The organism is Caballeronia grimmiae (assembly GCF_022879615.1).
Lineage (GTDB): Bacteria > Pseudomonadota > Gammaproteobacteria > Burkholderiales > Burkholderiaceae > Caballeronia > Caballeronia grimmiae.
Genome location: NZ_CP084271.1, coordinates 2204116 through 2657398, shown reverse-complemented (window position 1 = coordinate 2657398; position 453283 = coordinate 2204116). Strand labels below are relative to the sequence as shown.

Below are 453283 nucleotides of genomic sequence, written 5' to 3'. Positions count from 1 at the left end.
GCGACCTTGAACGGCAGATTGCGCGTTTGCGCGTAGTTGCTGACGTACATCGGGGCGTCGTAGCTCATCGCGACGGCGACGAATTCCAGGCCGCGCCCCTTGAACTTGTTGTACGTGTTGATCATGTCGGGCATTTCCTTCATGCAGGTCTCGCAGCTCGTCGCCCAGAAATTGACGAGATAGACCTTCCCTTTCAGGTCGGCCGAGGTCGAGATTTTTTGACCCGACAGCAGCGTGAACGTGGCATCGGGTACGCGCTGCTGGCCGCCGAACGCGAAATAGCCAGTGCACGCGATCACGCCGGCAATCAGCGCCATCACGATGTAACGCAACGGACTCTTCGCGCGTGCGGAAGTGGCTTCGGTGGTTTGGGACATGTGGAACCTCGAATTGCGGACTCGAGCGCCGCGATGGGCGCAATCGCAAAGAAACGTGCCAAGCATTCTACGCCAATCGCCCCATGAGGCGTCACAGTCGACGGCTCGCGCCAGCAGCCACGAGGGGCGACGCTGCGGCGCGATAATGATGCTTTTCCTGGCATCGATCGATATGAAGCGAGTTTCAACTTCCATCGCGGCGAATGTGCGCCGTTTTGCCGCAGGTCTTGCATCGCCGGTTGCGGCGATGTGCGCGTCGCTGGCTTGCGCTGCGCTCGTCGCCTGCACGCCTTCGTACGACTGGCGAACGATTCAGAACAACGACGACGGCTACGAAGTGACGCTGCCCGCCAAGCCCCGCGCGGCGGAGCGCAAAGTCGAAATCGCGGGCCAGTCGATGACGATGCGCATGCAAACCGCCGAAGCCAACGACGCAGTGTTCGCCGTCGGCACGGTCGTCCTGCCGAGCGCCGATCCGCAACTCCAGCGCGCGGCGCTCGACTATCTCGAACAGGGCCTTGCGCGGAACGTGAACGCGCGGCCGGACGCTCGCGCGACGCAGATAGAGCTTGCCGCCGGTGGCCGCGTGCTGGGCAGCGAGATGCGGGTAACGGGCCAAAGCGGTGATAAGCGCGAGGCGCGGACGATTCAGGCACGCTTCGTCGCGCGCGGTGCGCATGTCTATCAACTGGCCATCGTCGCGGACAAGACGCCGCCAGCCGAGCAGGCCGACCAGTTCTTTACGTCCTTTAAACTTTTTTAGAGGAATGCCTCGAATTAAGTTAACGCCGAGTTAAAAGGGCGCGTTGGCAACATCGCGCACTGAAAGTTCCTTCGAAGCAACGGCGCGTAATCCACGGATTTGTCAGGGCTTTTTTCACTATCCACAATATCTGTGGATAACTTTGTGGAAAAGAGTGCGCTGGAGGCATCAAAAGCCCGAGTCGCGCGGTTGCGCTTACTTTGCCCTCGTTCTCGGCAAGTTAATTAATTCAATAAAATCAATGGTCTGTGAATTGCGCATGCCGAGGCGGTGGGAGTCGGTCACGCGCCGGTGCGGATCGCCTTCGTGTGCATAAGTCAAGTCTTGACAAGCATTCTTTCGCGGTCCCAAGTCAGGCGATCGACACCGCACGTCGATACTGCACCGCCTCCGCGACATGCGACGCATCCGGCGTGTCGGTCCCCGCGAGGTCGGCGATCGTGCGCACGACCTTGAGCACGCGATAGTAGGCGCGCGCCGACCAGCCGAATCGCTCGCCCGCCGATCGCAACAGCGATTCGCCCGTTGCATCGGGGCGGCAGACATCGTCGGCCTCGCGTCCGTCCAGTTCGCGGTTCGTCTTGCCCTGCCGCCGCAACTGAATGTCGCGCGCCATGGCGACGCGCGCCGCGACTTGCGCACTGGACTCGCCGCGCTTTGCGGTGCGCGCCGACAACTCCGCCGGCGACAACGCGGGCAACTCGATCTGAATATCGATGCGATCCATCAGCGGACCGGAAAGCTTGCGCAGATACCGGGCGGCGATTTCCGGCGAGCAGCGGCAACGCCCGCCCGGATCGCCGCGCCAGCCGCACGGGCACGGGTTCATCGCCGCGACGAGCTGACATGCGGCCGGAAAATCCGCCTGTTGAGCTGCGCGCGAAATGGTGATGCGCCCGGCCTCCAGTGGCTCGCGAAGCGTTTCGAGGACTTTGCGGTCGAATTCGGGCAATTCGTCGAGGAACAGGACCCCCAGATGCGCCAGCGTGATTTCGCCCGGCTGCGGCGGATTGCGTCCGCCGACGAGCGCGACGGAACTCGACGAATGATGCGGCGCGCGGAACGGCCGCTGACGCCACTGCGCGGGCGTGAAGCCGATCGAACTCGCCGAGAGGATGGCGGCGGAAGTCAGGGCTTCGTCGTCGGTCATCGGTGGGAGGAGGCCGGGAAGACGCGTGGCGAGCATCGACTTTCCCGCGCCGGGCGGTCCGACCATTAGCAGATGATGCCCGCCCGCCGCCGCGACTTCGAGCGCCCGCCGCGCACCGGGATGGCCGATCACGTCCGCCAGATCGGGGGATGAAACGGCGGTCGCATCTGAAAGCGTCGCGGCCTGCACCGGACTAAGGCGCGCGTCGGGCACGCCGTTGAGATGAGCGCACAGCGCGCGAAGATCGTCCGCACCGTACACGCCGATGCCCGGCACCAGCGCGGCTTCGGCAGCACTTGCGAGTGGAAGGTAGATATCGGGTACGCGCGAATCGGAACTCGCATATTGGCGGGCCGCGCCGCAAACCATCGCGAAAGCGCCGCGCATCGGCCGCAGCGCGCCCGTCAGCGATAACTCTCCCGCGAACTCGCGATGCGCCAGCGATTCAGCCGGAATCTGCCCGCTCGCGGCGAGAATGCCGAGCGCGATCGGCAAGTCGAAGCGGCCCGACTCTTTCGGAAGATCGGCGGGCGCGAGATTGACGGTGATGCGGCTGACGGGAAAGTCGAAGCCGCAGTTCTGAAGCGCGGCGCGCACGCGCTCGCGGCTTTCGCGGACTTCGAGATCGGGAAGGCCGACGATCGAGAACGACGGCAACCCGTTGGCCAAATGGACTTCGACGACGACTTCCGGCGCGCGCCCAGGCGCGGGCGCGCGGCTGCGTACCACGGCAAGCGACATGATTTCACCCGATACGGCGCGACCGAAAAGCCGCGCCGGCAATGAGACTAGGACTTCACGGCTCGCCGGCCGGATACGAGAAAAAGGGCGGGCGTGTCAGTCCTGCGAAGTGCCGCCGCTCACGGTCCGCTGTTCCAGTTGCGCGACGCGCTTTTCCAGCTCTTCAAGACGCGCGCGGGTGCGGACGAGCACTTGCGTCTGCGTGTCGAATTCCTCGCGCGTGACGAGGTCGAGCTTGGAGAAGCCCTGCTGGAGCATCGCCTTCATGTTTTTTTCGACGTCCTTCGCCGGCGAATTGCGAAACAGTTCGCTCATTTTCTGCTGAAGGTCGTTGAATACGTCGTTGGGCTGCTTCATCGTTTTCTCCCTTGTGCACAAATAACGTGCATTCATCGTTAGGTCAGTGCCCCGCGCTTTCGAATGGTCGATATTGGTGCGTCGACGCAATGCGGCGACGCACGGCGGGGCAGTCCCGAAGGCGACGCGATTTTAGCGCCGGCGCCCAGCCTTCTTCGCCGTCCCTGCCCTTATTACGGGGACTTCGGGACCACTCTAGCAATGAACCTGCCCCTCCGCCAGCGCGTAACTGCCGCTTTAGCCATTCGGCAGAGGCAACGCCCGTTTCCTGTCGAAATCGCGCAAACCCGCGTCGTTATTAGCATGGCATCGGAGTTGCATAAACGGCGCGACCTTTTCTGCACGCTTTTTCACCGAACGGCACGCGGAAAGATCAGGAAACCACAGCGAGGGATACATGAAGCTCATTACCGCAATCATCAAGCCGTTCAAGCTGGACGAAGCGCGTGAAGCGTTATCGGCAATCGGCGTGTCGGGGATCACCGTGACCGAGGTGAAAGGCTTCGGCCGCCAGAAGGGGCATACGGAGTTGTATCGAGGCGCGGAATACGTCGTCGACTTTCTGCCGAAGGTGAAGATCGAGGCGGCCGTGTCGGACGACATCGTCGACCAGGCGATCGAAGCCGTCGAGCGTGCCGCGCGCACGGGCAAGATTGGCGACGGGAAGATCTTCGTGACCGCGATCGAGCAGGTCATTCGCATTCGTACCGGCGAGACCGGCGCGGACGCGCTCTAAGAAAAATCGGCGATAAAAGGAACCAGAAGAATGCGTAACTTTTTGATGTCATTGTTGGTGGCGACGGCGCTTGCCAGTGCGACCGCCGGCACCGCTCTCGCTCAGGACGCGTCGGCTCCGGCCGCCGCGTCGGCGCCCGCAACGGACGCCGCGTCGGCTGCGAGCGCGCCGGCCAGCGCCAATACGGCGATGGCTTCGTCGGCGGAAGCGGCATCCGCTGCACAGGCAGCATCCGAGGCAGCACCCGCCGCGCCGACCGAACCGTTCATGGTCGATTCATCGAAGATCAGCTCCGGCGACACCGCGTGGATGCTGACCTCCGTCGCACTCGTGCTGTTCATGACGATTCCGGGCCTCGCGCTCTTCTACGCCGGCATGGTCCGCAAGAAGAACGTCCTCGCCACCGTGATGCAGAGCTTCGCCATCTGCTGCCTGGTCACGATTCTCTGGACGGTCGTCGGCTACAGCATCGCGTTCACGCCGGGCGGCTCGTTCCTCGGCGGCTTCTCGCGCGTGTTCCTGCACGGCCTGGCCTACGTCAAGGGCGACAAGGCGACGACGCTCACCGTCAGCCATCTCGCCTCGACCATTCCGGAGTCCGTCTACTTCGCGTTCCAGCTGACGTTCGCGATCATCACGCCGGCGCTCATCACCGGTGCATTCGCCGACCGCATGAAGTTTTCCGCGATGCTCGTCTTCATGGCGCTGTGGTCGCTGCTCGTCTACTCGCCGATCGCCCACATGGTCTGGGAGCCGACCGGCTGGCTGGCATCGGCGGGCGTGCTGGACTTCGCCGGCGGCACGGTGGTCCACATCAACGCGGGTATCGCGGGCCTGATGTGCTGTATCGTCCTCGGCAAGCGCGTCGGCTATGGCCGCGAAGTGATGGCGCCGCACAACCTGGTGCTCTCGCTGATCGGCGCGTCGATGCTGTGGGTGGGCTGGTTCGGCTTCAACGCGGGTTCGGCGGTGGCGGCTGACGGCCGTGCCGGCTTCGCGATGCTGACGACGCAGATCGCCACCGCGTTCGCCGCGTTCGGCTGGATGTTCGCGGAGTGGATCACGAAGGGCAAGCCGTCGGTGCTCGGCATCATTTCGGGCGCGGTCGCGGGTCTGGTCGCGGTGACGCCGGCTTCGGGCTTCGTCGGCGTGACGGGCGCGATCGTGATCGGCATCGTCGCGGGCGTGGTCTGCTTCTGGTCGGCCACCTGGCTCAAGCACAAGTTCAACTACGACGACTCGCTCGACGCGTTCGGCGTGCACGGCGTCGGCGGGATCATCGGTGCGCTTCTGACCGGCGTGTTCGCGGTGAAGGACATCGGCGGTTTCGACGGCAGCCTGCTCGTGCAGGCAAAAGGCGTGATCGTCACGCTGATCTACTCGGGCGTCGTCAGCTTCATCCTGCTGAAGGTCATCGACATGGTCATGGGCTTGCGCGTCACCGAAGAACAGGAACGCGAAGGCCTCGACGTCACCTTGCATGGCGAGCACGTCGAATGACGCACTGAAGACATCATCGCGACCGGCACGCTCCGGCGCGATGAAAAGAACGAGCGCAGCGACTTGGCCCGCCTTCGATGGCGGGTTTTTTTTGCCATGCGACCGGCCGCATTCTTCGTCCAGCGGCGCACGACTCCGAAATGCTTGCCGCATGGCCGGGAAACCTTGGTAATTGGCGGCCCATCCCCAATTAGGCAAAGCAATTGCTCTACAATCTTTCGTCTCTGTCGGCCGGCGCTTTCGTGTTGACGCGCGATGCCGGTCCCATGCAAAGCTGTCCGCGAGAAATCAATGGTTCCGCATTTAGTTACGGCGTTGAATGGTCCTCTGCTCGATCTCGAGCGGAAAATACTGGAGGCCACGCCTGCCATCGAGCGGTGGTTTCGTCTTGAATGGCAGGAGCACACGCCGCCGTTTTATTGTTCCGTCGATCTGCGTAACGCGGGGTTCAAGCTCGCGCCCGTCGATACGAATCTGTTCCCGGGCGGTTTCAACAATCTGCCGCAGGAAGTGCTGCCGCTGGCCGTGCAGGCGGCCATGGCGTCCATCGAAAAGATCTGCCCCGACGCGAAAAATCTGCTCGTGATTCCCGAGCGGCATACGCGCAATGCGTTCTATCTCGAGAACGTCGCGCGGCTCGCGACCATCATGCGGCAGGCGGGCCTGAACGTCCGCTTCGGCACGCTCGATGAAAACATCCACGGCCCGGTGACGATTCCGCTCGCCGATGGCCAGAAGATCGTGCTGGAACCGCTCGAGCGCACGCCGCGGCGTCTCGGCCTCAAGAATTTCGATCCCTGTTCGATTCTGCTCAACAACGATCTCTCGGCGGGCATTCCGCCGGTGCTGGAGAATCTGCACGAGCAGTATCTGCTTCCGCCGCTGCATGCCGGCTGGGCCGTGCGCCGCAAGTCGACGCATTTCTCCTGCTACGACGACGTCGCGAAGAAGTTCGCGAAGATGGTCGAGATCGACCCGTGGATGGTGAATCCGTACTTCGCGCACGTCGAAGGCGTGGACTACGAAGCGCGCACGGGCGAGGAAGCGCTCGCGGACGCCATCGACGGCGTCATCAAGAAGATCGCGAAGAAGTATCGCGAGTACGGCATCAGCGAGAAGCCGTATGTCGTCATCAAGGCGGATGCCGGCACCTACGGCAAGGGCGTGATGACCGTGCACGACGCGAGCGAAGTCGCCGCGCTCACGAAGCGCGAGCGCGTCAAGATGAACGACGCGAAGGAAGGGCTGCAAGTCCACGACGTGATCGTGCAGGAGGGCGTGCATACGTTCGAGCGCGTCGGCAATGCGGTCGCGGAGCCGGTGGTGTACATGATCGACCGGTACGTGGTCGGCGGCTTCTATCGCGTGCATGAATCGCGTGAGCGCGATCAGAACCTCAACGCGCCTGGCATGCACTTCGTGCCGCTCGGCTTCGAGCACACCGCGCTGCCCGATACGCACGCGAAGCCCGGCGCGGCGCCGCCGAACCGCTTCTACATGTATGGCGTGGTCGCGCGGCTCGGGCTGCTCGCGGCATCGGTGGAACTCGAAAAGACCGATCCGGAAGCCATTCAGGTCTAATTGCGCGGCTTGCGGTAAGCTCGCAGGCCGCGTCAATCAAGCGAATACACATGGACATCCTCTTTATCGCCGACCCGCTCGATCGCTTCAGGATCTACAAGGATTCGACCTACGCGATGATGGCCGAAGCCGCGCGCCGCGGCCACGTGCTCTATGCCTGCGAGCCGCATCAGCTTGCGTGGACGGGCGGCGCGGTGGAGGCGAGCGTGCGCCGCATTGCGATCGTCGGCGATGAAGCCGATAGCGACCGCTCTCCGTGGTACTCGGCGCAAGAGCCGGAGAACGTATCGCTCGCGAAGTTCGACGCGGTGCTGATGCGCAAGGATCCGCCGTTCGACCTGGAATACGTGAACGCGACGTGGCTGCTGGAAATGGCGGAACGGCAAGGTGCGCGCGTGTTCAACAAGCCGCAGGCAATCCGCGATCACTCGGAAAAGCTCGCGATCGCGGAATGGCCGCAATACGTGGCGCCGACGCTCGTCACGCGCGATTCCGCACGCCTGCGCGCATTCCATGCCGAACACGGCGACGTCATTCTGAAGCCGCTCGATGGCATGGGCGGCATGGGCGTGTTCCGCGTGAAGGCGGACGGCATGAACCTCGGTTCGATCATCGAGATGCTGAGCGAGGACGGCGCGCGCATGGTCATGGCGCAGAAGTTCATCCCGCAGATTTCGGACGGCGACAAGCGCATCTTGTTGATCGGCGGCGAGCCGGTGCCGTATTCCCTCGCGCGCATTCCGCAAGGCGGCGAAGTGCGCGGCAATCTCGCGGCGGGCGGACTCGGCCGCGCGCAACCACTTTCGGCGCACGATCGCGAAATCGCGGAGGCGCTCGGGCCGGTGCTACAGGCGCGCGGGCTGCTGCTCGTCGGGCTGGATGCGATCGGCGACTATCTCACCGAAGTGAACGTCACGAGCCCGACCTGCTTCCGCGAAATCATGGATCAGACCGGCTTCGACGTGGCGGGCATGTTCATCGACGCGCTGGAGCGCGCGGTCGGCTGACGCGGGGCGCTGCTGCGCGTCTGGCGCAGTGCAAAACGTGCGCCGCCGGCACTGTTACAATCAACTTCCCGGCGGCTTGCATCTGGGGCTGGATCACATTTCAGCAGCGCGGTCGACCGTTGATTTCCCGACCGCCCGGACGCATATACCACTTGCACCACGCGACGCTCGCGCGCTTTCGAGCGAACTCTGACGTTTCGTTCACAGAGGCAGCAATCCCGATATGGCTGGCATTCTGATCATCGCGCATGCACCGCTCGCTACCGCGCTTCGCGAGTGCGTCGCGCACATTTACGGCGGCTTGCCCGCGCGCATCGGCGTCATCGACGTGATGCCCGACTGCGATCCCGTCGAAGTCCGCGCGTTCGCGCGCTCCGAGATCGATCGTCTGAGGGAAGGCAACGGCGCGATCGTGCTGACGGACGTTTTCGGCGCGACGCCAGCCAACATCGCGGCGAGCCTGGCGGATGCCGACGTGCGCATTCTCTCGGGCGTCAATCTGCCGATGCTCGTGCGCGCCGTCTGTTACCGCGCGACGCCGCTCGACACGCTGTCGGAAAAGATCCTCCAAGGCGGCTCGAAGGGCATTCAGGAACTGGACGCGTCCACGCCGCTCAACCCCTGCGCAATCGCGACGAAAGTCGCCGGTTCGCCCGATCCTGCCTGCTCGGCAAGCGCCGATCTGGCTGCCGCCAAAGCCGCCAGTCACTGACGCCGCTTCATTCATCCACTAGCGTTCCGGAGCATCATGCTGCAACAAGAAACAACGATCGTGAACAAGCTGGGGCTCCATGCGCGCGCTTCGGCCAAGCTCACGCAACTCGCGGGGAGTTTTCAGTGCGAAATCTGGATGAGCCGCAATGGCCGCCGGATCAACGCAAAGAGCATCATGGGCGTGATGATGCTGGCGGCGGGCATCGGCAGCACGGTGACGATCGAAACCGAAGGCCCGGATGAAGCCGACGCCATGCAAGCGATTCTCGCCTTGATCGCGGACAAGTTCGGCGAAGGGCAATAAGTCCATCATTTCTGCATCGACCATCAAGAGCCGCGCATCGACGCGGCTTTTTTGCGCCTCGGCGCTTCTGCCAAGGACGGAGCAGTCTGCAACCGGCACGGCTTCCACGCGGCAGTCCGTGCAGGGACTTTGGAATACTTCGAACTTATAATGGCTTCGGCGGCCAGCGCCCCCGCGGATTCTGAGAGACCGCGGATACATCACAAATAGAGGAGGTGCGCGTGTCTTTCACGCTGCATGGAATTCCCGTCTCACGAGGCATCGCCATCGGGCGAGCGTATCTGATCGCGCCCGCCGCGCTGGATGTCGCGCATTACCTGATCGAAGCCGATCAGATCGACGCTGAAATCGAACGATTCCTGACAGCGCAAGCCGCTGTCGCCGCCGAACTCGATGCGCTGCGCGAAGACCTCGCCGCCGATGCGCCCAGCGAAATGGGCGCGTTCATCAACGTCCACATGATGATCCTGAACGACGCCATGCTCGTGCAGGAAACCATCGACCTCATTCGCACGCGCCGCTATAACGTCGAGTGGGCGCTGACCGAACAGCTCGACATCCTCGGCAGTTTTTTCGATGAAATCGAGGACGAATACCTGCGCGAACGCAAGGCCGACGTCGAGCAGGTCGTCGAACGTCTGCTGAAGGCGCTCGCAGGTGCGCCGACCGCCGCGTCGCTCGTCGTGCATACGGCCGCGAGCAACGGCCACAACGAGATGATCGTCGTCGCGCACGACATCGCGCCCGCCGACATGCTCCAGTTCAAGACGCAGGCGTTCAAGGGCTTCGTCACCGATCTCGGCGGCCGCACGTCGCATACGGCGATCGTCGCGCGCAGTCTTGGCATTCCGGCGTCCGTCGGCGTGCAGCAGGCGAGCGTGCTAATTCGTCAGAACGATCTCATCATCGTCGATGGCGATCATGGCATCGTGATCGTCGATCCCGCGCCGATCGTCCTCGAAGAATATTCGTATCGGCAGAGCGAAAAGCTGCTCGAACAGCGCAAGCTGCAGCGCCTGAAGTTCTCGCCGACGCAGACGCTGTGCGGCACTAAGATCGAGCTGTGCGCGAACATCGAACTGCCCGACGATGCCCAAGTGGCCGTCGAAGCCGGCGCGATGGGCGTCGGCCTGTTCCGCACCGAATTCCTGTTCATGAATCACAAGGACCGGCTGCCGGAAGAAGAGGAGCAGTTCGAGGCGTACAAGCGGGCGGTCGAACTGATGAACGGCAAGCCGGTGACGATCCGCACGATCGACGTCGGCGCCGACAAGCCGCTCGATTCGATGAGCGCCGGCGACGGTTACGAGACCGCGCCGAATCCGGCGCTCGGCTTGCGCGCGATCCGCTGGAGCCTCTCCGAACCGCAGATGTTCATGACGCAACTCCGCGCGATTCTGCGCGCGTCCGCATTCGGTCCGACCAAGATTCTGATTCCGATGCTTGCGCACGCGCAGGAAATCGATCAGACGCTCGATCTGATCCGCGAGGCGAAGCGCCAGCTGGACGACGCGGGCATCGCGTATGACCGGCAGGTGCAGATCGGCGCGATGATCGAGATTCCCGCGGCGGCCATCGCGGTGCAGTTATTCCTGAGCCGGCTGGATTTCCTGTCGATCGGGACCAACGACCTGATCCAGTACACGCTCGCAATCGACCGCGCGGACAACTCCGTCGCGCATCTCTACGATCCGCTGCATCCGGCGGTGCTGCATCTGATCGCTTTGACGCTGCGCGAGGCGAAGCGCGCGGGCGTGCCGGTTTCGGTGTGCGGGGAAATGGCGGGCGATCCGTCGGTCACGCGCCTGTTGCTCGGGCTCGGGCTGACGGAATTCTCGATGCATCCGAGCCAGTTGCTCGTCGTGAAGCAGGAAATCTTACGCTCGAACCTCAAGGCGCTGGAAAAGCCCGTCGCGGACGTGCTCGCGTCCTTCGAGCCGAACGAGTTGCAGGCCGCGCTGGCCCGGCTGCAAAAAGCCTGAGCGCTAGCCGGCGTGACGCGCGCCGCAGACCGGGCAATCCGGCTGCCGCGCGATCTTCATCGTGTTCCATTCCATGTGCAGCGAGTCGAGCATCATGAGCCGGCCCGCGAGCGTCTCCCCGAAACCGCCGATCACGCGCAACGCCTCGGCCGCCTGCATCGCGCCGATGATGCCGACCGTCGGCGAGAACACGCCCATCGTCGAGCACGCGACTTCCTCGAACGCCTGATCCGGCGGGAAAACGCAGGCATAACAGGGCGATGCGGCCGAGCGGAAATCGAAGGTGCTGATCTGCCCGTCGAAGCGCAGCGCCGCGCCGGAGACGAGCGGCACGCCATGCGCGACGCACGCCGCGTTGATCGCGTGGCGCGTCGCAAAGTTGTCGCTGCAATCGAGCACGACGCTCGCGCCGGGCACGTTCGCATCGAGCCAGGCGGCGTCGGCGCGGGCGTTGATCGCGTCGATTCGCACGTCCGGGTTCAGCGCGTTCAGCGTCTGCCGCGCGGATTCGACCTTCGCTTGGCCGACCGAGCGCGTCGCGTGCACGATCTGCCGCTGCAAGTTCGTGAGATCGACGGTATCGGCGTCGACGAGCGTCAGCCTTCCGACACCCGCAGCCGCGAGATACATGGCGGCGGGCGCGCCCAGGCCGCCCGCACCGACGATGATCGCCCGCGCATCGAGAAAACGCTGCTGCGCTTCGATACCGATTTCATCGACGAGAATGTGGCGGGAATAGCGGAGGAGTTGGTCGTCGTTCATCGAGCGAGCGCGTGGATGCGCCGATATTGCTGCGAGGGGAACGCCGAAAAAGACGGCGCGCTTGAACGTCACATTCTAAGCGCGCGGGGAGGGGAAGCGGCTTCGCGGCGCGATGCCGCGAAGCCTTGCTGCATGCTTACCTCGACTGCTGCGCGGTCGGCGACGAAGCCGGCGCGGTGCCCGAAGCCGGCGACGAGCCCGGCGCGGCGGGCGCTGCCGGCTGTGCAACGACCGGCGCGGACGCCGAACGCGGCGGCTTGTTCTGCGCGAGCTTGCGCTCGGCGAACGACTTCGATTCGACGACCTGCTTGCCTTCGAGCTTGTTCAGCGCCTGCTGGAGCATGAAGTCGTCGGTGCTGCCGAATTCGACCGGCTTGCGTTCGCGATCCTTGCGGCGCTGCTCCGGCGTCTTCTTGTCGTTCTGCTCTTCGAGCAGGCGCAGTTGCTCCAGACGATCCTGCTCGCGCTGGTCCTGCTCCTTCTTCTCGTTGGGGTCCTGCGTGTTCGCGAGGTGATTGGAATAGTCCACTTCGCGCGTCACGAGCGCGTCGTCGGGATCGCCGTCCGCGTACTGGTCCACCGGCACGTCCGGGCGCACGCCCTGGTTTTGGATCGACTTGCCGCTCGGCGTGTAGTAGTACGCCGTGGTCAGGCGCAGCGCGGTGTCGGCGGTCATCGGGCGAACGGTCTGCACCGAGCCCTTGCCGAACGTCGTCTTGCCGACGATCAGCGCGCGATGATGATCCTGCAGCGCACCCGCGACGATCTCCGAAGCCGACGCTGAATAGGCGTTCGTCAGCACGACCATCGGCACCTTCTTGAAGACTTCCGGCACCGTCTTCAACGGGTCCTGATCGAAGGACGGCAGACGGTAGTTGTCGTAAGTATCCCGGAACGTCTGCTTGGCGTCCGCGATTTGCCCGTTCGTCGATACGACGATGGCGTTATCCGGCAGGAACGCGCCCGCGACGCCGACCGCGCTCTGAAGCAGACCGCCGCCGTTATTGCGCAGGTCGAGCACGAGGCCCTTCAGGTTCGGCTGCTGGCGCGCGAGGTCTTGCAGCCTCGCCGCCAGATCCGGCACCGTGCGTTCCTGGAAACTCGTGATGCGGATATACCCGTAGCCCGGCTCCGGCACCTTCATCTTCACCGACTGCACGCGAATGACGGCGCGCGTGACGGTCAGCGGGAACGTGCGGTCGTCGCTCTTGCGGAAAATGGTCAGCGTGACCTTGGTGCCCGGCTCGCCGCGCATCTGCTTGACGGCCTTGTCGAGCGTCATGCCGCGCACCGGCTTGTCGTTGATGCGCGTGATGAGGTCGCCCGGACGAATGCCCGCGCGGAATGCAGGCGTGTCTTCGATCGGCGAAATGACCTTGATCAGCCCGTCTTCGGACGAAATTTCGATACCCAGGCCCGCGAAGCGGCCCTTCGTCTGCTCCTGAAGCTCTTCGTAATCGGTCTTGTCGAGGTAGGACGAGTGCGGGTCGAGGCTCGACACCATGCCCTTGATGGCGGCGGTGAGGAGCTTCTTGTCATCGACGGGTTCGACGTACTCGTGCTTGATTTGCCCGAACACTTCGGCGAAGAGCCGCAATTGATCGAGCGGCAGCGGTGACGATGCGGCTTGCTGAGCGGACGCGGAGATCTGCAAGGTGGCGAGCGCGCCGGCGGCAACGCCTACGGCGATCAGGCCGAAATTTTTCAGGTTCTTTCGCATAGAGAGTGCGTTCGGAATCGAATGAGCAGCATCGTGGGTGACGGGCCAGTATACCCGCTCCCCTCCAAAGACGACTTAAACGCAACTTAAATGCCCAGGGTACAGCCGGGCGACAGCAATGCGCCACGGGCGCTTCCGACGAAGCGCCCGTGGATGGACAAATCTTGCGAAGCCGAAAGCGTCAGCCCGCCTTGCCCTGCTTCGCGACCGCTGCCTGCGCGGCGGCGATGGCGTCGGCGTCGCCGAGATAGTAGTGCTTGATCGGCTTCAGGTTTTCGTCGAGTTCATAGACGAGCGGCACGCCGTTCGGAATGTTCAGCCCGACGATGTCCGCGTCCGAAATCTCGTCCAGATACTTCACGAGCGCGCGCATGGAATTGCCGTGCGCGGCAATCAGCACCTGCTTGCCCGCCTTGATGGCCGGCGCGATGGACTCGTTCCACACCGGCAGCACGCGCGCCACCGTGTCTTTCAGGCATTCGGTGAGCGGCAACTGCTCACGCGGAACCTTCGCGTAGCGCGGATCGTTGAAGGGCGCGCGTTCGTCGGAAGGATCGAGCGCGGGCGGCGGCGTGTCGTAGCTGCGGCGCCAGACGAGAACCTGTTCGTCGCCATACTTCTTCGCCGTTTCCGCCTTGTTCAGCCCGGCGAGCGCGCCGTAGTGGCGCTCGTTCAGGCGCCACGAATGGACGACCGGGATATACATCAGGTCCATTTCGTCCTGAACGTGCCACAGCGTGCGGATCGCGCGCTTGAGCACCGACGTGTACGCGATGTCGAACGCGAAGCCGGCTTCCCGCAGCAGCACGCCGGCCTGACGCGCTTCGCGGTTGCCCTGCTCGGTCAGGTCGACATCGACCCAGCCGGTGAACCGGTTTTCCTTGTTCCACGTCGATTCGCCGTGGCGGATGAGCACTAGCTTATACATGTTTGATAGGTCGGTCAGTTGAGAAAGCGCTTGCGCCGATTCGCACTCCGTCATCCTGCCATCGCGCGTGGAGTGCCGCCATCGGCCGGATGGCCTGGGCCATCGCGGGAAACGGTTATTTTATAATGACGGGATTGCCCTCATTTTCCTTTCTCCCTTCTCCACTATCTTTCGGCGGCCCTAGACGTGAAGTTTTTCACTGATTACACGAATATCGCACTTATCGTCATTGCGCTCATCTCCGGCGCGCTGCTCCTGTGGCCCGCCATCACGCGTCGCGGACGCGGCGGAATTTCCGCGGCCGAAGCCACGACGCTGATCAACCGTCGCAACGCCGTCGTCGTCGATATCCGCCCTCCCGCGGAATTCGCGAAAGGCCATCTGCCGTCGGCCCGCAATATCGACGCGGCGGAGCTCCAAGCAAAGATCGGCCAGATCGCGAAGAATAAGAGCAATCCGGTCGTGCTCGTTTGTCAGACCGGACAGCAATCGCAGCGCGCCAGCCGCACGGTGTCGGAAGCGGGCTACGCTGAGGTCCATGTCTTGCAAGGCGGGGTAGATGCCTGGCAAAAGGCAGGTATGCCGGTCGTAAAACAAGGAGCCGTCAAGTGAAGAAAGTCATCATGTACAGCACCCAAGTGTGCCCGTATTGCCAGATGGCCGAACGTCTTTTAAAGTCCCGCGGGGTCGAAAGCATCGAGAAAGTGCTGATCGATCGTGAACCGGGCCGCCGCGAGGAAATGATGCAGCGCACCGGACGCCGCACCGTGCCGCAGGTTTATATCGGCGACACGCATGTCGGCGGCTATGACGATCTTTCGGCGCTCGACCGCAAGGGCGGTCTCGTGCCGCTGCTCGAGTCGGCCTGACACACCACACGCTGCCCGGTCACGCGCCGGGCAACCGATTTACCTAGGGAATTACTATGTCCGACGAGAACAACCAGCCGTTTTTCAACATCCAGCGCATTTACCTGAAGGACATGTCGCTCGAGCAGCCGAACTCGCCCGCCATCTTCCTCGAACAGGAAATGCCGTCGGTTGACGTCGAAGTCGACGTGAAGGCCGACCGCCTCGCGGAAAGCGTCTTCGAAGTGCTGGTGACGGGCACGGTCACGGCGAAGGTCGCCGACAAGGTCGCCTTCCTGATCGAAGCGAAGCAGGCCGGTATCTTCGATATCCGTAACATTCCTGCCGAGCAGGTCGACCCGCTCGTCGGCATCGCATGCCCGACCATCCTGTTCCCGTACTTGCGCTCGAACATCGCCGACGCGATCACTCGCGCCGGTTTCCCGCCGATCCACCTCGCGGAAATCAACTTCCAGGCGCTGTACGAGCAACGTCTCGCGCAACTCGCGAGCGCGCAGGAAGGCGCGGGGAACGGCGCGGCGCACTGAGCGTCATCGCCTTGTCCTGACTCTGCCGACCGGAGCCGAGCATGAAAGTAGCCGTTCTCGGCGCCGGCGCATGGGGCACCGCACTGGCGGGCCACCTTGCGACGCGGCACGACACGATGCTGTGGGCGCGCGATCGCGCGCTCATCGATTCTCTTTCCCAAAATCACGAAAACACGCGCTATCTCGCGGGCGTGCGCTTGCCTGCGTCGCTCGCGTTCGAAGCGGACTTTGGCATTGCGCTGAAGCACGCCGCCGCGCCGGATGCGCTGTGCGTCGTTGCGACGCCGGTTGCCGGCTTGCGCGCGCTGTGCCGCGCGATGCGTCAGGCGAACGTCGTTCCGGCGCATATCGTCTGGCTTTGCAAAGGCTTCGAAGCGGACACGCAATGTCTGCCGAACGAAGTCGTCGCCGCGGAGCTTCCCGGCCACGCGAGCAACGGCACGCTCTCGGGGCCGAGCTTCGCGCGCGAAGTGGGGCAAGGCTTGCCGGTCGCGCTGACCGTGGCGAGTCCGTCGGCGGATTTGTGCGCACGCACGGTCGCCGCGTTCCATCACGGCGCAATGCGCATCTACACTGGCGACGACGTGACCGGCGTCGAAGTGGGCGGCGCGGTGAAGAACGTGCTCGCGATCGCTACCGGCATCTCCGATGGCCTTGGCCTCGGCCTCAACGCCCGCGCGGCGCTCATCACGCGCGGGCTCGCGGAGATGTCGCGCCTGGGCGTGGCGCTGGGCGGCCGCGCCGAGACGTTCACCGGACTCACGGGCCTCGGCGATCTGATCCTGACCGCCACCGGCGACCTGTCGCGCAACCGCACGGTCGGCATGCAACTCGCGAGCGGCCGCACGCTTGACGAGATTCTCGCCGCGCTCGGTCATGTGGCGGAGGGCGTGCGCTGCGCGCGTGCGGTGTTGTCGCTGGCGCAGTCGCGTGGCATCGAGATGCCGATCACGCACGCGGTATGCCGCGTGCTCTTCGATAACGTCGCGCCGCGCGACGCCGTCCAGGCCCTGCTGAACCGCGACGCGAAGGCCGAATAGCGCCACGTTTTCCCGGAGCGCGTCATGGTTCAACTCGAAGCCGTAGTCGCGGATATCACCACGCTCGAAGTCGACGCCATCGTCAATGCGGCGAACAAGTCGCTGCTGGGCGGCGGCGGTGTCGATGGCGCGATTCATCGCAGAGCCGGGCGCGGCCTGCTGCGCGAGTGCGAAACGCTAGGCGGCTGCGAAACCGGCGACGCGAAGATCACCGGCGGATACGACCTGCCGGCCCGGCACGTCATTCATGCGGTCGGGCCGCGGTGGAGCGGCGGCAAGCGCAACGAGGCTGAACTGCTCGCGCGTTGCTATCGACGCTCGCTCGAGCTCGCAAACGAAGCGCACTGCAAGTCGATTGCGTTTCCGGCGATCAGTTGCGGCATCTATCGCTTTCCGGTGGAGCAGGCGGTGCGGATCGCGGTATCGACGGTCATCGACACGCTGCCGCACACGCCCTCGGTCGAGCGCGTCGTCTTCGCCTGTTTTCAGGACGCCATGCTCGCACTCTATCTCGCCGAACTGGCGGCTCAAGCGCCGCCTTCGAAGCCCGCCTGACGCCACGCTTCGAACGTCACGATCGCCACCGTGTTCGACAGATTCAGGCTCCGGTTGCCCGGACGCATCGGCAGACGCACGCGCTGCTGATTCGGAAAGCGGTCGAGCAATTCGGGCGCGAGGCCGCGCGTTTCCGCGCCGAACACGAACCAGTCGCCCGGCTTGAACGCGTGGTCGAAGAAGGGCGTCGAGCCGCGTGTCGTGAACGCGAACATGCGCGCCGCATCGGGCGATTCCTTCGCGATGAACGCATCCCAGTTCGCGTGCACATTCATTTCGGCGTACTCGTGGTAATCGAGTCCGGCGCGGCGCAGCTTCGCGTCGTCGAGCGGAAAGCCGAGCGGTTCGATCAGATGCAGCCGCGCGCCCGTGTTGGCGCAGAGACGGATGACGTTGCCGGTGTTCGGCGGGATTTCGGGCTCGACGAGTACGACGTTGAACATGGATTGCAGGATTCCGGCTGAGTTGATCAATCTTTCGGCGTGCGCAGCGCGACGAAGTTGGTGACGCGGCGCGCGCCCGCGAGCTTGAGCGTGCGGGCGAGGGCGTCGAGCGTGGCGCCGGACGTCATCACATCGTCGACGACGCCGACATGCTTGCCGCGCACATCGCTTCGGACGACGAACGCGCGCGCGACATTGCGCCTGCGCGTATCGACATCCAGTTTCGATTGGGCCGCAGTATGAACGACGCGGACGATGAGCGCGGCATCGGCGCGAACGGCGAGGCGTCGCGCCAGCGGGCGGGCGATCGCCCACGCCTGGTTGTAGCCGCGCGAGACGAGCCGCTTGCGCGACAACGGCACCGGCGCGATGACATCGGGCGGCGGCAGGCCGCTGTCTTCGAACATCGCGTGCAGATGACGCGCGAACTCCGCGCCCGCAGCAAGACGTGCGCGAAACTTCAGTTCGACGGCGAGCGTGTCGAGCGGCGCGCGGTAGTCGGCGAGCGCGAGGGTGTCGTTGAACGCGGGCGGATCGTCGAGACATGCTGCGCAGTGCAGCCGCACGTCTTCGCGATCCCGCCTGACATACGACGGCGCGAGCGGCATCGCACAGGTCGCGCACCGGATGCGCGGCTCGTTCCAGTTATGCTCGTCGCATCCGGCACACAGAAGTTGCTGCGACACATTGCCGCATAACGCGCACTGACTCGGCAGCGCGATGTCGAGCGCCTTGCGCGCGATCGTCGCCAGCGCGCGTGCACGCGCTGCGGCGAACGCGGAGAACGGCGGTAAATGGCTGACGAGTTTCATGGTGGCGTGCGCGTCGGAAGCCGCGCGACGGGGCCGAAGCCGCCATCGCATGGGCCTATTTCGAGACGACCGAGTATACTTCGCACTCTTCGCGAACTGATCGTCATGTCCTCCACGTCCCCCAAAACTAGCCGACCGGCCTATGATCCGCGTCGTTTGCGCGCGATTTTCGACCGTCGCGCCGCCGCGTTCGACGAAGTCGCGTTCCTGCCGCGTGAGATCGCGGATCGCATGCGCGAGCGTCTGGAGTACATCAAGGTTACGCCGATGCGCGTCCTCGATGCGGCCTGCGGCGCCGGTTCGGATCTGGGGCGTCTGAGGGAGCGTTTTCCCGAGGCGTCGGTGCTCGGCGTCGATATCTCTTCCGCGATGCTCGCGCGCGCCCGCGCCGCTGAAGCGGCGGAAGCGGAGAACGGCGCAGGCTGGCGACGTTTCTTGCCATCGACGCTCGCCCGGGCCTTCGGCGCGCGTGGCCCGCAACTGGCGCAGGCCGATTTCTCGGCGCTGCCGTTCGCGGGCGGCGCATTCGAACTGCTGTGGTCGAACCTCGCGCTGCACTGGCATTCGCGCCCGGACGCCGTGTTGCCCGAATGGCAGCGTGTGCTGAAAGTCAACGGCCTGCTGATGTTCAGCACCTTCGGTCCCGATACCTTGCGTGAACTCGCCGCCGCGTATCGCGAAGCCGAGCGCACGCTGGGCCTCGCGCCGATGCCGCACACGATCGATTTTGTCGACATGCACGATCTTGGCGACATGCTCGTCGAAAGCGGTTTCGAGATTCCGGTCATGGATCAGGAAGTGCTGACGATCACCTATCGTTCGCCCGAGTCGCTGCTCGCGGATGTGACGCGCTGGGGCGCATATCCGTTCGAGCGCGCGGATGCCGAACAGTCCGGCGGCGCTGCCGGTGCAGCCTTGCGTGGCGCGGTTCACCGGGCGCTCGAGGCGCTGCGCCGCGATGACGGCACGATTCCGCTGACCTTCGAGGTCATCTATGGTCACGCGTGGAAAGCGGTGCCGCGAACGACGGCGGACGGACATGGCATCGTTCGGCTGGAAGATATAGGGCGGGGGCCGAAACGCGGCCGCTAGGGAGCCGTCGAGCACCTGGTGAACGGCACGGCGATTGCCGTAAATAGGGCGCTTGTTATGTCAAGGATCAGCGTGCAAAAGACATGTGAAGAACTGCGTCAATTGGGCGCAGAGGCTTGTGCCGCTTGGCTTTGCGACGCTACGACCCTTGCTTGTGGATGCCACCCAACCCGCCTATAATGCGTCAGTTTGTCGCCCGGACTGACACAAATTTGGGCGAAATCCGAGCAAATGTATGGCATTGCGTGCGGATGGATGGAGGCGGCGATGCAGGCGAGTCAAACGCTGACGGAGTCCGAGCCGGTCGTGAAAGACTGGCTGATGAAACGCAACTGCTCGGTGTCGCCGCGTCAGTTCGTGTGCTTCTATTTGTCGCTTGCGCTGTTTTCGCTGGCAATCGCGACACCGCTTTTTCTGAATGGCGCCTGGCTGGTGCTGCCGTTCACCGGAGTCGAGTTGATGGTCGTGGCCGTCGCGTTCGTAATTTACGCGCGGCACGCCGTCGATTACGAAAGAATCCGGCTGTATCGAAACCGGTTGTTGATCGAGCAGATGAACGCCGAAGTACTGACGCAGTTCGAGTTCAACCCGCGCTGGGTGCGGGTCGAAGCGGGTGCGACGCCGAGAGAGCCGCTTACGATCGTGTCGCGCGGTCAATCGGTGAAGATCGGACTGCACCTTGCACAGCATCGTCGCAGGCAGTTTGCTGCCGAGTTGCAGGCGTCACTGAGACGCCTTGCCTGAAGAGGAACGGGCAACCAGGCGCGATGCCCACGGGGTCGAGGGTTTGAATGGAAATTTTGGGTAAGGATGCTATGAAAACAATCAAGCGAGCCCTCGCGGGCGTGCTGGCGGCAGGCGCACTGCTGAACGCCGGCGTGGCCCTGGCGGTCAACGACAGTCCTGGCGGTCCCGCTGTGAACGAAATCAACTTCCAGCAGCCTGTGACGAAGATCGCCGAGGAGCTCTACGGCCTCCATATCTTCATGCTCATCATCTGTACCGTCATTTTCCTCGGCGTGTTCGGGGTGATGTTCTATTCGGTCGTGAAGCATCGCAAGTCGAAGGGTTTCAAGCCGGCGCATTTCCACGAAAGCACCACGGTCGAAATCATCTGGACGATCGTGCCGTTCATCATCGTCATTCTGATGGCGCTGCCGGCTACGAAAGCCGTCGTCGCGATGAAGGACACGACCAACGCCGACCTCACAGTGAAGGTCACCGGCTATCAGTGGAAGTGGGGCTACGACTACGTGAAGGGGCCGGGCGAAGGCATCAGTTTCCTGTCGACGCTGTCCACGCCGCGCAGCCAGGTGAACGGCCAGGAGCCGATCTCCGATCTCTATCTGCAGGAAGTCGATAACCCGCTCGTCGTCCCGGTCGACAAGAAAATCCGCATCATCACCACCGCGAACGACGTCGTCCACTCGTGGTACGTGCCGGCGTTCGGCGTGAAGCAGGACGCGATTCCCGGCTTCGTGCGCGACACGTGGTTCAAGGCGGAGAAGGTGGGCGTGTATCGCGGCTTCTGTACGGAACTGTGCGGCAAGGAGCACGCGTACATGCCGGTCGTCGTCAACGTGCTGTCCGCCGACGACTACACGAAGTGGGTCGATGCGCAGAAGAAGAAAATGGCTTCTTCCACCGATGATCCCAACAAGACCTACACGATGGACGAGCTGAAGACGCGCGGCGCGCAGGTCTACGCTTCGAACTGCGCGGTCTGCCACCAGCCGACCGGCAAGGGCGCGGGCCAGTTCCCGGCCATCGACGGCAGCAAGATCGCGAACGGTCCGGTCGCCGAGCACGTGAACATCGTGCTGCACGGCAAGGGCGCCATGCCGCCGTGGCAAACCACGCTGAACGACGTCGAAATCGCATCGGTCGTGACCTACGAGCGCAACTCGTGGAGCAACCACGCAGGCGACATGCTGCAGCCGAAGCAAGTGGCCGACGCCCGCAACGGCAAGATGCCCGAAGGCGGCGGCACGACGGCAGCGGCAGCGGCACCCGCGCCTGAAGCCGCGAGCGCTGCGGCTCCGGCAGCTGCGGAGGCGAGCGCGCCGGCCGAAGCCGCGCCAGCGGCTCAGGCTGCAGCCTTGCCGGCCAGCATCTACTTCGAAACGGGCAAGAGCACGCTGCCCGCTGACGCAAACAATGCAGTCCAGACCGCGGCAGCGTACGCGAAGGCCCATCCGGACGCGAAGATCGCGCTGTCGGGCTTCACGGATGCCACCGGCGGCGCGGACCTCAACGCCGATCTCGCAAAGAAGCGCGCGCAAGCCGTTCGCGATGCGCTGAAGGCGGCAGGCGTGGCAGAAGAACGTATCGTGTTGAAGAAGCCCGAGTCCGTCACGGGCGGCACGGATGCGAAGGAAGCACGCCGCGTGGAAATCAGTCCGGCTGCTTGACATGTCTCGCACGCGCTTCTCCTTCGCCCTGGGCAACGGAGAAGCGTCGAGAAGCCAAGTGCCACGAGTATTCGCTTTAGGAGATGATTGTCATGTCTAGCATCGGACACGATGTAGCCGCGGGTCACGACCACGCGCACGACGACCATGCGCACGAGGTGCCGCATGGTTGGCGCAGGTGGCTATGGGCCACCAACCACAAGGACATCGGTACGCTGTACCTGCTGTTCTCGTTCATCATGTTCCTCTCCGGAGGCGTGATGGCGCTCGGCATCCGTGCCGAGCTGTTCGAGCCGGGCCTGCAGATCATGCGCCCCGAGTTCTTCAACCAGCTCACCACCATGCACGGCCTCATCATGGTGTTCGGCGCGATCATGCCGGCGTTCGTCGGTTTCGCGAACTGGATGGTGCCGCTGCAGATCGGCGCATCGGACATGGCGTTCGCGCGGATGAACAACTTCAGCTTCTGGCTGCTGCCGGTTGCCGCCGTGCTGCTGGTCGGCTCGTTCTTCGTACCGGGCGGCGCGACCGCCGCGGGCTGGACGCTCTACGCGCCGCTGTCGACGCAGATGGGCCCCGGCATGGACTTCGCGATTTTCGCGGTGCACATCATGGGCGCGTCGTCGATCATGGGCGGCATCAACATCGTCGTGACGATTCTGAACATGCGCGCGCCGGGCATGACGCTGATGAAGATGCCGATGTTCGCGTGGACGTGGCTCATCACCGCGTACCTGCTGATTGCCGTGATGCCGGTTCTGGCGGGCGCGATCACGATGGTGCTGTTCGACCGTCACTTCGGCACGTCGTTCTTCAACGCGGCGGGCGGCGGCGATCCGGTCATGTACCAGCACATCTTCTGGTTCTTCGGTCACCCCGAGGTGTACATCATGATCTTGCCGGCGTTCGGGATCGTGTCGCAGGTGATCCCGGCGTTCTCGCGCAAGCCGCTGTTCGGCTATAGCTCGATGGTGTACGCAACCGCATCGATCGCGATTCTCTCGTTCATGGTGTGGGCGCACCACATGTTCGCCACCGGGATGCCGGTGACGGGCCAGCTCTTCTTCATGTACGCGACGATGCTGATCGCCGTGCCGACGGGCGTGAAGGTCTTCAACTGGGTCGCGACGATGTGGCGCGGTGCGCTGACCTTCGAAACCCCGATGCTCTTCGCGATCGGCTTCCTGTTCGTGTTCACGATGGGCGGCTTCACGGGCCTGATCCTGTCGATGGCGCCGCTCGATATCCAGATGCACGGCACCTACTACGTGGTCGCGCACTTCCACTACGTGCTAGTGGCGGGTTCGCTGTTCGCGCTGTTCTCGGGCTGGTACTACTGGTCGCCGAAGTGGACGGGCTGGATGTACAACGAGATGCGCGGGAAGATTCACTTCTGGGCGTCGATGATCACCTTCAACGTCACGTTCTTCCCGATGCACTTCCTGGGTCTCGCGGGCATGCCGCGCCGCTATGCGGACTACCCGGCGCAGTTCACGGACTTCAACCAGATCGCGACGATCGGCGCGTTCGGTTTCGGTCTCGCACAGGTCTACTTCCTGTTCGCGGTCGCGCTGCCGACGTACCGCGGCGGCGGCGAGCACGAGAAGGCCGGCGACAAGCCGTGGGACGGCGCGCAAGGCCTCGAATGGACCGTGCCGAGCCCGGCGCCGTTCCATACGTTCGAGAACCCGCCGACGGTCGAGTAAGTAAGCCGTTTTATCGTGCTGCAAGGCTTCGAAGCGAAGCCTTGCAGCCAGTCAGTTCAGGAAAGCATGGCCCCGAATCCACAAAAAAGACGCACGCCCGAGGAAATCCGCGCGGGCAACAAGCGGCTCGGCCTCGTCATGGTGTTGATCGCCGCCGTCTTTTTTCTGGGTATCGTCGTCAGGCAATACCTGTTGTCGCGAGGATAACGTGTCCACTCAGCAGGATGATTCGCGCGTCGACCGCTCGTTCAACCGGTCGATGCTTTTCAAGCTCTTCGTCGTCGCCGCGATGATGTTCGGCTTCGGCTTTGCGCTGGTGCCGATGTATCGCGCGATTTGCCAGATCACCGGCATCAACAATCTCGTGCAGCGGGACGTCGGCGCGCGCGAGGCGAAGAACACGCAGGTCGATGCGAGCCGCACGGTTTCCATCGAGCTGGATGCGAACGCACGCGGCCCGCTGCAGTTCAAGCCGGAGCAGTCGAGCCTGGACATCCATCCAGGCGAAGTGATGACGGTGATGTATCAGGTGACCAACGAACAAAGCCGTACCGTGAAGGCGCAAGCCATTCCGAGTTATGCGCCGAAGCAGGCCACCGAGTATTTCAAGAAGATCGAATGCTTCTGCTTCACTCAGCAGACGCTCGCACCGAACGAGACGAAGCGCATGCCGGTGGTGTTCGTCGTCGATCCGAAGCTGCCGAAAGACGTGAAGACGATCACGTTGTCCTACACGTTCTTCGAACTGGACGCGCCGAAGTCGGTCGCGAAGGGAACGTGAGCGCCATGAGTTCCCCAACGCCGCGCAAAGGCGGGTTCGTGAAGCTGCTGAAGGCGGTGTTCTGGTCGTTCTTCGGCGTGCGGCGCCGGGCCGACCTGGAAAACGATGCGGCGCAGTTGAACCCGTTGCATCTGATCGCGGCCGGCGTGATCGGTGCTGTGCTGTTCATCGTGCTGTTGCTGGTGATCGTGCGGGCGGTGGTCGGGTAGTCGGACGAGCGCGCGGCGCGTGAGCGCGGCGATGCGGCATCAAAAAATTCAAGCAACTGGATCGAAGTGGAGAATCAACAATGAGCGGTCAAAACGAGAGCCCGTACTATTTCGTGCCGCATCCGTCACGGCATCCGATTCTGGCTGCGTGCGGCTTGCTGGTGATGCTGTCCTCGCTGGCGGCGTGGATCAACGGTCATTCGTTCGCGCCGTTCACGACGCTGATCGGCCTGCTGTTCCTGCTGTTCGTGCTGTGGCACTGGTTCGGCGACGCGATTTCCGAATCGGAAGGAGGCATGTACGGCAAGCGCGTGGACGTGTCGTATCGCTGGAGCATGAGCTGGTTCATCTTCTCCGAAGTGATGTTCTTCGGTGCGTTCTTCGGTGCGCTGTTCTATGCACGAGCCATCGCATTGCACGAACTCGGCAGCCTCGACTACAAGCTGATCTGGCCGGACTTCTCCGCCGTGTGGCCGAACAATGGCCCTGCCGCGCTGGTCCCGCACTTCCGCGCGATGGTGCCGTGGCCGCTGCCGACCATCAACACCGCGCTGCTGCTCACTTCCGGCGCGACGCTGACGGTGGCGCACCATGCGCTGCGTGAGGATCATCGCAGGAAGGCGATCGGCTGGCTCGCCGCGACGGTGCTGCTCGGCGTGATCTTCCTGTTCTGCCAGGGCTACGAATACTTCCACGCGTACAACGAACTGAACCTGACGCTGGCGTCCGGCGTGTACGGCTCGACGTTCTTCCTGCTGACCGGCTTCCACGGCTTCCACGTGTTCCTGGGCGGCACGATGCTCGCGGTCGTGCTGGTGCGCATGATGCGCGGACACTTCACGGCGGAGCACCACTTCGCATTCGAAGGCGCCGCGTGGTACTGGCACTTTGTCGACGTCGTCTGGCTCGGGCTGTACGTCGTCGTGTACTGGCTGTAAGCGCGTTTCCAGCGGGCGGCTTCGTGCGCCCGCTAACCGCAGTCGAGCCGTGATTTCGCGCCGCCCTCAGGTTTCGGGGGCGGCGTTTTGCTTTGCGGCGCGGGAGGAAACGGAAACGGAACGCGCGAGAGATTCGCGCGCCGCGACAATCGGTCCTGTGTTGGAGAACCTTTGCGGCGGGTTATCGTCCGAGGGGAATGCCCGTCGATTGAATCCAGCCCATCCAGTGTGCGAAGAGGATGAACAGGAACAAGGAAATGGACAGCCCGACGCGCATGGCGAGCGACCACACCATCCGCTTGGTCTTGCCGCGGTCGGTCATCATGAAATACAGCGCCGAACCGAGGCTGCCGAGGATGAGAATGAAAGCGATGGCGACGATAATGTGCATGAAACCAGCCGGCAATGTTGCTCAAGTTGCCCGGATAACGCATTGAGCAGTATGGAAACGAGTCATCTCATTATCTCACTCGACGCATCGCGCCGCGCGGCGCGCAACGCTTCACTGCGGTCGTGTCGCGCATGAAAATCCGTTTCTGGCCCACGGTCCTGATTCTTATCGTCGTGGCGGTGACCGTGCGTCTCGGCTTCTGGCAGCGCGATCGCGCGCTTCAGAAGGAGGCGCTCAACGCGCGTATCGTCGCGTTCGAGAACGCGCCGGCAGAGCGTGTGGGCGTCGATCCGATGCCGCTGAAATCGGTCGAGTTCCATCGCGTGGAAGCGCGCGGCGAGTTCATGCCCGAGCGCGTCGTGTATCTGGACAATCGTCCGTATAACGACCAGCCCGGCTTTTATGTCGTGATGCCGCTTAAACTCGAGGGCGGCGGCTACGTGCTCGTCAATCGCGGATGGCTGCCGCGCAATCTGGCCGATCGCACTGGCATCGAACGCTATGAGACGCCGCAGGGCGTCGTCGATATTCAGGGCGTTGCGCGCGCCAATCCGTCGCAGGCGTTCGAGCTGGGCAAGGGTGGATCCGCGGCGCATCAGCAGATCCGGCAAAACCTGAGCATTCCCGCGTTCGCCGCCGAGACGGGATTTGCGCTGCAGCCGTTCGTGATCCAGCAAACGAACGACACCCACGACCGGCTCGTGCGCGACTGGCCCGCGCCGACGCTGGGCGTCGAGCGCAACTACGGCTACATGCTCCAGTGGTGGGGCATGGCCGTCGCCGCCGTGGGCTTCGGCCTGTATGCCGCACGCCGCGCCGCCAAGAAGACCGACGCACCGCGCAATCCCCGCGACGACGACGAAGCCGCAAATCACGCCTGAATTCATTTCGATACGAACGATGCCTTCCCAACGCCCCACGACCGCCGCAGACACGCCGCCCACGCGGCAACGCACGCCCTCCAAGGGCTCCTGGACCAACGGCCGCTGGATGCTCGTGCTGCTCGCGCTTGTTTGCGCGGCGCCGGTGATCGCGTCGTACCTGATGTACTACGTCTTCAAGCCGGCAGGCGGCACGTCGAGCTACGGCAAGCTCATCGATCCGCAGCGCCCGATTCCGTCGCAACTCGTCGTCACGGACGAAAAAGGCCAGACGCTTCCGTTCAAGTCGCTCGAAGGCAAGTGGCTGATGATCACCGTCAATAGCGGCGATTGCGACGAACAGTGCGTGAAGCGCCTCTACTACATGCGACAAGTGCGCGTGCTGCAATCGGCGGAGCGTGACCGCGTGGTCAACGTCTGGCTGCGCACGGACGACAAGCCCGTCGCCGACGTCATCAAGACGGCGTATCCGCAGCCGGACACGCGCATGCTGATCGCCGATCCACGCGCCGTCGGCGAGTGGCTGCCGGTCGCGGACGGCGCGAAGCTGACGGATCACATCTTTCTCGTCGATCCGAACGGTAATTTGATGATGCGCTTCCCGAAGGACCCCGATCCGAAGAAGATCAACGCGGATGTGGCGAAGCTGTTGAAGTGGTCGCGTATCGGTTGAGGGTGGACTATGAGTTTCGTGTTGCAACTGGGACTGATCGGCTTGTGCATTGCGCTGTTGCCGCTGTCCTATGTCTGGGTGAAGGCCGATGACGACAAGTTCAAAAAGCTCGTCTGGCTCACCACTTTTCTGACGCTCGACCTGATCATGTTCGGCGGCTTCACGCGCCTGACCGATTCCGGCCTCGGCTGCCCGGACTGGCCGGGCTGTTACGGCACGTCGTCGCCGTTCATCGCGCACGCACAGATTTCCGCCGCCTATCAGGCCATGCCGACCGGACCCGTCAGCATGGTGAAGGCGTGGATCGAGATGTTGCATCGCTATTTCGCGATGGCGATCGGCGTGCTGATCATCGCTCAGGTGATCATCGCGTGGACCGCGCGCATCAAGCGCCGTCCGCTGCACGTTTCGCCGTGGTGGCCGACCGGCATTCTGCTGCTGATCTGCCTGCAAGGCGCATTCGGCGCGTGGACCGTCACGCTTAAGCTTCAGCCGGTGATCGTCACGACGCACCTGCTGCTCGGCCTCGCGCTTCTGGGCGTGCTCGGCTGGCTGGCGGCGCGCATGACGCCGGTTCCGTCGCTCGATTCGACCGCCGCGCGCTGGATGCCCGCCGCCGTGTTCGGACTCGCGCTGCTGGTCGTACAGATCGCGCTCGGCGGCTGGGTGAGCACGAACTATGCTGTGCTGGCCTGCACCGACTTTCCGCTCTGCAACGGGCAATGGATTCCGCCGATGAACTTCGAACACGGTTTTCACCTGTGGCGCGCGCTCGGCATGACCGGCGAAGGCGATGTCATCTCGCAGGATGCGCTCGTCGCGATTCACTGGACGCATCGCACGTTCGCGGTCGTCGTCGTGCTGTATTTGCTGTGGCTGGCCGCGAAGCTGCGCCGCTTCGAGTCGCTGCGCAAGCCGGCGAACGGCGTGCTGGCCGTGATCGTCATTCAGTTTCTGACGGGCATGTCGAACATCGTGCTGCAATGGCCGCTGCCGGTGGCCGTCGCTCATAACGGCGGCGCGGCGGTCCTGTTGCTGCTGCTCGTCATGCTAAACTTTCGAATCTCTTCCAGCCGTCCCGGCCGCGCCGCGCTTCCCGCGCGCGACGTCGTTTCAGCGTGATGGCCCATGTCCATGGATAGCACCACACTCAATTCCCCCCTCGGCAGCCGCGTCTCGCAGTACATCGCGCTGACCAAGCCGCGCGTGACGCAACTGGCCGTCTTCTGCGCGGTCATCGGCATGTTCCTGTCGACGCCCGGCATGGTGCCGTGGACCAAACTCATCGGCGGCGCGGTCGGCATCTGGCTGCTCGCGGCTGGCGCATTCGCCATCAATTGCCTCGTCGAGCAGAAAGTCGATGCGAAGATGCGTCGCACCGCATGGCGTCCGTCGGCGCGCGGACAGATCACCAGCACGCAGATTCTGATGTTCTCGGCGGTGCTCGGCGGCATCGGCATGTGGACGCTTTACAGGTTCACCAATCCGCTGACGATGTGGCTTACGGTCGCGACTTTCGTCGGCTACGCGGTCATCTATACGCTGCTGCTCAAGCCTTACACGCCGCAGAACATCGTGATCGGCGGCGCGTCCGGCGCGATGCCGCCGGCGCTCGGATGGGCCGCCGTAACGGGCGCGGTGCCCGGCGACGCCTGGATTCTCGTGCTGATCATCTTCGTGTGGACGCCGCCGCATTTCTGGGCGCTCGCGCTGTATCGCCGCAAGGACTACGAGAACGCCGGCCTGCCGATGCTTCCCGTAACTCACGGCGAAAAGTACACGCTGCTGAACATCTTTCTGTACACCATCGTGCTGTTCGCCGTCACGCTGATGCCTTTCGTCTCCGGCATGAGCGGCGTCGTCTATCTGGCGAGCGCGATCGTGCTGGGCGCGATCTTCCTCGGCTATGCGTGGAAGCTGTATCGCGCTTATTCGGACGCGCTCGCGCGCCGCGCTTTCCGTTATTCGATCGTCTATCTGTCGCTGCTCTTCGCCGCCCTGCTGATCGACCACTACGTTCGCACGGTGATCGGCGCATGATGGCCGCTGTTCGCCGCCTTTTCGCATTGTTCGCATGCGCGGCGCTGCTGTGCGCGTGCGACAAGGCGCCCGATTTCAAGAACCTCGATATCACCGGCAACAAGCAGTTCGGCAGCGACTTCTCATTGCCCGACACCGCCGGCAAGACGCGCACGCTCGCGGACTTCAAGGGTAAGGCGGTCGTGCTGTTCTTCGGCTACACGCATTGCCCCGATGTCTGCCCGACGACGCTCGCGGAGCTTTCCCAGGCGATGCAGCAACTCGGCGACAAATCGAAAGACGTGCAAGTGCTGATGGTCACGGTCGATCCCGCACGCGACACACCGGACTTGCTCGGGCAATACGTGAAGGCGTTCAACACGTCGTACATCGGCTTGCGCCCCGATGACGCGCAGCTTCAGAAAGTTGCCAAGGATTTTCGCGTGTACTACGGGAAGGCAGCGGGCAAGACGCCTGCCGATTACACGATGGATCACACCGCCGCGAGCTACGTGTTCGACAAGGACGGCAAGCTGCGTCTTTTCGCACGCGATGGGCAGGGCGTGGAGCCCTGGGTGCATGATCTCAAGCTGCTGATCGACTGATCGGCCAGGCAGCAAGCGAAACATGAAGCGGCCCGTGGGCCGCTTTTTTCATGGCGTCGAGGGCTCGGGCAGGTTCAGCCCCGGCGCGAGACGCGTCGCCTTGAACTCGGTGATGTCGTAGTGTGCGAGTTGCTGACGGGCAAACGGGTCCTCGGCAAAGATCGCGTCGAGCCGATCACGATCTACGCCCGTCGCGATAATCACGCCGCCGTCGCGCGGCACCTTCGGCCCCGCCATCACGAACACGCCAGCGGCGAAATAGCGTTCGAGAAACGCCCGATGTTCTTCGAGCGCATCGTCGATTTCAGCGAGCGCGCCGGTGTATCGCAGATTGATCACGTACATGCTGATGCAGCCTCGGCGAAGTTTGTGTGCATTCGATTGTACGGCGCACCGCCAGCGGATATGGACATAAGCAAACCGTATTTCCGCAGCCGCCAACGCTGTGCGAAGATTCGCGCATCGGCCGCGCGCCTTGTGCGACAGCCGGTACAGCACTCCCGCAGTCATTTTGCATTCGAAACAGGAACACCATGCAGCGCAGAAATTTGCTTAAAGCTGTGGCCGCCTTCGTGGCGTCCGCGGCGTTCGTCACGAGCTTCTCGGCCCATGCCGACGACAAGGTCATCAAGGTCGGCACGATCAGCGGCCCCGACGCACAAATCTGGCAAGTCGTGCAGAAAGTCGCCAAGCGCGAAGGTCTGAACGTGAAGTTGATCGAGTTCAACGACTATGTTCAACCGAACGCCGCGCTCGATGCCGGCGATCTCGACGCCAACAGCTTCCAGCATCAGCCGTATCTCGATAGCCAGGTCAAGCAGCGCGGATACAAGATCGTCAACGCGGGGCTGACGTACATTTCGCCGCTCGGCGTGTATTCGAAGAAGCTGAAGTCGCTGAAGGACCTGCCGCAAGGCGCGAAGGTCGCGGTGCCGAACGATCCGTCCAACGAGAATCGCGCGCTTCTGTTGTTGCAGTCGCAGGGCGTCATCAAGCTGAAGGCCGGCGCCGGCGCGAACGGCAACAGCGCAACTGCGCTCGACGTTGCCGAGAATCCGAAGAAGATCAAACTGGTCGAACTCGATGCAGCGCAACTGCCCCGCACGCTCGCCGATGTCGACGCCGCCGCGATCAACACGAACTTCGCGCTTGCCGCCGGCCTGCAGCCGACGAAGGACGCGATTGCGCTCGAAGACGTGCATAGCCCGTATGCGAACCTGATTGCGGTCCGCGCGAAGGACAAGGACCAGCCCTGGGTGAAGAAGCTGGTCGCCGCGTATCAGTCCGAGGACGTGCGCCAGTTCCTCAAGAACGAGTTCAAAGGTTCTGTCGTGCCTTCGTTCTAACGAACTGCAGTCCTCTTGTTTCTACGGCGTCCAACGGACGCCGTTTTTTATTGCGCGGATCAGTCCGTCATTCGGCGTAAATCCGCCGCAGCTCGCGCTCCCAGACAACGCCTGTTTCATCCTGACGCAGCTTGAAGCCGCTGCGCATGAAGAGGGCGCACAGATCCTCGCGCGCATCGTCGATTTCGCAGACGACGCTTTCGTAGCCCGCGCCCTGCGCAAAGTTCGCGCATGCCGCGACGAGGCTTTCGCCCAGACCGCAACGCCGTGCGCCCGGCTCGACGAACAGCAGTTCAATGCGCGCCTGACTTTCCGACGCCGCGTTCAACACCGCCGCACCGACGCGAGCGGCGCCTTGCTGCTCAGCCACCCAGCACGCGATGCCCGGCTTGTTCGTCTGCATGGCGTGCAAAAAGCGTGCGATGACGTCGGCCGCGTGAGTCTCGTTCAGGAGGCACGCCCCTTCGGATACGTCGAGCAGCGCGTGACGCTCGATCATCCAGCCGAAATCGCCGCACCGCGGACTGCGCAGGCGCGTGACGACGTCGGCGGAAGAGGGCGACAGCAGCCGTTCGATATCCGCCATCGCCGACGACAACTGCTCGATCTCGCCGGGGGCCAGCCGGTTGAGAAGCGAGGCCGTTTCCGTGGACACGTGAAGGTCGAGTTCATCGACTTTGGCTTTGGCCTCGGTTGTCATGAACAGGAGGTGCGCGCGCCTGTCCGACTCGTTCTTGCGCCGCACCACGAGCCCCATCTTCTGGAAGTTCGAGATGAGACGGCTGAGGTAGCCCGTATCCAGCCCGAGATTGCGCGAAAGATCGGCGGCGGTGTGCGCGCGATCGTGCGCAAGCTCGTGAAGAATGCGCACCTCGGTGAGCGAAAAATGGCTCTTGTGAAGCCGTTCATGGAAAGCGCCCGCGTGGCGCGCGTAAAACCGGTTGAAGCGCCTGACGGCTTCAACACCCCGACTCGGATCAAAACAGCCCATCTGCCTTCGCTCTCTCAGAAATCTGGTTTTGATTAATTAATTGCGATTCCGAACTAATGCCCACATTGTGCCAAAGAAAGCACGATCGTGCGAATGCGCGCATGCCCGAATTCTAGTGCAATCGACAATCGAGCAGACCAGCCAGGTTTATGCGGGTAAGTCCTCATGGCAATTATTCTCCGAAAGCACACGCGGATCAATCTGTAACTTATTGATTATGAGCAGGATTCCAGCGGTGCGTACGGCTATTTGGCAGACATTGACTGGTATTATGTTGGTTATATAATGGGCTCCACTTAAAGATGTGGGCTTTCACCGTTCGCGGCGGAAACCATCCAATGTGATGCACAAAAGCCTGCGGTTCCCATTCGCATTTGACGCAACGCCCTGAATTCAGGCGTTGCGCGAGCAGCAAAAGGCGCACGGCGCTGCCTTTTCAGTGACCGCTGCTCGGCGGCAATGAACCCGCGTCGCAGCGGCAGCGGCCTCCCCGGGCCGGCCAAAGCCTGCATCGCGCGATTCGCACGGATTCCGAAGAGAGTAACGAAGACAACAAGAGGACCTAATGACGCCGTCCGCACGCTCGCGCTTATTGAAGTACGCGCGAGTCAACCTGCTCGCAGCATGGCGCGAACGGCCCGGAACCTCATCACGCATTGCGCACTTCCAGAGAACTTCATGCTGAAAGGAAACATACTGACGAACGACGGATGGATCCACGGCTCCGTGCGTTTCGAAAACGGCCGTGTCACGGCGCTCGAAGGTCATATCGCCGATCCGTCGATCAATGACGCGCCGTTCATACTGCCCGGCTTCATCGATCTTCACGTGCATGGCGGAGGTGGCCGCGACATCATGGAGGGCGGCGACGCAGCCGATACCGTCGCCCGCGAGCACGCGAAGCACGGCACGACGAGCCTTTTGGCCACGACGATGACCGCGCCGCGCGACGAACTGATGGACGTCGTCGCCAGCCTGGGCGAACGCGCCAAATATCGCGCCGCGAACGGTGCGCGCGTGCTGGGCGTGCATCTGGAAGGACCGTACATCAATCCCGGCAAGCTGGGCGCGCAGCCGGACGCGGCCGCCGTCGCGGTGCGCGACGAAGTGCTCAAATTTCTCGAACTCGCGCCGATCCGTGTCGTGACCATTGCGCCGGAGATTTCGGGGCATATGGAAGTGATCGCCGAGATGGCTGCGCGCGGCGTGCGCGTGCAACTGGGTCATTCGCTCGGCACTTACGACGACGCCGTCAACGCGCTCAAACACGGCGCGCGCGGCTTCACGCATCTGTTCAACGCGATGTCCCCGCTGCATCATCGCGATCCCGGGATGGTCGGCGCGGCGCTCGCGCATGCGGAGTACGCCGAACTGATCCCCGACCTGCTGCACGTCCATCCCGGTGCGATCCGCGCCGCGATGCGCGCGATCCCGCGTCTTTACGTCGTCACCGACAGCACGTCGGCGGCCGGCATGCCGGACGGCGAATATCGCCTCGGCAGCCAGCACGTGACCAAATGCATGGGCGGCGTGCGCCTCGCGGACGGCACGCTCGCAGGCAGCACCCTGACGATGGATCAGGCGCTCCGTAATCTCGTCTCGCTGGGCATTCCGCTCGCGGACGTTTCCAACCGCTTGTCACGCTTTCCCGCCGATTATCTCGGGCTCGAAGATCGCGGCCGCATCGCGCGTGGCGCATGGGCCGATCTCGTCGTGCTCGACCGGGACTTTGCGCTGACCGCCACGTATGTCGAAGGAGAATCGCTTGTCGAATATGCTCAATGAGGCGCTGGAGTCCGCGGATGTCGTCGCGGCTCAGCTCGCCGATACCTCGCGCATCGAAGCGCTGGCCGTGAAACTCGCGGAGCAGCCGCGTCATGTCGCGTTGACCGTCGCTCGCGGCAGTTCGGACCACGCCGCCAGTTATTTCGCAAGCCTGACGATGAGCCGCATCGGCGTGCCCGTCGCCTCGCTGCCGATGTCCGTCGCCACGCTCCAGCAAGCGCCGCTGCGCGTGTCCGGTCAGCTTGCCGTCGCCTTCTCGCAATCGGGCAAGAGCCCCGATCTCGTCGGCACCATGCAGGCGCTGCGCGATGCGGGCGCGTTCACCGTTGCGGCCGTCAACGTGCCGGGTTCGCCGCTCGAAACCGCGTGCGAATGGTACTTGCCGCTGCTCGCCGGACCGGAACTGTCCGTCGCGGCGACCAAGAGCTATATCGCGATGCTCTCGCTGTCGGCAATCGTGATCGCGCACGTTCAGCGCGATGTCGAATTGCTCAACGCGCTGAAGTCGCTGCCGGACGCGCTGCGCGCGGCGGGCAAGCTCGACTGGACGCGCGCCGTCGACGAACTGAAGAACGTCGATCGCATGATCGTGATCGGGCGCGGGCTTGGCCTTGCCATCGCGCAGGAAGCGGCGTTGAAGCTGAAGGAGACGTCGGGCATTCAGGCGGAAGCGTTCTCGAGCGCCGAAGTGCGTCATGGCCCGATGGAGATCATCGATCGGGACTATCCGTTGCTCGTCTTCGCGCCGCGCGGACCGGAGCAGGCTGGCCTGATCCAGCTTGCCGCCGACATGCGCGCACGCGGCGCCCGCGTGCTGCTCGCCGCGCCGAGCGACGTGGCCGACGCGGAACTGCCGCTCGTCGCAACCGATCACCCGGCGCTCGATCCGATCGCCGCAATTCTTTCGTTCTATGTGATGGCCGCCGGTCTGGCCGCCGCACGCGGGCGCAATCCCGACGCGCCGCGCCACCTGAACAAAGTCACCGAAACCCATTGAGTGAGAAAGACGATGCGCCGTGCCGAGCAGTCTTTGCTGAATTCCTCCACCGCCGATAACCCGAGCGACGTCGTTCTGCTCGCTCCGTTCACCGGCCCCGTCGTCCCGCTCGCCGACGTGCCCGACCCCGTATTCGCCGAGGGCATGTTCGGCGACGGCATCGGCATCGACCCGCTCGATCACGTGCTCGTTTCGCCTTGCGATGGCACGGTCACCCATCTTGCGCGCACCCATCACGCGGTCACGCTGCGCACCACGCAGGGCGCGGAAATCCTCGTGCACATCGGCATCGATACGGTCGAACTGGGCGGCAAGGGCTTCACGCCGAAGGTCGAGCAGGGCGCGTCGGTGCGCGCGGGCCAGCCGCTGATCGAATTCGACGCCGATTTCGTCGCGCAGCACGCACCCAGCCTCGTTTCCGTCATCGCGATCGCCAACGGCGATGCATTCGATGTCATTCAGCGCGCCGGCCGCGGCGTGGTGAAGGCGGGCGAGCGCATGCTCGTGCTGCGCGCGAAGGAAGGCGCGGCGGCGCAGGCGGCGCTGTCGTCGTCGAACGTCGTCAATGAAGCGCGGCGCAGCGTCACGCTGGCGCACGCGGGCGGCTTGCACGCGCGTCCGGCGGCGCGGGCGCGGGAAGCGGCGCGCGGCATCGACGCCAAGGTCGAAGTGCGTTACCAGGGCCGCAAGGCGTCGGTGGAAAGCGTCGTCGGCCTGCTCGGTCTGGGCGCAGGCGAAGGCGCGACCATCGAGCTCGTCGGCATGGGCGCGCAGGCGCAGGAAGCGGTCGATGCCGTCGCGACAGAGCTGTTGCGCGCCGCTCAAGGCGAAGTCGAAGAGACGCCGGCGCGCGAGAAATCGCCCGCGCCGGTTGCGGCTCGTGCTTCCGCGCAACCGCTGCCGCCGAACATGCTGGCCGGCGTGTGCGCCGCGCCTGGCATCGCGGTCGGAAAACTCGTGCGCTGGGACGATCAGGAGATCGTGCCGGAGGAAAAAGCGAGCGGACCTTCGGCGGCCGAAAGCCGGGCGCTCGACCGCGCGATCGCACAAGTGGACACGGAGCTCGAGGACACCGTGCGGACCGCCTCGCAACGCGGCGCGGTCGGTGAAGCGGGCATTTTCGCGGTGCATCGCGTGCTGCTGGAAGACCCGACGCTCGTCGACGCCGCCCGCGATCTGATCAGTCTCGGCAAGAGCGCGGGCTTCGCGTGGCGCGAGTCGATCCGCGCGCAAATCGCGTTGCTCAACAACGTGAACGACGCGCTGCTCGCCGAACGCGCCGCCGACCTGCGCGACATCGAAAAGCGCGTGCTGCGCGCACTCGGCCTCACGAATACGGCGGCGCGCGCGCTGCCCGACGAAGCCGTGCTCGCGGCCACCGAATTCACGCCGTCCGACCTGTCGTCGATCGACCGGACGCGTGTCACCGCGCTCGTGATGTCGCGCGGCGGTGCGACGTCGCACGCGGCGATCATCGCGCGTCAGATGGGCATTCCGGCGCTCGTCGCGATTGGCGATGCGCTTCACGCGATTCCGGAAGACACGCAAGTGGTCGTGGACGCATCGGCGGGACGCTTCGAACATGCGCCGACCGCGCTCGATGTCGAACGCGCGCGTCATGAGCGCGAACGGCTCGCGAGTGTGCGCGAGGCGAATCGCAAGATGTCGCAGGAGGCGGCATCGACGCGCGATGGGCGTCACATCGAAATCGCCGCGAATATCGCCACGCTCGACGACGCGAAGGCCGCCGTCGAGAACGGCGCGGACGCGGTCGGGCTGCTGCGCACGGAACTCCTGTTCATCCACCGCCACGCTGCGCCGACGGTCACGGAGCACGCGTCGAGCTATCAGGACATCGTCGATGCGCTCGCCGGGCGCTCGGCCATCATCCGCACGCTCGATGTCGGCGCGGACAAGGAAGTGGACTATCTGACGCTGCCGCCCGAAGAGAACCCGGCGCTGGGCTTGCGCGGCATCCGTCTCGCGCGGGTGCGCCCCGATCTGCTCGACGACCAGTTGCGCGGTCTGCTCGCCGTCAAGCCGGCGGGCACGGTCCGCATTCTTCTGCCGATGGTCACCGACGCCGGCGAATTGCAGCGGCTGCGCGCGCGCATCGACGAACTGGCGCGCGAAGCGGGCCGCACGGATGCGATCGAAGTGGGCGTGATGATCGAAGTGCCGTCGGCTGCGATGCTCGCCGATCAACTTGCGAAATACGCCGATTTCTTCTCGATCGGCACCAACGATCTGACGCAGTACACGCTCGCGATGGACCGCTGCCAGCCCGATCTCGCCGCACAGTCCGACGGCCTGCATCCGGCCGTGCTGCGGCTCATCAAGGCGGCGGTGCAGGGCGCGGAGAAGCATGGCAAGTGGGTCGGCGTGTGCGGCGCGCTCGGCGGCGATCCGCTCGCGGTGCCGCTGCTCGTCGGCCTGGGCGTGACGGAATTGTCGGTCGATCCGTCCGCCGTGCCGGGCATCAAGGCGCGCGTGCGCAATCTCGACTACCAGCTTTGCCGTCAGCGCGCGGAAGACGTGCTCGCGCTCCAATCGGCTCAGGCAGTAAGAGCGGCCAGCCGCGAAATCTGGCCGCAGGACTAAACGGCACCGACTGTCGTACAACCCCGAGCAGCACCGACAAGACCTATATTTTTGGAGAACCCGATGGACGCTAACCCGTTTGCAAAGATGCAGCGCCTAGGCCGCGCGCTGATGCTGCCGATTGCCGTATTACCGGTGGCCGGCCTGCTGCTGCGTCTTGGCCAGCCCGACGTCTTCAACATCAAGATGATCGCCGACGCCGGCGACGCCATCTTTTCGAATCTGCCGCTTCTGTTCGCCATCGGCGTCGCAGTCGGCTTCGCGAAGGACAACAACGGCACGGCGGGTCTCGCCGGCGCGATCGGTTATCTGATCGAAACGGCCGTCATGAAGGACATCGACGCCAAGCTCAACATGGGCGTGTTGTCGGGGATCATCGCGGGGATGGTCGCGGGATACATGTACAACCGCTTCAAGGACATCAAGCTCCCCGAGTATCTGGCGTTCTTCGGCGGCAAGCGTTTCGTGCCGATCGCCACGGGGGTCGCGTGCCTCTTTCTCGGCATTCTCTTCGGCTTCGTCTGGAAGCCGGTGCAGCTCGGCATCGATACAGCCGGCAACTGGCTCACGACGGCAGGCGCGCTCGGCACCTTCGTTTTCGGCGTGCTGAATCGCATTCTGCTCGCGACGGGGCTGCATCACATCATCAATTCGCTCGCGTGGTTCGTGTTCGGCTCCTACACGCCTGCCGATGGCGGCGCGGTGGTGCACGGCGACCTGCATCGCTTCTTTGCGGGCGACAAGAGCGCGGGCGGCTTCATGACCGGCTTCTTCCCGATCATGATGTTCGGCCTGCCCGCCGCGTGTCTCGCGATGTTCCACGAAGCGCCGAAGGAGCGCCGCGCGGTCGTCGGCGGCCTGCTGTTCTCGATGGCGCTCACCGCGTTCCTCACGGGCGTGACCGAGCCGATCGAATACAGCTTCATGTTCCTCGCGCCGGTGCTCTACGGCATCCACGCGGTGCTGACCGGTCTGTCGCTGGCAATCTGCTCGGCGCTCGGCATTCACCTCGGCTTCACGTTCTCGGCGGGCGCGATCGACTACGTGCTGAACTACGGTTTGTCGCAGCGCGGCTGGATGGCGATTCCGCTCGGCCTCGTGTACGGCATCGTGTATTACGGGCTGTTCCGCTTCTTCATCCGCAAGTTCAACATGGCGACGCCGGGCCGCGAACCCGCCACGACCGACGCCCAAACCGATGCCACCCCGGTCGGCGGCTTCGTTCCGGGTGAGACCGTGCCGGCTGCGGCCAGCACGCGTGCAGGCAAGTACATCGCGGCACTGGGCGGCGCGTCGAACCTGACGCTCGTCGACGCCTGCACGACGCGGCTGCGTCTGTCGGTGGTGGATGCGGAAGCCGTGTCCGAGCCGCAGTTGAAGTCCATCGGCGCGCGCGGCGTGCTGAAGCGCGGCAAGACCAACGTGCAGGTCATCATCGGACCGGAAGCGGACCTGATCGCGGACGAAATTCGTGGCGAACTCGAGCATTCCTCGACGCGCGGTGCGACGCCGGCCTCGTCGGCCCCGGCGCAGCCTGTCGCCGCTGCAAGCGTGGCTGACCACACCGCCGGTCCGCTCGATCCGGACCCGCTGCGCTGGATCGCGGTGTTCGGCGGTGCGACGAACGTCGTTTCGCTCGATGCCGTCGCGCAGACGCGCCTGCGTGTCGTCGTGCGCGATCCGTCGTCGGTGGATCGTCAGCGTCTGTCGCAACTGGATGTCGCGTGGGTGTCGGCGGATACGTTCCACATCGTCGTGGGCGCGGCGGCGCAGCGATATGCCGCACAGCTGAGCACGCGTCTGTCGGATAACGGCGGCGGCGCTGCACCGATGCCGGCCTGATTCGGCAAGCTGTTGTTTCGAGAAACGGCGCTCCTTCGGGAGCGCCGTTTTTTTTTTGACCAGCGGCACTGCAAAGCGGGCGTGGAAAAAAAAGCCCGCTGTCTTTCGACAGCGGGCTTCGATCTTCCGCTACAGCCTCTACGCGGCGTTACGCGTAATCGTGCAGCGCCGAGCGCATCTTCTTCATCGCGCTGGCTTCGATCTGGCGAATGCGCTCCGCCGACACGCCGAATTCGTCGGCCAGTTCGTGCAGCGTCTTGCCGCCCGATCCGTCGTCCTGCACGTCCAGCCAGCGCGCCTTGATGATGCGGCGGCTACGGTCGTCCAGCGACTCCAGCGCGGTCGACAGACCATCGCTTTGCAGCTTGTCGAACTGGCGCGCGGCGATGACGTTCGTCGGTTCGTTATGCGAGTCCGCCAGATAGGCGATCGGCGCGAACGCTTCCTCGCCGTCATCGACCTGGCCTTCGAGCGCGATATCGCCGCCCGACAGACGCGTTTCCATCTCCGCGACTTCCTCGCGCTTCACGTTCAGCTCGCTCGCGAGACCTTCGATCTCGCCCGGCGTGAACGCCGCGTGCCCGGTCTTGTGACTGCGCAGGTTGAAGAACAGCTTGCGCTGCGCCTTGGTCGTCGCGACTTTCACCATGCGCCAGTTGCGCAGGATGTATTCGTGAATCTCGGCCTTGATCCAGTGCATCGCGTACGACACGAGGCGCACGTTTTGCTCTGGGTCGAAGCGCTTAACGGCCTTCATCAGACCGATATTGCCTTCCTGAATCAAATCAGCATGCGGCAAGCCGTAGCCCAGATAGTTCCGGGCGATGGACACCACGAGACGCAGGTGCGAAAGCACGAGCTGCCGCGCCGCGTCGAGATTGCCGTGCTCGCGAAATTCGGTTGCGTACTGACGTTCCTCCGCTTGCGAAAGCATCGGAATGCGGTTCACTGCTTGTATGTATGAATCGATGTTGCCGATCTGGCCGGTCAGCATCGACGACTGTGCGTACGTCAGCGCGCCTGCCGAAGATGCCTTGGCAGGCGCCGAGCCCACTACATTCGGAAGGGTCATCGCATTGGTCACGCTCATAAGCTCCTTTTCAAATGACTTGCCCACAGCCAGAACGGCGGCGGCAAGTCAGCCACGATATTAGCACTCCGTTCCAACGAGTGCTAAGTGTTAGAGGGGGGAACAACGTGAGAGTTCCCACAAAGCTATCAACTTTGTGAGTTCGATAGTGGCGCAGGGCCGGCGGAAAAGTCGAAATTACCGATTCGATCTCTAGCGGCTACTTAATTACCGCATTTATTCGCCTGTGAAAGGCTTTGTTCAAATAAATGAATCGCCAATGTGGCTTTGTGCAAATTTTTATCAATCCACATACAATCTGCCGATCCCGTCATGCGGACATGAAACTCAACCCTTATATGGGGCGCTCATGCAGAAAAGCAAAGATCTCTGGCGCAGTGTGTTTTGTCGCGGCGCGCTCGCGCTTTCGCTCGGTCTCGTTTCGGCGGCGGCGCATGCCGACCGGTTCGGCCTGCAGATCACGGGCGGGGTGTCCGACCGCGATATCCGGAAGGCGGACCTCGGCGTGGTCTGGGATCCGGGCCTGACCTGGTGGGAGATCGGCGGCTTTCACTTCACGCTGCTCGGCGAGGGCCACGTCGGATACTGGCATTCGACCCTGGACTACGCGGTCAATCCGAACATCTGGGAAATCGGCGTGACGCCCGTTCTGCGATTCGTGAAAAGCTCCGGCTATATCCGTCCGTTCATCGAGGCGGGTGTCGGCGTGAGGCTGCTTTCGCACACGCGCATCACGCCATATTTCACGGTATCGTCGGCGTTCCAGTTCGCCGATATGGTCGGCGTCGGCGCGATCTTCGGTGCGAAGCAGAACTATCAGGCCGGTTTCCGCTTCCAGCATGTGTCGAACGCCGGTATCAAAGAGCCGAATCCTGGTATAAATTTCAGCCAGATTTATCTGCAATACAACTTTTGACGAGGCGCCGGCGCATCGGTTCCTTGGCGAGGGGAATCGACAGATGCCCGCAAAAACCTTCGAGGTCATCCGCGGCCTGGAGCGCGACCGCTTTCGCGCGATGGTCGAAGGCGACGGCGCGACGCTGGAGGCGCTGCTCGCCGAGAACGCCAGCTACGTGCACACGAACGGCAAGCGCGAGACCAAGCGTCAGTTCATCGACGCAATCACCGCGGGCCGCCGCCGCTACCGCCAGATCGAAATTCAGTCGCAGGACGTGGTCGCAGCCGGCCGCGACAGTTGCCTCGTGTCGGGCCGGGCGCTGATCGAGATGGAATCGAAGAACGGCGCGCTGCTCTTTCCCGTCGCCTATACCGCGATTCACGTTCAGACCGACGGTCAATGGCTGATGCTCGCGCTTCAGGCGACGCGCGTGGCCCTCGAATAGCCGCGCGCGCCGCGCCGGTCATGCCTCCACCGGCTCGTCCCGCCGCGCATCCTTCACGATCCGCCGCGACCGGTTCACCGCGCTGATGACGGCATCGACGACGGCGAGCGCCGGATTCGCATGCACCGCGACGCCGAAGCGCGTCGGCTCATCCGCGACGCGGCAGCCGACGAACACGGCCGTATCGCCGCTCGTTGTCTTCGTCGATTCGAACCAGTTCACACTTGCCTCGACGCCCAGTGACGACGCAACCGCCTGCGCGTAATGCTCCTCGCTCGCCGCGCCGGACACGGGCGGCATCGCGATGCGCTCGCCGCAAACCGACGCCGTCGCCGCATCCACGCGCGATACCGCGCCGCCCGCATCGAAGTATTCGCGCTTGAAAAGGGCGCAGATCGCGTCGCCGCTGATTTCCTCGCCCGATTCGTCCGCGACGGCCTGCACGGCATGGCTGAACTCGATCTGCACGCGGCGCGGCGGCGTAAAGCCCAGGCCGCGTTCGAGCAAGTAGGTCGCGCCGCCTTTGCCGGACTGGCTATTGACCCGAATCACCGCGTCGTAGCTGCGGCCGAGATCGGCCGGGTCGATCGGCAGATACGGCACTTCCCACACGCTGCCCGGCACGCGCTGCGCGAAGCCCTTGCGGATTGCGTCCTGATGCGAGCCCGAGAACGCGGTGAAGACGAGATCGCCGGCATACGGATGGCGCGGATGCACCGGCAACTGATTGCATCGCTCGACGACGCGCCGCACGGCGTCGATGTCCGAGAAATCGAGGCCCGGATCGATGCCCTGCGTGTAGAGATTCAGCGCGAGCGTGACGAGGTCGACGTTGCCCGTGCGCTCGCCGTTGCCGAACAGACAGCCTTCGACGCGGTCCGCGCCCGCGAGGATCGCCAGTTCCGCTGCGGCGACCGCCGTGCCGCGATCGTTATGCGGATGCACCGACAAGACGATGCAGTCGCGATAGCCCATGTTGCGGTCCATCCACTCGACCTGGTCGGCGAAGACGTTGGGCGTCGCGGATTCGACCGTCGCCGGCAGATTCACGATCATCTTGTGTTCGCGCGTCGGACGCCACATTTGCGCGACGGCGTCGCAGACTTCGCGTGCGAAGGGCAGCTCCGTCATGCTGAACGTCTCGGGCGAATACTGGTAGGTCCAGTGCGTGCCGGGCCGCGCCGCCGCACATTCCTTGATGATGCGCGTGCCTTCGACGGCCAGCGCCTTCACTTCATCCTTCGACTGATTGAACACGATGCGCCGGAATGACGGCGCGATCGCGTTATAGAGATGCACGATGACCTTGCTCGCCCCTTCGACTGCCTCGAATGTGCGCTGGATCAGTTCGCGGCGCGACTGCACGAGCACTTCGATGGTCACGTCGTCGGGAATGCGCTTTTCGTCGATCAGCTTACGCACGAAATCGAAGTCCGTTTGCGACGCCGACGGGAACCCCACCTCGATTTCCTTGAAACCCGTTGCCACCAGCATGTCGAAGAACTCGAGCTTCGCGGCGATGCTCATCGGCTCGATCAGCGACTGGTTGCCGTCGCGCAGATCGGTGCTCATCCAGATGGGCGCTTTCTCGATCGTGCGATTTGGCCAGCGGCGGCCATTCAGACGGACTTGCGGGAACGGGCGGTATTTCTCGGCGGGGTTCGGCATCATGGTCGTCGATCTCTCTTGGAACAGTCTGCGTAGCGCCTGCGAGAGGAACCGCGGCCGGCGGCTGGCCGGCTGCGGCGCGATGCACATGTTGCGAAGCCGCGCACACGGTCCCATTGCGCACCGGCGATGGTGACGCCTGCGACCAACGTGAACGTGCGCGAAGTAGCGTGCATTTGACCCTCGCGTTCTCGTTTCGCGGGATGTGCGAACGAAAAGCTGACGACTACAGGTGGTAAGGAAAGGAACTGCGGGAACTGCTGGCAGGACCGCGCGCCTGGCGACGCACGGCGCTACGTCTGGCGACTTACGCTAGACGTAGCGATAGGGGCCGCGCTAGGCGGCCCGAAATAATTCGGAGGGAGGAGGGCTGGGTGAAGCTCATCGGCTCACTTTAAACCAGCGTAGAAGAATGTGTCAAACGGCTGCTGACTTTTTTGCGGAGGCCTAAACCGGCCTGCGCACGATATCCGCGATGACTTCAACCTGACGCAAGACCGCCGGCGGCACGGCCACGTCGCCGCGCATCACGTCCTCGATCCAGCGCGCGGTGGTCGCGGCATCGAGCGATTCGGGCATCTCGACGGCGGGCGCGTCCGCTTGAGAACGCTCGGGCGACAGCAGCGTCTCGACGCGGCCGTCGTGGAACCAGTCGACTTGCACTTGCCGGCGTGTATCCGCCACCGCTTCGCCTTCGGTGCCGCGCGCAAGCAGTGCGCCGCCCTGCGCGGCATCGGGATGATCGGTGAAAAGATCGGTCAGGCTGTCGCGGTATTCCGGATGCGTGTAGTTCACGAGGCGCAAGCCCGGCTCCGCGAACGGCTGGAGAATCTTGACGAGCGTATGCGTCGAGTTGCGCACGCCCATGATGCGCCTGAGCGCGAGCAGGCGCGCAAGCTTCGGCGCGAGCGAGGTGACCGGCGCGAAAGCGAGCCGGCGGGATGCGAGACTATCCTCGATCTCATCCGGCGATGCCGCGTGCGGAATGCCCAGCTCGGCGAAGATCGCGGCGCTCGTCACGCGGCCGGGATCGTCGACGACGCCGTGCACCAGCACCGGCACGCCTTCGCGGGCAAGCAGAAGCGCGAGCAGCGGCGTCAGATTCGGTTGCTTGCGCGCGCCGTTGTAGCTCGGAATCGATACCGGGCGGGCGTGATCGCGGCCCTCCTGCACATGCAGCGGCTCGAACGACCGATGCGCCGCCGCGAGCATCGCGGCAAGCTCGGCGGCGGTCTCGCCCTTCACGCGATAAGCAAGCAGCACCGCGCCGAGTTCGAGATCGGAGACGCGGCCATCGAGCATGGCTTCGTAGAGCGTGTAGGTGTCGTCGCGGGACAGCGCGCGTGCGCCGTTCGGCCCGCGGCCGATTTCCTTGATGTAGCGTGCGCAGGCGAAAGGGGAGGCTTGGGTGTCGTTCATCGGAAGCATGCGCAAACGGGCGTTCAGTTCCGGGGTCGTGAGCGTCGCCGTCGCTAGGTTGAAGGTCCGGAAAGGACACTCGTATCGCATTTGAGCGTCGCTGGCAAGCATTGGCGACCGTCCCGGCGGCGCGAAGCCGGCGGGATGGACGGCCTTGCGCGGCATTCCGAAGGATTGCCGAAGGGCCGGCGAAAGCTCGCGGACTCACGCCAGTCAAGGCTCGCCACGATTATCCGGCGCGCGTTACACTCGTTCTTCTCGCAGGCCGCGCTTTCTCGGGCCAGCATCGAATAACAGCAACCGAGTTGCATGAGACCGGGGCGGCGCATGGCATTTCCGCTTCGTTCTCGACAGGAGAACAGGATGAGCTACGTGTTTCCCCCGGCGCCCGCAGTGACGGTGCCGGTCGCCGGACTGGACGAGCAGTTTCCCGTGCGCCGCATCTACTGCGTCGGACGCAACTACGAAGCGCATGCGCGCGAAATGGGTCACGACCCGGACCGCGAGCCGCCGTTCTTCTTCAGCAAGCCCGCCGATGCGGTGCTCTATGTCGCGCCGGGCGGCACGGGCGAATTCCCGTATCCGTCGCAGACGAAGAACCTGCACTTCGAGATGGAACTGGTCGCGGCCATCGGCAAACAGGGCAAGAACATTCCCGCCGACAAGGCGCTCGACTACGTCTATGGCTATGCGCTCGGTCTCGACATGACGCGCCGCGATCTGCAAGCCGAAGCGAAGAAGCTCGGCCGTCCGTGGGATACCGCGAAGGGTTTCGATCACTCCGCGCCGCTCGGCCCCATCCATCCGGTATCGAAGGTCGGGCATCTGGAGAAGAGCGCGATCTGGCTGACGGTCAACGGTGAAGAAAAGCAGCGCTCGGACATCTCGCAACTGATCTGGTCGGTCGGCGAGACGGTGGCGTATCTGTCGACGCTCTTCGAACTCTTCCCCGGCGATCTCATTTTCACCGGCACGCCCGAAGGCGTCGGCGCGGTCGTAAAGGGCGATCTGTTGAAGGGCGGCGTCGAGGGCATCGGCGAATTCTCCGTGCGCGTCGTATGAAGCTCTACAGTTACTTTCGCAGTTCGGCGGCGTATCGCGTGCGCATCGCGTTGAATCTGAAGGGCCTCGGATACGACTACGAGGCCGTTCACCTGCTGCGCGACGGCGGCCAGCAATTGAAGCCGGAATACCGCGCGCTGAATCCCGATGGCATCGTGCCGACGCTCGTCGACGGCGACGACGTGCTGACGCAATCGCTCGCGATCATCGAATATCTCGACGAGACGCATCCCGAGCCGCCGCTTCTGCCGCGCGGTCCGTCGGATCGCGCGTTCGTTCGCTCGGTCGCGATGCAGGTCGCGTGCGAGATTCATCCGCTCGACAATCTGCGCGTGCTCAAGTACCTGAAGCATCAGGTGAAAGTGCCCGATGAAACAAAGGACGCGTGGTATCGGTACTGGGTGGAGACGGGCTTCGCATCGCTCGAAAAGCGACTCGCGGGTGACAAGCGCGTCGGCAAGCTGACCTTCGGCGACACGCCGACCATCGCCGACCTTTGCATCGTGCCGCAGGTCTTCAACGCCCGCCGCTTCGGCATCGACCTCGCGCCGTATCCGACGATCGAGCGCATCGCCGACAACGCGAATCAGCTCGACGCCTTCGAACGCGCGGCCCCCGCGCAGCAGCCCGACGCCGAATGACGGCTGCGGTGGCGGCAGGGGCGCTCCCGAGCTATCTGTCGGGCGCGGGACTCGGCGCGAGCCTCATCATGGCGATCGGCGCGCAGAACGCCTTCGTGTTGCGGCAAGGCTTGAAGCGGCGGCACGTCGGCATCGTCGTGGCGATCTGCGCGAGCATCGATGTCTTGCTGATCGCGCTCGGCGTCGGCGGAATGGGCGCGCTGATCGCGCGTGCGCCGGTTCTGCTGGAAGTCATTCGCTGGGCGGGCGCGGTGTTCCTGTGCTTATACGGCCTGCGCGCTTTTCTGGCGGCGTGGCGCGGGCCGGGACATCTCGACGCATCCGATGGCGAAGCCCAGACGGCGCTCGGCGCGGCATCGACGGTGCTCGCGTTGTCGCTGCTGAATCCGCACGTTTATCTCGATACGGTGGTGTTGCTCGGCGGGATCGGCGCGCAACATGGCTGGCCTGCGAATGCGTGGTTCGCGGCGGGCGCGATGTGTTCGTCGATCGTGTGGTTCACCGCGCTCGGCTTCGGTGCGCGCTTGCTGGAGCCGTGGTTTCGCAAGGACGTCTCGTGGCGCGTGCTGGATGTGATCGTGGGCTGCGTGATGTGGTGGATCGCGGCGGCGCTGGCGCTGTCGCGTTGAGCAGGTCTTCGCGTCAAGCAAAAAGGGCGTTCTTGCGAACGCCCTTTTTCTTGGATGCTTGACCAGGAACCTTAGCCGAGCAGCGCGTCGGCGAATTCGTTCGCGCTGAACGGCTGCAAGTCTTCCACCTTCTCGCCGACGCCGATGAAGTAGACCGGAATCGGACGCTGCCGCGCGATGGCCGCGAGAATGCCGCCCTTCGCCGTGCCGTCCAGCTTCGTCACGATGAGACCGGTCAGCCCGAGCGCATCGTCGAACGCCTTCACTTGCGCGAGCGCGTTTTGTCCCGTGTTGGCGTCGATGACCAGCAACACTTCGTGCGGCGCATCCGGCATCGCCTTCGCGATCACGCGGCGCACCTTGCGCAGTTCTTCCATCAGATGCAATTGCGTCGGCAGACGGCCGGCGGTGTCGGCCATCATCACGTCGATCTTGCGAGCGCGCGCCGCGCCGACGGCGTCGAAGATGACCGCGGCCGCATCGCCGCTTTCCTGTGCGATGACCATGACGTTGTTGCGCTCGCCCCAGACCGTCAGCTGTTCGCGGGCGGCGGCGCGGAAGGTGTCGCCGGCCGCGAGCAGCACGGATTGATTGAAGCTCTGAAGATGCTTCGCCAGCTTGCCGATGCTCGTCGTCTTGCCGACGCCGTTGACGCCCGCGATCATCATCACGAGCGGCTGCGCGCGGCCGAGCATCAGCGACTTTTCGAGCGGACGCAAGAGGTCGACGAGCAGCGCACGCAAGGCGGCCTTCACCTGCGATGCGTCCGTCAGGCGCTCCGTGCGCACTTTCTCGCGCAGCGATTCAAGCAGGAACTCCGTGGCATCGACGCCGGCGTCGGACATCAGGAGCGCGGTTTCGAGCTCTTCGTAAAGGTCTTCGTCGATCTTCGCGCCGACGAAAATGCCCGTCAGGCTCGAACTTGTTTTGGACAGGCCGTGCTTCAACCGCGACATCCAGGATTTCTTCGCGGCGGCATCCGGCTCCGGCGGCGGGACGATTTCCTCGCTCGCCTCGTCGGTCTCGGGGCCGCGCACCCATTGCGACTGGGTGCGGCCTTGCCAATAGGGCTTCGGCGCTTCACCGGCGGCGGGAGAAACAGGCGCGACAGAGGTCGCGGTCTCCTCGGCGGGTTCCGGGTCGGCGGCGAGCGGCGCGTCGGCCGGAATCGCGGCGTCCACCGCGGGTTCGCGGTCCAGCTCCGCTTCGATGACGGGCGCGGACGCTTCTTCGTCCGCCGCTTCCGCTGTTTCCTCTGCGGACGTATCGAGCGGCTCGTCAGCCGGCTTTTTGAATCGTTTGAAGAAGCTGAACATGGGTCTGTGACGATGAAGCGCGCGTCATTCGACGGCCTCGCGTGCATTCGAACGAACGCCGCGCGCGACGGCCCGCGCAGGAAGATGGAAGCCGGCTATTTTATCAGGCGTGGCCTGATGCGCTTGTGCGCTATCCGGCTGTGGTAACGTTGGCTTTCATTACGCGCCGCGCGGTCAATGCCGGGCGGCGCGCGCCGATATCACCACTTCTTCTCATGCCCCGTTCCTCCGCTCCACGCTCATCCGCATTCGCCGCCCCCAATCGCGCGCCGTCGCGAGGCAGCAAGCCGCATACGATCCGCATCATCGGCGGAAACTGGAAACGCACGCCGCTGCCCGTGCTCGATCTCGACGGGTTGCGCCCTACGCCCGACCGCGTGCGTGAGACGCTGTTCAACTGGCTCGGGCAGGACCTGAGCGGACAACGCTGCCTCGATCTCTTCGCCGGCAGCGGCGCGCTGGGATTCGAAGCGGCGTCGCGCGGCGCGGCGCGTGTGCTGATGGTCGAGCGTAGCGGACGCGCCGCCGCGCAGTTGAAGGCGAACCAGGCGCGGCTCGATGCGCGCAACATCGAAATAGCCGAAGCCGATGCGCTGCGGCTCGCGGCCCGTCTCGCGCCCGGTTCGTTCGATGTGATCTTCCTCGATCCACCGTTCGGCGACGAAGCGCTGCTTTCGCGGGCGCTCGAACTCGCCGCGCCGCTCGCTGCGCCCGATGGGGCGATTTACGTCGAATGCGGCGAGACGCTGGAACCGGGCAGCATCGACGCGTTGGCCGGCTGGAGCGTCGTTCGCGAGGGCAAGGCGGGAGCGGTCCGCTATCATTTGCTGCGTCGCCAAAATGAGGAATAATGCGCCTTCGTCGATCCGGCGCAGCGCGGGGAGCAGTGGCGCCTGCCGGTGCCGGCATCGATCGGGGAAGCGCGGAGAATAACGGTCGCAGCCAGCGGCCCAAAGGTAAATACAAGAGGAGAAGCTCATGGTTGTCGCCGTGTACCCGGGAACGTTCGACCCGCTGACGCGCGGGCATGAAGACATCGTGCGGCGCGCATCGAGCATTTTCGATACGCTGGTCGTCGGCGTGGCCGACAGCCGCGCGAAGAAGCCGTTTTTCACGCTGCAGGAGCGGCTGGACATCGCCCACGACGTGCTCGGCCACTATCCGAACGTACAAGTGAGCAGCTTCACCGGACTCCTCAAGGACTTCGTGCGCAAGAACAACGCGCGCGTGATCGTGCGAGGGCTGCGCGCCGTCTCCGACTTCGAATACGAGTTCCAGATGGCCGGGATGAACCGCTATCTGCTGCCGGACGTCGAGACGATGTTCATGACGCCGTCCGATCAGTACCAGTTCATTTCCGGCACCATCGTGCGCGAGATCGCGCAGCTTGGCGGCGATGTCAGCAAGTTCGTGTTTCCATCGGTGGAAAAGCGGCTGATGGACAAGGTCGCCGATGCGTTGCAAAACAATCCGACGACGCCGTGAGCATGAGCTGCGGTTCGATGCGGGCGTGAAGTGTTGCGGTCGAGTTGAACTGACTTTGCGCCGTTATATGCCGCGCGGAACTCCGCTCGCTCTTCGAGGGCATTGAAGGCTGGCCGCGCAAAGCATCGGCAAGTCGAAGAAAAGGTACGTGGTATCGGCGGGGCGCGTCATTCAGTGTGGTTGCTCGGACAGTAATGACCGCCCAAACCATGATGCACTGTCGCAAACAACCAGTGGTCGACATTCAACCATGTCCAACCTGCGTTTGCATGTCTTCGCGGTGCTGGGCACAGCGCTAATATTTGTATTGGCCCTCTGGGTGAATCAGGAGATCTTCACGCATACGGAATTCGTGCGCGGTATCAACTGGGTTTATCTGCCATCCGGCGTCAGGCTTCTTAGCACCCTTCTGCTAGGCGGCGATGGCGCCGTGGGCTTGCTGCTGGCAAGCTGGCTCGTCAGCTTTTTCTATTTCTTCCCTCACGATCCGGTTCGCGCATTCGCTGGCGGAATAATTGCGGCGGTGGCGCCTTATGCCGTGTATCGGCTGGCGAGAGAGTGGTACGGATTGAAGGCTTCACTGTCGAATCTAACGGCGCAGCGCCTGCTTATGCTTGCGCTGGCTTATTCGATCGCTAATCCGCTCTTGCATCACATCTGGTTTGCGTTGCGTGGAGAGCCGCAGCATCTCTTCGAGGGATTCTTCGTCATGTTCATCGGCGATTTCCTCGGCGCGCTCATCGTCCTGTATGCGGTGAAAATGGCGCTCTGGTTTGTGAGGAGAAGTGCAGCCGCGCGCACCGGCCTTTAAGAAATTGCCGCGAATAAGAGAATCAGCGAGATCGAACTAAACGGGCTAACGAGCGGAGCGCGTTCTGTAAGAGGAAGTCGAAGCGTGTTCGCGCGCGATGTTTAAAATTGCTCTCGGCTGTGAACGGTTAGCCAACGGCGCTATCGAAGAAGCACACCGACCCACCGCCGAATTCGCACCGGCGCTATAATTCATTGTTTTTAAACGAAAAGCCGGTAGCAGCAATGTCCCTGATCATTACCGACGAGTGCATCAACTGCGACGTCTGCGAGCCCGAGTGTCCGAACGACGCCATTTCGATGGGACCGGACATCTACGTGATCGATCCGAACAAGTGCACCGAATGCGTCGGCCATTTCGACGAGCCTCAATGCCAGCAAGTCTGCCCGGTGGAGTGCATACCGCGGGACCCCGCGCACGCGGAAACGCCCGAGCAATTGCTGACGAAGTATCACGCGCTGATGGCGGCGAAGGGCGCGTAAGCCCTTCCGCAAGCGCTCAGCCGCTCAACCGCCGATAATCGCCGTCAAAGCCGCGACGAGCGCATCGCATTCGGCGTCCGTGCCGATGGAAATGCGCAGATGCAGATCGATGCGCGGCATCGCGAAGTGGCGCACGAAGATTTCTTGCTGCTTGAGCGCGGCGGCGAGCGCAGCCGCATCGTGGGCCGGATGCTTCGTGAACACGAAGTTGGCCGCCGACGGCACCGACTCGAATCCCAACGACGCCAATCGCGCGATGAGCCGTTCACGGCTCGCCACGACCTTCGCGCAGCTCTCTTCGAACCACGCCTGATCCTCATATGACGCGAGCGCCGCCGCTTGTGCGAGGCGGTCGAGCGGATATGAATTGAAGCTGTCCTTCACACGCGTCAGGGCGTCGATCAACGCTGCATCGCCGAATGCGAAGCCAACGCGCATGCCCGCGAGCGAGCGCGATTTCGACGTCGTCTGCACGACGAGCAGATTCGGGTACGTGTCGACCAGCGACACCGCCGATTCCGCGCCAAAATCCACATACGCTTCATCGATGATCACAGGCGAATCCGGATTCGCCTTCAGCAGCGCTTCGATGTCCGCGAGCGGCAAAGCGCGCCCCGTCGGTGCATTCGGATTCGGCAGCAGCACGCCGCCGTTCGGCGCGCGATAACCGCGGATGTCGATGGCGAAGTCGTCATCGAGCGGAATCGTCTCGTACTCGATTCCGTACAGCTTCGCGTACACCGGATAAAAGCTGTAGGTGATGTCGGCAAAGCGAATCGGCTTGTCGTGCTTCAGCAGCGCCTGGAAAGCGTGCGCGAGGACTTCATCGGAACCGTTGCCCGCGAAAACCTGCTCGACCCGCAAGCCGTGATGCGCCGCGACCGCTTCGCGCAGCGCGCGGGCTGTGGGGTCCGGATACTTGCGCAGCGATGCGCCGTCGCTTCCCAGTTCGCGGCGAATCGCATCGACGACCCGCGGCGACGGCGGATACGGGTTCTCGTTCGTGTTCAGCTTGATCGGATGCGCCAGCGCGGGCTGTTCGCCCGGTACGTAGGGCGTCAGGCGGTGAACGATATCGCTCCAGAAACGGCTCACGGTCGGCTCCAGGTTCGTGTGTCAGGCATTGCGATGCAGGTTCATCATCGCGCGTTCGGTTTCGCCCGCGACGACGAAGGGCATGACGGCCAGCGCGCGCTCGATCGACCGATCGATGACATCCTGCTCCTCGCGTCGCGGCGGCTTCAGCACGAAGTTCGCGACATCCGGCTTGGCGCCCGCCCGCGCGCCTTCTGGAATCAGATCGCGCGGATGCCCGATGCCGATCCGCAAGCGCCAGTATTGCTGCGACGACAGGTGCGCGGAGATGTCCTTCAGCCCGTTATGGCCGCCGCTGCCGCCGCCGAGCTTCATCTTGACGGTGCCGGGCGGGAGATCGAGTTCGTCGTGCGCGACGAGGATCTCGTCCGGCAGAATCTTGAAGAACTGCGCGACGGCAACCACCGATTGCCCGGAGCGGTTCATGAACGTCTGCGGCTCCAGCAGATGAATCTCGTGGCCGTGCAAACGTCCCTTGCCGTAATGGCCGTGGAAACGCCGCTCGTCGCGCAACGTCGCGCCGGCGTCGCGCGCCAGTTGATCGACGAACCAGAAGCCCGCGTTATGGCGTGTCGCGGTGTATTCGGCGCCCGGATTGCCGAGGCCAACGATCAGCTTGATCATGTCGGATCATCGCGAGCCGCACGCCCGCTTCGTATAGTGCGAAAAAAACCCGCCGGGGCTTGCACACCGGCGGGTCACGTCGACCGTTCATCAGAAACGGATCGAGAGGATACTACAGCGTGCTTGCGAAGCCGCTATGCCTTAGGCAGCGGGCGTTTCGCCAGCAGCGTCAGCGGCTGCATCAGCTTGCTTCGCAGCCGGAACGGTCGCCGATGCCACCACCGGGTTTTCAACTTCGACGTGCGCGGTCAGCGCAACGCCCTTCGGCAGTGCGATGTCCTTCGCGTGCATCGTCTGGCCCGCTTCGATCTTGGCCAGATCGACTTCCAGGAACTCCGGCAGATCGCCCGGCAGGCATTCCACTTCCAGTTCCGTCGCGACGTGCGAGATAACAGCGCCCGCCAGCTTCACAGCCGGGTTCGTCTCTTGATTCATGAAGTGCAGCGGCACCTTGGTGTGCAGCTTCTTCGTCGCGTCGACGCGCTGGAAGTCCACGTGCAGCACGAGCTGCTTGAACGGGTGATATTGCACATCACGCAGCAGAACTTGTTGCGTGCTGCCTGCGACTTCCAGGTCGAGAATCGACGAATGGAACACTTCCTTCTTCAGGGCGTGCCACAGGGCGTTGTGGTCGAGTTCGACCAGTTGAACGTCCGCTGCACCACCGTACACGATACCCGGGGTCTTGCCCGAGTTACGCAGGCGGCGGCTCGCACCCGTACCTTGCTTGCTACGCTCAAAAGCGACGACTTTCATGTGTGACTCCTTGATCTGCCCGCGACCAGGCAGGGAAACAGGGACCATCGATTGTGCGGTCCCAATACAAACGGCGCGAACCTTCGTCCGTTCGCGCCGATCATGCAAAAACGCGAAGCTCGAGCCTCGCGTTCCTTGCCAATACTTTTTAGCCTTCGGCGAAAAGCGACATGACCGAGTCGCCGCGCCGGATTCGGGAGAAAGTCTCCGCGAGCAGGCCCGCGCTCGACAGCGGCCGAATCTTCGGGCACGCCAGCGATTCCGCGGACAGCGGGATGGTATCGGTCACGACGAGTTCGTCGAGTTGCGATGCCGTGATGCGCTCCGCCGCGCCGCCCGAAAGAACCGGATGCGTTGCGTAGGCGAAAACCTGCTTTGCGCCGCGATCCTTCAGCACTTGCGCTGCCTTACAGAGCGTGCCGGCGGTATCGACCATGTCGTCCATGATCACGCAGGTGCGGCCTTCCACTTCACCGATGACGTTCATCACCTCGGCGACATTCGCCTTCGGACGGCGCTTGTCGATGATCGCGAGGTCGGTGTTCATCTGCTTGGCGAGCGCACGCGCGCGCACCACGCCGCCGACGTCCGGCGACACTACCAGCAGGTGATCGTGATTCTGCTTGCGCAGGTCGCCAAGAAGAACCGGGGTAGCGTAGATGTTGTCGACGGGAATGTCGAAGAAGCCTTGAATCTGGTCGGCGTGAAGGTCCATCGTGATGACGCGATCGACGCCGGCGATTTCCAGCATGTTCGCCACGACCTTCGCCGAGATTGCCACGCGCGCTGAACGCGGACGGCGATCCTGACGTGCATAACCGAAGTAGGGGATGGCTGCGGTGATCCGGCCTGCTGATGCGCGCTTGAGCGCATCGACCATGATCATGAGTTCCATCAGGTTATCGTTCGCCGGTGCGCAGGTGGACTGAAGAACGAATACGTCTTTGCCTCGAACGTTTTCCTGTATCTCCACCATGATCTCGCCGTCGGAGAAACGGCTGACCATCGCTTTGCCGAGAGGAATTCCAAGGATTTTGACGACTTCCTGAGCAAGCGCGGGATTTGCGTTGCCAGTAAAAACCATCAGGCCGTCACTGCTCATCGTGCACCTGTCTGCGGCTGGAGGCGAGAGGAAATGCTAGAGAAAGAATGGCAGGGGAGGAAGGACTCGAACCCTCGCATGCCGGAATCAAAATCCGGTGCCTTGACCAACTTGGCGACTCCCCTACACTCAACTTGAATCTTGCCGGGAAGTGTAGGACATACCCGACAAAACAAAACCTATGACGCGAAAGCGAAGAGAGGATGAGAATCCAGACTGCCTGTTACGACGCTCTTCCAGCTTGCCGGCAGTTTGGCTTGCGCCATCTCTGCTTCGGCTTGACTGGCAAAAGCAGCAAACACGCTTGCTCCAGACCCTGTCATTCGCGCCGGTGCGAGATTGGAAAACCACTCGAGCACCTTGGCAACTTCCGCGTACTTCCCTGCAACTACAGCCTGCATGTCGTTTCGACCGAAGCTGTCTGGCCAGTTTGTGTCTGACCTTTGCTGTGCAAGAAAGTCCGTAATTTTGGCGACTTCGGTGTTCCTTGTCAAGGCCTTTTCCGAAAAAATCGCCGCGGTCGGAACGTGAACATCAGGAGTGACTACCAGGAAGAAACGTACGGGCAGTTTCACCGCCTGAAGCGCCTCACCAACTCCTTCAGCAAATGCATTTTGCCCGAAGACAAAAAACGGCACGTCCGCGCCGAGTTGCAGGGCGAGATTCTGCAGAGTTTCACGCGAAAGGTCAACTCCCCAAAGACGATTCAACGCCAAAAGAGTTGTCGCAGCGTCGGAACTCCCCCCGCCCAGGCCTGCGCCCATCGGCAGGCGCTTGTCGATCTCGATCTCGACACCGTAACGGCTGCCCACATGTTTCTGGAGCAATCGCGCGGCCCGCACGACGAGATCGTCATCCTGCGCGACGCCGGGAACGTCCGTCTTGCGTACGATGAGGCCATCATCGCGGCGGCTGAAGTGCAGCAGATCGCCCCAGTCGAGCAACTGGAAGACCGTCTGCAGCGAATGATAGCCATCCGGACGCCGGCCTGTGATGTGAAGGAACAGGTTCAGCTTCGCGGGCGCGAGGCAGTCACGGATCGATTCGTTCGAAGACATGCGAAAAGCGGCGGATAGCGTGTTATTGGTCGATCACGAGCTTGATGTCGAGCGGGGGCTCGTTGCGCGTGAGATTCAGGCGCTTGACGCCCGCAGCGGGCGCGTCGGCATAGGCGAGATAGTCGATTGTCCAGCCGTCCTGCCTGATTTCCTTAGGACGACCATTGGACGATTCGGCATCGAGCGTCGTTTCGGCGCGCGATGTCGGTGCAGCGGATGGCTGCAGCCAGTAACGCAAGCCTTCGACAGGCAGCGCGAACCCGAGCGTGTTCTGCATCAGGTCGGATACGTTGTCCGCATTGACCGGCTGACGATTCGGCAATTCGAGCGTGGCCAGTGACGGCGACGACGTCACGATCGCCATTGTCTGCCCGAGCGGATTGCGCAGCTGGAGCGTGACCGTATCGCCTGTTTCCTGCCAGTCGAAGTTGCCGTAGGCGTTGCGCTGAACGCCGTTCTGGTCGTTGTACTGCACCGCGAAGCGTCCGTGATACGCACGGCTCGTCTGCGTCGTGAGTGACGTCGATGCAGCCGATGTGCTTGGCAAGCGCGGCTGAATCGCACAGCCGGACAAGACGAACGCGGCCGTCGCCGCAAAGCCGAGCGCGACGCGGCGCGCCGTATGACCGCGCGAGCCGGCGAAGAAATCGAATGCCATCAAAGGTCGTTCACCTGGAGTCGTTTTAGCGTTTTAACGAGCGTGTCGTTATCCGGCTCGAGCTTTTGCGCCTGACGCCACGTGGCGCGCGCCTGGTCTTGCTGACCAGACCTCCATTGCACTTCACCGAGGTGCGCGCCGATTTCGGCATTCGGCTGGAGATCGTAAGCATTCTTGAGGATTTTCTCGGCTTCGGCCGAGTTGCCTTGGCGGAAACGCGCCCAGCCCAGACTGTCCATGATGAACGCGTCGTTGGGCGCAAGCGCGGCAGCTTTCTCGATCAACTGCACCGCTTCATCGAGCCGCTGATTGCGATCCACCAGCGAGTACCCAAGTGCGTTGTATGCCTGCGGATTCGCCGGCTGCGTGCGCATCAGCGTGCGCAATTGCGTTTCCATCACGTCGAAATGGCCGTTCTTCTCCGCGGCCATCGCGTAGTCGTAGACGAGGTCGGGATCGTCGGGAAACGCGGCGACGGCCTTCGCCAGATTCTCCTCGGCTTCCTTGTAGCGATGCGCTTCGAACAGAAGCGCAGAATCCGTACGGGCGAGCAGTGCGAGTTCGCGCGGATCCGAGCTTTGCAGGCTGCCGATCAGCGCACGCGCTTCGTCCACCTTGCCTTGCTTGGCGAGTAATTGCGCGCGCGTCACCTGCGCGGGCAAGTACTGCTGACTCGTGCGCGGAATCTTGTCGAGCCATTGGCTCGCGGCCGCTTCGTCCTTCTGTTCCAGCGAAAGTTGCGCGAGATAGATGTACGCCTGTCCCGGATCGCCGCCCGGCGTGTTTTCGGCGCCCTTCGCGTATTGATTCAGATAGTCCTTGGCCTTATCGAACTGCTTCTTCTGAATGTTGATGAGGGCCAGCGCCATCAACGGCGTCAGGTCTTTCGAATCGTTCTTGCGCATGATTTCGAACTGCTTCTGCGCGTCGTCGAGCCGGTCGGACGACAGATACAACTGCGCCAGCGCGAGCCGCGCATCATGCGACTTCGGGTTCTTGTCGAGATACTTCTCGAACGAAGCGATGCCCTCGGCACGCTCCTGCGGTCCCATGCGCGCAAGCGTCAGCGCCGCGGGCAGATAGTCCGGCCGAAGCTGCAACGCCTTTTCGAGCGATGCCTTCGCGCCCGGCTGATCGTCCGCGAGCAATTGCTGGCGAGCAAGCGCGAGTTGCGCTTCGGGACGGTCCAGATCGTTTGCGATCAGATCCTTCAGCACATTGAGTCCGCCGACGCGATTCGGGCCTCGTGAGAGCAAGCTCTGCAGCGAGAGGATGGCTTCGCCGCGCTGCTCAGGCGATACCTTCGCGAGTTCGCGCTGAAGCGTAGGCTTCGCGTCGTCCGGCTTGCCCGACACGATCAGAAGCGACGCGCTCAGTTGCGCCGCGCGCTCCGAATGCGGCGCGAACTGCTGCCAGACTTGCGCGGACGTGAGCGCATCGTTGGGACTTTGCGCGGCGATGGCGATTTCCGTCGCGCGCTGCGCGAAGCGGGGATCGTGCGTGTCGCGGGCGAGCGAGAGATACGTCTGATAAGCGGGCGCAGGCTGCCCGCGCTGCAATGCGACTTCGGCCGCCAGCACCTGAAACACGATCTGGCTGGACATCGCGACGTTCGGCAGGTCTTGCTGCTCGGAGCCGCTGACCGGCGCGGTCAGCGCGTCGGCGGCGGTCTGGGCGGCGGCATCGTCGTCGCTCGGAACGGGCGTCGCGTTGGGCGACTGCGCATGAGCAGGCGCGAACGCGAGTGCGGCCATGGCGAGCATCACCGCACCGGCGACGCGCGACATTGGCATGGCGAACGATTGCGCCAAGCCGGTTTGACGCTTCGTAAACAGCTTCATGACGAACGAGTTCATGGAAATCCAGACGATGTTTCAGTCGATTGTAACGCGGTGGCTAAAATACCGGCACACTCGCCCCAGCAAGTCTCTCTCCAGGAAAATGCCCGAACTGCCGGAAGTCGAAGTCACCCGCCGGGGAATCGAACCCTACGTCGCCGGAAGGCGCGTCGAGCACGTCGACGTGCGCACGCCGGCGCTGCGCTGGCCCATCCCGCCTCATCTTGCGAAGACGCTCGCAGCGTTGAAGATCGACAAGGTCGAGCGGCGCGGCAAGTATCTGCTGTTCGAAACGGCGGAAGGCTGGCTCATCGTGCATCTCGGGATGACCGGGACGCTGCGTGTGCTGCGCAACGTGCCGCGCCCGCCGGATGCGGCGAAGCACGATCACGTCGATCTGATCTTCGACGACTTCATCCTGCGCTTTCGCGATCCCCGCCGCTTCGGCGCGATCCTGTGGCATCCGCGCAGCGACGGCGACGTGCTCGATCATCCGCTGCTCGCGAGTCTCGGCGTCGAGCCGTTCTCGCCGGAGTTCTCGGGCGCGGTCCTGTTCCGGGCGACGCGCGGGCGCAAGGTATCGGTGAAACAGGCGCTGCTGGCCGGGGATATCGTCGTGGGCGTCGGGAACATCTATGCATCGGAGAGCCTGTTTCGCGCGGGCATCCGGCCGACGACCGCAGCCGGGCGCATCTCGCTCGTGCGCTACGATCTGCTCGCCGACGCGGTCCGTGCGACGCTCGCCGCGGCCATCGAGAAAGGCGGCAGCACGCTGCGCGATTTTGTCGGCAGCAACGGCGAGTCGGGATACTTCCAGCTCGACTACTTCGTCTATGATCGCGCGGGCCTGCCGTGCCACGTATGCGGCACGGCGATCAGGCAAATCGTTCAAGGGCAGCGGTCGACGTACTTCTGTCCGCGCTGCCAACGCTAACTTCCATGCTCGCACTCAAAGATTTCTCCGCCCGTCTGATCGCGTGGCAACGCATTCACGGCCGGCATGACTTGCCGTGGCAGAACACGCGCGACGCGTATCGCATCTGGCTCTCGGAAATCATGCTGCAGCAGACGCAGGTTTCCACGGTCATCCCGTACTACGCCCGCTTTCTCGAACGCTTTCCGACCGTGACCACGCTCGCCGATGCGCCCATCGACGACGTCATGGCGCTGTGGGCCGGCCTCGGCTATTACTCGCGCGCGCGCAATCTGCATCGATGCGCGCAGGTCGTCGCCCATGAGCATGGCGGCGCGTTCCCGGAGACCGTCGATGCGCTTGCGGAACTGCCGGGCATCGGCCGGTCGACGGCTGCGGCGATCGCATCGTTCGCATTCGGTGCGCGTGCGACGATCCTCGATGGCAATGTGAAGCGCGTGCTTGCGCGCGTGTTCGGCGTGGACGGCTTTCCCGGCGAGAAGCGTGTCGAAAACGCGATGTGGACGCTGGCGGAATCGCTGTTGCCCGACGCCGCCGAAAAGGAAGACGTGACCGCCTACACGCAAGGGCTGATGGATCTGGGCGCGACGCTCTGCGTGCGCGGCAAGCCGGATTGCGCACGATGTCCGTTCGCGCCGGATTGCGTCGCGAACGTCGAGGGAAGGCAGCGCGAGTTGCCGGCTGCGCGGCCGAAGAAGGCGGTCCCGACGCGCAATACGTGGATGCTGGTGCTGAAGGACGGCGATTCGATCCTGCTCGAGAAGCGTCCGCCGACGGGCATCTGGGGCGGCTTGTGGAGCCTGCCCGAAGCGCCCGACGAAGCGGCGCTCGTGGCCGTCGCGCAGAACTTCGGGGGCGAAGCGCATCTGGAGCGCCTCGCTCCGCTGTCGCACACGTTCACGCACTTCAAGTTGCAGATCGAGCCTCGGCTCGGGCAAGCGAGCGGCGCGCTGGCGCAAGCGATGGACGCGGCTACGGTCTGGGCGCCGTTATCCCGCATCGATTCGTTCGGCGTTCCCGCGCCCGTGCGCAAGCTGCTCGACGCGCTGACCGGCTCGCTGATCTAAAGCAGTTGATGATGCTGCATGTAGTGATGCACCACGTCGATGCGCGCGCCGGCATCAAGCAACTCCATCAGCTTTTGCCGGGCGCGCATCGGAATCGGCAGGATTTCGGCGAGGCGATTCGATACCCACGTGGGGTCGTCGAAGAGGAAAGGTTCGACGAACGGCAGGTTCTGCGGCTCGCGCGTCTTGATCGTCTCGATGATCCGCTCCAGCACTTCCGCGCACGCGCCGAACTTGGCGAGCGCCTCGGCGCCTTGCAGCGGCCGGTCTTCCCCGTATAGCTCCGCCGTGCCGACGAGCAGATTGCTAGGCTCGACGCGATGCGTGATCAGCTGGAAGCGCTCCGTTCCGCGAGCCTGCACGAGCAGCAGCCCGAAGGTATCGACGTCGCATTCGGTGATTTCCGCGAGGCACCCGACGGTTTCGGGCACCGAAGGATCGCCCGGCGAGGCGACTTCATGCCCGCTCTTAAGCAGACATACGCCGAACGGCGTGCCTTCGCGCAGACAGGCGCGCGCCATGTCGAGATAACGCGCCTCGAAGATCTTGAGCGGCAGCAGGCCGCCGGGAAACAGGACGGTGTGTAGCGGAAACAGCGGCAAGTCGGCTAGAACGGGATTCGAGGACATCGCGCCCCTCCAGGGTGACCGCAAGCGCGATCAGTTTTGCATGTGCGTCGCGCTCTCGTCCACGGGGATGGGCGCATCACGATGCCGCACGATCACGTTTGCCTGCTCGCGAAAGCGCGCGGCAAGCGCCTCCGCGATGTACACCGAACGATGCTGCCCGCCCGTGCAGCCGATCGCGACCGTCAGATAGCTGCGGTTGTCGTCGCGAAAACGGGGCAGCCACTTACCGACGAATCCGCCGATGTCGTCGATCATCTCGCCCACCAGCGGCTGCGCGGACAGATAGTCGATGATCTGCTGATCGCGGCCCGTGAACGGGCGCAACTCGCGGTCGTAGTAGGGATTCGGCAGCGTGCGCACGTCGAAGAGAAGATCGGCGTCGAGCGGCACGCCGCGCTTGAATCCGAACGATTCGAACATCAGCGTGAGATCGGCGGCGTCCGTTTCGACGAAGCGTTTCACCCATGCGCGCAGCACGTTCGCGCGCAGGTTGCTGGTGTCGATGTGATGGCCGTATTCGGCGAGGCCCGCGACCAGTTCTCGCTCGCGTTCGATCGCTTCGCCGAGCGAATTCAACACGCCGACGCTCGCATCGTGCACCGGCGGCCCGGACAGCGGATGACGGCGGCGCGTCTCCGAAAAGCGCTGAATCAGCGACTGCGTGCTCGCGTTGAGGAACAGCACGCGCAGGTCGTAGGCGCTCGAAAGATTGTTGATGATCGCCGGCACTTCGTCCAGCGAGAGACTCGAGCGGGCGTCGATCGCGACGGCGAGCCGTTGCTGTCCTTCGCTTGCGAGATACGCGGCGAGTTCGGGCAGAAAGCGCGGAGGCAGGTTGTCGACGCAGTAGTAGCCGCCGTCTTCGAGCGCGTTCAGGGCGACGGACTTGCCGGAGCCGGAAATGCCTGTGATCAGGATGATACGCATGGGATTGTGCTCGTTCGCTTTATCTTAGCACCGGCATATATCCGTATCCGGCGCGGCTCCATCCGGGCCGCGCGGGTCAGATCAGTTTGCCGGGAAACTGGCTGTCCGGGTCCTGCATTGCGAGCCGTTGCCGATCCATGAAGTCGCGCAAGGTATCGATACCGCGCAGTTGCAGGATGGTATTGCGCACGGCCGCCTCGACCAGCACAGCAAGGTTGCGGCCTGCCGCGACTTGAATCGTCACTTTGCTGATCGGCAGCCCGAGCACGTCGACCGTCTGGCTCTCGAGCGGCAAGCGCTGGAATTCGCCGTCCGGACGACGCACGAGCTGCACGATCAGCTTCAGCTTCATCTTCCGGCGCACGGCGGTTTCGCCGAAGATCGTCTTGATATCGAGCAGGCCGAGGCCACGCACTTCCAGCAGGTTCTGCAGCAGGGGCGGGCAGCGTCCTTCGACGAAATCCGGGCCAAGCCGCACGAAATCGACGGCGTCGTCGGCAACCAGACCGTGGCCGCGGCTGATCAGTTCGAGACCAAGCTCGCTCTTGCCGAGGCCGGAATCGCCGGTGAGGAGCACGCCCATGCCGAGGATGTCGATGAACACGCCGTGCAGCGTCGCACGCGGCGCGAGAATGCGCGACATATAGGCGCGCAGGCTGTCGATGACCGCCGCCGCCGACATGCGCGTCGTGAAGAGCGGCGTCGACGACCGCGTGCAGCGAAGCACGAGTTCCGGCGGCGCGCCCACTTCGCCCGCGACGACCAGAAACGGCGGCTCCAGCGCGATCAGCTCGGCCATGTGGCGCGAGCGGTCTTCGTCGGACTGGCGCTGGTAGTAGTTGATTTCGGCGTCGCCGAGCACCTGAATGCGGTTCGGGTGAATCAGGTTCAAGTGGCCGACGAGGTCGGCGCTCGATGTCGCGTTCGCGACGGTCTCGCTCGAGAAGCCGCGTTCCCAGCCTTCATGCCCGGTCAGCCAGCTAAGCTTCAGAGCGGCGGCGTTGTCGTCGAAAATACTTTGGGCGTTGATGCTGGACGTATCCATGAGGCCGGGACTCCGTTGGAAGCCGGGAGCAGCCTTCGCGTGTCGGAACGGTTTGCACCGATTCGCCGCATGGCGCTGCTTTTGACCGATTGTGCCGCAGAAGCACCGCCTGCGCGAGACGCCCGTGCGCAACGAGCGGCGCGGGGCGTGCGCCGGATGCGTTGTTTGCCAGTGTGTGCCCGATCAGGGCTGCCATTGCGTGAGGACCTGATACAGCGCCTCACGATTTTCTTCCTTGTGCAGACGCTCGCGCGCCTCACCGTCGGAGAGCAGTTGCGCGATCTCCGAGAGGATTTCCAAATGCTGCTGCGTGGCCTGTTCGGGCACGAGCAGGAAGATCAGAAGCGACACCGGCTGGCCGTCCGGCGATTCGAACGCCACCGGCTCCGCCAGACGCACGAAGGCGGCGAGCGGCTGCTTCAGCCCTTTGATGCGGCCATGCGGAATGGCGACGCCTTCGCCCAGGCCGGTCGAGCCGAGGCGTTCACGAGCGAAGAGGTTGTCGGTAACGGTACTACGGGCGATGCCGTTCTGGTTCTCGAAGATCAGGCCCGCTTGCTCGAATACGCGCTTCTTGCTTGTAACGGACAGTCCGAGAACCACGTTCTCGATGGGAAGAAATTTGGCTAAACGATTCATGTTGGCAGGCTGATGCGTGGCCTGATAGCTCCTCATCGTGGCTGCTGTCTGAAAGCGCTCACGGCGATGATGAAACAAAAGGTGCGCTTGGCGGCGTTCCCTGCAGCGTTCTGTTCGGCAAGCCGAAATTAACCGGGCCATTATAGAACAGGCCATAGCGCGATGGTGCGCCGCGCCATGACGTATCGCTGCATTGAAATGTGCAGCACAAAGTGCGGAAAATCAATGCTTTGTGCCACGCTGCCACGCAAAGTGCAACAAAAAGCCGCCAATTGGCGGCTTTGATGGCTTGCAGCTCCGCCCGCGCGCTCCGGCGATTCGAGGAACTCTTCAAATCACGCCCGCCGTTTGAAGGGCGGGCCTGCCGGTTCCGCGCCTCCCGGCGCTCGCGGATTCGCGTGCTTTGCGCTCAGGGCGACGGCGCTTCGCTTTGATGCACTTCCTCACGGTACTTCACGGCTTCATGGGCGTGGCCCTGAATCTTGTCCTTGTGCCGGATGACTTGCCGGTCCAGCTTGTCGACCATCAGGTCGATCGCCGCGTACATATCAGCGTCACAACTCTCGATGAAGATGTCCTTGCCCTTCAGGTGAAGGTTGATTTCCGCCTTGTTGCGCTTGTCCTTTTCCCTACTATGAGTGTCGACCGAGAGGACAACGTTGGCATCCATCACTTGATCGAAATGACGGAGCACTCTGTCCAGCTTCGTGATCACGAACTCGCGCAACGCAGGCGTCAATTCGAGGTGGTGTCCACTGATCTTCAGATTCATAGTTGCTCTCCAAGCTAATGGCCGTTGAATCACGGCGGCTTGCCCGATACCGGTCGGCGGGGCGCCCGTCCGTGTGCTGTCTGACGACGCGCAAGGAGCGGACCGCACCGGCCGGCTCGTACTCGCTCGCGCGATACGGCCGGTAAAAATCCGCCACGATATGCGGCGGATCACAGAGACGGGATCAAAGAGACTTGCGCAGATTCACTGCGGGGATTCTGAGGGCTTCGCGGTACTTCGCAACGGTGCGCCGCGCAACCACGAAACCCTGTTCCGCCAGCAGTTCGGCAATGCGGCTGTCTGAAAGAGGAGTTTTGGGGTCTTCCGCTCCTATCAGTTGCTTGATGAGGGCCCGGATCGCCGTTGACGACGCCGCACCCCCTGTGTCGGTTGAAACGTGCGATCCAAAGAAGTACTTAAATTCAAGCGTCCCGAATGGGGTGAGCATGTACTTCCCGCTGGTCACGCGCGAAACCGTTGATTCGTGCAAGCCCAGCGTATCAGCAATTTCCCTTAAAACCAAGGGCCGCATGGCGATTTCGCCATGTGCGAAGAAGTTCTTCTGACGTTCGACAATGGCCTGTGCGACACGAAGAATCGTCTCGAAACGCTGCTGGATGTTCTTGATCAGCCAGCGTGCTTCCTGCAGTTGCTGACGCAGCGAACCGCTGCCCGGATCGCCGCGATTGTTCCGCAAAATGTTCGCGTACAGATGGTTGATCCGCAGCTTCGGCACGATTTCCGGATTCAGCTCCGCCGTCCAGCCGCCCGACGTCTTGCGCACGAGAATGTCGGGCACCACGTAGTCCGCTTCGCTTTTCCCGTACGCGGCGCCCGGAAACGGCTCCAGCGACTTGATCAGCAAGTGCGCGTCCCGCAGCGCGTCGTCGCTTGCCTTGAGTTGCTTGCGCAGGCGCGTGAAGTCGCGCGCAGCAAGCAACTCCAGATGATTCGTGACGATATCCAGCGCCAGCGTTCGCGTAGGCGACGCATCGAGCCGCAGCAACTGCAGTTTCAGGCATTCCGACGCCGACCGCCCGCCGACACCCGGCGGGTCGAAGCTCTGTAGCAACGCCAGTGCCGCGCTGAGTTCGTCGACATCGACTTCGAGTTCGTCGGGCAAGTCCGCCTGGATCTCGTCGAGCGAAGCCGTAAGGTAACCGTCCTCGTCCAGCGATTCGATCAGGAACGTGATCAGCGCGCGGTCACGCTGATTCGCCTGCGTCATGCGAAGTTGCGCGGTCAGATGATCGCGCAGCGTGGTCGTGGATTCGTGAATTTGCAGCGGCGGGAGATCGTCGTCGTCCGATGCGTTGTTCGAGCGGCCATAGTCTTCGAGATTCCACGAACTGGAATCCGTGCCGCCGTCCGAACTCATGCCGTTGTATTCGTCGACGCCCTGCGGCTCGCTGTTTTCCGAACGTTCGGAACTCGATGAACTCGAGCTCGAGCCGTTGCTCGTCATCGGCTCGGACGAGGCGCCGCTGGGAGCCGGCGACGTGATGAGCGAGCCATCGGCGGCGACGCGCAGCGGGCTTGCGATCCAGTCGTCCTCGTTTTCCAGCAGCGGGTTCTGCGCGACGGCCATGGCCACTTCCTGCTGCAATTCGAGCGTCGACAGCTGCAGCAGCCGGATGGACTGCTGCAGTTGCGGGGTAAGCGCAAGATGCTGCGATAGGCGGAGTTGGAGGCTGGCTTTCATGGCAAAGTTTTATTTCATTGTAGAGAGTTTGCCACGCGCGCGAAACCTCGCAGCGAATCCAAAAAAGCGCGTGCCGCCTCGGCGGGCGGCACGTAAGTTTTGCTACTCTCGTTGCGATGCGGCGCGCTGACCAGTCGATCATCCGCATCGCCGGACGGGCGTTACATGCGGAAATGCTCCCCGAGATACACGCGGCGCACGCTCTCGTTCTCGATAATCTCGCTCGGTGCGCCGGCCGCGAGCACCGAGCCGTCGCTGATGATGTACGCGTGGTCGCAGATGCCGAGCGTTTCGCGCACGTTGTGGTCCGTGATGAGCACGCCGATGTTGCGCTGCTTCAGGAACTTCACGATCTTCTGAATCTCCAGCACGGCGATCGGGTCGACGCCCGCGAACGGCTCATCGAGAAGGATGAAGCTCGGATTCGTCGCGAGCGCGCGGGCAATTTCCACGCGACGCCGTTCGCCACCCGACAGCGACAGCGCCGGATTCTCACGCAGATGCGCAATCTGCAGTTCGTCGAGAAGCGCTTCGGCACGCTGCGTGATGACGTCTTTCGCCAGCCGCTTGCCCGATGTGTCCGTCTGCAGTTCGAGCACCGCGCGAATGTTCTGCTCGACGGTCAGCTTCCTGAACACCGACGCTTCCTGCGGCAGATACGACAGCCCGAGATGCGCGCGCTGATGAATCGGCAGCAGGCTGATGGAGTTGCCGTCGAGGTCGATTTCGCCGGCATCGAGCGGCACGAGGCCGACGATCATATAGAACGACGTGGTCTTGCCCGCGCCGTTCGGACCGAGCAGACCGACGACTTCGCCGCTCTTCACGTCGAGCGACACGTCCTTGACCACCGTGCGCGAGCCGTAACGCTTCTTCAGATTGCGGACGGCGAGCGAGCTCGACTTGCCGTCCGGCTTGGCTTGAGGCGTGGCGGAGGCGTTCACTGCTGCGGCGTTCCTTGAATGGTGGTCGACGGGGCGAGGGTGGCAGGCGAGCCGTTGAGCGGCGCGGCGCCGCCCGAACGCGGCGCGAGCATCGCGCGCACGCGGCCGCTCGGATTGCCGGGGCCGGCGACGTCCTTGCCGGCGGATGCCGTATAGAAGTCCTTCTGGCCGTCGTAAGTGATGACGCTGCCGCGCACTTCGTCCTGAACCGTCGTCAGGCCCTGCAGGCGGCGCACGACGGCGCGCGTCGTGAGCTTGGTGAAGTCGTTCTTGCCGTCGTAGTCGATACGCACGGCATTGCCTTCGATGTACTCGTTGACGTTGTCGCGCTTCTGACGGAAGTACGAGAGCGAATTGCCGCTCGATGTGCCGGTCGCGTATTGATAGCCCTGCGGGTCTTGCGTCACCTCGACGCGATCGGCGCGGATGATGATCGTGCCTTTCGTCGCGACGACATGACCGGTGAAGACGTTCTTCTGGTTCAGATCGTCGTAGGACATATTGTCCGCTTCGATGTTGAGCGGCTTGTCGCGGTCGGCCTTTTCGGCATGCGCGGCCGGTGCGTAACCCGCGAGCGGCAGCGCGACGAGCGTGGCGACGGCGGCGCACAGCGCGGCTCGCATCACCCGCTTGGCGCGTGCAGCGCGGTGCGCGAGCGTTGCGCGCACGGGGCCGCCATCGGGATGAGGGAAGCTTTGATTCATGCAGTCACAGTTCGGATGGAATGCCCGGGATGGGATTACTTGGAAGCGCCGCCGTTGATATCCGAGGCGGCGATGGCGCCGCGCACGTTACCGAAGAGCTTCATTTCCCGGGTGACGTTGTTGTAGTTCATGCCGTTGGCGGTCATCACCGACGGACCGCGCTGAAGTTTAACCGGCTTTTCCGTTTCGATGACATCGTCGTTCACCAGCACGCGAAAATGCTGCGAATCCGCCTGCATCTGCGGATCGCCGAAACCGGCGGCGCGGAGGATGCGCGCGTTGTCGTAAAGATCGACGATGGACACGTCGCCGTTCACCGTGCCGCGCTCCGCCGTGGCGGTCACGGTCGGCTTCTGCGGCTGGAACATACGCATGGCGGGCAGCGTCAGCTCGCTGATTTCGTCGTCCTCGTAGTGCAGCATCGACTTCGCGGTGAGGCGATATTGCGTCGTGCCGGTCGTATCGAGTTCGGAGACGGAGAAGTTCTCCGCGAAATAGTCGGGCGTGTGGCGCTTGGCCTGCTCGGGCGCCTGCGGTGCGGAAGGAAGCGTCGCCTGCAGGAGCCAGTAGGTGATGCCCGCGAGCGCCGCCATCGCGAGGAGCGGCAGGAGCGAGGCGAGGCGTCGGGTCTGAGGCATCGCGTCAGGCTCCGAGCGCCGCGGCGAGCAAGTCGTCGTAGCGGCCTTGCGCGCGAAGGATCGCATCGCAGACTTCGCGCACGGCGCCGTGGCCGCCGCGATGCGTCGCAACGAAGTGCACGCGCTGAATGACTTCGGCGTGCGCGTTCGCCGGCGCGGCCGCGAAGCCGCAACGGCTCATTACCGCGAGATCGGGCCAATCGTCGCCCATATAGCCGGCGTCGGCGGCCGAAATGCCGGTCTTCGCGAGCAATTCATCGAGCGCGGCCGTCTTGTCTTCGACGCCCTGATACAGATGCGTGATGCCCAGTTCCTTCGCGCGCGCCGCGACGATGCCCGACTGCCGGCCGGTGATGATCGCCGTCTGCACGCCGATGCGCTCCAGTTGCTTCAGGCCGTAGCCGTCGAGCGAATTGAACGACTTCATCGTGTCGCCGTCGGCGCTGAAGTACAGGCTGCCGTCGGTGAAGACGCCGTCGATATCGAACGCCATGAGCCGGATGCGGCTCGCGCGCCCGGCGGCGGGGGAAGGCTTCTGCGCCATCAAATTACCTTCTTGGAGAAGAGGTCGTGCATGTTCAGTGCGCCGATCAGCGTCGCGTTCTCGTCGACGACCAGCATTTGATTGATGCGATAGCGCTCCATCAGTTCCACGGCTTCGACGGCGAGATGGTCCGGTCCGATGGTGCGCGGATTGCGCGTCATCACGTCGGCGAGTTTCATCGAGCGGAAATCGCCGTCGCGCTGAAGGATGCGGCGCAGGTCGCCATCCGTGAAAATGCCTTCGACGTGACGGTTTTCGTTGACCACGGCCGTCATGCCCATGCGCTTGTCGGTGATCTGAAACAGCGCGTCCGATACGGTCGCGTCGAGCGGCACGACGGGCACTTCATCGCCCACGCGCATCACGTCGCGCACGTAGGTCAGCAGACGCCGGCCGAGCGCGCCGCCGGGATGCGAGCGGGCGAAGTCGTCGGGGCCGAAGCCGCGTGCGTCGAGCACGGCGACGGCGAGCGCGTCGCCGAGCGCCATCGCGGCCGTGGTGCTCGCGGTGGGCGCGAGATTCAGCGGGCACGCTTCCTTTTCGACGCGCGCGTTCAGATGCATGTCCGCCAGTTGCGCGAGGCTGGATTCGGGGCGTCCCGTAATGGCGATGAGTTTCGCGCCGAGGCGCTTGATGAGCGGCAGGATGGCGACGAGCTCTTCCGTTTCGCCCGAGTTCGACAGCGCGATGAAGATGTCGTCGGCGGTGACCATGCCCAGATCGCCGTGGCTCGCTTCGGCGGGATGCACGAAGAACGCCGGCGTGCCGGTGCTCGCGAGCGTCGCCGCGAACTTGCGCGCGACATGTCCCGACTTGCCGATGCCCGACACCACCACGCGCCCACGGCAGCCGAGCAACACTTCGACAGCGTTCGTGAAATTGTGGTCGAGAAGGTCTGAAAGCCCGCGAACTGCGTCGGCTTCGATCTGGATTACGTTGCGAGCCAGCGCCAGCGCCCGGTCGCCATTGATTTTCGCTATCATTCGCTGAGTATACCAAAGGCGTTTCTTCGCCGCGCCGCATGGGGCGTGGCGTTCGCCCGCGAAACTCCCTGGCGCCAGGGGCTTTTTCAAGACGCCGGATGCGTCTTCGACGCGTTTCGGAAACCTGACGAACGAGGACGCTGGACGGATGACCTCTCCGCTGGAATTGACGCTGCTGTTGCTGCTGTGTTCGGTGGCGGGCGTCGTGATCTTTCGCTTCTTCAATCTGCCGCCAATGCTCGGTTATCTGGCGGTTGGCATCATCGTAGGTCCGCATGCGGCCGGCATCGCGCCGGACACCGAGCAGGCCCAGCATCTCGCCGAATTCGGCGTGGTGTTCCTGATGTTCTCCATTGGTCTCGAATTCTCGCTCGCCAAACTGCGGACGATGCGGCGCATCGTGTTCGGCCTCGGCGCGAGCCAGGTCGCCGCGACCGTCGTGCTCGCGCTGCTGTTCGGCTGGATCGCCCACTTCTGGGTCAGCATGTCGTGGCAGGCGAGCTTCGCGCTCGGCGGCGCACTGTCGATGTCTTCGACTGCGATCGTGAGCAAGCTGCTGGCCGAACGGCTGGAACTCGAATCGGAGCATGGCCGCAACATCTTCGGCGTACTGCTGTTTCAGGATCTGGCGGTGGTGCCGCTGCTCATCATCATCGCGGCGTTCGGCAACGGCAATTCGTCCCAGCTTGCGATGTGGCTCGGCATCGCGGCGGTGAAGATCGTCGTCGCGTTGACGGTGCTGCTGTTCCTGGGCCAGAAGTTCATGACGCGCTGGTTCGACCTGGTGGCGCGCCGCCGCTCGCAAGAACTCTTCATGCTGAACCTGCTGCTGGTCACGCTCGGCGCGGCGTTCATCACGGACAAGTTCGGGCTGTCGCTCGCGCTCGGCGCGTTCATCGCGGGGATGCTGATCGCGGAAACGCCGTACCGGCATCAGGTGGAAGAGGACATCAAGCCGTTCCGCGACGTGCTGCTCGGCCTGTTCTTCGTGACGACCGGCATGCTGCTCAACCCGCGCGTGATCTGGGAGCATCCGTTCCTCGTGCTCGCGTTTTTCTTCGTGCCGATTCTGCTGAAGGCCGTGATCGTCACCGGGCTTGCTCGGCTGTTCGGCTCGCCGCCCGGCGTTGCGATGCGTACGGGCCTCGGGCTCGCGCAGGCGGGCGAATTCGGCTTTGTGCTGCTGAATTTGATCCTCGATTCGCATCTCGTCGATCCGATCATCCTTCAGGCGCTGCTTTCCGCGATGCTGCTTTCCATGCTCGCGGCGCCCTTCATCATCCAGAACGCAGACCGGATCGTGCTGCGGCTGTCGTCGACGGAATGGATGCTGCAATCGCTGCAAATGACGAAGATCGCGACGCAAAGCCTGAAGCAGAGCGGCCACGTGATCATCTGCGGATACGGCCGCGCGGGACAAAACCTCGCGCGCATGCTGGAGCAGGAAGGCATCGCTTACGTGGCGCTCGACCTGGACCCGGATCGCGTCGCGGCGGCGGCGGCGGCGGGCGAATCGGTCGTGTTCGGCGATGCCGGGCGGCGCGAATCGCTCGGCGCGGCGGGCCTGAACCGCGCGGCGGCGGTCGCCATCACGTATGCGAACACGCCGTCCGCGATGCGCGTGCTGCACAACATCCACGAACTTGCACCGACGCTGCCCGTCATCGTGCGAACCGTCGACGACGCCGATCTCGAAAAGCTGACCGCCGCGGGCGCAACCGAAGTGATTCCGGAGATCGTCGAAGGCAGCCTGATGCTCGCATCGCACACGCTCGTGCTGATGGGCGTGCCGATGCGCCGCGTGGTGCGCCGCGTCGAGGAAATGCGCGACGCGCGCTACAGCCTGCTGCGCGGCTACTTCCACGGCGCGGACGACTTCGAAGACGACGATGGCCACGAGCAGGTGCGGCTACAATCCGTACCCATCGACGAAAAATCGGACGCCGTCGGGCACTCGCTCGACGATCTCGGGCTCGTCGGCAATGGTGTCGAGGTGACCGCGATCCGGCGTCACGGCATCCGGGGCGTCGAACCCGACCCCGAAACGAAGTTGCGCGCGAACGATATCGTCGTTCTGCGCGGGCTGCCCGAAGTGCTCGCGCAAGCCGAGGAACGGCTCTCGCGGAATCGCCGGGCGGCGTAATCTCATCCTGATTCAGGCGGCGCGCGGCCTCACAGCGCGGCTATCCCGGAGAAGTCATGTCTCATATCCCTTCGAGCGCCCCGTCCGACGCCGCGCGCTTCATCAAGGAACGCGTGCGCACCGTCGAAAACTGGCCGCAGCCCGGCGTGCAGTTCCGCGACATCACGCCGGTGCTGCAAGACCGGAAGGCGCTGCGCACGCTGATCGACCTGTTCGTGCAGCGGTACATCGACGCCGACGTGAACGTGATCGCCGGCATGGATGCGCGCGGCTTCATCATCGGGCCGATTCTCGCGTACGAGCTGAGTCTCGGCTTCGTGCCGATCCGCAAGAAGGGCAAGCTGCCGTACCGCACGCTGTCGCAGTCGTATGAGCTGGAGTACGGCAGCGCGACGGTCGAGATTCACGAGGATGCCTGCAAGCCGGGCGATCGCGTCGTGATCGTCGATGATCTCGTCGCGACCGGCGGCACGATGATGGCCGGCAAGATCCTGCTCGAGCGGCTCGGCGCGGAAGTCGTCGAAGCGGCGGCGATCATCGACCTGCCCGATCTCGGCGGCTCGAAACTGCTGCGCGACGGCGGCGTGCCGCTCTACACCGTCTGCGAATTCGGAGGGCATTGAGATGTCGCACTTCCTGCTGTTTCTCGCGGCATCCGTTGCGATCACCGTCGCGCCGGGGCCGGACAACCTGCAGGTGCTCGCACGCGGCATCTCGCAAGGGCGGCTCGCGGGCGTCGTCGCCGCGCTCGGCTTTGCGTGCGGCGTGATCTTTCACACGACGCTTGCCGCGCTCGGCGTCGCCGCGCTGCTGCGTTCGTCGCCGGTCGCGTTCCAGGCGGTGAAGCTCGCCGGCGCCGCGTATCTGGTGTGGATCGGCATCAAGGCGCTCAGAAGCCACGGACTCGCGACGGCGCACGAGCGCCCGAGCCAGCCGCTTTCGACCGTGTTCCGCCAGAGCGTGATCGGCAATCTGCTAAATCCGAAGGTCACGCTGTTCTTCATCGTGTTCCTGCCGCAATTCGTCGATCCGCACGGCGCGCAAAGCGTGATGCTGCAAATGTTCGAACTGGGCGGCCTGTTCATGCTGCAAACCGTCGTCGTGTTCTCGGTGTTCGGCATCGGCGCGGGAATGATCGGCGCGTGGCTCAAGCGCCGTCCGCGCGTCGGCGCGTGGCTCGATCGGCTCGCGGGCGTCACGTTCATCGCGCTGGGCGTTCGCGTCGCGTTCAAGGACTGACACATGAGCTTGCCTTCGATCATCGCGGCCCGCCGCTTCGACGCTTCGGCGCATGCGCCGTTTCTGATCGGCGATGAGCGCGTCGGCTGGATTCGCCGCACGGACGCCGAGCTGCTCGCGCGCTGGCCGGAAACATTCGTGATCGACGAACAGACCGTGCGGCTGCATCCGACGCTCACCAACGTGGACACGCGCACGGCGGCGCTCGCAACGGTCATCGCCGCGCTCCGCGCCGACGGCAAAATTCCCGGCTGGCGCGACGAGACGTTCGCGATCCGCAATCACTTCGACGCCGCGCCGCTCGCGTTCATCGAGCGCGCGGCATCGCGCTTTTTCGGCACGATGACCTACGCGGTGCATCTGAACGGCATCGTAAAATATCGGGACAGTGCGCCGCAGTTGTGGATCGCGCGCCGCAGCGACACGAAGGCGGCTGACCCCGGCATGCTCGACAACGTGGTCGCGGGCGGCATCGGCTGGGGAATGGGCGTCGAGCCGACGCTCGTGAAGGAATGCTGGGAAGAGGCGGGGATGCCCGCGGAACTGGCGTCGACGGCCACGCCGGGCGGTATCTTCCATGTGCTGCAATCCATTCCCGAGGGCACGCAGGCAGAGCAGCTTTTCGTGTACGACGTCGTGTTGCCGGAGAGCTTTGTCCCGCGCAATCAGGATGGCGAGGTGGGCGAGCATCGGCTTGCGCGGATCGAGGATGTCGCGCGGTGGATCGAAGAAGGCGCGCTCACCGTCGATGCGAGCCTCGCGACGCTCGATTGCCTACTGCGTCATCAATGGATCGACGCGGACGCCTGCGAAGGTCTCGACGCGATTTACGCGCCGCCCCAAGTGTGAAATCAAGCATCAACGAATGAGGAAGGAGTGACCGGTTCATGTCGACCGAACATAGTTTCATCCTGAAGTTGTCGTGCCCGGATCGTCCGGGAATCGTGCATGCCGTCTCTGGTTTCCTGTTCGATCTCGGCGCGAACATTCTCGATTCCGCGCAATTCGGCGACAGCCGCACCGGCGAGTTCTTCATGCGGGTGCATTTTCAGGAAGTGGGCGGCGATCCGGGCGTGGACGCGCTGCGCCGCTCGTTCACCGCGCTCGCCGATGAATTCGGCATGCAATGGGAATTGCACGATGCATCGGTGAAGCCGCGCGTGGTCATCATGGTGTCGAAGATCGGCCATTGCCTGAACGACTTGCTGTTCCGCTATCGCACCGGTCAATTGCCGATCGAGATTCCGGCGATCGTGTCGAATCACAAGGATTTTTATCAGCTCGCCGCAAGCTACGACATTCCTTTCCATCATTTGCCGCTGATGAACGCGACGCCAGAAGGAAAGGCGGCGCAGGAATCGCGCGTGATGGAGATCATCGATCAGCACGAAACGGATCTCGTCGTGCTCGCGCGCTATATGCAGATTCTGTCGCCCGAGATGTGCGACAAACTCGCCGGCCGCGCGATCAACATTCACCATTCCTTCCTGCCGAGTTTCAAGGGCGCGAAGCCGTACTATCAGGCGTTCGATCGCGGCGTGAAGCTGATCGGCGCAACCGCGCATTACGTGACGACCGATCTGGACGAAGGCCCGATCATCGAGCAGGAAGTGGAGCGGGTGGACCACAGCATGACGCCGGACCAACTGACGGCGATCGGCCGCGACGTCGAGTGCGTGACGCTCGCGCGCGCGGTGAAGTGGCATGTGGAGCATCGCATCGTGCTGAACGGAAGTAAAACCGTCGTGTTTCGTTAAAGCGCCGGTTTCTGGCCGAACACGAAAAAGCCCGCTGGTCATTCGACTCAGCGGGCTTTGTCTTTTAGTCTTTCAGTCGCGGCAAAGAATCAGACGAGCCGCAGATAAATCAGCTCGCGCTTGATATACGCATAGAAAATAGGCGCGGCGATCACGCCTGGCAGGCCGAATGCGGCTTCCATCGCCAGCATCGCGAGAAGCAATTCCCACGCGCGCGCTTCGATCTGGCCGCCGATAATGCGCGCGTTCAGAAAGTATTCGAGCTTGTGAATGACGATGAGAAAGGCGAGCGATGCGACCGCTGTCCCGAACGACACGGACAGCGAGATGCCGACGATGATCGTATTCGATATCAAATTGCCGATTACCGGCAGCAAGCCGACGATGAACGTGATCAACACGAGCGTCTTTGAAAGCGGCAGGCGTTCGTGAAATAGCGGCAGTGCGACGAGAAGATAAAGCGCGGTAAAAACCGCGTTGATCGCGGAAATCTTGATTTGCGCAAAAACGATGCGCCGGAACGCATCTGAAAAACGCTGAACGCGCGTGACGAGCGCCGTCGAAAGCGGCAGCCGATGCGATTGCTTCGGCACGCCCACCGCGACGATCGCGCCGATGATCATGCCAATCAGGATATGCCCGAAGCCGCGCGCCATCTCGCGGCCGCCCTGCTGCAGTTGCTCGGCGTGGCGGTGCATCAGGTCAGCGGCGCGTTCCTTCATCTGGCCGGCATCGACGGGCAAGTAGGTGGCGATCCAGTTCGGCACGCGCAGCCGCGCATGGGAGGTGATCGTCATCAACTGGTCGAGCAGTTTCTGCATGCTCGGGACGTCGCGTTCGAAGTGCTCGATCGTCGCGATGGTCGCGCCCGTCAGCCCGCCGATGATGATCGCCGATATCAGCACCACCGCAATGAGGCGCGCGCCCTTGCTCATCACATGACGCTCGATGACCGGCGCGATCATGTGGACGAGCTGGAACACGAGCATGCCCGCGAGGAGCGCGCCCAGCAGTTTGAGATGGAGCACGGAGAACATCGCGAGAAACGCCACGAGATAGCTGCCGATCTCGACCGCCGAGAGTTTCGGCATGCTCATGTCGCTCGTCAGCCTGACGGGGCGCGCGGGCAGGTCCCGTACGCGTCGCTCCTCGTTGGCCGCTTCGTTGCGCTTCCCCATGACTGCGTTCCCTTTCGCTGCTGGTTACAACGGTTGTCCGTACCGCGGCGCGCGGCTTTTGTCTTGTCACCGCGCCCGCGCCGGCGTCACGCCGCCGATTTCGGACGCTGCAGCAAGGGCGCGAGATACCTTCCGGTAAAGCTCGCCTTCGTCTTCGCGACCTGCTCCGGCGTCCCCTGCGCGATGATCTGCCCGCCGCCCGCGCCGCCTTCCGGACCGAGGTCGATGACCCAGTCAGCGGTTTTGATCACGTCGAGATTATGCTCGATGATGACCACTGTGTTGCCCTGATCGCGCAGCCGGTGAATCACTTCGAGCAGCAGCGCGATGTCGTGGAAGTGCAGCCCGGTGGTCGGTTCGTCGAGGATATAGAGTGTCCGACCGGTGTCGCGCTTGCTCAGTTCCAGCGAGAGCTTGACGCGCTGCGCCTCGCCGCCCGACAACGTGGTCGCCGACTGGCCGAGCCGGATGTAGCCCAGACCGACGTCGAGCAGCGTCTTGAGCTTGCGCGCGACCACGGGCACCGGCTTGAAGAACTCGTGCGCGGCTTCTACCGTCAGGTCCAGCACTTCGCTGATGTTCTTGCCTTTGTACTGGATGTCCAGCGTCTCGCGGTTGTAGCGCTTGCCGTGGCACACGTCGCAAGGCACGTAGACGTCCGGCAGGAAGTGCATTTCCACCTTGAGGACGCCGTCGCCCTGGCACGCTTCGCAGCGTCCGCCCTTGACGTTGAACGAAAAGCGGCCCGCCTCGTAGCCGCGTTCCTTCGCGGCCGGCACGCCGGCGAAGAGTTCGCGGATCGGTGTGAAGAGGCCGGTATAGGTGGCCGGATTCGAGCGAGGCGTGCGGCCGATCGGCGATTGATCGACGGCGATCACCTTGTCGAAATGCTCCAGACCTTCGATCGATTCGTATGGCGCCGGCTCCGTCGACGAGCCGTAAAGATGCTGCGCGACCGCGTGCTGGAGCGTGTCGTTGATGAGCGTCGATTTCCCCGAGCCCGACACGCCCGTCACGCACGTCAGCAACCCGACGGGCAGATCGAGCGTCACGCGCTTCAGATTATTGCCGTACGCCTCGACGATGCGCAGCCGCCGCTCGTCCGGCGTATTGCGCTTTTCCGGGTAGCTGATCGTGCGCTTGCCCGACAAATACTGCCCCGTGATCGAGTTCGGGTCTTTCTGCACCTGGTTCGGCGTGCCCTGAGCGACGATCACGCCGCCGTGCTCGCCCGCGCCCGGCCCCATGTCGACGACGTAATCCGCCATGCGGATCATGTCCTCGTCGTGCTCGACGACGATCACCGAATTGCCGATATCGCGCAGATGCTTCAGCGTGTCGATCAGACGGTCGTTGTCGCGCTGATGCAGGCCGATCGACGGCTCATCGAGCACGTACATCACGCCGGTGAGTCCAGAGCCGATCTGCGAAGCAAGCCGGATGCGCTGCGCCTCGCCGCCCGAAAGCGTTTCGGCGCTGCGCTCCAGCGACAGGTAGTCCAGTCCGACGTTATTCAGAAACGAGAGCCGCGCGACGATTTCCTTCACCACTTTGTCGGCGATCTCGGCCTTCGAGCCTTCGAGCCGCAGTGACTCGAAGTAGCCGAGCGTGTCGCGCAACGGCCAGCCGCTGACTTCATAGATGCCGCGTGCGTGCTCGCCCGTGCCGATCTTCACGAAGCGCGCCTCGCGCCGCAAGCGCGTGCCGTCGCACGCAGGGCACGGCTGATTGTTCTGATACTTCGCGAGTTCTTCGCGCACGGCGGCGGAATCCGTCTCGCGATACCGCCGCTCGAGATTCGGAATGATGCCTTCGAACGCATGCTCCCGAACCGACGCTCGCCCGCGCTCATTGATGTACGAGAACGGAATCGACTGTTTGCCCGAGCCGTAGAGCAGCGTCTTGCGCACTTTCTCCGGCAACTCTTCGAACGGGGCGTCGATGTCGAACTCGTAAAACGCCGCAAGGCTCTGCAGCATTTGAAAATAGAACTGATTGCGGCGGTCCCAGCCCTTCACGGCGCCCGCCGCCAGCGACAGCGACGGATGCGCCACCACGCGCTTCGGATCGAAGAACGTGATCTGGCCGAGGCCGTCGCATTCGGGGCACGCGCCCATCGGATTGTTGAACGAGAACAGGCGCGGCTCGAGTTCGGGCAGCGAATACGAGCAGATCGGGCACGCGAACTTCGAGCTGAAGAGCTTCTCGCGATCCGTGTCCATCTCGAGCGCGATCGCGCGGCCGTCCGCGAGACGCAGCGCCGTTTCGAACGACTCCGCGAGGCGCTGCTTCATGTCCGGGCGCACTTTCAGGCGGTCGATGACGACGTCGATCGTGTGCTTGTCGTTCTTCTTGAGCTTCGGCAGCGAATCGACTTCATAGATTTTCGCGACGCCTTCGTTCGCCGTGCCGCCGCCCGACCGAATGCGAAAGCGGATAAAGCCCTGCGCCTGCATCTCCTCGAAAAGCTCGGCGTGCTCGCCCTTGCGGTCGGCGACCACGGGCGCCAGGATCATCAGCTTGGATTCCTCGGGCAGCGCGAGTGCGGCATCGACCATTTGAGAGACGCTTTGCGCTTCGAGCGGAATCAGGTGATCCGGGCAATACGGCGTGCCGACACGCGCAAACAGCAGACGCAAATAATCGTGGATTTCCGTGACGGTGCCGACCGTCGAACGCGGATTATGCGACGTGGCCTTCTGCTCGATGGAAATGGCCGGCGACAAACCTTCGATCAGATCGACGTCCGGCTTTTCCATCAACTGCAGGAATTGGCGCGCGTAGGCGGAAAGACTTTCGACGTAGCGGCGCTGACCTTCGGCGTAAAGCGTATCGAAGGCGAGCGACGACTTGCCCGACCCGGACAACCCCGTAATCACGATCAGCTTGTGACGCGGCAAGTCGAGACTGACGTTCTTCAAATTGTGGGTGCGAGCCCCACGAATGCGAATTTCTTCCACGAGTTTGTTCCAGCTGCGAGCGGGAAAGGAGAAGGGCCAAACCTGCTACTATAACGACTTTTGCAGGGCGCGGCGCCCGTGCGCGGGTGCCGAAGACAGGCGCCACAAAGCCGGCGCGCCACGAGCCGTCCGTCGCATGTGGTGCCGTTTCGAGCAAGAACAAGGCGGCCGCGCCTGGCGTCCAGCCGGCCGGGCTAGACGCGACTCTCATCCATTTCCCGTTTCTGATGTCCAATCCGTCTGCCACGTCCACACGTCTGAGCGCGCCGGAGCTGCGCGCGACCGTGTCGCTCGCTGCCATCTTCGCGCTGCGCATGCTCGGCCTCTTCATGATCATGCCGGTGTTTTCCATCTACGCGAAAACGATCCCCGGCGGCGACAACGTGCTGCTCGTCGGCATCGCGCTGGGCGCTTACGGCGTCACCCAGTCGATGCTCTATATCTTCTACGGCTGGATCTCTGACAAGTTCGGCCGCAAGCCGGTGATCGCCTTCGGGCTGCTGGTGTTTGCGCTCGGCAGCTTCATCGCCGCCATCGGGCACTCGATGACGTGGATCATCGTCGGGCGCGTGATCCAGGGGATGGGCGCGGTGTCGTCGGCGGTGATCGCGTTCATCGCGGACCTGACGCACGAGGAAAATCGCACCAAGGCCATGGCGATGGTCGGCGGCAGCATCGGCGTCTCGTTCGCGGTGGCGATCGTCGGTGCGCCGATCGTGTTTCACTGGGTCGGAATGAGCGGACTGTTCACGGTGATCGGCGTGCTGTCGATCCTCGCGGTCGGCGTGGTGCTGTGGGTCGTCCCCGATCCGCCGATGCCCCCGGTGCACGTCAAGGCGCCTTTTGCCGAAGTGCTGCGCAACGTGGAGTTGCTGCGCCTGAATTTCGGCGTGCTGGTGCTGCACGCGACGCAGACCGCGCTCTTTCTCGTCGTGCCGCGCATTCTCGAGGCGGGCGGCCTGCCGGTGGCGTCGCACTGGAAGATCTACCTGCCCGTGATGGGGCTCGCTTTCGTGATGATGGTGCCCGCAATCATCGCCGCCGAGAAGCGCGGAAAAATGAAAGCCGTCATGCTGGGTGCGATCGGGCTTATCCTGTTAGGACAGTTGTTATTGGGCGCTGCTCCCCATACGCTATGGTCCGTGGCCGCCATTCTGTTCGTGTACTTCCTCGGCTTCAATGTGCTCGAGGCGTCGCAGCCGTCGCTCGTGTCGAAGCTCGCGCCGGGCACGCGCAAGGGAGCGGCCGCGGGCGTTTACAACACGACGCAGTCAATCGGGCTGGCGCTGGGCGGCGTCATCGGCGGCTGGCTGCTGAAGGTGGACGGGTCGAGCGCGGTGTTCTTCGCGTGTTCGGCGCTGGTGCTGGCTTGGCTCGTCGTGGCGGCGTGGATGAAGCCGCCGCCGCGAAAGGCCGGGCGTGCGGCTTAGAAGAAGTTTTAATCATTCGAATTGAGTCAGCGCAGTGCTTTTCTAAAATCAGCCGATAAAAGATCGGCCCGAAAAGCGTCGTATCGCTGACAGTGGCAAGGAATCAACCGGAGAAATCATGGCATCTGTCAACAAGGTCATTCTCGTAGGCAATCTGGGCGCCGACCCGGAAACGCGCTACCTCCCGAGCGGCGACGCCGTGGCGAACATTCGCCTCGCAACGACCGATCGTTATAAGGACAAGTCGTCCGGCGAAATGAAGGAACTCACGGAGTGGCATCGCGTTGCGTTCTTTGGGCGTCTCGCGGAAATCGTCAACGAATATCTGAAGAAGGGTTCGTCGGTTTATATCGAGGGACGCATTCGCACGCGGAAATGGACGGATCAAGCCGGGCAAGAGAAGTACTCGACCGAAATCGTCGCAGACCAGATGCAAATGCTCGGCGGGCGCGGCGGCGCGGGCGGCGGTGGCGATGACGGCGGATACAGCCGCAGCGCGCCGATGGAACGTTCGGGCGGCGGCGGACGTGCTGCGTCCGGCGGAGGCGCAGGCGCGCGTGCAGGCGGTGCAGGTGGCGGCGCGAGCCGTCCTAGCGCCCCAGCAGGCGGCGGCTTCGACGACATGGACGACGATATCCCGTTCTAAAGCAGGCATCTGCTGAACAGCAAGAATGGGTCTTCGGCTGCTGGCTGAAGGCCCATTTTTTATTTTGACCTGCATCAAACATATTTCAGTTCTCTGCACCCTAACCGATATTCATCGGTTGCAAATAAGCTGCCATTAGACAAGAAAAAATATTATTAATCTAATGGGACTTGTCCTATGGCTTGCGCATTATTAGCGTCTTATGTTGAAAACATATTCCGGCTGCGCGGGCGTTTGCTTGTTTGAAGTCATCGAATACTTGATGAAGTAATGCGGTTTGCGTGCGGTCCAGTAACCGCAAAGCAATAGGAAGCGCTCCCGGATTAAAACGATTCTCGCGGCATGATATGTCGCGAGATATTCGCAAAAAATAACGGTAATGCCGGGGGATCTTTGAAGCTTCGTATAGTGTTGGCTGACGACCATCCCTTCGTACTTCTTGGGATGAAGGCGCTCTTCGACGCCGATGACGGACTGAAGGTCGTCGGCGAAGCGACGAACGTGAACGGTTTGCTCGATGAACTCGCAAAGACATCCTGTGACGTATTGGTCACCGATTTTGCCATGCCCGAGCCCGGGCTGATTGCCAACGATGGCTTGCGGCTCATCCGAAAGGTCAGGCAGGATTGGCCACACGTAATCATCGTTGTGTTGACGAGCGTCAGTAATGTCGCAATTCTCCGATCCATTTTGAACGCAGGCGCTATGGGGCTGGTCAATAAGGCCGAGCCGATTGAACTCGTTCCTGCGGCCGTGCGGCATACGAGAGTCGGCCGTCGTTATGTAAGCGCCTCTTTCGTCGCGGCACTGGCTGAAGCGGGCAGTGAAACCGATTTCTGTCCGGAGCCGCCACGACTTTCGCCTAGAGAGATTGAGGTGGTGACACTTTTCGCAAAAGGCCGGTCGATCACGGAAATCGCGAACGAACTCGAGCGCGATGTCCGGACGATCAGCCGTCAAAAACGCGATGCAATGAATAAGCTGGGTGTAAGAAATGACCCCGGTTTGTTTGCTTTTGTAAGAGCGCGGGGACTTGGCTGAGTTTACGGCCCGTTATTTTAATTTCGGATGCATCTTATGTATTTTGACGTATGGATATCCGATGATTATCTTTCGGAAATCCGAATCAGATATGAGTTGGCACAACGCGTTGGGGTATGAGGCGATGGAATTCGGGAATGGTAACGAAGTCTTTTCGAGCGAAAGAATAACAAGGCTGGCGATCGCGGATGACCATCCGCTGGTTGTCTTGGCAATCGAACGGTTCGCTGCAAACTTTCCTAATGTCGAAGTCGTTAGCCGGAGCTCGAATTCAACGGAACTCGACGACGCACTCGCTAATAACGAATGCGACGTCGCAGTTATCGACTTCTACATGCCGGGCGGGCGCCATGGCGACGGCATTAAGCTGATCCAGCACATTGCGGACACTTATCCGAATGTTCGCATCGTGGTGTTGTCGCGGACTGATAACGCTGCGCTGGTTAAAGAGGCACTCGACGCCGGAGCGCATGCGTTCCTCAGCAAAGAGGACCGGCTGGATCTCTTGTACGTGGCGATCGTCTCGGCCATCGCGAACGAAACGTATCTCGGCCCCGCCATTCGCCGGACGCTGGCCGTTGCCAACGTCGAGAGTCGCGCGCGCTTTATTCGCCAACGGCTGACGGGGCGAGAACTGGAAGTCATCGAGCGTTATGCGCGCGGTGCGAATGTCACGGAAATCGCGAAAGATCTGGATCGCAGTGTGAAGACCATCAGCGCGCAAAAATGCGCGGCCATGCGAAAACTGGATCTTGCAACGGATGCAGATTTGTATCGTTTCATCGCAGACAGCGATCTTATTTAAACGGGGCGCAGAGAGATAAGATCGCAGTAAGACCGGCATTGTGGAGGCAGCACGGTCAATCGAGGGCTTCGACTTCCTCGGTCACAAAACATAATCAATAACAATATGACAGTAAAAGCACCACTTCGGGCCATCGTTGCGGACGATCATCCCGCAGTAGTAAAGGGAATCGAAACGTTTCTCGAACGAGACGGCGCAATTGAAGTCATCGCTACGGCGGAAGACACGCTTCAACTCGCCGAAGCTCTCGACACCACTTCTTGCGACTACGTTTTCTGCGACATCGGCATGCGCGGTATGGATGGCGAAAGCAGTTCCATCGCATTTCTCAGGCGTTTGTCGTGGCAGGAAAGGCGTCCGAAAATCATCGTAGTCACGATGATTTCCCACAGCCGCATGCTGGCCGGCCTGCTTCAATTGGGAATCGACGGAATCATCGACAAGCGGGACCCGATCGAATGCCTGACTGAGGCCGTCTCGGCCATCCGAAACGGCGGCCGTTTTCTTTCGCCTTGCGTCGCCGAAGCAGTCAGCCATCTTCCCCACAGCTCGCCCGCGCGGGCAGGCGTGTTGAGCCGGCGCGAATGGGAAGTCTTCCGGCTCTATGCGAGCGGCCTTCTCATCCATGACATCGCCAAGCGTTTCGGCAGAAGCAGCAAGACGATCGCCACGCAAAAGCGCAGCGGCATGCGCAAGCTCGGCCTCGAAACGGAAACCGAACTCATCGAATTTCTGCGGCAGGTCGGCCTCGTCTGACACCTGACGATCCCGCTTTTCAGAGCGGCTTAAGTCGTATTTGAGAAGTGTCCGATTTTCCTCTGATGCATCGACGCTCAGACTCATGCGACGCCGTCGAGACGAACCTCGACGCCTCGCCGTGAGCGCACATGCCGCATTCGCCCGCTGAAGATCGCCGGCGCGGCTGCGCGCCGCTGTCCCCTGCCGCAGGGGAACGCGTCTTCCTGAGAGAGTCGAATTGAAATCGTTGCTCACGCGTCATTGGTTCCTGCTGCTTGTTCTCTCGTCGCCGGCGTGCATGGCGGCAAATCTCGATACTCCAACGCCGGTTTGCGGATGGGACATCAGCGCGCTCCGCCTGCTGCCCGCGCTCATTGGTGTGGTGGCGGTGTTCGGCGTGACGCTGCGCGCGTTCGTCCTGCTACAGCGCGAGGTGAACCGGCGCATCCTGACCGAGCAGCGACTCGCGACTCAGCTCAGCTTTCAGCAGACGATGATGGAAGTCGTGCCCTATCCGCTCGTCGCGAAGGACATGAACAATCGCTACATCGCCGTCAACCGCGCGTTCGAAGAGGCGCTCGGCGTGCGGCGCGAGGACATCATCGGCCGGACGAGCATGGAAGCGGCCGCGTGGGGCGACGTCAACAGCCGCCTGCTGAACGATATTTGTATCGCAACGCTTCACACGGGCGAACGGCATGAGGTGGAGGCGGAATTCATCGATAATCGCGGCCGCTCGCGCTACGGCCTGTTCTGGACCGGGGCGTTCTGCGCGTCCAATGGCGACCGGGCGGGCATCGTCGGAACGATGATCGACATCACCGATATCCGCGATGCCGAGATGCGCGCACGGCGCACCGAACAACGGCTTCACGATGTCACGCGGTCGCTGCCGGCCGTTGTTTTTCAGTTGCGCCGCGAAAGCAACGGGCGATACAGTCTGCCGTATCTCAATGGCGATACCCGGCAGTTGCTCGGGATCGACCTTGCAGCGCTCGCCGACGGTCCGATCAGCGTGCTGCATCATGTTCACGTCGAAGACAGCGCGCGTCTGCTCGCGGAAATCGAAACGTCGTCGCGCACGCTGCGACCCGTTCATACTCAATTCCGCGTCAACGTGGAAGGCGGGACGCGATGGATACGCGCCGACCTCGTCGCGCGTCAGGAAGACGAGGCCGGCGCGGTGGTCTGGAGCGGCTACTGGGCCGATGCGACCGTCGACCATGCACGCGCCGAAGAACTCGCGCGCGCAAGAGACGCGGCGGAAGCAGCATCACGCGCGAAAGACGATTTTCTCGCCATGATGAGCCATGAAATCCGCACGCCGATGAATGGCGTGCTCGGACTCGTCGAAGTGTTCGAAAACACGCCGCTGAATCCGGACCAGTCGCAGATGCTCGGCATGATTCAGGATTCGGCGAGCGCATTGCTGCAAATTCTCGATGACCTGCTCGACTACACGAAGATCGAGGCAGGTCGACTCACCATCGAATCGACACCGATCGACTTGCGCGAACTGGTGGACAACGCCGTCGGACTGCTCGCGGGACGCGCTCACGAGAAGGGCCTGCGCGTGCGTGTCGATGTCGCTCCGGACGTGGCGGCCAGCCTTCGCAGCGACAGCGTGCGGCTGCGTCAGATTCTCTTCAATCTGATGAGCAACGCCATCAAGTTCACCATCAGGGGCGAGGTCGCGCTGCAGGTTCGCGCGGTCGAACGTTCCGTGTCCGAGCAAGTCATCGAAGTGCGTGTGACGGATACCGGCATCGGCATCGATCCCGCGGCGCAGCACAAGCTGTTCGAGCCGTTCGTGCAGGCAGAGACGTCGATCACGCGGCGCTTCGGCGGCACGGGGCTCGGGCTGACGATCTGCAACAGGCTCGTCGCGTTGATGGGCGGGACACTGAAGCTGCACAGCGAAGTGGGCGTCGGCACGTCGATGACGGTGCGTCTCACGATGCCCGTCGAAACGCAGCAGTATCAAATGGAAGGATTGCGCGGCAGGCGCGGCATCGTTGCCGTCGACGACGACTCCGTCGCTAGGGCGTTGCTCAACTTCGGCCAGGCGCTCGGGCTGAATCTGGAGCGAATCGAGCCCGATCATCCGCGCCTGCATTCGCCGGGCACATTCGACGGCGTCGATCTCGTCTTTCTCAGCGACACGCGCAATGTTCGCCTGCCGATGGGCCTGCGGGTGATTCATGTGACGGAGAAGCCGAAGCCTACGGGTTATCGCGTGCTCGAAGACGACGTTCGCGTGAGCGTGAATCCGCTTTCGTGGCGGGGGCTGGGCGCGGCGTGCGTCGCTGCGCTGACAGGCATGCCGCAAGTCGCGGTCAACGCGACGCTCGGGCAGCCTGCCAAGCTGGAAGCGCCCAACCGCGAGCAGGCGTTGCGCAGCGGCCGGCTCGTGCTCGTGGCGGAAGATCATCCGGTGAATCAGGAGTTGATCCGGCATCAGCTTTCCTTGCTCGGCTTCGCGTGCGATGTGGTGCACGACGGCGTCGAGGCGCTCGCGGCTCTCGAGACGACGCGATACGGCTTTCTCATCACCGATTGCCATATGCCGAACATGACGGGTTATGAACTCGCGCGGCGCGTGCGGGCTAAAGAGAAAGGCACGCCGCGTCGCTTGCCGATTCTTGCCATCACCGCGAGCACCTGCTCTGGCGAGTCGACGAAGTGCCGCGAAGCCGGCATGGACGATTGCCTGATCAAGCCCACCCGCCTCGCGACGCTACGCGAACACCTGAACCGCTGGAAGGCGTCGGAGCGGCCGGGGCAAAGACACCAGGCGCGAAGGCACGACACGCACGCGCCACCGAGCGAAGCTGTCGAAGCGCTCGATATCAGCGGCATGGCGCAACTGTGGGGCAGCGAAGCGACCGTCAAGGCGTTGCTCGATGCGTTCGTTTCATCTTTCCGCGACGATTTGTCGGCGCTCGAAGAACTGCTAGACCACGGCACCGTCGACCATTTGCGCGACTGGCATCATCGCGTGGTGGGGGCGGTGAGCGTCCTGCAATATCGGCCATTGCTCGATGCACTCGAGGCGTACCGTCGTGATCTGCCAGAGAAAAGCCGCGAAGTCAGGCGAAGCGAAGGCCGCGCACTGATCACGCGATGCAAGGAACTGCTTGGACGTATCGAGGCGCAAGGGGCGTCGATCACCTGACGCGATTCAAACCCACTGCGCGCTGCTCGAGGTTCAGTCCGAAGTCGCGACGTGGCCCGCTTCGGCGGGCGCGCGATCGCGGAAATACGCGAGCGCGAGATCCACGAAGGAGCGCGTCTTCGCGGAGACATACCGCCGGCCCGGATAGACGATGGACACCTGCTTGTCCGCGTCCTTGATCGAATAGTCTGGCAAGACGCGCACGAGCGCGCCCGTTTCGATGTCCTGCGCGACGTAGCTTTCCGGCAGCACGGCGATTCCCATCCCCGACACCGCCGCCTGGCGCAGCATGGGCGAACTGTTCACCATGTACGCCGGATCGAGCGATACGTCTTCGTGGACTCCTGACGATCCGATGAACGTCCACGTCGAACCGTGAATGTCCGTCGATGGTGCGAGGAACTCGTGCTTCGTCAACATGGCGGGCCGCGTGGGCATGCCGCGCCTTTGCAAATATTCCGGCGATGCAACGAGCGCCGCCGCCACCTTGAACAACGGGCGGTTGATGAGCGTGCCGCTGTTCACGAGATGCGGCACGACGATGCCGGCATCGAAACCTTCATCGACGAGATCGACCGGGCGGTGCAACAGTGTGAGGCGCAGCTTGACGCTCGGATAGCGATCGCGAAAAGCGCGCAGCATCGGCGTCAATTCGAACAATGAAAACGAAGCGGACGCAACGAGCTTGAGTGTTCCGGACGGATCGATAGAACTGTTCGCCACTGTTGCCTCGATCGTCTCGACCTGTTCGATCACTGCGCGACAGCCGTCGGCATAGGCTCGTCCGGCTTCGGTCAGCGACACGCTGCGCGTGGTGCGATTCAGCAGGCGCGTGTTCAGATGAGTTTCGAGCAGTGAGACGTAGCGAGTGACGACCGCGTTGGAGAGATCGAGCGCCGCAGCCGCGCGACCGAAGGATTCGGTTTCGGAGACTTTGAGAAAGACGCGCATCGCCTGGAGCTGATTCATGACGCAGAAAACCTCGAGCGATGGACAGGTGCTTGTTTCCTTGATCGGAGCGAGCGGAAGATAAGCGCCGCTTTCGCGTGCGCGATGTTATGCGGGTGTGAAGGACAACGTAATCGGAGGACTCTGACTATTGCAGCATGTGGCTATGAGACCACTGTCGCGTGTCCGCAACTAAGGAGGGGTAAGACCGGTTGCGGCAACATTTTGGTACTGCGGTAAGTGCAAGATGCCTAAGCGTTAACTCATATTGAAATTCGATTTTTCGAATTGTTCGAAAAGATTTTTGTGTTCCTTTGGGGTGGTGGCGGCAAAAAGGGGAGCCATACACTTTGGGCTGCCGAATATCGGTGGATGGCATACGGCGGGATGTGGTCCCGAACATGCCGAGACGCCGCGAGCAACCCTATCGAGTCATATGACTCTTCCAAAGGAACACACATGAAAAAGACTCTGATTGTAGCGGCCGTCGCCGCATCGTTCGCAACTGCCGCGAGCGCGCAGAGCAGCGTTACGCTGTATGGTCTGGTCGATGCCGGCTTCACGTATGTGAATAATGTGCAGGCTCCGGCTAGCGCCGATTACTACAAGACGAACTCCTGGGGCGTGACGGGTGGCAACGTCCAGATGAGCCGTTGGGGCCTGCGTGGCAAGGAAGATCTCGGCGGCGGCATGGCTGCGGTGTTCACGTTGGAAAACGGCTTCGACGTTTCCAACGGCCGTTCGGTGGATAGCCGTGAGTTCAGCCGTCAAGCGTACGTTGGTCTGTCGACGAACGCAGGCACGGTCACGCTGGGTCGCCAAAGCGACTCCGTGGTGGACTACCTGAGCCCGCTGAGCGCGACCGGCACGTGGGGTGGCACGTACTTCGCACACCCGGGCAACACGGACAACCTCGACGGCAACGACTTCCGCGTCAACAACTCGATCAAGTTCACGAGCGCTAACTACGCTGGCTTCTCGTTCGGCGGTATGTACGGCTTCTCGAACGCGGCAGGCAGCTTTGCGGCAAACCGTGCTTACAGCCTCGGCGCTGGCTATGCGAACGGCGGCCTGAAGGTCGGCGCAGCGTACATGCAAGGCAACGGCATCGGCAGCAACACCGTCGGCGCAATCACCGACTATGCATACCTGGACACGAACGGCAACGTGGTGGATGACCTGCGTCAGCGCACCTTTGGTGCTGGCGCAAGCTACTCGGTCGGCGCATTGACGTTCGGCGGCGTCTGGACGCAGGTTCGTCAAGACGTGAACCTGGTTGACGGTTCGTCCATCACCAACAACTATGAAGTCAATGGCCGCTATGCGTTGACGCCGGCCCTGTCGATGGGTGCTGCCTACACGTTCACGACCGCGCGTTCGAACATTGGCGGCGGCGAGAGCTCGCATGCCCGCGTCCACCAGTTCGGTCTGCAGACGGACTACGCGCTGTCGAAGCGCACGGACATCTATGCAGAAGGCGTTGTCCAGATCGCGAGCAGCCCGGACAAGGGCGTCTACCCGAACGCTGGCATCAGCGGCGTGCCGAACTCCTCGAGCAGCCGTCAGGTTCTCGTGACGACGGGTATCCGTCACCGCTTCTAAAGCGGGCTGAGCAGTACGCAGTTCTGTAGTTGAGTAGCAAGGAAAGGGCGCCGTGAGGCGCCCTTTCTGCGTTTGTAGCCAGCGCACCAGCGCAACCATCGCGAGCAGCGTCCGAAATCCGGATGCACTACCATGACGATGCAGCCGACGCCCGCATCGGCGCGTCCGGCGCAAAGAAACGGAGGATGAAAAATGCTCTCGACATGCAGGCCACATTTCCTTCGGACCGCAGCCATCGTTCTGGCGCTGACGGCATCGGCCGTCGCGCATGCCGATGTCGTCGCGCTAAAAGCGAACCTTCAACCTTCGAGCGAAGTCCCGCCGCGCGTGAGCAAAGGCCACGGCTTGCTCGACGCCACATTCGACACGCAGACCCGCCAGCTCACCTGGACCGCCACCTACGCCGAGCTATCCGGCCCGGTCACGATGGCTCATTTCCACGGCCCCGCGCCGGTCGGCCAGAACGCGAAAGTCCAGGTGCCCGTCGATAAGCGCGCATTGTCCAGCCCGATGAAAGGCCAGGCGACGCTCACCGAGCCGCAGGTGACCGACCTCATGGCGGGCCAGTGGTACTTCAACATTCACACACAGGAAAACCCAACCGGCGAGCTTCGCGGTCAGGTGATGCCGTTGAACTGAGATGAGCTGGCAAAGTGCGCTGGCGTGCTGGGCGGTGCGGCGCCGCATGCGTCCTGAGACGGCCAGACCGACGCTCGACGTCGATCGCGCGCGGGTGTACACATCGCGGCGAATATGGTCGCCGGGCGTGCCAAGAGCCACCATCTGGAGATACGCGCCGACGGCGAATGGCTCCGTACAGCCGAACCGCGCAGCACGATTCTCTACCTGCACGGCGGCGGCTATTACTTCTGCTCGCCGCAGAGCCATCGCGCGATCAGCTACGGCCTTGCCGTGCGCGCGCACGCGAACGTCTTCTCGCTGGACTACCGCCTCGCGCCCGAACATCGCTTTCCGGCGGCAGTCGATGACGCCGTCGCCGCTTACCGCGCACTGATTGCGAATGGCGTTGCGCAGCAATCGATCGTCATCGTGGGCGATTCAGCCGGCGGCGGCCTTGCGCTCGCGACACTGCTCGCCCTGCGCGATGCCGGCGATGCCCTGCCGGCCGGCGCCGTGCTGTTCTCACCGTGGACGGACCTGACCTGCAGCGGCGCATCGATGCGGACGAACGAGGGCCGCGATCCCATGTTCCATGCGGCGGTGTTCGCGAAAGTCGCAGCGCAGTATTTAGGCGATGCCGACGCCAGGCACCCCTACGCCTCTCCGCTGTTCGGCACGTTCGAAGGCTTGCCACCGCTGATGATCCACGCCGCCGACACAGAACTTTTGCTCGACGACTCGACGCGCGTCGCGGACAAAGCGCGCGCCGCGGGCGTACGCGTCGATCTTCGAATCTGGCGCGGCGTGCCGCACATCTTCCAGATATGGGCGCCTTTCATGCCCGAAGCGCGCGAGGCGTTGTCACAGGCGGCCCAGTTCATCGACGCAGTGACATCGGCATCCGCGCGCACTCACCGCCCGCCCATGACCTCGATGGTCTGATACGCGCGCTCGACCGCCGCCGTCCCATACTGGCGCTCGAGCCGCCGAACGGTGAAGTGGCCGTGCGCCATCTGCTGAAAGTGGTCGATGAAAACGGTGTTCACCATCGCGCCGAGCACCGCGCCGATCGCCGGAACGGACTTCGCGGCGACCTGCTCGCTGACCTGCACTGAGAAACGCGATGCGATCGTCTGCAGGAATTTGAGCAGCGCGGTGGAACCGTGCCCCGCGAGCCCTTTCGCCGAAATCTCGGTCGTTGCGCGCGATACGGACTGCGCGAGCGCCCCGCGCACGATGAAATAGCCGAGGTCGGCGTTGTCGTCGTCTTTGCGCGTGCCGCCCATGCCGAGCACCATCAGGCATTGCAACTGCGTGTCGACACGATGCACGTCTTCGCCTTCGCTTCGCGCAATGTCGCAGATAGAGCGGAACATCAGCGTCGTCGTGACCGGCAACTCCACCGGCAACGCGAACAGCCCGAACGCGCCGCCCGCCGCGCCGGTCGTCGCGACGGCGAGCTTGTGGAGCAGGTTGCTCGGTTTGTCGGGCGGCGGCGCGAGCAGCGAGCCGGCCGACGCGCCCTTGCCGAGCGTGCGCAACGCGATCTGCAGGCATTTCTTGAGTGCGAGCTGGGTCGCCTCGTCGATTTTTTCCTGAGCCGCGTTGGGCAGGCGGCCCATGAGTTTTTCGATCGGCGCGCCGATGACGCTCGCGAGCTTCATCGTCAGCGACGGACTTTCGAGTGCTTCCTTGGCGCGGGAGAGGGCGGCGAAGTCCTCGGCCGTAAGCGGCGATGTGATGATCGGCGTCGGTTCCATGCGATGTTTCTTGTATAGAAATGAGAAGTTGACCACGAAGCTTAGAGCGCAACAGCGTGCTATGATTCACTTTCCGTTGACTAGTCAACAATTGCGCTTGCAAAAAATGGCCGTTCATACAGCCGCGCATCATTCGAGCGGGCAGGTCTTGCCGTTCCGCGAATCGCTCATGGCGATGCTCGGCATCTCGTTCGTCACGATGCTCGTCGCGCTCGACCAGACGGTCGTCGGCACTGCGCTGCCGACCATCGTCGCCGAGCTTAGGGGCTTCGACCTCTACGCGTGGGTCGCGACCTCCTATCTTCTGACATCCGTCATCACCGTGCCGATCTTCGGGCGGCTCGGCGATTACTACGGCCGCAAGCCGTTCGTGATCGCTTCGATCGTCGTGTTCACGGTTGCGTCCGTGTTGTGCGGGCTCGCCAACAGCATGATGTTCCTCGTGCTCGCGCGCGGCTTGCAGGGTATCGGCGGGGGGATGCTGGTCGGCACTGCGTTCGCGTGCATCGCCGATCTCTTTCCGGACAATGTCGTGCGCCTGCGCTGGCAAGTGCTGATGAGTTCGGCTTTCGGCATCGCGAATGCCGTGGGGCCGTCGCTCGGCGGTTTCCTCACGCAGTACACCGGCTGGCGCTCCGTCTTCTACGTCAATTTGCCGGTAGGCGTGCTGTCGCTGTTCTTCGTGTGGCGTTTTCTTCCGCATCTCCGGCACGTGGCGCACGAAGGAAAGATGCGGCTCGACTGGCCCGGCGCCGTGTTGATCGCCGTGGCGCTCGGCGCGTTGCAACTGTTCGTCGAATTGCTGCCGAAACACGGCCTCGGCGTCGAAACGCTGTCCCTGCTCGCAGCAAGCGTGGTGGCGGCGTACGCGCTGTGGAAATGGGAAACGCGGTGCAGCTACGCGATCCTGCCGGTCGAGATGTTCCGCAACCCGAGCCTCGCCGCGCTGTTCACGCTCGCGGTGATGGGCGGCTTCACCATGTTTTCGCTGCTCTTCTACGCGCCGCTGCTGTTTCAGGGTGGATTCGGCATGTCGCCGAAGGACGCGGGCTTGATGATTACGCCGCTCGTCGTGTTCATCACGATCGGCAGTATTCTGAACGGACGCATCGTGACGCGGCTGTCGAATGCGAATCCGATGCTTTACATCGGCTTCAGCCTGCTCGTCGTGTCGTGCCTCGGCGTGGTCGTGGCTACGCACGCGATGCCTCGCGCGCTGCTCCTCGTCTTCATGCTGCTCGGTGGCCTCGGGCTCGGCTTCGTCATGCCGAATCTCACCGTATTCGCACAGCAGACCGCGGGACGCCAGCATCTCGGCATTGCGACGGCGCTGCTGCAATCGCTGCGCATGATCGGCGGCATGATCGGCACGGCGCTGACCGGCACGCTCGTCAGTCATCTGTATGCGAGCGGCGTCGAGCTTGCGCTTGCAAAGGATCGCGCGACGCAGTGGCTCGCCGATCTGTCCGATCCGCAAATTCTCATCAATCTCGATGGTCAGCGCACCGTGCTCGCTCAACTGACTGCAGCCGGCCATGACGGCGCGATGCTGCTCGAAGCGGCGCGCGAGGCGCTCGTCGCGGCGATCCACATCGGTCTCGCGGTGGCGGCGGTGGTCGCGGTGCTGTCGGTGTGGCAATCGCGCCGCGTGCCGCCGGTGCGCTTGAAAGGGCCGCAAGAACCGGTCATTCTCGCCGAATGAAGATCGAGGAAGGCACGAGCATGAACGAACAGGATCGTATCGCCGTGGTGCAACAGTTTGGACGCACGTATCGCGCGTTCATGTCGGCGTTCGAGTCGGCGGTGGGCCAGCCGATGCCGCGCTGGCGAATCCTCCTCGCGCTGCACGAGCACGCCGGCGTGGTGTCGCAGAAGATGCTGGTCGAGCGACTACGCGTCGATCCGGGCGCGCTGACGCGCCAGTTGAAGGCGCTGGAGGCGCTCGGCTGGGTCGTGCGCAGCGTCGATGCGCGGGACAATCGCGTATCGAACGTCGCGCTGACGGACGAGGGCCGCACGGCGACGGAACAAGGTCTGCCGCGCCGCAACGCCTTCCTGCACGACACGATGGCCGCGATGCCCGACGACGCGATCGAAGCGTTGTCCAGCGCGCTTCACATGCTCGAAGCGCGCATTCAGGACGTGGCCGCATCGAACGCGGCGGCGAGCATCGAAGATAAGGCTTAGAAGAACGTCTCGATAACCTCGGTCACGCGATACTTCGCGTCGACGACGAGCACCTGACGCCACTTGTCGAACGTGAGGCACGGGTGCGAAATGTCGAACGCGATCATGTCGCCCACTTCCACGTCGTCGCCCGGCTTGATGCGCAGATACGCGTGCTGATCCATCAGGCCGAACACTTCCCAGCCTTCGTCCGCCGATACATCGCGCGGCGCCTCGTTGCCCGGACGATAATGCTTCGCCGGCTCCGGCATGCCCGCGTCGAACGCGGAATCGCGCTTGCCGAGCCCGATAATCGCGCGATCCGGTTCCGGAATGGACTGCACGTAGGCCCACAATTGCAGCGCGGGCTTCAGGCCCTGGCCCATCTTCTTCGCAATCGGATTGCGCGCGAAGATTTCGTTTTGCGCTTTCTTGTAGATGCCGACGTCGTGCGTCAGGTAGCAGCCGGGGCGCAGCACGACTTCGATCGCGTCGCTGTTCGCCTTCGCGAATTCATCGGCGACGACGTCGTACCACGCCGAACCCGCGCCTGATAGAATCGCCGGCTTCCGCGCAATGCGGCCTTCCGCGCTCAGCGTGCGAGTGATATCGACGGCGCTCTTCAGGAACTCGCGAACCTTCGACTCGTCCTGCAACACGCCTTCGTACAGTTCCACGCCCGCGAGTTCGATCGTGCCCGGCCAGCGCGCGATCGCCGCGAGCACGGCTTCGCGTTGCGCATCGTCGCGCACGCCGGTGCGCCCGCCCGGCACGCCAAGCTCGATCAGCACGTTCAGTTTCTTGCGGACATCGCTGAAGAACGCGCCGAGCTGATCGACGCCATCGGCTGAATCGACCAGGCAAAAGAACTCGAAGTCCGGATCGGTCAGCAACTCCGCGATCATGCCCATGTTGCGCTTGCCGACGAGCTGATTTGCCATCAATACGCGATGCACGCCGCCGCGATACGCCGCGCGCACCTGATGCGCCGTCGCGAGCGTAATACCCCATGCACCGGTGTCGAGCTGACGGCGAAAGAGTTGCGGCGCCATCGTCGTCTTGCCGTGCGGCGCGAGCTTTACGCCGTACTCGCCGACGAACGCCTGCATCCACTTCAGATTGTGCTCGATGCGTTCCGCGTACAGCACGGCGGCCGGCAAACTCACCTCTTCGTCGAGCAGGTTCCATTGCAGGCGGCCCGCATCCTTCAACTGGATGCCGGTGCCCGGCACCATGCCGAGGCCTTTGCCGAACGGGTCGATTGTCGCGTTCTGATAGTTTGTAACTTTCATGTGCTGCTGCTCCATCGTGCGTTTGGTTGCATTTCTGTCGATGCTTAATGACGCTGCGGTTGACGGCACTATGGTACCCAAAGTAGCATCGGCGATGGAATTGTTATTTAGTAACACGCGCACAGCGTAAACCCGACCCCACGATGAACGGCCACGCCGACCCGCTCAGTTTCGATATCGTCGCGCGCATTGCCGAACGCGCGCCGGAGTTGCGCAGCGCCGAACGCAAGGTCGCGGCGCTGATCCTCGACGATCTCACTGGAGCGTCGCGGGCCAGCATCGGTGCCCTCGCGGATAAGGCCGAGGTCAGCATCGCGACGGTGACGCGCTTCGCGAAGGCTGTCGGCTGCAACGACGTGCGCGAACTGAAGCTGCGGCTCGCACAGGCGGCGGCGGTCGGCCAGCGTTTCCTGAAGATCGACACCGACCAGGGCGACGCCGAGCCCGCGTCGCTCGCTGCGCGCATCTTCGACGAAGTGCAGGCGACGCTCGCGCAAAACCAGGGTGCGCTGCGTTCCGCGCCGATCGGTGAAGCCGCCGACGCGCTCGCCGCCGCGTCGATGATTTATGTGTTCGGCATGGGCGGCGGCTCCACCGCGCTCGCCGACGAAATGCGCTTTCGCCTCGTGCGGCTCGGGCGTCCGGTGGCGTCGTATCAGGATGGGCTGCTGCAACGCATGGTAGCCGCGACGCTGTCGAAAGAGCAGGTGGTCGTCGCGCTGTCCGTAACCGGGCAGACGCCCGAAATGCTCGAAAGCTGCCGGCTCGCACGCGAGTACGGGGCGCGCGTGATCGCGCTGACCGCGCCGGCCTCGCCGCTCGGCGCGCTTGCGGACTGGCTGATTCCGGTCATCGCGATAGAAACGGATTTCATCTACAAGCCGTCGTCGTCACGTTACGCGATGATGATGGCGCTCGATCTGCTCGTCACGGAACTGGCCGTCAAACAGGCCGACCGCAGCCGCGAACTGCTGCGCCGCATGAAGCACGCGCTCGACGCGCATCGCGGCGGCGGCGAGCGTCAACCTTTGGGAGACTGATCATGGCGATCATGGAGAAGGCCGACACGCTGATCGTCGGCGCGCGCGTGATCGACGGCACGGGCGCGCCCGCCGTCGAATGCGATGTCGCGGTGCGCGACGGACGCATCGTGGCGATGGCCGAGCCGGGCGGTTTGTCGGCCTGGACCGCCGACGAGGTCTTCGACGCGCGCGGCAAGGTGCTCGCGCCCGGTTTCATCGACGTTCACACGCACGACGACACGCACGTCATCCGCTCGCCGCAGATGATGCCGAAGATCACGCAGGGCGTGACGACGGTGATCGTCGGCAATTGCGGGATCAGCGCGTCTCCGGTGACCCTGAAGGGCGAGCCGCCCGACCCGATGAACCTGCTCGGCGATGCATCCGCGTTTCAGTATCCGACCTTCGCCGCATATGTCGATGCCGTGAACGGCGCGCGTCCGTCCGTGAACGTCGGCGCGCTGATCGGCCATACGGCGCTGCGCAACAATCACATGGACCGGCTCGATCGCGCCGCAACCGCCGATGAAATCGCCGGCATGCGCGCGCAGCTCGAAGAGGCGCTGGATAACGGCGCACTGGGGCTGTCGAGCGGGCTCGCGTACGGCTCGGCGTTCAATGCGCCGCCCGAGGAAGTGCAGGCGCTGGCGGAGCCGCTCGGCAAAGCGGGCGCGCTGTACACGACGCACATGCGGACCGAATTCGACGCGATCCTCGACGCAATGGACGAAGCGTACGGCGTCGGCCGTCATGCGAGCGTGCCGGTGGTGATTTCGCATCTGAAGTGCGCGGGGCCGTCGAACTGGGGGCGCAGCGTTGAAGTGCTCCGCTCGCTGGAGACGGTGCGCGACGGTCAGCCGGTCGGCTGCGATTGCTATCCGTACAACCGCAGTTCGTCGACGCTCGACCTCAAGCAAGTGACGGGCGATATCGACATCACGATTACGTGGTCGGAGCCGCATCCGGAGATGGCGGGCAAGCTGATTCGCGAGGTGGCGGCCGAGTGGAACGTGAGCCAGCAGGAAGCGGCGAAGCGCCTGCAACCGGCGGGCGCGGTGTATCACAACATGTCGGAGGACGACGTGAGGCGCATCCTGTCGCATCCCGCGACGATGATCGGCTCCGATGGCTTGCCGAACGATCCGCTGCCGCATCCGCGCTTGTGGGGCGCGTTTCCGCGCGTGCTCGGCCACTATGCGCGCGATACGGCATTGATATCGCTCGAAGAAGCGGTGCGCAAGATGACGAGCTTGTCGGCGCGACGCTTCGGCCTGAGCGAGCGTGGCGAAGTGAAGGTGGGTTATCACGCGGATCTGGTCGTGTTCGATCCCGAGCGCGTGCGTGATGCCGCGACGTTCGCAAAGCCGCAGCAGGCGGCCGACGGCATCGACGCGGTGTGGGTGAATGGGGTATTGACGTATCGCGAGCAGGCCGTGACGGGTGCGCGCGCGGGACGTTTCGTGGCGCGGGGCGCGGCATCCAGACTGGATGCGGCCGGCGCCTTTTGAGAATCTGTTGCGTTAAGAAGGAGTGGAAAGATGAAGCGTTATGGCGTGGAAGGCGGCAAGGGACAAGGCGGCGCGCATATGCCGTTCGCACGCGCGGTCGAAGCCGATGGCTGGCTCTTCGTGTCGGGCCAGACGCCGATGCAGGACGGCGAAGTGATCAATGGCGGCATCGTCGAGCAATCGCACAAGGCGATTCAGAACGTGATCGCGATTCTCGAAGAAGCGGGATACGGCACGGAGCATGTCGTGCGCTGCGGCGTATGGCTGGACGATCCGCGCGACTTTGCTTCGTTCAATAAGGTGTTCAAAGAGTATTTCGGTGCGAATCCGCCGGCACGGGCGTGTGTCGTGTCGTCGATGGTGATCGATTGCAAGGTCGAGGTCGATTGCGTGGCTTATAAGAAGCCTGGTGCGTAAATGGATTGTGCGGGCGGCTTTGTCTCGGTGAGGCGAGGCTGCTTTTATCGCTGTGACTTGCGGTCGAAATCTTTAATCGACACCTGTCAGCGAATGCCTTGTCCGCGCAAGCTTCGCCACATCCCAGTCAATGAGAGTAGAAACGCGCCTGCGTGCTCCTGCTCTCATCCAGTAATCACTGCCTCGCCAGCCGCGCGTTATCCGGCATCGGCAAATTGAAATTCGTCCGAAACGGGTTGATATCCAACCCTCCGCGACGCGTATACCGCGCATAAACCGCGAGCCTCTCCGGCTTACACTCCCGCATGATGTCCATGAAAATGCGCTCCACGCATTGCTCATGAAACCCCGTATGCTCGCGATACGAAACGATATACCGCAGCAACCCCGCGTGGTCGATCTGTCCGCCGTAATAGCGAATCTGCACGCTTCCCCAGTCGGGCTGTCCCGTCACCGGGCAATTCGATTTCAGCAGATTGGAGAACAGCGTCTCGTCGACCGGCGCTTCGTCATGCGATGCCTTCAGCAGCGATGCATCCGGCGAATAGACTTCGCAATCCAGATCGAGCCGATCCAGCGACAAACCATCGAACTCTTCCATCGAGAGCTTGCCGAAATCCGCGGGCGGCGTGAGCAGCACTGAAACCGTCGCGCCGCAAATCGCGGAGACATCGCGCTTGATGGCGGCGCGCACCTCATCGATGGAATCGAATCGCGTCTGCGCGAACGAGCCGAGATAAAGCTTGAACGACTTCGACTCCACGATATTTGGCGATTCCGCCGGCACGAAGAACGTCGCCACGGCAATTTGCGGCTTGCCATTACGGTTCAGCCACGACAATTCGTAGGCGTTCCAGATATCGGTGCCGAAAAAGGGCAGGCGCGCCGGAACGCCGATCCCATCGCGCGCACGCTTGCGATCGATCGGAAAAAGCAGCGAAGAATCGTATTGTTCGGTGTAGTTGACGGCCTTGCCGAGCGGAGATTGGTCGGGTGTCATGATGCGTTCGCTATGCCGCTGAGAACGTGCCCGGTCGCAGTCACGACGCGAGCCGATTCGCAGTGGCGGATTTGGTCGTCGAAGAAAAAGTCGGGTTCGAATTCGCGCAGGAATTCGCCCTTGTCGAGTCCGCCCAGGAACATCGCTTCGTCGATTTCGATGTCCCACGCCATCAGCGTCCGGATCGCGCGTTCGTGCGCGGGAGCGGAGCGCGCCGTGACGAGCGCGGTGCGGATGTGCATCGACGACGCCTTCTCGTTGTCGTCGGCGATGCGTTGCAGCTTGTTCAGCGCCGCCAGCAGCGGCTTCAGCGGCCCGCCCGGCAGCGGCAAATCCTTCTTGTCGATCTCATGGCCGACGAACGCCGATAAACCATCGGTCTGAAATACGCGCTCGGCTTCGTCGGAAAAGAGCACGGCGTCGCCGTCGAACGCAATGCGGATCTCGTCAGCATAACGGCTCGCGGCACGCGGCGTTTCGGGCAACACGCGTGCAGCCGGAAATCCAGCCGCGAGCGCGTCGCGTACATCGTCGGGATTCGCCGACAGAAATAGCGACGCCCGCAGCGGTTTCAAGTACGCGAACGGCGAGCGGCCGCGCGTGAACACGCCGCGCTCGATCGTCAGGCCATGCTCGCGGCACGAATGAAACGCGCGCAGGCCGCTGATCGGATCGCTCCGCGAGAGGATCACCACTTCGACACGCTGCTCTTGCGCGTTCAATGCGAGCAGCTTGCGAATCAGCCCGAACGCGACACCCGGTTTCGCGGGCGTGTCCAGCCGCGTGCGTTGCAGCGCCTCGTAACGGGGCAGATCGCCCGTCTCATAGACGCGGTTCTCTTCTTCGAAGTCGAAGAGAGCACGCGACGAAATCGCGACGACGAGCTTGTCTTCGAGCGTGAAGGCCATCGGCTGGCGCGCTCAGGCGAGAAACAGCTTGTACACCGGATTCGCGCCCTCGTCCCACCACGGATAGCCAAGCGTCGCGAGGAAGCGCTCGAACTCGGCGTTGTCCGACTGCGGCACCTGAATGCCGACCAGAATCGAGCTGTAATCCGCGCCCTGGTTCCGATAATGGAAGAGGCTGATGTTCCAGTCCGGCGCCATCGACGAAAGGAACTTCATCAGCGCGCCCGGCCGCTCGGGGAATTCGAAACGCAGTAGCCGTTCGTCCTGCGCGAGCGGCGAGTGGCCGCCGACCATGTAGCGGATGTGCTGCTTCGAGAGTTCGTCGTGCGACAGGTCGACGGTCGCGAAGCCATGCTCGACGAACGACGACATCATCTGCGCCGTCTCGACGCGCGACTTGATCTGCACGCCGACGAAGATATGCGCGGCGCGCGCATCCGCGATGCGGTAGTTGAACTCGGTCACGCTGCGGTCGCCGACCAACTCGCAGAATCGCCTGAAGCTGCCGCGCTCTTCGGGAATCGTCACGGCGAACACCGCTTCGCGCGCCTCGCCGACTTCCGCGCGCTCCGCGACGAACCGCATGCGGTCGAAATTCATGTTCGCGCCCGAGGTCACGGCGATCAGCGTCTTTCCTTCGATGCCCTCGCGCTCCGCATACAGCTTCGCGCCCGCCACCGCCAGCGATCCGGCCGGCTCCAGCACGCTACGCGTATCCTGAAAGACGTCCTTGATCGCGGCGCAGAGCGCGTCCGTGTCGACGGTCAGCACTTCGTCGAGCAGTTCGCTGCACAGACGGAACGTTTCTTCCCCGACGAGCTTCACCGCCGTGCCGTCCGAGAACAGGCCGACCTCGGTGAGCGTCACGCGTTCGCCCGCCTTGATCGAGCGCGCCATCGCGCAGGAATCTTCCGTCTGCACGCCGATCACCCGGATTTCCGGGCGCACCGATTTCACATACGCCGCGACGCCCGCCGCCAGCCCGCCGCCGCCGATCGGCACGAAGATCGCGTGAATCGGGCCCTGATGCTGGCGCAGGATTTCCATCGCGACGGTGCCTTGCCCGGCGATCACGTCGGGATCGTCGAACGGATGCACGAAGGTCAGGCCGCGTTCTTCCTGCAACTCGACGGCGCGCGCATAGGCGTCGCTATACGATTCGCCCGCCAGCACGACTTCGACCGTCGGGCCGCCGTGAGCGCGGATCGCGTCGATCTTCACCTGCGGCGTGGTCGTCGGCACGGCAATGACCGCCCGGCAGCCGAGCCGCGCCGCCGACAGCGCCACGCCCTGCGCATGGTTGCCCGCCGAAGCCGTAATCACGCCGCGCGACAGCACGTCGGCGGGAAGATTCGCCATCTTGTTATAGGCGCCGCGAATCTTGAACGAGAAAACCGGCTGGTTGTCCTCGCGCTTCAGATAGACGGAATTGCGCAGCCGCGCCGACAGATTGCGGGCGGGCTCGAGCTCGCTTTCTCGCGCGACATCGTAGACGCGCGCGGTCAGCACTTTCTTCAGGTAGTCGGGATGTTTCATGCGGGAAATCGTCAGGCAGGCCGAAGCTGCGGTTTTTCAGGGCGAAAACATCAATGATAGCCGCAAAGGGACGCTTTCCCGGTTACGGGCGCGACCGACCGGCCGGACGGACGGCGAAAAGCGCGCAAATGCGCGATTTTGCGTCGAAAAAAGACGCGCAAAGACGTCTTTCGGCTGCTAGCGCCGGCAAACGGCCTTTTTCGCGATGGGTTAGAATTTCCTTTTACAAATCAGCAATCAGGATCGGCAGATGCACTGGCAGCTTCGGATCGATATGTCGGCACGCGTCGCCCGCGAGCGTCACGCCGCGTCCGAGCGACACGCGCGCCACACGCGATCGTGGCGCTGATCTTGGGCACATCGAAGGCGTCGTCGTGAGGGTAGCCGTCACCGGCATGCCGCCATATATCGGCCATTCACCCGCCTTCGCAAGAAAAGTCTCATTCGAAAATCTGCGCCCCACGCGCATCGTCGGCGTCTCCGCTTTCCGAAGCACACGCGCCGATACACCGAACCGTCGACCATGAACGCACCTCAAGCCTTCGATCCGAACGGCGCCCATGCCGCCTTGGCGCTCGATATCGAGCCCCGTCTGCGTGAGATTCCGTATAACTACACGTCGTTTTCCGATCGCGAAATCGTCATGCGGCTGCTTGGCGATGAAGCCTGGGCCGCGCTCGACGAGCTGCGCGCGGAACGCCGCACCGGCCGCTCGGCGCGCATGCTGTACGAAGTGCTCGGCGATATCTGGGCCGTGCGCCGCAATCCGTATCTGCAGGACGACCTGCTCGACAACCCGAAGCGCCGCGCGATGCTCGTCGAGGCGCTGAATCACCGGCTCGCGGAAATCGAAAAGCGGCGCAGCGCCGACTTGTCCGAGCACAGCGCCGAAGCCGGCAGCCGCGAGCGCGCCGAACGCGTGCAACTGCTGGTCGCGGCCGCGCGCCGCGCCGTCGACGACTTCGCCGCCGAATTCGACCGCATGGCGGACTTGCGCCGCCGCGCGTCGCGCGTGCTGGGCAAGCAAACGCAGAAGGACAACATCCGCTTCGATGGCTTGTCGCGCGTCTCGCACGTGACCGACGCGACCGACTGGCGCGTGGAATATCCGTTCGTCGTGCTGACGCCGGACACCGAAGCCGAAATCGCCGGGCTCATCAAGGCGTGCTTCGAACTCGGTCTCACCGTGATTCCGCGTGGAGGCGGCACCGGCTACACGGGCGGCGCGATTCCGCTCACGCCGTTCTCGGCGGTCATCAACACGGAGAAGCTCGAACAGCTTGGGCCGGTCGAGATGACCGACCTGCCGGGCGTGGATCGCAAGGTCGCGACGATTTTCTCCGGCGCGGGCGTCGTCACGCGGCGCGTCACGGAAGCGGCCGAGCAGGCGGGCTTCGTGTTCGCCGTCGATCCGACCTCGCTCGATGCGTCCTGCGTCGGCGGCAACGTGGCGATGAACGCGGGCGGCAAGAAGGCGGTGCTGTGGGGCACGGCGCTCGACAATCTCGCGTGGTGGCGCATGGTCGATCCCGAAGGCAACTGGCTCGAAGTCACGCGGCTTGGCCATAACATCGGGAAGATTCACGACGTGGATGTCGCGCGCTTCCGCCTCGACTGGTTCGACGGGAGTCGCGCGCCGGGCGAAAAGCTGATCCGCACGGAGAACCTCGATATCGCGGGCCGCACGTTCCGCAAGGAAGGGCTCGGCAAGGACGTGACCGACAAATTCCTGTCCGGCCTGCCGGGCGTGCAGAAGGAAGGCTGCGACGGGCTCATCACGTCCGCGCGCTGGATTCTGCACAAGATGCCCGCGCACACGCGCACCGTCTGCCTCGAATTCTTCGGGCAGGCGCGCGACGCAATTCCGAGCATCGTCGAAATCAAGGACTATCTGTTCGAAACGTCGAAGCAGGGCGGCGCGATCCTCGCCGGTCTGGAGCATCTCGACGAGCGCTATCTGCGCGCGGTCGGCTACGCGACTAAGAGCAAGCGCAACGCGTTCCCGAAGATGGTCCTGATCGGCGATATCGTCGGCGACGATGCCGATGCCGTCGCGCAGGCCACGTCGGAAGTCGTCCGCATGGCGAACGGCAAGAGCGGCGAAGGCTTCGTGGCAGTGAGCGCCGAGGCGCGCAAGCGTTTCTGGCTCGACCGCTCGCGCACGGCCGCCATCGCGAAGCACACGAACGCGTTCAAGATCAACGAAGACGTCGTGATCCCGCTCAATCGGATGGGCGAGTACACGGACGGCATCGAGCGCATCAACATCGAACTGTCGATCAAGAACAAGCTGCAATTGCTCGACGCGCTCGAAACCTTCTTCCGCAACGGCAAGCTGCCGCTCGGCAAGAGCGACGACGCCAACGAAATCCCGAGTGCCGAACTGCTCGAAGACCGCGTGCAGCAGGCGCTCGATCTGCTCAAGCGCGTGCGCAACCGCTGGAACTTCGTCGGCGAAAAGCTCGACATGCCGTTGCGCGAGGCGCAGCACTATCTCGTCGGGCTGGGCTACGAGGCGCTCGCGGAGAAGTTCGCCGATCGCGTGGACGTGCAGCCGGACGCCAACGTGTTCCATCTCGCGCAGGACCGCACGCTGCGCGTCTCGTGGAAGCAGGAGATTCGCGCGGAACTGCGCCAGATTTTCAACGGCGGCGAGTTCAAGCCGATCCTCGACGAAGCGCAGGCCATCCACAAGCAGGTGTTGCGCGGCCGCGTGTTCGTCGCGCTGCACATGCACGCGGGCGACGGCAACGTCCACACGAACATCCCGGTGAACTCGGACAACTACGAGATGCTGCAGGACGCGCATCGCGCGGTTGCGCGCATCATGAAGCTGGCGCGTTCGCTCGATGGCGTGATCTCGGGCGAACACGGCATCGGCATCACGAAGCTGGAGTTCCTGACCGAAGACGAGATCGGCGAATTCCGCGCATACAAGCGGCGTGTCGATCCGCAAGGGCGCTTCAACGCCGGCAAGTTGCTCGAAGGCGCGGACCTGCGCAACGCCTACACGCCGTCGTTCGGGCTGATGGGCTATGAATCGATCATCATGCAGCAGTCGGATATCGGCGCAATCTCCGATTCCATCAAGGACTGCCTGCGCTGCGGCAAGTGCAAGCCGGTCTGCGCGACGCACGTGCCGCGCGCGAACCTCCTGTACAGCCCGCGCAACAAGATTCTCGCGACCTCGCTGCTCGTCGAAGCGTTCCTGTACGAAGAGCAGACGCGCCGCGGCGTGTCGATCAAGCACTGGGACGAGTTCAACGACGTAGCCGATCACTGCACGGTCTGCCACAAGTGCGCGACACCGTGCCCGGTGAAGATCGACTTCGGCGATGTGTCGATGAACATGCGCAACCTGCTGCGCAAGATGGGCAAGAAGAAGTTCAACGCGGGCAACGCGGCGGGCATGTTCTTCCTCAACGCGACGAATCCGCAAACCATCAACCTCGCGCGCACCGCGATGATGGGCGTCGGCTACAAGGCGCAGCGTCTCGGCAACGACCTCTTCAAGCGGTTCGCAAAGAAGCAGACGGCCAAGCCGCCCGCGACGGTCGGCAAGCCGACCGCCGTCACGCAGGTGATTCACTTCGTGAACAAGAAGATGCCGGGCAACCTGCCGAAGAAGACGGCGCGCGCGCTGCTGGATATCGAGGACAACAAGATCGTTCCGATCATCCGCAATCCGAAGACGACGACTGTCGATTCGGAAGCCGTGTTCTATTTCCCCGGCTGCGGCTCCGAGCGTCTGTTCTCGCAAGTCGGCCTCGCCACTCAGGCGATGCTGTGGGAAGCGGGCGTGCAGACCGTGCTGCCGCCGGGCTATCTGTGCTGCGGCTATCCGCAGCGCGGCGCGGGTCAGTACGACAAGGCCGAGAAGATCGTCACGGATAACCGCGTGCTGTTCCATCGCGTGGCCAATACGCTGAACTATCTCGATATCAAGACCGTGGTCGTGTCGTGCGGAACGTGCTACGACCAGCTCGCGGGCTATGAATTCGAGAAGATCTTCCCTGGCTGCCGGATCATCGACATTCACGAATTCCTGCTCGAGAAGAACATCAAGCTCGAAGGCGTGAAGGGCACGCGCTACATGTATCACGACCCGTGTCACTCGCCGATCAAGACGATGGACCCGGTGAAGCTCGTCAACGAACTGATGGGCTCGGAGAACGACGGCTACAAGATCCAGAAGAACGATCGCTGCTGCGGCGAGTCGGGCACGCTGGCGGTCACGCGCCCGGACATTTCGACGCAAGTGCGCTTCCGCAAGGAAGAGGAAATCCGCAAGGGCGCGGCGCAACTGCGAGGCATTCCGATCGCAGCCGTTGCCGGTTCGAACGCGATCAATCCGATGAACGCATCCGCGGGCACGGCCGGCGCAGCGCCGGGCTCGGTGTTGTCGGCGGGAGATGGCGCGCAGACCAGTGGCACGGACGTGAAAATCCTGACGAGCTGCCCGTCCTGCCTGCAAGGGCTTTCGCGTTACAACGAGGACGCGAACATCGAGGCGGACTATATCGTCGTGGAAATCGCGCGCAAGACACTCGGCGAGAACTGGATGGAGCAGTACGTCGAGCGCGCGAACAATGGCGGTATCGAGCGCGTGCTGGTGTAATAGCGGAATCGAAGTTCGATTTCGTTAGAGGGTCGCGATGGACTGTGTGTTTTGCCGTGAAGACGGCGGCGAAGTGCTGTGGGCGGACGACGCATTGCGCGTCGTCCTCGCCGATGAACCCGACTGGCCGGGCCTGTGCCGGGTCGTCTGGGGCGCGCACGTCGCCGAAATGTCCGATCTGCCGGACGCGGACCGCATGCGCGTGATGACTGCCGTCAACGGCGTCGAACGCGTAATGCGCCGCGTGCTCGTGCCCGAGAAGATCAATCTGGCGAGCCTCGGCAATCAGGTGCCGCACGTTCACTGGCACGTCATCCCTCGCTTTTCCAACGATTCCCGTTTCCCGCTTCCCATCTGGGCGCCGCGTCAGCGCACGGTCTCCGAGGCGCAGCTATCCAAACGCCGCGCGCAGGCGACGCTCTTGCGCGAAGCCATCCGCAACGAGCTGAATCAGGCGTTCGGCCACCATTAATCTCAAAAGACAAGGCTCATCATGAGCGGACTGACATCGACGACGCCGATTCCCACCGGCGTCGTTCTGCATTCGAAATCCCGCGTGCTCGAACTGCAATACGGCGACGGCGAGTCGTATCGCGTGCCGTTCGAACTGCTGCGCGTCTATTCTCCGTCCGCCGAAGTACAGGGCCACGGGCCGGGCCAAGAGACCCTGCAGACGGGCAAGCGCGAGGTGGGCATCATCGGCGTGGAGCCGGTCGGCCATTACGCGCTGCAGCTCAATTTCTCGGACGGCCATAACACCGGCATTTATTCGTGGGACATTCTTTACGATCTCGCGACGCGGCAGGACGCCCTGTGGCGCGACTATCTGGCGAAGCTGGAAGCCGCCGGTATGGACCGCGACGCGCCGATGGCGGCGAAGGCGTCGGGCGGCCACTGTCACTGAACGAACGATTCGCGGCATAACGCCGCATGGCCGGCGCGACGATTGCACGGCATATAACGAACAACAGGCGAGGAACGAGCGCGATGAGCAAGACCCACTTCGGATATGACACGGTCGAGGAGCAGGACAAGGCGAAAAAGGTGGCGGGCGTGTTTCACTCCGTCGCGAGCAATTACGACCTGATGAACGACCTGATGTCCGGCGGGCTGCACCGCGTCTGGAAGCACTTCACGATCGGGCAGGCGAAGGTGCGGGCGGGTTACAAGGTGCTGGACATCGCGGGCGGAACCGGCGACCTGGCGATGGCCTTCGCGAAGCAGGCGGGCGAAACCGGCGAGGTCTGGCACACGGACATCAACGAATCGATGCTGCGTGTGGGCCGCGACAGGCTCGTGGACAAAGGCGTCATCACGCCGACGCTGCTTTGCGACGCGGAGAAGATTCCGTTTCCCGACAATTATTTCAATGTGATTACAGTTGCCTTCGGTTTGCGCAACATGACGCACAAGGATCGGGCGCTTGCCGAAATGCAGCGGGTTCTGAAGCCGGGCGGCCGGTTGCTGGTGCTGGAATTTTCCAAAGTGTGGGAGCCGCTCAAGAAACCGTACGACCTGTTTAGTTTCAAGGTGTTGCCGTGGCTGGGCGAGAAAGTTGCGAAAGACGCTGACAGCTATCGGTATCTGGCGGAGTCGATTCGCATGCACCCGGACCAGGAAACTTTGAAAACAATGATGGAACAAGCCGGTTTGGATCGAGTCGAATATTACAATTTGTCAGGTGGCGTGGTAGCGTTACACGTCGGGACAAAATTTTGATGTTCCACTCAACTTAAGGATTAGAAATGTCCGATTCGCGCTCACCCCAAACGCGGGGCTTCCTGAACGTCTTCTTCAGGAAGGCCGGAATCGTGGCGCTGGCTGGCGTTATTGCGGCCGGCGCAATCTTCGCGGAAACGGCGGAAGCCAAGCGCATGGGTAGCGGCCGCAGCATGGGCCGGCAGTCCGCCACGGCGACGCAGCAACATCAGGCCACGCCGCCGTCGCAGTCGATGCAACAGGGCCAGGCCGCGCAGCCGCAGCGCGCGCAACCCGCGCCCGCCGCGCCGGCGGCAGCGCAGCCCGCGCGTAATCGCTGGCTTGGGCCTATCGCCGGTCTGGCGGCAGGTCTCGGCATCGCGGCGCTGCTGTCGCACTTTGGCCTCGGTGAAGCCTTCGCCGGCGCCATGGCGAACATGATCATGATCGCGTTGATCGTGCTGGCGGCCGTCATGCTGTTCCGCTTCATCATGCGCAAGCGGCAGGGCAACAACGCCACGCCGGCCTACGCAGGCGCGGGTTCCGCTTCGCCTTATGGCAACACGACCGCACGCACCGGGCTGAACCAGGAGCCGGCGCGCACGTTGCAGCCGCAGGCGGGCGGTTTCGGCAGCAATGCGATCGATGCCCCGGCGACGGCCGCCGTGCAGCCGGAAGTTCCGGCAGGCTTCGATACCGAAGCGTTCATCCGTAACGCGAAGGTGTACTTCGTGCGCCTGCAGGACGCGTGGGATCGCGGCAACGTCAACGATATCCGCGAATTCACGACGCCCGAAATGTTCGCCGAAGTAAAGCTGGACGTCGATGCACGCGGCAGCACGCCGAACCGCACGGACGTCGTGCAGCTGAACGCCGACCTGCTCGGCGTCGAAGACCGCGCAGGCGAATACCTCGCGAGCGTGCGCTTCCACGGCCTGATCCGCGAGTCGGAAGGGGCGGCGGCTGAACCGTTCGTCGAGATCTGGAACCTGTCGAAGCAGAAGGCGGGCAACGAAGGCTGGCTGCTGGCCGGTATTCAGCAGGTAAGCTGATCGATGGCGGGCCGCAACGCCCAAAGGCGCTGCGGCCCGTGCGTTAGCGGCAAACTGACGTCATTGTTTCAAAAAGCCTCACCGTACGGCATGACCGCGCCGCCTGCGCGGTTATAAACCGTAGAATAGAACCCGCGCGAGCTGCCGCTTGCGCGGGTTTTTTCATCTCAGAGCCGATGACGAACGCACACGAATCATCCCGTCCCGCCACGAATCCCGCCTTGAGGACCGCGTCCACTGCGTTCGCGGCGGTCGTCAATCATTTGCTGGTGCGTGAGCCGTGGGCGCGCGAGCGCGTCAAGCCCTATGCCGGCAAGTGCGTGAAGCTCGTGTGCGGGCCGGTTTCGATTGCGCTCGTCGCGCAAGCCGACGGCCTTCTGGCGGCGATCACCGAAACGCAAACGCCGGTCTTCGACGTGACCATCGCCGTGCCGCTCGACGCGCTTCCCGCATTCCTGCAAGGCGGACAGGCGGCCGTGATGAAGCACGTGCGTATCGAAGGCGATGCCGAATTTGCGACGACGCTCGCGAAGCTGGCCGAACATTTGCGGTGGGATCCGGAGGAAGACCTGTCGCGCGTGATCGGCGACGCCCCCGCGCATCGCGTCGGCCGCATCGCCCGGACGGTGCAGGAGCAGACGCGGCGCACGAGCCGCAATGTGCTGGATTCGGTCGCCGAATATCTGCTCGACGAACGCCCGCAACTCGTGCGCAAGAGCGCGCTCGATGCATTCAACGCCGAGCTTTCGCGTGCGCGCGATGCGCTGGCGCGCGTCGAGAAGCGCATCGAGAGGATCGAACACGCAGTCCAGCAACAACCCACGGCCCGCGGCGCCTCAGCGCGGACCGGCGGCGAGTCCGTGCGCGACTCGCACGAATAACGAGCTGAAGCCAACCGACCATGCGTTTTCTGCGTTTCCTCAAGATTTTTTTCACGATCGTCCGCTTCGGCCTCGACGAGCTGGTGATGAGCGGCATCAACGATCGCCGCGTGCGCTATCTGATGCGCATCACCACCTTCGGCCGCCGCTTCGACATCGAGCGCGGCATCCGGCTGAGACTTGCGCTGGAAAGCCTCGGCCCGATCTTCGTGAAGTTCGGCCAGGTGCTCTCGACGCGGCGCGATCTGTTGCCGGTCGATATCGCCGACGAGCTCGCCAAGTTGCAGGATCGTGTGCCGCCGTTCGATTCGAACCAGGCGGTGTCGTTAATCGAGAAGGCGCTCGGCGCGCCGATCGAACAGCTTTTCGACGAATTCGAGCGTGTGCCGGTGGCGAGCGCGTCGATCGCGCAGGTGCACTTCGCGAAGATCAAGCACGGGGAGCACGCGGGCAAGCCCGTCGCGGTGAAGGTGCTGCGGCCCGGCATGCTGCCCGTCATCGATTCCGATCTGGCCTTGCTGCGCGACATTGCGATCTGGGCCGAACGCCTGTGGCCCGATGGCCGTCGCCTGAAGCCGCGCGAAGTCGTCGCGGAGTTCGACAAATATCTGCACGACGAACTCGATCTCATGCGCGAGGCCGCCAACGGCAGCCAGTTGCGGCGCAATTTCGCTGGGCTGGACCTGCTGCTGGTGCCGGAGATGTACTGGGACCTTTCCGCGCCGACCGTGCTCGTGATGGAACGGATGGTGGGCGTGCCGATCAGCCAGGTCGAGACGCTGCGCGCCGCGGGCGTCGATATTCCGAAGCTTGCGCGCGAGGGCGTCGAGATTTTCTTCACGCAAGTGTTTCGCGACGGCTTCTTCCATGCGGACATGCACCCGGGCAACATCCAGGTCAGTCTCGATCCGGCCACCTTCGGACGCTACATCGCGCTGGATTTCGGCATCGTCGGGGCGCTGTCGGACTTCGACAAGAACTACCTCGCGCAGAACTTCCTCGCGTTCTTCAAGCGCGACTATCACCGCGTCGCCACCTTGCATCTGGAGTCCGGCTGGGTGCCGCCGAGCACGCGCGTTGAGGAACTTGAAAGCGCCATTCGCGCTGTCTGCGAGCCGTACTTCGATCGCGCGTTGAAAGACATATCGCTGGGACAGGTGCTGATGCGGCTCTTTTCGACGTCGCGGCGCTTCAACGTCGAAATTCAGCCGCAACTCGTGCTGCTGCAAAAGACGATGCTCAACGTCGAAGGTCTCGGCCGTTCGCTCGATCCGGAACTGGATCTGTGGAAAACCGCGAAGCCTTACCTCGAACGCTGGATGAATGCGCAGATCGGCTGGCGCGGCTGGTACGAACGCCTGCAAATGGAAGCGCCGCAGTGGAGCAAGACGATCCCGCAACTGCCGCGGCTGATCCATCATCTGCTCGCGGAACGGCATGACGTGCCGAGAAGCGGCAACGAAGACACGATGCGCCTGTTGCTCGCCGAGCAAAAGCGCACGAACCGGCTGCTGATGACGCTGCTGGTCGCCGGGCTTATTACGGTGGCGGGCGCGGGCGTGGTCATCGCACAAATGTGGATAGGCTATCCATGAGCGATCCGACTTTCACTCACCGCGATCCCGACTCGCCCGGCTTCTGGGACGAGCGGTTCGACCAACGCTTCACGCCCTGGGATCAGGCAGGCGTGCCGGAGGCGTTTCAGTCGTTCGTGGCTGCGCTGCCCGAGCCTCGCGCCAGCAAGGTGCTGATTCCCGGCTGCGGCAGCGCCTACGAAGCGTCGTTTTTGGCCGAGCGCGGCTGCACCGTGCGTGCGATCGACTTTTCGGCAAGCGCCGTCGCGGCGGCGCGCGGGCAGTTGGGCGCGCGGGCGGATATCGTTGAGCAGGCCGATTTTTTCTCGTATGAGCCGCCGTTTGCGCCGGACTGGATCTACGAGCGCGCGTTTCTATGCGCGCTGCCGAAGGCTCGCTGGGCGGATTACGCCGGCCGCATGGCGGCGCTGTTGCAACCGGGCGCGCTGCTGGCCGGCTTCTTTTTCATCGGCGCGACGCCGAAAGGGCCGCCGTTCGGCATCGAGCGCGACGAACTCGATGCGCTTCTCACGCCGCATTTCGAACTCATCGACGACCGCGAAGTCAGCGGCTCGCTTCCCGTCTTTGCCGGCCGCGAACGCTGGCTGACCTGGCGGCGCGCTTGAAATCCATCGACCGCGCCCTCATCTGACTCGATGCTGCACGGCTCCACGCGCCCAAAAATCCGGGCCCGGGGCGGTTTGCGGCTATAATTCAAGGCTTTGCAAGCGTCGACAGATCATTGTAGGAAGAGTGCCATGCCGATTTATGCATACCGCTGCGCATCCTGCGGCCACGAAAAAGACGTGCTCCAGAAACTGAGCGATGCACCGCTCACGCAATGTCCTGCCTGTGGCAAGGACGCATTTTCCAAGCAAGTGACCGCGGCGGGTTTCCAGCTCAAGGGTTCGGGTTGGTACGTCACCGATTTCCGCGGCGGCAATAACGGCGGCTCGTCGAATGCCGCGACGGCGAAAGCCGGCGAAACGGCTGCCGCGAGCGATGGCGCAAACGCTGGCGCCGCGTCGTCATCCGATGCGTCGACGCCTGCAAGCACAACGCCCGCCGCCGCTGCGCCGGCATCGTCCAGCTCGTCGGACGCGGCCTGACGCCCGAGCGCCAGACGTGCGGCGCGGCTGAAGTCGCGGCGGCCGACGGCTCGGACCGCCGCGCATTCCGGGACGCGCACGAGCCGCAGCAAGCGCGAGCGCCGCGCTCACCCCACGCCCAGCCCGCTCAACCGCTCGCAGCGACCATACCGACTACAACGTGACGACGAAAAAGACTACGCTCAAAACCGTGTTCCTCACCGGCCTGCTCGTGCTGGTGCCGCTTGCCATCACCCTGTGGGTGCTCGGCCTCGTGATCGGAACGATGGACCAGACGCTGCTGCTGTTGCCGTCCGCGTGGCAGCCCGAGCGTGTTTTCGGTTTCCACTTGCCGGGCTTGGGCGCATTGTTGACGCTGGCGTTCATCTTCATCGTCGGCCTGCTCACGCAAAATTTCATCGGGCAGAAGCTCGTACTGTGGTGGGACGCGATCGTTCGTCATATTCCTGTCGTCGGCCCGCTTTATACCAGCGTCAAACAGGTGTCGGACACGCTGCTCTCGTCGAGCGGCAATGCGTTTCGCAAGGCGCTGCTGATTGAATATCCGCGCAAGGGTTCCTACACGATCGGCTTTCTGACCGGCATTCCCGGCGGCGACGTGCTGAACCATCTGAAGGAAGATCACGTGAGCGTCTATGTGCCGACGACGCCCAACCCGACCTCCGGCTTCTTCCTGATGATGCCGAAGAGCGAGGTCGTCGAACTGGACATGACCGTCGACGCGGCACTGAAATACATCGTCTCGATGGGCGTGGTCGCCCCCGCTCCGAGCGCGCCGCTCGCGCCGGTTGCGCCCGCGCGCCGCCCCACCGAGCCGCCGATGTAATGCCGGCGCGCGCGCCGGGAATCGAGCCGACGAAGAGCCGACCCGCACGCGAGCCGTTGATTAACGAACAACGAAACACACACACATCATGTCGATGCGATCTGAATACTGCGGTCTGGTGACCGAAGCCCTGCTGGGCCAAACCGTCTCGCTGTGCGGCTGGGTCCATCGCCGCCGCGATCACGGGGGCGTTATCTTCATCGACTTGCGCGATCGCGAAGGGCTCGTTCAGGTCGTCTGCGATCCGGACCGCGCCGAGATGTTCAGCGTCGCCGAGGGCGTGCGCAACGAATTCTGCGTGCAAGTGAAGGGCGTCGTGCGCAACCGTCCGGAAGGCACGGCCAACGCGAACCTCACGAGCGGCAAGATCGAAGTGCTGTGCCATGAGCTGACGGTGCTGAACGCATCGGTCACGCCGCCGTTCCAGCTCGACGACGACAACCTCTCGGAAACCACGCGCCTCACGCATCGCGTGCTGGACCTGCGCCGCCCGCAGATGCAGAAGAACCTGCGACTGCGCTATCGCGTGGCGATGGAAGTGCGCAAGTATCTGGACGAGCAGGGTTTCATCGACATCGAAACGCCGATGCTCACGAAGAGCACGCCGGAAGGCGCGCGCGACTACCTCGTGCCGTCGCGCGTGAACGCGGGCCAGTTCTTCGCGTTGCCGCAATCGCCGCAATTGTTCAAGCAATTGTTGATGGTCGCGAACTTCGACCGTTACTACCAGATCACCAAGTGCTTCCGCGACGAAGACCTGCGCGCCGACCGTCAGCCGGAATTCACGCAGATCGACTGCGAAACCTCGTTCCTCACCGAGCAGGAAATTCGCGATCTGTTCGAGAACATGATCCGCCACGTCTTCAAGGAGACGATGGATGTCGCGCTGCCGGAGCAATTCCCGGTAATGCTGTACTCGGAAGCGATGCGCCGCTTCGGTTCCGACAAGCCCGACCTGCGTGTGAAGCTCGAATTCGCCGACCTGACCGACGCCGTGCGCGACGTCGACTTCAAGGTGTTCAGCATGCCGGCGAACTCCAAGGACGGCCGCGTCGCTGCGCTGCGCGTGCCGAAGGGCGGCGAGCTGTCGCGTGGCGATATCGACGGCTACACGGAATTCGTGCGCATCTACGGCGCGAAGGGCCTGGCGTGGATCAAGGTCAACGACAAGACCAAGGGCCGCGACGGCCTGCAAAGCCCGATCGTCAAGAACCTGCATGACGCCGCGCTCGCCGCGATCATGGAGCGCACCGGCGCCGAGAACGGCGACATCATCTTCTTCGCGGCGGATCGCGCGAAGGTCGTGAACGACAGTCTCGGTGCGTTGCGCCTGAAGATCGGTCATTCGGAATTCGGCAAGTCGAACGGTCTGCTGGAAACCGGCTGGAAGCCGCTGTGGGTGATCGACTTCCCGATGTTCGAGTACGACGAGGAAGAGAACCGCTACGTGGCCGCGCACCATCCGTTCACGAGCCCGAAGGACGAGCACCTCGAATACCTCGAAACCGATCCTGCCCGCTGCCTCGCCAAGGCGTACGACATGGTGCTGAACGGCTGGGAAATCGGCGGCGGTTCGGTGCGTATCTTCCAGGAAGACGTGCAGAGCAAGGTGTTCCGCGCGCTGAAGATCGGCGCGGAAGAAGCGCGCCTCAAGTTCGGCTTCCTGCTCGACGCGCTCCAGTACGGCGCGCCGCCGCACGGCGGCATCGCGTTTGGTCTGGACCGTGTCGTCACGCTGATGTCGGGCGCCGATTCGATCCGCGACACCATCGCCTTCCCGAAGACGCAGCGCGCGCAGGACCTGCTCACGCAAGCGCCGAGCGAAGTGGACGAGCGCCAGTTGCGCGAACTGCATATCCGTCTGCGTCAGCCGGAGCAGAAAGCGCAGTAAGCGTCGCATTTGTCGGAATGAGAAAGGCGCGGGACCGTTTTGGCCCGCGCCTTTTTCGTTTTTTGCGTTACAGTTTCCGGGCCAAAGACATAACGAAAGCGCGTTCCTCACGTCATGCAGAAGCCGCCCAAAATCCCCGAATCGGTACTGGTCGTCATTCATACGCCCGACCTCGATGTCCTCATCATCGAGCGCGCGGACCACAAAGGGTTCTGGCAATCCGTGACAGGCTCGAAAGACACGATCGACGAACCGCTTATCGAGACTGCCGCGCGCGAAGTGCAGGAAGAGACGGGAATCATCATCGGCAGCACGCTCGTGCCGGACGCCGCGCTGCTCGACTGGCATCACAGCATCCAGTACGAGATCTATCCGCAGTGGCGGCATCGCTATGCGGAAGGCGTCATGCACAACACCGAACACCAGTTCAGTCTCTGTGTGCCGCACTGTCTGGAAGTGACACTCGCGCCGCGCGAACACACGTCCCATCTCTGGCTGCCGCTGCGCGAAGCCGCCGACCGCTGCTTCTCGTGGTCGAACCGCGAAGCCATCCTCCAACTGCCCGAGCGCCTTGCGGCGCATAGCCGATGATCGGTGTTCGGCCGCGGCGCAAATTCAAACGGTTGCGCCAGGCGCTGTTTTCCGGGCGGCGTCCGCCACGGCTTTGCTTCACCGTCGGCAACGAGGTGCGCATTTTTCAAGGCGGCGTGCAGTTTTTTCCTGCGCTGATCGAGCGGATCGACCATGCGCAGGAGTACGTGTCGCTCGAAACGTATATCTTTGCCAACGACGACAGCGGCCGCGCCGTTTCCGATGCGCTCGTGCGCGCGGCGGTGCGCGGCGTGACGGTGCGCGTGATTACCGATGGCGTCGGCACCGAACGCAATCTGCCGATGTTTGCGCAATGGAAGGAAAGCGGCGTCGATCATCGCATCTATAACCCGCATCTGCTGTTCGGGCCGCTTGGCTTTTCGCGCACGCATCGCAAGCTCGCGGTCATCGACGGGACCTACGCGTTTTGCGGCGGCATCAATATCGTCGATGACTTCGACCAGAACGGAACGCGACTCGAGGAGCCGCGCTGGGACTTCGCGATGGAAGCGAAGGGGCCCGTCGTCAAGGACGTGCGCGATGCATTCGACGTTCAATGGGACCGCATCCGGCTTGGCGTCAAGCCGCGCGAGCCGCGTACGGCGGACTGCGATGCGGAGCCGCCGCAAAGCCGATGGAGCTCGCGCCGTGCGAGGCGTGCACGCCAGCGCGCGCGCCTCGGCGAAATCCATGCGGTGGACCGCCCGTGCGTCGCGTTCGTTGCGCGCGACAATCTGCTGAACCGCCGCGCCATCGAGAAGGCCTACCTGCGGGCTATCGCCCATGCCGAGCGCGAAGTGCTGCTCGCCAATCCCTACTTCATGCCGGGCCGCAAACTGCGGCGCGCGCTCGTTTACGCGGCGCAGCGCGGCGTGCGCGTTTCCCTTGTGATCGGGCGCAAGGAATTCGTCGCGCTCGACTACGCGACGCCTTTTTTGTATGGCAACCTGCTAAAGCACGGCGTGCGCATCGCCGAATATGAGAAGACGATGCTTCATGGCAAGGTCGCTGTCGTGGACGCCGACTGGGCGACGATCGGCTCCTCGAACCTCGACGCGCTCTCGCTCGTCCTGAACAACGAAGCGAACATGGTGCTCGTCAATCACCCGGAGATCGCGGGATTGCACGACGCCATTCTTCAGGCGTTTGATGAAGGCAGCCGTATCGACGAAAAGCGTTACGCTTCGCGCCCGCTGACCGAACGCGTTTTAAGCTGGCTCGCCTACAACAGCTACCGCGCGATGATGAAAGTGATCACCATCGGCCAATACGATTAAAACCAGAAAAGGCAGGGAGCGGGGCAGAATAGATGCCGGGCGTCAAGTATGCTCCCACGAAATGGGAAGTCGGGCAGTCACTTACATGCAGTCCATGCATAAAAAGCGACAATCATCAGGTCGAGTTTGAGATTCGTCTCATTGACTTCGACTAAGAGTTAGAAATGGCTTTCTAATAAATTGCTTGTTTCACCGGCGATCGGCGACAATAATAGAACGGCCGTTCGTTTTCAATCGGGTCACGAGAGGACGGTAGGGATCATGCGAAAAGGCGAACAGACGCGGGCCGCGATTCTCGACGCAGCGTTGGATCTGGCAAGCCGGGACGGGCTGGAAGGGTTGACGATCGGCCTTCTGGCCGAGCGGATGCAAATGAGCAAAAGCGGCGTGTTTGCGCATTTCGGCTCACGCGAGGACTTGCAAGTGGAAGTGGTGCGCGAGTACCACCGCCGTTTCGAGGACGAAGTGTTCTTCCCGAGCTTGCGCGAACCGCGCGGCTTGCCGCGATTGCGGGCGATGATGAGCCGCTGGATGGAGAAGCGCATCGAGGAAGTGACGACGGGCTGCATCTACATCAGCGGGGCGGTCGAGTATGACGACCGCGCGGCGAGTGCGGTGCGCGAGCAGCTCGTGAACAGCGTGACCACCTGGCGCGAGGCGCTGTTGCGGGCGATTCGCCAGGCGAAGGACGAAGGGCATTTGAAACCGGAGACGGATCCGCAACTGATGCTTTTCGAGTTGTACAGCTTCACGCTCGGCCTGCATCACGACGCGCGTTTCCTGCATATGCCGGGGGCCGTGCAACTGACGCGGGACGCGCTGGAGAAGACGATCGTTTCGTATCAGACGTCGAACATATCCGCCGATGGCGGCGCACGGCAGGCAATCGAGCCGGGCGCACTGGGAGGCGCGAGTGTGTCGGCGAATCTGACTTCGCATCAACACGGGAGTCGTTAGCGGCGCTGGCTGAATCGTGAAGGGTTCGGCGGCGCGCAACGACCAGCTCGAGTAACTGGAGAGACTCATGGGACAGTATGCCGCCCCCCTTCGCGACATGCAGTTCGTGCTGCACGAATTGCTGAATGTTGAAGCCGAACTGAAGCGCATGCCGAAGCATGCCGAGCTGGATGCGGACACCATCAATCAGGTGCTCGAGGAAGCCGGCAAGTTCTGCTCGGAGGTCGTGTTTCCGCTCAACCAGTCGGGCGACCGCGAGGGCTGCACGTATGAGGGCGATGGCGTCGTGAAGACGCCGTCGGGCTTCAAAGAGGCGTATCGCCAGTACGTCGAGGCGGGCTGGCCCGCGCTCGGCTGTGATCCCGAATTCGGCGGGCAGGGCCTGCCTGCGTTCGTCAACAATGCGCTGTACGAAATGCTGAACTCCGCGAATCAGGCCTGGACGATGTACCCCGGCCTGTCGCATGGCGCATACGAGTGCCTGCACGCGCATGGCACGCCGGAGCAGAAGTCGGTGTATCTGCCGAAGCTGGTCGAAGGCGTGTGGACGGGCACGATGTGCCTGACCGAACCGCATTGCGGCACCGATCTCGGCATTCTGCGCACGAAGGCCGAGCCGAACGGCGATGGCTCCTACGCGCTCACCGGCACGAAGATCTTCATTTCGAGCGGCGAGCACGACATGGCGGAGAACATCGTGCATCTGGTGCTTGCGCGTCTGCCCGGCGCGCCGATGGGCACGAAGGGCATCTCGCTCTTCATCGTGCCGAAGTTCGTTCCGGATGCGAACGGCGCGATCGGCGAGCGCAACGGCATCAAGTGCGGGTCGATCGAGCACAAGATGGGCATCCACGGCAACGCCACGTGCGTGATGAACCTGGATGGCGCGAAGGGCTGGCTCGTCGGCGAATCGAACAAGGGCTTGAACGCCATGTTCGTGATGATGAACGCGGCGCGTCTGGGCGTCGGCATGCAGGGGCTGGGCCTGACGGAAGTCGCGTATCAGAACTCGCTCGCGTATGCGAAGGAGCGTCTGCAGATGCGCGCGCTCACCGGTCCCAAGGCGCCGGACAAGGCGGCTGATCCGATCATCGTTCATCCGGACGTGCGCCGCATGCTGCTCACGCAGAAGGCGTATGCCGAGGCGGGGCGTGCGTTCGCGTATTGGGCGGCGCTCAATATCGACAAGGAACTGTCGCACGAGGATGAATCGGTGCGCCGCGAGGCGGCGGATTTCGTCGCGCTGCTGACGCCTGTGATCAAGGCGTTTCTCACCGATAACGCGTTCGAAGGCACCAATCTCGCGGTGCAGATTTACGGCGGGCACGGCTTCATTTCCGAATGGGGCATGGAGCAGTATGTGCGCGATGCGCGCATCAACATGATCTACGAAGGGACGAATTCGATTCAGGCGCTCGATCTCCTTGGACGCAAGATTCTCGGCGACATGGGCGTGAAGATGAAGGCTTTTGGCAAGGTCGTGGCGGCATTCATCGAAGAAGAGGGCATCAAGCCCGAGATGCAGGAGTTCATCAATCCGCTTGCCGATATCGGCGAGAAGGTGCAGAAGCTCACGATGGAGATCGGCATGAAGGCCATGCAGAATCCTGATGAAGTCGGGGCTGCTGCCGTGCCGTACATGCGGACTGTCGGGCATCTGGTGTTTTCTTATTTCTGGGCTCGGATGGCGAGGGTGGCGCTGGATCGCGCAGGTTCCTCGTCTGATGCTTTTTATGCTGCCAAGCTGGCTACTGCGCGGTTCTACTTTGCCAAGCTGCTGCCTGAGACCGCTTCTACTATTCGCGCCGCGCGCTCGGGGGCTAAGTCTTTGATGGAGTTTGATGAGGCTTGGTTTTGAGGTTTTATCGTTTCCTGGAACTTGTATTCGTGTCGGTCTATTAGTGCGCCCCTCCCCGGGGCGGGGGTCACTTTCTTTGCCGCTGCAAAGAAAGTAACCAAAGAAAGCAGCTTTTTTAGGCCCGAAGCACAGTATGGGTGACCACTCCGTAGAACTTCAGTGGCACTCGAATTAATTAGCAGCCTTGAATCACCTTCCACGCCCGCTGAGCGCCACGTCCTCCGAGCCCCTTGGCTCGACAAAACCAACGGGCGGTTGACGTGGACGCAACCTTTGAAGCGCAGCACGAGCGACGAACTTCTAAACCGCGTACTGCTCGGCATTGAAAGTACAGAAGCAACCGAGAGTGGCGAGGCAGTGAAATACGTTGGGTGTTAACGAGCCAAAGGGCTCGCAGGACGTATGTGCTCAGTGGGCGTGGAAGGTGATTCAAGGCTTTATCAAGCTGAGTGCCACCGAGGTTCTACGAAGTGGCTGCATTATTGTTGCTTAGGGCAGCTCAGAAAAAGCTGCTTTCTTTGGTTACTTTCTTTGCAGCAGCAAAGAAAGTGACCCCCCCGCCGGGGAGGCGGCTACTGAAAAGAAACGCAAAACACCGCATCAAATCCACCGAACCCCAACGCGCCGCGAAAGCAAAAAACCCCAACCGGAGAGGTAACCCAAGTGAGCACCTTGAACATCCGCAAAGTCGCCGTGCTCGGCGCCGGCGTGATGGGCGCGCAGATCGCTGCGCATCTGATCAACGCCCGCGTGCCCGTCTTGCTGTTCGATCTTCCCGCAAAGGAAGGCGCAAAGAACGGCATCGCGCTGAAGGCAATCGAGAACCTCAAGAAGCTGTCCCCTGCGCCGCTCGGGATCAAAGACGACGCCCAATACATCGAAGCGGCCAACTACGACGACGACATCGAGAAACTGAAAGAATGCGATCTCGTCATCGAAGCCATCGCCGAGCGCATGGACTGGAAGCACGATCTCTACAAGAAAGTGTCGCCGCACATCGCGCCGCACGCGATCTTCGCCAGCAACACGTCCGGCCTCTCGATCACCGAACTGTCGAACGGCTTCGATGAAGAACTGAAATCCCGCTTCTGCGGCGTGCACTTCTTCAATCCGCCGCGCTACATGCATCTGGTCGAACTCATTCCGACTGCATCGACGAAACCGGAAATCCTCGATCAACTGGAAACGTTCCTCACGAGCGTCATCGGCAAAGGCGTCGTGCGCGCCAAGGACACGCCGAACTTCATCGCGAACCGCGTCGGCGTCTTCTCGATCCTCGCCGTCATCGCCGAAGCGGAAAAGTTCGGCCTGCGCTTCGACGAAGTCGACGATCTCACCGGCGCACGCCTAGGCCGCGCGAAATCCGCAACCTTCCGCACCGCCGATGTCGTCGGCCTCGACACGATGGCGCACGTCATCAAGACGATGCAGGACAACCTCGCCGACGATCCGTTCTTCCCCGTCTATACGACGCCGCCCGTGCTCGCCGAACTGGTGAAGAACGGCGCGCTCGGCCAAAAGTCCGGCGCAGGCTTCTATCGCAAGGAAGGCAAGGCGATCAAGGTCCTCGACCCGAAAACAGCGCAATACGTCGATGGCGGCGCGAAGGCGGACGAGATCATCGGCCACATTCTCAAGCGCCCGCCCGCCGAACGCTTCAAGCTGCTGCGCGAGACGGACAACAAGCAGGCGCAATTTCTTTGGGCCATCTTCCGCGACGTGTTCCACTACATCGCGGTGCATCTCGAATCGATCGCGGACAACGCGCGCGACGTCGATCTCGCCATCCGCTGGGGCTTCGGCTGGAGCCAGGGTCCGTTCGAAAGCTGGCAGGCAGCCGGCTGGCAGCAGATCGCGAAGTGGGTGCAGGAAGACATCGACGCCGGCAAGGCACTCTCCAGCGCACCGCTGCCCGCGTGGGTGCTCGACGGCCCCGTCGCGGAGAAAGGCGGTGTCCATACCGACGAAGGCTCGTGGTCGCCGAAGTCGAAGCGCTTCGAGCCGCGCTCGACGCTGCCCGTCTACAGCAAGCAGGTGTTCCGCGCACCGCTCATCGGTGAAACCGGCGCCGATCCCAAGACCTACGGCAAGACGCTCTTCGAAACCGACGCCGTGCGCGCCTGGCTCGACGATGCTCAGGGCGATGTCGTGATCGTCTCGTTCAAGACGAAGATGAACACCATCGGTCCCGGCGTCATCGACGGACTCACGCAAGCCATCGAACTCGCCGAGAAGGAATACCGCGGCGTGGTCATCTGGCAGCCGGCGTCGCTCACGCTCGGCACGCCGGGCGGCGCGTTCTCGGCAGGCGCCAATCTCGAAGAAGCCATGCCCGCCTTCATGATGGGCGGCGCGAAAGGCATCGAACCGTTCGTGAAGAAGTTCCAGCAAGGCATGCTGCGCGTGAAGTACGCGAACGTGCCGGTGGTGTCGGCGGTATCGGGCATTGCGCTCGGCGGCGGGTGCGAACTGCTGCTGCATTCGGCGAAGCGCGTCGCGCATGTCGAGAGCTACATCGGGCTCGTGGAAGTCGGCGTCGGTCTCGTGCCGGCGGGCGGCGGCCTGAAGGAAGCCGCGTTGCGCGCAGCGGAAGCTGCGAGCGCCGTCAACGCAACGAGCGATCTGCTCAAGTTCCTGCAGAAGCCGTTCGAGAACGCGGCGATGGCGAAAGTCTCCGGCTCCGCGCTCGAAGCACGCGCGATGGGCTATCTGAAGCCGTCGGACACCATCGTGTTCAACGTGCACGAATTGCTCGACATCGCTAAGAAGGAAGCGCGGGCGCTGTCGGACGCGGGTTATCGCGCGCCGTTGCGCGTGAAGCAAGTGCCGGTGGCGGGCCGCTCGGCGATAGCGACGATCAAGGCGTCGCTCGTCAACATGCGCGATGGACGCTTCATCAGCGCGCACGACTTTCTGATCGCGAGCCGCATCGCTGAAGCGGTGTGTGGCGGGGACGTCGAAGGCGGCAGTCTCGTGGATGAAGAATGGCTGCTCGCGCTCGAGCGGCGGGCGTTCATCGAACTGCTGGGCACGCAAAAGACGCAGGAACGGATCATGGGCATGTTGCAGACCGGCAAGCCGGTTCGCAACTAAGGCGCGCGGAACATCGGAGCTTGATATGAGCAAACAACTTCAGGAAGCATACATCGTCGCCGCGAGCCGCACGCCGATCGGCAAGGCGCCGCGCGGCGTGTTCAGGAACACGCGCCCGGACGAACTGCTCGTCCACGCGATCAGATCGGCCGTCGCGCAAGTGCCGGGGCTCGATACGAACGTGATCGAAGACGCGATCGTCGGCTGCGCGATTCCGGAAGCGGAGCAGGGCTTGAACGTCGCGCGCATGGGCGCGCTGCTCGCCGGGCTGCCGAAGACGGTCGGCGGCGTGACGGTGAACCGCTTCTGCGCATCGGGGCTGACGGCGCTCGCGATGGCGGCGGACCGCATCCGCGTGGGCGAGGCCGACGCGATCATCGCGGGCGGCTGCGAATCCATGAGCATGGTGCCGATGATGGGCAACAAGCCGTCGCTGTCGCCGCATATCTTCGATCGCAGCGAGGACATCGGCATCGCTTACGGCATGGGGCTGACGGCCGAGCAAGTGGCCGAACGCTGGAAGGTGAGCCGCGAGGCCCAGGACGCGTTCGCGGTGGAGTCGCATCGCCGTGCGCTGGCCGCGCAGCAGTCGGGCGAATTCGCCGATGAAATCGCCCCGTACATGCTCAACGAGCGCTTCCCCGATCTTGAAAGCGGCGAAGTGCGCGTGAATGCGCGCGAGATCGCATTCGACGAAGGCCCGCGCGCCGACACGACGCTCGAAGGTCTCGCGAAACTGCGCGCCGTGTTCGCGAACAAAGGCTCCGTGACGGCGGGCAACAGCTCGCAGACATCGGATGGCGCGGGCGCGTTGATCGTCGTGTCGGAAAAGATCCTGAAGCAGTTCAACCTGACGCCGCTCGCGCGCTTCGTGAGCTTCGCCGTGCGCGGCGTGCCGCCGGAGATCATGGGCATCGGGCCGAAGGAAGCGATTCCGGCCGCGCTGAAGGCAGCAGGGCTGAAGCAGGACGATATGGACTGGATCGAGCTGAACGAGGCGTTCGCGGCGCAATCGCTCGCGGTCATCAACGATCTGGGTCTCGACACGTCGAAGCTGAATCCGCTCGGCGGGGCCATCGCGCTCGGGCATCCGCTCGGCGCGACCGGCGCAATCCGCTCGGCAACGGTCGTTCACGGGCTGCGCCGCCGCAACCTGAAGTACGGCATGGTGACGATGTGCGTCGGCACCGGCATGGGCGCGGCGGGGATCATCGAGCGCGTTTGACCTTGAACCGTCCGCGGGCGCGATGCTCGCGGACGCCGCCATCGGAAGGAGACAGCGGAATGGATATCGTCATCGAACGCGCGCAAGCCGTGCTGAGCATCGTGCTCAATCGTCCCGACAAGAAGAACGCGATCACCGCGGCGATGTATCAGGAAATGGCCGACGGCCTCTACGAAGCCGAGAAAGACCCGGACGTGCGCGCCGTTCTGCTGCGCGGCAACGGCGGCGCGTTCAGCGCGGGCAACGATCTCGAAGACTTTCTCAACGACCCGCCGAAGGAGCAGGACGCGCCCGTGTTCCAGTTCCTGCGGCGGCTGTCCGGCATGCCGAAGCCCGTCGTCGCGGCGGTATCGGGCGTGGCGGTCGGTGTCGGCACGACGATGCTCCTGCATTGCGACATGGTCTATGCCGCGAAGAACGCGGAATTCTCGCTGCCGTTCGTGCAGCTTGGGTTATGTCCGGAGGCGGCGTCGAGTCTGCTGCTGCCGCGCATCGCAGGATATCAGCGGGCGGCGGAAAAGCTGCTGCTGGGCGAAGCGTTCAGCGTCGATGAAGCGGTGAGCATGGGCTTCGTCAACGGCGTGGTCGATGCCGCCGAACTCGATGCCTACGCGTTCGAGCGCGCACGGCGGCTCGCGGCGCTGCCGGCCGCTTCGCTGCGTGCGACGAAAGCGCTGATGAAAGGCGAGCAGTCGGCTGAAGTGCCCGCACGCATGGACGAGGAAGCGGCGCACTTTTCGCGGATGCTCGTCGCGCCGGAAGCGCGGGAAGCGTTTGCGGCGTTCTTCGAGAAGCGGAAGGCGGATTTCACGAAGTTCCAGTGAAGCCGGTCATTCCACGTCGTATTCCACGTAGCTGTTCTCGCGCGCGAAGCTCACCAGCCGCAAGCCCGCCTGCTTCGCGATGCCGATGGCCAGCGATGTCGGCGCAGAGATGGTGACGACCATCGGCACGCCCACGCGCGCCGACTTGCGCACGAGCTCGTAGCTTGCGCGGCTCGACAGGAACACGAAGCCCTGCGTCGTATCAACGCGCTGCAGCACGAGCTGGCCGATGAGCTTGTCGAGCGCGTTATGCCGTCCCACGTCTTCGAACGCCAATCGGACGGCGCCGGTGTCGTCGCACCAGGCCGCAGCGTGCAGCCCGCCCGTCAGCTTCGTCAAACGCTGATGCGCGGGCAACTCGCGCGCCGCGCGCTCGATCGCATCGGGCGCAAGCCGCGTTAGAAAGCCGGTATCCGGCACGCGCTCCGGCTGAAGATCCAGCAAGTCGATACTTTCTATTCCGCACACGCCGCAACCGGTGCGGCCCGCCAGCGCGCGGCGCTTGTCCTTCAGCGCAAGAAACGCCTGCTGCACGACTTGCAGATGCACTTCGGCATGCGGCAGCGTGTGGCCATCGTCGCGGTAATAGACTTCGATATCGTGAATGTCGCTTCCACGCTCGACGATGCCCTCGGTCAGCGAGAAGCCCATTGCGAACGCTTCGAGATCGCGCGGCGTGCACATCATCACCGCGTGCGAGATGCCGTTGAACACCAGCGCAACGGGCCATTCCTGACCGACGTTATCGCTTGCAACGGCGAGTTCGCCGCGCCGATGCCTGCGCACCTGCCGCTCGATATAGCCCGGCTGATCTTCGGTTTCGAGTTGATTCACTTGACTTGCACTCCGTTGCTGCACGAACGAGGACTTCGTTAGAGTCCGGGTATAGGGCTTGCTCTATGGACTTGCTGCCCGCGCTCGTTCACAGGCGCACGCAGCGGCACACAATGCACGGTTCGAGCCCAACACCAGGCCCTACAATAACTTAAGCGGGCGATGCGCGCCGGCGCGCGCCCCTCAAACTAACGAGGCTATCGCCATGGGACTTTACGACGCCGCCCGTCTCTTCAAGTTCGAGATCGAATCCTCGGACAATCTGCGCTTCATTCCGCTTGCGGTGCGCTTCAATCTCGACCGCTTCGGCATGCGCATCACGCTCGATCAATGGCAGATGCTTCCTTACGACGATCGCGTGCTGCTCGCGCGCTTTCCGATCGAAGACGAAGCCGAGGTCGAGAAGAACTTCGATCTCGCGCTCGAAGAGATGCTGAAGACGCACGCGAACGCCGCGCCTGAGAGAATCCCGCGCGACCCCGAACCCGTTTGGGCGCACGCCGACGCAGTGCCGGAGACCGTTATCCGTCAGAGCAGCCTGTCGGGTGTGAGCGCGCCGAGCCTCTCGCATTGGGCCGCGCTCGATCCGTTCCAGCGTTATGCGCTTGCCAAGCTCTCGCGCAATACCGACAAGGCCAATCACGACTTTCTGCCCGCGATGCGGGAGTTCGGGCTGGCTGAATAACGCGGACGGAATTTTTCTTTTCGGGCGACGCTAAAGACCGTCGAAAACCTGCCGTTATCTGCGTTATCCACTATTCGCGGTGTGAGCCCAGGCTTCACGCCGCGCTTTTGCGTGGGCGCGCGCACGCCATCGGCGTGTCCATCGCGGAACAACAGGATCGGCCCGTCGCACATGACTCGTTTCCTCTCCAGGCGTTTGCTCGTGAATATCGCCGTGGTGCTCGCCGCGCTCGGCGCGAATGCGTTCGTCGCGTGCGAGCGAATCGCCGACTTGCGCGACGGCAATGCCCGCACGCTGCGCTCGATGAGTCTGCTGCGCGATCTCGCGGCCTATCGCGACGCGCTCGGCGAAACGCTCACGCAACTGAGCCGATTCGAGGCGACCGGTGTCGTCGAGCCGATGGCGCAACACGAGGCGCGTGAAGCGCATCTCGACGCGCTGGAAAGCGGACTGCGCGCCCAGACCGCGCTGGAACCCGGTGTCACCGGCGCGTTCGATGCGCTGGTCGCGCGCGTCGCCACCATGCGCACCGACGCCACGCTCGCCGACGAACGCGCCCGCCGCGCGCTTCCCGACGAACCGCGTACCTGGGTCGACGCCGCGTTCGTCTCGCTCGGCGCGGACCAGCAGGCCGTCGACGAACAACTTGCCGCGGTGCGTTCGCGTATCGATACGGCGACCGTCGCCGCGCTCGACCGCTCCGCGACCGGCTCGGGCGGCGCGATGCTGCTGCTCGCCTTCACGATGCTCGCCGGCAGCGGCGTCCTCATCTACCTGTTCGCGAGCCACGAGCGTTCGTCGCGTGAAAAGCTCGGCATCGCGCGGGCAAAGAATCGCAGCAACGAGCGATTCCGCGGCATGTTCGAGGCGCATCCGGTGCCGATGTGGATCGTCGATCGGGAGACGATGCGCTTCATCGCCGTGAATCCCGCCGCGGTCGAGCATTACGGCTACGCCGAAGCCGAGTTCATGGAGATGACCTTGCGCGATCTGCATGTCGCCGACGACTTCGACCGTTTCGCGGCGCGGCTCGCCCGCGGCGGCGCGGAGGCCGGCGACCGCGCGACGCGCGGCCAGCGGTCGAGCGGCGTGTGGCGCTACCGGCATCGCGATGGCTCGACGAGCAGCGCCGACGTCTCGCATCACGCGCTGACCTATTCGAACCGGCCGGGGCTGTTCATGCTGGCGAACGACGTGACCGACCGCATCAACGCGGAAGCCGAGGCGCGCCGCTCGAACGAGATGCTCGAAGCGGTCATCGACAACATTCCACAGCGGGTATTCTGGAAAGACCGCGAGTCGCGTTATCTGGGCTGCAATAACGCGTTTGCCCGCGATGCGGGGCTCGCGTACAACGAGCAGGTCATCGGCAGGACGGACGATGACCTGCCGTGGTCCGCCGCCGCCGACACGGTGCGCGCCGACGACCAGGAAGTCATCGAGACGACCGTGCCGAAGATGCACTTCGAGCGCGACGTGCTCGTCGGCGAGACGCTGCATACGGTCGTCACGAGCCTGCTGCCGCTGCTCGATGGCGAAGGGCATACCATCGGCGTGCTCGGTTCGTACCAGGACGTAACGGAGCGCAAGCGCGCCGAACTCGCGCTGCGTCTGCAAAGCCGTGCGCTCGACGCGAGCGTGAACGCGATTCTCATCACCGGCGTCGTGAACGGCGCGAACGTGATCGAGTATGCGAATCCGGCGTTCAAGCGCATCACGGGCTACGATCCCGCCGAGGTCATCGGCCGCAACTGCGGCTTCCTGCATGGCACGGACCGGGATCAGGAAGGGTTGAAGTCGATTCGCCGCGCGCTCTCGGCGGACATGGAGACGAGCGTCGTCGTGCGGAACTATCGCAAGGATGGCGCGCTTTTCTGGAACCAGCTTTTCGTCGCGCCGGTGCCGAACGCGCAAGGGCTGACGACGCATCACATCGGCATCATCAACGACGTGACCGACCTGATGGACTATCAGGAACAACTCGAATATCAGGCGAACTACGACACGCTCACGCGGCTGCCCAACCGCAACCTGCTGCGCGACCGGCTGCAACAGGCGATCGAACAGGCGCGGCGGCGCGGGACCAAAATCGCGGTCGTGTTCATGGACCTCGACGGCTTCAAGAACGTCAACGATAGCCTCGGGCACAGCGTCGGCGATCGCCTGCTCGCGGTGATCGGCGAACGGCTCGCGCGCTCGGCGCGATCGAGCGATACCGTCGCGCGCCACGGCGGCGATGAGTTCGTGTTCGTGCTGCCGGACATCACCGACGAAGCGGGTCTCATCGTCTGGATGGAGCGCACGCGAGCGGCGATCTCGGAACCCGTCTGGCTCGACGAAACCGAGCTTTACGTCGGCTGCAGCATGGGCGCGAGTCTCTTCCCGCAAGATGGCGACGACGCCGAGACCGTGCTCAAGAAGGCCGATCTCGCGATGTATCGCGCGAAGGATCTCGGGCGCAACACGTATCAGTTCTATCACCCGGAGATGAACGCGAGCGTCGGGGCGCGCATGAATCTGGAGCGGCGGCTGCGGCGCGCGCTGCGCGACGGCGAGTTCCTGCTGCACTATCAGCCGCAAGTCGATATGGCGACGCGGGCGATCGTCGGTATCGAGGCGCTCGTGCGATGGCACGATCCCGAACAGGGGCTCGTGTCGCCGGCGTCGTTCATTCCGGTCGCGGAAGAGAGCGGGCTGATCGGGCCGTTGTCGGAATGGGTGCTGCGCGAGGCGTGCCGGCAGAACAAGGCGTGGCAGGATGCGGGTCTGCCGCCCGCGCGGGTGTCGGTGAATCTGTCGGCGCGGCATTTTCAGCAGCGCGACATCGCGACGCTCGTCACTTCCGTGCTGGAAGAGACGGGACTCGAGCCGCGCTATCTGGAACTGGAACTGACCGAAAGCGCGATCATGCGCAACGCCGAAGACGCGGTGGCGATGCTGTCGGAGCTATCCGCGCTCGGCATCGGCATTGCGATCGATGACTTCGGCACCGGCTATTCGAGCCTGTCGTATCTGAAGCGCTTTCCGGTGCATCGGCTGAAGATCGACCGCTCGTTCGTCGCGGATATCGGCTCGTCGGGCGACGATGAAACCATCACCTCGGCGATCATCGCGCTCGCGCATTCGCTCGAATTGCAGGTGATCGCGGAAGGCGTCGAAACGCCCGCGCAGCACGAGTTTCTGCGCGAGCGCGATTGCGACGAAATGCAGGGCTTCCTGTTCTCGCGCCCGATGCCGCATGACGCCATTCCGGGGCTGTTGCAGCAGGGCGTGCTATTGAACTAACGGTGAACGGGCTTCAATCCAGCGGCGGCAACGCACGCGGCCGGCGATCGTCGTCGGTCGCGACGTACGTCAGCGTCGCTTCCGTCACCTTGACGACTTCTTCCGCGAGGCTCATGCGCTGCGCATAGACCTCGACGTAGATGGTGATTGACGTATTGCCCGTCTTCACGATGTCGGTATAAAAGCTCAGCAGATCGCCGACGAATACCGGGTTCTTGAACAGAAATGAATTCACCGCGATGGTCGCGACGCGCCCGTTGGCGCGGCGGCTTGCCGGAATCGAACCGGCAATGTCCACTTGCGCCATGATCCATCCGCCGAACACGTCGCCGTGCATATTGGAATCGGCGGGCTGCGGCACGACGCGCAGGGTCACGGGCTTTTGAGGAAGTTTCGATTCTTCAGGCATGAAAGGCAGTCCGATTGCTGTCGCTCGATGCGAAGGCGGGCGCGAGCGTGGCCCTGAACCTTCTGCGACAATGCTTATGTATAGGGAAAGGCCGTGCGCATCGGCACTGCATGAGCGACGCGGCCTTCGACAAATTGTACGGGAAGCACGCACCGCGTGCGCCCGCTCCACATAAGGCGTCGCACGCCGCGCCGTGACGTGATGTTCGCGTGACGCGCCTTCACAACTCGAACTCATGCGCCGCTCTTCGAACTCCGAGCCGGGGCCAGTCGCGCAAGGTCCGCGCAACGACTGGCAGACCATCCGCTCGCTGCTGCCTTATCTGACCACCTATAAATGGCGCGTCGTGTTCGCGCTGACGTGCCTGATCGGCGCCAAAGTCGCCAATCTGGGCGTGCCGATCGTGATGAAGCGCATCGTCGATAGCCTGGCGTCCGTGCAACATCTCACCGCGCTCGGCCGCGCCAACGATGCGCCCGGCATCGTGCTGATCGGCGGTATCGGACTGCTGGTGGTCGCGTATGCCGGCGTTCGGCTCTCGACTTCACTCTTCACGGAACTGCGCGAACTGCTCTTTGCAAAGGTGACGGAGAGCGCGGTTCGGCAGCTCGCGCTGAGAGTGTTTCGTCACTTGCATTCGCTGTCGCTGCGTTTCCATCTGGAGCGGCAAACGGGCGGCATGTCGCGCGATATCGAACGCGGCACGCGCGGCATTCAGCAACTCGTGTCGTACTCGCTGTACAGCATCTTGCCGACGCTGGTCGAAGTCGGTCTGGTGCTCGCGTTCTTCGTGACGAAATACGAAGCGTATTATGCGATCGTTACGCTCGTCGCGTTGTGCCTGTATATCGGCTTCACGGTGAAGGTGACGGAGTGGCGCACGCATTACCGGCGCACGATGAACGAGCTGGATTCGAAGGCCAACTCGCGCGCAATCGATTCGCTGCTCAACTACGAGACCGTGAAGTACTTCGGCAACGAGGCATGGGAAACGCGCCGTTACGACGAGAATCTGCAGCGCTATCGCGCGGCGGCGATCAAGTCGCAGCGTTCGCTTTCGATGCTCAACTTCGGGCAGCAGGCGATTATCGGGACCGGGCTCGTATTCATTCTCTGGCGCGCGACGCAGGGCGTGATGGCCGGGCGGCTCACGCTCGGCGATCTCGTGCTGATCAACACGTTCATGCTGCAGCTCTATATCCCGCTGAACTTTCTCGGCGTGGTGTATCGCGAACTGAAGCAGGCGCTGACCGACATGGACCGCATGTTCACCCTGCTCGGCGCGGGCCGCGAAGTGCCCGATGCGCCGAATGCGGCGCCGCTCGATGTAACCGGTGGCGAGGTGCGTTTCGAGCGCGTGAGCTTCGCGTACGAAGCGGCGCGGCCCATTCTGCACGAGGTCGATTTCACGATCGCGGCGGGTACGACGACCGCTGTCGTCGGACATAGCGGATCGGGGAAATCGACGCTCGGGCGGCTCTTGTTCCGCTTCTACGATCTGGATCGCGAGACGGGCGGGCGCATCGTGATCGACGGGCAGGATATTCGCGATGTCACGCAGGATTCGCTGCGGGCGTCCATCGGCATCGTGCCGCAGGACACGGTGCTCTTCAACGATTCCATCTACTACAACATCGCTTATGGACGGCCATCCGCGAGCCGTGACGAAGTGATCGCGGCGGCGCGGGCGGCGCATATCCACGACTTCATCGAAGGGCTGCCAGCGGGCTACGAGACGGCGGTCGGCGAGCGCGGGCTGAAGCTGTCGGGCGGCGAGAAGCAGCGCGTGGCGATCGCGCGGACGCTGCTCAAGAATCCGCCGATCCTGATCTTCGACGAAGCCACGTCGGCGCTGGATTCGAAGTCCGAGCGCGCGATTCAGCGCGAACTCGATTCGATCGCACGCGAGCGGACGACGCTGATCATCGCGCATCGCTTGTCCACGGTCGTGCATGCGCAGCAGATCATCGTGATGGATCACGGACGCGTGGTGGAGCGCGGCACGCACGCGGAGTTGCTGCGGGCAGACGGCTTGTTCGCGCAGATGTGGGCGTTGCAGCAGCAGAGGGCAGCGGAGCCGGTCGTCGAGCAGGGGGATGCGGCGCGGGTTGACATCGGATAATAAGCGCGCAGTCGCGAATCCAGCGCGGCTGCGCGAAGCTGTTATAGTCGCTGCCCGTTAGTTAGGCATGCGGAACGATGACGCACGAGCGCGCCGCTTCGCCACACGAATCTGCGAGGAAAGAATGGGAAGTCTCAGCATCTGGCACTGGCTTATCGTTATCGGCATTGGCTTCCTGGCCTGCTATCCGTATGTGCGGATTATTCAGCGCACCGGGCATTCCGGCTGGTGGCTGCTCGCAGGACTGATTCCGGTGCTCAACCTCATCATGCTGTGGGTCTTCGCCTTCGCCCGCTGGCCGGCAATCGACGGTGATCGCCGGCCTTGAGCGTCGCGCATCACTCCATCGCGTGCGCGCCGTTGAGCGAAACTGCATCACGCTCTTGCGCCGACAGCGCCGACCAGCGCAGCCATTGTCCGCGCACCATGAATAGCGCACCGAACGCACACGTGGCCAGCACGCCGAACGTCGCGAAGCCCATCTGATAGCTGCCGGTGCTTTCCTTTGCGATACCCATGATCACCGGCAGATAGAAGCCGCCGATACCGCCCGCCGCCCCGACGATCCCCGACAACAAGCCCGTCTTGCCCTTCCAGCGATGCGGCACCAGCTGAAAAGTCGAGCCGTTGCCGAGCCCGAACGCGAGATACAGGCACACGAGCAACGCGAGGCCGCCGGTCACGGGCGGCATCCAGATCGCGAATGCGAAGTCGGCGGCGGCGATGACCGCCAGCAGCACGAGCAGCGCGCGCACGCCGGTCACGCGATCGGCCACATAGCCGCCGAACGGCCGCACGATTGCGCCTAGAAACGCGAGCAGCGACATGAAGAGCCCCGCTTCGAGCTTCGGCATCTGATAGAGCGACGTCAAAAGCAGCGTCACATACGAAGACATGCCGACGAAGCCGCCGAACGTGATGCTGTAGATCAGCATGATGACCCACGTATCGCGCTCGCCCAGCACCGAACGATATCGGCGCGGCAACACGGCGATCGCGATCAGCGCGCCGATTACCGGCAGCAGCAGAACGCCCGCGCGGCCCGCGCCGAACACGCCGCCGTGTACCGCGAGCACGAGCACGACGAGGCTTGCCAGCGTCACCGCGAAGCTGGCGAGCGCGCGCATCGTGCTGCCGGTTTTCTCGCCGGCGTCCGACGCCCACGCATACAGCGCGACGGCCGTGATCGCGAGCAGCGGCAGTGCGGCGGCGGTCGAGAGCTTCCAGCCGAAGGCATCGGCTAGATGAGGAAACAGGAAACCGTCGAGCACCGCGCCGATATTGCCCGCCGCGGCGAGCCCGAGCACGAGTCCCTGCACCTTCGGCGGATAGTTGCTGCCGGCCATCGGCAACGCGACGGCGAAGCTCGCGCCGCCCATTCCGAGGAACACGCCAAGCACCAGCAGCAGCGCATACGACGGCACGCCGGGCACGAGCGGCAGAACGATGCACGGTATCGACGAAAGCAGCACGCCCATCAGCGCGACGCGGCGGCCATCGGTCGATTGATAGAGATTGCCGAGCGTCACGCGCAGGATCGCGGCGGCGAGCACCGGCACCGCGACGAGAAAGCCCTGCTGCGCGGGGGACATCGTCACGTCGCGGCCGATGAACGGTGCAAGCGGCCCGTACAGCACCCAGACGGTGAAGCCCGTATCGAAGTAGAGAAAGCAGGCGAGCAGCGAGCGCCAGTTGCCGCTCTTGAGCGACACGATCAGATTGGACATTGCGTGTTCCGGTGGAAGCGAAGTGCGCGCTTGAGAGATGCCTTCGCGGCGGCGCGAATTTTTGCAAGCATCATGCCAATCGGATGCACGTTTTCACGGATGACGTCACGCAAGTCCTGGCTTGTGTTTGCGGCCGGACATGAGCTTGGCGACGCCGCACCGTGCGCGTGCCCGGTGCCTGCCGATGGTGCGCTGCGGCTTGTCTGCGCCATCGAATGAAGCGCCCGCGGCCGCTAAAATGCCGCATAAGCACATCAAGGCGCGACCCAGCATGGAACTGAAATGGCTAGAAGACTTCGTCTCGCTCGCGGAGACGCGCAGCTTTAGCCGCTCGGCCGAGCTTCGGCACATCACGCAGCCCGCATTCTCGCGGCGCATTCAGGCGCTCGAAGCGTGGCTCGGCACCGAACTGATCGATCGTTCCGTTTATCCGACGCGGCTCACGCAAGCCGGACAAGTCTTCTACGAGCAGGCGCTCGCGATGCTCTCGCAGTTCCACGAAGCGCGCACGCTCTTGCGCGGACAGGGCGGCGCGCCGGCGGCGACCATCGAGTTTGCGGTGCCGCATACCTTATCGCTCACGTACTTTCCACGCTGGCTGCAGCATATCGAGGCGCGGCTCGGACGCATCCGCACGCGGCTGCGCGCGCTCAACGTGCACGACGCGGTGTTGTCGCTCGTCGAAGGCGGCTGCGATCTCGTGATGGGTTATCACCATCCGAGTCATCCCGTCGCGCTCGATCCCGCACGCTACGACATGCTCACGCTCGGCGTGGAACCGATCAGCCCGTTCTCCGCCGCGAACAAGGCAGGCCGCGCGCGCTACACGCTGCCCGCCACCGCCGATGCGCCCGTGCCGTATCTGTCGTACACGCCGAACGCGTATCTCGGGCGCATGACGGAAGTGATCATCGCGACCGCGCCGGCGCGTCTTCATCTCGACAAGGTCTATGAAACCGACATGGCCGAGGGCCTCAAGGCGATGGCGCTTGCGGGCCACGGCATCGCCTTCCTTCCGCATAGCGCGGTGGAAGATGCCGTCGATGAAGGACGGCTCATCCGGCTCGACCGGGGAACGCGCGGAACCCCCGCCGGCCAGTTCACGCTGACGATGGAAATCCGCCTATATCGCGACAAGTTCGCCTCGCAAGGCGACGAACCTCGCCAGGCGCTGATGCGCGCGCTATGGGATGCAGTCGGTGAAGAATTGCTGAAGGCATCGGCGGAAACGCCCGCTGCGTAAGCTTTTTAGAGGTTATGCACAAAATGCATGATGGGATAAGGAAACGGCATTGGATTTGGAAACGCCGTTTTTCGACAATGCATGCATTCCACAACCGCTGGAGCATCAATGTCCTCCCCGAAGCAAGACCAGTCCATCCCCTCGTATCTGCATGCCGACGATCTCGGCCCCTGGGGTAATTATCTGCGGCAGGTCGATCGCGTAGCGCCTTATCTCGGTTCCCTCTCTCGCTGGCTCGAAACGCTCAAGCGCCCGAAGCGCATTTTGATCGTCGATTGCCCGATCGAACTCGATAACGGCACGGTCGCGCACTTCGAGGGGTATCGCGTGCAGCACAACACGTCGCGCGGTCCGGGCAAGGGCGGCGTGCGTTATCACCAGGACGTGACGCTTTCCGAAGTGATGGCGCTGTCTGCGTGGATGTCGGTGAAGAACGCGGCGGTCAACGTTCCATACGGCGGCGCGAAGGGCGGTATCCGCGTCGATCCGCGCACGCTGTCGCGCGGCGAACTCGAGCGCGTGACGCGCCGTTATACGAGCGAGATTGGCATCATCATCGGGCCGAACACCGACATTCCCGCGCCGGACGTCAACACGAACGAGCAGATCATGGCGTGGATGATGGACACCTACTCCATGAACCAGGGGCAGACGGCGACGGGCGTCGTCACCGGCAAGCCAATTTCGCTCGGCGGTTCGCTCGGCCGCAAGGAAGCGACGGGCCGCGGCGTGTTCGTCGTCGGCACGGAAGCGGCGCGTCGTGTCGGTCTGGAGATCGAAGGCGCTCGTATCGCGGTGCAGGGTTTCGGTAACGTCGGCGGCATTGCGGCGCGTCTGTTCCAGGAGGCGGGCGCTCGCGTCATCGCCGTGCAGGATCACACCGGCACGCTGTTCAACTCGAAGGGCATGGATACCGTCGCGCTCGCTGCGCACGTCGCGGAAACCGGCGGCGTCGGCGGCTTCAAGGGTGCGGATCCGGTCTCGCGCGACGAGTTCTGGACCATCGAAAGCGACATCCTGATCCCGGCCGCCCTCGAAGGGCAGATCACCGAGGAGAATGCGCCGAAGATCAAGACGAAGATCATCGTCGAAGGCGCGAACGGCCCGACGACCACCGCCGCTGACGACATCCTGCACGACAAGGGCGTGCTCGTCATTCCGGACGTGGTCGCCAACGCAGGCGGCGTGACCGTCTCGTACTTCGAATGGGTGCAGGACTTCTCCAGCTTCTTCTGGACCGAAGACGAAATCAACCTGCGTCTCGAGCGCGTCATGCGCGAAGCGTTCGCAGCGGTGTGGCAGGTTGCAAGTGAACAACAGGTATCGGTACGTACGGCGGCGTTTATCGTCGCGTGTACGCGCATCCTGATGGCGCGCGAAATGCGCGGCCTGTACCCCTGATCGGCGGGCATCGCGTGCGGCGGAGCATCCGTTGCAATCGCGGCGCGGCGCGGCCTGTGGGCCGCGTGACCGGTCGTGAAAACGAGCTTTGAATCGAGCGGGAGGCATTCTCACGAATGCCTCCCGCTTTTTCATTTTTTTCGCGTAATATGCGCGCCTACATGCAGTTGCGCCGAGTTGCACCCAACCGTCTCGTAAATCAGACGACTAGCGGTTAACAATCATTCTTTCAGAATAATTACCCTGCTAAACTTGGCCCGTTTTTCGCCACAGGAGATCGAACAAATGAAACTTAAAAAGGCTGCGCTGCTCGTCGCTGCGCTTGGTATGTTCGCCACGGGCGCTTATGCGCAGGACGCAGGCACGCTGAAGAAAATCAAGGACACGGGCGTGATTTCGCTGGGGCATCGCGAATCGTCCATTCCGTTCTCGTACTATGACGACAAGCAAAACGTCGTGGGCTATTCGCACGAGTTCGCGCTGAAGGTCGTAGAAGCGGTCAAGCAGAAGCTGAACCAGCCGAACCTGAAGGTGAAGCTCACGCCGATCACCTCGCAGAACCGTATTCCGCTCGTGCAGAACGGCACGGTGGACATCGAGTGCGGCTCGACCACGAACAACGCCGAGCGTCAGCAGCAAGTGTCCTTCTCGAACACGATCTTCGTGATCGGCACGCGCCTGATGACCAAGAAGGACTCCGGCGTGAAGGACTGGGCGGACCTGAAGGGCAAGACGGTCGTGACGACCGCCGGCACGACGTCCGAGCGCCTGCTTCGCAAGATGAATCAGGACAAGAACATGGGCATGAACATCATCAGCGCGAAGGATCACGGCGAGTCGTTCCTGACGCTGTCGACCGGCCGCGCGGTCGCGTTCATGATGGACGACGCACTGCTCGCCGGCGAGCGCGCGAAGTCGAACAATCCGAACGATTTCGTGATCGTCGGCGCGCCGCAATCGCATGAAGCGTACGGCTGCATGATTCGCAAGAACGACCCCGAGTTCAAGAAGGTGGTGGACGACGCGATCGCGAAGGTCGAAACGTCCGGCGAAGCCGACAAGATCTACAAGAAGTGGTTCGAAAGCCCGATTCCGCCGAAGAACCTCAACCTGAACTTCCCGGAAAGCGACGACATGAAGGCTCTGTACAAGAGCCCGAACGACAAGGCGATCGACTAACCGGTTCGGCTAGCGGAACGAACGAAACGGAAGGAGCCTTGCTTCTTCCGTTTCTTTTTGGAGTATGTCCATGTCTTATCACTGGAACTGGGGCATCCTGCTGAGTCCGGTTTCCACCGGCGAGCCCACTACCTACCTGGGCTGGCTGATATCCGGCTTCTGGGTGACGATTACCGTGTCGCTGGCGGCCTGGGTGATCGCGCTGGTGGTCGGTTCGTTGTTCGGCATCTTGCGCACGGTCCCGAATCGCACGCTGGCGGGCATCGGCACCGTCTACGTCGCGATTTTCCGCAACGTCCCGCTGATCGTACAGTTCTTCATCTGGTATCTCGTGATACCGGAGTTGCTGCCGGCATCCATCGGCAACTGGTTCAAACAACTGCCGCCCTCCGCGCAGTTCTTTTCGTCGTCGATCATCTGTCTCGGGCTTTTCACCGGCGCGCGCGTCTGCGAGCAGGTGCGCTCGGGCATCAACGCGCTGCCGCGCGGACAGCGCAACGCGGGCCTCGCGATGGGCTTCACGGAATGGCAGACGTATCGGTATGTGCTGATGCCGGTGGCTTACCGCATCATCGTGCCGCCGCTCACGTCGGAATTCCTGAACGTCTTCAAGAACTCGGCGGTGGCGTCGACCATCGGTCTGCTCGACTTGTCCGCGCAGGCGCGGCAGCTCGTCGACTACACGGCGCAGACGTATGAATCGTTCATCGCGGTGACGCTCGCTTACATGCTCATCAACCTCATCGTGATGCTGTTGATGCGCTGGGTCGAAGCGAAGACGCGGCTGCCTGGCTACATCGGAGGCAAGTAATGCATCAGTTCAACTGGAGTGGTATTCCGGGCGCGCTGCCGACGCTGTGGACCGGCGCCGTCATCACGTTCCAGATCACGGTGCTGGCGATCGTCGTCGGCATCCTGCTCGGGACGGTCATCGCGCTGTTCCGCCTGTCGGGCGTCAAGCCGCTGCAATGGTTCGCGGGCGCTTACGTCACGCTGTTCCGCTCGATTCCGCTCGTGATGGTGCTGCTGTGGTTCTTCCTGATCGTGCCGCAACTGCTGCAGAACGTGCTCGGGCTGTCGGCGGATATCGACATTCGCCTTGCATCGGCGATGGTCGCGTTCTCGCTCTTCGAAGCCGCGTACTATTCGGAAATCATTCGTGCCGGCATTCAGGCGGTGCCGCGCGGGCAGGTGAATGCGGCGTTCGCGCTCGGCATGAACTATGGCCTGGCGATGAAGCTCGTCGTGCTGCCGCAGGCGTTCCGCGCGATGGTGCCGCTGTTGCTCACGCAGGCGATCGTGCTGTTCCAGGATACATCGCTCGTCTACGTGATCAGTCTCGCGGACTTCTTCCGCACGGCGACGAACATCGGTGACCGTGACGGCACGACCGTCGAAATGGTCCTGTTCGCCGGGGCGTGTTATTTCGTGATTTGCGTGCTGGCGTCGGCCCTCGTCAAAAGTCTTCAGAAAAAGGTCGCAAGATGATCTCCATCAAAAACGTTTCCAAGTGGTACGGGCAGTTTCAGGTGTTGACCGACTGCACGACCGAAGTCAAGAAGGGCGAGGTCGTCGTGGTGTGCGGCCCGTCGGGTTCGGGCAAGTCGACGCTCATCAAGACCGTGAACGGACTCGAGCCGTTCCAGAAGGGCGATATCACGATCAACGGCCAGTCGCTGACGGACAAGAAGACGAACTTGTCGAAGCTGCGCTCGAAGGTCGGCATGGTGTTCCAGCACTTCGAGCTGTTCCCGCATCTGTCCATCGTGCAGAACCTGACGCTCGCGCAGATCAAGGTGCTCGGCCGCTCGAACGACGAAGCCACGCAGAAGGGTCTGAAGCTGCTCGACCGCGTGGGCCTGCGCGCGCACGCGGACAAGTATCCGGGGCAGTTGTCGGGCGGTCAGCAGCAGCGCGTGGCGATTGCGCGCGCGTTGTCGATGGACCCCATCGCGATGCTCTTCGACGAACCGACGTCCGCGCTCGATCCCGAGATGATCAACGAGGTGCTCGACGTGATGGTCGAACTCGCGCAGGAAGGCATGACCATGATGTGCGTGACGCACGAGATGGGCTTCGCCAAGAAGGTGGCGCATCGCGTGATCTTCATGGACAAGGGCTTGATCGTGGAGGACGACCAGAAGGAAGCGTTCTTCGCGAATCCGAAGTCGGACCGGGCGAAGGACTTTCTGGCGAAGATTCTGCACTGAGCGTTGTGCGGCTTCGGCAGAAAAAAGGGCGGCGCGTTCGAAAGGACGCGCCGCTTTTTTATTCGATGCCGAGTTCCGATTCCACCGCCGAAGTCGTCCGCATCTCTTCGATCTTCAACGCCGAGCCGACGCATGCCTTGGCGAGCGGTTCCGCAGCTTTCTTCGCCACGGCCTCAGGCACCGGGATATTGACCGTCCGTGCGAGCGCGCCTTTCTGGAACATCGCGAGGTCGCCGGGCGCGAAGCGCGTCCAGACTTCGTTGTCCGTCAGCGGCGAAGTGGCGATGACCGCCACGCGGTCTTCGGGCGTCGTGTATTTTGCGAAGTCGATCGACATGTCCGCGTCGATCAGATGCGCCGTCGAGAACGGCCAGCTCCGCACCAGGTAGTAGAGATGCGTCGAACAGTGCGAGAACAGCGCCTGCCCGTTGGACATCAGGAAATTGAAGACGCCGTATTGCGTGATGTCGCGCGTGAGCGTGGCGAGCGCATCGAAGAGTTCGTCGAGCGGCGGCTGCGAGTTTGGAAACGCACGGCGCAAGCCCTGCAGCAGCGCGCAGAAAGCGAGTTCGCTGTCCGTCGTGCCGACCGGCTGATACACGCCCGTCAGTTCCGGCGCGTGGCCGTTGAGATCGCCGTTGTGCGCGAAGATCCAGTGCCGCCCCCACAGTTCACGCAGGAACGGGTGGCAGTTCTCGAGCAGGATATGCCCCTGCGTCGCCTTGCGAATATGCGCGATCGTGTTCTTCGACTTGATCGGATAGCGCTTCACCATCTCGGCGAGCGGCGAACTCGCGGACGACTGATGATCGATGAAAAGCCTGCACGCCTTGTCCTCGAAGAACGCGATGCCCCAGCCGTCGCCGTGATGGTCCGTCACTCCGCCGCGCGCCGCGAAGCCGGTGAACGAGAACGTCACGTCGGTCGGTTCGGCGCAATTCATTCCGAGAAGTTGGCACATTTGCTTCAGGCAGACGGGCTAGGGCCGTTAGGCCGGTTGTTACAATACGTCCGACAAGCATATCACCCGAGCCCATTGTCGAAAAAATCGAACCGCCACGCGCCGGCCGCGCGTTGTGCGTTTTCCACGGCGATTTTTTCCGGCTCGCGCCGCTCACGGTGCATCGTTTCGGCGCATCCTGCTTGCGGTCCGCTCATCTCCTTCAACGTCTTCGCCGTCATCACGCCATGTCCGCCACTTCTGTTTCGCCCGACACGACCGCTTCGACCACGACACCCGCATCGCTCACGCTCGCGCGCCCCGATGACTGGCACCTGCACGTGCGCGACGGCGCGACGCTCGCCGCCGTTCTGCCGCACACCGCGCGCCAGTTCGGCCGCGCGATCATCATGCCGAACCTGAAGCCGCCCGTCACGACGACGGACATGGCCGCCGCGTACCGTGAGCGCATCCTGGCGGCGCTGCCGAAGGACGGCGCGGCGGCGCGCTTCGAGCCGCTGATGACGCTGTATCTGACCGACAAAACGCCGCCCGAGGAGATTCATCGGGCGCGCGAAAGCGGCTTCGTGCATGGCGTGAAGCTGTATCCGGCGGGCGCGACGACCAATTCCGACGCGGGCGTGACCGATCTCGCCAAGTGCGCGAAAACGCTCGAAGCGATGCAGGCAAGCGGCATGCCGCTGCTCATCCACGGTGAAGTGACGGACGGCGATATCGACGTGTTTGATCGCGAGAAGGTGTTCATCGACCGCGTGATGACGCCGCTGCGCCGCGATTTCCCGGAGTTGAAGGTCGTCTTCGAGCACATCACGACGAAGGACGCCGCCGACTACGTGCGCGACGCGCAAGGGCCCATCGGCGCGACGATCACCGCGCATCACCTGCTGTTCAACCGGAACGCGATGCTGGTCGGCGGCATCCGCCCGCACTATTTCTGCTTGCCGGTGATCAAGCGCGAGACGCATCGCGTGGCGCTGGTTGAGGCGGCGACGTCGGGCAATTCGCGCTTTTTCCTCGGCACGGACAGCGCGCCGCATCCAAAGGGACTGAAGGAGCACGCGTGCGGCTGCGCCGGTTGCTATACGGCGCTGCATGCGCTAGAGCTTTACGCCGAAGCCTTCGACAAGGCCGGCGCGATCGACAAGCTCGAAGGCTTCGCGAGTTTTCACGGCGCGGACTTCTACGGGCTGCCGCGCAGCGCGGAGACAGTGACGCTGGAGCGCGCTTCGTGGACGTTGCCGGCCGAATTCAATGCCGGCGACACGCGGATCGTGCCGTTGCGCGGCGGGGAGACCATCGGCTGGCGGTTCGTCGACGCGAAGTGAGCGACGGTGGCGTTTCATTCGATCGACTGGACGCGCCCGTGGCTTGCGACGCTCGCAGAGCGCGGCAGGCGCTGGCAGTCCGCCGCGCTCGATGGCTACGCCAGCTACCTCGCTGAACTCAACGGCGACGCGACGCAAGCCGCGCTCGTCACCGGCCGCGGCAAGCCGCTCGCCTTCATCGCGCAGGAAGAACTGCCGCCGGGCGCGTCGTATGAAGGGTATATCGCGGAAACGGGCCGCGTGCCGACGCGCCACAATCTGCACGACTTCTTCAACGCGCTGATGTGGTTTGCGTATCCGCGCACGAAGGCGGCGCTGAATACGCGCCAGGCCGATCAGATCGACGCGCTCGGCGTCGGCCCGACGCGCGGCGGCGTGCGCGACGCGCTCACGCTCTTCGACGAGAACGCCGTTCTTTTCCCATGCGCCGACCCCCGACTCGCCGATGCGCTGCGACGCTTCGACTGGCGCACGCTGTTCATCGACGAGCGAGCGTCATGGGGCACGCGATGCGAGGCGCGCCTCTTCGGTCACGCGCTGCTGGAGAAGCTCGTCGCGCCGTACAAGGCGTGCACGGGGCACGCGTGGATCGTCGACGTTCCGCCGGAATACTTCGCCGCCGACGAATCCACCGCCCGCGCGATGCTCGACGAAAGCGTGTCGATGAGCCTGCTCGCGCGCCCGATCGACAGCCGCGCGTTCGCGCCGCTCCCGGTTCTCGGCGTGCCCGGCTGGTGGCCCGCGAACGAATCGCCCGAGTTCTACGGCGACGCAACCGTCTTTCGTCCGGGACGCCGCACGCGCATCCAGTGCTAAAATCGACTCCACAAAGCAGGCCAGGCAGCCGCGGCCTCGGCGCTTTCGAGCGTCGAGGGCGAGGAAAGTCCGGACTCCACAGGGCAGGGTGATGGCTAACGGCCATCCGTGGCAACACGCGGAACAGGGCAACAGAAAGCAAACCGCCGATGGCTTCGGGCGCAAGTCCGAAGATCAGGTAAGGGTGAAACGGTGCGGTAAGAGCGCACCGCGGACGTCGCGAGACGTTCCGGCACGGTAACCTCCACCCGGAGCAATTCCAAATAGGCAGGCGCGCATCCTAGCGATGCAGGACGGGGCCCCCGTTTCGTCTGCGGGTAGGAAGCTTGAGCGCGTCAGCAATGGCGCGCCTAGAGGAATGGCTGCCACGCGCGATCGTCTTCGGGCGGCGCGTGCACAGAATCCGGCTTATCGGCCTGCTTTGTCGTTATTCAAAGAAAAGCCGGCGTCATATTCGTGACGCCGGCTTTTTTCTTCGATGCAATCCGCTCAGCGTTCGACGATATCGAACGAATGCGTCAGTTCCGCCGTCTTCGCGAGCATGATCGACGCCGAGCAATACTTGTCGTGCGACAGGTTGATCGCGCGCTCGACCGTCGCCGGGTTCAGGTTCTTGCCCGTCACCGTGAAATGAAAATGGATCTTGGTGAACACCTTCGGGTCTTCGCTCGCGCGGTCGGCCTTCAGCGTCACCGAGCAGCCCTCGATCTCCTGGCGGCTTTTCTTCAGGATCATCACGACGTCATAGGCGGTGCAGCCGCCCGTTCCAAGCAGCACCATTTCCATCGGGCGCGGTGCGAGGTTGCGGCCGCCGCCTTCGGGTGCTCCGTCCATCGCGACGAGGTGACCGCTACCGGTTTCGGCGGCGAAAGCCATGCCGTCCTGTCCCATCCAGCTCACTTTGCATTCCATGCTCAGGCTCCCGCCGCTTGACACGTTTTTCAGAGGTTCGATTGTAGCGGGTCATGCGTTTGGCGGCTTCGCGCAATCACGGGTTGACGGCGTCGGAAAGCCAGACGCCATTCGCTGTGTTCCAATTAATCCCTGTTCCGAATTGGGCTTCTGCAGTACGCCACGGCAAACAAAGCCGCTCAACTCGTTGATTCTTCGAAGAGAGCGGCAAAGTTCGCCATTTCACATTGTGAGTTGACGTTCCATGATGCAAATTTCCTTGCCTCTGCGCACGAGCGTGCCTATACTCGGTCTCATTGGTTGTCGCAGTTCGACGAATCTACCGTGTCTCCTCCACCTCCTCCTTGGTGGATTGAACCCGAGCCCTCAGACGCTCGGGTTTTTTTTCGTCCTTCGCGCCTCAAGCGCGGCCGCTTCACCGCCGAATCGGCCAACTCTTTGACTCGTCGCGTCTTTTCCCGATATAATTCAAAGTTCTCTTCGCCACACGCCCGCGGAGAGAGGCCTGGGAGAGCCTGCACGCGCCGTCGAGCGCACCTATAAGCAGGACCGAACAAGGCAAGAGCAAAAGGGCAAATTAATTTTTGGATCGATCATGAAGACGTTTTCCGCAAAAGCCGAAGAGGTGACGCGCGAATGGTACGTGATTGACGCGACGGATAAGGTTCTCGGCCGTGTCGCCAGCGAAGTGGCACGCCGTCTTCGCGGCAAGCACAAGCCTGAATTTACTCCGCACGTCGACACTGGTGATTTCATCATCATCATCAACGCCGGCAAGCTGAAGGTCACGGGCAACAAGACCACGGACAAGAAGTACTATCGTCACTCGGGCTACCCGGGCGGCATCTATGAAACGACGTTCGGCAAGATGCAAGAGCGCTTCCCGGGCCGTGCGCTCGAGAAGGCAGTGAAGGGCATGCTGCCGAAGGGTCCGCTCGGCTACGCAATGATCAAGAAGCTGAAGGTCTACGCCGAAGCAACGCATCCGCATACGGCTCAACAGCCTAAAGCGCTCGAGATCTAAGGGGAGCCCACATGATCGGTAACTGGAACTACGGTACGGGCCGCCGCAAGAGCGCCGTCGCTCGTGTCTTCATCAAGTCGGGCAAGGGCGAGATCATCGTCAATGGCAAGCCCATCGCCGACTACTTCTCGCGTGAAACGTCGCTGATGATCGTGCGTCAACCGCTCGAACTCACGAACCACGCCACCACGTTCGACATCAAGGTCAACGTGAACGGCGGCGGCGAGACGGGTCAGGCAGGCGCAGTTCGCCACGGCATCACCCGCGCGCTGATGGACTACGACGCAACGCTGAAGTCGCAACTGTCGAACGCAGGCTTCGTCACCCGCGACGCGCGTGAAGTGGAACGTAAGAAGGTCGGTTTCCACAAGGCACGCCGCAGGAAGCAATTCTCGAAGCGTTAATCGCTTCGGCATCGCCTGGAGCCGGGACTTCCGGCTTCGAAGCGAAGCTGCCGCAAAAGCCGCCCGCACGCTACGTGCCGGCGGCTTTTTCTTTGGCGCGACGGGGCGGACGCGTCGATCTTGCATATAGCCTCTTGATTTCATGGGCATTCGGCACGATTTTGAGATCAGCCCTACAATGGTGGCTAGAAGCTACTTGGAGAATTCGCATGAGCGCTGTCAGCGACACCCCCACGACCGAAATGCCGATGCCCTTCGTCTTTACTGACGCGGCTGCGGAGAAGGTCAAGCAATTGATCGACGAAGAAGGCAATCCGGATCTGAAGCTGCGCGTGTTCGTGCAAGGCGGCGGATGCTCGGGTTTCCAATACGGCTTCACGTTCGACGAAGAGGTCAACGAAGACGACACCGTGATGGACAAGAGCGGCGTGCAGTTGCTCGTCGATTCGATGAGCTATCAGTATCTCGTCGGTGCGGAGATCGACTATAAGGACGATCTCAACGGCGCGCAGTTCGTGATCAAGAATCCGAACGCGACGACGACGTGCGGTTGCGGATCGTCGTTCTCGGTCTAATCGCTCATTCGGCGGTCAGCATGAAAAACGGAGCCTTCGGGCTCCGTTTTGCGTTTCCGGGCGCATGAACGCTCAATGCGGATAGATCGCCCCGAGCACGCGCTCGCCAGCCGCGCCCGTGACCGCGGCGAGATTCCCCGGCTCACGCGCGACGCAGCGCATCGCCAGCCACGCGAACGCGAACGCTTCGACCTGATGCGGCGGCACGCCGAGGGCGTCGGTGGTCATGACGGGGACGCCCGATGCGCCGGTTCGTTCGAGCGCCTGCTGCAGCATCTTCAGCAGCACCGGATTGCGTGCGCCGCCGCCGCACACATAGACCGCACGGGCATCGGCTGCATGGCGTTCGATCTCGCGTGCAACCGTCGTGGCCGTGAGCGCGGTGAGCGTCGCCTGAACATCGGCGGGAGAGAGGTTCGGAAACGCTGCGAGTTTTGCATCGAGCCACGCCGGGTTGAACAGGTCGCGCCCGGTGCTTTTCGGCGGCGCTTCTTCGAAGAACGGCTCGTCCAGCAGCGCGTTCAACAGCGGGCGATTGACCTCGCCGCTCGCCGCGAATTTGCCGCCATCGTCATACGCTTTCTGCAGATGCCGATGCGCCCACTCGTCGAGCAGCGCGTTAGCCGGGCCGCAGTCGAAGCCGCGCACCGCGCCGTTCGCCGCGAGAATCGTGATATTGCTGATGCCGCCCAGATTGCAGACGACGCGCGTCTCGTTCTTCGCACCGAAAACGGTCGCATGAAACGCCGGCACGAGCGGTGCGCCTTGCCCGCCGGCGGCGACGTCGCGGCTGCGGAAATCGGCGATGACGTCGATGTTCGTCATCTCCGCGAGCAGCGCCGGATTGTTGATCTGCCGCGTATACCCTTTCTCCGGCCGATGCCGCACCGTCTGCCCGTGCACGCCGATGGCGCGCACCTTCGACGCCGAAAAGCCGCTCACGCTCTGCAACTCGTGACAGCAGACCGCGTAACGCGTCGCGAGCGCGTTCCCGGCGAGCGCCTCGCGTTCGATCTCGTTGTCGCCGGGGGCCTGGAGCGAGAAGAGGGCGTCGCGCAGGCCTTGAGAAAACGAAACGTGCGCCTCGCCCAGCACGACCGGCGGCTTGCCCGTGGTGAATTGCACCGCGACGCCGTCGACGCCGTCCATGCTGGTGCCGGACATCAGACCGAAGTACACGCCGTCCGCCTTGCCGGTTTCGATCACTTCGGCTTTCTTCCCCACGTTGCTCTCCTCGTCGATGCGCGTCCGTCAAGCCGCGATTATCCGCGCAATGAGAGGCCGCGTTAAGACTCTTGCGCACGGCGCGCCGGCGATGCAAACGCCCGGAAACGGCACGAAGCGCAACGTCATCGCGTAAAATCCTGTGCCTGAACAAGCCTTTGCGCGCGATGTCATCGCCACAAGCCGCGTTCGACGCGCGCCAGGCATCGCATCCATTACACATCACAAGCCGCAAGCATGACCACTGACTCCAACGCTTCTTCCTCGCCCGCCGCGCAGGCGCTTCCGATCACCGACGAGGTGCGCGCGGCGCTCGCCATCGCCAAGCGTGGCTGCGACGAACTGCTGATCGAAGACGAGTTCGCGCAGAAGCTCGCGAGAAGCGCCGCGACGGGCAAGCCGCTGCGCATCAAGCTCGGCCTCGATCCGACCGCGCCGGACATCCACATCGGCCATACGGTCGTGCTGAACAAGATGCGCCAGTTGCAGGACCTGGGGCATCAGGTGATCTTCCTGATCGGCGATTTCACGTCCTTGATCGGCGATCCGTCCGGCCGCAACGCGACGCGCCCGCCGCTGACGCGCGAGCAGATCGAAACGAACGCGAAGACGTATTTCGAGCAGGCTGCGCTCGTGCTCGACCGCGAAAAGACCGAAATCCGCTACAACAGCGAATGGTCGATGCCGCTCGGCGCCGACGGCATGATCAAGCTGGCGTCGCGCTACACGGTCGCGCGCATTCTCGAACGCGAAGACTTCACCAAGCGTTTTCAGAGCGGCGTACCCATTTCGATCCACGAGTTCCTCTATCCGCTGATGCAGGGCTACGACTCCGTCGCGCTCAATGCGGACCTCGAACTGGGCGGCACGGACCAGAAGTTCAACCTGCTCGTCGGCCGCGAATTGCAGAAGCAATACGGCCAGGAACAGCAATGCATTCTGACGATGCCGCTGCTCGAAGGGCTGGATGGCGTCGACAAGATGTCGAAGTCGAAGAACAACTACGTCGGCATCAGCGAGAAGCCGACGGACATGTTCGGCAAGCTGATGAGCATTTCCGACGTGCTGATGTGGCGTTACTTCGAACTGCTGTCGTTCCGCAGCATGGACGAGATCGCGGGCTTCAGGCGGGAAGCGGAAGGCGGCCGCAATCCGCGCGATTTCAAGGTGATGCTCGCCCAGGAGATCGTCGCGCGCTTTCACTCCCCGGCGGACGCCGAGCGCGCGCTCGAGGACTTCAATCATCGCGCGAAGGGCGGCGTGCCGGACGATATTCCTTCGGTCACGCTCACGGGCGCGCCGCTCGCCATCGGCCAGTTGCTGAAGCAGGCGGGGCTGGTGCCGTCGACGAGCGAAGCGCTGCGCAATATCGAGCAGGGCGGCGTGAAGATCGACGGCGCGACCGTCTCCGACAAGGGCCTCAAGGTCGAGGCGGGCGAATTCATCGTGCAGGTCGGCAAGCGCCGCTTCGCCCGCGTTTCGCTTTCGGCATGATCGCCCTCATTCAGCGTGTGCGGCGCGCGGACGTGCGCGTCGGCGACCGTGTGACCGGCGCGATCGACGCCGGCCTGCTCGCGCTCGTCTGCGCCGAGCGCGGCGACAACGAAGCCGCCGCCGACAAGCTGCTCGCGAAGATGCTGGCGTATCGCGTCTTCAGCGACGCGGCGGGCAAGATGAACCTGCCGGTGCAGAACATCGACGGCGCGGGGCGTGCGGGCGGCGTGCTGCTGGTATCGCAATTCACGCTCGCCGCCGACACATCGAGCGGCTTGCGCCCGAGCTTCACGCCAGCCGCGCCTCCCGACGAAGGCAAGCGCCTCTTCGATTACTTCGTGCGCGAGGCGCGGGCGAAGCATCCGATCGTCGAGACGGGAGAATTCGGCGCCGACATGCAGGTGTCGCTCGTCAATGACGGCCCCGTCACGTTTTGGCTTCAGGTGCGTCCATGACGACTCAGGTCTTGTTCATCCGCCACGGCGAAACCGACTGGAACCGCATCAAGCGCATTCAGGGGCACATCGACATTCCGTTGTCCGCGCATGGCTTTCTGCAGGCCGAACAACTCGGCGAGCGTCTCGCGCACGAAGGCCGGCTCGATGCGGTCTATTCGAGCGATCTGCTTCGCGCCCAGCAGACGGCGCGGCCATTCGCCGATGCGCTCGGGCTTACCGTGCGGCTCGCGGAAGGCTTGCGCGAGCGTCAGTACGGCGCGTTCCAGGGCCACGACAGCGACGAGATCAACACGAAGTTTCCCGCCGAATACATCGAATGGCAGACGCGCGATCCGGGCTTTGCGCCGCCGGGCGGCGAATCGCAGCGCGTGTTTTATCACCGCGTGATTCATGCGATGGAACCGATCGTCGCCGCGCATCCGGGCGGGCGGATCGCATGCGTCGCGCATGGCGGCGTGCTCGATTGCATCTACCGGTTCGCGATGAAGCTGCCGCTGTCGGAGCCGCGCGGCTGGCCGCTGCTCAATTGCAGCGTGAATGTCGTCGATTACGAGGTGGATGGCGCGACGGTCGTATCGTGGGGCGATATCAGCCATCTGGCCACCGATACCGATGACGACAACCTGCGCAAACGCGCTTAGGTCGGCTTCGCCGCGGCTCTTACCCGCGCTCGCTTCGCAATCCCGTTGACGAGCGCCCAGCGCATGACGGGGGCCATTGCCCGCACGCCGGGACGCGCGATCAGGCGCCTCACCGGCGCAAGCGCGGACAGTCCGAGCATCTCCTGCGCCCAGCCGGGCAGCAGATCCACGCCTGCACTGAACACGAGCTTGCTCGCCGGCTTCATCGCAATGCTCGGCGTCGGCGCGTCCTTCAACGCGCGAATGACTTCCTGCGTGCGATCGCCGGCTTGCAGTTCGGGGCGCATGGCGGTCAGATACGCTTCGATCTGCGCGCGCGTGACCGGCACATTGCGTGCGCCGAGCATTCGCGCGATCGTCGCGGTTTCATCGAAGTAACGGTCCTGATCGGCCTCGGATAGCGCGGGATTCACGTAGCGCAGATAGCCAGCGAGAAAGCTCGACACTTCCGCGACGTGCACCCAGGTCAGCAAATCGGGATCGTTCGCGCGATACGGCCGGCCATCCGGCGCAATGCCCGTGACGCCAAGATGAATCGTCCTCACCCGTTCGATGAGCGCGAGCGCGTCAGCGCGATTGCCGAACGTCGTTCCCGCGACGAACGTCGCCGTGCGGCGCAGGCGGCCGAGGATATCCGTGCGAAATGTCGAGTGGTCCCACACGCCCGCCAGCGCCAGCGGATGCAGCGTCTGAAGCAGGAGCGCGCTGATGCCGCCTGCCATCATCGACGTGAAATCGGCGTGGACTTTCCAGCAGACGGCGTCCGGCCCGAAAAGCCCGGGATCGCCGGGCGGCGACGAGTAATCGAGCCTGGGACCGCCGCCGGTCGTCAGACTCGTGACGCCGCGCGCAATCGACGACCGCACGCGCGTAATCAGCGTCGCCTGATCGGACATGCGCTAACCGTTGCTCGCGTCCCAGAGGTCGCGAATCGGTCCGGCATCGGGCGCGGCAATGCCGAAGTGGCGGTAGGCGAGCAGGGTCGCGACGCGTCCGCGCGGCGTACGCTGCAAATAACCTTGCTGGATCAGATACGGTTCGAGCACGTCCTCGATGGTGTCGCGCTCTTCGCCGATCGCCGCCGCGAGATTGTCGACGCCGACGGGGCCGCCATCGAACTTGTGCAGGATGGCTTCGAGCAGCTTGCGGTCCATCAGGTCGAAGCCGACGGGATCGACGTCGAGCATTTTCAGCGCGGCATCCGCGACTTCGCCGGTGATGTTGCCGTCCGCCTTCACTTCCGCATAATCGCGCACGCGCCGCAGCAGGCGGTTGGCGATACGCGGCGTGCCGCGCGAGCGCCGCGCAATCTCGAGTGCGCCCTCGGGCACGATGTCCGCCTTCAGCAGCGACGCCGAACGCGACACGATGCGCGCCAGTTCACTCGCGTTATAGAACTCGAGCCGCGACACGATGCCGAAGCGATCGCGCAGCGGATTCGTCAGCATGCCCGCGCGCGTCGTGGCCCCGACCAGCGTGAAAGGCTGCAAGTCGAGCTTCACGCTGCGCGCGGCCGGTCCTTCGCCGATCATGATGTCGATCTGATAATCCTCGAGCGCCGGGTACAAGATTTCTTCGACGACCGGCGACAGCCGATGAATCTCGTCGATGAAGAGTACGTCGTTGGCTTCGAGGTTGGTCAGCAGCGCGGCGAGGTCCCCCGCGCGTTCGAGCACCGGTCCCGACGTCTGCCGCAGATTGACGCCCATTTCCCGCGCGATGATGTGCGCGAGCGTTGTCTTGCCGAGCCCGGGCGGGCCGAACAGCAACACGTGATCGAGCGCTTCCGAGCGGCGCTTGGCCGCTTCGATGAAGATTTCGAGCTGGCCGCGAACCTTTTCCTGACCGACGTATTCGTCGAGCTGGCGCGGACGCAGCGCGCGTTCGAAGGCTTCTTCGTTCGGCGAGACGGGCGTGGCCGCGATGATGCGTTCGGCGGCGAGTTTGTCGGTTTCGATCATGGGTCGATTGTACAGCGTGCGTTTCTCGCGACGAGGCGCGAAGCGCGGCGCCGTCGGCTTCCTGCTAGCCGAATACTTCCAGTCCTTCCGGGAATGGCGCCGGTTTGTCTACGGATGCGCAGCCCGCGACGAGCGCGATCGTAATGAGTGCCGTGACAAGCAATCTCACACCGTCATCCCTTCGACAACGCCTTCAACGCCAGCTTGATCCCCTCCGACACGCCCGTTCCCGCCGGCACGTTCTTGACGGCCGCAAGCGCTTCCTTCTCCGAATACCCCAGCGCGAGCAGCGCATTCAGAATGTCCGACGCGTGATCGGATTGCGAAGCCGCGCTCGCCATCGCGCCGAGATCCGCCCCGAGCTTGCCTTTGAGTTCGAGCAGCAAACGCTCAGCCGTTTTCTTGCCGATGCCCGGCACGCGCGTCAGGCGCGCGGTGTCCTGCGTCGTCACGGTCTGCGCGAGTTCCTGCACGCTCATGCCCGAGAGCACGGCCAGCGCCATGCGTGCGCCGATGCCGCTGATCTTCAGCAGCTCGCGGAACGTCGCCCGTTCCTGCGACGTCAGGAAGCCATAGAGCAGATGCGCGTCTTCACGCACGATCATCTGCGTGAGCAGCACGACCTTTTCGCCCGCGTTCGGCAGGTTGTAGAACGTGCTCATCGGCACATCGACTTCATAGCCGACGCCGTTGCAGTCGACGAGCAGGTGCGGCGGATTTTTTTCGAGCAGAACGCCGGCAATGCGACCGATCATGTTTTCTTTCTGAGGGTAGAAGATTTAGCCGATGAGCCTGCCGCGTCGCACGCGCAAGCCTTTCTTTGCGAGCGACGGCGCGATGCCGCCCAGCGTCGCGAGCCCCGAGCCGCCATGAGCGTGACAGATCGCCATGCCGAGCGCATCGGCGGCGTCGGTGCTTGGCACGCCGGAGAGGGTGAGCAGCCGCACGACCATCTGCTGCATCTGCTCCTTCGTCGCGCGGCCATAGCCGACGACCGCCTGCTTCAACTGCAGCGCCGTATATTCGGCCACCGGCACGCCGCTCGCGACGAGCCCGCAGATCGCCGCGCCGCGCGCCTGTCCGAGCAAAAGCGTCGATTGCGGATTGACGTTCACGAAGACTTTCTCGATCGCGGCCTGATCGGGATTGTGCTGGCGAATGAGCGTGGAGATGCCGTTGAAAATAGTGTTCAGGCGTGAAGGCAGATCGGCATCGGCGGTCTTGATGACGCCGCTCGTCACGTAGTTGAGCGAATGCCCGCTCACGTCGATGATGCCGAAGCCCGTCACGCGCAAGCCGGGGTCGATGCCTAGGATTCTCATTCGTTCGCGATGCGGCTCGTGGAAATCAAAATGGCCTGTTTGCGCCGTCAGCAGCGCAAACAGGCCAATAGTAAATGAAGCGAGCCGGTTTAATGGCGGAAGTGACGCGTGCCGGTGACGATCATCGCGACGTTGTGCTCGTCGGCGGCGGCGATCACTTCGTCGTCGCGCATCGAGCCGCCCGGCTGGATCACGCAGGTCGCGCCCGCGTTGACCACCACGTCGAGCCCGTCACGGAACGGGAAGAACGCATCCGATGCGACCGCCGAGCCGTTCAGCGACAACCCGGCGTTCTGTGCCTTGATGCCCGCGATGCGCGCCGAATCCACGCGGCTCATCTGGCCCGCGCCGACGCCGAGCGTCATGCCGCCGCCGCAGAACACGATGGCGTTCGACTTCACGTACTTGGCGACGCGCCACGCGAACAGCAGATCGTCCATTTCCTTCGGCGTCGGATGGCGCTTCGTCACGACGCGCAGTTCGTGCGGCTGCACGTTCTTTGCATCGAGCGATTGCACCAGCAGGCCGCCGCCGACGCGCTTCAGGTCGAAGCTGTTGTGACCCGCGCCCAGCGCGATCTGCAAGAGACGCACGTTCTGCTTCGCCGCGAACACCGCGCGCGCCGCTTCGCTGAACGACGGCGCGATCAGCACTTCGACGAACTGCTTGGCGACGGCCTGCGCCGCCGCTTCGTCCACTTCGCGATTGAACGCGATGATGCCGCCGAACGCCGAGGTCGGATCGGTCTGGAACGCCTTCGAGTACGCCTCGAGTGCGTCAGCGCCGACCGCGACGCCGCACGGATTCGCATGCTTGATGATGACGCAGGCGGGTGCGTCGAAGGTCTTCACGCATTCCCAGGCCGCGTCCGAATCCGCGATGTTGTTGTACGACAGTTCCTTGCCCTGCAGTTGCTCGTAGTTAGCGAGCGCGCCGGCAGGCACGGAAAGATCGCAATAGAACGCCGCGCTTTGATGCGGGTTCTCGCCGTAACGCAGGTCCTGCACCTTCTCGAACGCGAGATTGAAGGTGGCCGGATACGTATTGCGCTCGCTGTGCTGGAGTGCTTCAGTGAGGCTCGTCAGATAATTCGTGATCGCGCCGTCGTATTGCGCCGTGTGCGCGAACACTTTCGTCGCGAGGCGGAAGTTGGTCCTGTAGCCGACGCTGTTGCCGTTCGCGCGCATTTCGTCGAGCACGGCGGAGTAGTCGGCGGGATCGACGATCACGGTCACGTCGCGATGATTCTTCGCCGCCGAGCGCAGCATGGTCGGCCCGCCGATATCGATGTTCTCGATCGCGTCTTCCAGCGAGCACTGTTCCTTCGAGACCGTCTGCACGAACGGATACAGGTTCACGACCAGCAGATCGATGGTCGGAATGCCGTGCTGGTCCAGCGCGGCCATGTGCTCGGGCAGGTCGCGGCGCGCGAGAATGCCGCCGTGCACTTTAGGATGCAGCGTCTTCACGCGCCCATCGAGCATTTCCGGAAAGCCGGTGTAATCGGCGACTTCGGTCACGGGCAGGCCCGCGTCGGCGAGCAGTTTGGCCGTGCCGCCGGTCGAGAGGATCTTGACGCCGAGTTCCGACAGCGATTTCGCGAAATCGACGATGCCGGATTTGTCGGAAACGGAGATGAGCGCTTGCTTGATCATGATGAACACTGAAACCGAAAAGGATAACCAGGCCGGACCAAGGCAAGCGCCCCAGTCCGATGAATCAAATCAATCCGTGCTGCTGGAGTTTCTTGCGTAGCGTGTTGCGGTTGATGCCGAGATACTCGGCCGCAAGCGACTGATTGCCGCCCGCCTGCTCGAGCACCACCTCGAGCATCGGTTTCTCCACGCACGAGATCACCATGTCGTAGACGTCGTGCGGGTTCGAGCCGTCCAGGTCCTGAAAATAACTGTCCAGGCTCTGGCGGACGCATTGTTCGATGTTATGTCTGCTCATGCGGCTATTAGTCGGTCGGTGTGGTCTTGCGCGCCGCACGATTCTTCCCCGGCCGCGTCCTCGGCGTCCTGCGCCTCGTCGACGTAAATGAGACGGTCCGACAACGCCTTTTGCGCGTCGAAGAATTCGTTCACAGCGAGCAATTGTTCTTTGGTCGTGTCGAGCGTATTCATCCGGTGGCGGAAGGTGCCCGCGCCGGAAAGGCCGCGAGTGTACCAGCCGATGTGCTTGCGCGCAGTCCGTACGCCCGTGAATTCCCCGTAGAACGCATAGTGATCTTCGAGGTGCTCGTTCATCACCTGCTGAATCTCGTCGATGCGCGGCATCGGCATGCGTTCGCCCGTCTTCAGAAAGTGCTCGATCTCGCGGAACAGCCACGGACGACCCTGCGCCGCGCGGCCGATCATGATGGCGTCGGCGCCCGTCGCGGCGAGCACGTCGCGCGCTCTTTCGGGTGTGGCGATGTCGCCGTTCGCGACGACCGGAATCTTCACCGATGCCTTCACGGCCGCGATGGTTTCGTACTCCGCGTCGCCCTTGTAGAGGTCGGCGCGCGTGCGGCCGTGCACCGTGAGCATGGAGATGCCGGCATCCTGCGCGATCCGCGCGATCGTCAGCGCGTTCTTGTTCTCGCGATTCCAGCCCGTGCGGATCTTGAGCGTAACCGGGACCGCGTCCGGGCCGACGCCGACCGCCTGAACCACCGCCTCGACGATGCGCGCCACGAGCGGTTCGTTCTGCAAGAGCGCCGAGCCGGCGGCGACATTGCAGACTTTCTTGGCGGGACATCCCATGTTGATGTCGATGATCTGCGCGCCGTTGGCGACGTTGTGACGCGCGGCCTCGGCGAGCATCTGCGGGTCCGCGCCCGCGATCTGCACCGAGATGGGCTCGACTTCGCCCGCGTGATTCGCGCGGCGCATGGTCTTTTCGCTCTTCCACAACTGCGCATTGGACGCGACCATCTCCGACACCGCGTAGCCCGCGCCCATGCGTTTGCAGAGCTGGCGGAACGGGCGGTCGGTGACGCCCGCCATCGGAGCGACGAACAGGTTATTGCGCAGAACGTGTGAACCGATGGTGACCATGGAGGCTTTGGCCTCCGCGCTGGCGATTGCGCGGCAAGGATGCCGGCTTCGCGTCAGGCGGATGCAAGGATGCGGAAGGAAACGCGTATTTTAACGCTAAGCGGCTGCTGAAATTAAGAGCAATCGCGTGCAAGTCTTTAAATCTTCGATGAAAGCGGGCGAGGGGGAGGGGGATAAGTTCGGGCTTGGGGGCGATGGACTCGGCCGAAAGCGTGTCGGTCACACTACCCCTGCGCCTGCCGCCTGCCGCCTGCCGCCTGTCGCCTGTCATTTGCCGTCTGCCGGTCAACGGCCAGGCTTCAAAGCTTCTATGCAAGCGCGAGCGGTCGCAGGAGAAGAAAGCGCGCGCGGGAGGTATCGACAAGGGCGTCCGCCGCTGGTCGGTCGGTGAGGGAACGCCGAGTGCGCCGCCCCAGCGCGCCAATTGCGGCGGACCGGCCGAGAGAACAAGGCGCCGCCACGAGCGCCCGCGTCCGTTACCGCCGTTGCCCGAACATCATCTGCCGCGCGAGCGCCGTCTTCAACGGCGGCAGAAACTCGAGCGCAGTCAGCGCAAGACCGCGCACCGCGGCCAGCGGTGCGAAATCGACGGTGAAGATTCGCGCGAGCGTATCCGTGGCGCCGATGGTGAGACGCCGGTCGAGCGCGCGGCGCTGCGCGAAATGCGCCAACGCAAGCGGACGCGGACCATCGGCGGAGAGCGCGTCGCAAAGCGCTAGCGCATCGCGCAGACCCAGATTCAGCCCTTGACCGGCCACCGGATGCAGCGTCTGCGCTGCATTGCCGATGGCCACCGTGCGCCGGTCGACGAGCGCGTGCAGCGCCGTCAGCCCGAGCGGAAACGCCGCGCGCCCGGCGATACGCGTGAATCGCCCCATGCGCCCGCCGAACGCGACGCCCAGTTCCGCAAGAAAGGCGTCATCGTCCAGTTGCATGCGGCGCGCGGCTTCATCGGGCGGGGCGCACCAGACGAGCGAATAGTCGGCATGACGCTGCCCGCCGCAGGGCAGAAGCGCAATCGGGCCTTCGTTCGTGAAGCGCTCCCACGCGACGTTCGCTTGCGGGTCCGACACGCTCACCGTGCCGACGATCGCCGTTTGCCCGTAATCGCGCGCGCGCCTGTCGACCGGCGCCGCAGCCTCGCGCGGCGCCTGCTGATACAGCCCGCCCTCGGCGTTGACCAGCACGCGAACGCGGATCGTGCGCTCGCCGCTCGCGGATTGCAGCGGCAGCGTGACGCCGTCGTTGTCCTGCAACGGCGGGAGCGCGGAGGTATCGGTGATCCAGTCGACCGGGGTTTTTTTCACCGCGTTCGCAAGCGCCGTGACGAGCGACCCGTAACGCACGACATAACCAAGTTCCGGCAGCTCGTGCTCGTCGTGCTCGATCAACGTGCGCCCGAAGTGCCCGCGCTGCGATACGTGGATGCGGCGAATCGGCGTGGCGTCGGCGGGAAAGCCGAGCGGCTGCAGCATCACGCGGCTGCCGTGCGACAGCGCGAGCGAGCGCGGGTCGTTGGCGGCGGCATCGGGCGTGCGCGCGTCGATCAGCGCGATCGACAGCCGCGAGGTCGCGCTGCGCCGCGCAAGCCAGCCGGCGAGCGCGAGCCCGACCGGCCCCGCGCCGACGATGGCGATGTCGTAGTCGAAATGCGGTTCGGTGATCGCGTCGCTCATGTTCTGGTCTTCAATTGCCGTTGGATTCGCGCATCAGCGCTTCGATTTCGTCCGCCGCGACCGGCACTTCGCGCGTCAGCAGTTCGCAGCCGCCGGGCGTGACGAGCGCGTCGTCCTCGATGCGGATGCCCGTGTTCCAGTAGCGCTCGGGTACGTCCTCGGCGGCGCGCACGTACAGCCCCGGTTCGACGGTCAGCACGTTGCCCGCCGCGAGCGTGCGCCAGGGCCGCGCGCCTTGTTCGTCGCGGGGGCCATCGGCGTCGCGGTATTCGCCCGCGTCGTGCACGTCCATGCCGATCCAGTGCCCCGTGCGATGCATATAGAAGCGCATGTAGGCGCGCTCCGCGATCACGTCGTCGACGCTGCCGAACTTCGTCTTGTCGACGATGCCCGTATCGAGCAAGCCTTGCGACAGCACTTTCACGGCGGCCTGATGCGGCGCGTCGAAGCTTACGCCGGCGCGCGTGGCGTCGATCGCGGCGGCTTGCGCGGCGAGCACGATGTCGTACAGCTCGCGCTGCGCAGGCGAGAAGCGGCCGTTCGCCGGAAAGGTGCGGGTGATGTCGGACGCGTAGCCGTCCAGTTCGCACGCGGCGTCGATGAGGATGAGGTCGCCGTCGCGCGCGATCGCGTTGCCCGCCGGATAGTGGAGCACGCACGCGTTCGCGCCCGCCGCGACGATCGAGCCATACGCGGGCGCTTGCGCGCCGTGACGGCGAAACGCGTAGAGCAGCTCGGCTTCGATTTCATATTCACGCATGCCGGGGCGGCAGGCGCGCATTGCACGGCGATGCGCCTCCGCCGAGATCGACCCGGCGCGCCGCATGATCGCGATTTCGTGCGCGTCCTTCACGAGCCGCATTTCGTCGATGAGCGGCAGCACATGTTGCGCTCTCGCCGGCGCGCGGACGCCGCTGCGGCCTTGCGCGCGCACGGCGGCGAGCCAGTTGCGCACTTGCGCATCCAGTTCCTCGGACGTGCCGAGCGCGTAAAAGAGCGCGGGCTTGTCGGCGATCAGGCGCGCCATCTGTTCATCGAGCGCGGCGATGGGGAATGCGGCATCGAGACCGAATGCATCGCGCGCGGCTTCCGGGCCGTAGCGAAAGCCTTCCCACGTTTCCCGCTCGGCGTTCTTCTCGCGGCAGAAAAGGATCGACGCGGGTTCGCCGTTCTGCGCGCTCGCATCGAGCACGAGCGTCGCTTCGGGTTCGGTGAAACCGGTCAGGTAATAGAAGTAGCTGTCGTGACGAAAAGGGAAGTCCGTATCCCGATTGCGCATGACTTCGGGCGCGGTCGCGATGATGGCGACGCCGCCGCCTTCAGCGCGCAACGCCGCGAGCAGGCGTTCGCGGCGGCCACGGTAGATATCGACGGCGATCGGGCTGGCGTGTTCGGTCATTGAGTTCATGCGCCCGATTGTAGCGCCGGGCCCGAAGCCGCGCGACCAGGCCATTCGGCCTAGTGGTGCGGCTCCGGATGATGGTGCATGCTCACTCTTCCGGGCGGTTGCGCACGCTTCCCGCAATGAGGTCGAAGCGGAACAGCCGGCATTCGAGCGCGCCGTTGAAGAGCGGCGTTTTGGTCGATTCGCGCAGCCGCAGCAGCCCCGGCAGCTTGCGGTCGGACGTGAGCACGTACGCGCGCCAGCCCGGGAAGCGTTGCTTGAGGGCGTTGCCGAACGAGATGAAGAATTCGGTATCGGCGGGATCGGGTTGGGCGCGGGCAAAGGCGTCGTCGTCCTCGCGGCGCGAACGGGGCGTGTCGCGGACTTCGCCACGCGGCCCGCGTCCACGCACTTCGATACGCTCTCCGTACGGCGGATTCGCGATGAGGATGCCGGGCTCGTCGGTCGGCGGCGTCATGTTGCGGGCGTCGATCTGCTTGAGCGATACATCGGCGACGCCCGCGCGGCTCAGATTCGCGCGAGCCTTTTCGAGCATGTCGCCGGAAATGTCGCTGCCGAAGATGCCGAGCTGTGCCTGCGATGCGCGCGTCGCGCGGCGTGCTTCTGTCGCGGCGGTCTTGAGCTTTTGCCACATGCCCGGATGGAACGGCTTCAGCTTCTCGAAGCCGAAGCGCCGGTCGCTGCCCGGTGCGATGTTGAGCGCGGTTTGCGCGGCTTCGGCTAGGAACGTGCCGCTGCCGCACATCGGATCAAAGAGGGGCGTGCCGGGCGTCCAGCCGGTGAGGCGCAGGATGCCCGCCGCGAGGTTTTCGCGCAGTGGCGCCGCGCCCTTGTCGAGCCGCCAGCCGCGCTTGAAGAGCGGTTCGCCGGAGGTGTCGAGATAGAGCGTGCATTCGTTCATCGTGAGAAATACGAACACGCGCACGTCCGGTTGCGCGGTGTCGATGCTCGGGCGAGCGCCGCTGATGTCGCGCAGGCGGTCGCAGACGGCGTCCTTCACGCGCAGCGTCGTGAACTCGAGGCTCTTGAGCGGCGATTTGATCGCGGTGAGATCGACGCGCATCGTCTGGCTGGGCGTGAACCATTGCTCCCAGCGCTGCCGATGCGTGAGATCGTAGATGTCGTTCTCATTGCGATACGGGCCGTGCGCGATCTTCAGCAACACGCGGCTCGCGATACGCGAATGCAGGTTCGCCGCCATGCCCGCGACCCAGCCGCCCCGGAAATGCACGCCGCCGGGCACTTGCGCGCCGACGTTCAGCGGACCGCCGCCCGAAAGCGGCGCGCTGCTGACATGGCGTTCCCCGATCTCGGCAAGCTCGGCGGCGAGCGGCGCTTCGAGACCGCGCGGGCAGGGGACAAACCAGTCGAAAAGAGGGGAAGACATGTGGGAATTCTGCGGGGTTCAAAGGCGGTATTGTACGCGGGGCGGTCGGTGGAGTACGGTGTGCACCGTCATGACTGCCTGCGCGGTGCGGACATTCGGCAGATGACTTCATCGACGACGCGTGATTGCCACGCCCGATGCAGCATCAGATTCGGATTTATCGTGTACCCGTTCCGCCCGGCTTTCGTCACAGTCTGTTCGGCAATCCTGCCTGACTCAGTGGAGACGTCATGCCGAATGTTTATGTTGAACCGCTTCCGAAGCATCGCGAAGGAGCTATCACGGGCTACGCGCTGGAACTGTCCGCGAAGCAACGACTTACGCCCGACGACTATAAGACCCAAGCCGAAGCCATCGCGGTCGCCAAGGTGAAAGGCTACAAGCCATTAGTAGCCCGGGTTCGAAGAACGGACCAAGGCAATCCCGATCATTGGCGAGCAGCGGACTGACACTGCTGAGTCGCCTGTGTCATGGTCGCCGGGCCTCGAAGGAGATATCCCCGGCCCGGCGACCCTCGGCGCTACTCCACCGCCTTCATCATCTCCTCGACAACCTTCTTAGCATCCCCAAACACCATCATCGTCTTGTCCATATAGAACAATTCGTTATCGAGCCCGGCGTATCCCGCCGCCATCGACCGCTTGTTCACGATGATCGTCCTCGCCTTGTACGCCTCCAGAATCGGCATCCCGGCAATCGGCGATTTTGGGTCCGTCTTCGCCGCAGGATTCACGACATCGTTCGCGCCGAGCACGAGCACGACATCCGTCTGCCCGAACTCGCTGTTGATGTCCTCCATCTCCTGCACCATCTCGTAAGGCACTTCCGCTTCCGCGAGCAGCACGTTCATATGCCCCGGCATCCGCCCGGCGACAGGATGAATGGCATACCGGACATCGATGCCCTTCTCGACGAGCTTGTCCGTCAGTTCCTTCAGCGCATGCTGCGCGCGCGCCACCGCCAGCCCGTACCCGGGCACGATCACCACGCTTTCGGCATTGCCGAGCATGAACGCGGCGTCATCGGCGGAACCGGATTTCACCGGCCGCTGTTCCTGCGCGCCGCCCACCGCAGCACTGCCCGCTTCACCGCCAAATCCGCCCAGGATCACGTTGAAGAACGAGCGGTTCATCGCGCGGCACATGATGTACGACAGAATTGCGCCCGACGAGCCGACCAGCGATCCCGCGATGATCAGCATCGGATTGTTCAGCGAGAAGCCGATGCCCGCCGCCGCCCAGCCTGAGTACGAATTGAGCATCGACACGACCACCGGCATGTCCGCGCCGCCGATCGGAATGATGATCAGCACGCCCAGCGCGAACGCGATCAGCGTCATGATCACGAACGGCAGCCACGCCTGCGTCACCATGAAGATGATGCCGAAGCCGATCATCGCGACCGCGAGCAGCAGGTTGATCAGATGCTGCCCCGAGTACACCACCGGCGCGCCCTGAAACAGCCGGAACTTGTACTTGCCCGACAGCTTGCCGAACGCGATGACCGAGCCTGAAAACGTGATCGCGCCGACGAACGTGCCGATGAACAGCTCGACGCGATTGCCATACGGAATCGGCTCGCCGGGCGCGGCCAGCCCGAACGCGGAAGGCTCCGACACCACGCCATACGCAATGCAGACCGCCGCGAGACCGATCAGCGAGTGCATCGCTGCGACGAGTTCGGGCATCTTCGTCATCTCGACTTTCGCCGCGATATACGCGCCCGCGCCGCCGCCGATGATCAGCGCCGCGAACAGCAACGAAAGCCCGAGCGCGAGATTCGCCTCCAGAAAAGCGGCCTGTTTGACGATCAGCGCGAGCGTCGTGACGATGGCGATCGCCATCCCCGCCATGCCGAATGTATTGCCGATGCGCGCGGTCTTCGGATTCGACAGGCCCTTGAGCGCCTGAATGAAGCACACCGACGCGACCAGATACAGGAGAGTGACGACGTTCAGGCTCATTTACGTGCCCTCCTTGCTGACGAGCTTCTTCGGCTCCTTCTTCTTGAACATCTCCAGCATTCGCCTCGTGACGAGGAAGCCGCCGAACACGTTCACCGCCGCCAGCAGCACCGCGAGCGTGCCGAAGAACTTGCCCGCGCCGCCGACCGTCAGCCCGACGGCAAGCATCGCGCCGACGATGACGATCGCGGAGATCGCGTTGGTCACGGCCATCAGCGGCGTATGCAGCGCCGGCGTGACGTTCCAGACGACGTGATAGCCGACGTAGATCGCCAGCACGAAGATGATCAGGTTGATCACCGTGTGATTGATGACATCCATGTTCGTCTCCGTGTTCAGGCGGTGGCGCGCGCGGGCTGTCCGTCGCGGCACTGAAGCGTGGCCGCGACGATGTCGTCCGCGAGGTCGATGTTGAGCGTACCTTCCTTCGTGAGGATCAGCTTGAGGAAGTCGAGCAGGTTTCGCGCGTAGAGCGCGGAGGCGTCGGCGGCGACCATCGACGCGAGATTCGTATGGCCGACGATATGCACGCCGTACTTCATCACCACTTCGTCGACTTCCGTGAGCGGGCAGTTGCCGCCCTTTCGGCCTTCGAACTCGGGACCGCGTCCGGCGGCGAGATCGACGATCACGGAGCCAGGTTTCATGTGCTTGACCGTTTCGACCGACAGCAGCGTCGGCGCGGGGCGGCCGGGAATCAGCGCCGTCGAAATGACGATGTCCGCCGCCTTCGCACGTTCATGCACCTGCGCCGATTGCCGCGCGAGCCAGCTTGGCGGCATCGGCCGCGCATAACCGCCGACGCCTTCCGCCGCTTCGCGTTCCTCGGCGGTTTCGAAGGGCACGTCGACGAACTTCGCGCCCAGCGATTCGATCTGTTCCGTCACGGCGGGCCGCACATCCGACGCTTCGACGACCGCGCCCAGGCGCTTCGCGGTGGCGATCGCCTGCAAGCCCGCGACGCCCGCGCCGAGCACCAGCACGCGCGCCGCTTTCACGGTGCCGGCGGCGGTCATCAGCATCGGCATGAAGCGCTGATAGTAGTGGCACGCGATCAGCACCGCCTTGTATCCGGCGATATTCGCCTGCGACGACAGCACGTCGAGACTTTGCGCGCGCGTCGTGCGCGGCGCGGCTTCGAGCGCGAACGCCGTGACGCCCGCCGTGGCGAGCCGCGCGGTGTTCTCGGTGTTGAAGGGATCGAGCATGCCGATCAGCACGGCGCCCGGCGTGAGCAAGCCTAGTTCGGCTTCGGCCGGCGATTGAACCTTGAGAACGATTTCGGCGGAAAAGGCGGTGGCGGCATCGACGATATCAGCGCCGGCGGAGGCGAACGCGTCATCGATATAGCTGGCCCGCACGCCCGCGCCGCTCTGCACCGAAATCCGATGCCCTTGCGCGACGAGTTTTTTCACCGTCTCCGGCGTGGCGGCGACGCGCGCCTCGTTCGCCCGCGTTTCAGCAGGCACTCCGATGTGCATTTTCGAATCCTCCGGTCTTGTTTTATCTTCCCGCGCCCTGGGGCCCGGCTGCGGGAAAGATCGAGGCTGAGTTTTGTTTCAAATGCTGGATCGACGGCTAGTGCCACTGTAACCGAAGAATGCGCGCCAAAAATGCGATCCGGCACCGCGCTAACCCTTAGGCCGCGCGCGCGTGTTCGGGGCCGGGACGGTAAAATGTCGGCCATGAAATCAGATACTTGGGCTCCACACGTCACGGTTGCGGCCATCGTCGAGCGGGACGGGCGCTTTCTCGTCATCGAGGAACATACATCCGCAGGGCTGCGAATCAACCAACCGGCCGGTCACCTCGAAGCCGGCGAAACGCTCGTCGAAGCGGTGATCCGCGAGACGCTCGAGGAAACGGCGCATCGCTTCGAGCCCGAGGCGCTCGTCGGCGCGTATATGACGCACTTTGCGCGGCCGGGGCGCGATGTCACGTATCTGCGCTTCACGTTTTGCGGAAAGTCCGCGGGCGAAGTGGCCGGCAGGGCGCTGGACAAGGGCATCGTCCGCGCGATGTGGCTCACGCCCGACGAACTGCGCGCGACCGTTGCGCAGCATCGGACGCCGCTCGTCATGCAGTGCGTTGACGATTACTTGTCCGGGCGGCGCGTGCCGCTCGATTTCATCCATACGCATTCGGTCGCGCCGGTCGTGCGCGCCTGACCCGCTCGCGCGGAACAAAGCGGTATTTCTATGAGCAAGCAAAGAGTGGTGGTGGGCATGTCGGGCGGCGTGGATTCGTCGGTCACGGCATGGCTCCTTAAAGAGCAGGGCTACGACGTCGTCGGCCTGTTCATGAAGAACTGGGAAGACGACGACGACAGCGAATACTGCTCGACGCGCCAGGACTGGATCGACGTGGTGTCGGTCGCGGATCTAATCGGCATCGACGTGGAAGCGGTGAACTTCGCCGCCGAGTACAAGGACCGCGTGTTCGCCGAATTCCTGCGCGAGTACTCCGCCGGCCGCACGCCGAATCCGGACGTGCTGTGCAACGCCGAGATCAAGTTCAAGGCGTTTCTCGACCACGCGATGTCGCTCGGCGCGGAAACCATCGCGACCGGCCATTACGCACGCGTGCGCGAACACGACGGCCTGTTCCAGTTGATGAAGGCCACCGATGCGACGAAAGACCAGTCGTACTTTCTGCATCGGCTGAACCAGCAGCAGCTTTCGAAGACGCTGTTTCCGCTCGGCGAGATTCCGAAGACGAAGGTTCGCGAGATCGCCGCGCAAATCGGCCTGCCGAATGCGAAGAAGAAGGACTCGACCGGGATCTGCTTCATCGGCGAGCGGCCGTTCCGCGAGTTTCTGAATCGATACTTGCCGACGAAGCCCGGGCCGATGAAGACGGCGGAAGGGAAGATCGTCGGGGAGCATATCGGGCTCGCGTTCTACACGTTCGGGCAGCGCAAGGGCATCGGCATCGGCGGCGCGAAGGACGGCAGCGGCGAGCCGTGGTTCGTCGCCGGCAAGGACATGGCGAGCAACACGCTCTACGTCGTGCAGGGCCACGATCATCCGTGGCTGCTGTCGCATACGCTCGTCGCCGGTAATACGAGCTGGGTCGCGGGCTTCGCACCCGGCGACGGCGCGGTCTGCGGAGCGAAGACGCGGTATCGGCAGCAGGATGCGGCGTGCCGGTTTTCCGCTGTATCCGCCGATGACGCCCGCTTCGAGCTGCGCTTCGACGACGCGCAATGGGCGGTCACGCCGGGTCAGTCCGCCGTGCTGTATCAGGGCGATGTCTGCCTGGGCGGCGGGATCATCGAGCGCGCGGCCGCGGGCGTCGCTCAGAACGCGTCCGTACCGGCCGTCCCGACCGCAATCTGACGGATCGCCCCGGCATCACCGCCGGGGCTGGCTATCAATTCGATAAAAAGTTATTCGATACAAGTGCTTGACTGTCTACCTATTAGTAGATAAATTTCACCCATCGAGAGCAGGGGAAAGAAGTCATGGACAAGAACACGGTACGCGAGTCACTGCTGGACCACGCACAGACCATCATGATGACGCGCGGCTACAACGGCTTCAGCTATCGCGACTTGTCCGAACTGGTCGGCGTGAAGACGTCGAGCATCCATTACTACTTTCCGACCAAGGAAGATCTCGCGCTGGAAGCGGTGAACGCGTATAGCGCCGACGTCATGTCGTCGATTTACGCGATCGACAGTTCCGCTCCCGCCGAGAAGAAGCTCGATCGCTACACGCGGCTGTTCGGGCGAATCATCGGCGACGGCAAGCAGATTTGTCTCTGCGGCATGCTCGCGTCGGATATGGAGTCGCTGCCCGAAAGCGTTCGCCATGCAGTGCAGGCGTTTTTCAAGGCCAACGAGAACTGGCTCGCGAAGGTGCTTGCGGAAGGCGATGCGCAGGGCACGTTGAACGCACGCGGCAAGCCGGAAGCAACGGCCCGGGCGCTGTATGCAGCGTTCCAGGGAAGTTTGCTCGCCTGTCGCCTGTTTCAGACGCGTGCGCGGCTGGAAGAGGTCGCCGATACCGTGCGCCGGTAGATAAACCTGTGGATAACTCTGTGCAAAAACAGGTATAAGCGTCGGACATTCTATCTATTGATAGGTAGATTTTGGCGAGACGTCAGTGGCGTGTGAAGCAATGCCGGCTGTCGCCCGCGCGACGCAGTCGCAATCAGAAACGTCATGTTCGCTCGTAAAAGCAGCACATTAGTCTGAAGAGTCATCTATCTAGTAGTAGATCCAAGTCACTCGAACTTCAACCACCGGAGTCACTCATGAAAAAGCTCAAGACCGCCATCATCGCCAGCGCAGTTGCCACCGCCGTATTCGCTCACGCCGCAGCCGATGCCGCGCCTGTCCTCGAACCGGCGACACAGCAGTTCATCGATGCCCTTGCAGCCAGCAACGCCCCGCCCATCTACACGCTGTCCCCCGCCGATGCGCGCAACGTGCTGGCCGGCGCTCAGTCGCAGCCGGTGAAGAAACAGGCTGCGGCCATCGAAGACCGCGTCATCCAGGCTGGGCCGACCGGCAAGATCGCGCTGCGCATCGTGCGGCCGGAGCATGTGAAGGGTGCGCTGCCGGTCATCATGTACTTCCACGGCGGCGGCTGGGTGCTCGGCGACAAGAACACGCACGATCGCCTCGTGCGCGAGATCGCGAACGGCGCGCAGGCGGAGGTCGTGTTCGTCGACTATGACCGCTCGCCGGAAACGAAATACCCGGTGCCGATCGAGCAGGCGTACGCCGCGACCCGCTACGTGGCGGAACACGCACGCGAGTTCAACGTGGATGCGTCGCGGATGGCGGTGGCGGGCGACAGCGTCGGCGGCAACATGGCGGCGGCCGTCACGCTGCTCGCGAAGGAACGCGGCGGCCCGGCCTTGCGTGCGCAGGTGTTGTTCTATCCGGTGACGGACGCCCGCTTCGACGACGGCTCGTACAACGAGTTCGCCAACGGCCCGTGGCTGACTCGCGAGGCGATGAAGTGGTTCTGGGACGCCTACGCGCCGAACGCGGCGGATCGCGAGAAGATCACCGCGTCGCCGCTGCGCGCGACGATCGACGAATTGAAGGGCTTGCCGCCGGCGCTCGTAATCACCGATGAAAACGACGTCCTGCGCGATGAAGGCGAGGCCTACGCCCGCAAGCTGACGCAGGCCGGCGTGCCGGTGACATCGACGCGATACAACGGCACGATCCACGATTTCGTGATGCTGAACGCCCTCGCGCAGACTCCGGCGACGCGGGCGGCGATCGCGCAAGCCAGCGCAACGCTGAAGGCGGCGCTCAGCAAGTAACGATGCAAGCCGCTCCCGCCCGCGGCGGGAGCACGCTCATCAGGCGGGCGCGGTATCGACGAACGACTGTCTCTGCGCGAGGCGCGCGTAGAACTTGTCGAGCGCCGGATGCGCTTCGCGCCAGTTGAGATCCGGCATGCGGAAGTCGAGATAGGCGAGCGTGCAGCCGCACGCAATATCCGCCAGCGTGAAGCGGTTGGCCGCGCACCACTGCTTCGAGCCGAGGCCCTGCGCCATCGCGCGCAGGCCGTCGTCGATCTTGTGACGCTGCCGCGCGATCCACGCTTGGCTGCGATGCGCCTCCTCGCGCAGCACGCCTTCGAGACGGATCAGCACGGCGGCGTCGAGCATGCCGTCCGCGAGCGCCTCCCAGCAGCGCACTTCGGTGCGCTCGCGCCGCTCCTGCGGCAGCAGCTTGCCGACGGGCGTCAGCGTGTCCACGAATTCGCAGATGACGCGCGAATCGAACACCGCTTCGCCGTCGTCCAGAATGAGACACGGGACTTTGCCGAGCGGATTGAAGTCGTGGATTGTCGAATCGGATGCCCAGACGTCTTCGAGCACCAGTTCGCAGTCGATCTTCTTTTCCGCCATCACGATCCGCACTTTGCGGACGAATGGACTCGTGTGCGAACCGATCAGTTTCATCATTTATTCTTCGCGTTTTGTTTCGGATACAGCCGACCGACGATCTTAACCGCGCATACGCGAGCAAATGGCAATTTCGAGATGGAGCGGGCGGGGGGTGTCGTCTGGCGACAACATCGCGCCGTTCCCTGCACGAGAAGCATAGGAAAACGATGTTTCGCTGACGAAGGCAAGCAGTCCGGAGCACGCTTGCATGGTCCAGACCTGCGTCGTGGGCACGAACCGTTGTGGAGGATGACGAAAAGCCGGCGGCGGGCACGAAGCCCGCGTCAGAGCCGGCTGAACCCGCCGCGCGCCGGCTACTTACTGCGCGCTGGCAGTAGTAGCGCCGCCCGATGGCGGGCACGGCAGAATCGCCGGAGCGGCATGCTTCGAGGACGACGACCCGGACGACCCCGCCGGCGCCGATCCGAGGCTTCGCACGCCTGCCGAAATGGCCGAAGCGATGTCGTTCACCGCCTTGCGATGCCCGTCGACGAGCGCATCGTAGCCATCGCCGACGCGCTCTTCCGCGATCGTCCGGCACGTCATCACCGTTTGCGACGCGCCGCCGCGCACGCTCCAGACCGCGTCGATGACCGCCTGCGATCCCGGCCACGATTCGAACCGCTGCACCTTCACCTTTACGCGATACACCCGCGCCGAATCCGGATACGGCGTGCCATAAACGTCGATTGCGTTCAATTGCTGGGCAAGATCGCCGGATAGCGCGCGCCGCACTTCGTCGGCGGGAAGCGAGGCCCAGCGCTCCTGTTCGAGCACGCTCACTTGCGCAGGGCTGGACTGCACGACAAGCTGATTGCGCGCCACCTGCTGCGGCACGTCCACAGGCGCGAGCTCGAAATAGAACGACGCCGGCGCCGACGATACCGCGACCGGCGCGACCGCCGTGCCGCCGAGCGTATAGAACCGGCTCGACGGCGAGGACGAGCATGCCGCGAGCACGCCCGCCGCGCCCAAAGTCAACAACAACGCGCCGATTCTCATGGCTTGTCTCCCGGTTTGCCGCGCAGCAACGATTCCGGATGACGCTCCAGATAATCGGCGAGCGAATTGAGCGATTGAAGCGTCCGCGTGAGTTCCTGCATCGCCTGATGCACGTCGGACTGAAGCGGCGAATCCTGCTGAAGCGTCGACTGCGCCTCGCCGAAAGTCTTCTTCGCCTGCGTGAGCGTATCGCGCACTTCCGGCACGACTTCCTTGCCGAGCTGATCGAAGAGCGCATTGGCGTTCTTCAGCGAGCCGTTCAGGTTCTTGCCGATCTCGTCGAACGGAATCTTGTCGAGCTTGCGCGCGATGTCGGCTATCTGCAGCTGCAGTTCGTCGAGCGTGTTGGGCACAGTCGGCAGTTCGAGCGGATCGTTGCTTGCGCTTACCTTCGCGGGCGGCGCCTTCGGGAAGAAGTCGAGCGCCACGTAAAGCTGGCTCGTCAGCAAATTGCCGGTGCGCAACTGTCCGCGCAGGCCGCGCTTCACGAGCAGTTCGAGCATGTCGTGGCTCGCCGCCGTGCCTTGCTCGGGCAACGCGGCCCGCGCGCGCCTGCCGAGGCGATCGGGATAGAGGTCGATTGTCACCGGCATCATGAACGAATGCGACTGCTGGTCGTATCGCACGCCGATGCCCGTCACCTGGCCCAGCACGATGCCGCGGAAATCGACCGGCGCGCCGACCGACAAGCCGCGCAGCGACTGGTTGAAGTTCATCACGACGCGCACGGGATCGCCGTCCGGGTCCCTCATCGCGTCGGCCTGATCCGAGGCGAGGCGGAACGTGGCGTTCTCCTTCGCCTGCGGGCCGGCCTCCTGGTTCGGCGGCGTCTGGAACGCAATGCCGCCGAGCACGACCGTGGCGAGCGACTGCGTATTGAGCGTGAAGCCGCTCGAATCGAGCCGCAAATCGACGCCGCTTGCATGCCACCAGCGCGAGTTGCCGCCGACGTATTGATCGTAAGGCGCGTTGACGAAGACTTGCATCGTCACGCCGGTGCCGTCCTTGTCGAGCGAAAACGCCGTCACCTGGCCGACCTGCACGCGCCGGTAATAGACCGGCGAGCCGATATCGAGCGATCCGAGCGATTCGCCGTGCAGCGTGAACGTGTGGCCCTTCTGGTCACCGGTGACGGCAGGCGGCGTTTCGAGACCGACGAAGTAGGTCTGGTCCTCGGTCGACTTGCCGGCATCGACGCCGATGTAGGAACCGGACAGCAGCGTCGACAGCCCGGTCACGCCGCTCGCCGCGACGCGCGGGCGCACGACCCAGAAGCGCGTGTCCTTCACGGCGAAATCGGTGGCTTCCTTGGTGAGCTGAACGTCGACGAGCACGCGTGAATGATCCTTCGACAACGTGATGGTCTTCACCGTGCCGACGTCCACGTCCTTGTACTTGACCTTGGTCTTGCCAGGCTCCAGTCCTTCGGCGCTGACGAAGCTGATCGTGACCGTCGGGCCGCGGCTCGATACCGTCTTGACGACGAGAAACACGCCGATCAGCGCCGCGACGATCGGGATCACCCACACGAGCGACGGCAGCCACCGGCTGCGCGGCTCGATTACCGGTTCAGGAAGATTCGGCGGCAGTCCGCCGCCGCTGCCTCGTTCGGGCGTGTCGTTCGATTTCGGCCCGTCCGGACCTTGGCCACTAGTCATATTTCTTTCCTGACGGTTCTATGTTGTCCCATATCAGACGGGGATCGAACTGCATGGAGGCGAGCATCGTCAACACGACGACCGACGCGAACGCGAGCGCCGCCGGTCCCGCCGTGATCACCGCCACCGACTTGAAGCGAACCAGTGCGACGGTGAGCGTGACTACGAAGATATCGAGCATCGACCAGCGGCCGATGCCTTCCACTACGCGATACAGCGTGGTGCGCTGGCGCGGACGCCATACGGAACGCCGCTGCACGGTGACGAGCAGAAACCCGAGCGAGAGCAGCTTCAGCATCGGCACCAGAATGCTGGCGACGAAGATGACGATGGCAAGCGGATAGTCGCCGTCGTTCCAGAACAGCGCGACGCCGCTCATGATGGTGTCGTCCTCGGCGCCGAGGATCGACGACGTATGCAGCATCGGAAAAACGTTCGCGGGAATATAAAGGATCGCGGCGCTGATGAGTAGCGCCCAGGTTCGCGCGATGCTGTCCGGATTGCGCCGGTGCACGACGGCGTCGCAGCGCGTGCATCGCTGCTTTTCGATCGTGCGCGCGAGCGGCTGCACGAGCCCGCACGAATGACACGAGACGAGCTGCGCGCGCGATGCCGTCGTATAGAGCGTGGGTGTCGGTGTTTCCGGTTCGTCGATGGCTGCGTCGAGCGATTTGTCGTTCACGTCTTGTGCCTCACGGATGACGCGAGCGGCTTGCGCGCACGCCGCGTCGGCAATTCGCGCGCGATATCCCACAGCGAGCGCGGATCGAAGCTCACGACGACCGCGACCATCAGCGTCAGTGCGCCGAAAGCGAAAAGCGCGGCCTCGGGAATCACGCGCGCGACGCTCAGCATCTTCACGAGCGTGACGAGCACGCCGAGCATGAACACTTCGATCATTCCCCACGGGCGCACGAACTGAATTGCACGCAACGTGAGATGAAAGCCCGGCGGCACGTACCCTGCGCGCACGGGTATCAGCACGTAGAGCAGCGCGACGAGCTCGCATAGCGGAAAGAGGATCGTCGCGCAAAAGACGAGCACGGCGACGACCTGCATCTGTTCGTTCCACAGGGCGACGATTGCGCCGATAAGCGTCGTCTGCGACGTGATGCCGTTCGCATCGAGTTCGACGATGGGAAACGCCTGCGCGATGACGAACGTGATGAGCGCGGCGAGCGTCGTCGCGCAGATGCGGTCGAGATTGCGCGCGACGCCGCGATAGAGCACCGCGCCGCAACGCGGACAGTTCGCCGAACTGTGCTCGGGAAGCGCGCGCTTCGTGAAGAGCGCGTCGCATTCGTGACACGCGATCAGTGGTTCCGATTCGTTCACGTTCATAGTTCGAGGGCGAGCCTTCTCATGCGTATTCCATGCGTGTTTCGTATGCGCCGCGAGACGGGCCCGGAGCCGGACGAGCAAGTACCGAGCCAGCGGGCGATGGTAGCAGGATCGTAACAAACCGGCTTTCGCCGCGACATGAACGGAATAAGACGGGCCGCTGCGTCGTTCTGTTGTGTTCGCGGCGCGACCACGATGGACCGTTGCACAGGCAGAATAGTTCGTTGCATAAAAGGCGTGCATCGCGGCGAATCGCCCGGCAAGCCGCGCCGGGCCTGGCTTTGCCTGCTTGCGGCAGCCATTTATGCGCATACTGGCAATTCACGGACGTTGCGGTAGCATGGCGGCGCGTGCATCGGACACATCCCGAAAGCATGCGCGATTCGAACATTCCCAGGACATCACGCACCATGGAAAGCAGTGTTGGCATCACGCCGGCGGCGCCCGCCGAACGATACAGCCCCACGGCGATCGGCCTGCATTGGCTCATCGCGTTGCTGATTATCGGCGGCTTCTATCTCGGCTGGATCATGACCGATATCCCCGGCTTCACGCCGACGAAGCTCAAGTACTACTCGTGGCACAAGTGGATTGGCGTGACCGTGTTCGTGCTCGCGGCCTTGCGGCTCGCGTGGCGCGTCACGCATCGCGCGCCGGCGCTGCCGCCGGGCACGCCGCGCTGGCAGCAAGGCGCGGCGCACGTCACGCACATGCTGCTCTACGTGCTGATGCTGGTGATTCCCGCGTCAGGCTATCTGTACAGCTCGGCTGCGGGGCTGCAGGTCGTGTATCTCGGCGTGCTGCCGCTGCCGACGATCATCGGCCCCGATAAGGCGCTGAAGGCGACGCTGCGCATCGTGCACGTCGCGCTGAACTACGGGCTGCTGGTGCTCGTCGCCATGCACGTGCTAGCCGCGCTCAAGCATCACTTCGTCGATCGTGACGGCTTGCTCGGGCGCATGCTGCCTTTCGTCAAGTAAGCGTTGTCGATTGTTTCCTCGCAGTTGGCAGGACGTTTCCGGCCGGCTGTTGGAAACGGCATGCTTTTGATTTTCAATACCCGCTGTTCGTCAGAACTGTTCAGAAGGCACACATGAAAGTGAAACTCAATCGTTGGATGGCGGCCGCCGTGGCCGTGACGTCGCTTGCAGTCGCAGCGGCGGCAGCGGCGCAAGTGGATATGGCGAAGAGTTCGGTCGTCGCCACGTCGAAGCAGATGAACGTGCCCACCGACGGCAAGTTCAACAAGTTCAACGCGCAGATTGCGTTCGATCCGGCGAAGCCGACCGCGGGCAGCGCGAACATCACCATCGACACGGGCAGCTACGACCTCGGCGACGACGAGTACAACAAGCAGGTGCGCGGCAAGGAATGGTTCGATGCGGCCGCGTATCCCACGGCGACGTTCGTTTCCAGCGCGATCGCGCCGGCGGGCGGCAACCAGTACAAGGTGACGGGCAAGATCACGATCAAGGGCAAATCCCAGACGGTCACGGTGCCAGTCACGATCACGCAGCAAGGCGCCACCGAAACGTTCGACGGCTCCTTGCCGATCAAGCGCAGCCAGTTCGACATCGGCACCGGCGAATGGAAGGACACGTCCGTCGTCGCGGACGAGGTCGTCATCAAGTTTCACATCGTCGCCGCCAAGAAGTAAGCGGCGGATATTTCACGCGAATTCAACGCACATTCTGTAGGAGAACAACTTGAAAAAGATTTCGATGATCGCGGCGGGCGCGCTTGCCGCTGGCCTGTCCTTTAACGCGATGGCTGCCGATACGTATCAGCTCGACCCGAACCACACGTATCCGAGCTTCGAGGCGGATCACTTCGGCGGCGTGTCGACGTGGCGCGGCAAGTTCAACAAGAGCAGCGGCACGGTAGTGCTCGACCGCGCGGAAAAGACCGGCACGGCGGAAGTGACGATCGATCTGGCGTCCATCAATACCGGCAATGCGAAGCTCGACGAGCATCTGCAAAAAGCGGAATTCTTCGATACCGCCAAGTACCCGACGGCGGTCTACAAGGGCACGTCGATCCGCTTCGACGGCGACAAGCCGGTTGAAGTCGTCGGCTCGCTGACGATGCACGGCGTCACGAAGCCGCTGAATCTGAAGATCGAGAGCTTCAAGTGCTTCGTCAACCCGATGGTGAAGAAGGAAGTCTGCGGCACGGAAGCCACGGCGACCTTCGATCGCGGCGACTTCGGCATCGACTATGGCAAGTCGTACGGTTTCAGCCTGAAGACGGTGCTGCACATTCAGGCGGAAGGCATCAAGCAGTAACTCCCGCTGCAAACAAAAAAGCGGCCGGTCTGTGAGGACCGGCCGCTTTTTTTATGCATAGCCAACGCGTGGGATCAGACCTGCGCCCCTGCGTTCGGATCGTTCGGATCGAACTTGTCTTTCTTGTCCTTGACGAGATCCTCACGCTTCACGCCGAACCACATTGCGAGCGCGGCGGCCACGAACACCGACGAATAGATACCGAAGAGAATACCGACCGTCAGCGCCAGCGCGAAGTAATGCAGGGTCGGGCCGCCGAACAGGAACATCGACAGCACCATCATTTCCGTACAGCCGTGGGTGATGATGGTTCGCGACATGGTGCTCGTGATCGCGTGGTTGATGACTTCGGTCACCGTCATCTTGCGCTGCTTGCGGAACGTCTCGCGAATCCGGTCGAAGATAACCACCGACTCGTTCACCGAATAACCGAGCACCGCGAGAACCGCCGCGAGCACCGAGAGCGAGAACTCCCACTGGAAGTAGGCGAAGAAGCCGAGAATGATCACCACGTCGTGCAGGTTCGCGATGATGCCCGCGACCGCGTACTTCCATTCGAAGCGGAACGACAAGTAAATCACGATGCCGATCACCACGCACGCGAGCGCGGCCAGGCCGTTGGTGACGAGTTCCTTGCCGACCTGCGGACCGACGAACTCCACGCGCTGCAAGCTCACTTGCGGGTCGTTGGCCTTCAGCGCGCTCATGACCTGTTCGCTCTGCTGCGCGGACGTCAGCCCTTGCTTGAGCGGCAGGCGGATCAGCACGTCGCGCGAGGTGCCGAAATTCTGCACTTGCGCGTCGGCATAACCGAGCTTGGCCATCGTGCCGCGCACGGGTTCGAGCGACACGGCTTGCGGATACTGCACCTCGACCACGGTCCCGCCGGTGAACTCCACCGACAGGTGCAGCCCGCGATGCACGAGAAAGAACACGGCCGCGAGGAACGTGATGAGCGAGATTGCGTTGAAGATCAACGCGCGCTGCATCAGCGGCAAGTCACGGCGAATGCGGAAGAATTCCATGTTTCGTTACTCCGGGGCTCAGTGGGACGAGCCCGGTTTCTGTTGGTCGATGCCCGGGCCCGAACGGCGGCGCACGGTCGGCTTGCCGGAGCGAGCGGGCGTCGCCGGGACCGCGGCGCGCGGCGCGGCCGCAGCGGTCTTCTTCTTGCCCGTGGCCGTCGTGATGACCTCGTCGACAGGGGAATCGTCACCGCGCTGCGCCGCCAGATAAGCGGCTGCCGCAGCGTCGCCATCCGTGCCTTCCGGACGCCACACCTGACCGATCGCCAGCGACTTCAGCTTCTTCTTGCCGCCGTACCACAGGTTCACGAGACCGCGCGAGAAGAACACGGCCGAGAACATCGACGTCAGAATGCCGATACAGTGCACCACCGCGAAGCCGCGCACCGGACCGGAGCCGAACGCAAGCAGCGCGAGACCGGCGATCAGCGTGGTCACGTTCGAGTCGAGAATGGTCGCCCAGGCGTGCTTGAAGCCTTCCTGGATCGCGGTCTGCGGCGGCGCGCCGTTGCGCAGTTCTTCGCGGATACGTTCGTTGATCAGCACGTTCGCGTCGATCGCCATACCGAGCGCGAGCGCGATAGCGGCGATGCCCGGCAGCGTCAGCGTGGCCTGCAGCATCGAGAGAATCGCGACGAGCAGCAGCAGGTTCACCGACAGCGAGAGCATCGAGATCAGGCCGAACAGCATGTAGTACACGATCATGAAGACGGCGATCGCGGCGAAACCGTAGGTGACCGAATCGAAGCCCTTCTTGATGTTGTCGGCGCCGAGGCTCGGTCCGACCGTGCGTTCCTCGATGATGTCCATCGGCGCGGCGAGCGAACCGGCGCGCAGCAGCAGCGCGAGATCGGTCGCGGCTTGCGCGGTCGGCTGGCCGGTGATCTGGAAGCGGTCGCCCAGCTCGGACTGGATGTTCGCCACCGTCAGCACTTCGCCCTTGCCCTTTTCGAACAGCACCATCGCCATCGGCTTGCCGATGTTCTCGCGCGACACGCTCGCAATGGCGCGTCCGCCCGCCGAGTCGAGGCGGATGTTGACCGACGGACGCTGATGATCGTCGAAGCCCGTCGACGCGTCGATGATGCGATCGCCGGTGAAGATCACCTGCTTGCGCAGCAGCACGCGGCGGTCGCCCTGCTTGAAGGCTTCGTCGCCGGGCGGCACCGGATCGTTCGGGCCGATGTACGTGTTGACCGGGTCCGCGAGACGCGCTTCGAGCGTCGCCGTGCGGCCGATGATGTCCTTCGCCTTCGCCGTGTCCTGCACGCCCGGCAGCTCGACCACGATGCGGTCCGCGCCCTGTTGCTGGATCACCGGCTCCGCGACGCCCAGTTCGTTCACGCGGTTATGCAGCGTCGTGATGTTCTGCTTGAGCGCGCCATCCTCGACGGCCCGCTGCGTCGCGGCCGAGAACGTGCCGACCACCTGGAAGCCGTCGCCGCCCTGGCGCGTCGTCCATTGCAGTTCGGAAACGCCCGTCGTGAGCAGGGTGCGCGCGTTTTCCGCCACGGCCTGATCGGAGAAGTTCACCACCACCGATTGCCCCACGCGGTTCACACCGCCGTCGCGGATATTGCGGTCACGCAAGTAAGTGCGGGCGTCGGCTGCGTCGGAGTCGAGCTTCTTGTTCAGCGCGCCGGCCATGTCCACTTGCAGCAGGAAGTGCACGCCGCCGCGCAGGTCGAGACCGAGGTACATCGGCAGCGCGTGCAGCGCCGTCAGCCAGCGCGGCGAGGCGCTTTGCAGGTTCAGCGCGACGATGTACTGCGGATCGGCCGGGTCGCTGTTCAGCGTTTTCGTGAGCAGGTCCTTGACGCGCAGCTGCGTGTCGGTGTCCTTCAGGCGCACGCGAATGTTCGCGTTGGCCTGTGAATTGTCGAACGTGATTTCGTCCGCGGTGATCTTGCTGGCCGCGAGCGCGCCTTCGACATTGGCGAGCGTCGACGAATCGAGCTTGACCGTTGCCTTGCCGCTCGACACCTGCACCGCGGGCGCTTCGCCGAAGAAGTTGGGGAGCGTGTACACGAGGCCGATGACGAGCGCCACCAGCATCACGACATACTTCCAGAGGGGATAACGATTCATGGGGATGGCCGAACGGAAAGTTGGCTTCGGAGGAGAGGGCGTCCGGCGTTATGCGCAACGAGCCGGCTAAGTTGACTCGTCGACTCGGATGGCTCGGAGCGAGGCCGCGCCGGACGCGAAAATACTGGCCTTACAGCGACTTGATCGTGCCCTTCGGAAGAATGGTCGTGACCGACGCCTTCTGCACGGTGATTTCCGTGCCCTCGGCGATTTCGAGGCCCACATACGCGTCCGACACCTTCGTGACCTTGCCGACGATGCCGCCGTTCGTCACCACTTCATCGCCCTTGGCCATGGCCGCGAGCATGTTGCGATGTTCCTTCTGACGCTTCATCTGCGGACGGATCATGATGAAGTACAGCACCGCGAACATCAGGATCAGCGGCAGGAAGCTCATCAGGCTCGATTCAGCGCTGCCCGCGGTTGCGCCTTGTGCAAAGGCATTGGAAATGAACGACACGTTGGTCTCTCCGTTATACGTCGAAAATACGTTCAGAAACTAGGTCAGAAATTAGCCCGGTATTCTACCACTCGCCCTTGCCGCGAAAGTCCCCGGAATGCGCTTTGGCATCAAGCCGTTACGGCATCCGCACGGCGTTCTCGCGGCAATGGAAAGCTAATTGTAATGCGTCGCGGCATCCTGACGGCGAATTGCCGGTCGCCCGCTTAATCGACGCCCCGTGCCCGGTTTTCCGCGAACGTTTTGCGGAACGCCTCGAAAGTGTGATTTTCGATCGATTCGCGCACTTCGCCGATCAACTGCAGGTAGTAATGCAGGTTGTGGATGGTGTTCAGTTGCGCGCCCAAAATTTCGCCGACGCGATGCAAATGATGCAGATACGCCCGCGTGAAGTTCTGGCAGGTGTAGCAGCCGCAGCTTTCGTCGAGCGGCTTCATCGAATTCTTGTGCGTCGCGTTCTTGATCTTCAGGTCGCCGAAGCGCGTGAAGAGCCAGCCGTTGCGCGCGTTGCGCGTCGGCATCACGCAGTCGAACATGTCGACGCCCGCCGCCACGCCCGCCACCAGATCCTCCGGCGTACCGACGCCCATCAGGTAATGCGGCTTGTCGGCAGGCAGCTTCGGGCCGATGTGGTTCAGCACGCGCATCATGTCTTCCTTCGGCTCGCCGACCGACAGCCCGCCGATCGCGAATCCGTGGAAAGGGATGTCCGACAGCCCCGCCAGCGATTCGTCGCGCAGGTCCTCGAACATGCCGCCCTGCACGATGCCGAAGAGCGCGTTCGGGTTGTCGAGCCGCGTGAATTCGTCGATGGAGCGCTTCGCCCAGCGCATCGACATGCGCATGGAATCAGCGGCGTCCTGATGCGAAGTCGGCACGCCGTTGGTCGAATAAGGCGTGCATTCGTCGAACTGCATGACGATGTCGGAGTTCAGCACCTTTTGAATCTGCATCGACACTTCGGGCGACAGGAACAGCCGGTCGCCATTGATCGGTGACGCGAACGTGACGCCTTCTTCGGTGATCTTGCGCAGATCGCCGAGCGAAAAGACCTGGAAGCCGCCGGAATCGGTGAGGATCGGGCGGTCCCATCCCATGAAGCGATGCAGCCCGCCGTGCGCGCCGATGGTCTCCAGGCCGGGCCGCAGCCACAAATGGAACGTGTTGCCGAGGATGATCTGCGCGCGAATTTCTTCGAGTTCGCGCGGCTGGATCGCCTTGACCGTGCCGTACGTGCCGACCGGCATGAAGATCGGCGTTTCGATGACGCCGTGGTTGAGCGTGAGGCGCCCGCGCCGCGCCTGGCCATCGGTCGTGAGCAGTTCGAACTTGAGCCCGTTATCGGGCGGGGTGTGATTCTCGGTCATTGAGGTTCCTGCCACCGGAGAACAGTCCGGCGCAAAGGTTGATGAAATGGTCAGGCGGAGCGCGAGAGCAGCATCGCGTCGCCGTAACTGAAGAAACGGTATCGCTGTTCGATCGCGTGGCGGTAAGCGTCGCGGATCGTGTCCATGCCGGCGAAAGCGGAGACGAGCATCATCAGCGTCGACTTCGGCAGATGGAAGTTCGTCACGAGCCGGTCGACGACGCGGAATTCGTAACCCGGCGTGATGAAGATGTCGGTTTCGGCGCTCGTCGCGGATAGCGGGCGGCCGGCTGCGGCGGCGTCGCGGGCGGCGGCTTCGAGCGCGCGCATCGACGTGGTGCCGACGGCGATCACGCGATTGCCCCGCGCCTTGACCGCCGCGATGCGGTCGACGAGCGTCTGCGGCAGCGCATACCATTCGCTGTGCATCTTGTGCTCCGCGACGTTCTCGACGCGCACCGGCTGGAACGTGCCTGCGCCGACGTGCAGCGTGAGCGTCGCGCGCTCGACGCCGCGCGCATCGAGCCGGGCGAAGAGGGCGTCGTCGAAATGCAGGCCCGCCGTCGGTGCGGCCACGGCGCCGGGATTGGCCGCATAGACCGTCTGATACCGCGTTTCGTCGTAGGCGTCGGCGTCGTGTTCGATGTAAGGCGGCAGCGGCAAGCGCCCGTATTGCTCGATGAGCGTCAGGCAATCGGCAGGGAAATGCAGCGTGTAGAACGGTTCGACACGCTCGCCGACCGTCACGTCGAAGGCATCGGCGAGCCGGATGGTGCTGCCCGCCGCCGGGCTCTTGCTCGCGCGGATTTGCGCGAGCGCGCTCGTCGCGCCGGTCAGACGCTCCACCAGCACTTCCACGCGCCCGCCACTGGCCTTCTGGCCGAAGAAGCGCGCCTTGAGGACTTTGGTATCGTTGAACACGAGCAGATCGCCGGGCTCGACGAGATCGGGCAGTTCGGAGAAGCGCCGGTCGGTGAGCGTGGCCGGCGTACTGCGGTTATCGACTTCGAGCAGACGGCTCGCGCTGCGCTCGGCAAGGGCGCTCTGCGCGATCAGCTCGGGCGGCAGATTAAAATCGAAATCGGAAAGCGTGAACATGGCTTGAAGTCGCACGAACGATGGCGCAAACACGCAGATCCGCGCCGAACAAACCTCACATTGTACTTGCGAAGAGATTCGATGCCCTTATCCGACCGCCGCCTCGCTTCATCGACCGATGTGCTTCCGAATGCGGAAGAAAGCGTCGCGCCGCCCGCGAGGAAGCGGGCCAAGGCTGCGGACAGCGCGGAAAAGAAGCCGAAGCCCGTCGTCAAGACGGCGGACAAGCTCGCGCGGCTCGGGCTCAAGTCGGATATCGATCTCGTCCTGCATCTGCCGATGCGCTACGAGGACGAAACATCGCTGACGCCGATTGCCGAACTCATTCCCGGCGATAACGCGCAGACCGAAGGCATCGTGTTCGACAATGAGATTGCCTACCGTCCGCGTCGCCAGTTGCTCGTCAAAATTCACGATGACGCCGGCGACGAACTCACGCTGCGCTTTCTCAACTTCTATGGCTCGCAGGTCAAGCAGATGGCCATCGGCACGCGGCTGCGCGTGCGTGGCGACGTGCGCGGCGGCTTCTTCGGGCTCGAGATGGTGCACCCGGCCGTGCGTCCTGTCGACGAAGACACGCCGCTGCCGCAGGCGCTGACGCCGGTTTATCCGGCCACGGCGGGCATTTCGCAGGCGTACTTGCGCAAGGCGATCGACAGTGCGCTCGCTCGCGTTTCGCTGCCGGAATTGCTGCCTGAGCCGGTCGCGCGCGCGCATCTCGCGCCGCTCAACGTGCCGGGCCTGCTCGATGCGGTGAAGACGCTGCATCATCCGCGCGCGGATTCCGACGAAACCGCGCTCATCGACGGGACGCATCCGGCGTGGACGCGCATCAAATTCGAGGAATTGCTCGCGCAGCAGTTGTCGCTCAAGCGCGCGCACGCCGAGCGGCGCACGCGCGCCGCTCCCGCGATGCCGCGCCGCGCCGCCGACGACGCCGGTTCCCTCGTCGTGCGCCTCTTGCGCGCGCTGCCGTTCAGCCTGACGGGCGCGCAGGAGCGCGTGTGCGCCGAAATCGCAGGCGAACTGACGCTCGCGCATCCGATGCAGCGTCTTCTTCAGGGCGATGTCGGCAGCGGCAAGACCATCGTCGCCGCGCTCGCGGCGGCGCAGGCCATCGACGCGGGCTATCAGGCCGCGCTGATGGCGCCGACCGAAATCCTCGCGGAGCAGCACGCACGCAAGCTGCGCGGTTGGCTCGAGCCGCTCGGCGTGTCGGTGGCGTGGCTCGCGGGCAGCCTCAAGGCGAAGGAAAAGCGCGCGGCGAGCGAAGCGGCGGCGCTCGGCACCGCGCAACTCGTGATCGGCACCCACGCGATCATTCAGGACACAGTGGAGTTCGCGCGCCTCGGCCTCGTTATCGTCGACGAGCAGCACCGCTTCGGCGTCGCGCAACGGCTTGCGCTGCGGGCAAAGGCGATCAACGCGGCCGACGGCAGGCACGACTTCCAGCCGCATCAACTGATGATGTCCGCGACGCCGATTCCCCGCACGCTCGCGATGACTTATTACGCCGATCTCGACGTATCGACCATCGACGAACTGCCGCCGGGCCGCACGCCGATTCTTACCAAGATCGTGTCCGATGGCCGGCGCGACGAGATCATCGGCCGCGTGCGCGAGGCGGCGCTGACCGGGCGGCAGGTCTATTGGGTCTGTCCGCTGATCGAAGAAAGCGAAACGCTGCAACTGCAAACGGCGGTCGAAACTTACGAGACGCTCGTCGCCGCGCTGCCGGAACTGCGCGTCGGACTGGTTCACGGCCGGCTCGCGCCAGCAGAAAAAGCCGCGGTGATGGACGCCTTCACGCGCAACGACGTGCAGTTGCTCGTCGCGACGACGGTGATCGAAGTGGGCGTCGACGTGCCGAACGCGTCGCTGATGGTGATCGAGCATGCGGAGCGGTTCGGCCTCGCGCAGCTGCATCAGTTGCGCGGGCGGGTCGGGCGCGGCAGCGCGGCGTCGGTATGCGTGCTGATGTACTCGAATCCGCTGTCGCAGACGGCGCGCGCGCGCCTCCAGACGATGCGCGAAACCACCGACGGCTTCGAAATCGCCCGGCGCGATCTCGAAATTCGCGGTCCCGGCGAGTTTCTCGGCGCGCGGCAATCGGGCGAGGCGATGCTGCGCTTCGCCAGCCTCGAAAACGACGGCTGGCTGATCGAACCGGCGCGCGAGGCGGCGCAACACTTGCTCGATGCGTTCCCGGACGCCGTCACACAGCATCTCGCGCGCTGGCTTGGCGCGCGCGAACAGTATTTAAAGGCCTGACGAAGAACTCGCCGCCGCGTTGTCTGTCCCTATTGAATGCAACACCTTACACAGGCGACGGACGCGCGCGCCGATGCAAGACCAGTTGGCGAACCGGCGTTCGCAGGTGTATAACTTCAACCTATCGAATCCAAGTCTTTCATTGGCCCCCAATGACGCTCACTGAATTGAAGTACATCGTCGCGGTCGCGCGCGAGCGGCACTTTGGCCGCGCCGCCGAGGCGTGCTTCGTCAGCCAGCCGACGCTGTCGGTGGCAATCAAGAAGCTCGAAGACGAGCTCAACGTGCAGATTTTCGAGCGCGGCACGAGCGAGGTCAGCGTCACGCCGATCGGCGAGCAGATCGTCACGCAGGCGCAGCGGGTGCTCGAACAGACGCTCGCCATCAAGGAAATCGCCAAGCAGGGCAAGGACCCGCTGGTCGGTCCGCTGCGGCTGGGCGTCATCTATACGATCGGGCCGTATCTGCTGCCGACGCTCGTCAAGCAGATGATCAAGGCCGTTCCGCAGATGCCGCTGATGCTGCAGGAGAACTACACGCTCAAGCTGATCGAACTGCTGAAGCAGGGCGAAATCGATGTCGCGATCATGGCGCTGCCGTTCCCGGAAACCGGGCTGATGGTGCGCGCGCTGTACGACGAGCCGTTCGTCGTCGCGATGCCGTCGGGGCATGCGTGGGAGAACCGCGGCAAGATCGACGCGGACGATCTCAAGCAGGAAACCATGCTGCTTCTTGGCAGCGGCCATTGCTTCCGCGATCACGTTCTCGGCGTCTGTCCCGAGCTGATGCGTTTCTCGCAGAATGCGGACGGCATTCAGAAGACGTTCGAAGGCTCGTCGCTGGAAACCATTCGCCATATGGTCGCGAGCGGCGTCGGCATCACGGTGCTGCCGCGCATGTCGGTGATGGAAGTGAAGCCGCACGCGCCGGGCATCGACGCTGGCTTGCTCAGTTACGTACCATTCGACGATCCGGTGCCCGACCGGCGCGTCGTGCTCGCGTGGCGCAAGAGCTTTACGCGGATGCCCGCCATCGACGCAATCAGCGATGCAATCGCGGCGTGTGACCTGCCGGGCGTGAGGAAACTGGATATGCCGGTGGCGGTTAATTGACGAACGGTTGTCGCGCTCGTTAGCGAGATTTAACGCGTCTCGCCGTGCCGCACTAGGATTATTTCAGACGCTACGGCCGTGTTTAGCGGACGCTTCCGACGAAAGCGTCCCGGTTTGTCGCTTTTGGTCAAGTAAACGGCTCAAGCCTGTTTTCGTTCTCCTTACGACCCTAGAATCGCCCGTGGTTAGCCGATCCGAATCCGGAGATCGGTGACCTCTTACCACGGAGCTTTCATGAATTTTTCGCAGGCCGTCCGCGCCGTCTTCTCCAAATACGCAACGTTCGACGGCCGTGCTCGCCGCGCCGAGTATTGGTATTTCAGTCTGTTTCTCGGACTGGTGTATGTGGCAGTTTCCGTCATCGGCGTTCTCGGCGGGGACTCCATGACGAGTTTCGCGGCCGTCTTGCAAGGCGTGATTGCGCTCGGAACGTTGTTGCCGGCGCTCGCGGTCACGGCTCGCCGTCTGCATGACACCGAGCGGTCGGGCTGGTGGATGTTGCTCTCGCTGGTGCCGATCGTTGGCCTCATCCTGCTGGTCTGGTACTGCACACGCGGCACGCTCGGTACCAATCGCTTTGGTGCCGACCCGGTGGCGTAAGCCGTCGAAGCCTTGCGCGGTCAACGTGCAAGGCTTTGCTAGGAACGCCCGTTCGGCCCCAACCCGAAGCTATCGAATAGATAAAATTAATCGAGTGTAGCTATTCGATAGTTTCAGCTATGCTTCCTCCATCAGCCAGTCAGGAGAGAAGCGATGACCTCGAACCCGTCCCCAGCCCGCGTGCCGACCACATGGTCCGACTGGCGCGGCGTCGCGCTTCACCTCCTCGCCGACTTCGCCCGCACCGCGTGAGCGACGCATCCATCATCCCAAGCGAACATAGATCAAGGAGCATCACGATGACGACCCAACGACTCACGACCGCCGCCGGCGCACCTGTCGGAGACAACCAGAACTCGCAGACCGCCGGCCCGCGCGGCCCGGTGACGCTGCAGGATTTCTGGCTCGTCGAAAAGCTCGCGCATTTCGACCGTGAAGTGATTCCCGAGCGCCGCGTGCACGCCAAAGGCTCCGGCGCGTTCGGCACGTTCCGCGTGACGCACGACATCTCGCGCTACACGAAGGCCAAGCTCTTCTCCGCAGTCGGCAAGGAAACGCCCATCTTCATGCGATTTTCCACGGTCGCGGGCGAACGGGGAGCCGCCGACGCCGAGCGCGACGTGCGCGGCTTCTCGATCAAGTTCTACACGGAAGAAGGCAACTGGGACGTCGTCGGCAACAACACGCCGGTGTTCTTCATCCGCGATCCGTTGAAGTTCCCCGATTTCATCCACACGCAGAAGCGCGATCCGTACACGAATCTTCGCAGCAACGTGGCGGCGTGGGACTTCTGGTCGCGTCATCCGGAATCGCTGCATCAGGTGACTATCTTGATGAGCGACCGCGGCATTCCGAAGAATTACCGGCAGATGCACGGTTTCGGCTCGCACACGTTCTCGTTTCTCAACGCGGACAACGAACGTTCCTACGTGAAGTTCCATTTCAAGTCGCAGCAACCGCTCGAGAATTACACCGATGCGGAAGCCGCCGCCGTGATCGCGAACGATCGCGAAAGCGCGCAGCGCGATCTCGTCGACAACATCGACCGTGGCAACTTCCCGCGCTGGAATTTCCGCATTCAGGTGATGACCGAGGCCGAGGCCGCGAACTACCGCATCAACCCGTTCGACATCACGAAGGTGTGGCCGCATGCGGACTTTCCGCTGATCGATGTCGGCGTGATCGAACTGAATCGCAACGCGCAAAACTATTTCGCGGAGGTCGAGCAGGCGGCGTTCACGCCGGCAAACGTGGTGCCGGGCATCGGCTTCTCGCCGGATCGCCTGTTGCAGGGTCGGCTGTTCTCGTACGGCGACACGCAGCGCTACCGGCTCGGGATCAACCACCATCAGATTCCGGTGAACGCGTCGCGTGCGCCGATGGGCAATCCGTTTCATCGCGATGGCGCGATGCGCGTCGATGGCAACCTCGGCGGCACGGTGAACTACGAGCCGAACCGCTTCGGCGAGTTCGCGCAGGATGCGAGCGTCAATGAGCCGCCGCTCGCGGCGGGCGATGTGTATCGCTACGACCATCGTGAGGACGGCGACTATTACTCGCAGCCGGGCGCGCTGTTCCGCCTGTTCGACGATGCGCAACGCGAGCGCCTGTTCGGCAACATCGCGCGGCACATTCATGGCGTGCCGAACGGCATCGTCGCACGGCAACTGCAGCACTTCCGCCGCGCCGATCCGGCCTATGCGCAAGGCGTCGCCGATGCGCTCGCGGCACTCGGGCAGCGCGTCGATATCGACGAGAACGACACCGCAGCCGTCTGACGCGAGACGCGCGGCGACTGCGATAGATCAGGGAGAAAGATCATGGCTCAGGCTATCAACATCATCGGACAGGCGGTGAACCGCGTCGAAACGACGAGCCGCCGGGCATCGCGCGGCGTGCGGGTGGCGCTTGCGTTCGGCATCGTCGCGACCGGTTATGGGCTCGTCGTCGCGAGTGCGCTGCATGGCGCGGGTGCGGGCGTCTTTGCATGAGACGCCGGGCGGATGCGGCCGTACGACGCGGTTCGCAGCGCTTGCGTGCCTTGCAGGACAGGAAGGCACAGACGTTTCTAAGATAAACTGTCGAGCGCTCGAAAACGTCGGCCGGCGAAACGATCGGAGTCCGAGATCCGTTCGCCGGCAGGGCTTGCATAACGTTCGTATCACTCTCTTACGGAGTCATCATGGCGAAGAAAAATGGCATTCCAGCACCGGCCGTCAATATCGGCATCAGCGACAAGGACCGCAAGCGCATTGCTGACGGCCTGTCCCGGCTGCTGGCGGACACGTACACGCTGTATCTGAAGACGCACAACTTCCATTGGAACGTCACGGGTCCGATGTTCAACACGCTGCATCTGATGTTCGAGACGCAGTACACGGAACTGGCGACGGCCGTCGATTCCATCGCGGAACGCATTCGCGCGCTGGGCGTGCATGCACCGGGCAGCTATCGTGAGTTCGCGAAGCTGTCGTCGATTCCTGAAGCCGAAGGCGTGCCGGAAGCGGAAGACATGATTCGCCAGTTGGTGGAAGGTCAGGAAGCCGTCGTGCGCACCGCACGCGAAATCTTCCCGGCAACGGAAGCCGCGAACGACGAGCCGACCGCCGACCTGCTCACGCAACGCATGCAAACGCACGAAAAGACTGCGTGGATGCTGCGCTCGATGCTCGCGTAAAGCGGCACTGCGTCGATGCTGACAAAAACCCGTGCGATACGAAGCACGGGTTTTTGCTTTTTGGGGCGTCGAGCACGCGAAGTCCGCACGCGGGACGGTGGTCTAAAATAGCCCATCGACTTCATGCCGCCCGCCATGCTCGCCCGTCTCCCGCTCTATATGCGCCTCGTGCGCCTCGACAAGCCCATCGGCAGCCTGCTGCTGTTGTGGCCGACGCTCAACGCGCTGTGGATCGCGTCGGATGGCCGTCCATCGCTGATGCTGATCGTCATCTTTTCGATAGGCACGCTGCTCATGCGCTCGGCGGGCTGCGCAATCAACGATTACGCCGACCGCGACTTCGACCGCTACGTGAAGCGCACCGCCGAGCGGCCGATCACCTCCGGCAAGATCGAGGCATGGGAAGCGGTGGCGCTCGCGGCGGCGCTGTCGCTCGTGGCGTTCCTGCTGATCCTGCCGCTCAACACGCTGACGAAGCAGCTTTCGGTTTTCGCGCTCTTCGTCGCGGGGACCTATCCGTTCACGAAGCGCTTTTTCGCGATACCGCAGGCGTATCTCGGCATCGCGTTCGGCTTCGGCATCCCGATGGCGTTCTCCGCCGTCCAGGATCAGGTGCCGATGCTCGCGTGGATCATGCTCGCGGCCAACGTCTGCTGGTCCGTCGCCTACGACACCGAATACGCGATGGTCGATCGCGACGACGACATCAAGATCGGCATTCGCACTTCCGCGCTCACCTTCGGCCGATTCGACGTGCTCGCCGTCATGCTGTGCTACGCGGCGACGCTCGCGGTGTACGTGTGGATCGGCGTGGCGCTTCATTTCGGCTGGCCGTACTGGCTCGGCTGGGCGGCGGCGGCGGGCTGCGCGGTGTATCACTACGTGCTGATCCGCGATCGCGACCGCATGGCATGTTTCGCTGCGTTCAAGCACAACAACTGGCTCGGCGGCGCATTGTTCGCAGGAATCGCGCTGCAATACGCGCTCGCAGGCTGATCGCCTATTCTGAATGAATTCGGCGCTGGTTTCGCTTTGCCGAAGCCGGCGCTCGAATGCGCATAAGGGTTCGAATTGAATCGCCGAACGATACAAATGGTCGCGTAATTTGTCGCGCGCATAGCCATTCTGTTACTGTCGAAAGACATCGGGTTTATTTGCATTCTCGAATGTATTAACTCTTCCCGATCGTTTCGATAGCTGTCTCGAGGCATTGCATAGCTCCTGTCGCGTTAATCACAGTAGTGACAACGCCTGTGTGCGACAGCTAGTCACCTCAATACAGGGTAATAGTCATGGGTTCTCTCGCGCGGTTCAACGTGGCAACGCTCGTTGCTCGACATAAAATCACGCAATTTGTCGAAACAGGTTACGGTCTTGGGAATTCCTGCCGACATGCGTTAAATAGCGGCATGGGTCACGCGCTTTCCTGCGAGATTCACGAAGATCTTCACCGAAAGGCCGAGCAGAATGAGCGGCTATATGTCGCGAAGTCTGACAGTGCCGATTTTTTGAAATCGGAGAGCGTGCAAAGCGCAATCGCGCAGCAGCGTTGTCTGATTTTTCTCGACGCCCAATTTCCCGGCGCGGACTTCGGCGATAGCAGCTATGACAACGCAAGCCACTCGTCCGCGACGCGCCTGCCGCTCATCGACGAACTCGCATCATTGAAGGGCCGCGCGGCAAATGCGCTGATCGTGATCGACGACGTGCGGGTTTATCGCCGCGACTTCAAGGTGGCGCACGGCGCGCTGCCCGATTCGGTCGCGCACGGCTTTGATCAGGAAGCGCGCTTCCTCGCATTGCTCGGCGAGTTCGGAGCCACGCACTTGCTGCACTGGCTCGCCGAAGACACCGGCTACGCCGTTCTTTGGCCGCGCGCATGGGGCGAATACGGACTGAGCCCATGGGTTCTTCCGGGCGATGTCACGCAGCCGCCCGTGCTTTTCCTGGACGTTCCCGGCACGACCTGCGTCTCGCTCAACCGCCGGCTGCTGGACGCGCGTTTCAGCAATCGCTGGCTCGTGGGGATGGGCATCGACATCGGCGGGGGGAACGACAGCATCGCGGCTTACGCGCAGCTATTTCCGCGCATCCAGACCGTGACGGTCTACGACATGCCGCAGGGCGATGCGCAACAGCTCGCGAACGTGCCCGACGGCGCCTTCGATTTCGTGTATTCGGGACACTGTCTGGAACACATGGTCGATCCGCGCATCGCTATGCGGAACTGGCTGCGCGTGGTGAAGCCCGGCGGACATCTCGTCATTACGGTGCCGGACGAGGACATGTACGAGCAGGGCGTGTGGCCATCCACGTTCAATGGCGATCACAAGCATACCTTCACGATGTTCAAGCGCACGAGCTGGTCGCCGGTGTCGATCAACGTGCTCGACATGCTGCGCCAGTTCGACGGCGAAGTGAACGTGGAGAAGGTCGAGCGCCTGAATCACGCGTTTCTGCGGGGCATGGAGCGATTCGATCAGACACGCACCGCGTTCTCCGAATGCGGCATCGAATTCGTGGTGCAGAAGTTGTAAGGGCAGCAGCGCGGGCTTAATGGGCCTCGCACCGACATGGCAATCGTCGCGCTGGATCGAAGTTGCACTCAGTCGTCTGGACACTACACTGGCCAGATGACTTTCCAACTTCTTTGAATCATGTCATTTCCAGAACGCCCCATTGCTTATGTTCTCGCCGCATCGAGTCACGGCACCATGATCGTGAATCGAAACGATGTCGCGGTTAAGGACGGTTTCACGTATGGCGTCGGTCATCAAATGCTCAATACATCGGGCGCGGCGAATGTACGGCTGGGGTCGCGTGCTGAGTTTCGAGGCACAGGAAATCGTGTGTTACGCGCTGGCCGGTAATCTCGCGATCAACAATTGCATGAATGCGCGTGCAAAACTCGCTGCGCTGGGCGAGCGCGTCGGTGAAATCGAAATTCCGCAGCCCGATTATTACGCGGCCGGAAGTTTCGGCAGTCTCGAACTGCGCGAAATGAAAGACACGCTGAGCATCGGTCAGAACGTGTCTTACGCTTCCGGACGCGGCGTCAAAGTGCCGATGATCAGCATCGATTCCCTGCAACTCGAACGCGTCGATTTTTTCAAGCTCGATGTCGAGGGCATGGAGCTCGACGTGCTAAGAGGCGCTAAAGGAACCTTGAAACGATGCGCGCCGGTCATCCTCGTCGAAACGCTGAAAACCGACGCGCAGGACATCCGCAAACTGCTTGCGGACGTGGCTTATGCCGACTTCTACGAGGTCGCCCCGAACATGCTCGCGATCAGCGAGCGCGACCCGCTGCGGCAACACGTTTCTTGCGCGACAAAGTACTTTATCTCAGCTGACGCTCGCCGCCGCCGGTTAAGCCGCGCCTAATTCGTCTCCCATCTCTTTCGCCCGCGCTTGTGCGGCCAGCGCGCCGCGCACGATCGCATCCTTCACGCCTTGTGCGTCGAAGGAAGCCAGCGCCGCCGCCGTCGTGCCGCCTTTCGATGTCACCCGTTCGCGCAGCACGCTCGCCGGCTCGCCGGATTGCGCCGCAAGCTGCGCCGCGCCGGTGAACGTCGCGACGGCGAGTGCGCGGCCCTGTTCCTCGTCCATGCCGAGCGCGCGTGCGGCTTCCTGCATCGCTTCGATGAAATAGAACACGTAAGCCGGGCCGCTGCCGGAAATCGCGGTGACGGCGTCGAGCTTCGCTTCGTCGTCGAACCACACGGTCGTGCCCACCGCTTCGAGAACTTGCGATGCAAGCGCCTTAGCGGCCTCGCCGACGCCGGGCAGCGCGGCCAGCCCCGTCACGCCCATGCCGATGAGCGCAGGCGTGTTCGGCATCGTGCGCACGATCTGCGTGTGGCCGTTGAGCCAGCGCGAGAGGTCCGTCGCGCGAATCCCCGCCGCGATGCTGATGATGGTCTGCTGCGACAGATGCGGCGCCAGCGCCTCCGCGACGCTCTTGAGCACCTGCGGCTTGACCGCGAGCACGATGGCGTCGTATCCGCCGAGCGTGGCGTCGATGGCCGCGCCTGTCGCGACGCCGAACTCCTTCGCGGTCCGCGCGCGCGCGTCGTCGTTGATGTCGATGGCAAAGATGTCCGCCGGCGCGACGCCGCGTTTGACGAGACCGCCGATGAGCGCCGCGGCCATGTTGCCGCCGCCGATGAATGCGATTTTCATAGAAGAAAAAGGAGTGGGTGATCAGTTCGTGTAATCGCGTGCGCCGAAGATCGCGGTGCCGATGCGGACCATCGTCGCGCCTTCCATCACGGCCGCTTCGAGGTCGGCGGACATGCCCATCGAGAGCGTGTCGAGATCGAGGCCGTCGGCGCGCAGGGCGTCCATCAGTCCGCGCAGGCGGGCGTGGGGCGCGCGCTGGGCGTCGAGCGTATCGGCGGGTTCGGGAATCGCCATCAGTCCGCGCAGCCGCAAGCCGGGCAGGGCGGCGATCGCATGGGCGAGCGCGGCGGCATCGGCGGGTTCGACGCCGCTCTTCGACGCCTCGCCGCTCACATTCACCTGCACGCAAACATTCAGCGCCGCCGCGCCTTCGGGACGCTGCGCGGACAGCCGCTCCGCGATCTTCAGGCGGTCGATCGAATGCACCCAGTCGAACTGTTCCGCGACGAGCTTCGTCTTGTTCGATTGGAGCGGCCCGATGAAATGCCATTCGATCTCGCCGCGCAACTCGGCCAGCGCCGCGATCTTCGTCACGCCTTCCTGCACGTAGTTCTCGCCGAACGCGCGCTGGCCGGCGTCGAAGGCGGCGCGCACGTCGCCGGCGGGGAAGGTCTTGGAAACGGCCAGCAGCCTGACCGACGCGGGATCGCGCGATGCGCTTTGTGCCGCCTGCGCGATGCGTTGCCGGACTTCTGCGAGATGGTGTGCGATGGACATGCGTGAGCGGCTTTCGAAGCAAATCGGACAGTAAGCGGGCAATTATACGAATCCGCCTAGCCGTATAGCAGATGCTCCAAAAGTTGAATCCAGTGCGTGACCGGCGTCGACGTGCCGCTTTGCAGATGCGCGATGCAGCCCACGTTCGCCGACACGATCATCTGCGGTTCCGTCTTCTCCAGCCGATCCAGCTTCTGGTTGCGCAGCGCGTAGGAGAGCTTCGGCTGCAGCACCGAATATGTTCCCGCCGATCCGCAGCAAATGTGGTTATCCGCGGGCAGGCGCACTTCGATGCCGAGCGCCGTCAGCAACGCCTCGACGCGCCCGCGAATCTGCTGCCCGTGCTGCAGCGTGCACGGTGGATGAAACGCGACGGTATGCACGCCCCGCCGCCGCGCGATCGATACGAGCTCTTCCTCGTACAGCGGCAGGATTTCGGCGAGATCGCGCGTCAGATCGACGATGCGCCGCGCCTTCTCCGCGTACATCGGATCGTTGCGCATCAGGTGCGCGTACTCCTTTACCGTCGCGCCGCAGCCCGACGCGTTCATCACGATGGCCTCGACGCCGTTTTCGACATACGGCCACCATGCGTCGATGTTGTTGCGCACGTCGCCGAGCGCGTCGTCGTTATAGCCGAGATGCAGGCGGATCGCGCCGCAGCAGCCGGCATCCGGCGCGGTCACGATCTCGATGCCGAGCGCATCGAACACACGCGCCGTCGCGATGTTCACGTTCGGCATCATCGCGGGCTGCACGCATCCGGCGAGCATCAGCATCTTGCGCGCGTGCTTGCGCGTCGGCTGCGCGAGCGGTTTTTGCGCGACCGGTATCTTCGCGCGCAGCGTGCGCGGAAGGATGCCGCGAAACTGCTGCCCGAGCTTCATCGCGGGCGTGAAGAGCGTGCTGTTCGGCAGAAAGCTCGCGAGCAGGCGGCGTTGCAGGCGCTGGCGCATCGGCCGTTCGACTTTCTCCTCGACCACCTTGCGCCCGATCTCGACGAGCTTGCCGTACTGCACGCCCGAAGGACACGTGCTCTCGCAATTGCGGCACGTCAGGCAGCGGTCCAGATGCGTCTGCGTGCTGCGCGTGACGGGCGCGCCTTCGAACATCTGCTTCATCAGGTAGATGCGCCCGCGCGGTCCGTCGAGTTCGTCGCCGAGCAGTTGATACGTCGGGCAGGTCGCCGTGCAGAAGCCGCAGTGCACGCATTTGCGCAGGATGGCGTCGGCTTCGTCGCCGTCGGCCGTGCCGCGGATGAAATCGGCGAGATTGGTTTGCATCGCTCAGGTCCGCTCGGTTGGCCTAGAAGTCGGGATACAGCCGCCCGCGGTTGAACACGCGCGCCGGATCGAACACCGCCTTCAGTCCGCGATGAATCTTCATCAGCGGCGCAGGCAGCGGCGTGAATACGCCTGCATTACGGTCGTAGGCCGAGCCGGCGCGGAAGATCGTCGCGTGGCCGCCCGCCTGCTTCGCGCTGATGCGAACCGTCTGCGGATCGGTGTCCGTGATCCACCAGCGTTGCGCGCCGCCCCATTCCATCAGCTGCGCGCCCGGCAGATGCAGCGGTTCCGCAATCGACGGCAGCGCGAGACGCCACAGCGCCGAGCGCGGCTCGATCACGGCGAAGAACGGGTCGGTCTGCTCGCGCATGGCGATCCAGAAGCGGTCGGCCTCGACGGCATCGACCACTTCGCCGCCGAGCGTGTTGCGCGCGGTCTTGACGGCGGCTTCGGCGCCCGCGAGACGCAGCGCCAGCGTGCCGTCGCGCCACGCGCTGCCGTTGATCGGCAACGGATGGCCGCCCCATTCGTTGAGCTTGCGCACGCCGTCGGTGGCGTGCATGTCGAATTTGAGCGTGGCTTCGGCGACGGGGCGCGGCAACACCTTTATCGACAGTTCGAGGATCAGGCCGAGCGTGCCGAGCGACCCGGCCATCAGCCGCGAGACGTCATAGCCCGCGACGTTCTTGACCACTTGCCCGCCGAAGTGCAGCACTTGTCCGTGTCCGTTCATGACGACCGCGCCCAGCACGAAATCGCGCGGCGCGCCGGTCCAGGCGCGGCGCGGCCCCGCGATGCCCGCCGCGATGCAGCCGCCGAGCGTCGCATTGCGGCCGAAGTGCGGCGGCTCGAACGGCAGCATCTGGCCGTGCGCTCGCAGCGCGGCTTCGACTTCGGCGAGCGGTGTGCCGCTTTTCGCGGTGATGACGAGTTCCGCCGGATCGTACTCGACGATGCCGCGATGCACGCGCGTGTCGAGAATCTCACCCTGGAGCGTCTGGCCGTACCAGTCCTTCGTCCCGCCGCCCCGGATGCGCAGCGGCGTGCCGGCTTCGGTGGCCCGGGCGATCCGCTCCGACCAGCCGGCGACGATGTCGTCCTGTTCCATGGATGTCCCGCTCTTCGTTTCGACTGCTGTAGTGGCGGTGCCGCCTGTCCGGTCGATTGTACTGGCCGCTTAACGCAGCCATACCCGGACAAACGTGGATAGCGCAGCGCGTCGCGGGTTAGAAGCGCGGCAGTTCGGGATGCGGCAGCAGCCCGCCGCGAATGTGCATCTTTCCGTACTCGGCGCAGCGCGCGCGCGTCGGGATGCCCTTGTCCGGATTGAGCAGCCCCGGCGGATCGAACGCGCGCTTGACCGCGTGAAACGCGTCGCGTTCCTCGGGCGAGAACTGCACGCACATCGAATTGATCTTTTCGATGCCCACGCCATGCTCGCCCGTCACGGTTCCGCCCAGCTCGACGCATGCCTCCAGGATGTCCGAGCCGAACGCTTCCGCGCGATGCCACTCGTCCAGATCGTTGCCGTTGAACAGAATGAGCGGATGCATGTTGCCGTCGCCCGCATGAAACACGTTGATGCAGCGCAGCGCGTATTTCTTCTCCATCTCTTCGATGCGCGCAAGCAGCGGCCCGATGGCGCGGCGCGGCACCGTGCCGTCCATGCAGTAGTAGTCGGGCGAGATCCGGCCGGCGGCGGGGAACGCGTTCTTGCGGCCCGACCAGAACTTGAGACGCTCGGCCTCCGATCGCGAAATCTGGATGCGCGTCGCGCCGTGCTCGCGCAGCACGGCCGTCATGCGCACGATTTCCTCGGTGACTTCGTCGTAGGTGCCGTCGGATTCGCAGAGCAGGATGGCGGCGGCGTCGGTGTCGTAGCCCGCGTTGACGAACTCTTCGACCGCGCGCGTCGCGGGCTTGTCCATCATTTCGAGACCGGCGGGAATGATGCCCGCCGCGATGATCGCCGCGACGGCGTTGCCGCCTTTCACGACGTCGTCGAAGCTCGCCATGATGACTTGCGCGGTCTGCGGCTTCGGAATCAGCTTGACGGTGATTTCAGTGACGATCGCGAACATGCCTTCGCTGCCGATCAGCACGGCCAGCAGATCCAGCCCCGGCGCGTCCGGCCCGAGCGAGCCGAATTCGACGACATCGCCTTCCATCGTCACGGCGCGCACGCGCAGCACGTTATGCACGGTGAGGCCGTACTTCAGGCAATGCACGCCGCCCGAATTCTCGGAGACGTTGCCGCCGATCGTGCACGCGATCTGCGACGACGGGTCCGGCGCGTAATAGAGCCCAAAAGGCGCGGCGGCCTCGGATATCGCGAGATTGCGCACGCCCGGCTGGACCGTGGCGGTGCGCGCGTACGGATCGACCTCGACGATTTTGCGAAACCGCGCCAGCGACAGCACGATGCCATGCCGGATCGGCATCGCGCCGCCCGATAGCCCGGTGCCTGCGCCGCGCGGAACGATGGGCACGGCAAGCCGCGCGCAGATTTGCACGACGCGCTGCACCTGCGCCTCGGTTTCCGGCAGCACGACCGCGAGCGGCAGGCGGCGATAGGCGGCGAGGCCATCGCATTCGTAGACGGAGGTGTCTTCGTCGCGAAACAGCAGGCAATGCGTCGGCAGCACGGCCATCAGCGCCTGCACGACTTCGCGCTGGCGCTCGGCGAGTTGCTCCGGCGACAGGTCCGGCGCAACCTCGTGCGGCAGGTTCGGCGATACGGCCGGCGTGAGCGGCGGCTTGAGTTCGTCGGGTGCGTTCATGTCTCCTCCCGGCGCCGGTCGTGATGCTGGCGCTTGTTCGATGAATGTCTCTGACGCGGCGACGCCCTATGGTGCGCGCTCGGGGCTTCCGCGTCCATCGGGCGCGCTGCCGAGGCGTTACTGCGTGAAGCTGAAAATCTTGCCCGGATTCATCAAGTTCTTCGGATCGAGCGCCTGCTTGATCGAGCGCATGACCGCGATGCCGTCCTCGCCGTGCTCGTCGATCATGAAGCCCATCTTGTGCAGCCCGACGCCGTGCTCCCCCGTGCACGTGCCGCCGACTTTCAGCGCACGTTCGACGATGCGCCGGTTCAGCCGCTCAGCCTCTTCCAGCTCTTCGGGCTTCGCGGGATCGAGCAGCATCGCGACGTGAAAGTTGCCGTCGCCGACATGGCCGACGATCGGGCACGGCAGCGACGAGCCGAGCAGATCCTTTTCCGTCTCCACGACGCATTCCGCGAGCCGCGAAATCGGTACGCAGACGTCGGTGGTGACGGCGCGGCAGCCGGGCTTCAGTTGCAGCATCGCGAAATAGGCGCTGTGGCGCGCATTCCAGAGGCGGCTGCGGTCTTCGGGACGCGTCGCCCAGTTGAAGTCGGTGCCGCTGTTTTCGGCGGTGATGTCCTGCACGGTCTGGGCCTGTTCCTTGACGCCGGCTTCGGTGCCGTGGAATTCGAAGAACAGCATCGGCGATTCGCGCAGGCTCAGGTTCGAATGGCGATTGATTGCCCGCACGGCGAGCGCATCGACGAATTCGACGCGTGCAATCGGCACGCCCATCTGAATGGTTTCGATGACGGCGCGCACGGCGTCGCCCATCGACGGGAACGCGCAGACGGCGGCGGAGATCGCTTCCGGCTGCGGATAGAGCCGCACGGTTATTTCGGTGATGACGCCGAGCGTGCCTTCGGAGCCGACGAACAGCCGCGTCAGGTCGTAGCCCGCCGACGATTTGCGTGCGCGCGTGCCGGTCTTGACGACGCGGCCATCGGCGAGCACGACGGTCAGCGCGAGCACGTTTTCGCGCATCGAGCCATAGCGCACCGCGTTCGTGCCGGAGGCGCGCGTCGCGGACATGCCGCCGATGCTCGCGTCCGCGCCGGGATCGATCGGGAAGAAGAGGCCGGTGTCTTTCAGCGCTTCGTTCAGCTGCTTGCGCGAGATGCCCGGTTCGACGGTCGCCGTGAGGTCTTCGGGGTTGATCGAGATGACCTTGTTCATTTCCGACAGGTCGATCGACACGCCGCCTTGCACCGCCAGCAGATGCCCTTCGAGCGACGATCCGTTGCCATAGGGGATGATCGGCACGTCGTACTGCGCGCACAGGCGGACGATGGCCTGGACTTCCTCGGTGCTGCGCGCGAAGACGACGGCGTCGGGCAGGTGCGGATCGAACGGCGATTCGTCGCGGCCGTGGTGTTCGCGCACGGCTTCCGAGGTCGAGACGCGGTCGCCGAAGTGTGCTTTGAGCGATTCGAGGAGCGCGGCGGGGAAGGGGCGGCGCGCGTGCTGGATGGCGGCGTGTTCGGCGGGGTGGTTCACGGGTTGTCTCCGGGCTTTTTTGCGGCTTTTGTGCGGTTCTTGGCGGCGATCGCGGACCGTCTGCGCGATGCCGTGACGCGTTATCTCATTTTACGCGCAGGACGGAGCGGAGGAGGGGCGTGCCTATAATGGGGCGGCTGGTTTTGACGCTTTGATAATCGAGGAGCAGTGATGGGACACCGCCTGAGCAAGATCGCCACGCGCACTGGCGACGATGGCACCACCGGTCTCGGCGATGGCCGACGCGTTTTGAAAGACGATGCGCGTATTGCGGCGATTGGCGATGTAGACGAGTTGAATTCGTCGTTGGGCGTTTTGTTGTGCGAGCCGTTGCCGACCGATATTCGCGATGCTTTGACGTCCATTCAAAACGATTTGTTTGATTTAGGCGGGGAATTGTCGATTCCGGGGCATTCGATGATTTCGGATTCGCATCTCGAGCGGCTGGATGGGTGGTTGGCTGAATACAACGGGACATTGCCGCCGCTCAAGGAGTTTATTTTGCCGGGCGGGTCGAGAGCGGCTGCTTTGGCGCATGTTTCTCGCACCATTTGTCGACGGGTGGAAAGGGCGATTGTTGCGTTGGGGCATGTTGAGGCTGAGGCGGTTAATGAGGCGCCGAGACGGTATGTTAATCGGTTGTCGGATTTGTTGTTTGTGGTGGCTAGGGTGTTGAATCGGGCGGATGGGGGGAGTGATGTGTTGTGGCAGCACGTGAGACAGTAATGATGGCCGCCATTGAGCAGTCCCCGTTGTGCATGCCGCTCGAACCTCTTCGCGCGCGATTGCTCTTGATGCAAACTTAGTGCATTTATCTGAATTTCAGATATCCGTTGAATTGCCGTCTTTCTCGAAATAGGCGAAATTAACGGAGGTTCAGTCAAATAGTGTTGAAGGCGAGCGGTTGCTCGCGCAGATGTGATTTACTAACCTCTGATCTCAATCTTCTGAATCGTTGATCATCAGAGAGGCATAAATAACAATGTCAAGTGAAGCTCTCATACAGCTCGCCCTACGTTCCTTGCGCTGTACTCAGAGGGAACTCGCACAGATGCTTGGGGTATCGCCGGCTCAGATAAGTAAATGGAAAACGGGCGATGTTATGTCGCGAGACGAAGAAGTAAAGCTCCGAGGGATCCTTGGCATTGGTGAGCAGGTTCCTGAATTAATATTTGCTGCAGGTTCACTGGATGAAGCGAAAAAATGGGAAAGCCTGATTCGTACTATTGCTGACTTCGTAAAAAGTGGGGCTGAGACGGGCTATGATACGTATCCGTTAGACGACGACCTAGGCGGGTTGGCTGCGGAGACTTCACAAGTTCTACAACGAATGGGAATATCGTTCCCGGAAGGATTCCCTTCCCAGTTCGAAGTGAATTAGCCAAGGGTAACGACCAGAAAGCCGACGACGAGGAACGCCATGATGAAGATGGCGACTATGCAGACCATGAGCGCGGGGGCCGATTTTGGGATGAAGTTAGAGCAAACGAGCTGACGAACACGATCAACAAAATATTCAAGTCACTGAACGACGTTTATGGATTCTATGCTGCATACATAGAAGATCTTTTGTTTGACGACGATCTGAATATGAGCGGCACCGAAGCTGAGAACATCGAAAGTTGTTTGATGGCGTTGGCGGCTTGCAAAATCGACGTAGACGAAAAGTACGCCCTTAAGATCCAAGATTTCAGGCGGGAAGTGATCAATGATTATGAGGATTGGATCGCGCTGGTAAAGGAACGTTCGTTTCGTGCCGGCGTGCCACTAAAAGCAGAGTTAATGGACATCGTTCATGGAGATCACAATCTCCTCGGCCATATGGCAGAGGCTGAAAGTTTGGGACTCAACAAGTCGCGCCTGCATCCCGATATCTATATGAACGAGCTACTAGTCGGCATGAGACTTGTCCACCAAGTGCTGCCGGCAATCATGAAGAAATTGGGAATCGCCGATGAGTTCAAAATTGACTCATCGGATCTCAGAGTGAAGTAATCTTACGCGGTGCGGTCGGCCGAGATTATGTCGACCGCACGATGCGGTTTCCTCAATTCCCCCCACCCCTCAAAACCCGCCGCTGCTTAACCGCAGCCGCAAGTCCTTCAAGCACCCCCACACTCTCCTCCCACCCGATACAAGCATCAGTAACACTCTGCCCGTAGGTAAGCTCACAGCCCTCCTTCAAATCCTGCCGCCCAGCAACAAGGTGCGATTCCACCATCACGCCGACGATCCGCTCATCCCCGGCAGCGAGTTGCCGCCCGATATCCTCGCAAACCGGAATCTGATTCTCATGCTTCTTCGAGCTATTAGCATGACTAGCATCGATCATCAACCGCGCAGCCAACCCAGCCTTTCCGATATCACTACAAGCCGCATCGACCGAAGCCGCATCGAAGTTAGGCGATTTCCCGCCGCGCAAAATGATATGGCAATCTTCATTACCGGCAGTGGAAACAATCGCCGAATGCCCGCCCTTCGTGACCGATAAGAAATGATGCGGTTGCGACGCAGCCTTGATCGCATCGACGGCGATCTTCACGTTCCCATCCGTGCCATTCTTGAATCCGACCGGACAAGAAAGCCCCGAAGCCAGTTCCCGATGCACCTGCGATTCCGTAGTCCGCGCCCCAATCGCGCCCCATGAAATGAGATCGGCGATATATTGCGGGCTGATCATATCGAGATACTCGGTGCCAGCCGGCAAACCCATCTCGTTGATATTCATCAGCAGTTCGCGCGCCTTGCGCAAACCGTCGTTGATCTTGAAGCTGTTATCCATATACGGATCGTTGATCAGCCCCTTCCAGCCCACCGTCGTGCGCGGTTTTTCGAAATACACGCGCATCACGATTTCCAGCTCGCCCGCAAACCGCTTCCGCTGCTCGATCAACCGCCCCGCATATTCCAGCGCCGCCTTCGGATCGTGAATCGAGCATGGGCCGATAATGACGATCAGCCGGTCATCCATCCCGTGCAGAATGCGATGCATCGATTGCCGCGCATTGAAGATGAGGTCGGACACCGGCTCCGCGCACGGAAATTCGCGGATCAAATGCGCGGGCGGGACGAGCTCTTTCAACTCGCGAATTCGAACGTCATCGGTATTGTGCGGGGGCATATCGGTTCTCCAACGGCATCGATCAAAAATAAGCGGCGAAAAAAAACCGCCAGACTCGCTGGCGGTTTTTCGGGAATTCGGTTTGTGTCTTTAGCTACGACTCACCCCTCTCGATCCGCCAGCGGCTTGAGATGCCAAAAGAAATAAAAATAAAACTTGGCGGACATGGCGGGTCGAAGGTGTATCGCAAAAAAGGTTGACTGACTTTATAACCTCAAACGCGCGCCGCTGACAAGCCGCAGCGCATCAAAACGCGGGAAATCCGCATCGAAGACGACCCGGACAACTGCCCGAGACAAAATCGATGCGGGAAATCCGCACGCATCAAACCGTGCCGCCCACCGTCATCTTCTCGATGCGCAGCGTCGGCTGACCGACGCCCACCGGCACGCTCTGACCTTCCTTGCCGCATACGCCGACGCCGCTATCAAGCGACATATCGTTGCCGATCATCGTCACGTACTTGAGCGATTCCGGCCCGCTGCCGATCAGCGTCGCGCCCTTCACCGGATACGTGATTTTGCCGTCCTCGATCATGTACGCCTCGGACGCCGAGAACACGAACTTGCCGTTGGTGATATCCACCTGCCCGCCGCCGAAATTCACCGCGTACAGGCCATTCTTCACCGAAGCGAGAATCTCCTGCGGGTCCTTGTCGCCGTTGAGCATGTAGGTGTTCGTCATGCGCGGCATCGGCAGCGCGGCGTACGATTCGCGGCGCGCGTTGCCCGTCACCGGCATCTTCATCAGCCGCGCATTCAGCGAATCCTGAATGTAGCCCTTCAGGATGCCGTCTTCGATCAGCGTCGTGCATTGCGTCGGGTTGCCTTCGTCGTCGATATTGAGCGAGCCGCGCCGATTCGGCAGCGTCCCGTCATCGACGACCGTCACGCCCTTCGCCGCCACTTGCTCGCCGATGCGTCCCGCGAACGCCGACGATCCCTTGCGGTTGAAATCGCCCTCCAGCCCGTGGCCGACCGCTTCGTGCAGCAGCACGCCCGGCCAGCCCGGACCGAGCACCACGGTCATCGCGCCAGCCGGAGCAGGGCGCGCTTCGAGGTTGACGAGCGCCGCGTGCACGGCGTCGTCGACATATTTGTTCAGGATGTCGTCGGTGAAATAGCCGTAGTCGAAGCGTCCGCCGCCGCCGCCCGTGCCGATCTCGCGACGGCCGTTCTGCTCGGCGATCACCGTCACGGACACGCGCACGAGCGGGCGCACGTCCGCAGCGAGCGCGCCGTCGCTGCGGGCGACGAGCACCACGTCGTATTCGCCGGCGAGGCCCGCCATCACCTGGACGATGCGCGGATCGCGGCTGCGCGCCATTTTCTCGACGCGCTCAAGCAGCTTCACTTTCGCGTTCGCATCGAGCGAATGCAGCGGATCGGCCGGCAGATACAGATCGCGGCCCGACACGCCGGTGAGCGTGCTCGCCGGCTTTACCTTGTGCTTGCCGCCGCCCGCCTTGGCGATCGCGCGGGTCGCGTACGCGGCCTGGCGGATGGATTCGGGCGAAAGATCGTCGGAATAGGCGAAAGCCGTGCGCTCGCCCGAGACGGCGCGCACGCCGACGCCCTGATCGATGCTGAAACTGCCCGATTTGACGATGCCTTCTTCGAGACTCCACGCTTCGCTGCGCGTGGACTGGAAATAGAGGTCGGCGTAATCGACGCGGTGCGTGAAGATTTCCGCGAGCGTACGCGTGATGACGCCTTCGTCGAGGCCGTAGGGCGTCAGCAGGACGTCCTTTGCCGTGACGAGGTTGCGAATGCCGGGTTCGATGATGTTCATGCGGTGCCTATTGCGTGATTAGCGTGATTTAGCGTGTTCGAGCGATTGTGTCGGACTATTCTACTGTCCGGCGCCGATGAGGCCATGTGCAGGGGAGAACGCGCGTCTTCAAGTCCATTCAGCCGATCACCCGATGCCGATACGCCGGCAAGCTCTGCCGCACTTCGGCGATCCGCGCCGGATCGACCGCGCCCGCGACGACGCCCGCGCCTTCCTCGCGCATTGCGACGACTTCGCCCCACGGATCGATCAGCATGCTATGTCCCCACGTGCGCCGCCCGTTCTCGTGCTTGCCGCCTTGCGCTGCGGCGAGCACATAGCACTGGTTCTCGATCGCCCGCGCCTTCAGCAGCGTTTCCCAGTGCGCCTTGCCGGTCGTGTAGGTGAACGCGGACGGCACGACGATCAACGCGCAATCGCCCATCTTCCGGTACAGCTCCGGAAACCTGAGGTCGTAGCAGACGGACAGGCCGACGCGTCCGAACGGCGCATCGAAGGTCCGCACTTCGCCGCCGGGGCAGATGGTGCGCGCTTCGTCGAATGATTCCTCGCCCTTTTCGAAATTGAACAGGTGAATCTTGTCGTAGCGCGCCGCCTGTTTGCCGTTCGCATCGAAAACGAGCGTGGTGTTGAGCACGCGCGACGCTTCCGGCGATTTCAACGGCAGCGTCCCGCCGATGACCCACACGCGATGCTCACGCGCGGCGTGGGAAAGAAACTGTTGAATGGGACCGTCGCCGGGCGTTTCGCGGATAGCGAGCTTGTCCGTGTCCTTGAAGCCCATGAAGCAGAAGTATTCCGGCAGCAGCACCAGTTGCGCGCCGCCTTGCGCCGCTTCGGCGATGAGCCGTCCTGCTTCGGCGAGATTGCGGTCGCGATCGGGCGTGCTCACCATTTGCAGCGCGGCGACGTGAAACGGCTGCGCCGCGCTTTCGCTCGATGGTTCGTTCATGTTGTGCGCCGGTTGGTGAATCTGACGAGGCGGGACGAGGCGGAACGAAGGTGCGCTCCGCGTTATGGAGCGACTGACGGAATCGCGACGGCCGCGGGTGGTTCGATCTTACCCTGATCGCCATGCAGACGCTGGACGACGGGCTTCGTCAACGTACCGGTGATCGAATAGTCCATCGCGAACGCCTTCTGGATGGACTTCGAGAGCGCGAGATCGGCGGCGAGCGCGCCCAGACCGAGCAGCGGATTGATTACCGCCGCGCCGATGGCGACCGCACCCGCGCCGATCGTCGGCACGACCTTTACGCGCAAATCCTGCGTCTGCTTCGGCAGGTTCACGACGCCCTGCATCTGCACGCGGGCGGGCGGCGTGACCATCAGCAGGTCGTCGGTCCGGCTGATGCCGTTTTCAATGCGCGCGTTGCCGGTGATCTTCTCGAACGGCAGCCCCTTGCCGACGACATCCTCGAAATGCAGCGTCAACAGATTGGCGAGACTGCGCAGGCTGAAGATGCCGAGCAACTTGGCCGCGCCCGGCGCGCGCAGAATTTGCCCGTGACGAAGATCGACGCCGACTTTGCCATCGAGCGTGTTCATGTCGACGGCCGCCGGGCTGCCGTTCCAGGCCGCGTGTCCCGAGATCTTGCCCGCGCCGCCGTTGACGGTATGCGGCAGGCCGAAGCGGTCGAGGACTTGTCCGCCATTGGCGACATCGAGCGTAAAGCCGAGCGTCGTGCGGCGCGGCCTCGAGTCATCGCCGCTGGCGGTCGCCGGCGCGGGCAGCGTGCGCCACGTCGCGTTCGCCGTGAGCGTCGCGTCGGGATTGGCAAGCTGGAGCTTGTCGAGCGTCCAGATCGGCTCGTCAGCGATGACTTCGTTGTGCGCGTCCACCTCGAGCCGCCCGAGGCCGTGTCCGCGATAGACCAGTTCGTTGACGATCACGTCGATGGACGGCATGTTGCGCGGCGGCTTGCTCGCGAACTTCTCGGCGGGCGCGCCCGTGGCCTTCTCGGGGATCACCACCTTGTCGAGCCGCGCCTGTATCGCGCCGGGGCTTCCGTTCGGCGCGGCAGGCGTGAAGGCGACGTTGCCGGATACTTCATCCGACGCGATGTTCGCCTGCCATTTCCTCGCATCTTCCGTCGCGTTGACGTCGATGTTGTTCCAGCGACGGTCGAGCAGCTTCAGTGTCCCGATGCGAACGGCGGCGCGCGTCGGAATGAATTGGCGGACGTCTGCGTTCGCGCGAGGCTCCTGCTTTGTTGCCGGCTGCGCAGGGGCGCTACCGGTAGCGGCGGTATCGGCGAAGACTTTGCGCCACGCGTCGGCGTCGAGCGTGTCCATGTCCGCGACGGCGCTCACGCCCTCGGCTGGCAAGTCCGCGGGCTTGTTGAGCGCAATCGCGCCGCGCACGGCCTTGAGTTGCGCGCGCACGTTCATCGGCTCGGCGGCGTTTTGCGGATCGACTTTCACCTGCGCCCGCCCGATCTGCTGCAACTCGTAATGCGCCGCGAGCGGGCCGAAGACGAGTTGCGCATCATGCAGACCGGGAGCGCCGCCGGGCGCCGGCTGGAAGCTGAGCGAGAAGGGCATCGGCGCGCCTTTCGCCTTGCCGAACGGCGCGGGCAGATCGATGCCGATGCCGCTCAAATCCGCGCTCGCGCGCATGTTCGGCAGCGCGTTTTTCGCACCTCGCACGTGGAGTTCGTAGGGCGCCGCGCCATCGATACGCTTGAGCAGCGCCGCTGCTTGCGGTGCGATGCGTCCGTCGAAACGCTGCGCCGCATCCGGACCGATGCGCCCGTTCACGTCGAACGCGTAATTGCCGTTCGGCTGCACGCCGCCGGTCGCGCGCACGTCGCCGCCGAGCAGTTGCGCGCTGAGCGCATCGACGTTGACGGTCTTCGCGGCGAAGTTCGCCCGGCCGCGCACATGCGTGAGCGGCGGCAGCGTGCCGTACGCGACTTGGTTGTCCAGGAAAGTCAGCGAGCCCTTGTAGTCGGTGCGCAGCGGCGGTTCGGGCGGCGGCGGCCGATAGCGCGGAATGCCGAGCGTCAGCGCGAGCGCCGCGTTGCCTTTCGTGTCGAGCTTGCGTGTCGCGTGCTTGGCCATCAGGCCGAGCGAGCTGTTGTCGACATAGTCGAGCATGTCGGCGAGCGGCCCGCGCGCTTCGCCGTCGATCCGCAGCCTGGTTTCGCGATTGCCCGTATCGTCGATGCGTCCCGCCACGCGCGATACCGCGACGCCCTTGTAATGCCCGCGATGGATATCGAAGGCGAGCTTGTTTTGCGCGAGCCGGAACGTGCCGTCGATGCCCTCGAACGCCGGCCAGAAGTTCGGCAGGCCGCTCTGCAGCTTGCGCGGCGGAAACGGCGTGGGATCGAACTTGCCGCCCGTGAACGGCGCTTCGATGCGGAAGATGCCCGCATCCGGCGCTTTCGCGTACGGGAAGCGCGTGAGATCGCCGTGAATCTCGAGCGTGCCGTTGCGCGCGATGCCCGCCTGCAGCGCATGGCCGAGATAAACGCGCACGCGTTCGTTGAGGCTCGTCGGAAGATAGCGGACGAGGCGCGCCGCCTTCAGATAATCGACCTTCGCCTTGAGGTCGAGATTGCCGCGCCCGTGACCCTGGTTCCAGTACGCGGCGGTGACTTCGCCTTCGGCGTCGGCGTTGCGGATGCGCAGCGTGTCGAGATGAATGGTGAACGCGCGCCGCAGTTCGCCCGGCGCGATGGCGTCCGCGACGGTCCAGTTCGCGCGGCCTTGCAGGGAATCGAAGGTGAGACGGGGATCGTCGAACGCACCGGGGATCGTCACCGCCGCGTTCTTCGTGTCGATGACGATTTTGCCTTGCGACTCGTTGGCGTCGACGGCGCCCCACAGATTCTCGATGCCCGGAATGCCCGCGCGCGGCCGATTGTTGATCGTGAGTCCCGGCGGCGGTTCCTGCGCCTGCACGCTGATGCCCTGCAACTCGGCCTTGAACGCGTAATGGACGATCTTCGCATCGCCTTTTTCGCGCTGCTGCTTCGCTTCTTCCTCGGTCTTGGGCGCGGCGCGTTCGGTGTAGATCGTGTAGTTGGCGACCTGCCCGCGCGGGTTGTAGCGCACGAGTTCGTTGAGCACGCGCGATGGCAGCGGGAGCGTGCGCGCGAATTCCGCGAGGATGCCGAGATCGATCTGATCGCCTGCGATGCGAAACAGCAGCCCCTTGTTCACCGACGCCGGGCGATACGTGCCCGTGAGCGTCTGCATCGTGAGCAGGCGCGCGACCGTCGTGCCGTCTTCGAGCGAAGGCTGGCCGAGTTCCGCGCGAAGGTCGGAGAGGTTCAGCGTGTACGTGGTGTCCTTCTTGTCGATGGTCCACGCGAAGCGCGCCACCGGCAGATCGAGACGCGGCTGCGTCGCGCGCACGCGCAGCGCGATGTTGCCGCCCGTGAGATCGCCGTTTGCCGTCTGCAACTGGCCGCGGGCGAAGTTCAGCCAGATGCGGTTTTCGATGCGGCCATCGTAGACCGCGAACGGCATCTTTACGTAGCGCGCGAGCATCGGCAGATCGACGGGGCCCGTCGATACATAAACGCGGCCGGTCCAATTCGCGGGCGCGCCCATCGCGGTGAACGGCTCGTGGCGAAAGTCCGCGCGAACGTCGAGCGGACCGTGCAGGACGTCGCCATCGGCAGGCGCGGTCAGCGCGAGACGGTGACGCGCGCCGTCGTTCAGGGTCACGAGCTTCAGACGCTTGAACGCGATTTCGGGTGCATCGCGCTGGGCGTCGCGCCAGCGCAGCGTGCCATCGCGCAGCAGGATGCGCTGCTGCCCGAGCAGCCATGTGGTGAATGCGTTGGAGCCGGTGCGATGCGCCGGAACCGGCACGCCGGCGACCGTCAGCTCACCGTTCGCCTTGCGCGCGATGATGACGTCGGGGCCATCGACGGTGAGGTCCGCCAGTTTCGGTTGCAGCGCCAGCAGCGACCGCCACGCGATGCTCGCGCTCGCATGCGGAACCGCCAGACCGGGCGAGCCATCGGCGGCGTCGATGCGGAGATTATCGATATCGATGGTCGGCTGCATGCCGCTCCATCGCGCAGAAAGCCGGCCGACATGAAGCTGCGCATGAATCCGCGACGACACCGCCTGTTCGATGGTCAGCCTGAACGAATCGATCTGCGGCAGCACCACATAGCGCAAGCCCAGATAGATGCCCGCCACCGCGAAGTACATCGCGACGGCGACGATGAGGACGACTTTTAAGACACGCGACAGGACGCGCTCGGCGTTGCCGCTGGGCTTGGCTTGTCCAACTTCGGTCGGGTCGACGGATCGTCTGCTGTCGGACATGCTGCGGCTGTTCGGCGATATGGTAGTTTTGCGTGTTTGACGCTGCAATGTAACACAGGGTATGTCGTGGACGGCTTCGCCCGCGCACTCGAAAAAGCCCGGAAAGCCGCGTCCCGCAAGCCTCGCGGCGAATCCGGCGAGGCCCGGCGGTGCAGCCGGGCGACAGCATCGGCAAGCAGCAAACGACCCAAAGCAACGAGCGAGCCTAACCATTCATGACCGATGTGACTCTGCGCAGTTCCGGCTACTCCAACTATGCGGCGCGTGTTTATGCGGCGCGTCCCGAACTTCCGACGCTCGTGGCGGAGTGGGCGCAGACGCCCGTCACGCGCGAATGGATCGAAGCGCGTTTCGAGGAACTTTGCACGCGTTGCGGCGAAAGCGGCGCGCTAGACGAAGCCGCGCTGAAGACCGCGTTGCGCCGGCTGCGCACCGATGTTTTTTGCACCGTGATGGAACGCGACCTGTCGGGCGCGGCCGATGTCGCCGAAGTCACCGGCGCAATGACGGATCTCGCCGAAGTCACGATTCAACGCGCGCTTGCGGTGTTGTCGGCGGATCTGGAAGCGCTGTTTGGCGAACCGCGCGGACCGGACGGCGAACGGCTGACGCTCGGCGTCGTCGGCATGGGGAAGCTCGGCGGGCGCGAACTGAATGCGTCGTCGGATATTGACCTCATCTTTGTCTACGAAGAGGACGGCGAAACGGCGGGCGGCAAGCGCTCCCCGCTGACGACGCAGGAGTTCTTCACGCGGCTCGGACGGCGGCTGATCGGCGCGCTGGCGGAACTCACCGAGGATGGCTACGTGTTTCGCGTGGACATGCGGCTGCGTCCGAATGGCGATTCCGGTCCGCTCGTCTGCAGCCTCGGCATGCTCGAAGAGTATTTCTACGTGCAGGGCCGCGAATGGGAGCGTTATGCGTGGATCAAGGCGCGGCTCGTTTCCGAGCGCGAGAGCGATTCCGCGCAACGGCTCGCGAAGCAGCTCGAGTCCATCGCGACGCCGTTCATCTATCGCCGCTATCTCGATTACGGCGTGATCGCGGCGATTCGCTCGCTGCATCAGCAGATTCGCCAGGAAGCGCGGCGGCGCGCGTCGATGCGCCCCGACAAGGCCGACGACATCAAGCTCGGGCGCGGCGGCATTCGCGAAATCGAGTTCAGCGCGCAGGTGTTCCAGTTGATTCGCGGCGGACAGGCTGCCGATTTTCGTATCCGGCCGACGCTCGCGGTGCTCGAGCGCGCGGAGGCGCATGGGCTCGTCTCGACCGCCGTGCGCGATGGGCTCACCGACGCATATCTGTTTCTGCGCACGGTCGAGCATCGGCTGCAGTATCGCAACGACGCGCAGACGCATGCGATGCCCGTCGCCGACGACGAGCGCGCGCTGCTCGCGTCGTCGCTCGGCTTCGCGGATTACGCGGCGCTGATGACGAAGTTGAATGCGCATCGCGAGTTCGTCGAACAGCAGTTCGATGCGATCTTCGCCGACAAAGTGAGCGGCGAAAACGGCTGCGGCGTGGCCGACGATTCAGCCGCATCGTGGATCTGGAGCAGCGCCCTCGCCGACGATTCCGCGCAGGAAGAACTCGCCTCGCGCCTGAAGGAACTGGGCTTCGCGGACCCGTCGCCTGTACTCGCGCGGCTGACCGGCGTGTGGAATTCATCGCGCTACGCCGGCTTGCCCGAGAGAAGCCGCGAGCGCTTCGATATCGTGGCGCAGCGCGCGCTCGAAGCGGTGCAGTCGATCGACCCCGCGCGTCGTGGCGACACCATCGCGCGTCTGTTCGATCTGCTCGAAGCCACGGCCAAGCGCGGCGCGTATCTCGCGCTGTTGACGGAATATCCGGCGGCGCTGGATCGCGTGCTGTCGGTGCTGTCGGGTTCGCGCTGGGCGGCCGGTTATCTGATCCGGCATCCGCAATTGCTCGACGAATTGCTCGACGACGAAGCCATCGCGAGCCCGTTCGACTGGCCCGAATTCAAACGCTCGCTGCTGGCGCGTCTCACCGCCGCCGAGGATGCCGAGCATCAGATGGACTTGCTGCGGCACGCGCATCAGGCTGAAGTGTTCCGCATTCTGCTGATCGATCTGGCCGGGCGGCTGAGTGTCGAGCACGTGAGCGACCGGCTGTCGGAACTCGCCGACGCCGTGCTCGACGTCACCGTGCAGACGGTGTGGAAGCAGTTCCCGAAGCGGCATCGCGAGACGCCGCGCTTTTCGGTCATCGCGTACGGGAAGCTGGGCGGCAAGGAACTCGGCTACGCGTCGGACCTGGACATCATCTTTCTCTACGACGACCCCGACGATGCCGCCGCCGACATCTACGCGATGTTCGCGCGCCGCCTCATCACGTGGCTCACGGCGTCGACCGGCGCGGGCACGCTTTTCGACGTGGACTTGCGGCTGCGGCCGAATGGCGAGTCGGGCTTTCTCGTGACGAGCCTCGACGCGTTCCGCCGCTATCAGATTCGCGAAGGCGATGCGGCTAATACCGCGTGGGTGTGGGAGCATCAGGCGCTGTCGCGGGCGCGTTTCAGCGCGGGGGATGCGGACATCGGCGCGCAGTTCGAATCGATTCGCGCCGACGTGCTCGACACCGAGCGCGATGCTGCGGCGCTCGCACGCGAGATCGTCGCGATGCGCGAGCGCGTGCTGGCGGGGCATCCGAATCGCACGGAACTGTTCGATCTGAAGCACGATCGTGGCGGCATGGTCGATATCGAGTTCATCGTGCAGTACTGGGTGCTGCTGCATGCGCGGACGCATCGCGAGTTTGTGCGCAATGCGGGCAATATCACGCTGCTGAAGATTGCGGCGCGCAGCGGACTTATCGCCGGCGACGAGGCGGAAACGATCGGCGCGGCGTATCGGCGATACCGGAAGCTGCAGCACACGCTGCGGCTCGACGGGATGGAAAAGGCGCGGGTCGATCCGGAAAGCGTGCGCGAGGAGCGGGAGGCGGTGACGAGGTTGTGGACGAGAGTGTTCGCGGAAGTGGCTGAGTAGGGGAGCTGGACGGTAGCGGAATATTCGTGCCGTCCGCGCCTCGCACCTCACGCAGCCAACATCTCCTTCGCGTGCTTGCGCGTCGTCGCGGTGATTTCGATGCCGCCGAGCATCCGCGCGACTTCCTCGATGCGCCTCGCCTTGTCGAGCGGCGTGACCGTGCTGACGGTGCCGCGCGCATCGTCGGACGACTTCGCCACCTGAAAATGCTGATCGCCGCGCGCGGCCACTTGCGGCAAGTGCGTGACGCACAGCACCTGACGATCGCGTCCGAGCTGATGCAGCAGCCGACCGACCACTTCCGCCACGCCGCCGCCGATGCCCGTATCCACTTCGTCGAAGATCAGCGTCGGCGTCGGGCTGGCGGTGCTTGCAATCACCGCGAGCGCCAGGCTGATCCGCGCAAGCTCGCCGCCCGACGCGACCTTCGCCAGCGGCCGCAGCGCGACGCCCGCGTGACCGGCAACGCGAAATTCGATCTGCTCCAGCCCGTTCGCGCCGCCTTCCGCGAGCGGCACGAGCGCGACATCGAAGCTGCCGCCCGCCATCGACAATTCCTGCATGCCTTCCGTGACCGCTTTCGAGAGCGCCTTGGCCGCCTTTGCGCGCGCCTTCGACAGCACTTTCGCTTCGGCGAGATAGGCTTCCTTCGCCTTGTCCGCTGCGGCGTTGAGCGCGTCGAGATCGGCTGCGGCGTCCAGTTCGGCCAACTGGCGGCGGCGCGTTTCGTGTTCTTCCGGCAGCGTTTCCGGCTGCAGGCGGAACTTGCGCGCCGTCGAGTGCAATTGCTCCATGCGCCTTTCGACTTGCGCGAGCCGGTCCGGATCGAGCTCCAGACGCTGCGCATAGTGCGACAGCGAATAAGCCGCTTCCTGCAACTGAATCTCGGCGGGTTCGAGCGATGCCAGCACGTCGTTCAACGCTGGATCGATATCCGCGAGGCTGCGCAATTTCGACGTGATCGCGCCGAGCTGCGAGATCATCGCCTCGTCGGATTCTGAAAGCGCGCCGAGGGCGCTCTGCACGCCGTCGATCAGACTCGCCGAATGCGACAGCCGATGATGCTCCGCGCTCACTTCCTCCCACTCGCCCGGCTGCGGCGCGAGCTTGTCGAATTCGCTCAACTGCCACGCGAGACGCTCGCGCTCCAGTTGCAGCTCGCGATCGCGGCTCTGCGCGGCGTCGACGGCCTGCTGCGCCTCGCGATACGTCCGCCAGGCGCGGCTCACTGCATTCGCGGTTTCAGTGATGCCGGCGTGCGTGTCGAAGAGCTCTCGCTGGGCATCCGGCCGCATCAATAGCTGATGGGCGTGCTGGCCGTGAATATCGACGAGCATCTCTCCGACTTCGCGCAGTTGCGCAAGCGTCGCCGGCGTCCCGTTGATGAACGCCCGCGAGCGTCCGCTGGAGTCGATGACGCGACGCAGCATCACCGTGTCGCCATCCTGCGAGAGCGCGTGCTCGTCCAGCCAGCGCGCGGCTTGCGCGTGCGTGCCGAACTCGGCGGTGATGTCCGCGCGCGCCTCGCCGGTTCGCACGACGCTCGCGTCGGCGCGCGCACCGAGCGTGAGGGCGAGGGCGTCGATCAGGATCGACTTGCCCGCGCCGGTTTCACCCGAAAAAACCGTGAAGCCCGAATCGAATTCGATGTCGAGCGCGGCAACGATAACGAAGTCTCGAATAGAGAGATGACGGAGCATGGACGCTTCGGGATGAGGGTTCAGCGAGATTGCGTCAGACGGACGAGTCCTGCGAGGGATGCTCGTTCCAGTGCAGTTTCCTGCGCAGCGTGGCGTACGTGCTGTAGCCGACCGGATGCAGCACCGGCACCGTATGGCGCGAGCGCCGCACTTCGATGGCGTCGTTCAGTTCGACGGCGGTGAACGACTGCATGTCGAAATTCACGTTGACGTCCCGGCCGCCGATGATCTGGATCGTGACCTTCGAATCGTCGGGCAGGACGATCGGCCGGTTCGACAGCGAATGCGGCGCAATCGGCACCAGCACGAAGCCTTGCAGTTGCGGATGCAGTATCGGCCCGGCAGACGACAGCGCATAAGCCGTGGAGCCGGTCGGCGTCGCGACGATCAACCCGTCCGAGCGCTGGTTGTACATGAAGTGACCGTCGACGGAGACGCGCAGCTCGGCCATGCCGGAAAAGCCGCTGCGATTCACGACGACATCGTTGAAGGCGAGCGCGTGGTAGATCGGCTTGTCGTTGCGCACGATGCGCGCTTCGAGCAGCGTACGCTCCTCGCGTTCGAACTGGCCGGCGAGCATCTGCGGCACCCGTTCGCGCATCTCGGTGAGCGGAATATCCGTGATGAACCCGAGCCGCCCGTGATTCACGCCGATGAGCGGCGTCTTGTACGGCGCAAGCTGCCGGCCGACGCCCAGCATGGTGCCGTCGCCGCCGAGCACGACCGCGACGTCCGCGCGCGCGCCGATCTCCGCGATGGACAACGCCGGGTACTCCGTCACGCCCACGTCCTTCGCGGTGCCTTCTTCGAACACGACTTCGAACCCCTGGTTCGCAATGTGCTCCGCAAGAGATCTCAGCGGCGCCTCGATACCGGGTGTATTGGTTCGCCCGACGAGGGCGACGGTCTTGAATTGGCCAATTTCCATGCCGGCATTACACCATAGGTGGAAGGCGAAAAGAACCGGGGCCGCCCGCAGCGACGGACGACATGCCGCGACGTCGGCGCACGGTTCGATTCTCGTTAGAATGGAACAGACATTGAACGGGTCACGCGTGCTTGCGCTCGTGACATCGAAGCGGCGGCGGCGGTCGTCGCGCCCCGACACGTTGCGCTAAAATTTGCCCATGCTAGACCCACGTGCACAAACCCTCCTCAAGACGCTGATCGAGCGCTACATCGCCGAAGGTCAGCCGGTCGGTTCGCGCACGTTATCACGGCATTCCGGTCTCGAACTCAGCCCCGCGACCATCCGCAACGTCATGTCGGACCTGGAAGACCTGGGGCTCGTCGCGAGTCCGCATACGTCGGCAGGCCGCATTCCGACGCCGCGCGGCTACCGGCTGTTCGTCGACACCATGCTGACCGTCGAGGCGCCGCAGGACGAAGCGATGACCACCGCGGTCAAGACGCGGCTGCAAGGCCAGGAGCCGCAGAAAATCGTCGCCGCGGCGGCGAGCGTGCTCTCGAGCCTGTCGTCGTTCGCCGGCGTGGTGCTCACGCCGCGCCGCAGTCACATGTTCAAGCAGATCGAATTCATGCGGCTGTCGGACAAGCGCATTCTGCTGATCATCGTGACGCCCGAGGGCGACGTGCAGAACCGCATGATGGCCACGCAGCGCGACTACTCGCCCTCGCAACTCACCGAAGCCTCCAATTACATCAACGCGCATTTTGCGGGCCTGTCCTTCGACGAAGTGCGCCGCCGGCTGCGCGAGGAAATCGACCAGTTGCGCGGCGACATGACCACGCTGATGCAGGCGGCGGTCGTCGCGAGCACGGCGGAAGCCGATCCCGGCGAAACGGTGCTGATTTCCGGCGAGCGCAACCTGCTGGAAGTGGCGGACCTGTCTTCCGACATGGCGCGCCTGCGCAAACTCTTCGACTTGTTCGATCAAAAGACGAGCCTCCTGCAATTGCTGGATGTGTCGAGCCACGCGCAAGGCGTGCAAATTTTCATCGGCGGCGAGTCGAACCTCGTGCCGATCGAGGAAATGAGCGTCGTGACCGCGCCGTACGAAGTGAACGGCAAGATCGTCGGCACACTCGGCGTGATCGGCCCGACGCGCATGGCCTACAACCGCGTGATTCCCATCGTCGACATCACCGCGCGGCTGCTGTCGATGTCGCTCAGTCAGCAGTAGTCAGCATCAACCCGCAATCACGAGCAGCAGCGCGGCACTTCCGTGCATCATGCCGCGTCGTAGAGGCGCGCCGCCACTAGGCCATTCGGCCAATGATGCGCGCCGGAACGCGCCGCTATAATGACCTTCACCTTTCGATGCCTTCCGGCCGCCTTGCCCTATGCGTTTCGACCTCGAGTTGCCTTCGCAGCCCAGCGCTTCACATCGCGTCGCTGTGCTGCTGATCAATCTCGGCACGCCGGACGCGCCCACGCCGCGAGCGGTGCGCAAATATCTGGCGCAGTTTCTGTCGGACCCGCGCGTCGTCGAAATTCCGTCGTTCATCTGGCAGATCATTCTGCGCGGCGCGATCCTGCCGTTTCGCAGCCGTGCGTCGGCGAAGAAGTACGCACAGGTCTGGCTGCCGGAAGGCTCGCCGTTGCGCGTGTACACGGAGAAGCAGGTCGAACAGCTGCGGCGGCTTTTTGCGGCGAACGACTATCACGTGATCGTCGATTACGCGATGCGCTACGGCACGCCGGGCATCGGCGCAATGCTCAACCAGATGAAGCTCGAAGGCGCGGACCGCATTCTTCTCGTGCCGATGTATCCGCAATACTCGTCGTCGACGACCGCCACCGCGTTCGACGACGCCTTCACGGCGCTCAAGCGCGTGCGTAACCAGCCCGAGATCCGGACGATTCGTCATTACGCGGATCATCCGGCGTATATCTCGGCGCTCGCCGAACAGGTGCGCGAATACTGGCGCGTTCACGGCCAGCCGGACTTCTCCGCCGGCGACAAGCTCGTGCTCAGTTTCCACGGCGTGCCCAAGCGCACGATGGACCTCGGCGACCCTTATCACGACCAGTGCCAGTTGACCGGTTCGCTGCTCGCTGCCGCGCTCGGGCTTACGCCGGTCGAATGCCGCGTGACGTTCCAGTCGCGCTTCGGCCGCGCGGAATGGTTGCAGCCCTACACTGCGCCGACGCTGGCGGAACTGGGCGCAGCCGGCGTCGGGCGCGTCGACGTGTTTTGCCCGGGCTTCACGGCGGATTGCCTCGAGACGATCGAGGAAATCGGCATCGAGGTGCGCGACGAATTTCTGAAGGCGGGCGGCAAACAGTTCCACCGCATTCCTTGCCTGAACGCATCGCCGGCATGGATCAAGGCGCTCGGCGAGATTGCGGCACAACATCTGCAAGGATGGCCGGTGCAGGGCGCGCAACCGGTGACGGTCGCCGCCTGAACCCGGTCATCGCAAGAGAATCGCCATGAACTACAAGATTTCGACGGAACCCGGCGCGCGTTTGCGCATCGACAAATGGCTATGGGCGGCGCGCTTCTTCAAGACGCGCTCCCTCGCGAGCGATGCGGTGGAAAAGGGTCGCGTCAGGATCGGCGGCGCGAACGTGAAGCCGTCGAAGGACGTGCGCGTGGGCGATATCGTCGAGATCGATATCGAGCGGATCGTCTGGCAGGTCGAAGTGCTCGGCCTTTGCGACGTGCGCGGTCCCGCGCCGGTTGCGCAGACGCTCTACGCCGAAACCGAGGAAGGCCGCACGAAGCGGCTCGCGGAAGCCGAACGCCGCAAGACGTATCGCGAGCCGGCGGCCGGCATGCAGGGCAGGCCGACGAAGCGGGATCGCCGCATCATCGATAAGTTTTCTGGGTCGGAGTAAAGAACTCTTCCAGGGTCGCATGAACGCCTCCGTACTCGGTGTTACGGGCGGTCAGTGCACCGGACAAGCATATGGTGGTCGTGCCCGCGGTCAGTACCAGGGCGACCACCGCGACAGCAAAGGTCAGTTTCATGGTACCCCCGGCTATGCGGGCTGAGCGGTCTTTCGACCGGACGAGGTCAGGAAACGGGCGAGGCGTAAGCGGTTTGAAGCAATCGTAGGATAAGGGTAAACGTGCTTCCTGCGATGCCTTTTCGAAGTGTAGGCGACGGCATCGCTACGCTCAATCTGTTTCTCACCGGCGTGCGTTACCGGCTGTTTCCGGCCCGGCGCGCTGTGGTGTCCAGCGCACAAAATTCGTCGTAAGAAGCCTTGAAAATGCTTCTGGCGCCCCAAATTCCGGCGCTAGTGCTACGAAGCGCGGCCCCATGCAGCAATGGCGGCGCTTCTCATCCGACTCACTCACAGAAATAACATTCAGCGACATGGAAAACACGCAAGAGAATTCAGCGAGCCAGAACCCGACGCCCGCCGACGAAACCGCGCGCCAGGCCGCCGATCCGACTCAGGCGACCACCCAAGCCGCGCCGGAAACGCAGGCAGCCGCAGACGCAGCAACGCAAGCCGCTCCGAACGGAAGCGAAGCGGCGCTCGCCGAAGCACAGGCCAAGGTGGCCGCATTGCAGGAAGAATTTCTCCGCGCCAAGGCGGAAACGGAGAACGTGCGCCGCCGCGCTCAGGAAGACGTGGCCAAGGCTCACAAGTTCGCCATCGAAAACTTCGCGGAAAATCTGCTGCCGGTGCTCGACAGCCTCGAAGCGGCGCTGGCCGACCAGTCGACGGACGTCGCGAAAGTGCGCGAGGGCGTCGACCTGACGCTGCGCCAGCTTTCCAGCGCACTGGAGAAAGGCCGCGTCATCGCGTTGAACCCGGTCGGCGAGAAGTTCGATCCGCATCGCCATCAGGCCATTTCCATGGTGCCGGCGGACCAGGAGCCGAACACCGTCGTGGCCGTGCTGCAAAAGGGCTACATCATCGCGGACCGCGTGCTGCGTCCGGCGCTCGTGACCGTCGCCGCACCGAAGTAAATAGACAGCCGCGAGACTCGCTCATGGCCAACATTCCCGTCGATGCCACCGCGTTCTCCGAATTCGGTATGCAGGAACTCGACGCTGCCGGCTTCGACGCCGGTCTGGCGTCAGCGGGAGACGAACTGGCCGTGGTGTTCTTCTGGGGCCTCGACTGCTTCAACTGCGAAATCGCCAAGAAAGCGATGCTCGCGCAGCCCGACGCCATCCGCGCGCTCGGACTCAAGTGGTTCCACAGCAATGTCTACGAGCATCGCGAGCTTGGCCGCCGATTCCTGCTGCATGGCGTGCCGACGTGGTTCTTCTTTCATCGGGGCAAGCGGCTCGGGCGGGCAACCGGCTGGCACGGCATCGCGCAGTTCGAGGCGGCAGTGAACGCGGCGCGCGAAAAAGTCGCCGCAGCGGGAAGTTAGGCGCAAGAAACGGCAGGAAATCGAAAAAGTTATAGACCGCATCGCATTCAGGGTCTTGAAAACGAAATCGGCGCTCCTATCTTGCGTACAGGTATGAATTTTGGGCGTTCGGCCCGTTGAATCGGCCGCAAAAGCCGGCGTGTTCCGGCCGCAGCGCCAAAGCGATCAAAGCTAGGAGAGTATAAAAAATGGGCAAAATCATCGGCATCGACCTCGGCACCACGAATTCGTGCGTGGCGCTGATGGAAGGCAATCAGGTCAAGGTCATCGAGAACTCGGAAGGCGCGCGCACCACGCCGTCGATCATCGCGTACATGGATGACAACGAGATTCTCGTCGGCGCGCCTGCAAAGCGTCAGTCGGTCACGAACCCGCGGAACACGCTGTACGCGGTGAAGCGCCTGATCGGCCGCCGCTTCGACGAAAAGGAAGTGCAGAAGGACATCAACCTGATGCCCTACAAGATCGTCAAGCACGACAACGGCGACGCATGGGTCGAAGCGCACGGCAAGAGTCTCGCGCCGTCGCAAGTGTCGGCTGAAGTGCTGCGCAAGATGAAGAAGACCGCTGAAGACTACCTCGGCGAGCCGGTGACGGAAGCCGTCATCACGGTTCCGGCGTACTTCAACGACAGCCAGCGTCAGGCAACCAAGGACGCGGGCCGCATCGCCGGTCTGGAAGTCAAGCGCATCATCAACGAGCCGACGGCAGCCGCGCTCGCGTTCGGTCTCGACAAGGCCGAAAAGGGCGACCGCAAGATCGCCGTGTTCGACCTCGGCGGCGGCACGTTCGACATCTCGATCATCGAAATCGCGGATGTGGACGGCGAAATGCAGTTCGAAGTGCTGTCGACCAACGGCGACACGTTCCTCGGCGGTGAAGACTTCGACCAGCGCATCATCGATTACATCATCGGCGAGTTCAAGAAGGAGCAGGGCGTCGACCTGTCGAAGGACGTGCTCGCGCTGCAACGCCTGAAGGAAGCGGCTGAGAAGGCGAAGATCGAACTGTCGTCGACGGCTCAGACCGACATCAACCTGCCGTACATCACGGCCGACGCGTCGGGTCCGAAGCACTTGAACCTCAAGTTCACGCGCGCCAAGCTGGAAGCGCTCGTCGAAGAACTGATCGAGCGCACGATCGAACCATGCCGCATCGCGATCAAGGACGCGGGCGTGAAGGTCGGCGACATCGACGACGTGATCCTCGTCGGCGGCATGACGCGTATGCCGAAGGTGCAGGAGAAGGTCAAGGAATTCTTCGGCAAGGAACCGCGCCGTGACGTGAACCCGGACGAAGCCGTGGCCGTGGGCGCCGCGATTCAAGGCCAGGTTCTGTCGGGCGACCGCAAGGACGTTCTGCTGCTCGACGTGACGCCTCTGTCGCTCGGCATCGAAACGCTCGGCGGCGTGATGACGAAGATGATCAACAAGAACACGACCATCCCGACGAAGCACGCGCAAGTGTATTCGACGGCGGACGACAACCAGGGCGCCGTGACGATCAAGGTGTTCCAGGGCGAGCGTGAAATGGCCGCGGGCAACAAGCTGCTCGGCGAATTCAACCTCGAAGGCATTCCGCCCGCACCGCGCGGCGTGCCGCAGATCGAAGTGACCTTCGACATCGACGCGAACGGCATTCTGCACGTCGGCGCGAAGGACAAGGCGACGGGCAAGGAGAACAAGATCACCATCAAGGCGAACTCGGGTCTGACGGACGCCGAAATCGACAAGATGGTGAAGGACGCCGAAGCCAACGCCGAGGAAGATCACAAGCTGCGCGAACTGGCCGATGCCCGCAACCAGGGCGACGCGCTGGTCCACAGCACGAAGAAGGCGGTTGCCGAGTATGGCGACAAGGTCGACGCTTCGGAGAAGGAAAAGATCGAAGCGGCGCTGAAGGACCTCGAAGACGCGCTGAAGAACAGCTCGAGCGACAAGGCCACGATCGAAGCGAAGGTCGAGGCGCTGGCTCAGGCTTCGCAGAAGCTCGGCGAAAAGATGTACGCCGACATGCAGGCGCAGCAAGGTGCGGCCGGTGCGGCAGCGGGTGCTGCCGGCGCGGAAGCGGCTTCGTCGGCATCGGCTGGTGCGAGCCAGCAGCATGACGACGTCGTCGACGCCGACTTCAAGGAAGTGAAGAAGGACTAAGCCGCAGGGCGCGTGGATGGCAACGTTCACGCGCCCGCGGTCTTTCGCGCGATGCATCGGCGCGAACAGGACCGGGACGCGTCGAGCGTCTGACGTGGAACGCGCCTGGCGAGCTTTTTGGCTCCCCGGGCACGTTGCTTTTTTGGGGCGTCCTGCTCAGGAGTGGCATACGAGAGCGGGGCGTCAGAGGTTACGCGCGGGTCGTTTGACCCGAGGCATCTGAGAGGAACCGTCGCGGCCAAGCGCGACGGCATGGAACCGACATGGCGAAACGGGATTACTACGACGTTCTGGGCGTCGCGAAGAACGCGAGCGACGACGAGATCAAGAAGGCGTATCGCAAGCTCGCGATGAAGTATCACCCTGACCGCAATCCGGACAACAAGAAAGCGGAAGAGAACTTCAAGGAGGCGAAGGAAGCCTACGAGATGCTCTCCGATCAGCAGAAGCGCGCCGCTTACGACCAGTACGGTCACGCGGGCGTCGATCCGAACATGGCGGGCGCGGGTGCGCAAGGCTTCGGCGGTTTTGCCGATGCCTTCGGCGATATCTTCGGCGACATCTTCGGACAGGCGGCGGGCGCGGGCGCGGGTGCGCGCGGCGGACGCGGCGGCCCGCAGGTGTATCGCGGCGCGGACCTGCGCTACAGCATGGAAATCACGCTGGAGCAGGCGGCGCACGGTTACGACACGCAAATTCGCGTGCCGAGCTGGAGCAACTGCAACGTCTGTCACGGTTCGGGCGCGAAGCCGGGCACGAAGCCGGAAACCTGCCCGACCTGTCACGGACAGGGCCAGGTGCGGATGTCGCAGGGCTTTTTCAGCATCCAGCAGACGTGTCCGAAGTGTCACGGCAGCGGCACTTACGTTCCCGATCCCTGCACGAACTGCCACGGCGCGGGCAAGGTGAAGGAGACGAAGACGCTGGAAGTGAAGATTCCGGCCGGCATCGACGACGGTATGCGTATCCGCTCGGCGGGCAACGGCGAGCCGGGCATCAACGGCGGTCCGAGCGGCGACTTGTACGTGGAGATCCACATCAAGCAGCACGCGGTGTTCGAGCGCGACGGCGACGACCTGCACTGCCAGATGCCGATTCCGTTCACGACGGCGGCGCTCGGCGGCGAGATCGAAGTGCCGACACTCGCGGGCCGCGCGAGCTTCACGGTGCCGGAAGGCACGCAGTCGGGCAAGACGTTCCGTCTGCGCGGTAAGGGCATCAAGGGATTGCGGTCGAGCATCGCAGGCGATCTCTACGTGCACGTGCAGGTGGAAACGCCGGTCAAGCTCACCGAGCAGCAGCGCGACTTGCTCAAGCAGTTCGAGAAGTCGCTGACGGAAGGCGGCGCGCGGCATAGCCCGCAAAGCAAAAGCTGGTTCGATCGCGTGAAGAGCTTCTTCGACTGACGCGCTTTCGCACTGACGCGCGCCTGCATCATGCGAGCATGGCCATGAAGATCGAAGCACGCAGCGCTGCATTCGCGCTGCTCGACGATTGCGACGCGACCGCCGAAAGGCGGTCGAGTCGTTTGTACACGGACTTCTCGCACGAGCACGTCTGTGAAGACGGCCGCTCGCTCGATGCGGTCTGCGCCGACATCGAGCGCGATCTGCAAGGCGGCTTGCATGCGGTCGTGGTCGCAGACTATGAGTTCGGGCGCAATCTGCAGTTCGGCGAGATCGGGCGCGGCGGCGATCATGCGCTGCGCGTGCTGATGTTCCGCGCGTGCACGGCGTTGTCGCGTGACGAAGCCAGCGCGTGGCTGACCGCGCAAGACGGCCATTCGGAAGCGCCGTCGATGGCAGGCGTGGCCGGCATCGAGCCGAGCGTCACGCGCGACGAGTTCGACGCCGCCATCGCCGCCATTCAGCAGGCGCTGGTGGACGGCGAGTCGTATCAGATCAACTTCACGTACCGGCTCGCGTTCGATGTGTTCGGCACGCCGCTAGCTTTGTATCGACGGCTGCGCGAGCGTCAGCCGGTGCGCTATGGCGCGTTGATCGCAATGCCCGGCGGACGCGCGCTTGTGTCGTGTTCGCCGGAGTTGTTCATCGAAAAGCACGGCGATGTACTGCGCGCCCGCCCGATGAAAGGCACCGCGCCCCGCGACACCGATCCCGCCGCGCTTCACGACGATCCGAAGAACCGCGCGGAAAACGTGATGATCGTCGATTTGCTGCGCAACGACATCTCGCGCGTCGCGGTCACGGGGTCGGTGCATGTACCCGCGCTGTTTTCAGTCGAACCGTATGCGTCCGTTTGGCAGATGACGTCGACGGTCGAAGCGCGCGTCGCGCCCGGCACGCCGTTCGCGGCGATCATCCGCGCGCTGTTTCCATGCGGCTCCATCACTGGCGCGCCGAAGTACCGCACGATGCAGCTCATCGATGAAATCGAAAGCACGCCGCGCGGTCTCTATACCGGCGCAATCGGCTGGCTCGATGCAGGCGGCGACTTCTGTCTGTCGGTCGCGATTCGCACGCTGGTCATCGACGCCACCGGCGAACGCGGCGTGCTCGGCATTGGCGCGGGCATCGTGCTGGATAGCGTGTCCGCGAACGAGTACGACGAGTGTCTGTTGAAGGCGCGTTTTCTGACCGGTGCGGACCCCGGCTGCGAACTCTTCGAGACGACGTACGCGACGCGCAGCGAAGGCGTGCGCCACTACGCGCGTCATGTGGCGCGGCTGAAGGCAAGCGCGGCGTATTTCGATTTTGCGTTCGACGAACGTGAGCTCGATGCTGAAGTCGCGCGACACTGCGCGGGCTTCCATGAAGGCAAGCCGTATCGATTGCGCATCGCGCTCGACAAGCGCGGGCGCATCTCGATGACCAGCGCACCGCTTGCGCCGTTGTCGTCGGAAACCGTGAATGTGCTGCTCGCGTCGGAGCGCGGCTTTGTGGCGCAATCATCGCGCGACACGCTGCTTCGCCACAAGACGACGCGCCGCGCCGACTACGACCGCGCGTGGAAGGCCGCCGAAACCGAAGGCGCGTTCGACATGCTGTTCACGAACGAGCGCGGCGAACTCACCGAAGGCGGCCGTTCTAGCATCTTCGTGAAGCTGGACGGGACGTGGTGCACGCCGCCCATCGACGCCGGCGTGCTGCCGGGCGTGATGCGCGCCGTGGTCATCGAAAAACTCGGCGCGGAAGAACGCCGGCTAGTGCCAGCCGATCTCGACCGCGCCGAAGACATGCTCATCACCAACGCGCTGCGCGGCGCGGTGAAAGCACGCCTCACGCACTAGTCCGGGCGCGTTACCACTCGGCGACGCTGCCATCCGCGTGACGCCACACCGGATTGCGCCAGCGATGCCCGATCTTCGCCATCTCGCGCACCTTCTCCTCATTCACTTCGATCCCAAGCCCGGGCCCTTGCGGAATCGATACCATGCCGTCGTCGTACTTGAAGACTTCCGGATTCCTGATGTAATCCAGCAGGTCATTGCCCGTGTTGTAGTGGATGCCCAGGCTTTGTTCCTGGATGAACGCGTTGTAGCTGACGGCGTCGATCTGCAGGCAGGTCGCGAGCGCGATCGGCCCGAGCGGGCAGTGCAGTGCGAGCGCGACATCGTAGGCTTCGGCCATCGACGCGATCTTGCGGCATTCGGTCAGCCCGCCCGCATGCGACGCGTCCGGCTGAATGATATCGACATAACCGCCCGCCAGAATGTGCTTGAAGTCCCAGCGCGAATAGAGCCGCTCGCCGAGTGCAATCGGCGTGCTCGTCTGATTGACGATATCGCGTAACGCCTCGACGTTCTCCGACAGCACCGGTTCCTCGATGAACATCAGCTTGTACGGATCGAGTTCTCTTGCAAGTACCTTCGCCATCGGCTTGTGCACGCGCCCGTGGAAGTCGACGCCGATGCCCACGTTCGGTCCGACCGCCTCGCGCACCGCGCGCACGTTGTCGATCACGCCCTGAACCTTGTCGAACGTGTCGATCATCTGCAGTTCTTCGGAGCCGTTCATCTTCACGGCCTTGAAGCCGCGTTCGACAACCGCACGCGCATTGTTCGCGACATCGCTCGGACGGTCGCCGCCGATCCACGAATACACCTTGATCTTGTCGCGGACCTGGCCGCCGAGCAGCGCGTGAATCGGCACGCCGTGATGCTTGCCGAGAATGTCCCACAGCGCCTGGTCGACGCCTGCAATCGCGCTCATGCCGATAGGGCCGCCGCGATAAAAGCCCGAGCGATACATCACCTGCCATAAGTCTTCGATATGGCGCGGATCCTTGCCGATCAGATAGTCCGAGAGTTCGTCGACGGCGGCGGCCACTGTATGCGCGCGTCCCTCGACGACGGGTTCTCCCCAGCCGGTGATGCCTTCATCGGTCTCGATTTTGAGGAAGCACCAACGCGGCGGAACAACGAAAGTTTCAAGTTTTGTGATTTTCATGCAAGCGTCTCCTGGCGAGGCTCTTATGGTAGCTCAAACTCGGCGCGGTGAACTGATTAATAGTATTGTTTCGGCCGGAAGCAGCCTTCTTTCAGCCGACGAAATGGCGGATAATCGCGCGGGTATCGATAGCACGACGAAGGAGTTCATCATTCACCGCGATCTTCATGGCCGCGTGGCGTACGAACTGGGCACGGCCATACTACGCGGCGATTTCGTGCCCGGTTCGTCTCTCCCGCGGGAAGTTGAACTGATGGAACGGTTCGGCGTAAGCCGAACGGTATTGCGCGAGGCGCTGCGCACGCTGACATCGAAGGGGATGATTCAGTCGCGCCCGAAGATCGGGACGCGTGTGAGGCCGAGAGAAGCCTGGAACCTGCTCGACGCCGACATGCTCCACTGGTATTCGCGCGTCGCTCCGCCGATGCACTTCGCACTCAAGCTCCAGGAAATGCGCGAGATGATCGAGCCGTATGCCGCAGCGCTCGCCACGCGCAACCACGACGCACACGCGCTCGGCAAGCTCGAGAGAGCGCATCGCGCGATGGTGGAGGCGCAGAACGTCGACGAGTGGGTGCGCGCCGATCTCGAGTTCCACTTGTGCGTGCTGGCCGCTTGCAGCAACGAGTTGCTCGTTCCGCTGGGCGTGCTCATCGAACGGACGCTCGAAGGTCAGTTGCGCCTGAACGCCAAGCGCGCCGAAGTGTTCAACGCCTCGCTGGCCGAGCATACAGCGGTCTTCTCGGCGATCGTCGCACGCGACGCGGAGGCTGCACGCCGCGCAATGTCCGATCTGCTTGGAGTGACGCGAGCGCGTATCGAAGGGTGACGTGGCGCGCGTGTTTCAGCGAGCAAAAAAATGCGCGCGGCGATCGCATCGCCAGCGCGCAAGCATTTGCCGATCAGCAATCGATCAGATCACGAATGCTTTTCGATCAGTTCGACCTTGTAGCCGTCCGGATCTTCCACGAAGGCGATTACCGTCGTGCCGCCCTTCACCGGGCCGGCTTCGCGCGTGACGCGGCCACCCGCGTTGCGGATGCGATCGCAAGCTTCGGCGGCGTTATCCACTTCCAGCGCGATGTGGCCGTAAGCGTTGCCCATCTCGTACTTTTCGACGCCCCAGTTATAGGTGAGCTCGAGCACGCTGTGTTCGCTTTCATCGCCATAACCGACGAATGCGAGCGTGTACTTGTACTCGGTGTTCTCGCTCTGGCGCAGCACCTTCATGCCGAGAATCCGGGTGTAAAAGTCGATGGAGCGCTGCAGGTCGCCGACGCGCAGCATCGTGTGGAGAAGTCGCATGATGAGGTTCCTGTTGTGTTGGCGGCGGCGCGATTCCTGAACTCGTCGCACTCGCCGGCATTGCGGGTTCGTGCAAAATTGTACCGTTCGATGCAAACCCGCGCTGACGGCGCTCATCGGCTTACAACGCAGGCAGCAGATCCGGCGGATGATGCTTGAGCGTATGGCGCGCCTCGCGAAACTCCGGAAAGATGGACTCCACCGTTTTCCAGAAACGCGGGCTGTGATTCATCTCACGCAGATGCGCGAGTTCGTGCGCGACGACGTAATCGATGATCGACAGCGGAAAGTGAATCAGCCGCCAGTTGAGGCGAATCTTGCCATCGCTCGAACAACTGCCCCAGCGCGTCGCCGCCGATGACAGCGCGTAAGCCCGATATTCCGCGCCCAGTTTCTCGGCATATACCGCGAGCCGCTCACCGAAGATGCGCTTCGCTTCGCTCTGCAGCCAGCCTTGCACGCGATCCTTGATCTGCTGCGCATCGGCGAAAGCGGGCAGGGCTAGTGCGAGCACGTTGGTGTCGGCATCGAAGGAAGGCGTGCTCGCGGACGGATTCAGCGACACGCGAATCGTCTTGCCGAGAAACGGAAACTCCGCGCCGTCCTGCCATTCGATGCGCGGCAGCGCGCGCTGCTCGACGCGCGTTTGCCACTCGGCCAGCTTCCGAAAAATCCAGCCTTGCTTGTCGCCGATTGCAGTTTCGATATCCGCGATCGTCACCCAGCGTGGCGCGGTGATCGTGAGACCGGTTGCATCGATGCAGAAGCCGATGGTACGCCGTGCCGAGCGCTTCAGCCGATAGTCGAGCGCCTGAGCGCCGAACAGCACGCGGCGCTGACGCACGCCTTCGGGAAGCGGTTTGGGCTTCGACAGTTCGCCAGACGGGACGTTGCCGCGTGGAGAAGGCGGCGCGGGAGCGGGCGCGGTCGCGGGCGCATGCTCGAACGGAAGATCGAGTTGCAGGGTATCGAGCGCGACGGCGGGGCGCTGTCGCGAGGGAGGCTTCTGCATCGGCTCGGCTTTGCGCTCCCGGCGCAGGAATGACGAGAAGAACGAATAGGGCACGCGGCTCGACCGGCTCGAAGCTCTGGAGGCGAACCGCGTCAGCGGCCCGTGCCCGCAGCGCCCGCCCGTTGCGGCTGCGCGTTCGACGTGGCGTAGGCGAGCGGATCGATACGGCGCATCTCCGTTTCGATCCAGCTCTCGACGCGCACATTCACTTCTTCGGGCGAGAGACCAGTGGTATCGATGGGCTTGCCGATCGACACCGTGACTATACCCGGATACTTGATGAACGAATTGCGCGGCCACACGTGCCCGGCGTTATGCGCGATCGGCACGACAGGCGCGCCCGTCGCGACGGCGAAGCGCGCGCCGCCCGTCTTGTACTTGCCCTGCGAGCCGACCCGCGTGCGCGTGCCTTCGGGGAACATGATGACCCATGCGCCGTCGTCCATTCGTGCGCGGCCCTGGCGCGTGACGGATGCGAACGCATCGCGGCCTTGCGTGCGATCGATGTGCACCATTTTCAGCAGCCCGAGCGCCCAGCCGAAGAACGGCACATACAGCAATTCGCGCTTGAACACATAGCAGAGCGGACGCGGCATCAGCGCGGGAAAGGCCAGCGTCTCCCACGCGGATTGATGCTTCGACAGGAGCACGGCGGGGCCATCGGGCAGATTCTCAGCGCCTTCGATCCTATAGCGGATGCCGACGAGATGACGCAGCACGACGATCGTCGACTTGCACCAGCCGGCCGCCATCCAGTAGCGCTTGTCGGCGCGCATGAACGGAAACGCGATAAAGCAGGCGATTGCATACGGCACCGTGTACATGACGAAGTACAGCATCAACAGCAACGAACGGATGAAGCGCATGAAGTCTCAGCAAGTCGTGACGGGGCCGGCGATCAGTCCTGATGCCGCGCGAGGAAGTCGAGCGCGAAGGCGCGCAGATCGGTGTGAACCAGGGTGCCTGCGGGCAGCTTGCCTTCCGCGAGGGTTTTCTCGCCTTTGCCGGTCAGCACGAGATGTACCGGAAAGCCGAGCGCGGCGCCCGCCTGCAGGTCACGCAGGGAGTCGCCGACGACGGGCGTATCTTCCGGATCGATCTCGAAGCGGTCGATGATCTGCTGCAGCATCCCCGGCTTCGGCTTGCGGCAATCGCATTGATCTTCGGCGGTATGCGGACAGTAGAAGATCGCGTCGATGCGTCCGCCGACTGCCGCGGCCGCGCGATTCATCTTCTGATGCATCGCGTTGAGCGCGGCCATGTCGAACAAGCCGCGCCCGATGCCCGACTGGTTCGATGCAATCGCCACGCGATACCCCGCCTGATTGAGCCGCGCGATGGCTTCGAGACTGCCGGGAATGGCGACCCATTCGTCCGGCGACTTGATGAACGCGTCGGAATCGACGTTGATGACGCCGTCGCGATCGAGGATGACGAGTCGTCTGTTCATGGCTCAGGCCGCGAGCTTGGAGATGTCGGCCACGCAGTTCATCTGCTGATGCAGCGCCTGCAGAAGCGCAAGACGGTTGTTGCGCAGCGCGGCGTCTTCCGCGTTCACCATCACGTCGTTGAAAAACGTGTCGACGCTTTCGCGCAATGCGGCGAGCGCCGTCAGCGCTTCCGTGTAGTTGCGCGCGGCGAGCTGGCTTTGCACGCGCGGCGTCACGTTCTGGATCTGCGCGTACAGATTCTTCTCAGCCGCTTCCACGAGCAGGTCCGGATTCACCGATGCGGGCGCGCCTTGCTCCGACTTCTTCAGGATATTCGAAATGCGCTTGTTGGCCGCCGCAAGCGACGCGGCTTCCGGCAGCGACGCGAATTCGCGCACGGCGTCGAGGCGCGCGACGATGTCGTCGAGGCGCGTCGGGTTGAGACTCAGCACGGCTTCGATGTCGTTGGCTTCGAAACCGCGCTCGCGCAGCAGGCCGCGTAGACGGTCGAGGAAGAACGCATAGACCGCTTCGGTCGAATCCGCGACCTGCGGCATGCCGGCGAACTGACGCTGAGCGGCTGCGACGAGATTGCGCAGATCGATCGGCAGCTTCTTTTCAAGCAGGATGCGCAGCACGCCGAGCGCATGACGGCGCAGCGCGAACGGGTCTTTCTCACCGGTCGGCGCGAGGCCGATGCCCCAGATGCCGACGATGGTTTCCAGCTTGTCCGCGAGCGCCACCGCGCAACCGACACCGGTCGACGGCGTGTCGTCGCCGGAGAAGCGCGGCTGATAGTGCTCCGAGCACGCGAGCGCGACTTCTTCCGGTTCGCCGTCGTGGCGGGCGTAGTACGTGCCCATCGTGCCTTGCAGTTCCGGGAATTCGCCGACCATGTCGGTGAGCAGGTCCGCCTTCGCGAGACGCGCGGCGCGGCGGGTGAGCGCGGCATCGACGCCGATCATCGGCGCGATTTCGCCCGCGAGTGCTTCCAGCCGCTCGACGCGTTGCAGCGCGGAGCCGAGCTTATTGTGATACACGACGTTGGCGAGCAGCGGCACGCGCTCTTCGAGGCGCTTCTTCTTGTCCTGCGTGAAGAAGAACTTGGCGTCGGCGAGGCGCGGGCGCACCACGCGCTCGTTGCCCTCGATGATCTCGCCCGGCGTTTTCGTGTCGATATTCGACACGATCAAAAAGCGCGAGCGCAGCTTGCCGTGATGATCGGTGAGCGCGAAATACTTCTGGTTCGTCTGCATCGTGAGGATCAGGCATTCCTGCGGCACTTGCAGGAATTCCTCGTCGAAGCGGCATTGATACACGACCGGCCATTCGACCAGCGCGTTGACTTCTTCGAGCAGCGCTTCCGGCATCACGACACGATCTTCGCCCGCGAACGCCTGCAATTGCGTGCGAATGGACTCGCGGCGGTCATCGAGGTTCGGGACGACGTGGGCCTTGGTTCGCAGCGTTTCGGCGTAGTCATCGGCATGGGCGATCGGCACGAAGCCTTGCGACATGAACCGATGGCCGATGGTCGTATCGCCCGCATCGACGCCGAGCGCGCTCACCGGCACGACGTCGCGGCCATGCAGGGCGACGAGGCGCTGCACCGGACGGACGAACTGCACATTCGTGCCGTCGGGACGCTGATACGTCATCACCTTCGGAATCGGCAGCTTGCCGAGGGTTTCGTCGAGCGCGGCTTGCAGGCCATCGGCGAGCTTGGCGCCGGGGGCCGCGTAGCGCAGAAAGAAGGATTCGGCCTTGCCGTCCTGCGCGCGCTCGAGTTCGGCAAGCGGGAAGTCGGGGAAGCCGAGCGCCGCGAGCTTCTTCGCGAGCGGCGGCGTGGGCTTGCCTTCCTTATCGAGCGCGACGGAAACGGGCAGCACTTTTTCGCGCACCTGCTTTTCCGGCGCGACATCGCGCACGTTCTTGATGAGCACGGCGAGGCGGCGAGGTGTCGCGTATTTCTCGAACGACGGCGCGCCTTCGATCAGGTCGCGCGCAGCGAGCCGCTCGACGACGCCTTCGGCGAAAGCGGTGCCGAGACGCGCGAGCGCCTTCGGCGGCAGTTCTTCGGTCAGCAGCTCGACGAGCAGGGAAGCGTGATGGGTTTGCGTCATTGTTCTGTCTTGCCTCGTCAAGCCTGTTCGTTGGCGCCGGTGGGCGAGCTTTCCACCTTCATTGGCGGCGCCCATGCGGGCCGCTGCGCTTCTTCCTGGTCGGTGATGAGATCGGGGTCGCGCTTGACCGGATTGCCGAGCATCGGGAAGCCGAGTGCTTCGCGCGAATCGTAATAAGCCTGCGCGACGAGACGCGACAGCGCACGAATGCGGCCGATGTACGCCGCGCGCTCCGTCACCGAGATCGCGCCGCGCGCATCCAGCAGGTTGAATGTGTGGCCGGCCTTCAACACGAGTTCATAGGCGGGCAACGCGAGCTTTGCGTCGATCATCTTCTTCGCTTCTTCTTCGTAGCTCTTGAAGAGATGGAACAGCAAGTCGACGTTCGCGTGCTCGAAGTTGTACGTGGATTGTTCGACTTCGTTCTGGTGATACACGTCGCCGTAGCTGAGCTGACGCAGCACCTTCCCGTTCGGGCCGTCTTCTTCCCACTCGGTCCAGACGAGGTCGTAGACGTTCTCGACCTTTTGCAGATACATCGCGAGGCGCTCGAGGCCGTACGTGATCTCGCCGAGCACCGGCTTGCAATCGATGCCGCCCACTTGCTGGAAGTACGTGAATTGCGTCACTTCCATGCCGTTGAGCCACACTTCCCAGCCGAGGCCCCACGCGCCGAGCGTCGGGTTCTCCCAGTCGTCTTCGACGAAGCGCACGTCGTTCTGCTTCAGGTCGAAGCCGAGCGCTTCGAGCGAGCCGAGGTACAGATCGAGGATGTTCTCCGGCGCAGGCTTCAGCACGACCTGATACTGATAGTAATGCTGGAGGCGGTTCGGATTTTCGCCGTAGCGTCCGTCCTTCGGGCGGCGCGACGGCTGGACATACGCCGCTCGCCACGGCTCCGGGCCGATCGCGCGCAGGAACGTGTGAACGTGAGAGGTGCCCGCCCCGACTTCCATGTCGATGGGCTGAAGCAGCGCGCAGCCCTTGTCGTTCCAGTAGGACTGCAGCGTCAGGATGATTTGCTGAAAGGTGAGCATGATTGCCTTTTACCAGGCGCGGCCATCGTCGTGACGACGCGACTCTAGGGCTCGGCCGAAGTGCTGAAACCCTCGATTCTAGCCTATGGCAAGGCTGACGGCCTGTTCAGGTGGTGCCCTGCGTTCAAACGTAAATCACGTCCGGGAAATCGGGATGTAGCCTGTTTTGTAGTATGGATCAATATATGGGCCAGCGCTGGTGGCGCTTCCTTACATCGCCGGGTGGTCCGACGCATCGCTATCGTACGCAGCGGTTGCGCTTCAGTACTGAAGCCAGTCGTTAGCACATGAGGCTGCCGAGGCGTGTCGGGCACGCATGACCGGCGCCGAGTCCATGCGGCGCACCCCGCGTGCGGCCGAGGCGCATTCTTTCGGTTATCTATTAAGGAGCCGTTCGCTGCGCTTCGCGATCAACTGACCTGGAAACGCGGCGTAGGAAGAAACGTCCGCTTGCTAAGCGCTGCGCTTGTCCGAACGCTTGCGTCTCTTCGAAAATCGCTGCACTTCAAATTATCTAGAACTCGCTCGAAGACCTCGTCCCAATTTCCGCGCTCCTTTTGGGTGAAGATTCGCATAGTCGGGTACCACGGGCTGTCGTCGCGGTTGCGCAGCCAGCGCCAGCATCCGCCAAAGCGATTCAGGAGCCACACCGGCTTGCCCATCGCGGCCGCCAGATGAGCAACGGATGTATCGACAGAGATGACGAGATCCAGACATGCAATGAGCGCGGCCGTGTCGGCAAAGTCCTTAATTTCGTCCATCCAGTCGATCACACTGTCGCGTTGGTCAGGCCTCAGGCGCTTGTCTTCGCTTTCCGGTTGTTGCAAGCTAAACCAACACGCATGAGGCCATTCGATGAGCGGCGCTAGTTGTTCCGGGCGGATACTTCTCCACTGATCGACGCCCAGCCCCGCGTGTCCGCCTGCCCATACGAGTCCTATCCGCGGCAACGTCGAGCGTTCGAGCTTTTCCAGGCGGAATGCAAAGCTCTGCGCGGCGCGTGGTTCTGACGACAAGTAGGGAGTCTTGGCCGGTAAGGTTTTCAGATCGGTCCCGAACGCCATCGGCATCGACATAAGAGGGATGTATTGATCCCAATTCCAGAAGTCCTTCGGCACGTCGTCAAGCAAAACCAAGTTTGGCCAGTGCGTACCCAACGAGTGAACGACCAGTCGCTGCAATGGTTTGGGACATACGAAGCCTACTTCGGCGAATTGTTCCAGAACCATCGGAAGGTAGCGACAAAACTGAATCGTGTCGCCAAATCCTTGCTCCGCGAAGACGAGCAGATGTTGATCCTGGCATTTCGAAAACGAGCCGCCCCAACGTCGAACGGGAAGCGCTGGTTGTAATGCCGTTTGCTGCCCGGACGGGGACACCATGCTTGCCCATCGATGCTCGAAATGGGGCCAAGCTTCCTTGAATTGGCCTGCTGTCAATAAGGCATAAGCCAAGTTCGAGCGGCTTCCGAGAAACGCCGGATCAAATTTTATCGCTTGCTCGTAGTGTTCGATCGCTCGGTCAATCCGATCTTGAAAGTGCAGAATAAATCCAAGGTGGTGATGCGCGGAGCCATGCTGCGGCATTAAGCTGATCACGTGCCGATAAGCAATTGCCGCTTCTTCATACTTGTGGTCAAACCGCAGAGCGTCGCCAAGGATATTCGTGAGTCCTACTTCAAAAGGCGAATCTTGTTCGGGCAGCAAGGCGAGTCCCGCACGTGCCACCACTGCGGCGCGCTGGAATTCACCGCAAGCTATGAGCGCACTAGACAATGCCGTCTACGGTCCGGGACCCGGGAAGGCTTGCGCCACTTCTTCGAAGCACGCTTTTGCTTCCGGGTGCCGATTGATCGTCTGCGCGATGCTCCCTTTAAGTAGCAAGGCTTGACTGCGTTCCTCGAGTCCGATGCATTGCGAGAGGCAGGCATCCACATGCGTCATAGCAGAAAGCCAAGCCCCGTTTTGGGAGGCCTCGACAGATCGACTGTAGTGAATACGACTATTCTCGTTGAACAGTTCAAAAACGCTCATATATTGCCTGGGAGTTGCATTGAATCGCTGACTTGATGTTAGTGAATAGTTTACCGAAGGGTTTGTTTGGAGTGGAAGAAATGTGTCTACATTCCATCTTTTGCATTGGCGATCGAGATGACTCGTATGTTGCCACCCGGAAGGATATGCAAATATCTGGAGCCGGTTGTTCAAGCCAAGCTTAGAGACGTTGGCCGGGATGGAGTGAAGAAAATCAGCTGTTCATAGGGTGATGCTGTCGATCGCGGGCAGAGGCGATCCTTGACGTGACTTTCCGCAAAGAATTTGGCAAGGCGAGTTTGAAAAGGAAGAAGCGGTCGCCGAAGGAAGTGACTGAAGGCGCGACCGATCAGACCATCACAACTAGCACCGCTTTTCTCGGGAGCATGCGTTGGCCATGCACATCGGCCAGTTCGAAGACATCACTACCGCGTCAAGGTCATGAAACGAATGGTGTAAGGCTATCGCGACAGCGCTTGTTTCTTCCTCGGGATCAGAGCCGTTTAAGCTCGGAAATCCGTAAACAGCGTTCTTCAGCGTATGAAGCATCATCGTCGTGTTGCAAAAACTCAATATGACGAACTCGCTTTCAGCTCATGCACCTTGGTTCTATCTTGAACGAGCGCTCGGGGCGCTCATAACATGAACAGAGCCTAAGCCACAGGTCTGTTCTCTGAACGCTTTGGCGTTGCATTTTCGGTGCCACCGTGCTTCAGTGTCGACTACGCGCGACTCTGCCAATGCGGAGTCGCGCGTTTTCATTCCGGGCAATCGACGACTTGATCCCGAACGTGATTACGCTCGCCTTCTCCCCGGCGCAAACGCGAACCCCAAAGCCAGCAACAACAGCGACACCGCGATGACCGTCATATTCCCGCTCGTCACATAAGGCGTGCGCCCCGACGTGCCTTGCACGCGCGCTTCCAGCACGCCGGTTGTGAACGTCGGCAGCTTGGAAACGACTTCGCCATTGGCCGCGATCACCGCCGTCATGCCGGTATTGGTCGCGCGCAGCATCGGCCGGCCGGTTTCGATCGACCGCATGCGAGCAATCTGCAGATGCTGATCAAGCGCGATGGTATTGCCGAACCACGCGAGATTCGTCGAATTGACGAGCACGCCCGCAGGCGCTTCCTGCTCGCGAATCGTATGCGCGATTTCCTCGCCGAAAATGTCCTCGTAACAGATGTTCACGGCGATCGGCTGGTTGTGCACGAAGAACGCCTTCTGCGCGACAGGCCCGCGCGCAAGATCGCCGAGCGGAATGCCCATCAGGTTCACGAACCAGTGAAAGCCGAGCGGCACAAATTCACCGAAAGGCACGAGGTGATGCTTGTCGTAGCGATAAACATCGTTCACGCCCGGTGTCATGCCGAAGAGGCTGTTGGTGAAATCGGTCACGCGTCCGTCGGGAAGCACGGTGACGCCGATCGCGCCAAAGAGAATCGACGAATTCGTGCGGTCGGCGAAGCTGCGAATCGCGGTCGCGAAATCCTGCGGCACTTGCACGGCCAGCACCGGCAGCGCGGTTTCGGGCGTCACGATCAGGTCGGCGGGCTTCTCGGTGATGAGCCGCTGATACAGCGCCAGCGACTGGTTGACGCCCGCCTGTTCGAACTTCATCTCCTGCTTCACGTTGCCTTGCAACAGGCGCACGTCGAGCGGCGCGTTCGCGGGCGTCGTCCATCTGACGAGCGACAGCAGCAGGCCCGCGACGATCAACGCCAGCGCGACGACGGCGGGCACCAACGCGCGCGCGCCACGACCCGTTCGTCGCACGTGGAAAATCGCCTGCACGATGAGCGCCGCGACCAGCGCCAGCACCCAGCCGACACCGTACACGCCGGCAATCGGACCATATCCGGCGAGCGGCCCGTCCACTTGCGCGTAGCCGCTCGCGAGCCACGGAAAGCCGGTGAAGACGAGTCCGCGCAGCCATTCGCCGAGCGCCCACGCGCTCGCGAACGCGAACGCGCCGTGCCACGTCGGGGCGTAGCGGGGGGCGGCGTCGATATCGCGGGCGGTGCGGGCGTCTTCATCGCCGAAGCGGGCGCGTCCTGCAACGAGCGACCAGACCAGGCTCGATGCAGCCGGATACATCGCCAGATAGAGCGAGAAGAGGGCGACGGCGGCGGCCGCGAGCGGCGCGGCCATGCCGCCGTAGATGTGCATGCTGACGTAGAGCCACCAGACGCCGGTCACGAAGTTGCCGAAGCCGAATGCCCAGCCGGTCAGCGCCGCGCTCTTCCAACTGCTCGTGCGCGAAAGCCACGCGAAGAACAGCGCGAAGATGACGACCTCGATCCATCCTCCGTGCGGCGTCGGCGCGAAGGAAAGCGTATTGGCCGCGCCAAGCACGGCCGCGACGAGGTAATGCCAGAAGGGAAGCGCGCGGGAGGCGGTCGACGCGCCTTCTGCGTTGCGTCGCCACGGGAACAAGCGAAACGATGAATCGGCCATTGAATGCGGGGAAAGGCTTGGCGGACGGGGCGTCGCGTCCGGGCCACGAGCGGCGGCGGACGCGTCATGCTGCGCGATCAGTCGCGCAGCTCGCCCTCGTCGTCACCGGAATGGGATTGTTGCGTGAGATTCGGCACGCGCCGAACCAGGAGCACATGGATCTGCCGGGCGTCGCCGCGCAGAATTTCGAACACGAAATCGTCGATGCGCACCTTTTCGCCGCGATGCGGCACGCGCCCGAAACGATGCGTGACGAGCCCGCCGATGGTATCGACTTCCTCGTCGGAGAAATCGGTGCCGAACTCTTCGTTGAACTGCTCGATGCCCGTCAGCGCGCGCACCCGGAACTTGCCGTCCGGCGACGGCATGATGTTGCCGGCTTCCTCGTCGAAGTCGTATTCGTCCTCGATGTCGCCGACAATCTGCTCCAGCACGTCCTCGATGGTGATGAGGCCCGCGACGCCGCCGTATTCGTCGACGACGATGGCAATGTGATTGCGGTTCACGCGGAAATCGTGCAGCAGCACGTTCAGGCGCTTCGACTCCGGAATGAACACGGCGGGGCGCAGCATGCCGCGCACGTCGAATTCTTCTTCGGCGTAATAGCGCAGCAGGTCTTTTGCGAGCAGCACGCCGATGATGTTGTCGCGATTGCCCTCGTACACCGGATAGCGCGAGTGCGCTTTTTCCAGCACGAACGGAATGAATTCGGCGGGCGTTTCCGCGATGTTGATGGCGTCCATCTGGGCGCGCGGAATCATGATGTCGCGCGCGCAGAGATCGGACACCTGAAAGACGCCTTCGATCATCGAGAGCGAATCGGCGTCGAGCAGGTTGCGCTCGTGGGCGTCTTGAAGCACTTCGAGCAGCTCGTCGCGTGACTCGGGCTCGTGCGAGATGAAATCGGTCAGGCGTTCGAGCAGCGAGCGCTTTTCGTGCGGTTTGTCGGAGTGTCGTCGACTGGGATAGGGTTCGTTCATAGCGGAGCGCCCGGGACGTCCCGGGCGCGAATTAACGGAAAGTTAAGCATACACCAAGGGAAATTGCGGCCTGGGTGGTGCGGCGCGCGTAGCGCATGGTTCGAGCATCCTAGCCGAAAAATGTGCATAACCGATGTCGGTCGGAAACGCATTGGCCATACGGACAAGAGTCTGCCCAGCTACTTGCCGGCCTTCCCGGCATGACACCGCCGCAACAACGCCTCCAGCGCCCGGTCCGGCATGCCGCTCTCGCGCAGCGCCTCGACCGTTCGGCTCACGTAATCGAGCGTCGTTCCATAGCGGCCGCTCGCGCAGCCGAACACCGTGCGGATGACCGGATCGCCGAGCTTGCCCGTGTACGACGCCGCCTCGCGGCGCATCACGAACGCGAGCGCCTCGACGCGCCGTCCGTCGATCAGCGTGCAGGGCAGCCACGCGGGCCTGTAGGACGCCATGGACATTTCGCGTCGCCAGAGCGCTTCGAGATGCTCGGGCGCGTCTGCGCCGGCAAGCCGGAACGCCATGCCGGTGCAGGAGCCGCCGCGATCGAGCGCGAGCACGAGGCCCGGCTGCTCCGGCGTTCCGCGATTCACTCGCGACCACAAATAAAGCCCGCGATGATAGCCGTGCACCTTGCCGCGCACGGCTTCGAGCGTCGGCAAGCCGGGATTCCAGATCAGCGACCCGTAGCCGAACAGCCATAAATCCGACCGGCGGTCCCAATGAGCGAGCGCGGCCTCGCGGGAAGCCGCGAGTTCGTCGTCGGTGAGGAGCGCCGTCTCTTCGAGCGCGGGCGGATAGTCCGGGCAGGTAGGCGCCGGATCGTGCGGGACAAGGTCGGTATCGGGCGTGGGCTCGGGCGTTTTGTCGTTCACGGTGCGGCGGGCGAAGGGCTGGCTGACGCTCAGGCGAGCGGGACGTAGGGATCGGAGAATCCCAGAGACTGCATGATATCCGTCTCGATGGATTCCATCTCCTGCGCCTCGCTTTCGACCTCGTGATCGTAGCCTTGCGCGTGCAAGGTCCCGTGGACGACCAGATGCGCGTAATGCGCGGCGAGCGGCTTGCCCTGTTCGGCGGCTTCACGCTCGACGACCGGACAGCACAGAATCAGGTCGCCCGCGACGGGATCGTCCTCCGACTCGGCATACGCAAACGTCAGCACGTTCGTCGCGTAATCCTTCTGACGATACGTGCGATTCAGCATGCGGCCTTCTTCCTCGTCGACGAAACGCACGGTCAACTCGGCGTCCGCGAACAGCGACGCCTTGATCCAGCGCGCGACCGTCGCGCGCGGCAGCATCGCCTTGTGCGACGGATACGTTTTCGCGGCAGGAAACTGCAGGGTCAGCGTGAGGCGAGGCATCATTCCGGCTTCTGCGACTGCTGCGCGGCGCGGGCCGCATCGGCGATGGCGGCGTCTTTCTGCGACTGCGCGTCGTAGGCCTCGACGATGCGCGCCACGAGCGGATGCCGCACCACGTCCGCCGACGAGAAACGCGTCATCGCGATGCCGCGCACTTCCGCCAGCACGTGCTGCGCTTCGATCAGCCCGCTCTTGTGCCCGCGCGGCAAGTCGACCTGCGTGGTGTCGCCCGTCACGACTGCCTTCGAGCCGAAGCCGATGCGCGTGAGGAACATCTTCATTTGCTCGGGCGTGGTGTTCTGCGCCTCGTCCAGAATGATGAACGCGTGGTTCAGCGTGCGGCCGCGCATGTACGCGAGCGGCGCGATCTCGATCATCTGACGCTCGAACATCTTCGCAGTCTTGTCGAAGCCGAGCAGATCGTAGAGCGCGTCATAAAGCGGACGCAGGTAGGGGTCGACCTTTTGCGCGAGATCGCCCGGCAGAAAGCCGAGCCGCTCGCCCGCTTCTACGGCCGGGCGCGTCAGCACGATGCGCTTCACCTGATCGCGTTCGAGCGCATCGACGGCGCAGGCCACGGCCAGATACGTCTTGCCGGTGCCCGCCGGACCGATGCCGAAGGTCACGTCATGCGCGATGATCTGACGGAGATAGTCGCGTTGCGCCGGCGTTCTGCCGCGCAGATCGGCGCGACGCGTGTAGAGCTTCGGGCCGTGATCTTCGTCGGCGTCGAGGTCCATCGTGGCGCTCGGCTCGTCGAACGGATGATCCGGATCGCCGCGAAAGCGCGGATCGGCCGGGGCGTCGTCCTCGCCGTTCTCTTCAGCCTGCTTCGCCAGACGCGTCGCGTGCCGGGCTTCGACGAGCGCGAGCTGGATATCGTCGACGGAAATCGGGTCGCGTGCGCGGTTGTAGAAATTCTCGAGCGCGGCGAGTGCGACCTTTGCACCACGGCCACGAATCGAAATCTTGTGGCCACGGCGCGACAACGTCACGTCGAGCGCCTGCTCGATCTGCCGCAGATTTTCATCGAGCGGCCCGCAGAGGTTGGCGAGCCGGGCGTTGTCGTCGCGCGGAGCGGTGAACTCGAGATGCTGCTGAGGAGCGTTCTTCAAGGCGAGGTGGGTGTCCTTTCTGATCACGTTCGATTAATTGGCCAGCTCCGGCGCGGCCGCTTCCGGTGCGAGAACGAGCGCGCCGCGCAGCGAATGCGGATAGGCGTGGTTGATCTCGACATCGATCATCTGGCCGATAAGGCGCGCATGCGACGCGACGGGCGCCGGGAAATTCACGACGCGATTGTTCGCCGTGCGGCCTGCAAGCTCGTTCGGGTCCTTGCGCGACGGGCCTTCGACGAGAATGCGCTGCACCGAGCCGACCATCGCATTGCTGATTCTCACGACGTTTTCCTCGATCGTTGCCTGCAAGTGCTGCAAACGCCTGAGCTTGACTTCGCGAGGCGTGTCGTCGTGCAGGTTCGCAGCCGGCGTGCCTGGACGCGGGCTGTAGATGAACGAGAAACTGGTGTCGTAGCTCATCTCGTCGACAAGCGCCATCATCTTCGCGAAGTCGTCCTCGGTCTCGCCGGGGAAGCCGACGATGAAATCGGTCGACAACGACAGATCCGGACGGATGGCGCGCAGACGGCGAATCACCGACTTGTATTCGAGCACGGTGTAGCCGCGCTTCATCGCCATCAGGATGCGGTCGGAGCCGTGCTGCACCGGCAAGTGCAGGTGCGAGACGAGCTTCGGAACCTTTGCGTAGGTGTCGATGAGGCGCTGCGTGAATTCCTTCGGATGCGACGTCGTGTAACGGATGCGCTCGATGCCCGGCACGTCCGCGACATACTCGATGAGCGTCGCGAAGTCCGCGATCTCGTTCGATCCGGCGGTCAGCGCGCCCCGGTAAGCGTTGACGTTCTGGCCGAGCAGCGTCACTTCCCGCACGCCCTGGTCGGCCAGGCCGGCGATTTCCGTCAGCACGTCGTCGAGCGGGCGCGAGACTTCTTCGCCGCGCGTGTACGGCACGACGCAATAGCTGCAGTACTTGCTGCAGCCTTCCATGATCGACACGAACGCGCTCGGGCCGTCGACGCGCGCCGGCGGCAGATGGTCGAACTTTTCGATTTCCGGGAACGAGATGTCGACTTGCGCCCGGCCGGTGGCGCGGCGCTTGTCGATCATGTCCGGCAGGCGATGCAGCGTTTGCGGGCCGAACACCAGATCCACGTACGGCGCGCGCGAGACGATCGACGCGCCTTCCTGACTCGCGACGCAGCCGCCCACGCCGATCAGCAGGTTCGGGTTCGCTTCCTTCAACTCGCGCACGCGGCCGAGGTCCGAGAAGACCTTCTCCTGGGCCTTCTCGCGCACGGAGCACGTATTGAACAGGATGACGTCAGCGTCTTCGGGGGTGTCGGTCTTGACGAGTCCTTCCGCCGCGCCGAGTACGTCGACCATTTTGTCGGAGTCGTACTCGTTCATCTGGCAGCCGAAGGTCTTTACATAAACTTTCTTGGTCATGAATGGTCGCCGGTCGCAGTGGTTAACCTGGGGGCGTAATAAAAGAATTGAAGAGGATGTGCGGGTTTTCGCCGAAACTGCACCGCTTTTGCTTGTAATTTAGCCCGATATTATAGCCCTGCTGGGCAATGAGGGCATTGGCCGCGGACGGCCGGCGAGCAGGCGCGGTCATGCGTCCGCCCATGCTTTTGCTGCGTTCACCGCACGCCGCCAGCCCGCGAGAGACGCATCGACGTCCGGGGCGGGCATCGACGGCGAGAAGCGCCTGTCCAGTTGCCACTGCGCCTTTAGCTCGCCGACATCCTTCCAGTACCCGACCGCCAGGCCCGCGAGATAGGCCGCACCGAGCGCCGTCGTCTCGGCGACGCGCGGACGCACGACGTCGACGCCCAGCACGTCGGCCTGGAACTGCATCAGCAGGTCGTTGGCGCAGGCGCCTCCATCGACGCGCAACTGGGCGACCGGCATGCCGGAATCCGCTTCCATGGCCCGAAGCACGTCGAGCGATTGGTAGGCGATCGACTCGAGCGCCGCCCGCGCGATATGGCCCGACGTCGTGCCGCGCGTGACGCCGAACAGCGTCCCCCGTGCCCGCGCATTCCAGTGCGGCGCGCCGAGACCGGCGAACGCGGGCACGAGATAGACGCCGTCGCAATGCGGCACGCTGCGCGCGAGCGTTTCGACTTCGCTCGCATGGCGGATGAGTCCGAGCCCGTCGCGCAGCCATTGCACGACCGCGCCAGCAATGAAAATGCTGCCTTCGAGCGCGTAATCGACGCGATCGCCGATCTGCCACGCGATCGTCGTGGCGAGATTGTTGCGCGACTCTATCGGCTTCTCGCCCGTGTTCATGACAAGGAAACAGCCCGTGCCGTAGGTGTTCTTCACCATGCCGCTTTCGGTGCACATCTGCCCGAACAGCGCCGCGTGCTGGTCTCCGGCGATGGATGCAATCGGCACTTCGGCGGCGAGCACGCTGCCATGCGTCGTGCCGTAGACCTCCGACGACGCCCGCACTTCCGGCAACATGCTGCGCGGAACGTCGAACGCATCGAGCAAGTCGTCGTCCCAGCGTCTCGCGTGGATATCGAAGAGCATCGTGCGCGATGCGTTGGTGATGTCGGTGATATGCATGCCGCGCCGCGTGAAGTTCCACACGAGCCAGCTATCGACCGTGCCGAACGCGAGCCGCCCCTGCTTCGCCTTGTCGCGTGCGCCTTCGACGTTGTCCAGAATCCAGCGGATCTTGGTCGCCGAGAAGTACGCGTCGATCGGCAAGCCGGTTTTCGCGCGCACCATGGGTTCGAGTCCGCGCGCCTTCAGTTCGTCGCACATGCCCGCCGTGCGCCGGTCCTGCCAGACGATCGCGTTATAGACCGGCCTGCCGGTTTCACGGTCCCACACGATGGTCGTTTCGCGCTGGTTCGTGATGCCCACCGCCGCAATCGACGACGCGTTCAGCCCCGCCCGCGTGACCGCTTCCGCCGCGACGCCCGCCTGCGTCGACCAGATTTCCTGCGGATCGTGCTCGACCCAGCCCGGCTGCGGATAGATCTGCTGGAATTCCTTTTGCGCGATGGACACGATGTTGCCGTTTCTGTCGAACAGCATGGCGCGCGAACTCGTCGTACCCTGATCGAGCGCGAGGACGATTTGATCCTGCATGGTCATCATCTCCGAGGTTGAGCGGATGCCAGCCGTCTGCATTGGCCGTGCGAAGCCCGCATGCGCAATCTATCGGACACGCGGGGCGCGGACAACCTGGCCGAATGGCATAGGCCAAATCGACGGTGCCGCCTGGGCACGTGAATTTGCCTATGCCATCCGGCCAGTGGCAGGAACGGAAAGATCGTTCGATACTGGGCGCTCGAATCGAAGCCAGGAGTGAATGGAATGCGAAAGCGGGTGGTGTACGGCGCACTGGCCTTATTCGGCGCGTTGGGGCTGGCCGGATGCGTATCGACCCCGAGTCTCGAAGGCTCGTCGCGCGCTCCGTCGTTCGACGCGTTGCAGGGGCTTTGTGAAGCGGCGCCGACGGATTACGGCGCCGACGCTCAGTCCGTTTATTCGGCTTTCTACGACGCTTACGTCGCCCAGCGGCGGGGCGGCTTATCGAAAGAACAGTTCTGTGCTTTTCAGACGGGCATCGCGGAGCGGCATCGCGCGTATGTCGCCAGTCCGGGGCCGGAAGCGCAGAGCGCGTGGGCGACGTTCATTCTGGGCGAGCGTGCGCGGGCGCTAAGTTGGCGCGCGGCGGTGGATCCGACGTTGCGGGCGGGCTAGGGCGTTAGGAGCAGGACGCGGCGCACGAGCCGCGTCCGAAGCATGACTACGAGTGCTACGAGAACCGCTTGAATGCCTTGATGGTTGAATCGCCGGTTGCGGTGAGGCGCCATTGTTGTCGGCCGGACGCAAGGTGTTCCAATTGGACGAGCTGGCGTTCGAGCAGTGCGTCCAGTTCTTCGCGTTCCATATCGACCTGATTAGGCGCTTCCTGAACCAATAGCAGCGTGGCAAATTCGTGCGGACTCAGCATCGTGTTCTCCATGACGACCGACAGCTTGGCCACCGGCCTGAAGGCCGGATCTTTTGCTTGAATCGTGGTACGGGAAACTGCACTTGCCGGGCGGACTCGCTGTGCAATTGCTGCGGGTGCCGGGAATTGGGATTGTAGGCAAGCGTCTGAGGAGTGCCAAACGTACCGACGAAAATTTTGGCTTTGACATTTGATGCGTGCGCGAGCGGTTCGGCGCGCACGGCGACTTGAAGAATCGACTTTAGCTTTATGCCGCAGCGCACACAAAGGCACGACAGAACGGATTCATGCCACTCTCTCATTAATTTATACAATAAATGAATTTGTTTTAAGTTAAGCGGGCAATGCAATATGCTTCTCTTGCGTGATCAACTAATTGCATGCTTTCGTCGGCTTCATCCCCGGCGAGACTGCTGGTAATTCGGACTTCATTCATGACTCGCTTCAACTGGCAAAACCCCTATCCCACGCCGCGCCTGCCGGTGTTCGCCCGCAATATCGTGTCGACGTCGCATCCGCTTGCCGCGCAAGCCGGTCTGCGCATGTTGTGGAAAGGCGGAAATGCCGTTGATGCGGCCATCGCGGCAGCGGCGGCCATTACCGTCGTGGAGCCGGTGTCGTGTGGGCTGGGCGGCGATGCCTTCGCGCTCGTCTGGGACGGCGCCAAGCTGCAGGGGTTGAACGCATCGGGTGTGTCGCCGGCGGCGTGGAACGTCGATTACTTCCGTCGCAAGTACGGCGAGGAAAACGGCTTCGCTCGCCAGCCCAAGCGCGGCTGGGACACCGTGACGGTGCCGGGCGTCATCGCGGGGTGGGAAGCGTTGCACGCCAAGTTTGGATCGCTTCCGTTCGCCGATTTGATGGAACCGGCCATCGAGATCGCGGAGCGCGGTCATGCGGTGGCGAGCATCGTCGCCTACAAGTGGGCGGCGGCGGTGCCGGAACTGAAGGATTTCCCCGGCTTCGCGGACGTTTTCATGCCGCACGGACGCGCGCCCGAAGTCAGCGAACTCGTGCGTATGCCGGGCCACGCGAAGACGCTGCGCGCGCTGGCCGAACACGGACCGCGCGCCTTCTACGAAGGCGAGATCGCCGAGCGCATTGCAGCGTTTGCACGCGAGGGCGGCGCGGCCATGACGCTGGACGACTTGCGCAACTATCGCGCGGACTGGGTCGAGCCGATCAGCAAGGATTATCGCGGCTACACCGTGCACGAGATTCCGCCGAACGGACAGGGCATTGCCGCACTGATCGCCCTCGGCATTCTCGACAAGTTCGATGTCAGCGCGCTGACCGTCGACCGCATCGAATCGCAGCATCTGCAGATCGAGGCGATGAAGCTCGCGTTTGCAGACGTGTACCGCTATGTCGCCGATCCGCGTTCAATGGACGTGACGCCGGAGCAGATGCTCGACGACGCCTATCTCGCCGAGCGCGCGAAGCTGATCGACCCGGCAAAAGCGACGCAGTTCGACTTCGGCATGCCCAAGGCGGGCGGCACCATCTACATGTCGGTGGCGGACGAGCGCGGCATGATGGTGAGCTTCATCCAGTCGAATTACATGGGCTTTGGCTCGGGCGTAGTCGTGCCGGATACCGGCATCTCGTTGCAGAACCGCGGCTGCGGTTTCTCGATGGACCCGAAGTCGGCCAACGTCGTGGAAGGCGGCAAGCGTCCGTTCCACACCATCATCCCAGCCTTCGTCACCCAGGAAGTCGAAGGCCGCCGGGACGCCGTCATGAGCTTCGGCGTGATGGGCGGCGACATGCAGCCGCAAGGGCATCTGCAGTCCATCGTCCGCATGATGGACTACGGCCAGCAGCCGCAGGCGGCGTGCGACGCGCCGCGCTGGAAGGTGAACCGCGACTTCACCATCGACATCGAGGCCACGCTCGATCTCGAGACGGCGCGCGCGCTTGAAGGCCTCGGGCACACGATCAAGTCCGTCGACGACCCGTATATGGACTTCGGCTCGGGCCAGTACATCTGGAAACTGGATCGTAACGATCCCGAGCGCGGTTACGTCGCCGCGAGCGACAGCCGGCGCGACGGACTCGCCGCCGGCTTCTAGACGCGCTTCGCGAGCCGCGTCGACAGGCGGCTCGCATTCAATTTGAAAACCGTTCGCCTTCGCCCGCTTCGATGCAGGCGAACGGCGGCGCACGCCCTTGCCTGACGCAAACGCGACCGAGACACGATATGAAGCAGCCCGGCGACACCCTGAATCAATTCGCACACAAGACCCCGAAAGCCGGCACGCCGCTTTCGAAGGCGACGGTCCGCCGCATCGTCTTTTCGTCGTCGGTCGGCAATGCGCTCGAATGGTTCGACTTCCTCGTTTATGGATACTTCGCCGCGACCATCGCGAAGGCGTTCTTTCCGTCGCACGACGAGTGGCTCTCGACGATGCTCGCCATCGGCACGTTCGGGATCTCGTTCCTCATGCGTCCGCTCGGCGCGATTGTCCTCGGCATCTATGGCGATCGAAAAGGCCGCAAGGCCGCGCTGACGCTCGCCATCCTCATGATGACGATTGGCACGCTGACGATGGCCGTGATGCCTTCGTACCAGCACATCGGCCTGGCCGCGCCGCTGTTGATCCTGCTCGCGCGGCTCATTCAGGGCTTCGCGGTCGGCGGGGAGTTCGGCAGCGCCACCGCGTTCATGGTCGAACACAGCGCGACGCGGCGCGGCTATTACGCGAGCTGGCAGTTTGCAAGCCAGGGCCTCGCGGCGATCATGGCGGCGGCGTTCGGTTCTGTCCTGACGGCGTGGCTGCCTCAGCCGCAACTGGAGAGCTGGGGCTGGCGCATTCCGTTCGTGTTCGGCCTGCTGATCGGGCCGGTCGGGTATTACATCCGCTCGCATCTGGATGAAACGCCTGAGTTTCTCGCCACGCGTCCTGCGAACAACGCGGCGGCGCCGGGCGTCTCGTTCTCGAATCAATGGGTCAATCTGCTGCTTGCCGTCGGCATCGTGGCGCAATCGACCGTCGGCGTGTATGTGCTGCAGCTCTACATGCCGATGTACGCAGTCAAGCAACTGCATCTGCCCGCGACGGCGTCGTTTGCGGTCGTCGTGCTGAACGGCACGCTGCAGTTCATCTTCTCGCCGCTCATGGGCGCGCTGTCCGACAGGATCGGGCGCATTCGCATCATGCTCGGCACGTCGATCGTGATGGGGCTCGCCATCTATCCGATGTTCGCGTGGCTTCAGGCGTCGCCGACCGTGATGTCGCTCGTCGTGCTGCAGGCGGCGGCGGGCATCCTGAAAGCGGCTTATTCCGGACCGATGCCCGCGCTGATGTCCGAAATCTTCCCGACGCGCGTGCGCTCCACGGGGTTGTCGATCGGCTATGCGCTCGGCGTGACGCTGTTCGGAGGCTTCGCGCCGACCATCGTCGAAGGCTTCATCCACGTGACCGGCGACAAACTCGCGCCGAGCTATTATGTGCTTCTGGCGGCGGCGCTGTCCGGGGTATCGCTCGCGATTGTGGCGTGGCGTATGCGCGGCGGCGCGAGGCGGGCCGCCTGACGTTCTTCATCGGCAATGATGTTCAGCGACACAAGGCGGCCCCGGCCGCCTTTTATTTTGCGCGACAGATATCAACGGCACGGTTCATGCTCTGCCTGCCCCGGCCTCGCTCGTTGTCAAAAGCACGTCAAGACTGGTAGAAATTTGACGCACGGCAAGACACGAGCGGAACCGCGCCGCGCGCGGCGGGTCTGTCCCCCATGTCTGCAAACTCATTGCAGGACGGCTAAGATGCAAAAGCACAGCCGCTAACTTTTGATAGAGGACGCTCGGACTGAACGTTCGCGGCGTCGCCTGAACCCTGGCCGTCGTTGATCGGCCGGTGGCGCGTTCAGTTCAGCCAGGAGCGCGATACATGCACACAGACAGCACCCACGTCATGCCGTGGCGAATCGAAGACATCGATCTCAGCCGGATCGACCGTCAGAAAGCGGCATCGAACGAACATCTTCTCCTGTTGCTCTGCGCCTGCTCTTTCATCGAGAGCGGGACGGATCTCTACACGAGCAATCTGAGCACCTATTTCAAGGACGATCCCGAAGTCTCGGCTTGGCTGAACAGGGAATGGGAGCCGGAGGAAATGCAGCACGGCCGGGCTCTCAAGACGTACATCAATCACGTCTGGCCGGAGTTCGACTGGGACACGGCTTTCAAGAACTTCTTCGCCGAATATTCGCTGACCTGCTCGTACGAACAGTTCGAGAAGAAGCGCGCGCTGGAAATGGTGGCGCGCTGCGTCATCGAAACCGGCACGGCCACGCTTTATCGGGCAATCAACGAATGTTCCGACGAGCCGGTGCTGAAGGAAATCACCGATCACATCCGCACGGACGAGGTGCGGCACTACAAGCATTTTTTCCGCTTCTTCAAGAAGTGGAACAAGATCGAAGGCAATAGCCGCGTGGCCGTGCTCGGCGCGCTCATTCGCCGCGTGATGGAACTGAAGAGCGAAGATTCGGAGATCGCGCTGCGCCACGTCTTCGCTGTCCGATACCCCGAGCGCGTCAAGGATTCGAGCTATAACCGTGAACTGTTCGCGAGCGTCAATGCACTGGTGCGGCGCAATTTGTCGGCGGATCAGTGCATCAAGATGCTGCTGAAGCCGCTCGATCTGCCGGCGCGCATTCAGCCGGGCGTGCATTATCCGCTCGCCAAGATCACGCAGTTCTTCTTTCGCTGAGCCGAAGCGATGTCGGACGAGGCGTCACGCTCTGCGCAAACTGCCTTTGATGAGTGGCCGCCCGAGTTGCGCGCGCTCTTCGACGGCACGCTCAGGAGTGCTCCGCACGGCTTCACGGTGTCGCTTTGCGCCGTCGATGGCGCCGGCCGCATTCGCACCGCGCTGCTGAGCGCAGGCGAGTTGCTGGCGCCGGACGCGCGGACGCTGTGCTTTGCGCTGTGGCCGTCGTCGCGTACCGCGCAGGCGATCGCTTCGAGCGCACGCGCGACGTTGACTTTCGTTTTCGACGAAGCGTTCTATCAAGTGCAACTGGACGCACGGCGCGTCGCGCTGGACGGCGTGCCGCTTGCCTGTTTTGTCGGCTCGATTGAAAGCGGAGAGATTCAGCGCGTGAATTACGCGCGGCTGACGGGTGGCATCACGTTCGAATTGGATGATGCCGACAGTGTGCGCGCCCGTTGGCGGGAGCAGATCGAGTGGTTGACGCGGGCGGCGAGCGCCGCCGCGTGAATTGCTGTAACGGCCGGACGTCCGGCGGTTAGTGCCGGTTTGCTGCGCCGTGTACGTAGCCGCATCTGCAACCTTCCACGATCAAGCAAAAACAAAACGAGCCGCCACACGGCGGCTCGCCCGAACCTTGACGGTTTAGCGCCCGCGATCGCCCGAACGCATGCCATCGCGCCGGCCGCCGCCGTTGTCCTTACGCGGCTTGCCGCCGAGCAGCGCGCCGGGGTTACCGGCTTTGGCGCGAGGATTCGGCGCATGGCCCACAGTCGCGGCTTCAGCGCGACGCGGCGCGGGCTTCGCATTGCCGCCGCCGTTGCCCGGCTTGCCCGCCGTTGCCGGCTTGTTGGCGCTGCGTGCATCGCGCGGCGCGCGGTTCTCGCGCTGTCCCTGACCGCCCGCACCGCCGCCGTTTGCCGGCTTCGCGTCACGGCCCTGTCCCTGCGATGCCCCATTACCGCGCCCGCCATCACGCCGTTCGCCATCGCGCGGTGCGCCGCGTCCCTGGCTGCGGCGCTGGATCGGCTCCGGCTTCGCGTTCGGATCGGGCTCGAAGCCCGGAATCACTTCCTGCGGAATCGGACGCTTGATGAGGCGTTCAATATCCTTCAGCAGTTGCAGTTCATCGACACACACGAGCGACACCGCTTCGCCGTCCGCGCCCGCGCGCCCCGTGCGGCCGATACGGTGCACGTAGTCTTCCGGCACGTTCGGCAGATCGAAGTTGACGACGTGCGGCAACTGATCGATGTCGATGCCCCGCGCGGCGATATCCGTCGCGACGAGCACCTGCAGTGTCTCCGCCTTGAACTCGGCGAGCGCACGCGTGCGCGCCGACTGGCTCTTGTTGCCGTGAATGGCGAGCGCGCTGATGCCGTCCTTCGTCAATTGCTCGGCGAGACGATTCGCACCGTGCTTCGTGCGCGTGAAGACAAGCACCTGAAACCAGTCATTCTGGCGGATCAGATGCGTGAGCATTTCGCGCTTGCGCTCGCGATCGACCGGATAAATCTTCTGCTCGATGCGCTCGGCCGTCGTATTGCGGCGCGCGACTTCGATCAGCGCGGGCGAATCGAGCAGGCTGTCGGCCAGCGCCTTGATTTCGTCCGAGAAGGTGGCCGAGAACAACAGGTTCTGGCGCTTCTGCGGCAGACGCGCGAGCACGCGCTTGATGTCATGGATGAAGCCCATGTCGAGCATGCGGTCGGCTTCGTCCAGCACGAGAATTTCGAGCTGCGAAACGTCTATGGTCTTCTGCTGCATGTGATCGAGCAGACGGCCCGGCGTCGCCACGACGATATCCACGCCACGGCGCAGCGCATCGATCTGCGGATTGATGCCGACGCCGCCGAACATCACGGTCGAGCGCAGCTTCAAATATTTGCCGTATGCACGCACGCTTTCTTCGACCTGCGCGGCGAGTTCGCGCGTCGGCGTGAGGATCAGCGCGCGCACCGGGCGCTTTGCGCCGCCCTGAGCGGGGGCGAGTTGCGAGAGGCGTTGCAGGATCGGCAGCGTAAAGCCCGCCGTCTTGCCGGTGCCGGTTTGCGCGCCCGCAAGCAGATCGCCGCCTTTGAGCACGGCTGGAATGGCCTGAAGCTGAATGGGGGTGGGAGTGGTATAGCCTAATTCGTTGACAGCGCGAAGGAGGGGCTCTGACAGTCCGAGTGAATCAAAAGACATATAGGGTGTTCAAATCGTTATGGCGAACGGCGCGCACGCGATACATTGCAGCGGCGAACGGAGGTTCGGCCGGCTGAGCGCGTGTGCGACGCTCGGGAAAATCGGGCGGCAGGCCATGATTTGCGGTCATCGACCGCACTGGCAGTGCCGCATGCTTCGACGCGCTATCAAGACACGCCGGCTGGCTGGAAGTTGCATCGCAATCGTTGCGATGCGTGATATACGCCGATTCAGGATTCACGCGACATAGCGCGCGACGCTCACGAACTGGCACAGACTGCCCGCCAGCACGAACAGATGCCAGATACCGTGGCCGTGCCGGATGCGCTCGTCGTTGATGAAAAACCAGATTCCGGCGGTATAAATGACGCCGCCCGCCACCAGCCATGCGGTGCCCGCGGCCGGCAGCGTCGTCACGAGCGGATGAACGGCTACGAGCGCGAGCCAGCCCATCAACACGTAGAGCACCATCGAAACGCTGCGGGTTCTTCGCCCGAGCGTGAGTTCCTGCGTGATGCCGAGGACAGCAAGTCCCCAGCTCACACCGAATAGCGACCAGCCCCAGGGGCCACGCAAGGTCACCAGTGTATACGGTGTGTAACTGCCGGCGATCAGCAAATAAATAGCCGAGTGATCGCACTTCTGCAGGATCGCTTTCAGCCGCGGCGAGCGCGTGCAGTGATACCACGTCGAGATAAGGTAGAGCACGCAGAGCATCGCCCCGTACACGGCGAAGCTCACGACCTTGTATGCGTCGCCCTCGAGCGCGCCCATCGTCACGAGGGTCACGAGTCCCGCTATCGACAAGACCGCGCCGATCAGATGGCTGATGCTGTTGAAACGTTCCCCTGCATGCATGACCGATCCACCAAAAAACAAAGGGCGCAGCCCCGATATAAGGCCGCGCCCTGTACGTATTGTACGCTGTCTAGCGAAGATGTCAGTCGAGCGGCGCCGAACGCAGGTTGCTGACCTGTTGCGGCGACACCGGCGTGCCGTGGTTGCCCCACGACATACGGATGTACGTCACGACTGCCGCGACTTCCGTATCCGACAGCGACTGCGCGAACGGCGGCATGCCGTGCGGCATCGGATTGCCTTCCGTGCTCGGCGGATAGCCGCCGTTGAGCGTCATGCGGATCGGGTTGACGGCCGACGGCATCTGGATCGACTGATTGTTCGCGAGCGGCGGGTAAGCCGGCGGCTTGCCGAGACCATTCTCCGCGTGGCACTTCGCGCAGTTCTCGGTGTACACCTTCTTGCCCATCGTGAGCAGTTCGCCGCCGAACTTCTCGGAGGTTTCGAGCTGCAGCGGTTCCGGCGCTTCCTTCTTCTGCGGGATCGACTTGAGATACGTCGACATCGCGTTGATGTCCGCGTCGGTCATGTACTGCAGGCTGTTGTGAACCACTTCCGCCATCGGGCCGAACACCGCGCCGCGCTGCGACACGCCGGTCTTCAACAGATCGTTGATGTCCTTGATGTCCCAGTCGCCGAGGCCGGCTTCCTTGTTCGACGTCAGCGACGGCGCATACCAGTTCTGCAGCGGGATCAGGCCGCCGGCAAACGCCGCCGAATTGACCGGGCCGCCCATCGCGTTGATCGACGTGTGGCACATGCCGCAGTGACCCAGACCTTCGACCAGATACGCGCCGCGGTTCCATTCGACTGACTTGGTCGGATCCGGCTTGTACTCGCCTTCCGAGAAGAACAGCGTGCGCCAGCCGATCAGCAGGTTGCGGTTGTTGAACGGGAAGCGCAGTTCATGCGGACGGCTCGGCTCGGAAACCGGCGGAACCGAGCGCAGGTAGGCGTAGATCGCGTCGGAGTCGGCGCGCGTAACCTTCGTGTAGCTCGTGAACGGGAAGCCCGGATAGAGCAGGCTGCCGTCCTTCGAGCGGCCGGTGTGCATCGCGCGATAGAAGTCGTCGGCGGTCCACTTGCCGATGCCGTACTTGTCGTCCGGCGTGATGTTCGGCGTGAACATCGTGCCGAACGGGGTGGCCATCGGCAGGCCGCCCGCGAACTGCTTGCCGCCGCGAACCGTGTGGCAGGCGATACAGTCGCCGGCGCGGGCCAGATACTCGCCTTGCTTGACGAGCGCGGCCTTGTCGCCTGGCGTCGCCGCGATGGCGCCGCCCGAGTGGAGATTGTCGCCGCCCGACCAGAGGACGGCGCCGGCTGCGACGGCTGCCACCACGACAGCCGAGGAGAGTGCGAACAGGGACTTGCGTTTCATTGTGTTGTCGCTCCAGACGCCTTATTGCGGTTCGCTGCCGCACGTGAGCGGCATCTTCAACGAGCCAGCGGGCGCGGGCACCGGGTTGGCGGGTGCGGTTTGCGTGGAGAGCCAGGCGGCGACGGCGGTCACGTCGTCGTCGGACAGGCGCGTGGCGATTTGCTGCATGCAGTCAGGCGCCTTCGCGTGACGCGTGCCGGACTTCCATGCGCCGACCTGCGCGCTGATGTAGTCAGAGTGCAGGCCGACCAGACCGGGGATGGCGGGCTGCATGCCCGTCAGGCCCTTGCCGTGACACGCCGCGCACGCGGGAATGTTCTTCGATGCATCGCCGTTCAGCACGAGCTGCGAGCCGCGCGCGAGCGTGCTCGCCGACACGTTCGTCTTGGCGGGCGGCGGATACGGCGGACGCTGCTGCGAGAAGTAAGTCGCGATCTGATGAAGGTAGTCGTCCGAGAGATACGTGACGAGGTAGTTCATCGGCGGGTATTTGCGCCGGCCTTCGCGGAAATTCTGGAGCTGGTTGTAGAGATAATCGGCGGGCTTGCCGGCAAGACGCGGGAAATAGTCATTGTCCGTGCCTTCGCCGTGAACACCGTGACATGCGGTGCAGCCTTGCACGCGCGCTGCCATCGTGTCGGGCGCGATCGGCTGGCTTTGCGCCTGGGCTTGCGCTTGACCCGCGCTGAGAACGCCAGCGCTGCCGATCATTGCCAGAGCGAGCAGCGGACGAAAAATGCGTCTTGAAAACACGCGACACTCCATGAAATTCGGGGACCTGCCGAGCTTCGTGCGGCTCGGTGCGAAGGTGGCGAACCACGGCCACGCGTACGGTGGCGGAGGGTGGCGGACCACGGCCATAGCGGCTCGACGAGCCTCTGATGCGACGCGGAATTCTATCATCGTTGCCTGATGGTGACTATTTGACACAACTTTTCGGGCGTGCTGCGGCGAAATCGCGACAATATGCCGCGCGACAGACAAGAACTTTGACATTGCGTTGAATCGTTATTTATCGACAAGAGTTGGACGCGTGACTTGCCGCTTGCTCACCGCTCGCTTGTCGAGGAGCTTAGGAAGCCGCGCGTCGACGTTCAAGGCGCATCGGTTTTCAGGGGCCGCTGTGTTGCGCACGCCGGTCGTTTAGACTGCGCGAGCCCTCATCCAAAAATCGCTCGATGACTCGCCCGCATCCCCACTCAGCAATTCGCGTTCGCGCCGCTTCATGAGCATCGATTCGCTCTGGCTGCTTCAAGTCTTTTTCGCCGCGCTCGCCGATCTCGCGTTCGCGTCGGCGCTCGGCGCATTGCTGCTTCGCGTTTGGCTCGGCCGCGAACGTGCGTTTGCGTCGATGTCGCCCGCGCGGCGTGGATATCGGCGCGCGTTGCGAATGAGCATCGTGTCGGCGCTCGTCTTCGTCGCGTGCATTATCGCTTCGCTGTGGCTGCAATCCGCCGCCATGAGCGGCTCGCCGATCCTCGACGCCGGCGCGTCGCTATGGCTCGTCGCGACGGCGACGCATGCGGGCGTCGGCTGGGCGGTGGCGTGCGCCGGCGGCGTGTTGCTTGCACTCGCCTCCGGAACGGGCAAAGCGTTCGGCGCGGGCCGTGTCGCGGCGGCCGTGCTCGGCGCGATCGTCGCGGCGGCGGGTAAGGCCGCAGTCGGTCATGCCGCCGACGCCGGCGCGTTCTCGATTGCCGAAGGCGTGCAGACGCTGCATCTGCTTGCAACGGGCGTGTGGGGCGGCGTGGTGATCGCGGGCGCGGCAGTGTTGCCGGCGCTCGATACGTCCGTGGCGCGGGCTTCGCTGATGCGCATCGTGTCGCGCATGTCACACGCGGCGGCGATCGCGGTGGCGCTCGTCATCGCAACGGGCGTGTTCAATGCATGGCGCGGAACGGGCGGATCGGCCGACGTGCTGACGGGCAGCGGCTGGGGCAGGGCGTTGCTGTTGAAGAGCGCGCTGATCGCATGCGCGCTGATGTTGGGCGCGCTTAGTCGATGGTCCGCGTTACCGCGCTTGCAACGCACGGCATCGACGACGGACGCGCATACGGTCATCAACGTGATGCGCGTTGAAGCCGTGCTGATGGTGATGGTGTTCGTGACGGCGTCGGTGCTCTCACATAGCGTGCCGGGCTTCGCGTCGTGACATTACGCGCAGCGTGTCATTCATAGCCGAGCCGATGACTCACGATCGGCGCGCAAAACAGCGCCAGCGCGCAGCCAGCCACTTTGCCTTGCAGCTCGACGAAGGCCTGCCCGGAACTCGCGGCCAACAGCACGTCGAGCAATTGCGGCAGGCAGAATACGACCGACAGCACAATGAACGCGCGCGTCACCGCCGATATCCGCCATCCATGCTGCGCCCCGAGCACCGCCGCGACGACCCGCGCCACGCCGAACATGACGAGCGCGCCGACAGCAAGCTGCGCGCGCACGTATTCGTCGGGAAGGGAGTGCCACATGATCGTTCTCGTTTTCGGAAAGACGTTTTCGAACGCTAGTGTGCAAGAACCTCGCCCGTGCAGTATGTACGAGAAAGCGCAGACCCGCTACGGCCCGCGCCGGCCTGATGCCGATCAGAACGTATGCTCGGGACCGGGAAAACTGCCGTCCCTGACCGCGTGCACGTAGGCTTCGACGGCGGCGAAAATGCTCGGCTGGCCTTGCATGAAATCTTTCACGAAGCGCGGACGCTTGCCGTGAAAAACGCCCAGCATGTCGTGCAGCACCAGCACCTGACCCGAACAATCGATGCCCGCGCCAATCCCGATCGTCGGGATCGCGAGCTTCGCGGTGACATCGCGTGCGAGCAGCGTCGGCACCGCTTCGATCACGAGCAACTGCGCGCCCGCATCTTGCAGCGCCAGGGCGTCGCGCCGCATCTGTTCGGCGGCGGCATCCGTCTTGCCTTGTACCTTGAAGCCGCCGAACGCATGCACGGATTGCGGCGTGAGTCCCACGTGGCCGCATACCGGAATCGAGCGCTCGACGAGAAAGCGCACGGTTTCCGCGAGCCATTCGCCGCCTTCGATCTTCACCATCTGCGCACCGGCGCGCATCAGCTTGACGGCGTTGGCATACGTCTCCTCGCGCGATCCGATGGTGCCGAACGGCATGTCCGCGACGATCAGCGCGCTCTTGTTGCCGCGCGCCACCGATGCCGTGTGATACGCAATGTCGTCGAGCGTGACGGGCAGCGTCGTGCTGTGCCCTTGCAGCACGTTGCCGAGCGAATCGCCGATCAGCATCACGTCGACGCCCGCGCGATCCAGCAGCGCGGCGAAGCTCGCGTCGTAACACGTCAGCATGACGATGCGTTCGCCCGCCTCGCGCATGGCTTGCAGCTTCGGGACGGTGATCGTCGAGCGGCTCGTTTCCTGCAGATACGTCATGATTTTTTCGCTGAAGATGGCGCGAGACATCGAGCCGAAGCTCAGACCGACACGCCTTTGACAAAGAATTCCTTGCGCCCGCGCATGGTCTCGATGCGCTCGACGAGGAGCGCGAGATCCTCGTCCGACGCGACCGGGTTCAGATGCTCGGCGTTGACCGTGAGCAGCGGCGTCGCGTCATAGTGATAGAAGAAGTCGTTATAGGCATCGGTGAGCGCGCGCAGATACGAATCGGAGATTTGCAGCTCCATCGGCAGCGCGCGCTTCTGGATGCGCGAGAACAGCACTTCGGGACTGGCCTGCAAGTACACGACCAGATCCGGCGCGGGCGCGCTCGCGCCGATGCGCGAAGCGATGTCGCCGTACAACTGGAACTCGTCGTCGGGCAGCGTGAGGCGCGCAAAGAGATCGCTTTTCTGCGTGATGAAGTCCGCGATCATCGGCGTATTGTGCGTGAGCATCTCCGCGACTTCGCGCGTTTGCGCCACGCGTTGCAGCGCGAAGCTGAGTTGCGTCGAAAGTGCATGCCGCGTGGTGTCGCGATAGAAGCGCTCCAGGAAAGGATTGTCCTGCGGGCGCTCGAACAGCGTGCGCATCGACCAGCGTTCGGCGAGCAGCGTCGCGAGCGTGGTCTTGCCGACGCCAATCGGCCCTTCGATCGCAATGTAACGGTGCGGCGGCCGCAGTTGCGGCGCGGTCACGGTGAGTGGCGGAACGCTCATCGGCAAATGGTCTTGTTGTTGGGGGCGGGAGAAGCGCCGAACGCGAGGCACTGACACGTCGCGACTCTTTCGATGCGTTGATCGGCGACCGCCGCGACGAACGCATCGGCGCGGCCGCGCTGCGGAATGATGAGATCGGGTTCGAGCTCGACGAGCGGCACCAGCACGAAAGCGCGCTCCGTCATGCGCGGATGCGGCACCACGAGATCCATCTCGTCGATGCTCGACGCGCCGTACAGCAGGATATCGAGATCGAGCGTGCGCGGCGCGTTGCGATACGGCCGCTCGCGCCCGAACTGTTCCTCGATGGCGTGACACAGACGCAGGAGCGCGCGAGCGGGAAGCGTCGTTTCGAGCTTGACGACGCAATTGAAGTAATCGTCGCCGGAAGAATCGATCGGCGCGGTGCGGTACAGGCTTGATTTCGCGAGCACGGTGATCGTGTGCTGCTGCGCGAGACACACGACTGCGTCTTTCAAGGTCTGGCGCGCATCGCCGAGATTCGCTCCGAGGCCCAGATATGCAATCGTCATGGCGGTCGTCCTACGGGTAGGTCTTGGGCGATAAGCCGGTGAGACCCAGGCACGCTGCCCGGGTGCAAACCTTCAGCCGCTACTGTAGCGAAAACCGGCTTTATTCGTTGTCTGAGCCTTCGCCCCTTCCGCCGTTTCTTCTTTCTGCGCTGGTTTGTTCGGCGCCGCTCACAGGCGACGCTTGCGACTCGGTCGCGACGCCCAGTTCAGAGGCTTCGCCCGTCTTGCGCTTCGCATTGCTGCGACGGCGGCGCTTCTTGGGCGCGTTGTGGTCCTTGCCGCCTTGCGCCAGCAGCGTTTCGCGCTGAGCGTGGTCGCTTTCGATGAAGTCGGTCCACCATTGTCCGACTTCGGCATCCAGTTCGCCCGACTCGCAACGCAGCAGCAAGAAATCATAACCCGCCCTGAATCGCGGGTGTTCCAGCAGCTTCAGCGCGCTGCGGCCGCGCTTTTCCAGCCGATGCTGCAAGCCCCAGATTTCGCGCATGTCGGCGGAATAGCGCTTGTGGATGGCGAGCTTCTCGGTCTGCATTTCGAGCACGTCGTCCATCGCGCGATGCAGCGCCGGCACCGGAAATTCGCCCGCGCCGGTGTACTTCTGCCAGCGCGTCTGCACGTCGTGCCACAGCAGTGTCGCGAAGAGGAAACTCGGCGACACGGGCTTGCCGGCGCGCACGCGCTCGTCGGTGCTGGTGAGTGCGAGCGTGACGAACTTCTCGCCATGCGGCTGTTCGAGCACGACATCGAGCAAGGGCAATACGCCGTGATGCAAGCCTTCCTGACGCAAGCGCGTAAGGCACGCGAGCGCGTGGCCCGACAGCAGCAGCTTCAGCATTTCGTCGAAGAGACGCGCGGCCGGCACGTTGTCCATCAGGTCCGCGAGTTCCTTGATCGGCGCGCGCGTGGCTTCGTCGATCTCGAAGCCGAGCTTCGCCGCAAAGCGCACGACGCGCAGCATTCGCACCGGATCTTCGCGATAGCGCGTGGCCGGGTCGCCGATCATGCGCAAGAGGCGCGCGCGGATATCGGCCATGCCGTCGTGATAATCCAGCACGGTTTGCGTGGCCGGATCGTAGTACATCGCGTTGATCGTGAAGTCGCGGCGCGTGGCGTCTTCGTGCTGCTCGCCCCAGACGTTGTCGCGCAGCACGCGGCCGGACGCATCGACGGCGTGCGTGCGCATGTCGAGCTCGCCGCGCCGGTAGCGCCGCGGCGGTTCAGCGGCAGGCGCGGGCGGCGGGGTATCGACGAGCGCGCGGAACGTCGATGTTTCGATGATTTCCTGCCCGAACTGCACGTGCACGATCTGAAAGCGCCGCCCGATGATGCGCGCGCGCCGGAAGAGCCGCTGCACTTCGTCGGGCGTGGCGTCGGTGGCGACGTCGAAATCCTTCGGCGCGACGCCGAGCAGCAGATCGCGCACCGCGCCGCCGACGATGAACGCGCGATGCCCCGCTTGCTGCAGGCCATCGGTGACGCGCATCGCGTTCTTCGAGATCAGCGACTGGTCGATGCCGTGAATCTCCGACGAAAGGATCACCGGGACGCTCGGATCGCGCTTCACTGGCGCGGCGGCTTTCTTGCGCGGAACGCGCACGGTCTTGCGGGCGGACTTCGTTTCGGCCTGTGCGGTTGCCGTGTCGTTCGAAGCGCTTTCCTGGGATTCGGCGCTCTCTTGTCCGAACAGCTTGCGGATGAGTTTTTTAATCACGTGTATCGAAGAGGTTCAGGATGCGCCAGCCTTTGGCTTGCGCGTGTGCGCGCAAGGTGTCGTCGGGATTGGTCGCGACCGGGTCGGTGACGCGCTCGAGAAGCGGGATGTCGTTGTGCGAGTCGCTATAGAAATAGCTGCGCTTGAAGTCGCCGATCGTCTTGCCGAGCGACGCGAGCCATTCCTCGACGCGCACGATCTTGCCTTCGCGATAGCTCGGCGTCCCGCGCGGCCGGCCGGTGAACGCGCCGTGCGGGTGATCGTCGACGGTTTCGACTTCGCACGCGATCAGTGTTTCGATGCCGAACGCTTCCGCGATGGGCGCCGTGATGAACGCATTCGTCGCGGTGACGAGACAGCAGAGATCGCCGTTGTCCTGGTGCTCGCGCACGAGCGTGACCGCGGCGGGCACGATGCGCGGATTGATGATCTCGTGCATGAACTGCGCGTGCCAGTCGGCGAGCTGCTCGCGGGAATACTTCGACAGCGGCGCGAGCATCGCATGCAGATACGCGTTGATGTCGAGCACGCCGGCCTTGTAATCGGCGTAGAAGGCGTCGTTCTGACGCGCGAATTCGGTCGGATCGACGATGCCCAGTTTTACCATGAAGCGGCCCCATTCGTGGTCGCTGTCGGTGGGCAGGAGCGTGTGATCGAGATCAAAAAGGGCGAGGTTCATGGGGACGCATTCTACTTGAAGCGGCTGCCCGCGTTGTCGGGCGCGGCGCAGGCGGAGCCGGGATCGTCCGTTTCGTGCGATTCCAGCGGCGCGACGGCGGCAAGCGGCGGCACCGGCCCGGTTTGCGCGAGCATCGTGCGCAGGAGCGATCGCGTGACCGCGCGTTTCTGTTCGAGCGAGAAGCGGTCGAGGTCGTCGAACAGCGCCATCAGGCTCGGCATGTCGCGCCGGAAATGCGTGAGCAGATAGGCGGGAACGTCTTCCGCCAGCACGATGCCGCGCTCGTGGGCTGCGTGCTTCAGCACGGCCGCCTTCGCCTCGTCGGTCAGCGGCATCAGATGGAAGACGAGTCCCCAGCCGAGGCGCGTGCGCAAGTCTTCGCGCACGCCGAGCGTGATCGGCGCGGCGTTTCCGGCGGCGACGAGCGCGCTTGTCGGATGCGCCCGGCATTCGTTGAAGAGATTGAACAGCGCGATTTGCTGCGGGGCGGAGAGGCGGTCGCAATCGTCGACGGCGTACAGCGCCACTTCGGGATCGAAGCCGAATGCGTTGAGCGCGCTTTGCGGGCTCAGGTAGCGCGCGCGGCCGCTCGCTTCATGGACGAGCGCATGCAGAAGATGACTGCGCCCGCTGCCCGGCTCGCCCCACAGATAGAACGAGCGGTCCGCGACCGGGCCGGCCGCGAGTGCGCCTTCGAGTCCGCGCAGCCGCGTGACCAGTTCGTGGTTGCCGGCGGCGAAGAAATTATCGAAGGTGGCGGGCGGCGGGGTGCCGAGGTCGAGCGTCAGTTGGCGTTGCACGGGGAATGGATGTCGTCGGGCTGCATCGAAGAGCTGCGTTTTCTCGAGAAAGCGCGGGCGCGTGGGCCGATTCGCGCGACGCCTGTTGCTGCCGTCGATTGCGCGCTCAGGTGCGGCGCTTACTGCTGCGGCCGCAATCTCGAAAAGGGTGCAGTCGCGCTGCGGGAAAACCAGCCGGCCGACCGTCGCCGGTTCATCATCGGGTAAAATCGCATTTTACCGACCTTCTTGCGCTCCCCCCATGAATCAACCGAAATCCGCCTCGAATCCTGCCGATTCGACTCAAGGTTTGTCGTACCGCGACGCGGGCGTCGACATCGACGCGGGCGACGCGCTCGTCGACCGCATCAAGCCGTTTGCCAAGAAGACCTTGCGCGAGGGCGTGCTGGGCGGCATCGGCGGATTCGGCGCGCTGTTCGAATTGCCGAAGAAGTTCAAGGAGCCGGTGCTGGTGTCGGGCACGGACGGCGTAGGCACGAAGCTGCGTCTCGCGTTCGAGTTGAACCGTCACGACACGGTCGGCCAGGATCTGGTCGCGATGAGCGTGAACGACATTCTCGTGCAGGGCGCGGAGCCGCTCTTCTTTCTCGACTATTTCGCGTGCGGCAAGCTTGATGTCGATACCGCCGCCGACGTGGTGAAGGGCATCGCGCAGGGCTGCGAATTCGCGGGTTGCGCGCTGATTGGCGGCGAGACGGCGGAAATGCCGGGTATGTATCCGGACGGCGAGTACGACCTCGCGGGTTTCGCGGTGGGCGCGGTCGAGAAGAGCAAGATCATCGACGGCAGCACGATCGTTCCCGGCGATGTCGTGCTCGGGCTGGCGTCGAGCGGCATCCATTCGAACGGTTACTCGCTCGTGCGCAAGATCATCGAGCGCGCGAATCCCGATCTGAACGCCGATTTCGATGGCCGTTCGCTCGCCGATGCGCTGATGGCGCCGACGCGCATTTATGTGAAGCCGCTGCTTTCGGCGATGCAAAGCGTCACCGTGAAGGGGATGGCGCATATCACGGGTGGCGGGCTTGTCGAGAACATTCCGCGTGTGCTGCGCGAAGGGCTGACCGCGGAGCTGGATCATCGCGCGTGGCCGCTGCCGCCGCTGTTCGCTTGGCTGCAGAAGCACGGCGGTGTGGCGGATGCGGAGATGCATCGCGTGTTCAATTGCGGTATCGGGATGGCGGTGATCGTCGCAGCCGAGGATGCCGATGCAGCCACCGGGCTGCTTTCCGCTGCGGGAGAGCAGGTCTGGAAGATTGGGGTCGTGCGGGAAAGCGGGGCAGGGGAGGCGCAGACGGTCGTTGTTTGATTGGGCCGTTGCTTCAACCGTCACGAAGACCCTCGCTCAGTGCGAGGGTTTTTTTTCGCCTTCGTTTGGCTGCTACTTCTCGTTGCCTGCCAGGACGCGCTCGAGTTCGGGAAGCGCCGTCTGTACGGTTTCCCAGACGATGGCCAGGTTCGTATCGAAGTAGCCGTGGGTCATGCGATTACGCATGCCGCGCAGTTTCTTCCAGGGAATCGCGGGATTGTCTCGCGCATAGTCCGGGAATTCCGTTTCGATCTGAACCGCCGCTTCGCCGATGACGATCAGATTCAAAATGACCGCCTGCTGAATCATTCTGGCGTCGAGGAATTCCGTCTTCGTTATTCCAGCCACGTAGCTGCGCGCGGTTTTCGACGCATCGAGCATATGCTCGATGTAATCGGCCAGACGCAATTGCCGTTGCTTTGCATTCATACCGCGCGCGCCTCCGCGAGCACTTCATGCCTGAACTTCGGCGACAAGTCCTCGGGCGTCAAAACGTCTACCGGCACACCCAGCAGTTCTTCGAGTTCGACCTGAATTGCGCCAAGGTCGAACAGCGTGGCGCCGGGCAGCGCGTCGACCAGGATGTCGAGGTCGCTCGTTTCAGTATCCTCACCCTTGAGCGCAGACCCAAAAACGCGAACATTGCCTGCACGATTCGCGGCGACGATTCGGCGAATATCGTCACGGTGAGCTTCCAGCGCCGACGAAGGTTTGGGCATAAGCGTCCCTGGCAATAAAGCATTGGCCAATGATAGCGCTTCAGGGCTGAGAGCTACGCCCCGACGATTCCTCGCACCGCCGTGACGGCCCGCCCCGTCGCATCCCCCGCACAACAATCCACAACAATCCGCTCCGGCATCCCCCTAAGCCATGTCAACTGCCGCTTGCACAACTGACGCGTCGCAAAGATGCCCTTGTCCCGCATTTCGTCATAGCCCGTCGCACCGTCGAGATACTCCCAGGCCTGCCGATAGCCGACGCATCGCATCGACGGCATCGACAGATCCAGATCGCCGCGCGCCCGCAGGCGCTTCACTTCGTCGATGAACCCGCCCGCCAGCATCGCATCGAAGCGCGCGGCAATACGCGCGTGCAGCACCGCCCGGTCCGACGGCTCCAGCGCAATCGGCACGAAGCGATACGGCGCCTCATCGTCCACGACGCGCGGCGCGGCGAGCAGCGCGGACATCGGCTGGCCGGACAGCATGAACACTTCCAGCGCGCGCTGGATGCGCTGCGAATCGTTGGGCGCGAGCCGCGCCGCCGTTTGCGGATCGACCGATGCCAGCCGCGCGTGCAAAGCGGGCCAGCCCTCGCGCGCGGCTTCGGCGTCGAGGGCGGCGCGGGTGCCGGCATCGGCGGATGGCAGATCGTTCAGACCTTGCGTGAGCGCCTTGTAATACAACATCGTTCCGCCGACCAGCAACGGCACATGACCCCGCGCGACAATCTCGCCCGTGAGCCGCAGCGCATCGGCGCGAAACTGCGCGGCGGAGTACGAGCCGGCCGGATCGATGATGTCGATCAGATGATGCCGCGCCGCCGCGCGCTCGTCGGCAGTAGGCTTGGCGGTGCCGATATCCATCTCGCGGTAGACGAGCGCCGAATCGACACTGATGATCTCCACCGGCCGTGCCGATGCCGCCGCGAACGCCAGCGCCGCCGCGGTTTTCCCGGACGCTGTCGGGCCGAGCAGACAGGCTATCGATACGGCGCTCATTGTCCGCGCATGAAGAGGCGGTCGAGGTCCGCGAGCGTGAGCTGATACCACGTCGGGCGGCCGTGATTGCATTGGTCGGCGCGCTCGGTGGCTTCCATCTGGCGCAAGAGCGCGTTCATTTCGTCGAGCGTGAGCCGGCGATTCGCCCGCACCGCATGATGGCAGGCAAGCGTGCCGAGCAGTTCGTGCTGGCGCTCGGTCAGCACGCGCGATCCGCCGAATGCATGCAGATCGGCCAGCACCGCGCGAGCCAGCGAGGGCAGATCTGCGTCCTTCAGCAACGCAGGCACCGCGCGAATCGCGATCGATGTCGGCGACAGCACCGCGAGATCGAAGCCGAGCGCATCGAGCGTCTCGCGCTCTTCATCGACGATGCCGATTTCCACCGGATCAGCCGTCATCGATACGGGAATCAGCAACGGCTGCACCGCGATCGCGCGATCGGCCAGCGCGTGCTTGAACTGTTCGTAGAGGATGCGCTCGTGCGCCGCGTGCATGTCGACGATGATGAGTCCGCGCGCATTCTGCGCAAGCACGTAAATGCCGTGAATCTGCCCGATGGCGAAGCCGAGCGGCTGCTCGTCCGATTGCGGCAAAGCGGCGTAGGCGGGCGCGGCGTCGCTGGCCCATGCTTCGGGCGCAGCCGTCGTCGCGGCGTTCGATTCCTTGCGCCCGAAGAGCGCGTCGTAAAGCGCGAGCGGTTGCGCCACCGGCAGCGTGCCTTGCGTCATGCGCGACTGGCGCAGCCAGGTCGTGCTGTTCTCGCTTTGCGGCTGCATCGGTTGAGCATGGAATTGCGACTGCGGCGCGCTCGTCGCCGACAGCGGACGCGCGCTGAAGGATGCGACGCCGGTCGGCTGCAACTGCGCTTCATGCCCGCCCGATGTAGTCTCCGGCGACGCGCCCGCATGCCGCGCAAGCGCCCGTTGCACCGTATGGAAGACGTACTGGTGAATCGAGCGCGAGTCGCGGAAACGCACTTCGATCTTCGATGGATGCACGTTCACGTCCACCGATTCCGGCGGCAGATCGAGGAACAGCACATACGCGGGATAGCGATTGCCGTGCAGCACGTCCTCGTACGCGGCGCGCACGGCGTGCGTGAGCAGCTTGTCGCGCACGAAGCGGCCATTGACGAAGAAATACTGCTGGTCGGCGCGGCCGCGGCTTGCGGTCGGCAGGCCCGCGCATCCGTAGACGGCGAGCGGCCCGGCGCGTTCATCGAGCGGCAGATGCGACGTCTCGAACACTTCGCCCAGTATCTTCGCGACGCGCGTGCGCGGATCGCTCGCGTTCCAGTGCTCGACCGCCTTGCCGTTATGCATGACCGAAATGGCCACATCGGGACGGGCGAGCGCCATGCGGCGAATCACCTCCAGACAATGGCCCAGCTCGGTCTGTTCGCTCTTCAGGAACTTGCGGCGGGCGGGCGTGCTGAAGTACAGCTCGCGGACTTCCATCGTGGTCCCGACCGTGCCCGCAGCGGGCGAAATAGCGCCCGTTTGCGCGTCGATGCGCGTGGCGTGCGGGCAATCTTCCGTGCGGCTCGTAATGAACAACTCGGCCACCGACGCGATCGACGCGATGGCCTCGCCACGAAAACCCAGCGTGGCGACGGCTTCGAGATCGGCGAGCGAGCGGATTTTGCTCGTCGCGTGGCGCATCAGCGCGAGGGGAAGCTCGTTCGGAGGAATGCCGCAGCCGTCATCGGTGATCACGATGCGCTTCACGCCGCCTTCGTCGAGCGTGATGCGCAGCGTGCGCGCGCCGGCATCGAGCGCATTCTCCAGCAGTTCCTTGACGACCGAAGCCGGCCGCTCGACCACTTCGCCTGCCGCGATCTGGCTGATGAGCTGGTCGGGCAGCGGAGCGATGGCGCGCGAACGGGGCGCGCGATCGACGGTCAAAGCGGCTGCGAAAGCGCCGGCGGAGGGTTCGTTGGAGTCGGCCATGGCCAAATTATAACGATTCGCACCTGCCGGCCGCGCGCGCCGCTCGCCCAAACGCGCCATCGGATGGCGGCTGGATGCTCGCTTTTTAACGGACGCCGCCGGTCACTTCGGTATCATGGCGCGACCCCTTTGCTCCCCGCCGGCAGACGTCCTCGTCTGTTGGCAGCCAATTACTTCGAGGAACGCTTTTGGACACGCTGCTGCATTTCCTGGGACTCATTCTTCACATCGACAAGTCGCTCGGTGATTTCATCAACGTCTACGGTGCGTGGGTTTATGCGGTGCTGTTCCTGATCGTGTTTTGCGAGACCGGACTCGTCGTCTTCCCGTTCCTGCCGGGCGACTCGCTGCTTTTCATCGGCGGCGCGTTCGCGGCCACGCACGAGATGGATCTGGGCGCGCTGATCGTGCTGCTGCTCGTCGCGGCTATCGCGGGCAATACGGTGAATTACTGGATAGGGCGGGCCATCGGCCCGAGAGTATTCGATACCAACATTCCCGTGCTCGAACGCTTTCTGGATCGCGCCGCGTTGCAGAAAACCCATAACTTCTATGAGCGTCACGGCGGCAAGACGATCGTGATCGCGCGTTTCGTGCCGGTGGTGCGGACCTTCGCGCCGTTCGTCGCGGGCGCATCGGCGATGAACGCGACGCGCTTTCAGCTCTTCAACGTGCTCGGCGCGGCAATCTGGGTGCTGTTGCTCGTGTTGCTCGGCTACTTCTTCGGCAACATTCCGTTCATCCGTCAGTATCTGAACGTGATCGTGCTCGTGGGCATCGGCGCGGCGATCGTGCCGATCGCTTTGGGCGCGTTGTGGAAAGTGAGCCGCCGCCGCTCGAAGGTGTAACAGCACGGCTGTGACGGGCGGGCCGGACGCAAGAGCGCCGGCCCGTCGAAACCTGATGGGTTTTTACCCGCGCTTGAAAAGGCGGATGATGAAGAGCAGCACGACCGCGCCGATGACGGCCGTCAGCAGCGAACCGAGCAGGCCGCCGCCCAGCGAGATGCCGATCTTCGTGAACAGCCAGTTGCCGACTACGCCGCCGACGATACCGACGAGAATGTCCATGAACACGCCGAAGCCGGTGCCGTTCATGATGAGCCCGGCCAGCCAGCCGGCGACACCGCCGATGACGATGCCAACAAAAAATCCGTGATGCAAGAGTTCCATGCGCGAGCACTCCAGGAATAAGGGAAATTGCAGGACGGCAGGAAGGTCCTGCGTTCGAGCGAGGCGAATGTAGCCCAAAGTGCAGCGCGATAGTTTTGCAGAGTGTCAAGGATTGTCGATACGGCGCTCTGCAGGCCAATATGCCTATCCCTGGCTTTCGCGAGGCTTCTGCATGCGGCCTCAATGGAAGCGCGGCGCAAGCCAAATCGCCACAGGCGTCGCAGGATGGACGAAATCGTTAAAATATTTAGAATCCCGAATGACGGCGCACGCATTGCCCTAAAGTGTCCGGTTTAGTTAACTTAGGCGAAGCGGGATCGTAATGTTTTATGCTGGCGGGTGTTCGTTCGAGCGCAGGCGCGAATGGTTGAAGGCGCGTGGTGCGCGTGTCGTCCTTACGGCGATGTCGGCCCTCGCGCTCGGCGTGCTGATGTCGGGGTGCGGCGTTGTTGGTTGTGTCGGCACGTCGGTGTATGGCATCGGCTTGACCGTGTGCTAGCCAGGCGGCTCACGCGGAAAGATTCAAGAGCTTGCAAGAGATAAAGTCAAAGCATGGGAAAGTGGGTGTCGATGCAAACAGGACTTTTTGGGCCGCGTCATCGGGCGGTCGTCGCGGGCATCGCGCTCGCGGCAGGCATGGCGGCGGTGACGAGCTTGACAGGATGCACGTCGACGCCAAGGTCGCCGGCGCCGATCGTCGAGAACACGACGCTCAGGACGCCGCCCGCCGTTGCGAGCGCGCCGAATAGCGCCGCGACGGCGGCATCGTCGGCGCCCGTCGCGCCGGGGTTCTATCGCGTGAAGCCGGGCGACACGCTTTATGGCATCAGCCGGCTCTTCAAACAGAAGCCAGCGGACCTCGCCGCATGGAACTCGCTGACGGAAAGCAAGCAGGTGAACGTCGGGCAGGTTCTGCGTGTCGCGCCGCCGGGCGCAGCGGGCTCCGGGCCGGCAACGGCTGCTGCTCCTTCTGCTGCTGGCGGGAAGGACTTGCCGCCGCTTATTGCGGCGCCCGCGAAGCCGGCCGCCGAAGTGCCGCCAGCGAAGACCACCGAGGAGCATGCGACCGCTGCGAAGGCTACCTTCGCGTGGCCGGCCAAGGGCGAGATCGTGCGCAAGTTCGGGGCGAGCGGCAGCAAGGGCATCGATATCGCCGGGAAGGTCGGTCAGCCGGTGAAGGCGGCGGCGTCCGGCAAGGTGGTCTATGCGGGCAGCGGGTTGCGGTCCTATGGGCGCATGATCATCGTCCGGCATAGCAACGATTACCTGACCGCGTACGCGTACAACGACAAGCTGCTGGTCCGCGAGGGCGACAGCGTCAAGCAGGGCGCGACGATCGCGGACATGGGCACGGGCCCGGGCGGATCGGCAGTGCTGCATTTCGAAGTGAGGAAGTCCGGCGCTGCCGTCGATCCGGTGCCGTTGCTCGGCGCGGGCGGTTGAGTCGCACGAAGGAAGTCGAAACAAATGAAGAAGCTCTCGTTTGCCGCGCTCGTCGCGGCAGCCACGATTGCGCTGCTTGCCGGCTGCGATCAGCAACAAAGCGGAGATGCGATGAACAAGCTCAGCGCGTTCTTTAACTCGGTGAAGCCTGACACGCTGTTGCTGAAGGACCTGAAGCCGGGCGTCACGACCGAGGCGCAGATCCGCAGTCAGATGGGCGAGCCGGAAATGACGCGCACGTTCACGGACGGCTCGAAGCGGCTCGAGTATCCGCGCGGCCCGGCGGGCACGAATACGTACATGGTGGACCTCGATCCGGACGGGCTGTTCGTCTCGGTGACGCAGGTGCTGACCGCGGAAAACTTCGCGAAGGTGCGGCCCGGCATGACCGAGGACGAGGTGCGCAGGCTGCTCGGCAAGCCCACGACCGTCGCCGCATACCGGTTGAAGCAGGAGCACGTGTGGAGTTGGCACTGGCTGGAAGACGGCGTCAATCGTGACGCCATGTTCAACGCGCACTTCGGGCCGGACGGCATCGTAGTGACGACGTCGCGTTCGGAGGCGGAAGGCGGCGGGCGGCATTGAGCGCGAGCGAGGTTTGAGGCCCTGGGGCGATGATCGACAAACACGACGGCAACATATTCCTGGCGCTGAGCGACGAGGCCTGGCGGTATCGGGAGCGCGCGGCGCGACAAGCGAACGACGAACCGTCCGCGCAATGGGAGTGCATGCGCGGTCATCGCTGGGATGAATCGCTGGATCTGGCGCAGAACATTCGCTGCATGAATTGCGCGGGGCCTCGGCGGGAGAGCCAGACGAACCGCGCGCGCTCGCTGGCCGAAGTGCGCGGCGGGACGTTGTTGTCGCGTGGCTATGTGAACGCGATGACGCCGCTTAGGTGGCAGTGCGCGTATGGCCATGTGTGGGATGCGCATGCTGACGTCGCGCAGCGTCGTTGGTGCGATGAATGTGCGCGGACGGTGTTTGCTCGTTATCGCTGATTCGGGGCAACGCGGCACGAGACAGGCGCGGGAAAAAGAAAAGCCGGCGATTCGCCGGCTTTGAGCTTCGTTGTCGGAGCGATGACTTTTCGTCTGCTGCTCGTCGGGACGTTGGCAAAGACCTGCGCTGCACGCGCCCATCCTTTACCCACGGCTCGATCGAGCGCCGCCCTTCCTGTTGTGGTCTCTCGTGTGCGCGAACTGCTTGTTCCCCGGTGCGCAGGCAAAGTATCCGTCGGGCGGATTCGTATGAATGTACGGCGTCGAACGTTGTTTGCGAAGTCGGATTGAGCTTGCCGACGATGCGTGTTCTGCGCCTTTGAAACGCCGATCGCAGACGACAAAAAAGCCGCTGTCCTTGTGGGAGCAGCGGCTTTTTCTTGCAACTGGTGGCGAATCAGGGACTCGAACCCCGGACCTGCGGATTATGATTCCGTCGCTCTAACCAACTGAGCTAATTCGCCGAAAGAGACGAGATTATGGTGGGGCACGAAACGTCTGTCAACCCCCTTGCACGTAATTTCTTAACTCGCACGCGCAAGGGGAGGGGACGCGAAGCTCAGTCCTCGTGATAGACATTCGACTTGCGCGTGTCCTTCACGAACAGCATGCCGATCACGAACGTCCCGAGCGCAATCACGATGGGATACCACAGTCCCGAATAGATATCGCCCTTGGCCGCGACTATCGCGAACGCGGTGGCCGGCAGGAAGCCGCCGAACCATCCATTACCGATGTGATACGGCAGCGACATCGACGTATAGCGGATCCGCGCCGGGAACATCTCCACGAGCATCGCCGCAATCGGGCCGTAGACCATCGTCACGAAGATCACGAGGATCGTGAGGATGACGATCGCCATCGGCCAGTTGATGAGCGCCGGATCGGCCTTCGCCGGATAACCCGCGCTCTTCAGCGTGCCCGCCAGCGTCTTGTCGAACGTGGCGCCTTGCGCCTTCGCGTCGGCTGCCCGGCCGTCGTAGGTATTCACCACCGTCTCGCCGACCTTGATCTGCGCAAGCGTCCCCGCCGGCGCAGCCACGTTCTGATAGTTGAGACCGGCCTTGGAAAGCGCGCCCTTCGCGATATCGCATGAACTCGTGAACTTCGTGGTGCCCACCGGATTGAACTGGAACGAGCACTCGTCCGGATTCGCGATCACGACGATCGGCGACTTCTGCGTCGCGGTTTCGAGCGTGGGGTTCGTGTAATGGGCAAGCGCCTTGAACAGCGGGAAGAAGGACAGCGCGGCGATGAGACACCCGGCCATGATGATCGGCTTGCGCCCGATGCGATCCGACAGCGACCCGAAGAACACGAAGAACGGCGTGCCGATCAGAAGCGCCACGGCCACCATGATGTTCGCGCTGGTGCCGTCGACCTTGAGCGTCTGCGTGAGGAAAAACAGCGAATAAAACTGGCCCGTATACCAGACGACCGCCTGACCCGCCGTCAGACCGAACAGCGCGAGCAACACGATCTTCAGGTTCTTCCACTCGCCGAACGCTTCCTTGAGCGGCGCCTTCGATGTCTTGCCTTCCGCCTTGATGCGCTCGAACACCGGCGATTCGTGCAGCTTCATGCGAATCCACACCGACACCGCGAGCAGCAGAATCGACACGAGGAACGGAATGCGCCACGCCCACGCGCCGAACTGCTCTTCGCCGGTGATCGTGCGCACCGCCAGAATGACGACGAGCGAGATGAAGAGGCCGAGCGTCGCGGTCGTCTGAATCCACGCCGTCCACGCACCGCGCTTGTTCGATGGCGCGTGCTCCGCCACGTAAGTCGCCGCGCCGCCGTACTCGCCGCCGAGCGCGAGACCCTGCAGCAGCCGCATCGCGATGAAGATAATCGGAGCCGCGATGCCTATCGTCGCGTAACCGGGCAGGAAGCCGATCAGGAACGTCGACAGACCCATGATGACGATCGTCACGAGGAACGTGTACTTGCGGCCAACCATGTCGCCGAGGCGCCCGAACACGATCGCGCCGAACGGGCGCACGGCGAAGCCGGCCGCGAAGCCGAGCAGCGTGAAGATGAAGCCGGCTGTCGGATTGACGCCCGAGAAGAACGTCTTGCTGATGTAGATCGCCAGCGACCCGGCGAGATAGAAGTCGTACCACTCGAACACGGTCCCGAGCGACGAGGCGAAGATGACCTTCTTCTCCTCCGCCGTCATCGGTGCGTGCGAAACACGCCCTTCGATCGTAGCCATGAATCGTCTCCTGTTGTTTGCGTGTGTATCCGATTCCATCCGAAGCGCACGGGCAGCGCCGTGCAAAGATTATTGGAACGAAAACTTACGGCGTTCTGACGCGGAGAGGCGGCGCCCACAGAGGCGAGGAAACAGTCAATTCGCTCTGATCCGCGTGCAAGGAGCGGCGATCTTCTGGCAAGCTCCTGGCTTCATGCGCGAAAACCGAAATCGCACGACCGTTGCGCTCAGGGTTTGTCCCTGGCAGGAAAAACCCGCTGTAGGCTCACGCGGATGAGCGTGCCGGCGAGCCGCGGCGCTTCCTGATACACGTGATCCTCGATAGCAAGCGTGCCGCCGTGCATCGTCGCGATCTCCTTGACGATTGCAAGACCCAGTCCGCTGCCGTCGCCCTCGCGTCCGAGAATGCGATAAAAGCGCTCGAAGACGCGCTCGCGTTCAGCGGGCGGAATACCCAGCCCCGTGTCTTCCACTTCGAGATGCACGAGATCCAGTTCGTGATCGTCGGTCCGAACGCGCACGGTGATGCGTCCGCCCGGCGGCGTGTAGCGAATCGCGTTGTCGATGAGGTTCGACAGCATTTCCCGCAGCATCACGACGTTGCCTTGCACATCGACCGGAAACGGCGGTTCCTCGAATCCGATATCCATGCGCCGCGCGAGCGCCGCCTGAACCCAGTCGCGCACCGCGGCGCGGGCGAGCGCGGTCAGTTCGACGCGAGAGAAGATCTGCCCCGTCGCGCGATTCTCCGCGCGCGCGAGCGCCAGCAATTGCGTGACGAGCCGCGCCGCGTGTTCCGAACTCGTCGCGATCTGTTCGAGCGAGCGCTGCACTTCCGTCGATACATCCTGCCGCAGCGCAAATTCCGCCTGCATCCGCAAGCCGGCGAGCGGCGTTTTCATCTGGTGAGCGGCATCGGCGATAAAGCGTTTCTGAAACTCCATGTTCTGTTCGAGCCGCGTCAGCAGGTCGTTGAACGACGCGACGAGCGGCGCAATCTCCGGAGGCGCGCGGCCCGCTTCCAGCGGCGAGAGATCGTCGGGGCGGCGCGTGCGCATGTTCGACTGCAGAGCGTGCAGCGGCGCGAGCCCGCGCGAGAGCCCGAACCACACGAGCACGATCGCGAGCGGAAGGATCACGAACTGCGGAAGAATCACGCCCTTGATGATGTCGTTGGCGAGCTGGCTGCGCTTGTCGAGCGTCTCGGCGACCTGCACGAGCACCGGCTGCCGGCTTTCGGGATCGCGTCCCGACGCGAGGCCGGGCAGATCGACGGTCGTGTACGCGACGCGGATGTCGTTGCCGCGCAGCACGTCGTCGCGAAATTCGACGATGCCCGGCTGCGGCCGGTCGTCCTCGTGCGGCAGCGGCATGTCGCGGTCGCCGCCGACGAGCTCGCCGCGCGTGCCGAGCACCTGAAAGAACACGCTGTCGACGTTGTCGGCGCGCAGGAAATCGCGCGTGGCGTCGGGCAGCCGCAATTCCGCGACGCCGTTGACCGGCTGAATCTGGCGGGCGAGCACATAGGCATCGGCTTCGAGCGCGCGGTCGAACGGACCGTTGGCGATCGACTTCGCGACGAGATACGTCACCGCGATGCTCATCGGCCAGAGAAGCAGAAGCGGCGCGAGCATCCAGTCGAGAATCTCGCCGAACAGCGAGCGCGGATGCGCCTCGTTGCCGGGCTCGAGCTCGTCGGGCGGGGCGAACGGATTGGCGTAGCGGGCGTCGCGCAGGGCGTCGGAATCGGCGGCGGTCGCGTCGATAGCCGCCGGCGAAGGCTGGCGCGGCGCTTCGCCTGCGCGTTCGGTGGAGGCGGGCGACGCCATGCGCGGCTTACTTATAGTGTTGGCTGGCGGCAGCCGGATCAGCCGGCGCCTTCGCATCGGGCGCGCTCGCGGCTTTTTCGAGCGTGTAGCCGAGTCCGCGCACCGTGATGATCCGCGCGCCGCTCGGCTCGATCTTCTTGCGCAGCCGATGCACGTAGACCTCGATCGCGTTGTTGCTCACTTCTTCGCCCCACTCGCAAAGATGATTGACGAGCTGCTCCTTCGACACGAGCCGGCCGATGCGCTGAAGCAACACTTCGAGCACGCCGAGCTCGCGCGCCGACAGGTCGATCACCTGATCCGCGATATGCGCGATGCGCCCGACCTGATCGAACGACAGCGATCCGTGCCTGACGACCGTTGGTCCGCCGCCCGCGCCGCGCCGCGTGAGCGCCCGCACGCGCGCTTCCAGTTCGTTGAGCGCGAAGGGTTTCGCCATATAGTCGTCCGCGCCGAGATCGAGGCCCTTTACGCGCTCGTCGACGCTGTCGGCGGCGGTCAGGATCAGGACCGGCATCTGCGAATTGCGCGCGCGCAGGCGGCGCAGCACTTCGAGACCGGGCATCAGCGGCAGGCCCAGATCGAGGATGAGCAGGTCGAAAGATTGCAGGGAAAGCGCGGTGTCAGCCTCGACGCCATGCTTCACATGGTCAACGGCGTATCCCGATTGGCGGAGTGATCGGACGAGGCCGTCCGCGAGTATGCTGTCGTCTTCGGCAATGAGGATTCGCATCGTCGGGGCCTGATGCGCGGGGCGCATCGCATTGCCGGCACCGCATTTCGCCCGGCGCGGCGGTCTCCAGGGTGTTATGCGGTTTTTGCACGGTTCGCTCGACGTGGAAAAACACCACGCCGCACGATCGGGCTTGCAAAAACTACTGTTTTTTTATACAGTGTCTGCGTTAGTGCAAAAGCGGGGCGAAGTATCGCTACGAGCCTGCGCGCACGCGTCTCAGACGCCGTTCATCATAGCAAAGGACGATTCATGGAAGAAAGCAAGAAAGGCCCGGCTGGAATGACTGCGGAAAAGAGCAAGGCGCTGGCCGCCGCGCTGTCGCAGATCGAAAAGCAATTCGGCAAAGGGTCGATCATGCGGCTCGGCGCAGGTGAGGCGGTCGAAGACATTCAGGTGGTCTCCACCGGCTCGCTCGGACTAGACATCGCGCTCGGCGTCGGCGGCTTGCCACGCGGTCGCGTGGTGGAAATCTACGGTCCGGAATCGTCGGGCAAGACCACGCTCACGCTGCAAGTGATCGCCGAGATGCAGAAGGTCGGCGGCACGGCCGCGTTCATCGACGCGGAACACGCGCTCGACGTGCAATACGCGCAGAAGCTCGGCGTGAACATTCAGGAACTGCTGATCTCGCAACCGGATACGGGCGAGCAAGCGCTGGAAATCGCGGATGCGCTCGTGCGCTCGGGTTCCATCGACATGATCGTCATCGACTCGGTCGCGGCGCTCGTGCCGAAGGCGGAAATCGAAGGCGAAATGGGCGACTCGCTGCCCGGTCTGCAAGCGCGTCTGATGTCGCAGGCGCTGCGTAAGCTCACGGGCACCATCAAGCGCACGAACTGCCTCGTGATCTTCATCAACCAGATCCGCATGAAGATCGGCGTGATGTTCGGCAATCCCGAAACCACCACGGGCGGTAACGCGCTGAAGTTCTATTCGTCGGTGCGCCTCGACATTCGCCGTATCGGTTCCATCAAGAAGAACGACGAAGTGATCGGCAACGAAACCCGCGTGAAGGTGGTGAAAAACAAGGTTTCGCCGCCGTTCCGTGAAGCCATCTTCGACATTTTGTACGGCGAAGGCATTTCGCGTCAGGGCGAGATTATCGACCTGGGCGTGCAGGCCAAGCTGGTCGACAAGGCGGGTGCGTGGTACAGCTACAAGGGCGATCGCATCGGGCAGGGCAAGGATAACGCGCGCGAATTCCTGCGCGAGAATCCTGACATCGCGCGCGAGATCGAAAACAAGATCCGCGAATCGCTGGGCGTGGCTGCGTTGGCTGATGCCGTCGCCACGGGCGCAGCGGTGTCGGGCGACGAATAAGCGTCCGACCTGCCGCCGATGCTCAAGCGCCGGTTCGGATCGAAGGCTGGCAACGCTCAGATCGGGCGCGGTGGTGCTGGAAGTTCGAACCGCGCTGGCGAGAACGATGAAGCAAGCGGTGAACTGAAGAGCGATCGCTCTTCATACGCCGCAGGCGGTGTCGATCAGCCGGAGGACGGCGCCGAAGCCGTCGATCGCTACGAACGAAGCAGCGAGCGCACCGGGGCATCGTCAAAGCGCGGCGGATTCATGTCGAGCAAGAAAGCACGCGCCGGCGCGAAGTCATTCGCGTCGGCGCGTCGCGTTTCTGAGGCTGCGGACGAGCACGTTGCGGGTTCAAGCGCAGCCGCGATTGATCAGCGCAAGCGGTCCGCTTCGATCAACCGTGACGAGCTTTACGGGCAGAGCGCGGCATCGGCGACCCGCGAACAAGACGATCGAGGCAGTCACGACGATCACGCCTCGGCGCAACCCGCGCAGCCCGATCGCGCTGCCCGCCTTCAGCAAGCGCGCTCACTATTGCAGCAAGCCACCGCACAGGCGGTCAGCCCTCCGCCTCGCGTTCAGCCGACGGCGGTCAGCACCGGCCAATTCGACGATCCCTTCGAAGAGGCCGACCCCTTCGAATCATTCGAGCAGTGCGCGCCGTCTCGTGCGCCCGCAGCTGAGACGGGTACCGTTAGTGAGCGTCCGATTCGGCGTCCACGTAAGGCTCGCAGCGCAACTAATCGACCGTCACCGCAACGCCTTCCCGCCGACGACGCATTCGAAGACTCCGAGCCGTTCGAACAATGCGCACCGCAAGCAGGAGTGGAACTTGAGTCCGCCTACAGCCGCTCCAGCGAACGCCAGCGCAAGGTGCCCAACGCCAATAATCCCCGTCAGCCGCAACGCTCGCTCAAAGGGCGCGCGCTAGGTTATCTCTCACGCCGCGAGTACAGCCGCGCGGAACTGTCGCGCAAACTACGGCCGTATGTCGAAGAAGCGGATTCCCTCGAAACGCTGCTCGACAGCCTCGAACGCGACGGCTGGCTGTCCAACGAGCGCTTCGTCGAAAGCGTCGTGCATCGCCGGGCGGCGCGCATGGGCGGCAGCCGCATCATCAATGAACTCAAGCGTCACGCGGTCGGCGACGCGCTCATCGGCGAAACAGCGGGAAAGCTCGCGGTAACCGAAACCGCCCGCGCCCAGGCGGTCTGGGAAAGAAAGTACGGTGTGTTGCCCGAGACGCCCGCCGAGCGCGCCAAGCAGGCGCGCTTCCTCGCGGCGCGCGGCTTCTCCGGCAGCACCATCGGCAAAATCCTGAAAGGCGGGGACGAGGACTGCGCCGACGAGTTCATCGACGACTGACAACGCGGTGATACAGCGCGGCGATACCACGCCGCGACACAGCGCGGTGACCCACGCAAAAGGCCGCCTGACTGCCCGCAGCGATTCCTCAGGCCATCCACGGCCCCCAATACTCGCTATGCTAAAATTCAACGGTTTCCCCGTTCCGGCTTTCGCCCCATGCCTCTTTCTCCGCCCGTTTCCCGACAGTTGCGCCATCGTCGCGCGATTCGGCTGGAAGCGTTCGAGCGGGATGACAAGCTATGGGACATCGAAGCCTGCTTAACCGATGAGAAGCCCCGCGACGTCCAGGTCGCGGCGGGCGTCCGGCCGAAAGGCCTGCCGATCCATGAACTCTGGCTGCGCATCACCATCGACCGCAAGCTCACCATCGTCGACGCCCAGGCGTCGTCCGACTGGGCGCCCTATGCCGGTCTTTGCGCAGAATCCAACTCGGCTTATCGCTCGCTCATCGGGCTCAATCTGTTGCGTAATTTCCGTCGCGAAGTCCGCGTCCGCCTGGGCGGCACGGCGGGCTGCACGCATCTCACCGAGCTGTGCGCCGTCCTGCCGACCGCAGCCATGCAGGCGTTCTTCGGCGATGTCTGGTCCGACGATATGTCCGATCCCTTCGCCCCGGAAGACGCCCGCGCGGGCGCGCAACGGAAACGGCCGCCGTTCGAACTCGGCGGCTGCCACGCGCTGCGCTTCGACGGCCCCGCCGTGCGCGAATACTATCCGCAATGGTTCGGCTACGAGCCGTCCCGCCAAGACAACGCACTCGACACGGAACAGGAAAGTCCGCAAACGTAGCGCGCTCGTCATTGCGAATCCGAGCGGCCGGTAATCAAACAACCATCCAGATAATTGCGATTCACGCAATTCGAAATCGAAGTTCACTCCAACTCTCAGACTGAAGGAATCACGCATGAAGATTCACGAGTACCAGGGTAAGGAAATCCTGCGGAAGTTCGGCGTCGCGGTCCCGCGCGGCAAACCCGTGTTCTCGGTGGACGATGCGGTCAAGGCCGCGGAAGAGCTGGGCGGCCCGGTTTGGGTCGTCAAGGCGCAGATCCACGCCGGCGGCCGCGGTAAGGGCGGCGGCGTGAAGGTCGCGAAGTCGATCGAGCAGGTCCGCGAGTACGCGAACCAGATCCTCGGCATGCAGCTCGTCACGCACCAGACCGGCCCCGAAGGCCAGAAGGTGAACCGCCTGCTGATCGAAGAAGGCGCGGACATCAAGAAGGAACTGTATGTCGGCCTCGTGCTGGATCGCGTTTCGCAGAAGATCGTCGTGATGGCGTCGAGCGAAGGCGGCATGGACATCGAAGAAGTCGCGGAAAAGACGCCGGAACTGCTGCACAAGTTCGCCGTCGAGCCGTCGACCGGCCTGCAGGACGCAGACGCCGATGACCTCGCACGCAAGATCGGCATCCCCGACGCATCGATCCCGCAAGCGCGCGCGATCCTGCAAGGTCTCTATAAGGCGTTCTACGAAACCGACGCATCGCTCGCGGAAATCAACCCGCTGATCGTGACCGGCGACGGCAAGGTCATCGCGCTCGACGCCAAGTTCAACTTCGATTCGAACGCGCTCTTCCGTCATCCGGAAATCGTCGCGTATCGCGATCTGGACGAAGAAGATCCGGCTGAAGTGGAAGCATCGAAGTTCGACCTCGCCTACATCTCGCTGGACGGCAATATCGGCTGTCTCGTGAACGGCGCGGGCCTCGCAATGGCGACGATGGACACCATCAAGCTCTTCGGCGGCGAGCCGGCGAACTTCCTGGACGTCGGCGGCGGCGCGACGACCGAGAAGGTCACGGAAGCCTTCAAGCTGATGCTGAAGAATCCGAACCTGAAGGCGATCCTCGTCAACATCTTCGGCGGCATCATGCGTTGCGACGTGATCGCGGAAGGCGTGATCGCGGCGTCGAAGGCGGTGGACCTGAAGGTGCCGCTCGTCGTGCGCATGAAGGGCACGAACGAAGACCTCGGCAAGAAGATGCTGGCGGACTCCGGCCTGCCGATCATCTCCGCCGACAGCATGGAAGAAGCTGCGCAGAAGGTCGTCGCTGCAGCCGAAGGCAAGTAAGCGCATCGGCGTGCCTGCCTAACAGAGCGTTCCACCAGACACGAATGGCGGCGCCGGCCTCGAGCCTGAGCGACGCCAGACGAACAGAGGTCACTACATGTCGATTCTGATCAACAAAGACACAAAGGTCATCACGCAGGGCATCACCGGCAAGACCGGCCAGTTCCATACGCGCGCTTGCCGTGAATACGCGAACGGGCGCGAAGCGTTCGTCGCGGGCGTGAACCCCAAGCGCGCCGGCGAAGACTTCGAAGGCATCCCCATCTACGCGTCCGTCAAGGAAGCGAAGTCCGAAACCGGCGCAACGGTTTCGGTGATCTACGTGCCGCCCGCGGGCGCTGCCGCGGCGATCTGGGAAGCGGTCGAAGCCGATCTGGATCTCGCCATCTGCATCACGGAAGGCATTCCGGTCCGCGACATGCTCGAAATCAAGGACCGCATGCGCCGCGAGAACCGCAAGACGCTGCTGCTCGGACCGAACTGCCCCGGCACGATCACGCCGGACGAGCTGAAGATCGGCATCATGCCGGGTCACATCCACAGGAAGGGCCGCATTGGCGTCGTGTCGCGTTCGGGCACGCTGACGTATGAAGCGGTCGGCCAACTGACGGCGCTTGGCCTCGGCCAGTCGTCGGCGGTGGGTATCGGCGGCGATCCGATCAACGGCCTGAAGCACATCGACGTGATGAAGATGTTCAACGACGATCCCGAAACGGACGCCGTCATCATGATCGGCGAGATCGGCGGTCCGGATGAAGCGAACGCCGCACACTGGATCAAGGACAACATGAAGAAGCCGGTCGTGGGCTTCATCGCGGGCGTGACGGCGCCTCCGGGCAAGCGCATGGGCCACGCAGGCGCGCTGATCTCGGGCGGTGCGGACACGGCGGACGCCAAGCTCGAAATCATGGACGCGTGCGGCATCAAGGTCACGAAGAACCCGTCGGAAATGGGCCGTCTGTTGAAGTCGGTGATCTAAGGGAAGATCGGCAAAAGCCGTCAGGGTTTGGTACTCTTACTGAATCCTTTCGTCATCGCCGGATAGAAAGCGGGGGAGCGTCGGCTTCCCCGCTTTTTTATTTCGGTCACCGTTTCGCCTTGCCATGCTCGAATTTTTCTCCACGCTTCATTGGGGCGCTGTCGTCCAGATCATCGTCATCGATATTCTTCTCGGTGGCGATAACGCCGTCGTCATCGCGCTCGCGTGCCGCGATTTGCCCGTCACGCAGCGCAAGCGGGGCATCGTGCTCGGCACGCTCGGCGCGATCCTGCTGCGCGTCGCGCTGATCGCGTTCGCCGTCGTCCTGCTCGACGTGCCGTTTCTCAAGTTCGTCGGCGGACTGTTGCTGCTGTGGATCGGCGTCAAGCTGATGCAGCCGGGTCACGACGAACATCACATCAGCTCGTCCGACAAGCTCTGGGCGGCGGTGAAGACGATCATCGTCGCCGATGCCGTGATGAGCCTCGACAACGTGATCGCGATTGCGGGCGCGGCGGAGGCGGCCGATCCGCAGCATCGTCTGACGCTCGTGATTTTCGGGCTGGTCGTGAGCATTCCGCTCATCGTGTGGGGCAGCACGCTGGTGCTCAAGCTGCTGGACCGCTTTCCCGTCGTCGTGTTGCTGGGCGCGGGGCTGCTCGGATGGATCGCGGGCGGGCTGATCATCGACGATCCGTTCATCGACCGCTGGCCGGCACTGAACACGGACGCGGTCGGCTATGCGGCGCGGCTTGGCGGCGCGCTCGCCGTCATCGCGGCGGGCTGGCTGATGAAGCGCCGCACGCTGGCGCACGGAAAAGGCGTCGCGGCCGATACCTGACCACGCAGCGTTGGCCGAATGGCCGACTGTCGCCGCACTGACTGCCTCAATAGGATGAAAGCGTCCGGTCTGCTCACGCAGCCGGCGCTTTTTGTCTTTTTGGGAGCAGCAATGACGAGCATGGTTTTGGACGTGAAGAGCCCGCGCGAACGGCGCGGATGGAACGAGTGGATCAGGCGGGCGGCATCGTCGGCGCATGGTTTCACGCTGATCGAGTTGATGATCGTGCTGGCGATCGTCGGCGTCGTCGCGGCTTACGCGATTCCCGCGTATCAGGACTATCTGGCGCGCAGCCGCGTGGGCGAGGGCTTGTCGCTCGCGGCATCGGCGCGTCTCGCGGTCGCGGAGAACGCGGCGAGCGGGGCGGATCTGGCGAGCGGCCATGCATCGCCACCCGCGACGCGCAACGTGGAGTCCATTCACGTCGACAGCAATACCGGGCAGATCACCATCGCCTATACGACGCGCGTTGCGCCGGCGGGATCGAACACGCTGGTCCTCGTGCCTTCCGCGCCCGATAACGCCGATACACCGACGGCGCGCGTCGCCCTTGCGCGAGGCACGGTGCAGGCGGGCACGATCACCTGGGAATGTTTCGCGGGCGGCAAGGCGGCGTCGTCGCTGCCGGCGCCGGGCGCGGGGCCGTCGCCGGTGGAAGCGCCGACGCTGCAAGGCAAGCTCGCGCCGCCTGAATGCCGCGCCTGAGCACGCGAGTGAGCGAGTGAGCGAGCCGAACGGCGCGCGCGGCGGCGTAGAAGGTTTCGCCGCCGCGCTTCACAGCGAGTTCGTGCGAAAACGGGTGATTTCGTGGCATTTCCGGGCAGGCGGCGCACAGGGGCGGCAAAGTTTTGTATAGTGCGCCGGTTCCCGACGTTCCCAGCCCCTCATGCCTTCCCAAACCACCTCGTACGCGCGCTATCTCTGCTTCGCCGTTCTGTGTGCCGCGCTGACGTTTCCGTTCGCCGTCGTCAGCCACACGTATCCGATTCCAACCTTCTACGCCGAGTACAGCGCGCTCGCACTTTATCTGGCGCTCGGCGCGGCGGTCGCCGTGCTCGTGACCGTGTCCGAGCCGCGCGTGCCCTTCGCGTCGCCGGTCGTGGCGCTGATGCCGCTGCTGTTCGGCCTGGTGCTCGTCGCGCAGACGGTGCTGCTGCCTGTCGCGCAGCCTTCGATGAACTGGCTCGGCGGCGCCTATTTGCTGGCGTCGTTCGTCGCGGTGCATACGGGCTTCGGGCTGGCGCGGGCGGGGCTGTCGGAGAAGGCGTTGCGCGTCGGCGCGGCGGCGCTGATCGTCGGCGGCCTGTTTGCGGTGTTCTGCCAGACCGTGCAGATGTTTCATGCGGAAGTGAAGTTCTCGCCTCTGATCGTCGCGTACAACGTGATGACCGAGCGGCGCATGTTCGGCAACATGGCGCAGGCGAATCACCTCGCGACCGTCATCGCGTTCGCGCTTGCCGGCGCGCTTTACTTCGTGCAGACGCGGCGCATGCCGGTCGCGGTGTGGCTTCCGCTGTCGGCGGTGTTTTCGTTCGGGCTGGCGCTGACGGTGTCGCGCGGGCCGTGGCTGCAGACGGCGGTGATCGTCGTAGCGGGATTGTGGATGGCGTTCGCGCAGGGTCGCTCGGCCGCAGCCGAAGACCTCGACGCGCCCGCACGCCGCAATCGACGCGACATGCGCGCATGGATCATCCCGATCGCGCTTGGCGTGTTGTTCCTCGTGGTGAACGCGGGCGTGCGCTGGGCCAACGTGAGGTTCCAACTGGATCTGGCGCAATCGGCGGCGGAGCGCATGCAGGACGCGAACCAGATCGCGCCGCGCCTCGCGCTGTGGAAGTACGGCTGGACCATGTTCACGACGCATCCGCTCCTGGGCGTCGGCTGGGGCGAGTTTCCCCGTTATCAGTTCGATCTCGTGCGCGAACTGGGCGGCGTCGAGATCGCGAACAATGCGCACGACATCTTCATCGACTTGCTGGCGAAGACGGGTCTGCTGGGCATGGGCGTGCTGGTCGCCGGCATCGTGCTGTGGCTGATCCGCGTGCTGCGCGCGCCGCATACGCCCGCGCGGATTTTCGGGCTCTCGCTGTTGGGCGTGCTGATGATGCATGCGCTCGTCGAGTACCCGCAGCAGTACATGTTCTTTTTGATGCCGGCGATGCTGGTCATCGGCCTGCTCGAAACGCGGCCGTTGCGACTGGTCGCGCGTCCGCTGTCGTATGGCGTATATGTGACGCTCGTCGCGGGCGGCCTGGTCGCGCTGTACCCGACGATGCAGGATTATCACCGCGCCGAAGTGCTCTATTACGGCTCGCGGCCGGCGGAGCAGTATCGCGACGATCCCTCGTTCCTGTTCGGCGCGTGGGGGCAATACGGCGCCGCGACGCTGCTGCCGATGAACGCGCAGAACATCGAAGCGAAGCTGGCGGCGCATCGGCAGGCGCTCGCGCTGCTGCCGGGGGAGACGGTGCTGCGGCGTTACGCGGTGCTGCAGGCGCTGGCCGGTCAGCGCGAGGAAGCGCTCGATACGATGGCGCGCCTCAAGATCTTCGCGACGCAGCTCAAGGACTGGCCGACGCAACTGGAGGCGGTCTACCGGTCGATCGACGAGATCGGCGCGCCGCTCGCTCCTTTCAAGGCCGAGTTGGTGAAGCTATATGGCAAGCCGGCGGGGACGGTTCAGGACCCGGAGGAAGACGAGGACGACTGAGCGCGGGCTAGGCGCTCGCCACCCAATCCCCCGACTTCCCCCCATGCTTCTCCATGACCTTCACATTGGTGATGGTCATGCCTCGATCCACCGCCTTGCACATGTCGTAAATCGTGAGCAGCCCGACTTGCACGGCGGTGAGCGCTTCCATCTCCACGCCCGTGCGTCCGACGGTCTCGACCCGCACTTCGCAGTGAACGCCGGGCAAGTTCTCATCGATGGAAAAGTCCACTGCGACGCGCGTCAGCGCAAGCGGATGACACAGCGGAATCAGATCGGCGGTGCGCTTCGCGCCCTGGATCGCCGCGATGCGCGCCACGCCGAGCACGTCGCCTTTTTTCGCGCGGCCTTCGCGGATCAGCGCGAGCGTGCCGTCGAGCATCGCGATCGAGCCGCGCGCCACTGCAATGCGCCGCGTCTCGCCCTTGTCGCCGACATCGACCATGTGCGCCTCGCCGGCGGCATCGAAATGTGTGAGTCCGGACATCGCGTCCTCCTTTGAGCGGGCGCCTATCATACCAGCGTGATCCGGCGCGTTTTTCGCCGAAGTCGGCGGTTCGCCGGTCATGGCGCACTTGATACGATAAGCGTGTTTCCGTCATTCAGCCGGTCATGCACCTGAACCGTCCGAGCCGTGCGCTCATCCTCGCGTTGTGCCTAAGTCAGGCCGTGCCGTCCGTCGCCCTCGCACAGGTGGCGGCGTCGCCTGCGGGCGCGAGCGCCGCGCAGCCGCGGGAGGAAACAAGCGCACCCGGCGAGCCGCAGGTCGCGGACGGCGTCTTCGGCGTCTATGGCGGCGCGGAAAGCCGCTTCGCCAACCGGCCCGGCGCGATGGCCGGCCTGCGCGCGCCGCTTTCATCGGTGCAACTTCCGGACCTCGGCGACGGCTCCGGCGGCACGCTTTCGCCGCAAGCCGAGCGCCGCGTCGGCGAGCGGATGATGCGCGAAGTGCGCTCCGATCCAGACTACCTCGACGACTGGCTGATACGCGATTACCTCGATTCGATCGCGTCCAAACTGTCCGCCGCCGCAGCCACGCAGTATCTCGGCGGCTATCGGCCGGACTTCGAACTGTTCGCCGTCCGCGATCCGCAGATCAACGCGTTCTCGATGCCCGGCGGTTTTATCGGCGTGAACACGGGGCTCGTGTCCGCGACGCAGACCGAGTCTGAACTGGCGTCGGTCGTCGGGCACGAAATGGGACACGTGCTTCAGCGCCACATCGCGCGCATGCTCGGCACGCAGGAGAAAAGCAGCTATGCGGCGCTTGCCGCGATGCTCGCCGGCCTGCTCGCCGGAGTGATGACGCGCAGCGGCGACCTCGGCATGGGCATCGCGATGGGCGGGCAGGCGTTCGCCGTCGACAATCAACTGCGCTTCTCGCGCGCCGCCGAGCACGAAGCGGATCGCGTCGGCTTCCAGATGCTCGCCGCAGCCGGCTACGATCCCTACGCGATGACCGCGTTCTTCGGCCGGCTCGACCGCGCGGCGATGGCCGATAACGGCGTGCCGGCCTACGCGCGCACGCATCCGCTGACGATCGAGCGCATCGCCGACATGGAGGACCGTGCGCGCCGCGTGCCGTATCGCCAGCCGCGTCAGTCGCCGGAATACGCGTTCGTGCGCGCCCGCGCCCGGGTGCTGCAGGTCAGCTACGCAAGCGACTATCGCGAAGTCGCAAGCCGCTTGAAGTACGAAATCGACGATCAGACGGCGTTCAATCCAGCGGCCAACTGGTATGGCATCGCGCTCGCGCGTTCGCTGACGAGCGATTACGACGCCGCCAACGATGCACTCGCGAAAGCGCGGCGGCTGTTCGAGGGCGAACAGGCGAGCGAGGCGGCCGTGGCGAATGAAACGCGCCGGGAACCGGCGCCGCCGGCGAGTGCGGGCGCCGCTGCCAGCGATGCGATCCCGCCGCAGCGCGGGCGCTTGACGGCCAAAAGCGTAGCCGGAGCGACGTCGCGGACTGCGGACATCGACGGTTCGCGAGCATCAACGGCGGCGAACTCTGCACGGGGCGACGTTGCGCCACGTTCTTTCAGCCTCGACGCTGCGAAGGCCGACCGCCCGGCGTCGGCCATTGGCGCAACGGCACAACCCGCTGCGTTCCCCAGCGCGCTGTTCAGCAGCAGCGCGCACGGTGCACTGAGCGCATCGCCCGCATCGCCCGCATTGCCCGCCGACGCGCGCGCATCGCCGGACAGGAGCGCCACGCTTCCGGCCGTGCACGTCACGGCGCAAACGTCGCGGCAAACTGCCCGCAGCACGCCAAGCCTCGACGTGCTCGCCGCCGATATCGCGCGTCGCGCGGGCCGGTATGACGACGCGATCCGGCTCGCGGAGATCGCGCAAACGCGCTGGCCCGCCTCGCACGCGGCCATCGACATTCATCTGCAGGCGTTGATCAGCGCACATCGCTATGCGCAAGCGCAGTCGCTCGCGCGCCGGCAGACGCAGGCCGAGCCCGCCCGCGCCGATTGGTGGCTGTATCTCGCGCAGGCGAGCGCGGGTCTCAACGATCCGTTGCGCCAGCACGAAGCGATGGCCGAGAAGTTCGCGCTCGACGGCGCCTGGCCTTCCGCGATCCGCCAGTTGAAGGAAGCACGCGATGTGAAAAACGCGAGCTTCTACGATCTATCCACGATCTCCGCCCGCCTGCGCGACTTCGAGACGCGCTACAAGGAAGAGCGCGATCAGGATCAGAAAAGCTGACGTATCAGGGTTTCGACGCCGCACGCGCGGCCGGGCTCGCGACGAAGCCGAAGCGCCGCTCGACGTCCGCGCGCGCGATCGGCTGCAAGGGCAAGTCGACGGCATCGCGCCAGTGGAACACGCCGCCGTGCGAGGCATCATCGACGGATGCGTGACTCGCGAACAGGTCGAGATCGTGATCGTGCAGCGCGGCGATGCGCGCCGGCGATGCACCGTCGGAAAAGAGCAGACCGCCTGCATCGTCGAGCCATGCGTGCGCCGGCTCGAACGGCGCGCCGGTCTGATCGGTCAGGCGAAGCGCGTCATCCGCAAGCGAAAGCCGCACGATCCACGGCGTATAACCCAGCTCCACATATACGCGCTGCGGCCCGTTCTGAAAGAACCACTGGCCCTCGGCGTCGCGCTCGTAATTGCGATTGATGAAGCCGATCAGCGCCTCATGGCGGATCACGTCGCCGAGCGCGCCGGCGGCCTGCGCCGCATCGTCGCGCATGCGCCACTGGCCGCGTCTGTCGAGCATGAGCCAGCCCGTGCAGTGCGGAACGTTGGGCCACTTGGCGAGCGCCTGCTTGACGATTTCATCCATGATTCATCCGCGAGAAAGGAACTGCTCGAGATATCCGAACACGCGCTGCGAGAGCCAGTCGATGCGCCCGGGAAACGGCCCCGTCATGAAGCCGACATGCCCGCCGTGGTTTGGCTGATCGAGCGTCACGCATGCCGACACTTCCGCCTGCGACGGCAGCGCCGACTCGGGCAGGAACGGATCGTTGCGTGCATTCAGCACGAGCGCCGGCACTTCGATGTGCTTCAGATGCGCGCGCGTCGTCGCACTCGACCAGTAGTGATCGGTGTCCCGGAAGCCGTGTAGCGGCGCGGTGACGACATTGTCGAATTCATGAAGCGTGCGCGCGGCGAGCACGGCGTTGGGATCGTAAAGGCCGGGATGCTGCGCCAGTTTCGCGAGCGCCTTCTTCTTCAGCGACTTCAGGAAGCTGCGCGTGTAGACCATGCCGAAGCCTTGCGAGATCGCGTGGCCGCCCGCGTGGACATCGAGCGGAGCGGAGATCGCGGCGGCCGCGCTGATGATCGAGGCATCCGTGCCGCGCTCGCATAGCCAGCGCAACAGCACGTTGCCGCCGAGCGAGACGCCCGCCGCGACGATCGGTCCCGCGTGCCGCTCGCGCAAGCGGCGCAGGATCCAGTCGGCTTCGGCGCTGTCCGCCAGATGATAGAAGCGCGGCAGCAGGTTGAGCGGCCCGCTGCAACTGCGGAAGTGCGGCACGACGCCATGCCAGCCGCGCGCTTCGGCGGCGGCCATCATCGAGCGGGCGTAGTGGGAGTCGGAACTGCCTTCGAGGCCGTGAAAGAGCACGAAGAGCGGGGCGGTGGACGCGACGTCGCGCGATGTGTGCGCGAGCCAGTCGAGATCGATGAAATCGCCGTCGGGCGTGTCCCATCGCTCGCGCCGATAGCTGACCGCGGGCTTGCGGCCGAAGAGCGCCGGTACGATGGTCTGCGCATGCGCCGTCGGCAGCCAGCGGGGCGCGCTGTATAGCCATTCCTCGATGGGATCGAGGACGTTCGCAACCACGGCGGGAGCACTATCCACGAACGACGAATCGTGTTGCAACAACGGATCGCGCTTCATGGTCCTCCCCCGTCAAACGCCTTCTTCGATACTTCGTGTTTCAGTGCAGCGATCCCTTCCCGTGACGCAGCTTCACGGCGAACTGGCCGGCGGTTTCCATCGGCATCGTGCTCGCATGGATGTGCGCGATGCGCCATTCGCCGCGCTCGTGAACCATCACGTAGGTCGTGAAGATCAAGTGCGGCGAGGCGGTGCCCGCAGGCTGATGCGCTTCCGCAATCGCATACACGACGGTGCCGAGGCTGTCGTACACGCGGATATCGAGCGGCTCGATCGTGACCGGCTGCGCTTCGAGCTGCTTGCCGAGGCCCGCGCGTATGTTTTCGAGGCCGTGCAGATGCGTGCCGTCCGCGCAGATGCAGGTGGCGAATTCCTCGTCGATCCAGAGCGACATCACGGCATCGATGCTGTTGTCCGCGACGGCCTGATAGTAGGCGTTGAGCGTGTCGGCGGCGGCTTCGAACAGGCGGGCGAAACGTGGCATGGCGCGTGAGTCTCTGGGTATCGGTGCGGGACGCCATCGAACGGTGGCGCGCCGCATCGGTCATGGTTCAAGGCATGTCCCCGTTCGGGGACATCGCGTGTCCGTGCCCGCGAAAGGGCGGCGCGACGCGTCAACGATGCGCGAGCAGCATGCCGCGCAAATCGGCGAAAACCTGTTCCGCGGACAGTTCGCGAAGGCAGTTCAGATGGCCGAGCGGACACTCGCGGGCAAAGCATGGACTGCAATCAAGATGCAGCCATTGTACCTTTGCGAGGTCGGACAAGGGCGGCGTATGGCGCGGATCGGTCGAGCCGTAAACCGCGACGAGCGGCCGCTTGAGCGCTGCCGCGACGTGCATGAGCCCCGAGTCGTTGGTGACGACCGCGCTCGCCCGCGCGATCAGCGCGCACGCTTCTCCGAGCGATGTCTGCCCGCACAGGTTGCGCACGTTCTGCGCGCGTTCTGCGATGGCCTGCGCGGCAGCGGAATCCTTGTTCGACCCCAGCGCGACGATGCGCGCATACGGGAACGACTGCGCGACGAACTGCGCCAGCGACGCGAAGTGCTCCGGCGGCCAGCGTTTCGCGGGACCATATTCCGCGCCAGGACAGAACACGACGAGCGGCGCGCGGGTATCGAGATTGAAGCGCGCCGAAACGCGCACGGCTTCGTTCGGGTCGGCTTCGAGGCGCGGCACGGGCAAGATCTGCGCGTCGCCCGTCTGCGCTTCGCGGGGCTGTGCGTACTTGTCGACGAACGGCAGCTTCGCGCCCGGCGCATAGGCGAGAGCGGCGTAGTGCACGGTCATCGGCGGACGATCGGTCTTCGGCGGATTCGGGTGGCGCACGTTCAGCAACCCGTAGCGGCTCTCGCCCTTGTAGCCGATGCGCAGCCGAATGCCCGCCATCCACGGCAGCAGCGCGGATTTCATCGAGTTCGGCAGGACGTAGGCGGCGTCGTAACCGACATCGCGCAAATCGCTCGCGAGCTGCCAGCGGCGCAGCAGTTGCAGCTTGCCGTGGGCGAGGTCGGTGGCGTAGACGGCGTGAATTTCCGGCATGCGCTCGAGCACGGGCGCAACCCACGAGGGCGCGACGGCATCGATCACGATGCGCGGATGCAGCTTCTTCAGAAGCGTAAAGAGCGGCTGCGCCATCAATGCGTCACCGATCCAGTTCGGTGCTATAACCAGCGCACGGCGCATCGTTCGTTATCCGATCTCAAAATAGTGGCGGCTCTCCGCGATCATGCGGGAGGCGCGCAAGTCTTGTTAGTATGTGGGGCGGCCGGCATCGCACGGCCAAGCGCGTCCAGACACGAGCGCGCGGCCCGCCGGGACGGACCGCGCTCGTGACGACGCACGTCAGCGGCCGGTCAATGGCCCTTGATGACTTCGCCGTCCTTCAGCTTGTAGCGCGTGCCGCAATACGGGCAGCGCGCCTCGCCGTGCGACACGTCCAGAAACACGCGCGGATGCGTGCTCCAGCGTTGCATCTTCGGATTCGGGCAGAACGCGGGGATGTCCTTCGCCGACAACTCCACCAGCGGCATTTCCTTCAGGTCGCTCATTGCACTCTCTTTTCAATGTCGTTCGTTGCTCGCGGCAAGCGGGCCGCGCGGCCCGCCGCTGTATCAGACTTTCGCCAGCCAGCTCGCGTACTTCTCGTTCTTCCCGCCGACCACGTCGAAGAATGCGCTTTGCAGCTTCTCCGTGATGGGACCGCGCTTGCCCGAGCCGATGGTGCGGTTGTCGAGTTCGCGGATCGGCGTGACTTCGGCGGCCGTGCCGGTGAAGAACGCTTCGTCGCAGGTATAGACCTCGTCGCGCGTGATGCGTTTCTCGATTACCGGAATGCCGAAGTCGCGCGCCAGCGTGAGCACCGTGTCGCGCGTGATGCCGTCGAGGCACGACGACAGGTCCGGCGTGTACAGCTTGCCGTTGTTCACCAGAAAGAAGTTCTCGCCGGAGCCTTCGGACACGTAGCCGTCGACGTCGAGCAGCAGGGCTTCGTCGTAGCCGTCGGTCACGGCTTCCTGATTCGCGAGAATCGAGTTTACGTACCAGCCCGACGCTTTCGCGCGGACCATCGACACGTTCACGTGATGGCGCGTGAACGACGACGTCTTCACGCGGATGCCCTTCGCCAGGCCGTCTTCGCCGAGGTACGCGCCCCACGGCCACGCGGCGATCGCCACATGGATGGTGTTGCCCTTCGCGGACACGCCGAGCTTCTCCGAGCCGACCCAGATGATCGGGCGGATGTAGCACGACTCCAGCTTGTTCTCGCGCACGACTTCGAGCTGCGCGGCTTCGAGCGTGGCGTGATCGAACGGAACGTCCATCTGGAAGATCTTCGCCGAGTTGAGCAGACGCTTGGTGTGCTCCTGCAGGCGGAAAATGGCCGTGCCGCTCGCGGTCTTGTATGCGCGGACGCCCTCGAACACGCCCATGCCGTAGTGCAGCGTGTGGGTCAGAACGTGGATGTTGGCGTCTCGCCAGTCGATGAGCTTGCCATCCATCCAGATCTTGCCGTCGCGGTCGGCCATTGACATACGCTTCTCCTAGCTGTCTCGTTCAGTGATTTCGATGGAACCGTGTCCGCCGCTCAAGCGCCGGTTATTAGCCGGTCGACTGCCGATTGCCTGCTGTTTGTCTGTCAAAGCATGCAAGACGCAGGCTCGGCGCAAAGGCGGTGAAAGACCGCCATTTTAGCGTCTTTTGACAATTGGACCGAGCTAAAAGCGCCTTTCGCGCCGCTATACTTTGCCTTTCACCGCGAACGTGAATGGCAGCTTCGATCTTTTCGCTTCTTCTTTCGGATCGTCGCGCAGCTCATCGGGGACGGGCGGTGGCTCGCAGTATCCGCTTCACCTTGCTTTACGTTTTCCGCGCGCTTTGTGTTGCAGCCGCATCGGGCGGCGCCTCGCCGTGTATCGGCGCGCATCGGCATCGCAATAATTTGGCCTCGCATCCGTCCATGCTCGACCGCCTGTCCCACACGAATCGCCGTGCATTTCTCGAAGGTGTCCGCACCTTCTCTCCCGCCATCCTCGCCACGTTTTCGTGGGGCCTCGTCACCGGCGTCGCGATGAGCAAGTCGGTGCTCACGCTGCCGCAGGCGCTCGGCATGTCGTTCGCGGTCTACGCGGGATCGTCGCAGCTCGCGGCGCTGCCGCTTTTCGCCGCGAAGCTGCCGCTCTGGACGCTGCTGCTGACCGCCGCGATGGTGAACCTGCGCTTCGTCATTTTCAGCGCCGGGCTCGCGCCGCACTTTTCCCATCTGCCGATGTGGCGCCGCGTGCTGATCGGTTACTTCAACGGCGACATCATCTATCTGATGTTTTCGAAGCGGAATTTCGCGCCGGCCGACCGGGCCGGGAAGGAAGCGTTCTTCTGGGGACTCGCGCTCGTGTGCTGGTTGTGGTGGCAGGTCTCGTCGGTCGTCGGCATGCTGCTCGCGAGCCTGATCCCGGCCAAATGGGGACTCGAACTGGCGGGCACGCTCGCGCTGATTCCGCTGATCGTTTCGGCCATCGCGACGCGCTCCACGCTCGCCGCCGTGGCCGTCGCGAGCGTCGTGGCGCTGCTCGCGTTCGATCTGCCGTATCGGCTGGGCCTGCCGCTCGCGGTGCTCGCCGCGCTGCTGGCCGGCACGCTCGCCGATGTCATCGCGGACCGCTCGAGGCCGGCGGCGTTGCCCGCGGCGGACGCCGAAGCGCCACCCACACCCGACGCTGAATCCGACACCATGAGGCGCGCGCAATGACCCCGCTGCAGACCTGGCTGGCAATTCTGGGCATGGGCCTCGTCACCGCGGCGACGCGCGCATTCTTCTTGTTCGGCGGCGAGCGCACGGTGCTGCCGCCGCGCGTCCAGCGCGTGCTCCGGTACGCGCCAGCGGCCGCGCTCGCGGCCGTCGTCGTGCCGGGCGTGCTGGAAACGCCCGCTGGCCTTTCCGTCGCGCTGTCGAATCACGCGATGTGGGCCTCGCTCGCCGCACTCGCGTATTACTTGTGGCGGCGCGGCATGATGGGCACGATCGCCGTCGGCATGATCGCTTTCACGCTGCTGAGGCTCGTCGCGTGAGCGGCCGAAAGCTGCTGCCCGCCATCGACGGATGCGCCAAATACGCATCATCAAGCATTGCGGGCTAGAGCAGACGGGCCATTCAGTTAAAATGACGGTCTTTCCTGTCGCAGAGCGAGGTCGAAAGTGAGTCCGGCAGTCACCGCGCAACGGTTGTGCAACTCGCCGCCTCCGGCCGAATCGCCGCAGCCGTGCGTCCGCGCCAACCCGGCGCACACGCGTTGCAGCCCGCCGTCCGACTCCTTCCCTCCGCATTCCAGCCGCGCGCTCATATCACTTGCGCGGCCTTCGCCCCCAGATTGATCCACGCGCGGGGCGCACCTTTCCAGTCCCCCGCCGCATGTCCCCGAAGCAGCCGCATCCAGCCGCTTCTTCGCCCGAACCGCTTTTCTGACTAACGTTGACTCCCATGACGAAAGTACTGCGTTTCACCGATCTGATCGCCGAAGGCAAAGTCTCTGGCAAGCGTGTATTCATCCGCGCGGACCTCAACGTGCCGCAGGACGACGCCGGCAACATCACCGAAGACACGCGCGTGCGCGCCTCCGTCCCGGCGATCAAGGCCGCGCTCGAAGCGGGCGCCGCCGTGATGGTTACTTCCCATCTGGGCCGCCCGACCGAAGGCCAGTTCAAGCCGGAAGATTCGCTCGCGCCGGTCGCGAAGCGCCTGTCGGAACTGCTGGGCCGCGATGTTCCGCTCGTCGCGAACTGGGTCGATGGCGTCGACGTGCAGCCGGGCAATGTCGTGCTGCTCGAAAACTGCCGTTGCAACAAGGGCGAGAAGAAGAACGACGACGGCCTCGCGCAGAAGCTCGCGAAGCTCTGCGACATCTACGTGAACGACGCGTTCGGCACCGCGCATCGCGCCGAGGCGACCACGCACGGCATCGCGAAGTACGCGAGCGTCGCGTGCGCCGGGCCGCTGCTCGCCGCCGAACTCGACGCGCTCGGCAAGGCGCTCGGCAACCCGAAGCGTCCGCTCGTCGCGATCGTCGCCGGGTCGAAGGTGTCGACCAAGCTGACCATTCTGAAATCGCTGGCGGAGAAGGTGGACCAACTGATCGTCGGCGGCGGAATTGCCAACACGTTCATGCTCGCGTCGGGCCTGAAGATCGGCAAGTCGCTGGCGGAAGCGGACCTCGTCGGCGAGGCGAAGGAAATCATCGAGCAGGCGCGCGCGCGTGGCGCTTCCGTGCCGATTCCGAGCGATGTCGTGACCGCGAAGGAATTCGCTGCGACCGCGAAGGCGGAAACGAAGCCCGTCGCCGATGTCGCCGACGACGATCTGATCCTCGACATCGGCCCGGATACCGCCAACGCGCTCGCCGCGCAACTGGCGACTGCCGGCACCATCGTATGGAACGGCCCGGTCGGAGTGTTCGAATTCGACCAGTTCGGCAACGGCACGAAGACGCTTGCGCAGGCAATCGCGAATTCGTCGGCCTTCTCGATCGCGGGCGGCGGCGACACGCTCGCGGCCATCGCGAAGTACGACATTCACGACAAGGTCAGCTACATCTCGACTGGCGGCGGCGCGTTCCTCGAATTCCTCGAAGGCAAGACGCTGCCCGCGGTGGAAGTGCTTCAGTCCCGCGCCGGGGCTTGAGGCGTTGGCCGCCCGAAACGATCCGGCGAAAGCAGGCAAGCAGGGCGCGCAAGCAGCCGGCGGCGCGCAAGCAGATGAAGTCAGGGACGTGATCGCGGGCGGCGCATCGGGCGATGCGCTCGATGCCGCTGCCGAAGCGGCGCTGGTCATCGCGGAGGCGGCCCGGACGGACGGGCCGTCCGCCGACGAAAGCCAGAGCCAGCAACAGAACGAAAGTCAGGACGAAAGCGAAGGCGAGGCCGCATTACCGGCGCCGCCTGTCGTCATCATCGGCGGCGTGGCCACGCAGGCCGAGAAAGTAATCGATAAAGCGACGCCGGCACTGACCGGCGCGCGCGCGCAAGCGGTGAGCAACACGTCACCGTTGGCGCAACGTGCTCGCAGCGTTGTCACGGGCGATCCCACTGAGACGAGGAATTCCATGCATCGCGCCACCAAGATTGTTGCCACCATCGGCCCGGCTTCGAGCAACCCCGGCATTCTGCTTCAGATGATGCAGGCGGGGCTCGACGTCGTTCGCTTCAACTTCTCGCACGGCACCGCCGACGATCATCGCCAGCGCGCCGAATGGGTGCGGGAGGCGGCGCGTCAGGTGGGCCGCGAGGTCGCGATCATGGCGGACCTGCAAGGTCCGAAGATCCGCGTCGGCAAGTTCGAAAACAACAAGACGATGCTCGTTGCGGGCAATCCGTTCGTCCTCGATGCCAATTGCGAGCTCGGCAACAACGAGCGCGTCGGCCTCGATTACAAGGATCTGCCGCGCGACCTGCGCGCGGGCGACACGCTGCTGCTCAACGACGGCCTCATCGTCCTCGACGTGACACGCGTGATCGGCGAAGAGATTCATACGACCGTCAAGGTCGGCGGCGAACTGTCGAACAACAAGGGCATCAACCGGCAGGGCGGCGGGCTGACCGCGCCCGCGCTGACCGAGAAGGACATGGAGGACATCAAGACGGCGATGTCGCTCGGCGCGGATTTTGTCGCGGTCTCCTTCCCGAAGAACGCGACGGACATGGAAATGGCGCGGCAACTCGCGAACATCGCGGGCGCGCCTTACGGCATCAAGCCGAAGATGATCGCGAAGATCGAGCGCGCCGAAGCCATTCCGGCGCTGCAAGGCATCCTCGACGCGTCCGACGGCATCATGGTCGCGCGCGGCGATCTCGCGGTGGAAGTCGGCAACGCGGCGGTGCCGGCGCTGCAAAAGCGCATGATCCGCATGGCGCGCGAGTCGAACAAGCTCGTGATCACCGCGACGCAGATGATGGAATCGATGATCCACGCGCCCGTGCCGACGCGCGCGGAAGTATCGGACGTCGCGAACGCCGTGCTCGACGGCACCGACGCCGTGATGCTCTCCGCCGAGACGGCCGCGGGCAAGTACCCGGTCACGACCATCGAGACGATGGCCGCCGTGTGCGTCGAAGCGGAGAAGTCCGAAGAGTCGCAACTCGACCGCGACTTCCTCGACCGGACGTTCACGCGCATCGACCAGTCCATCGCGATGGGTGCGCTGTTCACGGCGTATCACCTCGGCGCGAAGGCCGTCGTGGCGCTGACCGAGTCCGGCTCGACCGCGCTGTGGATGTCGCGCCACTGGTCGCACGTTCCGATCTTCGCGCTGACGCCGCGCGTGGGCAGCGAACGCACGATGTCGCTGTACCGGAACGTCACGCCGCTGCATCTCGACACCAACATGGACCGCGACACTGCCCTCAATCAGGCGCTCGAAGTGGTCGTGTCGAAAGGCTATGCGGCGCGCGGCGATATGGTCGTGCTCACCGTCGGCGAACCGATGGGGCAGGCGGGCGGCACGAACACGCTGAAGATCGTGCGCGTCGGCGATCATTTCTAACGGCCCCGCGTAATTTCGAGAACGATGCGCGGTTAAGCGCCGCGCGGTTTCACCTGTATTGCAAAGCGCGCAAGACGACGCACGGCGGCTCGCCCCGCCGGCGTCCGTCGCTGCCAGCCATAGGCCGAAAAACTGCCCCAGAGCAGAATCGTGCGCGCCGGATTTTCGTTTCACATCATGGAGTTCCACAATGCCTCTCGTATCAATGCGTCAATTGCTGGATCACGCGGCCGAACACGGCTACGGCCTCCCGGCATTTAACGTGAACAACCTCGAACAGGTGCAGGCGATCATGTCGGCCGCGAACGAAGTCAACGCGCCGGTGATCATGCAGGCGTCGGCTGGCGCCCGTAAGTACGCAGGCGAAGCGTTCCTGCGGCATCTGATCGAAGCGGCGGTCGAGTCGTATCCGCATATTCCGGTCGTGATGCATCAGGATCACGGCCAGTCGCCGGCGGTGTGCATGGCCGCGATCCGCTCGGGCTTCACCAGCGTGATGATGGACGGCTCGCTCGAAGCCGACGGCAAGACCGTCGCGTCCTACGAGTACAACGTCGAGGTGTCGCGCAAGGTGGTCGAGTTCTCGCATTCGATCGGCGTGACCGTCGAAGCGGAGCTGGGCGTGCTCGGCTCGCTCGAAACGATGAAGGGCGACAAGGAAGACGGCCACGGCGCCGAAGGCACGATGACGCGCGAACAGTTGCTGACGGACGTCGAGCAGGCCGCCGACTTCGTCAAGCTCACGCAATGCGACGCGCTCGCGATCGCCATCGGCACGTCGCATGGTGCGTACAAGTTCTCGAAGAAGCCGACCGGCGATATCCTCGCGATCGACCGCATCAAGGAAATCCACCAGCGCATTCCGAACACGCACCTCGTGATGCACGGATCGTCGTCGGTGCCGCAGGAGTTGCTGGCGGAAATCCGCGAATTCGGCGGCGACATGAAGGAAACCTACGGCGTGCCGGTCGAAGAGATTCAGGAAGGCATCAAGCACGGCGTGCGCAAGGTGAACATCGACACCGATCTGCGTCTCGCGATTACCGGCGCCATCCGCCGCTATCTGTTCGAAAATCCGTCGAAGTTCGATCCGCGCGACTACCTCAAGCCCGCACGCGAAGCCGCAAAGGAAATCTGCCGCCAGCGTTACATGCAGTTCGGCTGCGAAGGCCAGGCGGGCAAGATCAAGCCGATTTCGCTCGACAAGATCGCCGAGAAGTACAAGTCCGGCGAGCTTGCGCAGATCGTGAAGTGACAACGGGTCGAAGCCTCACGCTGTTTGTAAAGTAAAATCAATGGGTTCCGGCGACGGGACCCGTTCGCATTTCCCGTTTGCCCCATCAGTCGCCGCTCGCACAGCAAGCGGCGACTCACTTTTTTTACGCCTCTTCGGTACATGACGATGTCCACGCTCTACGAATCCACGATCAAATCGCTGCCGCTGCTCGGCCGTGGCAAGGTCCGCGACAACTACGCCGTCGGTCAGGACAAGCTCCTCATCGTGACGACCGACCGCCTTTCCGCATTCGACGTCGTCATGGGCGAGCCGATCCCGAACAAGGGCCGCGTGCTGAACCAGATGGCCGATTTCTGGTTCAAGAAGCTCGGCCACATCGTGCCGAACCACAATACGGGCATCGATCCCGCGAGCGTCGTCGCCGCGGACGAAGTCGAGCAGGTGAAGGGCCGCGCGGTCGTCGTGAAGCGCCTGGAACCGATTCTCGTGGAAGCCGTGGTGCGCGGTTATCTCGCGGGCAGCGGCTGGAAGGACTATCAGGCGACGGGCGCGGTGTGCGGCGTGCAGCTTCCGCCGGGCCTTCAGAACGCCGAAAAGCTGCCCGAGCCGATTTTCACGCCGGCGGCCAAGGCCGAAATGGGCCATCACGACGAAAACATCACCTACGATGACATGGAGCGCCGCATCGGCACCGAGCTGTCGGCGACGATCAAGCGCATCTCCATCCAGTTGTACAAGGAAGCGGCTGAGTACGCGGCGACGCGCGGCATCATCATCGCGGATACGAAGTTCGAGTTCGGCCTCGACAACAAGGGCGAGCTGTATCTGATGGACGAAGTGCTCACCGCCGATTCGTCGCGTTTCTGGCCCGCCGATGGCTATCAGGTCGGCACCAATCCGCCGTCCTTCGACAAGCAGTTCGTGCGCGACTGGCTGGAAACGCAGCCGTGGAAGAAGGAGCCGCCCGCGCCGAAGCTGCCCGACGATGTGATCGCGAAGACATCGGAGAAGTATCAGGAAGCGCTGCAACGCCTCACGGGGCAGACGCTCGCGTAAGCGTGCATTCGATCAAGAGCCAAGGAACATAGCGATATGAGTGAAGTGCAGACCGGAGCGCATGCGCACGACGCGCCGCTCGTCGGCGTGCTGATGGGTTCCAGTTCCGACTGGGACGTGATGAAGAACGCGGTGGCGATCCTCCAGGAATTCGGCGTGCCGTACGAGGCGAAGGTCGTGTCCGCGCACCGCATGCCCGACGAAATGTTCGACTACGCCGAGCGCGCCCGTGACCGCGGCGTGCGGGCGATCATCGCCGGTGCGGGCGGCGCGGCGCATCTGCCGGGCATGCTCGCGGCGAAGACCACGGTGCCCGTGCTCGGCGTGCCGGTGGCGAGCAAGTACCTGAAGGGCGTCGATTCGCTGCATTCGATCGTGCAGATGCCGAAGGGCGTGCCCGTCGCGACATTCGCGATCGGCGAGGCGGGCGCGGCCAACGCGGCGCTGTTCGCGGTATCGATTCTGAGCGTCACCGATTCCCGTTATGCCGAAGCGCTCGCCGCTTTTCGCGTGAAGCAGAACCAGGCCGCGCGGGACATGGCGCTGCCGCCGCTCTGATCTTTTGCCCTGACATGAACCCACAATCCTCCCCCAACTCTCCGATTCTGCCGGGCGCATGGCTCGGCATGGTCGGCGGCGGCCAGCTTGGCCGCATGTTCTGCTTCGCCGCGCAATCGATGGGCTATCGCGTCGCCGTGCTCGATCCCGACGAGACGAGTCCGGCAGGCGCGGTCGCGGATCGCCACATCCGCGCCGCCTACGACGACCGCGCCGCGCTGACCGAACTAGGCCGCCTGTGCGCGGCGGTGTCGACGGAATTCGAGAACGTCCCGGCTGCGAGCCTCGAAACGCTTGCGAGCTACACGTTTGTCAGCCCCGCTGCGAGTTGCGTGGCGATTGCGCAGGATCGCGTCGCGGAGAAGCGCTTCATCGCGCAGGCAGGCGTGCCGGTCGCGCCGCATGTGGTGATCGAATCGCCCGAGGCGCTCGACGCCCTCGCCGACGACGACATCGCCGCCGTGCTGCCGGGCATCCTCAAGACCGCGCGGCTCGGCTACGACGGCAAAGGCCAGATGAGCGTGCGCAATGCGCAGGAAGTCCGCACCGCGTATGCGTCGCTGTCGGGCGTGCCGTGCGTGCTCGAAAAGCGCATGCCGCTCAAGTACGAAGTGTCGGTGCTGATCGCGCGCGGCGGCGACGGCAAGTCGGCCGTGTTCCCGCTTGCGCAGAACACGCACGTCAACGGCATTCTCGCGAAGACGATCGTTCCCGCGCCGGACGCGTCCGCTGCGCTCGTCGCGCAGGCACAGGACGCGGCGCTGACGATTGCCGCGAAGCTCGGCTATGTCGGCGTGCTGTGCGTCGAGTTCTTCGTGCTGGAAGACGGCTCGCTGATCGCCAATGAAATGGCGCCGCGTCCGCACAATTCCGGCCACTATACGGTCGATGCCTGCGCCACCAGCCAGTTCGAGCAACAAGTCCGCACGATGACCGGCATGCCGCTCGGCGACACGCGCCAGCATTCGCCGGCCGCGATGCTGAACCTGCTCGGCGATATCTGGTTCGACGGCGAGAAGAAGGACAAGGCGCGCGCACCGGCGTGGATCGACGTCGCGGCGATGCCGGCGGCGCGGCTGCATCTGTACGGCAAGGAGGAAGCGCGTCCGGGCCGCAAGATGGGGCACATCAATTTCACGGCGGCGACGCTGGAAGAAGCCCGCACGGCGGCGCGCGACTGTGCCCGAATGCTGCATATTCCGCTGGACTGAGTTTTGAAGCAGCACAAGCAATGACCATCATCTATCCGAGCGCCGCGCAGATCGACGAGGCCGCGGCCTTGCTCGATGCGGGCGAACTCGTCGCGTTCCCGACCGAGACGGTCTACGGTCTCGGCGGCGACGCCGAGAATCCCGAAGCCATCGCGCGTATCTATGCGGCGAAGGGACGGCCGGCGAATCATCCGGTGATCGTGCATCTCGCGCCGGAGGCCGATCCGGGCTACTGGGTCCGCGAGTTGCCCGCCGATGCGCAGAAACTCATCGACGCGTTCTGGCCCGGGCCGCTCACGCTGATCCTGAAGCGCGCATCGCATATTCCGGCGGCGGTGAGCGGCGGGCAGGATTCGGTGGGCATTCGGTGTCCTTCGCATCCGGTCGCGCAGCGTTTGCTGTCGGCGTTTCACGCGCGGCGTGATGGCACGGGCAGGCAGGGCGGCGTGGCGGGGCCATCGGCGAACCGGTTCGGGCACGTCAGTCCGACGACCGCGCAGCATGTCCGCGATGAATTCGGCGGCGCCGTTCATGTGCTCGATGGCGGGGCGGCGGACGTGGGTATCGAATCGACGATTCTGGATTTGTCGCGCGGCTTTCCGGCATTGCTGAGGCCGGGGCATGTGAGTCCGCAAGCGATCGCCGATGTGATTGGCGAAGCGCCGCGTCTGCCCAATGGCAGCGATGCGACCGCGCCGCGTGCATCGGGTACGCTGAAGGCGCATTACGCGCCGAAGACGCCGCTCGCGCTGCTGCCGTTTGCGTCGATCGAGCCGATGCTGGCGGCGTTTCAGCCGGCGGATGGAAGGAAGGTTGCACTGGTGGCGCGGGCGTCGAGCGCGGGCGCGTGGGCGCGGGCGCCGCATGTGCATTTCATCGCCGCGCCGGAAGATCCGCAGAGCTATGCGCGTGCGCTGTATGGCTTGCTGCGGGCGCTGGATCGGGCGGATGTCGAGCGCATCTTCGTGGAGAAGTTGCCGGAGTCGATCGAATGGATCGCGGTGAACGACCGGTTGGGAAGGGCGGCGGCGGCGTTCGAGGGGGGGTGAGCGGTGGGCGTGCCGATTATTTCGGCGATGCAAGTGTTAATTGGCGAGCCAATTTCGCTGCTTGAATGCAGGGTGAATTTCCGGATCCCTGCTTTAAGTGGCGTTTTTTTTAGTTGGCAGTAGTGCAAGACACGCTATCTGTTCCGTGTGACTGACTTAATTGATGGTTTTCAACGTCAGCACATAGGTCGGGTGTTAATAGTATCGGCCTCAGCACAAGAAGAGGGCGTCAATCGTGGCCGATATTTTCATCAAGATAGACGGTATTGCCGGTGAGTCACAAGACGCCACCCATGCCGATGAAATCGAGGCCCTGCATTGGGGATGGGCCGTCACGCAGGCATCCAGTATGCATAGCGGTTCGGGCGGCGGTGCGGCCAAGGCAACGGTAGATGATTTGAGCTTTACGCATGAGATCGACCGCGCAAGCCCGAACCTCGCCGCCTATGCATTCCGAGGCCAGCACATTCAAAAAGCGGTTCTTACCATGCGCAAGGCCGGCGGGGTGCCGCACGAGTTCTTGCGAATCACTCTGAGCGACGTGATCGTCACGCATGTCGAGCCTGTGGCGGGCGGTGGAACGGCCCTGGAGCATGTGCGCTTATCGTTTGCCAGGATGAAGCAGGAATACATCGTGCAAAACCGGGTTGGCGGCAGTCAGGGCACGGTGACCGCGCTCATCGACGTTAAAGCGAATGCTGTGACTTGACGCCAAGACGGATTCTGCAATGCGTATCTATCAACGGCTGTGGGTTCTGCTGATCGCGTGTGCGTTCTGCAGTCCCATTGTGCGTGCGCAAATTCCAACTGGAACGTCAGTTTCAATCGGCGCGGGTTTGAATGAAATAACCCTGACGCGCTTCGACGATGGCGACGGAACATTGCTGGTTCTCAAGGTGAAGAACGAGGCCATGCCGCTTTCCGATCAGGGTGCGGCGATAAATCGCTTGCTCGACCAGTCGATCAAACAACGCTCGTTACCGGATCATTTCGACGTGAGATTCGCGGGAACGCGGACGGCGTTGATCAAAGCGCTACAGCAAAGGCTGTTGCAACCCGGCGCGAACTGGAATCTCACGACTGGCCAGCCTTTGAAAGGTGAATTGGGAAGCGTGCTGTCAACCGAGCTGACTCGGTTACTGACGCAATCCTCTATCGGCACGGCTTTCGCGCGTCACGGATATCGACTGCGAGTCGACGGCCTCGAACATATCGAAGAAGAACCGGGAGCGTTTCCGCGGACAGGCGTACGAGTGCCGACCGATATCTTCGTCATGGAAATCGTTGCCGAACGGAATACAGAACAATGAACCATCGACCTCTTCCGCCGTTCGACAAGCTCGCGGCTCATTACCCGTACAAGCAAACCGTCTTGCTTCTCAAGAAAACCATTGGCGGGGCAGTCGATGACACGAAGGCAGCACCGGATAAACAATGGCTCGGCGGCGCGAGCGGCGACACGTGCACGCTGCGAATGAGCCGAGCCTTCAACTATAGCGGCGGCGTCATTCCTAATCACGCGCATGGAATGGAGACGGTCAAGGGCGGTGATAGCCGCTGTTACGGTTTTCGCGCGCGCGAATTCGATGCCTGGCTCAGGTCTTTTTACGGTCCGCCCGATGTCGAGGTAAAAGGCAAGCCCGTGTCGCGCGACAAGTTTCTCGGCAGAACTGGAGTGATGAGTTTCGACATCACATTCGGCTTGAATGCGGATGGCCGGACAAGGGCAACCGGCCACGTCGACTTATGGGATGGAGTGACGTTCTTCGACGAGCTGAACGGCATTAGCCGCCCGAATCGCGACTTCTTCGACATCGCAAATGGCGTCGCGCTATGGACGACGCCGGGAACTGCAGTCTTGCCCCGCTCATAGCGCGAGTCATGCATAAACGGTCAAGCCCCGCATAACGCGGGGCCACCGAAAAGCTTATTTCCCCAGTCCCGCCGCCGCAATCTTCTGCTCCGCCGTCTGCGCATAAAGCGCATGCAGATGCGTCGTCGGATGCACGGTATCCGCGTACATATACGTCTGGTCCGCGTCCGGCGTCGTGCGCGTCTGCGGCGAGCAGAAAAGCGACGTCGCGAAATCGCTCGGATTCGGCTCGCCATAGGCCTTCGCCGCCGCGGCCATCGCCTGAAGATTGCAGCCCGTGCCTGTGTTCGACACCGCGAAACCGTATTGCTGATAGTTCGCCGTGATGTTGGCAAGCGGTCCGGCGATATCCAGGAAGATCACCTTCGACATCAGCCCCGTCTTCGTCAGCGCGGCGGCGAGCGCCTGATTGAAGCCGAGCGATGCCTGCGACAGCAGCGCCCGCGTCGTCGCGGTGCTCATCATGCCCTGCGGCGTCGCGCCGATGTCCGGCACATTCGACACGAGCACGTGCGTCGCGCCGCCCTGCACGATCTTGCCGACGATACCCGCCAGATCGATCGCCGCCTGCCCGATCGCCGCCGACGCCTGCGCGGGCGTCATCTGTCCCGCCTGAACCGCGGTCAGGTTGTACAGGATGTCGTTCGCGCCGCCGTTGACGATGACCAGTTGCCCGGCGTTGAAGCTGCCATGCGACGTCAGATAGTTCGTGACCTGCGTCGCGACCGGCACCGTCAGCGCGCCCGCGTAGTTCGCCGGGTCCGTGCCGCGATGGCCGATGCCCACCGGATTCGTCACGCGCGAGCCGCCCTGCGCGTAGCCCAAGCCCGCCTGCGCCGCCGGCGGCGTGCCGAAGCCGCCGGTCATCGCCGGCGTGAGGGTGTCGCCGTAATACTGGGCGACGTCCTGCACCCACACCTGGCCCGGGTTCGTCGTGAAGCGTCCGCCGCCGAAGTTCGCCGCCGCGACCGGCGTGTAGGTGCCGACGTCCGACAGGCTGTCGCCGAACGATACGACCTGCAGCTTGATCCCGCCGGCCGGCGTCGAGTTGTTGTCGTCTGAACCGCCGCCGCATGAGGCGAGCAGGGCGAGTGCCGCGCTCGCGGTGGCGATGCGGGCGTAGCGCACCAGGGCGGCGCGCGTGGAACGATGCTTCTTCATGGACCTCGTCTCCGTTCTTCGGTTTTGTACTTGTCTCGCGGCGCTTGCATGTGCCGCTCGTGCTGCTGCATCGGATTGTGCCGCAAGCAGGGCGGATGTCGAGCGATGCGATTCATCTCGCCCCGCCGCGTCTTAGAGCGTACACGCCGCGCGCGCCTCATCGGGCGTGACTTCGTAGAACAATTCTTCGGTCGCGGGTCCGCGAAATGGGCGGACCACGCGGGTTTCACCCGACTGACAGCCGGGCCGCGCCGAGGTCCGTCGCGCGCATTACTCGTCGGCGGCCGCCTTGCCCGGGCCTTCGTAGACCCATTCGAGCAGCGCGTCGTGAGCGGCGCGGGCCGCTTCCGCGCGGGGATCGTTGATGAAGCTGACGACCACGTAGCTCTGCCCGTCCGCCGCGCCGACATAGCCGGCGATCGCGCGCACGTCGCGCAACGTGCCGGTCTTGATGTGCGCGTTGCCGCCCGCGCCCGCGTTCGCGAGCCGGTTGCGCATGGTTCCGTCGACACCCGCGATCGGCAACGATTCGACGAACACCTGCGCGACCGGACTCGCGTTCGCCGCCTGCAAGAGGTCCGCAAGCGATGACGCCGCGATGGTCTCGTCGCGCGACAGGCCCGAGCCGTTGTCGAGCGCAAGGCCGTTCGTCGGCAGGGCGCTGCGGCGCAGGAACGTCTGAATGGCCTGGGCGGATTTCGCGGTCGTCGCGGGCGGCTTCAGTTGCGCCGCGCCGACCGTGAGGAACAGATTGCGCGCCATCACGTTGTTGCTGTACTTGTTGATGTCGCGAACGATGTCCGACAGCACCGGACTGCGGTGCGTGCCGACGAGCCGCGCGGTCGAAGGCGTCGGGCCCTCGCGCGTCGCGCCCTGGAACGTGCCGCCCGCCTGCTTCCACAACGCGAGAAAGCCACCGGCAAAGAACGTCGAGTGATCGAGAGCCGCGACGTTGATCGTGCGCGAGCCGCAGCGCAACGGATAGTCGCCGACGAACGATGCCTGCACGAAGCCGCCCTGCGTCTGCGCCACGCTCGGCGACGCCGCAGGCAGCGTTCCCGCGCACGCGCCGCGGGTCACGCGCAGTTCGTTGTCGATCTGCAGTTGCGCGAGTTGCGGCAGCACGTCGATGGAGACCTGGCCGTCGGCATTCGGCGTGAGCGTGAACGACAGCGACTTGAACGCGTAAAGCAGCGGATCGGGGCCGACGTTGTAGGGCGCGGCATCATCGTTGTCGAAGGCGGGGAGATCGCGCGTGGAGGCGTCGAAGTAGCGCTTGTCGAGCACGAGCGCGCCGTCGATGCCGGTAATGCCGCTCTTGCGAATCTGGTCGACGAGGTCGATCAGTTCTTCGGGCACGAGCTTCGGGTCGCCGGTGCCCTGTATATAGAGGTTGCCGTGCAGGACGCCTTGTGTATCGACGTCGCCGTCCGCGTAGGCGGTGGTCTTCCACCGATAGTCCGGCCCGAGCATCGAGAGCGCCGAGTAAGTCGTGACGAGCTTCATCGTCGATGCCGGGAGCATCGGCCTGTCGGCGTTGATGGCAACGAGCGGCGTAGCCCCGCCGATGCGCTGCACGACCACGCTCATCGACGAAAGCGGCACGTGCGCCCGCGCGAGCGCGCCCATTACCGATGCCGGCAGCGGCCCGGCCGGGGCTGCGATGCGAGCCGCTTTCTTCGCGCCCTTGGCCTTCGCTGCGCCGATCGCTGCGCGCTCCGGCGCATGCCTTTGCGATTCGGACTTCGTGCCGCCGCGCGCCTCGACATCGGGTGAATGGGACAACGCTGCACAGGCAAGCGCCGTGGCGAGCGCGAACGTCGACAGACGCGCGGAGAATGAACCGAAAAGCGGAGAAAAAAACGGCATACGAGCTTGCGTTCTTGGAGTGTTATGGGGACGGCGCCGCGATAGAAGTGCCGGGGCCCGCCCGGGCGAAGCGGGTATTGTAGACAAGCCGGCTTGCGGAATTCGTACGGACGTGCCGCCATGCATGAACGGCGGTTAAGTCGCGCTTAAGCCTGCCGCCGGGCCGCGCGGCTAGAATGGACCGAATCCCTACTTACACACGATGTCATGCGTATCCTGCTAGTGGAAGATGACCGGATGATCGCCGAGGGCGTGCGCAAGGCGCTGCGCGCGGACGGCTTCGCGGTCGATTGGGTGCAGGACGGCGAGGCGGCGCTCACGGCCGTCGCCGGCGAGGCCTACGATCTGATGCTGCTCGACCTGGGCCTGCCGAAGCGCGACGGCCTCGACGTGCTAAAGACGCTGCGCGCCCGCGCGAATTCTTTGCCGGTGCTGGTCGTCACTGCGCGCGATGCGATCGCGGATCGCGTGAAGGGCCTCGACGCCGGCGCCGACGATTACCTCGTCAAGCCCTTCGATCTCGACGAACTCGGCGCCCGCATGCGCGCGCTGATCCGCCGGCACGCGGGACGCGGCGAATCGCTCGTGCGGCACGGCAATCTCACGCTCGATCCGGTCGGTCATCAAGTGACGCTCGCGGGCGCGCCCGTTGCCTTGTCGGCGCGCGAGTTCGCGTTGCTCGAAGCGCTGATGGCGCGGCCCGGCGCGGTGCTCTCGAAGAGCCAGCTCGAAGAGAAGATCTACGGCTGGGGCGAGGAGATCGGCAGCAACACCGTCGAGGTGTATATCCATTCGCTTAGAAAGAAGCTCGGCGCCGATCTGATCCGCAATGTGCGCGGTCTCGGCTACATGGTCGCGAAGGACGCCTGATGCGGTCGATTCGCCGCCAACTGCTCATCTGGCTGCTTGCGCTCGTGATCGTCGGCGTCGGGTTCGCCGGATGGCTGATCTACCGGCAGGCGCTCGCCGAAGCCAACGAGCTTTTCGATTACCAGCTTCAGCAGATCGCGGCGGCGCTGCCGTCGGAGCCGTTTTCGTCGGTGCTGACATCGCGCAGCGAAAGCGATGAAGGCGTCGTCATCCAGATATGGAATCGCAACGGCGTGCTGATGTACTACTCGCATCCGCGCGTGCCGCTCGCGCCGCATGCCGAGCTTGGCTTTTCCACCGAAATGACCGCACGCGGCGAATGGCGCGTGTATAGCGCGATCGTCGGCGATAACGTCGTGCAGCTGGCGCAGCCGCTATCGATACGCAATCGCGTCGCGGCCGGCGTCGCGTGGCGCACGCTGTGGCCGCTCGTGCTGCTGTTGCCGCTGCTCGGCCTCGCGATATGGATCATCGTCGGGCAAGGGCTCGCGCCGTTGCAGCGGGTGACGCGCGCGCTCGACACGCGTCATCCCGAGGCGCTCGATCCGCTGTCCGATCAACGCCTGCCGCAGGAAGTGCGGCCGCTCGTGCGGGCGCTGAATGCGCTGCTGTCGCGCCTGTCGACAGCGCTCGATACCCAGAAGGCCTTCGTCGCCGATGCCGCGCATGAATTGCGCACGCCGCTCGCCGCCGTGAAGATTCAGGCGCAACTCGTTGCGCGCGCCGAGGACGACGCGACGCGGCGCGAAGCGCTCGCGGACCTGAACGAAGGTATCGCGCGCGCGACGCGGCTGGCGGAGCAACTGCTCGCGCTGGCGCGTTCCGAGCCGGATGGCAAGGCCGTCGCGAAGGCCGTCGATTTGCGCGCGCTGCTCGACGACTGCGTCCGTGCGTACGTGCTGGTCGCCGAGGAGCGCGGCGTCGATCTGGGCATCGAGGCGAGCGAGCCGGCGACGGTCGTCGGCGATCCGGACTCGCTGCGCGTGATGTTCAACAATTTGATCGACAACGCGACCAAATACACGCCGAGGGGCGGGCGCGTGGACGTCTGCCTCAAAGTGCGCGACGGTCGGCCCATCGTCGAAATCGCGGATACGGGGCCGGGCATTCCCGCCGATGAACGGGAGCGCGTGTTCGACCGGTTCTATCGCGTGGGGCAAAGCGCGAATCGGGCGCGTACGGATGTCGCGGGAAGCGGGCTCGGGCTCGCGATCGTCAGGCGCATCGCGGACCAGCACCGGGCAAGCGTCGAGTTGGCGGAGTCGGCGGCGGGCGGGCTGAAGGTCGTTGTGCGGCTTTGATCGCTTGCCAAGAAATAGTTGGGAATGCTTGGTAGCGTGCAGCTTGATCGATTTATCGCTGCTAACAGGCTATTGAATGTCGCCGAATATTGGCGCTAGTCTCTTTGATTTTTCTAAAAGATAATAACAACCGTGCATCGCGAATGACTTTAGGAAATATCTACTTCGCTTGATGAGCATCACGAATTAATCTGCACCGTTCTTTTGTCATCTCTAAAGGAGACGGTGTAATGAAGAGTACGAGGCAGGGGCGCGGCGATGTTTGCCGAAAGAACGTTGGAACGATGATCGCGTGTCGCATGAAAGTGGTGGCCGCGGCGGTCGCGATGATGTTGGGAAGCACGGCGGCGATGGCTGCGGGGCAACTGGTCCTCTGCAACGGGGCCTCGGGACTGAGTACCGTTGTTCAGAATGGCGGTCTTAATCCCGGTGTTGCTCCGGCAAACGGGTGCACCAATGACGGCAGGGACTTCGCGCTAATTTCGGACGGTAACGCAACCGCGCCGAATTACATGAAGCTCGGCAGCGGCACTGTCGAGATCATGGCGGCAGACCGAATCTCGATGCTCGCGCGCGTGGACATGAATGGCAAAGGCATCATCAATCTGGCAGACGGCGCTGTCTCGTCAGGCAGCAGGGAAGCTATCAACGGCTCACAGCTCTATTCGCTCGCAAGCTCGACAGCGAACGCGTTCGGCGGCGGAGCAGCCGTCAACAGCAACGGCACCTGGTCATCTCCGACGTATAACATCGGCGGCCAGCAGTTCAATAACGTCGGCGACGCGCTGTCCAACCTCGATAGCCGCATCGCGCAGAGCAGCGGCGCAACTCTTGTTAAGCAGGACCCTGCTACGCACAACATTACCGTGGCAAAGGACACCGACGGCACCGTCGTCGACGTGACCGGCACGCAAGGCGCACGTCAGGTGACGGGTGTCGGGGCAGGCGCGCTTGCCGCGAACAGCACCGACGCGGTCAACGGCTCGCAGCTCTACCAGACCAACGTGCAAGTCGACGCGCTGAACCAGCGCGTGCAGAACATTTCGCTTAACGGCAGCTCGCTGGTGGCGTCGCAGGCCAACGATTCGCCCGCGTCCGCAACCGGTACCAACGCAACGGCGGTTGGCAACGGCGCGCAGGCTACGGCGGCGAACTCCGTCGCGCTGGGCGACCATTCGGTTGCATCCGAGGACAACACGGTGTCGGTCGGTTCGGCAGGCAACGAGCGTCGCGTGACGAACGTCGGGGCAGGCGCGCTCACCGCGGACAGCACCGACGCGGTCATTGGCTCGCAGCTGTATCAGACCAACGTGGAGGTCGACGCGCTGAACCAGCGCGTGCAGAACATTTCCATCGGCGGCAGCTCGGTCGTGGCCTCGCAGGCCAACGATTCGCCCGCGTCCGCAACCGGTGCCAACGCAACGGCGATCGGCAACGGCGCGCAGGCCACGGCGGCCAACTCCGTCGCGCTCGGCGACCGTTCGGTCGCATCCGAGGACAACACGGTGTCGGTCGGTTCGGCAGGCAACGAGCGTCGCGTGACGAACGTAGCGGCGGGCGTGCGGGGCACCGACGCGGCCAACATGAACCAGTTAAACGCGCTGCAGAGCAACGTCAACGCGGTCGCGCGCGAAGCGTTCGCGGGCGTCGCCGCTGCGATGGCCATGCCGAATCTCACGCCGAACAAGCCGGGCAATACGCTGATCGCCGCGGGCGTCGCCAACTACAAGGGCTACACGGCAGTCGGTCTTGGCGGCACCTATCGTTCCGAGAACAATCACTGGCTCGTGAACGCGGCGGCATCGTTCACGCCGCACGGTGACACGGGCGTGCGCGGTCAGGTCGGCTACGAGTTTTAAGCGTACTCACTAGCGACTTCGCGCGAAGAAAAGGGCGGCTGTCCAATAGGGCAGCCGCCCTTTTTCGTGCTATCGCGACCAGCGCTGCGCGACTTTAAGAACGGTTTAAGCGACGCCCCGTAATCTTCCGTCATCCGTAGAGTCCGCTCTACCCCAGCGCACCTGTTATCTGGAGCACACGATGAAAGCGAAGATCGTCACCCGCAGCGCCGTCGCTGCCGCCGTCGCCGTTGCCTTGTCGGCGGGCTATGTCGCCGGTCACAACAACGTTGCCGCGCCGCAGGTCATCGCGCCCGCGCAGGCCGCCGCGATGATGCCGGCCGAGGCCGCCGCGAAAACGGGCGTTCCCGATTTCTCGGGCCTCGTCGAGACCTATGGCCCCGCCGTCGTTAACATCAGCGCGAAGCACGTGGTGAAGCAGACGTCCGCGCGACGCGGCGGCGCGAACCAGTTGCCGATGGACCCCGACGATCCGTTCTATCAGTTCTTCAAGCGCTTCTACGGCAACGTCCCCGGCTTGGGCGGCGGCGAAGGCGGCGGAGGCGCGGATCGTCCGAGCGAAGGGCTCGGCTCCGGCTTCATCGTGAGCAGCGATGGCTACATCCTCACGAACGCGCATGTCGTCGATAACGCGAACGTCGTGACCGTCAAGCTGACGGACAAGCGCGAGTTCCGCGCGAAGGTCGTCGGGGCCGACAAGCAGTCCGATGTCGCGGTGCTGAAGATCGACGCGAAAAGCCTGCCGACTGTCAAGATCGGCGATCCGAACGGCAGCAAGGTCGGCCAGTGGGTCGTGGCGATCGGCTCGCCCTATGGTTTCGACAACACCGTCACGTCGGGCATCATCAGCGCGAAGTCGCGCGCGCTGCCGAACGAGAACTACACGCCGTTCATCCAGACCGACGTGCCGGTCAATCCGGGCAACTCGGGCGGGCCGCTCTTCAATCTGCAAGGCGAAGTCATCGGCATCAACTCGATGATCTACTCGCAGACCGGCGGCTTCCAGGGGCTTTCGTTCGCTATCCCGATCAATGAAGCGATCAAGGTCAAGGACGCGCTCATCAAGACGGGCCATGTGGATCGCGGGCGCCTCGGCGTCACGGTGCAGGCGATGAACCAGACGCTCGCCAATTCGTTTGGCATGAAGGCGCCGCAGGGCGCGCTCGTGAGTTCGGTGGAACCGGGCGGGCCGGCTGCGAAGGCGGGCCTCCAGCCGGGCGATGTGATCGTCGCGCTGAACGGCGTGCCGGTGACGGACTCGACGTCGCTGCCGTCGCAGGTCGCGGGGCTGCCGCCGGGCACGTCGGCGAAGGTGCAGGTCTGGCGCGACAAGGGCCCGAAGGATATCGACGTGAAGATCGGCGCGCTGAAGGATACGAAGACCGCCAGCGCCGACACGAGCGGTGACGGATCGGGCGGTGCGTCGCAGGATGCGCGGCTCGGCGTCGCGGTGCGGCCGCTCACGCCGGAAGAGAAGCAGGAAGGGTCGCTGTCGCGCGGGCTGGTCGTGCAGCAGGCGAACGGCGCGGCGGCAAGCGCGGGCATTCAGGCCGGCGACGTGATCCTCGCGGTCAACGGCCAGCCGGTCACCAGCGTGCAGCAGTTGAAGGCGATGGTCTCGCATGCGGGCGACAGCATCGCGCTGCTGATCCAGCGGGATGACGCGCAGATCTTCGTGCCGGTGGATCTGGGTTAAACGGCCGGCCGCGGCGGGCACGCAGCGTGCTTTTCTGGCTGCGGTGCCCTATCGCGCTGAAGCTGCGCATCGGGGCGTGACGTCGCTGGCGCTCCGGCGCGCGGCGGCATCGGAAAAGGAGCCAATAACGATGACGATGACGAGCAAAACGGGAAAGCTGGCCGCGACGCTGCTGGCGACGGCGCTGTGTGCTGGCTTCACGAGCGGAGCATGGGCACAGGCGGCGAGCGGCGTGAATGCCGCGAGCGCCGGCACGGCCGAAACCGGCAGCGCGGGCAATGCCAACGGCGGTGGCCTGCCGCAAATCGAGCAACAAGGGGAAGTGTCGTACACGTCGGGCGGCGTCGGTCTCGACGAATCGCGCGCATTGTTGCGCGAACAGGCGCACTGGCCGCTGTCGCTGCGCTTCACGGGCCCGACCGCCGACTATCTGTCGGGCGTGCACGTGCGGATCGTCGGCGGGAAGGGCGGCGAAGTGCTCAGTACGGAATCGATGGGCCCGTACATGCTCGTCAAGCTGCCGGCGGGCAATTACACCGTCTACGCCAAGTACAAGGACCAGGAGAAGAAGCAGTCCGTCAGCGTGTCCGGGCCAGGCAAGGCCAAGGCGGCGTTTCACTGGAACATTCAATGATGCGGTGAGCCGCGCATCAGGACTGCCCCTCCCTCGCGGCAGGAGTTTGTCTCATAATCAAGTCACGAGCCGGCTTCGGCTGCCTCGTGACTTTTTTGTGACCTGTGACGGGGCGCACGGCGCGCCTCGCGACTCTCTGAACCGCAGCGCGGAGGACAGCACGATGAGCACGGATCTGAACGACGGGCAAGCGACGCACCGCATCGAGATTTTGCCGAACGCCCGGCGCTGCCGCGTGATCCACCAGGGCGTCACGTTCGCCGACACGCATGCAGCGCTCACGCTGAGCGAAACGGGGCACGAGAACGTTTACTATTTTCCGCGCGCCGACGTCAACATGGCGCGGCTCGAACGCTCGATTCACACATCGCACTGCCCGTTCAAGGGCGATGCCACCTACTACCATCTGCTCACCGAGGACGGTCCGGTCGAAAACGCCGTCTGGAGTTACGAAAACCCGCTCGACGCCGTGGCTGTCATCAAGGGCTATCTGGCGTTTTACCCGTCGCGGGTCGATCGCATCGACGTGACTTCTTAGCGAGCCGCCGCACAGACGCGCGTTCGCCGGCGTGCCAAAACAAGCGAAAGAAATCGACAGCGAACGCAAGCCAGCGTCAGGCGTTTTTCGTCCCCGGAGGGTCGGATGGAAGTCACGGAAGCGTTGCGCGTGCCGCTCGACCCGGCGCACGTCCGGGAGGCGCTCTGCGACCTCGCGTTACTGCGGGCGAGCCTCGAAAACTGTGAGTCCTTTGCACGCACGCCGGCCGGCGAATACGCGCTGACGCTCGTCGTACCGCTCGGCGCGCTGCGGGCGCGGTACGAGGTGCGGGCGCATCCGGCGGGGCGCACGCGGCAGGGCGGCAGCGTCGAGCCGCACTCGCACTCGCACGACCGCGCGGACGAAGACGGCTGCGCCCGCACGCTCAGTTTCAAGGCGCGCAGCGAGGGCGTCGGTTCGTTGCGCGGGCAGATTGCCGTCGCGCTGAATGCGGAGGACGACGGCCGCGCCACGTGGATCGAGTACACCGTCTGGGCGACGGTCACGGGGCCGCTCGCCGGCTTGCCGCCGCGCCAGATCGAAAATGCGCTGCGCGAATGCGCCGACGACTTTTTCGCGGAATTCTGCGAAGTCGTGCGCGCGAAGCATGGCTTGCCGTCGATGCGCGCGGCAGGCGAGCGCACGCGCCGTCACGTGTTCTTGCGGCCGGGCGGGATGTCGGCGGCGTTCTCGCGTCGCACGGGCGCGACGGCGCGCGCGATGCATCACGCATCCGGCGATGCCGCCGCGAGCGGCGTGCTGCGGCATCGGCTGGGCGCGCATGCGTTGGGGGCGCATGAGCGGGAGCATCGGCATGATCCGCATCCGTTGGGATTGCCGGGCTGGGCGTGGGCAGCGATGCTGGTTTGTATCGCGGCGCTGGTGTTCTTTGCGCCGCGGGCGGGGCTGCAATAGGAAACGCGATCAGCTTCGAGTTCGCGCCGTTCATTCGAAGCGGCTGCGATTCTTATCGAAACAGCACCATGAGCCGATCGAGCGGCGTCGGCGGCAGCGCGATTGCGCCGTCGCTTTGCGATGAATCTTTGATCAGGAAGTCGGGCGTCGGGTAAAGCTCTGTTTTCCCGGCAACGAAATAAGTGCGTTCCGCGAGCAGTTTCATATCGGAGGCGCGGTAAAGGCGTAGCCGCATTCTTTATCTGGCTGTGCAGAAACCGCCGTCGGCTTCAGACGTCTCGCAGATGAGCGATACGTTCTCCCTTCGGCGCGCGGCTTTCTGATGATGCTTCCACGCACCATTCGTTAGTGCCAGTAGCAGAAAAACCCCGATCAGGATTCTGGCGAACGTCGATATGCGCCGCGCGCTGCCGCCTTGCTTTGCCAATTCGGATCAAAGCTCGGCCAAGAGCGCGCCGAAGAGAAGAACCGTCGCCATAAGTGGCGCGAAGCCGCTTGGCCAGCAAGAGGGCATGTTTGATTCCGAGGAGGGGTGTCTGAATCAGCAGCGGCGGAAGAGGGGAGATGAAACCGCGCGGCATGACTTATCGTCGAGGCGCTGAGCGATTTATTACGATCTCGCTGCAGCAGCCTTGCGCCCGACCGACACGCGCTGCACCGTCGAACCGGCGCTGATTTTGAATCGACGCTACAGTCTCCGTTTCACCGCTCAAGGACCACTCACGCCCCGCCGCGCCCTGGTCGTCATCGACGTGCAGAACGAATACGTCACCGGCAATCTGCCGATCGAATATCCCGATGTGAACGTGTCGCTCGCCAATATCGGCCGCGCGATGGATGCCGCCGACGCCCACGGCGTGCCGATCGTCGTCGTGCAGAACTTCGCGCCCGCCGCCGCGCCGATTTTCGCTCGCGGATCAGCGATGGCGGAGCTGCATGAATCGGTGGCCGAACGCCCGCGCGCGCATTACGTCGAAAAGTCGCTGCCGAGCGCGTTTGCGGGCACCGATCTCGCCGAATGGCTCGCGGCGCACGACGTCGACACCATCGTGATCGCCGGCTACATGACCCACAATTGCGACGATTCCACCGTCCGTCATGCCGTCCACTCGGGCTTGTCGGTGGAATTTCTCGTCGATGCGACCGGCGCGGTGCCGTATGAGAACCGGGCGGGCCGCGCGAGCGCCGAAGAGATTCATCGCGTGTTCACGGTGGTGATGCAGTCGCGATTCGCCGCCGTGCTGACCACGGACGAATGGATCGCCGCACTCGAAACGGGCGAGCCGCCCGCACGCGACAACATCTACGCGTCGAATCAGCGCGCGCGTTTCGGCGAGCGCTGAACGAAGCCTCGCAGCATCACGCGCTCGCGGGCATCAATAGAGCGGGACTCGAACGCAGCGCGTCGAAGCACGCGTCGATCAGCGCTTCCGAATCCTGTGCGGGATCGACGCTTTCCGGCAGCATCAGCGAGTCGTGCAGGATGCCGGTGAACAGCGCATGCAGCAGCGTGGTGGCGCGGCGCGTGTCGAGCGCGGCAGGCAACTGCTGTTTGTCGATGGCGTTGCGCAGCGCCCGCTCGATGCGTTCCCGTCCGTCGCGCATGTTGTTCTGATGACGCTCGCGGACCGGCCCCATCTCTTCGACGAACTCGCATTTCAGAAACAGGATGTCGAACACGCGGCGGCGGTGTTCGTCGGCGGTGATGTTGCGCATGCACCAGACGAAAATCTCGCGGATGTGCGCGAGCGGGTCCGGCTCCTTGCCGTCGAGCGTCGCTTCGATCAGCTCGTCGAGCGGCAGCAAGCTGCGGTCGAACATCGCGTTGAAGAGGTCGCCCTTGTTCGCGAAGTGCCAGTAGATCGCGCCGCGCGTCACGCCCGCCGCCTGCGCAATGTCCGCAAGCGACGTCCGCGATACGCCTTTTTCATAAAAAACGCGTTCGGCGGCGTCCAGAATGCGGTTGCGCGTCTCCTGCGCTTCTTCCTTGGTTCGTCTGACCATGTTCGTAGTGACAGCAGCCGCTGGCGGCAGCGCGCCGGCGGATAGTGCGAAAGGATTGACAGGAAGCATTTGGGCTCGTCGAGCCCGATGCAGCGGATGATTGTTACGGCAGTAATCCGCCCATTAGCGGATTTTTACATTCGTTCGTGAATGTATTTATAATACCACCCCACACGACGACAGGACCGATGCAACTGCTTACCGGTCAACTTTCGTCACTACCGATGTTCAGATCCGCCAGCGGCGCCAGCGGCTTCAGCCAAGGTCGCGGTCCGAGGGCTCACAGATGCGCGCGTCGGCATTGAGGCGACGAGTTGCTTCTTGTTGTTGAGAAGCACGCGTTTTTTTCGCTACCAGTTACAAAGAGGTCGCTCCATGCGCTTCGAAAGGGTTCCCTATCACCTCGTCAGTGCCGCAACGGCTGCCATGCTGCTGGCGGCGTGCGGGCAAAAACAATCGGCCCCGCCGCCGCAGACGCCCGAAGTCGGCGTCGTGACGGTCCAGCCGACCGCCGTGCCGGTCACGGCCGAACTGCCGGGCCGCACGAGCGCGTATCTCGTCGCCCAGGTGCGGGCGCGCGTCGACGGCGTCGTGCTGCGCCGTGAATTCACCGAAGGTAGCATCGTCAAGGCGGGTCAGCGGCTCTACAAGATCGATCCGGCGCCGTACATCGCGCAGTTGAACAATGCGAAGGCGTCGCTTGCGAAGGCGCAGGCGAATCTCGCGTCGACGACCGCGCAGGCGAATCGCTACAAGGTGCTCGTCGCCGCGAACGCCGTCAGCAAGCAGGACTACGACAACGCCGTCGCCTCGCAAGGCCAGGCCGCAGCGGACGTGGCAGCCGGCAAGGCCGCCGTCGATGCCGCGCAGATCAACCTCGGCTACACCGACGTCGTCTCGCCGGTGACGGGTCAGGTCGGCATCTCGCAGGTCACGCCGGGTGCCTACGTGCAGGCGAGCCAGGCGACGCTGCTGGCCACCGTGCAGCAGCTCGATCCCACATACGTCGATCTCACGCAGTCGAGTCTCGATGGCCTCAAGCTGCGTCGCCAGATTCAGGAAGGGCGTCTGACGACGAGCGGCCCGAACGCCGCGAAGGTCTCGCTCGTGCTGGAAGACGGCCGCATCTATTCGGAGAAGGGCAAGCTGCAATTCACCGACGTCACCGTCGATCCGACCACCGGCTCCGTCACGGTCCGCGCGATCTTCCAGAACAAGGACCGCGTGCTGTTGCCGGGCATGTTCGTGCGCGGGCGCATCGAAGAGGGCGTGAATCCGAGCGCGCTCGTCGTGCCGCAGATCGGCATCACGCATGACCAGAAGGGCACGCCGACCGCGCTCGTCGTCGGCGACGACAACAAGGTCGCGCTGCGCCAGCTCGTCACGTCCGGCACCTACGGGCAGAACTGGGTCGTCGAAAGCGGCCTCAAGGCGGGTGACCGCGTGATCGTGCAGGGCGTCGACAAGGTCCGTCCGGGTGCGGAAGTGAAGGTAGTGCCCGCGCAACTGCCGGCAACGGCCGGGGGAGCCTCGCAGGCGAGCGATGCGCAAGCCGCACAAGCCGCGTCGTCCGCTCAACCCGCATCTGCTGCCTCGGGCGCGTAACAACCAGGAGCCCGCCTCATGGCAAAGTTCTTCATCGATCGCCCGATTTTCGCGTGGGTGATCGCCATCGTTCTGATGCTCGCGGGTGTCGCGTCCATCTTCACGTTGCCGGTCGCGCAGTATCCGACCATCGCGCCGCCGGGCGTGCAGATCAGCGCGACGTATCCGGGCGCATCGGCGAAAACGGTCGAAAACACCGTGACGCAGGTGATCGAGCAGCAGATGAGCGGTCTCGACCACTTGCTGTATCTGTCGTCGACTTCGGACGACTCCGGCACCGCGACCATCACGCTGACGTTCGCGCCGGGCACGAATCCGGACATCGCGCAGGTGCAGGTGCAGAACAAGCTGCAGCTCGCGACGCCGCTTCTGCCGCAAGTCGTGCAGCAGCTCGGCACCAAGGTCACGAAGTCGAGCAACAGCTTCCTGCTGGTGCTCGCGTTCGTGTCGGAAGACGGCAGCATGTCCAAGTACGACCTCGCGAACTACGTGGCGTCGCACATTCAGGATCCGGTCAGCCGTCTCGACGGCGTCGGCACGGTCACGCTGTTCGGCTCGCAATACGCGATGCGAATCTGGCTCAACGCGAACAAGCTCAACAATTTCGGCCTCACGCCGGTCGATGTCCAGGCCGCGCTGCAGGCGCAGAACGTTCAGGTCGCGGGCGGTTCGCTGGGCGGCACGCCGTCGGTGCCGGGGCAGATGCTGCAGGCGACCATCACCGAAGCGACGCTGCTTTCCACGCCCGAGCAATTCGGCAATGTGCTGCTGAAGGTGAATCAGGACGGCTCGCAAGTGCGCCTGAAGGACGTGGCGCGCATCGAGCTGGGCGGCGAGAACTACAACTTCGACACGAAGTACAGCGGCCAGCCCGCGGCGGGCTTCGGCATTCAGCTCGCAACCGGCGCGAACGCGCTCGCGACCGCGAAGGCCGTGCGTCAGAAGATCGACGAGTTGTCGAAGTACTTTCCGCACGGGCTCGTCGTGAAGTACCCGTATGACACGACGCCGTTCGTGCGGCTGTCGATCGAGGACGTGGTCAAGACGCTGATCGAAGGCATCGTGCTGGTGTTCCTCGTGATGTATCTGTTCCTGCAGAACCTGCGCGCGACGCTGATTCCGACCATCGCGGTGCCGGTCGTTCTGCTCGGCACGTTCGCGATCATGGGTGCGGTGGGCTTCTCGATCAATACGCTGTCGATGTTCGGTCTCGTGCTCGCGATCGGCCTGTTGGTGGACGATGCGATCGTGGTCGTGGAGAACGTCGAGCGGGTGATGGCGGAGGAGGGCTTGCCGCCACGCGAGGCGACTCGCAAGGCGATGGGCCAGATCACCGGCGCGCTGGTGGGCGTGGCGCTCGTGCTGTCGGCGGTGTTCGTGCCGGTGGCGCTGTCGGGCGGCTCGGTCGGCGCGATCTATCGGCAGTTCTCGCTGACGATCGTCTCCGCGATGGTGCTCTCCGTGCTGACCGCGCTGATTCTGACGCCGGCGCTTTGCGCGACGATCCTGAAGCCGATTCCGCAGGGCCATCACGAACAGAAGAAGGGCTTCTTCGGCTGGTTCAACCGCACCTTCGACAAGAGCCGCGACAAGTACCATTCGGGCGTCTATCACGTCATCAGGCGTTCGGGACGGTGGCTGCTGATCTATCTGGTCGTGATTGTCGCGGTGGGCTTGCTGTTCGTGAAGCTGCCCAAGTCGTTCCTGCCGGATGAAGACCAGGGCACGATGTTCGTGCTCGTGCAGACGCCGGCCGGCTCGACGCAGGAGACCACGGCGCGCGCGCTGAAGGACGTATCGGATTACCTGCTGAACGACGAAAAGTCGATCGTCGAATCGACGTTCACGGTCAACGGTTTCAGCTTCGCGGGCCGTGGCCAGAACGCGGGTCTCGTGTTCGTGCGGATGAAGGACTACGCGCAGCGCCAGAAGGGCGACCAGAAGGTGCAGGCGCTGGTCGGCCGGCTGTTCGGGCGCTTCTCCGGCTACAAGAACGCGGTGGTGTTCCCGGTCAATCCGCCGTCGATTCCCGAACTCGGCACGGCAGCGGGCTTCGACTTCGAACTGCAGGATCGCGCGGGCGTGGGCCATGAAGCGCTGATGAACGCGCGTAACCAGTTGCTGGGCATGGCCGCGAAGGATCCGTCGCTTGCGCAGGTGCGTCCGAACGGCCTGAACGATACGCCGCAGTTCAAGGTGAACATCGATCGCGAGAAGGCGCTGGCGCTCGGCGTGACGGCTGTAGCGATCGACCAGACGTTCTCGATCGCGTGGGCATCGGCGTACGTGAACAACTTCCTCGATACGGATAGCCGGATCAAGAAGGTGTATCTGCAGGGCGACGCGCCATTCCGCATGACGCCGGAAAATCTGAGCGACTGGTACGTTCGCAACGGATCGGGCGGCATGGTGCCGTTCTCCGCGTTCGCCACCGGCAACTGGACTTACGGCTCACCGAAGCTCGAGCGCTACAACGGTATTTCGTCGGTCGAAATCCAGGGCGCGGCGGCTCCCGGCAAGTCCACCGGCCAGGCGATGCAGGCGATGGAAGCGCTCGCGGCGAAGCTGCCGGCAGGCATCGGCTTCGAATGGACGGGCTTGTCGTATCAGGAAATCCAGTCCGGTTCGCAGGCGCCGATTCTGTACGGCATCTCGATCCTCGTCGTCTTCCTGTGTCTCGCGGCGCTGTATGAAAGCTGGTCGATTCCGTTCTCGGTCATCATGGTGGTGCCGCTCGGCGTGATCGGCGCGCTGCTTGCCGTGACGCTGCGCGGGCTGGAGAACGACGTGTTCTTCCAGGTCGGCCTGCTGACCACCGTCGGCTTGTCGGCGAAGAACGCGATTCTGATCGTCGAGTTTGCGCGGGAGCTGCAGATATCGGAAAAGATGGGCCCGATCGAAGCAGCGATGGAAGCAGCCCGCCTGCGCTTGCGTCCGATTCTGATGACGTCGCTCGCGTTCATTCTCGGCGTGATGCCGCTTGCGATCAGCAACGGCGCGGGCTCGGCAAGCCAGCACGCGATTGGTACGGGCGTGATCGGCGGGATGCTGACGGCGACCTTCCTCGCGATCTTCATGGTGCCGATGTTCTTCGTCGTGATCCGCGCGCAGTTCAGCGGCGACAAGGAAAATCCGGAAGTCGCGCTGGAGCATTACCAGCAGCACCATCCCGACGAGCAGCATCCGCGCGATGGCAACGAAGGACACTGACATGCGTAGACTTTCTTTGATGGCGGCGGCCGTCGCGATTCTGGCGACGGGCTGCACGATGGAGCCGAAGTACGAGCGCCCCGCCGCGCCCGTGTCGACGACGTTTCCGACCGGCGGCGTCTACGCGACGCAGCCGGGCGCGGGCGAGGGTGCGCGCACTGCGCAGGGCGTCGCGGGCGCGGAGATCGGCTGGCGTGACTTTTTCGTCGATGCGCGGCTGCAGCGGCTCATCGATATCGCGCTGAAGAACAACCGCGATCTGCGTGCGTCGGTACTGAATATTCAGGCGGCGCAGGCGCAGTATCGGATCGTGCGTTCGGAGCTGTTCCCGGCGATCAACGCGCAAGCGGATCAGTCGAAGCAGCGCACGCCGCGCAATCTGTCGTTCTTCGACCGGACTATCTCGAACACGTATTCCGTCGGCCTGAATGCGTCGTGGGAGATCGATCTGTTCGGCCGCGTGCAGAGCCTGCGGGATCAGGCGCTCGCGCAGTATTTCTCGACGGCGTACGCGCGCAAGGCGTTCGAGATTTCGCTGATCTCGCAGGTTGCCGCGCAGTATCTGCAAGTGCTGCAAGCGGATGACTTGCTGCAGGTCACCGAGCAGACGCTGAAGACGGCGCAGGAGTCGTACAACATCGTCAAGCTGCAGTTCGACAACGGCACCGCGTCCGAACTCGATCTGAGCCAGTCGCAGACGGTGGTCGAGACGGCAGCGGCGAACTATCAGGCGCAGCAGCGTGCGCGGGCGCAGGCAGTGAACGCGCTCGTGCTGTTGCTCGGCGAACCGCTTCCGGACGATCTGCCGGCCGGCATGCCGCTGAACGAGCAGGACTTGCTGACCGATATTCCGGCCGGCTTGCCGTCCGATCTGCTGACGCGCCGTCCGGACATCATGGAGGCGGAGCAGAACCTGCTGGCGGCGAACGCGAACATCGGTGCGGCGCGTGCGGCGTTCTTCCCGAGCATTTCGCTGACGGGCAGCTTCGGCACGCTGAGCCCGACGCTCGGCGGTCTCTTCAAGCCGGGTTCCGCTGCGTGGAGTTTCGCGCCGACGATCACGCTGCCGATCTTCCAGGGCGGGCAGAATCAGGCGAATCTCGATCTGGCGAACATCCAGAAGAACATCCAGATCGCGCAGTACGAGAAGGCGATTCAATCCGCCTTCCGCGATGTCGCCGATGGCCTCGCCGCACGCGGCACCTACGATCAGCAAATCCAGGCGCTGGAACGCGATACCGCCGCGCAACAGCGTCGTCTCGACTTGTCGACGATGCGTTACCGGCAAGGCGTCGACAGCTATCTCGGCGTGCTGACCGCGCAGCAGGACTTGTACTCCGTGCAGCAGACGCTCATCACCGCGCGCACCGAACGGCTCGCCAATCTGGTGACGCTGTATCAGGCGCTCGGCGGCGGGTGGATCGAGCATACCGGCGATCAGCCGCGCCCCGCGGACGCGCCAGCCGATGTCGGATCGGCAAGCGCACCGCAGGCGGCATCGTCGCCTGCGGCAGCGGGATGATCTCCATTCCTGCGCCTCATCAGTAAGTCGAAGCCCGGCCATCGCGCCGGGCTTTTTTCGTCTGTCCCCGGCCGCTTGCCTGCGCTCCGACACATTTGGTTTGCCGTCGTCAAATTTCATCAGTACGAGAAGGCGATTCAATCCGCCTTCCGCGACCTCGCCGATGGCCTCGCCGCACGCGGCACCTACGATCAGCAAATCCAGGCGCTAGAACGCGATACCGCTGCGCAACAGCGTCGTCTGGACCTGTCGACGATGCGTTACCGGCAAGGCGTCGACAGCAATCTCGGCGTGCTGACCGCGCAGCAGGACTTGTACTCGGCGCAGCAGTCGTTGATCGTCGTGCGCACGCAGCGGCTGGCGAATCTCGTCGCGTTGTATCGCGCGCTGGGCGGCGGGTGGATCGAACGCACCGGCGACGCGCCGCGCGCAGCCGACGCACCGGCGTAAAAGAAAAAGCGCCGCGGCTCATCACCGCGGCGCTCAACGCCACAACCCGCCAGCACTTCCCCTTACTGCGCTTCCGACGCCCGCGCGGTTCCATCGAACTCATGCCCTGCGTGACGAATCTCGCAGCGCGCATCGCGCTCCTTGCGCACGCCGTTGAACACGATGTTCAGCACCACCGCCGACACCGAAGCCAGCAGAATGCCGCTGTGAAGGATCGGCTCCAGCGCGTGCGGCAGTTGTGAAAAGAACTTCGGCGCGACCACCGGCACGAGGCCGAGTCCCACGCTTACCGCGACGATGAACAGGTTGTGGTGATTCTTCGCGAAGTCCACTTTCGACAGCACCTTGATGCCGTTCGCCGCCACCATGCCGAACATGACGATGCCCGCGCCGCCGAGCACGAACGGCGGCACCGATGCGACCACTTGCGCCATCTTCGGGAAGAGGCCGAGCAGCACGAGAATGACGCCGCCCGTCGCGCACACGAAGCGGCTCTTCACGCCGGTCACGCCGATCAGCCCGACGTTCTGCGAAAACGACGTATGCGGGAACGAGTTGAACACGCCGCCGATCAGCGTGCCGAGACCGTCGACACGCAGGCCGCGCACGAGCGCCTTCTGATCGACCGGACGCTCGACCAGATCGCCGACCGCGAGGAACATGCCGGTCGATTCGATGAAGGTCACGAACATGACGATGACCATCGTCGCGACGGAGAGCGCATCGAAGTGCGGCAGGCCGAAGTGGAACGGCATCACGATGCCGACCCACGGCGCATGCGCGACGCCATCCATGCTGACGCGGCCGAGCATCGCGGCGATCACGAAGCCCGCGACGATTCCGAGCAGCACCGAGATGTTCGCGATGAAACCGCGTGCGAACTTGTTGATAAGCAGGATCAGCGACAACACGATGAACGACAGCAGCAGATAGACCGGATTGCCGTAGTCCGGATTGCCGACGCCGCCCGCCGCCCAGTTGATGCCGACGCCCATCAGCGACAGCCCGATCACCGCGATCACCGTGCCGACCACGACCGGCGGGAAGAAGCGCAGGAGCTTGCCGATCATCGGCGCGAGAAAGATGCCGATGACGCCCGCGGCGATCGTCGCGCCGAAGACATCGAGAATGCCGAGCGACGGATTCGTGCCGATCGCGACCATCGGGCCGACGGCGGCGAACGTGCAACCCATGATGACCGGCAGGCGGATGCCGAAGATCCACAGGCCGAGCGTCTGAATGAGCGTCGCGACGCCGCATGAGAAGAGGTCGGCGCTGATCAGGAATGCCACCTGATCCTTCGTGAGATGCATCGCTGCGCCGAGGATCAGCGGCACGGCGACGGCGCCTGCGTACATCACGAGGACGTGCTGTATGCCCAGTGTCAGAAGCTGACCCGTCGGCAGCCGCTCGTCGCACGGATGGACCTTCGCTTGCGCGTTCGCGTGGCTGTTGCTCGATGCCATGTCGTCTCCTTGATTGCCTATTCACTTGAATGGCCTCCAAGGTAAGTGCGTCAAAAAGCCCTAACAAGACCACGCGCCGCTATACGCCGCGTTCGCAAGCCGATATGGAAAACACGCGCGGCAGACGTCGAGATCACGTCGCAGCCCTTGCTGCAAGGGGTTTGACGCACACGCGAGGATTCCTGTCGTGTGACGAAAGGCTGCAATCTGGCGAGCGTCGTTATGATGTTCATCACGGCGTTCGTATAGTGGATTTTTCGCGCTGGGCGCGCTTCGGCGGGGTTAACCCGCGATTCACTCGTTTTCCCTAACCCTTTTCGAGCACCACCGGAGAAGTCATTCCATGCGTTTTCTTGGCATTGATCTGGGCACCGGTTCGATCAAACTCGCGATCGTCGATGAAGCGGCGCGCGAGGTCGCATCATCGAGTGCGGCGTATGCGGTATCGAGCGCGCATCCCGGCTGGGCCGAAACGTCCGCCGATGCGTGGCATGCCGCGCTCGTCGATGCCGCCGCGCGTTTGCCGTCGCACGAACGCGATGCGGTGAGCGCGATCGGCTTTTCCGGGCAGATGCACGGCGTCGTCCCAGCGGCATCCGATGGCCGCGCGCTGCGCCCCGCGATGCTCTGGCCCGACACGCGCGCACGCAGCCTGCTCGACGCGTGGCCCGAGCCGCAGCCCAATCCCGTCGCGCCGGGCATGGCGGGACCGTTGCTGCGCTGGCTCGCGATCAACGAACAGGAAGTCGCCGCCAGCATGCGATGGGCGTTGCAGCCGAAGGACTGGCTGCGCGTGCGGCTCGGCGGCGCGTTCGTCACCGATCCCTCCGACGCCTGCGCGACGGCCCTTGCCGCGCCTTCCGGCGAATGGGACGAGGCGCTCATCGACCGGGCCGGCTTGCCGCGCGAGTGGTTCGCGCCGCTGGCGGCATCGCATGGACACGGCGGCGTGTTGTCGGCGCAAGCGGCGGCGGAACTGGGCCTGCGCGCCGGTATTCCGATGGCGGTCGGCGCGGGCGATACGCCTTGCGCCGCGCTCGGCAGCGGCCTCATCGGCGATGGCGATGCGCTGCTGACCACGGGCAGCGGCGGGCAGATCGTCGTGATGTGCGAGGAAGCGCCGGCGTCGATGCGCGGCTTGCATACGTATCGCGGGGCGACCGGGACGTGGTATCGCATGGCTGCGATGCAGAACGTCGGCGTCGCGCTGGAAGCGGTGCGCGCCTGGCTCGGTTACGCAAGCTGGCCCGCCGCCTACGACGAGGCCTTCGCCGCGGACGCCAGCGCCTCCGTCAGCTTTCTGCCGTACCTGAGCGGAGAACGCTCGCCGTGGATGAACCCGGCGGCGCGCGGCGGCTGGCTGGGCCTCGGTCTCGACGATACCCGGGGCTCGCTGATGCGCGCCGCGTTCGAAGGCGTGGCGTTCGCATTGCGCGCGGGGCTCGACGCGATTCGACGCAGCGGCACGCCGTTGACCGCGATGCGTCTCGCCGGCGGCGGCTCTATCGATGCACGCTGGCGTCAGCTTCTCGCGGATGCGCTCGACGTCGAACTGCACGCTGTCGATTGCCCGAACGCGGCGGCGCGCGGCGCGGCGATGCTCGGCGGCATCGCGGCGGGGCATTGGCGCGAGACGGAACTCGCAGCGCTTGCGCCCACGGCGACGCGCGTCGCTTCGCCACGAGCCGACGCCGCGCTGCAGGACAGGCACGCGCGTTTCATCGATCTGTACGGACGCGTCGAAAGCTGGTTCTGACGGCGCGCGCGTTAGCCCTTACACTTTGGCCTCGGCTTCACGTCCCTCGAGTCTCATCGAGCACGGCAGCGCCATCCGGCGCATCACGACAACATCGATCTTTCGCTATGTCCGCATCCGCACCGTCGCAACCCGACTTCCGCTCGCGCCACTTCCTGCTCGATCACGCGCTGCGCACGATGATCTTCTATCACCCGCACTGCATGGATCCCGCAGGCGGCTTCTATCATTTCTACAAGAACGACGGCACGATCTATGACCGCAAGACGCGTCATCTCGTGTCGAGCACGCGCTTCGTGTTCAACTACGCGATGGCGTACAAGCATTACGGTCTCGACGAGTATCGCGGTGGCGTGCGGCATGGCATCGACTATTTGCGCGAGTTTCATCGCAACCCGCAAACGGGCGGCTACGCGTGGACGCTGAACGGCCGCGAAGTCACCGATGCGACCAATCATTGCTACGGCCTCGCGTTCGTCGTGCTCGCGTATGCGAAGGCGGTCGAAGCGGGCTTCGACGAAGCGCGCGCCTATCTCGACGAAACCTGGCAACTGATGGAAACGCGCTTCTGGGACGCCGAGCACGGTCTCTACAAGGACGAGGCGAGCGCCGACTGGAAGGTGTCGGAGTATCGCGGGCAGAACGCGAACATGCATGCGTGCGAGGCGTTTCTCGCCGCGTTCGAGGCGACCGGCGAGACGCGTTATCTCGACCGCGCCGCGCTGCTCGCCGACAACATGGTGAACCGCCAGGCGGCGCTCGCGGGCGGCCTCGTGTGGGAGCATTACAAGCCGGACTGGTCGATCGACTGGGACTACAACAAGGGTGATCGCAGCAACATCTTCAGGCCGTGGGGCTTTCAGCCGGGGCATCAGACCGAATGGGCGAAGCTGCTGCTGATTCTCGACCGGCATCGGCCCGAAGCGTGGCATCTGCAACGCGCACGCGAACTGTTCGACCGCGCGCTGGCATCGTCGTGGGACGGCGAGCATGGCGGCATGGTCTATGGCTTCGACACCGAAGGCAAGTTCTACGACGAGGACAAGTACTTCTGGGTGCAGGCTGAGTCGCTCGCGGCGGCGGCCCTGCTCGCGGACCGCATGCAGCGCGAAGGCGACGCCGATGCCGCCGCGCATTACTGGCGCGAGTACGACCGTCTGTGGGCCTATAGCTGGGCGCATTTCGTCGATCATCGGTACGGCGCGTGGTATCGCATCCTGAGCCGCGACAATCGCCAGTACAGCGACGAGAAAAGCCCCGCCGGCAAGACCGACTATCACACGATGGGCGCATGCTACGAAGTCCTGAACGTCATCCGATGAATCAATCAAACGCAAGCAACCGAGGAAACTGAACGATGAAGACCAAAGCCGCCATCGCATGGAAAGCAGGCCAGCCGCTCACCATCGAGGAAGTCGATCTTGAAGGCCCGCGTGCGGGCGAAGTGCTGATCGAAGTGAAAGCGACGGGCATTTGCCACACCGACTACTACACGCTGTCGGGCGCGGACCCGGAAGGCATTTTCCCGGCGATTCTCGGCCACGAAGGCGCGGGCGTGATCGTCGATGTCGGGCCGGGCGTCGGCACGCTGAAGAAGGGCGATCACGTGATTCCGCTCTACACGCCGGAATGCCGCGAGTGCAAGTTCTGCTTGTCGCGCAAGACGAATCTCTGCCAGAAGATTCGCGCGACGCAAGGCAAGGGCCTCATGCCCGATGCGACCTCGCGCTTCTCGCTCGACGGCAAGCCGCTCTTTCACTATATGGGCACGTCGACGTTCTCGAACTACATCGTGGTGCCTGAAATCGCCGTGGCGAAGGTGCGTGAAGATGCGCCCTTCGACAAGATCTGCTACATCGGCTGCGGCGTGACGACGGGCGTCGGCGCGGTCGTGTATTCGGCGAAGGTGGAAGCGGGCGCGAACGTCGTCGTGTTCGGGCTGGGCGGCATCGGCCTGAACGTGATTCAGGGCGCGAAGATGGTCGGCGCGGACAAGATCATCGGCGTCGATATCAATCCGGGCCGCGTCGAACTGGCGAAGAAGTTCGGCATGACGCACTTCATCAACCCGAACGAAGTGGAGAACGTCGTCGATCACATCGTGCAACTGACCGATGGCGGCGCGGACTATTCGTTCGAATGCGTCGGCAACGTGAAGCTGATGCGTCAGGCGCTCGAATGCACGCACAAGGGCTGGGGACAGTCGTTCATCATCGGCGTGGCGGCGGCGGGCGAAGAAATCAGCACGCGTCCGTTCCAGCTCGTCACGGGCCGCGAGTGGAAGGGTTCGGCGTTCGGCGGCGCACGCGGCCGCACGGATGTGCCGAAGATCGTCGACTGGTACATGGAAGGCAAGATCAATATCGACGATCTCATCACGCATCATCTGAAGCTCGATCAGATCAACGACGGCTTCGACCTGATGAAGAAGGGCGAGTCGATCCGTTCCGTCGTCATCTATTGAGCGAAGGAGACCGCCATGCTCGAACTCATCGAGGAGCACCGTTGTTTCGATGGCGTGCAGCGCATCTATCGCCATGAGTCGGAAGCGATCGGCCTGCCGATGCGTTTTTCCGTCTTTCTCCCTGCACAGGCCGCTTCGGCCAAGGTGCCGGCGCTGTTCTACCTCGCCGGCCTGACGTGCACCGAGGAGACGTTTCCGATCAAGGCGGGCGCACAGCGTTACGCGGCGGAACATGGCATCGCGCTGATCGCGCCGGATACAAGTCCGCGCGGCGCGGACATTCCCGGCGAGAAGGATGGGTGGGACTTCGGCGCGGGCGCGGGCTTCTACGCCGATGCGACGCGCGAGCCGTGGAGCAGGCGGTATCGCATGTACTCGTACGTGACGCAGGATTTGCGCCGCGCGGTGCTGGCCGAATTGCCCGTTCGCGAGGACCGGCTAGGCATCTTCGGGCATTCGATGGGCGGGCATGGCGCGCTCGTGCTTGCGCTGCGCAATCCGGACATCTATCGCAGCGTGTCGGCGTTCGCGCCGATCGCCGCGCCGTCGCAATGTCCGTGGGGCGTGAAGGCGTTCACCGGCTATCTCGGCGACGACCGCGAAGCATGGAAGCAATACGATGCCAGCGAGCTAGTAAAAGGCGATGCCGCTTCGCGCTTCGAAGGCGGGATTCTGATCGATCAGGGACTGGCGGATCAGTTCCTCGCCGAGCAGCTTCATCCCGATGTATTCGAGCGCAATGCGCGGGAGGCGGGACATAGCGTGACCGTGCGCCGGCACGAAGGCTATGACCACGGGTACTTCTTCATCTCGACGTTCGTCGGCGAGCATATCGCGCATCATGCGCGGGTGTTGTGCCGCTGAAGCACTGAAAAGCCGGTCGTGTCCGTCGCGGCACGACCGGTTTCCCGGCGGTCAATGACCGCGCCGCCTCAGCAAACTTCCCCCATACACCACCGCTGCGAGCATCGTGATCCAGAAGCTCGTCGGCCAGTCGGTGTAATAGGCGAGCGTCAATCCGATCCACGCCTGGCCGAGCGCGAACAGCGCCGCGAGCGCCAGTCCGGCCGACAAGCGCGTCGTCACGTTTTGCGCGGCAGCGGCCGGCCCGACCATCAGCGCGAACACGAGCAGCACGCCGACGATCTGCGTGCACGCCGCCACCGCGAGCGCCGTGATCGCGAGAAACAGCACCGACACGAGCCGCAGCGATACGCCTTTCGCCTCCGCCAGCTCCGGCTGCAGCGACGCAAACAGCAGCGGCCGCATGATGACGCCGAGCGCGAGCAGGCTCACCGCCGCGAGCCCCGCCAGCAGGACGAGCGTCGCGTGATTCACGCCGAGCACGTTGCCGAACAGCAGCGCGGTCGCTTGCGTCGCATACGCGGTGAAGAAATGCAGGAACAGCAGGCCGAAGCCGAGCGATAAAGAAAGAATCACGCCGATGGCCACATCGCGGCCCGACAGTTTCTCGCCGAGCGCGCCCATGCCGACGCCCGCGGCGAGCGTGAAGCCGACCATGCCCCAGATCGGCGGCATGCCGAGCAGCACCGCGCCTGTGGCGCCAGTGAAGCCGACGTGCGATAGCGCGTGACCCGCGAAGGTCTGTCCGCGCATCACGAGAAAGTAGCCGACGATCCCCGACAGCACCGCGACGATCCCCGACGCCGCGAATGCATTCACCATGAAGTCGTATTCAAACATTGTGCGTGTGCTTTCCCTTCTTGCCGTGACCGTGCGCGGAGCCATGCGCGTGATCGTGCCCGTGATCGTGTTCATGCTCGTGCCCATCGCCTCCCTCGTGCGCGTGGTCGAGCTTGTCGATTTCGACATCGCCGGACATCACGAAGATGCGGCCATTCACGCGCATCACGTCGATGGGCGAACCGTAAAGACGCGACAGCACGGGCCTGGTGATGACCTCTTCGACAGTGCCGAGCGCCGCGCGCCCGTTGCCGAGATACAGCACGCGATCGAGCGAATTCAGGAGCGGATTCAGTTCATGCGCCGAGAACAGCACGGTGATGTTCAGCTCACGCTGCACGCGCCGCACCAGTTCGACGACGCCGGTCTGATGACGCGGATCGAGGCTGATGAGCGGCTCGTCGAGCAGCAACAGACGCGGATTGCCGAGCAGACATTGCGCGAGCAACAGCCGCTGGCGCTCGCCGCCCGATAGCTCCGACAGCGGCCGGGCCGCCAGTTGCCGCGCGTCGACGAGATCGAGCACGCGCTCGACATCGGCGCGAATGCGGGCATTGCGATGCGGCAAGCCCCAGCGATGCCCGTCCGCCGCCATCGCGACGAAATCGCGGCCCAGCACGCGGCGGCCCGCGAGTCCGCTGCGAATCTGCGGCATATAGCCGATGGATGCATTGCCGCGCATCACCGCTTCGCCGTTCACGCGGATCGCGCCCGACGCGACCGGCACGAGGCCGAGCAGGGCGCGCATCAGCGTGGTCTTGCCCGCGCCGTTCGGCCCGAGCACGCCGATGAATTCGCCGGTGTTCACGGTGAAGCTCGCGTCGTTGAGAATCGCGCGCCCGCCGAGTTCGAGCGTCACGCGATCGACTTCGAGCGCGGCCTGTGGCTCGTGCGTCATCGTTGCCATCCTTGCAGCGCGCCCGCGAGGGCGTCGAGTTGCGTCTGCATCCATTGCTGATACGTCTTGCCGGCGGGCAGCGTCTCCGTGACGCTGATGCTCGGCACGTGCGCGTCCTTCGCGACATCGAGCAGCCGCCGCGTGAGCGCGCCGGTCGCCTGGCTGTTGTAGATGAGCACGTGCACGCGCCGCTCGCGCAGGTCTTTCTCGAACGCGGCGATGTCGGCGGGGCTCGGCTCGGTCTCGTTCATCTCGGCGGCCTGGAAGCGCTGGTTGCGCATCTCGAAGCCGATCGCATCGGCCATATAGCCGAATACCGGTTCGGTCGCGGTCACGGGCACGCCCTTGAAGTGCGACTTCATCACCGCGATGCGCGCGTCGACGGGCTTCAGCGAATCGAGGAAAGCGGCGAGGCGCGCGTCGTAATCGCTCTTGTGCGCCGGGTCCGCGCTCGACAAATACGCGCTCACCGCTTTCGCGACAGCGGGCATCGTCGGCGGGTCGTACCAGAGATGCGGATTGTCGCCGGGCTTCTTGCCGGTGAGCTGCGCCGCGACGATCACCGTGCGCTTGCCGTTGCCCTTCGATGCGCCGAGCAGCTTGTCCATCCACGGATCGTAGTCCGCGCCGTTATAGACGACGAGCGCGGCGTGCTGAAGCGCGCGCGCGGTCTTGGGGCTGGCTTCGAACAGATGCGGGTCCTGGTCCGGATTGCTGAGGATGCTCGTCACGTCCACGCGGTCGCCGCCCAACTGGCGGATGACATCGCCATAAAAATTCTCCGCCGCGACGATCGCTACGCGTGCGTTTTGCGCCGGCGTTTGCGCGGCGGCGGTGTGGCAGAGGCTGAACGCAACGGCGATGCAGGTCAGGACATGCGCGAGTTTCATCGTTTTCCTTGTGGGGGTGCGGAATGTCACGCGCCGTGTTGCGCGCGGTGTTTGAACTGACAGTCGCTGCACAGGCCGCTCAGTTCGACGACCTGATGACGCACCTGAAAGCCGTGCGCGGTCGGATTCGCGGACAGCGACGAGGCGAGCTCGCGGCCCTGGATTTCGAGCGTCGCGCCGCATTCGTCGCAGATGAGGAACTGGCTTTCATGGGGCTTGCCGGCATCGCAGCACGCGACGAACGCGTTCTTCGACTCGATGCGATGCACGAGGCCGTTTTCGACGAGGAAGTCCAGCGCGCGGTAGACGGTCGTGGGCGGCACGCGCGCGCCGCGTTTGGGCTCCATCGCGTCGATGAGGTCGTAGGCGCCGATCGGCTTGTGCGCCTTCAGCACGAGTTCGTAGACGTGGCGACGCAGCGGCGTCAGCGCGAGGCCGCGCTCATCGGCGAGCGCTTCGGCGCGGGCGAGCATGGTTTCGATGGACGCGGTCATGTCGTGGTCGCCGTGGGTTGCGGCGTTTCGATTGAATTGTCGCGATGATATAACGTATCAACGGGATGTGCACGCGTTCGACCGTTGGCACCGGTACTGCGGAGGCGTGTTTAGCGGCGAGACAGGCGGCCAGCCTGCGCGTCTCGCATGATCGCGTAGATGAGAGGGTCGTTCGTCACGCGGATTCGACCGGTATGCGTGACTTTTCCGTGCAGTGTAGTGGCGCCCAGCACGAACTCGCAGTCGTCATAGCACGTCAGCGTTCCGGTGCTCAGGCCGTCCTCGTAACGAACGGCGGGCCCACCCTTGCGGACGCCGAGAAACCAGACGAGAACTCGCGATTCCGCGTCGACATTATTGATGGGAATCTTTGCGTACTCGAATGCATCGCCGCGTCTTCCGACATAGAAGTGGTCGGGTTCAGTCGTCGGCGCGTTCGGATTCGCACGCTCTGGAACGGCCGCTTGGCCCGTGGCAATCGATTCTTGACCGATGAGCAAGACCGCCGACGCGAAACCGACCGCGAGATGGCCACGCCAGCGATTCATGGCGTGCGCAGTCCTTTCGCCGGACGCGAAGCTCCAGCCAGGCTCCGGGCGTCGAGATCGATACGACACGCCTCGAAAAATTCCGCTTTCGTCCGCCATTTCGAGTGACCGTTCGGCGAACCGAACACGAGTTCATCGTCCCTCGGCGCGTCGTACGTATTAGGTGCAACCGAGAAACGCGTCTTTCGCGAAGCCAGCGCGACGAGCGTCTTCTTTCCGGACGGCGCGACCTTGAACACGCGTATCCATGCCGGATGGTCGCCGAGCGCGGACGGGTCGGTTGCTTGCTCGTCGTCGTTCGCCGTGCGCGGCGCCCATCCGACCACGATGACTTCCACCGCCTTGCCGCTCCCGTCGAGAAGCTCCTGACGTTGCACTTGTTTGCCGAGCAACTGGAATCGGGACACCGGCACGTGCGAGCCAGCCCGGAAATATTCTGCGATGACCCAGTCGCCTCCCGAGGACACGATCGGAACGTCGCGACGGCGATCGTAGCGATAGATGGCCGGCATATGGGACAACACGGATTGCGGCACGGCCGCGTCGGGAAACGAATAACGCGCTGGCTTGAAGTCTCCGGTCTCCGACTTGATGGAGTTCGCCGCACTCATGTCCAGAGGCAGTTGCCGAGGCTGCAATGCGATGGATATGAGTCGTCCGCCCGCGATTTTCGCAACATAGGGCGGATGGGACGACTCCACGGTTTTTATGGGAATCGTGTCCCGAGCTGACGCAGAAGCGTTCGCTGTGAGGGCGGGGACGAGTATCGCAATCGCGCACAGTAGCGTCTTGAAGCGGGTGTTCATTCGTATCGGTTCGTTGGGTCGTGGGCGGCAGATGTTCCGGTGTTCAGCCGTGTGCTGTCGAATGGGCAGTGTTTCGGTCAACGCGAAAGGTCCGCGCCGCCGGGCGTGCATCGCGTTGCCATCGCAAACTTGACGTCTTCGATACCGCGGTCGCCTGCCACGCAGAGCCAGTTACCTGTTTCGCGAAAACGAAGAACATTGCGGAGCGCCGCACGGCTCGTCAACGAGACCAATCCTAGAACGGCGCGTTGGCCGATAAACCGTGAGGCGCGCAGCGGCAGCAACCCGTAAGTTGGCGCACTGCACCATCGATGCCTCGTTTTCCCACCTTGACATCGCTTCGTCCAGCACCGATCATTCGATCACACAACGAGCAATTGTTCGGTCGCAGAGCGTTCGCTCACCACCGCGCCGAACGAAGACCCGGAGACATCGGTGAGACTGAAAGACAAGATCGCGGTCATCACAGGCGCGGCGAGCGGAATCGGTGAGGCGGTCGCGCGGCGTTATCTCGACGAAGGCGCGAAGCTCGTCATCGTCGACGTCAAGGACGAGCAGGAACTCTCGCAGCGCTTCGCCGACGCGTCCGACCGCGTCCTCGCGCTCAGGGCGGACGTCACGCGCCGGGAGGACATCGAGCGCATCGTGGCGAGCGCCGTCGAGCGCTTCGGCGGCATCGACATACTGTTCAACAACGCGGCGCTCTTCGACATGCGCCCGATCCTCGACGAATCCTGGGACGTGTACGACCGCCTGTTCGCGGTCAACGTAAAAGGCATGTTCTTCCTGATGCAGGCTGTCGCCGCACGCATGGTCGAGCAGGGACGGGGCGGCAAGATCATCAACATGTCGTCGCAGGCGGGGCGGCGCGGCGAGGCGCTCGTCGCCCACTATTGCGCCACGAAGGCGGCAGTTATCAGCTACACGCAATCAGCGGCGCTCGCGCTCGCGAAAGAACGCATCAACGTGAACGGCATCGCGCCGGGCGTCGTCGACACCCCGATGTGGGAGCAGGTCGATGCGCTCTTCGCACGCTACGAAAACCGGCCGCTCGGCGAAAAGAAACGCATCGTCGGCGAGGAAGTGCCGCTCGGGCGCATGGGCGTGCCCGCCGATCTGACCGGCGCCGCGCTGTTCCTTGCATCGACCGATTCCGATTACATCACCGCCCAGACCCTGAACGTGGACGGCGGCAACTGGATGAGTTGATCCGCGCATGCGCCTTGCAGCATCGGGCGCACCGTCTATATTGAAACGGCGTCGCGGACGATGAAACCGCGCGAATGCACTCAACTCACACGTGCATCGCGCATCGACACAAGGCAGACAGACGGCCCTCGATGACCGTCCCTGCGCCCGTGCTAACGAAAAAGGAGACGAACCGAATGAACCGCACCCAACGCATCGTTCCAGCACAGCCGCGCGCGCGGCGGGCCACCACCGCATTCCTGACCCTGTCGGCGATGTCGGCCGCGCTCGCGGCCGCGGCTCTCGTGCCGCTTTCCGCACAAGCCGCGACGACCATCACCATCGCGACGCTCAACAATCCGGACATGATCGAGCTGAAGAAGCTCTCGCCGGCATTCGAGAAAGCGAATCCCGACATTCAGCTCAAGTGGGTGATCCTCGAAGAAAACGTGCTGCGCCAGCGCGCAACGACCGACATCACCACCAACAGCGGCCAGTTCGACGTACTGACCATCGGCACGTATGAAGCGCCGCAGTGGGGCAAGCGCGGCTGGCTTTCGCCGATGACCGGCCTGCCCGCCAACTACGATCTCGACGATGTCGTGAAGACGGCCCGCGACGGCCTCTCGTACAACGGCCAGCTTTACGCGCTGCCGTTCTATGTCGAAAGCTCGATGACGTATTACCGCAAGGACCTTTTCCAGGCCGCTGGCCTGAAGATGCCGGACCAGCCGACCTACGACCAGATCAAGCAGTTCGCGGACAAGCTCACCGACAAGTCGAAGGGCCAGTACGGCATCTGTCTGCGCGGCAAGGCGGGCTGGGGCGAGAACATGGCGTTCGTTTCGACGGTGGTGAATACCTTCGGCGGCCGCTGGTTCGACGAGCAATGGAAGGCGCAGCTCGATACCCCCGAGTGGCACAAGGCAGTTTCCTTCTACGCCGACCTGCTGAAGAACGACGGCCCCCCGGGAGCCAGCTCGAACGGCTTCAACGAAAACCTCACGCTGATGTCGTCCGGCAAGTGCGCGATGTGGATCGACGCCACTGTCGCGGCAGGCATGCTCTACAACAAGTCGCAATCGCAAGTCGCGGACAAGATCGGTTTCGCCGCCGCGCCGACGCAGGTCACGCCGAAGGGTTCGCACTGGCTGTGGTCGTGGTCGCTTGCGGTGCCGAAGACGTCGAAGCAGCAGGATGCCGCGAAGAAGTTCGCCGCGTGGGCCACGTCGAAGGAATACATCGAGATGGTCGGCAAGGACGAAGGCTGGGCGTCGGTGCCGCCGGGCACACGCAAGTCCACCTATGCGCGGCCCGAGTACAAGCAGGCCGCGCCGTTCGGCGACTTCGTGCTGAAGGCGATCGAAACCGCGGACCCGAACGATTCGTCGCTGAAGAAGGTGCCGTATAGCGGCATCCAGTTCGTGGGCATTCCCGAGTTCCAGTCGTTCGGCACTGTCGTCGGACAGTCGATTGCCGGCGTCGTCGCCGGGCAGACGAGCGTCGACAACGCGCTGAAGGCGGCCAACGCGGCAGCCGATCGCGCGGTCAAGCAAGCCGGGTATCAGAAGTAAATCCACGCAGTGTGCGGGCCGCACGATGCGGCGCGGCCCGCTGGCATCATCGAGAGGTGACACGATCATGCGTCAACTTAATCCCGCCATCACCGATCACTTCGAGGAGTCCGCCGCCGAGCGCGACAAGAAGCGCGCGAAGTCGGTCCGCTGGCTCATCACGCCATCGTCCGGATTGCTGTTCCTGTGGATGGCCATTCCGCTCGCGATGACGATCTGGTTTTCGTTCTCGCGCTACAACCTGCTCAATCCCGATGTCAAAGGATTCGCGGGCTTCGACAACTTCGAGTTCCTCGTCACCGATCCGGCGTTCGGGCCGTCCATCGGTCATACGCTGACGCTGATCATCTCAGTGCTGGCGATAACCGTCATCGGCGGCGTGCTGCTCGCCGTGCTGTTCGACCGCAAGTTCGTGGGGCAGGGCATCGCGCGGCTGCTCGTGATCGCGCCGTTCTTCGTGATGCCCACGGTCTCGGCGCTGATCTGGAAGAACATGATCCTGCATCCGGTGTATGGCCTCGTCGCCTCGCTGATGCGATCGCTCGGGCTTCAGCCGATCGACTGGTTCGCGGACTATCCGCTCTTCGCGGTGATCGTGATCGTCGCGTGGCAGTGGCTGCCGTTCGCGTTCCTCATCCTCTTCACCGCGATTCAATCGCTCGATCAGGAGCAGAAGGAAGCGGCGCGCATCGACGGCGCAGGCCCGTTTTCGATGTTCTTCTTCATCACGTTGCCGCATTTGAAGCGCGCGATCGCGGTCGTCGTGATGATGGAAACCATCTTCCTGCTCTCGATCTTCGCTGAAATCTATACGACGACCGGCGGCGGCCCCGGCACCGCGACCACGAACCTTTCGTACCTGATCTACGCGCTGGGTCTGCAGCAGTTCGACGTGGGTCTAGCATCGGCGGGCGGCATTCTGGCGGTCATTCTGGCGAACATCGTTGCGTTCTTCCTCGTTCGCATGCTCGCGAAGAACCTCAAAGGGGAGTACGAGTCATGAGCACGCAATCCGTTACCACAGCGCCTTCCGTGCCCGTGCTGGACCGTGTGAAGCGCATCGTGCCCGGCGTCGTCGCGTGGATCGTCTCCATCCTGCTGTTCTTCCCGATCTTCTGGATGACGATCACCGCGTTCAAGACCGAGCAGCAGGCGTATGCGTCGTCGCTGATTTTCTCGCCGACGCTCGACAGCTTCCGCGAAGTGTTCGCGCGCAGCAATTACTTCGGCTTCGCGCTGAACTCGGTGATGATCTCCGTGGGCGTCACGGTCATCTGCCTGATTCTCGCGGTGCCGTGCGCGTACGCGATGGCGTTCTTTCCCACGAGAAAAACGCAGAAGCTGCTGCTGTGGATGCTCTCCACGAAGATGATGCCGTCGGTCGGCGTGCTGGTGCCGATCTATCTGCTGTGGAAGAACGCGGGCCTGCTCGATACGGTCAGCGGTCTCATCATCGTGTACACGCTGATCAATCTGCCGATCGCGGTGTGGATGGCGTTCACGTATTTCAACGAAGTGCCGAAGGACATACTAGAGGCGGGGCGCATCGACGGCGCGACGACGTGGCAGGAGATCATCTATCTCCTCATGCCGATGGCGCTGCCGGGGCTTGCATCGACGGGGCTGCTGCTCATCATCCTGTCGTGGAACGAAGCATTCTGGAGCATCAACTTGTCGAGCTCGAACGCTGCGCCGCTGACGGTGTTCATCGCGTCGTATTCGAGTCCGGAAGGCTTGTTCTGGGCCAAGCTCTCGGCGGCTTCGCTGCTGGCGGTCGCGCCGATCCTGATCGTCGGCTGGCTGTCGCAGAAGCAGCTGGTGCGCGGTCTGACGTTCGGCGCGGTCAAGTGAGGGCGGGCTCGTGACATCAAGTTCATTCGAAGCGGCCAACCTCGAAGATCGCCTGATGATCTGCGATTGCGACGGCGTGTTGATCGACAGCGAAGCCGTGGCGGCGCGCATGCTCGTGACCGAGCTGGAGGCGTTATGGCCGGGCGTCGATGTCGAGCCTGTGGTGATGCCGCTGCTCGGCTTGCGCATCGAAGCGGTGCTCGCGAGCGCGGCCGATACGGTGAATCGCACGCTCACGCCGGAGCAGGTCGTCGCGATCCGGCGGTCCGTCGAAGCGGCAGCGGTGCAGGCCCCGCCCGTGAAAGGCATCGAAGCGGCGCTCGCTGCGGTGCCGCTCAACAAGGCCTGTGCGAGCAATAGCTTTTCTTCGTATGTCGATACCGTGCTGCAACGCACCGGCCTCGTGCGCTTTTTCGGCGAGCGGCGTTTCTGCGCGGACATGGTGGCGAATCCGAAGCCCGCGCCCGACGTGTATCTCGCGGCGGCTCGCGCGATGGGCGTCGATCCGCTGCGCTGTCTCGTCGTCGAGGACAGCGTGACGGGCGTGACGGCGGCGAAGGCGGCGGGCATGCCGGTGCTCGGCTTCATCGGCGGCGGGCATGCGACCGAAGGGCAGATCGGTGCGCTCGAGCGCGCGGGCGCTGAAATCGTGTTCGACGATATGGCGCGCCTGCCCGCGCTGGTCGATCAATGGCTCAAGCACGCGACGTTCGAGGAGAAATAGCGCGCGTGACCCAAGAATGCATGGAGAGACAACATCATGGCTAGCCTGACCCTGCGCAATATCAACAAGCGATACGAAGACACCGAGGTGATGAAGAGCGTCAACCTCGATATCGATGACGGCGAGTTCGTCGTGTTCGTCGGGCCATCGGGCTGCGGCAAGTCAACGCTGATGCGCATGATCGCGGGTCTCGAAGACATCAGCGGCGGCGAACTGATGATCGACGGCACACGCGTGAACGATCTGCCGCCCGCGAAGCGCGGCATCGCGATGGTGTTTCAGTCGTACGCGCTTTATCCGCACATGACGCTCTACGACAACATGGCTTTCGGCCTCAAGCTCGCGGGCGAGAAGAAGCCGGCCATCGACGCGGCGGTGAAGCAGGCCGCGAAGATTCTGCACATCGATCATCTGCTGGACAGGAAGCCCAAGCAATTGTCGGGCGGCCAGCGCCAGCGCGTCGCGATCGGCCGCGCGATCACGCGCAAGCCGAAGGTCTTTCTGTTCGACGAGCCGCTCTCCAACCTCGACGCCGCGTTGCGCGTGAAGATGCGCCTCGAGTTCGCGCGCCTTCACGACGATCTCAAGACGACGATGATCTACGTGACGCACGATCAGGTGGAAGCGATGACGCTCGCGGACAAGATCGTCGTGCTGTCGGCGGGCAACGTCGAACAGGTCGGCACGCCGAACACGCTGTATCACGCGCCGGCGAACAAGTTCGTGGCGGGTTTCATCGGCTCCCCGAAGATGAACTTTCTGTCGGGCACCGTGGTGCAGGTGCGCGACGGCGGCGTGCTCGTGAAGTACGCGACCGGCGAAACGCAACTCGCCGGCGTGCTGCCCGGCAATGCAAAGGCGGGCGATGCGGTGACGGTCGGCATTCGGCCGGAGCATTTGCAGCCGGTGACGGCATCGAGCGAGTATGGCGTATCCGCATCGACGATGACGGTCGAAACGCTCGGCGACGCCGCGTATCTCTACGCTGAAACGCAGGTCGCGCCCGATGGCCTCATCTCGCGCATTCCGCCGCTGGAAAAGCATGCGCGCGGCGAGAAGCTGCGGCTCGGCGCCGAGCCGGATCACTGCCATATGTTCGACGCGGAGGGGCAGGCGTTCCAGCGCAACGTGGTCGAGGCTTATCTGAAGGAGCATCCGGAAGTGAGGCCGATGCGCGCTTCGGCGTAAGCCGGGTTGTTTCGTCGATGGACGCGCGATAATGCCGGTTCGGATTCGCTCATCCATCGACCACCATGCCCGTCATCAACGAACTCTTCGTCTATCCGGTCAAGTCCTGCGCGGGCATCGCCCTGCAACGCGCGACGCTGCTCGAAACAGGCCTCGAATACGACCGCAACTGGATGGTCACCGACGCATCGGGTGGCATGATCACGCAGCGCACCCACCCGCGCATGGCGTTGATCCGAACCGCATTCGACGGCGATCATCTGACGCTCAGCGCGGCCGGCATGCCGACCCTGCGCACGCCGCTCGATGTCCGCGCGCTGAACGGCGCGGACCGCATGCAGGCGAAGGTATGGCGCGACACGGTCGATGCGCTCGACACGGGCCGTGAAACGTCGCAATGGCTCGGTGATTTTCTCGGCGTATCGGCCAAGCTCGCGCGCTTCGGGCCGGACGCTCGCCGCGCGGTCGATGAGAAATGGACCGCGCCTATCGACACGCAAACGCGCTTCGCCGATGGTTTCCCGCTGCTCGTGCTCGGTCAGGCATCGCTCGACGATCTCAACGCGCGTCTCATGCAGAAGGGCGCGCCGGCGATATCGACGGACCGGTTCCGGCCGAACGTGGTCGTCGGCGGGCTGGATGCGTTCGAGGAAGACTATGTCGGCGACATGCGGATTCGCGCGGCGAGCGGCGATGTGCGGCTGCGGCTCGTCAAGCTCTGCACGCGCTGCCCTGTACCGACGATCGATCAGCTTACCGGCGCGCCGAATCCCGCGTGGCCGCACGAGCCGCTCGACACGATGAGCACGTATCGCGCGAGCGAGCAGCATGGCGGCAAGCTGACGTTCGGGAAGAACGCGATTGTCGTCGATGGCGAGGGCATCGCGCTCGAAGCGGGGCAGGCAGTCGAAGCCGAGATCGCGTTCTGAGCTTCGGACTTTAGAGGTCAGGCGTCCAGCGCGGCGCGGGCGCACAGTTCGTCGGTGACGAGCCCGGAGAGCCACTGACCTTTGAGCGCGGCGATAAGCGCGTTGCGTTTGCGCTCGCCGCCTGCGAAGCCGATGGTCGGACGCTTCGGCGGCGAATCGAGCTTGAGGCTCGTGACGCGTGCGCCTGTCGTCGAAGTGACGCGCTTGCCTTCGGCGTCGATGGGCAGCCCGAGCCATTCGGCGACCGCGCCGCCTTGCATCATCTCTTCGACTTCGCCGCGCGTGATGAAGCCGTCTTCGTGCAGTGGACAGTTGATGCCGATGTTGCCGATGCCGACGAAGGCCACATCGGCCTGTTGCGCGAGTTCGTCGACGATGCGGTAGAGCCGGTGATTGACCCATTGCGCGCGTTCGGCTTCGCTGTCGGCCATGAGCGGCGCGGGCAGCATGAAGTGCTTGCCGCCGGTTTTTTCGGAGAGTTGCTGGGCGACGTCGTATCGATTGAACGATCCGTCTTGCGCGATGGCGCCGACCATCGACACGAAGCGATGCTGTGGCCGGTCGATCTGTCCGATTTGCGCGACGACTGCTTTGAGCGTGCGTCCGCTGCCGATGGAGACGACGATGGGTGCTTCGTCGGTGAGATAGCGCTCCATGACTTGCGCTCCGGCGACGGCGAGCTTGCGGTCGACTTGTTCGGTGCTGTCGCCGTCGATGGGGACGACTTCGCACAGCGCGAGGCCGTAGCGGTCGCAGAGCTGTTGCGCGAGCGACAGGCAATCGGCGATGCGGTGATCGACGCGCACGCGGATGAGGTTTTTTTCTACGGCGAAGGCCACGAGGCGTTGCGCGACCGGGCGCGAGATTTGTAACTTCTCGGCGATCTCGTTCTGCGTGTTGCCGGCGACGTAGTACAGCCACGCTGCGCGGGTTGCCAGGTCGAGCTTTTCGTTGGATTTTGGCACTTGGGGTTCGTCGTTCTCTTCTTTTGGTGTTGAGCTTTTATTTGTGTCGGTCTGTGGGGGTGCCCGTTTGCGGGGCGGGGGTTTTTCTTCGGTTATTCGTGTCGGTCTGGTGGGGTGCCCCTTTGCGGGGCGGAGGTTTTTCTTCGGTTATTCGTGTCGGTCTATTAGCGCGCCCCTCCCCGGGGCGGGGGTCACTTTCTTTGCTGCTGCAAAGAAAGTAACCAAAGAAAGCAGCTTTTTTGGCCCGAAGCACTGACCTGTGTGCTCACTTCGTAGAACATCGGTGGCACTCAGCTTGAAAGAGCCTTGAATCACCTTCCACGCCCGCTGACAACTAACGTCCTCCGAGCCCCTTGGCTCGACAAAACCTCGCTCGCACACAACCAACCGCAATCTCCCACCTCTCCAAACACTACAGCAAAGACAGCACGCACCGCAAACGCAGCAAAACTAGCAAACACAGCAAGCGCGACATAAGCGGCGCAAGACAGCAAAGACAGCGAGCACAGCAAGCACAGCAAGCACAGCAAGCACAGCAAGCACAGCAAGCACAGCAAGCACAGCAAGCACAGCAAGCACAGCAAGCACAGCAAGCACAGCAAGCACAGCAAGCACAGCAAGCACAGCAAAGACAGAAGCTTCTTTCTCGATTGACGTTCAATGTAACTGCCTAACGTCTCGCAGGGGAACTGGCGTAGGGTCGTCGCCGCTTGGCGGCTAGCGTTCGCGCTTGATGGCGCATTGCGTTTAGATCTGCGTTGGTGTTAACGAGCCAAGGGGCTCGGAGGACGTTAGTAGTCAGCGGGCGCGGAAGGTGATTCAAGGCTCTATCAAGCTGAGTGCCACCGCTGTTCTACGGAGTGGCCACGCAAGTTATTGGATTGGGCGGTTCGAAAAAAAGCTGCTTTCTTTGGTTACTTTCTTTGCAGCGGCAAAGAAAGTGACCCCCGCCCCGGGGAGGGGCGAGCTAATAGACCGACACGAAACCAAGCTTCACGAAAGCGAAGACTGACCACCCCCCGTGCCACGAGCAAAGAAAGAAATCAAATTAACCGAGGCCGAGAAACATCAAACAAAGGCCGCACATGCTGATAAAGCTCACGAAACCCTTTAAGCCGCTGCCGCAAGACGAGATGCCGTTCGCCGTCCGGCGAGAACTCCTGCTTGACGGAAGGCTTCGCAAGCACGACCGCAGGATCGCCCCCGGCTGCAAGCCACCCCAACCGTGCGGCCCCGAGCGCAGCCCCGGTTTCCCCGCCGCCATGCGTCCGCGTAGGCGTATTGAACGCATCGGCGAACATCTGCCCCCAGTACGCGCTGCGAGCGCCGCCGCCCAACATCGACAATGCCCGCGTCTGCGTTCCGGCGGACTGCAAGGCATCCAGCCCATCGGTCAACGCGAGCGTCACGCCTTCCAGCACCGAATAGCCGAGCAAAGCACGATCCGTCGCATGCGTCATGCCGAAAAACACGCCTTGCGCATAAGGATCGTTATGCGGCGTCCGCTCGCCGCTCAGGTAAGGCAGGAACAACGGCGCAGTCGTTAAAGCCTCCGCCGGCAAAGCCTCCACTTCAGCGAGCAAAGTCGGCTCATCCGTGGACGTCAGCTTGCACACCCAGCGCAGACAGCTCGCCGCCGATAACACCACGCTCATCTGATGCCACCGATCCGGAATCGCATGGCAAAACGCATGCACCGCCGACGTCGGATTCGGCCGGAACCGGTCGCCCACCACGCACAGCACGCCCGATGTGCCCAGCGACAGGAAACCATCGCCCGGTTCAGTCGCACCGATGCCCACCGCGCTCGCCGCATTGTCTCCGCCGCCCGCCGCCACGATCACGTCATCACGCAAGCCAAGCTCCGCCGCCAGCTCTGGCAGCAAGGTGCCCGAAGGCTCGCTGCCCTCGGCCAGCGACGGCATCTGCTGGCGCGACATTCCGCACGCGGCAAGCAGTTCGTCGGACCAGTCGCGGCGCGCCACGTCGAGCCACAACGTCCCCGCTGCATCCGATGGATCGGACACCTTCGTGCCCGTCAAATGCATGCGCAAATAATCCTTCGGCAGCAGCACGCACGCGGTCTGCGCAAAGATGTCCGGCTCGTTGTGCCTCACCCAGAGCAGCTTCGGCGCAGTAAAGCCCGGCATCGCCAGATTGCCGGCGATCTCGTGCAGATGCGGCGCGCGCTCGTACAACTCGGCGCACTCCTTGTCGCTGCGCATGTCGTTCCAGAGAATCGCGGGACGCAGCACGCGATCAGTGGAATCGAGCAGCACCGCGCCGTGCATCTGACCGGACAGCCCGATGCCGCGAACCTGCGCGAACTCCGCCGGATACTTCTCGCGCAGCCTGAAAAGCGCGGCGCGCGTGCCGTCCCACCAGTCGAGCGGGTTCTGTTCCGACCAGCGCGGCTTGGGGCGGGATACGGTGAACGGCGTGCCCGCCGTGCCGACGACGCTGCCGTCGCCCGCAAGCAGCAGCACTTTCACTTCGGAGGTGCCGAGGTCGATGCCTAAGTACATGAACGATGCCTTGGTCGAGGCCGGGACTCATCCGGCAGAAACAGGGAATTTAACGCCGTGCGCGACGCCGCGCCATGAGCACAATACCGGAGCGGCGCATAGCCAGCACGCCTACGGACGATTCGCGAGCCACGCATCCACCCGTGCGATCGCCTTGCGCATCACGCGCTCGAGGTTCTCGGTCTGCGCCATGCTGCCCCACAGGAGCTTGTCGGCGACGAACGCCTTGACCGGATCGCTCGCCGCGAAGTAGCCATGCGCGACGGCCGGGTCCATCACGCCGTCCTGATACGCATACGGCAGCCTGTTCTCGTGCCACCGTTCGAGGAAGCGGAAGAAAAGCGCGGGGAGAACCGCCGTCGCGTCCGGATCGACATTGCGCGCGAAGCATTCCGACAGTGTCGGCGCGATAAAACCCGGCAGCTTCGAGAACCCGTCCGCCGCGACGCGCTGGTTCGTGTCCTTGATGTACGGATTGCTGAAGCGGTCGAGCACCACGTCGCGATACTTCGCGAGGTCGATCGGGCTCGGCGTGAGGCAGGGAATCACGTCCTCGGTGACATAGGCTTCCGCGAGCGCGCGAATTTCCATGTCCTGGGTGCCTTCGTGGATGTATTGCAGGCCGACGAGCGTCCCCGCCCACGCAATGCAGCTATGGCTTGCGTTGAGAATGCGGATCTTCGCCTCTTCATACGGCAGCACGGATTCGACCATCTCCGCGCCGACCTTCTCCCACGCGGGACGGCCCGCGCAGAACTCGTCCTCGATCACCCACTGGATGAACTTCTCGCCCATCACCGGCGCGCGATCGTCGAAGCCGGTCGCGGCCTTCACGCGCTCGGCGACATCGGGCGTCGGGCGCGGCGTGATGCGATCGACCATTGAGTTCGGACACGACGTATTCGCGATCATCCAGTCGCGCAGCGCGGTTTCGCCGCGCAATTGCAGAAACTCGAGCATGCCCGCCTTGAAGCGATCGCCGTTGCTGCGCAGGTTGTCGCAGTTCTGCAGCGAGACCTTGCCCGCGCCGTTTTTCATGCGCGCATCGAGGATGGCGGCCAGCGCGCCATAGATCGTCGTTTTTGCGCCCTTCAGATCGGCGGCGAGGTCGGCGTTGGCCGTGTCGAGCCGGTCGTGCTCGTCGAGGTAATAGCCGCCCTCGGTCACGGTGAACGACACGATCCTACAGTCGGGCGCGGCGCCCGTCGCGATCAGTTGCGCGAGATCGGCGGACCACGGCACGACCTTCTTGATCGATTTCACCCGTTCGTATTCGCGCTCGCCCTGCGGCGTCACGGTCTCGAGCGTGTACTCGCCGTTTTGCGCGGCGAGCGCATCGAGCACGGCGTTCATGTCGCCGCGAATGTTGCCGACGGCAAGCGACCAGCTCGCATCGCCGGATTCGATCAGCCGGTGCAGATACCACGCCTGATGCGCGCGATGAAACGATCCCGCCCCGATGTGCAGGATCACGTTCGCACTCGCCTTTGCAACGCTGGCTTCGCTACTCATGTCTTCTCTTCCCTTTGGCTATGCGCCCGTTCTGCGTGGACGGCTGACTGAACATTTGCTCGATAGGTGGTCGAATGATCGTATCCGCTATCCCGAAAGTCAAGGCGCGGCGCGGCTGCATCGTCGTTGCGATGCGGCGCGATTCGCCGATGCGGCACGGCGTAATGCCTTAATACTGGCGTCTGGCCTTCGACGCTGCACCGCACCAGAACGCGCGTCGTCGCTGATCGGGAATTACCCGGATAGTCAACGCGGCCTCGATTGACGGAAGGTGCATGCGGCTTCGGTTCGAAACACAGGCGCACCATAACGATAGAAAGATAGGAGACGCGAATGGACTATGTGATCGGCATCGACATCGGGACGCAGAGCACGAAGGCGCTGCTCGTCGATACGCAAGGCGCGATCGTCGCGCAGCATTCGAGCGCCTACCATCCCGACACGCCGAAGCCGCTCTGGGCCGAGCAATGGCCGCAAGTCTGGTTCGATGCCGTGACCGCGTGCATCGCGGCGTGCGTCGCGAAGGCGAAGGAGCAGGGCGTCGACGCGCGGCAAATCAAATCGCTATGCGTGAGCAGCCTTTATGGCGGCTCGGGCATTCCCGTCGATGAACAGATCGAGCCGCTCCATCCGTGCCTCATCTGGATGGACCGGCGCGCGACGGCCGAAGTGGACTGGGTGCGCGAGCACGTCGATGTCACGCGGCTCGCGGCGATCACGGGCAATGGCGTCGACAGTTACTACGGTTTCACGAAAATGATGTGGCTGCGCAATCATCGGCCGGATGTCTGGAGCAGGACGCGCTGGCTGCTGCCGCCGAACGCGTTCGTGATCCAGCGGCTGACCGGCGAACTCGCGGTGGACCATAGCTCGGCCGGCAACATCGGCGGTGTGTACGACGTGAACGCCCGCGCGTGGTCGCACGAAGCGCTCGACATGCTCGGCATTCCCGCGTCGATGATGCCCGAGCGGCTCGTCGAATCGTCGGACGTGGTGGGCGGAATCTTGCCGGAATGGGCCGGCAAGCTGGGGATCGCCGCCGGCACGCCGGTCGTCGCGGGCGGCGTCGATGCGGCCGTCGCCACCTTCGCCGCCGGCGTCACGCAGGCGGGGCATCACGTCGCGATGATCGGCACCAGCATGTGCTGGGGCTATATCAACCAGAGCGTCGATGCACGGCACGGCCTCGTGTCCATGCCGCACGTCTACAACGGCAAGCGCGATCTCTACGTGTTCGGCGGCGCGAGCACGGCGGGCGCGTGCGTCGCGTGGTATCGCGACCAGTTCTGCCAGGCCGAAATCGTAGCCGCGAAGCAGTCGCCGCACGGCGACGCGCACCGGCTGCTGGAAGAGGCGGCGTCGAAGGTCGCGGCGGGATCGGATGGCGTCGTGTTTCTGCCGTATCTGATGGGCGAGCGCAGCCCGGTCTGGGACGCCCATGCGAGCGGCACGTTCGTCGGCCTCAATCTCTTTCACACGCGGGCGACGCTGTATCGCGCGGTGCTCGAAGGCGTCGCGTTCGCGCTGAAGCACAACATGGAGGCGGGGCGGCGCGGGGCGCAATCGCTGGATGACCGGCTGATCGTCGTCGGCGGCGCGGCGCATTCGGACTTGTGGATGCAGATCATCGCGGATGTGACCGGCTATCCGGTCGTGTCGATCGAACAGGAAGTCGAAGCCGCGATGGGCGCGGCCCTGCTCGCGGCGCTCGGTGCGGGACTCATCTCACGCGAAACCGCCGAAGGGGGATGGGTCACGCTCGTCGAGCGCGCGACGCCCGACGCCGGGCGGCAACGCGTGTATCAGGAGCGGTTCGGCGTGTACGTCGATCTCTATCCGGCGCTCAAGGACGCGATGCATCGCCTGCGCGCCGAATAGAACAACGGCTAGCGGGCAGCGCCCGCGTGCGCGTCGAACACCGGCCCCTGCACGAAGTGCACGTCGAACTGCTGAAGCGCGTTGAACTGCGCTTCGTCGGAGACATTCGAGAAGATCAGCGGAATCTTCAGCCGATGCGCGTAAGCCACGAGATGCTTCACGACGGAATCGCGCAGCGCGGCCCCGGCATCCATCTTGATGAAGTCGAGCCGCGCCATCTCCGACACCGCCATGATCTGCCCCGCGTTGGGCAGATTTCCCGCCACCTTGAAGCCGTAGTGCTGATAGCTCTTGGTCAGATAGCCGAGAAAGGTCTTGTGCGCGACCGCCGCCGCCGGCAGTTCGATCACCACGCGCGCCGGGTTGATCCCGAACTCCAGCAGCACCGACGAAAAGTGCAGCCCGTGATCGTACTTCACGCTTTTTAGCAGGCGCTCGTGGACGCGCAGAAAGAGCAGGCCCGTGCGCTGCCGCCCGAAAAAGTTGAACGCATGCAGCGTCCGCGACAAGCGGTCGAGCGCGACCAGCTCGCGGTCATCGTCGAAGCGGGCGAACGGATCGCGCGGGACGTCGCCTTCGATTAGCGTCAGTGCCTGCAAGCCGAGTTCATCGCCGAACCGCTCCGCGCTTTCGTGGGATGCGGACAGTGTCTGCGGAAAGCTGTGCGTGCCGACATCGAAGATCGGCTCGTAGGCGCTCGCCACCGTCATTTCACCGTAATGCGCGATCGCCTCCCGCGCATGTTCGCCCTCGCCGAGAACGATATGCGCGCCGAGGAACCGATGTTCCGCAGCCCGGGCGACGAGTTCTGGCAACGAAGGGGCGATCATGAGGGCGTCGTGGAGGCGTTTTGAAGTTCTCGTTTCGATGCTACCAGCGCGCAACCGATCGCCTTGCACCAAATCGACATATTGATATGCACGGCACGCGGCGTCGAATCAGGGTATACGAGCTATTTCACTAATCGTAATCGGTTTACTATTGGTGAACGTCGAACCCATGAGGACTTCCGCGATGTCCGCTTTCGAAACGCACACCGACGCGAGCCGGCAGTATCAATCCGGCTTCGCCAACGATTTCGCCACCGAAGCGTTGCCCGGCGCATTGCCGCTCGGCCGCAACTCGCCGCAGCGCGCCGCATACGGCCTGTATGCCGAGCAGCTGTCCGGCACCGCGTTCACCGCGCCGCGCGCGCACAACCGGCGCTCGTGGCTGTATCGCATCCGGCCGGGGGCGGTGCACAAGCCGTTCACGCGCATCACGGGCGACCGGCTGCGCGCGAAGCTCGTCGCGAATTTCGCCGATGTGCCGCCCACGCCGCCGAACCAGTTGCGCTGGGACCCGCTGCCGATGCCCGCCGAACCGACCGATTTCATCGACGGCTGGGTGACGATGGCCGGCAACGGCGCGGCGGAATCCATGTCGGGGTGCGCGATTCATCTCTATGCCGCGAACCGGTCGATGCAGGACCGCTTCTTCTACGATTCCGACGGCGAATTGCTGATCGTGCCGCAGCAAGGGCGGCTGTCGATTGCGACGGAACTCGGCAAGCTCGATGTCGCGCCGTTTGAAATCGCGGTGATTCCGCGCGGCGTGCGCTTTTCGGTGGCGCTGCCCGACGGCGAGGCGCGCGGTTATGTCTGCGAGAACTTTGGCGCGCTGCTGCAATTGCCCGATCTCGGGCCGATCGGCTCTAACGGCCTGGCTAATCCGCGCGATTTCCTCACGCCTCACGCCGCGTATGAAGATCGCGAGGGCAATTTCGAACTCGTGACGAAGCTGAACGGCGCGTTGTGGCGCGCGGACATCGGCCATTCGCCGCTCGATGTCGTCGCGTGGCACGGTAACTATGCGCCGTACAAGTACGACCTCCGGCACTTCAACACGATCGGTTCGATCAGCTTCGACCATCCCGATCCGTCGATTTTCCTCGTGCTGCAATCGCCGAGCGATACGCCCGGCGTCGATTCCATCGACTTCGTGATCTTCCCGCCGCGCTGGCTCGCCGCCGAGGATACGTTCCGGCCGCCGTGGTTCCATCGCAATGTCGCGAGCGAGTTCATGGGCCTCGTGCACGGCGTATATGACGCGAAGGCCGAAGGCTTCCTGCCCGGCGGCGCGAGCCTGCACAACTGCATGTCGGGCCACGGGCCGGATGCGGAAACGTTCGAGAAGGCATCGAAAAGCGATACGTCGAAGCCCGCGAAGGTCGGCGACACGCTCGCGTTCATGTTCGAAACGCGCACGCTCATCAAGCCGACGCAGTTCGCGCTGGAAACCGCGCAATTGCAGGCGAATTACTACGAATGCTGGCAAGGCCTCACGAAACACTTTAATCCGGAGCAACGATGAACGACGCGCTGAAGGCGACACTCGCACCCACGCTCAGGAGCTGGATCGAGTCCGCGAACGATCCGGCGAGCGACTTTCCGATTCAGAACCTGCCGTTCGGCATTTTCAGCGATGCCGTCGACGAGCGGCCGCGCGCGGGCGCGGCGATCGGCGAATGGATCGTCGATCTGGCCGCGCTGGAAGGCGAACGTCTGATCGACGCGCAGGGCGCTTTCGCCGCGCCGCGTCTGAATCCGTTCATCGCGCTCGGACGCGATACGTGGCGCGCGGTGCGGATCGCACTGAGCGGGCTGCTCGCACGGGACACGCCGACGCTGCGGGACGATGCCGCGTTGCGCCGCCGGGTGCTCGTGCCGCGCAAGGACGCGACGATGCACTTGCCGGTCGATATTCCGGGCTATACGGATTTCTATTCGTCGAAGGAGCATGCGACGAACGTCGGCTCGATGTTTCGCGATCCGAAGAATGCGCTTTTGCCCAACTGGTCGGAATTGCCGGTGGGATACAACGGGCGCGCGTCGTCGGTCGTGGTGAGCGGCACGCCGGTGCGTCGTCCGAACGGTCAGATCAAGTTGCCGGACGAGGAACGGCCGATCTTCGGCGCGTGCCGCAAGCTGGATATCGAACTGGAGACGGGCTTCATCGTCGGGCGCGGCAATGCGCTGGGCGAGCCGATCGCGTGTGAGGAGGCGGAGGCGCATATCTTCGGCATGGTGCTGCTGAACGACTGGAGCGCGCGGGATATCCAGCAATGGGAATACGTGCCGCTCGGACCGTTCAATTCGAAAGGCTTCGCGACGACGATTTCACCGTGGATCGTCACGCTCGATGCGCTCGAACCCTTCCGCACCGCGACTCCCGAGCAGCAGCCGGAGCCGCTGCCGTATCTGCGGCATGCAGGCAATCATGCATTCGATATCGAGCTGGAAGTGGCGTTGCGGGCGGAAGGCGCGTCGAGGGCCACCATCATCTCGCGGACCAATTTCAAGCTGATGTACTGGTCGATGGCGCAGCAGCTTGCGCATCATACGGTGTCCGGATGCAACACCCGCGTCGGCGATCTCATGGGCTCGGGAACGATCAGCGGACCGACGGCGGACTCGTGCGGGAGCTTGCTCGAGAGCACGTGGAACGGACAGCGGCCCCTCAAGCTGGAAGAGGGCGGGGAACGCGCTTTCCTGCTCGACGGCGATGAGATCACGCTGCGCGGCTGGTGTCAGGGCGAAGGGTATCGCGTGGGTTTTGGCGAGTGCGTCGGGAGCATTCTGCCGGCGCGGTGAATCGGGAAGGAGTGGCTGCTTGCCGGCCGCTCCTTCGAGCATCGTCAGGCAGCGACCGCACCCCCCATCAAGCAGCCTGCCCCACTGCCCCGCGCCGCGCCCGCTTATCCAGCGTAGCCGACAGCAAAGTTAGCCCAAGGGCCCCGCAAGCCATCGCGACCCCGACCCAGGGCAACGACGTCAGCGGCGCGCCCGCGCTGATCGCGCATCCGCCAAGCCAGGCACCCGTCGCGTTGCCGAGATTGAACGCGCCCTGATTGAGCGTCGAAGCGAGATTGGGCGCATCGCTCGCGCGATTCACGATAAGAATCTGCAGCGGCGGCACGATTGCGAACGCGAGCACGCCCCACAGGAAGATCGTGATCATCGCGGAGACGGATTCATGCATCGTCCCGGCGAAGATGACCAAAATCACGACGATCGACGCCAGGAAGGAAAGCAGCGACCGCAACAGCTTCCAGTCCGCGAGCTTGCCGCCGAGCGTGCTCCCCACCGTCAGGCCAAGACCGAACAGCAGCAGCACATACGTGACCGCGTGCGGCGAAAAGCCCGTGACGTCTTCCAAGATTGGCGTGATATACGTGAACACCGAAAACAGACTCGCCGATGCCAGCACGCTGATCCCCAGCACCATCAGCACTTGCGGGTTCTTGAGCACGTCGAATTCACGGAGGATGCTCGTCTCGCGCATCTCGATGTGCTTCGGCAGGCAAACGGCGAGCGCGCCCGCTGCCGCCACGCCGATCAGCGTGACGACCCAGAACGTCGCGCGCCATCCGGCCGCCTGTCCAAGCGCCGTGCCGAGCGGCACGCCGAGCACGTTCGCGAGGGTGAGCCCCGTGAACATCAGCGCAATGGCTTGCGCGCGGCGGTTGGGCGCGACGAGATCGGCGGCGACCACCGAGCCGATGCCGAAGAACGCACCGTGACAGAACGCCGTGACGATGCGCGCGCCCATCAGCACCCAGTAGTTCGGCGCCAGCGCGCACAACAGATTGCCGACGATGAACACGCCGATCAGCCCCATCAGCGCCTTCTTGCGCGGCATCTTCGCGGTGACGATGGCGAGAATCGGCGCACCGATGGTCACGCCGAGCGCATAGCCGGACACGAGCATGCCGGCGGCGGGGATCGACACGGCGAGATCGCGGGCAACGTTGGGCAACAGGCCCATGATGACGAATTCGGTCGTGCCGATGCCGAACGCAGCAATGGCAAGAGCTAGGAGAGGCAAGGGCATGTCGGAGGCGGGCAGAAGTGGCGCGGTCGGCGCGGAGAAGGGTGGAATTCTACCGAAAGGTCAATTTTGATGCTGGTAGAAACCCTGACACGCACGCGTCCGGACAATGCCGGATGATGAGCGGACTTTTACCGCATCGACACGCGCCGGGCACGAAAGTGTTCGTGCCGGGCGCACGATGCGGCGAACGTTTCGCAACGAGCTTCCGTGCGCGCGAATCATTGCGCATCGCGAAGTGTTGGAAATACACAGCAACCAGCAGACAACCTATGTCATCGATTACCAGCCGTCTGCGCGCCGCCATCGCGTGCGCCGTGCTTCTCGCCACTCATGCGTACGCGCAAAGCGACGCTTCCGGCCCCATCGCGACGAAGGCAGGCACGGTGTACTTCCTGCGCGACGAATCCGGCTTCGCCGCGATGCTCGGCACGCAGGCGTTCGATCGCTTCGACGCCCGCCGCATCGCCCATTTCGATGAAACCGACGCCAGCGGCGCACTCACGCGCTCGCTGATGCAGACCGATGTCGGCCCGGTCCTCTATGACTTCCGCCGCAATCCGCCGCTCGTGCAGCGCTCGGGCAAGCGCATGACGGTGCAGCGCGTGTTCTGGCAAGGCGATGAGGTGGTGATGCAGACATCGCTCGGCTGGTACAAGCTCGAACGCGGCGCGCTGTCGAAGCTGCAGGCATCGACGAAGGTCTATCACTGATCAGACGTGCACGCCGAACACGCGCTCGCCCGCTACCACGTACACGGTTTCGCGCTCGCGGCGCACGCTGTCGTTGACTTCGAAGCCGCCGGTGAATGCGCCGAACGCGGGCAGCACGCCCGCGCGCGCGCCGAAACGAAAGCACGCCAGCCGAACGCTTTCGATGCGCGTCGACAGCCGGTACACCGGATGCTCATGGCCGGCGAGCGAGTAGGCATCGGCGACGGTCTGCGGATGATGGCAAAGCGCCCACGGCCCCAGCCGATACGGCTCCTTCACCAGCTCGACGCCGAAGCGCGACGGCAACTCGCCCGCGTGACGATCGTGATTGCCTTCGACGAGCACGAGCCGCAACGCGCGATGCTTCGCGCGCCAGGCATCGAGAGCGGCGAGGGTTTCGTCGGCGTGGGATTCGCGGGCATGCAGCAAGTCGCCGAGAAAGACGATCGACTCCGGCCGGTGCGTCGCGATCAGCGCATCGAGCCGCGCGAGATTCTCGGCAGTCGCGCCCGCCGGCACGGGAATGCCACGCGCGCGGAACACGGCGTCCTTGCCGAAGTGCGCATCGGCGATGAAGAGCGCCTTCTCCAGCGGATCGAATGCGGCGCGCTCCGCCGAGAGCAGCAGCGCGCGGCCATTTACGTCGATTGTCAGTGCTTCTATTGCCATAAGTTGCTCAAGCTTGCGCCGCCTTCTCCAGATCGGCGAGCATCCGCTCCACGCGATCCGACAGCTTCTCCGTGCTCACCTTTTCCCGCAGCCGCGCGACGATCAGCGGAAACGCGAACGGCGTCGGCTTTTTCGGATGCGTGAACGCGAGGCGGCTTTCGCTCATGCGGACGAGGGCATCGCGAAGGCGGCGCATTTCCAGCTCCTGCAGCATCACTTCCTGATCGGCCTGCGCGAGCAGCAGATTGCCGCGATCGTGCTTGCGGAACACTTCGTAGAAGAGGCCGCTCGACGCCTGCAACTGCCGCGCGCTTTTCTGCTGCCCCGGATGCCCCTGATAGATCAGCCCCGACACGCGGGCGATCTCGCGAAACCGCCGCGCCGACAACTCCGACGCGTTCAGGCTTGCGAGAATATCGTGCTCCAGATTGTCGGGCGAGAAGAGGCCGTCGGCGATCAGCGTTTCCCAGTCGAACGGCTTGGCCGACAGCAGCTCGAAGCCGTAATCGTTCATCGAAATGGAGAACGTGCTCGGCTGATCCCGCGCGACGCGCCAGCCGATCAGCGACCCGAGGCCGATATGCGCCATCCGCCCCGCGAACGGATAGCAGAAAAAATGATGCCCCTCGCGCGATCGCACCGCCTCGACGACCAGGACGCCCGGCCCCGGCAGCGCCGACCACTTCGCCTGAAGATCGAGCAGTGGCTTGACAGCGAGCATTTCGGGCTCGTCGTAGATGCCGTCGTTCGCGCGGGCGAGCATCACGAGCGCCGCCTCCGCCAGCTCCGACGACAGCGGCATCTTGCTGCCCGCCCATTGCGGCATCGCGCCGCGTGAGGACGTCGCGCGCTTCACATAGGCGGTCATGTCGCGCACGCGGATGAGTTCGAGCGCGCGGCCGCCGAACGTGAAGACATCGCCGGGCTTCAGGCGCGAGATGAACGATTCCTCCATCGCGCCGATGCGCCCGCCTGTCATATAGGCGACGTTGATGGTCGCATTGGCGACGATCGTCCCGACGTTGTTCCGATGCCGCCGCACGAGATCTTCGCGCGGCACGCGATACACGCCGTCATCGCCCGCGACGACGCGGTGATAGTCCGGATACGCCGCCAGCGACGCGCCGCCGCGCTCGACGAACGCGAGCGCCCAGTCGAATTCCGCCTGCGTCAGATCGCGGTACGCGTAGGCGGTGCGGACTTCATCGAGCATGTCGGCGGGATGGAAGCCGCCGCCGATCGCCACCGTCACGAGATGCTGCACGAGCACGTCGAGCGGTTTCATCGGCATGTCGCGCCCTTCGATGCGACGTTCCTCGATCGCCCAGCGCGCTGCCGCCGCTTCGACGAGTTCGAGCGCGTGCGTCGGCACGATCGTCACGCGCGATACGCGGCCCGGCGCATGGCCGGATCGTCCGGCGCGCTGCATCAGCCGCGCGACGCCCTTCGGCGAACCGATCTGGAACACGCGGTCCACCGGCAGAAAATCGACGCCGAGATCGAGACTCGACGTGCACACGACGGCCTTCAGTTGCCCGTTCTTCAGCCCGAGTTCGACCCAGTCGCGCACTTCCTTGTCGAGCGAGCCGTGATGCAGCGCGATCAGCCCGGCCCATTCCGGCCGCAGATCCAGCAGCGCGCGATACCAGATTTCCGATTGCGAGCGCGTGTTGGTGAAAACGAGCGAGCTTTGCGCGTGCTCGATTTCATCGGCGACGGGGCCGACCTGGCGTACGCCGAGATGCCCGCCCCACGGAAAGCGTTCGATGGTGTCCGGGATCAGCGTATCGACGACGAGCGTTTTCGGCTGCGCGCCGCGCACGACGACGCGCGGCGTCGTCACGGCATGCAGCAGCGCATCGTGCGCGAGCGCGAGATTGCCGAGCGTCGCGGACAAGCCCCAGACTTGCAGATCGGGCCGCCAGCGGGCAAGGCGTGCGAGCGCGAGCTGAGTCTGCGTGCCGCGCTTGTTGCCGAGCAATTCGTGCCATTCGTCGATGACGACGAGCCGCACATGCGATAGCTCGTCGCGCGCGTTGGCGCGCGTGAGCATCAGCGTGAGGCTTTCGGGCGTCGTCACGAGCGCGGACGGCATGCGGCGATTCTGCCTCGCGCGTTCGGTGGACGAGGTATCGCCCGTGCGCAGACCGACGGTCCACGGCACCGAGAGCGCGGTGACGGCGGTTTGCAGCGCGCGGGCGGTATCGGCGGCGAGCGCGCGCATCGGCGTGATCCAGAGCACGGTGAGCGGCGCGGGAAGCGGGGCCTTCTCGGCGGCGTCCTTGACTGGCTTCGCGTTGCGCCGCGTCTTCGGCGGGCTCGCGAATGCAGCGAGCGCACCGAGCCAGATCGCCCAGGTCTTGCCTGCGCCGGTCGTCGCGTGCAGCAGGCCGCTCGCGCCGCGCCGGACTTCGCGCCAGACTTCGCTCTGGAACGGAAACGGCTGCCAGCCGCGCTCGCCGAACCATCGCGCGATGCGCTCGTCCATCGGTTTCGCGGCTTCGATCGGGTCGAAGACGAAGGGCGCGGGCTTGAACGCTTCGACGGCGGCATCGAGTTTGGCTTGCGCAGCCTGCGTGCGCGGCACGCGCCGGGGACGCGGCGCGCGGCGGCGAGCGCGGCTGGCGACGTCGGGCGGCGCGGTGTCGTCGTGTTCGTCGGAAGTGGTCATGGCGTCAGCTTCGCCTCGCTGCGATGAAGCCTGCCGCTTCATGCCGCCGCCTCGTTGAGGAAGCCCTTCAGCAGATCGAGCGTATCGGCATCTTCGATGGACTTGTCCGTGCGCCAGCGCAGCATTCGCGGGAATCGCACCGCGATGCCCGACTTGTGGCGCGGGCTCGCCTGTATGCCTTCGAAGCCAATCTCGAACACGAGCGTCGGCGTCAGGCTGCGCACCGGGCCAAATTTCTCGACGGTCGTCTTGCGCACGATGGCATCGACCTGGCGCATCTCTTCGTCGGTCAGGCCGGAGTACGCCTTCGCGAACGGGACGAGGGTGCGCACGCCGTCGGCTTCGTCCCAGACGGCGAACGTGAAATCGGTGTACAGGCTCGCGCGCCGTCCGTGGCCGGGCTGCGCGTAGAGCAGGACGGCATCGACGGTATACGGGTCGATTTTCCACTTCCACCACGTGCCGGACGCCTTCGTGCGGCCGACGCCGTACATCGACGCGCGCTCCTTGAGCATCAGCCCCTCGACGCCTCGTGCGCGGCTTTCCTCGCGCAAGGCCGCGAGCGCGGACCAGTCGGATTCCTCGACGACCGGCGACACGCGCAGCAGATCGACCGACAGTTCGCGCGCGAGCGCATCGAGCTTTGCGCGGCGCGCATGCAGCGGCTCCGTGCGCAGATCGCGGCCATCGGCTTCGAGCAGGTCGTAGGCGAGCAGCGCGGCGGGGGAATCGGCGAGCACCTTCTTCGTCAGCGACTTGCGCGTGATGCGCGGCTGAAGGCGCGCGAAGGGCAGCGGCATGGTCGCGCCCGGCTCCCATGCGAGGATTTCGCCATCGATCACGGTGCCGTCCGGCAGCGCCGCGCCGAGCGAGGCAAGCTCCGGAAAGCGCTCGGTCAGCAAGTCTTCGCCGCGCGACCAGATCCACACGCGGCCGCCGCGCTTGACGAGTTGCGCGCGAATCCCGTCCCACTTCCATTCGGCGATCCAGTCGGCCGGTGAACCGAGCGTCGCCGGTTCGGCCTGCAACTGATGCGCGAGAAAGAACGGATACGGCAGGCCGAGATCGCTTTCGTGCGGGGTATCGACGTCATCGCCCTCGGCGGCCGGTGCAATCAGCCGCAGATAACGCGCGGCGCTGGGCGCTTGCCGTGAATCGGTCCAGCCGACCATGCGTTGCGCGATGCGCTTGTGGTCGACGCCCGCCACTTCCGCGAGCGCGCGCACGACCAGTTGCCGCGCGACGCCCACGCGAAAGCCGCCGCCGATCAGCTTCGTCAGCAGGAAGCGCTCGCTCCAGTTCAGCTCGTTCCAGTAGCCGACGAGCCGCTCGCGCAGTTCGTCCGGATTTGCGCCGCGCAGCGTCAGCACGCGATCCTCGATCCACTGCGCAAGCCCGAGTTCGGACTCGCGTTCGGGCGGCGGCAGCACATGCGCGATAGTCTCGGCCAGATCCCCGACCGACTGATACGACTCTTCGAAGAGCCATTCGGGCAGCCCCGCGCGCTCGCGGGCGAATTCGATCATCAGGCGCGTCGGCACCGACTGGCGCGGCTTGCCGCCCGCCAGAAAGTACGACGCCCACGCCGCATCTTCAGGCTCCGCGCCGGAAAAATACGCGATCAGCGCCTCGAGCTTCTCGTTGGTCGAGGTGGTCGCGTCGAGCGCGGCATAGAGCGTCGCGAAGCGTCTCATTGCGGTGGCGTCTCCGCGGTGGCGTCGCTCGTGACGGTATCGGCTTCGATCGCATCGTCGCCGTATTCGGTCCTGAATGCGCCGGCGTCGAGGCCTTGCTCGCAAAGCCATCGCACCATCGGATCGATCTGGCCGTGCGTGACGATCACGCGTTCCGCGCCGGTCGCGCCGATCGCGAGTTGCAGGCCCGGCCAGTCCGCGTGATCCGACAGCACGAAGCCGCGATCCACGCCCTTGCGCCGCCGCGTGCCGCGCAGGCGCATCCAGCCGGAGGCGAAGGCGTCGCTGTAATCGCCGAACCGGCGCATCCACGTGCTGCCTTGCGCGGACGGCGGCGCGACGATCAGCGCGCCCTTGAACGCGGCCTTGTCGCGTGCGGCGATTTCGCTGACGAGCCGCGTATCCGGCAGCGCGACGCCCGCCTCGCGATACGCGCGATTGAGAGGTTCCACTGCGCCGTGACAGAAGATCGGGCCGATGGCCGCGTCGATGCCCGCGAGCAGCCGCTGCGCCTTGCCGAACGAATAGCAGAACAGCACCGACGCGCGGCCCTGGCTCGCATTGTGCCGCCACCATGAGTCGATGCCGTCGAACACGGTTTGCGACGGCTCCCAGCGATAGATCGGCAGGCCGAACGTCGATTCAGTGATGAACGTATCGCAACGCACCGGCTCGAATGGCGCGCAGGTCGGATCGGGCTCGACCTTGTAATCGCCGGACGCGACCCACACGCGCCCGCCGTGCTCGACGCGCACTTGCGCCGAGCCGAGCACATGTCCCGCCGGATGCAGCGAGACGCGCACGCCGTTCACGTCGATAGGTTCGCCGTAGGGAAGCCCTTGCACGTCGATGCCGGGCAGCCGCGACAGCAGCACGCTCACGCCGGCTTCGGCCGCGAGATAGCGCGCGTGGCCGAAGCGGGCGTGATCCGCGTGGGCATGCGTGATGATTGCGCGCTCGACGGGCCGCCACGGATCGATATAGAAACCGCCTGGCGGACAGTACAAGCCTTCGGGACGCGCGACGATGAGGTCGGATGAGGTGTCCACGGGTCGTCGTGTGTGCTGCGTTGCCTGCACGTTGGCCCTCGAGTGTTCAGTTCACGCAACAAAGCACGCCACGTGCCCGTCATGCCGCTTTCACGAAGACCGGCTACGGTGTAAAAGTATTGTTCAGTTATTGCCTTGTCGAAGCGCGGTGTTTTTCGCGCTGCGATTTTTCTGGTGAAGCCGAAATGGACACGATGGTTGCGCCGACCGCCGCGGAAGCGGTGTATATCGTCAGGCTGCGAAGCCACCCGCAGTACGACTTCGTGCGCCTGAAGCGGGTCTTCGCCGATGCCGGTTCGCGCCATCAGGTCGTGCTCGTCGACGTGAGAAGGCTGCTGCAATGCGCGGACCGGGACGACACCGACTACGTGCTCAAGGCCGTCGATGACTGGCATGCGGGCAAGGTGCGCGGCATTCGCGAGTTCCTCGATCCCGACAACCCGCGCGTGCCGGAGATGCCCTACGTGACCATCACCGCGCGGCGCACGGGCGGGCTGCTCGGGCTGTTGGGCGTGCATCGCGAGGGCGTCGTCGCCTTTCGCAACGGGCAGCATCGCGCGCGTTATCTCGCGCATGCAGGCGCGCTGTGCATGCCGGTGGAGGTGCACGAGCGCGAAGCCGATTTGCTGCGCGCGATGTGCGCCGCGCCCGGCGAAACGAGCGCGGAATACGGCGAGGTGTGAGCCGGGCTTGATCTGCGTGCGTCAGGCTTCGACCACGTTGCGCGGCGCGCCTTCGGCCCATGCCTTCACGTTGCCGAGCGTCGTCTGCGCAATCTCCATCAGCGCCTCGCGCGTGAAAAACGCCTGATGCGCGGTGATGATCACGTTCGGAAACGTGAGCAGCCGCGCGAGGACATCGTCCTGCAGCAGGCGATCCGAATGGTCCTCGAAGAAGAGGCCGCCTTCTTCCTCGTACACGTCGAGGCCGAGATGTCCCAACTGGGCGCTCTTGAGCGCGCCGATCAGCGCATTGCTTTCGACGAGCCCGCCGCGCCCCGTGTTGATGAGCATCGCGCCGCGCTTCATGCGGGCGAGCGCGCGGTCGTCGATCAGGTGATACGTCGACGGCAGAAGCGGGCAGTGCAGCGACACGATGTCCGAACTGGCGAGCAGTTCGTCGAGTTCGACGTAACGCGCGCCGCGATCGAGCAGGTCTTGCGCGGGCGTGCCGGGATCGTAGGCGAGGATGCGCATGCCGAAGCCCGCCATGATGTTGCCGAACACGCGCCCGATGATGCCCGTGCCGATCACGCCGACCGTCTTGCCGTAAGGTCGAAGCCGAGCAGGCCGTTCAGCGAGAAGTCGCCTTCCCGTGTGCGGGCCACAGCGCGATGAAACCGGCGATTCAGCGTGAGGATCATCCCGACGGCATGTTCCGCGACCGCGTGCGGTGAATAAGCAGGCACGCGCGTCACGATGATGCCCAGCCGCTTCGCGGCGTTCAGATCGACGTGATTGAAGCCCGCCGAGCGCAGCGCGATGAGCCGCGTGCCGCCTGCATGCAGCTTTTCGAGGACGTTTTCGTCGAGGCTGTCGTTGACGAAGGGGCAAACCGCCGCGAAGCCCTGCGCGAGGATGGCAGTTTGCGCATCGAGATGCGCTTCCTGAGAGTCCAGCGCGACGCCGAAGGCTTCGTTCGCCTGGCGGAAGGTATCGGCGTCGTATTGGCGGGCGCTGAAGAGAATGAGCTTCGGGTTCGTGTCTGTTTTCGCAGAGGTGTCTGGCATCGTTCGGGCCGGCAGCGGGTTCGTTACGGGACTCGCGCCGGCCCGAATCAGGCAGACGCGAACGTCAATGCGTTGTCGTCGCGCCGGCGGCGCCGGTCCCAACGGAAGCGGGGTAGCCAGCCGGCGGCTGACGGAACATCTCGTCCGGCCGGGTGTTGCCGGAGTTGATCTCCTTGGTCAGCCTTTCCAGCGCATAGTCGATGAAAAAGCGCGTCTTGGCGGGCAAATACTGACGGCCCGGATAGACGATCGACAGCTTCATTTCGGGGTCCTCGACCGAATAGTCGGGCAAGAGCCGCACGAGCGATCCGTCGCTGATGTCGCCGGCCACGATGCCTTCCGGCAACACCGAGAAGCCCATGCCGCGCAGCGTCGCGAGCCGCACCATCAGCGCGCTGTTGACCGAGTAGACCGGTGCGAGCGTCACCTGTTCCGATGTACCCAGCCGATGCCGGAAGTGCCATGACGAACTGCGCATGTCGTTAGGCAGCCCGACCGACGGCATCGTTTGAAGGTCGGAGGGCGAGGCGGGCAGGCCGTGCTCGGCCACGAACGCGGGCGTTGCGACCGGCACCAGCGCATTCACGCCGATGGGCCGCTCGACCAGCGCGGTGCTCGTGACCATGAACGCCGCGACGATGCCGACGTCGTATCCGTCTTCGACAAGATCGACGTGCCGCTCGGCCAGTGTAAGGCGGACATTCACCTTCGGATACAGCTTGCGAAAACCGTCGATGAGCGGCGTCAACGTGAGTAATGAAAGCGCACTGGATGCCACGACACGCAGCGTGCCGCTCGGCTCGCCTTCGGTATGCGTGACGGCGGATTCGAGATGATCGAGTTCTTCGAGTAATGCGCGGCATCCCTCCAAATAACGGGTGCCTGCTTCGGTCAATGAGAGATTGCGAGTGGTGCGGTTAATAAGGCGAGTTCGGAGGTGCGCTTCTAGCATTGCAATCGCGCGGGTGACCAACGCATTCGATACATCGAGTTGCTGCGCGGCACGTCGAAAACTTTCCGTGTCCGCCACGCGAACGAACACACGCATAGCATGGATCTGATTCATCGTTTGGCCCTCTCTCAGTTGTACCGCGTTGAATGTGAGCGTCACGCGAACGCCTTGCGAGTCACCCACTTTTTTAAGATGCTTGTACGCATAATATTGACAAAAAGAAGATATTGCAATATCAGAATAACAATTCTTCAGCCCTTGGAAAAACTTGCCGAGGCGAAACAAAACGATCGAGAAAACGTGCTTTAAGAAACATCATTCTCTTCGTTTCGCTTTAGATAGATGGTTCAACCGATCGGGTGAAATGCACCTGTAATCTAAGGGTCTTGTTGACCAGTTTTCTTCTTACCAATATGCTCGCTCACTAAATGGTGAATATGCTTAATTGAATCGGCTGCTGGTTTATTGCTTCTCATTGCTTAAGGCGAGTTTCCGCATTGTGGTGCACGCATGATTTTTTTGTACCGCGAGGGGAGTCCCGATAGTCTGAACCTGCACGTTTTGTATCGACCAACTAGCATTCAAGTCATATTGATAATGCACGTGATACGTTGGAACCGAAAAGGGTAAAAGCGCCATGCTCTGGCAACTTCTCGCGCGACAACCGGAAATCGCACTATTCGCCAGCCTGGCGATAGGCTTTTTCATTGGGTCGTTAAAATTCGGGCCGATTCAACTGGGCGGCGTCTGCGGCACGCTGATCGTCGCGCTGATACTCGGCCAAAGCGGCGCGCGCATATCTCCGGATTTGAAAAACATCGCGTTTGCGCTCTTCATCTTCGCGCTCGGTTTCACCGGCGGTCCGCAATTTTTCGCGAACATCGGACGCGGATGGCGCTATGGCGCGCTGTCTTTTGTCGAGGTCATTTTCGTGGTGGCGCTCGTGCTCGGCATCGCGGCGGCGCTCAAGCTCGATGCCGGGACAGCAGCCGGATTGCTCGCCGGCGGCGCGACGGAATCGGCGGTGATCGGCACCGCATCCGAGGCCGTGGCGCGGCTCAACCTGCCCGCGGCGGAAATCGCGCGGCTTCAGGCGAACATCGTGACCGCGTACAGCGTGAGCTATCTGTTCGGGCTCGTCGCCATCGTGCTGTTCGTCAGCCAGATTGCGCCGCTCATCGTCCGTGTAAATTTGCGCGATGAAGCCGAGCGCGCGTGGCGGCAACTCGGCGGCGACGGCGCGCTCGCCGAAGGGCAGACGCCCGCCGTGTCGCCGCTCGCCGCGCGGGAACTGAAGGTGACGACGGCCGCGGGGCTTGCTATCGGCGACCTCGAGAAGCGCTTCGGGCACGACATCAGCGTGCAGCGCGTGGTGCGCGAGCGTTCCGTCGTCAAGGCGCGCCGGCCGTCGTGCTGAAAGCGGGCGATCGCATCGTGATCGCGGGGCGGCGCGGCGCGCTTCTCGACGCGATCCCGCTAATCGGCGAGGAAGTGTTCAGCAACGGCGGATCGGATGTCTTCGTCGAGAAAGTCGACGTGATGCTCACGAACCGCGCAATGCACGGACTGACGCTCGCGCAGGCGCGCGCCCGAGCGAATCCGGCGGAAGGGCGCGGCGTGTACGTCGCCGCCGTGACGCGCCTCGACAGCACGATCCCCGCGTTGCCGGGCACGCAAGTGCAGCGCGGCGACGTGCTGACGCTCGTCGGCGCAAAGGCGGATGTCGCGCGCGGCGCGGCAAAGCTCGGCTACATCATCCGCGCGACGCAGAAGACCGATTTCGTCTTTCTCGGGATCGGCGTGCTGATCGGCATCGCCATCGGACGGCTGTCGGCGCACGTGGGCGGCATCGACCTGTCGCTCGGCACGGGCGGCGGCTGTTTGCTCGCGGGGCTCGTGTTCGGCTGGATTCGCTCGCGGTATCCGCTGATCGGCTCGTTGCCGTCGGCGGCGGCGCAGATTCTCAAGGACTTCGGTTTGTGCACCTTCATCGCGGCGGTGGGGCTGTCGGCGGGGGCGGATGCGTTGCGGCTGATCCGCGAGTTCGGCATTGCGCTGCCGATCGCGGGCATCGCCATCACGCTCGGGCCGGCGATCGCCTCGCTTCTCATCGGCCGCCTGCTCCTCAAGCTCGAAGTGCCGATGCTGCTCGGCGCGATCGCCGGTCAGCAATGCAGCACGCCGGCGATCAGCGCGCTCGTCGGCGTGACGGGAAATTCGACGCCGGTCATCGGCTACACGATCACCTACGCGATCTCGAACGTGCTGTTGCCGTTGCTCGGCCCGCTCGTCGTCGGACTCGTGAGCAAGCTCGGCTGAACGATTCGACCGCTACCCCGGAGGGCGCAGTGGACTGGCTCCATCATGTTTTTCAGAAGTCGCCGGAAACCGCGCTGTTCCTGTCGCTGGCGGCCGGGTATCTGATCGGCCAGATCAACTTCGGCAAGTTCCAGCTGGGCGGCGTCGGCGGTTCGCTGCTCGCGGCGGTCGTCGTGAGTCAGGCAGGCGTACAGATCGACAACGGCGTGAAGTCCGTGATGTTCGCCGTGTTCATCTACGCGGTCGGCTACGACTCGGGGCCGCAGTTCTTCAACTCGCTGAATCGCCGGACGCTGCGCGAGATCGCGATGGCCGTCTTTCTCGCCGTCACGGCGCTCGCCACGGTGATCGTGTGCGCGAAGGTCTTCGGTTTGAACAAGGGGCTCGCGGCGGGGCTGGCGGGCGGGGCGCTCACACAATCGGCGATCATCGGCACCGCGGGCGACGCCATCGCGCGGCTCGGCTTGCCGGCGCAGGAGACGAAGGCGCTGCAGGCGGATGTCGCCATCGCCTATGCGGTTACCTACGTGTTCGGCTCGCTCGGCGCCATCATCGTATGCGTGAACATCCTGCCGAAGTTCATGGGACAGAGCCTGAAGGAAGCGTCGATCGAAGCGGAGAAGTCGCTTGCGGGCGGCCTCGGCGGGCCCGCGCCGGGGCAGGTTTCGGCGCTGCCGCCCCTGGTCGGGCGGACGTATCGCGTGATGCTGGACGGTGCTGGCGGCGCGGGCGCGGCAGGGCGCACGGTCGCGGATATCGAGATGGACGAACAGGACGCAATCACCATCGAGCGCATCCGGCGCGCCGGCCACGCGATCGAACCGCAGCCCGACATGACGCTCGAGCCGGGCGATATCGTGCTCGTCGTCGGGCGGCGCGAGGTGATGGCGGGCGCGGCGGCGCAACTCGGCGAGGAAGTCGCGGACACGGACGGCGTCAGCGTCGTCATGCAGAAGCGCCAGGGCGTCTTCGCGATGCGCGGCATGAATCACTGGACGATGCGAGCCGTGCGCGCCACCGTCGATCGCGACATGCGCCACGGCGTCTACGTGCAGGCCGTCACGCGCGCCGGTATGCCGCTGCCCGTGCTACCCGAAACGCGCCTGGAACATGGCGATGTCATCACGTTCTATGGCTCGCCGCAGGACACGAAGCGCGCCGTCGACGCGGCGGGCTACGAACTGCCGTATTCCGACAAGACCGATTTCATCTACATGGGCGTGGGCATCGTCGTCGGGCTGCTGATCGGGCTGATCGTCGTGCGCGCGGGCGGCATACCGATCACGCTCGGTTCGGGCGGCGGCTGTCTGCTCGCGGGGCTCGTGTTCGGCTGGATGCGCGGCAAGCATCCGATGTACGGCGTGATGCCGCCGGCCGCATCGCAATTGCTGAAGGACTTCGGGCTCGCCGCGTTCGTGGCGGTCGTCGGGCTGAATTCGGGCTTGCAGGCGGTGGTCACGGTGAAGCAGAGCGGCCTCACGATCTTTCTGCTCGGCGTGTTCGTCACGCTGTTTCCACTGCTGCTGACGATGCTCTTCGGGCGTTACGTGCTGCGCTATGACAACGCGGCGATCTTCGCGGGTGCGCTGTCCGGAGCGCGCAGCGCGAATCCCGCATTCGGCGGCGTGCTCGACAAGGCGGAAAGCCCGGCGCCGACGGCGGCCTTCGCGGTCACCTATGCGCTCGCGAACGTGCTGCTGACGCTGCTCGGGCCGCTGATCGTCGGTCTCGTGTGACGGCATGAGATGCCGCTTTGCGCCATAATCGGCGGGACACAAGGAGGCTCCTCATGGCGAACGCAATTCCTGCCGTCGAACTGCCGGACGGCGAAGCGATTCCGAAACTCGGTCAGGGCACCTGGGAAATGGGCGAGCGGCCGAACGCGCGCAAGGCGGAGATCGCCGCGTTGCGCGAGGGCGTCGAACTGGGGATGACGCTCATCGATACGGCCGAGATGTATGGCGACGGCGAAAGCGAGAGGCTCATCGCGGAGGCGTTGTCGGACAGGCGCGACGATCTATTCATCGTCAGCAAGGTATATCCGCATAACGGCACGGAGCGCGGCGTGCAGGCCGCGTGCGAACGGAGCCTGAAGCGGCTGGCGACGGATCGCATCGACCTGTATTTGCTGCACTGGCGCGGCGGCGAGGATCTGCCGGGCGTGGTCGCGGGTTTCGAGAAGCTGAAGCGCGACGGCAAGATTCGCCATTGGGGCGTGAGCAACTTCGACACCGACGATATGGAAGAGCTTTTCGCGCTCGATGGCGGCGATGCGTGCGCGACGGATCAGATCCTGTATAACGTCGCGCGACGCGGGCCGGAGTTCGATCTGCTGCCGTGGCTGCGGGAACATCGGCTGCCGGCGATGGCGTATAGCCCCGTCGATCATGCGCGGCTGCCGCGCGGCGGAGTGCTGGAGAAGATCGCCGCATCGCGTGGCGTGTCGGCGTTTCAGGTCGCGCTCGCGTGGGTGTTGCAGCAGCCGGACGTAATCGCGATACCCAAAGCCGCCGATGTTGCGCATGTCCGCGAGAATCGCGCCGCACTCGATATCCACTTGTCCACCGACGAACTCGCGGATATCGATCAGCAGTTCAAGCCGCCGAAGGTCAAGCGGGGGCTGGAGATGCTGTAGCCTTCAACCGCTCAGGAACAAGCATGGTGCGCATGCACGGACCCTAGCACCGCGACTTCAGCCGGCGTGCGCCGCAAATCGGCTTCGCTGACCTGCTTCGCATCGGCGATGAAGTCATCGACGATCGACGACACCGACGTGTTCGTGAGACACAGCGACACGCGCTTCGTGTCGCTATCCGCGAGCGATGCGCGTTGCGACAAAAACAGCACGCCGTACTGATAGCCCCGCACGATGCCGCGCACCGCGCCGACGCACTGGCCTTGCGCCGCGTTGTCGCCTTTCTGGCCGCATTGCTGCGCAAGCGACCACGCCGAGAAGGACGGATCGGATGCGCCCGGCGCGGGCGCCGACTGTGCGTGAGCGGAAATGGCGGCGCCAAGCGCCAGGGAAGCTGCGAGCGAGAGAGCGTACTTTTTCATGGACATCCTCGTTGTTGTGATGTCGATGAGAGGCCCGCAACGCGCTTTGGTTCCGGCATGCATCGTTTCAGATGACGTTTTCCTGCGATTGCAGCGCGCGCAACTCGTCGACCGGAATATGGCAGTCGATCGCGTGGCCGTTGCCCGCATCGCGGCAAGGCGGCGTCTCGCGCTCGCAAATGTCGCCGATCTTGCGCGGGCACCGCGTATGAAACACGCAGCCGGAAGGCGGGTTCGCCGCGCTCGGCAAGTCGCCGGACAGGCGGATGCGCTCGCTGCCCGCATCGGTTTCGTCGAGCGACGGCGCCGACGACAGCAACGCTTCGGTGTACGGATGCTGCGGGCCATCGAAGACATCGGCGGCGCGGCCGATCTCCATGATGCGTCCGAGATAGAGCACCGCGATGCGATCCGACAGATAGCGCACGACGTTCAGATCGTGCGAGATGAACACGTAGCTCACGCGCCGCTCGCGCTGCAGGTCCGCAAGCAGATTGAGGATCGCGGCCTGCACGGAGACATCGAGCGCGGAAGTCGGTTCGTCGCAGACGACGACGCGCGGATCGCCCGCGAACGCCCGCGCGATGGCCACACGCTGCTTCAATCCACCCGACAGCTGCCGCGTGCGCGAGCCGAGATAACGCTCCGGCAAGCGCACCGCTTCGGTCAGCGCGCGCAGGCGCGTTTCCCTCGCCTCGCCGCGCAGCGCCGCGAGCTTCGACAGCGACCGCGCAATGAGCCGCCGCACCGAATGCGCGCGATTCAGCGCCGAATCGGGGTTCTGAAACACGATCTGCAGTGACTTGACCTGCTCGCCGCTGCGGCGCGTGACGCGCTCGGGCAACGGTTCGCCATCGAGTTCGAGCGTCGCGCCCTTGTCTGGAGCGACGAGGCCGAGCAGCAGTTTCGCAAGCGTCGTCTTGCCGCTGCCCGATTCGCCGACGAGCCCGAGCGTTTCGCCCTGCACGAGATCGAGCGAGACATCGTGCACGGCGCGAACGTCCTCATCGCCGACGCGGAAGGTCTTCGAGAGATGGCGCGCGGACAACGCGAGCGCCGGTTCATCGCCGGCGGCAGCGACGGGCACGGGCGCTTCCGCAGTCGATCGCGGCAAGTCCTGCGCGCGCTCATGGTAATGACAGCGCGCCATCTGATCGCCGTGCAGCGCCGCCATCCGGTACGGCGGCGGCGCGTCTTTCACGCATCGGTCGTCGGCGAGCTTGCAGCGCGGCGCGAACACGCAGCCCTGCGCAATCGATCCCGGCAGCGGCAGCGAACCGGGGATCGTGTCGAGACGGCCGTTCTCCTTGCTGCGGCCGCGCGTCGGCAGGCATCGCGACAGGCCGACCGTGTACGGGTGACGCGGCTTCGCGAAGACATCGGCGGTCACGCCTTCTTCGACGAGCTTGCCCGCATACAGCACGCCGACGCGGTCGCACATGCGCCCGATCACCGCGAGGTTATGGCTGATGAACAGCACCGCCGTGCCGAGTTCCGCCCGCAATTGCGCGATGAGATCGAGCACTTCGGCTTCGACCGTGGCGTCGAGGCCGGTCGTCGGTTCGTCGAGGATCAGCAGTTCGGGATTGCATGCGAGCGCCATCGCGATGACCACGCGCTGCTGCATGCCGCCCGACAACTGATGCGGATAACTCTCCATCACCCGCTCAGGCGATGCGATCCGCACGCGGCGCAGCATGTCGGCGGTGCGGGAGCGCGCTTCGTCGGCGGATGCGCCCGCCGCTTCGAACGCTTCGGACACTTGCCGCGCGATCGTCAGCGACGGATTCAGCGCGCGGCCAGGGTCCTGATAGACCATCGATACCGCGTTCGCCCGCAGGCCGCGCAACGCATCGGCATGAAGCGTGGCGACATCGCGGCCGCCGATCGTGATGCGGCCCGCCTTGACGCGGCCGTTGCGCGGCAGATAGCGCAGTATCGCCAGCGCCGCCGTCGATTTGCCGCAGCCCGATTCGCCGACGAGCCCGTACGCTTCGCCACGTCGCACGCGCAGCGTCACGTCCTGCAACACTTCACGCTCGTGCCCGCGCGCGCGATACGCGACGGTCAGTCCGACGACCGTCAGCGCGTCGGCCTGATCGCCCTTGGCCGCGCCGAACGCGGGGAATGCCGATGGCGGCGGTCCGTTCATCGGTCGAGCACTCCTTGCACGGCATCGGCGACGAGATTGACGGCGACCACCAGCGACGCGATCGCAGCGGCGTCGAAGACGACCGTCCACCATGCGCCGCCCGCCATCAGCGTATAACTTTCGGAAAGCGCGAGGCCCCAGTCGGCGGAAGGCGGCTGGATGCCGAAGCCGAGGAACGAGAGCGTCGCGACCGCGAAGATCGCGTAGCCGAGCCGCACCGTCGCCTCGACGACGATCGGCGGCAGCACGTTCGGCAGGATCTCCGCGAACATGATGTAGAACGCGTTCTCGCCGCGCAGTTGCGCCGCGAGCACATAGTCCAGATGGCGCTCGCCGAGCACGGCGGCGCGCACGGTGCGCGCGGTGATCGGCGCGAAGGTGAGGCCGATCACGAGAATCACGGTCGCGTCGCTTGCGCCGACCGCCGCGAGCGCGAGCAGCGCGACGATCACGAGCGGCAGCGCGAGCAGCGCATCGGTGATACGGCCGATGAGCGCATCGACCCATCCGCCGAAATAGCCGACGATCAGCCCGATGGCCGTGCCCGCCGCCGTGCCGATGAGCGTCGCGAGCGGCGCGATGGTGAGAATGTCGCGCGAACCGACGATCACGCGCGCGAAAACATCGCGGCCCAGCTGGTCGGTGCCGAACCAGTGCTCGGGCGACGGCGGCGCGAGTGAGTTGAGCGGATCGGATGCGTACGGATCGAGCGGCACGAGCCAGTGGCCGAACAACGCGCACGTGACCCAGAACAGCAGGATCAGCGCGCCGAAGTCGAACGTGCCGGATCGCAGCAGCGCGCCGAGGGCTTCGAAGCGGCGCGGTTTCGGTGCGGATGCGGTAGCGGTGCTCATCGCGCGCCTCCGGTGCGCAGGCGCGGATTGAGCACGACGTAAAGCGCATCGGCAATCAGATTCGCCGCCGTATAAATGACGCCGATGGTCAGCACGCCCGCTTCGAGCATCGGAAAGTCCTTGGCCTTCGCGGCGCCGTAGATCAGCGAGCCGATGCCCTGATAATGAAACAGCGTCTCCACCACGACCAGTCCGCCGATCATGTAGCCGAGCTGCGTCGCGGCGACCGTCACTGTCGGCAGCAGCGCATTGCGCAGCACGTGCCGGAAGATCACGATGCGGCGCGGCAGGCCCTTGAGAATCGCGGTGCGCGTGTAGTCGGCATCGAGCGCCTCGACCGTGCCTGCACGCGCCATCCGCGCGATATAGCCGAAGAACACGAAGACGAGCGGCAGCACGGGCAGAATCAGATGCTTCAATTGCAGCAGAATGCTCGCGTCGGCGGGCGCAGTCGCTTCGATCGGCAGCCATTGCAGCCACACGCCGAAGATCAGAATCAGCACGATCGACGACACGAACTCCGGCACGACCGTCGCCGTCAGCCCGCCGATGCTGATCACGCGATCGATGAAGCGCCCCGCGTGGAGCGCCGCATACACGCCGCCCGCGATGCCCAGCGGCACGACGACCACGAAAGCAAGCGCGCCGAGCCTGGCCGACTTCAGGAGCGCTGCGCCGATGAACGGCGCAACCGGCGCGCGAAACGCGTACGACTCGCCCATGTCGCCGCGCACGAAATGCGTGATCCAGTCGATGTATTGCGTGACGAGCGGCCTGTCGACGCCCAGCTGATGATTGAGCGCCGCGACCGCGCGCGCGTCGGCGAGCGGGCCGAGGATCGCGCGGCCCACGTCGCCGGGCAGGAGCTGGCCGCCCGCGAAGACGATCATCGACAACAGCCACAGCGTGACGAGCGCAAGCAGCACGCGCACGCCGACGAAGCGCATGATGCGTTTCAATCTGGCGAAGTCGGCACCGTGCGCCGTTGGCGTGATCGTGCTCATGGACGCCTCGTTTATGCCGATACCGTCGCGCGGTCGAACCACATCTGCGAGATCGCGTTGAAACGCACGCCGCTCACGCTGGCGCGCGTGACGATCAACTGGTCGTAGAAATACGGAATGATCACAGGCGTTTCATCGAGCAGCAGACGCTGGATTTGCCCGGACACTTTCTTCTGCGACGCGACATCGAGCGCCGCGACGAACTGCGCGACGAGCTTGTCGTAATCGGCGTTCTTGAAGTGCGCCGCATTCCACGTTCCGCCGCTCGTGAGTGGCGCGTTGAGGAACACGTTCGGCACGCCGCGATGCCCGTAATCGGTGATGCCGAGCGGCGAATCGAGCCAGTCCGACTTGCCGAACGTGCCCGAGCCGTAATACAGGTCCTGGCTCTCGACCTTCAGCGCGATGCGAATGCCGATCGCCTTCGCCGCGTTCTGCACGACGACCGCGAGATCGGGAATCTCCATGTACTTCTCGGTCGTGAGCGTAATGTCGAAGCCGTTCGCGACGCCGGCTTCGCTCATCAGCTTCTTCGCTTGCGCGATATCCAGCTTGCGCTGCGGCACGGTGAGATCGCTCGACGGGAAGACGGGCGCAAACGGACTGTCGTTGCCGACGACCGCGCGTCCGCGAAACAGCCCCTTCACGATGACTTCGCGATTGATCGCCAGCGCGAGCGCCTGACGCACGCGCTTGTCCTTGAACGCGCCGGTGTCGCATCGCATATGAATCTGCCGATGCGAACTCGACTTCGCGCCGAGCACTTTGTATTGCGAGTTCGTCAGCAGCGAGACGCCGCCCTGTACGGTGAAGTCGCCCATCACGTCGGCCTGACGGCCCTGCATCGCGAGAAGCTGCGCCTGATGGTCCGCGTAGAAAGAGAAATTGACGCGATCGGGCAGGGCCTTGTCGCCCCAGTAGTCGGGATTGCGCACGAAGGACGCGCCGACCTTTGGCGTGTACTTCTCCAGCTTGAACGCGCCCGTGCCGATGAACGACTTCTCGTACGATCCGCTGAAGTTCGCCGGGAGGATCACCGCGTTGTAGTTGTCCGACGAAACGTAGTACGGAAAATTGCCGTTCGGCGCATCGAGATGGAACTCGACGGTGTGATCGTCGACGGCTTTCGCCGAGTTCTTCGACAACACGCCCTTCAGCACCGACAGCGCCGCCGACCCCGCGCCCGGATCGGCCAGGCGGTTGAAGGTCGCGGCGACATCCTTCGCGGTCATCGGCTGGCCATCGTGGAACTTCACGTTGGGGCGCAGCTTGAAGGTCCAGACATCGCCCGTCGCGTTCGACGACCATGACAGCGCGAGCGCCGGACGCAGCGTGAGCGTCTCGCTGTCGTCGTCGATCAGGAATTCGCCCGTCTGATTGATGAGCACGAGACCGGCTGCATCCGTGACGGTCAGCGGATCGACCGCGCCGGCCGGCGTCATGTGCGCGACGCGGATCGTGCCGCCGGGCTTGCCCGCGCCCTGCGCGCGCGCCATCGGCATGCCGAATAGCCCACCCGCCGTCAGCGCGATGCCGAGAACGCTCGCATGCCGCAGCAGTTCGCGCCGCGTGAGGCGGCCGGCCCTGAATTCGTCGATCGCGTGATTGCCGAGTTCGCCGGCTTGCGCGCGTGCGAGTTCGATGTGATGCGCGTCGGTCGAGTTTTTCTTCATCCGTGTCGTTCCGTGTGATTGTTGTCCGGCGTTTTCGTCAGGCAAGGACCCGCGTCGCGCGTCAGGGCGCGGGAGCAAGGAACGCGCCGCATGCGTTTTCAGGCGCGATGCGGCGTTAGTGGGCGTGCGGATCTTTGTGAATAGGATCGACCCAATAGACTTCTTCGGGCTGCTCCACAGCGTCGATGTTCAGGTTGACGACGACCGCTTCATTGTCGCTGCGCACGAGCACGCACTGCAGCGGCTCATCGGTGCTCGCGTTGATTTCCTGATGCGGCACGTAAGGCGGCACGAAGATGAAATCGCCGGGTCCGGCCTCGGCGGTGAACTCGAGGTGCTCGCCCCAGCGCATGCGCGCCTGTCCGTGGACGATGTAGATCACGCTTTCCAGCGCGCCGTGATGGTGCGCGCCGGTCTTCGCGTTCGGATGGATCGTGACCGTTCCCGCCCAGATTTTCTGCGCGCCGACGCGCGCCGCATTGATGGCCGCCGCGCGGTGCATGCCCGGCGTCTGCGCGGTGTTGGTGTCGAGCTGATCGCCCTTGATGACCTTGACGCCGTTTTCGCGCCAATCGATGTGATGTGCGTCGCTCATGGTCTTTGCGTCCGTGGACAAAAAAAGTCCGTTGCCGCCACCAACACGAGCGAGCAACGGACTTCCGATATTACACGCGAATGTCACAACGGCGAGCCGCGATCATTTCCCTTTGGAATTGATGATCGCTTCCGACACGTTGTTCGGCGTCTCCGCGTAATGCTTGAACTCCATCGTGTAAGTCGCGCGGCCTTGCGTCAGCGAGCGAAGGGACGTGGAGTAACCGAACATCTCGGCCAACGGCACCTCGGCGCGCACGAGCTTTCCGCCGCCGCCCGCGATGTCCTCCATGCCCTGCACGATGCCGCGCCGGCTCGACAGATCGCCCATCACGTTGCCCATGAATTCCTCGGGCGTTTCCACTTCGACGGCCATCGTCGGTTCGAGCAGCACGGGCTTCGCGCGGCGCATCGCTTCCTTGAAGGCGATCGAACCGGCCATGCGGAACGCGTTTTCGTTCGAATCGACATCGTGATAGGAGCCGAAGGTCAGCGTCACTTTCGTATCGACGACCGGATAGCCCGCCAGCACGCCCGCCTTCAGCGTTTCCTGGATGCCCTTGTCGACCGCCGGGATGAACTCGCGCGGAATCACGCCGCCCTTGATGGCGTCGACGAATTCGTAGCCCTTGCCCGGGTCCGGCTCGAGCGTGATGACCGCGTGCCCGTACTGGCCGCGCCCGCCCGACTGCTTGACGAACTTGCCTTCGACATCCGTCACCTTGTTGCGCACCGTCTCGCGATACGCGACCTGCGGCTTGCCGACGGTCGCTTCGACGCCGAACTCGCGTTTCATCCGGTCGACGAGAATTTCGAGGTGCAGCTCGCCCATGCCGGAGATGATCGTCTGGCCGGATTCCTCGTCGGTCGCCACGCGGAACGACGGATCTTCCTGCGCGAGACGGTTCAGCGCGATGCCCATCTTTTCCTGGTCGGCCTTCGTCTTCGGCTCGACGGCCTGCGAAATCACCGGCTCCGGGAAGATCATGCGTTCGAGAATGATGATCTTGTCGGGATCGCAGAGCGTGTCGCCGGTCGTGGCTTCCTTCAGGCCGACCGCCGCCGCGATATCGCCCGCGCGCACTTCCTTGATTTCCTTGCGCTCGTTCGCGTGCATCTGCAGGATGCGCCCGAGGCGTTCCTTCTTCGACTTCACCGGGTTGTAGACGGTATCGCCGGAATTCACGACCCCCGAATACACGCGGAAAAAGATGAGCTGGCCGACGAACGGGTCGGTCATGATCTTGAACGCGAGCGCGGAGAACGGCTCGTCATCGCTCGGATGACGCTCGGCTTGCTGATCGTCCTCCGTGTGGCCGAGAATCGCGGGCACGTCGACGGGCGAGGGCAGATAGTCGATTACCGCGTCGAGCATCGCCTGCACGCCCTTGTTCTTGAACGCGCTGCCGCACAGCATCGGGACGATTTCGTTGGCGATCGTGCGCTTGCGCAAGGCGCCCTTGATCTCTTCCTCGGTCAGGCTTTCGTGGTCGGTCAGATACTTCTCGAGCAGTTCCTCGCTCGATTCGGCCGCGGCCTCGACCATCTTTTCGCGCCACTCGTGAGCGATTTCCTTGAGATTGTCGGGAATGTCCTCGTAGGCGAACTTGATCCCCTGGCTTTCATCGTCCCAGAGGATGGCCTTCATCTTGACCAGGTCGACGACGCCCTGAAAATGCTCCTCCGCGCCGATCGGAATCTGGATCGGCACGGCGACGCCCTTCAGACGCTCGCCGATCTGCCGCTGTACGCGGAAGAAATCCGCGCCGACGCGGTCCATCTTGTTGACGAACGCAATGCGCGGCACCTTGTACTTGTTCGCCTGACGCCACACAGTTTCGGACTGCGGCTGCACGCCGCCGACGGAGTCGTAGACCATGCACGCGCCGTCGAGCACGCGCATGGAGCGCTCGACTTCGATGGTGAAGTCGACGTGTCCCGGCGTATCGATGATGTTGATGCGATGCTCGGGGTAATTGCCGGCCATGCCTTTCCAGAAGGCGGTCGTGGCGGCCGACGTGATCGTGATGCCGCGCTCCTGCTCCTGCTCCATCCAGTCCATCGTGGCCGCGCCGTCGTGAACCTCGCCGATCTTGTGGGTCACGCCGGTGTAGAAAAGGATGCGCTCGGTCGTCGTCGTTTTGCCGGCATCGATGTGAGCGCTAATTCCTATGTTCCGATAGCGCTCGATGGGGGTCTTGCGGGGCACGTGAACCTCCTGTGGAAGATGTCATGGCGGCGCGGCGCAGGTCGTGCGCCGCGCCACGCGGCGGCCGCCGAACTGTAGGGGCGGCATCGCGCTAACCTTTTTAGGATAGCGCGTCGACAATCTCTTTGCAGGAATCTTGCCAGCTCGACGCAAAGGGCGGCCCACTTCGGGCGGCGGGGCGTGCAGGCGAAAAAAAGCGCGTCGGGAAACGCGCTTTGGGACCATGTTGACCGATCGTTCAGGCCAGGCTCACTGAGCGCCCGGCAATCCCTTGATCTTCACGCCCGGCTTGATGCCCTTGGCCGCGAACCAGCCCTTCGGCATTTCGAGCGCATAGACGCCGTTGTTGCGCGGGCAATGATTGTTCTCGGTCTCCGCCTGCATCTCGTCGATGTCGGTGATCGTGCCGTCCGCGCGGATAAACGCGATCGACAGCGGAATCAGCGTGTTCTTCATCCAGAAGCAGTGCACGGCGTTCTCGTTGAACACGAAGAGCATGCCTTCGTTCGCGCCGAGCTTCGTGCGGTACATGAGTCCTTGCTCGCGGTCGGCGTCGTTCGCGGCGACTGCGGCGTCGATCACGTACATTCCGGCGGTGAGTTTCGCGCGAGGAAAGTCGGACGGCTGTTTCGCGCCGGGCGGCAGGGTCTGCGCTTCAGCGAGTGTGATCGATGCGAGCGGCAGCAGCATCGCAATGAGAAAGGCGCGCGTTGCGTTGAAAATCGTCAAGCGCCGCGCAGACTTGGCCGATGTGAATGAAAAGCGCAAGGCACGCAGCAAAAGCAATAGCGAATTCACACGATGCTCCTTTGAAATCAGTCGTCGCGCCGGATAACCAGCAGGCCCGCGCATGTTACTTGAAGCGAGGACGAGGATACAAAACGAACGCAAAACAAAAGGGCAGATGCCTTTCGGCGATCTGCCCTTTAACGCCGCAAGCGGCGGTAATGCTCGTTGTTGACTTCGCTTTACCGCCTCTTACAACAAACTTACTGTGCTGCGGAAGCAGCTTCCGGCGCCGAAGCGGCAGCCTTGTGCGACTTCTTGTGCGAAGCCTTGTGTGCGTGCTTCTTCGTCGACTTGTGTGCCTTTGCCGGAGCAGCAGCCGAAGCAGCTGCCGGAGCAGCAGCTTCCGGAGCCGAAGCTTGTGCGAATGCAGCCGTTGCGAACAGGCCAGCGACGAGAGCAGCGATCAGTTTGTTCATTTGTGAATCCTCAGCTTGAGTTTGATTAACCAAACGACCCGGTCATTGAGTCATGTCGGTAAACGAGCCATCCACCTTTCGGTTGACAGTCGTATCGACAAAAGAAACTCGATACGGCTGTGAACGCCTATTCTTTCAAATAGCCTGGAGCACACAGGTAATCGAAAGCTTGATTCGTTCATGCCGGATAGCTTTGCACGGCATCTGTGGCGCTTAACGCGTGGTGCAAAAGGTCGGTTGACGTCTTTTTCACGAGAATCGCTTGGAGAATGAAAAAAAAGTTCGCACTGCAGGCGGCTTGTCATTGTTCGATGTCATCGCCGTGAAAAACGCCGATAAAAAAGGCGTTCGCGAACGTGATTCAACCGGTGCGCTGCCACGGCGATCGTGCCGGCACTTCGACGGTCTCGCCGGGCGCAAGTCCGAGCGTGAAGACATCGAGCGCGCCGATCGCCACGCGCACGAGCCGCAGCGTCGGAAAGCCGACCGCGGCCGTCATGCGCCTGACCTGCCGGTTCTTGCCTTCGGTGATGGCAAGCTCGATCCATGTCGTCGGGATGGCGGCGCGATACCGGATCGGCGGATTGCGCGGCCATAGCGCTTCGATGCGCGCGTCGGCGACGAATGCGGTGCGGCACGGCCGCGTCACGTAATCGCCGAGATCGACGCCTTTCGCGAGATGCGCGAGGGCGTCGTCGCCGGGTGCGCCTTCGACTTGCGCCCAATAGCGCTTCACGAGCTTGTGACGCGGCTCCGCAATACGCGCCTGCAAAGCGCCGTCGTCGGTAAGGAGCAGCAGCCCTTCGCTGTCGGCATCGAGGCGGCCCGCGGGGTAGACGCCCGGCGTCTTCACCCAGTCGCCGAGCGACGGCCGCGTCTCGTGCGCCGAGAACTGGCAGATCGTGCCGAAGGGTTTGTTGAGAGCGATGAGCGGCATCGGAGGGCAGGGCAGGCGCGAGGACGGTCGGAGCGGCATCTTAATGCATAATGATCCGCGAACCGCCTTCGCTTCGGCAGCGCGTGATTGCCGGCATGTGCGGCATAGAATGATGTTCTGGCCATCCCTGCGGACGGCGCCCGGCCGTTTCGCTCTATCCCGCCAGCTTCCCATTAGAGCCCGACCTTCTCTGGAGTCGACCATGCCGTATCAGCACATCAACGTGCCGGCGGACGGTGAAAAGATCACCGTCAACGCGGATTTCTCGCTCAACGTGCCGGATCAGCCGATCATCCCTTATATCGAAGGCGATGGCACGGGCGTCGACATCACGCCCGTCATGATCAAGGTGGTCGATGCGGCAGTCGAGAAAGCCTATGGCGGCAAGCGCAAGATCCACTGGATGGAGATCTACGCGGGCGAGAAGGCGACGCGCGTCTACGGGCCGGACGTCTGGCTGCCCGACGAGACGCTCGACGTCGTGAAGGAATACATCGTGTCGATCAAGGGACCGCTGACCACGCCGGTCGGCGGCGGCATCCGGTCGCTGAATGTTGCCCTTCGTCAGCAACTTGATCTATATGTCTGCCTGCGCCCGGTGCGGTACTTCAAGGGCGTGCCTTCGCCGCTGCGCGAGCCGGACAAGGTGAACATGGTGATCTTCCGCGAGAACTCGGAAGACATCTACGCGGGAATCGAGTGGCCGGCGGAGTCCGCCGAGGCGAAGAAGGTCATCGCGTTCCTGCGCGACGAAATGGGCGTGACGAAAATTCGCTTTCCGGAGTCGTCGGGGATTGGTATCAAGCCGGTGTCGCGCGAGGGTACGGAGCGGCTCGTGCGCAAGGCAATCCAGTACGCGCTCGACAACAACCGGCGCTCGGTGACGCTCGTGCACAAGGGCAACATCATGAAGTACACCGAAGGCGCTTTCCGCGACTACGGCTACGCGCTCGCGCGAAAGGAGTTCGGCGCGGAACTGATCGACGGCGGCCCGTGGATGAAGGTGAAAGATCCGAAGACGGGCGCGGAAGTGGTGGTGAAGGACGTCATCGCCGATGCGTTCCTGCAGCAAATCCTGCTGCGTCCCGCCGAATACGACGTCATCGCCACGCTCAACCTGAACGGCGACTACATCTCGGATGCGCTCGCGGCCCAAGTGGGCGGCATCGGCATTGCGCCGGGCGCGAACATGTCGGATTCCGTCGCGATGTTCGAAGCGACGCACGGCACCGCGCCGAAGTATGCCGGCAAGGATTACGTGAACCCCGGTTCCGAAATTCTCTCCGCTGAAATGATGCTGCGCCATATGGGCTGGACCGAGGCGGCGGATCGCATCATTGCGTCGATGGAGCGGTCGATTTTGTCGAAACGCGTGACCTACGACTTTGCGCGGCTGATGGAAGGCGCGACGCAAGTGTCGTGTTCGGCGTTCGGCGAGGTGATGATCGAGAATATGTAAGCGGCACGGCTCGATTCCCGAATAACCCCGAACGGTTCAGGCCTTTCGGGGTTTTTCGCCGGCCCGCATTCTCCGAGTGGCCGCCATTCGACGACGGATGAAAAAAACCCGGCACGGAGGCCGGGTTTCACGAGGCAAATGCATCCGAACGGTCAGGCAGCGTCCTGAATATTCGATGCCTGTTTGCCCTTCGGTCCCTGGACGATCTCGAAAGAAACCTTCTGGCCTTCCTTGAGCGTCTTGAAACCGTTCATTTGAATCGCCGAGAAATGTGCGAACAGATCCTCGCCGCCTTCATCGGGCGTGATGAATCCGTAGCCTTTCGCGTCGTTGAACCACTTGACCGTACCAGTAGACATTCGTACTTCCCCTCTAACTCTCGTCGCAACCCGAGCACGTTTGAAAAGCTCGACGGCCCACCCCACAAGCCAACCGCCCCTCCTCACTAGCTCACCTCGGCCTTTTTTGCCCGGAGGCCCCCGGAAAAAAGTGCCAGTTTGATTGTTGAATCTCTTAAATCGAGTGTCAAGATTTTTTTAGGATAGAGCTTATGCTCGTTGCAGAGAACGCATTCGTAGGGTAATTCCTGCTCCGCGTGTGCGCCTCCGTCCAAGCAAGCCATCTTGAAAAGTCGCATAATCGACTCACTTGTGTGATACGCCCGGCGGCCCGCCACGGTGTCTTCGATTGTTTTTTTTGAAGCTGTGCGATACTGGTTTCAACGAGATGCAAGCGGGCCGCGCCGAGATTCCTGGGCGCCGGCGGGATTCGATGGACGGTAGCTGCGCAAGGCGCGTTTCAGTAACCCTTTCCGGTTTTTGGCCGGTGCTGGAGCGGCAATTGCGAGAGCGCCCGTGTTGTTTAGAATGGGTGTATGGCGATTAATCCCAACAAGCAGGATGGCACGGTACTCGAGCGGCAGGAGCAGAAGCTCAAGAAGCCGGCGATGTACAAAGTGGTGCTGCTGAATGACGACTTCACGCCGATGGAATTCGTCGTGATGATCGTGCAGGAATACTTTAATAAAGATCGTGAGACTGCGACGCAGATCATGCTGAAGGTTCATCGCGAGGGCAGGGGAGTTTGTGGGGTCTACACGCGGGACATTGCGTCGACCAAAGTTGAGCAAGTCGTTAGCCATGCACGGCAGGCGGGGCATCCGCTGCAGTGCGTGATGGAGGAAGCATGATTGCCCAGGAACTGGAAGTCAGTCTGCACATGGCGTTTATGGAAGCACGTCAGGCGCGGCACGAGTTCATTACGGTCGAGCATCTTTTACTGGCCTTGTTGGACAATCCGACCGCCGCTGAGGTGTTGCGCGCCTGCGCAGCAAACATCGAAGATTTGCGTCAGAACCTGCGCAATTTCATTCATGACAACACGCCGACCGTGCCCGGCACGGACGACGTCGATACTCAGCCGACGCTTGGTTTCCAGCGCGTGATTCAGCGCGCGATCATGCATGTGCAATCGACCTCGAACGGCAAGAAGGAAGTGACCGGCGCGAACGTGCTCGTCGCGATCTTCGGCGAGAAGGACTCGCACGCGGTCTACTACCTGCAGCAGCAGGGCGTGACGCGTCTCGATGTCGTGAATTTCATTTCGCACGGCATCGCGAAGACGAACAGCGGCGACGCCGCGAAGGCGAGCAGCGAAGCGAATCCGGAATCGGAAGACGCCGCCGCTCAGAAGGAAACGCCGCTCGCGCAGTTCACGCAGAACCTGAATCAGCAGGCGAAGGACGGCAAGATCGATCCGCTGATCGGCCGCGAGCTGGAAGTCGAGCGCGTCGTGCAGGTGCTCTGCCGCCGCCGCAAGAACAATCCGCTGCTCGTGGGTGAAGCGGGCGTCGGCAAGACGGCGATCGCCGAAGGCCTCGCCTGGCGCATTACGCGCGGCGAAGTGCCGGACATCCTCGCGGATGCGCAGGTCTACTCGCTCGACATGGGTGCGTTGCTGGCGGGCACGAAGTATCGCGGCGATTTCGAGCAGCGCCTGAAGACGGTGCTGAAGGAACTGAAGGAGCGTCCGCACGCCATTCTGTTCATCGACGAGATTCACACGCTGATTGGCGCGGGTGCGGCATCGGGCGGCACGCTCGACGCATCGAACCTGCTGAAGCCGGCGCTGTCGTCGGGTCAGTTGAAGTGCATCGGCGCGACCACGTTCACCGAATATCGCGGCATCTTCGAGAAAGACGCGGCCTTGTCGCGGCGTTTCCAGAAGGTGGACGTCACCGAGCCGTCGGTCGAGCAGACGGTCGCTATCTTGCGCGGTCTCAAGTCGCGCTTCGAAGAGCATCACGGCGTGAAGTACTCGTCGGGTGCGCTGTCGGCGGCGGCTGAGTTGTCGGCGCGCTTCATCACGGATCGTCATTTGCCGGACAAGGCAATCGACGTGATCGACGAAGCGGGCGCGGCCCAGCGCATTCTGCCGAAGTCGAAGCAGAAGAAGACCATCGGCAAGAGCGAGATCGAAGAGATCATCTCGAAGATCGCGCGCGTGCCGCCGCAGAGCGTGTCGCAGGACGACCGCAGCAAGCTGCAGACGCTCGATCGCGATCTGAAGGCTGTCGTGTTCGGCCAGGACCCGGCAATCGATGCGCTGTCGGCATCGATCAAGATGGCGCGTGCGGGTCTCGGCAAGCTGGACAAGCCGATCGGCGCGTTCCTCTTCTCGGGGCCGACCGGCGTCGGCAAGACGGAAGTGGCGAAGCAACTGGCGTTCACGCTCGGCATCGAGTTGCTGCGCTTCGACATGTCCGAGTACATGGAGCGTCATGCGGTGAGCCGGCTGATCGGCGCGCCGCCGGGCTATGTCGGATTCGATCAGGGCGGGTTGCTGACCGAGGCCGTCACGAAGAAGCCGCATTGCGTGCTGCTGCTGGACGAAATCGAGAAGGCGCATCCGGACATCTACAACGTGCTGCTGCAGGTGATGGACCACGGCACGCTGACGGACAACAACGGACGCAAGGCGGATTTCCGCAACGTCATCATCATCATGACGACGAACGCGGGCGCCGAGACCATGGGCAAGTCGGTGATCGGCTTCACGTCGCGCCGCGAGTCGGGCGATGAAATGGCCGACATCAAGCGCATGTTCACGCCGGAGTTCCGCAACCGTCTGGATTCAATCATCAGCTTCCGTTCGCTGGACGAGGAAATCATCCTGCGCGTGGTCGACAAGTTCCTCATGCAACTGGAAGATCAGTTGCACGAGAAGAAGGTCGATGCGGTCTTCACCGATGCGTTGCGCAAGCATCTGGCGAAGCACGGTTTCGATCCGCTGATGGGCGCGCGTCCGATGCAGCGTCTGATCCAGGACACGATTCGCCGTGCACTCGCCGACGAACTGCTGTTCGGCAAGCTGCTCAACGGCGGCCGCGTGACCGTAGATGTCGATGCGGAAGACAAGGTGCAGCTCACGTTCGACGAGAACTCGGCGCCGCCGCGTAATCCGAATCCTGAAGCGATCGAAGTGGATTGATTGCGGCAGACAGAAGCAAAAACGGCGCGGTTTCCACCGCGCCGTTTTTTTTTCGCCTTGAGCAAGGCAAAGCTCAGTGCTTGCCCGTGCTCCCGAATCCGCCCGCGCCGCGCTCGCTCGCTTCGAAGTCGTCGACGATATTGAACTCGGCCTGCACCACCGGGACGATCACGAGTTGCGCAAGGCGCTCCATCGGGTTCAGCGTGAACGCGGTATCGCCGCGATTCCACGTCGAAACCATCAACTGGCCCTGATAATCCGAATCGATCAAACCGACGAGATTGCCCAGCACGATGCCGTGCTTGTGACCGAGGCCCGAGCGCGGAAGAATGAGCGCCGCATAGCCGGGATCGGCGAGATGGATGGCAAGACCGGTCGGCACCAGCACCGTCTGATGCGGTTCGATCACGAGCGGCGCGTCGAGACAGGCGCGAAGGTCGAGGCCCGCGCTGCCGGGTGTCGCGTAGGCGGGCATGAAGTCGCGCATGCGCGCGTCGAGAATTTTGACGTCGAGTTTCATGGTCAGGCTGAACGGCCGAGCGCGAACGCGTCGGCCAGGAGTTGATAGGACCGCGTGCGCGCGGCGTAGCTGCCGGCGACAGTCAGGACGATAAGCTCGTCGGCGTTGAATTGTTCCTGCAGCGCATGCAGCTTGTCGGTCACACGCTCCGGCGTGCCGATGATGCTGCGTGCTTTTTCCTGCGCGATCACGGCGAGTTCGCGCTCGCCGTAGACCTGCGAGATGCCTTGCGCAATCGACGGTATCGGCTGATTCAGGCCGTAAGCCATTTGCACGCGGCGCAGATCGACGGCGCGTTCGAGCGCTTCGGCTTCCTTGTCCGTATCGGCGCAAATGACGAAGACGGCCGCCGCGAGATACGGCGTCTGCTCGTGCCCGGCGGTGAAACGCTCGCGATACGCCTCCGCCACCCGATGCCCGTACTGCGCGTTGATGAAATGCGCGAACGCGTAGCGTATGCCGAGTTGCGCGGCCAGCAGGCCGCCGAAGTCGCTCGAGCCGAGCATCCAGAGTTCGGGGCGCGTGTCGATCTGCGGTTGCAGCAGGACGCCTTTGGCGAGGGAATCGTCGGGGATGTTGCCGCTGAAAAGCGCAATCAGTTCCGCGACCTGCTGCGGGAAGATGTCGCCGCGATTGTAGGAGCCCGAAGCGACCGCCTGAGCGGTCCGCATGTCGCCGCCCGGCGCGCGGCCGACGCCCAGATCGACGCGATTCGGGAACAGCGCTTCGAGCATCAAAAACTGCTCGGCTACCTTGAACGGACTGTAGTACGGCAGCATGACGCCGCCCGAGCCGATGCGGATGCGCTTCGTCAGACTGCCGATGCGCGCGAGCATCACTTCCGGGCACGGGTTCGAGACGCCGTAGAGACCGTGATGCTCCGCGCACCAGTAGCGCGTGTAGCCGAGATCATCGGCGAGCTGCGCGAGATCGAGCGTGGCCGCGATCGCATCCGCAGCCGTGTGGCCGTGGATAACCGGCGTTTGATCGAGAACCGATAGCTTCGTCATGGCTCAGGAGAAGAGCGTGCCGGCGCGCGGCGCACGTTTGGCGATTTCACCGATCAGCGTGCGCGCGAGAAGCTGCTTGTCGGCGCGCGGCAGCGGCGTCGTGCCCGATGCTTCGAACAGCACGACTTCGTTATCGTCGCGGCCGAAGGTGAGCGGGCCGAGATTGCCGATCAAAAGCGGCACATTCTTGCGCTTGCGCTTCTCTTCGCCATGAACGTCGAGATCGGCGCTTTCCGCTGCGAAGCCCACGCAAAAGGGCGGGTTCGGCAGATTGGCGACGGACGCGAGGATGTCCGGATTTTCGACGAAATCGAACGACGGCAACGGCTGCCCCGGCGCCTTCTTGATCTTGTGCGCGCTCGCGTGATCGACGCGCCAGTCCGCGACGGCCGCCACCGCGATGAAGATGTCCGCGTCGGCCGTGGCTTCCATGACAGCGTCGTACATCTGCTGCGCGGTCTGCACGTCCTCGCGATACACGCCCCACGGCGTGGCCAGCGACACCGGACCCGCGACCAGATGCACGTCCGCGCCCGCCTGCGCCGCTGCGCGCGCCAGCGCGAAGCCCATCTTTCCCGACGAGCGATTCGTGATGCCGCGCACCGGATCGAGCGGCTCGAAGGTCGGTCCGGCGGTGATCAGCACGCGCTGGCCGCGCAGAATCTTCGGCTGGAAGAACGCGCAGATGGCTTCGAACGTCGCCGACGGTTCCAGCATGCGTCCGTCGCCGACTTCGCCGCACGCCTGCGAGCCGGAATCCGGGCCGAGCACTTCGATGCCGTCATCGCGCACTTGCGCGACGTTGCGTTGCGTTGCCGGGTTCTGCCACATCTGGCGATTCATCGCGGGGACGACGAGCAGCGGACAGTCACGCGCGACGCACAGCGTGGAAAGCAGGTCGTCGCACATGCCGTGCGCGAGCTTCGCGATGAAGTCGGTGGAAGCGGGCGCGACGACGATCGCATCGGCCTCGCGCGACAGGTCGATGTGCGCCATGTTGTTCGGCATGCGCGCATCCCATTGCGACACGTACACCGGACGGCCCGAGAGCGCCTGCATCGTGACGGGCGTGATGAACTGCGTCGCCGCTTCGGTCATCACGATCTGCACCGTCGCGCCAGCCTTGACGAGCAGCCGCGTGAGTTCTGCGATCTTGTAGCACGCGATGCCGCCCGTCAGCCCCAATACGAGATGTTTGCCTGCGAGTTCCAACTTGCCTCCGTCGCAAAGAGGCGCGGCTTGCGAATGAAGCCGCGCCGGAACATCATCGCGATCCGCGCACGCGCCGCAGTTCGTCGAAAATCAGCAGCACGGCGCCGATGGTAATCGCGGTATCGGCGAGATTGAACGCCGGCCAGTGCCACGCGTTGACGTGGAAGTCGAGGAAGTCGATCACGTGACCGTACGCGAGGCGATCGATCACATTGCCGATCGCGCCGCCCATGATGAGCGCGAGCGCCGTGCAGAAAAGCCGTTGTGTGGCGTTCTTCTTGAGCAGATAGCAGATCACGGCCGCCGCCACGACGCCCAGCGCCGTGAACGCCCAGCGCTGCCAGCCGCCCGCCGCCGCGAGGAAGCTGAACGCCGCGCCGCGGTTATAGACGAGCAGCAGGTTGAAAAAGGGCGCGAGCGCGTGAGGCTCGCCGTAGGCGAACACCTTCTGCACTGCGATCTTCGTCAACTGGTCGAACAGGATCACGATCAGCGCGATTCCGAGCCACGGCGCGAGCGATCCACTGGAAGAGGTTTGTTTCGCCATCGTTCTCGTTGCCATTATGCTGCGCCTCGCGTTTCGCCAGCGCCGAAGAGGTTCGAGAAGCAGCGGCCGCACAGCCCCGGATGCTCCGCATGCGAGCCGACGTCCGCGCAGTAGTGCCAGCAGCGCTCGCACTTCATGTAGCTCGATGCCGTCACGTCGACGCCTTCTTCCGCTTCGCTCGCGACTTGCGCGACTTGCGCCTGCGATGTGATGAGCACGAAGCGCAACGCATCGCCGAGACTGGCGAGCGCGTCATAGCGCGCGCCGCTCGCCCGCACGACGACTTCCGCCTGCAGCGACGAGCCGATCAGGTTCGCCGTGCGTGCTTCTTCGAGTGCCTTCGTCACGTCGCCGCGAGCGGAGCGGATCAGCGTCCACTTGTCGAGCAGCTCGCCCGCATTCGCGATGTCCGGATACGCGTGGAAGACTTCGGTGAAGATCGTGTCCTGACCGGGCTTCAGCACCTTGTACGCTTCTTCCGCCGTGAACGACAGATACGGCGCGACGAGACGCAGCAAGCCATGCGCGATGTGATACAGCGCGGTCTGTGCGCTGCGGCGCTCGCGCGAAGCAGGCTTCATCGTGTAGAGACGGTCTTTCAGCACGTCGAGATAGAAGCCGCCCAGGTCTTCGGAACAGAAGGTCGCGAGCTTCGCGACGACCGGGTGGAATTCGTACTTCTCGTAGTGCGAGAGCGCGTCGTCCTGCAAGTTGCGCGCGAGCGCGACCGCGTAACGGTCGATCTCGAGCCAGTCCTGCACCGGCACCGCGTCACGGTCGAAGTCGAAATCGGACAGGTTCGCGAGCAGGAAGCGCAACGTATTGCGGATACGGCGATACGTCTCCGTCACGCGCTTCAGAATTTCCTCGGAGATGGCGAGCTCGCCGGAATAATCCGTCGATGCGATCCACAAGCGGATGATTTCCGCGCCCAGGCGGTTCGCCACTTCATGCGGATCGACGCCATTGCCGAGCGACTTCGACATCTTGCGGCCTTCGCCATCGACGGTGAAGCCGTGCGTCAGCAGCGCGTCGTAGGGCGGGCGGCCGTCGAGCATCGACGCGGTGAGCAGCGACGAATGGAACCAGCCGCGGTGCTGGTCCGAGCCTTCGAGGTACAGGTCGGCGGGGAACTGCAGTTCGTCCTTGTGCGAGCCGCGCAGCACGTGCCAGTGCGTCGTGCCGGAGTCGAACCACACGTCGAGCGTGTCGCGGTTCTTCTCGTACATGTTGGCGTCGTCGCCGATCAGCTCGCGCGGATCGAGCGATTGCCACGTCTCAATGCCGCCCTGTTCCACGCGCTTCGCTACTTCTTCCAGCAATTCGAGCGTGCGCGGATGCAGCTCGCCGGTTTCCTTGTGCACGAAGAACGCCATCGGCACGCCCCATTGGCGCTGACGCGAGAGCGTCCAGTCGGGGCGGTTCGCGATCATGCTGTAAAGACGCTGCTTGCCCCACGCCGGATAGAACGCCGTGTTCTCGACGCCTTCGAGCGCGGTCTCGCGCAGCGTCTGGCCGCCGTCCTTCGGCTTCACGTCCATGCCGGCGAACCACTGCGAAGTCGCGCGATAGATGATCGGCGTCTTGTGACGCCAGCAATGCATATAGCTGTGCGTGTACTTTTCCGTCTTGAGCAGGGACCCGGCGTTGTCGAGCGCCCCGACGATTTCCGGATTCGCCTTCCAGATCGACAGCCCGCCGAAGAGCGGCAGCGATTCGATGTAGCGGCCATCGCCCATCACCGGATTGATGATGTCCCAATCCGCCATGCCGTGCGCCTTGCACGACACGAAGTCTTCCACACCATACGCCGGCGACGAGTGCACGATGCCCGTGCCGCTTTCGGTCGTCACATAGTCGCCGAGATAGACCGGCGACGTGCGCTTGTAGCCCGGATGCGCGGCCGCGAGCGGATGATGGAAGCGCAGGTTGGCGAGCTTCTCGCCGGTCGTCGTCGCGACGACGTCGCCCGGCAGGCCGTAGTTCTGCAGGCACGCTTCGACGCGTTCCTGCGCGAGGATCAGCAGGCCGCGCGGCGTATCGACGAGCGCATACACGATCTCCGGATGCACGTTCAACGCCTGATTCGCGGGAATGGTCCAGGGCGTCGTCGTCCAGATGACGATGCCGCCTTCGCTCTTCGGCAGCGACGGCAGGCCGAACGCGTGCGCGGTCTTTTCCGGCTCCGCGAACGCGAACAGCACGTCGATGGTCGGATCGGTCTTGTCCTTGTATTCGACTTCCGCCTCGGCCAGCGCCGAGCCGCAATCGAAGCACCAGTTCACCGGCTTCAGGCCGCGAAACACATAGCCCTTCTCCATGATCTTCGCGAGCGCGCGGATTTCACCGGCCTCGTTGACGAAGTTCATGGTCTTGTACGGATTGTCCCAGTCGCCAAGCACGCCGAGACGACGGAAGCCGATCTTTTGCTTCTCGATCTGCTCGCTTGCGTAAGCGCGCGCCTTCTGCATCACTTCGGCGGCGGGCAGCGACTTGCCGAACTGCTTCTCGATCTGGATTTCGATCGGCATGCCGTGGCAGTCCCAGCCCGGCACGTAGACCGCGTCGAAGCCCGCGAGATTGCGCGCCTTGACGATCATGTCTTTCAGGATCTTGTTGACGGCGTGACCGAGGTGGATGTCGCCGTTCGCGTACGGCGGGCCGTCGTGCAGGATGAACTTCTTGCGGCCCTTCGAGGCGGCGCGGATCTTCTCGTAGATCTTCTTGTCCTGCCATTCCTTCACCCACGCGGGCTCGCGCTTCGGCAGGTCGCCGCGCATGGGGAAGGGCGTATCGAGCAGGTTGACCGGATATTTCGAGGAGGCTTTCTCTTTCTTATCGCTCATGAGTGACTCAGTGAATTCGGTGAGACGGCGCTTGCAAACGGCGCGCGATGATTCGAAGACGGGGCAGCGGGCGATGCGGCGTGCATCGCGCGCTCACCTAATTCGGTCGGTGGCCGAAATGGCGAAGCCCGTGGCGCGGCTGCCGGCGTTGCTCGCGGGCGGCAGGCCGAAATAGGCGCGCGTGTTGTCGACATCTTTGGCGATGGCGGCGGACAGCGTTTCGAGGTCGATGTACTTTTCCTCGTCGCGCAGCTTCTTGAGGAATTCGACGCGCACGAGCTTGCCGTACGCGTCGCCGTGCCAGTCGAGCACGAAGACTTCGAGAAGAACGCGGCCGGAATCGTCGACGGTCGGGCGAAGGCCGAGACTTGCCACTGCTGGCAGTGGCTCGTCGGCGAGGCCATGCACGCGCACGACGAAGATGCCCGACGCGGCCGGGCGCTTGTGCGCGATCGGCAGATTGAGCGTCGGAAAGCCGAGATCGCGGCCGAGCTTCGCGCCATGCACGACGTGACCGCTGATGACATACGGACGCCCGAGCGCGAGATGCGCGGCGTCGAGATCGCCCGCGACGAGCGACGCCCGCACCGACGACGACGAAATGCGCGCGCCGTTCGGATGCGCAACGGTGGCCATCTGCTCGACTTCGAAGCCGTACTGGTCGCCGGCCGCCTTCAGCGAGGCGAAGTTGCCGGCGCGTTTCGCGCCATAGCAGAAGTCGTCGCCGACCATGACCCAGCGCGCGTGAAGGCCATCGACGATGACGTTCTTCACGAACGTATCCGGCGACTGGCTCGCGAACGTGTGATTGAAATGCTCGACCACCACGCGATCGACGCCATTCGTGCGCAGCGCTTCCAGCTTGTCGCGCAACATCGCGATGCGCGGCGGCGCGCCTGCCGGATTGAAGAACTCGCGCGGATGCGGCTCAAAGGTCATCACGCAGACCGGCAGCCCGCGCGCGTCGGCGGCGGCACGCACGCGCGCAAGCAGCGCCTGGTGGCCGCGATGGACACCGTCGAAGTTGCCGATGGTCAGTGCGCAGGGCGCCCGGCTCTCGGCATTGGGGAGGCCGCGGAAGACTCTCACGATAGGCTTGGTCGGTGGGAGGGCTGATGCCGCAAAGCATTCGATTATAAACGCTCGCACGCGGAGACGGTTCCCGGGCCGCGCGGCGGCGCTTGCACGGGTTCCCTGGCGGTTCGCTGTCCTTTGGCACGATTTTCGCCGTCGCCAAATGATAAAATCGGCGGATGAAAAAAATCGTTATTCTGATTTCCGGACGCGGGAGCAACATGGAGGCCGTCGTGCGCGCGTGTGCGCGGGAAGGCTGGCCGGCTCGCGTCGCGGCGGTCATTTCCAACCGGCCCGATGCCGCCGGACTCGGCTTTGCGGCCGCGAACGGCATCGACACGGCGGTGGTCGATCATCGCGAGTTCGATGACCGCGCCGCATTCGATGCCGCGCTCGCCCGCGAAATCGACCGCTTCGAGCCGGATCTCGTGGTGCTGGCGGGCTTCATGCGCGTGCTCACCGATGCCTTCGTCGAACGCTATGCCGGGCGCATGCTCAACGTCCATCCGTCGCTGCTGCCGTGTTTTCCGGGTCTGCGCACGCATCAGCAGGCGCTCGACGCCGGCGTGCGCGTGCATGGCGCGAGCGTCCATTTCGTGACGCCGACGCTCGATCACGGACCGATCGTCGCGCAGGCCGCGGTGCCGGTCATCACCGGCGACGATGCCGCCGCGCTCGCCGCGCGCGTGCTCACGGTCGAACACATCATTTACCCGCGCGCGGTGCGCTGGTTCATCGAAGGGCGTCTTGCTATCGAGGGCGAACGTGTCGCCCTCACGCCGTCTGAGCCGCAATGGCTCTTTGCCGACATTGCCGGGGAGGGCGTATGAGGCTGCATGGATTTCTGATTGGTCAAACTGAAACGCTGCTGGCGGACGTGCTGCGCTTCGCCGGTCCCGCCGATGCCGCGACGAGCCGCTTTTTCCGCGCGCATCCGAAGCTCGGTCATGGCGAGCGTGGCGTGATCGCGGAGGCGGTGTTCGCAGTGCTGCGCCGGAAAATGGAGTTTTCGCATCTCGCGGAAAGCGGCGCCGGCAACCAGGCGCGGCGTCTTGCGCTGCTGGGGCTGATGCAGACCGCCGGTCTCAGCGCGCTCAAGCCGCATGTATCGGCTGACGAGTACCAGTGGTTGTCGCAGGTATCGAAGATCGATCCGGCGAGCCTGCCGGTGCGCGTGCGCACGAATTTGCCGCAGTGGATCTACGAAGCCATGGCGAAGCGCTTCGAGCCGGAAGAACTCGCGCAGCTCGCCGCCGCGCTGAACTATCCCGCACCGCTCGATCTGCGCGCGAATCCGATCAAGGCGACGCGTGAAGCCGCGATCAAGGCGCTCGTCGAAGCGGGCATCGACGCGGGCGAGATGCCGTTCGCGCCGTTCGGCATCCGCGTCGACGGCAAGCCCGCGCTCACGCGGCTGCAGCCCTTCCAGGAAGGCTGGATCGAAGTGCAGGACGAGGGCAGCCAGTTGCTCTGCTCGCTGGTGGCGCCGCGCCGCGGCGAGATGATCGTCGATTTCTGCGCGGGCGCGGGCGGCAAGACGCTGGCGCTCGGCGCGATGATGCGCTCCACCGGCCGGCTGTATGCGTTCGACGTATCCGACCGCCGGCTCGCGAAGCTGAAGCCGCGCCTCGCGCGCAGCGGCTTGTCGAACGTGAACCCGGTGCTGATCGACAGCGAGCATGACGCGAAGATCAAGCGTCTCGCGGGCAAGATCGATCGCGTGCTCGTCGATGCGCCGTGCTCTGGCCTCGGCACGCTGCGCCGCAATCCCGACCTCAAGTGGCGCCAGTCGCCGGCCACGGTCGCCGAGCTGACGCCGAAGCAGTTGTCGATTCTCACGAGCGCCGCGCGCCTCGTGAAGACCGGCGGCCGTCTCGTCTACGCGACCTGCAGCATGCTCGAAGCGGAAAACGAAGGCGTCGTCGCGCAATTCCTTGAGACGCATCCGAACTTCCGCGTCGTGCCCGCTCGCGACGTGCTCGCCGAGCAGCGCATCGAGCTCGACACCGGCGATTATCTATCGCTGTGGCCGCACAAGCACGGCACGGACGGCTTTTTCGCCGCCGTGCTCGAACGCGTGCCAGAAGCGAAGCCGCAGAAGCCGGCGAGCGACGACGTCGGGGAACCAAGCGCTTAAGCGCCGATGCAGAGCCGCTTCCTGACGCATCTGTCCGAGCGCCTGTTCCGCGATTTCGGCGAGCCGCAAGTGCTCTGGCAGGTCGCGGCGCTGCTCGGTTTGCTCGCGATCGCCTGGTGGTGCGCGCGCGCCTTGCGCAAGAAGCTCGACGCGCGCCGCCAGTCGCGCTTCGAAGCGGTGCGATTCGGCGCGGAAAGCCTCAACAAGGCGCTCTTTCCGCTCCTCGGGATGGTCTTCGTGGCCATCGCGCAACTGGCGCTGGCGCCGTTCATCCACACGGCGCTGTTGCGGCTCGCGCTGGTGCCGCTGTGCGGCATCACCGTCATCTACATGATGTTCTATGCCGTTCGCCGCGTGTTCCGCACGAGCGGCGGCGAGAGCGGGCACGAAGCGCATGCGCTGCTCTTCGTGTTCGAAAAGCTTGTCACGGTGCTCGTCTGGCTCGCCATGCTGCTCACGGTGATGGGCATTCAGGACGACGTGGTGCGCTGGATGGCGAGCGTGCGCTTCAATTTCGCCAACGCGCACATGACGCTGCTCTCGCTCGCTTCGGGCGTGCTGTGGGTCTGCGTGACGCTGATCGGCGCGATGTGGGCCGGCGCGCTCATCGACGAGCGCCTGATGCGCGCCCGCTCGCTCGATGCGAATCTCAAGGTGGTGCTGGCGCGCGTCGCGCGGGCGCTGATGATTCTCGCGGCGATTCTCGTGAGCCTGTCGATCGTCGGCATCGACGTAACGGTGCTGGGCGTGTTCGGCGGCGCGCTCGGCGTGGGCCTCGGCTTTGGCTTGCAGAAGATCGCGAGCAATTACGTGTCGGGATTCATCATCCTGCTCGACCGGTCGTTGCGCCTCGGCGACATGATCAGCGTGAGCGGCTCGCAGGGCACCGTCACGCAGATTCGCACGCGATACACGGTCGTGCGCGGGCTGGACGGCATCGAAACATTAATTCCGAACGAAAAGCTCATCACCGATGTCGTACAGAATCACTCGTCGTATCTGACGCGGGGGAACGCGAAGATTGCCGTGCAGGTCAGTTATCAGTGCGACGTGGAACGCGCGATGCAACTGCTCGTCGAAGCAACGGAGGGTGTCGAGCGCGTGCTGCAGGACCCGGCGCCCGCTGCGCTGCTCGCGAGCTTCGGCGCGGACGGCATCAATCTGGAGCTGAGTTTCTGGATCGAGGATGCAGCCAAAGGGACCGGCGGCGTTAAGTCGCAAGTCAACCGGCGCGTTTGGCGGTTATTCTCGGAGAACGGAATTTCGATTCCGTATGCGCAGCGAGAAGTCAGAATCGTCCAAGGCGCGACGGGTGATTCGGTCGGAATGACCGAGCCGCGGCAAGTTGACGGCGCGCAAGCGCCCCGAAGCGCCCTTTGACCGATGCCGTGGGCGTCATTCCTTCCGGTTCCGTAAGGAATCGAACGGAACAGGCGGGCGTGAGATTTTTCTCGTTTGCCGCGGATTCAAAAAAATCCACCTTTACGACAAAGACTTGGAACGACTGCAGTAGAATGCGATCGAACTCGCGCGCACACCTTTCACGTGCCCGACTAGCCGGCCGCCTCGCGTTTCGGATTCACTTCGGAACAGTTTCAACCGGCCATTTTTCCCGAATTTCACAGCTACACAGGTAAACTGCCTTGCTGAATTCTTCCCTCGAATTTCTCGCCAACGGATTGCTCGACTTTTCTTGGTGGCAGATTCTGCTGTTCACGCTCGCGATGACGCACGTCACCATCGCCGGCGTCACCATTTATTTGCATCGCTGCCAGGCGCACCGCGCGCTGGACCTGCATCCCGTCGCAAGCCATTTCTTCCGGTTCTGGCTGTGGATGACCACGGGCATGCTGACCGGCCAATGGGCGGCGATCCACCGTAAACACCACGCGAAGTGCGAGACCGAAGAAGATCCGCACAGCCCGCAGACGCGCGGCATCTGGAAGGTGCTGCTCGAAGGCGCGGAACTGTATCGCGCGGAAGCGAGAAACGAAGAAACGCTGCGCCGCTTCAGTCACGGCACGCCGAACGACTGGCTGGAGCGCAACGTCTACACGCGCTATCCGATTCTCGGCATCAGCATCATGATGGTCATCGACGTCGCGCTGTTCGGCATCGTCGGGCTGTCGGTGTGGGCCGTGCAGATGATCTGGATTCCGTTCTGGGCGGCGGGCGTCGTCAACGGTCTCGCGCACTTCTGGGGCTATCGCAACTTCAATTCGGCCGACGCGAGCACGAACATTTTCCCGCTCGGCATCCTGATCGGCGGCGAAGAGCTGCATAACAACCACCACACGTACGCGACGTCGGCGAAGCTGTCGAGCAAGTGGTACGAGTTCGATATCGGCTGGATGTACATCCGCATTCTCTCGGCGATCGGCCTCGCGAAGGTGAAGAAGCTCGCGCCCACGCCGCGTCTGTCGGAAAGCAAGGCGGTGGTGGATCACGACACGCTGCAGGCCGTGCTGGCGAACCGCTACGAAGTGATGGCGCGCTACGGCAAGGCACTCAAGCACGCCTACGCGCAGGAACTAGCGAAGCTGAAGGAAGCCGGCGCACGCGAGAAGTACCAGTTGATGCGCGGCGCGCGTAAGTGGTTCCACAAGGAAGAAGACGGCCTGAACGAACCGCAGCGCCAGCAACTGCCGGAACTGTTCTCCGACAATCAGAAGCTGCGCACGTACATCGAACTGCGCAAGGACCTGGCGGCGATGTGGGACCGCTCCAACGCCTCGCGCGAGCAACTGCTGGCTCAGTTGCAGGACTGGTGCCATCGCGCGGAACAGAGTGGCATCAAGGCGCTGCAGGATTTCGCGCTGCGTCTGCGTCGCTACGCTTTGTGAGCAATATCCGCTAAGATTTAAAGACGTCACAAGACCCCGCTCTGGCGGGGTCTTTGTTTTTGTGCGGCGGATTTCGCGTTGTTTTTTGCTCGAAGGGCGGGACAGGGGACATGGAAGCGATCAGGAGCGTCGAGTACGACCGGCCGCAAGGCCTGACGTGCGGAGTGGGCGAGGCGTGGGCGAGAGTGCCGAACGCGCCGTCGCCGGAAGAGAAACGGGCGTTGAAGGAGCGCATCCGTGCGCTTCTGAAGCGCGAAGAGGCGGTGCTGGTGGCGCACTATTACGTCGATGCCGAGCTTCAGGAGCTCGCCGACGAAACTGGCGGCTGCGTCGCCGATTCGCTCGAAATGGCGCGCTTCGGCCGCGACCATGCCGCGAAGACGCTGGTCGTCGCGGGCGTGCGCTTCATGGGCGAGACGGCCAAGATTCTGAGCCCCGCCAAGCGCGTGCTGATGCCCGACCTCGACGCGACGTGCTCGCTCGATCTCGGCTGCCCCGCCGATGAATTCTCCGCTTTCTGCGATGCCCATCCGGACCGCACCGTCGTCGTCTACGCGAACACGAGCGCGGCGGTGAAGGCGCGGGCCGACTGGATGGTCACGTCGTCGATCGGGCTGGAAATCGTTGCGGATTTGCACGCGCGTGGTGAAAAGATTCTGTGGGCGCCGGATCGGCATCTCGGCGGCTACATTCAGAACAAGACCGGCGCGGACATGTTGCTGTGGCAGGGCTCGTGCCTCGTGCATGACGAGTTCAAGGGCGTCGAACTGGATCTTTTGCGCGCCGAGTATCCGGACGCGAAGATACTCGTGCATCCGGAATCGCCGGAAGCAGTCGTGCGGCTGGCCGATGTCGTCGGCTCGACCACGCAACTGATCGATGCCGCCGTACGGCTCGATACGAAACGCTTCATCGTCGCGACGGACCTGGGCATCCTGCACAAGATGCGGCTCGCCGCGCCGGGCAAGACGTTTATCGAGGCCCCCACGGCCGGCAACAGCGCGACGTGCAAGAGCTGCGCGCATTGTCCGTGGATGGCGATGAACGGCCTCGCCAATCTTGCCGACGTGCTCGAACGCGGTCACAACGAGATTCACGTCGATGCGGCCATCGGCGAACGGGCGCGCGTGCCGATCGACCGGATGCTCGATTTCGCCGCACGCCACAAGAAGCGCGTGCAGACGAGCGGCGATCTGGCAAAGGACGCCGCGCTGTTCACGAACGTCGGAGCCGCGTGATGTCGATATTCGAAGAAGTCCGCGCCCAGTACGGCGAAGCATTCGACGCGGCGCTTTCGCGCAATGTCGCCGATGCGCTCGCGGAAGACATCGGCAGCGGCGACGTCACCGGCCGTCTCGTGCCCGCCGACGCGCGGCGCACGGCGCGCATCCTCGTGCGAGAAGACGCGGTGCTGTGCGGCGTGCCGTGGTTCATCGAAGTGATGCGGCGGGTCGATCCGTCGATCGAAATGGAATGGCATTACAAGGAAGGGCAGCGCATGGCGGCCGATACGCCCGTCGTCCTTCTGCACGGTCCGGCGCGTGCGCTGTTGACCGCCGAGCGCAACGGCCTCAACTTCCTGCAGCTGCTTTCGGGCGTGGCGAGCGCGACGCGCCGTTATGTCGATGCGATCGAAGGCACGCGCGCGCACATCCTCGATACGCGCAAGACGCTGCCGGGCTTGCGGCTCGCGCAGAAATACGCCGTGCGCGTCGGCGGCGGAGCGAATCAGCGGCTCGCGCTGTATGACGGCATTCTGATCAAGGAAAATCACATCGCGGCGGCGGGCGGCGTCGGCGAGGCGATGGATGCGGCGCTCGCCCTGAACGCCGGCGTGCCGATTCAGATCGAAGTTGAAACGCTTGCACAGCTCCAAACGGCGCTGGCGCATCGTGCGGAATCCGTTCTGCTCGATAACTTCGCGCTCGACGCCATGCGCGATGCCGTGCGTATCACGGCAGGCCGTGCGTTGCTGGAAGTGTCGGGCGGCGTGAACTTCGACACCGTGCGCGCAATCGCGGAAACGGGCGTCGACCGCATCTCGATCGGCGCGCTCACGAAAGACGTGCGCGCCACCGATTTTTCGATGCGCATTCTCTAGCGTCCGTCAGACGCCGCGCCGCCGCTTCGGTGGCGGCATCAGCACGGTCGGCAGCGCCTTCGGCAAGGTGCCGGGCCAGTCGCGGCTGAAATGCAGGCCGCGGCTTTCGCGCCGCGTGCAGGCGCTCTCGACGATCAGCGACGCCACGTCGACCAGATTGCGCAGTTCGAGCAAATCGCGGCTCACTTTGAAGTTCGCGTAGTACTCGTGGATTTCGTCGCGCAGGAGCGCAATCCGGTGCTGCGCACGAGCAAGCCGCTTGTCCGTGCGCACGATGCCGACGTAATTCCACATGAGCCGCCGCAACTCGTCCCAGTTGTGCGCGACGACGACTTCCTCGTCCGGATCCGACACGCGGCTCTCGTCCCAGTCGGGCAGCTCGGCGTGGCAGCCGGAGGAGAAGCCGTCGGCTTCGATGGCGCTCGCCGCCGCGCGCCCAATCACGATGCATTCGAGCAGCGAATTGCTCGCGAGCCGGTTCGCGCCATGCAAACCGGTGCAGGCGGTTTCACCGACCGCATACAGCCCCGGCCGGTCCGTGCGCCCGGCCAGATCGGTGACGACGCCGCCGCACGTGTAATGCGCGGCGGGCACGACCGGAATCGGCTCCTTCGCGATGTCGATGCCAAATTCGCGGCAGCGCGCGAGGATCGTTGGGAAATGTTCTTCGAGGAATGCACGCGGCTGGTGGCTGATATCCAGATACACGCAGTCGATCCCGCGCTTCTTGATCTCGAAGTCGATTGCCCGCGCGACGATATCGCGGGGCGCGAGTTCGGCGCGTTCGTCGTGTTCGGGCATGAAGCGCGTGCCGTCCGGCAGGCGCAAGATGCCGCCTTCGCCGCGCACCGCTTCGGAGATGAGAAACGACTTCGCGTACGGATGGAACAGGCACGTCGGATGGAACTGGATGAATTCCATGTTCCCGACACGGCAGCCCGCGCGCCACGCCATCGCGATGCCGTCGCCGGTGGCGGTGTCGGGATTGGTCGTGTAGAGATAGACCTTGCCCGCGCCGCCCGTCGCCAGCACCGTATGCGGCGCCTGAATCGTCACGGTCCGCCCGCTTTTCAGGTCGAGCGCATAAAGACCGTGGCAACGATGGCCGGGCATTCCGAGCCGGTCGGACGTGATGAGGTCGATCGCGTAGTGATCTTCGAGAACGGTGATGTTCGGATGATTGCGCACGCGCTCGTTGAGCGTCGTGACGACGGCGTGGCCCGTCGCGTCGGCGGCGTGAATGATGCGGCGGTGACTGTGACCGCCTTCGCGCGTCAGATGAAACCCGAGTTCCGCGGAACTGTCGCGGGTGAAGGGGACGCCTGCATTGATCAGCCATTCGATCGCCTCGCGCCCGTTCTCGACGATGAAGCGCGTCGCGGCTTCGTCGCACAGGCCGCCGCCCGCGATGAGCGTATCGGCGACGTGATTGTCGATACTGTCGGCCGAATCCAGCACCGCCGCGATGCCGCCCTGGGCCCAGTCGCTGGCGCCCTCGCTCACCGGGCGTTTCGCGACGATCGCGACGCGCCGCGTCTCGGCCAGGTTCAGCGCGACGCTCAGTCCCGCGAGGCCGCTTCCTACGATCGCTACATCGAAATTCATGCTGCCGCGTCTCCGTTCCCGTGCTTGCCTAGCCGGCAAGCATAACGCGCGGCGCGCGGCGCGAACAACGAAAACCCGCGCACGGGCGTGTGAAAAGCGTGGGAAAACGCGAAATATCGGGCCGAAACGCAGAAAGCCCCGCATGGGCGGGGCTTTCCGGTGTCTTCGTCAAGGACTCGAGATCAAGATTTACTTGATCTTGGTTTCCTTGTAGTCAACATGCTTGCGGGCGACGGGATCGAACTTCTTGATCAGCATCTTCTCCGGCATGTTGCGCTTGTTCTTGGTCGTCGTGTAGAAGTGACCCGTGCCTGCGGTCGACTCCAGCTTGATCTTGTCGCGTGCGCCTTTGGCCATGTGCGTGCTCCTTAGATTTCACCGCGTGCGCGCAAGTCTGCGAGCACGGCGTCAATACCGTTCTTGTCGATCAGGCGCAGGCCGGCGTTCGAGACGCGCAGACGCACCCAGCGGTTTTCGCTTTCAACGAAGAAACGGCGGTTCTGCAGGTTCGGCAGGAAACGACGCTTGGTCCGGTTGTTTGCGTGGGAAACGTTGTTGCCCGACATCGGGCCTTTCCCAGTTACTTGGCATACGCGTGCCATGGTGACACTCCTAATACACGTTGAGTCTGAATCGAACGCTCGAATGAAGGAGAATTCCTTCGTCGATGCCTCTAATCGCCCAATTTGCCGATCGGGGACTTGGCAGCACGGTTATGCCAATGAGGACTGCGTGGATCAGAACAGGCGGGTTGAAAAAAGCAAACGAGGATTCTAGCAGGAAAAACAGTGCATTATCAAGATTTTCTGGTCCGGGCGCGCCTGTGTGTGGGGCGTCACAGCCAGCCCTCGCGCGCGAACGAAAAAATGTCATTGGACGCGACGACCATATGATCGAGCAGCTTGACGTCGATGAGTGCGAGCGCATCCTGCAGCGTGCGCGTGAGCTTGCGGTCGCTGCCGCTCGGCTCGACGCCGCCCGACGGATGATTATGCGCGACGATCAGCCCCGCTGCATTGAATGCAAGTGCGCGCTTGACGATCTCGCGCGGATAAACCGCCACCCGCGTCAGCGACCCTTGCGCCTCCTCGCAGATATCCAGCAGTTGATGACGCGCGTCCAGATAGATGCAGATGAACACTTCGTTCGCCCGCGTGCCGATTTTCAGGCGCAGGAAGTCCTCCACCGCGCCGGGCGAATTGAGGAGCATGCGGTCGCGCGCCTTCTCGGCGAGCGCCCGCCGGCACATTTCGGACACGGCGAGCAGCGTCGCGGCGCGCGCTTCGCCGACGCCGCGCTCGTCCTGCAAATCGGACGCGGAAGCATCCAGCACCGCGCGCAGTGAGCCAAATCGTCGCAGCAGCGCGCGCGCCACGTCGACGGCGGTCAGGCCCGGCACGCCCGTCCGCAGGAAAAGCGCGAGCAGTTCGGCGTCGGAGAGCGTGGCTGGTCCGGCCTTCAGCAGCCGCTCGCGCGGCCGGTCGGCCTCGTCCCATTCGGGAATCGACAGTGAGCGCAGCCGCTCCTGCACGATTGCATCGACGGGCGCGGGCAGCGGAAGGGCGGCTGTCATTGCACGCTCCGTGCAAGCGAACTTGCGAGGCGCGCCGCACGAACGCCGCGTGCGCCCGTCACGACGTTACGCAACTCTGTCTTACAATAGCGGTTTTGGCGCTCGTTCCGACGATGCGCCCCGCGGTTCGCAGCTTCGTGCCGAAGAGCCGCCGCTCGCCCGGCGCACGCCGCGCTTCTCACTGAACCGCCACATCCAATACTCATGAGCATCATCGATATCTCCGAGGTGAAACCCGGTTCCCACGTCACGCTTCATTACCGGCTCGCACTGGCCGATGGTGCCGACATCGTGAATACCTTCACCGAAAAGCCCGCGACGCTCCTCCTGGGCGCGGGCCAGCTCGCGCCGCCGCTCGAAGAAATTCTGCTGGGATTGAAGGTCGGCCACCATTCGACCTTTCAGCTAACGCCCGAGCAGGCGTTCGGGCCGCGCAATCCGGAGCTGGTGCAGCGCGTGTCGCTTGCGACGCTGCGCGAAAACAGCATGATCGGCGAGGATTTTTCTCCGGGCGATCTCGTCGAATTCAACGCGCCCAACGGCGGGCGCTACGCCGGCGTGCTCAAGGAAGTGGGCGAGACGTCGGCGCTGTTCGACTTCAATCACCCGCTCGCCGGCCAGGCGCTGGCCTTCGAAGTGAAAATCATCGGAATTCTGTAGCCATGAGCCTGACCGAAAGCCTCAACGACATCGAAACCGACCTCGAAATCCTGCTCGCCCAGCCGCGCGGGTTCTGTGCGGGCGTCGATCGCGCCATCGAGATCGTCGAGCGGGCCATCAAGCTGTTCGGCGCGCCGATCTACGTCAGGCACGAAATCGTCCATAACGCCTATGTCGTCGCGGATTTGCGCAAGAAGGGCGCGATCTTCATCGAGGAACTGACGGACGTGCCCGAGGGCAGCACGCTGATTTTCAGTGCGCACGGGGTATCGAAGGCAGTGCGTGCCGAGGCCGAAGCGCGCGGTCTGCGTGTGTTCGACGCCACGTGTCCGCTCGTGACCAAGGTGCACATGGAAGTCGCGAAGATGCGCCAGGAAGGCTTCGATATCGTGATGATCGGCCACAAGGGCCATCCGGAAGTCGAAGGCACGATGGGGCAGTCGGGCGAAGGCATGCATCTCGTCGAAGATATCGACGACGTGCAGAAGCTCGACTTGCGCGATCCGAACCGCATCGCCTATGTCACGCAGACGACGCTTTCCGTCGACGATGCCTCCGCCATCATCGATGCGCTGAAGCGCAAATATCCGAGCGTCAAGGAACCGAAGAAGCAGGACATCTGTTACGCGACGCAGAATCGCCAGGACGCGGTGAAGTTTCTTGCGCCGCAGTGCGACGTAGTGATCGTGGTCGGCAGCCCGAACAGCTCAAATTCGAGCCGCCTGCGGGAAGTGGCGGAGCGCAGCGGCATTCCCGCCTATATGGTGGATTCGCCTGCGCAGATCGATCCGGCGTGGCTCGAAGGGAAAAAGCGCATCGGCGTGACGGCGGGAGCATCCGCGCCGGAAGTGCTGGCTCAGGCGGTCATCGAAAGGCTGCGGGAACTTGGCGTGCGCAGCGTGCGGTCGCTCGAAGGCATCGAAGAAACGATTTCCTTCCCGCTGCCGCGCGGTTTGTCCCTGCCGCAGTGATTAGACTAATTCCTCGAAAAGCGCCTCCGGGCGCTTTTTTTTCGTCCTGAATTTCGTACCGCGACCGGCTTCATTAGACAAGATGCACCAATCTGGACCACCTCACGCGCAAGTTTTTGAGGCTCCCTGTAGGCCCACTGCTGAAGTGGTGCAACTACTGCACAACGGTGGATCGCAACCCGGTTGCGCTTTTGCTGCGAAACAGCCCGAAAATGCGGGTTGCAATGCTGGAAAACCCCGCCACGCAAGAATATTGCTCGTCTCATATTTGGCGTTACAATTCGCGCGTCTTGAGTCCCAAGGGGCTTTGGTAACCGTTTTGAAAGCCGCAGGAGACCTATTTGATGCGATTCAAGTTTGCTCACGCCGTGTCCATCGCGGCTGCGGTTGCAATGGCAACTGCATGCGGCAAGAAGGACGAAGGCGGAGCGGGCGGAGCAGCGTCGGCGGCCAGCGCCGCTGTCGCGCCGGCGGCAGCCGTGGCGCCCGCGAGCGAGGCGACGGTCGTCAAGATCGGTCATGTCGCGCCGCTCACCGGCACTCAGGCGCATCTCGGCAAGGACAATGAAAACGGCGCGCGGCTCGCGCTGGAAGAAATCAGCGGTCAGGGTCTGACGATCGACGGTCGCGCCATCCGCCTCCAGCTCGACAGCCAGGACGATGCCGCCGATCCGCGCACCGGCGAGGAAGCCGCGCAGCGCCTCGTCGATGACCACGTAGTCGCCGTGATCGGACATTTGAATTCGGGCGTGTCGATTCCGGCGTCGAAGATTTATAGCGATGCGGGCATCGCGCAGATCTCGCCCTCGACGACGAACCCGCAGTACACGAAGCAAGGCTACAAGACGACGTTCCGCGTCGTGGCCACCGACGCGCAGCAGGGCCCCGTGCTGGCCGGCTACGCGATGAAGACGCTGCATGCGAAGAAAGTCGTGATCGTCGATGACGCCAGCGCCTACGGCCGCGGCCTCGCAGACGAGTTCGCAAAGACGGTTCAGGCAGGCGGGATAAAGATTGCGGCGCGCGAGTCGACAACCGAGAAGGCGCGCAATTTCAAGGCGATCATCACGAAGATCAAGCGCGTGCAGCCCGACGTGGTGATGTACGGCGGCATGGACGTGACGGGCGGCCCGTTCGCGAAGGAAGCCGCGGCGCTTGGCGTGAAGGCGAAGATTCTGGCGGGCGACGGCGTCTGCACGCAGCAGTTGCCGGAGCTGGCGGGCGACGCGGTGCAGAACGTCGTCTGCACGGAAGCCGGGCCCGCGCTCTCGAAGATGGACAAGGGGGCGGACTTCGCGCAGAAGTACGAAGCACGTTTTCACACGCCGGTGCAGATTTACGCGCCGTTCACGTATGACGCGATGTACGTGATCGTCGATGCAATGAAGCGCGCCAATTCCATCGAAGCGGGCAAGGTGCTCGCGGCGATGGCCACGACGGATTTCAACGGTCTGACGGGGCATATCGCGTTTGACGATAAAGGCGATCTGAAGGCGGGCACCATCACGCTTTACGACTTCAAGGACAAAAAGAAGGAAGTGCTCGACGTCGTCAAGCAGTAGCAGCAGGCGTTTGCAGTCTTGCGGCGCCTTATCGACAGCGCCGTTTCGTATCCGTCTGCCGGAAGCCCGCACCTATCCGGCGGCGGGCCGAACGGCAGGCGATTAACCCTTACCGGTTTTTTTCAAAAGTACGCGCAGTGCTGCTCCAGATTTCGCTTCACACCGGTTTATCGGCCGGTGATAAAGGCGTGATCTGGTCGCACGGGGCTAAGGAGCTTTTAATGGATATTTTCATCCAGCAGATCATCAACGGTCTGGTGCTTGGCAGCGTCTACGCCATCATCGCTCTGGGCTATACGATGGTGTACGGGATTCTCGGCATCATCAACTTCGCGCACGGCGACGTGCTGATGGTGGGCGCGATGGTCGCCCTGTCAGCGATAGGCGTCATGCAGAACCACTTTCCATCGATGCCCGGGCCGATCATGCTGACGATCGCGCTCGTGATTGCCGCGGTCGTTTGCGCGGTCGTGGGTTATACGATCGAAAAAGTCGCGTACCGGCCGCTGCGCAAGGCGCCGCGTCTCGCGCCGCTGATCACCGCCATCGGCGTGTCGATTCTGTTGCAGACCATCGCGATGATGATTTGGGGCCGCAATCCGCTCGCGTTCCCGCAGCTTCTGCCGACCGATCCGATCAACGTGATCACCGCCGGCGAGAACAACCCGGGCGCCGTGATCTCGATGACGGAAATCGTCATCATCGTGGTCGCGTTCCTCGTGATGGCCGGTCTCCTCCTGCTCGTGCACAAGACCAAGCTCGGCCGTGCAATGCGCGCGATCGCCGAGAACCCCGGCGTCGCATCGCTGATGGGCGTGAATCCGAACTTCGTGATTTCCGCGACCTTCATGATCGGTTCCGCGCTCGCCGCGCTCGCCGGCGTGATGATCGCGTCGGAATACGGCAACGCGCACTTCTACATGGGCTTCATCCCCGGCCTGAAGGCGTTCACGGCGGCGGTGCTGGGCGGTATCGGCAATCTGGGCGGCGCGATGGTCGGCGGCGTGCTGCTCGGCTTGATCGAGCAATTGGGCGCCGGATACATCGGCAATCTGACGGGCGGCGTCTTCGGCAGTAACTATCAGGACGTGTTCGCCTTCATCGTGCTGATCATCGTGCTCGTGTTCCGTCCGTCGGGTCTGCTCGGCGAACGTGTCGCGGATCGCGCTTAAAGACCGTGTGAGGAGCTGAATAAAATGACATCGATTCAACCGATTGAGCCGTCGACGACGCTCATCCCCGAGAAGAACACGACGAAGACGCTCGTCGTCGGCGTTCTCACCGCCGTGTTCGTGATCGCAGCGCCGATGGTGATCGGCGCGGCCGGCGGCAACTACTGGGTCCGCGTGCTCGACTTCGCGATGCTCTACGTGATGCTGGCGCTCGGTCTCAACGTGGTGGTCGGCTTCGCCGGCCTGCTCGACCTGGGCTATATCGCGTTCTACGCGGTCGGCGCGTACACGGCGGCGCTGCTGTCGTCGCCGCAGCTCACGTCGCAGTTCGAATGGATCGCGCACCTCGCGCCGGGCGGATTGCACGTGCCGTTCCTTTTCATCGTGCCGGTCGCGATGGCGCTCGCTGCCACCTTTGGCGTGCTGCTCGGCGCGCCGACACTGCGTCTGCGCGGCGACTATCTCGCGATCGTGACGTTGGGCTTCGGGGAAATCGTCCGGATCTTCATGAACAACCTCGATCGTCCGATCAACATCACGAACGGTCCGAAGGGGATTACGGGCATCGATCCGGTGACGGTGGCGGGCTTCAATCTGTCGCAGACGCACGAGTTCTTTGGCTTCAAGTTCCCGTCGGTCTACATGTACTACTACCTGTTCGTGCTGGGCGCGCTGGTCGTGATCTGGGTATGTACGCGTCTGCAGCATTCGCGTATCGGCCGTGCATGGGCGGCGATCCGCGAGGACGAAATCGCGGCGAAGGCGATGGGCATCAACACCCGCAACGTGAAGCTGCTCGCGTTCGCGATGGGCGCGTCGTTCGGCGGCCTGTCGGGCGCGATGTTCGGTGCGTTCCAGGGCTTCGTGTCGCCGGAATCGTTCACGTTTTGGGAATCGATCGTGGTGCTGGCGTGCGTGGTGCTGGGCGGCATGGGCCATATCCCCGGCGTGATTCTCGGCGCGGTGCTGCTCGCGGTGTTCCCTGAGTTCCTGCGATCGACGATGGGCCCGCTGCAAAACGCCATTTTCGGCCATCAGATCGTGGATACCGAAGTCATCCGTCAGTTGCTGTACGGTCTGGCGATGGTGCTGATCATGCTGTATCGCTCGGAAGGCCTGTGGCCCGCCGCGAAACACGAAGACAAGATCGCGAAGATCGCGAAGCGCAACGGCAAGAAGCCGGTGCGCGCCTAAGGCGGGGGATTGAAAATGAGCGACAAACGTACTCGATTGTCCGTGCAGGGCGTGAATAAGCGTTTCGGCGGCTTGCAGGCGCTCTCCGATGTGCGCCTCGAAATCAAGGAAGGCGAGATTTACGGTCTGATCGGCCCGAACGGCGCGGGCAAGACCACGTTCTTCAACGTCATCACGGGCCTTTACACGCCGGATTCGGGCGTCTTCAAGCTGGACGGTGAAGCCTATACGCCGACTGCGGTGTATCAGGTGGCGAAGGCGGGCATCGCCCGCACCTTCCAGAACATCCGTCTCTTTGGCGGCATGACGGCGCTCGAGAACGTGATGGTCGGCCGTCACGTGCGCACGAAGCATGGTCTGATCGGCGCGGTGTTGCAGACGCCGGCCGAACGGCGCGAAGAGCGCGAGATCAAGGAACGCGCGCTGGAATTGCTCGAATATGTCGGCGTGCTGCAGTACGCGGACTATACGTCGCGCAATCTGTCGTACGGGCATCAGCGCCGGCTCGAGATCGCGCGTGCGCTGGCGACCGATCCGAAGCTGCTTGCGCTCGACGAACCCGCTGCGGGCATGAACGCGACGGAGAAGGTCGAACTGACGCGTCTGCTCGACAAGATCCGCGCGGACGGCAAGACGATTCTTTTGATCGAACACGACGTGAAGCTCGTGATGGGATTGTGCAACCGCATGACGGTGCTCGATTACGGCAAGGTGATCGCCGAAGGTCTGCCGCAGGACGTGCAGAAGGACCCGAAGGTGATCGAGGCATATCTGGGTGCGGGGGTGCACTAAATGGCGACCATGAATGCGATGTTGAAGGTCAAGGGCCTGCAGGTGAATTACGGCGGCATCCAGGCGGTGAAGGGTGTCGATCTGGAAGTCGGGCAGGGCGAGCTGGTTACGCTGATCGGCGCGAATGGCGCGGGCAAGACCACGACGATGAAGGCCATTACCGGTTTGAAGCCCTATTCGGGCGGCGATATCGAGTACATGGGCCAGTCGATCAAGGGCGTGCCGACGCACGAGCTGTTGAAGCGCGGCCTCGCGATGGTGCCGGAAGGGCGCGGCATTTTCGCTCGCATGTCGATTCTCGAGAACATGCAGATGGGGGCGTATCTGCGCAATGACGCCGATGGCATTCAGAAGGATACCGAGCGTATGTTCGGCTTCTTTCCTCGCTTGAAGGAGCGCGCGTCGCAGTATGCGGGGACGTTGTCCGGCGGTGAGCAGCAGATGCTTGCGATGGCTCGTGCCTTGTTGTCGCGGCCCAAGCTGCTCTTGCTCGATGAGCCTTCGATGGGGCTGTCTCCCATCATGGTCGAGAAGATTTTCGAAGTCGTTCGCGAGATCTCCAAAGAAGGCTTGACCGTGCTTCTCGTCGAGCAGAACGCGCGGCTCGCGCTTCAGGCCGCTAATCGCGGGTATGTGATGGATTCGGGGACTGTCACTATGTCGGGCGATGCCAAGATCATGCTCGATGATCCTAAGGTTCGGGCTGCTTATCTGGGCGAGTGAGTTTTCTTGCTCGCGGGCGCGCGGAGTTTTTTCTTTCGTGTCGGTTTATTAGCTCGCCCCTCCCCGGGGCGGGGCGAGCAAACAGACCGGCATGAATACAGGTTCAACAACCAGAAAGAGCCTAAAGCCGCTTGCCCAAACTAACAACATCATCAACCCGATACCCCATCCGTTCGTAAAACGAAACCAACTCACCCCGAACGGAGAGCACCTGCAGATTGACCTTCGGACATCCAAGCCGAGCGAGCGCCGCTTCAGCATGAAGCATCAACCGTCGCCCGAACCCGCGCCCTCGAAGAGAACGGCAGACGGCAAGCGAATAAACCCACCCCCGATGCCCGTCATAACCACACATGACAGTCCCGGCAACGACCCCGTCCACCACACCGACAAAGAACAACTCAGGCTGAGTCGACAGCTTGTTGGCGATCGACAAAGCCGGATCGCGCTGCGGCCTCGACGCATCCGCATACTCGGGAAACACATCGCGCCACAGAGCGATCACGGCATCGCGATCGCCCGCTTCGAAAGTCCGAACGATCACAGCGTATCGAGCACCGAGCGCAGCATCGCCAGCATCTGATCGATTTCGTCCTTGGTCACATTGAGCGCAGGCATGAAGCGCAGCAAGTTCGGACGCGCCGCGTTGAGCAACAGACCATCCGGTTGCATCAGCCGCGCCTTCTCGACGATCTGCGGTCCCTTGTCGCTATCCAGCAGCAGCGCGCGCAGCAAGCCTTCGCCACGTTCGCCCTTGAATCCGCGCTCATCCGACAGCTTCAGCAGTTCGCCACGCAAATACTCGCCGCGCTCACGCACGCCTTCCAGAAAGCCCGGCGCAGTCAACTGCGAAATCACCGAATATCCCACCGCCGTCATCAACGGATTGCCGTTATACGTGCCGCCCTGGTCGCCGGCTTCGAAGCACGCGACTTCCGCCTTCGACAGCAACGCGGCGAGCGGCACGCCGCCACCGATGCCCTTGCCGAGCGTCATGATGTCCGGCTCGATGCCCGACAGCTCATAGGCGAACAACGTCCCCGCGCGCCCGCAGCCGCTCTGCACCTCATCGACGATCAACAGCAGATTGTGCCGCTTCGTCAGCGCACGCAATTGCTCCATGAACTCGCGCGTCGCGGGAATCACGCCGCCTTCGCCCTGAATCGGCTCGAGCATCACGGCAACGGTCTTCTCGCCGATGAGCTTTTCGACCGAGGCGATATCGTTCAAATCGGCTTTCGGGAAACCCGGCACTTGCGGCGCATAGATCGTGTCCCAGCCGGCCTTGCCGCTCGCGGACATCGTGGCGAGCGTGCGGCCGTGGAAGCTGTGATCGAACGTGATGATCTCGTATGCGCCGTTGCGGAACTTGCGGCCCCACTTGCGCGCGAGCTTGATCGCGCCTTCGTTGGCCTCGGCGCCGCTGTTCGCGAAGAACACCTTGTCGAAGCAGCTGTGCTGCGTGAGCAAGTCCGCAAGCTGCGCCATCGGGCCGTTATAGAACGCCGGCGACGGATTGATCAGCGTGCGCGCCTGCTTGTCCAGCGCTTCGATCATGCCGTCGTTGCAATGGCCGAGCGAATTGACCGCCCAGCCCTGAATGAAGTCCAGATAGCGTTTGCCGGTGTTGTCGTAGAGCCACGAGCCCTTGCCGTGCGTGAACACGATCTCGGGGCGGTTCGTGATGTACATCAGCGAATCGACGGGGTACTCATTGAAATTCATGACAGCGGGCTCCACGAGGCGATGACGAAAGAGAAAACGGCGCACAAAAAACAAAAGCCACGGTGTTTCCGTGGCTTCATTCTCTGCGCTTCATTTAACCGAACCATGACGAGCGCGAATGCTTGACGAGCCAGCGGCATCCCTAGGGAAGCGGCGAGCGGCGGCGTCGGAGTGCGTTCAGAATTCGATTCATTCGCGAAGGATACGTTATGACGTTCGAGGCTGTAAACCGCCAGCGCGGAAATTCTGCGCGCCGGCGGCATGCCTGCAACGCCGATCAGACCGGATGCGCGAGATCCGCTGCGCTCGTGAACGAGTCCGCGTAGAACTCGTCCTCCGGCAACCGGTGATGCAGCGTGAAATCGCGCTGCGCGGATTCCACCATCACCGGCGCGCCGCACGCATAGACCTGATACGCGCTCAGATCGGGCAGGTCTTCGATGACAGCACGATGAACGAAGCCCCTCCGGCCAGTCCAGTTGTCGCCCGCATCGGGTTCGGAAAGCACCGGCACGAACTTGAAGTTCGGGACTTCCTTCGCCCATTGCTCGGCGAGGTCCATCATGTACAGGTCCTTCTTGCGGCGGCCGCCCCAATAGAGCGTCATCGGGCGATTCAGGTTCTTGAACACCGCATGCTCGATGATCGCCTTGATCGGCGCGAAGCCCGTGCCCGATGCGAGCAGCACGATCGGCTTGTCCGATTCGTCGCGCAGGAAGAACGTGCCGAGCGGGCCTTCGAAGCGCAGGATATCGCGCTCCTTCATCGCGCCGAACACGTGGTCCGTAAACGTGCCGCCCGGCATATGGCGGATGTGCAGTTCGAGCGGTCCTTCATGATGCGGCGGGCTCGCCATCGAATAGCTGCGGCGCTTGCCGTCCTTCAGGATGAATTCGATGTACTGCCCCGCGAGATACTGCAGGCGCTCGTTGGCGGGCAACTGCAGCTTCAGTTCGATGACGTCGTCCGCACGGCGCTCGAGCGCGTTGACGCGGCAGGGCAGCTTCTTCACCTGCACGTCGCCGACGCCCGCCACTTCGCGCACGTCGATGGTCAGATCGCTCTGCGCCGTCGCACAGCAGAAGAGCGCCATGCCGCGAGTCTTTTCATCGTTGGAGAGCGCCGACGACGAATGCGGCGCCTGTTCGACTTCGCCCTGGACGACCGCGCCCTTGCAGGAGCCGCAAGCGCCGTTCTTGCAGCCGTAGGGCAGGCCGATTCCCTGACGCAGCGCGGCGGTCAGCACCGGTTCGTCGGGTTCCACCTGAAACTGCCGGCCGCTTTGCCGGAGCGTTACGTTGAATGCCATAGATCGATTTCGTGCGATGGTGTGAGTATGTCTTTCGATGCCGCCTTCAGCGGCCAGACGCCTGGAACGAGCGGCGGATACAATGCTCCGCATGATCGCCACTCGAATTCTGCGCCGCCCGCGCGTGCTGATCGTCGGATGCGGCGATGTCGGGCTGCGCACGTTGCCGCTTTTCCATGCCCGCGCCGCGAGACCGCGCGTGATCGCGCTCACGCATCATCCCGAACGTGCAGCGGAACTGCGCGCGGCGGGCGTGTTGCCGATCCCCGGCGATCTCGATGCGCGCAGAAGTCTAGCTAGGCTCGCGGGCATCGCACGGCACGTTTTGCATCTCGCGCCGCCTCAGCGCGATGGCGATACGGACCGCCGCACGCGTGCTTTGCTTGCAGCCTTGCGCGCGCCTCGCCGCTCGGTGGCGCGTGGCGCGCATGCGGCCACGGCTGCACGTTCCGCGTGGCGCAACCCTTCTTTCATTGTACCCGACGCCCTTTTTGGAGCCACATCGGCAATCGCATCGCGCAGCGGTCCGGTGCGCTTCGTGTATGCGAGCACCACGGGCGTCTACGGCGATTGTCGCGGCGCGCAAATCGACGAAACGCGGCCCGTGCGGCCTGGGAACGAGCGTGCGCGGCGGCGGGCGTCGGCGGAACGGCAGTTACGCGATGCAGGCGTGCAAAGCGGCTGGCGCGTGTCGATCGTGCGGATTCCCGGGATTTATGCGGAAGACCGCCTGCCGCGCGCGCGCATCGAACGGGCGATGCCGGCGCTCATCGAACGCGACGACGTCTATACGAATCACATTCACGCCGACGATCTCGCCGCGATCATCGTTCGCGCGCTGGTGCGGGCAAAGCCGCAGCGCGCGATCAACGCATCGGACGATACGGACCTGCGCATGGCCGATTATTTCGACCGCGTGGCCGACGCCTGCGGATTGCCGCGCGTGCCGCGCATCACGCGCGAGGAAGCACAAACGCGGCTCGAGCCGGTCACGCTTTCATTCATGCGCGAATCGCGAAGGCTTCGCAACGAGCGTCTCAAGCGCGAACTGGGATACGCGCTGCGCTATCCCACCGTCGACGATTTTCTCCGCGAGCGAATTCGCGCAGACGCCGGAGCGGCGCGCGACGCGGACACGCCGCGCTAGATCAGCGCCGGAATCGTTTCGAGCAAAACGAAGCACATCAATGCGCCGATCAACGCGCCGATCAGATTCGGCGAATACTTGTGACGCATGTGCATGACGACGCCCAATACCCCGATCAGGACCGCGCACAACCCGACGAACGCAATCAGCGCCACGCTCATGTGGGAAGCCATGATGCCCTCCTGCCCTTGTTTTAATCATTCTGGTTCCGTAAGACGAGTATATGAGCGGCGGAACCGGAAGGCATGCTGCAATGCAGCGGACGGGCGTCGGGAGTTCTACGGATTTGCAAACCGACGGGGCTTTGTCATCCCGTCGCGGCGTATCAGGCCGCATCAGGCCGGAACGTTGTCGTTCGCGCGCAGAGCAGCAAGGTCGTCCGCATCGAGCCAGCGCCATTCGCCTTCTCCGAGCGATGCCGGCAGCGCATAGCCGCCGACGCGCTCGCGATGCAACTGCTCCACGCGATTTCCCGCCGCGGCGACCATCCGCTTGACCTGGTGGTACTTGCCTTCGAGCACGGTTAGCTCGAGCAGCCGGTCATCCCGTCGATGGGCGGCGAGCGCGGCGGTCGGCTTGGACTCGCCGTGCAGCAGCACGCCTTCGAGGAGCTTCGCGAGTTGCGCGTTATCGAGCGGATGGCGCACCGTCGCGAGATAGACCTTCGGCACCTTGCGTTTCGGCGACGTGAACGCGTGCACGAACGCGCCATCGTCGGAAAGGAGGAGCAGGCCGGTGGTGTCCTGATCGAGCCGCCCGACCGGCTGCACGCCGCGCTCGACAAGTTGGGGCGGCAGCAGGTGAAACACGCTCAGGTGATGCTGCGGATCGCGCGAGCACTCATAGCCCGCCGGCTTGTTGAGCGCGAGGTACGCCTTTTCGCGATAGGTCCACGTGCGGCCGTCGACGTCGAAATCGAGCGGCGGTGCGACGGGAAAATCGGCACGGGGATCGGTGCATGCTTCGCCGCCGATGCACACGCGCCCTTCGGCGATGATCCCGCGGCACTGGCGACGCGACCCGAAGCCTTGGGAGAAGAGGAGGGTTTCGAGGTCCATCGGATGGAGGGGAGTTGGAGCGCGCATTCTAGCAAGGACGGCGCGACGGCCGATGGGCTTCGCTTACGGCCATAGGCAGCGACGCGCACTCAGTGCGCGCAGGCGTGCGTCAGCGCGTGGCGGCGTCGGGCGGCCGCTGCCTTCAATGCGCGTCGCCGCGTCCCTTCGATACGGCAGGCACGCCCCATCCGAAAAGCGAATATGACTTCGATGCGTCGTTCCGGCTGCTTTCCGCCGATGCGCTCTTGGCGGCGATGCTCCAGCGTCCGTCGAAGGTCATCGATGGAACGACCGGCGCCGGCAGCGCGCTCGCCTTCTGGAAATAGGCGGTGTTGGCGTCGGCTTGCATGGTCGTCGCGTGCTTCAGGACGGCCTGCGCCTGAGAGTTGCGCGGATCGAGCGCGACGGCGCGCCGCGCGTTTCGTAACGTGCATGCGGGGTCGTGGTTCGCTGCGCATGAGCGGGCGCTGGCTATCGCGCTGTCGCGTGCGCGTTCCTGACGCGCGACATCGGCTGCGAGTTGCTGGATTTGCGGGTTGCGCGATTGAATCGGCGCGAAGCTGCGGAGGGATCGGCGCGCGGCGGCGATATCGCGGTTGGCGAGTGCTTGCCGGACGGCTGCGATCGTGCGCGCTTCCGCTGCCGACGGCGCGTCGTGAGGGGCAGCGATGGCGGGCTGCGGGACCGGACGTTCCGTGGAGGCGACGGTCGAGGGCGGTTTAGGGGCGTCCGGCGCGCCCTTGCCTGCGGGGCTGGACGCGGTATCGGCGGCGATGCTCGCAGCAGACCGCGATGCGTCTTTCGACGCGGGCTTGGCGGCGGTGGTGGATGCCGTTGCAGCGGCGATAGTCGCAGTAGACCGCGATGCGTCTTTCGGCGCGGCCTTGGCGGCAGTGCTGGACGCGGTATCGGCGGCAATGCTCGCAGCAGACGGCGATGCGTCTTTCGACGCCGCAGACGATGTGTGCGGCGCTGGAACTGCTGCGGTATTGGACGTGCGTGCCAATGCCGCTGTCGGTTGCGATGCCGCTGCGCTCGACGTTGCCGCAGTGCCGCTTTTTATCGCAGCCGTAGACGTCACGGATGGCAGCGCTCTCGCGACGCCCGTTCCCGCGCCTGACGATGCGTCAGACGCCGCAACCCTCGCGTTCTCCGTGGCTTCTCGCTTCGGCGACGACTTGCTCTGCGAGGCCGACGCGTCCTTCGAGACCGAGACTGCGCCCGACGGCGTTTGCGTCGTGACCACACCCGTTGCCATGCTCGCCGTAGCACGGTCGCGCTTCGAAGCCAAATTGACCGCATCGGCGACGGCTCGTCGCGACGCCTCGCGCGTCATCGGCGGCTCCGTTGCGATCGCGGGAATGCTGACTGCCGGCACGCTCCTGGCGGTCGATGCGATGTTCCTGCGAACGGATTCCGGGACGGACGATGAGGCCGAAGCACTCGCCGATGCCACGCCTGTGGCTCTCGTATCCTTGGCGAGCGCCGCCTTCGATTCGACCACTGGCGGTGCAGCCTTCACTGCAGAAACAGCTTCGGTAGCCGACGAGCCGATACCCGATGCATTCGCTGGCGCAACCCGCGCCGTGTGCACCGTCGCGGCGGATGCCGATGCATCTACAGTCGTAGCCGCCGAGCTTGTCTTCCCTGCCACGTCACCCGCTTTCTGCGCATCATCCTCCTGCCGCCGCGCGAGCGTGTGCCGGTCCGCATCGTCGCGGCGTGGCGACGCCGACGATCCGCCGCCAACCGCGCCCGCCGTGCTGACGGATTGCGCCGGCGCGCGTTCCGCATCGGACTGCAAATAGAGATACCCGCCCGCCGCGATGCCCGCGACCGCGCCGCTGATCAGAATCGCTAGCCCTTTTCGCGCGGGCTTGCGTTCGGGCGATGCCAGCGCGTCGCCGGGTTCGACGAGACTCGGATACGACGTCACCATTCTTCGACGCACGAGCCGCGTGAGCCAGCCGGTGTCGCGCAGATCGAGCAAGTCGCGTTGATCGCCGGTCGCGGCGGCGGCAGCGCGAGTATCCGTGGCGCTGGTAAAGATCGCGCCCTCGCGATCCGCTCCGCACGACGGGCAAGTGTCGTCGACGGCGGGCGAAACGACGTTGCAGCGGCGGCAGATCACCGCATCGAGCGACAGCGAATATTCGGGTTGCATCATGCGGACTCGTGCCGGGTCAGGTTGGCGCAACGCGCGGGCTAGCCACGGCATCGGGATAACCATAAGCAAGCCGAACGAGTGTGCTCGTGTCGCCGGCGCATGAGATTCATCGATACCGTCGCTTACGATTCTCGCGGGAAAAAGCGTATTCGTTCTACGGTATTGCGCACATTCGCGCAATGATGATCCGGGAAAGATGGGATCGCTATTGGCCGAATGGCCGATCTACTGTCAGCCCTTGCATTCAATGATCGACGCTTCGGCGTACTGTGCTTTCCGAGCGCAGAGAGAAGGGGAAGTGCTGGACGTCTCGATGGTTTTCTTTCGTGACGACCGGTCGCTTTGGCCAGTTCGACATGCCGGGATTGCTGATCCGGCAAACGCGGCGAAAGAATATCGTCGGCAGAGCGACGCTGAGAGTCGTTGGAGCCGTTGCTCGTCCTTCAACCCGCGCTCCGGCGACCGACCGCGTCCTCGCAACGGCCGCTCAAACGCAAAAAGCCGCTCCCGAAGGAGCGGCTTTCTGCATCGAAATCTCTGGTGCCCAGGGCCGGAATGCGATGGCGCTAGGGCAGCCCTGAGAGCCTTACTGGGCGGGGCTGTTGCCGTGGCGGGGTTGGAAAGTTACCACGAACTTTACCACGCCACTAGTCATCCAAGCAGGCCGTTCGCGTCTACCTGGTAGCCCATCTGCCAGTATGGACCCGCAAGACATGGAGCGGGAAAGGCGGGCAGCAATGGCGCGGAGTTGGTTCGATGGATTCCCCCCAGCCTTCGGTCTTGATGATGCTTTCGACGTGCCGCAATCGAGATCAGGCTGATTCTCCGCGTGGGCCGTCCCGCTTCTCAATACCTTGGAGTGCCCTATCAGGCAAGGCCGCGAAGACCGCAGCTACCATCTTGGGGCGAGTAATGCGGTCCTCTACGATCAGATTGACCAGAGCAAATAGGCTTTCCGCTACCGTTTCTACGTCTGCTGGGTCCATCTTTCCTGGATGCACCGCGTTATTGCCGACAACTCGAACACTGTCGAGTGCTTGCTGGATTAACGGGGGCAAACCGTTTTTCACAAGATCACCAATCTGCGCGTTCACGTCTGAGCCTTTAGCTCCAAGATGCCCGCATAGGCGCTCTACTGCGACGCGAAGGAGCGCACACGCTGCCCGTGCAGAGACCGACGAAACCTCGCGCGCTTCGTTATAGTCTTTCGCTACATCCTCTGGCATGTCCGCATGAGCGGGAGGCGCGGTGACCTTCAGCGGCAGTATCATCTTCCCGGATGACGAGCTAAGGTGCGGGGTTGACGACCACCACACGGAGTGTTCCTCACAGTGCGCGCACAACGCCTGCCAAACGTTCGAGAATAGATTGCTATTTGTGTATGGGACCAGCAATTCCCAACGCATTAATGAATACGCTTCACAGTGAGGGCAGGTGAAAGCCTTAGCCCTGAAGGCGGGTGCGGCGAATGTCATCTGTTTTGAGCTTCCTCTTTGGCCTGCCGTCAGTTTAGCCGAACCACAGCGCCAACCATGACCTCCCTCACCGTTTTCAATTTCCGCTCCAACGAAGTCCGCACGGTTACCGATGAAAACGGTGAGCCGTGGTTTGTGGCCGCCGATATTGCGCGGCTTCTCGGCTACAGCAATCCCCGCGACGCGGTGGGCAAGCACTGCAAGGGGGTAGCGAAACGCGACATCCTTACTTCCGGTGGCGTGCAGGAGCTGACCGTTATTCCCGAACGTGACATCTACCGCCTCGTTATGCGCTCCAAGCTCCCCGCTGCTGAAGCCTTCGAAGAGTGGGTGGTGGGCGAAGTCCTCCCCAGCATCCGCAAGCACGGGGGCTATGTGGCTCCTACGGCTGGCTCCGCAGATGCCTTCGTGGCCCACTACCTGCCCAACCTCTCGGAAGCCGCAAAGGCTGAGATTGTCCTGGGGCTCTTTAAGCGGGTGGATGAGCTGGAAGCTGAGAAGGTCCGCATATTCAAACAACAGGATTTCCGAGGTTTGCGGAGGGGTGGGGATGTCGCTCACCCCATGGCGGGATAGGCCGAAAGGTTTATGGCGAAACTGTAAAAGGGTATCGATGATGGTCTGACCGCGAAGCTCCCCCCGTGGCCACCTCGTTTCCAGCGCGCACCACCCGCCTGCTGCTTGTCACATGCAGCGGAATTGGAGAGAAGCGCTGGCTGGCCGAGCGAATCCAGAATCCTGGCTCTGTAGGGAGACTGTTTCCACCTTCTTATGCTTACTAGCGCAGAACGCATTCGCTTCCCGGTATATGTCCGCTTTGGGTCCATCAGCTGGACCAAAGCCAACCTGAGCGCTGCGCTTCGACACCGTATAGGTGTCCCCATCCATTGGGACCACTCCCGTACTTGAACAGGCAGACAGGACCAAAAAAAGCACTGCGACGCATAGTCTATTCATTGTTGTGTCCGATGCGGTTGATGCAATTCATTCACACACCTTGCCCTTGAGCCATACCCTCAGGTTCTCGTTCTGGTTCGCCTGGGCGTGGTACTGATTCAATGTCAATCGCCCGTAGAACCCACCGTCTTCGTCAACGATCACGGGCGGATTATTAGCGTACTGGTTGCATGGGCTGTTACTCGAATATGCAGAGCCGTAGTCGCTGTAGTGATTGAAGATGCTTTCTGATGCATACGCGGAACCGTGCGGCCCGTACTCGTTATGTACAGAGTTGCTGGCGTACTCGGAGCAGGTGAGGCAACCCAAGAACACCTTGTGGTCATGCCCACCAAAGAGGAGTAGGGGAGTCGATTGAGCGATGGCTACGCTGGATGCTACCACCAGCAGTGCCGGAAAGAGACGCTTCATAGTTGATGTGGGTCAGTGGGCCAATGTGCAAAGTGCGCATACGGTGTCTATCGACCAAAATCGGCAGAAGTTTAGGGGGGCGGCGCGGCGAGTTCCTCCCCTCACCTCCGCAGTAGTCACCCGTGGCCAACGTGCCCGGGGCCGCATCAAGGCAACCGCAGCAGAACAACGGCAGCTCTGGAAGGAAGTCGGAGAGGCTCTGCTTGTTGGCCGCAGAGAGCACACCAGTGACTATTTGTTTGCCCCGTAGTGCGTGGCTCATGGCTTTGACATGCACCGTAAGGACCGCGCGGATGCGATGTGGCTGGCTGAGAACTGGGCTGCGGTAACACCGTGTGGCATTAGCCGCCCCAGCCGCATCCGTGATTGGCATCGCGAGCAACAGGAAGCCGTCCCACCGGCCCCCGAGCTCCACCTCTCCGCCTCCCCCACGCCCGCTAACGAATCTTCATTGAGACCGCTAAGAAGGCTCTGGAGAACTTAGGGGCGGGCAGCGGGCTGCTGCGCGGCGGCAATCTGCGTGTTAATAACCGATGCCAGGCGCATTGCCTCAGAACTGCTTTCTTCCCCGTTCATAATCCTGTTGGAATGGTCTAGGAATTTTCGTTCAATCAGAGTCCGCACAAAGTGTAGCTGCTGAAATTGCATGTTTGAAAACTGCTTGAACTCGTCTTCGGTCATTAGGGACCGGGCAAGTTGCGCGCTGGCGGTGTCCCGGTACCAGGGTTTTTCTTCACCGTCTCCAACTTTTTTCAAAAGGAGAAACACTGCCCTAATATGGATAACCATGTAGGCGTGATAGAGAGACCACAGATATTCTCCCGAAAACAGACGGTGCGTCTCCAAATCATTGAGGTCGGTTGATGTCAGCTTTTCAACCTCTTCACGTGAAGGGAGATTGAATTGGTTCCATTGTCGTCTTTGGAGGAATTCAGCGAATTCACTTTCTAAGAGGCAGTCCAAGAACGTGAGTGATGGCGGCGTATTATTCTTAATGGTCAACAATGCTTCCCATACGGCTCTTACTGATTCCACCCTGCGTTGTTGGACGTGGGACATACTGTCAGTCACCGTTTTATGCACCAGTCCCAAAACGGAATTGTCGCGCGCCCGCTCAGCTTTAAGTACTTCCAACTCTGAGGAAAGTTGTGCCTTCGTCGCTTCGAGCTGTTTGTCATAGCTGAGTTTCACTCTCCCTTTGACCGCATCCAGTAAAACATTGCGAGTCAACCAAACCGCCAAAGCGAAGGCCGAGAGCGTCATCCCCGAAGAGAATAGAGCGATCAGTACTTTGTCCAGCATGCTGTCCTTAGCCTACGGGCCAAATTGTTTTTGGTAAAAGTGTGAAAGGGTATCTGATCAGGTCGCCGGGCGAAACTCCCCCCGTGGCCCCGTCGATTCCCAGCGTGCTACCCGCCTGCCACCCTTAGGCTTTTCTCAGCGGGGCCAGTATTTCACCGCACGATGAGGGAGCGACCTTATTGTCTAGAGAATGAGGGACGGGTTACTCTCGGTGCTTCGAGCCGTAGAGCTCAATCATCGGGGAAGCACCATGAGAGTTAGGACCGCCTTATCTGGCGCGCTGGCGCTTGTAACCGTTGCAGGTATCACGTGCAGCACACAAGCCCAGGCGCAGAGCATTGATACAGGTTTCGACCTTGTGACGGCTTGCATCACGGCTGACCATGTATTGCAGGGCGTTGCGGGTTCCGACCCAAGGGGAGCTCTAGGGGCGGGTCTGTGCATGGGCTACATTGATGGCGCAGTGCAGGCGCAAGCACTATGGGCGGATGCTAAGCCATTCTGCGTCAAGGGGCTAAAGCGAAGGGAGATGGTCCACTCCTTTGCAACATGGGCTATCGAGCGGACAGACAGCATTCAGGCTGACCCAGCAGACACCTTCAATGCCTTCATGTGGGAACGCCACGCGTGCAAACAACAGAATTCCCGAGGTTAGCCATTCTCGTTGCTTGTCAGATTGAGGTGTACCTTAAACCGGCTGTCAGGCAGGTGGTGTGATAGCGTCAGGTTAGGGTTGTATGCGGGATTTCTTGACACTCCGCATCTTATCTCTTAGACTCTATCCTGACACTCACACGTACGGGGGCAGGGAATGAGCAAAGGCAAACGCGTCGGGTACATCCGGGTTAGCTCGGTGGATCAGAATACTGAGCGCCAGCTTGATGGGGTTAACCTGGATAAGACATTTACTGACAAGGCCAGCGGAAAAGACACAGACCGGCCTCAGCTCAAGGCTGCGCTGGACTATCTGCGTGATGGCGACGCGCTAATCGTGCATTCGATGGACCGCTTGGCGCGCAACGTGGATGACCTCAGGGCTATCGTTAAATCACTGACAGCGCGAGGTGTGGCCGTACAGTTCGTGAAGGAATCTCTGATCTTCACGGGGGAGGACAGTGCAATGTCTAATCTCCTACTCTCGGTGCTCGGGGCATTCGCGGAGTTTGAACGCACGTTGATTCGTGAGCGGCAACGAGAGGGAATCGCCATCGCCAAGGCAGCGGGCGTGTACAAAGGGCGGAAGCCATCGCTGACTCCTGAGCAAGTCGCCAATCTTCGCCAGCGGGCAGCCAATGGGGAGCCTAAGGCAGCTATTGCGCGTGACCTCAGTATTAGCCGGGAGACTCTCTATCAATACCTGAAGCAGGGAGAACCAGCGTAAGTAGGCGTCCCGAAACGTGATAGCTACCGAAGGCCGGGACTAACCATCCTGGCCTTTTTCTTTTGTCTGTCGTTTAAACGTAACAGCCTGTACCGACCATCGTCGGTGCCTGCCGTTGCCTTCTTTCCTCTAGGCCATTGATTCATCTGTTCCTTTTGCCGATAGGCTATCCCCTAGTGAATGCATTCCACTTAAGCCTATGATTTAAAAGACAATACTTACTTTGACCTGTTGTAAACCGTAAGTCCTTCCGCTAATCTGTCCACACCTCAACCGCGCGTTAGCGCACAGACAGACGATAAAATAACATGGCCAAGCATTTCGGTATCAGCGTTGCACGGGGCAGCATCATTCTCACCATCGGTTCCCGCACGGTTCACCTTTGCCGTGACTACGTGGAACGAAAGCGCATCCCGGAGCTCTTCGAGTTTCATGCTGGCGAAGAGCAAGGGCATTGGGAGGTGTTGGTGCTTAGGACTTGGCTGATCGAATTCAGCGGTCAACCGGGAGCGGAAGAGCAGGGCGGAACGGTGGCAAATCGTCGCCCATTGATGGCTCATTGAGGCGACCGCTGGGCCCATCCAGCACGCAGCGAATCGAAGCGCCAAACGGTCATCGTGAGGCGCTTTTTCTTTATCGAATTCAAACTCCCGCAATCCCTTACCTGGCGTGCCTTTGCCAGCTATACCCTCACTCTCGCATTTAGGCTCTTAGGGACTGTCGAGCCTAAAACCTACCTGTAGTAGTGAGCAGTTCTCGCAATCCCTTATCTGGCGTGCCTTAGCCAGCTAAAACCCATCTATAGCAGTGAGCGGTTCTCTGCTTTCGCTTATCTGCTTATCTGGCGGGCGGTTCAGGCTGATTCGCCGGGTCACTTTCCATCCCGCTTCACCCTATCAACGCTTCCGTATCGTGACCCTCCCTATACCGGGCGGCTGGGCCACGCCTTTTCCTTTTGCCCGGTTCCAAGGAGAAATACCAGTGCCATCAATCGTTACCTCACCACCCCCGCAACCTGCTTGGCCACCGGCTACTGGCGACATTACTTACCGCCCTGCGACACCTGCCGATGCCCTAGAGCTCTTTCCACGCCTCAGGCAGCAGGACCGCACGGAGCTCCTCAAGTCATCAGGAGATGACACCTCAGCGATTCTGGTTAAGTCCGTTGTCGTTTCGGAAGAGGCATGGACCGCCACGAATGCGCAGGGTGAACTCCTGGGAATCTTTGGGGTAGCCCGCTATGGAAGCCTAGGAGCCGTCTGGATGTTGGCTGCCGATGCTGTTTCAGGCCACGCCATGGAGCTCGTAAGAGATGGCCGGGGATGGATCAAGTCTATCGAATCGCGCTTTGAGCGGCTTTGCAATTTCGTGAGTGCCGACAATGATGCGGCTATCGCTTGGCTTCTCTCGCTAGGGTTCAACCTTGGCGAGGTCATCCCCGAGCATGGGGCAGCTAAGGCCCCGTTCCGTTTGTTCTTTAAGGATGCTGACCATGTGTGACGGACTCAGTGAAGCAACGATGGTCGCTATGGCCGTATCCGCAGCAGCATCCGCCGCAGCAGCAGTGCAGCAGTCACAAGTAGCGCACCGGCAAACGGATGCGGCTCAGTCTGCGTATGACCAACAAGTGATGCAGATCAAGAATCAGCAAGTAGAACAGTCTCAAGCTGCATCAGCGCAGATGTCAGAGCGTGCTCGCCAAGCACTAGTAGAAACTGGCCACCTGCAGGCGTTAGCCAATGAGTCAGGCACCAACGGCGGTGGCTCGAATGATCGGGTCACCAATGAGGCGAACTTCAATAGCGGGACTGACATCGCAACGATGCAGGCCAATGCTGCCTCACAGCAGCGAGACCTGGCGAACCAAGCTCGTGGGGCTGCTGCTCAGGCGTCTCAGCGGATGTCCAGCATCCAACAACCGAGCCTCATTGGGACCGGTCTGCAAATCGCAGCATCCACGACCAGCCTGTACGCCAGCCAACAGCGAGCGAATGATGCCGCGTCAGGCCGTATTCCAAATCGCCAGGGCAATACGTAGGCATGGCGCTGAACATTCCGAGCTCTAACCCGTTCGGTTCAGGGGGCGGGCTCAACTTGCCCGGTGGCACCAGCAGTGGCCTTCAGGTTCCCGTGTCAGGACCCCTTCCGAGTTCACCGCAACGACCGCAGGGCAGCCGATAGGCTGCTCCTGTTTCCTCATCCCGTCAAGTTGCCGCCCTCCCTCTGATTGTGCGCATCTCTGTGTGGGAGGAGCGGGGTAATAGCTATCTAAATACATCATGCAATAGGACTAAACTAATGAACAAACAGTGCATGGCTGGGGCTTGCGAGGCTCCTGCTGCTGGCATGGGCCGATATTGTGAGACCCACAAGCGCGCCTTTAGACGCCACGGGCACCCCCTGCAATCCGGCATTACGGTGCCTGAAGTAAAGCCCTTCATCAAACGGGTGAAGGCGCGTATCAACGCCAATGAGACCAACCCTACGTGGTCCCTCTTGGCTGCCCGCTGGGAGTCAATGGTGGACATTAGCCGCGCCTACGTAACTCAGATGAAGAGCGGCGCGGCATTCAATCGCTATGAGGCAAGAGCGCATCAAGCGATTCTCAACCTTGCCAATACGGTGGACGCGAGCGATGTCACCACGATGGCCTTAGGCATGTACATGCTGAGAGAGGAGCAGGGCAGGCGCTTTCACTCCGACGAGGCTTTCACCTTCCAGCTTGTTCGGAGGGTGATGCTGATGAGCGATGTGCATGTAGGGACCGGATGGAACCCGAAGACCGGCAAGACGTTTCGCGTCTACAAAGAGCCATCCCCCAGGGTCACAAGGATTATCGGAGGCCTCCTGCAAGAGGTCTTCGGGACAGTAGGTCTATACGTGGCGAGCCTTGAGGCCGCCGATAAGAGAAAACAGGAGCAGCAGACTGCTGAGCTCCATGCAGCCTTGGAGGCTTTGCAATGAGTAGCGATTGGATGGAAGAGCTCCTTCCGTGGGAAGGAGAGGATGAGTTGGTTGAGGTGAAGGAAGCAGCCCTGCAAGCGCAGCACGAAGAGTTACAGAAGGGAGCAGTACGGAAGCCTGTAGGGAACCAAGAGAAGGACGTTCAAGGGGCGATGGAAGCGCTTCCCACGCTGCGGGCCTTCGTGACGAGCATGGGGGGAGTGAATCCCGCGAAGGTACTTGCAGACTTAGAAGCCAGCGGGCACATCGTCTATCGGCTGGGCCAGTACGTTCAGAACGTGAGGAAGGCAGGTAAGGCACAGTTGTTCGTCAGTGAGAAGACCAATGGCAAGCGGGAGCTGTTCGTTACGGATGCCGGGAAGGTGCTGCTTGAGGAGCTAAAGGAAAACGGCACGCTCACCAAGGAGAAGAGCGGGGAACCTTCGGACGAAGAGCGGGTGCAGCGCGCGGCCTACACCAGAAAGCTGAGGGAGAAGCGGGCACAGCGTAGGTTACAGAAGAAGCTAGACCTCGAAGCCCGACAGCCTCAGGTGTTGGCTGACTTGGATGCCAAGATTGAGGCGAGCATCGCCAGGCGAGCGCAGACCAAGGAGCGATTGGCGGCAGCCAGCAAGGCCGCGATGGTCCGCTACTACGAGTCATTGAACAAGGAGTGATGTAAATGGCGGAAGAGGCAGTTAAGGCGCGAGATAAGCATTTCAATTCCCATCGCGTCGCCCGCAGTGATTGCCTTCGTGCTTTGGTGCGGGACATTATCGAGGAGTTGGAGCGGCACGAGCAGGCAACCGGGGCCCGTAAGAGGCAACGGAGGCAGCAAGACCAGGAAGTACATGAGCGCCAAGTGGAATCCCTCGTCTGCGGTGCCGCCTATAGGGAGCTTCAGGAGCCCGGTGGATGGGTGACGGTCTCGCGGTCTAAGCAAGTCTTAGGCAGGTACAACCGCTACCAGTCTATGGTCATGGGGAAGAATCTGCCCAAGGTATTAGACGCCCTCAGCGGCCCCGCTATGGGGCTCTTGGAGGCTTCGGTAGGAGTCGGCGGATCAATCCGCGTGAGAGGCGTACAGACCACATACAGGGCATCGACTACGCTTCTCGCTAGGCTGGCTCCCTTGGGACTCTCGTGGGCTGACTTCGGGCTGCATCAAGACGAGGAGGTAATTGTCTTGAAGGCCCCGAAGGAGAACCACCGGACGAGGGCTAAGCGAATCCAGTACGTGGAGACTGAGCAGACCACCGCCATCCGCAAGGAGATGCAGACCATCAATGAGTGGCTGGAGTCAGCGGACATCGACTACCTTGGAGATTCGTGGGATGTCGATGCTACTGATAGACGCATGCGCCGCACATTCAACAAGGGAAGGTTTGACCTCGGAGGGCGGATGTTCGGAGGCTTCTGGCAGGGTCTCCACAAGCCGGAGCGGAAGGACATTCGGATTGACGGGCGGGAGGTGACGGTGCTGGACTTCAGCCATGTTGGTCCGCGCATCCTGTATGGCATGGCTGGGGCTGTGCCGTGTGGAGATGCCTATGCTGTGCCTGGGTGCGCTGACAACCGGGAGGGAATCAAGAAGGTCTTTGCCGCCATGACCTACGCGGACAAACCTCCGGCCTCGTTTCCGAGGGAGACCAAGTCCCTGTTCCCCCGTAGTGCCCGCATTGGAGAAGTTTGTAAGGCCATCGAGAGGCACCATCCAGAGCTCATCAGTTTGTTCTATACGGGCGTTGGCTTAGAGGTCATGCATCGAGAGAGCCAGATCATGGTCTCCATCATGCTGCAATTGAAGGAACAGGGGATTGTGGGTCTTCCTATTCACGATGCCGTTGTAGTGAGGGAGGATCACGCACAGCAGACAGAGACCATCATGCTGGAGGTCTTCCGCAAGGTGGCAGGCATCGAAGGCAGGGTAGAGGTGGAGAAGTGAGACAGCAGAAGGAGGCAGCATGTAACCCGATGCTGGACCTATGCTCATACACCGGGGCCATTGGTTAGCCTGCTGTGGTCTCTCATGGGTGTTATGTGTGTAGTGGTACTGGTGCATGCACCCCTATACCCAATCAAGTCTCTGTCTATATATCTATGTTCACCCTACGCTACCTTATGTGGGGCCCGTAAGGCACTAGCGTGCCTAGGTGAAGCTCCCGATAATGAGCGGTTAGCAAACCAGAAGGGGACGATATGGAACTTCAACTGATCGGGTCAGTGGAAACGCGCTTGGGGCGTGCGAACGCGATACTGTGCGCTGACGATGACCGGCCAGGAGAAATCTTCCTGCATTTTTGGGGCATTCCGGACCAGCCGCCCACTGCTGTACTCGCGCAGAAATTCGAGGATGATGGAACCACGGCAGCATACCAACCGGTTCTTCTATGGGCAGCCGACTCGATGGGAAAAACCGTTCTACAAACGCAAGTCGGTCCCGAACTCGAACTGTTCCGGTCCATACGCGCGGTTCTAACGAGGATTGGTAGCGAACTGCACGGAAGATGGAGCGATGCGACTGGGCCGGGAGGCGAAATTATCCTGAGGCCTCTAGACCGGGGGGACGGGATCACCAACATCGAACGGTGCGAATCATGGGAGCAATTCAAGCGCTGGACAGGGCAAGCGCGGAGTGCCGGAGCCGTGGCCTTTCGTGGACATGGCAGCAGCGAATTCACGCTGATCGCGAGCTTGTTTAGGACCGGTCGCAGGTCGCTGATGCGCTATTGCAGCCAAACTCTCCGAGACTTCCATTCGCACGTCGAAGCCGTAACCGGCCGCCGTTTCAATCTCAGCGACCCGATTGATTTCTCAACGCTCTTGGCACTTGCGCAACATCACGGGCTACCGACTCCGCTCTTGGACTGGACGGAGTCACCGTATATCGCTGCGTTCTTCGCTTTCGCAGATGCACTCGAATCGGCTTCAGTCCGCCCCGATGCTACGCATGTAAGGATATTCGGACTCACCCGTGCTTTCACTGAAAGTTACTCGCCCTCGATAGTGCATGTCGACTCCATCCAACCTTACGTGAATTTTTTGCAGGTTGGCGCGCGCGATAACCCGCGACTGTACGCACAGCAAGGCCGCTTCACAGTTTCCAACGTTGCCAACTGGGGAGGCTATGTCAGTCAGCTTGCGGCGGAGCGTAACGTCACGTATTTAATGGCGGCAGACGTTCCTATCCGATTTGCTACGGAAGCGCTAGAAGACCTTAAATTCATGGGATTAACCGCCGCGACTCTGTTCCCTGGGCTTGATGGAGTCTGCAGAATGCTGAAGCACGAGATGTCATTCAAGCGTCTTCCATTGCCAACACCTGGGCTGCCAAGCGAGAGCGATGAGGCGACCGGTGACGCTAGTGTTCCGACAATCGGCTCTTAATTAGCTGATGCCGACTGTCATGGTTGCGCCAGCCCTGTAGGGCTGTTGATGGCCTTGTCAAGCCATTCTCGCTTAATGCTCAGCCCATACCCCTTCCCATACTGGGCCGCTTCACCCTGGGTCGCCCAGCCGCCTATTGCGTGCCGAACCTCAGGAGGGCAGTTGACCTCTCGCAGACGGTCGGCCATCGTGTGCCGGAATTCGTGCGCCGTGTGCTCCCACTTGTTAGCGCGTAGCCATTTAGCCACGGTTGCAGATGCGGTATCCGCGTTGCAGCGTTGCTCGTTCGTGTACTTGGGGAATGCGAACCGCTGATCAGGCCGCGCGTTTTCCTTAATTCGCTGTGCGGCCCACAAGGCAGAGCCAAGCAAGGGCACTTCTCGCGCTGTGAAAGTGTTCTTCAGCGTGCGCCAAGGCTGCTCCTGAATGACGATGTGGGGGATGGGGCCATCGAGCACCAGTTCATCAAGTAGCAGCCCGGTCACCTCACCGATACGGGCCCCGGTGTCCGAAAGCAGGGCGATGAGCCATCGAATGTAATCATCCACCTCCCGGCATTTCGCTTGGACTGCCGTGAGCTCTTCGGCTGTGAAGGGGACCCGCTTTTTCGTATCCGAGCCTTCCCCAGCAATCTGAAGGGATTCGAAGGGGTTCGTGCGGGTAAGCTCTTTCTCGCTGATATAGGAGTTGATGACCGCATTGATGGTGCTGAGGCGTCTACGGATGGTGCCAGTCTTGAGGCCCGCAGCTTGCTGCTTGGCCACGAAGGCGCGCGCATCGGTACGGGAGACCGCCTCAACCGGCTTATCACCAACCGCATCAATCAATGTCTTGAAGGCAGCGCGCGAGAAGGCAGCGAACGTCTCATCGTCCCGCTTCTTGTGATGCTCCAGGTAGAGCTCGAAGGCATCGCTAAGGGAATCCTTCAGGGTGCCCGCAAGCATCTGCATGGCGGTGCTCTCGACCGTGGTTAGGTACTCGCCAGCGTCCGCTTCGCGGTAAACCTCCTCATCGCCCGCAGCATGAGCCATGCGCTTCCTATCAAGATGCTCGTGCAGTAGCTCGATGGCCGTTTCCATCTCTTCATCGCGCTCCGCATCAGGTGCGATACCCCATGCCATCAGCAGCGCCTCTGCGTGCTTCTTGGTCGCCTTCAGGGAGGACTCTGGGTGAGCACGAAGGGACAGCCAATCCTTTTCGAGCTGGCGGTTCAGCGCTTCCAGTTTTCGGGCAGCTTCGGCAACGTTAGACGTGTGCAGATTTACCTTCACCGACACTTTGCCGTAATGGTGCTGAAGGTCTCTGGGGATGGGGCGCTGGAAGTAGTAAGTGCTACCGCGCTGATAACAGTACTTCAAGGTGATGGAAAGCACGCCGGAGCGTATCTGCATGATGGTAACCACGTAAGTTACCACAGAAACACGCCCTTATGAGCCGGGGAGGCTTGCTGCGTAAGGCTTTGCGGGAAGAGGAGTGGTGCCCAGGGCCGGAATCGAACCGGCACGCCTTGCGGCGGGGGATTTTGAGTCCCCTGCGTCTACCAATTTCACCACCTGGGCACGCTGTCTTTCTCGACTAAGGACGAACCAGGCGGAACGTCCAAATCGAGTAGTCGGCGATTATGACCCAAATCCTCGCGATGAGCAAGCAGCGGCCGTCCAGCGGCGATGCCGCCGAAGATCACTGGCTCAGATAATTGAACGAGCCGTTCCGAATGACACCCATCACGCTCGCCCGTTGATCCAGCCCGACGTGATCGCTCGCGCTCGTATTCACCACGCCATTGGGCACCACCAGCTCATGCGCGTGTTCCAGTTCCGAGCGCAACGCGACGCGGAATTCCTTCGTGCCCGGCTTCCCGGCTTTCAACGCGCGGGCTACGGCATCCTGCAAACGGGGATACACGCCCGCCGCATCGCCGGCAAACTGCGTGACCGTGCCCTTGCCGTACTTGCCCTCATAGGCTTCGACGAACGCGAGCGCCGCCTTCTTCGACGGATGATCCGCCGGCAGCGTGCGCGCGACGACCACCGGCTGCGTCGGAAAGAGCGTGCCTTCGACATCCTTCCCGCCGAGCTTGATGAACTCCGGCGTCGCGATGCCGTGTGTCTGGTAGATCGCGCCCTTATAGCCGCGCTCGACGAGCGTGCGCTGCGGCAGCACCGTCGGCGTTCCCGCGCCCGCGATCAGCACCGCGTCCGGTTTCGCCGTCATCAGCTTGAGAATCTGGCCGGTGACGCTCGCGTCGGTCCGGTTGAAGCGCTCGCTGCCGACAATCTCGATATGCCGCAATGCCGCGAACTTGCTGAACTCGTTCAGCCAGCTATCGCCGTAACTGTCCGCGAAGCCGATGAAACCCACCGTCTTCACGCCGTGATTCGCCATGTAACGCGTCATCACGTCGGCCATTGCGCGGTCGGTCTGCGCCATCTTGAACGCCCACACCTTCTTGCCTTCCTGCGGCTCGACCACCGACGCGGATCCGATCAGCGTGATCATCGGCGTCTGATACTCGGAAACGGGATCGAGCGCCGCGAGCGCCGCTGGCGTGATGTTCGGGCCGACGATCACATCGACCTTGTCTTCGGTGATCAGCTTGCGGATATTGCGCACGGCCGCGCCCGGGTCCGAGCCGTCATCGAGGATGATGTACTGCGCGTCCTGTCCGGCGATGGTCTTCGGCCACATCAGCATCGCGTTCTTGCTCGTGATGCCGATCGCGGCGGCGGGGCCGGTGCTCGACAAGTCCACGCCCACCTTGATCTGCGCCTGCGCGGCGGCGGCCAGCAAAGCGAGGGCGGCGCCGGCAGCAAGCCGGCGCGTGATCTTCGACAACGTCATCGGATGGTCTCCAGGGAAGTTCGTATTTGTTGTGGCGGCGTTTGCGCCGTCGTATTCAGAGTTCGTAAGTCTCGTGACCGCCGGCGAGCGCCTGTTCGATCAGCTTGCGGTTCATCGAAGGCGACAGCAGTTCGACGAGCGTGTACACATAGCTGCGCAGATAAGCGCCCTGTTTGAGCGCGAGCCGCGTGACGTTGGTGCCGAACAGATGGCCGACGGGCATCGCGCGCAAATGACGGTCGCGCTCCGGGTTGAACGCGATATCCGCCATGATCCCGACGCCCAGCCCCAGTTCGACATACGTCTTGATGACGTCCGCGTCGATGGCCTCGAGCACGATGTCCGGACTCAGCGCGCGCAGCGCGAACGCCTGATTGATCTTGCTACGGCCGGCGAACGCGGCGTCATACGTGATGAGCGGGTACTGCACGAGATCGTCGAGCGTGAGAAGCTTGCGTTCCAGCAGTGGATGCTCGGGCAGCATGACCGCGAGATGCTGCCACTGGAAGCAGGGCAGCGACACGAGTTCCTTGTAATTGGCGATGGCCTCGGTGGCGATGGCGATATCCGCCTGATCGTGGATGACCATCTCCGCGACCTGCGTCGGGCTGCCTTGCAGGATCGAAAGATGCACCTTCGGAAAGCGCTTCTTGAACTCGGCGATGGCCGCCGGCAGCGAGTAGCGCGCCTGCGTATGCGTCGCGGCGATGACGAGGTTGCCCTGATCCTGCGCCGCGTAATCCTTGCCGACGCGCTTCAGGCTCTCGACTTCTTGCAGGATTTTTTCGACGGAAGCGAGGATGATACGTCCCGGCTCGGTCAGCGAGCGCACGCGCTTGCCGTGGCGCGTGAAGATCTCGACGCCCAGTTCGTCCTCAAGCTCGATGATGGCTTTGGAGACGCCGGGTTGCGATGTATACAGTGCTTTCGCTGCTTCCGTCAGGTTGAAGTTCTGCCGCACGGCCTCACGCACGAAGCGGAACTGATGCAAATTCATTTAGAACCCTTCGTTATTACCCGATTGCATATCAAAGTAATTTTTCAGTCGTTTGCAATATATAGCAGGTTTATTACTATCAGTCCAATTTTTCCAATTTCGATAGCTGTTTTTGTCATTAGCAAATGATCGTTCCATCTGAACGACCCGCGCAATGGTGAATCAATGGTTATCTGCGCCGCGTAACCTGGAACGCAGCGCGCACACAAAAACTTGGGGCCCCCGAATGTATCAATACGATGAGGTCGACCAGCGAATCGTCGACGAGCGAGTCGCACAGTACGCCGATCAGGTTCGCCGACGTCTGTCGGGCGAGTTGAGCGAAGAGGAGTTTCGTCCGCTGCGGCTGCAGAACGGCCTGTACATGCAGCGCCACGCGTACATGCACCGCATCGCGATTCCTTACGGCAACCTGCGCAGCGACCAACTGCGCATGCTGGCGACGATCGCGCGCGAGCACGATCGCGGCTACGGCCACTTCTCGACGCGCACGAACATCCAGTTCAACTGGGTCGAGCTCGAAGAGACGCCCGAAATCCTGCGCAAGCTGGCATCGGTGCAGATGCACGCGATCCAGACTTCCGGCAACTGCATCCGCAACATCACGGCGGACCAGTTCGCCGGCGTTGCACCGGATGAGGAAGTCGATCCGCGTCCGTGGGCCGAAATCCTGCGTCAATGGTCGACGTTCCATCCCGAGTTTGCCTGGCTCCCGCGCAAGTTCAAGATCGCGGTGTGCGGCTCGGCGGAAGATCGCGCGGCGGTGCAGATTCACGATCTCGGCGTCTATCTGAAGAAGAACGCGCAGGGCGAAGTCGTCGCGAGCATTCTCGCGGGCGGCGGGCTCGGCCGCACGCCGATCATCGGCGCGGTGATCAAGGAAGACCTGCCGTGGCAGCATCTGCTGACCTACTGCGAAGCCGTGCTGCGCGTCTACAACCGCTACGGCCGCCGCGACAACATGTACAAGGCGCGCATCAAGATTTTGGTGAAGGCGCTGTCGCCGGAGAAGTTCGCGAAGCAGGTCGAGGAAGAGTGGCTGCATCTGAAGGACGGCCCGTCGACGCTCACGCAGGACGAAGTCGAGCGCGTGTCGAAGTTCTTCGCGCCGCCGGCCTACGAGAAGCTGCCGGACACGGACGCATCGTATGAGAAGCATCTGATCGAGAACAAGGCATTCGCGCGCTGGGTCGAGCGCAACGTGCGCCCGCACAAGGTGCCGGGCTATGCATCGGTGACGCTGTCGCTGAAGCCGACGGGCATTGCTCCCGGCGATGCGACCGACAAGCAGATGGACGACGTTGCGGCGCTCGCCGACGAATTCTCCTTCGGCGAGATTCGCGTGTCGCACGAGCAGAACCTGATTCTCGCGAACGTGAAGAAGAACGACCTGTTCACCGTGTGGGAACGCGCGAAGGCGGTCGGTTTTGCATCGGCGAACATCGGCTTGCTGACGGACATCATTTCGTGCCCCGGCGGCGATTTCTGCTCGCTCGCGAACGCGAAGTCGATCCCGATTGCGCAAGCGATCCAGCAGCGTTTCGACGACGCCGACTACGTCTACGACCTCGGCGACCTGTCGATCAACATTTCGGGCTGCATGAACGCGTGCGGTCATCACCACGTCGGCAACATCGGCGTGCTGGGCGTCGATAAGGACGGCTCGGAGTGGTATCAGGTGACGCTCGGCGGCGAGCAAAGCTCCGGCGCGACCGGTGCGCATCTCGGCAAGGTCATCGGCCCGTCGTTCTCGGCGCATGAAATGCCGGACGTCGTGTCGAGCGTGATCGATACGTTCGTCGACAACCGCATCGAAGGCGAGCGCTTCATCGATACGTTCGGCCGCATCGGCATCGCGCCGTTCAAGGAGCGCGTGTACGCATCGCGCCAGGCACACGCTTGAGGATTTGAAGATGACGTTGATTATCAAGAACCGCGCCGTCGTCGAAGACGATTTCACCGTGATCCGCGCCGCCGAAGACGGCGCGCTGCCCGCAGCCGATGCGCTGCCGGCCGGCAAGGTGATCGTGCCGTTCGCGTTGTGGAAGGAACACAAGGATGCGATCGCCGCATCGCGCTCGAAGGACGAGCTCGGCGTGTGGCTCGCTCCGGACGACGAACCTGCGGATATCGCGCCGGACTTCGACAAGATCGCGGTCATCGCGGTCGATTTCCCGGTGTTCCGCGATGGCCGCGGCTTTTCGATTGGCCGCCTGCTGCGTGAGCGGTATGACTGGAAGGGCGAGCTGCGGGCCATCGGCGACGTGTTGCGCGATCAGGTGTTCTTCCACCATCGCTGCGGCTTCGACGCTTTCGCCGTGCGCGCCGACAAGGACATCAACGACGCGCTGAACGCGTTCAACGAGTTCACCGAGCTGTATCAGGGCGCGAACGACAATCCGGAACCGCTGTTCCGCCGCCGCGCCGCGGTGCTCGCCACGCTCGGAGCCTGAGGCATGACGCCAGAATTGCAAGCCAGGGTTGACCGTCTGGATGCGCTGCTGGATTCCATCGCAGCGCGTCACGAGCGCGTCAAGCTAGCCAGCAGCCTCGCCGCGGAAGACATGGTGCTCACGCACGCGATTCTTTCCCGCGGCGTGAAGATCGGCATCTTTTCGCTGAACACCGGCCGCCTGCACGCGGAAACGCTCGGCATGATCGACGCCGTGAAAGCACGTTACGGCTACGACATCGAGCAGTTTCATCCGCAGCCCGATGCCGTCGACGCCTACGTGCGCGATCACGGCGCGAATGCGTTCTACGAGAGCATTGATTTGCGCAAGAGCTGCTGCCATATCCGTAAGGTGGAGCCGCTCAACCGCGCACTCGGCGATGTCTCCGCGTGGGTGACGGGCCAGCGCCGCGAGCAGTCGGTGACGCGCGCCGAGTTGCACGAGGAAGAGCACGACGCGCCGCGGGGCATCGCAAAGTTCAATCCGCTCGCGGACTGGAGCGAAGCCGATGTGTGGGACTACCTGAAGGCGTTCGATGTGCCCGTGAATCCGCTGCATGCGCGCGGCTATCCGAGCATCGGCTGCGAGCCCTGCACGCGCGCGGTGCGTCCCGGCGAGGACAGCCGGGCGGGCCGCTGGTGGTGGGAGTCGCGCGATACGAAGGAATGTGGCCTGCACATGACCAACATCAGCAGCATCAGGATCGTCGAAGAAACTCCCAGCTCGGCGATCTGACCAAAAGACATCGAGGCGCGAAGACGCCGCAGCACAACCCTGTTACCGAACGCGACGCCTTTCTTGGCGCCGCCATAAAAGGATCGACGAATATGAGCACGACGCTCGACCCCAACGTCACGACCCCGATCGTCAACCGGGCGACGCGGATGGACCATCTCGACTGGCTCGAAGCCGAGTCGATCCACATCCTGCGCGAACTCGTCGCGGAATGCAGCAAGCCCGCGCTGCTGTTTTCGGGCGGCAAGGATTCGGTCGTCGTGCTGCATCTCGCGTTGAAGGCCTTCGGCCTCGGCGCGGGCCGCAAGACGGTGCTGCCGTTCCCGCTGGTCCATATCGATACCGGCCACAACTTCGACGAAGTCATCGACTTCCGTGATCGCCGCGCAGCGGAGATCGGCGCGGAACTCGTCGTCGGCCATGTCGAAGATTCGATCAAGAAGGGCACCGTGCGCCTGCGTCGCGAAACCGATTCGCGCAATGCGGCGCAAGCGGTGACGCTTCTCGAGACCATCGAGGAACACGGCTATACCGCGATGATCGGCGGCGCGCGCCGCGACGAAGAGAAGGCTCGCGCGAAAGAGCGCATCTTCTCGTTCCGCGATGAATTCGGCCAATGGGACCCGAAGGCGCAGCGCCCGGAACTGTGGAGCATCTACAACGCGCGTCTTCATGCCGGCGAGCATCTGCGGGTGTTCCCGATCTCCAACTGGACCGAACTCGACGTGTGGCAATACATTGCGCGCGAAAAGCTCGAACTGCCGTCGATCTACTATGCGCACGAGCGCGAGATCGTCCGCCGCAACGGGCTGCTCGTGCCGGTGACGCCGCTCACGCCGGTGCGCGAAGGCGAGACCCCGGAAATGGCGCAGGTGCGCTTCCGCACGGTCGGCGACATCAGCTGCACGTGCCCGGTTTCGAGCGATGCCGACGATGTCGAGAAGATCATCGCGGAAACCGCCGTGACGGAAATCACCGAACGCGGCGCGACGCGCATGGACGATCAGGCATCCGAAGCCGCGATGGAACAGCGCAAGAAGCAAGGCTATTTCTAAGCATCACGTCCAAGGAACGAACGAATCATGAGCATTTATCAAGCCGAAGACCTGGGCGTGTTGCGCTTCATCACGGCGGGCAGCGTCGACGACGGCAAGAGCACGCTGATCGGCCGCCTTCTGTACGACAGCAAGGCCGTGCTGTCCGACCAGCTTTCCGCCATTTCCCGTGCGAAGAACAAGCGCACGGTCGGCGATGAAATCGATCTGTCACTGCTGACGGACGGCCTCGAAGCCGAGCGCGAGCAGGGCATCACGATCGACGTTGCCTACCGCTATTTCGCGACCGCCAAGCGCAAGTTCATCATTGCCGATACGCCCGGCCACGAGCAGTACACGCGCAACATGGTGACGGGCGCATCGACGGCGCATGCGGCGATCATTCTCGTCGACGCGACGCGCGTCACCTTCGAGAACGGCGCGGCGCAACTGCTGCCGCAGACGAAGCGCCATAGCGCGATCGTCAAGCTTCTGGGCCTGCAGCACGTGATCGTCGCGATCAACAAGATGGACCTCGTCGAGTACAGCGAGGCGCGCTTCAACGAGATTCGCGATGCCTACGTCGCGCTCGCGCGTCAGCTCGGACTCGACAACGTGCGCTTCGTGCCGGTGTCGGCGCTCAAGGGCGACAACATCGTGACCGCCAGCGAGCGCATGCCCTGGTATGCGGGCGAGCCGCTGCTGGATCTGCTCGAATTGCTGCCGGTCGCGCAGCCGAACGAACAGGCGCTGCGTTTCCCGGTGCAGTGGGTCGCGCGTCAGGACGGCTCGCAAGCCGACGACTTCCGCGGCTACATGGGCCGCGTCGAAGCCGGCGAAGTGCGCGTCGGCGATGCGATCACCGTGCTGCCGGGCAATCGCCCGGCGACGGTGGCCGAGATCATCGCGCCGGTGCCGGGCGGCGTGAGCCCGGTGGATCGCGCGTTCGCGGGTCAGACGGTGACGCTACGCCTGACCGAAGACGTCGATGTATCGCGCGGCGACACCTTCGTGCCGGCGTCCGCAACCGTCGATCCGGCGAAGAAGCTCGAAGCCGACCTCTGCTGGTTCGACGAAGAGCCGCTTTCGCCGCAGCGCAAGTACTTGCTGAAGCAGACGACCAATACCGTGTTCGCGCGCATCGGCGCGGTGAAGCAGGTGCTCGACGTGCACACGCTGTCGCATTCGGTGGACCGCACGACGCTCGCGATGAACGACATTGGCCGCGTGGCGCTGACGCTGCAGAAGCCGATCGTCGCGGACGCGTACGATACGCATCAGGGAACGGGCGCGTTCGTGCTGATCGACGAGGCGACGCATCACACGGTCGCGGCGGGTATGATTCGCGCAATCGCGGCTTAATGACGGGTGAAATGCGATGGGTAAGGTCTATCTGATCGGAGCGGGGCCGGGCGCGGCGGATCTCATCACCGTGCGCGGCATGCGCCTGCTCGAATCGGCCGATGTCGTGCTGCACGACGCGCTGATCGAACCGGCAATGCTCGACTACGCGCCGCACGCGAAGAAGATCGCGGTCGGCAAGCGTTGCGGGCAGCGCTCGACGGCCCAGCATTTCATCAACAAGCAGATCGTCGATGCGGCGCGCGAGCATGGCGTCGTCGTGCGTCTGAAGGGCGGCGACCCGATGCTCTTTGGCCGCGCCGACGAGGAAATGCGCGCGCTGGAAGCGGCGGGCATCGAGTATGACGTGGTGCCGGGCATCACGGCGGCGCTGGCGAGCGCGGCGACGCTCAGGCGATCGCTGACGCTGCGCGGCGTGTCGCGCAGCGTGGCGCTGGCGACGCACAGCCGCGCCGCCGATAGCGATACGATCCGCGAGCAGGCGAAGGCCGATTCGCTCGTGTTCTACATGGGCCGCGACAGTGCGCCGGACATCGCGCAGCAGCTCATCGACGCCGGGCGTCCGGGATCGACGCCGGTGGCGATCGTCGAGGCATGCAGCACGCCGCGCGAACGCACGCTGACCCTGACGCTCGCGCAAATGGCGCTCGGCGAGGCGCAGGAATGGCTCGATCCGTCGCAGCCGAGTCTGCTGATGATCGGAGAGGCGTTTCGCGAAAGGGCGTCGGCGGTGAAGCCGCGGGTGCATCTGAAAGGGATGGCGGCGTGATGCTGCTTTGAGTTCGCCAGAAAAGCGCACCGGAAGGTGCGTTTTTTCTTTGAGCCGGCGCTGCTGAACGGTTCGCCGGGTATCGCGTTCATCGGTCGTCAGGAATGCCACGTTCTCTTGCGGCTCGTGTCGGCAACGCTGTGCGTTGGGTCAGTCGATGGACGGCGCGTGCGTTGGGGCTCGTCGTTTCGCTGCTGCTGGGCTACGCGCTCGTTGCGCTGGTGGCCGCTATGGCGCCCGGCAACCGTGACTGGCAACCCGTCGCACCCGGCGAGGGCGTCACCATCTGGCTCACGACCAACGGCGTTCATGCCGCGCTTGTGCTGCCGCGCAATGCGGCGGGCGTCGACTGGTCCCGCTATTTCTCGCCGTCGGATACGCGCATGCCCGCTGCGTCGGCGCGATACGACATGATCGAAGTCGGCTGGGGCGATCGCGAGTTCTATCTGAACACGCCGGAATGGAGCGATCTGCGGGCATCGACGGCCTTGCTCGCGCTTTCGGGACGCGGCAGCACGGTGTTGCACGTCCAGTTCATGGCCGCGCCGAGCGTGGCATCGGACGATGCGCTGCCGATTACGATTTCTGTTGCTGCCTATCGGCGCGTGGCGGCGTACGTGCTCGGGACCGCGAAGCTCGATGCCGACGGACAATCCACGAACGTGCCGGGACACCACTACAACGATTACGACGCTTTCTATGAAGCGCGCGGGCACTATTCGGCGTTTCTGACCTGCAATCAGTGGACGCGCAATGCGCTCGACGCTGCCGGCGTGCGAGTGCCGATGTGGGCGCCGTTTGATCGGGCGTTGTTCTGGCAGTTGCGCGGAGGGTAAGCGGTGGTGTGCGGTCAGGCTAGCGCGCGCCGCGTCGAAGTTCGTTGATGACGGGTTCCTTCATGGCGATCTGACACTCGCCCAAACGGCCAAAGCCCAAACCCTAAACCTGCGTCAAGCAATACCTCGCGACCGCGTCGAGCACGCCCTCGTCCTCGCCGACAGCCGTTGCGCAATGAATGACCACGCCCGGATGCAACGCGCGGCAGGTATCGATCACCTGCGGCAAATCACGCCGTACATGCCCGCCCTGGCCGAAGAAAACCGGCACGACGGTGATCGCATCGCAGCCATCGGCGGCTTGCGCGGCGACCGCAGCGGGCAAATCCGGCGTCATCAGTTCGAGAAATGCGAGCGCAACCGGATCGCCGCGCAACGAACGCAGCTTCGCAGCAAGACGTTCGAACGGCTCGGCCCAGCGCGGATCGCGTGCGCCGTGGCCGAACAGGATGATGCCGTGCTTGCCCATCACGCTCTCCCGAAAAGACTCAGTGCCGTTCCACCCACTTCAGGCCCAGCAAGCCGATCGCCAGATAGGCGAGGGCGGGCGCCGCCGCCGTGATGGGCGCAGGCCACGTATTCAACGTGCCGATGTGCGAGAAAAGCGTGTTGAACAACTGGAAGCTCATGCCGATCATGATGCCGCCGAACACCTTCACGCCGACGACGCCGGCGCGCGTATGCAAGTATGCAAACGGCAGCGACAGCACCAGCATCACCAGCACCGCGAACGGATACAGAATCTTGCGCCAGAACGCGATCTGATACCGCTGCGTGTCCTGATGATTCTCCGTCAAGTGCTGGATATAGCGGAACAGATTGAACATCGACATCCGGTCGGGCGACACCAGCAACACCGACAGAATCTGCGGCGTCAGCTCGGAGCGCAGCGAGTATTCGGGCAGCGCCGTCTCCTTCGCGCGATACACCGGATTGAGCGCATCGCCCGGATTGACGGCTTGCGGCTGTGCGTCGATCAATTGCGTTTCCGTGACGCCAGTCAGCTTCCAGTGGCCCGGCGGCTGAAACACGCCGCTCCTGGCGACGCGCACGTTCGACAGCCGAAACTTCGAATCGAATTCGTAGATGCGCACGTTGGCGATCGTCGTATCGGGATTGAGCGTGCCCACGTTGACGAAGCGCGTGACCTGTTCGCCGTTTTCCTTCGCGGTCAGCGTGTCCTTCACCCACACGCCCGACTGGAAGTTCGACGATACCGACGACCCCAGCGCCTCCAGCCGCACGCGCTCGGACAACTGGTCCGAGTACGGGCCGATCACTTCGCCGATCAGATACGTCACGAGCACGAGCGGCACGCCGATCTTCAACAGCGATCGCAACGCGGTGCCCGTCGACAGCCCCGACACGCGGAAGATGGTGAACTCGGACGCCGCCGCCATCTGCGCGAACACGTAGATCGCGGAAATGAGCGCCGCGACAGGGATGATTTCGTAGAAGCGCGACGGCGTCTGCAACGCGACGCGCAGCACCGCGAGTGTGAACTTGTAGTTGCCGTGTCCGACCGTGTTCAGCTCATTGATCAGGTCGAAAAAGAAGAACAGGCCCGAGAACGCAAACAGGATGAAGATGAACGCGAGATAAATCTGGCGCGCGAAGTATCGTTCGTAGATGCGCATTGCTTACGCTCCCTTCGAGCGCGTGAACATCGCGCGCGTGAAGAGCGGCCGGTTGCGCACCCGCAGCCAGAAGATGAACGCGACGACCGCGCTCACCAGAATATGCAGCCCCGCGATGCCCACGCCGAACGAGAGCTTGCCTTGCTCGATCCACGACTGCACCACGTTCAGCAGATTCGAGTACGTCAAATAGATCAGCACGGCCATCACGAGATTGATGGTCCGGCTTCGGCGCGGATTCTGATAAGACAGCGGAATGGCAAGCAGCATCAGATTGATGGCGATGAGCGGCAAGCCCAGCCGCCACGCGAATTCAGCGAGGTTCTGCTGGGTCGGATCGGCGAGCAGATCGGGCGTGGAGATGCCCGTCGTCGAGGGCGTGTTGATCACTTGACGACTCATGATCTTCACGCCGTAACGCGCGAATTCCATGATCCGGAAGTTGGGCTGGCCGGGCTCGCCATCGTAACGGCGGCCGTTTTCCAGCACGATGAAGCGGTCGCCGTCCGCACGCGTTTCGGTGTGGCCGTTCTTCGAGACGATCACGTTGACCTTGCCGCCTTCGGTGCTCGTCACGAATACGTTTTCCACATGCCCCTGATCCGGCGACATCTTCTCGATGAAGAACACGCGATGGCTCGACGGCGATTCGCGGAACTGCCCCGGCGCGAGCAGCGACACTTCATCGCGCTGCTGAAAGCGCGCCTTGATGAGCTTGCTCTGCTGGTTCGACCACGGCCAGCCGACGAACGCGAAGAAGATGATGAGGATGATGATCGGCGTGGAAAACGTGGCGATCGGCTTGATGAGCTGCGTCTGGCTGACGCCCGAGGCGAGCCACACGACCATTTCGGAATCGCGATACCAGCGCGTGAGCACGAAGAGGATCGAGACGAAGAGCGTCACGATCAGCATGACGGCGAGATAGCCGATGACCGTGAGCCCGATCAGCACGACGACGTCGCGCGGGTCGACCTGGCCCGACGCCGCGAAGCCGACGATGCGGATCATCATCGTCGTGAGCATGATCGTGAGCAGCACCATGAACACGGCGCCGGCCGTATACGCGAGTTCGCGCTGCAGGGAGCGTTCGAAGATCATTGAATTTTGCTTGAGGCCGGCGGCGGCAGCGTGGCTATTCGTTCTACAGACGCGAGGTTCGACGCTTCGTTCCCTTGCGTCGTGAGCCTGTGACCGCCGCGGTGAAAATAGCGGATAATTGCGGCTTTCATCCTTCAGCCCAGATTTTACCGAGGATAAGCGCGATGGACTTTAGCATAAAAGCCTGTGATTGGAGCAAAGGCGAGGCAAATGGTTTCCTGACGGGGAAAGCCGATGTCGTCGTGCTCGGCGTGTTCGAAGCACAGACACTTACAGGCGCGGCCCGCGTCATGGATGTCGCGACGAAAGGGCTGATTTCGCGCGTCGTCAAGGCGGGCGACATGAGCGGCCGCGCCGGCACGACGCTGATGATCCCCGAAGTGACGGGCATCGGCGCGGCGCGTGTGCTGCTCGTCGGCCTCGGCAAGCAGGACGCCTTCAATCAGAAAGCGTATGGCGAAGCCGTGCGCGCGGCATGGCGCGTGATCCTCGGCACGAAGATCGGCCAAGTCACCTTCACGCTCGCTCAACTGCCGATTCTCGAACGCACCGGCGACTGGGGCGTGCGCGCGGCCATCCTCGCGCTGCGCGAGCTGACCTACAAGTTCTCGCAGATGAAGAGCAAGCCGGAAAACGGCGAGCGCTCGCTCAGAAAGATCGTCTTCAGCATCGATACCGCCGACGAGAAAGCGGCGCGGGTCGCGGCCAAGCAAGGCGTCGCGATCGCGAACGGCATGGACCTCACGCGCGATCTCGGCAATCTGCCGCCGAACGTCTGCACGCCGACCTATCTCGGCCAGACCGCCAAGCAGCTTGGCCGCGACTGGAAGCTCAAGGTCGAAGTGCTCGGGCAGAAGCAGATCGAGGCGCTGAACATGGGTTCGTTCCTGTCGGTCGCGAAGGGATCGGTGCAGCCGCCGCAGTTCATCGTCATGCATTACCAGGGCGCGGGGGAGCCGGTCAAGGCGCGCGGCAAGAATGCGTCGAACGCGTCGAATGCGCCGATCGTGCTCGTCGGCAAGGGCATCACGTTCGATTCCGGCGGCATCTCCATCAAGCCCGGCGAGGCGATGGACGAGATGAAGTACGACATGTGCGGCGCCGGCTCGGTGTTCGGCACGATGCGCGCCGTCGCGGAAATGGGTCTGAAACTGAACGTGATCGGCGTCGTGCCGACCTGCGAGAACATGCCTGCGGGCAACGCATTGAAGCCCGGCGACATCGTCACGGCCATGAACGGCACGACCATCGAAGTGCTCAACACCGACGCCGAAGGCCGCCTCATTCTCTGCGACGCGCTCACTTACGCTGAACGCTTCAAGCCGGCGGCCGTCGTCGATATCGCGACGTTGACGGGCGCGTGCATCATCGCGCTGGGTCATCACAACACGGGCCTCTTCTCGAAGGACGATGCGCTTGCGGGCGAACTGCTCGACGCATCGCGCGAGGCCGTCGATCCGGCGTGGCGTCTGCCGCTCGACGACGAGTATCAGGAGCAGCTCAAGTCGAACTTCGCGGATGTCGCGAACATCGGCGGGCGTCCGGCGGGCAGCGTGACGGCGGCGTGCTTCCTGTCGCGTTTCGCGCAGAACTATCCGTGGGCGCACCTCGATATCGCCGGGACCGCGTGGAAGAGCGGGGCGGCGAAGGGCGCGACGGGCCGGCCGGTGCCGCTGCTGTCGCAATTCCTGATCGATCGCGCGGGGCAGTGAGCGAAACCGTGACGCGCATCGACTTCCATACGAATGTCGGCGATCCGCTCGCCTATGCGTGCCGCCTCGCGCGCAAGGCGTACGCGAGCGGGCGGGCGCTCGTCGTGCTTGCCGAGCCGCAGCGTCTTGCCGCGTTCGACGAGCAGTTGTGGACGTTCGCGCCGCTCGAGTTCGTGCCGCACTGCATGGCCAAGAGCCCGCTCGCGCAGGAAACGCCGGTGGTGCTGGCATCGGATCTCAACGACGTGCCGCATCACCAGGTGCTCGTCAATCTCGGCGCGCCGGTGGCCGCGCAGTTCGCGCGTTTCGAGCGGCTGATCGAGATCGTCGGCAACGAGGGTGACGAACTGGCCGCCGGGCGCGAGCGCTTTCGCTTCTATCGCGATCGCGGCTACGCCATCGAAACGCACAAGCAAGGCGGCTAAGCGAACAGTGCGTGGCGGTGCGCGTGCGTTAGCATCGGCGCACGGAGACCTCTGACGACCCATACAAGACCATGACCGACACCACGAACACGTCCGATTCCTTCGATCCATCCATTCCCGTTCTCACCGATGTCGTCGTGCCCGGCAAGCCGGAATTCGCGCGGGCGGCGACGGCTGACGAAGCGACGGCCGCCTACGAGGCGGAACTCGTCGCGCAACGCTTGCAGGGGCGCGTCACGCAGTTTCTGAACGGCGATGCGCGCGCGCTGATCGAAGCGCGTTGTCAGGACGTGCTGCGCGCACATTCGGCGAGGCTCGTGCAGGACATCACGCGCGAAGTGGCGGTCGCGCTGGAAGCGCATATGCGCGAATGGGTGAGCGTCGCGGTGGAAGAGGAGTTGCGGCGGCAGCGGGAGGCTTGAGCGGGACGAAGTTCAAAAGACAAAGGGGCGCATGTGCGCCCCTTTGTTATTGCGTGCTACGGATTGCGACGTCGATCAGCCCGTCACCGCCCCGCGATTCGCCGGCAACGCCAGCGTGGCGTACTTTGCCAGCACGCCGCGCGTATAACGCGGGGCCGGCTTCTTCCACGCCGCACGCCGACGCGCAATCTCCGCGTCGTCCACGTTCAGTTGCAGCAGCAGCTTGTGGGCATCGATGGTGATCGAATCGCCCTCTTGCACGAGACCGATGGTCCCGCCCGCGAACGCTTCGGGCGCGACGTGGCCGACCACCATGCCCCACGTGCCGCCCGAGAAGCGCCCGTCGGTGATGAGACCGACCGATTCGCCCAGACCCTTGCCAATGATCGCCGATGTCGGCGCGAGCATCTCCGGCATGCCGGGGCCGCCTTGCGGGCCGAGATAGCGCAGCACGACGACATCGCCGGCCTTGATCTTGTCCGCGAGAATGGCCTCCATCGCGGTCTGCTCGTCGTCGAACACGCGCGCCGGGCCGGTGATGACCGGGTTCTTCAAGCCGGTGATCTTCGCGACCGCGCCGTCTTCCGCGAGATTGCCGCGCAAAATCGCGAGGTGGCCCTGCTTGTAGAGCGCCTGCTCGATCGGAAAGATCACCTTCTGATCCGCGCGCGGCTTGCCCGGCACGTCCTTCAGTTCCTCCGCGAGCGTGCGGCCGGTGATCGTGATGCAATCGCCGTGCAGAAGGCCTGCGTCGAGCAATATTCTCAGCACTTGCGGGATGCCGCCCGCCTTGTGCAGATCCGTGGCGACGTACTGGCCCGACGGCTTCAGGTCGCAGATGACCGGCACTTTCTTGCGCATGCGCTCGAAGTCGTCGATGGTCCACTCGACTTCCGCCGCGTGCGCGATCGCCAGATAGTGCAGCACCGCGTTGGTCGAACCGCCCGTCGCCATGATCAGCGCGACCGCGTTCTCGATCGACTCCTTCGTGATGATGTCGCGCGGCTTCAGATCCTTCTTGACCGCTTCGACCAGGACGCGCGCTGATTCAGCCGCCGAGTCGACTTTCTCGTCGTCGGGGTTCGCCATCGTCGACGAATACATCAGCGACATGCCGAGCGCCTCGAACGACGAGCTCATCGTGTTGGCGGTGTACATGCCGCCGCACGATCCGGTCGACGGACACGCGTTTTTCTCGACGCCCTTGAAGTCTTCTTCCGACATGCGGCCAGCCGTGAATTCACCGACGGCCTCGAACGACGACACGATGGTCAGGTCCTTGCCCTTCCAGTTGCCCGGACGAATGGTGCCGCCATACACGTAGATGCCCGGCACGTTCATGCGCGCAAGGCCGATCATCCCGCCGGGCATGTTCTTGTCGCAGCCGCCGATCACGACCACGCCGTCCATCCACTGTCCCTGCACGGCAGTCTCGATACAGTCCGCGATCACCTCGCGCGACACGAGCGAGTACTTCATGCCTTCGGTGCCCATCGACATGCCGTCCGAGATCGTCGGCGTGCCAAAAATCTGCGGGTTCGCGTCGGACCGCCTGATCGCGGCGATGGCGGCGTCGGCGAGGCGCTGCAAGCCCGCGTTGCACGGCGTGATGGTGGAATGCCCGTTGGCGATGCCGATCATCGGCTTGTCGAAGTCTTCCTCCTTGTAGCCGAGGGCGTAGTACATCGAACGGTTGGGCGAGCGCGCGACGCCCTGGGTGATGTTTTTCGAGCGGCGATTGAACGGCATGATGGGGGCTCCGTGAGAATTTTTGGTCTAGTGGCCCAAGAATGAAGCGTCGGCTTGTGCCTGTCCAATATATTATTCAAGGCTTATTAGGTCGCAAAACATATCAATGGAAGAGCGGAATCCGCCGATCGAGATGCGCCTGCTGCGCTACTTCGTGACGGTCGCCGAAGAAATGCATTTCGGCCGCGCCGCCGCGCGCCTTGCCATGACGCAGCCGCCCCTCTCGCAAGCCATCCGCGCGCTCGAAGACGCGCTCGGCGTGGCGCTGTTCGCGCGGACGAAGCGCACGGTCGAACTGACGGCGGTCGGCAAGGACTTGCTGCCCGAAGTGCGCCGGCTGCTCGCTTCCGCCGACGCGCTGCGTCCGCTCGCGCAATCGCTCGCGCGAGGCGAGGCGGGCGTGCTGTCGCTCGCCTTCGTCTCGACGGCGGATTACGGCCTGCTGCCCGCGCTGCTGCGCGATTTCGGCGCGCGCTATGCCGGCGTGCGGCTGCAACTGACGGAAGCGACGAGCGACGTGCAGATCGAGGAGCTCGTCGCGGGCCGCATCGATGCGGGCCTCGTCATTCCGCCGCTGCCGCCCCGGCACGCGATGTCGCTGTCGTATCTGCCGATCGCACGCGAACCGCTCGTCGTCGCGATGTCGGCGGAAGCGGCCGCGCAGTTGCAGCAAAGCGCGGCGGAATGGGCCGACACGCCCGTCGACCTGCGCGATCTGGCTGCCGCGCCGCTCGTCGTGTTTCCGAGGCGTCTCGCGCCGGGCTTGTATGACATCATCATGGGTTGCTACGCCGCGGCGGGGCTGACGCCGCGCATCGGGCAAGAGGCGATTCAGATGCAGACTATCGTGAGCCTCGTGTCGGCGGGCATGGGCGTCGCGCTCGTGCCGCAATCGCTGCGGCATCTGCGACGCACGGGCGTGGTGTATCGTCCGTTGCGGCCGGTGGCGGATGCGCCCGTTGTCGAAACGGGGCTCGTGTGGCGCGCGGCGGAGGTGAGCCCGGTGCTTGCCGGGTTCATCGAGATCGTGCGTGCGCGGGCCGCAGCCGTCTCTGCTTTATGATTCGTGCCTGACTTCCCGCTTTGCTTTGACTTTCTTACGATGCTCATACATCCCAATTTCGATCCCGTCGCCATTCATCTCGGACCGCTCGCCGTGCGCTGGTACGGGCTCATGTATCTGGTGGCGTTTATTTCGGCCATCGTCATTGGCCGGCTACGGCTGAAGCTGCCGTTCGTCGCCAATCAGGGCTGGACCGCGAAGGACATCGACGACATGCTGTTCTACGGCGTGCTCGGCACCATTCTCGGCGGGCGCCTCGGCTACGTGGTGTTCTACAAGGCGAGCTACTACCTGTCGCATCCGCTCGATATCTTCAAGGTGTGGGAAGGCGGGATGTCGTTTCACGGCGGCTTTCTCGGCGTGACGCTCGCGATGGTGCTCTTCGCGCATCAGCGCAAGCGCACGTGGCTGCAGGTGACGGATTTCGTCGCGCCGATGGTGCCGCTCGGTCTGGCGGCGGGGCGCCTTGGTAACTTCATCAACGGTGAGCTGTGGGGCCGCGTGACGGACCCGGCCGCGCCGTGGGCCATGCTCTTCCAGCATTCGTCGAACGATGACGCCGTCTGGCTCGCGAAGAATCCGCAACTGGATGCGCAATGGCATCTGAGCGAAGTCTTCCAGCGGTATCAGATGCTGCCGCGCCATCCGTCGCAGTTGTACGAAATCGCGCTCGAAGGCATCGTGCTGTTCATCGTGATCTGGACGTTTTCGCGCAAGCCGCGTCCGATGGGCGCAGTCTCGGCGCTGTTCCTGATCGGCTACGGGCTCGCGCGCTTCACGGTGGAATTCGCACGCGAACCCGACGATTACCTCGGCCTGCTCGCGCTCAATCTCTCGATGGGCCAATGGCTTTCGCTGCCGATGGTCATCGTGGGCATCGTCCTGATGGTGTGGGCGTACAAGCGGCATCGGCGCGTGCCGGCCAACGCCGCCTGAACCGGCGGCGCTTAACGCCCCATCTGCACGGAGCCGGATACGTCGACGGTCACCATCGTCGTGCCGGCTTCGAGCGCCATCGGCGCGGCCATCTTTGCATCGGCGTTCATGCCGCGCGCCTGCATCATCATCACCGGACGCGGCGCCACGCCGCTCTGGCCGACGTTCACTTCCCGGATCGTAAAGCTGCTATAGCCGAACGCCTGCGCTGCGGCCTGTGCCTGCTTGCGGAACGAATCGATGGCCTGCGTCGAGAGCTTCTGCGCAGCGGCGCGCTGGGCTTCCGGCGACAGCGAGAACGTGACGTTGCCGACCTGCATCGACGAACTCATCTTGCCCGCGAGCTTCGAGGCCGCCGCGAAGTCATGCGATTCGAGCACGACTTCCGTGCGTCCGCGCCACGCGGATATCTTGCCGTCGCGATCCGTCGACGGATACACGCTGAACGCGCCGCTCTTCGCGGTGACGCCATCGACGCCCTTTGCTTCGCGCAAGGCGGCTTCGGCACGCTGATTCAGCGTAGTCGTCAGCGATGAAGGATCGGCGGCTTCCTGCTCGTAGAAGAGCGTAATGGTGACGACATCCTGCGGCACTTGCGTGCTGGCCTGAGCCGACAGCGAGAGCACGCCCGAAGGCTGCGGATTGGCGATGACCGTCTGCGCAGCGGCAGTGGCCGAGAAGGTGAGCGCGGCGCTCGACATCGCGAGAGCGAGTGCGGCGGCGATTTTCTTGTTCATCATCGAAGGACTCAGGCCTGTAACGTCGCGCGTTTCGCGACGGCTCTTAGGCGGTCCATTCGCGCCCTTAGTTCCGGTCTCCGGCGAGCCGTTCGGTAATAAAGCGCCACTGCGCTTCGCTGACGGGCGTGATGGACAACCGGTTGCCGCGAGCCAGCACTTGCATGTCCGAAAGCGCATCGTGCGCGCGCAATTCGGCAAGCGGAATGAGCGGCGTCTTCCTGACGAAGCTCACGTCGACGAGCAGCCAGCGCGGCGTTTCCTGCGTGGACTTGGGATCGAAGTAGGGGCTTTTCGAATCGAACTGCGTAGGATCGGGATAGGCCGTCGATGCAACCTTCGCGATGCCCGCGATACCCGGCTCCGGACAGCTCGAATGATAGAAGAGCACGCCGTCGCCAATTTGCATCTGATCGCGCATGAAGTTGCGCGCCTGATAGTTGCGCACGCCGGTCCACGGCAAGGTTTTCTTCGGCGCGTGCGCGAGATGATCGATGCTCGCTTCGTCCGGTTCGGACTTCATCAGCCAGTAGCGCATGAGGAGAGCGGGAAGAATCGGCGATGCAAATAAAAACGGCATCGGATAAACCGATGCCGTCTGGATAAGGTCCCCGCCTCAGCCGCTAGGCCGGCATCCTGAACCTGGGTTCAAGATTGGTCGCGGTAAGCAACACTTCGGGTACATCAGACTAGTGACGCGCGCGCCCGTGTTACAAGGTTCCGCAACCGTGCCAATGTGACATTGGTTCAAGGAATATATGACCTTGGCGCACCAGGCAGGGAAACCTCACTCTACACCAATCATTTGCCTTGTGCAGCCCCTGCGCCGTGATCGCGCAGTATCTTTTTTTGATTGACACCGCGAGGCTGATTAGATCAGCGCATCATGCAAACGGCTTGCACTCACTGCACTTCATATTGTGCGATGACCGCGCCGAGCTGCTGGTTCATCGAATGCACCGTGCGGCGAATTTCTTCGGCGGGGAAGGCTTCGCCATGACGCACGCTTTCCTGCAGCCGAAGCAATTCGGACGCCAGCGACAGCGCGGCCATCACCGCGATGCGATCCGTGCCGCGCACGCTGCTGGCATTGCGGATCTTGTTCATTTCGGCGTCGACGCGGGCGACTGCTTCGCGCAATGCGGCTTCCGTTTCCGGCGAGCACGCGAGGCGATACGGCTGCCCGAGGATGGATACTTCGATCTGCGTGGTCGTCATGCCTTCTCTCCGTGATGATGTTCGCCGTGCATCTCTTCAGCATGCGCATGTTCGGGCTGCGCGTCGCGCGATGCCTGCGATTCGGCGTTGAGAAGGTCGAGCTGATTGTCGCTTTCGGCGTGATGCGTTTTGCCGCGCGGCAGCTTCTCGAGGATTGCGTTGAGGCGCACCTGTGCGTCGTCGATCTTCGCGGAAAGCGAGTCGCGCTCGGCTTGCAATGCGTCGCGCTCGCTTCGCACCTGCACGAGCTCGGCCTGAACGCCCGCGTAGTCGGCGCGCAATTGTTCGATTTGCGCTTCGAGCGCGAGACGCGCCTGATGGTGGCGCTCGCTGATCTGGATCAGCCGGCCGATGTTTCCTGACAGTGATTCGAGTTCGTTGAGCATGTGCTGCGTCCTCTAAAGACCTGGCATTTTAGCGCGGTTCAAAGCAGCTTCCGATAATTGTCTCGTTTCGAGACGTAACAACCCCGGAACATGCGCGCATCGCGATGCATTTGTGTGTGGAAAGAGCGAGCGTGCGTGTTCATTGCAGGGTGCCGGGCACGGCGCGCGTTCTTGACGGCCCCGATGCCCGCTCCTACACTTGCCGCACTTTTGGTGCTCGCGTCCGCTTCTCTCGCGGATGCAGTCAAACGGGAAACAGGGAGCGAAGTCCACGGCGCATGACCGGGACGCGCCAACCTGTGCTGCCCCCGCAACGGTAAGCGACCGCAACGCAAGTTGCAAGTCGTCCCTCGCGCGTTTCTCGCGTCGCATCGCATGGTTCGTCGGCATGCGGCACGCCCTGCAAGAAACGTGTCGACGCCACTGCGCGCCATGCGCGGGAAGGCGGGACGAAGCGTCGCCAGCCCGGATACCGGCCAATCGTCCAGCGCGTCCATGTCATCGGCATAGTGGCGCGCGCGTCGCGCACAGACCTCGCGGGGAGCGGGGCACGCGCCAGCCCCGAACTGGATTTTCAAGCATGGTTTCATCTCCGTCCGGCATGAAGCGTCGCGCCGTTTGCGTGGCATCGTGCGCGGCGTTCAGCGCGCTGCCCGTGCAATCCGCTCATGCCGATACCGCCGCGCAAACGCTCGCGCCGGTCGTCGTTACGGCGACGCGCACCGCGCAGCCGCTCGCCGATTCGCTCCCGCAAACGTCGCTCTTCGACGAGCAGGACATCGCCGACACCAACGCTCGCGACGTGCTCGGCCTGATCGCGCTCGCGCCCGGCGTACAGGTCACACGAAACGGCGGGCCGGGCGCGAACTCGGGCGTGTACATACGCGGCGCGGCGTCGTCGCAATCGCTCGTGCTGATCGATGGCGTGCGTGTCGAGTCGGTATCGCTCGGCGCGGCGCAGCTGTCGCAAATGATGCTCGATGAGACCGGCCGCGTCGAAGTGGTGAACGGCAATGTATCGGCGTTGTATGGATCGAATGCGATCGGCGGCGTCGTGCAAATCTTCACGAAAGAGGGCGATGCCCACCCGCCGCGCTTTCACTTCGAAGCCGAGTACGGCAGCTATCGCACGCAGCGTCAGTCGGCGGGCGTCGACGGCGCGCTCGATGCCGAGGGCCGCACTACCTTCAGCCTGAACGTGTCCCGCGAAAAGACCGACGGCTTCTCGTCGATCGATCCGGCGCTCGCGCCCGGTGCGAATCCGAACGCGAACGGTTATCTGAACGAAAGCGTCGCCGCGACGCTGCGCCACAAGTTCACCGACAAGTGGGATGCGGGCGTGCGCTTCCTGCAATCGAACGGCGTCGACAGCTTCGACGATGCATACGGCACCCCGGCCGACATCAACAAGACGCACGACCGCGTGCGTTCGGCTTCAGTGTTCGCGAACGGCAGGCTCACCGACCGCTGGACCACGCACTTCACCATCGCGCAGGGACAGGACCGCGCGAACATCGAGCAGAACGGCGTGTATACGAGCCGATTCAACTCGGAGAATCATCAGTACCTCTGGCAAAACGACTTCAGGCTCACCGATGCCCACAAGCTGCTGTTCGGCTATGAGCATCTCGATCAGTCGCTCGATTCGGATCAACTGAGCGCGCCCGATCGTCACGTCAATTCGGTGTTCGCGGGCTACGTGGGGCGCTTCGGTCGGAGCGAAGTGCAGGCGAACGTGCGACACGACCAGTACTCCGATTTCGGCGGCGCGAACAGCTACTATCTCGGCTACGCGTACAAGTTCGACGCTCACTGGCGCGCGAGCGCGAGCTATGCGGCGTCGTTCCGCGCACCGAGCTTCGACGACCTCTACTATCCGTTCAGCGGCAATGCGTCGATTCAGCCTGAGCGCAGCCATTCGGTCGAGGCCGCGTTGCAATATGCATCGGACGCAGTGGGCGTGGTGCGCGTGACGGCGTTTCAGACGCGCTATTCGAATCTGATCGACTACGTATCGGACGGCAGCGGCTTCTATATCGCGCAGAACGTGGGACGCGCGAAGGTGCAGGGCGTCGAGGGATCGTGGGCGGGGCATGTGGGCGCCACCGATATCCGCGCGGGCGTCACGTTCCAGAATCCCGTCGACGAGACGAATCACGAAGAACTGACGAGGCGTGCGCGGCGCTTTGCATCGCTGTCGGCGCATCGTTCGATCGGACGATGGCGCGTGGGTGGCGAGTGGATTGTGAGCGGCGCGCGCAGCGATTACGATTCGACGCTCGCGGGCTACGGCGTCGTGAACCTGTCCGCGCGCTATGACATTACGAAGTCGTGGTACGTGAGCGCGCGCATCGACAATCTGTTCGACCGGGACTATGAACTCGCTTATTCGTACAACACGCCGCGGCGCGGTGCGTACATCACGCTCGGATGGAATTCGTCGTGAGCGTGGCGTCGTCGCTGGTGAACGATGAACGCTAGCCGTGCCGTCTTCATCTGGCTCGCGCTCGGCGCGATGGCGCTCGCCGCGCTCGCGGCATCGCTTGCGCTCGGCAGCGTCAATCTGCCGATGTCGCGTGCGATCGCTGCGCTGCTGCATGCCCGTTCGGCCACGCCTGATATCGCCGATGACATCGTGCTCACCTTGCGTTTGCCGCGCGCTTTGGCGGGGTTTGCGTCGGGTGCGCTGCTCGCGCTCGCCGGCGCGCTGCTGCAAGTGCTGCTGCGCAATCCGCTCGCGGAGCCGTACGTGCTCGGCGTATCCGGCGGCGCGGCGGCGTTCGCGCTTGCGGCGATGCTCGCGTCGATGCCGTGGTGGGGCGTCGATCTCGCCGCGTGCATCGGCGCGTTCGTGTCGATCGTGCTGGTGCTCGGCCTTGCGCGCAGGCACGTGTGGCATGGCGAGCAGGAGGCATCGCCGAGGCTCTTGCTGACGGGCGTCGTGATCGCGGCGGGGTGGGGCGCGCT

General features: G+C 63.5%; 419 protein-coding genes, 3 tRNA genes, 2 other RNA genes, 5 pseudogenes and 1 riboswitch (2 of these 430 running past the window's edge). Of the genes and pseudogenes, 234 read left to right on the top strand and 195 right to left on the bottom strand.

Translation table 11 applies throughout. The features are described from left to right. Window positions 1-377, bottom strand: partial view of a TlpA disulfide reductase family protein gene (locus LDZ21_RS12730; RefSeq protein WP_035961858.1) — the 5' portion only. It extends 163 nt beyond the left edge of the window; 377 of the gene's 540 nt are visible here — the first part of the coding sequence; its start codon is at window positions 375-377; the stop codon falls past the left edge of the window. Between the two features lie 172 nt (window positions 378-549). Here LDZ21_RS12730 and LDZ21_RS12725 point away from each other — a divergent pair, with 172 nt between their 5' ends. Then, on the top strand, window positions 550-1140 hold the full coding sequence (locus LDZ21_RS12725; RefSeq protein ID WP_404980490.1) for a hypothetical protein: 591 nt from the start codon (window positions 550-552) through the stop codon (window positions 1138-1140). A 352-nt stretch (window positions 1141-1492) separates the two neighbouring features. Here the strand turns inward: LDZ21_RS12725 and LDZ21_RS12720 are convergent, their stop codons facing one another. Continuing rightward, window positions 1493-3031: a YifB family Mg chelatase-like AAA ATPase gene (locus tag LDZ21_RS12720; protein WP_244793603.1), complete on the bottom strand. Its 1539-nt coding sequence runs from the start codon at window positions 3029-3031 to the stop codon at window positions 1493-1495. Window positions 3032-3127: 96 nt separating this feature from the next. Next, window positions 3128-3388 (bottom strand): accessory factor UbiK family protein, encoded by a 261-nt coding sequence (locus LDZ21_RS12715; RefSeq protein ID WP_035961856.1) that lies wholly within the window; start codon window positions 3386-3388, stop codon window positions 3128-3130. Window positions 3389-3785: 397 nt separating this feature from the next. On the opposite strand from LDZ21_RS12715, the gene LDZ21_RS12710 reads away from it, so the two are divergent. From LDZ21_RS12710 to ptsP (LDZ21_RS12680), 7 genes are all read left to right on the top strand, one after another. After that, window positions 3786-4124, top strand: coding sequence for a P-II family nitrogen regulator (locus LDZ21_RS12710; RefSeq protein ID WP_014190273.1), 339 nt, complete (start codon window positions 3786-3788; stop codon window positions 4122-4124). A 30-nt stretch (window positions 4125-4154) separates the two neighbouring features. Then, complete coding sequence (locus LDZ21_RS12705) at window positions 4155-5624, top strand: ammonium transporter (RefSeq protein WP_244793602.1); 1470 nt, start codon at window positions 4155-4157, stop codon at window positions 5622-5624. Window positions 5625-5915: 291 nt separating this feature from the next. Further along, on the top strand, window positions 5916-7205 hold the full coding sequence (gene gshA, locus LDZ21_RS12700; protein WP_244793601.1) for a glutamate--cysteine ligase: 1290 nt from the start codon (window positions 5916-5918) through the stop codon (window positions 7203-7205). A gap of 50 nt (window positions 7206-7255) precedes the next feature. After that, entirely contained in the window at window positions 7256-8212 is a 957-nt protein-coding gene (gshB, locus tag LDZ21_RS12695; RefSeq protein ID WP_244793600.1) for a glutathione synthase, read from the top strand. Between the two features lie 223 nt (window positions 8213-8435). Then, window positions 8436-8924 carry a PTS sugar transporter subunit IIA gene (locus LDZ21_RS12690; protein ID WP_035961851.1) on the top strand — a complete coding sequence of 163 codons (489 nt, stop codon included), beginning with the start codon at window positions 8436-8438 and terminating at the stop codon, window positions 8922-8924. 36 nt (window positions 8925-8960) lie between these two features. After that, window positions 8961-9230: an HPr family phosphocarrier protein gene (locus tag LDZ21_RS12685; protein ID WP_244793599.1), complete on the top strand. Its 270-nt coding sequence runs from the start codon at window positions 8961-8963 to the stop codon at window positions 9228-9230. A 221-nt stretch (window positions 9231-9451) separates the two neighbouring features. Next, complete coding sequence (ptsP, locus tag LDZ21_RS12680; RefSeq protein WP_174447197.1) at window positions 9452-11212, top strand: phosphoenolpyruvate--protein phosphotransferase; 1761 nt, start codon at window positions 9452-9454, stop codon at window positions 11210-11212. A gap of 3 nt (window positions 11213-11215) precedes the next feature. On the opposite strand, the gene LDZ21_RS12675 is transcribed toward ptsP (LDZ21_RS12680), so the two are convergent. The 3 genes from LDZ21_RS12675 to gpmA form a co-directional block, all read right to left on the bottom strand. Next, a complete protein-coding gene (locus LDZ21_RS12675; RefSeq protein ID WP_244793598.1) occupies window positions 11216-11974 on the bottom strand; it encodes a HesA/MoeB/ThiF family protein in 759 nt (252 codons plus the stop codon). 136 nt (window positions 11975-12110) lie between these two features. After that, window positions 12111-13694, bottom strand: a complete 1584-nt coding sequence (locus tag LDZ21_RS12670; protein ID WP_244793597.1) for a S41 family peptidase — start codon at window positions 13692-13694, stop codon at window positions 12111-12113. A gap of 181 nt (window positions 13695-13875) precedes the next feature. Continuing rightward, window positions 13876-14622: a 2,3-diphosphoglycerate-dependent phosphoglycerate mutase gene (gene gpmA, locus LDZ21_RS12665; protein ID WP_244793596.1), complete on the bottom strand. Its 747-nt coding sequence runs from the start codon at window positions 14620-14622 to the stop codon at window positions 13876-13878. A 186-nt stretch (window positions 14623-14808) separates the two neighbouring features. Between gpmA and LDZ21_RS12660 the strand changes: the two genes are divergently transcribed. The 5 genes from LDZ21_RS12660 to LDZ21_RS12640 are packed head-to-tail and all read left to right on the top strand — an operon-like array spanning window position 14809 to window position 17613. Beyond that, window positions 14809-15234, top strand: coding sequence for a rhodanese-like domain-containing protein (locus LDZ21_RS12660; protein ID WP_244793595.1), 426 nt, complete (start codon window positions 14809-14811; stop codon window positions 15232-15234). Continuing rightward, window positions 15231-15491, top strand: a complete 261-nt coding sequence (gene grxC, locus LDZ21_RS12655) for a glutaredoxin 3 (RefSeq protein WP_035961843.1) — start codon at window positions 15231-15233, stop codon at window positions 15489-15491. Before LDZ21_RS12660 ends, grxC begins: the two co-directional genes overlap by 4 nt. 56 nt (window positions 15492-15547) lie before the next feature. Then, a complete protein-coding gene (gene secB / locus LDZ21_RS12650) occupies window positions 15548-16018 on the top strand; it encodes a protein-export chaperone SecB (RefSeq protein WP_244793594.1) in 471 nt (156 codons plus the stop codon). Window positions 16019-16059: 41 nt separating this feature from the next. Then, window positions 16060-17058, top strand: a complete 999-nt coding sequence (locus tag LDZ21_RS12645; RefSeq protein WP_244793593.1) for an NAD(P)H-dependent glycerol-3-phosphate dehydrogenase — start codon at window positions 16060-16062, stop codon at window positions 17056-17058. Window positions 17059-17082: 24 nt separating this feature from the next. Further along, window positions 17083-17613 (top strand): O-acetyl-ADP-ribose deacetylase, encoded by a 531-nt coding sequence (locus LDZ21_RS12640; protein WP_244793592.1) that lies wholly within the window; start codon window positions 17083-17085, stop codon window positions 17611-17613. Here LDZ21_RS12640 and trmL read toward each other — a convergent pair. Next, window positions 17586-18056 (bottom strand): tRNA (uridine(34)/cytosine(34)/5-carboxymethylaminomethyluridine(34)-2'-O)-methyltransferase TrmL, encoded by a 471-nt coding sequence (gene trmL / locus LDZ21_RS12635; protein WP_244793591.1) that lies wholly within the window; start codon window positions 18054-18056, stop codon window positions 17586-17588. The genes LDZ21_RS12640 and trmL overlap by 28 nt on opposite strands. 26 nt (window positions 18057-18082) lie before the next feature. Beyond that, a complete protein-coding gene (locus LDZ21_RS12630; RefSeq protein WP_244793590.1) occupies window positions 18083-18868 on the bottom strand; it encodes a ComF family protein in 786 nt (261 codons plus the stop codon). 105 nt (window positions 18869-18973) lie between these two features. Here LDZ21_RS12630 and LDZ21_RS12625 point away from each other — a divergent pair, with 105 nt between their 5' ends. The 8 genes from LDZ21_RS12625 to LDZ21_RS12590 all read left to right on the top strand — a co-directional run bounded on the left by LDZ21_RS12625 (window position 18974) and on the right by LDZ21_RS12590 (window position 26005). Beyond that, window positions 18974-19960 carry a methyltransferase domain-containing protein gene (locus LDZ21_RS12625; RefSeq protein ID WP_244794845.1) on the top strand — a complete coding sequence of 329 codons (987 nt, stop codon included), beginning with the start codon at window positions 18974-18976 and terminating at the stop codon, window positions 19958-19960. Between the two features lie 267 nt (window positions 19961-20227). After that, window positions 20228-20704 (top strand): DUF2244 domain-containing protein, encoded by a 477-nt coding sequence (locus LDZ21_RS12620; RefSeq protein WP_035961941.1) that lies wholly within the window; start codon window positions 20228-20230, stop codon window positions 20702-20704. Window positions 20705-20751: 47 nt separating this feature from the next. Then, complete coding sequence (gene coxB, locus LDZ21_RS12615; protein ID WP_244793589.1) at window positions 20752-22371, top strand: cytochrome c oxidase subunit II; 1620 nt, start codon at window positions 20752-20754, stop codon at window positions 22369-22371. Window positions 22372-22463: 92 nt separating this feature from the next. Next, window positions 22464-24077, top strand: coding sequence for a cytochrome c oxidase subunit I (gene ctaD, locus LDZ21_RS12610; protein WP_035961940.1), 1614 nt, complete (start codon window positions 22464-22466; stop codon window positions 24075-24077). A 66-nt stretch (window positions 24078-24143) separates the two neighbouring features. Next, window positions 24144-24284 (top strand): cytochrome oxidase small assembly protein, encoded by a 141-nt coding sequence (locus LDZ21_RS12605; protein ID WP_035961835.1) that lies wholly within the window; start codon window positions 24144-24146, stop codon window positions 24282-24284. 52 nt (window positions 24285-24336) lie between these two features. After that, the gene (locus tag LDZ21_RS12600) at window positions 24337-24858 is read left to right on the top strand and encodes a cytochrome c oxidase assembly protein (protein WP_244794844.1); all 522 of its coding nucleotides are present in this window, start codon (window positions 24337-24339) and stop codon (window positions 24856-24858) included. A gap of 5 nt (window positions 24859-24863) precedes the next feature. Next, window positions 24864-25067, top strand: coding sequence for a DUF2970 domain-containing protein (locus LDZ21_RS12595; protein WP_035961938.1), 204 nt, complete (start codon window positions 24864-24866; stop codon window positions 25065-25067). Between the two features lie 80 nt (window positions 25068-25147). Beyond that, window positions 25148-26005, top strand: coding sequence for a cytochrome c oxidase subunit 3 (locus LDZ21_RS12590; RefSeq protein ID WP_035961832.1), 858 nt, complete (start codon window positions 25148-25150; stop codon window positions 26003-26005). A 181-nt stretch (window positions 26006-26186) separates the two neighbouring features. Here LDZ21_RS12590 and LDZ21_RS12585 read toward each other — a convergent pair whose 3' ends face one another. Continuing rightward, a complete protein-coding gene (locus LDZ21_RS12585; RefSeq protein WP_035961831.1) occupies window positions 26187-26396 on the bottom strand; it encodes a twin transmembrane helix small protein in 210 nt (69 codons plus the stop codon). A gap of 131 nt (window positions 26397-26527) precedes the next feature. Between LDZ21_RS12585 and LDZ21_RS12580 the strand changes: the two genes are divergently transcribed. The 5 genes from LDZ21_RS12580 to LDZ21_RS12560 are packed head-to-tail and all read left to right on the top strand — an operon-like array spanning window position 26528 to window position 30574. Beyond that, complete coding sequence (locus LDZ21_RS12580; protein WP_035961830.1) at window positions 26528-27277, top strand: SURF1 family protein; 750 nt, start codon at window positions 26528-26530, stop codon at window positions 27275-27277. 19 nt (window positions 27278-27296) lie between these two features. Continuing rightward, complete coding sequence (locus tag LDZ21_RS12575; RefSeq protein ID WP_244793588.1) at window positions 27297-27950, top strand: SCO family protein; 654 nt, start codon at window positions 27297-27299, stop codon at window positions 27948-27950. Between the two features lie 9 nt (window positions 27951-27959). Continuing rightward, entirely contained in the window at window positions 27960-29072 is a 1113-nt protein-coding gene (locus LDZ21_RS12570) for a COX15/CtaA family protein (protein ID WP_035961827.1), read from the top strand. Between the two features lie 12 nt (window positions 29073-29084). After that, a complete protein-coding gene (gene cyoE, locus LDZ21_RS12565) occupies window positions 29085-29990 on the top strand; it encodes a heme o synthase (protein ID WP_035961826.1) in 906 nt (301 codons plus the stop codon). Further along, window positions 29987-30574, top strand: coding sequence for an SCO family protein (locus tag LDZ21_RS12560; protein ID WP_244793587.1), 588 nt, complete (start codon window positions 29987-29989; stop codon window positions 30572-30574). The genes cyoE and LDZ21_RS12560 overlap by 4 nt, the downstream gene beginning before the upstream one ends. Window positions 30575-30622: 48 nt before the next feature. Here LDZ21_RS12560 and LDZ21_RS12555 read toward each other — a convergent pair whose 3' ends face one another. Next, window positions 30623-30919: a YciI family protein gene (locus LDZ21_RS12555; protein ID WP_244793586.1), complete on the bottom strand. Its 297-nt coding sequence runs from the start codon at window positions 30917-30919 to the stop codon at window positions 30623-30625. A 188-nt stretch (window positions 30920-31107) separates the two neighbouring features. Here LDZ21_RS12555 and LDZ21_RS12550 point away from each other — a divergent pair, with 188 nt between their 5' ends. Then, window positions 31108-31920: a MetQ/NlpA family ABC transporter substrate-binding protein gene (locus LDZ21_RS12550; RefSeq protein ID WP_244793585.1), complete on the top strand. Its 813-nt coding sequence runs from the start codon at window positions 31108-31110 to the stop codon at window positions 31918-31920. Between the two features lie 67 nt (window positions 31921-31987). Here LDZ21_RS12550 and LDZ21_RS12545 read toward each other — a convergent pair whose 3' ends face one another. Next, window positions 31988-32575 carry a GNAT family N-acetyltransferase gene (locus LDZ21_RS12545; protein ID WP_244794843.1) on the bottom strand — a complete coding sequence of 196 codons (588 nt, stop codon included), beginning with the start codon at window positions 32573-32575 and terminating at the stop codon, window positions 31988-31990. Window positions 32576-32692: 117 nt separating this feature from the next. Continuing rightward, a pseudogene (locus tag LDZ21_RS12540) lies at window positions 32693-32911 on the bottom strand (bifunctional helix-turn-helix transcriptional regulator/GNAT family N-acetyltransferase); the annotation flags it as partial. Between the two features lie 678 nt (window positions 32912-33589). On the opposite strand from LDZ21_RS12540, the gene nagA reads away from it, so the two are divergent. From nagA to nagE, 4 genes are all read left to right on the top strand, one after another. Further along, the gene (gene nagA / locus LDZ21_RS12535; protein WP_244793584.1) at window positions 33590-34696 is read left to right on the top strand and encodes an N-acetylglucosamine-6-phosphate deacetylase; all 1107 of its coding nucleotides are present in this window, start codon (window positions 33590-33592) and stop codon (window positions 34694-34696) included. Next, the gene (locus LDZ21_RS12530; RefSeq protein WP_244794842.1) at window positions 34686-35693 is read left to right on the top strand and encodes an SIS domain-containing protein; all 1008 of its coding nucleotides are present in this window, start codon (window positions 34686-34688) and stop codon (window positions 35691-35693) included. Before nagA ends, LDZ21_RS12530 begins: the two co-directional genes overlap by 11 nt. A 12-nt stretch (window positions 35694-35705) precedes the next feature. After that, window positions 35706-38294 (top strand): phosphoenolpyruvate--protein phosphotransferase, encoded by a 2589-nt coding sequence (gene ptsP / locus LDZ21_RS12525; protein ID WP_244794841.1) that lies wholly within the window; start codon window positions 35706-35708, stop codon window positions 38292-38294. Window positions 38295-38357: 63 nt separating this feature from the next. After that, the gene (gene nagE, locus LDZ21_RS12520) at window positions 38358-40136 is read left to right on the top strand and encodes an N-acetylglucosamine-specific PTS transporter subunit IIBC (RefSeq protein ID WP_244793583.1); all 1779 of its coding nucleotides are present in this window, start codon (window positions 38358-38360) and stop codon (window positions 40134-40136) included. Between the two features lie 148 nt (window positions 40137-40284). Here the strand turns inward: nagE and rpoH are convergent, their stop codons facing one another. After that, window positions 40285-41220, bottom strand: a complete 936-nt coding sequence (gene rpoH / locus LDZ21_RS12515; RefSeq protein ID WP_035961936.1) for an RNA polymerase sigma factor RpoH — start codon at window positions 41218-41220, stop codon at window positions 40285-40287. A 355-nt stretch (window positions 41221-41575) separates the two neighbouring features. On the opposite strand from rpoH, the gene LDZ21_RS12510 reads away from it, so the two are divergent. Further along, window positions 41576-42142: an acyloxyacyl hydrolase gene (locus tag LDZ21_RS12510; protein WP_244793582.1), complete on the top strand. Its 567-nt coding sequence runs from the start codon at window positions 41576-41578 to the stop codon at window positions 42140-42142. Window positions 42143-42185: 43 nt separating this feature from the next. Continuing rightward, window positions 42186-42569 (top strand): nuclear transport factor 2 family protein, encoded by a 384-nt coding sequence (locus LDZ21_RS12505; protein WP_244793581.1) that lies wholly within the window; start codon window positions 42186-42188, stop codon window positions 42567-42569. Between the two features lie 18 nt (window positions 42570-42587). On the opposite strand, the gene leuA is transcribed toward LDZ21_RS12505, so the two are convergent. Together leuA and ybiB are read right to left on the bottom strand one after the other, a co-directional pair. Beyond that, entirely contained in the window at window positions 42588-44240 is a 1653-nt protein-coding gene (gene leuA, locus LDZ21_RS12500; RefSeq protein ID WP_244793580.1) for a 2-isopropylmalate synthase, read from the bottom strand. Between the two features lie 444 nt (window positions 44241-44684). Continuing rightward, window positions 44685-45656, bottom strand: a complete 972-nt coding sequence (ybiB, locus tag LDZ21_RS12495; protein WP_152562537.1) for a DNA-binding protein YbiB — start codon at window positions 45654-45656, stop codon at window positions 44685-44687. Window positions 45657-46019: 363 nt separating this feature from the next. Between ybiB and LDZ21_RS12490 the strand changes: the two genes are divergently transcribed. Genes LDZ21_RS12490 through LDZ21_RS12480 form a run of 3 tightly spaced genes read left to right on the top strand, consistent with a single transcriptional unit; the run spans window position 46020 to window position 47988 of the window. Next, window positions 46020-46718: a fumarylacetoacetate hydrolase family protein gene (locus LDZ21_RS12490; RefSeq protein ID WP_244793579.1), complete on the top strand. Its 699-nt coding sequence runs from the start codon at window positions 46020-46022 to the stop codon at window positions 46716-46718. Continuing rightward, window positions 46715-47359 (top strand): maleylacetoacetate isomerase, encoded by a 645-nt coding sequence (gene maiA, locus LDZ21_RS12485; protein WP_035961810.1) that lies wholly within the window; start codon window positions 46715-46717, stop codon window positions 47357-47359. The genes LDZ21_RS12490 and maiA overlap by 4 nt, the downstream gene beginning before the upstream one ends. Continuing rightward, complete coding sequence (locus LDZ21_RS12480) at window positions 47356-47988, top strand: LysE/ArgO family amino acid transporter (RefSeq protein WP_244793578.1); 633 nt, start codon at window positions 47356-47358, stop codon at window positions 47986-47988. Before maiA ends, LDZ21_RS12480 begins: the two co-directional genes overlap by 4 nt. A 71-nt stretch (window positions 47989-48059) precedes the next feature. Here the strand turns inward: LDZ21_RS12480 and ftsY are convergent, their stop codons facing one another. Then, complete coding sequence (ftsY, locus tag LDZ21_RS12475; protein ID WP_244793577.1) at window positions 48060-49304, bottom strand: signal recognition particle-docking protein FtsY; 1245 nt, start codon at window positions 49302-49304, stop codon at window positions 48060-48062. Between the two features lie 215 nt (window positions 49305-49519). Here ftsY and rsmD point away from each other — a divergent pair, with 215 nt between their 5' ends. The 4 genes from rsmD (at window position 49520) to LDZ21_RS12455 (ending at window position 52082) form a co-directional block, all read left to right on the top strand. Beyond that, a complete protein-coding gene (rsmD, locus tag LDZ21_RS12470) occupies window positions 49520-50155 on the top strand; it encodes a 16S rRNA (guanine(966)-N(2))-methyltransferase RsmD (RefSeq protein ID WP_244793576.1) in 636 nt (211 codons plus the stop codon). Between the two features lie 127 nt (window positions 50156-50282). Further along, window positions 50283-50789: a pantetheine-phosphate adenylyltransferase gene (gene coaD, locus LDZ21_RS12465; protein ID WP_035961806.1), complete on the top strand. Its 507-nt coding sequence runs from the start codon at window positions 50283-50285 to the stop codon at window positions 50787-50789. A gap of 250 nt (window positions 50790-51039) precedes the next feature. Further along, window positions 51040-51600 (top strand): hypothetical protein, encoded by a 561-nt coding sequence (locus LDZ21_RS12460; protein ID WP_244793575.1) that lies wholly within the window; start codon window positions 51040-51042, stop codon window positions 51598-51600. 224 nt (window positions 51601-51824) lie between these two features. Further along, a complete protein-coding gene (locus LDZ21_RS12455) occupies window positions 51825-52082 on the top strand; it encodes a YfhL family 4Fe-4S dicluster ferredoxin (RefSeq protein WP_035961803.1) in 258 nt (85 codons plus the stop codon). 24 nt (window positions 52083-52106) lie between these two features. Here the strand turns inward: LDZ21_RS12455 and hisC are convergent, their stop codons facing one another. From hisC to LDZ21_RS12415, 8 genes are all read right to left on the bottom strand, one after another. Beyond that, window positions 52107-53177, bottom strand: coding sequence for a histidinol-phosphate transaminase (gene hisC, locus LDZ21_RS12450; RefSeq protein ID WP_244793574.1), 1071 nt, complete (start codon window positions 53175-53177; stop codon window positions 52107-52109). Window positions 53178-53198: 21 nt separating this feature from the next. Then, entirely contained in the window at window positions 53199-53801 is a 603-nt protein-coding gene (gene pth, locus LDZ21_RS12445; protein ID WP_035961801.1) for an aminoacyl-tRNA hydrolase, read from the bottom strand. Window positions 53802-53942: 141 nt separating this feature from the next. Further along, on the bottom strand, window positions 53943-54557 hold the full coding sequence (locus tag LDZ21_RS12440) for a 50S ribosomal protein L25/general stress protein Ctc (RefSeq protein WP_244793573.1): 615 nt from the start codon (window positions 54555-54557) through the stop codon (window positions 53943-53945). A gap of 148 nt (window positions 54558-54705) precedes the next feature. Continuing rightward, window positions 54706-55659, bottom strand: coding sequence for a ribose-phosphate pyrophosphokinase (locus tag LDZ21_RS12435; protein WP_244793572.1), 954 nt, complete (start codon window positions 55657-55659; stop codon window positions 54706-54708). 48 nt (window positions 55660-55707) lie between these two features. Next, window positions 55708-55784, bottom strand: a tRNA-Gln gene (locus tag LDZ21_RS12430). Between the two features lie 54 nt (window positions 55785-55838). Next, window positions 55839-56717: a 4-(cytidine 5'-diphospho)-2-C-methyl-D-erythritol kinase gene (ispE, locus tag LDZ21_RS12425; protein ID WP_244793571.1), complete on the bottom strand. Its 879-nt coding sequence runs from the start codon at window positions 56715-56717 to the stop codon at window positions 55839-55841. A 22-nt stretch (window positions 56718-56739) separates the two neighbouring features. Next, window positions 56740-57375: a lipoprotein insertase outer membrane protein LolB gene (gene lolB, locus LDZ21_RS12420; protein ID WP_244793570.1), complete on the bottom strand. Its 636-nt coding sequence runs from the start codon at window positions 57373-57375 to the stop codon at window positions 56740-56742. Continuing rightward, window positions 57375-59231 carry a tetratricopeptide repeat protein gene (locus LDZ21_RS12415; protein ID WP_244793569.1) on the bottom strand — a complete coding sequence of 619 codons (1857 nt, stop codon included), beginning with the start codon at window positions 59229-59231 and terminating at the stop codon, window positions 57375-57377. The genes lolB and LDZ21_RS12415 overlap by 1 nt, the downstream gene beginning before the upstream one ends. An 85-nt stretch (window positions 59232-59316) precedes the next feature. Between LDZ21_RS12415 and mutM the strand changes: the two genes are divergently transcribed. Both mutM and mutY read left to right on the top strand, forming a co-directional pair. Then, a complete protein-coding gene (gene mutM / locus LDZ21_RS12410) occupies window positions 59317-60147 on the top strand; it encodes a bifunctional DNA-formamidopyrimidine glycosylase/DNA-(apurinic or apyrimidinic site) lyase (protein ID WP_244793568.1) in 831 nt (276 codons plus the stop codon). A 5-nt stretch (window positions 60148-60152) separates the two neighbouring features. Continuing rightward, on the top strand, window positions 60153-61214 hold the full coding sequence (gene mutY / locus LDZ21_RS12405) for an A/G-specific adenine glycosylase (RefSeq protein WP_244793567.1): 1062 nt from the start codon (window positions 60153-60155) through the stop codon (window positions 61212-61214). Here mutY and LDZ21_RS12400 read toward each other — a convergent pair. The 12 genes from LDZ21_RS12400 to kdsD form a co-directional block, all read right to left on the bottom strand. Further along, entirely contained in the window at window positions 61211-61843 is a 633-nt protein-coding gene (locus LDZ21_RS12400) for an LON peptidase substrate-binding domain-containing protein (RefSeq protein WP_035961792.1), read from the bottom strand. The two genes, mutY and LDZ21_RS12400, sit on opposite strands and share 4 nt — an antisense overlap. Before the next feature lie 30 nt (window positions 61844-61873). Continuing rightward, window positions 61874-62770, bottom strand: coding sequence for an RNase adapter RapZ (rapZ, locus tag LDZ21_RS12395; protein ID WP_244793566.1), 897 nt, complete (start codon window positions 62768-62770; stop codon window positions 61874-61876). Between the two features lie 76 nt (window positions 62771-62846). Further along, a complete protein-coding gene (hprK, locus tag LDZ21_RS12390) occupies window positions 62847-63815 on the bottom strand; it encodes an HPr(Ser) kinase/phosphatase (protein ID WP_008351692.1) in 969 nt (322 codons plus the stop codon). A 183-nt stretch (window positions 63816-63998) separates the two neighbouring features. Further along, the gene (gene ptsN, locus LDZ21_RS12385; protein WP_035961933.1) at window positions 63999-64454 is read right to left on the bottom strand and encodes a PTS IIA-like nitrogen regulatory protein PtsN; all 456 of its coding nucleotides are present in this window, start codon (window positions 64452-64454) and stop codon (window positions 63999-64001) included. 58 nt (window positions 64455-64512) lie between these two features. Next, complete coding sequence (locus LDZ21_RS12380; RefSeq protein ID WP_244793565.1) at window positions 64513-64788, bottom strand: hypothetical protein; 276 nt, start codon at window positions 64786-64788, stop codon at window positions 64513-64515. A 75-nt stretch (window positions 64789-64863) separates the two neighbouring features. Further along, window positions 64864-65226: a ribosome hibernation-promoting factor, HPF/YfiA family gene (hpf, locus tag LDZ21_RS12375; protein ID WP_035961789.1), complete on the bottom strand. Its 363-nt coding sequence runs from the start codon at window positions 65224-65226 to the stop codon at window positions 64864-64866. Window positions 65227-65410: 184 nt separating this feature from the next. After that, the gene (locus tag LDZ21_RS12370; RefSeq protein WP_244793564.1) at window positions 65411-66928 is read right to left on the bottom strand and encodes an RNA polymerase factor sigma-54; all 1518 of its coding nucleotides are present in this window, start codon (window positions 66926-66928) and stop codon (window positions 65411-65413) included. Window positions 66929-67089: 161 nt separating this feature from the next. Further along, the gene (gene lptB / locus LDZ21_RS12365) at window positions 67090-67872 is read right to left on the bottom strand and encodes an LPS export ABC transporter ATP-binding protein (protein WP_244793563.1); all 783 of its coding nucleotides are present in this window, start codon (window positions 67870-67872) and stop codon (window positions 67090-67092) included. Continuing rightward, window positions 67869-68576 (bottom strand): lipopolysaccharide transport periplasmic protein LptA, encoded by a 708-nt coding sequence (lptA, locus tag LDZ21_RS12360; protein ID WP_404980491.1) that lies wholly within the window; start codon window positions 68574-68576, stop codon window positions 67869-67871. The genes lptB and lptA overlap by 4 nt, the downstream gene beginning before the upstream one ends. A gap of 35 nt (window positions 68577-68611) precedes the next feature. Then, window positions 68612-69214: an LPS export ABC transporter periplasmic protein LptC gene (lptC, locus tag LDZ21_RS12355; protein ID WP_035961931.1), complete on the bottom strand. Its 603-nt coding sequence runs from the start codon at window positions 69212-69214 to the stop codon at window positions 68612-68614. 4 nt (window positions 69215-69218) lie between these two features. Next, a complete protein-coding gene (locus LDZ21_RS12350) occupies window positions 69219-69758 on the bottom strand; it encodes a KdsC family phosphatase (protein ID WP_244793562.1) in 540 nt (179 codons plus the stop codon). Further along, on the bottom strand, window positions 69758-70741 hold the full coding sequence (gene kdsD / locus LDZ21_RS12345) for an arabinose 5-phosphate isomerase KdsD (RefSeq protein ID WP_244793561.1): 984 nt from the start codon (window positions 70739-70741) through the stop codon (window positions 69758-69760). Before kdsD ends, LDZ21_RS12350 begins: the two co-directional genes overlap by 1 nt. A 148-nt stretch (window positions 70742-70889) precedes the next feature. On the opposite strand from kdsD, the gene LDZ21_RS12340 reads away from it, so the two are divergent. Genes LDZ21_RS12340 through purU form a run of 5 tightly spaced genes read left to right on the top strand, consistent with a single transcriptional unit; the run spans window position 70890 to window position 75880 of the window. After that, entirely contained in the window at window positions 70890-72884 is a 1995-nt protein-coding gene (locus tag LDZ21_RS12340) for a monovalent cation:proton antiporter family protein (RefSeq protein WP_244793560.1), read from the top strand. A gap of 56 nt (window positions 72885-72940) precedes the next feature. After that, window positions 72941-73507, top strand: a complete 567-nt coding sequence (locus LDZ21_RS12335) for an adenine phosphoribosyltransferase (protein ID WP_244793559.1) — start codon at window positions 72941-72943, stop codon at window positions 73505-73507. Between the two features lies 1 nt (window position 73508). Further along, entirely contained in the window at window positions 73509-74123 is a 615-nt protein-coding gene (locus LDZ21_RS12330) for a LysE family translocator (protein ID WP_244793558.1), read from the top strand. Window positions 74124-74126: 3 nt separating this feature from the next. Further along, complete coding sequence (locus tag LDZ21_RS12325) at window positions 74127-74972, top strand: NUDIX hydrolase (protein ID WP_244793557.1); 846 nt, start codon at window positions 74127-74129, stop codon at window positions 74970-74972. 38 nt (window positions 74973-75010) lie between these two features. Further along, the gene (gene purU, locus LDZ21_RS12320) at window positions 75011-75880 is read left to right on the top strand and encodes a formyltetrahydrofolate deformylase (RefSeq protein WP_244793556.1); all 870 of its coding nucleotides are present in this window, start codon (window positions 75011-75013) and stop codon (window positions 75878-75880) included. Window positions 75881-75969: 89 nt separating this feature from the next. Here the strand turns inward: purU and LDZ21_RS12315 are convergent, their stop codons facing one another. Both LDZ21_RS12315 and uvrA read right to left on the bottom strand, forming a co-directional pair. Next, on the bottom strand, window positions 75970-77058 hold the full coding sequence (locus LDZ21_RS12315) for an AI-2E family transporter (protein ID WP_035961774.1): 1089 nt from the start codon (window positions 77056-77058) through the stop codon (window positions 75970-75972). Between the two features lie 86 nt (window positions 77059-77144). Beyond that, entirely contained in the window at window positions 77145-80018 is a 2874-nt protein-coding gene (uvrA, locus tag LDZ21_RS12310) for an excinuclease ABC subunit UvrA (protein WP_035961773.1), read from the bottom strand. 227 nt (window positions 80019-80245) lie between these two features. Here uvrA and LDZ21_RS12305 point away from each other — a divergent pair, with 227 nt between their 5' ends. From LDZ21_RS12305 to LDZ21_RS12280, 6 genes are all read left to right on the top strand, one after another. Next, a complete protein-coding gene (locus LDZ21_RS12305) occupies window positions 80246-81448 on the top strand; it encodes an MFS transporter (protein WP_244793555.1) in 1203 nt (400 codons plus the stop codon). Between the two features lie 118 nt (window positions 81449-81566). Continuing rightward, window positions 81567-82094, top strand: a complete 528-nt coding sequence (locus tag LDZ21_RS12300; RefSeq protein WP_244793554.1) for a single-stranded DNA-binding protein — start codon at window positions 81567-81569, stop codon at window positions 82092-82094. A 408-nt stretch (window positions 82095-82502) separates the two neighbouring features. Continuing rightward, window positions 82503-83135, top strand: a complete 633-nt coding sequence (locus LDZ21_RS12295; protein ID WP_244793553.1) for a response regulator — start codon at window positions 82503-82505, stop codon at window positions 83133-83135. 61 nt (window positions 83136-83196) lie between these two features. Continuing rightward, window positions 83197-83940, top strand: coding sequence for a response regulator (locus LDZ21_RS12290; protein WP_309773455.1), 744 nt, complete (start codon window positions 83197-83199; stop codon window positions 83938-83940). A gap of 105 nt (window positions 83941-84045) precedes the next feature. Continuing rightward, window positions 84046-84696, top strand: a complete 651-nt coding sequence (locus LDZ21_RS12285) for a response regulator (protein ID WP_244793552.1) — start codon at window positions 84046-84048, stop codon at window positions 84694-84696. A gap of 220 nt (window positions 84697-84916) precedes the next feature. After that, window positions 84917-87853 (top strand): ATP-binding protein, encoded by a 2937-nt coding sequence (locus tag LDZ21_RS12280; protein WP_244793551.1) that lies wholly within the window; start codon window positions 84917-84919, stop codon window positions 87851-87853. Between the two features lie 33 nt (window positions 87854-87886). Here LDZ21_RS12280 and LDZ21_RS12275 read toward each other — a convergent pair whose 3' ends face one another. Beyond that, window positions 87887-88822 carry a LysR family transcriptional regulator gene (locus LDZ21_RS12275; RefSeq protein WP_244793550.1) on the bottom strand — a complete coding sequence of 312 codons (936 nt, stop codon included), beginning with the start codon at window positions 88820-88822 and terminating at the stop codon, window positions 87887-87889. A gap of 438 nt (window positions 88823-89260) precedes the next feature. On the opposite strand from LDZ21_RS12275, the gene LDZ21_RS12270 reads away from it, so the two are divergent. The 3 genes and pseudogenes from LDZ21_RS12270 (at window position 89261) to LDZ21_RS12260 (ending at window position 91966) form a co-directional block, all read left to right on the top strand. Further along, complete coding sequence (locus tag LDZ21_RS12270; RefSeq protein ID WP_244793549.1) at window positions 89261-90403, top strand: porin; 1143 nt, start codon at window positions 89261-89263, stop codon at window positions 90401-90403. Between the two features lie 192 nt (window positions 90404-90595). After that, window positions 90596-91042 carry a CHRD domain-containing protein gene (locus tag LDZ21_RS12265; protein ID WP_244793548.1) on the top strand — a complete coding sequence of 149 codons (447 nt, stop codon included), beginning with the start codon at window positions 90596-90598 and terminating at the stop codon, window positions 91040-91042. A gap of 1 nt (window position 91043) precedes the next feature. Then, window positions 91044-91966, top strand: a pseudogene (locus LDZ21_RS12260) (alpha/beta hydrolase). Here the strand turns inward: LDZ21_RS12260 and LDZ21_RS12255 are convergent. Beyond that, window positions 91936-92784, bottom strand: coding sequence for an EcsC family protein (locus LDZ21_RS12255; protein WP_035961759.1), 849 nt, complete (start codon window positions 92782-92784; stop codon window positions 91936-91938). The pseudogene LDZ21_RS12260 and the gene LDZ21_RS12255 sit on opposite strands and share 31 nt — an antisense overlap. 106 nt (window positions 92785-92890) lie before the next feature. Between LDZ21_RS12255 and LDZ21_RS12250 the strand changes: the two genes are divergently transcribed. Further along, window positions 92891-94486 (top strand): MFS transporter, encoded by a 1596-nt coding sequence (locus tag LDZ21_RS12250; RefSeq protein WP_244793547.1) that lies wholly within the window; start codon window positions 92891-92893, stop codon window positions 94484-94486. A gap of 20 nt (window positions 94487-94506) precedes the next feature. After that, window positions 94507-94971, top strand: a complete 465-nt coding sequence (locus LDZ21_RS12245; protein WP_035961925.1) for a MarR family winged helix-turn-helix transcriptional regulator — start codon at window positions 94507-94509, stop codon at window positions 94969-94971. Here LDZ21_RS12245 and LDZ21_RS12240 read toward each other — a convergent pair. Beyond that, the gene (locus LDZ21_RS12240; protein ID WP_244793546.1) at window positions 94968-96242 is read right to left on the bottom strand and encodes an amino acid deaminase; all 1275 of its coding nucleotides are present in this window, start codon (window positions 96240-96242) and stop codon (window positions 94968-94970) included. The two genes, LDZ21_RS12245 and LDZ21_RS12240, sit on opposite strands and share 4 nt — an antisense overlap. 143 nt (window positions 96243-96385) lie before the next feature. Here LDZ21_RS12240 and LDZ21_RS12235 point away from each other — a divergent pair, with 143 nt between their 5' ends. Genes LDZ21_RS12235 through LDZ21_RS12225 form a run of 3 tightly spaced genes read left to right on the top strand, consistent with a single transcriptional unit; the run spans window position 96386 to window position 99189 of the window. Then, window positions 96386-97282 (top strand): MurR/RpiR family transcriptional regulator, encoded by an 897-nt coding sequence (locus LDZ21_RS12235; protein ID WP_244793545.1) that lies wholly within the window; start codon window positions 96386-96388, stop codon window positions 97280-97282. A gap of 11 nt (window positions 97283-97293) precedes the next feature. Beyond that, the gene (locus LDZ21_RS12230) at window positions 97294-98772 is read left to right on the top strand and encodes an N-acyl-D-amino-acid deacylase family protein (RefSeq protein ID WP_404980557.1); all 1479 of its coding nucleotides are present in this window, start codon (window positions 97294-97296) and stop codon (window positions 98770-98772) included. A gap of 30 nt (window positions 98773-98802) precedes the next feature. Then, window positions 98803-99189, top strand: a complete 387-nt coding sequence (locus LDZ21_RS12225) for a RidA family protein (RefSeq protein WP_244793544.1) — start codon at window positions 98803-98805, stop codon at window positions 99187-99189. Window positions 99190-99364: 175 nt separating this feature from the next. Here LDZ21_RS12225 and queF read toward each other — a convergent pair whose 3' ends face one another. Genes queF through ilvA form a run of 3 tightly spaced genes read right to left on the bottom strand, consistent with a single transcriptional unit; the run spans window position 99365 to window position 102633 of the window. Continuing rightward, window positions 99365-100189, bottom strand: coding sequence for an NADPH-dependent 7-cyano-7-deazaguanine reductase QueF (gene queF / locus LDZ21_RS12220; protein WP_244793543.1), 825 nt, complete (start codon window positions 100187-100189; stop codon window positions 99365-99367). Continuing rightward, entirely contained in the window at window positions 100186-101097 is a 912-nt protein-coding gene (locus LDZ21_RS12215) for a 5'-nucleotidase (protein WP_244793542.1), read from the bottom strand. Before LDZ21_RS12215 ends, queF begins: the two co-directional genes overlap by 4 nt. A 12-nt stretch (window positions 101098-101109) precedes the next feature. Next, window positions 101110-102633, bottom strand: coding sequence for a threonine ammonia-lyase, biosynthetic (gene ilvA / locus LDZ21_RS12210; RefSeq protein ID WP_244793541.1), 1524 nt, complete (start codon window positions 102631-102633; stop codon window positions 101110-101112). Between the two features lie 523 nt (window positions 102634-103156). Here ilvA and LDZ21_RS12205 point away from each other — a divergent pair. The 18 genes from LDZ21_RS12205 (at window position 103157) to LDZ21_RS12120 (ending at window position 126107) form a co-directional block, all read left to right on the top strand. Beyond that, window positions 103157-107251, top strand: coding sequence for a DUF3683 domain-containing protein (locus LDZ21_RS12205; protein WP_035961748.1), 4095 nt, complete (start codon window positions 103157-103159; stop codon window positions 107249-107251). Between the two features lie 37 nt (window positions 107252-107288). Then, the gene (locus tag LDZ21_RS12200; RefSeq protein ID WP_035961746.1) at window positions 107289-107723 is read left to right on the top strand and encodes an HIT family protein; all 435 of its coding nucleotides are present in this window, start codon (window positions 107289-107291) and stop codon (window positions 107721-107723) included. A gap of 21 nt (window positions 107724-107744) precedes the next feature. After that, window positions 107745-108155, top strand: a complete 411-nt coding sequence (locus tag LDZ21_RS12195) for a gamma-butyrobetaine hydroxylase family protein (RefSeq protein ID WP_244793540.1) — start codon at window positions 107745-107747, stop codon at window positions 108153-108155. Window positions 108156-108238: 83 nt separating this feature from the next. Further along, window positions 108239-108970: a bifunctional demethylmenaquinone methyltransferase/2-methoxy-6-polyprenyl-1,4-benzoquinol methylase UbiE gene (gene ubiE, locus LDZ21_RS12190; RefSeq protein ID WP_244793539.1), complete on the top strand. Its 732-nt coding sequence runs from the start codon at window positions 108239-108241 to the stop codon at window positions 108968-108970. A 26-nt stretch (window positions 108971-108996) separates the two neighbouring features. Then, window positions 108997-110001, top strand: coding sequence for a Tim44 domain-containing protein (locus LDZ21_RS12185; RefSeq protein ID WP_244793538.1), 1005 nt, complete (start codon window positions 108997-108999; stop codon window positions 109999-110001). 221 nt (window positions 110002-110222) lie between these two features. Continuing rightward, entirely contained in the window at window positions 110223-110882 is a 660-nt protein-coding gene (locus LDZ21_RS12180; RefSeq protein ID WP_244793537.1) for a ubiquinone biosynthesis accessory factor UbiJ, read from the top strand. Window positions 110883-110902: 20 nt separating this feature from the next. Continuing rightward, window positions 110903-112477 (top strand): ubiquinone biosynthesis regulatory protein kinase UbiB, encoded by a 1575-nt coding sequence (gene ubiB, locus LDZ21_RS12175; RefSeq protein WP_035961741.1) that lies wholly within the window; start codon window positions 110903-110905, stop codon window positions 112475-112477. Beyond that, a complete protein-coding gene (locus LDZ21_RS12170) occupies window positions 112474-113082 on the top strand; it encodes a methyltransferase domain-containing protein (RefSeq protein ID WP_244793536.1) in 609 nt (202 codons plus the stop codon). The genes ubiB and LDZ21_RS12170 overlap by 4 nt, the downstream gene beginning before the upstream one ends. 132 nt (window positions 113083-113214) lie before the next feature. Continuing rightward, window positions 113215-113565 (top strand): FmdB family zinc ribbon protein, encoded by a 351-nt coding sequence (locus LDZ21_RS12165; RefSeq protein WP_035961737.1) that lies wholly within the window; start codon window positions 113215-113217, stop codon window positions 113563-113565. 160 nt (window positions 113566-113725) lie between these two features. Continuing rightward, entirely contained in the window at window positions 113726-114391 is a 666-nt protein-coding gene (locus LDZ21_RS12160) for a DUF502 domain-containing protein (RefSeq protein WP_035961735.1), read from the top strand. A gap of 88 nt (window positions 114392-114479) precedes the next feature. Next, window positions 114480-116282, top strand: coding sequence for an aspartate--tRNA ligase (gene aspS / locus LDZ21_RS12155; protein ID WP_244793535.1), 1803 nt, complete (start codon window positions 114480-114482; stop codon window positions 116280-116282). A 114-nt stretch (window positions 116283-116396) separates the two neighbouring features. Then, window positions 116397-116873, top strand: coding sequence for a dihydroneopterin triphosphate diphosphatase (gene nudB, locus LDZ21_RS12150; RefSeq protein WP_244793534.1), 477 nt, complete (start codon window positions 116397-116399; stop codon window positions 116871-116873). Next, window positions 116870-118150, top strand: coding sequence for a phospholipase D-like domain-containing protein (locus LDZ21_RS12145; protein WP_244793533.1), 1281 nt, complete (start codon window positions 116870-116872; stop codon window positions 118148-118150). The genes nudB and LDZ21_RS12145 overlap by 4 nt, the downstream gene beginning before the upstream one ends. Before the next feature lie 261 nt (window positions 118151-118411). Beyond that, on the top strand, window positions 118412-119107 hold the full coding sequence (locus LDZ21_RS12140; RefSeq protein WP_035961729.1) for a TetR/AcrR family transcriptional regulator: 696 nt from the start codon (window positions 118412-118414) through the stop codon (window positions 119105-119107). A gap of 67 nt (window positions 119108-119174) precedes the next feature. After that, window positions 119175-120965 (top strand): acyl-CoA dehydrogenase C-terminal domain-containing protein, encoded by a 1791-nt coding sequence (locus LDZ21_RS12135; protein ID WP_244793532.1) that lies wholly within the window; start codon window positions 119175-119177, stop codon window positions 120963-120965. A gap of 663 nt (window positions 120966-121628) precedes the next feature. Continuing rightward, window positions 121629-124058: a 3-hydroxyacyl-CoA dehydrogenase/enoyl-CoA hydratase family protein gene (locus tag LDZ21_RS12130; RefSeq protein WP_244793531.1), complete on the top strand. Its 2430-nt coding sequence runs from the start codon at window positions 121629-121631 to the stop codon at window positions 124056-124058. Between the two features lie 25 nt (window positions 124059-124083). Beyond that, window positions 124084-125283 (top strand): acetyl-CoA C-acyltransferase, encoded by a 1200-nt coding sequence (locus LDZ21_RS12125; protein WP_244793530.1) that lies wholly within the window; start codon window positions 124084-124086, stop codon window positions 125281-125283. A 59-nt stretch (window positions 125284-125342) separates the two neighbouring features. After that, the gene (locus LDZ21_RS12120; RefSeq protein WP_244793529.1) at window positions 125343-126107 is read left to right on the top strand and encodes an enoyl-CoA hydratase; all 765 of its coding nucleotides are present in this window, start codon (window positions 125343-125345) and stop codon (window positions 126105-126107) included. A 6-nt stretch (window positions 126108-126113) separates the two neighbouring features. Here LDZ21_RS12120 and fdhD read toward each other — a convergent pair whose 3' ends face one another. Beyond that, window positions 126114-126941 carry a formate dehydrogenase accessory sulfurtransferase FdhD gene (fdhD, locus tag LDZ21_RS12115; protein ID WP_244793528.1) on the bottom strand — a complete coding sequence of 276 codons (828 nt, stop codon included), beginning with the start codon at window positions 126939-126941 and terminating at the stop codon, window positions 126114-126116. Window positions 126942-127146: 205 nt separating this feature from the next. On the opposite strand from fdhD, the gene LDZ21_RS12110 reads away from it, so the two are divergent. Then, window positions 127147-127626, top strand: coding sequence for a nitrate reductase associated protein (locus LDZ21_RS12110; protein WP_035961719.1), 480 nt, complete (start codon window positions 127147-127149; stop codon window positions 127624-127626). 171 nt (window positions 127627-127797) lie between these two features. After that, on the top strand, window positions 127798-130911 hold the full coding sequence (locus tag LDZ21_RS12105; RefSeq protein ID WP_244793527.1) for an EAL domain-containing protein: 3114 nt from the start codon (window positions 127798-127800) through the stop codon (window positions 130909-130911). Between the two features lie 13 nt (window positions 130912-130924). Here LDZ21_RS12105 and LDZ21_RS12100 read toward each other — a convergent pair whose 3' ends face one another. Next, window positions 130925-131320, bottom strand: coding sequence for an acyl-CoA thioesterase (locus LDZ21_RS12100; RefSeq protein ID WP_244793526.1), 396 nt, complete (start codon window positions 131318-131320; stop codon window positions 130925-130927). A 235-nt stretch (window positions 131321-131555) separates the two neighbouring features. Here LDZ21_RS12100 and LDZ21_RS12095 point away from each other — a divergent pair, with 235 nt between their 5' ends. Further along, a complete protein-coding gene (locus tag LDZ21_RS12095) occupies window positions 131556-133442 on the top strand; it encodes an ABCB family ABC transporter ATP-binding protein/permease (RefSeq protein WP_035961713.1) in 1887 nt (628 codons plus the stop codon). A 124-nt stretch (window positions 133443-133566) separates the two neighbouring features. Further along, complete coding sequence (locus LDZ21_RS12090; protein WP_244793525.1) at window positions 133567-133770, top strand: hypothetical protein; 204 nt, start codon at window positions 133567-133569, stop codon at window positions 133768-133770. Window positions 133771-133780: 10 nt separating this feature from the next. Here the strand turns inward: LDZ21_RS12090 and LDZ21_RS12085 are convergent, their stop codons facing one another. Then, window positions 133781-135169: an MFS transporter gene (locus LDZ21_RS12085; RefSeq protein WP_244793524.1), complete on the bottom strand. Its 1389-nt coding sequence runs from the start codon at window positions 135167-135169 to the stop codon at window positions 133781-133783. A gap of 271 nt (window positions 135170-135440) precedes the next feature. Between LDZ21_RS12085 and LDZ21_RS12080 the strand changes: the two genes are divergently transcribed. From LDZ21_RS12080 to LDZ21_RS12055, 6 genes are all read left to right on the top strand, one after another. Further along, complete coding sequence (locus tag LDZ21_RS12080; RefSeq protein ID WP_244793523.1) at window positions 135441-136412, top strand: LysR substrate-binding domain-containing protein; 972 nt, start codon at window positions 135441-135443, stop codon at window positions 136410-136412. Window positions 136413-136520: 108 nt separating this feature from the next. Next, complete coding sequence (locus LDZ21_RS12075) at window positions 136521-137813, top strand: Glu/Leu/Phe/Val family dehydrogenase (RefSeq protein ID WP_035961710.1); 1293 nt, start codon at window positions 136521-136523, stop codon at window positions 137811-137813. A gap of 285 nt (window positions 137814-138098) precedes the next feature. Beyond that, the gene (locus tag LDZ21_RS12070; protein WP_244793522.1) at window positions 138099-138992 is read left to right on the top strand and encodes a glutamate/aspartate ABC transporter substrate-binding protein; all 894 of its coding nucleotides are present in this window, start codon (window positions 138099-138101) and stop codon (window positions 138990-138992) included. A 70-nt stretch (window positions 138993-139062) separates the two neighbouring features. Further along, a complete protein-coding gene (locus tag LDZ21_RS12065) occupies window positions 139063-139803 on the top strand; it encodes an amino acid ABC transporter permease (RefSeq protein ID WP_244793521.1) in 741 nt (246 codons plus the stop codon). Further along, the gene (gene gltK, locus LDZ21_RS12060; RefSeq protein WP_035961704.1) at window positions 139803-140480 is read left to right on the top strand and encodes a glutamate/aspartate ABC transporter permease GltK; all 678 of its coding nucleotides are present in this window, start codon (window positions 139803-139805) and stop codon (window positions 140478-140480) included. The genes LDZ21_RS12065 and gltK overlap by 1 nt, the downstream gene beginning before the upstream one ends. After that, window positions 140477-141202, top strand: coding sequence for an amino acid ABC transporter ATP-binding protein (locus tag LDZ21_RS12055; protein ID WP_035961703.1), 726 nt, complete (start codon window positions 140477-140479; stop codon window positions 141200-141202). The genes gltK and LDZ21_RS12055 overlap by 4 nt, the downstream gene beginning before the upstream one ends. A 58-nt stretch (window positions 141203-141260) precedes the next feature. Here the strand turns inward: LDZ21_RS12055 and LDZ21_RS12050 are convergent, their stop codons facing one another. Next, window positions 141261-142163: a class II glutamine amidotransferase gene (locus LDZ21_RS12050; protein ID WP_244793520.1), complete on the bottom strand. Its 903-nt coding sequence runs from the start codon at window positions 142161-142163 to the stop codon at window positions 141261-141263. A gap of 62 nt (window positions 142164-142225) precedes the next feature. After that, complete coding sequence (locus LDZ21_RS12045; protein ID WP_244793519.1) at window positions 142226-142384, bottom strand: hypothetical protein; 159 nt, start codon at window positions 142382-142384, stop codon at window positions 142226-142228. Window positions 142385-142390: 6 nt separating this feature from the next. On the opposite strand from LDZ21_RS12045, the gene pyrC reads away from it, so the two are divergent. The 3 genes from pyrC to rnpB all read left to right on the top strand — a co-directional run bounded on the left by pyrC (window position 142391) and on the right by rnpB (window position 144731). After that, window positions 142391-143488, top strand: coding sequence for a dihydroorotase (gene pyrC, locus LDZ21_RS12040; RefSeq protein WP_244793518.1), 1098 nt, complete (start codon window positions 142391-142393; stop codon window positions 143486-143488). A 6-nt stretch (window positions 143489-143494) separates the two neighbouring features. Continuing rightward, complete coding sequence (locus LDZ21_RS12035) at window positions 143495-144304, top strand: DUF3025 domain-containing protein (protein WP_244793517.1); 810 nt, start codon at window positions 143495-143497, stop codon at window positions 144302-144304. 12 nt (window positions 144305-144316) lie between these two features. Next, window positions 144317-144731: RNase P RNA component class A (gene rnpB / locus LDZ21_RS12030), an RNA gene on the top strand. A gap of 62 nt (window positions 144732-144793) precedes the next feature. On the opposite strand, the gene LDZ21_RS12025 is transcribed toward rnpB, so the two are convergent. Then, window positions 144794-145216, bottom strand: coding sequence for an OsmC family protein (locus LDZ21_RS12025; protein ID WP_035961697.1), 423 nt, complete (start codon window positions 145214-145216; stop codon window positions 144794-144796). A gap of 595 nt (window positions 145217-145811) precedes the next feature. Here LDZ21_RS12025 and rplM point away from each other — a divergent pair. The 3 genes from rplM to erpA all read left to right on the top strand — a co-directional run bounded on the left by rplM (window position 145812) and on the right by erpA (window position 147219). Beyond that, window positions 145812-146240, top strand: a complete 429-nt coding sequence (gene rplM / locus LDZ21_RS12020) for a 50S ribosomal protein L13 (RefSeq protein ID WP_035961695.1) — start codon at window positions 145812-145814, stop codon at window positions 146238-146240. An 11-nt stretch (window positions 146241-146251) separates the two neighbouring features. Then, a complete protein-coding gene (gene rpsI, locus LDZ21_RS12015) occupies window positions 146252-146644 on the top strand; it encodes a 30S ribosomal protein S9 (protein ID WP_008351569.1) in 393 nt (130 codons plus the stop codon). Window positions 146645-146853: 209 nt separating this feature from the next. Beyond that, window positions 146854-147219, top strand: a complete 366-nt coding sequence (gene erpA / locus LDZ21_RS12010; RefSeq protein WP_244793516.1) for an iron-sulfur cluster insertion protein ErpA — start codon at window positions 146854-146856, stop codon at window positions 147217-147219. A gap of 72 nt (window positions 147220-147291) precedes the next feature. Here erpA and LDZ21_RS12005 read toward each other — a convergent pair whose 3' ends face one another. Then, window positions 147292-148383: an anhydro-N-acetylmuramic acid kinase gene (locus tag LDZ21_RS12005; protein WP_244794837.1), complete on the bottom strand. Its 1092-nt coding sequence runs from the start codon at window positions 148381-148383 to the stop codon at window positions 147292-147294. 297 nt (window positions 148384-148680) lie between these two features. Here LDZ21_RS12005 and tyrS point away from each other — a divergent pair, with 297 nt between their 5' ends. From tyrS to LDZ21_RS11990, 3 genes are read left to right on the top strand one after another with little or no spacing between them, the layout of a single operon-like run. After that, a complete protein-coding gene (gene tyrS, locus LDZ21_RS12000; protein WP_035961692.1) occupies window positions 148681-149937 on the top strand; it encodes a tyrosine--tRNA ligase in 1257 nt (418 codons plus the stop codon). After that, entirely contained in the window at window positions 149934-150392 is a 459-nt protein-coding gene (gene dtd, locus LDZ21_RS11995) for a D-aminoacyl-tRNA deacylase (RefSeq protein ID WP_244793515.1), read from the top strand. The genes tyrS and dtd overlap by 4 nt, the downstream gene beginning before the upstream one ends. Beyond that, on the top strand, window positions 150389-151036 hold the full coding sequence (locus LDZ21_RS11990) for a histidine phosphatase family protein (RefSeq protein ID WP_244793514.1): 648 nt from the start codon (window positions 150389-150391) through the stop codon (window positions 151034-151036). Before dtd ends, LDZ21_RS11990 begins: the two co-directional genes overlap by 4 nt. On the opposite strand, the gene LDZ21_RS11985 is transcribed toward LDZ21_RS11990, so the two are convergent. The 10 genes from LDZ21_RS11985 to LDZ21_RS11940 form a co-directional block, all read right to left on the bottom strand. Continuing rightward, window positions 151033-151932 (bottom strand): oxygenase MpaB family protein, encoded by a 900-nt coding sequence (locus tag LDZ21_RS11985; protein WP_244793513.1) that lies wholly within the window; start codon window positions 151930-151932, stop codon window positions 151033-151035. The genes LDZ21_RS11990 and LDZ21_RS11985 overlap by 4 nt on opposite strands. Before the next feature lie 3 nt (window positions 151933-151935). Beyond that, the gene (ruvB, locus tag LDZ21_RS11980; RefSeq protein WP_035961686.1) at window positions 151936-152997 is read right to left on the bottom strand and encodes a Holliday junction branch migration DNA helicase RuvB; all 1062 of its coding nucleotides are present in this window, start codon (window positions 152995-152997) and stop codon (window positions 151936-151938) included. 173 nt (window positions 152998-153170) lie between these two features. After that, on the bottom strand, window positions 153171-153752 hold the full coding sequence (gene ruvA, locus LDZ21_RS11975) for a Holliday junction branch migration protein RuvA (RefSeq protein ID WP_035961684.1): 582 nt from the start codon (window positions 153750-153752) through the stop codon (window positions 153171-153173). A gap of 24 nt (window positions 153753-153776) precedes the next feature. Continuing rightward, the gene (gene ruvC, locus LDZ21_RS11970; protein WP_244793512.1) at window positions 153777-154319 is read right to left on the bottom strand and encodes a crossover junction endodeoxyribonuclease RuvC; all 543 of its coding nucleotides are present in this window, start codon (window positions 154317-154319) and stop codon (window positions 153777-153779) included. An 89-nt stretch (window positions 154320-154408) separates the two neighbouring features. After that, window positions 154409-155974, bottom strand: coding sequence for a bifunctional phosphoribosylaminoimidazolecarboxamide formyltransferase/IMP cyclohydrolase (gene purH / locus LDZ21_RS11965; protein ID WP_244793511.1), 1566 nt, complete (start codon window positions 155972-155974; stop codon window positions 154409-154411). A gap of 64 nt (window positions 155975-156038) precedes the next feature. Beyond that, entirely contained in the window at window positions 156039-156272 is a 234-nt protein-coding gene (locus tag LDZ21_RS11960; protein ID WP_087643302.1) for a Fis family transcriptional regulator, read from the bottom strand. Next, window positions 156269-157360: a tRNA dihydrouridine synthase DusB gene (dusB, locus tag LDZ21_RS11955; protein WP_244793510.1), complete on the bottom strand. Its 1092-nt coding sequence runs from the start codon at window positions 157358-157360 to the stop codon at window positions 156269-156271. The genes LDZ21_RS11960 and dusB overlap by 4 nt, the downstream gene beginning before the upstream one ends. A 476-nt stretch (window positions 157361-157836) precedes the next feature. Next, window positions 157837-159036, bottom strand: a complete 1200-nt coding sequence (locus LDZ21_RS11950) for a UbiH/UbiF/VisC/COQ6 family ubiquinone biosynthesis hydroxylase (protein WP_244793509.1) — start codon at window positions 159034-159036, stop codon at window positions 157837-157839. A gap of 10 nt (window positions 159037-159046) precedes the next feature. After that, window positions 159047-160444, bottom strand: a complete 1398-nt coding sequence (locus LDZ21_RS11945) for an aminopeptidase P N-terminal domain-containing protein (protein ID WP_244793508.1) — start codon at window positions 160442-160444, stop codon at window positions 159047-159049. Between the two features lie 82 nt (window positions 160445-160526). Next, window positions 160527-161828, bottom strand: a complete 1302-nt coding sequence (locus tag LDZ21_RS11940) for a THUMP domain-containing class I SAM-dependent RNA methyltransferase (protein WP_244793507.1) — start codon at window positions 161826-161828, stop codon at window positions 160527-160529. A gap of 230 nt (window positions 161829-162058) precedes the next feature. Here LDZ21_RS11940 and LDZ21_RS11935 point away from each other — a divergent pair, with 230 nt between their 5' ends. Beyond that, on the top strand, window positions 162059-162277 hold the full coding sequence (locus tag LDZ21_RS11935; protein WP_244793506.1) for a hypothetical protein: 219 nt from the start codon (window positions 162059-162061) through the stop codon (window positions 162275-162277). A 71-nt stretch (window positions 162278-162348) separates the two neighbouring features. Here LDZ21_RS11935 and LDZ21_RS11930 read toward each other — a convergent pair whose 3' ends face one another. Genes LDZ21_RS11930 through LDZ21_RS11920 form a run of 3 tightly spaced genes read right to left on the bottom strand, consistent with a single transcriptional unit; the run spans window position 162349 to window position 165272 of the window. Continuing rightward, window positions 162349-163791, bottom strand: coding sequence for an NAD(P)(+) transhydrogenase (Re/Si-specific) subunit beta (locus LDZ21_RS11930; protein ID WP_244793505.1), 1443 nt, complete (start codon window positions 163789-163791; stop codon window positions 162349-162351). Next, window positions 163792-164112, bottom strand: a complete 321-nt coding sequence (locus tag LDZ21_RS11925) for an NAD(P) transhydrogenase subunit alpha part 2 (protein WP_244793504.1) — start codon at window positions 164110-164112, stop codon at window positions 163792-163794. A gap of 14 nt (window positions 164113-164126) precedes the next feature. Continuing rightward, window positions 164127-165272, bottom strand: coding sequence for a Re/Si-specific NAD(P)(+) transhydrogenase subunit alpha (locus LDZ21_RS11920; RefSeq protein ID WP_244793503.1), 1146 nt, complete (start codon window positions 165270-165272; stop codon window positions 164127-164129). Between the two features lie 204 nt (window positions 165273-165476). Here LDZ21_RS11920 and LDZ21_RS11915 point away from each other — a divergent pair, with 204 nt between their 5' ends. The 4 genes from LDZ21_RS11915 to LDZ21_RS11900 all read left to right on the top strand — a co-directional run bounded on the left by LDZ21_RS11915 (window position 165477) and on the right by LDZ21_RS11900 (window position 169074). Further along, window positions 165477-165959, top strand: a complete 483-nt coding sequence (locus LDZ21_RS11915; protein WP_244793502.1) for an NUDIX hydrolase — start codon at window positions 165477-165479, stop codon at window positions 165957-165959. Between the two features lie 30 nt (window positions 165960-165989). Further along, on the top strand, window positions 165990-167129 hold the full coding sequence (mnmA, locus tag LDZ21_RS11910) for a tRNA 2-thiouridine(34) synthase MnmA (protein WP_244793501.1): 1140 nt from the start codon (window positions 165990-165992) through the stop codon (window positions 167127-167129). A gap of 125 nt (window positions 167130-167254) precedes the next feature. Beyond that, window positions 167255-167812, top strand: a complete 558-nt coding sequence (locus LDZ21_RS11905; RefSeq protein ID WP_244793500.1) for a TetR/AcrR family transcriptional regulator — start codon at window positions 167255-167257, stop codon at window positions 167810-167812. Between the two features lie 236 nt (window positions 167813-168048). Beyond that, window positions 168049-169074, top strand: coding sequence for an alpha/beta hydrolase (locus LDZ21_RS11900; protein WP_244793499.1), 1026 nt, complete (start codon window positions 168049-168051; stop codon window positions 169072-169074). 39 nt (window positions 169075-169113) lie between these two features. On the opposite strand, the gene LDZ21_RS11895 is transcribed toward LDZ21_RS11900, so the two are convergent. From LDZ21_RS11895 to LDZ21_RS11875, 5 genes are all read right to left on the bottom strand, one after another. Then, a complete protein-coding gene (locus tag LDZ21_RS11895; protein WP_244793498.1) occupies window positions 169114-169725 on the bottom strand; it encodes a glutathione S-transferase C-terminal domain-containing protein in 612 nt (203 codons plus the stop codon). A 300-nt stretch (window positions 169726-170025) separates the two neighbouring features. Continuing rightward, a complete protein-coding gene (locus tag LDZ21_RS11890) occupies window positions 170026-170709 on the bottom strand; it encodes a PqiC family protein (RefSeq protein ID WP_244793497.1) in 684 nt (227 codons plus the stop codon). Beyond that, window positions 170706-172367: a PqiB family protein gene (locus LDZ21_RS11885; protein ID WP_244793496.1), complete on the bottom strand. Its 1662-nt coding sequence runs from the start codon at window positions 172365-172367 to the stop codon at window positions 170706-170708. The genes LDZ21_RS11890 and LDZ21_RS11885 overlap by 4 nt, the downstream gene beginning before the upstream one ends. Next, a complete protein-coding gene (locus tag LDZ21_RS11880) occupies window positions 172360-173049 on the bottom strand; it encodes a paraquat-inducible protein A (protein WP_370888566.1) in 690 nt (229 codons plus the stop codon). The genes LDZ21_RS11885 and LDZ21_RS11880 overlap by 8 nt, the downstream gene beginning before the upstream one ends. Then, window positions 173046-173708, bottom strand: a complete 663-nt coding sequence (locus LDZ21_RS11875; protein ID WP_244793495.1) for a paraquat-inducible protein A — start codon at window positions 173706-173708, stop codon at window positions 173046-173048. The genes LDZ21_RS11880 and LDZ21_RS11875 overlap by 4 nt, the downstream gene beginning before the upstream one ends. A gap of 410 nt (window positions 173709-174118) precedes the next feature. On the opposite strand from LDZ21_RS11875, the gene LDZ21_RS11870 reads away from it, so the two are divergent. The 3 genes from LDZ21_RS11870 to LDZ21_RS11860 all read left to right on the top strand — a co-directional run bounded on the left by LDZ21_RS11870 (window position 174119) and on the right by LDZ21_RS11860 (window position 175993). Then, the gene (locus LDZ21_RS11870) at window positions 174119-174688 is read left to right on the top strand and encodes a cytochrome b (RefSeq protein ID WP_035961649.1); all 570 of its coding nucleotides are present in this window, start codon (window positions 174119-174121) and stop codon (window positions 174686-174688) included. A 113-nt stretch (window positions 174689-174801) separates the two neighbouring features. Further along, on the top strand, window positions 174802-175365 hold the full coding sequence (locus LDZ21_RS11865; RefSeq protein WP_035961647.1) for a YceI family protein: 564 nt from the start codon (window positions 174802-174804) through the stop codon (window positions 175363-175365). Between the two features lie 64 nt (window positions 175366-175429). Next, complete coding sequence (locus tag LDZ21_RS11860; protein ID WP_404980558.1) at window positions 175430-175993, top strand: YceI family protein; 564 nt, start codon at window positions 175430-175432, stop codon at window positions 175991-175993. Between the two features lie 74 nt (window positions 175994-176067). Here the strand turns inward: LDZ21_RS11860 and secF are convergent, their stop codons facing one another. The 5 genes from secF to queA form a co-directional block, all read right to left on the bottom strand. Further along, the gene (gene secF, locus LDZ21_RS11855) at window positions 176068-177018 is read right to left on the bottom strand and encodes a protein translocase subunit SecF (RefSeq protein ID WP_244793493.1); all 951 of its coding nucleotides are present in this window, start codon (window positions 177016-177018) and stop codon (window positions 176068-176070) included. Window positions 177019-177036: 18 nt separating this feature from the next. Beyond that, window positions 177037-179106 carry a protein translocase subunit SecD gene (gene secD, locus LDZ21_RS11850; protein WP_244793492.1) on the bottom strand — a complete coding sequence of 690 codons (2070 nt, stop codon included), beginning with the start codon at window positions 179104-179106 and terminating at the stop codon, window positions 177037-177039. A gap of 130 nt (window positions 179107-179236) precedes the next feature. Continuing rightward, a complete protein-coding gene (gene yajC / locus LDZ21_RS11845) occupies window positions 179237-179566 on the bottom strand; it encodes a preprotein translocase subunit YajC (RefSeq protein WP_035961628.1) in 330 nt (109 codons plus the stop codon). Window positions 179567-179772: 206 nt separating this feature from the next. Next, window positions 179773-180933, bottom strand: a complete 1161-nt coding sequence (tgt, locus tag LDZ21_RS11840; RefSeq protein ID WP_244793491.1) for a tRNA guanosine(34) transglycosylase Tgt — start codon at window positions 180931-180933, stop codon at window positions 179773-179775. Window positions 180934-180983: 50 nt separating this feature from the next. Next, window positions 180984-182030, bottom strand: a complete 1047-nt coding sequence (queA, locus tag LDZ21_RS11835; protein ID WP_244793490.1) for a tRNA preQ1(34) S-adenosylmethionine ribosyltransferase-isomerase QueA — start codon at window positions 182028-182030, stop codon at window positions 180984-180986. An 81-nt stretch (window positions 182031-182111) separates the two neighbouring features. Between queA and recG the strand changes: the two genes are divergently transcribed. The 9 genes from recG to LDZ21_RS11790 all read left to right on the top strand — a co-directional run bounded on the left by recG (window position 182112) and on the right by LDZ21_RS11790 (window position 192074). After that, on the top strand, window positions 182112-184301 hold the full coding sequence (recG, locus tag LDZ21_RS11830; protein WP_244793489.1) for an ATP-dependent DNA helicase RecG: 2190 nt from the start codon (window positions 182112-182114) through the stop codon (window positions 184299-184301). 152 nt (window positions 184302-184453) lie between these two features. Then, on the top strand, window positions 184454-185413 hold the full coding sequence (locus LDZ21_RS11825) for a hydrogen peroxide-inducible genes activator (protein ID WP_035961612.1): 960 nt from the start codon (window positions 184454-184456) through the stop codon (window positions 185411-185413). A 234-nt stretch (window positions 185414-185647) separates the two neighbouring features. Then, window positions 185648-186013 carry a DUF805 domain-containing protein gene (locus LDZ21_RS11820; RefSeq protein ID WP_244793488.1) on the top strand — a complete coding sequence of 122 codons (366 nt, stop codon included), beginning with the start codon at window positions 185648-185650 and terminating at the stop codon, window positions 186011-186013. 299 nt (window positions 186014-186312) lie between these two features. After that, entirely contained in the window at window positions 186313-187791 is a 1479-nt protein-coding gene (locus tag LDZ21_RS11815; protein WP_244793487.1) for a catalase, read from the top strand. Between the two features lie 42 nt (window positions 187792-187833). Next, the gene (locus LDZ21_RS11810) at window positions 187834-188004 is read left to right on the top strand and encodes a hypothetical protein (RefSeq protein WP_244793486.1); all 171 of its coding nucleotides are present in this window, start codon (window positions 187834-187836) and stop codon (window positions 188002-188004) included. Window positions 188005-188195: 191 nt separating this feature from the next. Beyond that, complete coding sequence (locus LDZ21_RS11805) at window positions 188196-188690, top strand: Dps family protein (RefSeq protein ID WP_035961595.1); 495 nt, start codon at window positions 188196-188198, stop codon at window positions 188688-188690. A 135-nt stretch (window positions 188691-188825) separates the two neighbouring features. After that, window positions 188826-189686, top strand: a complete 861-nt coding sequence (ubiA, locus tag LDZ21_RS11800; RefSeq protein ID WP_244793485.1) for a 4-hydroxybenzoate octaprenyltransferase — start codon at window positions 188826-188828, stop codon at window positions 189684-189686. Between the two features lie 527 nt (window positions 189687-190213). Then, a complete protein-coding gene (locus LDZ21_RS11795) occupies window positions 190214-191227 on the top strand; it encodes a methyltransferase domain-containing protein (RefSeq protein ID WP_244793484.1) in 1014 nt (337 codons plus the stop codon). A 196-nt stretch (window positions 191228-191423) separates the two neighbouring features. Then, window positions 191424-192074, top strand: coding sequence for an FkbM family methyltransferase (locus LDZ21_RS11790; protein ID WP_342346294.1), 651 nt, complete (start codon window positions 191424-191426; stop codon window positions 192072-192074). Here LDZ21_RS11790 and proC read toward each other — a convergent pair. From proC to LDZ21_RS11760, 6 genes are all read right to left on the bottom strand, one after another. Continuing rightward, window positions 192060-192872, bottom strand: a complete 813-nt coding sequence (gene proC / locus LDZ21_RS11785) for a pyrroline-5-carboxylate reductase (protein WP_244793482.1) — start codon at window positions 192870-192872, stop codon at window positions 192060-192062. The genes LDZ21_RS11790 and proC overlap by 15 nt on opposite strands. Window positions 192873-192893: 21 nt before the next feature. Continuing rightward, window positions 192894-193589 carry a YggS family pyridoxal phosphate-dependent enzyme gene (locus tag LDZ21_RS11780; RefSeq protein WP_244793481.1) on the bottom strand — a complete coding sequence of 232 codons (696 nt, stop codon included), beginning with the start codon at window positions 193587-193589 and terminating at the stop codon, window positions 192894-192896. A gap of 56 nt (window positions 193590-193645) precedes the next feature. Beyond that, window positions 193646-194872: a glycolate oxidase subunit GlcF gene (gene glcF, locus LDZ21_RS11775; protein WP_035961579.1), complete on the bottom strand. Its 1227-nt coding sequence runs from the start codon at window positions 194870-194872 to the stop codon at window positions 193646-193648. Window positions 194873-194894: 22 nt separating this feature from the next. Beyond that, window positions 194895-195983 (bottom strand): glycolate oxidase subunit GlcE, encoded by a 1089-nt coding sequence (gene glcE / locus LDZ21_RS11770; RefSeq protein WP_035961572.1) that lies wholly within the window; start codon window positions 195981-195983, stop codon window positions 194895-194897. Between the two features lie 118 nt (window positions 195984-196101). Further along, window positions 196102-197655, bottom strand: a complete 1554-nt coding sequence (locus LDZ21_RS11765) for an FAD-linked oxidase C-terminal domain-containing protein (protein WP_052005654.1) — start codon at window positions 197653-197655, stop codon at window positions 196102-196104. Between the two features lie 117 nt (window positions 197656-197772). Then, complete coding sequence (locus LDZ21_RS11760; protein ID WP_244793480.1) at window positions 197773-199197, bottom strand: FAD-binding oxidoreductase; 1425 nt, start codon at window positions 199195-199197, stop codon at window positions 197773-197775. 171 nt (window positions 199198-199368) lie between these two features. On the opposite strand from LDZ21_RS11760, the gene LDZ21_RS11755 reads away from it, so the two are divergent. The 3 genes from LDZ21_RS11755 (at window position 199369) to LDZ21_RS11745 (ending at window position 201192) form a co-directional block, all read left to right on the top strand. After that, window positions 199369-199923: a cob(I)yrinic acid a,c-diamide adenosyltransferase gene (locus LDZ21_RS11755; protein ID WP_244793479.1), complete on the top strand. Its 555-nt coding sequence runs from the start codon at window positions 199369-199371 to the stop codon at window positions 199921-199923. Between the two features lie 325 nt (window positions 199924-200248). Beyond that, window positions 200249-200578, top strand: coding sequence for a hypothetical protein (locus LDZ21_RS11750; RefSeq protein ID WP_244793478.1), 330 nt, complete (start codon window positions 200249-200251; stop codon window positions 200576-200578). A gap of 209 nt (window positions 200579-200787) precedes the next feature. Then, a complete protein-coding gene (locus LDZ21_RS11745; RefSeq protein WP_244793477.1) occupies window positions 200788-201192 on the top strand; it encodes a hypothetical protein in 405 nt (134 codons plus the stop codon). A gap of 52 nt (window positions 201193-201244) precedes the next feature. Here the strand turns inward: LDZ21_RS11745 and aroG are convergent, their stop codons facing one another. From aroG to LDZ21_RS11725, 4 genes are all read right to left on the bottom strand, one after another. Beyond that, the gene (aroG, locus tag LDZ21_RS11740; RefSeq protein WP_244793476.1) at window positions 201245-202318 is read right to left on the bottom strand and encodes a 3-deoxy-7-phosphoheptulonate synthase AroG; all 1074 of its coding nucleotides are present in this window, start codon (window positions 202316-202318) and stop codon (window positions 201245-201247) included. Window positions 202319-202642: 324 nt separating this feature from the next. Beyond that, a complete protein-coding gene (tldD, locus tag LDZ21_RS11735) occupies window positions 202643-204109 on the bottom strand; it encodes a metalloprotease TldD (RefSeq protein ID WP_035961553.1) in 1467 nt (488 codons plus the stop codon). 118 nt (window positions 204110-204227) lie between these two features. Next, window positions 204228-205061: a carbon-nitrogen hydrolase family protein gene (locus LDZ21_RS11730; protein WP_244793475.1), complete on the bottom strand. Its 834-nt coding sequence runs from the start codon at window positions 205059-205061 to the stop codon at window positions 204228-204230. A gap of 62 nt (window positions 205062-205123) precedes the next feature. Then, on the bottom strand, window positions 205124-209401 hold the full coding sequence (locus LDZ21_RS11725) for a YhdP family phospholipid transporter (protein ID WP_244793474.1): 4278 nt from the start codon (window positions 209399-209401) through the stop codon (window positions 205124-205126). Window positions 209402-209616: 215 nt separating this feature from the next. Here LDZ21_RS11725 and glnE point away from each other — a divergent pair, with 215 nt between their 5' ends. Next, window positions 209617-212412 (top strand): bifunctional [glutamate--ammonia ligase]-adenylyl-L-tyrosine phosphorylase/[glutamate--ammonia-ligase] adenylyltransferase, encoded by a 2796-nt coding sequence (gene glnE, locus LDZ21_RS11720; RefSeq protein WP_244793473.1) that lies wholly within the window; start codon window positions 209617-209619, stop codon window positions 212410-212412. 47 nt (window positions 212413-212459) lie between these two features. Here glnE and recN read toward each other — a convergent pair whose 3' ends face one another. Together recN and LDZ21_RS11710 are read right to left on the bottom strand one after the other, a co-directional pair. Beyond that, window positions 212460-214112 carry a DNA repair protein RecN gene (recN, locus tag LDZ21_RS11715; protein WP_244793472.1) on the bottom strand — a complete coding sequence of 551 codons (1653 nt, stop codon included), beginning with the start codon at window positions 214110-214112 and terminating at the stop codon, window positions 212460-212462. 34 nt (window positions 214113-214146) lie between these two features. After that, a complete protein-coding gene (locus LDZ21_RS11710; RefSeq protein WP_035961539.1) occupies window positions 214147-215040 on the bottom strand; it encodes an NAD kinase in 894 nt (297 codons plus the stop codon). A 199-nt stretch (window positions 215041-215239) separates the two neighbouring features. Here LDZ21_RS11710 and hrcA point away from each other — a divergent pair, with 199 nt between their 5' ends. The 8 genes from hrcA (at window position 215240) to pabB (ending at window position 224818) form a co-directional block, all read left to right on the top strand. After that, window positions 215240-216256 carry a heat-inducible transcriptional repressor HrcA gene (gene hrcA, locus LDZ21_RS11705; RefSeq protein ID WP_035961537.1) on the top strand — a complete coding sequence of 339 codons (1017 nt, stop codon included), beginning with the start codon at window positions 215240-215242 and terminating at the stop codon, window positions 216254-216256. Between the two features lie 160 nt (window positions 216257-216416). Beyond that, window positions 216417-217484: a ferrochelatase gene (gene hemH / locus LDZ21_RS11700; RefSeq protein WP_035961533.1), complete on the top strand. Its 1068-nt coding sequence runs from the start codon at window positions 216417-216419 to the stop codon at window positions 217482-217484. Between the two features lie 25 nt (window positions 217485-217509). Next, window positions 217510-217917 carry an Hsp15 family ribosome-associated heat shock protein gene (locus tag LDZ21_RS11695; protein WP_244793471.1) on the top strand — a complete coding sequence of 136 codons (408 nt, stop codon included), beginning with the start codon at window positions 217510-217512 and terminating at the stop codon, window positions 217915-217917. A gap of 485 nt (window positions 217918-218402) precedes the next feature. Further along, window positions 218403-219005 carry a nucleotide exchange factor GrpE gene (grpE, locus tag LDZ21_RS11690; RefSeq protein ID WP_244793470.1) on the top strand — a complete coding sequence of 201 codons (603 nt, stop codon included), beginning with the start codon at window positions 218403-218405 and terminating at the stop codon, window positions 219003-219005. A 23-nt stretch (window positions 219006-219028) separates the two neighbouring features. After that, window positions 219029-219418, top strand: a complete 390-nt coding sequence (locus LDZ21_RS11685) for a thioredoxin family protein (protein WP_244793469.1) — start codon at window positions 219029-219031, stop codon at window positions 219416-219418. Between the two features lie 188 nt (window positions 219419-219606). After that, the gene (gene dnaK, locus LDZ21_RS11680) at window positions 219607-221568 is read left to right on the top strand and encodes a molecular chaperone DnaK (RefSeq protein WP_035961522.1); all 1962 of its coding nucleotides are present in this window, start codon (window positions 219607-219609) and stop codon (window positions 221566-221568) included. Window positions 221569-221831: 263 nt separating this feature from the next. Continuing rightward, a complete protein-coding gene (gene dnaJ / locus LDZ21_RS11675) occupies window positions 221832-222974 on the top strand; it encodes a molecular chaperone DnaJ (RefSeq protein ID WP_035961517.1) in 1143 nt (380 codons plus the stop codon). Between the two features lie 44 nt (window positions 222975-223018). Beyond that, window positions 223019-224818, top strand: a complete 1800-nt coding sequence (gene pabB, locus LDZ21_RS11670) for an aminodeoxychorismate synthase component I (RefSeq protein ID WP_244793468.1) — start codon at window positions 223019-223021, stop codon at window positions 224816-224818. A 10-nt stretch (window positions 224819-224828) separates the two neighbouring features. Here the strand turns inward: pabB and dgoD are convergent, their stop codons facing one another. Continuing rightward, window positions 224829-225977: a galactonate dehydratase gene (dgoD, locus tag LDZ21_RS11665; protein ID WP_244793467.1), complete on the bottom strand. Its 1149-nt coding sequence runs from the start codon at window positions 225975-225977 to the stop codon at window positions 224829-224831. A 103-nt stretch (window positions 225978-226080) separates the two neighbouring features. On the opposite strand from dgoD, the gene LDZ21_RS11660 reads away from it, so the two are divergent. Next, window positions 226081-226806 carry a FadR/GntR family transcriptional regulator gene (locus tag LDZ21_RS11660; RefSeq protein ID WP_244793466.1) on the top strand — a complete coding sequence of 242 codons (726 nt, stop codon included), beginning with the start codon at window positions 226081-226083 and terminating at the stop codon, window positions 226804-226806. Window positions 226807-226895: 89 nt separating this feature from the next. Here LDZ21_RS11660 and gloA read toward each other — a convergent pair whose 3' ends face one another. The 14 genes from gloA to glpK all read right to left on the bottom strand — a co-directional run bounded on the left by gloA (window position 226896) and on the right by glpK (window position 243913). Beyond that, entirely contained in the window at window positions 226896-227282 is a 387-nt protein-coding gene (gloA, locus tag LDZ21_RS11655; RefSeq protein WP_244793465.1) for a lactoylglutathione lyase, read from the bottom strand. 121 nt (window positions 227283-227403) lie between these two features. Continuing rightward, window positions 227404-228294: a M48 family metallopeptidase gene (locus tag LDZ21_RS11650; protein WP_244793464.1), complete on the bottom strand. Its 891-nt coding sequence runs from the start codon at window positions 228292-228294 to the stop codon at window positions 227404-227406. A 92-nt stretch (window positions 228295-228386) separates the two neighbouring features. Then, complete coding sequence (locus tag LDZ21_RS11645) at window positions 228387-229160, bottom strand: lysophospholipid acyltransferase family protein (RefSeq protein ID WP_244793463.1); 774 nt, start codon at window positions 229158-229160, stop codon at window positions 228387-228389. Window positions 229161-229192: 32 nt separating this feature from the next. Continuing rightward, window positions 229193-229744: a D-glycero-beta-D-manno-heptose 1,7-bisphosphate 7-phosphatase gene (gene gmhB / locus LDZ21_RS11640; protein WP_035961503.1), complete on the bottom strand. Its 552-nt coding sequence runs from the start codon at window positions 229742-229744 to the stop codon at window positions 229193-229195. Between the two features lie 3 nt (window positions 229745-229747). Further along, entirely contained in the window at window positions 229748-231847 is a 2100-nt protein-coding gene (glyS, locus tag LDZ21_RS11635; RefSeq protein ID WP_244793462.1) for a glycine--tRNA ligase subunit beta, read from the bottom strand. A gap of 17 nt (window positions 231848-231864) precedes the next feature. Continuing rightward, window positions 231865-232884, bottom strand: coding sequence for a glycine--tRNA ligase subunit alpha (gene glyQ, locus LDZ21_RS11630; protein WP_244793461.1), 1020 nt, complete (start codon window positions 232882-232884; stop codon window positions 231865-231867). A gap of 410 nt (window positions 232885-233294) precedes the next feature. After that, window positions 233295-234590, bottom strand: coding sequence for a tetratricopeptide repeat-containing glycosyltransferase family protein (locus LDZ21_RS11625; RefSeq protein ID WP_244793460.1), 1296 nt, complete (start codon window positions 234588-234590; stop codon window positions 233295-233297). 1122 nt (window positions 234591-235712) lie between these two features. Further along, window positions 235713-237377 carry an apolipoprotein N-acyltransferase gene (gene lnt, locus LDZ21_RS11620; RefSeq protein ID WP_244793459.1) on the bottom strand — a complete coding sequence of 555 codons (1665 nt, stop codon included), beginning with the start codon at window positions 237375-237377 and terminating at the stop codon, window positions 235713-235715. Window positions 237378-237454: 77 nt separating this feature from the next. Beyond that, complete coding sequence (locus LDZ21_RS11615) at window positions 237455-238357, bottom strand: CorC family transporter (protein WP_035961487.1); 903 nt, start codon at window positions 238355-238357, stop codon at window positions 237455-237457. Window positions 238358-238536: 179 nt separating this feature from the next. Further along, window positions 238537-239232: a gamma-glutamylcyclotransferase gene (locus LDZ21_RS11610; protein WP_244793458.1), complete on the bottom strand. Its 696-nt coding sequence runs from the start codon at window positions 239230-239232 to the stop codon at window positions 238537-238539. A 29-nt stretch (window positions 239233-239261) separates the two neighbouring features. Continuing rightward, a complete protein-coding gene (ybeY, locus tag LDZ21_RS11605; RefSeq protein WP_244793457.1) occupies window positions 239262-239726 on the bottom strand; it encodes an rRNA maturation RNase YbeY in 465 nt (154 codons plus the stop codon). Continuing rightward, complete coding sequence (locus LDZ21_RS11600) at window positions 239723-240838, bottom strand: PhoH family protein (protein WP_244793456.1); 1116 nt, start codon at window positions 240836-240838, stop codon at window positions 239723-239725. The genes ybeY and LDZ21_RS11600 overlap by 4 nt, the downstream gene beginning before the upstream one ends. 33 nt (window positions 240839-240871) lie before the next feature. Beyond that, window positions 240872-242248, bottom strand: a complete 1377-nt coding sequence (gene miaB / locus LDZ21_RS11595) for a tRNA (N6-isopentenyl adenosine(37)-C2)-methylthiotransferase MiaB (protein ID WP_244793455.1) — start codon at window positions 242246-242248, stop codon at window positions 240872-240874. Window positions 242249-242416: 168 nt separating this feature from the next. Continuing rightward, a complete protein-coding gene (glpK, locus tag LDZ21_RS11590; RefSeq protein WP_244793454.1) occupies window positions 242417-243913 on the bottom strand; it encodes a glycerol kinase GlpK in 1497 nt (498 codons plus the stop codon). 228 nt (window positions 243914-244141) lie between these two features. Between glpK and LDZ21_RS11585 the strand changes: the two genes are divergently transcribed. After that, window positions 244142-244531, top strand: a complete 390-nt coding sequence (locus tag LDZ21_RS11585; protein WP_244793453.1) for a hypothetical protein — start codon at window positions 244142-244144, stop codon at window positions 244529-244531. A 55-nt stretch (window positions 244532-244586) separates the two neighbouring features. Here the strand turns inward: LDZ21_RS11585 and LDZ21_RS11580 are convergent, their stop codons facing one another. Continuing rightward, window positions 244587-244784 (bottom strand): hypothetical protein, encoded by a 198-nt coding sequence (locus LDZ21_RS11580; RefSeq protein WP_035961904.1) that lies wholly within the window; start codon window positions 244782-244784, stop codon window positions 244587-244589. A 434-nt stretch (window positions 244785-245218) separates the two neighbouring features. Between LDZ21_RS11580 and ggt the strand changes: the two genes are divergently transcribed. The 4 genes from ggt to LDZ21_RS11560 all read left to right on the top strand — a co-directional run bounded on the left by ggt (window position 245219) and on the right by LDZ21_RS11560 (window position 250009). Then, the gene (gene ggt / locus LDZ21_RS11575) at window positions 245219-246856 is read left to right on the top strand and encodes a gamma-glutamyltransferase (protein ID WP_244793452.1); all 1638 of its coding nucleotides are present in this window, start codon (window positions 245219-245221) and stop codon (window positions 246854-246856) included. Between the two features lie 128 nt (window positions 246857-246984). After that, window positions 246985-248319 (top strand): MFS transporter, encoded by a 1335-nt coding sequence (locus tag LDZ21_RS11570; protein WP_244793451.1) that lies wholly within the window; start codon window positions 246985-246987, stop codon window positions 248317-248319. 355 nt (window positions 248320-248674) lie between these two features. Further along, the gene (locus LDZ21_RS11565; protein ID WP_244793450.1) at window positions 248675-249499 is read left to right on the top strand and encodes a ferritin-like domain-containing protein; all 825 of its coding nucleotides are present in this window, start codon (window positions 248675-248677) and stop codon (window positions 249497-249499) included. 9 nt (window positions 249500-249508) lie between these two features. Continuing rightward, a complete protein-coding gene (locus LDZ21_RS11560) occupies window positions 249509-250009 on the top strand; it encodes a PNPOx family protein (protein WP_244793449.1) in 501 nt (166 codons plus the stop codon). Window positions 250010-250144: 135 nt separating this feature from the next. Here LDZ21_RS11560 and LDZ21_RS11555 read toward each other — a convergent pair whose 3' ends face one another. From LDZ21_RS11555 to LDZ21_RS11540, 4 genes are all read right to left on the bottom strand, one after another. Further along, complete coding sequence (locus tag LDZ21_RS11555) at window positions 250145-251686, bottom strand: DEAD/DEAH box helicase (protein ID WP_035961447.1); 1542 nt, start codon at window positions 251684-251686, stop codon at window positions 250145-250147. A 237-nt stretch (window positions 251687-251923) separates the two neighbouring features. Next, window positions 251924-252544 carry a PAQR family membrane homeostasis protein TrhA gene (trhA, locus tag LDZ21_RS11550; protein WP_035961443.1) on the bottom strand — a complete coding sequence of 207 codons (621 nt, stop codon included), beginning with the start codon at window positions 252542-252544 and terminating at the stop codon, window positions 251924-251926. Window positions 252545-252626: 82 nt separating this feature from the next. Next, on the bottom strand, window positions 252627-253925 hold the full coding sequence (locus LDZ21_RS11545) for a c-type cytochrome (protein ID WP_035961436.1): 1299 nt from the start codon (window positions 253923-253925) through the stop codon (window positions 252627-252629). 21 nt (window positions 253926-253946) lie between these two features. After that, the gene (locus LDZ21_RS11540; RefSeq protein WP_244794836.1) at window positions 253947-254690 is read right to left on the bottom strand and encodes a c-type cytochrome; all 744 of its coding nucleotides are present in this window, start codon (window positions 254688-254690) and stop codon (window positions 253947-253949) included. A 460-nt stretch (window positions 254691-255150) separates the two neighbouring features. Here LDZ21_RS11540 and LDZ21_RS11535 point away from each other — a divergent pair, with 460 nt between their 5' ends. Then, window positions 255151-256077, top strand: coding sequence for a CopD family protein (locus tag LDZ21_RS11535; protein WP_244793448.1), 927 nt, complete (start codon window positions 255151-255153; stop codon window positions 256075-256077). Between the two features lie 16 nt (window positions 256078-256093). Here the strand turns inward: LDZ21_RS11535 and LDZ21_RS11530 are convergent, their stop codons facing one another. From LDZ21_RS11530 to hda, 7 genes are all read right to left on the bottom strand, one after another. Further along, entirely contained in the window at window positions 256094-256393 is a 300-nt protein-coding gene (locus LDZ21_RS11530; protein WP_244793447.1) for a hypothetical protein, read from the bottom strand. Window positions 256394-256507: 114 nt separating this feature from the next. Continuing rightward, entirely contained in the window at window positions 256508-257323 is an 816-nt protein-coding gene (gene panB / locus LDZ21_RS11525; RefSeq protein ID WP_244793446.1) for a 3-methyl-2-oxobutanoate hydroxymethyltransferase, read from the bottom strand. Between the two features lie 41 nt (window positions 257324-257364). Continuing rightward, window positions 257365-258045: a deoxynucleoside kinase gene (locus LDZ21_RS11520; RefSeq protein ID WP_244793445.1), complete on the bottom strand. Its 681-nt coding sequence runs from the start codon at window positions 258043-258045 to the stop codon at window positions 257365-257367. Beyond that, a complete protein-coding gene (folK, locus tag LDZ21_RS11515; protein WP_244793444.1) occupies window positions 258042-258578 on the bottom strand; it encodes a 2-amino-4-hydroxy-6-hydroxymethyldihydropteridine diphosphokinase in 537 nt (178 codons plus the stop codon). The genes LDZ21_RS11520 and folK overlap by 4 nt, the downstream gene beginning before the upstream one ends. Window positions 258579-258678: 100 nt before the next feature. Further along, the gene (pcnB, locus tag LDZ21_RS11510; protein WP_244793443.1) at window positions 258679-260289 is read right to left on the bottom strand and encodes a polynucleotide adenylyltransferase PcnB; all 1611 of its coding nucleotides are present in this window, start codon (window positions 260287-260289) and stop codon (window positions 258679-258681) included. Beyond that, window positions 260282-260968: a histidinol-phosphatase gene (locus LDZ21_RS11505; RefSeq protein WP_035961414.1), complete on the bottom strand. Its 687-nt coding sequence runs from the start codon at window positions 260966-260968 to the stop codon at window positions 260282-260284. Before LDZ21_RS11505 ends, pcnB begins: the two co-directional genes overlap by 8 nt. 11 nt (window positions 260969-260979) lie before the next feature. Then, window positions 260980-261768 (bottom strand): DnaA regulatory inactivator Hda, encoded by a 789-nt coding sequence (gene hda / locus LDZ21_RS11500; protein WP_244793442.1) that lies wholly within the window; start codon window positions 261766-261768, stop codon window positions 260980-260982. Window positions 261769-262009: 241 nt separating this feature from the next. Between hda and purM the strand changes: the two genes are divergently transcribed. Then, a complete protein-coding gene (purM, locus tag LDZ21_RS11495) occupies window positions 262010-263077 on the top strand; it encodes a phosphoribosylformylglycinamidine cyclo-ligase (RefSeq protein WP_035961404.1) in 1068 nt (355 codons plus the stop codon). A gap of 72 nt (window positions 263078-263149) precedes the next feature. Here purM and LDZ21_RS11490 read toward each other — a convergent pair whose 3' ends face one another. The 4 genes from LDZ21_RS11490 to mutL are packed head-to-tail and all read right to left on the bottom strand — an operon-like array spanning window position 263150 to window position 266749. Continuing rightward, window positions 263150-263506 carry a HepT-like ribonuclease domain-containing protein gene (locus LDZ21_RS11490; RefSeq protein ID WP_244793441.1) on the bottom strand — a complete coding sequence of 119 codons (357 nt, stop codon included), beginning with the start codon at window positions 263504-263506 and terminating at the stop codon, window positions 263150-263152. Beyond that, window positions 263503-263796 (bottom strand): nucleotidyltransferase family protein, encoded by a 294-nt coding sequence (locus LDZ21_RS11485; protein ID WP_244793440.1) that lies wholly within the window; start codon window positions 263794-263796, stop codon window positions 263503-263505. The genes LDZ21_RS11490 and LDZ21_RS11485 overlap by 4 nt, the downstream gene beginning before the upstream one ends. 53 nt (window positions 263797-263849) lie before the next feature. After that, window positions 263850-264797 (bottom strand): tRNA (adenosine(37)-N6)-dimethylallyltransferase MiaA, encoded by a 948-nt coding sequence (gene miaA / locus LDZ21_RS11480; protein WP_244793439.1) that lies wholly within the window; start codon window positions 264795-264797, stop codon window positions 263850-263852. After that, complete coding sequence (gene mutL, locus LDZ21_RS11475; RefSeq protein WP_244793438.1) at window positions 264794-266749, bottom strand: DNA mismatch repair endonuclease MutL; 1956 nt, start codon at window positions 266747-266749, stop codon at window positions 264794-264796. Before mutL ends, miaA begins: the two co-directional genes overlap by 4 nt. Window positions 266750-266937: 188 nt before the next feature. On the opposite strand from mutL, the gene LDZ21_RS11470 reads away from it, so the two are divergent. Next, the gene (locus tag LDZ21_RS11470) at window positions 266938-267597 is read left to right on the top strand and encodes a VTT domain-containing protein (protein WP_035961389.1); all 660 of its coding nucleotides are present in this window, start codon (window positions 266938-266940) and stop codon (window positions 267595-267597) included. A 63-nt stretch (window positions 267598-267660) separates the two neighbouring features. Here the strand turns inward: LDZ21_RS11470 and LDZ21_RS11465 are convergent, their stop codons facing one another. Further along, window positions 267661-267912: a GlsB/YeaQ/YmgE family stress response membrane protein gene (locus LDZ21_RS11465; RefSeq protein ID WP_244794835.1), complete on the bottom strand. Its 252-nt coding sequence runs from the start codon at window positions 267910-267912 to the stop codon at window positions 267661-267663. A 579-nt stretch (window positions 267913-268491) separates the two neighbouring features. Here LDZ21_RS11465 and LDZ21_RS11460 point away from each other — a divergent pair. The 3 genes from LDZ21_RS11460 to LDZ21_RS11450 are packed head-to-tail and all read left to right on the top strand — an operon-like array spanning window position 268492 to window position 270365. Further along, on the top strand, window positions 268492-269364 hold the full coding sequence (locus tag LDZ21_RS11460) for a peptidoglycan DD-metalloendopeptidase family protein (RefSeq protein WP_244793437.1): 873 nt from the start codon (window positions 268492-268494) through the stop codon (window positions 269362-269364). Window positions 269365-269388: 24 nt separating this feature from the next. Further along, window positions 269389-269949, top strand: a complete 561-nt coding sequence (bamE, locus tag LDZ21_RS11455) for an outer membrane protein assembly factor BamE domain-containing protein (protein WP_244793436.1) — start codon at window positions 269389-269391, stop codon at window positions 269947-269949. A 29-nt stretch (window positions 269950-269978) separates the two neighbouring features. Next, window positions 269979-270365, top strand: a complete 387-nt coding sequence (locus tag LDZ21_RS11450; RefSeq protein WP_244793435.1) for a hypothetical protein — start codon at window positions 269979-269981, stop codon at window positions 270363-270365. Between the two features lie 387 nt (window positions 270366-270752). Here LDZ21_RS11450 and LDZ21_RS11445 read toward each other — a convergent pair. The 4 genes from LDZ21_RS11445 to LDZ21_RS11430 all read right to left on the bottom strand — a co-directional run bounded on the left by LDZ21_RS11445 (window position 270753) and on the right by LDZ21_RS11430 (window position 275145). Further along, window positions 270753-270829: transfer RNA gene (locus LDZ21_RS11445), tRNA-Met, on the bottom strand. A 95-nt stretch (window positions 270830-270924) separates the two neighbouring features. Then, window positions 270925-272583: an MFS transporter gene (locus LDZ21_RS11440; RefSeq protein WP_035961362.1), complete on the bottom strand. Its 1659-nt coding sequence runs from the start codon at window positions 272581-272583 to the stop codon at window positions 270925-270927. 227 nt (window positions 272584-272810) lie between these two features. Next, window positions 272811-274412 carry a sensor histidine kinase gene (locus LDZ21_RS11435; protein ID WP_244793434.1) on the bottom strand — a complete coding sequence of 534 codons (1602 nt, stop codon included), beginning with the start codon at window positions 274410-274412 and terminating at the stop codon, window positions 272811-272813. A gap of 7 nt (window positions 274413-274419) precedes the next feature. Next, window positions 274420-275145 carry a response regulator transcription factor gene (locus LDZ21_RS11430; RefSeq protein ID WP_244793433.1) on the bottom strand — a complete coding sequence of 242 codons (726 nt, stop codon included), beginning with the start codon at window positions 275143-275145 and terminating at the stop codon, window positions 274420-274422. 252 nt (window positions 275146-275397) lie between these two features. Between LDZ21_RS11430 and recA the strand changes: the two genes are divergently transcribed. The 8 genes from recA to LDZ21_RS11390 all read left to right on the top strand — a co-directional run bounded on the left by recA (window position 275398) and on the right by LDZ21_RS11390 (window position 284422). Then, the gene (gene recA / locus LDZ21_RS11425; RefSeq protein ID WP_280519408.1) at window positions 275398-276468 is read left to right on the top strand and encodes a recombinase RecA; all 1071 of its coding nucleotides are present in this window, start codon (window positions 275398-275400) and stop codon (window positions 276466-276468) included. 810 nt (window positions 276469-277278) lie between these two features. Beyond that, a complete protein-coding gene (gene recX, locus LDZ21_RS31395) occupies window positions 277279-277818 on the top strand; it encodes a recombination regulator RecX (RefSeq protein ID WP_404980493.1) in 540 nt (179 codons plus the stop codon). A 159-nt stretch (window positions 277819-277977) separates the two neighbouring features. Next, window positions 277978-278610: a DUF2889 domain-containing protein gene (locus LDZ21_RS11415; RefSeq protein WP_244793432.1), complete on the top strand. Its 633-nt coding sequence runs from the start codon at window positions 277978-277980 to the stop codon at window positions 278608-278610. Window positions 278611-278725: 115 nt separating this feature from the next. Further along, window positions 278726-279892, top strand: coding sequence for an ADP-forming succinate--CoA ligase subunit beta (gene sucC / locus LDZ21_RS11410; protein WP_035961347.1), 1167 nt, complete (start codon window positions 278726-278728; stop codon window positions 279890-279892). Window positions 279893-279989: 97 nt separating this feature from the next. After that, entirely contained in the window at window positions 279990-280871 is an 882-nt protein-coding gene (gene sucD, locus LDZ21_RS11405) for a succinate--CoA ligase subunit alpha (protein ID WP_035961345.1), read from the top strand. Between the two features lie 124 nt (window positions 280872-280995). After that, a complete protein-coding gene (locus tag LDZ21_RS11400) occupies window positions 280996-281712 on the top strand; it encodes a TerC family protein (RefSeq protein WP_035961344.1) in 717 nt (238 codons plus the stop codon). Window positions 281713-281823: 111 nt separating this feature from the next. Continuing rightward, the gene (locus LDZ21_RS11395) at window positions 281824-282417 is read left to right on the top strand and encodes a pilin (RefSeq protein ID WP_035961896.1); all 594 of its coding nucleotides are present in this window, start codon (window positions 281824-281826) and stop codon (window positions 282415-282417) included. A 181-nt stretch (window positions 282418-282598) separates the two neighbouring features. Beyond that, on the top strand, window positions 282599-284422 hold the full coding sequence (locus tag LDZ21_RS11390) for a PglL family O-oligosaccharyltransferase (RefSeq protein ID WP_244793431.1): 1824 nt from the start codon (window positions 282599-282601) through the stop codon (window positions 284420-284422). A gap of 7 nt (window positions 284423-284429) precedes the next feature. Here LDZ21_RS11390 and moaC read toward each other — a convergent pair whose 3' ends face one another. Further along, window positions 284430-284909, bottom strand: coding sequence for a cyclic pyranopterin monophosphate synthase MoaC (gene moaC / locus LDZ21_RS11385; protein ID WP_244793430.1), 480 nt, complete (start codon window positions 284907-284909; stop codon window positions 284430-284432). Window positions 284910-285034: 125 nt separating this feature from the next. On the opposite strand from moaC, the gene LDZ21_RS11380 reads away from it, so the two are divergent. Beyond that, entirely contained in the window at window positions 285035-287137 is a 2103-nt protein-coding gene (locus LDZ21_RS11380; RefSeq protein ID WP_244793429.1) for a M48 family metalloprotease, read from the top strand. Between the two features lie 4 nt (window positions 287138-287141). Here the strand turns inward: LDZ21_RS11380 and LDZ21_RS11375 are convergent, their stop codons facing one another. From LDZ21_RS11375 to LDZ21_RS11350, 6 genes are all read right to left on the bottom strand, one after another. Then, complete coding sequence (locus LDZ21_RS11375) at window positions 287142-287723, bottom strand: DUF2946 family protein (RefSeq protein ID WP_244793428.1); 582 nt, start codon at window positions 287721-287723, stop codon at window positions 287142-287144. Window positions 287724-287726: 3 nt separating this feature from the next. Next, window positions 287727-288788: a hydrolase gene (locus LDZ21_RS11370; RefSeq protein ID WP_244793427.1), complete on the bottom strand. Its 1062-nt coding sequence runs from the start codon at window positions 288786-288788 to the stop codon at window positions 287727-287729. A gap of 40 nt (window positions 288789-288828) precedes the next feature. Continuing rightward, the gene (locus tag LDZ21_RS11365) at window positions 288829-289272 is read right to left on the bottom strand and encodes a nuclear transport factor 2 family protein (protein ID WP_244793426.1); all 444 of its coding nucleotides are present in this window, start codon (window positions 289270-289272) and stop codon (window positions 288829-288831) included. A 130-nt stretch (window positions 289273-289402) separates the two neighbouring features. Continuing rightward, entirely contained in the window at window positions 289403-290476 is a 1074-nt protein-coding gene (waaF, locus tag LDZ21_RS11360) for a lipopolysaccharide heptosyltransferase II (RefSeq protein WP_035961322.1), read from the bottom strand. A gap of 170 nt (window positions 290477-290646) precedes the next feature. Further along, window positions 290647-290841, bottom strand: coding sequence for a zinc-finger domain-containing protein (locus LDZ21_RS11355; RefSeq protein ID WP_035961321.1), 195 nt, complete (start codon window positions 290839-290841; stop codon window positions 290647-290649). Window positions 290842-290904: 63 nt separating this feature from the next. Next, window positions 290905-291825, bottom strand: coding sequence for a branched-chain amino acid transaminase (locus LDZ21_RS11350; protein WP_035961319.1), 921 nt, complete (start codon window positions 291823-291825; stop codon window positions 290905-290907). Between the two features lie 425 nt (window positions 291826-292250). Here LDZ21_RS11350 and LDZ21_RS11345 point away from each other — a divergent pair, with 425 nt between their 5' ends. The 12 genes from LDZ21_RS11345 (at window position 292251) to LDZ21_RS11290 (ending at window position 303807) form a co-directional block, all read left to right on the top strand. Next, window positions 292251-293039, top strand: a complete 789-nt coding sequence (locus LDZ21_RS11345; RefSeq protein ID WP_244794832.1) for an AzlC family ABC transporter permease — start codon at window positions 292251-292253, stop codon at window positions 293037-293039. Beyond that, window positions 293036-293359, top strand: coding sequence for a branched-chain amino acid transport AzlD family protein (locus LDZ21_RS11340; protein ID WP_244793425.1), 324 nt, complete (start codon window positions 293036-293038; stop codon window positions 293357-293359). Before LDZ21_RS11345 ends, LDZ21_RS11340 begins: the two co-directional genes overlap by 4 nt. A gap of 409 nt (window positions 293360-293768) precedes the next feature. Beyond that, a complete protein-coding gene (locus LDZ21_RS11335) occupies window positions 293769-294965 on the top strand; it encodes a phosphoglycerate kinase (RefSeq protein ID WP_244793424.1) in 1197 nt (398 codons plus the stop codon). Between the two features lie 421 nt (window positions 294966-295386). Continuing rightward, window positions 295387-296823 carry a pyruvate kinase gene (gene pyk / locus LDZ21_RS11330; protein WP_244794831.1) on the top strand — a complete coding sequence of 479 codons (1437 nt, stop codon included), beginning with the start codon at window positions 295387-295389 and terminating at the stop codon, window positions 296821-296823. Window positions 296824-297013: 190 nt separating this feature from the next. Continuing rightward, on the top strand, window positions 297014-298078 hold the full coding sequence (fba, locus tag LDZ21_RS11325; RefSeq protein ID WP_244793423.1) for a class II fructose-bisphosphate aldolase: 1065 nt from the start codon (window positions 297014-297016) through the stop codon (window positions 298076-298078). 147 nt (window positions 298079-298225) lie between these two features. Further along, a complete protein-coding gene (locus tag LDZ21_RS11320; RefSeq protein ID WP_244793422.1) occupies window positions 298226-299116 on the top strand; it encodes a phosphoribosylaminoimidazolesuccinocarboxamide synthase in 891 nt (296 codons plus the stop codon). 36 nt (window positions 299117-299152) lie between these two features. Then, the gene (gene purE / locus LDZ21_RS11315) at window positions 299153-299674 is read left to right on the top strand and encodes a 5-(carboxyamino)imidazole ribonucleotide mutase (RefSeq protein WP_244793421.1); all 522 of its coding nucleotides are present in this window, start codon (window positions 299153-299155) and stop codon (window positions 299672-299674) included. A 14-nt stretch (window positions 299675-299688) separates the two neighbouring features. Next, on the top strand, window positions 299689-300885 hold the full coding sequence (locus LDZ21_RS11310; RefSeq protein ID WP_244793420.1) for a 5-(carboxyamino)imidazole ribonucleotide synthase: 1197 nt from the start codon (window positions 299689-299691) through the stop codon (window positions 300883-300885). A gap of 20 nt (window positions 300886-300905) precedes the next feature. Then, window positions 300906-301934: an L-threonylcarbamoyladenylate synthase gene (locus LDZ21_RS11305; RefSeq protein WP_244793419.1), complete on the top strand. Its 1029-nt coding sequence runs from the start codon at window positions 300906-300908 to the stop codon at window positions 301932-301934. Between the two features lie 232 nt (window positions 301935-302166). After that, complete coding sequence (locus tag LDZ21_RS11300) at window positions 302167-302643, top strand: Hcp family type VI secretion system effector (RefSeq protein WP_244794830.1); 477 nt, start codon at window positions 302167-302169, stop codon at window positions 302641-302643. Between the two features lie 19 nt (window positions 302644-302662). Continuing rightward, entirely contained in the window at window positions 302663-303244 is a 582-nt protein-coding gene (locus LDZ21_RS11295) for a hypothetical protein (protein ID WP_244793418.1), read from the top strand. Between the two features lie 62 nt (window positions 303245-303306). Then, window positions 303307-303807 carry a T6SS effector amidase Tae4 family protein gene (locus tag LDZ21_RS11290; protein WP_244793417.1) on the top strand — a complete coding sequence of 167 codons (501 nt, stop codon included), beginning with the start codon at window positions 303307-303309 and terminating at the stop codon, window positions 303805-303807. A 54-nt stretch (window positions 303808-303861) separates the two neighbouring features. On the opposite strand, the gene LDZ21_RS11285 is transcribed toward LDZ21_RS11290, so the two are convergent. Further along, window positions 303862-304968 (bottom strand): SGNH/GDSL hydrolase family protein, encoded by a 1107-nt coding sequence (locus LDZ21_RS11285; RefSeq protein WP_035961295.1) that lies wholly within the window; start codon window positions 304966-304968, stop codon window positions 303862-303864. 270 nt (window positions 304969-305238) lie between these two features. Further along, window positions 305239-306837 (bottom strand): D-alanyl-D-alanine carboxypeptidase/D-alanyl-D-alanine endopeptidase, encoded by a 1599-nt coding sequence (gene dacB, locus LDZ21_RS11280; RefSeq protein WP_244793416.1) that lies wholly within the window; start codon window positions 306835-306837, stop codon window positions 305239-305241. Between the two features lie 207 nt (window positions 306838-307044). Here dacB and LDZ21_RS11275 point away from each other — a divergent pair, with 207 nt between their 5' ends. From LDZ21_RS11275 to LDZ21_RS11245, 7 genes are all read left to right on the top strand, one after another. Further along, complete coding sequence (locus tag LDZ21_RS11275; RefSeq protein ID WP_035961288.1) at window positions 307045-307707, top strand: response regulator; 663 nt, start codon at window positions 307045-307047, stop codon at window positions 307705-307707. After that, complete coding sequence (locus LDZ21_RS11270; protein ID WP_244793415.1) at window positions 307707-309008, top strand: ATP-binding protein; 1302 nt, start codon at window positions 307707-307709, stop codon at window positions 309006-309008. Before LDZ21_RS11275 ends, LDZ21_RS11270 begins: the two co-directional genes overlap by 1 nt. Before the next feature lie 299 nt (window positions 309009-309307). Beyond that, on the top strand, window positions 309308-310867 hold the full coding sequence (locus LDZ21_RS11265) for a YadA family autotransporter adhesin (RefSeq protein ID WP_244793414.1): 1560 nt from the start codon (window positions 309308-309310) through the stop codon (window positions 310865-310867). A 181-nt stretch (window positions 310868-311048) separates the two neighbouring features. Further along, window positions 311049-312563, top strand: a complete 1515-nt coding sequence (locus LDZ21_RS11260; RefSeq protein ID WP_244793413.1) for a DegQ family serine endoprotease — start codon at window positions 311049-311051, stop codon at window positions 312561-312563. 136 nt (window positions 312564-312699) lie between these two features. Next, window positions 312700-313197, top strand: coding sequence for a carboxypeptidase regulatory-like domain-containing protein (locus LDZ21_RS11255; RefSeq protein WP_244794829.1), 498 nt, complete (start codon window positions 312700-312702; stop codon window positions 313195-313197). Window positions 313198-313360: 163 nt separating this feature from the next. Further along, window positions 313361-313735, top strand: coding sequence for a DUF427 domain-containing protein (locus tag LDZ21_RS11250; RefSeq protein ID WP_035961278.1), 375 nt, complete (start codon window positions 313361-313363; stop codon window positions 313733-313735). Window positions 313736-313840: 105 nt separating this feature from the next. Beyond that, entirely contained in the window at window positions 313841-314650 is an 810-nt protein-coding gene (locus LDZ21_RS11245; protein ID WP_035961276.1) for an SRPBCC family protein, read from the top strand. A 52-nt stretch (window positions 314651-314702) separates the two neighbouring features. Here LDZ21_RS11245 and LDZ21_RS11240 read toward each other — a convergent pair whose 3' ends face one another. After that, complete coding sequence (locus tag LDZ21_RS11240; RefSeq protein ID WP_244793412.1) at window positions 314703-314855, bottom strand: hypothetical protein; 153 nt, start codon at window positions 314853-314855, stop codon at window positions 314703-314705. 64 nt (window positions 314856-314919) lie between these two features. After that, a complete protein-coding gene (locus LDZ21_RS11235) occupies window positions 314920-315231 on the bottom strand; it encodes a hypothetical protein (protein WP_244793411.1) in 312 nt (103 codons plus the stop codon). Window positions 315232-315327: 96 nt separating this feature from the next. Here LDZ21_RS11235 and LDZ21_RS11230 point away from each other — a divergent pair, with 96 nt between their 5' ends. Continuing rightward, window positions 315328-315993, top strand: coding sequence for a cysteine hydrolase family protein (locus LDZ21_RS11230; RefSeq protein WP_244794828.1), 666 nt, complete (start codon window positions 315328-315330; stop codon window positions 315991-315993). Between the two features lie 16 nt (window positions 315994-316009). Here LDZ21_RS11230 and LDZ21_RS11225 read toward each other — a convergent pair whose 3' ends face one another. Further along, on the bottom strand, window positions 316010-316654 hold the full coding sequence (locus LDZ21_RS11225) for a TetR family transcriptional regulator (protein ID WP_244794827.1): 645 nt from the start codon (window positions 316652-316654) through the stop codon (window positions 316010-316012). Between the two features lie 375 nt (window positions 316655-317029). On the opposite strand from LDZ21_RS11225, the gene LDZ21_RS11220 reads away from it, so the two are divergent. From LDZ21_RS11220 to LDZ21_RS11205, 4 genes and pseudogenes are all read left to right on the top strand, one after another. Then, on the top strand, window positions 317030-318259 hold the full coding sequence (locus tag LDZ21_RS11220; RefSeq protein ID WP_244793410.1) for an efflux RND transporter periplasmic adaptor subunit: 1230 nt from the start codon (window positions 317030-317032) through the stop codon (window positions 318257-318259). Window positions 318260-318277: 18 nt separating this feature from the next. Continuing rightward, window positions 318278-321469, top strand: a complete 3192-nt coding sequence (locus LDZ21_RS11215) for an efflux RND transporter permease subunit (protein ID WP_244793409.1) — start codon at window positions 318278-318280, stop codon at window positions 321467-321469. 1 nt (window position 321470) lies between these two features. Then, window positions 321471-322991, top strand: a complete 1521-nt coding sequence (locus LDZ21_RS11210; RefSeq protein ID WP_244793408.1) for an efflux transporter outer membrane subunit — start codon at window positions 321471-321473, stop codon at window positions 322989-322991. A 108-nt stretch (window positions 322992-323099) separates the two neighbouring features. Further along, window positions 323100-323441, top strand: a pseudogene (locus tag LDZ21_RS11205) (TolC family protein); the annotation flags it as partial. 62 nt (window positions 323442-323503) lie between these two features. Here the strand turns inward: LDZ21_RS11205 and LDZ21_RS11200 are convergent. Further along, the gene (locus LDZ21_RS11200; protein WP_244793407.1) at window positions 323504-324907 is read right to left on the bottom strand and encodes a nucleobase:cation symporter-2 family protein; all 1404 of its coding nucleotides are present in this window, start codon (window positions 324905-324907) and stop codon (window positions 323504-323506) included. Between the two features lie 343 nt (window positions 324908-325250). Here LDZ21_RS11200 and LDZ21_RS11195 point away from each other — a divergent pair, with 343 nt between their 5' ends. The 4 genes from LDZ21_RS11195 to fghA all read left to right on the top strand — a co-directional run bounded on the left by LDZ21_RS11195 (window position 325251) and on the right by fghA (window position 329991). Continuing rightward, complete coding sequence (locus LDZ21_RS11195; RefSeq protein ID WP_244793406.1) at window positions 325251-326663, top strand: xylulokinase; 1413 nt, start codon at window positions 325251-325253, stop codon at window positions 326661-326663. Window positions 326664-326770: 107 nt separating this feature from the next. Further along, the gene (locus LDZ21_RS11190) at window positions 326771-327985 is read left to right on the top strand and encodes an AGE family epimerase/isomerase (RefSeq protein WP_244793405.1); all 1215 of its coding nucleotides are present in this window, start codon (window positions 326771-326773) and stop codon (window positions 327983-327985) included. Between the two features lie 35 nt (window positions 327986-328020). Next, entirely contained in the window at window positions 328021-329127 is a 1107-nt protein-coding gene (locus LDZ21_RS11185; RefSeq protein ID WP_035961252.1) for an S-(hydroxymethyl)glutathione dehydrogenase/class III alcohol dehydrogenase, read from the top strand. 15 nt (window positions 329128-329142) lie between these two features. Next, a complete protein-coding gene (fghA, locus tag LDZ21_RS11180) occupies window positions 329143-329991 on the top strand; it encodes an S-formylglutathione hydrolase (RefSeq protein WP_244793404.1) in 849 nt (282 codons plus the stop codon). Between the two features lie 51 nt (window positions 329992-330042). On the opposite strand, the gene LDZ21_RS11175 is transcribed toward fghA, so the two are convergent. The 6 genes from LDZ21_RS11175 to LDZ21_RS11150 all read right to left on the bottom strand — a co-directional run bounded on the left by LDZ21_RS11175 (window position 330043) and on the right by LDZ21_RS11150 (window position 334548). Then, a complete protein-coding gene (locus LDZ21_RS11175) occupies window positions 330043-330831 on the bottom strand; it encodes a metal ABC transporter permease (protein WP_244793403.1) in 789 nt (262 codons plus the stop codon). Continuing rightward, window positions 330824-331738: an ATP-binding cassette domain-containing protein gene (locus LDZ21_RS11170; RefSeq protein ID WP_188885318.1), complete on the bottom strand. Its 915-nt coding sequence runs from the start codon at window positions 331736-331738 to the stop codon at window positions 330824-330826. Before LDZ21_RS11170 ends, LDZ21_RS11175 begins: the two co-directional genes overlap by 8 nt. Further along, entirely contained in the window at window positions 331726-332619 is an 894-nt protein-coding gene (locus LDZ21_RS11165) for a metal ABC transporter solute-binding protein (RefSeq protein ID WP_244793402.1), read from the bottom strand. Before LDZ21_RS11165 ends, LDZ21_RS11170 begins: the two co-directional genes overlap by 13 nt. 26 nt (window positions 332620-332645) lie before the next feature. Next, a complete protein-coding gene (locus LDZ21_RS11160; protein WP_035968211.1) occupies window positions 332646-333113 on the bottom strand; it encodes a Fur family transcriptional regulator in 468 nt (155 codons plus the stop codon). A 110-nt stretch (window positions 333114-333223) separates the two neighbouring features. Then, window positions 333224-333661 (bottom strand): hypothetical protein, encoded by a 438-nt coding sequence (locus LDZ21_RS11155; protein WP_244793401.1) that lies wholly within the window; start codon window positions 333659-333661, stop codon window positions 333224-333226. Continuing rightward, complete coding sequence (locus tag LDZ21_RS11150) at window positions 333658-334548, bottom strand: hypothetical protein (RefSeq protein WP_244793400.1); 891 nt, start codon at window positions 334546-334548, stop codon at window positions 333658-333660. The genes LDZ21_RS11155 and LDZ21_RS11150 overlap by 4 nt, the downstream gene beginning before the upstream one ends. 354 nt (window positions 334549-334902) lie before the next feature. On the opposite strand from LDZ21_RS11150, the gene LDZ21_RS11145 reads away from it, so the two are divergent. From LDZ21_RS11145 to LDZ21_RS11115, 7 genes are all read left to right on the top strand, one after another. Continuing rightward, window positions 334903-335676 (top strand): L-iditol 2-dehydrogenase, encoded by a 774-nt coding sequence (locus tag LDZ21_RS11145; protein WP_244793399.1) that lies wholly within the window; start codon window positions 334903-334905, stop codon window positions 335674-335676. Window positions 335677-335930: 254 nt separating this feature from the next. Beyond that, window positions 335931-337229: an ABC transporter substrate-binding protein gene (locus LDZ21_RS11140; RefSeq protein WP_244794826.1), complete on the top strand. Its 1299-nt coding sequence runs from the start codon at window positions 335931-335933 to the stop codon at window positions 337227-337229. 67 nt (window positions 337230-337296) lie between these two features. Next, the gene (locus tag LDZ21_RS11135; RefSeq protein WP_035968198.1) at window positions 337297-338232 is read left to right on the top strand and encodes a carbohydrate ABC transporter permease; all 936 of its coding nucleotides are present in this window, start codon (window positions 337297-337299) and stop codon (window positions 338230-338232) included. After that, a complete protein-coding gene (locus LDZ21_RS11130) occupies window positions 338229-339080 on the top strand; it encodes a carbohydrate ABC transporter permease (protein ID WP_035968196.1) in 852 nt (283 codons plus the stop codon). The genes LDZ21_RS11135 and LDZ21_RS11130 overlap by 4 nt, the downstream gene beginning before the upstream one ends. Window positions 339081-339135: 55 nt before the next feature. Beyond that, on the top strand, window positions 339136-339804 hold the full coding sequence (locus LDZ21_RS11125) for an HAD family hydrolase (RefSeq protein ID WP_244794825.1): 669 nt from the start codon (window positions 339136-339138) through the stop codon (window positions 339802-339804). 36 nt (window positions 339805-339840) lie between these two features. After that, on the top strand, window positions 339841-340992 hold the full coding sequence (locus LDZ21_RS11120) for an ABC transporter ATP-binding protein (RefSeq protein ID WP_035968193.1): 1152 nt from the start codon (window positions 339841-339843) through the stop codon (window positions 340990-340992). A gap of 65 nt (window positions 340993-341057) precedes the next feature. After that, entirely contained in the window at window positions 341058-341921 is an 864-nt protein-coding gene (locus LDZ21_RS11115; RefSeq protein WP_244793398.1) for an MOSC domain-containing protein, read from the top strand. A 17-nt stretch (window positions 341922-341938) separates the two neighbouring features. On the opposite strand, the gene LDZ21_RS11110 is transcribed toward LDZ21_RS11115, so the two are convergent. Continuing rightward, window positions 341939-342886: a sugar-binding transcriptional regulator gene (locus LDZ21_RS11110; protein WP_244793397.1), complete on the bottom strand. Its 948-nt coding sequence runs from the start codon at window positions 342884-342886 to the stop codon at window positions 341939-341941. Window positions 342887-343239: 353 nt separating this feature from the next. On the opposite strand from LDZ21_RS11110, the gene LDZ21_RS11105 reads away from it, so the two are divergent. Next, window positions 343240-343560 carry a hypothetical protein gene (locus LDZ21_RS11105; RefSeq protein ID WP_244793396.1) on the top strand — a complete coding sequence of 107 codons (321 nt, stop codon included), beginning with the start codon at window positions 343240-343242 and terminating at the stop codon, window positions 343558-343560. Window positions 343561-343929: 369 nt separating this feature from the next. Here LDZ21_RS11105 and xylB read toward each other — a convergent pair whose 3' ends face one another. Together xylB and dalD are read right to left on the bottom strand one after the other, a co-directional pair. Further along, window positions 343930-345411, bottom strand: coding sequence for a xylulokinase (gene xylB / locus LDZ21_RS11100; RefSeq protein ID WP_244793395.1), 1482 nt, complete (start codon window positions 345409-345411; stop codon window positions 343930-343932). Between the two features lie 111 nt (window positions 345412-345522). Then, window positions 345523-346923 (bottom strand): D-arabinitol 4-dehydrogenase, encoded by a 1401-nt coding sequence (gene dalD / locus LDZ21_RS11095; RefSeq protein ID WP_244793394.1) that lies wholly within the window; start codon window positions 346921-346923, stop codon window positions 345523-345525. On the opposite strand from dalD, the gene LDZ21_RS11090 reads away from it, so the two are divergent. Together LDZ21_RS11090 and LDZ21_RS11085 are read left to right on the top strand one after the other, a co-directional pair. Continuing rightward, window positions 346922-347188 (top strand): hypothetical protein, encoded by a 267-nt coding sequence (locus LDZ21_RS11090; protein ID WP_244793393.1) that lies wholly within the window; start codon window positions 346922-346924, stop codon window positions 347186-347188. The genes dalD and LDZ21_RS11090 overlap by 2 nt on opposite strands. Window positions 347189-347256: 68 nt before the next feature. Further along, entirely contained in the window at window positions 347257-348801 is a 1545-nt protein-coding gene (locus LDZ21_RS11085) for an FGGY-family carbohydrate kinase (RefSeq protein ID WP_244793392.1), read from the top strand. An 8-nt stretch (window positions 348802-348809) separates the two neighbouring features. On the opposite strand, the gene LDZ21_RS11080 is transcribed toward LDZ21_RS11085, so the two are convergent. Next, entirely contained in the window at window positions 348810-349631 is an 822-nt protein-coding gene (locus LDZ21_RS11080) for an EAL domain-containing protein (RefSeq protein WP_035968184.1), read from the bottom strand. A 184-nt stretch (window positions 349632-349815) separates the two neighbouring features. Here LDZ21_RS11080 and hmgA point away from each other — a divergent pair, with 184 nt between their 5' ends. Next, window positions 349816-351153, top strand: coding sequence for a homogentisate 1,2-dioxygenase (hmgA, locus tag LDZ21_RS11075; RefSeq protein WP_244793391.1), 1338 nt, complete (start codon window positions 349816-349818; stop codon window positions 351151-351153). Beyond that, entirely contained in the window at window positions 351150-352433 is a 1284-nt protein-coding gene (gene fahA / locus LDZ21_RS11070) for a fumarylacetoacetase (RefSeq protein ID WP_244793389.1), read from the top strand. The genes hmgA and fahA overlap by 4 nt, the downstream gene beginning before the upstream one ends. A 67-nt stretch (window positions 352434-352500) precedes the next feature. On the opposite strand, the gene LDZ21_RS11065 is transcribed toward fahA, so the two are convergent. Continuing rightward, the gene (locus LDZ21_RS11065) at window positions 352501-353673 is read right to left on the bottom strand and encodes an MFS transporter (protein ID WP_035968175.1); all 1173 of its coding nucleotides are present in this window, start codon (window positions 353671-353673) and stop codon (window positions 352501-352503) included. A 269-nt stretch (window positions 353674-353942) separates the two neighbouring features. On the opposite strand from LDZ21_RS11065, the gene LDZ21_RS11060 reads away from it, so the two are divergent. After that, a complete protein-coding gene (locus tag LDZ21_RS11060) occupies window positions 353943-354383 on the top strand; it encodes a hypothetical protein (protein ID WP_052005941.1) in 441 nt (146 codons plus the stop codon). On the opposite strand, the gene pdeM is transcribed toward LDZ21_RS11060, so the two are convergent. Genes pdeM through LDZ21_RS11040 form a run of 4 tightly spaced genes read right to left on the bottom strand, consistent with a single transcriptional unit; the run spans window position 354384 to window position 360466 of the window. Then, on the bottom strand, window positions 354384-355052 hold the full coding sequence (gene pdeM, locus LDZ21_RS11055; protein ID WP_244793387.1) for a ligase-associated DNA damage response endonuclease PdeM: 669 nt from the start codon (window positions 355050-355052) through the stop codon (window positions 354384-354386). A 7-nt stretch (window positions 355053-355059) separates the two neighbouring features. Further along, on the bottom strand, window positions 355060-357723 hold the full coding sequence (locus LDZ21_RS11050) for a ligase-associated DNA damage response DEXH box helicase (protein ID WP_244793385.1): 2664 nt from the start codon (window positions 357721-357723) through the stop codon (window positions 355060-355062). A gap of 38 nt (window positions 357724-357761) precedes the next feature. Then, complete coding sequence (locus tag LDZ21_RS11045) at window positions 357762-359417, bottom strand: ATP-dependent DNA ligase (protein ID WP_244793383.1); 1656 nt, start codon at window positions 359415-359417, stop codon at window positions 357762-357764. Further along, the gene (locus tag LDZ21_RS11040) at window positions 359414-360466 is read right to left on the bottom strand and encodes a ligase-associated DNA damage response exonuclease (RefSeq protein WP_244793381.1); all 1053 of its coding nucleotides are present in this window, start codon (window positions 360464-360466) and stop codon (window positions 359414-359416) included. The genes LDZ21_RS11045 and LDZ21_RS11040 overlap by 4 nt, the downstream gene beginning before the upstream one ends. Before the next feature lie 185 nt (window positions 360467-360651). Here LDZ21_RS11040 and LDZ21_RS11035 point away from each other — a divergent pair, with 185 nt between their 5' ends. After that, window positions 360652-361149: a plasmid fertility inhibition factor family protein gene (locus LDZ21_RS11035; RefSeq protein ID WP_035968163.1), complete on the top strand. Its 498-nt coding sequence runs from the start codon at window positions 360652-360654 to the stop codon at window positions 361147-361149. A gap of 21 nt (window positions 361150-361170) precedes the next feature. Here the strand turns inward: LDZ21_RS11035 and LDZ21_RS11030 are convergent. Both LDZ21_RS11030 and LDZ21_RS11025 read right to left on the bottom strand, forming a co-directional pair. After that, window positions 361171-362195: pseudogene (locus tag LDZ21_RS11030) on the bottom strand (2-hydroxyacid dehydrogenase). A gap of 64 nt (window positions 362196-362259) precedes the next feature. Continuing rightward, entirely contained in the window at window positions 362260-363261 is a 1002-nt protein-coding gene (locus LDZ21_RS11025) for a LysR family transcriptional regulator (RefSeq protein WP_404980559.1), read from the bottom strand. Between the two features lie 523 nt (window positions 363262-363784). Between LDZ21_RS11025 and aspT (LDZ21_RS11020) the strand changes: the two are divergent. From aspT (LDZ21_RS11020) to LDZ21_RS11010, 3 genes and pseudogenes are all read left to right on the top strand, one after another. Beyond that, window positions 363785-365466, top strand: a pseudogene (aspT, locus tag LDZ21_RS11020) (aspartate-alanine antiporter). A gap of 29 nt (window positions 365467-365495) precedes the next feature. Next, window positions 365496-367202 carry an aspartate-alanine antiporter gene (gene aspT, locus LDZ21_RS11015; RefSeq protein ID WP_244793379.1) on the top strand — a complete coding sequence of 569 codons (1707 nt, stop codon included), beginning with the start codon at window positions 365496-365498 and terminating at the stop codon, window positions 367200-367202. Between the two features lie 53 nt (window positions 367203-367255). Further along, window positions 367256-368101 carry an aldo/keto reductase gene (locus tag LDZ21_RS11010; RefSeq protein WP_244793377.1) on the top strand — a complete coding sequence of 282 codons (846 nt, stop codon included), beginning with the start codon at window positions 367256-367258 and terminating at the stop codon, window positions 368099-368101. A gap of 11 nt (window positions 368102-368112) precedes the next feature. On the opposite strand, the gene LDZ21_RS11005 is transcribed toward LDZ21_RS11010, so the two are convergent. The 10 genes from LDZ21_RS11005 to LDZ21_RS10960 form a co-directional block, all read right to left on the bottom strand. Next, a complete protein-coding gene (locus LDZ21_RS11005; protein WP_404980495.1) occupies window positions 368113-368529 on the bottom strand; it encodes a hypothetical protein in 417 nt (138 codons plus the stop codon). A gap of 61 nt (window positions 368530-368590) precedes the next feature. Next, complete coding sequence (locus tag LDZ21_RS11000) at window positions 368591-370675, bottom strand: ABC transporter ATP-binding protein (protein ID WP_244793373.1); 2085 nt, start codon at window positions 370673-370675, stop codon at window positions 368591-368593. Then, on the bottom strand, window positions 370672-371529 hold the full coding sequence (locus LDZ21_RS10995) for an ABC transporter permease (protein ID WP_035968144.1): 858 nt from the start codon (window positions 371527-371529) through the stop codon (window positions 370672-370674). Before LDZ21_RS10995 ends, LDZ21_RS11000 begins: the two co-directional genes overlap by 4 nt. After that, window positions 371526-372533, bottom strand: coding sequence for an ABC transporter permease (locus LDZ21_RS10990; protein WP_244793371.1), 1008 nt, complete (start codon window positions 372531-372533; stop codon window positions 371526-371528). Before LDZ21_RS10990 ends, LDZ21_RS10995 begins: the two co-directional genes overlap by 4 nt. Window positions 372534-372544: 11 nt before the next feature. Next, on the bottom strand, window positions 372545-374206 hold the full coding sequence (locus LDZ21_RS10985; protein WP_244793369.1) for an ABC transporter substrate-binding protein: 1662 nt from the start codon (window positions 374204-374206) through the stop codon (window positions 372545-372547). A 115-nt stretch (window positions 374207-374321) separates the two neighbouring features. Then, window positions 374322-374801: a cupin domain-containing protein gene (locus LDZ21_RS10980; RefSeq protein ID WP_035968141.1), complete on the bottom strand. Its 480-nt coding sequence runs from the start codon at window positions 374799-374801 to the stop codon at window positions 374322-374324. A gap of 102 nt (window positions 374802-374903) precedes the next feature. Further along, the gene (gene fusA / locus LDZ21_RS10975; RefSeq protein WP_244793368.1) at window positions 374904-377009 is read right to left on the bottom strand and encodes an elongation factor G; all 2106 of its coding nucleotides are present in this window, start codon (window positions 377007-377009) and stop codon (window positions 374904-374906) included. Window positions 377010-377258: 249 nt separating this feature from the next. After that, entirely contained in the window at window positions 377259-377699 is a 441-nt protein-coding gene (locus LDZ21_RS10970) for a DUF192 domain-containing protein (protein WP_052005942.1), read from the bottom strand. Window positions 377700-377998: 299 nt separating this feature from the next. Continuing rightward, on the bottom strand, window positions 377999-378214 hold the full coding sequence (locus LDZ21_RS10965) for a hypothetical protein (protein WP_244793367.1): 216 nt from the start codon (window positions 378212-378214) through the stop codon (window positions 377999-378001). Window positions 378215-378575: 361 nt separating this feature from the next. Further along, a complete protein-coding gene (locus LDZ21_RS10960) occupies window positions 378576-379151 on the bottom strand; it encodes a pseudouridine synthase (protein ID WP_035968137.1) in 576 nt (191 codons plus the stop codon). A gap of 202 nt (window positions 379152-379353) precedes the next feature. On the opposite strand from LDZ21_RS10960, the gene icd reads away from it, so the two are divergent. Next, a complete protein-coding gene (icd, locus tag LDZ21_RS10955; RefSeq protein ID WP_244793366.1) occupies window positions 379354-380610 on the top strand; it encodes an NADP-dependent isocitrate dehydrogenase in 1257 nt (418 codons plus the stop codon). A 152-nt stretch (window positions 380611-380762) separates the two neighbouring features. Here icd and cspD read toward each other — a convergent pair whose 3' ends face one another. Further along, the gene (gene cspD, locus LDZ21_RS10950) at window positions 380763-380969 is read right to left on the bottom strand and encodes a cold shock domain-containing protein CspD (protein ID WP_008351201.1); all 207 of its coding nucleotides are present in this window, start codon (window positions 380967-380969) and stop codon (window positions 380763-380765) included. Window positions 380970-381484: 515 nt separating this feature from the next. On the opposite strand from cspD, the gene clpS reads away from it, so the two are divergent. Then, entirely contained in the window at window positions 381485-381799 is a 315-nt protein-coding gene (gene clpS, locus LDZ21_RS10945) for an ATP-dependent Clp protease adapter ClpS (protein ID WP_008351199.1), read from the top strand. Further along, window positions 381796-384099 (top strand): ATP-dependent Clp protease ATP-binding subunit ClpA, encoded by a 2304-nt coding sequence (clpA, locus tag LDZ21_RS10940; RefSeq protein WP_035968130.1) that lies wholly within the window; start codon window positions 381796-381798, stop codon window positions 384097-384099. Before clpS ends, clpA begins: the two co-directional genes overlap by 4 nt. Before the next feature lie 73 nt (window positions 384100-384172). Here the strand turns inward: clpA and dut are convergent, their stop codons facing one another. From dut to LDZ21_RS10910, 6 genes are all read right to left on the bottom strand, one after another. Beyond that, window positions 384173-384619 (bottom strand): dUTP diphosphatase, encoded by a 447-nt coding sequence (gene dut / locus LDZ21_RS10935; protein ID WP_244793365.1) that lies wholly within the window; start codon window positions 384617-384619, stop codon window positions 384173-384175. Between the two features lie 2 nt (window positions 384620-384621). Continuing rightward, window positions 384622-385629 (bottom strand): LLM class flavin-dependent oxidoreductase, encoded by a 1008-nt coding sequence (locus LDZ21_RS10930; protein WP_244793364.1) that lies wholly within the window; start codon window positions 385627-385629, stop codon window positions 384622-384624. A 3-nt stretch (window positions 385630-385632) separates the two neighbouring features. Next, window positions 385633-386841: a bifunctional phosphopantothenoylcysteine decarboxylase/phosphopantothenate--cysteine ligase CoaBC gene (coaBC, locus tag LDZ21_RS10925; protein ID WP_244793363.1), complete on the bottom strand. Its 1209-nt coding sequence runs from the start codon at window positions 386839-386841 to the stop codon at window positions 385633-385635. 52 nt (window positions 386842-386893) lie between these two features. Then, the gene (gene lspA, locus LDZ21_RS10920; protein ID WP_370885296.1) at window positions 386894-387388 is read right to left on the bottom strand and encodes a signal peptidase II; all 495 of its coding nucleotides are present in this window, start codon (window positions 387386-387388) and stop codon (window positions 386894-386896) included. A 14-nt stretch (window positions 387389-387402) separates the two neighbouring features. Beyond that, the gene (gene ileS, locus LDZ21_RS10915; protein ID WP_244793361.1) at window positions 387403-390234 is read right to left on the bottom strand and encodes an isoleucine--tRNA ligase; all 2832 of its coding nucleotides are present in this window, start codon (window positions 390232-390234) and stop codon (window positions 387403-387405) included. 93 nt (window positions 390235-390327) lie between these two features. Continuing rightward, on the bottom strand, window positions 390328-391323 hold the full coding sequence (locus LDZ21_RS10910) for a bifunctional riboflavin kinase/FAD synthetase (RefSeq protein ID WP_035968114.1): 996 nt from the start codon (window positions 391321-391323) through the stop codon (window positions 390328-390330). Window positions 391324-391487: 164 nt separating this feature from the next. Between LDZ21_RS10910 and purN the strand changes: the two genes are divergently transcribed. From purN to nadC, 6 genes are all read left to right on the top strand, one after another. Then, entirely contained in the window at window positions 391488-392138 is a 651-nt protein-coding gene (gene purN, locus LDZ21_RS10905) for a phosphoribosylglycinamide formyltransferase (RefSeq protein ID WP_244793360.1), read from the top strand. After that, window positions 392135-393445: an RsmB/NOP family class I SAM-dependent RNA methyltransferase gene (locus LDZ21_RS10900; protein ID WP_244793359.1), complete on the top strand. Its 1311-nt coding sequence runs from the start codon at window positions 392135-392137 to the stop codon at window positions 393443-393445. The genes purN and LDZ21_RS10900 overlap by 4 nt, the downstream gene beginning before the upstream one ends. A gap of 6 nt (window positions 393446-393451) precedes the next feature. After that, window positions 393452-394825, top strand: coding sequence for a mechanosensitive ion channel family protein (locus tag LDZ21_RS10895; protein WP_244793358.1), 1374 nt, complete (start codon window positions 393452-393454; stop codon window positions 394823-394825). 263 nt (window positions 394826-395088) lie between these two features. Next, window positions 395089-396288 carry a DesA family fatty acid desaturase gene (locus LDZ21_RS10890; protein ID WP_244793357.1) on the top strand — a complete coding sequence of 400 codons (1200 nt, stop codon included), beginning with the start codon at window positions 395089-395091 and terminating at the stop codon, window positions 396286-396288. A gap of 110 nt (window positions 396289-396398) precedes the next feature. Beyond that, window positions 396399-397526, top strand: coding sequence for a quinolinate synthase NadA (gene nadA, locus LDZ21_RS10885; RefSeq protein ID WP_244793356.1), 1128 nt, complete (start codon window positions 396399-396401; stop codon window positions 397524-397526). Next, window positions 397526-398389: a carboxylating nicotinate-nucleotide diphosphorylase gene (gene nadC, locus LDZ21_RS10880; RefSeq protein WP_244793354.1), complete on the top strand. Its 864-nt coding sequence runs from the start codon at window positions 397526-397528 to the stop codon at window positions 398387-398389. Before nadA ends, nadC begins: the two co-directional genes overlap by 1 nt. A 6-nt stretch (window positions 398390-398395) precedes the next feature. Here the strand turns inward: nadC and nadB are convergent, their stop codons facing one another. The 4 genes from nadB to radC all read right to left on the bottom strand — a co-directional run bounded on the left by nadB (window position 398396) and on the right by radC (window position 401567). Beyond that, window positions 398396-399994 (bottom strand): L-aspartate oxidase, encoded by a 1599-nt coding sequence (nadB, locus tag LDZ21_RS10875; protein WP_244793353.1) that lies wholly within the window; start codon window positions 399992-399994, stop codon window positions 398396-398398. A 189-nt stretch (window positions 399995-400183) separates the two neighbouring features. Further along, window positions 400184-400351, bottom strand: coding sequence for a 50S ribosomal protein L33 (rpmG, locus tag LDZ21_RS10870; protein ID WP_014190626.1), 168 nt, complete (start codon window positions 400349-400351; stop codon window positions 400184-400186). A gap of 11 nt (window positions 400352-400362) precedes the next feature. Then, window positions 400363-400596 (bottom strand): 50S ribosomal protein L28, encoded by a 234-nt coding sequence (gene rpmB / locus LDZ21_RS10865; protein WP_035968094.1) that lies wholly within the window; start codon window positions 400594-400596, stop codon window positions 400363-400365. Window positions 400597-400829: 233 nt separating this feature from the next. Beyond that, the gene (gene radC, locus LDZ21_RS10860; protein WP_244793351.1) at window positions 400830-401567 is read right to left on the bottom strand and encodes a RadC family protein; all 738 of its coding nucleotides are present in this window, start codon (window positions 401565-401567) and stop codon (window positions 400830-400832) included. Window positions 401568-401771: 204 nt separating this feature from the next. Between radC and LDZ21_RS10855 the strand changes: the two genes are divergently transcribed. The 7 genes from LDZ21_RS10855 (at window position 401772) to LDZ21_RS10825 (ending at window position 408641) form a co-directional block, all read left to right on the top strand. Further along, window positions 401772-402227 carry an FKBP-type peptidyl-prolyl cis-trans isomerase gene (locus LDZ21_RS10855; RefSeq protein ID WP_035968092.1) on the top strand — a complete coding sequence of 152 codons (456 nt, stop codon included), beginning with the start codon at window positions 401772-401774 and terminating at the stop codon, window positions 402225-402227. A 2-nt stretch (window positions 402228-402229) separates the two neighbouring features. Next, window positions 402230-403198 (top strand): 4-hydroxy-3-methylbut-2-enyl diphosphate reductase, encoded by a 969-nt coding sequence (gene ispH, locus LDZ21_RS10850; protein WP_244793349.1) that lies wholly within the window; start codon window positions 402230-402232, stop codon window positions 403196-403198. A gap of 344 nt (window positions 403199-403542) precedes the next feature. After that, the gene (locus LDZ21_RS10845) at window positions 403543-404760 is read left to right on the top strand and encodes a branched-chain amino acid ABC transporter substrate-binding protein (RefSeq protein WP_244793347.1); all 1218 of its coding nucleotides are present in this window, start codon (window positions 403543-403545) and stop codon (window positions 404758-404760) included. Between the two features lie 221 nt (window positions 404761-404981). Next, the gene (locus LDZ21_RS10840; RefSeq protein WP_035968088.1) at window positions 404982-405932 is read left to right on the top strand and encodes a branched-chain amino acid ABC transporter permease; all 951 of its coding nucleotides are present in this window, start codon (window positions 404982-404984) and stop codon (window positions 405930-405932) included. A 24-nt stretch (window positions 405933-405956) separates the two neighbouring features. Continuing rightward, window positions 405957-407126 (top strand): ABC transporter permease subunit, encoded by a 1170-nt coding sequence (locus tag LDZ21_RS10835; protein ID WP_244793345.1) that lies wholly within the window; start codon window positions 405957-405959, stop codon window positions 407124-407126. Window positions 407127-407141: 15 nt separating this feature from the next. Further along, the gene (locus LDZ21_RS10830; RefSeq protein WP_035960489.1) at window positions 407142-407918 is read left to right on the top strand and encodes an ABC transporter ATP-binding protein; all 777 of its coding nucleotides are present in this window, start codon (window positions 407142-407144) and stop codon (window positions 407916-407918) included. Next, a complete protein-coding gene (locus LDZ21_RS10825) occupies window positions 407919-408641 on the top strand; it encodes an ABC transporter ATP-binding protein (protein ID WP_035960490.1) in 723 nt (240 codons plus the stop codon). A gap of 121 nt (window positions 408642-408762) precedes the next feature. Here the strand turns inward: LDZ21_RS10825 and LDZ21_RS10820 are convergent, their stop codons facing one another. From LDZ21_RS10820 to LDZ21_RS10810, 3 genes are all read right to left on the bottom strand, one after another. Continuing rightward, on the bottom strand, window positions 408763-409185 hold the full coding sequence (locus tag LDZ21_RS10820; RefSeq protein ID WP_244793343.1) for a GNAT family acetyltransferase: 423 nt from the start codon (window positions 409183-409185) through the stop codon (window positions 408763-408765). After that, window positions 409182-410366 carry an acetylornithine transaminase gene (locus LDZ21_RS10815; RefSeq protein WP_035960493.1) on the bottom strand — a complete coding sequence of 395 codons (1185 nt, stop codon included), beginning with the start codon at window positions 410364-410366 and terminating at the stop codon, window positions 409182-409184. The genes LDZ21_RS10820 and LDZ21_RS10815 overlap by 4 nt, the downstream gene beginning before the upstream one ends. Before the next feature lie 277 nt (window positions 410367-410643). Continuing rightward, window positions 410644-411675 (bottom strand): CDP-6-deoxy-delta-3,4-glucoseen reductase, encoded by a 1032-nt coding sequence (locus LDZ21_RS10810; RefSeq protein WP_244793341.1) that lies wholly within the window; start codon window positions 411673-411675, stop codon window positions 410644-410646. 91 nt (window positions 411676-411766) lie between these two features. Here LDZ21_RS10810 and LDZ21_RS10805 point away from each other — a divergent pair, with 91 nt between their 5' ends. Continuing rightward, window positions 411767-412822, top strand: a complete 1056-nt coding sequence (locus LDZ21_RS10805) for an NAD-dependent epimerase/dehydratase family protein (protein WP_244793339.1) — start codon at window positions 411767-411769, stop codon at window positions 412820-412822. Here the strand turns inward: LDZ21_RS10805 and LDZ21_RS10800 are convergent. The 4 genes from LDZ21_RS10800 to LDZ21_RS10785 form a co-directional block, all read right to left on the bottom strand. After that, window positions 412819-412995, bottom strand: coding sequence for a hypothetical protein (locus LDZ21_RS10800; protein WP_035960495.1), 177 nt, complete (start codon window positions 412993-412995; stop codon window positions 412819-412821). The genes LDZ21_RS10805 and LDZ21_RS10800 overlap by 4 nt on opposite strands. 162 nt (window positions 412996-413157) lie before the next feature. Next, complete coding sequence (locus LDZ21_RS10795; protein WP_244793337.1) at window positions 413158-413880, bottom strand: pseudouridine synthase; 723 nt, start codon at window positions 413878-413880, stop codon at window positions 413158-413160. A 142-nt stretch (window positions 413881-414022) separates the two neighbouring features. After that, entirely contained in the window at window positions 414023-416047 is a 2025-nt protein-coding gene (locus tag LDZ21_RS10790) for a hypothetical protein (protein ID WP_244793335.1), read from the bottom strand. An 812-nt stretch (window positions 416048-416859) separates the two neighbouring features. After that, window positions 416860-417273, bottom strand: coding sequence for a DUF4145 domain-containing protein (locus LDZ21_RS10785; RefSeq protein WP_244794823.1), 414 nt, complete (start codon window positions 417271-417273; stop codon window positions 416860-416862). Window positions 417274-417579: 306 nt separating this feature from the next. Here LDZ21_RS10785 and LDZ21_RS10780 point away from each other — a divergent pair, with 306 nt between their 5' ends. Continuing rightward, the gene (locus LDZ21_RS10780) at window positions 417580-418098 is read left to right on the top strand and encodes a BRO-N domain-containing protein (protein WP_244793333.1); all 519 of its coding nucleotides are present in this window, start codon (window positions 417580-417582) and stop codon (window positions 418096-418098) included. A 408-nt stretch (window positions 418099-418506) separates the two neighbouring features. On the opposite strand, the gene LDZ21_RS10775 is transcribed toward LDZ21_RS10780, so the two are convergent. Together LDZ21_RS10775 and LDZ21_RS10770 are read right to left on the bottom strand one after the other, a co-directional pair. Continuing rightward, the gene (locus LDZ21_RS10775) at window positions 418507-418890 is read right to left on the bottom strand and encodes a hypothetical protein (RefSeq protein ID WP_244793331.1); all 384 of its coding nucleotides are present in this window, start codon (window positions 418888-418890) and stop codon (window positions 418507-418509) included. A 480-nt stretch (window positions 418891-419370) separates the two neighbouring features. Next, entirely contained in the window at window positions 419371-420192 is an 822-nt protein-coding gene (locus tag LDZ21_RS10770; protein WP_244793329.1) for a hypothetical protein, read from the bottom strand. Window positions 420193-420382: 190 nt separating this feature from the next. On the opposite strand from LDZ21_RS10770, the gene LDZ21_RS31390 reads away from it, so the two are divergent. The 9 genes from LDZ21_RS31390 (at window position 420383) to LDZ21_RS10730 (ending at window position 427903) form a co-directional block, all read left to right on the top strand. Further along, entirely contained in the window at window positions 420383-420847 is a 465-nt protein-coding gene (locus LDZ21_RS31390; protein ID WP_425306853.1) for a Rap1a/Tai family immunity protein, read from the top strand. A 156-nt stretch (window positions 420848-421003) separates the two neighbouring features. Continuing rightward, on the top strand, window positions 421004-421573 hold the full coding sequence (locus LDZ21_RS10765; RefSeq protein WP_244793327.1) for a recombinase family protein: 570 nt from the start codon (window positions 421004-421006) through the stop codon (window positions 421571-421573). Window positions 421574-421881: 308 nt separating this feature from the next. Then, the gene (locus LDZ21_RS10760; protein WP_244793325.1) at window positions 421882-422136 is read left to right on the top strand and encodes a hypothetical protein; all 255 of its coding nucleotides are present in this window, start codon (window positions 421882-421884) and stop codon (window positions 422134-422136) included. Window positions 422137-422836: 700 nt separating this feature from the next. Continuing rightward, window positions 422837-423073, top strand: coding sequence for a hypothetical protein (locus tag LDZ21_RS10755; RefSeq protein WP_244793323.1), 237 nt, complete (start codon window positions 422837-422839; stop codon window positions 423071-423073). After that, window positions 423066-423611: a virion core protein, T7 gp14 family gene (locus LDZ21_RS10750; RefSeq protein WP_244793321.1), complete on the top strand. Its 546-nt coding sequence runs from the start codon at window positions 423066-423068 to the stop codon at window positions 423609-423611. The genes LDZ21_RS10755 and LDZ21_RS10750 overlap by 8 nt, the downstream gene beginning before the upstream one ends. 260 nt (window positions 423612-423871) lie before the next feature. Next, entirely contained in the window at window positions 423872-424537 is a 666-nt protein-coding gene (locus LDZ21_RS10745; RefSeq protein ID WP_244793319.1) for a hypothetical protein, read from the top strand. 11 nt (window positions 424538-424548) lie between these two features. Beyond that, window positions 424549-425193: a hypothetical protein gene (locus LDZ21_RS10740; protein WP_244793317.1), complete on the top strand. Its 645-nt coding sequence runs from the start codon at window positions 424549-424551 to the stop codon at window positions 425191-425193. 5 nt (window positions 425194-425198) lie between these two features. Next, window positions 425199-426461, top strand: coding sequence for a hypothetical protein (locus tag LDZ21_RS10735; RefSeq protein WP_244793315.1), 1263 nt, complete (start codon window positions 425199-425201; stop codon window positions 426459-426461). Window positions 426462-426715: 254 nt separating this feature from the next. After that, on the top strand, window positions 426716-427903 hold the full coding sequence (locus tag LDZ21_RS10730) for an FRG domain-containing protein (protein ID WP_244793313.1): 1188 nt from the start codon (window positions 426716-426718) through the stop codon (window positions 427901-427903). Between the two features lie 17 nt (window positions 427904-427920). On the opposite strand, the gene LDZ21_RS10725 is transcribed toward LDZ21_RS10730, so the two are convergent. From LDZ21_RS10725 to LDZ21_RS10710, 4 genes are all read right to left on the bottom strand, one after another. Further along, a complete protein-coding gene (locus LDZ21_RS10725; RefSeq protein WP_244793311.1) occupies window positions 427921-429294 on the bottom strand; it encodes a DUF6538 domain-containing protein in 1374 nt (457 codons plus the stop codon). Window positions 429295-429377: 83 nt separating this feature from the next. Next, window positions 429378-429462, bottom strand: a tRNA-Leu gene (locus LDZ21_RS10720). Between the two features lie 121 nt (window positions 429463-429583). Continuing rightward, window positions 429584-430744: an ABC transporter substrate-binding protein gene (locus tag LDZ21_RS10715; protein WP_244793309.1), complete on the bottom strand. Its 1161-nt coding sequence runs from the start codon at window positions 430742-430744 to the stop codon at window positions 429584-429586. A 55-nt stretch (window positions 430745-430799) separates the two neighbouring features. Beyond that, window positions 430800-431741 carry a CysB family HTH-type transcriptional regulator gene (locus tag LDZ21_RS10710; protein ID WP_035960499.1) on the bottom strand — a complete coding sequence of 314 codons (942 nt, stop codon included), beginning with the start codon at window positions 431739-431741 and terminating at the stop codon, window positions 430800-430802. Window positions 431742-431967: 226 nt separating this feature from the next. Between LDZ21_RS10710 and LDZ21_RS10705 the strand changes: the two genes are divergently transcribed. From LDZ21_RS10705 to LDZ21_RS10675, 7 genes are all read left to right on the top strand, one after another. Further along, entirely contained in the window at window positions 431968-433644 is a 1677-nt protein-coding gene (locus LDZ21_RS10705; RefSeq protein ID WP_244793307.1) for a nitrite/sulfite reductase, read from the top strand. A 10-nt stretch (window positions 433645-433654) separates the two neighbouring features. Further along, window positions 433655-434194 carry a DUF934 domain-containing protein gene (locus LDZ21_RS10700; RefSeq protein WP_244793305.1) on the top strand — a complete coding sequence of 180 codons (540 nt, stop codon included), beginning with the start codon at window positions 433655-433657 and terminating at the stop codon, window positions 434192-434194. A 3-nt stretch (window positions 434195-434197) separates the two neighbouring features. After that, window positions 434198-434929 (top strand): phosphoadenylyl-sulfate reductase, encoded by a 732-nt coding sequence (locus LDZ21_RS10695; protein ID WP_244793303.1) that lies wholly within the window; start codon window positions 434198-434200, stop codon window positions 434927-434929. Window positions 434930-435021: 92 nt separating this feature from the next. Beyond that, entirely contained in the window at window positions 435022-435984 is a 963-nt protein-coding gene (gene cysD, locus LDZ21_RS10690) for a sulfate adenylyltransferase subunit CysD (protein ID WP_244793301.1), read from the top strand. A 27-nt stretch (window positions 435985-436011) separates the two neighbouring features. Continuing rightward, entirely contained in the window at window positions 436012-437325 is a 1314-nt protein-coding gene (locus tag LDZ21_RS10685; protein WP_404980499.1) for a sulfate adenylyltransferase subunit CysN, read from the top strand. 16 nt (window positions 437326-437341) lie between these two features. Continuing rightward, window positions 437342-438094 (top strand): uroporphyrinogen-III C-methyltransferase, encoded by a 753-nt coding sequence (gene cobA, locus LDZ21_RS10680; protein WP_244793299.1) that lies wholly within the window; start codon window positions 437342-437344, stop codon window positions 438092-438094. A 104-nt stretch (window positions 438095-438198) separates the two neighbouring features. Then, window positions 438199-438930, top strand: coding sequence for a TIGR02117 family protein (locus LDZ21_RS10675; protein ID WP_244793297.1), 732 nt, complete (start codon window positions 438199-438201; stop codon window positions 438928-438930). A gap of 103 nt (window positions 438931-439033) precedes the next feature. Here the strand turns inward: LDZ21_RS10675 and LDZ21_RS10670 are convergent, their stop codons facing one another. The 3 genes from LDZ21_RS10670 to lptF are packed head-to-tail and all read right to left on the bottom strand — an operon-like array spanning window position 439034 to window position 441668. Next, complete coding sequence (locus LDZ21_RS10670) at window positions 439034-439399, bottom strand: sirohydrochlorin chelatase (RefSeq protein ID WP_244793295.1); 366 nt, start codon at window positions 439397-439399, stop codon at window positions 439034-439036. 19 nt (window positions 439400-439418) lie between these two features. Beyond that, the gene (gene lptG / locus LDZ21_RS10665; RefSeq protein WP_244793293.1) at window positions 439419-440567 is read right to left on the bottom strand and encodes an LPS export ABC transporter permease LptG; all 1149 of its coding nucleotides are present in this window, start codon (window positions 440565-440567) and stop codon (window positions 439419-439421) included. 3 nt (window positions 440568-440570) lie between these two features. After that, window positions 440571-441668, bottom strand: a complete 1098-nt coding sequence (gene lptF / locus LDZ21_RS10660) for an LPS export ABC transporter permease LptF (protein ID WP_035960513.1) — start codon at window positions 441666-441668, stop codon at window positions 440571-440573. Window positions 441669-441832: 164 nt separating this feature from the next. Between lptF and LDZ21_RS10655 the strand changes: the two genes are divergently transcribed. The 3 genes from LDZ21_RS10655 to LDZ21_RS10645 all read left to right on the top strand — a co-directional run bounded on the left by LDZ21_RS10655 (window position 441833) and on the right by LDZ21_RS10645 (window position 444227). Continuing rightward, entirely contained in the window at window positions 441833-443380 is a 1548-nt protein-coding gene (locus LDZ21_RS10655) for a leucyl aminopeptidase (RefSeq protein ID WP_035960515.1), read from the top strand. Between the two features lie 8 nt (window positions 443381-443388). Beyond that, window positions 443389-443805, top strand: coding sequence for a DNA polymerase III subunit chi (locus LDZ21_RS10650; RefSeq protein ID WP_244794821.1), 417 nt, complete (start codon window positions 443389-443391; stop codon window positions 443803-443805). A gap of 71 nt (window positions 443806-443876) precedes the next feature. Continuing rightward, entirely contained in the window at window positions 443877-444227 is a 351-nt protein-coding gene (locus LDZ21_RS10645) for a DUF2486 family protein (RefSeq protein ID WP_244793291.1), read from the top strand. A gap of 75 nt (window positions 444228-444302) precedes the next feature. Here the strand turns inward: LDZ21_RS10645 and ilvD are convergent, their stop codons facing one another. Continuing rightward, the gene (gene ilvD, locus LDZ21_RS10640; RefSeq protein ID WP_244793289.1) at window positions 444303-445976 is read right to left on the bottom strand and encodes a dihydroxy-acid dehydratase; all 1674 of its coding nucleotides are present in this window, start codon (window positions 445974-445976) and stop codon (window positions 444303-444305) included. 106 nt (window positions 445977-446082) lie between these two features. On the opposite strand from ilvD, the gene LDZ21_RS10635 reads away from it, so the two are divergent. Next, entirely contained in the window at window positions 446083-447039 is a 957-nt protein-coding gene (locus LDZ21_RS10635; protein WP_244793287.1) for a LysR family transcriptional regulator, read from the top strand. Window positions 447040-447078: 39 nt separating this feature from the next. Continuing rightward, window positions 447079-447975 carry a prolipoprotein diacylglyceryl transferase gene (gene lgt, locus LDZ21_RS10630; RefSeq protein WP_244793286.1) on the top strand — a complete coding sequence of 299 codons (897 nt, stop codon included), beginning with the start codon at window positions 447079-447081 and terminating at the stop codon, window positions 447973-447975. Window positions 447976-447986: 11 nt separating this feature from the next. Here the strand turns inward: lgt and LDZ21_RS10625 are convergent, their stop codons facing one another. The 5 genes from LDZ21_RS10625 to LDZ21_RS10605 form a co-directional block, all read right to left on the bottom strand. Next, complete coding sequence (locus LDZ21_RS10625) at window positions 447987-448712, bottom strand: SIMPL domain-containing protein (protein ID WP_244794820.1); 726 nt, start codon at window positions 448710-448712, stop codon at window positions 447987-447989. A gap of 67 nt (window positions 448713-448779) precedes the next feature. Continuing rightward, window positions 448780-449250, bottom strand: a complete 471-nt coding sequence (locus LDZ21_RS10620; protein WP_244794819.1) for an EVE domain-containing protein — start codon at window positions 449248-449250, stop codon at window positions 448780-448782. Window positions 449251-449316: 66 nt separating this feature from the next. Further along, window positions 449317-449498: non-coding RNA, 6S RNA (gene ssrS / locus LDZ21_RS10615), on the bottom strand. A gap of 117 nt (window positions 449499-449615) precedes the next feature. Then, window positions 449616-449930: a cell division protein ZapA gene (locus LDZ21_RS10610; RefSeq protein WP_035960522.1), complete on the bottom strand. Its 315-nt coding sequence runs from the start codon at window positions 449928-449930 to the stop codon at window positions 449616-449618. Beyond that, entirely contained in the window at window positions 449927-450316 is a 390-nt protein-coding gene (locus LDZ21_RS10605; protein ID WP_035960524.1) for a hypothetical protein, read from the bottom strand. Before LDZ21_RS10605 ends, LDZ21_RS10610 begins: the two co-directional genes overlap by 4 nt. Before the next feature lie 194 nt (window positions 450317-450510). Further along, window positions 450511-450811: riboswitch (cobalamin riboswitch) on the top strand. A gap of 85 nt (window positions 450812-450896) precedes the next feature. Here LDZ21_RS10605 and LDZ21_RS10600 point away from each other — a divergent pair. Next, entirely contained in the window at window positions 450897-452762 is a 1866-nt protein-coding gene (locus tag LDZ21_RS10600) for a TonB-dependent receptor plug domain-containing protein (protein WP_404980500.1), read from the top strand. Between the two features lie 24 nt (window positions 452763-452786). Beyond that, window positions 452787-453283, top strand: the start of a protein-coding gene (locus tag LDZ21_RS10595; protein ID WP_244793284.1) for a FecCD family ABC transporter permease. 502 nt of this gene lie beyond the right edge of the window; the window shows 497 of its 999 coding nt (coding positions 1-497); its start codon is at window positions 452787-452789; its stop codon lies off the right edge, out of view.

What these genes read in the sequence shown, in the direction of transcription:
- LDZ21_RS11505 (WP_035961414.1), bottom strand. Translation starts at nt 260,968, where the DNA reads ATGAACCTCGCCCTTTTTGATCTCGATCACACGCTCCTGCCCACCGAC.
- LDZ21_RS11535 (WP_244793448.1), top strand. Translation starts at nt 255,151, where the DNA reads ATGAGCATCGATTCGCTCTGGCTGCTTCAAGTCTTTTTCGCCGCGCTC.
- LDZ21_RS11340 (WP_244793425.1), top strand. Translation starts at nt 293,036, where the DNA reads ATGACCCCGCTGCAGACCTGGCTGGCAATTCTGGGCATGGGCCTCGTC.
- trhA (WP_035961443.1), bottom strand. Translation starts at nt 252,544, where the DNA reads ATGCATGCAGGGGAACGTTTCAACAGCATCAGCCATCTGATCGGCGCG.
- LDZ21_RS11875 (WP_244793495.1), bottom strand. Translation starts at nt 173,708, where the DNA reads ATGAACGTGAACGAATCGGAACCACTGATCGCGTGTCACGAATGCGAC.
- ptsN (WP_035961933.1), bottom strand. Translation starts at nt 64,454, where the DNA reads ATGAATCGTTTAGCCAAATTTCTTCCCATCGAGAACGTGGTTCTCGGA.
- LDZ21_RS11140 (WP_244794826.1), top strand. Translation starts at nt 335,931, where the DNA reads ATGTCGGCCGCGCTCGCGGCCGCGGCTCTCGTGCCGCTTTCCGCACAA.
- LDZ21_RS11950 (WP_244793509.1), bottom strand. Translation starts at nt 159,036, where the DNA reads ATGAGCGACGCGATCACCGAACCGCATTTCGACTACGACATCGCCATC.
- ubiA (WP_244793485.1), top strand. Translation starts at nt 188,826, where the DNA reads ATGCTCGCCCGTCTCCCGCTCTATATGCGCCTCGTGCGCCTCGACAAG.
- LDZ21_RS11870 (WP_035961649.1), top strand. Translation starts at nt 174,119, where the DNA reads ATGGAAAGCAGTGTTGGCATCACGCCGGCGGCGCCCGCCGAACGATAC.
- LDZ21_RS12095 (WP_035961713.1), top strand. Translation starts at nt 131,556, where the DNA reads ATGCGCCGCTCTTCGAACTCCGAGCCGGGGCCAGTCGCGCAAGGTCCG.
- LDZ21_RS11260 (WP_244793413.1), top strand. Translation starts at nt 311,049, where the DNA reads ATGAAAGCGAAGATCGTCACCCGCAGCGCCGTCGCTGCCGCCGTCGCC.
- gshA (WP_244793601.1), top strand. Translation starts at nt 5,916, where the DNA reads ATGGTTCCGCATTTAGTTACGGCGTTGAATGGTCCTCTGCTCGATCTC.
- LDZ21_RS11130 (WP_035968196.1), top strand. Translation starts at nt 338,229, where the DNA reads ATGAGCACGCAATCCGTTACCACAGCGCCTTCCGTGCCCGTGCTGGAC.
- LDZ21_RS10970 (WP_052005942.1), bottom strand. Translation starts at nt 377,699, where the DNA reads ATGCTGCTGCCGCTCGCATCGATCACACTCGCTGAAGCGCAGACCCTG.
- LDZ21_RS10765 (WP_244793327.1), top strand. Translation starts at nt 421,004, where the DNA reads ATGAGCAAAGGCAAACGCGTCGGGTACATCCGGGTTAGCTCGGTGGAT.
- LDZ21_RS12285 (WP_244793552.1), top strand. Translation starts at nt 84,046, where the DNA reads ATGACAGTAAAAGCACCACTTCGGGCCATCGTTGCGGACGATCATCCC.
- LDZ21_RS12050 (WP_244793520.1), bottom strand. Translation starts at nt 142,163, where the DNA reads ATGTGCCAACTTCTCGGAATGAATTGCGCCGAACCGACCGACGTGACG.
- tldD (WP_035961553.1), bottom strand. Translation starts at nt 204,109, where the DNA reads ATGAACATCATCGAACCCGGCATTCGCAACCTCGTCACGGCAAAGGAC.
- LDZ21_RS11045 (WP_244793383.1), bottom strand. Translation starts at nt 359,417, where the DNA reads ATGAGACGCTTCGCGACGCTCTATGCCGCGCTCGACGCGACCACCTCG.
- LDZ21_RS11170 (WP_188885318.1), bottom strand. Translation starts at nt 331,738, where the DNA reads ATGGCAACGATGACGCACGAGCCACAGGCCGCGCTCGAAGTCGATCGC.
- LDZ21_RS10700 (WP_244793305.1), top strand. Translation starts at nt 433,655, where the DNA reads ATGACGTTGATTATCAAGAACCGCGCCGTCGTCGAAGACGATTTCACC.
- LDZ21_RS12275 (WP_244793550.1), bottom strand. Translation starts at nt 88,822, where the DNA reads ATGAATCAGCTCCAGGCGATGCGCGTCTTTCTCAAAGTCTCCGAAACC.
- LDZ21_RS10725 (WP_244793311.1), bottom strand. Translation starts at nt 429,294, where the DNA reads ATGCAGATACGCTCCGGCGTGCTTTCCATCACCTTGAAGTACTGTTAT.
- LDZ21_RS12630 (WP_244793590.1), bottom strand. Translation starts at nt 18,868, where the DNA reads ATGAAACTCGTCAGCCATTTACCGCCGTTCTCCGCGTTCGCCGCAGCG.
- LDZ21_RS12085 (WP_244793524.1), bottom strand. Translation starts at nt 135,169, where the DNA reads ATGTCCAATCTGATCGTGTCGCTCAAGAGCGGCAACTGGCGCTCGCTG.
- rsmD (WP_244793576.1), top strand. Translation starts at nt 49,520, where the DNA reads ATGCCCCGTTCCTCCGCTCCACGCTCATCCGCATTCGCCGCCCCCAAT.
- glcE (WP_035961572.1), bottom strand. Translation starts at nt 195,983, where the DNA reads ATGGAACAGGACGACATCGTCGCCGGCTGGTCGGAGCGGATCGCCCGG.
- LDZ21_RS10655 (WP_035960515.1), top strand. Translation starts at nt 441,833, where the DNA reads ATGGACTTTAGCATAAAAGCCTGTGATTGGAGCAAAGGCGAGGCAAAT.
- LDZ21_RS12510 (WP_244793582.1), top strand. Translation starts at nt 41,576, where the DNA reads ATGCAGAAAAGCAAAGATCTCTGGCGCAGTGTGTTTTGTCGCGGCGCG.
- lgt (WP_244793286.1), top strand. Translation starts at nt 447,079, where the DNA reads ATGCTCATACATCCCAATTTCGATCCCGTCGCCATTCATCTCGGACCG.
- aspS (WP_244793535.1), top strand. Translation starts at nt 114,480, where the DNA reads ATGTCGATGCGATCTGAATACTGCGGTCTGGTGACCGAAGCCCTGCTG.
- LDZ21_RS11365 (WP_244793426.1), bottom strand. Translation starts at nt 289,272, where the DNA reads ATGCCACGTTTCGCCCGCCTGTTCGAAGCCGCCGCCGACACGCTCAAC.
- LDZ21_RS11900 (WP_244793499.1), top strand. Translation starts at nt 168,049, where the DNA reads ATGAAAAAGCTCAAGACCGCCATCATCGCCAGCGCAGTTGCCACCGCC.
- LDZ21_RS11060 (WP_052005941.1), top strand. Translation starts at nt 353,943, where the DNA reads ATGTCATCGATTACCAGCCGTCTGCGCGCCGCCATCGCGTGCGCCGTG.
- LDZ21_RS11460 (WP_244793437.1), top strand. Translation starts at nt 268,492, where the DNA reads ATGCAAACAGGACTTTTTGGGCCGCGTCATCGGGCGGTCGTCGCGGGC.
- ctaD (WP_035961940.1), top strand. Translation starts at nt 22,464, where the DNA reads ATGTCTAGCATCGGACACGATGTAGCCGCGGGTCACGACCACGCGCAC.
- LDZ21_RS11165 (WP_244793402.1), bottom strand. Translation starts at nt 332,619, where the DNA reads ATGAAACTCGCGCATGTCCTGACCTGCATCGCCGTTGCGTTCAGCCTC.
- LDZ21_RS12255 (WP_035961759.1), bottom strand. Translation starts at nt 92,784, where the DNA reads ATGGAACCGACGCCGATCATCACATCGCCGCTTACGGCCGAGGACTTC.
- LDZ21_RS11185 (WP_035961252.1), top strand. Translation starts at nt 328,021, where the DNA reads ATGAAGACCAAAGCCGCCATCGCATGGAAAGCAGGCCAGCCGCTCACC.
- cobA (WP_244793299.1), top strand. Translation starts at nt 437,342, where the DNA reads ATGGGTAAGGTCTATCTGATCGGAGCGGGGCCGGGCGCGGCGGATCTC.
- LDZ21_RS10900 (WP_244793359.1), top strand. Translation starts at nt 392,135, where the DNA reads ATGAGGCTGCATGGATTTCTGATTGGTCAAACTGAAACGCTGCTGGCG.
- dtd (WP_244793515.1), top strand. Translation starts at nt 149,934, where the DNA reads ATGATCGCCCTCATTCAGCGTGTGCGGCGCGCGGACGTGCGCGTCGGC.
- LDZ21_RS12195 (WP_244793540.1), top strand. Translation starts at nt 107,745, where the DNA reads ATGAGCGGACTGACATCGACGACGCCGATTCCCACCGGCGTCGTTCTG.
- LDZ21_RS12480 (WP_244793578.1), top strand. Translation starts at nt 47,356, where the DNA reads ATGACGGCTGCGGTGGCGGCAGGGGCGCTCCCGAGCTATCTGTCGGGC.
- ubiB (WP_035961741.1), top strand. Translation starts at nt 110,903, where the DNA reads ATGCGTTTTCTGCGTTTCCTCAAGATTTTTTTCACGATCGTCCGCTTC.
- secB (WP_244793594.1), top strand. Translation starts at nt 15,548, where the DNA reads ATGTCCGACGAGAACAACCAGCCGTTTTTCAACATCCAGCGCATTTAC.
- ruvA (WP_035961684.1), bottom strand. Translation starts at nt 153,752, where the DNA reads ATGATCGGTCGCATTGCCGGCGTTCTGCTCGAAAAAAATCCGCCGCAC.
- lolB (WP_244793570.1), bottom strand. Translation starts at nt 57,375, where the DNA reads ATGGCATTCGATTTCTTCGCCGGCTCGCGCGGTCATACGGCGCGCCGC.
- LDZ21_RS11160 (WP_035968211.1), bottom strand. Translation starts at nt 333,113, where the DNA reads ATGACCGCGTCCATCGAAACCATGCTCGCCCGCGCCGAAGCGCTCGCC.
- LDZ21_RS10855 (WP_035968092.1), top strand. Translation starts at nt 401,772, where the DNA reads ATGAGCATCATCGATATCTCCGAGGTGAAACCCGGTTCCCACGTCACG.
- LDZ21_RS11650 (WP_244793464.1), bottom strand. Translation starts at nt 228,294, where the DNA reads ATGCAGAAGCCTCCCTCGCGACAGCGCCCCGCCGTCGCGCTCGATACC.
- LDZ21_RS11295 (WP_244793418.1), top strand. Translation starts at nt 302,663, where the DNA reads ATGCGTATCTATCAACGGCTGTGGGTTCTGCTGATCGCGTGTGCGTTC.
- LDZ21_RS11380 (WP_244793429.1), top strand. Translation starts at nt 285,035, where the DNA reads ATGCACCTGAACCGTCCGAGCCGTGCGCTCATCCTCGCGTTGTGCCTA.
- LDZ21_RS11990 (WP_244793514.1), top strand. Translation starts at nt 150,389, where the DNA reads ATGACGACTCAGGTCTTGTTCATCCGCCACGGCGAAACCGACTGGAAC.
- LDZ21_RS12505 (WP_244793581.1), top strand. Translation starts at nt 42,186, where the DNA reads ATGCCCGCAAAAACCTTCGAGGTCATCCGCGGCCTGGAGCGCGACCGC.
- LDZ21_RS12620 (WP_035961941.1), top strand. Translation starts at nt 20,228, where the DNA reads ATGCAGGCGAGTCAAACGCTGACGGAGTCCGAGCCGGTCGTGAAAGAC.
- LDZ21_RS12070 (WP_244793522.1), top strand. Translation starts at nt 138,099, where the DNA reads ATGAAACTTAAAAAGGCTGCGCTGCTCGTCGCTGCGCTTGGTATGTTC.
- LDZ21_RS12340 (WP_244793560.1), top strand. Translation starts at nt 70,890, where the DNA reads ATGACCTCTCCGCTGGAATTGACGCTGCTGTTGCTGCTGTGTTCGGTG.
- secF (WP_244793493.1), bottom strand. Translation starts at nt 177,018, where the DNA reads ATGGAATTCTTCCGCATTCGCCGTGACTTGCCGCTGATGCAGCGCGCG.
- LDZ21_RS12585 (WP_035961831.1), bottom strand. Translation starts at nt 26,396, where the DNA reads ATGCACATTATCGTCGCCATCGCTTTCATTCTCATCCTCGGCAGCCTC.
- LDZ21_RS10785 (WP_244794823.1), bottom strand. Translation starts at nt 417,273, where the DNA reads ATGCCAGAGGATGTAGCGAAAGACTATAACGAAGCGCGCGAGGTTTCG.
- miaA (WP_244793439.1), bottom strand. Translation starts at nt 264,797, where the DNA reads ATGAGCGCCGTATCGATAGCCTGTCTGCTCGGCCCGACAGCGTCCGGG.
- glyS (WP_244793462.1), bottom strand. Translation starts at nt 231,847, where the DNA reads ATGACGCAAACCCATCACGCTTCCCTGCTCGTCGAGCTGCTGACCGAA.
- LDZ21_RS10780 (WP_244793333.1), top strand. Translation starts at nt 417,580, where the DNA reads ATGACCTCCCTCACCGTTTTCAATTTCCGCTCCAACGAAGTCCGCACG.
- recA (WP_280519408.1), top strand. Translation starts at nt 275,398, where the DNA reads ATGGAAGAAAGCAAGAAAGGCCCGGCTGGAATGACTGCGGAAAAGAGC.
- LDZ21_RS10740 (WP_244793317.1), top strand. Translation starts at nt 424,549, where the DNA reads ATGGAAGAGCTCCTTCCGTGGGAAGGAGAGGATGAGTTGGTTGAGGTG.
- LDZ21_RS12590 (WP_035961832.1), top strand. Translation starts at nt 25,148, where the DNA reads ATGAGCGGTCAAAACGAGAGCCCGTACTATTTCGTGCCGCATCCGTCA.
- LDZ21_RS10960 (WP_035968137.1), bottom strand. Translation starts at nt 379,151, where the DNA reads ATGCCGCTCATCGCTCTCAACAAACCCTTCGGCACGATCTGCCAGTTC.
- lptG (WP_244793293.1), bottom strand. Translation starts at nt 440,567, where the DNA reads ATGCGCATCTACGAACGATACTTCGCGCGCCAGATTTATCTCGCGTTC.
- LDZ21_RS10775 (WP_244793331.1), bottom strand. Translation starts at nt 418,890, where the DNA reads ATGAAGCGTCTCTTTCCGGCACTGCTGGTGGTAGCATCCAGCGTAGCC.
- LDZ21_RS11710 (WP_035961539.1), bottom strand. Translation starts at nt 215,040, where the DNA reads ATGGAAATTGGCCAATTCAAGACCGTCGCCCTCGTCGGGCGAACCAAT.
- LDZ21_RS10810 (WP_244793341.1), bottom strand. Translation starts at nt 411,675, where the DNA reads ATGGCATTCAACGTAACGCTCCGGCAAAGCGGCCGGCAGTTTCAGGTG.
- LDZ21_RS11745 (WP_244793477.1), top strand. Translation starts at nt 200,788, where the DNA reads ATGAGCGGCACCGAAGCTGAGAACATCGAAAGTTGTTTGATGGCGTTG.
- LDZ21_RS10800 (WP_035960495.1), bottom strand. Translation starts at nt 412,995, where the DNA reads ATGGCTTCCCACATGAGCGTGGCGCTGATTGCGTTCGTCGGGTTGTGC.
- LDZ21_RS11815 (WP_244793487.1), top strand. Translation starts at nt 186,313, where the DNA reads ATGACGACCCAACGACTCACGACCGCCGCCGGCGCACCTGTCGGAGAC.
- LDZ21_RS11115 (WP_244793398.1), top strand. Translation starts at nt 341,058, where the DNA reads ATGCCCGTCATCAACGAACTCTTCGTCTATCCGGTCAAGTCCTGCGCG.
- LDZ21_RS12265 (WP_244793548.1), top strand. Translation starts at nt 90,596, where the DNA reads ATGCTCTCGACATGCAGGCCACATTTCCTTCGGACCGCAGCCATCGTT.
- LDZ21_RS11025 (WP_404980559.1), bottom strand. Translation starts at nt 363,261, where the DNA reads ATGAATCAGATCCATGCTATGCGTGTGTTCGTTCGCGTGGCGGACACG.
- LDZ21_RS12100 (WP_244793526.1), bottom strand. Translation starts at nt 131,320, where the DNA reads ATGCCTGAAGAATCGAAACTTCCTCAAAAGCCCGTGACCCTGCGCGTC.
- erpA (WP_244793516.1), top strand. Translation starts at nt 146,854, where the DNA reads ATGAGCGCTGTCAGCGACACCCCCACGACCGAAATGCCGATGCCCTTC.
- aroG (WP_244793476.1), bottom strand. Translation starts at nt 202,318, where the DNA reads ATGCCCCCGCACAATACCGATGACGTTCGAATTCGCGAGTTGAAAGAG.
- LDZ21_RS11555 (WP_035961447.1), bottom strand. Translation starts at nt 251,686, where the DNA reads ATGTCTTTTGATTCACTCGGACTGTCAGAGCCCCTCCTTCGCGCTGTC.
- LDZ21_RS12045 (WP_244793519.1), bottom strand. Translation starts at nt 142,384, where the DNA reads ATGACGGCGAAGACGTTGAAGGAGATGAGCGGACCGCAAGCAGGATGC.
- LDZ21_RS11400 (WP_035961344.1), top strand. Translation starts at nt 280,996, where the DNA reads ATGCTCGAATTTTTCTCCACGCTTCATTGGGGCGCTGTCGTCCAGATC.
- LDZ21_RS12125 (WP_244793530.1), top strand. Translation starts at nt 124,084, where the DNA reads ATGAGCAAACAACTTCAGGAAGCATACATCGTCGCCGCGAGCCGCACG.
- LDZ21_RS10990 (WP_244793371.1), bottom strand. Translation starts at nt 372,533, where the DNA reads ATGAGCACGATCACGCCAACGGCGCACGGTGCCGACTTCGCCAGATTG.
- purH (WP_244793511.1), bottom strand. Translation starts at nt 155,974, where the DNA reads ATGATCAAGCAAGCGCTCATCTCCGTTTCCGACAAATCCGGCATCGTC.
- glpK (WP_244793454.1), bottom strand. Translation starts at nt 243,913, where the DNA reads ATGCAGGATCAAATCGTCCTCGCGCTCGATCAGGGTACGACGAGTTCG.
- LDZ21_RS11890 (WP_244793497.1), bottom strand. Translation starts at nt 170,709, where the DNA reads ATGAGAATCGGCGCGTTGTTGTTGACTTTGGGCGCGGCGGGCGTGCTC.
- LDZ21_RS12440 (WP_244793573.1), bottom strand. Translation starts at nt 54,557, where the DNA reads ATGAAAGTCGTCGCTTTTGAGCGTAGCAAGCAAGGTACGGGTGCGAGC.
- LDZ21_RS10840 (WP_035968088.1), top strand. Translation starts at nt 404,982, where the DNA reads ATGGATATTTTCATCCAGCAGATCATCAACGGTCTGGTGCTTGGCAGC.
- LDZ21_RS11940 (WP_244793507.1), bottom strand. Translation starts at nt 161,828, where the DNA reads ATGTCTTCCCCTCTTTTCGACTGGTTTGTCCCCTGCCCGCGCGGTCTC.
- LDZ21_RS11860 (WP_404980558.1), top strand. Translation starts at nt 175,430, where the DNA reads ATGATCGCGGCGGGCGCGCTTGCCGCTGGCCTGTCCTTTAACGCGATG.
- folK (WP_244793444.1), bottom strand. Translation starts at nt 258,578, where the DNA reads ATGACGATTGCATATCTGGGCCTCGGAGCGAATCTCGGCGATGCGCGC.
- nadA (WP_244793356.1), top strand. Translation starts at nt 396,399, where the DNA reads ATGGAAGCGATCAGGAGCGTCGAGTACGACCGGCCGCAAGGCCTGACG.
- LDZ21_RS11565 (WP_244793450.1), top strand. Translation starts at nt 248,675, where the DNA reads ATGCACACAGACAGCACCCACGTCATGCCGTGGCGAATCGAAGACATC.
- purE (WP_244793421.1), top strand. Translation starts at nt 299,153, where the DNA reads ATGAGTGAAGTGCAGACCGGAGCGCATGCGCACGACGCGCCGCTCGTC.
- dut (WP_244793365.1), bottom strand. Translation starts at nt 384,619, where the DNA reads ATGAAACTCGACGTCAAAATTCTCGACGCGCGCATGCGCGACTTCATG.
- LDZ21_RS11210 (WP_244793408.1), top strand. Translation starts at nt 321,471, where the DNA reads ATGCGTAGACTTTCTTTGATGGCGGCGGCCGTCGCGATTCTGGCGACG.
- glcF (WP_035961579.1), bottom strand. Translation starts at nt 194,872, where the DNA reads ATGCAAACCAATCTCGCCGATTTCATCCGCGGCACGGCCGACGGCGAC.
- LDZ21_RS11915 (WP_244793502.1), top strand. Translation starts at nt 165,477, where the DNA reads ATGAAATCAGATACTTGGGCTCCACACGTCACGGTTGCGGCCATCGTC.
- grpE (WP_244793470.1), top strand. Translation starts at nt 218,403, where the DNA reads ATGGAAAACACGCAAGAGAATTCAGCGAGCCAGAACCCGACGCCCGCC.
- gpmA (WP_244793596.1), bottom strand. Translation starts at nt 14,622, where the DNA reads ATGTATAAGCTAGTGCTCATCCGCCACGGCGAATCGACGTGGAACAAG.
- LDZ21_RS12235 (WP_244793545.1), top strand. Translation starts at nt 96,386, where the DNA reads ATGAACGGCCACGCCGACCCGCTCAGTTTCGATATCGTCGCGCGCATT.
- fahA (WP_244793389.1), top strand. Translation starts at nt 351,150, where the DNA reads ATGAACGACGCGCTGAAGGCGACACTCGCACCCACGCTCAGGAGCTGG.
- LDZ21_RS10695 (WP_244793303.1), top strand. Translation starts at nt 434,198, where the DNA reads ATGACGCCAGAATTGCAAGCCAGGGTTGACCGTCTGGATGCGCTGCTG.
- LDZ21_RS12605 (WP_035961835.1), top strand. Translation starts at nt 24,144, where the DNA reads ATGGCCCCGAATCCACAAAAAAGACGCACGCCCGAGGAAATCCGCGCG.
- LDZ21_RS10710 (WP_035960499.1), bottom strand. Translation starts at nt 431,741, where the DNA reads ATGAATTTGCATCAGTTCCGCTTCGTGCGTGAGGCCGTGCGGCAGAAC.
- LDZ21_RS11225 (WP_244794827.1), bottom strand. Translation starts at nt 316,654, where the DNA reads ATGGTCAGACGAACCAAGGAAGAAGCGCAGGAGACGCGCAACCGCATT.
- nadC (WP_244793354.1), top strand. Translation starts at nt 397,526, where the DNA reads ATGTCGATATTCGAAGAAGTCCGCGCCCAGTACGGCGAAGCATTCGAC.
- queA (WP_244793490.1), bottom strand. Translation starts at nt 182,030, where the DNA reads ATGTTCACGCTTTCCGATTTCGATTTTAATCTGCCGCCCGAGCTGATC.
- LDZ21_RS10965 (WP_244793367.1), bottom strand. Translation starts at nt 378,214, where the DNA reads ATGAACAAACTGATCGCTGCTCTCGTCGCTGGCCTGTTCGCAACGGCT.
- LDZ21_RS12690 (WP_035961851.1), top strand. Translation starts at nt 8,436, where the DNA reads ATGGCTGGCATTCTGATCATCGCGCATGCACCGCTCGCTACCGCGCTT.
- cyoE (WP_035961826.1), top strand. Translation starts at nt 29,085, where the DNA reads ATGGATAGCACCACACTCAATTCCCCCCTCGGCAGCCGCGTCTCGCAG.
- LDZ21_RS12165 (WP_035961737.1), top strand. Translation starts at nt 113,215, where the DNA reads ATGCCGATTTATGCATACCGCTGCGCATCCTGCGGCCACGAAAAAGAC.
- pyk (WP_244794831.1), top strand. Translation starts at nt 295,387, where the DNA reads ATGCATCGCGCCACCAAGATTGTTGCCACCATCGGCCCGGCTTCGAGC.
- proC (WP_244793482.1), bottom strand. Translation starts at nt 192,872, where the DNA reads ATGAAAATCGCATTCATCGGCGGCGGCAACATGGCCGCGGCGCTCATC.
- LDZ21_RS11320 (WP_244793422.1), top strand. Translation starts at nt 298,226, where the DNA reads ATGTCCACGCTCTACGAATCCACGATCAAATCGCTGCCGCTGCTCGGC.
- rpmB (WP_035968094.1), bottom strand. Translation starts at nt 400,596, where the DNA reads ATGGCACGCGTATGCCAAGTAACTGGGAAAGGCCCGATGTCGGGCAAC.
- coxB (WP_244793589.1), top strand. Translation starts at nt 20,752, where the DNA reads ATGGAAATTTTGGGTAAGGATGCTATGAAAACAATCAAGCGAGCCCTC.
- LDZ21_RS12725 (WP_404980490.1), top strand. Translation starts at nt 550, where the DNA reads ATGAAGCGAGTTTCAACTTCCATCGCGGCGAATGTGCGCCGTTTTGCC.
- LDZ21_RS10715 (WP_244793309.1), bottom strand. Translation starts at nt 430,744, where the DNA reads ATGACGTTGTCGAAGATCACGCGCCGGCTTGCTGCCGGCGCCGCCCTC.
- recN (WP_244793472.1), bottom strand. Translation starts at nt 214,112, where the DNA reads ATGCTCCGTCATCTCTCTATTCGAGACTTCGTTATCGTTGCCGCGCTC.
- LDZ21_RS12625 (WP_244794845.1), top strand. Translation starts at nt 18,974, where the DNA reads ATGTCCTCCACGTCCCCCAAAACTAGCCGACCGGCCTATGATCCGCGT.
- LDZ21_RS11490 (WP_244793441.1), bottom strand. Translation starts at nt 263,506, where the DNA reads ATGAATGCAAAGCAACGGCAATTGCGTCTGGCCGATTACATCGAGCAT.
- LDZ21_RS11240 (WP_244793412.1), bottom strand. Translation starts at nt 314,855, where the DNA reads ATGAAACTGCTCGCGGAACGCACTTATTTCGTTGCCGGGAAAACAGAG.
- LDZ21_RS10625 (WP_244794820.1), bottom strand. Translation starts at nt 448,712, where the DNA reads ATGAACAAGAAAATCGCCGCCGCACTCGCTCTCGCGATGTCGAGCGCC.
- LDZ21_RS11945 (WP_244793508.1), bottom strand. Translation starts at nt 160,444, where the DNA reads ATGAACTCAATGACCGAACACGCCAGCCCGATCGCCGTCGATATCTAC.
- LDZ21_RS11805 (WP_035961595.1), top strand. Translation starts at nt 188,196, where the DNA reads ATGGCGAAGAAAAATGGCATTCCAGCACCGGCCGTCAATATCGGCATC.
- LDZ21_RS10600 (WP_404980500.1), top strand. Translation starts at nt 450,897, where the DNA reads ATGGTTTCATCTCCGTCCGGCATGAAGCGTCGCGCCGTTTGCGTGGCA.
- LDZ21_RS12110 (WP_035961719.1), top strand. Translation starts at nt 127,147, where the DNA reads ATGGGACTTTACGACGCCGCCCGTCTCTTCAAGTTCGAGATCGAATCC.
- pyrC (WP_244793518.1), top strand. Translation starts at nt 142,391, where the DNA reads ATGTCCGCCACTTCTGTTTCGCCCGACACGACCGCTTCGACCACGACA.
- LDZ21_RS10805 (WP_244793339.1), top strand. Translation starts at nt 411,767, where the DNA reads ATGATCGCCACTCGAATTCTGCGCCGCCCGCGCGTGCTGATCGTCGGA.
- LDZ21_RS11370 (WP_244793427.1), bottom strand. Translation starts at nt 288,788, where the DNA reads ATGAAGCGCGATCCGTTGTTGCAACACGATTCGTCGTTCGTGGATAGT.
- LDZ21_RS11255 (WP_244794829.1), top strand. Translation starts at nt 312,700, where the DNA reads ATGACGAGCAAAACGGGAAAGCTGGCCGCGACGCTGCTGGCGACGGCG.
- xylB (WP_244793395.1), bottom strand. Translation starts at nt 345,411, where the DNA reads ATGTACTTAGGCATCGACCTCGGCACCTCCGAAGTGAAAGTGCTGCTG.
- gmhB (WP_035961503.1), bottom strand. Translation starts at nt 229,744, where the DNA reads ATGAACAGACGACTCGTCATCCTCGATCGCGACGGCGTCATCAACGTC.
- LDZ21_RS12335 (WP_244793559.1), top strand. Translation starts at nt 72,941, where the DNA reads ATGTCTCATATCCCTTCGAGCGCCCCGTCCGACGCCGCGCGCTTCATC.
- LDZ21_RS11755 (WP_244793479.1), top strand. Translation starts at nt 199,369, where the DNA reads ATGGGACACCGCCTGAGCAAGATCGCCACGCGCACTGGCGACGATGGC.
- LDZ21_RS11250 (WP_035961278.1), top strand. Translation starts at nt 313,361, where the DNA reads ATGAGCACGGATCTGAACGACGGGCAAGCGACGCACCGCATCGAGATT.
- LDZ21_RS11660 (WP_244793466.1), top strand. Translation starts at nt 226,081, where the DNA reads ATGGCGGATAATCGCGCGGGTATCGATAGCACGACGAAGGAGTTCATC.
- coaD (WP_035961806.1), top strand. Translation starts at nt 50,283, where the DNA reads ATGGTTGTCGCCGTGTACCCGGGAACGTTCGACCCGCTGACGCGCGGG.
- ggt (WP_244793452.1), top strand. Translation starts at nt 245,219, where the DNA reads ATGACTCGCTTCAACTGGCAAAACCCCTATCCCACGCCGCGCCTGCCG.
- rplM (WP_035961695.1), top strand. Translation starts at nt 145,812, where the DNA reads ATGAAGACGTTTTCCGCAAAAGCCGAAGAGGTGACGCGCGAATGGTAC.
- LDZ21_RS12065 (WP_244793521.1), top strand. Translation starts at nt 139,063, where the DNA reads ATGTCTTATCACTGGAACTGGGGCATCCTGCTGAGTCCGGTTTCCACC.
- LDZ21_RS11985 (WP_244793513.1), bottom strand. Translation starts at nt 151,932, where the DNA reads ATGTCCGATCAGGCGACGCTGATTACGCGCGTGCGGTCGTCGATTGCG.
- LDZ21_RS11350 (WP_035961319.1), bottom strand. Translation starts at nt 291,825, where the DNA reads ATGTCAATGGCCGACCGCGACGGCAAGATCTGGATGGATGGCAAGCTC.
- LDZ21_RS10745 (WP_244793319.1), top strand. Translation starts at nt 423,872, where the DNA reads ATGAACAAACAGTGCATGGCTGGGGCTTGCGAGGCTCCTGCTGCTGGC.
- LDZ21_RS12305 (WP_244793555.1), top strand. Translation starts at nt 80,246, where the DNA reads ATGTCCAATCCGTCTGCCACGTCCACACGTCTGAGCGCGCCGGAGCTG.
- maiA (WP_035961810.1), top strand. Translation starts at nt 46,715, where the DNA reads ATGAAGCTCTACAGTTACTTTCGCAGTTCGGCGGCGTATCGCGTGCGC.
- LDZ21_RS11750 (WP_244793478.1), top strand. Translation starts at nt 200,249, where the DNA reads ATGCTTGGGGTATCGCCGGCTCAGATAAGTAAATGGAAAACGGGCGAT.
- LDZ21_RS12005 (WP_244794837.1), bottom strand. Translation starts at nt 148,383, where the DNA reads ATGTCCGGCACCAGCATGGACGGCGTCGACGGCGTCGCGGTGCAATTC.
- LDZ21_RS12670 (WP_244793597.1), bottom strand. Translation starts at nt 13,694, where the DNA reads ATGCGAAAGAACCTGAAAAATTTCGGCCTGATCGCCGTAGGCGTTGCC.
- LDZ21_RS12600 (WP_244794844.1), top strand. Translation starts at nt 24,337, where the DNA reads ATGCTTTTCAAGCTCTTCGTCGTCGCCGCGATGATGTTCGGCTTCGGC.
- bamE (WP_244793436.1), top strand. Translation starts at nt 269,389, where the DNA reads ATGAAGAAGCTCTCGTTTGCCGCGCTCGTCGCGGCAGCCACGATTGCG.
- nagE (WP_244793583.1), top strand. Translation starts at nt 38,358, where the DNA reads ATGGACGCTAACCCGTTTGCAAAGATGCAGCGCCTAGGCCGCGCGCTG.
- LDZ21_RS11545 (WP_035961436.1), bottom strand. Translation starts at nt 253,925, where the DNA reads ATGAAACGCAAGTCCCTGTTCGCACTCTCCTCGGCTGTCGTGGTGGCA.
- LDZ21_RS11865 (WP_035961647.1), top strand. Translation starts at nt 174,802, where the DNA reads ATGAAAGTGAAACTCAATCGTTGGATGGCGGCCGCCGTGGCCGTGACG.
- LDZ21_RS10670 (WP_244793295.1), bottom strand. Translation starts at nt 439,399, where the DNA reads ATGGGCAAGCACGGCATCATCCTGTTCGGCCACGGCGCACGCGATCCG.
- LDZ21_RS10790 (WP_244793335.1), bottom strand. Translation starts at nt 416,047, where the DNA reads ATGATGCAACCCGAATATTCGCTGTCGCTCGATGCGGTGATCTGCCGC.
- LDZ21_RS12075 (WP_035961710.1), top strand. Translation starts at nt 136,521, where the DNA reads ATGTCCTCCCCGAAGCAAGACCAGTCCATCCCCTCGTATCTGCATGCC.
- LDZ21_RS12560 (WP_244793587.1), top strand. Translation starts at nt 29,987, where the DNA reads ATGATGGCCGCTGTTCGCCGCCTTTTCGCATTGTTCGCATGCGCGGCG.
- LDZ21_RS11580 (WP_035961904.1), bottom strand. Translation starts at nt 244,784, where the DNA reads ATGCTGAGTCCGCACGAATTTGCCACGCTGCTATTGGTTCAGGAAGCG.
- LDZ21_RS12300 (WP_244793554.1), top strand. Translation starts at nt 81,567, where the DNA reads ATGGCATCTGTCAACAAGGTCATTCTCGTAGGCAATCTGGGCGCCGAC.
- ybeY (WP_244793457.1), bottom strand. Translation starts at nt 239,726, where the DNA reads ATGATGCCTCGCCTCACGCTGACCCTGCAGTTTCCTGCCGCGAAAACG.
- rpmG (WP_014190626.1), bottom strand. Translation starts at nt 400,351, where the DNA reads ATGGCCAAAGGCGCACGCGACAAGATCAAGCTGGAGTCGACCGCAGGC.
- LDZ21_RS11435 (WP_244793434.1), bottom strand. Translation starts at nt 274,412, where the DNA reads ATGGCGTCGCCCGCCTCCACCGAACGCGCAGGCGAAGCGCCGCGCCAG.
- LDZ21_RS11235 (WP_244793411.1), bottom strand. Translation starts at nt 315,231, where the DNA reads ATGCCGCGCGGTTTCATCTCCCCTCTTCCGCCGCTGCTGATTCAGACA.
- hpf (WP_035961789.1), bottom strand. Translation starts at nt 65,226, where the DNA reads ATGAATCTGAAGATCAGTGGACACCACCTCGAATTGACGCCTGCGTTG.
- LDZ21_RS12290 (WP_309773455.1), top strand. Translation starts at nt 83,197, where the DNA reads ATGATTATCTTTCGGAAATCCGAATCAGATATGAGTTGGCACAACGCG.
- LDZ21_RS12350 (WP_244793562.1), bottom strand. Translation starts at nt 69,758, where the DNA reads ATGGCGCAGAAGCCTTCCCCCGCCGCCGGGCGCGCGAGCCGCATCCGG.
- LDZ21_RS11065 (WP_035968175.1), bottom strand. Translation starts at nt 353,673, where the DNA reads ATGCCCTTGCCTCTCCTAGCTCTTGCCATTGCTGCGTTCGGCATCGGC.
- LDZ21_RS11120 (WP_035968193.1), top strand. Translation starts at nt 339,841, where the DNA reads ATGGCTAGCCTGACCCTGCGCAATATCAACAAGCGATACGAAGACACC.
- LDZ21_RS10835 (WP_244793345.1), top strand. Translation starts at nt 405,957, where the DNA reads ATGACATCGATTCAACCGATTGAGCCGTCGACGACGCTCATCCCCGAG.
- ubiE (WP_244793539.1), top strand. Translation starts at nt 108,239, where the DNA reads ATGAGCAAGACCCACTTCGGATATGACACGGTCGAGGAGCAGGACAAG.
- LDZ21_RS10755 (WP_244793323.1), top strand. Translation starts at nt 422,837, where the DNA reads ATGTTGGCTGCCGATGCTGTTTCAGGCCACGCCATGGAGCTCGTAAGA.
- LDZ21_RS11375 (WP_244793428.1), bottom strand. Translation starts at nt 287,723, where the DNA reads ATGGATGAAATCGTCAAGCAGGCGCTCGCCAAGTGGCCCAACGTTCCG.
- LDZ21_RS11585 (WP_244793453.1), top strand. Translation starts at nt 244,142, where the DNA reads ATGCGAAAGCGGGTGGTGTACGGCGCACTGGCCTTATTCGGCGCGTTG.
- LDZ21_RS12455 (WP_035961803.1), top strand. Translation starts at nt 51,825, where the DNA reads ATGTCCCTGATCATTACCGACGAGTGCATCAACTGCGACGTCTGCGAG.
- LDZ21_RS10635 (WP_244793287.1), top strand. Translation starts at nt 446,083, where the DNA reads ATGGAAGAGCGGAATCCGCCGATCGAGATGCGCCTGCTGCGCTACTTC.
- LDZ21_RS12550 (WP_244793585.1), top strand. Translation starts at nt 31,108, where the DNA reads ATGCAGCGCAGAAATTTGCTTAAAGCTGTGGCCGCCTTCGTGGCGTCC.
- waaF (WP_035961322.1), bottom strand. Translation starts at nt 290,476, where the DNA reads ATGCGCCGTGCGCTGGTTATAGCACCGAACTGGATCGGTGACGCATTG.
- LDZ21_RS11765 (WP_052005654.1), bottom strand. Translation starts at nt 197,655, where the DNA reads ATGAACGCACCCGACGAACTCAAGCCGCCGCTCACGCCGGCCGTATCG.
- purN (WP_244793360.1), top strand. Translation starts at nt 391,488, where the DNA reads ATGAAAAAAATCGTTATTCTGATTTCCGGACGCGGGAGCAACATGGAG.
- LDZ21_RS12025 (WP_035961697.1), bottom strand. Translation starts at nt 145,216, where the DNA reads ATGGAATGCAAAGTGAGCTGGATGGGACAGGACGGCATGGCTTTCGCC.
- LDZ21_RS10735 (WP_244793315.1), top strand. Translation starts at nt 425,199, where the DNA reads ATGGCGGAAGAGGCAGTTAAGGCGCGAGATAAGCATTTCAATTCCCAT.
- LDZ21_RS12055 (WP_035961703.1), top strand. Translation starts at nt 140,477, where the DNA reads ATGATCTCCATCAAAAACGTTTCCAAGTGGTACGGGCAGTTTCAGGTG.
- LDZ21_RS12715 (WP_035961856.1), bottom strand. Translation starts at nt 3,388, where the DNA reads ATGAAGCAGCCCAACGACGTATTCAACGACCTTCAGCAGAAAATGAGC.
- lptC (WP_035961931.1), bottom strand. Translation starts at nt 69,214, where the DNA reads ATGCCTCAGACCCGACGCCTCGCCTCGCTCCTGCCGCTCCTCGCGATG.
- hrcA (WP_035961537.1), top strand. Translation starts at nt 215,240, where the DNA reads ATGCTAGACCCACGTGCACAAACCCTCCTCAAGACGCTGATCGAGCGC.
- LDZ21_RS12170 (WP_244793536.1), top strand. Translation starts at nt 112,474, where the DNA reads ATGAGCGATCCGACTTTCACTCACCGCGATCCCGACTCGCCCGGCTTC.
- LDZ21_RS11960 (WP_087643302.1), bottom strand. Translation starts at nt 156,272, where the DNA reads ATGAGCAGACATAACATCGAACAATGCGTCCGCCAGAGCCTGGACAGT.
- LDZ21_RS10610 (WP_035960522.1), bottom strand. Translation starts at nt 449,930, where the DNA reads ATGACGACCACGCAGATCGAAGTATCCATCCTCGGGCAGCCGTATCGC.
- LDZ21_RS10645 (WP_244793291.1), top strand. Translation starts at nt 443,877, where the DNA reads ATGACCGACACCACGAACACGTCCGATTCCTTCGATCCATCCATTCCC.
- LDZ21_RS11085 (WP_244793392.1), top strand. Translation starts at nt 347,257, where the DNA reads ATGGACTATGTGATCGGCATCGACATCGGGACGCAGAGCACGAAGGCG.
- glnE (WP_244793473.1), top strand. Translation starts at nt 209,617, where the DNA reads ATGACCGATGTGACTCTGCGCAGTTCCGGCTACTCCAACTATGCGGCG.
- LDZ21_RS10675 (WP_244793297.1), top strand. Translation starts at nt 438,199, where the DNA reads ATGCCACGTTCTCTTGCGGCTCGTGTCGGCAACGCTGTGCGTTGGGTC.
- LDZ21_RS11560 (WP_244793449.1), top strand. Translation starts at nt 249,509, where the DNA reads ATGTCGGACGAGGCGTCACGCTCTGCGCAAACTGCCTTTGATGAGTGG.
- LDZ21_RS12490 (WP_244793579.1), top strand. Translation starts at nt 46,020, where the DNA reads ATGAGCTACGTGTTTCCCCCGGCGCCCGCAGTGACGGTGCCGGTCGCC.
- LDZ21_RS12555 (WP_244793586.1), bottom strand. Translation starts at nt 30,919, where the DNA reads ATGTACGTGATCAATCTGCGATACACCGGCGCGCTCGCTGAAATCGAC.
- LDZ21_RS11215 (WP_244793409.1), top strand. Translation starts at nt 318,278, where the DNA reads ATGGCAAAGTTCTTCATCGATCGCCCGATTTTCGCGTGGGTGATCGCC.
- LDZ21_RS12080 (WP_244793523.1), top strand. Translation starts at nt 135,441, where the DNA reads ATGGAACTGAAATGGCTAGAAGACTTCGTCTCGCTCGCGGAGACGCGC.
- mnmA (WP_244793501.1), top strand. Translation starts at nt 165,990, where the DNA reads ATGAGCAAGCAAAGAGTGGTGGTGGGCATGTCGGGCGGCGTGGATTCG.
- LDZ21_RS10705 (WP_244793307.1), top strand. Translation starts at nt 431,968, where the DNA reads ATGTATCAATACGATGAGGTCGACCAGCGAATCGTCGACGAGCGAGTC.
- sucD (WP_035961345.1), top strand. Translation starts at nt 279,990, where the DNA reads ATGTCGATTCTGATCAACAAAGACACAAAGGTCATCACGCAGGGCATC.
- LDZ21_RS10830 (WP_035960489.1), top strand. Translation starts at nt 407,142, where the DNA reads ATGAGCGACAAACGTACTCGATTGTCCGTGCAGGGCGTGAATAAGCGT.
- LDZ21_RS11050 (WP_244793385.1), bottom strand. Translation starts at nt 357,723, where the DNA reads ATGACCACTTCCGACGAACACGACGACACCGCGCCGCCCGACGTCGCC.
- LDZ21_RS12135 (WP_244793532.1), top strand. Translation starts at nt 119,175, where the DNA reads ATGGGACAGTATGCCGCCCCCCTTCGCGACATGCAGTTCGTGCTGCAC.
- moaC (WP_244793430.1), bottom strand. Translation starts at nt 284,909, where the DNA reads ATGTCCGGACTCACACATTTCGATGCCGCCGGCGAGGCGCACATGGTC.
- gshB (WP_244793600.1), top strand. Translation starts at nt 7,256, where the DNA reads ATGGACATCCTCTTTATCGCCGACCCGCTCGATCGCTTCAGGATCTAC.
- LDZ21_RS11615 (WP_035961487.1), bottom strand. Translation starts at nt 238,357, where the DNA reads ATGAACGAACCCTATCCCAGTCGACGACACTCCGACAAACCGCACGAA.
- LDZ21_RS11645 (WP_244793463.1), bottom strand. Translation starts at nt 229,160, where the DNA reads ATGCGCTTCATCCGTTCGTTGCTGTTGATGCTGTACTTCGTCATGTAC.
- LDZ21_RS10980 (WP_035968141.1), bottom strand. Translation starts at nt 374,801, where the DNA reads ATGAGCGACGCACATCACATCGATTGGCGCGAAAACGGCGTCAAGGTC.
- LDZ21_RS11395 (WP_035961896.1), top strand. Translation starts at nt 281,824, where the DNA reads ATGACGAGCATGGTTTTGGACGTGAAGAGCCCGCGCGAACGGCGCGGA.
- LDZ21_RS11895 (WP_244793498.1), bottom strand. Translation starts at nt 169,725, where the DNA reads ATGATGAAACTGATCGGTTCGCACACGAGTCCATTCGTCCGCAAAGTG.
- ptsP (WP_244794841.1), top strand. Translation starts at nt 35,706, where the DNA reads ATGCGCCGTGCCGAGCAGTCTTTGCTGAATTCCTCCACCGCCGATAAC.
- LDZ21_RS11390 (WP_244793431.1), top strand. Translation starts at nt 282,599, where the DNA reads ATGCCTTCCCAAACCACCTCGTACGCGCGCTATCTCTGCTTCGCCGTT.
- LDZ21_RS11730 (WP_244793475.1), bottom strand. Translation starts at nt 205,061, where the DNA reads ATGAACGAACCATCGAGCGAAAGCGCGGCGCAGCCGTTTCACGTCGCC.
- glyQ (WP_244793461.1), bottom strand. Translation starts at nt 232,884, where the DNA reads ATGCTCACCTTTCAGCAAATCATCCTGACGCTGCAGTCCTACTGGAAC.
- ileS (WP_244793361.1), bottom strand. Translation starts at nt 390,234, where the DNA reads ATGAGCGATAAGAAAGAGAAAGCCTCCTCGAAATATCCGGTCAACCTG.
- tyrS (WP_035961692.1), top strand. Translation starts at nt 148,681, where the DNA reads ATGACCACTGACTCCAACGCTTCTTCCTCGCCCGCCGCGCAGGCGCTT.
- gltK (WP_035961704.1), top strand. Translation starts at nt 139,803, where the DNA reads ATGCATCAGTTCAACTGGAGTGGTATTCCGGGCGCGCTGCCGACGCTG.
- LDZ21_RS11520 (WP_244793445.1), bottom strand. Translation starts at nt 258,045, where the DNA reads ATGAGCGTTCCGCCACTCACCGTGACCGCGCCGCAACTGCGGCCGCCG.
- queF (WP_244793543.1), bottom strand. Translation starts at nt 100,189, where the DNA reads ATGACACCCGACCAATCTCCGCTCGGCAAGGCCGTCAACTACACCGAA.
- LDZ21_RS10795 (WP_244793337.1), bottom strand. Translation starts at nt 413,880, where the DNA reads ATGGACCTCGAAACCCTCCTCTTCTCCCAAGGCTTCGGGTCGCGTCGC.
- LDZ21_RS12400 (WP_035961792.1), bottom strand. Translation starts at nt 61,843, where the DNA reads ATGTCCTCGAATCCCGTTCTAGCCGACTTGCCGCTGTTTCCGCTACAC.
- LDZ21_RS11935 (WP_244793506.1), top strand. Translation starts at nt 162,059, where the DNA reads ATGCCGAATGTTTATGTTGAACCGCTTCCGAAGCATCGCGAAGGAGCT.
- LDZ21_RS10995 (WP_035968144.1), bottom strand. Translation starts at nt 371,529, where the DNA reads ATGAGCACCGCTACCGCATCCGCACCGAAACCGCGCCGCTTCGAAGCC.
- tgt (WP_244793491.1), bottom strand. Translation starts at nt 180,933, where the DNA reads ATGACCGAGAATCACACCCCGCCCGATAACGGGCTCAAGTTCGAACTG.
- purM (WP_035961404.1), top strand. Translation starts at nt 262,010, where the DNA reads ATGAATCAACCGAAATCCGCCTCGAATCCTGCCGATTCGACTCAAGGT.
- LDZ21_RS12250 (WP_244793547.1), top strand. Translation starts at nt 92,891, where the DNA reads ATGGCCGTTCATACAGCCGCGCATCATTCGAGCGGGCAGGTCTTGCCG.
- mutY (WP_244793567.1), top strand. Translation starts at nt 60,153, where the DNA reads ATGCTCGCACTCAAAGATTTCTCCGCCCGTCTGATCGCGTGGCAACGC.
- LDZ21_RS12580 (WP_035961830.1), top strand. Translation starts at nt 26,528, where the DNA reads ATGAAAATCCGTTTCTGGCCCACGGTCCTGATTCTTATCGTCGTGGCG.
- LDZ21_RS11270 (WP_244793415.1), top strand. Translation starts at nt 307,707, where the DNA reads ATGCGGTCGATTCGCCGCCAACTGCTCATCTGGCTGCTTGCGCTCGTG.
- lptF (WP_035960513.1), bottom strand. Translation starts at nt 441,668, where the DNA reads ATGATCTTCGAACGCTCCCTGCAGCGCGAACTCGCGTATACGGCCGGC.
- LDZ21_RS12270 (WP_244793549.1), top strand. Translation starts at nt 89,261, where the DNA reads ATGAAAAAGACTCTGATTGTAGCGGCCGTCGCCGCATCGTTCGCAACT.
- LDZ21_RS10815 (WP_035960493.1), bottom strand. Translation starts at nt 410,366, where the DNA reads ATGAATTTCAATGAGTACCCCGTCGATTCGCTGATGTACATCACGAAC.
- pdeM (WP_244793387.1), bottom strand. Translation starts at nt 355,052, where the DNA reads ATGGCAATAGAAGCACTGACAATCGACGTAAATGGCCGCGCGCTGCTG.
- leuA (WP_244793580.1), bottom strand. Translation starts at nt 44,240, where the DNA reads ATGATGCCGAACCCCGCCGAGAAATACCGCCCGTTCCCGCAAGTCCGT.
- ilvA (WP_244793541.1), bottom strand. Translation starts at nt 102,633, where the DNA reads ATGAAACATCCCGACTACCTGAAGAAAGTGCTGACCGCGCGCGTCTAC.
- LDZ21_RS31390 (WP_425306853.1), top strand. Translation starts at nt 420,383, where the DNA reads ATGAGGGACGGGTTACTCTCGGTGCTTCGAGCCGTAGAGCTCAATCAT.
- LDZ21_RS11885 (WP_244793496.1), bottom strand. Translation starts at nt 172,367, where the DNA reads ATGACTAGTGGCCAAGGTCCGGACGGGCCGAAATCGAACGACACGCCC.
- LDZ21_RS11310 (WP_244793420.1), top strand. Translation starts at nt 299,689, where the DNA reads ATGAACCCACAATCCTCCCCCAACTCTCCGATTCTGCCGGGCGCATGG.
- LDZ21_RS12325 (WP_244793557.1), top strand. Translation starts at nt 74,127, where the DNA reads ATGAGCTTGCCTTCGATCATCGCGGCCCGCCGCTTCGACGCTTCGGCG.
- LDZ21_RS11345 (WP_244794832.1), top strand. Translation starts at nt 292,251, where the DNA reads ATGCTCGACCGCCTGTCCCACACGAATCGCCGTGCATTTCTCGAAGGT.
- LDZ21_RS11790 (WP_342346294.1), top strand. Translation starts at nt 191,424, where the DNA reads ATGTCGCGGTTAAGGACGGTTTCACGTATGGCGTCGGTCATCAAATGC.
- LDZ21_RS11000 (WP_244793373.1), bottom strand. Translation starts at nt 370,675, where the DNA reads ATGAACGGACCGCCGCCATCGGCATTCCCCGCGTTCGGCGCGGCCAAG.
- LDZ21_RS12720 (WP_244793603.1), bottom strand. Translation starts at nt 3,031, where the DNA reads ATGTCGCTTGCCGTGGTACGCAGCCGCGCGCCCGCGCCTGGGCGCGCG.
- gloA (WP_244793465.1), bottom strand. Translation starts at nt 227,282, where the DNA reads ATGCGACTTCTCCACACGATGCTGCGCGTCGGCGACCTGCAGCGCTCC.
- LDZ21_RS12090 (WP_244793525.1), top strand. Translation starts at nt 133,567, where the DNA reads ATGGGAAGTCTCAGCATCTGGCACTGGCTTATCGTTATCGGCATTGGC.
- LDZ21_RS11725 (WP_244793474.1), bottom strand. Translation starts at nt 209,401, where the DNA reads ATGTCCGACAGCAGACGATCCGTCGACCCGACCGAAGTTGGACAAGCC.
- clpA (WP_035968130.1), top strand. Translation starts at nt 381,796, where the DNA reads ATGATTGCCCAGGAACTGGAAGTCAGTCTGCACATGGCGTTTATGGAA.
- LDZ21_RS12415 (WP_244793569.1), bottom strand. Translation starts at nt 59,231, where the DNA reads ATGAACTCGTTCGTCATGAAGCTGTTTACGAAGCGTCAAACCGGCTTG.
- LDZ21_RS12120 (WP_244793529.1), top strand. Translation starts at nt 125,343, where the DNA reads ATGGATATCGTCATCGAACGCGCGCAAGCCGTGCTGAGCATCGTGCTC.
- LDZ21_RS10845 (WP_244793347.1), top strand. Translation starts at nt 403,543, where the DNA reads ATGCGATTCAAGTTTGCTCACGCCGTGTCCATCGCGGCTGCGGTTGCA.
- LDZ21_RS10770 (WP_244793329.1), bottom strand. Translation starts at nt 420,192, where the DNA reads ATGCTGGACAAAGTACTGATCGCTCTATTCTCTTCGGGGATGACGCTC.
- pabB (WP_244793468.1), top strand. Translation starts at nt 223,019, where the DNA reads ATGAAGATCGAAGCACGCAGCGCTGCATTCGCGCTGCTCGACGATTGC.
- LDZ21_RS11925 (WP_244793504.1), bottom strand. Translation starts at nt 164,112, where the DNA reads ATGGATGTCATCAATCACACGGTGATCAACCTGATCATCTTCGTGCTG.
- secD (WP_244793492.1), bottom strand. Translation starts at nt 179,106, where the DNA reads ATGAATCGTTATCCCCTCTGGAAGTATGTCGTGATGCTGGTGGCGCTC.
- cysD (WP_244793301.1), top strand. Translation starts at nt 435,022, where the DNA reads ATGAGCACGACGCTCGACCCCAACGTCACGACCCCGATCGTCAACCGG.
- LDZ21_RS11820 (WP_244793488.1), top strand. Translation starts at nt 185,648, where the DNA reads ATGAATTTTTCGCAGGCCGTCCGCGCCGTCTTCTCCAAATACGCAACG.
- LDZ21_RS12675 (WP_244793598.1), bottom strand. Translation starts at nt 11,974, where the DNA reads ATGAACGACGACCAACTCCTCCGCTATTCCCGCCACATTCTCGTCGAT.
- LDZ21_RS11905 (WP_244793500.1), top strand. Translation starts at nt 167,255, where the DNA reads ATGGACAAGAACACGGTACGCGAGTCACTGCTGGACCACGCACAGACC.
- LDZ21_RS12215 (WP_244793542.1), bottom strand. Translation starts at nt 101,097, where the DNA reads ATGGCCTTCACGCTCGAAGACAAGCTCGTCGTCGCGATTTCGTCGCGT.
- LDZ21_RS10620 (WP_244794819.1), bottom strand. Translation starts at nt 449,250, where the DNA reads ATGCGCTACTGGCTGATGAAGTCCGAACCGGACGAAGCGAGCATCGAT.
- LDZ21_RS11155 (WP_244793401.1), bottom strand. Translation starts at nt 333,661, where the DNA reads ATGAATCGCTGGCGTGGCCATCTCGCGGTCGGTTTCGCGTCGGCGGTC.
- LDZ21_RS11245 (WP_035961276.1), top strand. Translation starts at nt 313,841, where the DNA reads ATGGAAGTCACGGAAGCGTTGCGCGTGCCGCTCGACCCGGCGCACGTC.
- LDZ21_RS12370 (WP_244793564.1), bottom strand. Translation starts at nt 66,928, where the DNA reads ATGAAAGCCAGCCTCCAACTCCGCCTATCGCAGCATCTTGCGCTTACC.
- LDZ21_RS10895 (WP_244793358.1), top strand. Translation starts at nt 393,452, where the DNA reads ATGCAGAGCCGCTTCCTGACGCATCTGTCCGAGCGCCTGTTCCGCGAT.
- LDZ21_RS10730 (WP_244793313.1), top strand. Translation starts at nt 426,716, where the DNA reads ATGGAACTTCAACTGATCGGGTCAGTGGAAACGCGCTTGGGGCGTGCG.
- panB (WP_244793446.1), bottom strand. Translation starts at nt 257,323, where the DNA reads ATGACGTATCTGCAGGAAACGAGCCGCTCGACGATCACCGTCCCGAAG.
- nagA (WP_244793584.1), top strand. Translation starts at nt 33,590, where the DNA reads ATGCTGAAAGGAAACATACTGACGAACGACGGATGGATCCACGGCTCC.
- radC (WP_244793351.1), bottom strand. Translation starts at nt 401,567, where the DNA reads ATGACAGCCGCCCTTCCGCTGCCCGCGCCCGTCGATGCAATCGTGCAG.
- lptA (WP_404980491.1), bottom strand. Translation starts at nt 68,576, where the DNA reads ATGAATCAAAGCTTCCCTCATCCCGATGGCGGCCCCGTGCGCGCAACG.
- LDZ21_RS12705 (WP_244793602.1), top strand. Translation starts at nt 4,155, where the DNA reads ATGCGTAACTTTTTGATGTCATTGTTGGTGGCGACGGCGCTTGCCAGT.
- LDZ21_RS11695 (WP_244793471.1), top strand. Translation starts at nt 217,510, where the DNA reads ATGAACTACAAGATTTCGACGGAACCCGGCGCGCGTTTGCGCATCGAC.
- LDZ21_RS11275 (WP_035961288.1), top strand. Translation starts at nt 307,045, where the DNA reads ATGCGTATCCTGCTAGTGGAAGATGACCGGATGATCGCCGAGGGCGTG.
- lnt (WP_244793459.1), bottom strand. Translation starts at nt 237,377, where the DNA reads ATGGCCGATTCATCGTTTCGCTTGTTCCCGTGGCGACGCAACGCAGAA.
- ruvC (WP_244793512.1), bottom strand. Translation starts at nt 154,319, where the DNA reads ATGAGAATCCTAGGCATCGACCCCGGCTTGCGCGTGACGGGCTTCGGC.
- miaB (WP_244793455.1), bottom strand. Translation starts at nt 242,248, where the DNA reads ATGACCAAGAAAGTTTATGTAAAGACCTTCGGCTGCCAGATGAACGAG.
- LDZ21_RS12185 (WP_244793538.1), top strand. Translation starts at nt 108,997, where the DNA reads ATGTCCGATTCGCGCTCACCCCAAACGCGGGGCTTCCTGAACGTCTTC.
- LDZ21_RS12140 (WP_035961729.1), top strand. Translation starts at nt 118,412, where the DNA reads ATGCGAAAAGGCGAACAGACGCGGGCCGCGATTCTCGACGCAGCGTTG.
- ispH (WP_244793349.1), top strand. Translation starts at nt 402,230, where the DNA reads ATGAGCCTGACCGAAAGCCTCAACGACATCGAAACCGACCTCGAAATC.
- LDZ21_RS11190 (WP_244793405.1), top strand. Translation starts at nt 326,771, where the DNA reads ATGTCCGCATCCGCACCGTCGCAACCCGACTTCCGCTCGCGCCACTTC.
- rpsI (WP_008351569.1), top strand. Translation starts at nt 146,252, where the DNA reads ATGATCGGTAACTGGAACTACGGTACGGGCCGCCGCAAGAGCGCCGTC.
- LDZ21_RS11285 (WP_035961295.1), bottom strand. Translation starts at nt 304,968, where the DNA reads ATGAAGAAGCATCGTTCCACGCGCGCCGCCCTGGTGCGCTACGCCCGC.
- LDZ21_RS12105 (WP_244793527.1), top strand. Translation starts at nt 127,798, where the DNA reads ATGACTCGTTTCCTCTCCAGGCGTTTGCTCGTGAATATCGCCGTGGTG.
- LDZ21_RS12710 (WP_014190273.1), top strand. Translation starts at nt 3,786, where the DNA reads ATGAAGCTCATTACCGCAATCATCAAGCCGTTCAAGCTGGACGAAGCG.
- mutL (WP_244793438.1), bottom strand. Translation starts at nt 266,749, where the DNA reads ATGGCCGACTCCAACGAACCCTCCGCCGGCGCTTTCGCAGCCGCTTTG.
- fghA (WP_244793404.1), top strand. Translation starts at nt 329,143, where the DNA reads ATGCTCGAACTCATCGAGGAGCACCGTTGTTTCGATGGCGTGCAGCGC.
- icd (WP_244793366.1), top strand. Translation starts at nt 379,354, where the DNA reads ATGCCGTATCAGCACATCAACGTGCCGGCGGACGGTGAAAAGATCACC.
- LDZ21_RS12530 (WP_244794842.1), top strand. Translation starts at nt 34,686, where the DNA reads ATGCTCAATGAGGCGCTGGAGTCCGCGGATGTCGTCGCGGCTCAGCTC.
- LDZ21_RS12230 (WP_404980557.1), top strand. Translation starts at nt 97,294, where the DNA reads ATGGAGAAGGCCGACACGCTGATCGTCGGCGCGCGCGTGATCGACGGC.
- ispE (WP_244793571.1), bottom strand. Translation starts at nt 56,717, where the DNA reads ATGTCTTCGAACGAATCGATCCGTGACTGCCTCGCGCCCGCGAAGCTG.
- LDZ21_RS10985 (WP_244793369.1), bottom strand. Translation starts at nt 374,206, where the DNA reads ATGAAGAAAAACTCGACCGACGCGCATCACATCGAACTCGCACGCGCG.
- dnaK (WP_035961522.1), top strand. Translation starts at nt 219,607, where the DNA reads ATGGGCAAAATCATCGGCATCGACCTCGGCACCACGAATTCGTGCGTG.
- nudB (WP_244793534.1), top strand. Translation starts at nt 116,397, where the DNA reads ATGCAGAAGCCGCCCAAAATCCCCGAATCGGTACTGGTCGTCATTCAT.
- rapZ (WP_244793566.1), bottom strand. Translation starts at nt 62,770, where the DNA reads ATGCGTATCATCCTGATCACAGGCATTTCCGGCTCCGGCAAGTCCGTC.
- kdsD (WP_244793561.1), bottom strand. Translation starts at nt 70,741, where the DNA reads ATGATAGCGAAAATCAATGGCGACCGGGCGCTGGCGCTGGCTCGCAAC.
- LDZ21_RS11200 (WP_244793407.1), bottom strand. Translation starts at nt 324,907, where the DNA reads ATGGCATCGAGCAACAGCCACGCGAACGCGCAAGCGAAGGTCCATCCG.
- LDZ21_RS11570 (WP_244793451.1), top strand. Translation starts at nt 246,985, where the DNA reads ATGAAGCAGCCCGGCGACACCCTGAATCAATTCGCACACAAGACCCCG.
- LDZ21_RS12200 (WP_035961746.1), top strand. Translation starts at nt 107,289, where the DNA reads ATGGACTGTGTGTTTTGCCGTGAAGACGGCGGCGAAGTGCTGTGGGCG.
- dusB (WP_244793510.1), bottom strand. Translation starts at nt 157,360, where the DNA reads ATGGTCACCATCGGTTCACACGTTCTGCGCAATAACCTGTTCGTCGCT.
- LDZ21_RS12145 (WP_244793533.1), top strand. Translation starts at nt 116,870, where the DNA reads ATGATCGGTGTTCGGCCGCGGCGCAAATTCAAACGGTTGCGCCAGGCG.
- LDZ21_RS11335 (WP_244793424.1), top strand. Translation starts at nt 293,769, where the DNA reads ATGACGAAAGTACTGCGTTTCACCGATCTGATCGCCGAAGGCAAAGTC.
- LDZ21_RS12435 (WP_244793572.1), bottom strand. Translation starts at nt 55,659, where the DNA reads ATGAGCAGTGACGGCCTGATGGTTTTTACTGGCAACGCAAATCCCGCG.
- LDZ21_RS11305 (WP_244793419.1), top strand. Translation starts at nt 300,906, where the DNA reads ATGACCATCATCTATCCGAGCGCCGCGCAGATCGACGAGGCCGCGGCC.
- LDZ21_RS12460 (WP_244793575.1), top strand. Translation starts at nt 51,040, where the DNA reads ATGTCCAACCTGCGTTTGCATGTCTTCGCGGTGCTGGGCACAGCGCTA.
- LDZ21_RS11920 (WP_244793503.1), bottom strand. Translation starts at nt 165,272, where the DNA reads ATGCACATCGGAGTGCCTGCTGAAACGCGGGCGAACGAGGCGCGCGTC.
- LDZ21_RS11430 (WP_244793433.1), bottom strand. Translation starts at nt 275,145, where the DNA reads ATGCGAATCCTCATTGCCGAAGACGACAGCATACTCGCGGACGGCCTC.
- purU (WP_244793556.1), top strand. Translation starts at nt 75,011, where the DNA reads ATGTCGACCGAACATAGTTTCATCCTGAAGTTGTCGTGCCCGGATCGT.
- dgoD (WP_244793467.1), bottom strand. Translation starts at nt 225,977, where the DNA reads ATGAAAATCACAAAACTTGAAACTTTCGTTGTTCCGCCGCGTTGGTGC.
- LDZ21_RS11440 (WP_035961362.1), bottom strand. Translation starts at nt 272,583, where the DNA reads ATGGCTACGATCGAAGGGCGTGTTTCGCACGCACCGATGACGGCGGAG.
- LDZ21_RS11450 (WP_244793435.1), top strand. Translation starts at nt 269,979, where the DNA reads ATGATCGACAAACACGACGGCAACATATTCCTGGCGCTGAGCGACGAG.
- dalD (WP_244793394.1), bottom strand. Translation starts at nt 346,923, where the DNA reads ATGAGTAGCGAAGCCAGCGTTGCAAAGGCGAGTGCGAACGTGATCCTG.
- LDZ21_RS11090 (WP_244793393.1), top strand. Translation starts at nt 346,922, where the DNA reads ATGTCTTCTCTTCCCTTTGGCTATGCGCCCGTTCTGCGTGGACGGCTG.
- LDZ21_RS12315 (WP_035961774.1), bottom strand. Translation starts at nt 77,058, where the DNA reads ATGGGGAAGCGCAACGAAGCGGCCAACGAGGAGCGACGCGTACGGGAC.
- LDZ21_RS10930 (WP_244793364.1), bottom strand. Translation starts at nt 385,629, where the DNA reads ATGACGAAGCTATCGGTTCTCGATCAAACGCCGGTTATCCACGGCCAC.
- LDZ21_RS12245 (WP_035961925.1), top strand. Translation starts at nt 94,507, where the DNA reads ATGAACGAACAGGATCGTATCGCCGTGGTGCAACAGTTTGGACGCACG.
- LDZ21_RS11355 (WP_035961321.1), bottom strand. Translation starts at nt 290,841, where the DNA reads ATGAGCGACCTGAAGGAAATGCCGCTGGTGGAGTTGTCGGCGAAGGAC.
- LDZ21_RS11540 (WP_244794836.1), bottom strand. Translation starts at nt 254,690, where the DNA reads ATGGAGTGTCGCGTGTTTTCAAGACGCATTTTTCGTCCGCTGCTCGCT.
- cspD (WP_008351201.1), bottom strand. Translation starts at nt 380,969, where the DNA reads ATGTCTACTGGTACGGTCAAGTGGTTCAACGACGCGAAAGGCTACGGA.
- LDZ21_RS11175 (WP_244793403.1), bottom strand. Translation starts at nt 330,831, where the DNA reads ATGTTTGAATACGACTTCATGGTGAATGCATTCGCGGCGTCGGGGATC.
- sucC (WP_035961347.1), top strand. Translation starts at nt 278,726, where the DNA reads ATGAAGATTCACGAGTACCAGGGTAAGGAAATCCTGCGGAAGTTCGGC.
- pth (WP_035961801.1), bottom strand. Translation starts at nt 53,801, where the DNA reads ATGATCAAGCTGATCGTTGGCCTCGGCAATCCGGGCGCCGAATACACC.
- LDZ21_RS10685 (WP_404980499.1), top strand. Translation starts at nt 436,012, where the DNA reads ATGAGCATTTATCAAGCCGAAGACCTGGGCGTGTTGCGCTTCATCACG.
- LDZ21_RS10750 (WP_244793321.1), top strand. Translation starts at nt 423,066, where the DNA reads ATGTGTGACGGACTCAGTGAAGCAACGATGGTCGCTATGGCCGTATCC.
- ruvB (WP_035961686.1), bottom strand. Translation starts at nt 152,997, where the DNA reads ATGATCGAAACCGACAAACTCGCCGCCGAACGCATCATCGCGGCCACG.
- LDZ21_RS12225 (WP_244793544.1), top strand. Translation starts at nt 98,803, where the DNA reads ATGAAGCGTTATGGCGTGGAAGGCGGCAAGGGACAAGGCGGCGCGCAT.
- LDZ21_RS12645 (WP_244793593.1), top strand. Translation starts at nt 16,060, where the DNA reads ATGAAAGTAGCCGTTCTCGGCGCCGGCGCATGGGGCACCGCACTGGCG.
- fba (WP_244793423.1), top strand. Translation starts at nt 297,014, where the DNA reads ATGCCTCTCGTATCAATGCGTCAATTGCTGGATCACGCGGCCGAACAC.
- LDZ21_RS10605 (WP_035960524.1), bottom strand. Translation starts at nt 450,316, where the DNA reads ATGCTCAACGAACTCGAATCACTGTCAGGAAACATCGGCCGGCTGATC.
- hemH (WP_035961533.1), top strand. Translation starts at nt 216,417, where the DNA reads ATGCGTTTCGACCTCGAGTTGCCTTCGCAGCCCAGCGCTTCACATCGC.
- LDZ21_RS12205 (WP_035961748.1), top strand. Translation starts at nt 103,157, where the DNA reads ATGAACGCACCTCAAGCCTTCGATCCGAACGGCGCCCATGCCGCCTTG.
- LDZ21_RS11825 (WP_035961612.1), top strand. Translation starts at nt 184,454, where the DNA reads ATGACGCTCACTGAATTGAAGTACATCGTCGCGGTCGCGCGCGAGCGG.
- LDZ21_RS11135 (WP_035968198.1), top strand. Translation starts at nt 337,297, where the DNA reads ATGCGTCAACTTAATCCCGCCATCACCGATCACTTCGAGGAGTCCGCC.
- LDZ21_RS11195 (WP_244793406.1), top strand. Translation starts at nt 325,251, where the DNA reads ATGCGTTTTCTTGGCATTGATCTGGGCACCGGTTCGATCAAACTCGCG.
- ftsY (WP_244793577.1), bottom strand. Translation starts at nt 49,304, where the DNA reads ATGTTCAGCTTCTTCAAACGATTCAAAAAGCCGGCTGACGAGCCGCTC.
- dnaJ (WP_035961517.1), top strand. Translation starts at nt 221,832, where the DNA reads ATGGCGAAACGGGATTACTACGACGTTCTGGGCGTCGCGAAGAACGCG.
- LDZ21_RS12330 (WP_244793558.1), top strand. Translation starts at nt 73,509, where the DNA reads ATGTCGCACTTCCTGCTGTTTCTCGCGGCATCCGTTGCGATCACCGTC.
- LDZ21_RS11005 (WP_404980495.1), bottom strand. Translation starts at nt 368,529, where the DNA reads ATGTCCATGAAAAAGTACGCTCTCTCGCTCGCAGCTTCCCTGGCGCTT.
- lspA (WP_370885296.1), bottom strand. Translation starts at nt 387,388, where the DNA reads ATGGCGAAACAAACCTCTTCCAGTGGATCGCTCGCGCCGTGGCTCGGA.
- LDZ21_RS11010 (WP_244793377.1), top strand. Translation starts at nt 367,256, where the DNA reads ATGGCGAACGCAATTCCTGCCGTCGAACTGCCGGACGGCGAAGCGATT.
- LDZ21_RS11530 (WP_244793447.1), bottom strand. Translation starts at nt 256,393, where the DNA reads ATGTGGCACTCCCTTCCCGACGAATACGTGCGCGCGCAGCTTGCTGTC.
- LDZ21_RS12575 (WP_244793588.1), top strand. Translation starts at nt 27,297, where the DNA reads ATGCCTTCCCAACGCCCCACGACCGCCGCAGACACGCCGCCCACGCGG.
- hprK (WP_008351692.1), bottom strand. Translation starts at nt 63,815, where the DNA reads ATGGATACGTCCAGCATCAACGCCCAAAGTATTTTCGACGACAACGCC.
- LDZ21_RS11930 (WP_244793505.1), bottom strand. Translation starts at nt 163,791, where the DNA reads ATGAGCCTGAACGTCGTCACTCTCCTGTATCTGGTCGCGTCGGTGTGC.
- LDZ21_RS11265 (WP_244793414.1), top strand. Translation starts at nt 309,308, where the DNA reads ATGAAAGTGGTGGCCGCGGCGGTCGCGATGATGTTGGGAAGCACGGCG.
- clpS (WP_008351199.1), top strand. Translation starts at nt 381,485, where the DNA reads ATGGCGATTAATCCCAACAAGCAGGATGGCACGGTACTCGAGCGGCAG.
- LDZ21_RS10760 (WP_244793325.1), top strand. Translation starts at nt 421,882, where the DNA reads ATGGCCAAGCATTTCGGTATCAGCGTTGCACGGGGCAGCATCATTCTC.
- LDZ21_RS11780 (WP_244793481.1), bottom strand. Translation starts at nt 193,589, where the DNA reads ATGTCCATCGCACACCATCTCGCAGAAGTCCGGCAACGCATCGCGCAG.
- trmL (WP_244793591.1), bottom strand. Translation starts at nt 18,056, where the DNA reads ATGTTCAACGTCGTACTCGTCGAGCCCGAAATCCCGCCGAACACCGGC.
- LDZ21_RS12595 (WP_035961938.1), top strand. Translation starts at nt 24,864, where the DNA reads ATGAGTTCCCCAACGCCGCGCAAAGGCGGGTTCGTGAAGCTGCTGAAG.
- recG (WP_244793489.1), top strand. Translation starts at nt 182,112, where the DNA reads ATGCCCTTATCCGACCGCCGCCTCGCTTCATCGACCGATGTGCTTCCG.
- LDZ21_RS11220 (WP_244793410.1), top strand. Translation starts at nt 317,030, where the DNA reads ATGCGCTTCGAAAGGGTTCCCTATCACCTCGTCAGTGCCGCAACGGCT.
- LDZ21_RS10825 (WP_035960490.1), top strand. Translation starts at nt 407,919, where the DNA reads ATGGCGACCATGAATGCGATGTTGAAGGTCAAGGGCCTGCAGGTGAAT.
- LDZ21_RS12685 (WP_244793599.1), top strand. Translation starts at nt 8,961, where the DNA reads ATGCTGCAACAAGAAACAACGATCGTGAACAAGCTGGGGCTCCATGCG.
- hmgA (WP_244793391.1), top strand. Translation starts at nt 349,816, where the DNA reads ATGTCCGCTTTCGAAACGCACACCGACGCGAGCCGGCAGTATCAATCC.
- ybiB (WP_152562537.1), bottom strand. Translation starts at nt 45,656, where the DNA reads ATGAACGACACCCAAGCCTCCCCTTTCGCCTGCGCACGCTACATCAAG.
- nadB (WP_244793353.1), bottom strand. Translation starts at nt 399,994, where the DNA reads ATGAATTTCGATGTAGCGATCGTAGGAAGCGGCCTCGCGGGACTGAGC.
- LDZ21_RS12640 (WP_244793592.1), top strand. Translation starts at nt 17,083, where the DNA reads ATGGTTCAACTCGAAGCCGTAGTCGCGGATATCACCACGCTCGAAGTC.
- LDZ21_RS12570 (WP_035961827.1), top strand. Translation starts at nt 27,960, where the DNA reads ATGAGTTTCGTGTTGCAACTGGGACTGATCGGCTTGTGCATTGCGCTG.
- LDZ21_RS11125 (WP_244794825.1), top strand. Translation starts at nt 339,136, where the DNA reads ATGATCTGCGATTGCGACGGCGTGTTGATCGACAGCGAAGCCGTGGCG.
- LDZ21_RS12240 (WP_244793546.1), bottom strand. Translation starts at nt 96,242, where the DNA reads ATGAAAGTTACAAACTATCAGAACGCGACAATCGACCCGTTCGGCAAA.
- LDZ21_RS11035 (WP_035968163.1), top strand. Translation starts at nt 360,652, where the DNA reads ATGGACACGATGGTTGCGCCGACCGCCGCGGAAGCGGTGTATATCGTC.
- LDZ21_RS11080 (WP_035968184.1), bottom strand. Translation starts at nt 349,631, where the DNA reads ATGATCGCCCCTTCGTTGCCAGAACTCGTCGCCCGGGCTGCGGAACAT.
- dacB (WP_244793416.1), bottom strand. Translation starts at nt 306,837, where the DNA reads ATGCCGTTTTTTTCTCCGCTTTTCGGTTCATTCTCCGCGCGTCTGTCG.
- LDZ21_RS11485 (WP_244793440.1), bottom strand. Translation starts at nt 263,796, where the DNA reads ATGCCCAAACCTTCGTCGGCGCTGGAAGCTCACCGTGACGATATTCGC.
- mutM (WP_244793568.1), top strand. Translation starts at nt 59,317, where the DNA reads ATGCCCGAACTGCCGGAAGTCGAAGTCACCCGCCGGGGAATCGAACCC.
- LDZ21_RS11415 (WP_244793432.1), top strand. Translation starts at nt 277,978, where the DNA reads ATGCCTCTTTCTCCGCCCGTTTCCCGACAGTTGCGCCATCGTCGCGCG.
- LDZ21_RS11685 (WP_244793469.1), top strand. Translation starts at nt 219,029, where the DNA reads ATGGCCAACATTCCCGTCGATGCCACCGCGTTCTCCGAATTCGGTATG.
- LDZ21_RS11810 (WP_244793486.1), top strand. Translation starts at nt 187,834, where the DNA reads ATGGCTCAGGCTATCAACATCATCGGACAGGCGGTGAACCGCGTCGAA.
- ilvD (WP_244793289.1), bottom strand. Translation starts at nt 445,976, where the DNA reads ATGCCGTTCAATCGCCGCTCGAAAAACATCACCCAGGGCGTCGCGCGC.